The organism is Leucobacter holotrichiae (assembly GCF_055791005.1).
The window spans coordinates 224,640-680,535 of sequence record NZ_JBVUAC010000001.1; the positions used below are offsets into that span (position 1 = coordinate 224,640).

Here is a 455,896-nt window from a genome sequence, read left to right on the forward strand (position 1 = left end):
CCGGAGGAGACGGTCGCGCGCCCCGGGCACGGTGAGCGCACGACGGTGGCGGCGGAGATGCCGGATCTCGACGCCTGGCTCGCACGCGGCTGGTGAGCGTCCCCTCCCTCTCCCCGCTCCGCCGCGCCGTCGCGCTCTTCGCGCTCGCGTTCGGCGGTTTCGGCATCGGCGTGACCGAGTTCGCCACGATGGGGCTGCTGCCCGACATCGCGAGCGACCTGATCCCGGGCTTCGACCAGGAGCCCGACCGGATGATCGCTCAGGCCGGCATGCTGATCACGGCCTACGCGCTCGGCGTGGTGGTCGGCGCTCCCACCTTCGCGGTGCTGGCGGCGCGCATGTCGCAGACGCGGCTCGTGTTCTGGCTGCTGGGCCTCTTCATCGTCGGCACCGTGGCGTCCGCCTGCATGCCGAGCTTCGGGTCACTCGCGCTTTTCCGGTTCATCGCGGCCCTGCCGCACGGCGCCTACTTCGGCGTGGTATCGCTGCTCGCCGCCCGCATCATGGGGCCGGGCAATCAGGGCCGCGGGATCGCGCTCGCCCTCTCGGGCCTCACCATCGCCAATGTGGTGGGCGTGCCGCTCGCGACCTGGATGGGTCAGCTGTTCGGATGGCGCTCCGCCTACGCGCTCGTCGCGCTGATCTTCGCGACGACCCTGGTGCTCTCGTTCGCCGCTCTGCCGCGCTACCCGGGAAATCCGGAGCGCAGCCCGATGCGCGAGCTCTCTGCGCTGCGCAATCCCCGAATCTGGGTGATGATCGCGGTCGGTTCGGTGGGCTTCGGCGGGTTCTTCGCGGTCTACTCCTACATCGCCGAGGTCACCACACGCGAGACCGGCTTCGCTCCGAGCACTGTGCCATGGGTGCTCGCCTGCCTCGGGATCGGCATGACGATCGGCAACGTGCTGGGCGGGTGGGCCACCGACCGCAGCCCCCGCCGCACGGTCACCTGGGGCTTCGGCGCTTTCATCGTCGCGCTCGTGCTCTACACCCAGTTCGCCTGGCATCCGGTCGGGCTCTTCGTCTGCGTGTTCATGCTCGGTGTCACCTCGTCGCTGCTGATCCCCTCGATCCAGTCCCGCCTGGTCCGCATCTCGGACGAGGCCGCGCTGCTCGGCGCCGCGATCAACCACGCCGCGTTCAACGTCGGCAACAGTCTCGGTGCCTGGTTGGGCGGCGTGGTGATCGCGGCCGGCCTCGGCTACCTGGCGCCCGGCTGGGTCGGCGTGGTGCTGGCCGCGGTCGGCCTGAGCCTCGTGCTGCTCAGCAACTCGGTGGAGCGTCGCGACAAGGCCAAGGGCCTCAACACGGTCGGCATCTCGGTCGTGGAGTAGCGCGGGCGGCCCCCTATTCCACGGGCGCGAGCGTGCGGAACGCGCGGTCGAGATACACCATCGGATCCGCCGACTCGCCGAACACGGCGTCGAGCACCTCGGCGACCACGACGACCGAGGCTCCGACGCCGAGCGAGTGCAGGGTGCGGCAGCGCAGTGCGACGCGCGTGCTCGGCAGATGCGGCTCGCCGGTGGGCAGCGTCGTCCAGCCCTGCTCGGGTGTGAAGCGCTCGGAGCCGGAGACCGCGAAGGCGGCGCCGATCGCCGCGTGCCGCGCATCGAGCAGGTGCACGAGATACGTGTCGGCTGCGAGGATGCCGCCGGCGCTGCCCGTCGCGCGGGTGACCGAGAATGAGAGCGCTGCGGGATCGATCCCGACCGATGCGACGCTCGATGCCGTGAGACCGACGGGGCCCTCGGGAGTCTGCGCCGTGATGAGGGCGACGCCCGCGGGGTGCTCGCGGAAGGCGCTCTTGAGCGCTGCGGCCCCGATGTGCTCGGCCTGCGGATCGGTGGTCATTCCGGTGGTCCTCCTTTGTCTCGGCGGCCGCGGGTGCGACCGCATGCTCGGACGGAGTCCTCAACACGGGGCGATCCCGAATCATTCCGTGGGACGATACCCCTCGTGCCTCGACGGCCTCGAGGCGCCGGCATGATGAGCGTAGCGGGCGTAGGCTGGATGTATGGACATCCGCGACGTACCCCTGACCACGATCGACGGCGAACCCACCTCGCTCGCGGAGTACGCGGATCGTGCCGTGCTCGTCGTGAACGTCGCGTCGCGCTGCGGGCTGACGCCCCAGTACGCCAAACTCGAGGAGCTGCAGCGGCGGTACGCGGATCGCGGCTTCACGGTCCTCGGGTTCCCGTGCAACCAGTTCCTGAATCAGGAACCCGGCACGGCCGACGAGATCAAGACCTTCTGCTCGACGAGCTACGGGGTGACCTTCCCGCTCATGGAGAAGGTGCGGGTGAACGGGCGGAACAAGCACCCGCTCTACGCGTTGCTGCACGAGGTGCCCGATGACGACGGGAAGCGCGGGCGGGTCAAGTGGAATTTCGAGAAGTTCCTGGTCGCCCCCGACGGGGCGGTGCGGCGGTTCCGGCCGCAGGTCGAGCCAGACGACCCCGGCATCATCGCGGCGATCGAGGCTGCGATGCCACGGTCGGCGTGATGCGCTGAGGTTTCCCGCCGAAAGGCTGGTTTCGCATGAGAAGCGCGGGCCATGCAGGCGAACCCCCTCTCGAGGGTCAGAGCTCTGCCGTGATGCCCGCGGGCGGCTCGTCGGGCCGCTCCTGGATATCGACTCTTCTGACGCCGCACGCGCTGCAGCGCACATACAGCACGCAGCCCATCGATGTCGCGTGTCGAGACTCTTTCCGCCAGCCGTGTTCGTGAGGCCGGGGCACTGACGCGATTCGTCGTTCAGGATGGCTTGTCGTGTTGAACATGCTCCCACTGTGATGTAATGCCCTTATGCATCTCAACCCTTACGGCGAATACGCCGTGCTCCTGGCCGCATCGCTTGCCAACGATTGGCCCGACGACCGTGAGGGCATCGTGGTCCGAGCGCGCGAGGTGGGCATGACCGTGGAGTTCCCCGAGGAGCCCGGCGACCATCGGCGCGTGCGCCGGGTCATCGACGACTGGCTGACCGTCGTCGACGCCCCTGATCCCCGCAGCCGCGCCCGCATCCTCAACGACCACATGGCCCGGGCAGCCGCCTACCCGCGTCTCACCGACCACCACGACGAGGGGTGGCACCTCCACTACCGCGACGACGACGCGACCTCGCTCCCCCAAGTGCTCTTCGCCGTCATCAGCGTGGGCACCGCCCTGCACCTGACGACCCGCGGCATGCACCGACTCGCGCGCTGCGCTGCGGGCGAGGATCCCGGGGACCCCTGCGAGGCAGTGGTCGTCGATGTGACCCGCAACGGGCGGCAGCGCTACTGCTCGGTACGCTGCGCGAATCGCGCCGCGGTGCGGCGGCACAGAGCGCGTGCCGTCGACGGTCGAGGCGCCTGAGCGCAGCATGCAGGTTCTATCGCCGCCGGTTCGCACGCCGGTCACGACCCTGATCGGCACCGTCATGCCTGGTAGGTGTGCACGCCACGAGCTATCGGACGATCAGAGGCTCCTTGGTGTGTTGCCATCCGCGCTGTTGATAGTCGCGTGGTGACATGCCATGCGATCGGGTGAAAACTGCTGCGAATGCTGACCGGTGGGCGTAACCGAGCTTCCGGGATACTTGGGCGACACCCATTCCCTCCTCGAGGTACTGGCGCGCCACAGTCATGCGAACCTCTGATCTCCACACGGTGTAGGTCTGACCCGTGGCTGCGAGGAAGTCGCGCCCGAGCGCGGGTGTGCTGGAGTCGAGTTCTTCTGCCCACAGGCTGAGGGTTCGTCTATCCGCAGGGTTGTGACGCACCGTGTTGATGATCTTCTGGACGGCTGTTGTTCCTGACAGGGCGTGGGCGGTTTCGGATCGAGCGAGCGAGGCGCGTTGGAGAAACAGGCGCGTGATTCGATTCGGGTCGTGCTCTTCGGGGCGAAGAAGCGTGTAATTCGAAATGAGGGCGTGCAGTAGGTACGGCTCGGCAGCGTCGGGGAACCGTTGGACGAGTTTGGAGGGCAACTCTATGGCCGGGGAACTGTGACGAGATCCGAGGGGAAGGATCAGCGAGCCGCGTGGAAGCGTGATGCTGTTGCGGACGCCTGCGGGAAGCCAGATGGCGTCTCCGCGTGTCAGCCGTCGTGTGTGATCGCCGACTGTTACGCGTGCCGAGCCTCGATAGACCCATACGAGGACGTGGAAGTCATTGATGCGGTTCCACGTCTGCGCTGCGGGGATCGGCGGCGGCGATGCTTCCACTTGCTCCGTCTGCGGTTGTCGTTGAGACAGTATCTGCTTCCCGAAACTCATGAGGGTGCTTTGGTCGTGATGGGCATGCGGTGCCCGTTTCATCTTGTATTGGCGGGGCGTCATACCGGTTCTGGCACGGAACGCTTTGGTGAATCCGGCGGGAGTTGAGAACCCGACCTGCCGCGCTGCCTCGCCGACTTCATGACCGCTGTCTAAGAGTGTTGCGGCAGCGGCTACGCGAACGGCTGTGCGCCATCGTGCAAATGGGAGGCCTGTCTCTTCGGTGAACTGTTGCTGCAGGGTGCGGATCCCGAGGGCGACTGAGCGTGCGTGTTCGGCTGTATCACTGGGGTCGCCAGGTCGCTGGAGCAGAGAATGTGCAATCGCGGAGGCTTCAGGCGACGAGGGCATCGGTGGCAGCGGTACGGACTGAGTCTCCGCGACCTGGGGGGCATGGTGAGAACCGGCGACAAGGTCGAGCAGGCTGGCGTCCGAGGTCGCGCCCCGGAGATAGCCTATGCTCCGTGCGAACTGGTAGACCAGCCACTCAGACCAGTCCTGATCGAGTTCGATGCGCAACGGGCGGCCGGGGTTCGGAGAGCTGCTTTCTGTAGCCGGAAAGATAGGAAAAGCGACTGAGGCAGCGTTGACTTTTACGGTGAAAGAGATGCCCGCTGGCATCCATACTCCTTGCCCCGCACGGAGTCGGTACTCCTGGGCTGTAGCTCGTACCACGGCAGATCCGGTATGCACCCAGATGAGCGATGGCTCGCGAGCGTTGCGCACCGACAGTGTTCGGGATGCTGGGATGGGCGGGACGGACGTAGGCGTGAGCAACATCTGCACGATTCTCCCTCTGGCGCTTGTGCGCTCGTCGAGTATGCGAACTCCGCGTTCTCGGATAAATCATCTGATGCTCATAAGGGTAGCCTTACTTAGCGAACCCATGCGCTGTGAAAGCGATGGGGGTGGCCGATTCCCGCTCTGTGAGGAGAGTATCTATGAGTGCTTCCGCACGTGAACTGCGCCCGATTCCGGTGGAGCTTCGTGTGCTCAGTGTGAGTTGTGTGGCGGAAGTGACCTCGGGAATGAAGCGGATCACGCTGACCGGGAGACAGCTGGACGAGTTTGCTTCGGCTGAGGGCACGTCGCGACAGCCTTTCGCCTCGCCCGGGTTCGATGACGATATTCGATTACTCTTCCCGTACCCAGGGGAAACTGAACCTGTCCTGCCCGTGATCAAAGACGGCCGGGTGACGTTCGCCGAAGGACGACGTCCGATCGCCCGGGCCTACTCGGTGCGTCGGTACGACCCAGATGCTCGTGAGTTGGACATTGACTTCGTTCTGCACGGTCACGGCCCCGCATCGGATTGGGCCAGGCAGGCTCAGCCGGGTGATCTCATGCATATCGTAGGCCCCGGCAAGACCCAGAGTCCTCCCAGCGGACAGGATTGGCTTCTCGTCGCCGGAGACGACACGGCGGTCCCGGCCATCGCACGTCTGCTCGAAGAGTTGCCCTCGCACGCACGTGGTCAGGTGCTCATCGACGTGGCCGAGGACGAACACTGCCAGCAGCTCCTCGCTCCGTCAGGGATCGAGATCACTTGGCTTCCTCGTAACTCGGAAACGCGACACTCGCTCCTCGACGCAGTGCGCGACGTGAGTTGGCATGACGGGACGCCATTCGTTTGGCTCGCCGGTGAACAGTCCGAAATCCAGCAGATTCGGCGCTATCTGATGCGGGAGAGAGATGTACCGAAGTCGGCCATCGACTTCACGGGCTACTGGAAGCGCGGCACGGCCGGCCTCGTCGAGCGTTAACGGGAGGTGCCGGGCGCACGAGACACCGAGCATCGGTGGGCGTATCCCTGTGGCATCGCAACTGACTCCCTCTCCTGCGGAGATACATAGAAAGGTACCCATGATCACCATTACGAGACGCTCCCGCGTCTTCACTGCAATCGGCTCGGTGCTCGCAGCAACCCTGCTGTTCGCCGGTTGCTCGGCAGTCTCCGACACCAACGAGGCAACGGAACAGCCAGGAGCGAGTGAGTCGAGCCTGATCCCCACCGCAGAAGGCCAGACCACCTACCCGTTGACTCTCGAGTCGCCCTATGGCGAGACCGTGCTCGAGGAACGCCCCGAGCGGATCGCGGCAATCGTGCCGAATGGCAGCGATACTGAGATGCTCCTTTCACTCGGAGTCACCCCGGTGCTCAACTCCAGCATGATCAGCGAGGGTGGCTATCTTGAGGCCCACGGTGCGGATGAACTCGAAACGTACGAGTATGTTCGGGGCGAAGACGTACCGATGGAAGCCATCGCCGCGGCTAAACCGGACCTCATCGTCACCGTCGGCTGGGTTCCTGGCTACGGTGAGCTCAACGACATCTACGACCGGCTCGCCAAGATTGCCCCGGTAGTGACAAGCCCGGCCTCGGATCAACGGATAATCCCCTGGCAGGACTCGATCCGTATTCTGGGCGAGACACTCGACCTCAGCGACACTGCCGAAGCGGTCATCACGGAACACGATGAGCTGTTCGCGGCCATCCGCGCTGAGCATCCCGAGTTCGAAGGGCAGACCGCTACCTGGGCGATCTACTACGGCCCCGCGAACGGTCTCCAGTACTTCTCACAGAGAGATTCTGCACCAGAACTGTTTCTGACAGACCTGGGCTTCGCACTCAACCCGAACGCCGCCGAGTTCGCTCAGGACACGACAGTCAGTGACGAGCTGATCTCAAAGATCGACGCCGACGTACTGCTCTTGGGCCAGAGCGAAGCCACGACCCCGGAGGAGATGGAGACGCACGTCACCGGTACGGAACTCTTCAAGAATCTCAGCGCTGTGCAGTCCGACAAGTTCATCCAGTTGCCCCCGAAGACGACTGACGGCGGCGACCTGCTTTGGGCGATCACCAGCGGCGGCCCGATCGGTAACGCGTGGGCAGCAGAACAGGTTGTCCCGATGATCGCTGAAATGTTCTAGCAACTGCTCTCTCGTGGGGCGCGGTTCGGAAGCGGCCGCGCCCCTCCCAGACTCACTTCAGGAGCAAGATGGTCTCTCTTGCCACCGCACCAAAGCCAACCGAACCGGCCGATACCGGAAGCTTCCTGCTCCGACGCCGACTGTCCGGCCTGATCGTGCTCGTCGCCGCACTCGCCATTGTCCTCGTCGTCAGCGTCACCTACGGCACGAACCCACTCCCGACAGGCGAGGTCTGGCGAACCGTTTTCATGCCCGATGGCAGCGAGGCCTCCTCGATCGTGTGGTCGCTGCGGATGCCGCGAACACTGGTCGGTATCGTGGCGGGCGCTGCGTTCGGGCTGGCCGGGGCACTCATTCAGGCGATCACGCGCAACCCGCTGGCCGACCCCGGAATCCTTGGCGTCAATGCTGGTGCCGGGTGTGCAATCACGGTCGGCGTCGGCGCGTTCGGTGTGACTGGGATCGCTGGCTACGTCTGGTTCTCCTTTGCGGGAGCCGTCGTCGCAACAGTTCTCGTGTACCTGATTGGTGCCTCGGGACGCAGAGCGGTTTCCCCAGTCTCCCTCGTGCTCGCTGGCATCGCGCTCGCCGCCGTACTCACCGCGTTCTCAACGTTCCTGCAGCTCATCGACGAGGAAACTTTCCGTTCGTTCCGGAACTGGAGCCTTGGTTCGCTCGCTCGCGTGCCTGTATCAGACACCCTGACGGTGCTCCCGCTGATAGCGCTGGGACTCGTATTTGCACTGCTCATCGCGGGCTCTCTGAACGCTGTTGCACTGGGCGACGATCAGGCAGCGTCACTCGGTGCGAACGTGATGCGTACTCGAACGATAGGGCTTGTCGCGGTCACGCTCCTGGCCGGTGGAGCTACCGCACTGACCGGAGGAATCGCGTTCGTCGGGCTGGCGGTGCCGCACTTGGTTCGCTGGTTCACCGGCCCCGACCAACGATGGATCATCGCCTACACCGCACTCGCCTCGCCCGCACTGGTGCTCGGCGCGGACGTCCTGGGACGAGTGATCGCACGGCCCGGCGAGATCGAAGCCGGCGTCATGACCGCGGTGATCGGTGCCCCCGTGCTCATCGCGCTCGTTCGGCGCAGAAAGGCATCCGGCCTATGAACACTCAGACCAAACCGGCTACCGAAGTCGACTTCGGATACCGATCGCACGGCGTCCGGCTCGGCGCATTCGCTGCACTCCGCTGGAGCGCCCGAAGCGCGGCCATCAACATCATGCTCGTTCTTGTCGCCGTGAGCGTTGCCATACTCGCGCTCGGGTTCGGCGATTTCCCGCTTAATCCCGTGGAGGTCGTGCAGGCATTGCTCGGGCAGGGCGACGAGTTCCAGAGAATGATCGTCGTCGACTGGCGACTTCCCGTTGCGATCGCCGCAATACTGTTCGGCGCGTTGCTCGGGATCGGCGGAGCAATCTTCCAATCCTTGACGCGCAACCCTCTCGGGTCTCCCGACGTCATCGGCTTCGACGCCGGAGCATACACCGCTGTCGTAGTCACGGTGCTCGTCCTCGGAACGAAGCACTACTGGGGCGTCGCCACCGCCGCACTCATCGGTGGCCTCGCCACCGCTGCGATCGTGTATCTCCTGGCGTACCGTCGAGGAGTCCAAGGCTTCCGTCTGATCATCATCGGCATCGCGGTTTCGGCGATGCTCGGATCAGTCAACATCTACCTCGTCACCCGAGCAGAAATCACCGACGCGATGAGCGTTGGCTTCTGGGCGGCAGGCTCCCTGAGTCGAGTCGGCTGGGAGGGCATGACTCCGGCGTCGATCGGCGGTGTCATCATCGTCGTGTCGGTGATGCTCCTCTCGCCAGCACTGCGGCAACTGGAACTCGGGGATGACGCGGCCCTGGCACAAGGACTTCAAGCGAACCGGAGTCGTCTAGCGCTGCTCGTCGCTGGCGTGGCGGCCACTGCATTGGTGACCGCTGCTGCCGGGCCGATCGGGTTCGTAGCACTCTCAGCTCCGCAACTCGCACGGCGTCTCACCCGTACGCCTGGGGTCACGGTGGGTTCTGCCGCCTGCATGGGGGCGGCTCTGCTCGCATGCGCGCACACGCTCTCGCTGCTCATCTCCGAAGCGTACCGCCCGATTCCGGTCGGTCTGATCACCGTCTGCCTCGGCGGTCTCTACCTGATCTGGCTCCTCATTCGAGAAACGAGACGAAGCATATGACCCAGACCGAAATGCTCAACAGCCGCGGCGAGGACACCAAGGCCCGCCTCCAAGCGGAAGAACTGACACTTGCCTACGACAAACGCACGGTCGTTACGGATCTCTCCGTAGCGATACCCGCTGGATCGTTCACGGCCATCATCGGCCCGAACGCTTGCGGAAAATCCACGATGCTTCGTGGACTATCGCGACTCCTGAAACCGGAATCGGGGCAGATCATTCTCGATGGCCGGAGCATTCACGAGTACCCGGTCAAGGAGGTTGCCAGACGTCTGGGATTGCTCCCGCAGTCCTCGATCGCTCCCGACGGTATCCGTGTAGCCGACCTCGTCTCTCGAGGCAGGTACCCCTATCAGCGTCTGATTCGGCAGTGGACAGGTGCGGATGAAGCCGCCGTCGCTGAGGCTATGGACGCCACCGGTGTGCGAGAGCTCTCCGGGAGGCTGGTCGACGAACTCTCAGGTGGACAGCGTCAGCGGGTCTGGGTAGCGATGGCGCTTGCCCAGCAGACCGACATACTGCTGCTGGACGAACCCACCACGTTTCTCGACCTCGCCCATCAAATCGAGCTGCTCGAACTGTTCACAGATCTCCACCGCGCCGGTCGCACACTCGTAGCTGTGTTGCACGATCTCAATCAGGCAGCACGGTACGCGTCGCACATCATCGCGATGCGCGACGGTGCGATCGTCGCGGAAGGAGTCCCCGCGGAGGTCATCACCGAGGAACTGATTGAGCAGGCGTTCGATCTCCCATGCCGCGTGCTTCCAGATCCCGTCGTTGGCACGCCCCAGGTCGTGCCGCTCGGTCGAGACCGTAGGGCAAGTAAGGAAGGAATCTCCTCATGAAGCCAGACTTCGCAACCTCACCTGTCGCGGACGCTCTCCGCCCTGCCCTGGCCATTCTGGTCGTCTCAACAGTCACGGCGGCGGTCGGTGGGCTTGTGACGCTCGGCGCGCTGTGGTTCACTGTGCGGGTTGTCGCCGAAGCAACTTTGGCGAACGTGGGCAGGGCGAGCGCCTGCTGGATCATCGGTGCGCTGCTCCTATCGGTCTCCTCATGGCTCGCTCATCATGGGGAGGCGAAGTTCTCCGCGCGGCTGCGACGCGACACCGCCCTTCATCTCGCGAAGATGCCGATGAGTGCTATCGACCGATATGGCGGGGACGCGCTGCGTCGTCTGGTATCCGAAGACGTCGCCGCGCTGCATCACACCGTCGCGCATCTTCCCGCCGAGATCGCCACACTCGCGGTCGTCCCGGTCGCCACGACGGTCCTGCTGCTGGCGACTGCCGGCCCGATGGCGCTGCTCGCCCTCATCCCCGGCCTGCTGGCGGCGGGGTACTACCTGCTCATCGTGCCGCGAACGACGGCGAAGCACGGTACTGAGACTGTTCGCGTGATGGGTGAGATCGCGACCGCCGTGGACGACTATGCACGCGGCATCCGGGTGTGCCGCATCTACAGCGCTGAGGCCGGAGCTGCCGCCGAGTACGCCGATGCCACACGCAGCTTCACCGAGAACATGGTCACCTGGGTACGACGAGTCGCGACCCCCGCAGCGATCGCAACCGCGCTACTGCAGGCCGTCACGACCTACGCCATCGCCTATACCCTCGGATACCAACAACGGCCGGAGACCCTCGCCGCGATGCTCCTGTTCGGACTCGCCGCGGTGACGCCAGCACTCCGCCTCGGACATGGTTTGGACTATGTGCGAGCCGGGCGTGCAGCAGGCGAACGTATCACTGCAGTCCTCAGCGAACCGACCATCGTCACTCCGTCAGGCGATGCTGACGCTGCTGAGCTCCAGCTCATCGGTGTGACGATCATGCAGGAAGAACGCACACTCATCAGCGCTTTCTCCCATACCTTTTCACAATCCGCGATCACCGCGATCACCGGGCCGAGCGGAACCGGCAAGACCACCTTGCTGCGTGCGATCGCCGGACTGGAAACGCCTGCGCAGGGCGCGATCCGTTACCCCCATAGGGAAACCATCCACGACCGCGCATCGTCCGGCCCCGTGCTGCTCATTCCGCAGGGCGGCGACGTGCTCTCCGGTACGATCCGCGAGAACATCGCACTCTCAGCTCCCGATGCCTCCGACCAAGAGATCGCCGCGGCGCTGCACCGGGCGCAGCTCGACCTCCCATTGGATACCGCGACCACCAATCTCTCGGGTGGAGAACGACAACGACTTGGGCTTGCACGCGCTTTTCTCACCGACGCGCCCGTAGTGCTGCTCGATGAACCCACCAGCGCCCTGGACAAGCACACGAGCGTTCGGATCATGAATGAGCTGCGCGCGCTCACTGCGGAGGAGTCTAAGACGCTCGTGATCGTCACGCACGACAACGACCTAGCCGAGAGCACAACCGCTCAGCTTGCGCTCACCGGCCAGTCGATAAGCATCTCAGGAGGTACCCGATGACGACACGACAGAGGCAGGCATTCCCCTCAGCAGCTCGCCGCCGACTCGCGCTCATCTCACTGGGCTGGCTACTCGTGGCTGCGGCTGAGGCAACCGCCTACACGGTGCTCGCAATCGCGATCGCACGACACCAGCCGCCGGCTTTCATGCTGGTGACCGCAACGGTCGCCCTCGTGATCACTGTACTGGTTTCGCGCGGCGGTTATCTCACCGGAGCACGATTGGCAGGTGACCTGTTCCAGGGCGTCGGAGCAGCATTCACACGCGCAAAGCTATCCTGGTTCACCGAGCATAATCGAGCTCTGGTCGGAGCCGTCGCTGGGCGCGCGATCCCAGCTCTGATGAGCGTCCCGGCCCATCAGCTCCAAACGTTCATTCTTTCACTGTTCCTCCCGCTCTTCCTGCTCGTGGGCATCGGTATCGTCGCGGGCGTCCTCACCATGCTGCTGGTAGCGGGGTTCCTGGTCGTTGCGTTCATCATTCAGTTTGCGGCGCAACGCGCTCTCAGCACGGCTGATGGAGGAAGAAGCGATGTGGAACAAGCTGCGGCCGAGGCGTCCCTGGAGTTCGTCGACCACCTTGAGCTGCTGCGCACGGCCGCTGGGCCGACCCGCGCCATCGAACGCCTGACTACCAGGTGGAACGCGCAAGAGGAAGCCCTCGCTCGCACCAACCTCGCATCGGGTCTCGCCACGTTCATCTCGAGCCTCGCGAGCATCATGCCGCTCGCGGGCCTCCTGATCATGCTCGCCGCAAGGGGTTCGGTCGATCCTGGCTCCTCACTGGCGCTCATCGTCCTCACCGCTCGCGTATCCGCGCCCCTGGACGCGCTCGCTCTCGCAGGAGTTTCCGTCAACGAACTGCGGACCACGATCGAGCGATACCGAGCGGTCGTGGCAGCCCCTGCACTGAGAGAGCCCGCCAGCCCCCACCAGGCGCGGGGCTACCGGATCAGCATCAATGAAGTGTCGTATGCCTCCGTTCTGAACGACGTCTCTGCCGAGATACCCGAGAACTCGACCGTGCTCATCACCGGCTCCACAGGTGCAGGCAAGAGCACGCTACTCTCGCTGCTCATGCGCTTCGACGACCCGGATGAGGGGCGCATCCAGGTCGGTGGAGTCGATCTCGCAAAGCTGCGCTACGACGACCTCGCCGAGAGGATCGGTTACGTTCCCCAAGATCCGGTCGTGTTCGAGGGAACGCTGGCCGATAACATCCGCCTGGGCGATCCGACAGCCGACGATGTCGAGATTGTCGACGCGGCAGAACGCGCCGCTCTCGGCAATGTCATCAAGCAATCGCCGCTGGGAATTCACCAACCGATGGGGCATCGCGGCGGTCTGCTGTCTGGGGGTGAACGTCAACGAGTCGCCATCGCCCGAGCACTGCTGAAGAAAGCACCGATTCTCATCCTGGATGAGGCCACATCCGCGATCGACACCACCGCCGAAGAGAGGATTGCACAGACGATCCGCGAACTTCCCTGCACCACGATCGTCGTCACCCACCGCAGCTCCGACGCGATATGGAAGCCGACGCAGAGAATTCAGCTCGATACGGGTGACGGATCAACCCGCCCCCGTGACTTAGCCGAGTCATGATGCATGCGTGTCATCAGCTTTTGTGCAGCGACAGCAGCGAGGCGACCTTGAACATCTCGACACCACGTCGAGAGGGGAATTCGGCAAAAGGAGATCCTCGACCACGCCGTCCGGCTGGAAGCCATCGACTGGGCCGAGACCCGCTCAGCCACCACAGCACAAAGCGATGTCGTAACCCGAGATCCATTTCTTCGGACTCGGGTTACAACATCGCTCGTTTCGTGCGCCCGGAGGGACTCGAACCCCCGACCCTCTCGGTGTAAACGAGATGCTCTAACCAACTGAGCTACAGGCGCGCGCCCGCGAGGCGGACCTCCCAAGCATAGGGGAAGCCGCCGCGCGGTCGCGAATCGACACCGTCACCGGTGCCGCGAATCCACTCGGATCAGGCGATCGCCTCGAGCGCTTCGCGGTAGGCCGCGAAGTCGCGCGCCTCACCGGGAGCGGTCTCGAAGGAGGCGAGCACGCGACGATCCTCGCCGATCAGGAGCGTGGCGCGGGTCGCGATACCGGCTTCCTCGACGAAGACGCCGTACTGCTTCGCCACCTCGCCGTGCGGCCAGAAGTCGGAGAGGATCGAGAATTCGTAGCCCTCCTGATCCGCCCACGCCTTCAGGGCGTAGACCGAGTCGATCGAGATGCCGAGCAGGCGTACCTTGTGATCGGCGAAGATCGACAGGTTGTCGCGCAGCTCGCAGAGCTCGCCGGTGCAGATGCCGGAGAACGCGAACGGGAAGAAGACGAGCGCGACCGGCCCCTCCGCGACCAGTTCCGACAGCGTCAGCTCCTCGCCGTGCTGATCCGAGAGCGTGAAATCGGGCGCCTGTGCGCCGACCTCGAGCACCATGGTGCCTCCTTACCGGCGCACTGGGCGCCATCGTTGTGCGGTCGATCCCACACTATCGACCCCCGCTCCGGTCGCGAATGCTCCCCGCCTTGTAATCGACCGCGAATCTTGTGCGACTAGGCCACCTTCGACAAGGGAAATGCGCGTTTCTTCGTGGAACTTCGATAGTCTGGGGTGACCCCGCGGACCGGCGGGAGTGACCGAGCATGCCGTGAGCGACTGCACCAACCCGCTTCGCGCCGCGGTACGCCGAGTGGTGATTGGAGCACAACCTTGGCTGTGAACACGCAGGATCCCTACGCGCCCGATCGTGACGATATGGATCCGCAGGAGACCGCCGAGTGGCGCGAGTCGCTCGACGCCGTGGTCGAGGAGCGTGGCGCCGGTCGCGGCCGCGAGATCATGACGAGTCTGCTCGACCGCTCGCGCCAGCTGCACCTCAACGTTCCCCAGGTGCCCACCACCGACTACGTCAACACGATCGCCTCGGCCGACGAGCCCGAGTTCCCGGGCGACCACGACGTCGAGCGCCAGTACCGCTCCTGGATCCGCTGGAACGCGGCCATGACCGTGCACCGCGCACAGCGCCCCGGCATCGGCGTCGGCGGCCACATCTCCACCTACGGCTCCGCCGCTTCGCTCTACGAGGTCGGCTTCAACCACTTCTTCCGCGGTCAGGATCACCCGGGCGGCGGTGACCAGATCTTCATCCAGGGGCACGCCTCCCCCGGCATGTACGCGCGCGCTTTCCTCGAGGGCCGCCTCAGCGAGGATCAGCTCGACGGCTTCCGCCAGGAGAAGTCCCACGCGCCGCACGGCCTGCCGAGTTATCCGCACCCGCGCCTCCTGCCCGACTTCTGGCAGTTCCCGACCGTGTCGATGGGCCTCGGCCCCATCAACGCGATCTACCAGGCGCAGCTCAACAAGTACCTCACCAACCGCGGCATCAAGGACTGCTCGGATCAGCAGGTGTGGGCCTTCCTCGGCGACGGCGAGATGGACGAGGTCGAGAGCCGCGGTCAGCTGCAGGTCGCGGCGAACGAGGGCCTCGACAACCTGAACTTCGTCATCAACTGCAACCTGCAGCGCCTCGACGGCCCGGTGCGCGGTAACGGCAAGATCATCCAGGAGCTCGAGAGCTTCTTCCGCGGCGCCGGCTGGAACGTGATCAAGGTGATCTGGGGCCGCGAGTGGGACGACCTGCTCGACCGCGATACCGAGGGCGCGCTGCTCAACGTCATGAACACGACGCCCGACGGCGACTACCAGACCTACAAGGCAGAGAACGGCGCGTTCATCCGCGACCACTTCTTCGGCAAGGACGAGCGCGCGCTGCGCCTGGTCGAGAACTACACCGACGACCAGATCTGGGCGCTGCGGCGTGGTGGCCACGACTACCGCAAGGTATACGCGGCGTACGCCGCCGCGGTCGCGCACAAGGGCCGCCCGACGGTGATCCTCGCGAAGACGGTCAAGGGCTACGGCCTCGGCCCGCACTTCGAGGGCCGCAACGCGACCCACCAGATGAAGAAGATGACGCTCGAAGACCTCAAGCTCTTCCGCGACACGATGCACATCCCCATCACGGATGCGCAGCTCGAGGCCGATCCCTACCGCCCGCCCTACTACCACCCGGGCGAGAACGACTCCACGATCCAGTACATGCACGAGCGCCGCCGCGCGCTCGGCGGGTACCTGCCGGCGCGTCGCAGCACACATACCGAGGTCGCTCTGCCCGAACCCAAGAGCTACGCCATCGCGGCGAAGGGATCGGGCACGCAGGAGGCGGCCACCACCATGGTGTTCGTGCGCATGCTCAAGGACCTCATGCGCGACAAGGGCTTCGGACAGCGCATCGTGCCGATCATTCCCGACGAGGCGCGCACCTTCGGCATGGACTCCTACTTCCCGACCTCGAAGATCTACAACCCGTACGGGCAGAACTACGTGTCGGTCGACCGCGAACTGCTGCTCGCCTACAAGGAGAGCCCCGAGGGCGTGCTGCTGCACGTCGGCATCAACGAAGCCGGCGCGACCGCGGCGTTCACCTCGGTGGGAACCTCGTACTCGACGCAGGGCGAGCCGATGATCCCGGTCTACATCTTCTACTCGATGTTCGGCTTCCAGCGCACCGGCGATGCCTTCTGGGCCGCCGGCGACCAGATGGCACGCGGATTCGTGATCGGCGCCACCGCGGGCCGCACCACGCTCACGGGCGAGGGCCTGCAGCACGCCGACGGGCACTCGCACCTGCTCGCGGCGACGAACCCCGCCGTGGTCGCCTACGACCCGGCCTACGGCTACGAAGTCGGCCACATCGTGCGATCCGGCATCGAGCGCATGTACGGCGGCACCCATCCCGATCCCAACGTCATGTACTACCTCACGGTCTACAACGAGCCGATCGTGCACCCGGCCGAGCCCGAGAACGTCGATGTCGAGGGCATCGTGCGGGGCATCCACCGCGTCAGCGAGGCCGGCGAGGGGGCGCACCGGGCTCAGATCCTGGCCTCGGGTGTGGCGGTGCCGTGGGCGATCGAGGCCCAGGAACTGCTCGCACGGGATTGGAACGTGGCAGCCGACGTCTGGAGCGTCACCAGCTGGAACGAGCTGCAGCGCGACGGCGCGGCGGCCGAGCAGCATAACTTCCGCTCCCTCGACGGCGACACCCGTGTGCCCTACCTGCAGCAGAAGCTCGAAGGCGCCGAGGGTCCAGTGGTGGCCGTCAGCGACTGGTCGCGACAGGTGCCCGAGCAGATCCGCCCCTACGTGCCGGGCGACTACTCGGTGCTGGGCGCCGACGGCTTCGGGTTCTCCGACACCCGGGCCGCGGCCCGCCGCTACTTCGGCATCGACCGCGAGTCCGTCGTTGTGAAGGTGCTGCAGCGCCTCGCCGCGCAGGGCCGCATCGACGCCGACGTGCCGCGTCGTGCAGCCGAGCAGTACCGGCTGAACGACGTGAACGCCGGTACCACCGGCGGCGCGGGCGGCGAGGCCTGATCGAGCGATCGCGCATGGATCGCACGAAAGAGCAGGAGCTCGCCTGGTTGCGAACGATCACCGGCGAGCTCTCCACGCGCACCATCACCCGACTCGACGAGACGCTGCCGTGGTACGGCAAGATGCCGCCCAGCCGGCGCTCGTCGGTCGGGCTGGTCGCGCAGACCGGGATCAGCTCGTTCATCCAGTGGTACGAGGATCCGAGTTCGACCCCGTGGATCGCCTCCGACGTGTTCGGTGCGGCCCCACGCGAGCTGCTGCGCTCGATCAGCCTGCAGGAGACCCTGCAGCTGATCCGCGTCGTGGTGTCGGTCGTCGAGGAGCGAGTGGCGCCGCGGAGCGAAGCGCTTCGCGAGGCGGTGTTGCACTACTCGCGCGACGTGGCGTTCGCGGCGGCCGACGTGTACGCGCGGGCGGCGGAGGCGCGCGGACTGTGGGACGCGCGGCTCGAGGCGCTGGTGGTCGACTCGATCCTCACCGGTGAGAGCGATGATGAACTGCCGAGCCGGATCGCGGCGCTCGGCTGGCACGGCGACGGCGAGGCCGCGGTGCTCGTGGGCACGGCGGAACGCGTCGTCGACGTGGATCAGCTGCGCCGCTCGGCGAGACACGCAGGTGCCGACGCTCTGATCGGCCTGCAGGGCTCGCGCCTCGTGTTGGTGCTCGGGCGCCTCGACGCTCAGCAGCACGGTGTCGCCCCGATCGATCCCCCGCTCAGCTTCCTCGAGATCGCCGGGCGGCTCGCCGACGGCTTCTCGGATGGTCCGCTGGTGCTCGGCCCGACGGTCGACAACCTCGTCGACGCCTCGCGGAGCGCCCGCGCTGCGCTCGCCGGCGTCGCCGTCGCACGGTCATGGCGCAACGCGCCTCGTCCGGTCGCGGCCGACGATCTGCTTCCGGAGCGGGCGCTCGCGGGCGACGGTCTCGCTCGCCGCACTCTCATCGAGCAGATCTACGAACCGCTCGCGGCTCACTCGGGAGAGCTGCTCGAGACGCTGTGGTGCTACCTCGACAACGGCCGCTCGCTCGAGGCGACGGCGCGAGAGCTGTTCGTGCACCCGAACACGGTGCGCTATCGGCTCAAGAAGGTATCCGAGGTGATCGGCTGGAATGCGACCGGGGCCCGGGAGGCTCTGATCCTGCAGTCCGCCCTCATCGCCGGCTCGATCGCGCAGAGCGGACGCCGCCCGAGTGCGGCGTCGTCGAAGTAGCTCGGCGAGGACCTATATCGGGGCGGAGATCGTGGATTCGCACAACCTTTTTCACGATTTATGGTGCGCCATATGCAGGATTCGGGCCATTGATCTGAGAAACTGGAGAGCGTGATTGTCATCGCCTGCCCTGGACAGGGCTCACAGACCCCCGGATTCCTGAACGAGTGGCTCGAGCTGCCGGGCAGCCGTGAGTTCCTCGGCGAAGCCTCGGAGCGCGCCGGAGTCGACCTCGTGGCGCACGGCACGGTGAGTGACGCGGACACCATTCGCGACACCGCGGTCGCGCAGCCGCTGATCGTCGCGGCGAGCCTGCTTGCCTGGCGTGAGCTGTCCGCCCGGACCTCGGTCGCCGATGCCGGCATCGCGGGACACTCGGTGGGAGAGTTCGCCGCGGCCGCGGCCGCGGGAGTGCTCTCCGAGCAGGACGCGCTGCGACTCGTCGGAGTGCGCGGCCGCGCCATGGCGGAGGCCGCGACGAAGGCGGAGACCGGTATGGCCGCCGTGGTCGGCGGAGTCGAGGCCGATGTGCTCGCGAAGATCGAGGCGCACGGTCTCACCCCGGCGAACCGCAACGGCGGCGGTCAGATCGTGGCGGCGGGCGCGCGCGAGTCGCTCGCCGCTCTGACCGAGGACGCCCCTCGCGGCGCACGGGTGATCCCGCTGCAGGTCGCCGGAGCCTTCCACACGGACTACATGGCGAGCGCGATCCCCGTGCTGCGCGAAGCGGCCGAGGGCGTGACCGCCTCCGCGCCGACCCACCGCCTGTGGACCAACGCCGACGGCTCGATCGTCGATGACGGGACTCGCTTCCTGGAACTGCTCGTCTCGCAGATCGCGAACCCGGTGCGCTGGGACGCCTGCATGGAGGGCTTCCAGACGGCCGGTATCTCGGGCCTCATCGAGCTGACGCCCGCGGGCGCGCTCACCGGCATCGCGAAGCGCGGACTCAAGGGTGTGCCGAGCGTCGCGATCAAGTCCCCCGCTGACCTCGACACCGCCGTGGCACTCATCACCGAGACTGCTCCGGCAGCCTGACAGTCTGACCGAAAGGACTCACGCACATGGCATCACTCGTGCAGCCGACCGGTCCCGCTCATACGCGGGTCCTCTCCATCGGCGCGGCCAGGGGCGATCGAGACGTTCCGAACGCCGATGTGATCGAGCCGATCGACTCGTCGGATGAGTGGATCCGCCAGCGCACCGGCATCGTGCAGCGGCGGTACGCCGGCCAGGATCGGGGCGCGGTCGATCTCGCGGTCGAGGCGGCGGAGGAGGCGATCGCGCGCTCCGGTCTCGATCGCTCCGAGATCGACGGTGTGATCATCTCCACCATCTCGAACGTCGCGGTCACTCCTTCTATGGCCTCGCTGGCGGCCTACCGCCTCGGCCTCACGCCCGCGGCGGCATTCGATATCTCCGCCGCGTGCGCCGGTTACGTCTACGGCGTCGCCCAGGCGGATGCGCTCGTGCGCTCGGGCACCTGCAAGAACGTACTGGTGATCGGAGCGGAGAAGCTCTCCGAGCTCATCGATCCGACGGATCGCAGCATCTCCTTCCTGCTCGCCGACGGCGCAGGGGCCGTCGTGGTGGGGCCCAGCGACCACCCGGGCATCGGACCGACCGTCTGGGGCTCCGACGGCGAGAAATGGGACACGATCCGCATGACCTCGACCTTCGAGGCGTACCGCAACGATCCGGGCGAGGTCCCCTGGCCGACTCTGCGCCAGGACGGTCAGACCGTGTTCCGCTGGGCCGTCTGGGAGATGAAGAAGGTCGCGCAGCGCACCCTCGAGGTCTCGGGCGTCGAGCCGGGCGACCTCGCCGCGTTCATCCCCCACCAGGCCAACATGCGCATCGTCGACGAGTTCGCGAAGCAGCTCAAGCTTCCCGAGTCGGTCGTCATCGCTCGCGACATCGAGACTCAGGGCAACACGTCCGCGGCTTCGATCCCGCTCGCCGCGCACGCGCTCCTCGAAGAGCATCCCGAGCTCTCGGGCGGCCTCGCGCTCACGATCGGCTTCGGCGCGGGCCTGGTCTACGGCGCTCAGATCATCGAGCTGCCGTAGTGCGTCGGCCTTCCCCCGACGCCCTCCACACGTACACTTCCTACTACCCCACCCATATCAAGGAGAAACACACCATGGCATTCAGCAACGAAGAGGTCCTCGCAGGTCTTGCCGAGATCATCAACGACGAGACGGGGATCGCGGCCGACGTCGTCGCCCTCGACAAGTCGTTCACCGATGACCTCGACATCGACTCGATCTCGATGATGACCATCGTCGTCAACGCCGAGGAGAAGTTCGATGTGAAGATCCCCGATGAAGAGGTCAAGAACCTGAAGACCGTCGGCGACGCCGTCGATTTCATCGCCAAGGCTCAGGCCTAAGGCTTACGGAACGGGGCCGGGTTCCGACCCGGCCCCTCCGTCCTAATCTTTCCCCACGTTCGTTCCACACCAGATCGCGGAGCACGCAAGCATGAGCAAGAAGATCGTCGTCACCGGTATCGGCGCCTCCTCCCCCATCGGCGGGACCGCGCCCGAGAGCTGGCAGGCCCTCCTCGCCGGAGAGTCGGGTATCCACACGCTCGACAACGACTGGGCCGAGCAGTACGGCCTTGCCGTGAACTTCGCGGGCACGGCGAAGGTCGACCCGGCCGAGGTGCTGGAGCGCCCGGTGGCCAAGCGTCTCGACCCCTCCAGCCGCTTCGCGCTGGTCGCCGCCTTGGAGGCCTGGGCGGACGCGGGTGAGCCCGAGGTGCCCTCGGAGCGTCTCGGCGTCGACTGGGCCACCGGCATCGGCGGCCTCTGGACTCTGCTCGACGCGTGGGACACACTCCAGGAGAAGGGACCGCGCCGCGTGATGCCGCTCACGGTCCCGATGCTCATGCCCAACGCCCCCGCTGCCGCGGTCTCCATGCGTCTGGAGGCCCGTGCCTTCGCGCGCACCGTGGCCTCCGCGTGCGCCTCGAGCACCGAGTCGATCGCAAACGCGTATGAGCATCTGCAGCTCGGCCTCGCCGACGTGGTCATCGCGGGCGGCGCCGAGGCCGCGATCCACCCGATCACGCTCGCCGCGTTCAACTCGGCGCAGGCGCTCTCGAAGCGCGTCGATTCGCCTGAGACGGCATCGCGTCCCTACAACACCGATCGCGATGGTTTCGTGATGGGCGAGGGTGCGGCGGCGCTCGTACTCGAGACGGAGGAGCACGCGCTCGCCCGCGGCGCAAAGATCTACGCCGAGGTGGCCGGCGGAGGCGTCACGGCCGATTCGTACCACATCACCGCCAACGACCCCGAGGGCAAGGGCGCCGCTCGCGCCGTCGAGCTCGCCCTCTCGCAGGCGGGTGCCGCCCCCGACGAGGTCACCCACATCAACGCACACGCGACATCGACGCCGGTCGGCGACATCGCCGAGTACACCGCCCTGCATCGTGTGTTCGGCGACCGCGTCAAGGAGATCCCGGTCTCGGCCACGAAGGCGGCGACGGGGCACCTGCTCGGCGGCACGGGCGCCCTCGAGGCGCTCTTCACGGTGCTCGCCGTGCACCACCGCATCGCTCCCCCGACGATCAACCTCGTGAACCAGGATCCCGAGATCCCGCTCTCGGCGTCGGTCGAGGCGCAGCCGCTCGGCGACGGCGCGCAGCTGGCCATCTCGAACTCCTTCGGTTTCGGGGGGCACAACGCCGTCGTCGCCATCCGCTCGTACGAGTGATCCGGTCGTAATACTTCGCTACGCGACCGCGGGAACGGCTTCATGGCGCTACGGTAGTAGTCATGAAGCCGTTCCTGCTCATCACGACCCGTGGCGAAGACGATGTCGCGGCTGACGAGCACGCGGCGTACTGCCGGCTGACGGGGTTGCTCCCCGAAGAGCTCGCGTGGCGGCGGATCGACCGCGCGCCGCTCGGGCCGGTCGAATTCGGGTGCTATTCGGGCATCATCCTCGCGGGCAGTCCGTTCACGGTGAGCGAGCCCGTCGAGCGCAAGTCCGAGACCGAACTGCGCGTCGAGCGGGAGCTCGCCGAACTGCTCGACGAGGTCGTGCGCGCTGATTTCCCCTTTCTCGGCGTCTGCTACGGCATCGGCACGATCGGAGCCCATCAGGGCGCGCGGGTGGATCGCACCTACGGCGAGAGCTCGCAGGCGGTGCGGATCAGTCTCACGCCCGCCGGTGCGCTCGACCCGCTGTTCTACCAGCTTCCGGCCGAGTTCGACGCCTTCGTGGGGCACAAGGAGGCGATCTCCGAGGTGCCCTCGAGCATCGTCGTGCTCGCGAGCTCGCAGACCTGCCCGGTGCAGGCGTTTCGGGTGGGCCGCAACGTCTACGCCACGCAGTTCCACCCCGAGCTCGATACGGCGTCGTTCGCCTCACGGGTGCGGGCATACGCCGACCACGGCTATTTCCTCCCGACCGAGATCGACTCGATCCTCGAGGGGGTCGAGCGCGCCGACGTGCGCGCTTCGCACATGGTGCTCGGCCGCTTCGTCGAGGAGTACCTCGATTCGAGGCCGGCGCCGATCTCCGACCTGGCAGGTGTCGGAGATTCCGCCTGACACAGCTCAGTCGTATTTCCGGTGATTCGCGAGAGAGCGGATGTCAGATCCCAATACCTGCCGGTCTCATGCGAATCACTGGAGTTCTGGTCGGACGAGCCAGGGCCGCGCCTCTCGAAGCGAGAGACGCGGCCCTTCGAAGCAGAGGCGCGTATCAGTCGGCGTAGTGCGAGAAGAGGAACCAGCGATCCTTGTCGAGCTGCTGCGCGAACGCGATCGCGACATCCTGACTGACGGGGTCGATCTCCTCGAGCCCCTTCACCGCAGCGTAGATCGTCTCGAGCGTCGCATCGAGCTGCGCCACGACCTCGCGCACGGTCACGTCGGATTGCTGGAAGCCGACGGTCATCTCGGGAGTGGTGGTCTGGGCCGCGACGGTGCCGATGCGGGCGTCGACCGGAAGCCCCAGGGCGACCATCCGCTCGGCCGTGGTATCGGAGGCCTCCTGCGCGTGCGCGACGACCTCGTCGAGGAACTCGTGCACCCCCATGAAGTTGCTGCCGCGCACGTGCCAGTGCGCCTGCTTGGCGTTCACCGCGAGTGCGATCAGATCATGCAGCACGGGGGTCAGGTACTGCGCGACCCCGGAGAGGCGGCTGAATTCGCCCTGCGCTGCGATCGGCTGCTGTTCAAGAGTAGTCATACTGAACCTCCATCTGGTCTGCCGGGGAGCAGGTCTCCGCTCGGTACATCCCCAACGATACGCCGATCCGCTCGATCCGCAAGCAAGAGAAGGCTTGCCTAAAAGCGCTCCCAACGGGGGTTTTGCGTCCGAGCGGCACTCGTATCCGTGACCGGGTTGGACGCGCTCGGCCTAGGAGACGACGCGGGCGAGGAGTTCGCCCGGCTCGCGACGAGGGCCGGTGAAGAACGGGGTCTCCTCGATCACGTGGCGCCGTGCACCGGTCGCGCGCAGCTCGCGCATGAGATCGACGATGCGGGTGAGCTCGTCGGCCTCGAAGGCGAGCAACCATTCGTAGTCGCCGAGCGCGAACGCGGCGACGGTGTTCGCGAGCACATCGCCGTAGTCGCGCGCGGCGGCGCCGTGCTCGCGGAGCAGCTCCCGGCGCTCGGCGTCGGGCAGGAGGTACCATTCGCGCCCGCGCACGAACGGATAGACGCAGACGTACCCGCGAGGAGCGTCGCCCGCGAGGAACGCCGGCACGTGGCCCCGGTTGAACTCGGCGGCGCGGTGCACGCCGATCGACGACCAGACGGGCGCGAGGCGGCCGCCGGCCCACTCGAGCACCGTTCGATATGCTTCCTGCAGGGCCTCAGCGGTCGGTGCGTGCCACCACACGAGGATGTCGGCGTCGGCCCGGTAGCCTGCGAGGTCGTACCAGCCGCGCGTCGTGAGCCCGTCGATGGAATCGAGCTCGGCCAGCAGGCCTCGGACGATCCCGCTCCAGGCCGCCGAGATGCCGACCGTCGGCGTGGCGCGCTCGACGCGGAAGACCGCGTACATGGTGTAGTTGATGTCGGCGTTGATCGCCTCGGCGACGGCGGAGTGATCGACGGTCGGGCGGGATGATTCGGTGCTCATGGGTCCTCGTGTTCGTGCTGTTCGTGATCGGGTGCGGCCGGGATCGTTCTCGCGACCGTCAGTCCTCGTTGCCGGCGATCACCGGGATGCCGGTGACCTCGCCGTGGCGCATGCGGCAGCTACCGGCGGGAGCGTTGTCGGGAAGCGCGGGCAGAGATCCGGTGGTGCGAGCCTCGACCCGCTCGCCGCGCTCGCGCGCGGCCCGCTCGAGCACCATGTCGACGAGGCCCGAGACGAACTCGCGACGCACGCCGACGGTGTCTGCGCGCACGGCGGCGACCCCGTGCTCAGCGGCGGTCTCGAGTGCCTCGACGTCGAGGTCGAAGGCGACCTCCATGTGATCCGAGATGAAGCCGATAGGCGCGATCACGATCTTGCCGACGCCCTGCTCGGCCAGCGACTCGATGTGGTCGTTGATGTCGGGCTCGAGCCAGGGGGTGCGCGGGTCGCCCGAGCGCGAGCAGTAGGCGAGCGACGAGGTGATCTCGGCCCCGTAGCGCTGGGCGAGCGCCGCGTCGATGGTGGCCCGGACGTCCTCGTGCTGCTCGCGGTACCCCGGGCCGGTCACCGCCGAGGCGTCCTGCATCGTGTCGGGTATCGAGTGCGTGACGTAGACGATGTGCGCTCCGTCGAGCCCTCCCTCGAGACCGGAGGCCGCCTCCTCGATCGCGTGACGGTTCGCGTCGACGAAGCCGGGGTCGTTGAAGAAGGGGCGCAGCACGTCGATCTCGGGCGCATCGCCGCCGAGCTCGGCGATGGCCGCGGCGAGGTGCTCGCGATACTGACGGCTGCCCGAGTAGGAGGCGTAGGCGCTCGTGACGATGGTCAGAATGCGGCGCGCGCCGAACGCGGAGGCGTCGCGCAGGGTGTCGACGGTGTAGGGGTGCCAGTTGCGGTTGCCCCAGACCACGGGGAGGGAGATGCCGCGACGCTGGAGCTCATCGCGGAGTGCCGCGACCAGCGCGAGGTTCTGCTCGTTGATGGGGCTGCGTCCGTCGAAGCGGTGGTAGTGCTCTCCCACCTCGGCGAGACGCTCCTCGGGGATGTTCTTGCCCCGCGTCACGTTGCGCAGGAACGGGATGACGTCTTCGGTGCCGTTCGGGCCCCCGAAGGAGCACAGTAGCAGCGCGTCGTAGGGCAGCGGGTCGGTGAGCGGGGATGCAGCGGACTGAACGTTCTCGGTCATGAATTGCACCGTATCATCAGGTTGCCTGTAGATCTGATGTATAAGGTCTGATCTGTTGAATTCTCGCCGCGCCGCGGGCTCCGCGAACGGTGTTCGCCCCGCGTGGCGCGGGAGCCCCTCGCCCCGTAAGATGGAACGGTTGCCAGGGGGCAGTAGCTCAGTCGGTTAGAGCAGCGGACTCATAATCCGTCGGTCGCGGGTTCAAGCCCCGCCTGCCCTACAGAGACGCCGCAGTGCGTCACGCCTCGAGCTGATCGGGGTCGTAGCCGGCGTCGATCAGTGAGGTGGCGCGCTCCGTCTGCCCGTTGAAGTCGAGCATGTCGGTGCGCAAGCCGAGGTCGCGATCGACGTGCAGCGCCATGGAATGAGCGGCGTCGCGCACGTCGCGCGCGGCGATAGCGTCGAGCACGGCGCCGTGGTCGCGGTGCATGGTCTCGAGCGTGGTGCCGAGGATCACGCGGCCCTCGGTACTCGCGCCCTCCAGCACCGACATCACACCGAGGTACAGGTCGAGCAGCAGTTTGCTGCCGCTCGCCTCGACGACCAGACGGTGGAAAGAATCGGGCGCTGTGCTGCGGTTGCAGGTGTCGAGTGAGTCGGGGGCGGCCCCGGCCTCGAGTCCCTCGTGCACGCGGCGGTGCGCCTCCCGCAACTGGGCGAGCTGCTCCTCGGTGCGGTGCACGGCCGCGTGCTGCGCGGCCTCGATCTCGAGCGATCGCCGGTAGACGAGCACCTCCTCGAGGTCGTGATCGGCGAGGAACTCCGAGAGGATGGAGCTGACGGGCGTGCGGGATCGCACGAAGGTGCCCACGCCGGGAACGGTCTCGAGCATGCCGAATGCAGCGAGAGATCGCACGGCCTCGCGCACGGTGGAGCGGCCCACCCCGATGAGCTCGACGAGCTCGGGCTCCTTCGGGATCAGATCGCCGACGGGCCACTCCCCGCTCGATATCCTGCCGCGCAGGAAGTCGAGCGTATCGCGCGCTTTCTGCGAACCGCGGGTGGTGCTTGGCATGTGGCGACCTCGTGATCGGGGGTGAACAGCGTCAACTATATCGGGCCTCACCGCCGGGTCCAGGGTCGGGCGCGCGGCATTCGCCGTGCTCCTCACATGACGATGGTGGTCGCAGAGGGCCGGGTGCGGCGCAGCCGGTTCGCGGTCCAGATGATGAGCGAGCCCAGCAGCACGAGGCAGATCCCTCCGATCACGGCCACGACGGCGAGGGCGAGCCCCGGCCAGGCGAGGGCGACGATCCCGCCGACGAGCACGAGCACTCCCGGCACGAGCAGGGCCGGGCTGCGGCCGGCGAACCTGGCTCCGATCGCGATCCACAGCACGCCGAAGACCACGAGGCCGACGCCCACGAACGCCACGATCGCGCTGACCGTGAAATCGGAGAAGACGATCGCGAGCACGCCCGCTCCGATCAGTACGATTCCGCCGACGAGGGCCGCGGATGAGCCGCCGGCCCGCGTGAGCAGCGCGAGTCCATTCGCGATGAGCGCGGATCCGAAGAGCACCACCAGCAACCAGCTCGCCGCGAAGAAGGGCCAGACCAGGAATCCGACGCCGACAGCGGCGACGAGCGCTCCGGCCAGGAGCAGCGGCCACCACGGGAGGCGGCGGTTGCCCGCGGCGGCGTAGACGACGGGTTGCTGACTCACGATCGACCTCCTCGGCGCCCCCTCGCGCGTGTCGGGGCGCTGCCTCCAGGGTACGGTACGACGCCTGCGAGAAGATGGAGGGATGGATCGTGAGCTCTTCCTCTCCCCCGCCCTCGAGGTCGCCCCGCGGCTGCTCGGCACCGCGCTGAGCGTGACCGGCGATGACGGTACGGGCGGGATCGGCACGGTGACGATCCGCGTGACCGAGGTCGAGGCCTACCACGGCGTCGGCACCCCCGGGCCGTACGACCCCGGTTCGCACTCGAAGGATCGCCGCACCGCGCGCAACGCATCGATGTTCGGGCCGCCCGGCCACGCCTACGTCTACTTCAGCTACGGCATGCACTTCGCGCTGAACCTCGTGTGCTCGCCCGAGGGCACCGCTTCCGGGGTGCTGATCCGGGCCGGCGAGGTCGTAGCGGGTCACGCGATCGCGCAGCGGCGACGCGCTGCGAAACGAGGCGGGGCCCCGGTGCCCGAGCGCATGCTGGCGCGAGGCCCGGGGAACGTCGCGGCGGCGCTCGGGATCGCTCGCGAGACGCACGACGGGCTCGACCTCTTCGCCGCGCCGTTCGCGCTCGAGACCCCGGCTGCTGAGCCCGATGAGATCGCGAGCGGGCCGCGCGTGGGGGTGGCCGGCGAGGCCGGCGGCGATGCCTTTCCCTGGCGCTTCTGGATCCCGGGCGAGGGGACGGTGTCCGCGTTCCGTCCGGGACGCGGGGCTCAGCCCTTCATCGCGACGCCGCGGCGCCAGTAGCCCATGAACGCGACCTGGGAGCGGGCGATCCCGAGCTCGCGCACGAGGTGGCGCCGCAGAGTCGTCACCACGCCGCTCTCCCCCGCGATCCAGTAGTAGCGCTCGTGGTGGTCGGTCCCGGCCTCGATCGCCTCGCCGGAGCCCGAGTACTGCGGGGTCTCCCAGAGCAACTGCTCCACGCCGATCTCCGCCGTGACCGGTCCGGTGTCCCCTCCGCGGTCGTCCGGCCGGATCGCGCCCCGGCCGTGCTCTTCCAGGTGCGCGAGCACCTCGGGGATCAGCGAGGCGCCGTGCAGGGCGCCTCCCCGCGGCAGCCACCGCACTTCGAAGCCCGAGGGTGCGTCGATCGCGAGCCGATCCTCGCGCAGGGGCACCTCGATGAAGGCGATGCCGCGCGCGTCGGAGGGAAGCTCCTCGAGGATCCTCGCGATCGCCGGAGCCGCGGTTTCGTCGCCCGCGAGCAGCATGTTGGCCGCGTCCCCGGGCGCGAACTCGATCCCGCCGCCGTCGAGACGGCCCCGACGGGGCGCGACGACGAGCAACTCATCGCCGACGCGCGCGGCGCTCGCCCAGAGCGAGGCCGGCCCCGTCGCGCCGGGCTCGAGGTGCAGCACGAAGTCGACCACGAGCCGCGTTTCGCCGTCATCGCCGACGCGCAGGTCCCGGATCGAGTAGGTCCGCATCGAACCGCGGGACTCCTCGGGCACGGCGAGCCACGCCGCGTACCAGTCGGCATCGTCGGTGAGGCGAGGGAGCTGCCCCGAGGCGGGCGGGAAGATCAGTTTGATGCGCTGGTCGAGCGTGCGATGCGGATTGCCCGCGCCGCGCAACTCGTCGCCCGCGAACGTCACCCGGATGAAGCTCGGCGAGATCCGCACCACCTCCTCGGCCTGTGCACGCACCACCGTGAAGGGCGTCTGCTCGGTCTGCTGCTCACACTGCGTTGTCGACATGATGCCTTCCGATCGGGATGACGAGTGGGGTGCCGCTGACGGGATCCGCGATCACCTGGCAGTCGAGCGCGAAGACGTCGCGCACGACCGGCGGCTCGAGCACCCGCGCCGGGGGCCCGGCGGCTCGCACGGCCCCGTCGCGCATCGCGACGAGCACGTCCGCGTAGCGCGCGGCGAGGTTGAGGTCGTGGAGCACCATCACGACGGTGGTGCCGCGCTCACGACCCAGTTCGCGGACCAGGTCGAGCACCTCGAGCTGATGGGTGACGTCGAGATAGGTGGTCGGCTCGTCGAGCAGCAGCACCTCGGTCTCCTGCGCCAGCGCCATCGCGATCCACACTCGCTGCCGCTGCCCGCCCGAGAGCTCGTCGACCGCGCGATCGGCGAGCTCGCTCGTGCCGGTGGCCTCGAGCGACTCTGCGACCACCTCGTAGTCGCGGGCGCTCCACCGGGCCATCGCGTGCTGATGCGGGTGCCGGCCCCGGCCGACGAGGTCGGCCACCGTGATCCCCTCCGGAGCGATGGGGTTCTGCGGCAGGAGCCCCAGCACGCGCGCGAGTTCCCTCGTCGACCGCGTATGGATGGCGCTGCCGTCGAGCAGTACCGCGCCCTCGAGCGGCTTGAGGAGGCGCGCGCAGCTGCGCAGCAGCGTCGACTTGCCGCAGCCGTTCGGCCCGACGATCGCGGTGATGCTGCCGGGCTCGAACTCCAGGTCGAGGCCGTCGAGGACTCGGCGGTCGCCGTAAGCGACGCTCAGGCGCTCGGCCGTGAGCTGGTGGGGTGAAGCGATCATGATGCGTGTCCTGTGCGGTTCATGCGGATGAGGAGAAGGATCAGGTAGGGCGCGCCCAGCACGCCCGTGACGACCCCGACGGGGTAGCGCTCGCCGAGCAGGTTCTGGCCGACCAGGTCGGCGAGCAGCACGAGCAGTGCGCCGGTGAGGCCGGCCGGCAGGAGGATCGAGGATCCCGGCCCGGCGAGCCGCGCGGCGATCGGCCCGGCCATGAACGCGACGAACATCACGGGGCCGCTTGCCGCCGTCGCGAAGGCGAGCAGGGCTACTGCGGCCACGATGAGCACCAGCCGGGTGCGTCCCACTGAGACGCCCAGCGCCGTCGCCGCGTCCGATCCGAATCTCAGCAGCTCGAGCGAACGGCTGCCGATGAGCAGCACCGGCACCAGCACGCCGCTCGCGATCGCGAGCGGCAGCAGCTGCTCCCAACCCGCGCCCGTCAGACTGCCGGTCAGCCACTGCATGGCGCGCTGGATATCCCACTCGGCCGCCCGGGCGAGCATGTACGAGGTGATGCTCTGCAGCATCGAGGCGAGGCCGATCCCGATCAGGATGAACCGCGTTCCCGCGAAGCCGCCGCGATTCGAGAGCAGGAAGATCGCGGCGGCGGTCGCCATCGCGCCGGCGAGCGCGAAGATCGAGGTCGCCGACTCGTTCAGGCCGAGCACGACGATCCCGAACACCGCGGCCGCGCCGGCCCCGGAACTGATGCCGAGGATGTCGGGCGACGCGAGCGGGTTGCCGAGCATCGTCTGGAAGGTGGCCCCCGCGATCCCGAACGCGAATCCCGTGAGCACGGCGAGCGTCGCGCGCGGCAGACGCAGCTCGCCCACCGCGAAGGCGGCTCCGGGCACGGGGTCGCCGAGCACCGCAGGAATCACCTCGTCGAGGCCGTAGAAGGTGCGGCCCACCATGAGCATCACGGCGAACGCGATCAGCACCGAGCCGGCCAGCGCCGCCACGGCCGTCCAGCGGCGGCGGGACCGGCGGTGCCGACCCGCAGCGATCAGTGCGGTGCTCACAGCTCCCTCACCCGCTGGCGACGGACGATCCAGATGAGGAAGGGGGCGCCGAGGAACGCGGTGACCACACCGACCTCGAGCTCCTCGGGGCGCGCGAGCACCCGGCCGACGACATCGGCCGCGAGCAGCAGCGCCGCGCCCGCGAGGGCCGAGCACGGGATCAGCCAGCGGTGATCCGGCCCCATGACGCTGCGGCACAGGTGCGGCACGAGGAGGCCGACGAAGCCGATCGGGCCGGCCACGGCGGTCGCGGCCCCGCAGAGCACCACCGCGCCGCATGCCGCGAGCGCGCGGGTGCGCAGCACGTGCTCCCCCAGGCCGGTCGCGAGGGAGTCGCCGAGCGCGAGGGAGTTCATGCCTCGCGCCGTCCACGCGCAGATGAGCGCTCCGATCGCGAAGAAGGGCAGTGCCACCGCGATACTCTCCCAGCTCGCGCCGCCGACGCTGCCGACGCGCCAGAACTGGAAGGTGCGCAGCAGATCGACGCGGGGCAGCATGATCGCGTTCGTGAGGGAGATGAATGCCGCGGCGCTCGCGGCGCCGGCGAGCGCGAGCTTGTACGGGGTGGCGCCGCCGCTGCCGAGGGAACCGACAGTGTACACGAAGAGCGCGGCGAGCGTCGCGCCCCCGATGGCCACGCCCATGAGGGCGAACGGTCGGTGCATGCCGAGAAAGCTGATGCTCGCCACCACGGCGAGCGCGGCCCCGCTCGACACGCCCATGATGCCGGGCTCGGCGAGCGGGTTGCGGGTCACGGCCTGCATCGCGGTGCCCGCGACGGCGAGGGCCGCCCCCACGAGCGCCGCGAGCACGGTGCGCGGCAGCCGCTTCAGCACTGCGCTCTCACCGACCGTGTCCGACGAGCCCTGCAGCGCTCCCAGGATGTCGCCTGCACTGACGTCGCGGGCGCCGATCGCGACCGAGGCCGCCCCGAGCAGCACCACGAGCGCGACGAGCAGGAGCATCCACGCGCTGCGCCGGGCCGTGCCCCGGCGCAGGATCCCGACGAGCGCCGGTGCGGTCGGGGCCGCGGTGCGAGTGGCCGTCGTCGGGCTCACTCCGCGCGCTGCCCCGCTGCCGCGTCGGCGAGCAGCGAGAAGTAGTCGTCGATGCCCCAGCCGATCGAGAGCGGCGAGGGGTTGGCCGACGCCGCGAGCGGTGTGGCGTCCTCGAGAATCGCGATCCGGCCCTCCTCGATCGCCGGGATCTTCGAGAGCAGCGGATCCGCCTGCAGCTGCTTCACGAACTCGCCCTCGGCATCGCCGTAGGTGACGAACACGTCCACGTCGGCGAAACGGTCCGCAACGTCCGAGCTGAGCTCGACGTAGAACTCGTCGGTCTTCGCGCTCTCGTCCTCGACGATCTCCGGCTGCGGGAGCCCGAGGTCGGCGAGGAAGCCCGGGCGGGTGTCGTGCACCGTGTAGAAGCCGATCTTGGAGAGGTCGGAGGGGTTGAGGTAGGCGAAGAGCACCTTCTTGCCGTCGAGCCCGGGGTGGGCGGCGAGCGAGGCCTCGACCTGCGAGTGGAGATCGTCGATGAGGGCCTCGCCCTCCTGCTGCAGGCCCATGGCGGTCGCGTCGAGCTCGATCATATCGTCGAGCGAGGTGCCCCACGGCGTGTCCGGGTAGGCGACCACGGGAGCGATCTTCGAGAGCGTGTCGTACTCCTCCTCCGTAAGGCCGGAGTAGGCGGCGAGGATCACATCGGGCTCGGTGTCGGCAACGGCCTCGAAGTCGATGCCGTCCGTTTCGTCGAAGAGCACGGGCGCCTCGGCGTCCAGTTCTTCGAGCTTGTCCTCCACCCAGGGCAGGACGCCGTCGCCGTCGTCATCGCCCCAGGTGGCCTTGCTCATGCCCACGGGCACCACTCCGAGTGCGAGCGGCACCTCGTGATTCGCCCAGGCGACCGTGGCGACGCGCTCGGGCTTCTCCGTGATGGTAGTGGTGCCGTAGACGTGCTCGATCTCGATCGGGAACCCCTCGCTCGAGGACGGGCCCCCGCCTTGCTCGGCCCCTCCCGAGGAACAGGCGGCGAGTGCGGCGGTGAGCGAGATCGCGGCTGCGCCGCTGAGGAGTCGTGAGACGCGCAAGAGCGTTTCCTTCCGGATGACGATCGGGCGAGCGCCCGAGGCGCGGTCTGCCCGCGCCACATCACATGATGGTTAGGCGAACCTAATTTTGTCAAGTATTAGGAATCACCCAAGTGTCCCCGAGGTATCGACTGGGGGCTTTCACCGTGCGGAACTCGGTGTGAGCGCGGGTTTGCTAGCGGGTGCCGGTGTTCTCGGCGTCGGTGTCTTCGGCGCGCTCCGGAGCCCCGTCGAGCGCGGAATGCCCCGATTGCGGGTGGAACTTGGCGAGGCCGATCACACCCACCACCGCCATCGCTCCCGAGCCAACGAAGACGAGCGACGCCCAGACGGGGGCATTCGCGGCCTCGTGCAGCACGATGATGCCGATGAGCACGGCCACGATCGGATCGATCACGGTGAGTCCCGCGACGACGAGATCGGGAGGGCCTGAGGAGTAGGCGTTCTGCACGAACACCATGCCGAGGAGCGCGCCGACGACGAGCGCAGCGACGCACAGCCAGGTGAGAGTCTCGAACTCCCCCTGCTGCAGTCGCCCGATCACGGCCTTCGCGAAGGTCGCGACGAAGCCGTAGAGCACGCCGGCGCCCACGATGTAGAGCAGCGCCACCCGATGGTGTCGCAGCAGCACGAAGGAGGACAGCGCAAGCGCGAGCACCACGGCGAAGGTGATGAGGATCGTGGTGAGCTTCGCGTCGGTCACCGGGCGGTCGGTCGCCGTGAACGCGGCGATGCTCACGAAGACGACGATCCCGAGCACGGCGAGGGCGACCGAGAGTCGTACCCGCTTGCCGAGCCGCACACCGCTCATGCGCGAGTTGAGGATCGAGGTGATCACGAGGCCGACTACGCCGATCGGCTGCACGATGATGATCGGAGAGAGCGCGAGCGAGCCGATCTGGAAGGCGACGGCGAGTCCGAGCAGCAGGGTGCCCGTGACCCAGGAGGGGCGCCTGACCAGCCCGAGCACGTGGCGCAGCGACAGTCCCGAGCCGGCGCTCGCACCGACGATGCGCTCGACCTTGTTGAGGCCGCGCGACTGGTACTGCGCACCGAAGGCGAGCAGCGCCGCGCCGATCAGCGCGAGCGGGATGCCGAAGAACTGCTTGGGATCGAGTGAGGCGACCTCGTCGATCGCTTCGAGCAGCTGCACTACGCCTCGCCGCGCATGAGTTCGACAAGCCTCGCGGCGGCTCGCGGCACCTCATCGTTCACGATGATCTCATCGAATTCCTCGGCAGCGGCCAGCTCCACCTTCGCGGTCTCGAGACGGCGGGCGCGCTCCTCCTCGTTCTCCGTACCCCTTCCTACGAGGCGGTCCACGAGTTCCTCCCAGCTCGGCGGTGCGAGGAAGACCAGTCGCGCCTCGGGCATGCTGGCGCGCACCTGGCGAGCCCCCTGCAGGTCGATCTCGAGCAGCATGAGCTCGCCGCGCTCGGACGCCTCGAGCACCGGCCCGCGCGGGGTGCCGTAGCGATGCTTGTTGTGTACGGTCGCCCACTCGAGCAGCTCGTCGGAAGCGAGCATCCGGTCGAAGCCCTCGTCGTCGACGAAGAAGTAGTGCCTACCGTGCTCCTCGCCGGGGCGCGGGGCGCGGGTCGTGGCGGAGACCGAGAGCCGCACCTCGGGGTAGTGCTCGCGAATGTAGGTGGCGACCGTACCCTTGCCGACCGCGGTCGGACCGGCGAGCACCGTGAGCGGCGGACGCTCTGAGGAGACGCCCGTGCGTTCGCGTACGAAACGCTCGAGGCGCTCGCGCTGCAGCGCTCCGAGGCCGCCGAGGCGCTTGCGCTCCGAGATCCCGAGATCCTCGCGTGCACGATCGGCCTTTACCGCGCCTATCGCGGGGAACGAGAGCAGGAAGTCGGTGATCCGCAGTGAGGCCTCCGTGCTGCCGGGAGCTCGGGAGTGCTCGAGCACGCGCAGCGGGGAGACCTCCCCGCTGCGGAGTCTGCGCTTGAGCTCGGCGCGCGCTCTTCGAGCCGCGATGGCTGCGCGGTTGGCGGCCACCCGGTCGACCTCGGGCATGGTGCGCCCCTGCGAGTTCCCGTTCGTGCTCATGATCCTGCTTCCTCTCCCCCGGACAAGCCTAACCGTGCGAACCCGCGAGCGCAGAGGCGATCGCTTCTGCGCGCTGACGCACGCGTTCGGAGAGGCCGTCGACTCCGCCCGCGAGGATGCTGCGCGACTCGTTCGCGAGGAGGGCGTGACCGATGCCGCCGAAGATCTCGGCGGCCTGCTCGATGCGCGCCCCCTGGTGGCCGAAGCCGGGTGCGAGCACGGGCAGCGCGGGTCCGGCCGCGGGCCGCGCGGTATCGATGCCGAAATCGGCGAGGTCGAGCGTCGCGCCCAGCACGACGCCCACGGATCCCACCCCATCCGGCGAGAACTCGGTATTGAACGCCTGCGCGTCGTCGATCATCGCGCTGGCCACAGTGCGGCCGTCGGCGCGCGCCGCGCGCTGCACCTCGCGCGCTTCGGGGTTGGAGGTGGCCGCGAGCACGAAAAGCCCCTTGCCGTTCTCGCGCACGTGGGTGAGCGCCCCCGAGAGGCTGTCGAAGCCCTGATACGCTGCAGCGGTCATCGCATCGGCCTCGAGCGGGGATCCGGGCGAGAGCCAGGCATCGGCGTACGCGCCGAAGCTCGACCCGATGTCGCCCCGCTTCACATCTGCCACCACGAGCAGCTCGGCCTCGCGCGCGTCGGCGAGCACGCGCTCGAGCGCCGCATACCCCGCGGCACCGAACCGCTCGAAGAACGCGATCTGCGGTTTCACGCAGGCCGCGACGCCCGCGGCCGCCGCGACGACCTCCCGGCCCATCCGCTCGGCGCCCGCCGCGTCGTCACCGAGCCCCCAGTCCGCGAGCAGCGGCGCGTGGGGGTCGATGCCGGCGCACAGGTGCCGGCCCGCGGCGAACTCCGCCGCGAGCCTGGCACCGAAGGAGATGCCGCTCATCGCGCCGCTGCCGCCTCGGCGAGGGCGGCGTTGCGGTCCGCCTGGTACTCCTGCAGCGACTTCACGTCGAAGCCGACCTTCTGGGCGGAGATCGCACCGACCGCGGCCGAGAGCTCAGACACGGTGGTGAAGATCGGCTTGTCGGCGGCGACGGCCGCGGCGCGGATCTCGTAGCCGTCGGCGCGCGCCGAGCTGCCGGACGGCGTGTTGATGATCATGTCGATCTCGCCGCGGTTGATGAGGTCGACGATGGTGTCGCCCTCGGCGTGGGCGCTGTGCTTGCGCGCTACCTCGGAGGAGATGCCGTTGCGGGCGAGCACGACCTGCGTGCCCTGGGTCGCGAGGATCCGGTAGCCCAGCTCCTGCAGCCGCAGCGCGGGCAGCACCACGGAGCGCTTGTCGCGATCCGCCACCGACAGGAACACCGTGCCCGAGGTCGGCAGCTCGCTGCCCGCCGCAGACTGGCTCTTCGCGAACGCGGTCGGGAAATCGCGGTCCATGCCCATGACCTCGCCCGTCGAGCGCATCTCGGGGCCGAGCAGCGAATCGACGACGAGGCCGTCGTTCGTGCGGAAGCGCTTGAACGGCAGCACCGCCTCCTTGACCGCGATCGGCGCGTCGATGGGGGCGCGCGAGCCGTCGCGCTCGGGCAGGAAGCCGGAGTCGATCAGCTGCTGGATCGTCTCGCCGGCCATGATGCGCGATGCGGCCTTCGCGAGCGGGATGCCGAGCGCCTTCGACACGAACGGCACCGTGCGCGAGGCGCGCGGATTCGCCTCGAGTACGTACAGCACACCCTGCCCGATCGCGAACTGCACGTTGAGCAGGCCCCGGACACCGATGCCCTCGGCGATGCCGAGCGTCGCCTCGCGCACCCGGGCGATCTGGTCGTGGCCGAGCGTGACGGGCGGCAGCGTGCAGCTGGAGTCGCCCGAGTGCACGCCCGCCTCCTCGATGTGCTCCATCACGCCGCCCACGTACAGCTGCTCGCCGTCGTAGAGGGCATCGACGTCGATCTCGATCGCGTCGTCGAGGAAGCGGTCGACGAGCAGCGGGTGGCCGGGGCCGACGAGGGCGTGACCCTCGATGCGCTCGAAGTAGCCGCGCAGCGAGGCGGTGTCGTAGACGATCTCCATGCCCCGCCCGCCGAGCACGAAGGAGGGGCGCACGAGCACCGGGTAGCCGATCTCCTCGGCGACGCGGATCGCGCCCTCCTCGTCGATCGCGGTGCCGTTGCGCGGGGCGAGCAGGCCGGCCCGCTCGAGGATGCCCGAGAACGCGCCGCGCTCCTCGGCGAGGTCGATGGCCTCGGGAGTGGTGCCGAGGATCGGGATCCCGGCGTCCTTGAGCGGCTGCGCGAGACCGAGCGCGGTCTGGCCGCCGAGCTGCACCACGACGCCCAGGAGCTCGCCCGATGCCTGCTCGGCGTGGATGACCTCGAGCACGTCCTCGAGGGTGAGCGGCTCGAAGTAGAGACGGTCGCTCGTGTCGTAGTCGGTAGAGACCGTCTCGGGGTTGCAGTTGATCATGATCGTCTCGTAACCGGCCTCGCTCAGCGCGAAGGAGGCGTGCACGCACGAGTAGTCGAACTCGACGCCCTGACCGATGCGGTTGGGGCCGGAGCCGAGGATCACGACCTTCTTGCGCTCGGAGGCCGCGACCTCGGTCTCGAGGTCGTACGACGAGTAGTGGTAGGGCGTGAGCGCCGGGAACTCGCCCGCGCAGGTGTCGACGGTCTTGTAGACCGGACGCAGGCCGAGGCCGTGGCGGAGCCCGCGGATCTCGCTCTCGCTCACCCCGCGGATGGCGGCGATCTGCGCGTCGCTGAAGCCGTGGTCCTTCGCCTCGCGCAGCACGTCGAGCGTGAGCTGCGGCGCCTCCTTCACGACCTCCGCGACCTCGTTGATCAGCGCGATCTGGTCGAGGAACCAGGGGTCGATCGAGGTGGCCTCGAAGACCTGCTCGATCGTCGCGCCGAGGCGCAGCGCCTGCTGCACGTCGACGATGCGGCCGTCGGTGGGGCGCTTGATGGTCTCGAGGATCTCCGAGACGGGACGCGTCTCCTCGCCCCAGTGGAAGGAGGTGCCGCGCTTCTCGAGCGAGCGCAGCGACTTCTGCAGCGCCGTCGTGAAGTTGCGGCCGATCGCCATCGCCTCGCCGACCGACTTCATGGTCGTGGTGAGGGTGTCGTCGGCGGCAGGGAACTTCTCGAACGCGAAGCGGGGCGCCTTCACCACGACGTAGTCGATCGTGGGCTCGAAGCTCGCGGGCGTCTTCTGCGTGATGTCGTTCGGGATCTCGTCGAGGCGGTAGCCCAGGGCGAGCTTGGCGGCGATCTTCGCGATCGGGAAGCCGGTCGCCTTCGAGGCGAGCGCCGAGGAGCGCGACACGCGGGGGTTCATCTCGATGACGATGACGCGCCCGGTCTCGGGGTCGACCGCGTACTGGATGTTGCAGCCGCCGGTGTCGACGCCGACGCGCCGGATGATGTCGATGCCGATGTCGCGCAGCTTCTGGAACTCGCGGTCGGTGAGGGTGAGCGCGGGGGCCACGGTGATGGAGTCACCGGTGTGCACGCCCACCGCGTCGACGTTCTCGATCGAGCAGACCACGACCGTGTTGTCGGCGGTGTCGCGCATGAGCTCGAGCTCGTACTCCTTCCACCCGAGGATCGACTCCTCGAGCAGCACCTCGCTGGTGGGGCTGTAGTGCAGACCGTCGCCCGCGATCCGCACCAGGTCCTCCTCGGTGTAGGCGAAGCCGGAGCCGAGACCGCCCATCGTGAAGGAGGGGCGCACCACGAGGGGGTAGCCGAGATCCTTCGCGAACTCCTTGGCCTCTTCGAGCGTGTGGGCGATGTGCGAGCGCGCCACGTCGGCGCCCGACTCGATCACCAGCTCCTTGAAGATCTGGCGGTCCTCGCCGCGCTGGATCGCATCGACCTTCGCGCCGATGAGCTCGACGCCGTGCTTCTCGAGGATGCCGAGCTCGTGCAGTGAGATCGCGGCGTTGAGCGCGGTCTGGCCGCCGAGCGTCGGCAGGATCGCGTCGGGCTTCTCCTTGACGATGATCGACTCGATCACCTCGGGGGTGATCGGCTCGACGTAGGTCGCATCTGCGAAGTCGGGGTCGGTCATGATCGTCGCCGGGTTCGAGTTGACGAGGATCACCCGCACGCCCTCCTCGCGCAGCACGCGGCAGGCCTGGGTGCCGGAGTAGTCGAACTCGCAGGCCTGGCCGATCACGATCGGGCCGGAGCCGATGACGAGGACGGAGTTGATGTCTGAACGCTTGGGCATTAGTGGGTCTCCTCCGCGCCGCTGACTGAGCTGGTCGAAGTCGAGGCGCGGTCCTTGACGAGCTGACGGAATCGATCGAAGAGGTAGAACGCGTCGTGCGGGCCTGCCGCGGCCTCGGGGTGGTACTGCACCGAGAACGCGGGGATGTCGAGGCACTCGAGCCCCTCGACGACCTGGTCGTTGAGGCTGTAGTGGCTCACCTGCACGCGGCCGAAGCCCTCGGGAGCGTCGAGCACGCCCTCGATGGGCGCGTCGACGGCGAAGCCGTGGTTCTGGGCGGTGATCTCGACGCGGCCGGTGCGCTTGTCGAGCACGGGCTGGTTGATGCCGCGGTGGCCGAAGGGCAGCTTGTAGGTGCCGAAGCCGAGCGCCCGGCCGAGCAGCTGGTTGCCGAAGCAGATGCCGAAGTACGGCATGCCGTCGCGCAGCAGCTCGCGCAGCAGTACGACCTGCTCGCCGGAGGCGGCGGGGTCGCCCGGACCGTTCGAGTAGAACAGCGCGTCAGGGGCGATGGCGCGCACCTCATCGAGCGAGGTCGAGGCAGGCAGCACGATCACGTCGAAGCCGTGCTCCGAGAGGTACTGCACGGTGGCGCGCTTGATGCCGAGATCGAGCACCGCGATCGAGCCCACGCGCTCCACGCCGTCCGCTGCGGGCACGTCGTAGCGGACGGCGGTCGACACCTCGTCCGACAGGTTGCGCCCGGCCATCTCGGCCTGCTCGCGCACAAGCGCGAGCTGCTCGGCGTCGGAGAGGCCCAGGTCGGAGCCGGAGAAGATACCGGCGCGCATGGCCCCCGCGGAGCGGATGTGCCTCGTGACGGCGCGGGTATCGATGCCCGAGACACCCACGACGCCGTCATTCACCAGGTCCTCGTCGAGCGAGCGCTCGGCGCGGAAGTTCGAGACGCGGCGCGCGGGGTCGCGCACCACGAAGCCAGACACCCAGATCTTGCGGGACTCCATGTCGGTGTCGTTCGCGCCGGTGTTGCCGATGTGCGGGGCGGTCATGAGCACGATCTGACCCGCGTATGAGGGATCGGTGAGCGTCTCCTGGTAACCCGTCATGCCGGTCGAGAAGACGACCTCGCCGAGTGTGCGGCCGGTGGCGCCGTAGGCGCGTCCGGAATAGCGCGTGCCATCCTCCAGCACGAGCACCGCGCCGCCCTCGGGGCGTGCGGAGGCCGGTGGAACGGTCACTCCGGTTTCGATCGAATTCGTGGTCACGAGTCCTCCTGGGTCGTGTGCGGTCTGTTCATTGTCTCGGGCACCTCTGACACTCACGCCTGGTGCTGGATCTTGTTCTCGCGGAGCGCGGAGATCGCCTCTGCGAAGCGCCGCTGCTCGGTAGGGTCCGCAAAGCGGAAGCTGGATTCGAGGACGCGGCCGCTCCCGGCGCTATCACCGGGGGTCTCGCCGTCGTGCACCCGCTCGGCCCGCCAGACGAGCAGCGAGAGCCCGCCCTGCTCGACGGCCTTGCCGATCCGCATCCCGGTCGTGTCGACGCCGAGCACGCGATCCGCTGCGATGTGCACGGGCCGCTCGCCCGTGACCTCGATGGTGACGCCGTCGCGGCGCACGGTGAGATCGGAGTAGCCCTTGTATCGCAGACCGGGCAGGGCGATCCGCTCGAGGGGAGCCTCCTCCGCCGTCGTCGAGACGTATGCCGCGCGCGGGAAGCGGTCGATCACCTCGCCGCCCGGCTCCCGCGACGAAGCGGTCACCGTGGCATCACGCTCGCCGCGGGCACGCCAGGCGAACCACATCGCGATGAGCACGAGCACGCCGACGGCGCCGAAGAGCATCGCGAGCGAGTAGGCGCTCATCGGGCGCCCTCCCGAGCCTGATCCGCGGCAGCGGCGACGCTCGGCGCGTCGACCAGCTCGCCGTCGTCGAGCGTCAGGTAGCCGCGGCGCACCGTGTAGGCGACGCGGCCGGGCAGCGCCATGCCCAGGTAGGGCGAGTTCACGCTGAGGCCCTGCAGGCTCGACAGCTCGAACTCGCTCGCGCCACTCGGGTCGACGAGCACGAGGTCGGCGTTCTCGCCCTCGGCGAGCGCGGCCGGGTGCCCCTCGAGGCGCCCGATCTCGGCGGGTTTGCGCGAGAGCAGCGTCTCGATCTCGGCCCAGCTGGCGTGGCCCTCGTTCACGAGGGTCAGCAGCGCGATCGGCAGCGCCGACTCCAGGCCCACCATGCCGAAGGCGGCGACGTCCCACTCGCACTCCTTGGCCTCGATCGGGTGCGGCGCGTGGTCGGTGGCGATGATGTCGATGACGCCCTCCGCGACGGCCGCGCGCAGCGCGCGCACATCCTCCTCGCGGCGCAGCGGCGGGTTGACCTTGTAGCGCGGGTCGTAGCTGCGCACGAGCTCCTCGGTGAGGATGAGGTGGTGCGGGCAGACCTCGGCCGTGACCTGGACGCCGCGGGCCTTCGCCCAGCGCACGACCTCGACCGAGCCCGCGGTCGACAGGTGGCAGATGTGCAGGCGAGCACCGATGTGCTCGGCCAGCAGCACGTCGCGGGCGATGATCGACTCCTCGGCGACCGCGGGCCAGCCCTTGAGGCCGAGCTCGCTCGACAGGGCACCCTCGTTCATCTGCGCGCCCTCGGTGAGACGCGGATCCTGCGCGTGCTGCGCGATCACGCCGTCGAAGGTCTTCACGTACTCCAGGGCGCGCCGCATGAGCAGCGGATCATGCACGCACTTCCCGTCGTCGGAGAACACACGCACCGCGGCGCGCGACTGCGCCATGGCTCCGATCTCGCTGAGGCGCTCCCCCGCGAGATCCTCGGTGACCGCTCCGATGGGACGCACCGTCGCGTACCCCGCGGCGTCACCGAGCGACTGCACCTGCTCGACCACGCCCGCGGTGTCCTGCACCGGCATGGTGTTGGCCATCGCGAAGACGCTCGTGAAACCGCCCGCCGCGGCCGCCCGCGTTCCGGTCAGCACCGTCTCCGACTGCTCGAACCCCGGCTCGCGCAGGTGGGTGTGCAGGTCGACGAAGCCGGTCAGTGCGACGAGGCCGTCGGCGTCGATGATCCGCTCGCCGTCGCGCGGCGCGAGGCCGCCCTGTGTCGCGCGCTCGCTGATGCGGCCGCCGGAGATCCGCAGATCCACGGGCTCCGCAGCGAGGAGGTCGCCGCCGCGCTCCGTGAGATCGGCCGCGAGGCGAGCGCCGCGGATCAGGATGTCGGGGTTACTCATGGGTGCTCCGTTCGGATCCGCTCAACAACAGGTACAGGGCCGCCATGCGCACCGATACGCCGTTCGCGACCTGCTCGAGCACGGTCGAGCGATCGGAGTCGGCAGCGCGCGACGAGATCTCGAGGCCGCGGTTCATGGGGCCGGGGTGCATCACGATCGCACGCTCGGTGAGCCCGGCGAGGCGGGCGTCGTCGAGTCCCCAGTTGCGCGCGTACTCGCGCTCGTTCGGGAAGAAAGCGGCGTGCATGCGCTCGGTCTGGATGCGCAGCAGCATGACCACGTCGGGCTGCTCCTCGCGCAGCGCCGTGTCGAGCGAGTGGTGCAGCTTCACCGGCCACTCCCGCGCGCCGTAGGGCAGCAGGGTCTCGGGGGCGACGAAGCTCACCTGCGCGCCGAGCGCGTTCAGCAGCCACAGGTTCGAGCGGGCGACGCGCGAGTGGGCAATGTCGCCGACGATGACCACGGAGACACCGTCGAGGTCTCGGCCGCGACTCGCGTCGCCGAAGAGGCGCCGACGCATGGTGAACGCGTCGAGCAGGGCCTGCGTGGGGTGCTCGTGCGTACCGTCGCCCGCGTTGAGCACACCGGCGTCGATCCACCCGCTGCGGGCCAGGCGGTCCGGGGCGCCCGATGCGGGGTGCCGGATCACCACGCCGTCGGCGCCGATCGCCTGCAGGGTCTGCGCGGTGTCCTTCAGCGACTCGCCCTTGCTCACCGACGAACCCTTGGCGCTGAAGTTGATCACGTCGGCGCTGAGGCGCTTCGCGGCCGCCTCGAACGAGATGCGGGTGCGGGTCGAATCCTCGTAGAAGAGGTTGACCACGGTCTTGCCCCGCAGCGCGGGCAGCTTCTTCACCTCGCGCTGCTGGGCCGCGTCCATCTCCTCGGCGGTGTCGAGGATGAGGATCGCGTCGTCACGGCTCAGCGTGCGCGTATCGAGCAGATGCCTCACGAGCGGACCCCCTCATCGATGCCGCCGATCGCGACCTCGTCGATGCCGTCGAGCTCCTCGAGCCGCAACGAGATGCGCTCGTGCTTGGAACTGGGCAGATTCTTGCCGATGTAGTCGGCGCGGATCGGCAGTTCGCGGTGCCCGCGGTCGATGAGCGCGGCGAGCCGTACCGCGCGCGGGCGTCCGTGGTCGTTCAACGCATCGAGGGCGGCGCGCACCGTGCGGCCCGAATAGAGCACGTCGTCGACGAGCACGACCGTGACGCCGTCGATGCCGGCCACCGGCATCTCGGTCGGCTGCGGCGCGCGGGCCGGCTGACGCGAGAGATCATCTCGGTACATGGTGACATCGAGGCTGCCGACCGGCACGTCGACGCCCTCGATGCGCGAGATGATCGCGGCGATGCGATGCGCCAGCAGGCTGCCGCGGCGGGGAATGCCGACGAGCATCAGGTCGCCGGTTCCCTTGTTCGCCTCGACGATCTCGTGCGAGATACGAGTCAGCGCTCGCGAGATGTCATCGGCGTAGAGGAGGGTACGCACAGTTCCGGTACTCCTTTCCCGCCTCACAGGACGGACTTAAAGGATCACATTTCTCTCAATACTAGCAGGCCGGGTGGCACCCGATGGCCCTCTCGGAGCGCTCGGGAGCCGAAACGATCACGCCTGCGCGTAGTCGGCGATGCGGCCGAGCACGCCGTTGACGAAACGGCTGGAGTCGTCGGTGGAGTACTCCTTCGCGAGCTCCACCGCCTCATCGATCGCGACGGCCGCGGGGACCTCCTCGTTGAAGAGGATCTCCCAGGTGGCGAGGCGGAGCAGAGCGCGGTCGACGTTGGGCATGCGCTCCAGCGTCCATCCCTGCGCGTAGCTCATGATGAGCTCGTCGATCTGGTCGCGGTGGTCGGTGACGCCGTCCACGATCTCACGGGCGTACAGCCAGGAGGCCGCACGATCCGGTTCGCCCGAGGCACGCTGCGCCTCGGCGTTCACGATCGTGATGATCGACTCGCCGCGCACATCGGCCTGGAAGAGCATGTCGAGGGCGCGCTTGCGCGCCTTGGTACGGGCTGACAACGCGACTAGTCGTTGACGCGGCCGAGGTAGTCGCCCGTGCGGGTGTCGACCTTGACCTTCGTGCCGGTCTCGAGGAACAGCGGCACCTGGATCTCGGCGCCGGTCTCGACGGTGGCGGACTTGGTGCCGCCGGTCGAGCGGTCGCCCTGCAGGCCCGGCTCGGTGTAGGTGATCTCGAGCACGACCGAGGCGGGGAGCTCGAGGTAGAGCGGGTCGCCCTCGTGCAGCGCGATCTGCACGTCCTGGTTCTCGAGCATGAACTTCGCCGCATCGCCAACGACGGTGCCCGACACGGTGAGCTGGTCGTAATCGCTCTTGTCCATGAAGACGAAGTCCGCGCCGTCCTGGTAGAGGTACTGGTAGTCGCGGCGGTCGACGTTGGCGGTCTCGATCTTGGCGCCCGCGTTGTAGGTCTTGTCGATGATCTTGCCCGAGACGACGTTCTTCTGCTTGGTGCGCACGAAGGCGCCGCCCTTGCCCGGCTTCACGTGCTGGAACTCGACCACGCTCCAGAGCTGACCGTTCTCCTTGATCACGGTGCCGTTCTTGATGTCGTTCGAGGTTGCCATACGGGTGTTCTCCGGGTTCTATCGGGTTCGAGCGCCAGAGCAGCGCCGATACAGTTTACACCGCTTCCGGGTGCGAAGACTTGCAGGTCCCCCACAAACGGGGTGCGGACGGGACGGGGCAACCCTATCCTGCCGAGATGCACATGCTCTTCCGCACCCTCTGGCATCTCTGGTTCGTGGCTCCCCGGGGGCGCCGCCTCGGCTTCGGAGACGTCTCGCGGTCCCGCTTCCGGGTCTGGCCCACCGACCTCGACGTGCTGCGGCACATGAACAACGGCAAGTACCTGTCGGTCATGGATGTCGCCCGCTTCGACCTGATCCAGCGCAACGGGGTCGTCGATCTGTTCAAGCGCGAGGGCTGGTATCCCGTCGTCGTCGGGCAGACCATCTCGTACCGCAAGTCGCTGAATCCGTGGATGCGATTCTGGATCGAGTCGCGCATCCTCGGTTTCGATGACCAGGCGGTGTTCATCGAGCAGCGCTTCGTGCGCCCCGATGCGCAGGGGCGCCCCGAGGTCTACGCGCGCGCCGTGGTTCGCGGGCGGATCCTGCGCCGCAGCGGCGGGACGGTGCCGGTGTCCGAGGTCATCGAGAAGAGCGGGGCGGATCCGGATCAGCTGCGCGTTCCCGAGGACGTCCTCGCGTGGGGCCGGGCGAGTCGCCTGCCGTCGACGCGCGCGGCTGCACCCAGTGTGTGGAGTTAGGGGCGGGAGGGCGCTCCCGCCGCTCACTCCTCCGGCTTGAAATCCAGCGACAGCGAGTTCATGCAGTAGCGCTGGCCGGTGGGCGTGCCGAATCCGTCGGGGAAGACGTGTCCGAGGTGGCCGCCGCAGCGGGCGCAGCGCACCTCCGTGCGCTCCATGCCGAGCGAGTTGTCCTCGAGCAGCTCGACGGCGTCGGGGTTCACCGCGTCGTAGAAGCTCGGCCAGCCGCAGTGCGAGTCGAACTTGGTGCCGCTCACGAACAGCTCATTGCCGCAGGCGGCGCAGGTGTAGAGCCCCGCCCGCTCCTCGTCGAGCAGTTCGCCCGTCCACGCGCGCTCGGTACCGGCCTGGCGCAGCACCGCGTACTGCTCCTCGGTGAGCTGCTCGCGCCATTCATCTTCCGATTTCGAGACTTCATATGCCATGTCCGCGATTCTACGCCGTCGTCGGCGGCGCACCAGGGCCGGGACCGTTACTGTGACGCTCCGTGACCTCGAAGCCCGGCGCGAGGCCGCGCCGCTCGTACACTGGCGGGATGACTGATTCTCGCGCGCAATCGACGTACCAGGTCCGACTCGGCTGGGGCGCCGAGGCGCTCGCGCGCCTCGCGGAGGCCGACATCGTGGTGGTCGTCGACGCGATCGGCTCCTCCGACGCTCTGGCCGCGCAGGCCGTCGGACTCACCGCGCGCCCGGCGGTGTTCTCGGGCTCGCTGCGCAATGCGACCGCCACAGCGAACGCGGTGTTCCGCGAGCAGCTCGATCGCGGCGGGCGCACCGCGATCAACCTGGTGCTCGCGGGCGACGACGGAGCGTTCGCGGTCGAGGATTATCTCGCGGCGGGCGCCATCGGCGACGCGCTCTCCGCGCTCGGCATCGATCACTCGGCACCCGACGTCGCGGTGGCTGCCGAGGGCTTCCGCGCGCTCACCCGCGCGCTCAAGCACCTGCTCTCGGCGAGCGAGACGGGCCTGCGGCTCTCGTCCGACGGCGGCCGCGACGAGGTCAGGGCCGCGGCAGAGCTCGACGCGGAGACCGAGGCGACCCGCCTGGCGTAACACGGGCCGCCTCGGCGCCACTACCGCGAGATGACCTGCCGCTTCGAGGAGATGACGCCGGTGTCGAAGCCGGCGAGGTGCAGGCCGCCGTGGAAGCGGGCGTGCTCGATCTTGACGCAGCGGTCCATGACCACGTCGAGCCCGGCGGCCTCGGCGATGCGCGCAGCCTCCTCGTTCCACGATCCGAGCTGCAGCCAGAGCGCCTTCGCGCCGATCTCGACCGCCTCCCGTGCGACGTCGGGCAGATCGTCGTGCTTGCGGAACACATCGACGATGTCGGGCACCACCGGCAGATCGGCGAGCGACGCGTAGACCTGCTGCCCGAGGATCCGATCGGCTCGCGGGTTCACGAAGTACACGTCGTAGGGCGAACTCGTCAGCAGGTAGGTGGCGACGAAGTAGCTCGCCCGCGCGGGATTGTTCGATGCGCCGACGATCGCGATCGACTTCGCCCGGCGCAGGATGCCGAGGCGCTCCGCCGCGTTCGGCGCGCGCCAGGTGCGCTCTGCACGTGACGCCTGGGAAACGGGAGCCGGCAGGGCGCAAGCCGCGCCCGCGGCGGTATCCGCAGCGGTCTCGGGGGTGGTGTCGTTCATCGGTGCGCTCCTGTCGCCTGTACGAGGGCCTGATCCAGGTCCCACACGATATCCTCCGGGTCTTCGAGACCGACCGAGATCCTGATGAGGTCGGCTGGCACTCCCCCGGCCTCGAGCTGCTCGGGCGTGAGCTGCTGGTGCGTGGTGGAGGCCGGGTGGATCACCAGCGTGCGGGCGTCGCCGATGTTCGCGAGGTGGCTCGCCAGCTGCAGCGAGTCGATGAAGGTCGAACCCGTCTCGCGCGCCGCCTGCAGGCGCTCGCTCTCGGAATCGAAGCTGCCGGTCGGCCGCACCCCAAACGCGAACACCGATCCCGGACCGAGCGGCAGGTACTTCTGCGCGCGTTCCTGATGGGGGTGCCCGTCGAGTCCCGCCCAGGTGACGAACGACACGCGAGGGTCGCTCGCGAGCCACTCGGCCACGATGCGGGCGTTCGCGACGTGCGCGTCGATGCGTTGCGGCAGCGTCTCGACGCCCTGCAGCAGATTGAAGGCGGCCTGCGGGCTCAGCGCCGGGCCGATGTCGCGCAGCTGCTCGCTACGGAGCTTGGTGAGGAATCCGTACTCGCCGAAGTTGTCCCACCAGCGGATGCCGCCGTACGACTCGACGGGCTCGGTCATCGACGGGAACTTGCCGTTGCCCCAGTCGAAGGTGCCGGCCTCGACGACGACGCCGCCGAGCGTGGTGCCGTGCCCGCCGAGGAACTTCGTGGCCGAGTGGATCACGATGTCGGCGCCGTGCTCGATCGGCCGAACGAGGTAGGGCGTTGCGAGGGTGGCGTCGACGACGAGCGGGATGCCCGCCTCGTGCGCGACGGACGCGAGACCCTCGAGGTCGGCGATCTCTCCTCCGGGGTTGCCGATCACCTCGACGTACAGCACCTTGGTGTTCGCGCGGATCGCGCGGCGGAACTCCTCGGGGTCGGAGCTCGCGACGAACGTCGTGTCGACGCCGAAGCGGCGCAGCGTCACGTCGAGCTGGGTGACGGTGCCGCCGTAGAGCTGCGCCGAGGCGACGATGTGGTCGCCCTGCCCGACCAGCGCCGCGAAGGTGATGAACTCGGCCGACATGCCACTCGCGGTCGCGACCGCGCCGATGCCGCCCTCGAGCGAGGCGATGCGCTCCTCGAGCGCCGCGACCGTGGGGTTGCCGATGCGCGAGTAGATGTTGCCGTACTTCTGCAGGGCGAAGAGGCTCGCCGCGTCCTGCGCGTCGTCGAACACGAACGACGTGGTCTGGTAGATCGGCACGGCTCGCGCGCCAGTGGCGGCGTCGGGTGTGCCGCCCGCGTGGAGGGCCCGGGTGCGGAACCCGAAACGGTGCTCGCTCATCTGTTCTCCTTCTCTGGAAGATGCTGGTGCTGGGCCAGACGCACGGCTTCGCGCACGCCCTCGACGGCCCAGGGGTTCTGCAGGCTGGTGGTGTCACCGAGGGGGTCGCCCTGCCACAACTGCGCGAGCAGTCGGCGCAGGATCTTGCCCGAGCGGGTCTTGGGAAGCTCGGGCACGCGGACCACGATCTTCGGTTTCGCGATCGGCCCGATATCTCGGGCGACTCGCGCGCGCAGCTCGCCGTGATCGGCCTCCCCGGCCGCGCCGTCCACCACGAACGCGGCGACCGCCTGCCCCGTGACGGCGTCGCTCACGCCGGTCACGCCGGCTTCGCCGACGGCGGGGTGCGCGACGAGCGACGACTCGATCTCGATGGTCGAGAGGCGGTGCCCCGAGACGTTCACGACATCGTCGAGGCGGCCGAGGATCCAGATGCACCCGTCGATGTCGACCGTGGCTCCGTCTCCCGCCACGTAGTAGCCCCCGTGCTCCCCCTTGCCGGCGTACGCGGCCCAGTACGAGTCGCGGTAGCGCTCGGGATCGCCCCAGACGGTACGCGCCATGCCCGGCCAGGGGCGGCGCGCGACGAGGGTTCCCGCGCGGCCGGGGGCGACGGGTTCCCCGTGCTCGTCGACGACGGCCATGTCGATTCCGGGCAGGGCAACCGTCGCCGATCCCGGCTTGAGCGTCGTGACGCCCGGCAGCGGCGCGATCATTGCGGCGCCGGTCTCCGACTGCCACCAGGTGTCGATCACCGGCACCTCGTCGCGCCCGAAGTTGCGCCTGAACCACACCCACGCCTCGGGGTTGATGGCCTCGCCGACGGTGCCGAGCAGCCGGATCGACGAGAGATCGTGTCCGCTCGGCTCGTGGGCGGCGGGGAGTTCGTCGCCGAACCAGGTCATGAGGGTGCGGATGAGCGTGGGGGCCGTGTAGTACACGGTCACGCCGTAGCGCTCGATGATCTCGAGGTGCCGTCCGCGGTGCGGGGTGTCTGGGGTGCCCTCGTAGATCACCTGCGTGAGCCCGTTCGAGAGCGGGCCGTAGATCTCGTAGGTGTGCGCCGTCACCCACGCGAGGTCGGCGGTGCACCAGTGCACGTCGTCGGGTTTCGCGTCGAAGTGCGCCCAGTGGGCCCAGCTCGCGTGCGCGAGATAGCCGCCCGAGGTGTGCACGAGGCCCTTCGGCTTACCCGTGGTGCCCGAGGTGTAGATGATGAAGAGCGGGTGCTCGGCGTCGAAGGGCTCGGGATCGTGGTGCTCCGGCTGCGCCCCGGTCACCTCGTGCCACCACACGTCCCGGCCCTCGGTCCACGGCACGTCGAGACCCGTGCGGCGCACGACCAGCACGTGCTCGAGGTGCGGCAGATCCCGCGCCGCCTCGTCGGCCGCCGACTTGACCTCGACCGCCCTGCCGCGGCGGTACTGCCCGTCGCTCGTGACCAGCAGCCTGGCGCCCGTGTCCTCGAGGCGGAACCGCACGGCCTCGGCCGAGAAGCCGCCGAACACGAGCGAGTGGACCGCACCGATCCTCGCGCAGGCGAGGGCGATCACCACGGTCTCGACGAGCACGGGGAGGTACACGACCACCCGGTCGCCCGGCTCGATGCCGAGCGCGAGCAGCCCGTTCGCCGCCTGCGAGACCCGGCGCTGCAGGTCCGCGTAGGTCACGGCCTCGCGATCGCCGGGCTCGCCCTCGAAGTACAGTGCGACCTTGTCGCCCCGGCCGGCCTCCACGTGGCGGTCGACGCAGTTGAACGCCACGTTGAGCGAGCCGCCCGCGAACCACTCGGCCCGGGGCACCGTGAGGCCGTCGGGTCCTTCCGTCGGGGGTTCCCAGGTGTGCGCGGTGCGCCACCGCTCCGCCCAGTGCAACCGCTCGGCCGCGCGCTCCCAGAAGGCGATCGGATCGGCGTCCGCGGACGCGTAGATCGACGCGTCCACGTTCGCCTCGGCCGCCAGTGCGGCCGGTGCGGGGAAGGTTCGCGTCTCCGCGAGACGCGCTTCGGCGTTCACATCCACCTCCTGAGCACGGCCTTCTCGAACAGCACGAGGATCGCGTTGGTGATCGTGCCGAGCAGGGCGAGCAGCACGATGGCGAGCAGGATCCGATCCACCCGCCCCGTCTGCTGCGAGTCGTTGAGCATCCAGCCGAGGCCCATCGTCGCCGCGATCAGCTCGGCGGCGACGAGGAACAGCCAGGCCTGCGCCAGCGCGAGCCGCAGACCCGAGACGACCGCGGGAACGACGGCGGGCAGCTGCACCGTGCGGAACAGCGACCAGCCCCGCAGACCGAAGGTGCGCCCGGCCTCGACCAGTTGGGGGTCGACGTGCCGCAGGGCGTCGGCCACCGTCGTGTACACCGGGAAGAAGGCGCCGATCGCGATGAGGATGATCTTCGACTCCTCACCGACCTGGAACCACAGGATCAGCAGCGGCACCCACGCGAGCGAGGGCACCGCGCGCAGCGCGACGAGGATCGGGGCGAGCAGCACGCGGCCCGCGTGCGACAGGCCGACGACCGCGGCGAACGCGAGGGCGATCGCAGAGCCGCACAGGAAGCCGATGAAGACGCGCTGCACCGAGATCGCGATGTGCAGCCAGAGCTCGCCTCGCTGCACCAGTTCGATGCCTGCCTCGACGACCGACCAGGGGCCGGGCAGCCGGTACGGCGGCACCATTCCCGCGGCCGTGACGAACTGCCAGACTGCGACCACGAGGATCGGGACGACGAAGCCGCCCGCGATCCTCACCCAGGCACGCGACCACAGGGGCGTGCGCGGGCCTGTGCGCCCCTGCGCCGCCTCCGCGATCACGCTCGTGCCAGCGGTCATTCGGTCGCCTTCAGCGCGAACTCGTCCTCGACGATCGTCGCGATCGCCTCGTCGATGGCCTCCTGCCCGCCTGCCACGTCGCCGGACTCGGCGATGATCGGAGCGATCTTCTCGAGCACCGCCACCTGCGCCTCGCCCGGCACGCCGGACACGTCGAGGTTCGATCGCTCCGAGATCACGGTCTGCGCGACCCCGAGGTCGATCGAGGCGGCGTCGGCCAGCAGCTGCGCAGTCTCCTCGGGGTGCTCGACCGCCCAGGCGCGGGCTTCCTCGTAGGCGTCGACCACGACCTGCGCGACATCGGGGTGATCGGTGATGAACTCCTCGGTCGCGTTGAGGAAGCCGTAGGTGTTGAAGTCGACGTTGCGGTAGACGAGCTTGTCGCCGGACTCGGCCTCGGCCGCCGCCATGATCGGATCGAGGCCGCTCCACGCGTCCACCGAGCCGCCGTCGAGCAGCGCCCGCCCGTCGGCGTGCTGCACGTTCTGCACCTCGACGTCGTCGAGGTTCAGACCGGCCTCTTCGAGCGCCTGCAGCAGGAAGAAGTACGGATCGGTGCCCTTCGTCGCGGCGACCGACTTGCCCTTGAGCTGGGCCACCTCGGTGATATCGCTGTCGGGGCCGACGACGAGCGCGGACCACTCCGGCTGCGAGTAGATGTCGATCACCTTGATGGGAGAACCGTTGGCGCGGGCGAACAGCGCGGCTGAGCCCGCCGTCGAGCCGATGTCGACGGACCCGGAGCGCAGCAGCTCGTTCGCCTTGTTGCTGCCGGCGGACTGCTCCCAGTTGACCTCGACCGAGTCGCCGAGCGCCTCCTCGATCAGCCCCTGATCCTTCACCACGAGGCTGAGCGGGTTGTAGGTGGCCCAGTCGAGAGACAGTGTGCTCGTCGACCACTCGCCGCCCTCGGCGTTCGCGGCGGCGCTGTCGGCGCCCTCCCCCTGTACGCAGCCGGCCAGGAGCAGCGCCGTCGCCCCGGCGAGAGCGGTGGCGGGAATGATTCGGCGGGTGATGGTGCTCATGCGTTCTCCTTGGTAGTGAGCTTGTGGACCCCCAGCCCGTCGAGCAGGCTGGTGCGCAGATCGGTGAAGGCGCGGGCGCCGCGGTCGCGAGGGCGGGTGCCGGGCACCGGCACGAGGCGGGCGATCGAGCCGTCCGTGCGCCGCGAGTCGGGCGCCGTCTCGGGAGCGGCGCCCGGGGTGCGGACGGATCCCAGCGCGTCGATGCCCGACGACGAACCCAGGGCGACGATGCGTGCCCGGGGCCGTGCGGGTCCGGCCTGCGCGGCGTGGAGATTGCGGAGCATCAGCACGCGGTCGGCGAGGTAGAGCGCCTCCTCGACGTCATGGGTGACGAGCACGACCGTGGTCGGCTGGGCCCGGTGGATGTCGAGCAGCAGGTCGTGCATCTTCAGGCGGGTGAGCGCGTCGAGCGCCCCGAACGGCTCGTCGAGCAGCAGCACCCGAGGGCTGCGGGCGAGGGCACGCGCCAGCGACGCGCGCTGCGCCATGCCGCCGGAGACCTCGCGCGGGCGCTGATCCGCCGCGTGGGCGAGCCCCACGAGTTCGAGGAGCTCGGCGACGCGCTCCCTCGCCTGACGCCCGCGGGTGCCGCGGGGCAGGCCCAGCGCGATGTTCTGCGCGATCGTGCGCCAGGGCATCAGGCGCGGTTCCTGGAACGCGATCGCCGTCGAATCGTCGTGCGCGCTGATCCCCTCGTCGTCGAGCGTGATGGATCCGGCCGTCGGCAGATCGAGCCCGCCGATCAGGCGCAGCAGCGTCGACTTGCCGCAGCCGGAGGGGCCGACGACCGCGATGATCTCCCCCGGCTGCACCTCGAGCGACAGGTCGCGCAGCACCGTGCGAGCTCCCTCCCTGGTCGGGAAGGTGCGTTCGACCTCTGCGATGCGCACGCGCCCCGCTGGGGCAGCGCTGGGTGATGCGACGGGTTCGGGCATAGGCACCAGAATGCACGAACGCGAACCCGCCCGGAAACCGGATTGTAACCTGACGACGCATTTCTGCCGGGCGGCCGGGATCCGCGACCGTGCGCGGCCGGAGCGGTCGCCGACCCGACCGGGCGGAGGCGGCGCTTCAGCCGGTGAATCGGTATGCGGCGCCGCGGTGATCCTCGGCGAGGTGCGGGCCGCGGCCGCCCAGCCGCTCGCGCAGCGTGACGGGCGTCTCCGGGGGATCCTGCAGCAGGCCGCGGCGGCGCAGCTCCGGGGAGATCAGCCGCGCGACCCGCTCGAGATCGGCCGGGCGCACCGCGGCCGAGATGTTGAAGCCGTCGACGTCGGTCTCTTGCATCCAGCGCTCGAGCTCGTCGGCGACGGTCTGCGGGGATCCGACGATGACCGGGCCGCGGCCGCCGATGGCGACGAACTCGGCGAGATCCCGCACCGTCCACGTCTTGCCGTCGGCGAGCGTGGTGAACGACGCGAGCGCCGACTGGTTCGCGTCGGTGACGATGTGCTCGAGCTCCTGCTCGGGTCGCGCGCCCGCGAAGTCGACGCCGGTCCATCCGCTGAAGAGCGCGAGCGCCGACTCGGTGTCGACGTACGAGCGGTACTCCTCGAGGCGCGTCTGCGCGGCCTCGTCGGTGTCGGCGACCACGATGGTGGCGAGCGTGAAGATCTTGATCGCGTCGCGGGGCCGCCCCTCGGCCTCGAGGCCGTCGCGCACACCGTCCACCCACTTGCGCACGAGCTTGGTGCTGCCGCCCGAGAAGAAGATCGCCTCGGCGTGGTCGACCGCGAACCGCTGCCCGCGCTTCGAGGCTCCCGCCTGGAACAGGAACGGGGTGCGCTGCGGTCCCGGCTCGGCGAGCGCCGATCCCGGCACTTGGAAGTGCTCGCCCTCGTGCTCGATCTCGCGCATCTTCTCGGGATCGACGAACACGCCCCGCTCCCGGTCGGCGACGACGGCGCCCGGGGCGAAGGAGCCCTCGAACAGCCGGTACATCACCTCCAGGTACTCGTCGGCTCGGTCGTAGCGCTCGTCGTGCGGGATCTGCGCGTCGCGGCCGACGATGTTGCGCGCCGCGGAGTCCTGATAGCTCGTCACGATGTTCCAGGCGACGCGCCCGTCGGTGAAGTGGTCGAGCGTGCTCAGGGTGCGGGCCAGCAGGTACGGGCGCTCGTACGACACGGAGGCGGTCACCCCGAAACCGAGGTGCTCGGTGACCGCGGCCATCGCGGGCACCGCCACGAGCGGGTCGAGCAGCGGGAACTGCACCCCGCCGCGGGCCGCCTGGTCGCCGTTGCCGCCGTAGACGTCGTACACCCCGACGATATCCGCGAGGAACAGCGACGCGAAGCCGCCCTCCTCGAGCGTCGCCGCGAGCGAGGTCCAGTAGTCGAGCTTGCAGTAGCGCTCGACGCCGGACTCGGGGTGGCGCCACAGGCCCGGCGATTGGTGCACCGGGGCCAGCATGTCGAACGCGTTCAGCAGGATGGGGCGGGTCATGAATTCCTTCGGTCGGGTCTCGGGTCGGTGCGCGGCTCGCGGATCAGTGCCGCAGGTCTCTGGTCAGTTCTGCAGCGCGCGGACGGCGCGCACCTCGGCGCCTCGCGGATCCTTCGCCACCAGCGTCGCGACGAGGGAGATGCCGGCGATGAAGGTGACGTAGCCGCAGATCAGCCACGGCGTGCCGCCGCCGAGCTGGAGCAGCACCGCCGCCACCATCGGCATGATGCCGCCGCCGATGACCGAGCCGAGCTGGTAACCCATGCTGACGCCGGAGTAGCGCACCTCGACCGGGAACTGCTCGGCGAACCAGGCGGCCTGCGGGCCGTAGACGGCGTCGTGGGCGATGTTCATGCCGAGGATCATGAGCAGCGGCAGCAGCGCGAGCGACTCGCCCGAGAGGTAGCCGAAGAAGAGCCAGACGAAGACGCCGATCATGACGAAGCCGAAGGCGGTCACGGGCCTTCGCCCGACGCGATCCGACAGCCACGCCCAGAAGGGGGTCGTGATGAGGCCGAGGGCCGACGCGATCATCACGGCTTGCACGCCGGCCTCGCGGTCGCCGTGCGTGTCGACGAGGTACCCGAGCACGTACACGGTGATCAGGAAGTAGATGCTGTTCTGGGCGATGCGCTGAGCGATCGTGACGAGCAGCGGCCGCCAGTGCTGCGTGAGGATCACGCGCACCGGGGTGCGCTCGGTGCGGCCGGATTCCTTGAGCTCGAGGAACTCGGGTGCGTCGCGCACGCCGAGGCGGATCCAGAGACCGATCGCCACGAGCACCGCCGAGAGCAGGAAGGGGATGCGCCAGCCGAAGGACTCGAACTGCTCGTCGGTGGTCAGCGCCTGCACGACCACGAAGGCGCCTGTCGCGAGCAGCATGCCCGCCGCGGAGCCGATCTGGGTGAAGGATCCGAACAGGCCCCGGCGATTCGACGGCGCGTGCTCGACCGAGAGCAGGGCGGATCCGCCCCACTCCGCGCCGGCGGCGAGCCCCTGCACCAGGCGGAGGAACACGAGCGCCGCCGCCGCCCACCAGCCGATCGCGGCGTAGTTCGGCACGAGCCCGATGAGGAAGGAGGCGATGCCCATCAGGAGCAGGGATGCGACGAGCAGCGATTTGCGGCCGATGCGGTCGCCGAGGTGGCCCGCGATGATCCCTCCGAGGGGGCGGGCGAGGAAGCCGACACCGAGCGAGGCGTACGAGGCGACCGTGGACGCGAAGGCGCTGTCCGACGGGAAGAACTGCACGTTGAAGATGAGCGCGGCGGCGGTGCCGTAGAGGTAGAAGTCGTACCACTCGATCGTCGTGCCCGAGAACGCGGCGAGCAGCACGCGGCGCTTCTCGTGGGGCTTCGCCGGGGTGACGACCGGAGGCCGTTCGAGGAGGGCCGTGGTCATGATGATGCTCCGTTCTCGGCGGGCTTCGCGGGGATGCTCGCGGGGGCGTCGCCGATGGCGTTCAGGCCCTCCGGCAGCACGCCGTTGATCCAGTAGTCGCCGAGCGCACGCGCGCGGAAGGCGATCGGGTTGTGGGTGGCGACCGTCTGGGCGTTCCGCCAGTGCCGGTCGAGCGCCTTCGAGGTCGAGGTCGCGGAGGCCCCGACGGTGAGGAACAGCTCCTGCGCGGCGCCGAGCGCGAGCTCGGGCACGGTGACCTGGGCGTGCTCGACGGCGACCTCGGAGTACTGCACCTCATCGGGTGCGGGCGCGTTGCCGGCGGTCGCCGCGACGCCCTCGTCGAGCACCCGAGCGGTCTGCACCACGATCGCCTCGGCGCTGTACGCCTTGGCGGCGATGCGTCCGACGGCCTCCTGGATGAGCGGGTCGTCGCGGAACGGCAAGCCCGAGCCCGTGTTGAAGGTGCGGGCACGGCCTGCCACGAGCGCGGCGGCGTCGCGGCGCGCGGCGTGCGCGATACCCGAGAGCACCGAGAGCAGGATGAGCTGGAAGAACGCGGCCTCGTGCACGGCGTCGCTCGAACCCGGGATCCGGTCGAGGAGCGCGGCAGGCTCCACCTCGACGTCCTCGAAGATCGCGGTACCGGTGCCGGTCAGGCGCTGACCGAAGCCGTCCCAGTCGTCGATCACCGTCACGCCCGGCGCGTCGGTGGGGACCACGGCGAAGCGGCGGCCGTCGCGTCCCTCGACGGCCGCGGAGACCCGCGTGTAGTCGGCGAAGATCGTGCCCGTCGTGTAGAACTTGCGGCCGTTCAGCACCGCGCCCCGCGGTGTCTCGGTGATCACCGTGTTGAGACGGCCCAAGCTGTTGCCGCCCTTCTCCGTGGACGCGTTGCCGACCGTCGCGCCGGCGAGCACGCGCGGATACCAGACGCGCTGGATCTCGTCCGGCTGGAAGCGCAGCGAGTCGAGGAAGCCGAAGTGCGAGCGGTACTGGTGCGCCACGTTCGAGTCCGCCTGCGCGAGGTCGATCAGCAGGCGGGTGAGGGTCTCGATCGTCGCGCCGGGACCGCCGTGCTCGACCGGCACGCGCAGGGTGCCGAATCCCGCGGCGTTCAGCTCGCGGATCTCGTCGAACGGCAGGGTGCGGTGGAGTTCGCGGTCGAGGGCGCCGGCGGCGATCTCGTCGAAGATCGGCTGGAAGCGCGCGCTCAGAGAGGCGTAGTCCGCGGGCAGTGCGGCGAGCTGCTCCTCCGCGACGGCGCGGGCGGTGGTCGGGTGGGTCATCGATGGCCTTTCCGTTCGGAGCCGGTCGGCGCGGAGGGTCGCGCGCTGACCGGGGCCTCATTCTGACACCGCGGTTTCGCGCGTCGCACCTCGGCGTGTCATGTTCCGTCACACGACGGTTCGCTCGGGCGGCCGCCGCCCGGCGCCGGTGGCGGCTCCGCCCGGATCCCGCCGCTCAGCCGATCGGCGGCCGGGCGCCGAGGTGCGGGCCCTGGTTGCCGACCTCCCGGCAGTTGATGCGCACCGCACGCTCGGCCGCGTCGTACACGTGACGAGCCGCCAGGCGCCCGCCCGCGAGCGGGTGCGCGAGCCAGGTGAAGCTGCGGGCGTCGACGAGCGGCTCCCCCGACACCGCGCGCATCAGCTGCAGCATGAGCATCTCGGGCAGTGTCGGGTGGGGCCCGTGCTCGAAGCTCAGGCCGAGCACTGCGGGGGCGAGCCCCGCGGGAAGGAGGCGCAGCGTCCACCCGGTCCCGGCATTCTGCGAGCGCACCACCGGAAACCCGTCAGGGGCCCGATCGAGCAGCGAGAACTCGCGCTCCGCCTCGCCTCCGAGCACGAGCGGGGATCCGCCGACGGAGCGGGCGAGCGGCCCCTCCTCGCTCGCGGCGCGCTCGAACAGCCGACGCCACCCCTCCGCTCCGAGCCCGAACGGGGCCGGTACCGGGGTGAGCGTGGGATCGGCGGCCAGCGCGGCTCCCAGACCGTCGAGGTCGACCCCCGCCTCGGAGAAGGCCTCGGGCTCGGGCGGCGCGAGACCGATCCAGCCCCCGACGGTCCGAGCGGTCTCGAACGTCCGCTCGAAGCGCTCCCGCTGCGCCTGGTCGAGTCCGTCCCCGAAAGCGACCGATGCGAGCGCCCCGGAGCGCAGGTTCTCGGCCTCGCGGTCGAGCCACGCGTCGAATCTCTCGGAGGCGCTCCCGCCGGCCGCCGCGAGCGCGGCGTCGAGCTCGCGCGCCAGATCGGGGAAGAGCGCCCGCACGAGCCGGATCCGGTCCCCCGATTCTGTCGCGGTCATGCGCCCTCCCCAGCCGATGAAGTCCTCTCTCACGGTAGCTCATCCTCCACCAGCTCGAGGATCGCCTCGGCGATCGCGCCCGGCTCGTCGATGCGCCGGCTGCTCGGAGCATAGCGTCGCACGATCTCGTCTGAGCCGATCCCGATGCCGTGCACCGCCGCCCCGGCAGCTCGCAGCCGCCGCAGCTCCCCCGCCGCCGCGGTCGGATCGTTCGATCCGCCGTCGCTCACGAGCAGCACGATGCGCCTGCGCTCGACGCCGTCCCGCGCCGAGGTCGGGGATCCCTCCCTCCCCGGCACCACCCCGAGCTGCACGGCCGCGGCCCGCAGCGCGGCGCCGTCGTTCGTCGAACCCCGAGGCGCGCGGATCGTGCCGTGCATGACGCGGCGCACCTCGTCGTCGAGCCCGTGGCTCAGGGGCTTCACCACGAGCGGCTCCGCGTCGAACACCACGAGGGCCGTGCGGATATCGAGGTCCAGGTCGATCCCGACCCGCTGCTCGGCGTGGGCGATGTCGCGCTCCACGCCGGCGAGGGCCTCCAGCATGATCAGCGCCGCGTCGGCCGCGGCCTCCGCGATGCGCCCCTGCATCGAGGCCGAGCGATCGACGAGCAGCACGTAGTCGGTGCTGCCCGCCCGCCGGCGCCGTCGGGGTCGGATCTCCCGCTGCAGGAAGGCGGCGGGCCGCGCGACCCCGGCACGTGCCTCCGCCACCGCGCGCGCGAGGGCATCCGTGCTCAGTGTCTCGCCCTCCGCTGCGGGGCGGCGGCCCGTCGACCGCACGCGCGCCACCCGTTCCGCGATGACGCGCGCCCAGACCTGTCGCATCCGCTCGATCGCCCCGGCCAGTTCGGCGACCCGCGCCCGGTAGTCCGACGCGGTGCGGCCCCCGGCTCCGGCCCCGCCGCCCGCTTCCCTCGGCTCATCGCCTCGCCGCGGAGCCGCCTCGATCTCGGGCAGCGCCGAAGCCTCGAGCAGGGCGCCCTCCGCCGGCATCGGAGTCGCCAGCACGGTGCTCACGAAGCCCGCCTGCTCCGCGGCGAACAGGTCGGCACCCTCGGCGCCCTGCTTCCCCTCGCCGGCGCGGGCTCGCTCGTCCTCGCTCGAAGCCGCGGCGTCGCCTCGCCGATCCCCCTCCTCCGGGGCCTCCTGCTCGGCGTCGCCGCCTGCACCGGCGGCGCCCAGGTCGTCGGGGGCGGCCCCGCCCTCGTGGTCCTGCGCCGCCGCGCGCCGCGCGGCATCCCCGAGACCGCGCTCGGCCGCGTCGAGCGCGAGCAGGCGCTCGTAGGGAGGGAGCAGCAGTGCGAGCGCCCGCTCGAACCGCTCGAGGGGGCCGCGTCGGGGATCCGGCCCGAGCACCCGCCGCAGCAGCTCGACCTGCGCACCGTCCCCGGCTGCGGCGCGCCCAGCGTCCCGCCCGTGCCGATCCAGAGACCGCCACTCGGCCGCGACGTCCGGGGAGAGATCGGGTTCGGGGTCGGCCGCGCCCCCGAACCCGGCCTCCAGCAGCAGCGACACCCACTGCAGGTGCCTCGGCTGCTCCCCCGGCTGCGCCGACAGGCCGCGGCGCACCGCCGCCGCGAGACGATCCTGCAGCCCCGGCAGGGCCGCCAGCAGCTCCGCCCCGGCCTGCAGCCGAGCCACCGCGGCCACGATGGGCTCCAGCTCTGGGCGCGAGGCGACGACGGAGCGCCGGCGGCGGGCACGGTCAGGAGCCGTTCGCTCATCGCGCACCCTCTCCCACAACTGCAGCAGCGCCAGCGCGACCGCCTCGTCGTGGCCGTGTCCGCGCCGGGAGTACCACCCGAGCCCGACCCGCAGGCCGTGCGCGTCGAGCTCCCAGGCGTCTCCCTCGGAGACCGAGACCGGCACGCCGATGAGCGCGCCGGCCGCGCGCAGCCGCTCCCGCTCCTCGGCGTCCTGATCGACCATGCCCACACCCTATCCGGCTGCCGCCGCAGCCCGTGCCGGCCCGGCTGTCGCCCGGATCGCGCCGCTCCAGTGATAGCGTGACGAGCATGCTGGCTTTCGACGCCGACCCCGTACTGCACGAGGCGAGGTCCATCACCGACGAGCGCCGCAGGGTGCGCCGAGCGCTCACCGCTGCGGCGTCGCACGCCGAGGCCGCAGACCACCGGGCCCATCTGGAGCGGCTCGAGGCCCGGCTCGCGACGATCCTTGAGGATCCCGAGAACCGCTCGGCCATCGACCGTGCCCTCACGGAGCGGGCCGCGGTGCTCCGCGTCGCCGTGGCCGCGCGGCGGGAACGAGCTGCCCTCGCCCGGCTGCTGGCCGAGGCGGATGCTGTCATCGGACGCGCGGTCGCGGCGGGCAGGCCCCCGACCGCGTCCGAGGCGATTCGCGCGCGGGAGCTCCGCGCCGCGGCGGGTGCCTCCCCCGAGCCCGGCTGGCGATCCGCCATCGTCTCCGAAGAGCGCCGCGACGGGGTGCTCGAGGCTCTCGGCACGCTGCGGCTCCGTGAGGCGGCGCGGCAGCTGCGCGGCGGGCTGCTCGGGACCGCGCAGATGCGCGGCATCATCTCGGAGGCGCTGCCCGCGGTGCTGCGCGGGGATCCCGTGCTGCTCGTGGGTGAGACGGGCGGCGCGAAGACCGCGCTCGCCGAGCATCTCTCGCGGCTCGCGGTAGGCGGGGATCCCGAGTTCGTGTCGGGCTACGGCGACATCACGGGCGCCCAGCTGATCGGCACTCACGAGCTGCGCGCCGACGGCGGTGCGACGCTGAGCGTCTTCGTGCCGGGGCCGCTGCTGCGGGCGATGACGCAGGGGCGTCCGGTGATCCTCGACGAAGTGAACGCGATGCCGGCCGAGTTCCTGAAGCGTCTCAACCGCGTGCTGCAGCTGCGACCGGGCGACTCGTTCGGGGTGCAGGAGGACGCGGGGCGGGAGGTGCGGATCGCACCGGGCTTCGCGATCCTCGCCACCGCCAACGAGCAGACGCCGCACCGCTACCGCGGGCTCGACCGCCTCAGCGCCGAACTCGTGAACCGCTTCGGGGCGAACGCCTACCGTGTGCACTACCCCGACACGGGGCTCGGCTACGAGGAGTTCCCGGCCGAGAACGCACTGCTCGCGGCGGCCGCGGTGGTCGACCCCCGCGGTGATCTGCCGCCGGGGATCGGCGTCGACGAACTGTTCCGAGTGGCGCGGGCCGCATTCATCAGCCAGCAGGTGTTCGCGGGCGAGCACGGGGAGGGGTTCGGCGAGTACGTGAGCACCGAGCGCGAGATCGACGGGCGCCCCGGCCTCGAGGAGGCCGTGCTCGCGCCCCGCACCCTCGTCGCGGTCCTGCAGAAGGTCTCGGGCAGCGGGGGCGCCGTCTCCCTCGAGCGGGCGCTCTCGCGCTTCGTGGAGGGCGTGATGCACCGGGAGGATCGCCGGGTGCTCGCGCTGATCCTGCAGGGCCAGGGATTCCGGATCTGAACGGCTGTGCTGTTTGACCGGCTGAGCGGCCGGCACCGCCGACCGACCGGAGACGTCCGGCCTCAGATGCCGATCAGCCGACGACCCTGAAGAGCCGCGCTCGGGGGCGCGACTACAGGATCTGCCGCAGGTTCGTGCGAGCCAGGTCGAGCACCTCGTCGCCGCGGCCGGAGAGCACCGAGCGCAGCGCGTAGAGCGTGAACCCCTTCATCTGCTCGACGCTGATCGAGGGCGGCATCGAGAGCTCCTGCCGGTCGGTCATCACCTCCACGAGGGCAGGCCCGTCATGCGCGAAGGCGTCGCGCAGGGCGTCCTCGAGCCGATCAGCATCGCTCACGCGCACCGAGTGCAGGCCGATCGCGCCCGCGACCGCCGCGAGATCCGGATTCTTGAGCTCGGTGCCGTAGTTCACGAACCCGGCGGCCTTCATCTCGAGCTCGACGAAGTTCAGCGACGAGTTGTTGAAGACCACGATCTTGAGGGGCAGCGGCGCGTTCTGCTCGAGCGTCAGCAGTTCGCCCAGCAGCATCGCCAGGCCCCCGTCGCCGGCCAGCGCCACGACCTGCCGCTCGCGGTGCGAGGCCTGCACCCCGATCCCCTGCGAGACCGCGTTCGCCATCGAGCCGTGGCTGAACGATCCGATGAGGCGCCGCCGGCCGTTCATGGTGAGATAGCGCGCGGCCCACACCACCGGGGAACCCACGTCGGGAATGAACACCGCGTCATTGGCCGCGAGCTCGTCGACCAGCCGCGCGACGTACTGGGGGTGGATCGCCCTGCCCGCGGGTGTCGGCGTCGCGAGCTCGTCGAGCTTCCTCCGCGTCTTGCGGTAGTGCTCGAGGGAGTCGTCGAGGTGGCCGCGGCGCTTCTTGCGCTCGAGCAGCGGCAGGAGCGCCTCGGCGGTCTCGCGCACTCCGCCGACCAGCCCGAGATCGAGCGGTGTGCGGCGGCCGAGCTGCTCGCCGCGCACGTCGACCTGGATCTTCGCGGCGCGTGCCGGGTAGAACTGCTGGTACGGGAAGTCGGTGCCGAGCATGAGGATCGCGTCGGCCGCCTCCATGGCCCGGTATCCCGAGGCGAAACCGAGCAGGCCGGTCATGCCGACGTCGAAGGGGTTGTCGTACTCGATGTGCTCCTTGCCGCGCAGGGCGTGCACGACGGGGGCCGCGAGGGCGTCGGCCAGCGCGATCACCTCGTCGTGCGCACCGGCGACGCCCGCGCCGGCGAGGATCGTGACCTTCTTCGCACGGTTCAGCAGCTCGGCAGCCCGCTCCAGCTGCTCGGCCTCCGGCAGCACCCGCGGACGCGCGGTGGTGATCCTCGCGACCTCCTCGGTCGGCACGTCCGAGAGCGCGACGTCACCGGGGATCACGAGCACGGCGACCCCCTGACGCTCGACCGCGGTCTGCATCGCGATCCGCAGCAGCCTCGGCATCTGCGCGGGGCTCGAGACGTGCTCGGCGTAGACAGAGCACTCCCGGAAGAGCTCCTGCGGGTGCGTCTCCTGGAAGTAGTTCGATCCGATCTCGGCGCTGGGGATGTGCGCCGCGATGGCGAGCACCGGCACCCGCGACCGCTGAGCCTCGTAGAGACCGTTGATGAGGTGGAGGTTGCCCGGCCCGCAGCTGCCCGCGCACACCGCGAGCCGCCCGGTGGTCCCGGCCTCGCCCGCCGCGGCGAAGGCCGCGCCCTCCTCGTGCCGGGCGTGCACCCACTCGATGTCGGAGGTGCGCAGCGCGTCGGTGAACCCGTTGAGCGAGTCACCGGGAATACCGTAGACGCGCTCCACCCCGTTCGCCTCGAGAGTGTCGACGATGTTCTGCGCAACCGTGGTCATGGGATCCCCCCTTCGCCGTGGCGGCGGAGTCTCCGCCGCCACACCCATCCTCACGGCGAGCCGCGACGGGGCGCAAGGGGGTTGCGGAGCGACGCGAGCGGGACCGCTCAGCCGGCGGGCGCCTCGTAGGTGAGCACTCGGGCGACGTCGTGCTCGGGCTTCTTCTCGCCGGCGAGCACCTCGAAGTCGAGGTGGTTCTGTCGCGGCGGCAGCGGGCAGGTCACGAAGTTCGTGACGGCGCACGGCAGCGCGACGGCGTAGTTGAAGTCGATCCAGTCGATTCGCCCCTCGCCGTCCTCGGAGAACTGGAGCTCGATGACGCGGCCGGCGCCGTAGCTGATCGGTCCGCTCGTGAGATCGCGGATGTGGGCGACGGGCTGCACGCGATCCCCCGCGTCCTTGCCGATGAGCGCGAGTTCGTACTCCCGTCCCCCGTGCTCGAAGCGCAGCGCACCGATGCGACTGGTGGTCTCGCGCACGCCGCGCTCGACCGTCTCCTGCTCGACATCGTCGCGCTCGGTCGGCGTGAAGACGGCGGGGATGCGCCACTCGGGATCGTAGTCGAACGCGGTGAGGCCGATCTGGTCGGCGCGAACGGAGACGCGTGGATCGCGCACGCGCACCCCGAAGATGCGATCGCCGGCGTCATTGGTGCGCGGCACCGTCTCGACCTCGCACTCGCCGAAGTAGACCGGCACGCTCGCGCCGTGGCCGTAGGTCTGGTTGCGGCCGGTGACGATCTCCACGGGCCCGGTGGGGTACTCTCCGTCGACCGAGAGGGTCGGCCCCTCGGCGGGAGGGGTGAAGATGACGCGACCGCCTTCCACGCTCCAGGTACCGGGAAGCAGCTCGAGCTCGACCCCGGAGGCGCCCTCGTGCAGCCAGTACTGCGCGACGAGAGCCGTCCAGCCGTAGGGGCGCGTGAGATCCGAGACGTGCTTGTGGCGCCACTCCCGCCACTGGCCTGCGAGGTGCTCGGTTACCGGCATCGGTGCTCCTTACTGTTCATGGGTTGAAGTCCGTCCTCCGGCCGCGCGGTGCACGAACTCGCAGACGCGCGCGAAGGAGTCGGCGCTGGCCTCGGCATTGCCGCGGGCCGTGCCGCCGTTCGAGTAGTGCACCCCCGAGACGGGGTGCACCCGCTCGATCTCGGTGCTCGGCAGGTGCGGGATCGTGATCCCGTGGCCCGCGTCGACGTAGTCGAGGTGCAGGCGCTCGGCCGCGTGGCCGTGGCGCTCGAGCCCGTCGAACACGATACGCGAGGCCATGCTCGAGGGCCAGGCCCGGTCGTCGAGTCCCGAGACGCACGCGACCGGTCCGGCGAACCGCTCGATCGGGATCCGCGATGCACGAGCCAGCTCACGGTCGCGCAGGCCGTCCACGTAGACGTCGGAGTGCCGGGTGGGCGCGGGGTCGTCGTTCCAGGGTTGCCAGTCGACCTCGGCGTTGTCGTGCCAGAGGTGCTCGAGCGCGGCTCCGCCGCGGGTCCAGGTCGGGCCGCTCCACCCCTCGGCGGGGTCGGCGGCGCCCTGGGCGCCGAAGACGAACGCCGCGGGCACGAATGCGACGACGCCGAGGATGCGGTCGGGGAAGGTCGCGGCGAGCAGCAGGGTGAGCTCGCCGCCGCGGGACTGCCCGCTCACGAGCGGCGCGCCGCCGAGCGGATCGAGTTCGGCGCGCGCGTAGTCGAGCGCGCGCTCGAAGTACTCGAGCGGCGTCCGCGAGATGTAGCGAGGCAGGCCCGGCGCCTTGAAGTAGCCGAGCGCGAAGGCCTGGATGCCGTTCGCGGCGTAGAGCGCCGCCCGGGACTCGTTGATGCCGCCGCCCGAGCCGTTCATGACGATGATGGTCGGAAACGGGCCCGGCCCGGCCGGCCGGAACAGGGTGCCCACGAGTCCGTTCGTCCGCACCTCGCTGCGCTCCACGCCCTCGGCGAGCAGCCGCTGCTCGATCGTCGTCTCCGCCGATGCCGGCGCGGCGCCTCGCGAGAACACGCCCTCGGCGGGCACGTCGAGCAGACCGGTGCCGGGCTCTGCGCACGCGACGACGCGGGTCAGGATCGGCTCGCCGACATCCGCCGGCTCGATCGCGCCCCCGTTCGCGGTCTCCCGTCGCTGCGCCCAGAACAGCCCCATCGAGTCGGCGACGCGGTAGTCGCCCGAGACGGGCGCCGACCGGTCGAGATCGACGCGCCCCTCCCGGTCGACGAGGAAGGTCGCCTGCGACGCCCAGAGCTCCGCTCCGCGCTGCGTCTCGGCCCGCACTGTCACGAGCGAACCGGGCACGGCCGATTCGATCACGATGCGGCGGCGTTCGGAGAGCAGCCCCGCTCGCGGTGTCGCCTCGATCCGCAGCCCCGTGCCCGGCAGCGCGTCGTTCATGCTTCCTCCTCGTGCCGCGTCGGAGACGGCGCCGTCGCGCACAGGCTCATCAGAGTGCTGTAGCAGCCCCGCTCCACCGAGATCGCGGGCTCCGACTCCGTCGAGGAGAGCGCGTCGAAACGGCCGGGCACGTGGCCGCCGGCCGCGCGCCAGTCCGAGGCGATCTCGGCGACGGTCTCCGCGATCCGCCCGCCACCCGCCCGCATCGGGTCGAGCGCGAGAACCACGGCCCCGCGGCCCGCCGCGGCATCGCCTCTCGGCGTCCGCCCGCCCACCGCGGCCCCGGCGAGCACCTCGACCAGCAGCCCGGCCAGCGATCCGAGTCTGCCCTCCGGCAGCAGCGCCGCCGCCGCCGCGGGTTCGGTCGTGGGCGAGCCCGCCGCGTCGATCGCCGTGCCCGCGGGCAGCGCCTCCCCGGTCTCGCGCCTGAGCCGCAGCTCGGCGAGGGTGAGCCGCGAGGTCGCGAAGTCGGCCACCAGCGGCGGTGCGCCGTCTCGCGGCGCCCCGAATGCGAGCGGATTCGTGCCGATCGCCGGTTCCCGGCCTCCCCAGGGTGCGACCATCGCGGGCGCCTGGGCCGAGACGAGCGCGACATTGCCCTGCTCGGCGAGCGCACGCGCCGCGAGACCCAGCACGCCGAGCGCCCCGACGCCGCTGATGCCGACGAGGCCGATGCCGTGCGCGGCTGCGCCGGCAGCGGCGATCCTCGCCGCCGCGGCGAGAGCGAGCGGCCCCGGGACGCCCGCCGCGTCGAGGGATGTGACCGCTGCGCCGGGCTCCACGCCGGACGCGCTTCGCTCGGCGGCTTCTTCCAGGCCCGGTTCGAGCCCGCCGCCGGAATCGACCCTCGTCAGATCTCGAAGCAGCATGTCCAGGCCGAATCCGGCGAGCCCCAGCCGTTCGGCCTGCATGAGCCACCGCGCCGCACGATCCGCGTCCTCCGCCGCGATTCCGCGCGCCGCACCCGCCGCTGCGTAGGGGGCGAGCACCGCCGCGATCTGCTGCCGCAGACGATCGGCGGGCACCTCGACCATCGCGTTCATCGGCGCTCGCTCAATACTTCACCCACGGCACCACGCGGCGCTCGATGAAGCCCTCGAGCGCCGTCGCACCATAGCCGAGCACCGAGATCGTCACGATCCCCACGTACATCTTCGAGACGGCGAACGTCGACCACGAGCTCCAGATGAGATAGCCGAGACCGCTCTGAGACCCGACGAACTCCGATGCCGCGATGATCACGAACGCACCGCCCGTGGCGAGCTTCATACCCGTGAAGATCGACGGCAGAGCGTACGGGAACGATACGGTGAACCAGCGCTGCAGTCGCGTGGCGCCGTTGGCCCGCGCGACGTCCTCGAACAGCGCCGGAGTCTGCATCACACCGCTCATCGTGTTGAAGAACAGGTAGAAGAACACGCCGATGGCGACGATCACGTACTTGCTGTTCTCGCCGAGACCGAAGATGAGCAGCAGCAGCGGGAAGATCGCGACCTTCGGAATCGGCAGCAGGCTCGCGAAGATCGGCTCGAGCAGCTGTCGCAGCGGTCTGATCGTGCCGAGCAGCACGCCGAGCAGCACCCCGGGGATCGCCCCCATGAGGAAGCCGATGAGGATGCGCGAGAGGGTCATCGCGGTGTGCTCGAGCAGCACGCCGTCCATGAGCATCTTCACGAACGTCTCGACGATCGAGCTCGGGGGCGGGAAGAAGCGAGCGTCGAGCACTCCCGCCCGGCTCAGCACCTCCCACACGAGGATGAGCAGCAGCGGCGTGTAGGGGCCGATGCGCCGCACCCACGGCGAGCCCTTCTCGGCCTGCACCGCAGTGGCGAGCCGCTCCTCGATCTCCGCGCGCGATCCGCCACCCGTCTGCACGCTCTCCGTCTGCGCGGTCACGCCGCCTCCTCCCCCGCCGAGTCCTGCTCGAGCAGGTTCCAGAGCTGATAGGTGATCTCGCCGTAGCGGGGATCGCGCCGCAGCTCGATGATGTCGCGCGGCCGCTCGAACGGGATCTCGATCTCGGCGACGATCCGACCGGGCCGGTGCGACATGACCACGACGCGATCCGCGAGCGTGAGCGCCTCGTCGACGCTGTGCGTGATGAACATGACCGACTTCGACGTCTGCTCCCAGATGCGCAGCAGCTCCTGCTGCAGAGCGACGCGGGTCTGCTCGTCGAGCGCGCCGAACGGCTCGTCCATGAGCAGGGCGTCGCCGTCATCGGCGAGGGCGCGCGCCACCGAGGTGCGCTGACGCATGCCGCCCGAGATCTGCGCGGGATAGTAGCTGCCGAAATCGGAGAGCCCCACCAGGTCGAGCAGCTCGCGCACGCGCTCGCGCCGCTGGGCGCGAGGGACGCCCCGCAGCTTCAGCGGGTAGCCGACGTTCTCGGCGACCGTGAGCCAGGGGAAGATCCCGTGCTCCTGGAACACGACGGAAGGCCGGCTCTGCGTCTCGATCTCGCCGAGACTCGGCTTCTCGAGCCCCGCGGCGACCCGCAGCAGCGTGCTCTTGCCGCAGCCCGACGGGCCGAGTACGCAGACGAACTCCTTCTGACCGATCTCAAGCGAGACGTCCTCGACCGCGACGAGCACGTCCCCCTTCGACTCGGCGTCCGGGAACGCCTTCCAGAGGTTGCGGATGGAGATGCCGGGCGCCGTCACTGGGTATCTGCCTGCTCCGACGCCTGCGCGACCGCATCCTGCAGGATGTCTTCGCGGAAGACCTCCTCGATGCCCGAGGGGCCGTCGAACTCGAGGGTGCCGCGCTCGCGGAAGAACTGCTCCTGGCGGGCGACGTCCTCCCAGTCGATGGCGCCGTCGGGGTCCTGCAGCGTCAGACCGATGGAGGTGAGCGTCTCGACGGGCAGCTCGGTGTACTCGGCGATGATCTCCTGGTCGCCCGCGTCCTGCCAGCCGCCGGCCTCCAGTTCCTGCACCGCGCGGAGGTACGCCGCGGTGAACGCCGTCACGGCCTCGGGGTACTTCTCGACGTACTCGCTGTTGAACACCAGGGCGCCCAGCTCGACGCCGGCCTGGTAATCCACGCTCAGCAGCTCGTGCCCGATGTTCTCGGTTGTGATGGCCGACGAGATCGGTTCGATGGTCCAGCTCGCGTCGACGGAGCCGTTCGCCATGGCGGGCGGGATGTCGCCCGGGCTCAGGTTTACGAGCTCGACGTCGTCGAGGCTGAGGCCGACCGAGTCGAGCGCGAGGTGCACCGAGTAGATGCCGAAGCCGCCGTCGCCCGGAATGCCGATCTTCTTGCCCTTGAGCTGCTTCGCGTCGGTGACGCCCGACTCCTCCGAGGCCATGAGCGGCGCCGGGTTCTTGCCCTCGTCGGGCACCTTCGACACGCTCGCGATGACCGAGAGCGAGGCCCCTGCCTTGGTCGCGTTGAACAGGCCCGCGCCCCAGGTCGCACCGCCCGCGGTGATGCTGCCGGTGCTCACCTGCTGATAGGTCTCGCCGGAGCTGCCGCTCTTCGAGATCAGCTCGACGTCGAGCCCCGCGTCCTCGAAGTAGCCCTTCTCCTCAGCGATGAAGAAGGGGGCGTAATCGGCGTAGGGCGAGTAGAGGAAGGTGATCTTCGGCGCGTCAGCCGGATCGCCGGAGCCGGCCGCCTCGGAGTCTCCGCCCGATGCGCATCCCGCGAGCAGGGTTGCGGCGGCGAGGAGGGCGATGCCTCCCGAGAGTCGGCGTCGAAGGCTCATGGGAAACTCCTGTGTCAGGTGGGTATCGCGCAACGGTCGTTCCGCGTGGCCCGTCAAATCTATCGGTCGTGAGCGTGTCTCGCCCGCGACGCGTCATATTCGGAAACACCGCAGCGGGTTCGCTGCGGAAGATGTATCAGCGACGGCGGGGCGAATCCTCGACCGTCGCCGTCACCGCCGCCTGTCAGGAGGCGATCTCCTGATAGGCGAACTGCAGCATCGATTCGTCGACCCCGGCGAGCACGCGCGGCTTGGCGACGTCGTCGAGCACGATGAAGCGCAGCATCCCGGCTCGCGCCTTCTTGTCGCGCTGCATCGCGACGAGCAGACCGGGCCAGCGGCCGGCGGGGTACGAGAGCGGCAGCGACAGGGAGCTCAGGATCCTGCGATGCCGTTCGACCACCGCGTCGGAGAGCCCGCCCGCCATCCGCCCCAGCTCGGCGGCGTACATCATGCCGATCGAGATCGCGACGCCGTGCCGCCACTGGTAGCGCTCGGCATGCTCGATCGCGTGCCCGAGCGTGTGTCCGTAGTTGAGGATCTCGCGCAGGCCCCCCTCGCGGAAATCCTCGGAGACCACGCGCGCCTTCACCCCGATCGCGAGCTCGACCGCGCGTTGGAACTCGGGGGTCGAGGGATCCGTCGCCCGCTCCACGTCTTGCTCGAGGATGTCGAGGATCTCGGGCTCGGCGATGAAGCCGCACTTGGCGACCTCGGCGAAGCCGGCGAGGATCTCGTTCTTCGGCAGCGTAGCGAGCAGATCGAGATCGCAGACGACCGCGGCGGGCGCGTAGAAGCATCCGACCAGGTTCTTGCCCTCGGCGGTATTGATGCCGGTCTTGCCACCGACCGAGGCGTCGACCATGCCGAGCACCGTGGTCGGGATCTGCACGAGCCGCACACCGCGCAGCCAGGTCGCGGCGACGAAGCCGGCGAGGTCGGTGACGGCACCGCCGCCCAGCCCGATCACCGCGTCGGTGCGGGTGAAATCGGCCTGGCCCATGATCTGCCAGCAGAACGCAGCCACCTCGACCCGCTTCGCGGCCTCGGCATCGGGCACCTCGGCGAGCAGCACCTGCCCGTAGCGCTGCTGCAGCGAAGTGCGCAGCTCGTCGGCGAGCCTGCCGACGGTGGCCGTGTGCACGATGAGCACCTTCGCCACGCGGTCGCCGAGCGCGTCGGGCACCCGGTCGAGCACGCCTCGACCGACGGAGACGGTGTACGCGTTCTCTCCGGTGACCTCGATGAGGGTCGGGGTGTCGCTCATGCGTTGTCGCTCCTCTTCCTGAAACTCCGAGCCCACTGCGCCACGCGGCGCGCGAGCTGCTCCTTGGTGGCCCGATCGGTGCGGTAGGTCACGTCCGCGACCTCCTCGTAGAGCGGCCGGCGCTCCTCGAGAATCCGCCCCCACGCCTCGGGGTCGTCGCGCAGCAGGGGCCTGCGCGCCAGGTTCGCCGTGCGCAGCACGGCCTCCTGGGTGGTCATGAGCAGCACCACGGGATGCTTCGCGAGCAGCCGCCGGGTGCTGTCGGAGAGCACGGCTCCCCCGCCGAGCGCGACGATGCGGCCACCCTCGACCGCGAGCTCGGCAGCGATCACCTCCGCCTCGAGGCGTCTGAACTCGGGCTCGCCGTGCCGTTCGAAGAACTCCGCGATCGGTCCGTGCTGCCGTACGAACACCGCATCGGTATCGATGAACGGGACCCCGAGTTCGCGCGCCACCCGCTTGCCGAGGCTCGTCTTCCCGGCGGCCATCGGGCCGACGAACACGACCGCCCGGTCCGGCAGCTTGGCGCCGGACCGCCGACGCCGCCGCCGGCGCGACCGGCCGCGAGAACCCGCGCCCGCGGGAGCTCCCGCGGATGAGCCGGTGTCGGTACGCCCCGCTGAGCCCCGGGGAGACCCGGCGCCCGCTCCGACCCCGATGGCGTCCTTCGGGGGCGACGGCTTCGCCGGGGGCGCGGGCTTGGGCTTCGCCGCGGGCGGTCCGGCCTCGCGACCCGCTCGCCGCTTCCTGTTCACGACTCGATGACGGTCGCCAGCCGCGCGGGGATCGCCGCGAGATACGCCTCGAGGTTGCGCCGCGTCTCGGGCAGGCTGTCGCCGCCGAACTTCTCGGTCACGGCATCGGCGAGCACGAGCGCGACCATGGCCTCGGCCACGACGCCCGAGGCCGGCACCGCGGTGACGTCGCTGCGCTGGTGGTGCGCCTTCGCCTCCTCACCGGTCGCGATGTCGACGGTGGGCAGCGCGCGGGGCACGGTGGCGATCGGTTTCATGCCTGCGCGAACCCGCAGCACCTGGCCCGTCGTCATGCCGCCCTCGATGCCACCGGCGCGATCAGTCTCGCGGGCGATGCCTCCGTCGGCGAGGTGCAACTCGTCGTGCGCGGCCGATCCTCTGCGACGCGTGGTCTCGAAGCCGTCGCCGACCTCGACCGCCTTGATCGCCTGGATGCCCATGAGCGCCCCGGCGATGCGGGAATCGAGGCGGCGGTCCCAGTGCACGTACGATCCGAGCCCGGGCGGCAGGCCGTAGGCGAGCACCTCGACGATGCCGCCGAGGGTGTCGCCGGTCTTCTTGGTGTCGTCGACCTCCTCGACCATGCGGGCGCTCGTCGCCGCATCGAAGCAGCGCAGCGGATCCGCGTCGAGCGCCGTCACGTCGTCGGGGCGCGGCAGCGGCGCGCCCTCGGGCACCTCGACCTCGCCCATCGAGATCGTGTGGCTCACGAGCCGGATCCCGAGCTCCGCGAGGAACGAACGCGCGACCGCCCCGAGCGCGACGCGCGCCGCGGTCTCACGGGCGCTCGCCCGTTCGAGCACGGGCCTCGCCTCGTCGAAGCCGTACTTCTGCATGCCCGCGAGGTCGGCGTGACCGGGCCTGGGCCGCGTCAGCGGGGCGCCGCGGCCGCGCGACTTCTCGGTGAGCTCGACGGCCTCGGCGCTCATGACCTCCGTCCACTTCGGCCACTCGGTGTTGCCGATGCGGATCGCGACCGGTCCGCCGATCGAGACACCGTGCACGACGCCGCCCGACAGGTGCAGCTCGTCCTGCTCGAACTTCATGCGCGAGCCGCGGCCGTAACCGAGCTTGCGACGAGCGAGGTCTTCGCGGATCCCGTCGAGCGACACGGGCACGCCGGCGGGCAGCCCCTCGAGGACGGCGATGAGTTCAGGGCCGTGAGATTCTCCGGCAGTCAGCCAACGCAGCATACCTGCTATCTTCCCACACCCGAGGAGCCGGCCGCGTCTCGCATGACCTCGAGCAGGCGCTCCTCGTCCGGCAGCGGCACAGCGGGATCGCCGGCCACGAAGATCCTGATCTGCAGCAGGGCCTGCTCCACGAGCATCCCCTCGCCGGAGTGCGCGGCTCCCCCGGCGGCGAGCCAGCGCTCGGCCAGCGGCGAGGGCCAGGGATCGTAGGCGACGTCGAAGAGCGGCGTCCGCAGCAGCGCCTCCGGCAGTTCGACGTCGCTGATCGCACCGCCCGGGAGGGTCGAGATCACCAGCGTGGGCGCGCCCTCGGCGGGGTTGAACGGGTTCGGCGCACTCCAGCCGGCGGGCAGATGCACCGCCTGGCTCAGCGGCGTGCCCGACATATGCAGGGCGATGTCGGCCCCCGGCTCCCGGGAGTCGCCGAAGCGCGCCACCAGGTCCGCGATCCTCTCGACGTTGCGGGCGACCACCTCGACGTGCAAGGCCCCGAGGAGACGGGCCGCGAGCACCGCCGACACGGCCGTGGCGCCCGAGCCGATCACGACCGTGTGCGCGGCGTCGAGCCCGGCGCGGCGGATCGCGGCGGCCAGCCCCCCGACGTCGGTGTTGAATCCCGCCCACGCGGTGCGCCCGCCGGGCGCGGGCGCACCGAGGTGCAGCAGGGTGTTGACCACGCCGCTCTCCTCCGCGACGGGATCGCGCACGAGTGCGAGCCGGTGCGCCTCCTCCTTGAGCGGCATGGTGAGCGACAGCCCCCGCCACTCGGGTCCGAGCCCTTCGAGGTAGGCCGCAAGGCCGTCTGCCCGCAGCTCCTCGCGTCCGTAGCGCCAGTCGACCCCGAGCTCCGCGTAGGCCGCGGCGTGGATCGCCGGCGACTTCGAGTGGGCGATCGGAGAGCCGAGCACCGCCAGCGTCGCCGAGGGCAGCGCGGTGATCGGGGCGCGCACGCTCTCGCCGCCGCGCGCGTCGGGGCCCGTCACCTCAGCACCCGCTGTCCGGCGTCGCGGCGCACCAGTCCCGGTACTCCTGGATCGCGGCCTCGTGCTCGGTCTCGTTGGTCGTGAACGTCAGCGCGCCGTCGCCGCCGGGCGCGTTCACGAAGTACAGCCAATCGGAGTCGGCCGGGTGCAGTGCGGCATCGATCGCCGCACGCCCCGGGTTCGAGATCGGCCCGATCGGCAGGCCCTTGTGCACATACGTGTTCCAGGGGTTGTCGTCGCTGAGCGCCTCGTCGCTCGACCAGAAGCTGCCGTGCTCGCCCGAACCGTACTGGGCGGTCGAGTCCATGCCGAGCGCCATGTCGACCTCGAGTCGCTTGTGGATGACCTGGGAGATCTTCGAGAAGTCCTCGTCCCGGCCCTCCCGCTGCACGATGGAGGCGATGGTCAGCACGCGCTCGCGATCCGCCTCGGCCACCCCGAACTCGTCGAGCACCTGCACCTGGTGGCTGACCAGCAGCGCGATGATGTCCTCGGCGGTCATCTCCGGCGAGAACTCGTAGGTCGCCGGGAACAGCCAGCCCTCGAGCGAGGGCACGCCCTCGGGGAGCCCGTATGCGGCTGGATCTTCGGCGGCCGCGACGAACTCCTCATAGGGGATGCCCGATCCCTCCGACAGCAGCTCGAGGGTGCCCTCGATCGTGAGCCCCTCCGGGATCGTGGCGCTCAGCTGCTGCCGGTTCTCGGGATCCTGCAGGGCCTCGAGCGCGGCCTGGGAGCTCATGCGCTCCCGCACCGTGTAGATGCCCGGCAAGAACTCGACCTGCGGCTCCTGCGCGAGCAGCAGTTCGTAGAACGCGTCGGAGGTCTTCACCACCCCGGCCTTCTCGAGCGAGGCGGCGATGTCCTCGCCGATCTCGCCCTCCCGAATGGTGACCGTGGTCTCCTCGCCCTGGTCGCTGTCATCGTAGTCGTTCGTGGACCACCCCATCGCCAGCGAGATCTGCTCGCCGTACTGCGTCCACAGGTAGCCGCCCGCTGCGGCGAGGCCGCCCAGCAGCACCAGGGCGACCAGCAGCGAGATCAGGACCCGCCGGCCGGTGCGTCGGGAGTCGTCGCGGGTGCGAGCGTTCATGTTCGAGTCTCCTCCTCGGGGGGCTCTGGGGTCGTGACCGGCTGGCCCGGCGCTTCGCCGCGCGCGCGCTCGATGTCGAGCGCGTGCTGCAGAATGACCACGGCGGCGGCCTGGTCGATGATCGATCGGCTCTGCTTCGTCTTCTTGCCGGCCTGACGCAGATGGCCCTGCGCCGACACTGTCGAGAGGCGCTCGTCGACCAGGCGCACGGGCACTCCGGTCGGCACGAGGCGCGCGGCCAGGCGCTCGGCGAAGCGCGCCGCGTCGTCGGTGGAAAGGGTGCGCTCCCCCCGCATGTTGAGCGGCAGCCCGACAATCGCCTCGAGTGCCTCGAACTCGGCCGCGATCTCGACGATGCGCGCCAGGTCGGCGTCACCGCGGAGGTCGCGCGGCACCGTTTCGACGGGGGTCGCCAGCATGCCGTGGGGGTCGCTGCGCGAGACGCCGATACGGGCCTTGCCCACGTCGATACCGAGACGTACTCCGCTGCGCATCAGCCTGCCAGGTGTCGCCGGATCTCGGCGAGCGCGTCATCGATCTTCGCCGGATCGGTGCCGCCGCCCTGGGCGAGATCCGGCTTACCGCCACCGCCGCCGCCGAGCACCTTCGCGCCGAGCTTGGCGAGATCCCCCGCGCGCACCCCCCGGTCCCTCGCCGCCGCGGTCGTAGCGGCGATCACGACGGGCTTGCTCGCCCCGTCACCGGCCGGCACCGCGCCAGCCAGCGCCACGACGCCGGCGTCGGAGCCGAGACGGTCGCGCAGCTGCAGCACCAACGACCGCACGTCGTCGGCCGAGCCGACCGCGCCGAGCGAGCCGAGCACGGTGCGCACGCCGCCGACCTCAGCGGCACTCGCGAGCAGTTCGGGAACGCGCTGGCCGAGCTTCTCGGCCTCGAGTGCCGCGACCTTCTTCTCGGCCGCGCGCAGCTGAGCGCCGAGATCCTGCACCTTGGTCACCAGCTCGGCGCGCGGCACCTTCAGGCCGTTCGTGAGCTGCTGCACGATCGCGCGCTCGGCGGCGAAGTTGCGGAACGCCTCGATGCCGACGAGCGACTCGACACGCCGGTTGGTGGAACCAACCGAGCTCTCGGACACCAGGCTGATCATGCCGACCTCGGAGGAGCTGGAGACGTGGGTGCCCGCGCACAGCTCGCGCGACCAGGGGCCTCCGATGTCGACGACGCGCACACGGTCGCCGTACTTCTCGCCGAAGAGCGCCATGGCGCCCATGGCCTTCGCCTCGTCGAGCGGCATCTCGCGCGCGACCACGTCGTAGTCGCTGCGGATCGCGAGGTTCGAGATCTCCTCGATCTCGCTCTTCGTCGCAGCGGAGAGCGCCTCGCTGTGCGTGAAGTCGAGGCGCAGATACCCGGCCTTGTTGTAGGAGCCGGCCTGGTGCGCGTTCGAGCCGAGCACCTCGCGCAGTGCGGCGTGGACGATGTGGGTGCCCGAGTGCGCCTGCGTCGCCCCGCGCCTGTAGTCGGCGTCGACGCGGGTCTCGGCGCGCGCATCGAGACCGACGACGCCGACCGTCACCTTCACCGTGTGCACGATGAGGCCCGGCACGGGCTTCTGCACGTCGAGCACCTCGGCCTCGAAGCCGTCGCCGACGATGACGCCCTGATCGGAGTCCTGTCCCCCCGACTCAGCCCACAGCGAGGTCTCCGCGAGCACGATCTCGGCGATCTGCCCCTCGCGGGCCTCGGGTGCAGGGGCGCCGTCGACCACGATGCCGAGCACCCGGCTCTCGTGGTTCAGCTCGTCGTAGCCGACGAAGGCGGTCTCGCCCAGCCCGCGCAGCTCCTTGTAGACCGAGAGGTCGGCGCGCTGCCCCTTCTTCGCCTTGGCGTCGGCCTTGGCGCGCTCGCGCTGCTCCTCCATGAGCGAGGCGAAGACCTCGCGGTTCACGGCGACGCCCGCCTCCTCCGCGATCTCCAGGGTCAGCTCGATGGGGAAGCCGTGCGTATCGTGCAGCAGGAAGGCGGTGTCGCCCGGTACCTCGACGCCGGCGCTCTTCGCGTCGGCGACGGCGGTGTCGAGGATCTGGATCCCCGACGCGAGTGTGCGCAGAAACGTCTTCTCCTCGGCGTAGGCCGCACGAGAGATGAAGTCGAAGTCGCGCTCGACGGAGGGATAGGCGGCCTTCATGGCGTCGCGCGACACCGGGAACAGTTCCGCGAAGCTCGGACCGTCGAAGCCGAGCAGACGCATCGACAGGATCACCCGGCGGAGCAGGCGTCGCAGGATGTAGCCGCGGCCCTCGTTCGACGGTGTGACGCCGTCGGCGATGAGCATCAGCCCGCTGCGCACGTGATCCGCGATGACGCGCAGGCGCACGTCGTCGTCGTGATTCGCGCCGTAGGTCTTACCCGCCAGTTCGGCCGCGCGGTCGAGCACGGGTCGCACCTGGTCGATCTCGTACATGTTCTGCACGCCCTGCTTGATGAAGGCGACGCGCTCGAGCCCCATGCCCGTGTCGATGTTCTGCTTCGGCAGATCGCCGACGATGGTGAAGTCGGTCTTCGACTTCACGTCGGTGATCTGATACTGCATGAACACCAGGTTCCAGATCTCGACGTAGCGGTCGTCGTCCGTCGCGGGGCCGCCGTCGACGCCGTACTCCGGCCCCAGATCGTAGAAGATCTCGGAGCACGGGCCGGCCGGGCCCGGCTGCCCGGTCGACCAGTAGTTCGTGTCCTTGCCGAGTCGCTGGATGCGCTCGTCGGGCAGCGTGGAGTGCTGCTTCCACAGCGCGATCGCCTCGTCGTCCTCCTCGTAGACGGTGACCCACAGGTCCTTCGGGTCGAAACCGAGACCGCCGTCCTCCTCGCTCGTGGTGAGCAGCTCCCACGCGAAGCGGATCGCACCCTCTTTGAAGTAGTCGCCGAAGGAGAAGTTGCCGCACATCTGGAAGAAGGTACCGTGGCGCGGGGTCTTGCCGACCTCCTCGATATCGTTCGTGCGAATGCACTTCTGCACGCTCGTCGCGCGCGCGTACGGCGCGGGGACGAGGCCGGAGAGATAGGGCACGAACGGCACCATGCCGGCGACCGTGAACATCAGGCTGGGGTCGTCGCTCACGAGCGAGGCCGAGGGCACGACCGTGTGCCCCCTCTTCTCGAAGAAGTCGAGCCAGCGGCGGTGGATTTCGGCGGTCTGCATCCGGTCGGGGTCCTTCTGGGGTGGGGCGGTGATGGTGTGCGGGATCAGCGCTGCTCGCGCAGCTTGCGCAGTGCGTCTTCGACGTCGTCGAGCGCCTCGTCGGCCTCGGCCTCGGCCATGCGGTACCCGGCGACGAAGGCGCTCCCCAGCTCATCGAGGCCGCGATTGACGCGAGCGAAGAATCGCCGGCCCTCGGGCGTCTGGTTGACGAAGTGGGCGCCGATGAATCCCAGCACCACTCCGGTCATCAGCCACAGCAGTTTGCGCATGTTCCCATTCCTCCTAGCGGCGTTCCGCGCGGCCTGGCGACCGCGCGCGAGAAGCATCTCCCAAGCTTAGCGGTAGCCGCCGACAGCGTTCCGTGCGCCAGACGAAACGCCGAGGGGGCGCCGGATCCCGATCTCTCGGATCCCGACGCCCCCTCGGCGTGCGGTGCTCGGGGCTCAGCGACCCGAGTAGTACTCGACCACGAGCTGCACCTCGCAGGTCACGGGGACCTCGGCGCGCTTCGGGCGACGCACCAGGCGGGCCTGGAGCTTATCGAGCTCGACCTCGAGGTAACCCGGGACGGCGGGCAGCACCTCTGCGTGGCCACCGGCAGCAGCGACCTGGAAGGGCTCGAGGCCCTCCGAGCGCTCCTTGACGTGGATGAGCTGACCCGGCTTCACGCGGAAAGAGGGGCGGTCGACGATCTTGCCGTCGACGAGGATGTGGCGGTGCACGACGAGCTGGCGAGCCTGCGCGGTGGTGCGGGCGAAGCCGGCGCGCAGCACGAGCGCGTCGAGGCGCATCTCGAGCAGCTCGACCAGGTTCTCACCGGTCAGGCCGTCCTGACGACGAGCCTCCTTGAAGGCGATGGTCAGCTGCTTCTCGCGGATGCCGTACTGGGCGCGGAGACGCTGCTTCTCGCGCAGGCGGACGGCGTAGTCGCTGTCGCTCTTGCGCTTGGTGCGGCCGTGCTGGCCGGGGCCGTAGGGGCGCTTCTCGAGGTAGCGGGCCGCCTTCGGGGTGAGGGCGATGCCCAGCGCGCGCGAGCGGCGGGTCTGTGAACGGGTACGCGACGTAGTCGACACGTGGGTCCTTTCGGGTTTCTGTGCTGTGCGGCCCGGGATCGAGCCGCATGTTCTCTCGGCCACGCTGCGCCCGCATTCACGCGCTCTCGCTCGCAATGCACGCGACGCAGCAAACCGTCTTCGGTGAGGGAACGACCAGTGCAGAAACCCGGCTACAGGGCGCCTGCCACCTGACTCTCCGCGCGCAGCCGAGCGCGGTAGCGGTGTTGGCCAGCGTCTAGCTTAGCAGATATCGGCGCAATACCGCCGCAGCCGATGCGTCGGCGCCCCTCCTCCGCCGCCGTCATCCGCGCGTGATGCGTCGGATCTTCTCGAGGCGATCGGACAGCTTGCGCTCGTGGCCGTGCTGAGTGGGCGAGTAGTAGACGCGGTCCACCAGCTCGTCCGGCAGATACTGCTGGCGCGAGACCCCGCGCGGGTCGCTGTGCGGATAGACGTAGCCCTTGCCGTGCCCGAGCCGCTTCGCGCCCGGATAATGGGCGTCGCGCAGGTGCTTCGGCACCAGGCCGAACCGCCCCGCCTTCACGTCTGCGATCGCGGTGTCGATCGCTGTGATCACCGCGTTCGACTTGGGCGCCGTGGCGATGTAGATGGTCGCCTCCGCCAGCGGGATCCTCGCCTCGGGCAGCCCGATGAGCTGCGTGGCCTCGGCGGCCGCGACCGCGATCGGCAGCGCCTGCGGATCCGCCAGCCCGACATCCTCCGCCGCGTGCACCATCAACCGCCGCGCGATGAAGCGCGGATCCTCCCCCGCTTCGATCATGCGCGCGAGATAGTGGATCGCCGCGTCGGGATCGGATCCCCGCAGGGACTTGATGAACGCGCTGATCACGTCGTAGTGCTGATCGCCGTTGCGGTCGTATCGCAGCAGCGCGCGGTCGACCGCGGTGGAGACGATATCGGGGGTCAGCTCGACCGGATCCTCCGCACCGTCACCCTCATCGCCCTCGTTCCCGTCGTCCGCGGATCGCGCGGCGAGCGCTGAGGCGGCCGAGGCCTCGAGGGCCGTGAGGGCGCGGCGCGCATCGCCCGAGGCGAGCTGCACGAGGGCGTCGAGCGCCTCTTCATCGGCCGCCACCTCGCCGCCGAGCCCGCGTGGATCTGCGATGGCGCGCTCGAGAAGCCTGCGCAGATCAGCGTCGTCCAGAGGCTCGAGCGTGAGGAGCAGCGAGCGCGAGAGCAGCGGGCTGATCACCGAGAACGAGGGGTTCTCGGTGGTGGCGGCGACGAGGGTGACCCACCCGTTCTCGACGCCCGGCAGCAGCGCATCCTGCTGCGCCTTGGTGAACCGGTGGATCTCGTCGAGGAACAGCACGGTCGCGATGTCGTAGAGATCCCGGTCGTTCAGCGCCCGCTCCATCACGGTGCGCACGTCCTTGATACCGGCGGTCACCGCGGAGAGCTCCACGAAGCGCCGACCGCTCGAGTGCGCGATCGCCTGCGCCAGCGTGGTCTTGCCCGTGCCCGGAGGCCCCCAGAGGATGACGGAGACGGCTCCTCCGCCGCCACCCGATTCCGAGGCGAGCGTACGCAGCGGCGACCCCGGGCGCAGCAGATGCTGCTGCCCCACGACCTCGTCGAGGGAGCGCGGTCTCATGCGGACCGCGAGGGGTGCCGTATGAGCGGGAGCAGCGTAGGTTTCCACGTTCCCAATGCTACCGAGCACCCCTGACAAACCCGGCTGTGGCATAGTGGAGGGGTCTATCCGTTACTGGTCGGCAAGCCGGCCCCACACGACAGGTGAGCAGAACCTTGAGCGAAGCGATCAACGAAACGCCCTGGGGCCGAGTCGACGACGACCGCACCGTCTACGTGCGCGAGGGCGACGGCGAACGCGTGGTCGGTTCGTTCCCCGACGGCACACCGGAGGAGGCCCTCGCCTACTTCACTCGCAAGTACGCCGATCTCGAGGGTCAGATCGTGCTGCTCGAGGCCCGCGTCGCCCGAGGCACCGCCGATGCGTCCGCCACCGACACGGTCGCGAAGCTGCGCGAGCAGCTCATCGAGCCCGCAGCTGTCGGCGATATCGCCGCACTGCGCGCTCGCGTCGAGAAGCTCGGCGAGAAGACCGCGGAGCTCGGCGAGAAGCAGCAGGCCGAGCGCGAGGCTGCGCGCCAGGAGGCACTCGCCAAGCGCGAGGCCATCGTCGCCGAGGCGGAGCGGCTCGCAGCTCAACCCGAGAACTCGATCCGGTGGAAGGACACGAGCCAGGCCTTCGAGCAGCTCTTCTCCGATTGGCAGTCGTCGCAGCGCAGCGGGCCGCAGATCCCGAAGTCGCAGGCCGACGCGCTGTGGAAGCGCTTCCGCACCGCGCGCCAGTCGTTCGACTCGGCCCGCCGCGCGCACTTCGCGCAGATGGACGCCAACAACAAGGACGTGAAGCAGCGCAAGGAGCGGATCATCGCCGCGGCCGAGGCGCTCGCCCCGAAGGGCGTCGAGGGCATCCCCGCATACCGTGCGCTGCTCGACGAGTGGAAGGCCGCCGGTCGCGCGAGCCGCAAGCTCGATGATCAGCTGTGGGCGCGCTTCAAGGCCGCCGGCGACGTGCTCTACGAGGCCAAGGCCGCCGAGGCCGCCCAGACCAACGAGGAGTACACCGCCAACCTCGTCGCCAAGCAGGCGCTGCTCGATGAGGCCGCTCCGATCCTCGAGCAGCGCGACCACGCAGCAGCACGCAAGGCGCTCACGGAGGTGCAGCTGCGCTGGGACGAGATCGGCCGAGTGCCGCGCGAGGCTCTGCGCGACATCGAGTCGCGTTTGCGCAAGATCGAGGATCATGTGAAGGGGCTCGAGGAAGAGCACTGGCGCAAGACCGATCCCGAGACGAAGGCCCGTAGCGAGGGGCTGCGCGGTCAGCTCGAATCCTCCATCGCCGAGCTCACCGAGCAGCTCGAAGCGGCTCGGGCGACGGGGGATGCGAAGGCGCAGGCCGACGTCGAGGAGAAGCTGGCCACGCAGCGGTCGTGGCTCGCGGCGATCGGCGACTGAGCGCGACTCGCTCACAGGCGACCGATCGGCCTGTGATGCGGCGAGTTATCCACATTCGACCCCGGGGACTGGTTTTTACGGTTCTCGGGGTCGAGCATTGAGACATGGCCGCACCGCTCAAGCCCGCACTCCCCCGATTCGACCGCTGGCCGGAGGCCGTGCAGTTCGCCGAGCATCTCCGAGGTACGCTGGTGCGCTGCGGGCCGGGCTTCCGCGGGGCGGGCTGGCCCGATACGCCGAGGGTTCGCGCCGCGGCGCTCGGCGCCTGGCTGACGCCCGACCGGATCGCCGTGCGGATGACCGCCGCATGGGTCTGGGGAGCCTGCCGCGAGCCCGGACGTCCACTGGAATTCTCGACCGTCGGGCGACGCCGCCCGACGCATCGCGGCACGGCTCCGGACATCGTGCTGCACCAGTTCGCCTATGCGGAGCCCGAGCTGCAGCGTCTGGACGAGGGTCTGGTCGTCACGACCCCTGAGCAGACCGCATGCGATCTACTCAGGGTCCCCGGCCCGTTCCCGCTGTCGTACCGCGTCGCAGTGCGGCTCCTCGGCTCTATGAGCGAGGGCGGCATCGAGACGATCCGCGAGCGGATCGCCAGCGGCCGACCGCAGTACCGCGCCACGGCCCTCGCCCGTCTCGACGACGCTGCGGGACCGCGGCCGCCCCATCATCGGCTCGGCGGTCAGTTGGTGATGCGATAGACGTCGTAGACGCCGTCGATGCGCCGAACGGCGCCCAACACGTGATCGAGATGAGTGGCGTTCGCCATTTCGAAGACGAACTTGCTGATCGCGAGACGCGAAGTGGAGGTGTTGACCGAGGCCGAGAGGATGTTGACGTGGTGCTCGGAGAGCACTCGGGTGATATCGGAGAGCAGGCCCGAACGGTCGAGGGCCTCGATCTGGATCTGCACGAGGAACAGGCTCTTCGAGGTCGGCGCCCACTCGACGTCGACCACGCGGTCCTGCTGCTCACGCAGGTTCAGGAAGTTGTGGCAGTCGACGCGGTGCACCGAGACTCCCTCGGACTTGGTGACGAACCCCTTGATCTCGTCGCCCGGAACCGGGGTGCAGCACTTCGCGAGCTTCGCGAGCACCCCGGACGCGCCCGTCACGACGACCCCGCTCGAATCGGAGACCTTGCTCGCGCGCGGCGCCTCGAGGATCGGCAGCGTCGCGAGCGCCGGCTCGGTGGAGGTCTGCTCGTCGAACACGAGCGCGGTGACCTTCTCGACCACAGACTGCGCCGAGACGTGCCCGGCCCCGACCGCAGCGTAGAGCGCGGTCACATCGGCGTACCGCAGCTGCAGCGCGACCTGCTGCAGCGCATCGGAGTTCATCACCTGATGCAGCGGGAGCGCCTGCTTGCGCAGCGCCTTGGTGATCTCGACCTTGCCGTTCTCCGCGTCCTCCTCGCGGCGCTCCTTGGTGAACCACTGGCGGATCTTGTTCTGCGCCCGCTTGCTCTTCACGAACTCGAGCCACGACTTGTTCGGGCCCGCGTTCGGGTCCTTCGAGGTGAACACCTCGACCACGTCGCCGTTCTGGAGCACGGTCTCCAGGGACACCAGGCGTCCGTTCACGCGAGCACCCATCGTGCGGTGCCCGACCTCGGTGTGCACGGCATAGGCGAAGTCCACCGGGGTGCCACCCGCCGGGAGGCCGATCACGCGGCCCTTCGGAGTGAAGACGTACACCTCTTTCGCGCCGATCTCGAAGCGCAGCGCGTCGAGGAACTCGCTGGGATCCTCCGTTTCGGCCTGCCAGTCCGAAATGTGGGCGAGCCACGCCATGTCGCTCGAGCCCGGGGCCTGCTGCCCCTGCTGCCGCTGCTTGTACTTCCAGTGCGCGGCCACGCCGTACTCGGCACGCTGGTGCATCTCGACCGTGCGGATCTGGATCTCCACCGCCCGGCCGTCGGGGCCGATCACCGTCGTGTGCAGCGACTGGTACAGATTGAACTTGGGGGTCGCGATGTAGTCCTTGAAACGGCCCGGGATCGGCGTCCATCGCGCGTGCACGGCGCCGAGAACGGCGTAGCAGTCGCGGATCGAGTTCACGAGCACCCTGATGCCGACCAGATCGTAGATGTCGTCGAAATCGCGGCCGCGCACCACCATCTTCTGGTAGATCGAGTAGAGCTCCTTCGGCCTGCCCGTCACCTCGCCGCGGATCTTCGCCTCGCGGAGATCGCTCTCGATCGAGCCGATCACGTTGCCGACGAGCTCGTCGCGCTGCGGGTTGCGCTGCGTCACCAGGTTCTCGATCTCGGCGTACAGCTTGGGCTTGAGCACCGCGAACGAGAGGTCCTCGAGCTCTGCCTTCAGCGATTGGATCCCGAGCCGGTGCGCGAGCGGAGCGTAGATCTCGATGGTCTCCTGCGCCTTGCGCTTGGCGGAGTCGCTCGGCACGAAGCCCCAGGTGCGCGCGTTGTGGAGGCGATCCGCGAGCTTGATCACCAGCACGCGGATGTCCTTCGACATCGCGACCACCATCTTGCGCACGGTCTCGGCCTGCGCGGAGTCTCCGTACTTGACCTTGTCGAGCTTGGTCACCCCGTCGACGAGCATGGCGATCTCCTCGCCGAACTCCTCGGTCAGTTGCTCGAGCGTGTACTCCGTGTCCTCGACGGTGTCGTGCAGCAGCGCCGCGGCGATGGCCACGGGGGCGACACCCAGCTCCGCGAGGATCTGGGCGACCGCGATCGGATGGGTGATGTAGGGCTCGCCGCTGCGGCGCTTCTGCCCGCGGTGCGCGCGCTCGGCGACCGTGTAAGCGCGCTCGATGACCGAGAGATCGGAGCGCGGATAGTTGGCGCGCACCGTGCGTATGAGCTGATCGACGGCACCGGGAGAGCTGCCTCGGGAGAAGACCCGCGGCACCAGTCTGCGCAGCGCTGTCGCACCGCTCTGTTGCGTGACGTCATTCGCGACCAAACTCAGACCTCCTCGAATGTTTGAACGTTACACCACGAGAGGTCATTCCCACGAACCGAGTCAGGCGTCGACCGCTGCCCCGTCCCGCTGCTCCTCCGAGCTCTGCTTCGTACCGCGCGCGCGGAGCACCTTCTCATCGTGCCGCTTGATGCCGGGCTCGCCCTCGCGCAGGTGCGCGTACGAGGGCGCAGCGATGAAGATGGTCGAGTAGGCGCCCACCAGGATGCCGATGAACAGGGCCAGCGAGATATCCCGCAGCGTCCCCGCGCCGAGCACGAACGCGCCGATGAAGAGGATCGAGGCGACGGGCAGCAGAGCGACGATCGAGGTGTTGATCGAGCGCACGAGCGTCTGGTTGATGCCGAGGTTGACCGACTCGGCGAAGGTGCGCCGATCGTTCAGCTCGCCAGGCGAGGTGTTCTCGCGGATCTTGTCGAACACCACCACCGTGTCGTAGAGCGAGTAGCCCAGGATGGTGAGGAAGCCGATCATCGCCGCGGGCGTGATCTCGAACCCGGAGATGCCGTAGACGCCCGCGGTGATCACGAGGTCGTGCAGCAGCGCGATGATGGCCGCGAGCGACATCTTCCAGGTGCGGAAGTAAATGGCCATCACCAGTGCGGCGAACAGCAGGAACACCACGAGCGCGATGACCGCCTGCTTGGTGATGTCCTGGCCCCAGGCGGGGCCGATGTAGGAGTAGGTGACCTCGTCTTCGGCGATGCCGTAGGCCTTGGCGAGGGCCGCGGTCACCTCGCGGTTCTCGGCATCGTCGAGGGCCTCGGTCTGCACGCGGATGTCGGTGGGGCCGACCTGCGCCACACGAGGCGCGGCCGAGGGCAGCACCTCCGCGACCGCGGCCTCGGCGATGGCGGGATCGCGATCCCCGTCCCCCGCGATGTGCGCCTGGAACTGGCTGCCGCCCGTGAACTCGATGCCGAAGGTGAAACCGCCGCGCAGCAGCGGGCCAAGCACGCAGAGCACGATCAGCACGATCGAGATCGTGTACCAGGTCTTGCGCTTGCCGACGAAGTCGATCGACTTCTCGCCGGTGTAGAGAGCGTTGCCGAATTCGGCGAATGAGCGAGCCATGCTTAGCTCTCCTTTCCGGTGGATGCGGATTCGAGGGCCACGCCCTGCTCCGCGGCCTTGCGCTCGGCGATGGTCTGGCGGCGTTCAGCCTCCTTCTGGCTGCGCGCGTTCCTCTTACCGGCGCCCTTGCCAGAGACGACGGGATCGCGGAACTGCGCTCGCCCGCGGTACACCGCGCCGAGGCGCTTCGGATCGAGCCCTGACGCCGGGTGGCCGGAGCGGTAGAAGCGGGTGCGGGCGAGCAGCGCCATCATCGGGTGGGTGAACAGGGCGACGACGAGCACGTCGACCAGGGTCGTGAGACCGAGGGTGAACGCGAAGCCCTTGACGTTGCCGACCGCGAGGATGAAGAGGATCACGGCCGCGAGGAAGTTCACGCCGTCGGATGCCAGCACGGTGCGGAAGGCGCGCTTCCACCCGTGCTCCACCGCGCTCTCGATGCTGAATCCGTCGCGCAGCGCGTCTCGGATGCGCTCGAAGTAGACGATGAACGAGTCGGCGGTGAAGCCGACCGCGACGATGATGCCGGCGACGCCTGCGAGGGAGAGGCGGTAGCCCTGACGCCACGAGAAGAATGTGAGCAGCAGATAGGTGAGCACCGCCGCAATCGCGAGGGATGCGATCGTGAGGGATCCGAGCGCCCGGTACTGGAAGACCGAGTAGACCACCACGAGCAGCAGACCGATGAGCCCCGCGAGCAGGCCCGCCTGCAGCTGGTTCGAGCCCAGCGTCGCCGAGATGTCCTCCTGGCTCTGCACCGTGAAGTCCATGGGCAGGGCGCCGAATTTGAGCTGGTCGGCGAGGGCCTGCGCGGATTCCTGGGTGAAGTTGCCGCTGATGGCGGGGCGCCCGTCGAGGATCTGCCCGTTCATGGTGGGCGCTGAGAGCACGCTGCCGTCGAGCACGAAGGCGAAGCGATTCTGAGGCTCGGCAGCCCCGTAGAGGCGGGTGCTGATCTTGCCGAACGCGTCGGCGCCCTTGCTGTTCATGGTGACGCGGACTTCCCACTCGCCCGTGCTCGCGCCGGTGTTCGTCGTGCCGATCTGGGCGACCGCATCGGTGATCACGTCGCCGCTCAGCTCGACCGGCCCGAGGATGTACTTCTCGACGCCGGTGTCGTCGCAGGTGATCAGCGGGCGGTCGGCGGGGGCGTCGCGCGTGTCGAGGGCTTCTTCGGAGTCGCAGGTGAACGCGTCGAACTGCTGCTGCAGGCCGGGGGTGATCCAGGCGGTGTCGCCGGCCTCCGTGGGCAGCGGATCGGGATCGACGTCGGTCGGTGGCGCTTCTTGCTCGGGCTCCGCCTCGGCCTCCTGACCCTCGCCGCCCTGCTGCGTGAGGTCGACGCCCATCCCGGCCGCGAGCACGGGCCGGAAGTCGAGCTTCGCAGACGCCTCGATGCGCTTCAGAGTGGCCTCATCGGCCTTTCCGGGGATCGCCACGGAGATGTGCTGGCCGCCCTGCGTCGTGATCTCCGCCTCGGAGACACCGGCCGCGTCGACGCGCTGGCGAATGATCGATACCGCCTGCTGCAGCTGGTCACCGCTCACCGCCTGACCGTCGGTCTGCTCGGCGGCGAGCAGGATCTGCGTGCCCCCCTGCAGGTCCAGCGCCAGTTTGGGCGTCCACGTCGCGTCACTGCGGAAGACGCCGTAGGTGATGAGCCCCGCAAGGCCGACGATCAGAACCAGGAGGAATACGAGGGAGCGACGAGCCCTCCGCACCGCGGGTGTGGACGCCAAGACTGACTGCTTTCTCTATGAGTGGAGTGGGAGATGCCGCGGTCCTCTTCCGCGGCCGTGACGGATCAGGCCCGGGGGGTCTGCCCGTCGGTCCGGTCGTCGCCCTCGGGGCGATCGGATCCGTCACCGGGCTCGGCCGCAGGGCCGGTCTCGTCGGCCGCGCTGTCGGGGGCGCCCTTCGCGAGTCGCTCGCCGAACTCGGGATCATCGTCGGGGGCGAAGGTGGGGCTGGTCGACTCGGCCTCGTCGGCGCCCTCGACCGGGGTCACGATCTGGGAGATCGCGTTGCGGTGCACGACGATGGTCGTGGTGCCGCTGCGCAGGGTCGCGCGGTTGTCCTCTTCGTCGATCGACTCGATGGTGCCGTAGATGCCCGACTGCAGCATCACCTCGGCGCCAGGACGCAGGCCGTTCTGGAGTTCCTGCATCGCGCGCTGACGCTTCTTGCCGTTGCGGAACATGAAGAAGATCAGAACTGCGATGAGTCCGAACATGAGAATGCTGATCGGGTCGAGAGCCACGAGAGTCCTTTCGCTGGAGCGGTTCCCGAGCGGAGCCGCGAGGCACAGATTGTATTAGCCTACCGTGCCGATGCTGAGAACCCATGACACAGCATCATTCGAGCCCGTCATTCGTGCGCGAGCAGAATGACGAATCGATCAGAGCAGCGTCGGAGCGCCGGCCGGAGCCGCAGGTGGCTCCATCCCGACGTGCTCCCACCCCAGGCGGGTCGCGACGCGCCCGCGGGGGGTGCGCGTGAGCAGACCGGCCCGGACGAGGAACGGCTCGACCACCGCCTCGATGGTCTCCGACTCCTCGCCGACCGAGACCGCGAGCGTCGAGAGGCCGACCGGTCCCCCGCCGAAGCGCTCGACGACGGCGCGCAGCACCTCGCGGTCCAGCCGGTCCAGGCCGTGCTGGTCCACATCGTAGAGAGCGAGCGCCGCCTGCACGCTGGGGGTGTCGCCGGGCGTCTCGTGCACGAGGCTGTAGTCGCGCACGCGGCGCAGCAGACGGTTGGCGATGCGGGGCGTACCCCTGGATCGCCGAGCGATCTCCTCCACGCCCTGATCGGACAGCGCGAAGTCGAGCAGGCGCGCCGCGCGCCTGACCACGCTCGCCAGCTCGTCGTCGGAGTAGAACTCCAGGTGCGCGGTGAAGCCGAAGCGGTCGCGCAGCGGGTTGGGCAGCAGACCCGCTCGGGTCGTGGCGCCGACGAGGGTGAACGGCGCCAGTTCGAGCGGCACCGAGGTGGCGCCGGCGCCCTTGCCGACCATGATGTCGACCTTGAAGTCTTCCATGGCGAGATAGAGCATCTCCTCGGCGCTGCGCGCCATGCGGTGGATCTCGTCCACGAACAGCACCTCGCCGGGGGTGAGCGCCGAGAGCACCGCGGCGAGGTCGCCGGCGTGCTGGATCGCGGGGCCGGAGGTCTGATGCAGCGGCGTGTCGAGTTCGGCAGCCACGATCATGGAGAGCGTGGTCTTACCGAGACCGGGCGGGCCCGCGAGCAGAATGTGGTCGGGGGTGTGCTGCCGCATGGTCGCGGCCTCGAGCAGCAGGCCCAGCTGGCGTCGCACCTTGGACTGTCCGACGAACTCCGACAGGGTCGACGGACGCAGCGCTCCCTCGTACCCCCGCTCCGACGGCGAGGCCTGGGGCGACAGCTCCCCCGTCATCGGCGAGCCCCCGTCGTACCGCCGCGAGCCGCCTGGAGCAGCGCCAGCGCCGCGCGCAGCAGGCCGGCGTGATCATCGGGCGCTCCGGCCTCCCGCGCGTCCTGCACCGCCTGACGCGCATCCGCATCGGACCAGCCGAGACCCACGAGCCCCTCGCTCACCGCGTCGGCCGCGAGCTGCGCCGGATCCTCCGTCGCGGTGGCCGAGGAATCGTCGTCGAGGGCGAGCGCGGGCAGCTTGCCAGCCAGTGAGACCACGATCAGCTTCGCGGTCTTCGGGCCAATGCCCGATACCTTGCGGAACGGCTTCTCGTCCTCCGCGGCGACGGCGCGGGCGATCTCGGCGGGGCTCAGCGCCGAAAGCACGCCGAGCGCGCTGCGAGGCCCCACCCCGGAGACCGCGATGAGGTGACCGAACACCTCCAGCTCGCTCTGCGTGGCGAAGCCGAACAGCGTGAGCGAGTCCTCGCGCACCACGAGCGACGTCTGCAGCGATACTTCTTCTCCCACCGGCGCCTGGGATACACGCCCGCTCGGCACCTCCACCCGCATACCGATCCCGCCGACACCCACGACGACCCAACCGGCACCGGATGCGAGCACGGGCCCGCCTATCGAAGCAATCACGCACCCAGCCTAGAGTGCACCTCCGACAGGCGGGCCCGCGCCACACCGATCATTCGAAGATATCTACGAACAATAGAGGAATCGGCTCAAGCGCCGACCGTCGCAGCCTCCGGCTGAGCCGCCCCGACCGCGCGTGCCGCCCGGTTCACCGCCGACACGATGGCCTTGAGGGTCGCGCGGGTCGTGTCGGGATCGATGCCGACACCCCACAGGCGCTGCCCGTCGACCTCGAGATCGACGTACGCCGCGGCGACCGCGTCGCCCCCCGAGCTCATGGCGTGCTCGACGTAGTCGAACAGCGTGACGGAGTGGCCGTTGTCGTTGATGCCGTTGATGAACGCGTCGATCGGACCGTTGCCGCGCGCCGTCAGTCGGTGCTCCCCCTCGCCGTCGCGGTAGTCGGCGGTGAGCTCGGTCACGCCGTCGCCCGCGCTCGTCGACGAGGTGCGGAACAGCTCGTAACGGCCCCAACGCTCGAACGAGGAGTCCGTGGTCGGCAGGTACTCGTCCTGGAAGATGCGCCAGATCTCGTCGCTCGAGACCTCGCCCCCCTCGGTATCCGTGAGCCCCTGCACCACGGCGCTGAACTCGATCTGCAGGCGGCGCGGCAGATCCAGGTTGTGATCGGTCTTGAGCAGGTAGGCGACGCCGCCCTTGCCCGACTGCGAGTTCACGCGGATCACGGCCTCGTACGACCGGCCCAGATCCTTGGGATCGACGGGCAGGTAGGGCACGGCCCACTCGATGTCGTCGACGGACTTGCCCACGGCCTCGGCGTCCTCGGCCATGCGTTCGAAGCCCTTCTTGATCGCGTCCTGGTGCGAGCCCGAGAACGCGGTGTAGACCAGGTCGCCGGCCCACGGGCTGCGCTCGGGCACCCGCAGCTGGTTGCAGTACTCGGCCGTGCGGCGTACCTCGTCGAGACGCGAGAAGTCGATCTGCGGATCGATGCCCTGGGTGAACAGGTTGATGCCCAGCGCGACCAGGTCGACGTTGCCCGTGCGCTCGCCGTTGCCGAAGAGGCAGCCCTCGATCCTGTCGGCCCCGGCCATGTAGCCGAGCTCGGCCGCCGCGACTGCGGTGCCGCGGTCGTTGTGGGGGTGCAGCGAGAGGATCACGTTCTCTCGGTGGTTCAGGTGCCGGCTCATCCACTCGATCGAATCGGCGTAGACGTTCGGCGTCGCCATCTCGACCGTCGCAGGCAGATTGATGATGACCTTGCGCTCCGGCGTCGGCTCGAGGATCTCGAGCACGTCGTTGCAGACCTCCACCGCGTACTCCAGTTCGGTGCCGGTGTACGACTCGGGCGAGTACTCGTAGTAGATCCGAGTGCCCTCGCAGATCGACTCGCTCTCGCGGCAGAGTTTGGCGCCGTCGAGGGCGATCTGCTTGATGCCGGCCCGATCCGAGCGGAAGACGACGTCGCGCTGCAGGATGCTGGTCGAGTTGTAGAGGTGCACGATCGCCTGCTTGGCGCCGATCAACGACTCGTAGGTGCGCTTGATCAGGTGGTCGCGGGCCTGGGTGAGCACCTGGATGGTCACGTCCTCGGGGATCGCGTCGTCCTCGATGAGCTGGCGCACGAAATCGAAGTCCGTCTGGCTCGCCGAGGGGAAGCCGACCTCGATCTCCTTGTAGCCCATCTTCACGAGCAGGTCGAACATGATCCGCTTGCGCTCGGGGCTCATCGGATCGATGAGCGCCTGGTTGCCATCGCGCAGGTCGACCGCGCACCAGCGCGGAGCCTCGGTGATGCGCTTGGTGGGCCAGGTGCGGTCGGGCAGATCGACCTTGATGATCTCGTGGTACGGGCGGTAGCGGTGGGCCGGCATACCAGAGGGCTGCTGCGTGTTCTTCATGGGCTCGAAAACTTTCTCGTCTGGGTCCTGGGTTCAGCCAACACGAAACTCCGCGACGAGGGAGGCCTGAAGTTTAGGACTCGTCGCGGCAGCTAAGGAGAAGCGAGCCGAACAGCATGAGGACACTATAGCACTGCCGCGCCGGGCGAGGATCGCGCACGGCGGGCTCAGAACCCCAGCCTGCCCAGCGCCTTCGGATCCCGCTGCCACTCCTTGAGCACCTTCACCCGCAGGGAGAGGTAGACCCGGCGCCCCAGCAGGGACTCGATCTCTCGCCGGGCGCGCTCCCCCACCTCGCGCAGGCGCGCTCCGCCCTTGCCGATCACGATGCCCTTCTGACTGTCGCGCTCGACGTAGATCGAGGCGTAGATCTCGAGCAGACCGAGCTCGCCCTCGCGAGCGGGCTCGCGCTCCTCGCGGTCGTCCACGGTCGCGGCCAGCGAGTGCGGCAGCTCCTCGCGAGCGCCCTCGAGCGCTGCTTCCCGGATCAGCTCGGCGATGCGGTCATCCTCGCCCTCGTCGGTGGTCGTCTCGTGCTCGTAGAGCGGCGGCGAGACGGGCATGAGACCGAGCAGCACGTCGCTCAGCACGTCGAGCTGCTCCCGCGTGATCGACGAGATCGGCACGACGGCGTCCCACTCGCGGAGCGCGCCGAGACGGGTGAGCTGGTCGATGATCTCCCCCTGCGAGGCCTCGTCGACCTTGGTGAGGACGGCGACCTTCTTGGCGCGCGGGAAGTCGTCGAGCCGCTCGTTGATGAAGCGGTCGCCTGGCCCCAGCTTCTCGTTCGCCGGCACGCAGAAGCCGATCACGTCGACGTCGCCGAGGGTGGTCTCGACGAGCGCGTTGAGACGCTCGCCGAGCAGCGTGCGGGGACGGTGAATCCCCGGGGTGTCGACGATGATGAGCTGACCGTCCGGGCGGTGCGCGATGCCGCGGATCGCCCGGCGGGTCGTCTGCGGTTTGGGGCTCGTGATGGCGATCTTCTCGCCCACGAGCGCGTTGGTGAGCGTCGACTTGCCGACGTTCGGCCGTCCCACGAACGAGACGAAGCCGGCGCGGAACTCGGGCTGTGCTGCCTCCCCGCTGCTCTCGGACTGCACGGATCCGGGATCCGCCCCCTCGGCTCGCTGCTCGCTCATTCGTCTTCCTCTTCCTCTTCGCGGCCCACCCAGCGGGCCTCGACCGTCAGCAGTCGCTGCCGTCTGCGCTCGGTGTCCGCCGCCGTCAACTCGATGCCCTCGACCGTCACGGTGTCCCCGGTCTCCGGGAGGCGGCCGAAGTGCTTCGACACCAGCCCGCCCACCGTGTCGACCTCGTCGTCCTCGAGATCGATGCCGAACAGCTCGCCCAGGTCCTCGACGGACAGCCGGGCGTTCACCAGGAACGACCCGTCCTCGCGCTGCGCCACGTCGGGTACCTCGCGGTCGTGCTCGTCGGCGATGTCGCCCAGCAGCTCCTCGATGAGGTCCTCGAGCGTCACGAGCCCCGAGATGCCACCGTACTCGTCGACCACCAGCGCGAGGTGGTTCGACTCGCGCTGCATCTGCCGCAGCAGCTTGTCGGCCGGCTGCAGCTCGGGCACGAACATCGCGGGCTTCATGATGCGGGTGACGCGCTCGACCTCGGCCTCCTCGGGACGGCGCAGCACGAACCCGCTCGCGTCGCGCAGGTAGGCGATCCCCGATACGTCATCGGGTCCACCGGTGACGACCGGCATGCGCGAGTGGCGGGAGGCGAGCAGCGCCTCGAGTGCCTCGCGCACCGATTGGCTCGCGTCGACGGTGATCATGTCGGTGCGGGGAACCATGAGCTCGCGCACGACGGTGTCGCCGAACTCGACGATCGAGTGGATGATGTCGCGGTCGTCGTCCTCGAGCAGATCCTGCTCGGCGGCCTGATCCACGATCGAGAGCAGCTGCTCCTCGTCGCGCACGCGGCCGCGACCGAGCGCGACGAGCGCCCCGATGCGCTTCGCCGTCGCGGAGAACCGATGCGGCAGTCGAACCGGACCGCTGGGAGGATCGGCGCTCACCTGCGGCCCCGCTCGCGCATGGCGAAGGAGAGCAGCAGATCGCGCTGCAGGCCGAACATCTCGGCCTCCTCGTCGGGGGTGGCGTGGTCGAAGCCGAGCAGGTGGAGCATGCCGTGCGTGAGCAGCACCGACATCTCCTGCTCGAGGTCGTGCCCCGCCGCGTCGGCCTGCACCTCGGCGACCTGCGGGCAGATGACGACGTCGCCCAGCAGCCCCGCGGGCGTCTGCGCATCGACCCGGCCCGGGCGCAGCTCGTCCATGGGGAAGCTGAGCACGTCGGTGGGTCCGGGTTCGTCCATCCACTGCACGTGCAGCTGCTCGATCGCCGCCTCGTCGACCATCACCACGCCGAGCTCCGTGTCGGGGTGCACGTGCAGGGACTCGAGCACGAACGCCGAGAGCCGCTGCAGCCGGGCCTCGTCGACGTCGATGCCCGACTCGTTGTTGATCTCGACGCTCACTCGGCGTCTCCCTTCTGCCTGGTCTGATCGTAGGCCGAATAGGCGTCGACGATGCGGCTGACCAGGTTGTGCCGCACGATATCGTCGGAGCCAAGCTCGGCGAAGTGGATGTCTTCGACGCCGCGCAGAATGCGATTCACCATGCGCAGCCCGCTCGCGGCGATCGGCAGGTCGATCTGCGTGATGTCGCCCGTCACCACCATCTTCGAGCCGTAACCGAGACGGGTGAGGAACATCTTCATCTGCTCGGGGGTCGTGTTCTGGGCCTCGTCGAGGATCACGAACGACTCGTTGAGGGTGCGCCCCCGCATGTAGGCGAGCGGCGCGACCTCGATGGTGCCGCTGGCGAGCAGCTTGGGTACGACCTCGGGATCCATCATCGAGCCCACGGCATCGAACAGCGGCCGCAGGTAGGGGTCAATCTTGTCCTCGAGCGTGCCGGGCAGATAGCCCAGCCGCTCGCCGGCCTCGACCGCGGGGCGGGTGAGGATGATCTTCGCGACCTCGCGCCGCTGCAGCGCCTGCACGGCCTTCGCCATCGCCAGATAGGTCTTGCCGGTGCCCGCCGGCCCGATCCCGAACACGATCGTGTGCTCGTCGATCGCGTCGACGTAGGCCCGCTGCCCGCGGGTCTGGGGCCGCACGGCGTGACCGCGCACCGTCAGGATCGGTTCGCTGAGCACCTGCGCAGCCGTGGGCCCGTTGCCCTCGTGCACCATTCGGGTGACCTCTTTCACGTCGTGTCGCGAGACGGCTCCGCTGAGCTTCGCGATCTGCAGTATCTCCTGCACCACCTGTTCGGCGGCGCGCACCTCGGCGGCCGGCCCGCGCAGCGTGAGCACCTGATCGCGGGCGTGGAACGCGACTCGCGGGTGCTGCACCTCGAGATCCGCGATGAGCTGGTCCCGGTGACCGAGGAACGAGGCGAGGTCGACGCCGGCCAGGAGCACGGTGCGCTGCAGCTCGGGTTCGCCGGCCGCCTGATCGTCAGTCGAGTTCACGGGCTCCCTCTCTAGGCTCCAACGAGCGAACCCTCCCCGAGATCGCCCGCCAGCACGTGCGCGTGCACGTGGAACACGGTCTGACCCGCGCTCGGGCCGTTGTTGAAGATGATGCGGAACTCGCCGTTCGACCGCTCGTCTGCGAGGCGCTTCGCGACCGCGATCATCTCGGCGAGCAGCTCGGGATCGCCCGCCGCGAGTTCGGCGACGTTCTCGTACTCCGCGGTCTTCGGGATCACGAGGATGTGCATCGCCGCCTGAGGCGCGATATCGGGGAACGCGATGACGCGATCCGTCTCCGCGAGGATCTCGACGGGGATCTCGCCCGAGGCGATCTTGCCGAAAATCGTGTCCTGTGCCATGAGAAGCAGTCTACCGCCGCGGAGCCCGCGGCTACCAGCGCCCCAGCGCCGTGCCGAGCACGGCCAGCGCTGCCGGACCGGCCGAGGAGGTGCGCAGCACGGTGCTGCCGAGCACGAGCACGCTCGCCCCCGCGGCCTCGAGGGCGTCGAGCTCCTCATCGGCGAAGCCGCCCTCGGGGCCGACCACCAGCACGATCCGCTCGGCCAGCCGCGCCGCGTCGCCCGCGGCCCACTCCACGAGGCGGCGCCCGCCCCGCGGGTGCAGAGCGACGACCTCGGCGTCGGGGCGCGAGGCGAGCTCGCACAGATCGGAGAGGGTCGCGGGCTCGGCCACACCCGGCACGCGCGCCCTGAGCGACTGCTTCGAGGCCTCCCGCGCGATCCGCATCCACTTCGCAACGCCCTTCGCGGCCTTCTCGGCACCGCCGGCGCCGTCCCAGCGCGACACCGACCGCGCGGCCTGCCACGGCACGATGTCATCGACGCCGAACTCGGTGGCCTGCTCGACCGCGCGCTCGTCGCGGTCGCCCTTCGCGAGCGCCTGCACCAGCACCAGCCGCTGCGAAGGCGCGGGAACGCTCTCGACGCGATCGATCCGCACGGCGAAGCGATCCTTCGCCACATGCTCGGCGATCCCATCCCCGAGAGTTCCGGCGCCGTCACCGACCAGGATCCGCTCCCCCTGGCGCAGGCGGCTCACGCGCACCGCGTGGCGCGCCTCGTCGCCCGTCACCTCGACGAGGGCACCGGGGCGCAACTCACCGTCGGCGAGATCCTCGCGATAGTAGAGATTGGCCATCTGCGCCGCGCCCGCTCAGCCCTGCCGGAAGAAGCGGTCGCGCAGCTTGCCGAAGAAGCCCTGCTGGAATTCGCCCAGGTGCGGCGGATCGTCGCTGCGCAGCGACGCGAGCTGACGCACGAGATCCTGCTCGCGCTTCGACAGCTTGATCGGCGTGTTCACCTGCACCGCGATCTTGAGGTCGCCCCGGGTCGTACTGCGCAGCCCCTGGATGCCGCGCCCGCGCACCGTGATGACGTCGCCCGACTGCGTGCCGGCCACGACGTCCACATCGACCTCCCCGTCGAGGGCCTTCAGCTTCGCCGTGGTGCCGAGCACCGCATCGGTCATCGAGACCTGCATGGTGCACAGCAGGTCGTTGCCGTCCCGGCTGAACACGTCATGGTGCATCACCCGGAACTCGACGAACAGGTCGCCGTTCGGGCCGCCACCCGGGCCGACCTCGCCTCCGCCGCGCATCTGCAGGCGGGTGCCGGTGTCGATGCCCGAGGGGATGTCGATCGGGATCGTGCGGCGCTCGCGCACCCGGCCCTTGCCGCCGCACTCGACGCACGGGTGCTCGATCACGGTGCCGTAGCCCTGGCAGCTGCCGCAGGGGTGCATCGTGACGACGTTGCCGAACAGCGAGCGCACCTGGCGCTGCACCTGCCCCTGACCGCCGCAGACGTCGCACGTGACCGGGTGGGTGCCCGGCTGGCAACAGCTGCCCTGGCAGACCTCGCACAGCACCGCGGTGTTGACCGTGATGTCGCGCTGCGCCCCGAAGATCACCTCTTCGAGGGAGACATCGACGCGGATCATGGCATCGTCGCCGCGCTCGGAGCGGGAGCGCGGGCCGCGCTGCGCCCCGCCGAAGCCGCCCCCGAAGAACGTCTCGAAGATGTCGCCGAAGCCGGCGGCGCCGCCCTGGCCGCCGCCCATGTCGTAGCGCTGCCGCTGCTCGGGGTCGCTCAGCACGTCGTAGGCGTGGGTGACGTTCTTGAAGCGCTCCGCCGCATCCTCGCTCGGGTTCACGTCGGGGTGCAGCTCGCGCGCGAGCCGGCGATAGGCCTTCTTGATCTCTTCGGGCGTCGCCTCGCGCGACACACCGAGAGTCTCGTAGTGATCGGCCACGTTGTGCTCCTCAGGGGTGTTGTTCGGTGAGTTCGATGACTGGACGCGGCGGGGCGCATGACGCGCGCCCGCGGGAGTTACTGCTCCTCGCCCAGGAAGTGATTGAGATAGCGCGCCACCGCGCGCACCGCAGCGATGTTACCCGCGTAGTCCATGCGCATGGGCCCCAGCACGCCCAGCTTCGATACCGAGTCGGCCTCGCGCTCGTAGCTGGAGGCGATCACGGAGGTGGCCGCGAGGCCGTAGCGCGCGTTCTCCCGCCCGATCGAGGCCGAGACGTCGCGCCCGTCCTGCGCGAGCTCGCCGAACAGGCGCAGCAGGGCGACCTGCTCCTCGATCGCCTCGAGCACCGCGGGCAGCGACCCCGCGAACTCGCCGGGCCGGGAGAGATTGGCGGCGCCCGACACCGCGATGCGCTCGCTGCGGTTGGCCTGCAGCTGGCTCGACACGACCGAGAGCACCCGCCGCACCAGCTCGGTCTCGTCGGGCTGCGCCCACTCGGAGACGCGCTCGAGCAGGTCTGTCACCGCGGCGACCGCGGCCTCGACATCCGCGCCGACCGCTGTCTCCGAGATCCGCTGCTTCAGGCCGTGCACCCACGCCTCGGTAACCCGGGAGGCCGGCAGCCACGCCACCTGCTGCTCGACCACGCCACTGCCGAGGATGAGCACGCAGAGCACCCGATCCTCCCCGATCGCGACCAGGTCGATGTGGCGCACGACCGTGCGGCGCAGCGACGGGTACTGCGCGACCGCCACCTGGTTGGTGAGCTGCGCGAGCAGTCGGACCGTGCGCGCCATGACGTCGTCGAGGTCGCTCGACTCGCCGAGGAAGCGCTCGATGGCGGATCGCTGAGCGGCGCTCAACGGGCGGATCCTGGCGAGCGTGTCGACGTACAGACGGTAGCCCTTGTCCGTGGGCACCCGGCCCGAGGAGGTGTGTGTCTGAGCGATCAGCTCGTCCTCCTCGAGCAGCGCCATGTCGTTGCGGATCGTGGCTGCGGAGACCCCGAAGCTGTGCCGATCGACGATGGCCTTGGACCCCACGGGTTCGTTCGATGAGACGTAGTCGCTCACGATTGCGTGCAGCACCGCGAGGCTGCGCTCCGACACCATGCGACCGACCGTCCTTCCTGGCACTCGTCTCTTCAGAGTGCCAAGTCTACCGCAGCACCCTCGTAGGCGTCCGCAACGACGCACGCCGACAGCGAACCCCGGGCGGGCCCCGACGGCCCCGGGGACGCGGCTCACCCTCCGAGCAGGCGATGCACGACCGTGTCTGCGAGCAGGCGCCCGCGCAGGGTCGGGATCACGCGCGCGGGCCGCCCGGGAACCGCGATCGCGGCCCGCCCGTCGATGAGCCCGTCGGCGATGAGCTGCGGGATCGCGCGGCGCTCATCGGCCGACAGCACTTCCGCGGGCAGGCCCTCGGCGATCCGCGTCTCGAGCAGCACGCGCTCCTCGCGCCTCGCCTCCTCGCTCAGCGTCTCCCTCGCGTGCGCCGGCGAGATCCCCGCAGCGATGCGCTGCGCGTAGGCGCCCGGGTGCTTCACGTTCCACCACCGCACTCCGCCGACGTGGCTGTGAGCGCCGGGACCGGCGGCCCACCAGTCCTCGCCCGTCCAGTACGCGAGGTTGTGCCCGGAGCGGGTCTCGGGGGTGCGCGACCAGTTGCTGATCTCGTACCACGAGAACCCCGCGGCCGAGAAGCGCGCGTCGGCGAGCTCGTACATATCGGCGTGCAGGTCCTCGTCGGGCTCGGGCACCTCGCCGCGGCGGATCTGCGCTGCGAGCTTCGTGCCCTGCTCGACGATCAGCGCGTATGCGGAGATGTGGTCCGGATCCGTGGCGAGCGCGGCATCGATCGAGCACTCCCAATCGGCGAGCGACTCCCCCGGTGTGCCGTAGATGAGGTCGACGCTCACCTGCAGCCCGGCCTCCCGCGCCCATCGGGTGACGAGCGGAACGCGCTCGGGCGTGTGCGTGCGATCGAGCGTCGCGAGCACGTGGGGCACCGCCGACTGCATGCCGAAGCTCACCCGGGTGAACCCGGCCGCCGCGAGTTCAGCGAGGTACGCCTCGTCGACCGAGTCGGGGTTCGCCTCGGTCGTCACCTCCGCTCCCGGGGCCAGCCCCCACTCGTCGCGGATCCGGCCGAGCATGTCGGCCAGGTCGCGCGCGGGCAGCAGCGTGGGCGTGCCGCCCCCGAAGAAGACGGTCGACACCCGGCGATCCGGCACTCCGGCGCACCGCAGCACCTCGGCGCCGAAGCTCAGCTCGTGCTGCACCTGCCCCGCGTAGTCGTCGCGCCGAGTGCCGCCGAGCTCGCTGGCCGTGTAGGTGTTGAAGTCGCAGTAGCCGCAGCGCACCCGGCAGTAGGGTACGTGCACGTATACCCCGAAGCGGCGCCCGGAGGCGCCGTCGGCGACGCTCGGGGGCAGGGATCCGTCAGCGGGAGCCGGATCGCCCTCAGGCAGAATGCTCGGCATCTTCGCCGGTGTCGGTGGTGGCGTCGATGGTTCCGGAGTCGGCGTCGTCGGCCTGCGCCGCTTCGGGCGAGGCGATGCCCGGCGAGGCGGTCCCGGGCGGGACGGTGCCGGCGACAGCACCGGGCGCGAGCGCAGCGAGCTGCGTCTTCACCGCGTCGAGAGCGGTGCGCAGATCGGAGCGGGCCTTCAGCCCGAGCAGGCCTCCCTTGGGCGCCGAGAGGAAGCCCCGGGCCACGGCCCAGACCGTGTCGTCCTCTCGGTGCTCGATGACGAAGAGCTGCTCGCCCACGGCCCCGGCCTCGTCGCGCGTGCCCCACGCGAAGCCCGCTCGGCGCTCCTCGTCGACCGTGTAGATGATGAGCACGCTCCGGGGATCCTGCCCCTCCGCGTGCAGCGTCGCAGTGGTGCCGGCCACGAGGTAGGGCTCGCCCTCGGGGCCGAAGTGCTCCTCGACCTCGCCGGCGGCCTGCGGCTGCCCGTCCTCGCCGAAGCTCACGCCCGAGTAGTGCTCGCCCGAGCCCCGCACCACGTCCTCGACGCGCACGCCGCTGCCGCGCTGCGCCCCCCAGGTCATCAGCAGGCTCGACGCCAGCAGGAAGCGATCCTGGCCGCTGCCGAGTCGCAGCTCCTCTTCGTACGGGGTGCTGCCCTCGGGCGGGAAGCGCAGCAGGTCAGGCGACTTCGACGCACCGACCGCGGCGTAGGCGACGGGCATCTCGACGTGGCTGCTGCGCCTGGTGGGCTGGTTCTTGTCCTTGCTCATCGCGCTCACTTCTTCGCGGCTTCCTTACCCTCCACGTCGCCCGAGAGCGCGGCGATGAAGGCCTCCTGGGGCACCTCGACGCGGCCGACCATCTTCATGCGCTTCTTGCCCTCCTTCTGCTTCTCGAGCAGCTTGCGCTTGCGGCTGATGTCGCCGCCGTAGCACTTGGCGAGCACGTCCTTGCGGATCGCGCGGATGTTCTCGCGGGCGATGACGCGCGCGCCGATGGCGGCCTGGATCGGTACCTCGAACTGCTGGCGCGGGATCAGCTTGCGCAGCCGCTCGGTCATCATCGTGCCGTAGTGGTACGCGTTGTCGCGGTGCACGATCGCGCTGAACGCGTCGACCTTGTCGCCCTGCAGCAGGATGTCGACCTTCACGAGCTCGGCCTCCTGATCCCCCATCGGCTCGTAGTCGAGGCTGGCGTAGCCCTGGGTGCGGCTCTTCAGGTGGTCGAAGAAGTCGAACACGATCTCGCCGAGCGGCATGCTGTAGCGCAGCTCCACCCGCTCGCCGAGGTACTCCATGCCGAGCAGGCTGCCGCGGCGGCTCTGGCAGAGCTCCATGATGGCGCCGACGTAGTCTTTGGGGGCGAGGATCGCCGTCTTCACGACCGGCTCGCGCACGCTCGAGATCTTGCCGTCCGGGTACTCCGACGGGTTGGTGACGGTGACCGTCTTGCCGTCGTCGGTCGTGACCTCGTAGATCACGCTGGGCGCGGTCGCGATGAGGTCGAGGTCGAACTCGCGGCGCAGGCGCTCGGAGATGATCTCGAGGTGCAGCAGGCCGAGGAAGCCGCAGCGGAAACCGAAGCCGAGCGCCACCGAGGTCTCGGGTTCGTACTGGAGCGCCGCGTCGGAGAGCTTGAGCTTGTCGAGTGCGTCGCGCAGGATCGGGTAGTCGCTGCCGTCGAGCGGGTACAGACCCGAGAACACCATCGGCTTCGGGTCGGTGTAGCCGGGCAGCGGATCCTGCGCGGGCTTCAGCTTGGTGGTGACGGTGTCGCCGACCTTCGACTGGCGCACGTCCTTCACGCCGGTGATGAGGTAGCCCACCTCGCCGACGGCGAGTCCCTTCGTCGGCATGGGCCCGGGTGACGAGACGCCGATCTCGAGCGCCTCGTGCTCGGCCTTCGTCGACATCATGAGGATCTTCTCGCGCGGGGTCAGCCGCCCGTCGACCATGCGCACGTAGGTGACGACGCCGCGGTACGGATCGTAGACGGAGTCGAAGATCATGGCGCGCGCGGGGGCGTCGATCTCGCCCACGGGTGCGGGGATCCGCTCGACCACGCGATCCAGCAGCTCCTCGACGCCCGCGCCCGTCTTGCCCGACACCTTCAGGATGTCGTCGGGATCCCCGCCGATGAGATCGGCGATCTCGCCGGCCACCCGCTCGGGGTCGGCCGCGGGCAGGTCGATCTTGTTGAGCACCGGGATGATCTCGAGGTCGTTCTCCATCGCCAGGTACAGGTTGGCGAGGGTCTGCGCCTCGATCCCCTGTGCCGCGTCGACCAGCAGGATCGCGCCCTCGCACGCGGCGAGCGAGCGCGAGACCTCGTAGCTGAAGTCCACGTGGCCCGGCGTGTCGATCATGTTGAGGGCGTAGTCGACGCCGCCCTGCGCCCAGTGCATCCGCACGGCCTGCGACTTGATCGTGATGCCGCGCTCGCGCTCGATGTCCATGTTGTCGAGGTACTGCGCGCGCATGTCTCGGTCGGAGACGGTGCCGGTGATGCCCAGCATGCGATCGGCAAGGGTCGACTTGCCGTGGTCGATGTGCGCGATGATGCAGAAATTGCGGATCTTCGCGGGGTCGGTCGATGCCGGCACTGGGGGGTTCACGCTGCGAGGAGACATTGCCCGCCATTATCCCACAGCGGCGGCGCCCTCCCCTGCGAGCGCTGCTCCCGATGCACCCGGGCCGTATGGAAATCGTGAGGATCGCCCCGAGAGCCGGTGCGCAGCGCTTGTATGGAGGGGTGAAGCACACATCGACGGTCTCGTCACTCGAGAGAACTCCGAGCACCGACCGGGCCTCCGAGCAGGCTCCGGAGCCGCGGCGCGGTCGGGCCCTGGGCCGCTGGCTGCTCGCCGACACCGCGGAGTCGCCGGGGCGCCAGACCGGGCCGCACGGACGCCCGGAGGGCCGGCGCCGGGCGCACTGGCTGCGCGTGATGTGCCTCACCGGCGTCGACTACTTCTCCACGCTCGGCTACCAGCCGGCGATCGCGGCTCTCGCGGCGGGGGCCGTGGCGCCCATCGCGACCATCGTGCTGGTCGCGGTCACCCTGCTCTGCGCCCTGCCCATCTACCGCAGGGTGGCGCAGGAGAGCCCGCACGGTACCGGCTCCATCTCGATCTTGGCGAAGCTGCTCCCCCGCTGGCGCGGCAAGCTCGCCGTGCTCGTGCTGCTCGGCTTCGCGGCCACCGACTTCATCATCACGATCACGCTCTCGACCGCCGACGCGACCGCGCACCTCATCGAGAACCCCTTCGCGCCCGAGCCGCTGCACGGGCAGAACGTGATCGTCACGCTCGTGCTGCTCGCGGCGCTCGGCGGCGTCTTCCTGCGCGGGTTCCGCGAGGCGATCCGGCTCGCGACCGTGCTCGTCGCGGCGTTCCTGACCCTCAACCTCGTCGTGCTCGCGGTCGCCGTCGCGCACCTCGTCGAGAGTCCCGTCGCGCTCGGCGACTGGTGGGGCGCGCTGACCACGCAGCACGGCGACCCCCTGCTCGTCATCGCGGTCGCGCTCATCGTGTTCCCGAAGCTCGCGCTCGGCCTGTCCGGCTTCGAGACCGGCGTCGCGGTGATGCCGCAGATCCGGGGCGATGAGGGCGACACGGAGGAGCGGCCCGTCGGCCGCATCAGGGGCGCACGCAGGCTCCTCACCACCTCGGCCCTCATCATGAGCGGCTTCCTGATCACCTCGTCGATCGCCACCGTGGCGCTCATCCCCGCCGGAGAGTTCGAGGCGGGCGGATCCGCGAACGGCCGCGCCCTCGCCTATCTCGCGCACGCCTACCTCGGCGAGGGCTTCGGCACGGCCTACGACCTGATCACCATCGCCATCCTCTGGTTCGCCGGCGCCTCGGCCATGGCCGGTCTGCTGAACCTCGTGCCGCGCTACCTGCCCCACTACGGGATGGCGCCCGCGTGGACGAGGGCGACCCGCCCCCTCGTGCTGGTCTTCACCGGCATCGCCTTCCTGATCACCGTCCTGTTCCAGGCGGACGTGAACGCGCAGGGCGGCGCCTACGCGACGGGTGTGCTGGTGCTCATCACCTCCGCCGCGATCGCGGTCACCCTCGTCGCGCGACGCCGGCGCCAGCGCCGGGCCGCCATCGGGTTCGGGATCGCGACCGCGGTGTTCCTGTACACGACGATCGCGAACATCATCGAGCGTCCCGACGGCATCAAGATCGCGGCCTGCTTCATCGTCGGCATCGTCGTCGTGAGCTTCGTATCCCGCGTGGCACGCTCCACCGAGCTGCGCGCCACCTCGGTGCGACTCGACGCGGCCGCGGCCGCCATGGTCGAAGCGCGATCGGATCGTGTGCTCCGGCTCATCGCGCACACTCCGAACGACGTGAGCGCCGAGCGCTACCGCGCCAAGCTGAAGCACGCGCGGGTCGCGCACGATCTCCCCGACGACGACGTGCTGTTCATCGAGATCGAGGTGTACGACAGCTCGGACTTCGAAGACGAGCTGGTCGTGCACGGGGTCGAGCGGCACGGGTTCCGCATCCTCACCGCGCGGGGCAGCACCGTGGCGAACGGGATCGCCGCCATCGCGCTGCACCTGCGCCGCGAGGTCGACTGCACCCCTCACGTCTACTTCCGCTGGACCGAGGGCCACCCGCTGCACCACCTCATCAGATTCCTGTTCCTCGGCGACGGCGAGATCGCCCCGATGACACGCGAGGTGATCAGGGAGGCCGAGCCGGATCAGAGGCGAAGGCCATGGGTGCACGCCGCCTGATCCTGCGCGCCGCGCCGCGACGGCATACGCTTGTTGCGACCGATGAGAGCGAGGACGAGATGAGCGAGCAGCGCGGTCTGAGCCTGGCCCGCCAGCTCTCGGGGTTCGCCCTCGCGCTCGCGGGCGGGCTGCTGCTGCTCGTCCCCCTCCGCTCGCTGCACGGGGCTGAGACCACGGCGCTCGAGGTGCTCAGCTACCAGCTGCTCGTCGTCGCCGTCGCCCTGCTCGGGGGTATCTGGCCGGCGCTCTTCGCGGCCCTCTTCTCCGGTGTCGTAATCGATCTCACGTTCATCGTGCCCTACCGCGAGATCACGATCGCCGACCCGATCCACGTGCTCGTGCTGCTGCTGCACATCGCGATCGCGGTGCTCGTCAGTATCGTGGTCGGCCGCAACGCGCGCACGCGCCGCCGCCTCGCGGTGACCGTCGACGAGTTCGAGACGGTCACCGACTCGGATCGCCTGCGCGGCGCGCTGCTGTCCGCGCTGAGCCATGACCTGCGCAGACCGCTCGCCGCCGCCTCCGCCTCGGTGGGCGGGCTGCGCGCCGCGGGCTCGGAGCTCTCGGAAGAGGATCGTCGGGCGCTGCTCGAGACGGCCGATGAGAGCCTCGCCGCGCTCGGCGCACTCGTCACCGATCTGCTCGACGCGAGTCGGCTCCAGGCGGGCGTGATCTCCGTCGCCGAGATCGCCACGGATCCCGCGGAGGCGATCCTGCCCGCGCTCGATGAGCTGCAACTCGGCTCGAGCGATGTCGAGCTGGCACTCGATCACGGCGATGCCGAGCTGATCTGCGACCCGGCGCTGCTGCAGCGCACGCTCGTGAACCTGCTCACCAACGCGGTTCGCCACTCGCCGGCCGGGGCTGCGGTGCGCGTCGAGACCGCGGTCACCGGCGACCGGCTCGAGATCCGCGTCGTGGATCACGGCCCCGGCATCCCCGAGCACCGCCGCGACGAGGTGTTCATGCCGTTCCAGCGTCTCGGCGACACCGACAACACCACGGGCCTGGGGCTCGGCCTCGCGCTCGCCCGCGGTTTCGTCGAGGCGATGCGCGGCGAGCTCCGCCCCGAGCAGACACCCGGCACCGGTCTCACGATGGTGGTATCGCTGCCGGCCGCGACCCCGCCGTCCCACGAGAGGGTGACACCGTGAAGATCCTCATCGCCGACGACGACCCGCGGCTGCTCCGTGCGCTGCGCATCACCCTCACCGCGAAGGGGTACGAGGTGCTCACCGCCGCCGACGGCTCGGAGACCGTGTCGATGGTCGCGGATCGGCGACCCGACCTCCTGCTGCTCGATCTCGGCATGCCCCGGCTCGAAGGGGTCGACGTGATCCGTGCGATCCGCGGGTGGTCGGAGATGCCCGTGCTGGTCGTGTCGGGGCGCGCCGGATCCTCGGACAAGGTCGAGGCGCTCGACGCGGGCGCCGACGACTACGTCGTCAAACCCTTCTCGATCGAGGAGCTGCTCGCCAGGATCCGTGCCCTCACACGCCGACAGCCCGGGCACGAAGCGGTGCAGGAGGCCCCCGCGGCGCGACTGGGCACCGTCACCGTCGATCTCGCGGCGCACACGGTCGTCGACACCGCGGGCGACGAGGAGCGCCGGATCCGACTCACACCGACGGAGTGGCTGATCATCGAGCTGCTGATCCGCAACGCGGGCAGGCTCGTGACGCGGCAGATGCTGCTCACCCGCATCTGGGGCGCCGAACCCGCCAGGGACACGGGGTACCTGCGCCTATACCTCGCGCAGCTGCGGAAGAAGCTGGAGCCCGATCCCTCGCATCCCCGGTACCTGCTGACCGAGCCGGGCATGGGCTATCGGCTGCAGCTCGACGACTCGCGGTAGCGAGAGCATTTGGTTGCGCGAATCGCGCGGCCTCCTGGGAGAATCGGATCCATGCCCCGCGTCGTCGCCCTCTACCGCTACCCCGTGAAGGGGTTCACCCCGGAAGCCGTGGATGCCCTCACCGTGCAGCCCGACGGTCGCGTCGCCGGAGATCGCGTGCTGGCCTTCCGCTTCGCCGACGCCGTCTCCCCCGAGCAGCGCGACGGCCTCGACTACTGGCCCAAGGCGAAGGGGCTGGCGCTGCAGGACTTTCCTTCACTCGCCGCTCTGCGCCTACGGTACGACGAGAACGCCCTGCGCGTGCGCATCCTGCACGGCGCGGAGGTGCTGGCCGACGAGGGGCTCGATCCGGAGGGCCGCCGAGCGCTCGTCGATTCGGTCACCGCTTTCGTGCTCGATTCCGCGGAGGGGGCGCGACTGCGCCGACCCGGCAGACTCCCCCTCGAACTGGTCGGGGACGGTGTGCGATCCCGCTTCCAGGATCGCCCGCGCGGCTACGTCTCGATCCACAGCCGCGCGAGCGTCGCCGATCTGAGCACGGCGCTCGAGGCGCCCGGAGCGCCCGTCGACGACCGCAGGTTCCGATCCAACATCGTCATCGACGGCGTCGAGGCTTGGGAGGAGCTCACCTGGAGCGGGACGGTGCGCATCGGCGGCATCGTGTTCCGCACCGAGGGGCCCATCGTGCGGTGCCTCGCGACCCACGCGAACCCCGATAGCGGCGTGCGCGACGCGCGGATCCTCACAACGCTCACGCAGCGCCTCGGGCAGAGCGAGCCGACGCTCGGCAGGCTGCTCCTCCCGGCCTCGCACGAGGGGCTTCCCGGCACTGTCCGCGTGGGCGACGAGGTCATCCCGGAGTCGACCGTGTCGGTCTCGCCCGTTCGAGCCCGACTCTGCTAAACTCGACTCTTGGCTTGCGTGTGGTCAAATCCACACAGTCCGCGAGGTGCCCTCTCTCACCGAGCGGAACAACCCGTCAGTTCTTATCTAGAAGGAGACCACTCACAGTGGCAAACATCAAGTCGCAGATCAAGCGCATCAAGACCAACCGCAAGGCGACCGAGCGCAACAAGGCCTACAAGAGCGAGCTCCGCACCCTCGTGCGCGCCACTCGCGAGGCCATCGCCGCGGGCGACAAGGCCGCGGCCGAGCAGAAGCTCGCCGTCGCCAGCAAGAAGCTCGACAAGGCCGTCTCGAAGGGTGTCATCCACAAGAACCAGGCCGCGAACCGCAAGTCGAAGCTTGCGACGAAGGTCGCCGCGCTCTAAGCGACTCGCACCCCGCAGTTTCACGAAAGGCCCCGCTCCGGCGGGGCCTTTCGTGTTGCATCCCGCTGGTCACCGCCCGCGCTTCGCCACGAACAGCAGGTACTTCTCGAGCGCGTACTCGGGATCGCGGCTGCCTCCCTTGAGCAGCCACTCGGTCTCGGCGGCGAGGTCGATGCACCTCGCGAGGTCCTCCTCGCGCCAGCCCCGCACCTCGCGCAGCGCCCGATCCACCTGCCAGGGCGCCATGCCGAGGTCCTTGGCGAGCTGCCCGCTCGAACCGACCGCACCGTAGACGCGGGCCATCGCGCGCACCTTCATATTGAGCGCGGCGAGCATGGGGATCGGATCGGTGCCGGTCGAGAGCGCCTGGCGCAGCAGCACAAGCGCCTCGGCGCCCCGACCGGCGGTCGCCGCATCCGCGACCTTGAACGCGTTGGTCTCGACCCGCCCCTCGGTGGCGCGGGTCACCTCCTCTTCGGTGAGGCGCGCACCCGCGTCGGATACGAGCTGCGCGCAGGCGCCCGCGAGCTCGCCGATGCCCCCGGAATAAGCCGCGACCATCATGCGCAGGGCGCCGGGGGTGATCTGCGCGCCCAGTCGACGGAACTCGGCCTGGGCGAAGGCCAGGCGATCCTGATCCTTCTTCACCTCGGCGCAGACGACCTCGACGCCGCCCGCGCCGCCGCGCACCAGGTCGAGTAGCGCCTTGCCCCGCTGCCCGCCCGCGTGCCGCAGTACGAGCGTGGTGTCGTCGGCGGGCTCGGCGACGTAGCGCTTCGCGTCCTCGAGAAAGGCGTCGGAGCACTTCTCGACGCCCTCGACCCGGATGAGCCTCGGCTCGGCGAACAGCGAGGGACTCGCGATGGTGAAGAGCTCGCCCGCGGTGTACGAGGCGGCGTCGACGTCGTGCACCTCGAGATCGCTGTGCGCTTCGAGCAGCGCGGCGCGGATCGCCTGACCGGCGCGGTCGGCGAGAAAGGTCTCGGGCCCGCTGATCAGCACGACCGGCTCGGGGCGAGCGTCGGTCCAGTCGATCTGCGGGATCTTGCTCTTCGAGCCTCTTGCTGCTGCCACCCTTCAACCCTAGTCGTCACGGCCGACGGGGACGGCGCGCTCGGCCCAGACCCGGAGCGCACCCGGCGTACCGCTGACGGCGAGTGAGCCGTGGCGATCAGTGCGCAGGGTGCGGGTTCCCGCTCGCTCGAACGCCGCCACCGTGTCCATCGCGGGGTGACCGTAGCTGTTGTCTGCGCCGACCGAGATGAGCGCGAGTTCCGCCCCGGCAGCGCCCGCGAGGGCGTGATCCTGGTCGCGGCTGCCGTGATGCGCCACCTTCACCACCCCCGCCGAGAGGTCGACGCCGCCCGCCCGGAGCACCCGCTGCTCGTCCTCTCCCGTGTCGGCCAGCAGCAGCGCCGTGACGCCCCCGGCCCGCACCCGGAGCACGAGGCTCGCGGCGTTCGTGTCGGCGGGCACGCTGCCGGCCCGGGGAGCGAGCACCTCGTACGCGAGCCCGTCGTTCCCGCCGCGCTGCCCCGCAGCCCCGACCCGATACGGAACGCCGGCATCGCGAAGCTGTGCGAGCACGGGTCTGTCGGAACCGTCCGCTCGGTTCTCGGGGGCCACGAGCGCGGCGTCGGCGAGATCGAGCACCTCGCCCAGCGCGCCCACGTGGTCGCGGTCGTCGTGCGTGAGCACGAGCAGGGCGAGGCGTCGCACGCCGAAGCGATCGAGGCACGTGCGCAGCGACTCCGGGTCGTCGCCGGTGTCGACCAGCATGACCCCCTCAGGGCTGGAGGGATCTCGCAGCAGCACGGCGTCCCCCTGGCCGACATCGCAGGCGACGATGCTCCAATCGTCCGGCGTTCCAATCCTGTCGACCGCGGGCGCGATGAGCACCGGCCCGGTGAAGGCGCCGGCCGACGCGCAGAGCAGGCCGGCGACGAGTGCGCGGCCCCGCACCGAGAGCCTGCGCGTCCCCGCCCAGGGAACCCGGCCCGCCTCGCGGTCCTCGGGCAGGCGGACTCTGCGGCTCGCGAGCGCCCCAGCGACGAGCACGGCCGACTCGACTGCCGCGAGCAGCAGTGCGCCCGGCCACCCTTCGGGCCAGGGCCAGGTCGATAACGGGAGCCGCGCCGCGACCTCGGCGGTGGCCGAGATCCAGCGCGCCGGGAGGCCGGCGAGCATCACCGCGCACTCCCCCGCGGCGGCCGAGAACGGCAGGATCACGAGCGCGAGCAGACCGAGGCCCGTGCCGATCGGTGCGGCCGGGCCGGCGACCACGTTGGCGAGTACGCCGACCGCGGGAATTCCCGGCTGCAGGAACAGCAGCAGCGGGCCGCAGGCGAGCTGCGCCGACAGCGCGACGGCGACCGGGAGCACGGCCCAGCGCGGCACCGGGAGCACACGACGGAACAGGCGTTCGATCTCGGGCACGAGCAGCAGGATCCCCGCGGTCGCAGCCACCGAGAGCGCGAAACCGGGCTGCAGAGCCTGCCAGGGGTCCGCGAGCAGCATCACGAGCATCGCCGCGCCGAGGGCCGGAAGCGAGACGGCCCGTTTGCCGCCGAACGCGGAGGCCAGTACGACGACGGCCATCAGGGCGGCTCGCTGCACGCTGGCATCGGGCCCGACCACCAGCACGAACCCGGTCAGCATGGCTGCGGCGAGGAGGATCCTCGCTCGCCGCCCGGCCCCGAGACGGCCCGCGCACCAGATCGCCGCGCCGGTCACGAGCGCGCAGTTCGCCCCGGAGACCGCCACGAGGTGCGTGAGCGAGCTCTGCTGCATGCGCAGCTGCACCTGTTCGCCGACGAGCGAGGTGTCCCCCACCGCGAGGCCGGGCACGAGTGCCGCGTGCGGCGTCGCCGCCGCCGCGTCGCGCAGGTGCGCGCGCAAGCGGGCGGCGATGCCGCCGGTGACGTCGACGGCGCGCTCGATCAGGCTCTCGGGCGCCTGGCGCCCCACCTGCGTCACCCCGATTCCGTACGCGGCCGCGGACCCGGGCTCCAGCAGCACCGGCTCGCCGCGTACCGTCAACCGCGCACCGGGCGCCCAATCCGCGGCGCGCGGTTGCTCGTCGAGCCAGAGCACCACGGGCACCGCTCCAGCTTCACCCCGCGCCTCGGACTGCACCCAGCTGCGCGCCCCTCCGAAGGCCGACACCTGAGCCTTCGGAAACCCGCGCAGCACCACCTCCAGGTCCAGCGCGCGACGCTCGTCTGCGGCCTGCGCGAGCGCCGGGTCGGCGCGCACCCGCTCCCCCGAGTCGATGACGGTGCCGAGCAGCACGAGCGTCGCGAGCACCACCGCGCCGTGCCGAAGGACCGAGCAAGCCGCGGTTCCCACGGCTACCGCGCCGGCGGTTCCGCTGTCCCTCCTGCGGGCCGCGACGAGCGCGATGGCGATCGCGCACACTCCCGCGCCGCCAGCGGCCAACGCGAGGATCCGACCGCTGCCCGGATGGGACACGCCGAAGGCGGCGCAGGCCCACACCGCCAGGGCGGGCCCGAACAGGCGCCAGGTGCCGGGCGGCGAACGCGCGCGCCAGGCTGCGCCGGCCCCAGCCGCGCGTACCGCCTGCTCCCGCTCACGACCGCTCATACGCGCACCAGATCGCGGAAGCCCTCGAGAGTCTTCGAACCGATCCCAGGCACCTCGAGCAGCTGCTCCACCGAATCGAATCGGCCGTTGGCGGTGCGCCACTCGATGATGCGCTGCGCGAGCGCCGGACCGACCCGCGGCAGCGTCTCCAGCGCCGCTGTGTCGGCCGTGTTGAGGTCCAGTGGGCCAGTCGCCGCCGCGCCCGCGGCGGTACCGGATCCGGCACCGGCACCCGTCCCCAGCCCTGGGCCGGCCGGCACCCCTGCATGCGCCTGCTCGGCGTCGGGCACGAGGATCTGCTCGCCGTCGACGACGACCCGGGCGAGATTGACCGCGGAGAGCATCGCCGCATCAGTGGCGCCCCCGGCCGCCTCGATGGCCTCGGCCACTCGGGTGCCGCCGTCGACCTCGACCACGCCGGGGCGCACGACCTCGCCCACCACGTGCACGTAGACGGACGAATCACTCGCATCGGCTCCCGGCGACGACACGGCCGCCGACATGCCCGGCTCCTCGACGACCGGTTCTCGGGTGCCCTCCCCCGCGAGCAGTTCCGCGCCTCCCGCGTCGGGTCGCAGCACCACCGCGAGGATCGCGATCAGCACCGCGAGCACGAACACGGCGGTACCCGCGAGCAGCGGTACCGCGACCGCGCGACTCAGCCGCCGCCGCACGTCGGCGCGTTCCTCCTGCTCGAGCACTGGAGGAGACGCCGACCCTTTGCCCGCGGGCGGTTGCTCACGCCACCGCCCGCGCTCCAGCACGGCCTCCGGGCTCCACCGTCTGGCGCTTCGCGCCGGGCGCCCGGTCTCGCTCTGCTCTACGTGGCTCATGGAGCAACGCTAAGCCGCGTGGAGCACCCCCGAAGCCCAGATAACGGAATCTGTGGAGAAGTCGGCCGCTAAGCCTGAAACCCCGTGATCTGAGCGAAGTTCGAGCCGCCTGATTGAGCCGGAAGGCTACTTCGTGGCGATGCTCACGATCTTCGGCACGCGCACCACCACGTTGACGACCTCACGGTCGCCGATCGCGCGCTGCACGCCCGCCGAGGCTCGCGCGGCGGCCTCGGCCTCGGCCTCGGTGACCGACGCAGGGAGCGTCAGCCGATCCCGCACCTTGCCGTCGACCTGCACCACCATCGTCACCTCGGCTTCGACGAGCAGCGACGGATCGGCTGCCGGCCACTCTGCGAGGGCGACCGTGGGCTCGTGCCCGAGCTTCGCCCACATGTCCTCGGCGGTGTAGGGCGCGAACAGCGAGAGGATCACCGCGATCGCCTCGGCTGACTCGCGCACAGCCGGGTCGGCGACGCCGCAGCCGGAGTCGATGGCCTTGCGCGTGACGTTGACCTGGTCCATGAGCCGGGCGACGACGACGTTGAACTTGTAGGCCTCGACCAGCCCGGGAGCGTCTGCGAGCAGGTGATGCGTGTGCTTGCGCAGCGCCGCGTCGCCGCCGTCGAACGACGCGCCGACGGGTGCCCCGCCGCTCTGCACGTCTTGAGCGACGCGCCAGGCGCGCGCCAGGAACTTCGCCGAGCCCTGCACCGACACGTCGGCCCAGTCGATGTCGTCCTCGGGCGGCCCCGCGAAGGCGAGCGTCACGCGCAGCGCATCGGCGCCGTGCTCGCGCAGCTCGCTCGCGAACTCCACGAGGTTGCCCTTCGACTTCGACATCTTCGCGCCGTCGAGCAGCACCATGCCCTGGTTCAGCAGCGCCGTGAAGGGCTCCTCGAAGTCGAGGTAGCCGAGATCGTGCAGCACCTTGGTGATGAAGCGCGAGTAGAGCAGGTGCAGGATCGCGTGCTCCACGCCGCCGGCGTACTGGTCGATCGGGCCCCAGCGCTTCGCCTCGGCGGGGTCGAAGGGCTGCGTGTCGTCGTTCGCCGAGAGGAACCGCAGGTAGTACCAGGAGCTGTCGACGAAGGTGTCCATGGTGTCGGGATCCCGCGTCCAGCTCTCACCGGTCTCGGGATCGACGACGGAGGCCCACTCCGTCGCGGCGCCGAGCGGCGACGAGCCCTTCGGCTTGAGATCGAGCCCCTCCGAGGAGGGCAGCTCGACGGGAAGCGAATCCAGCGGCACGGGCTTCATCTCGCCGTCGTGCTCGCCGGTGCCGTGCAGGATCGGGATCGGCGTACCCCAGTAGCGCTGGCGCGAGATCAGCCAGTCGCGCAGACGGTACGTGGTGGCGGCGCGCCCGGTGCCGCGCTGCTCGAGGATCTCGATCGCCTTCGCGATCGCCTCGGTCTTCGCGAGGCCGTTGAGGTCCGCCGAGTTGATCAGCGTGCCGTCGCCCGCGAGCGCGACCCCGCTCTCGGCGGGATCGGGCAGCTGCGCGCCGTCCTCCCCGCGCACGTCGAGCACGACGCGCACGGGCAGCTCGAACTTGAGCGCGAAGTCGAGGTCGCGCTGGTCGTGCGCGGGCACGGCCATGATCGCGCCGTGACCGTAGTCCGCGAGCACGTAGTCGGAGGCCCAGACGGGGATACGCTCGCCGTTCACCGGGTTCACCGCGAAGTGGTCGAGGAAGACGCCCGTCTTCTCGCGATCGGCGCTCTGGCGCTCGATCTCGGTCTGCTTCTGAGTCTGCTCGAGGTAGGCCTGGAACTGCATGCGCGCCTCGGGCGAGGCGCCCGCCGCCAGCTCCGCCGCGAGATCCGAGTCGGGGGCGACCACCATGAAGGTCGCGCCGTGCAGCGTGTCTGGGCGCGTCGTGAACACGGGCACCTTCGCGGCGCGGCCCTCAATCTCGAACTCGACCTCCGCGCCGCGCGAGCGGCCGATCCAGTTGCGCTGCATGTTCAGCACCTTGGTGGGCCACTTGCCCTCGAGCTGGTCGAGGTCGTCGAGCAGACGATCCGCGTAGTCGGTGATGCGGAAGTACCACTGCGTCAGCTTCTTCTTCACTACCACGGCGCCGGAGCGCTCGGAGGTGCCGTCGGCCAGCACCTGCTCGTTGGCGAGCACGGTCTGATCCACCGGATCCCAGTTGACCCAGCTGGCCTTGCGGTACGCGAGGCCCTTCTCGTACATCTTGAGGAACAGCCACTGGTTCCACCTGTAGTACTCGGGGTCGCTCGTGTGCAGCACGCGGCTCCAGTCGAACGACGGCGCGTAGGTGCGGAACGACGCCTTCTGCTGGTCGATGTTCGCGTAGGTCCACTCGCGGGGGTCGACGCCGCGCTTGATGGCCGCGTTCTCAGCCGGGAGCCCGAAGGAGTCCCAGCCGATCGGGTGCAGCACGTCGTAGCCGCGGCCGCGCCAGTAGCGCGCGAGCACGTCGCCGAAGCAGAACGCCTCGGCGTGGCCCATGTGCAGGTCGCCCGAAGGGTAGGGGAACATGTCGAGCACGTACTTCGCCGGGCGGCCGCTGTCGCCGCTCACCTCGAAGGGCTTCAGTTCGTCCCAGACGGGGAGCCATCGATCCTGGATCGCCTGGAAGTCGTAGCCCTCGGCCTCACGCGCCCGCTGCTCGGCCTCGTTCTTCTCGCCGCCGGCTTGCCGCTCGCTCACACACACCTCGATATCGTTGGGGAGTTCGGGATCGCCCGCTGTCGCGGGCGCACACATTCCTCAAGAATACCGCGGATGCGGGGGCGAGCTGAGCGCGCCGACCGCGGTGAGCAGCGGCGCGGCCTTGAGGTGCTTCTCGGCCGTCTCGCGTGCGGGATCGGAGTCGGCCGTGATCCCGCCCCCCGCCCCGATCAGTGCGACACCCGGCGCTCCGTCGCCCGCTCGCAGCTCGACGCTGCGGATCGTCATCGCGAGCTCGGCGTCGCCCCCGTCGTCGACCCACCCGAAGCAGCCGGAGTAGAGCCCCCGCGGCGCGCCCTCCAGCTCGCGGAGGATCTCGACCGCGCGTCGTTTCGGCGCCCCGGTCATCGATCCGCCGGGGAAGCAGACCTCGACCGCGTCGAAGACGTCGGCCCCCGCACGCAGCGTTCCCGCGACCGTGCTGACCAGCTGGTGCACGTGCGGGTGGCTCTCGACGCGCAGGAACCCTTCGACGCACACCGATCCCGGCTCGCACACCCGGCCCAGATCGTTGCGCATGAGGTCGACGATCATGAGGTTCTCGGCGCGCTCCTTGGGATCGGCCGCGAGCTGCTCGGCGTGGGCGCGATCGGATTCGGGGTCCGCTCCCCGTGGCCTGGTTCCCTTGATCGGGTGGGTGAGGATCCGGCGGCCCCGCACACTCAGGAAGCGCTCCGGGCTCGCGCTCACCAGCGCGCGATCCCCCGTCGCGATCACACCCCCGCGTACAGCCCCGCCCCGGGCACGGAGCCGCAGGAACAGCTCGAGCGGGTCGAAGCGCCCGCGCACCTCGGCCGTATCTGTGAGGCACAGCACGTAGGCCTCGCCGTCGCGGATCGCCGATCTGCACGCCTCCACCTCGCGCGCGTAATCCGCGTCCGTGCGCCGCCACGCCGGCGCGGCCCGGACACCCGCCACAACTTCGGAGCCGGCCGCTCTTTCGGACCGATTCCCGAGTCCTGATCCGAAATACGGGTGAGCCCCGGAGGAAGGAACGCGCGAAGGCTCGGGATCAGCGCCCAGTAGCGCCTCCAGCGCGGCCGTGTCACCTCGCAGCTCCGCGGCCCCGCGGTCGTGATCGATCGCCAGCACTCCGGCGAGGCGTAGCGCGAAGGCGGGCGCGGGGTGCCCGGATCCGGCGTCCCGCACCGGATCCAGCCCCAGCAGCGCGACGCCGAACTCGTAGCCCAATGCAACGGCCCATCCGCCGCGCAAGCCCGGCATCGCCGGCGCGTCGGGCCCCTCGGGTGCGGCTCGCAGACCGGCCAGGAACTCGCGCTCGGAGCCGGCCTCGGCGATCCTGACCTCGCTCGCTACACCGAGGTAGCTCACCCGCGGCTCTCCGGGCGCTGCGGTCTCACCGTCGAACCAGCACCACGGTCTGCCGCTCGCAGCCAGCAGGCGCGCCACGACCGCGGCATCGCATGGCCCGACCAGTTTCCCTGTCACCCGATAACCCTACCGAGCGCCCGCACATAGCCGATCGGATCACCATCTGCCCGCACCACGCGAGTAGTCTGGGACGCGTGACTGCTGCATCGGACGGCACCCAGGAGCACGCACGGTCCGGCACCGAGCGGAGCGCGCTACTCGTCGCCGACTCGTTCCGCGTGCGAGCGAACCCGCGCACGGGCACCGCCGAGGTGCGCGGACTCGACAAGCATCTCGGTCGTTTTCGCCGCTCGGTGCTCGAGCAGATGCCCTCCGCCGAGAAGAGCGACGCCGAAGCCGAGATTCTCGAACGCATCGACCTGTTCCTTGACGAAGCCCTGCCCCGCATCGCCGAGTACGGCGAGGGCTTTCCCCGCCTCGAGCTCTGGGGCTCCGAGCGCACCGGAGGCGATTCCGGATTCGCCCTTTCGCTGCGGCCACTGCCCGCGCTGGGCGACACGATCGAGCTGCGCTCCGCCCGCGGGTTGCGCCTCGAACACCCGGAGGTCAAGGGCCCGAACATCCCGCGCCTCGCCGAGCTGAACCGCGAGCTCGGCGCCGAGGCACTGCTGCTCGACGCGCGCGGTCGCGCGGTCGAGGGCGCCACCACGAGCCTGATCTGGTGGACCGACGACACGGACCAGTCCGGTCACTACGTCGCCGAGGATTCGGCGAGGGATCGCAGGAACCGTGTCGAGTCCGTGACCGAGTCACTGCTGCGAGAGGCCGCGCAGCAGCGACTCGTGGGGTGCAAGCCCGAGCGGCGCCGCACGGGTTCCCTCACACCGGCGCGACTGAAGCCCGCGGAGCTCGCGCGCGCCGAGATCTGGGCGGTGAACGCGCTGCACGGGATCCGCGTCGTCGCGAGCGTCGACGGCATGCCCGCGCACGCCCCGGTCGAGCACCGCCTGCGGTGGTTCCGCGAGGCGCTCGACCGGACCTGGCAGCCCGTCGCACCCTGATTCGGCGCTTCACCGCACCGGCGCCGCACCGCACCGGCGCCGCACCGAGACCGCGAGCCATGTCCGCGCCCCCAAAAAGTGATATCGTTTTTATAGCACTTATCGGTCGGAAGCAGAGGAGCACCGTTATGACCGCAAGCCCCGAACCCGTCGCCACCGAACCCGTCGGCCACGACGGCATCCGCGTCGACATCTCCGAGCGCCCCGCCTGGCATCGGGGCAGCGCCGCCGGCATTGCCGCGTTCCTGCTCGGCATTCTCGCGATCCCGGGCGGCGGGGTGCTCATCATCAGAGGCGGCCTCATGCTCGACGAGGGCGAGGCCTCGGGCGGGCTGATGCTGGGCCTCGGCATCGTGGTCGTCATCGCGGCGGTGCTGGTCTTCACCATGTTCACGATCGTCGCGCCCGGCCAGACCTCGGTGCGGCAGTTCTTCGGCCGCTACGTCGGTACGGTGCGCAACAACGGCATCAGCTTCGTCGCCCCCTTCACCACGGGGCGCAAGGTATCGGTGCGCGTGCACAACTTCGAGACCAACGAACTGAAGGTCAACGACTCCGACGGCAACCCGATCCACATCGCAGCCATCGTCGTGTGGCAGGTCGCCGACACCGCCAAGGCGGTCTTCGCGGTCGAGGCCTACGACGAGTTCATCGAGACGCAGGCCGAGGCCGCGTTGCGCCACGTCGCCACCACGCACCCCTATGACGAGCCCGGTCCGGGCGAGCAGTCGCTGCGCGGCAGCACCGACCTCGTCTCGGCCGAACTCGCCGAGGAGGTCGCGGCGCGCGTGGCGATCGCGGGTCTCGAGGTGCTCGAGGTGCGCATCTCGTCACTGGCCTACGCCCCCGAGATCGCCCAGGCGATGCTGCAGCGCCAGCAGGCGAGCGCGATCATCGCGGCGCGCGAGAAGATCGTCGAGGGCGCGGTGACCATGGTCGATCAGGCGCTCACCCGTCTCGAGCACGAGGACATCGTCTCGCTCGACGACGAGCGGCGCGCGCAGATGGTCTCGAACCTGCTGCTCGTGCTGACGAGCGACCAGCGTGCCACGCCGGTGATCAACGCGGGATCCCTCTACAGCTGAGATGCCGCACGAGAACGAGCCGGGATCGAGCCGCAGCAGGAAGCAACTGCTGCTGCGGCTCGACCCCGCGGTGCACGCGGCCGTCGCGAAGTGGGCCGCGGACGATCTGCGCTCGGTGAACGCGCAGATCGAGGTGCTGCTGCGGCGGGCGCTCTCGGAGGCCGGCCGAGATCCGGGGGCGAAGCCGATGCCGCGCCGGGGCCGGCCCAGGAAGACGCCGCCTCCTGAGTGACCGCGCCTCCGCGCGAGCTCACCTCCGCGGCAGCGCGAGCCGGCGGGCGTCGATTCCGGCGGGCAGCTCGGTGTGGGTGATCAGGATCACCGCGCGGTCCGAGGGCACCGCTCCGACGAGGTCGGTGAGCAGCCGATCGGCGAGTTCGCGGTCGACCCCGGCGGTGGGTTCGTCGAGCACGACGACCGGGAAGTCGGCGAGGATGGCCCGCGCCAGCGCGATGCGCTGGGCTTGACCGCCCGAGACGAGCGCGCCGTGCTCCCCCACAGCCGCGTCGAGCCCGCCGCGAGCCCGTGCCCACGCGCCGAGCCCGACCTGGTCGAGCGCCGCCATGAGGTCGTCGTCGCTCGCCGTGTCGCGCGCGAACTTGAGGTTCTGACGCAGGTCGGCGTCGAAGAGGTGCGGCGTCTGCTCGCAGAGGCCGACGACGCGCCGCACCTGCGCGATCGGCAGATTCCGGGCTTCGATCCCCCGCAGCCGGTACGAGCCCCGGTACTCGAGGAAGCGCACGAGCGCCAGCGCGAGCGTGCTCTTGCCAGCCCCGCTCTCACCGGTCACCACGAGGGTCTGCCCGGCGTCCAGGTCGAAGGCGATACCCGCGACCGCGTCGATCTCGGCACCCGGGTGTCGGACCGCGAGGTCGCGCACCGAGATGAGCGGGCCGGGTCGACGCGGATCCTCGTCGACAGATTCGGGAGCCGATACGGCGTCGATGGGGATCTCGGGCGGCAGAGCGGCCTCGGTGAGCAGCGCCACGCGATCCGCGCTCGACCGCACCGCCCGCCGCGCCGCGAGCGCCGTCGGCACCTGCGCGAACACCTCGAAGACCGCGGCGGGCACCACGACCACCGCCGCGAGGAGGGGCGCGCTGAGCACCCCGCCGCCCGCACCGCCGCCGGGCCCGATGCCGTGCCCGAGCCCGGGCATCAGCGCGAGGAGCGTCAGCAGCGAGGCGATGCCCGCGCCGAGCGACAGCAATCCCCCGGTCAGTCCCGCGGCGCGCGCACGGCGCAGCTGCACCCGCGACAGCCGGGCTTCCGCATCCGCGATCCGCTGCCGCTGCATGCCGGTGGCGCCGAAGGCCGCCAGCACCTCGGCCGAGGCGAAGCGCTCGAGCAGCGCGTCGGTCAGCCCGGCCCGCGCGGCGCTGAGCTCACGGTCCTCGGCGCCGGCGAAGCGCTCGGCGAGGAAGGCGGCCAAGGTCCCCGAGACGAGCAGCGCACCCGCGAGGATCAGAGCGGCGAGGGGTGACACGAGCGCGATGACGAGCAGGCTCAGCAGCACGACGACACCGCTCACGATGAGGGGTTGGCGCACGCGCAGCGGCTCGTCCTGCAGCTGGTCGACGTCGTCGACGAACGCCGCGAGCACCTCGCCGCGGCGATGGGACTCGATTGCCCCGGGCACCCGCGGCACGAGCGCCTCGAACGTCTGCGACCGCAGCGTGGCGAGCTGGGCGAGGGCGGCATCGTGGCTGAAGAGCCGCTCCGTGTACCGGAACGCCGCGCGGCCGATGGCGAGGGCGCGCACGCCGACCACGGCGAATGTGAGGTGCAGGATCGGCGGCTGCTCCCCCGAGCGCACGATCAGCCACATGCTGAGCCCCAGGAGGCCGACCACGCACGCGTCGGCGAGCACACCCAGCAGCGTGCCCGGGGCGCGCCGCCGCGCGGACGGCATCGCCCGGGCGATTACGGACGCGCGGCTCATGACAGCACCCCGGCCTCGACTCGCACGACCCGGTCCACGGCGCTGAGCACGGCCGGCCGGTGGCTGACCACGAGCACGGCGCGACCCGCCTCCGCCTCGACGCGCAGGGCTCGGCACACGAACGCCTCGCTCTCGGCGTCGAGCGCGGAGGTCGGCTCGTCGAGCAGCAGCGCGGCGGCATCGTGTCGCCATGTCCGGTAGAGGCAGCGGGCGATCCCGACGCGTTGGGCCTGACCGCCCGAGAGACCAGCTCCTCCGGCGCCGAGCATCGTCTCGGGGTCGATCTCGGGGAGGCCCACCGCGGCGAGAGCCCGCCGCACGAGCCGAGGATCGGCGGCGGCCTCGCCGAGCGCGATGTTCTGAGCCACGGAGCCCTGCAGCAGACCGGGTCGCTGGCCGCTCCAGGCGATCTCCGCGGGGCGCGCGATCCGGCCCTCCGAAGGTGCGATGAAGCCGAGCAGCGCGGCGAGCAGCGATGACTTGCCCGCGCCCGACGGGCCGGCGATCCCGACCATCTCCCCCGGTTCCACGGTCAGCGAGACCGGTCCGACGACGGCCCGGCCACCGCGAACGAGCACCGCCCCGTCGAGCACGACTCGGTCCGCGCGCTCCACGCGGCCGGGCGCGCCGGACGACTCGCGCTCGCGCTCGATCAGTTCGAACACCTGCCCGGATGCCGCGAGCCCCTCGGTCGAGGCGTGGAAGGCGGCGCCGACCTGTCGGATCGGGATGAATACCTCGGGCAGCAGGAGCAGCACGAACAGACCGAGGGCGAGCGGGAAGGCGCCGTCGACGAGCCGCGTGCCGACGGTCACCGCGACCAGCGCGATCGAGAACGTGCCCGCGAGGTCGAGCACGAACCCCGAGAGGAACGTGACCCGCAGTACCTTCATGGTGCGCGATCGGTACTCCTCGGTCTCGCGCGCGATGCGGGCGGACTGGCGGCGCTCGCGGCCGAAGATCTTGAGTGTCGAGAGGCCCGAGACGGCGTCGAGGAAGGAGCTGGAGAGCCGCTGCAGCTGAGCCCACTGGCGGTCCTGCACGGCCTGCGTCGCGAGCCCGATGAGGATCATGAAGACCGGGATCACCGGGAACACGATCAGCACCGTGATCCCGCTGACGGGGTCGGCGAGCAGCACCGCGAGCACGAGCAGCGGCGTGGCGACCGCGGTGAGGATGAGCTGGGGCAGATAGCCCGAGAAGTAGCCGTCGAGGGCGTCGAGGCCGCGCCCCAGCACGGTGGCCTGCTCGGCGTCGGACGCACTGCCCTCCCGGAGCGGCGACCCGGCGTCGAGGGCGTCGAGGGACGCGCCGCGCAGCTGCTCCTTCACCTGTACCGCTCCGCGCGCGGCGACGGCGTCCATGCCCCACGAAGCCGCGGAGCGCACGCACAGCGAGAGCAGCGCGCCGAGCAGCAGCGACGGCAGCTGTTCCGCGGGCAGCGCCCCCTCCGCGACGCGACCGGCCCCGCCGCCGAGGCCCCCGAGCGCAGGCAGCACCACGACCGCGAGCGCCTGCGCGAGCAGCCAGCTCCAGGCCAGGATCGCGATCGTGCGCACGATCCCCAGCACCGCCCCGACCAGGAGTACGCCGCGGGCGGCACGCGCGTGACGGAGCAGCCTCGGGTCGAGTGGTTTCATCGGATCAATCCTAGAGGGTGGGCGGATCCGTGCCCGGTGCGGCGCATCGCATCGTCACCGGGCACGGACCCGCCGCTCAGTGGGCGCCGGCGGGGATCGCCTCGCGGGTGAGGCGCTTGCGGAAGATCCAGTAGGTCCACGCCTGGTACGCGAGCACCAGCGGCAGCGTGAAGCCCGCCACCCAGGTCATGAGCTCGAGCGTCTTCTGCGAGCTCGCGGCCCCCTCGATCGACATCGAGAACGCTGGATCGATCGTCGAGTACATGAGGTACGGGAAGAGCGCCATGAAGATGGTGAGCAGCGCGAAGGTGATCGCGACGGCATTGCCAGTGAAGGCCCAGCCCTCGCGGCCGACGAGGTTCGCGACGAACCCGCCGATCAGGCCGACCGCGGCGACCGCCGCCCAGATCACGATCAGCCACAGCATCTCGTGATCGAGATGCATGACGATCGTCCAGAGCAGGAACACGGCGCCGGCGACGATCGCCGCGATCCCGACCTTCGTCGCGAGCTTCCGGGCCCGCTCGCGCATATCCCCGAGCGTCTTCAGCGAGATGAAGACGAGACCGTGCGTGAAGCAGATCAGCAGCATCACGATGCCGCCCAGCAGACCGTAGGGGTTGAGCAGCGTGAGCAGCGTGCCCTCGTAGATCCAACCGCCCTGCGGGAGCAGCGAGATCGGCAGCCCCTGCACGAGGTTCGCGAACGCGACGCCCCACAGCAGCGGGGGCAGCACCGAGCCCCAGAAGATGAACTGGTCGAACCAGCGCGTCCACTGCCGCCCCTTGCCCTGGTGCCGGTACTCGAACGAGACGCCGCGCAGGATGAGCGCGACGAGGATCAACAGCAGGGCGAGGTAGAAGCCCGAGAACATCGTCGCGTACCACTCGGGGAACGCGGCGAAGAGCGCGGCTCCCGCCACGATGAGCCACGTCTCGTTGAGATCCCAGACCGGGCCGATCGTGTTGATGATGAGCCGGCGGTCGGTATCGTCTCGTCCGAGGAAGGGCAGCGACATGCCGACGCCGTAGTCGAAGCCGTCGAGCACGAAGTAGCCGATGAGCAGCACCCCGACGATGAGGAACCAGAGTGTGGTGAGTTCCATGTTTCCGTTCCTTCTCTCAGTAGACCGTCGCCAGCTTCTGCTGGTCGGGCTCGCCCTCGTCGCCGCCGGCATCGCTGCTCATCTCGATTTCGGGCGGCCCCTCCTTCGCCGCTCGGGTGATCAGTTTGAACTCGAGCACCGCGAGCCCGCCGTACACGAGCGTGAAGACGATGAGCGACACGAGCACGGCCCATCCCGGCACACCGGGCGAGACGGCCTGCTCCGTGGTCATCACCCCGAACACGATCCAGGGCTGGCGGCCCATCTCGGTGAAGATCCAGCCGATGAGCGAGGCGAGCATCGGCACCGGCGCGGTCCAGATCGCGACCTTCCAGACCCAGTTCGGCAGTTCCACGTTCTTGCGGGTGATCCAGAGGCCCACGGCCGAGACCAGCGCGGCGAAGGCGCCGAGGCCGATCATCCAGCGGAAGGCCCAGTAGGTGACCCACACGATCGGCACGAAGCTGCCGTCGCTGGGGCAGGTGAGCGCCGAATCCGCGCCGCAGAAGGCCGTCTCATACTCGGCCTGCAGATCCCGGATCCCCTCGACGGTGCCGTCGAATGTGCCGTTCGAGAGGAAGGACAGCAGATAGGGAATGCGGATCGAGAAGATCTCGTGCGCCCCGTCCGGGGTGCCCCAGCTGAAGATGGAGAATGAGGCGTCGGCGCCGCTCGCGTTGTTGTAGAGCGCCTCGGCCGCGGCCATCTTCATCGGCTGCGTCTGCGTCATCACCATGCCGAGCTCGTGGCCGGTGAGGCCGACGCCGAGGAAGGCCAGGATGTTGGTCCACGCGCCGAAGCGCAGCGTCGTGCGCATCTCGTCGACGAACTGGCCCCGCTGCAGGTGCCAGGCCGCGACGGCGACCATCACCACGCCCGCGAACATGATCGACGCGAACAGCGTGTGCGGGAACTGGGTGAGCGCGACGGGGTTCAGCAGCACGGAGCCGATGCTGTCGAGCTCGGCGCGCCCGCGCTCCTCGTTGATCTCGAAGCCCACGGGGTTCTGCATGAAGGCGTTGGCCGCGAGGATGAAGTAGGCCGAGAGCACCGTGCCGATCCAGACAAACCAGATGGTGAGCACGTGGATCTTCTTCGGCAGCTTGTCCCAGCCGAAGATCCAGAGGCCGATGAAGGTCGCCTCGAAGAAGAAGGCGATGAGGCCCTCCATTGCGAGCGGCGCCCCGAAGATATCGCCCACGAACCGCGAGTAGTTCGACCAGTTCATCCCGAACTGGAACTCCTGCACGATGCCGGTGACCACCCCCATCGCAAAGTTGATGAGGAATATCTTGCCGAACAGGCGCGTCAGCCGAAGGTACTTGATCTTGCCGGTGCGCACCCAGACGGTCTGCAGGATCGCGACCAGCAGGCTCAAGCCGATCGTGAGCGGCACGAATATGAAGTGGTACAGCGTCGTGAGCCCGAACTGCCAGCGGGCGAGCGTCAGCGCGTCGAAGAATTCGTTCATGTATCGCTCCTGAACGAAGAGGGCGGCCTCACCAAGGCACGCACTCCCTTAGTGAGTTCCGCCACGAGATGTCATTCTCGCCGGAGCTGCCGGTCGGCGACCGGCCACTTCGAATTCTACTCTTTCTGTGAGTTTGCTGCGAGTTTGGCTTGACATCGAAAGAGTTTTTACTCGACACCGAAAGACTTTTTGTTCGACGCCGAGTGAGTTCTCGCTCGGCGTCGAGAGAGCGCGAACGCCACACCGAGGCGGAGGCGCCGACCCCTAGACTGGATCCGTGACCCCGAACGCCCAGCCCGACAATCGTCCTCGCCTCGCGGCGCGCCTCGAGGACTGGGTGCACAGCCGCCGCTCGCGTCGAGCGGTCGCCCGAGGCAAGGTGCCGTCCGTGATTCCGTACATCGGTTACGGCGGCGACAGCTGGGTGCGCGTGCTCGGGCGGGTGCTCTATCTGAAGCCCGAGAGCCGCGAGCACACTCGGCTGCGCCCGGACGTCGCGGCGGTGTCGCGGGTGCGCGGCTGGCGCACCTTCACGAGTCTCAACGTGCCCTATCAGCAGGTGCGGGTCTCGATCGACGGCGACTTCGTCACCGAGATCACCGCCGACCGGGGCGGCGTGATCGACGCCATCGTGCCCGTCTCCCTCACCCCCGGCTGGCACACGATCACCCTGCAGGCCGGTGACAGCGAACCGGCGGATGCGCCGGTCGCGGTGGTCGACCCCGCGGCGAAGCTGGGCGTCATCTCCGACGTCGACGACACGATCCTCATCACCGCCCTGCCACGCCCGTTCGTCGCCGCCTGGAACAGCTTCGTGCTCGACGAGCACGCGCGATCCGCCACTCCCGGCATGAACGTCATGCTCGACCACCTCGTCGCCGCGAATCCCGGTGCACCCGTGCTGTACCTGTCGACGGGCGCTTGGAACGCGGCTCCCGCGCTCAGCCGCTTCCTCGCGCGCAACCTCTACCCCATGGGCCCGCTGCTGCTCACCGACTGGGGGCCGACGCACGACCGCTGGTTCCGCAGCGGCAAGGAACACAAGCGCCGCGAGCTGCAGCGGCTCGTGCGGGAGTTCCCGGATACCCGCTGGGTGCTCTTCGGCGATGACGGCCAGCACGATGAGGCGCTGTACCACGAGTTCGCGACCGAGCACCCGAGCAGCGTCGCGGCGGTCGCGATCCGGCAGCTCTCAGTGGGCGAGGCCGTACTCGCCGGCGGCCGTTCGAAGGCCCGTCTGCACCGCAGCACGAGCGGCGTCCCGTGGGTCTACGGCCCGGACGGGGCGACGCTGCGCGAAGAGCTCCGCAAACTGGATCTGCTGTGACCGAGCGCTCCGCCGCGCGCTGGCGCCGAGCACCCGGGCAGCTGACAGGCCGCTTCATCGCCGAGCGGCGCACCCCGCTGGTGCAGGTCGTCAAAACGCTCGCGGCGATGGTGCTCGCCTGGTTCACCTGCCTGCTCGTCTTCCCAGAGCAGCTGCCCATCTTCGGGGCGATCGCGGCGCTGCTCGTGGTGCAGGACAACGTCGATCAGTCGCTGAGCAAGGGCATCGAGCGAGTGGTCGGCGTGCTGCTCGGCGTGACCGTCGCCCTCATCACGGGCGAGCTGCTGGGCCAGCACTCCTGGCTGTTCATCGCGGCCCTCGTCGCGGGCCTGGCGCTCGGGTGGGTGCTGCGAATGACCCCGAGCGCCGCCAATCAGATCGTCGTGAGCGCGCTGCTGATGATCGCGCTCGGCGGCCTCGATCTGCACTACGGCGTGGAGCGCCTCGTCGAGACCCTCATCGGCGCCCTGATCGGCGTCGCGATCAACGCGCTCGTCGCGGCCCCCGTGCGCACGCTGCCCGTGCACGAGGCCATCGTCTCCCTCACCGCCGACGCCGCCGCATCGCTGCGGCGCATCGCCGACGCCCTCGACGAGCCGCGCGACGACGACTGGCTCGAGCAGATGCACCACGATGCCAGATCGCTGCAGAGCGAGCGCACCCGGGTGCACGGCCTGCTGCGCCAGGCCCGCGAGAGCCTGCGTCTCAACCCTCGCAGCCGCCGATATCGCCGCGGTCTCGCGGAGGACGACGCGCTCTTCCAGCGCCTGCAGCCGATCGTCACGCAGATCGGGGGCATGTCGCGCGCGGTCTACGACCTGTACGAGCCCGATCTCGTGACCGACCCCTCGGTCGTGGGCATGGCCGAGGAGATGCGCCGCGCCGCGCACGATCTCGAACGTCTCGTCTCGCTCGCCGGAGATGATTCAGAGGCGGTCGAACCGCCGGCGCTCACGAAGCCCTACACGATCCCGCAGCCCCACCCCGACCACTGGGTGCTCATCGGCTCGCTCATGGAGGATCTGCGCCGGGTGCGGGGCAGGATCGTCGGCGAGCTCGAGTAGCACGCAGCGGACCCGCCCCTCGACGATGCCAGGGGCGGGTCCGCACTTCGCGGGCGAGACCTACTTCTCGAGCTGCGGCAGTGGCCGCAGCAGCTTTCGTGGTGAAACGCTGGCGCGTTTCACTCCTGAACGAAAGCTGCCTGGATGTCGAGGGTGACGGTCACATCGGAGCCGAGCAGCAGGCCGCCCTTCTCGAGCGGCGCGTTCCAGGTGAGGCCGAAGTCCTCGCGCTTCACCACGGTGGTCGCGGTGAAGCCGGCCTTGTAGTTGCCGTAGGCATCCTCACCGAAGCCGCCGAACTCGAAGTCGAAGGTGACGGGCTTCGTGACGCCACGCATGGTGAGATCGCCGTCGACCTTGAACTCGCCGTTCTCCTCGCGCACGCCGGTGGACACGAAGGTGAGCTGAGGGTACTCCTCGGCAGCGAAGAAGTCGCCCGTGCGCAGGTGCCCGTCGCGGTTCTTCTCGTTGGTGTTGATCGAGGCGACCTCGGCCGTGGCCTCGACGGAGGAGTCGAGCGGGTTCTCCGCCGTCACGAAGGTCGCGTCGAACTGCTCGAACTTGCCCTTCACCTTGCTGATCGCGAGGTGGCGGATCGAGAAGCCGACCTCGGAGTGCGTGGGGTCGACCTTCCAGGTACCGACGCGGTAACCGGGGATCTGATCTGCGGTGATGCTCATGTTGTTGCCTTTCTGCTGTTGGCGCCGCCGCTCGACGGCCTCACAGAACGACAACGGGCCGCATCAGAACTATATTCCCGTGCATATAAATTTTTTCAGCGCGGTCGTCGCTTCGCACTCGCCCGGGCCCGCTCGACCGTCTCGTCCACCCCGGCGATCGGCTCGAAGGAGCCGTAACGGCGGCGCGCCGCCTCACCGATGAGGAAGTCGCTGAGCGCAGGATTCTTGGGCAGCAGCGAGCCGTGCAGATAGGTGCCGATGACGTTGCCCGTGCGCGCTCCCTCGACCCCGTCGTCGGGATTGTTGCCCGCCCCCTGGGTCACCCGTCCGAGCGGCTGCGAGCCCGACCCCAGTCTCGTGTTGCCGCTGTGGTTCTCGTACCCGATGATCTCGCCGAACTCGTCGGAGTCGAGCACGATGTTGCCGATCATCCGCACGTCGCCGCCGCGCGTCTCGACGTCGAGCACGCCGATCCCCACGAGCTCCTCGCCCGTGTAGGTCACGAAGCGATGCCCGAAGAGCTGGTACAGGCCGCACACCATGAGCATCGGGGTGCCGGCGTCGGCGAGAGCCCGGATCTCGTCGGCGCGCAGCGCGAGATCCCTCGCGACGCGGCCCTGGCCCGAGTCCTGACCGCCGCCGCCCACGACGACATCGACGCGCTCGGGCAGCGGGTCCCCGGGGTTCACCTCGACGACCCGGGGCGCGTAGCCCTGAGCGCGTGCCCGCCTGGCGAGCGACAGCACATTGCCGCGGTCGCCGTAGATGTTCATGTCGCGCGGGTACAGCGACACGATGACGAGCTCGCGCTCGGCCCGGTTCTCGTTCGCGCTCACCAGATGTCCTCCACGTCGGTCAGCTCGGCCAGCGCGCGGCGCAGCTCGAGCATTGCGGTATAGGTGCAGTAGATGCGCCGCGGGCGTGAGGCGGCACCCTCGACCAGCGTGCGCTCGCGGAAGGAGGCCAGCGCTCGGCCCAGATCCTCCTCCACGGCCCCCACCGGCACGTCGTCATGCTCCAGGCGCAGCGCCATGTCCCAGGCGCGCGTGCCGCTCACCGTATCGACCCCGCCCTCCGCGAGCGACGTGAAATCGACGTCCCACAGCCACGACATGTCGCGGCCGTCGGCGTACTGATCGTTGATCGCGATCATCACGTCGACGCCCGCGGCCTCGAACGAGGCGAGCCCCAGTCTGAAGCCCGCGGGGTTCTTCACGAGTACGAGTTCGAGCGGCTGCCCGTCGAGCTGCAACTGCTCACCGCGCCCGAAGGCCGGGCGCACCTCCGCGAGCGCGGCGATGAGCGCCTCATCGGTGTCGGCGTCGCGGTGGCGGGCGGCGTGTCCGGGCAGCGGACCCGCGTCGAGCGCCAGGCGCACCGTGGCGAGGGCGGCCGCCGCGTTGAAGGTGTTGTAGAGGCCCTCGAGCTTCAGAGAGGTGCGGTGGTCCTCTCCTTCGATCCTGAACACTGCCTCGTGGTCGCCGAGTTCGACGAGGGTCACGTCGGCATCGGGCCGCTCGGGAGCCGCCTCAGCGGCCCCCTCGAACGGCGTCGCGTGGAAGTCGTCGTCGCTCGGGAAGGTGCTGAGCAGCGCGGTGGAGAGGCCGAACTCGCGCACCTCGGGGCGGAGGGACGGCTGCGGGGACGAGGATCCGGATCCGCCGCCCGATCCCTCCCGATCCCGCGTGCGCTCGCCGATCGCGGCGACCAGGCGATCTTCGCGGTTGACGACGAGGCCCTCGGTCGTCGCGTCCGCGATGCGCTGCAGCAGCTTTGCGGTGGTGTCGATCTCGCCGAAGCGATCGAGCTGATCCCGCAGCACATTGAGGAGCAGGGTGAATCGCGGCTTCACCCGGTCGATGAAGTACATGGCGTGAGCCTCGTCGAGCTCGAGCACCGCGACGTCGGCGTCGAGGCGACCGCCGAGCGAGCACTCCTGAATCGCCGCGGCGACCACACCCCGCGAGAAGTTCGAACCCGTCTTATTCGTGAACACGCGCAGGCCCCTGGCCTGCAGCATCTCCACGATCATCTTCGTGGTGGTGGTCTTGCCGTTGGTACCGCTCACGGCGATCACCCCGTAGGGCAGGCGTCCGAGCACCCGGCCCATGAACCCGGGATCGAGCTTTTCAACGACCAGGCCGGGCAGCGCGGAACCGCCCCCGCCGCGAAGCTTGGCCACCTGCCGCACCGTCTTGCCGACGACGGCGGAGAGAACATCACGCATGGCTCAAGCCTAGCGGTGCTCGCCCGTCACTCGGCCGCGTGACGACCGCGGGACTCGCCCCGCAGCTCGCGGGACAGCAGCTCGGGTCGCACGCGGCGGGTGCGCTCGATGCGCTGCTCCCGCCGCCAGGCGTCGATCGCCGCGTGGTTGCCGCTCAGCAGCACGGAGGGGACCTCGCGACCGCGCCACTCCGCGGGCTTGGTGTAGCTCGGGTACTCGAGCAGCCCGTCCTCCTCGTGCGACTCCTCGACGAGGCTCTCGGGGTTACCCACGACGCCGGGCAGCAGTCGCGCGATCGCCTCGATCATCGCGATCGCCGCGACCTCTCCCCCGTTGAGCACATAATCGCCGATGCTCACCAGGCGCACGCGCCCGCGCTCGGCGTACTCGTCGACGACGCGCTGGTCGATGCCCTCGTAGCGACCGCAGCCGAAGACGAGGTGCTGCTCCTGCGCGAGTTCGCGCGCCATGCGCTGCGTGAACACCTCGCCGGCCGGCGACGGGAAGATGATGAGCGGGCCCTGCGCGTCGGATCGCGGGGTCTCGGCGGGCTCCTCCGGAGACTCGGCGAGGATGCCGTCGAGCATCTCGCCCCAGGGCTCGGGCTTCATGACCATGCCGGCGCCGCCGCCCGTGGGCGTGTCGTCGACCGTGCGGTGCCTGTCGTGCGCGGCATCCCGCAGGTCGTGCACCCGCACATCGATCAGCCCCCTCTGCTTCGCCTTGCCGAGCAGCGAGAGCTCGAGCGCGTCGAAGTAGCCGGGGAAGATGGATACGACGTCGATCCTCATGCCGTCGCGCCGCCCGCGTCAGCCTCGCCGGCCTCCGTCTCCGGCGCCGCAGCGGGCTCTTCGAAGAGACCGGCGGGCGGCGTCACGCGCACCACTCCGGCCTCGACATCGACGAGCGGCACGATCGCCTCGACGAACGGCACGAGCACCGGGCCGCTCTCGGTGTTGACGACGAGCAGATCCTGAGCCGGGAAGTGCTGCACCTCCGCGACCGTGCCGAGCTTGACGGAGCCGCCATCGTCGTCGCGCACGACGTCGAGACCGACCAGCTGGTGGTCGTACCAGGCGTTCTCCTCTTCACCCGCAGCGACGGCCTGCTCGTCGATCCAGAGGATCGCACGCACGATGCTCTCGGCAGCGGTTCGATCGGGCACCTCTTGGAAGAAGCCGACCGGTGAGTCGTTGAACCAGCGCAGCTCGCGCATGGTGATGGTGCGGCCGAACCAGGGCGAATCCTCGGGGACCTGCAGATGGAACACCGCGCCGGGCACGAAGCGCAGTTCGGGATTGTCGGTGAACAGCTCGAGCTTGATGCCGCCCTTGAGGCCGTGGGGCTTGGTGAGGCGTCCGACACGCAAACTCCCCGCCCCGCTTGCGGGACGGGGAGCTCGCACACGCCCGTGAGCGTCAGCCATCAGGCGGCACCCTCCGACTCGACCGCGTCATCGCCGCGGTCGTCCTGGTCGGTGTCGATCACGTCGACGCGCACGCGGCCGCCCTCGGCGAGCGCCGAAACGACGGTGCGCAGCGACGACGCGGTGCGACCGCTGCGTCCGATCACCCGCCCGAGGTCGCTCGGGTGCACACGCACCTCGAGCACGTCGCCCCGAGGGGTCTCGCGCGCATCCACCCGCACCCGCTCCGGGTGATCGACGATGCCACGCACCAGGTGGTCGAGCGCCTCGGCCAGCGCCTGCTCAGCCAAGAGAATTAGCCCTCGGCGTTCTCGGCCGCGGCCTCCTCGGCCGGAGCCTCAGCGGGAGCAGCGGGCTTCTCGGCCTTGGGGCGCAGCACGGGCTTCTTGGCCGCGTCGGCCTCGAAGACGGGCTTGGGCTCGACCGGCTTGACGACCGACTCGGTGTTGCCCTCGCCGGTGAACTTACCCCAGTCGCCGGTGAGCTTGAGGATCGCAGCCACCTGCTCGGTGGGCTGAGCGCCCACGCTGAGCCAGTACTGCGCACGGTCGGAGTCGACCTCGATGAACGAGGGCTGCTCGGTGGGGTGGTACTTGCCGATCTCCTCGATCACGCGGCCGTCGCGCTTGGTGCGCGAGTCGGCGACGACGATGCGGTAGTAGGGCGCGCGGATCTTGCCGAGGCGCTTGAGACGGATCTTGACAGCCATGATGACTCCTTGAATCGAGTGGTGTGACGCCGCGCATCGCTTATTCGAGCGGGAGCGGAAGCCTGGGCGCGCAGGTTTGCGCGAACTCAACAATCCTCACACAAAAGCATCAGAAACGCAATTTTTGTTGCGATCAGGGATTTCTTGACTTTCGCGCGCCTCCGAGGCGGTGCTCGAGCGCCGAGAACAGACGCTCGGCCACCCCGTCGTGGTGCACGCCGTCATGCTCGTACTCGTTCGTGACCCAGACGTTCAGGCCTCCGACCCGCTTGGCCGTGTCGAGCGAGAGATCCGCGTCGACGTACATGTCGTCGAAGTACACCGCCGCCTCGACCGGCACCTCGTTCGACGCCAGCCGATCCTCGTCGTACAGCGCGATCGGCCACGCCCGCTCGGCCAGCAACTCGACGCCGGCCCGGAACCCGCGCAGCGCCCGGATCTCCTCGAACATCCAGGGGAACACCATCTCCCCCGTGAACTGCAGCGGCCGCGACGACTCGGCGAAGTCCGGGTGCCGCTCCCGCTCGCGCTGCGCGGCCCAGGCGGAGGGGCCCGGGCCGTAGATCGCCTCCTGCAGCGCCGCGTAGAGCGGCCTGCCGGCGAACCCGGTGTCGGCCCCCACCGCGTCGATGAACGACTCGCTCAGCCTCGTCTCGGCGGCATCGGCGAAGGCCTCGTCGAGCAGCCAGTGCACGCGATCGAAGCCGGGGGCCATGCCGAAGTCGAAGCCGAGCGTCTGCAGGCGGCGCACCGTGAGGCGGTCGCCGTCCGGCAGCCGCACGTCCTGCGATCCGAGCAGGTCGGCGATGCGTGCGACGCGCTCCTCGAGGTGCGGCAACCGTTCGCGGAAGAGCCGGTTCTTCTCCCGCGTGCGCGGAAAGGTGCGGCGATATACCTCGGCGGGGTCGGCATCGAGACCCGAGAGCCCTCCCGTCACCGCAGACCCGACGATCGCCTCGGGCGCGCTCGACAGGTAGTGCAGCGTGAGGAAGCCGCCGTAGCTCTGACCGATGGTCCACCACTGGCGCCCCTCGTAGTGCGCGGCGCGAATCGCCTCGAGATCCCGCACGATCGAGTCGGCACGGTGCAGGGAGAGACGCCGGGCCGACTCTTCGGCGGGCAGCCCCTCGAAGTCGTCGCCGATCACGGGGGTCGAGCGACCGGTGCCTCGCTGATCCGGGATCACGAGCCGGAAGCGGCGCAGCGCCGCTCCGACCCAGCCCGAGCGACCGAGCGGGCGCGTGCCCTTCCCGCCCGGGCCGCCCTGCAGGTGCACGAGCAGGGGCAGATCCTCGCCGCGCTTCTCCGCCGCGACGAGCTCTCGGGCGTAGACCCGGATCCGCTCACCGCCGGGATCGGCCCAGTCGAGCGGCACCGTCGTCCACACGTCGCGGGCCACGATGTCCGTGCCAATCCAGTACTCGGGGCTGCTGCTCATACACTCCAGCCTAGAGCCCCTCATCCCCGGCGGCGATCCGAGAGCATCAGACGGAAGTAGCCCGCGCCGACCACGACGTGCATGACCACGCCGACCGCGGTGATCCACCGCCCGACCTCGCCGAGCCACTCGAGGCCGGGCAGGATCCCGAATCCCACCGCGGCGAGGCCCGCCATCATCACGGCCGTACGCGCCTTGCCCAGCAGGCTCGCATCGGGAATGCGCTCGGGGCGCTTCACGACATAGACCACGAGCAGCACCAGGTCGACGCCGGGTATCGCGATCGCCGTCCACGCTGGGAGCAGCCCCGCGGCGATCATCGCGAGCACGATCGCGACGACGCCGATCCGATCCGCCAGGGGGTCGAACAGCTTGCCGAACCTGGAGACCTGGTTCAGCAGCCGCGCCAGCGTGCCGTCGACCCAGTCGCTCGCGCCGAAGATCACGAGCAGCACCACGGTGAGCACCGGCCGCGCGCCCTCGATCAGCAGCAGCACGATGGGAACGACGAGCAGCAGGCGCAGCAGCGTGATCGCGTTGGGCAGCGTGGCCCAGGACTTATCGCTCGTCATGCGCCCCCTCCCCTTCGGCATCTCCCCCGAGTCTACGCGGGTGGGTCGCACGGGGCCGGATCCGCCCCCGATCAGTTCCGGTCGAGCCACCAGCCGAGCAGGTGGGGGAAGGCGAGCATCCCCGCGACGACGAGCACGAAAGCGGCCGTCGTCCAGGCCGCCGAACGCAGGCGGAGCCGCCGCCCCGCGTCCGCCACCTGCGAGCGCGGCCTCGCGGCCCGCGGGTCGGTGTAGTGACGTGCCTGGTGCCCGAGCTCCCCCGCGACGAGCTCGGAGAAGAGCAGCATCGCGGTGACCTCCGAGCGATCCGAACCCGCGCGGAAACGGCGCGAGGCCACGACGAGCCGATCCTCGATCACCTCGATATCCCAGCGCCGACCGTGGTCGATGAGGCAGACCATCACGTCCGGGGTGAGCAGTTCGAGCGCATCGCGTTGATATCCGGTCGGCGCGTACACCGTGAAGTAGCGGTCGAAGTCGCCCTCCAGCGAAAGCCGTTGCGAGCCGGGCAGCAGGGCGCGCAGGCTGCCATTGCGGCGCGCGTCGATCATGAGGTGCGGCAGCGCGCGCGGCAGTTTCATCGACAGGTAGCGGAACGCCGGGAACGGCCCCCTGGGGTCGCTCTTCCCGCCGGTGTAGGTGGCGAGGGCGATCTGCAGCGGCGGATCCATCAGCTCGCCGCGGTCGGGGCCCTCCTCGGCGAGCGCGAACTGGGACTGGTAGAGCGGCGCGCGGGCCGGGTCCTCGCGGTGGGCGAGCCGCGCGACTGTGCGGGGCGGCGCTCCCGCCCGCCCCTCGCCGAAGAAGATGCCCCAGCGGCGCGGCAGAATGCCGTAGCGCCGGTACTGCAGCCCGCGCTGCCTCGCGAACCGCTGAAACGCGATGCCGCGCCGCGTGTCGGCCGGCATGGAGAGCAGCACGGCTCCCCAGATCCAGAGCCCGATCGCGAACCAGAGCAGCACCATCATGAACAGCCCGCGCCCCCAGTCGAGCCAGTCGGGCAGCGGGATCGCCACCGGTATCTCCACCGTGAGACTGGAGCAGAGCAGGGCGACGGGCACGGCGCCGATCACCAGGAGAGCGCCCCTGGCGGCGGAGCGGAACGTCGACGGATCCTCGTCGCGCACCTCACGCCAGCTCACCCGACGCGGCCACTCCGACCGGAACAGCGCGAGCCGGCCGGCAGGATCGGAGCCGCGGACCGTCAGCGCAGGCCCTTGCCGAGCATCTGCTGCAGCTTCGCGAGATCCTCCTCGCTCGGCTGCGCCTTTCCGCCGCCCAGACCGAAGCCGGAGCCGGTCGCGGGCCCGCTCGCCTGCTTCGCGGCGAAGCCGGCGGCCTGCTGGGCGCGCTTGGCGGGATTGCCCGACTGCTTCTTGGCCTTGCCCTTCGCCTGCTGCTTCTTCTTACCGCCGTGGCTCATGCCGGGCATCGGTCCCATGCCGGGGATCTGCGGCACTCCGCCGCGGGCCACGGTTTTCATCATCTTGGCGGCCTGCTCGAAGCGCTGCACGAGCTGGTTCACCTCGGTGACGGTCACACCCGAGCCCTTGGCGATGCGCAGGCGGCGGGATCCGTTGAGGATCTTGGGGTTCTGACGCTCGGCGCGCGTCATGGACTGGATGATGGCCTCGGTGCGCACGATCTCGCGCTCGTCGAAGTTGTCGAGCTGATCCTTCATCTTGCCCATGCCGGGCAGCATCCCCATCATCTTCTTCAGGGAGCCGGCCTTGCGCAGCTGCTGCATCTGGGCCAGGAAGTCGTCGAGGGTGAAGGAATCGCTCGCGATCTTCTCGGCGACCTTGCGCGCTTCCTCCTCGTCGAAGGCCTGCTGGGCCTGTTCGATGAGGGTGAGCACGTCGCCGAGGTCGAGGATGCGGCTCGCCATGCGATCGGGGTGGAACGGCTCGAAGTCGCCCAAGCCCTCGCCGGTCGAGGCGAAGAGGATCGGCTTGCCCGTGGTGCCGCGGATCGAGAGCGCGGCGCCGCCGCGCTGATCGCCGTCGAGCTTGGTGAGCACGACGCCCGTGAAGTCGACGCCCTCCTGGAAGGCGCGGGCCGTCGCGACCGCATCCTGACCGATCATCGCGTCGATGACGAACAGCACCTCGTCTGGATCGGTCGCCTTGCGAATATCGGAGGCCTGCTTCATGAGCTCGGCGTCGACCCCGAGGCGGCCCGCGGTGTCGATGATCACGAAGTCGTGCTGCGTGCGCCTGGCCTCGGCGACGCCGTTCTTCGCGACCTTCACGGGGTCGCCGACGCCGTTGCCCGGCTCGGGCGCGTAGATGTCGACGCCGGCCTGCTCGGCGACCACGCCCAGCTGGGTGACGGCGTTGGGGCGCTGCAGGTCGCAGGCCACCAGCATCGGGGTGTGGCCCTGATCGCGCAGCCACTTCGCGAGCTTGCCCGCGAGGGTGGTCTTACCGGCGCCCTGCAGACCGGCGAGCATGATCACCGTGGGCGGGTTCTTCGCGAACTGCAGCCGGCGCTGCTCGCCACCGAGGATGCCGACGAGCTCCTCGTTGACGATCTGCACGACCTGCTGCGCGGGGTTCAGCGCCTGGTTGACCTCGTCGCCGAGGGCTCGCTCGCGCACCTTCGCGGTGAACTCCTTGACCACATCGAGCGCGACGTCGGCCTCGAGCAGCGCGCGGCGGATCTCGCGCACCGTGCTGTCGACGTCCGAGGCCGACAGCTTGCCCTTCGCGCGGAGGTTCTTGAAGGTCTCGGTGAGCCGAGCAGACAGGTTTCCGAAAGTAGCCATAGCGCGTTCATTCTACCCGGCCCACCGCGGTTCCCCCGACCTACTCGTAGTCGTAGAACCCGCGGCCCGATCCCTTGCCCAGGTATCCCTTGTCGATGTACTCGCGCTTGATGTACTCGGCGAACTCGCGCTGCACAGGGTCGGGGCTGTCCTTGCCGAGGTTGTAGGGGGTGGTCATCCCGACGACGTCGTAGATCTCGAACGGTCCCGTGGGGGCACCGGTGGCGATCTTCCAGGTGCGGTCTATGTCCTCCGGGCTGGCGATGCCCTTCACGAGGAGAGCCGCGGCCGCGTTGAGGAACGGCACGAGCAGCGAGTTGAGCACGTAGCCCGGCTGCTCCTTGTGGATGCGGATCGGCACCATGCCGATCTCCTCGGCGAAGCGGGCGACCTGCTCGAACACCTCGGGGTCGGTGCCGGGGTGGCCCATCACCTCGCCGGTGTTCTTCGCCCACACCTCGTTGGCGAAGTGCAGCGCGAGGAACTTCTCGGGGCGACCGGTGAACGGGGCGATATCGCTCGGCAGCAGGGTCGAGGAGTTCGTGCAGAAGATCGTCCTCTCGGGGGCGACCGCGGCGACCTTCTCCCAGGTCTGCTGCTTGATGTCGAGGCGCTCGGGCACGGCCTCGATGATGATGTCGGCGTCCTTCACCGCATCGGCGAGATCCGAGCTGGTACGGATGCGACCCACCGCCGCGTCCAGATTCTCCGGAGTCGCGTCGGGCAGGTCCCGCAGGTAGAGCGGCTTCAGGTACTCCCAGCGATCCGCGAGCTTCGCGAGGATCTCGTCGTTCAGATCGTAGGCGACGACGTTCTTGCCGGAGTAGGCGGCCTGGAAGATGATCTGGGATCCGAGCACTCCGGTTCCGAGCACGGTGAGGTTCTGCAAGGGTGTTGCCTTTCTCGAATGGTGACCCCTTCTGGGGGCTGATCCGGTCCGGCGGTCGCAGCGTTCGGCTCGGCCGTCAGGCCTCACCTACCGGTCTACTCCCCCTGCGCACCCCGCGGGCGGGATTTCGCTGACAGCGAGAATGCCGGCCCCCGTGCTCGGGTCAGGATGGCGAAAGGCGGGGCAGGATCACCCGACGAGCTGCTGGGCGAAGACGTGAGGGGTGAAACCGGTGAGGTCGCCGATGCCCTCGCCCTGGCCCACGAGCTTGATGGGCAGGCCGGTCTTCTGCTGCACCGACAGCACGAAGCCGCCCTTGGCCGAGCCGTCGAGCTTCGTGAGCACGAGCCCCGTCACACCGGCGTGCTCGATGAATGCCTCGGCCTGCGCGAGGCCGTTCTGCCCAGTGGTCGCGTCGAGCACCAGCAGCACCTCGGCGACCGGCACCTGCTTCTCGATGACGCGCTTCACCTTGCCGAGCTCGTCCATGAGACCGCCCTTGGTCTGCAGCCGCCCCGCAGTATCGATGATCGCGATGTCGTAGCCCTCGTTCTTCGCACGCTCGACGGTCTGGAACGCGACCGACGCCGGATCCTGGCCCTGCTGCTGCGGCTTCACGATGTCGACGCCCGCGCGATCCGCCCACGTTCCCAGCTGCTCGACCGCGGCCGCGCGGAACGTGTCGGCCGCTCCCACGATGATCCGCTTATCGAAGGCGGTGAGGTACTTCGCGAACTTGCCGATGGTGGTGGTCTTGCCGACGCCGTTGACGCCCACCACCAGAATGACCGCGGGGCGCTCGGAGAGACGCAGCGTGGGATCGTAGGCCGCGAGACGCTCCTCGATCGCGTCGCGCAGCATGCTGCGCATCTGCTTCACCTCGGTGACGCGGTGCCGCTCGACGTCGGCGCGCAGCTGATCGAGGATGGAGTCGGTCACGTCCGGGCCGAAGTCGGCCGTGATCAGCGCGCTCTCGAGTTCGTCCCACGTCTCCTCCGTGATGAGCTCGGGGCCGGTGAAGAGGTTGCGGAACGCTTTCGAGAAGGACCAGGATCGCTCAGCCATGCCATGATCCTATCGGGCCTGCGCCACTGCCCCGGGCTGCCCTGCACTACTGCTCGTCGCGGCCGATCCGCTGCCCCACGACCGCGCTGATACCGTCCTGCCGCATCGATACGCCGTAGAGCGCGTCGGCGATCTCCATCGTGCGTTTCTGGTGGGTGATCACGATCAGCTGCGAGTTCTCGCGCAGCCGCTCGAACACCTGCAGCAGTCGCCCGAGGTTCGCGTCGTCGAGCGCAGCCTCGACCTCGTCGACGATGTAGAACGGACTGGGCCGCGCCTGGAAGATCGCCATGAGCCACGCGACGGCGGCGAGGGAGCGCTCCCCTCCCGAGAGCAGCGAGAGGCGCTCCACCTTCTTGCCCGCCGGCTTCACCGCCATGTCGATGCCCGTGCCGAGCAGGTCGTCGGGGTCGCTCAGCGAGATCTCCCCCGAGCCGCCCGGGAAGAGGATCGGGAAGACCTCGGCGAACGCTGCCTTGGTGTCCTCGAACGCCGCGGCGAAGATGCCCTGCATCTTGCTGTCGAGCTCCTCGATGATCGCCAGCAGGTCGGAACGGGTCTTGGCGAGATCCTTGAGCTGGTCGGCGAGGAATCGGTGGCGCTGCTCGAGCGCGGCGAACTCCTCGAGCGCGAGCGGGTTGATGCGGCCGAGCTGCGCGAGGCGCTTCTCGGCCTTCGCGAGCCGCCGCTCCTGCTCCTCGCGCACGTAGGGAACGGTGGATTCGACGGGCTCATGGGGCGACTGCTCGGGTGTTTTCCGGTCCTGGTCCAGTCCGAGCTCCGCGGCCAGTTCGGCCTCGAGCGCGTTCGCGTACCCGGGTTCGGGATCCGGATCGCCCGCGGGATCCGCGGATCCCGCGCCGGCTTCTCCTGCGTCCCCGGCTTCCTCGGCGTGCACCGGCACGGCCACGTCGGGTCCGTACTCCGCGATCAGCACGTCCTCCACGAGCCCGAGCTCGTTGCCCGAGCGCTCGAGCAGCGCCGAGAGCTGCAGCTTTCTCTCGTAGCTCTTCAGCTCGGCGCCGTGCACCCGCTCGGTGAGGCTCTGCAGCTTCCGCCGCAGCTCCGACTCCTCCGATCGCAGCAGCGTGAGCTCCTGGCTGTGCTTCGCACGCTGCTGCTCGGCGGTCTGCTGGGCGAGGCGGGCCTCGGTGAGGGATCGATCGCAGGCGTCGAGGATCGCCGGCAGCATATCGGCCACGCGTTCGGCCTGCGCCGCCTGCCGCGAGCGCAGCACGGCGCGGCGAGCCGCTTCCTCGGCGGCGTGGCGCTCGGCCTCGAACTGCTCTTCGAGGCCGCCGCGGCGGGCCTCAGCGGCGCGGGCGCGCTCGCGGGCGGTCTCGAGCGCGAGCCGCAGCTCGACCTCGGCCGCTCGGGCTCGCTCGACTTCGGCGAGCAGTTCGTCGCGCTGGCTCGCGTCGAGAATCGGCCGCGGCTCGGCCTCGGCCTCTGAGAACGCCTGCGCCGCGCGCTCCGCCTCCTGCGCGGCTGCCTCGATCGACTGCTCGACGGCGACGAGCGACTGCCGCGCACGCTCCGCCTCGGCCTGAGCCGCCTCGGCCCGGGTCGAGAGCCGGTTGCGCTCCTTCGCGGCCTCCGCGAGGCGGGCGTCCGCGGCCCGCAGCTCGGCGAAGGCCCGCTGGGCGTCGGTCTTCGCCCGGGCGGCGGCCTCGCGCAGCTCGACCAGCTCGATCTCGGTCTCCGCGATCCGCTCGGCCACCTCGGCGCGCGCCTGCTCGGCCTGCTCCAGTTCTGCGGTGAGCTCGATGCGCGAGGGAGCGAGCGCCGATCCCCCGCTCACGGTGTGCTCGGTGAGCACGTCTCCCCCGCCGGTGACGACCGTGTACGAGCCCCCCGGCCACCGCTCGCGCAACACGGCCGAGGCGCTGATCGCGGCCTCCAGATCGTCCGCGATGTAACTGCGTGCGAGAAGCCCTCGCACCCCGGCCGGCGCCTCGAGGATCACGTCGACGGCGCGGATCGCCCCCTCGATCTCGGGGGCGGCGTTCGCGCCCCGATCCGCCCCGTCTCCTGCGCCGCTCCCGGCACTCGCCAGCACGGCCCGCAACCGCCCGAGATCCCGGTCGTGCGCTGCCGCCACCGCGAGCCCGGCGGCGGCCTCCGACTCGGCCAGCAGCGCGTCCGCGAAGACGCCGAGCGCCGCGCCGATGGCGGCCTCGGCCCCCTCCCGCACCCGCACGTGGTCGGAGACGCGGCCCGCGATGCCGCTGGGGGCATCGGCGAGCAGCGCACCGGAGGCGTCGCGCTGGTCGAGGGATCGCGTCAGCGCGCTCACTCGCGCTTCGAGTCCGGCGCGCTCCTGCTCGAGGGCGTGCAGCCGATCCCGCGCCTCGTCGCGCCGCTGCTCGGCGTCGCCCTGCCGATCCTGCGCCTCCCGATACGCCGCGTCCCAGTCGGCGATCCGCTCCCCCGCGTCGGCGTCCTTCGCGCCCGGATCCTCGGCTTCCGCCCGCTCTTCGAAGTCCGCGAGCTCCCGTCGTGCGGTCTCGGCCCGTTCCTCGGCCTGCGCGACCGCCTGCTCGCGCCGCGCCAGTTCCTGCGCGACCGCCGCCCGCTTCTGCTCGGCGGCCTCGGCCCGGCCCCGCAACTGCGACAGCTGCAGGTCGTGCTTCGAGACGAGGGCGCTCTGCGCGGCGATGTGCTCGTCGATCGCATCGAGCGCCTGCTGCGCGCGGCGCGTCGCCGACCCGCCCCGCTCCCAGGCGGCCTCGGCCTCGGGGATCACCGCCTCGAGCCGACGCACCTCCTCCGCAGCCTCGTCGACGGCTGCCCGCGTCAGCCGGTTCACCTGCTCGGGCGCCTCAGCCTGCGTGGCCAGGAAGGTGAGCCGCTGCTGGGTCTGCGAATAGAGCCCGCGCAGCTTCGACTGCACCGATTCGAGGCCGATGGTCACCCGCCGGGCAGCATCGAGCTCGTCGCTCTGCTGATCCTGCTCGAGGCGCTGGATGCGCAGCTGCTTCTGCTCCACCTGCTCCTGCAGCACGATGCGCTCCGAGTGCCGCTCGGCCTCGTCCTTGGCGAGTTCATCGAGCTCGCCCCTCAGGCGCGCCACGTCGTCGGCGAGCAGGCGCGCCTTCGCATCGCGCACCTCGGCGGCGATCGACTGTGCCTGCTTCGCCACCTCGGCCTGCCGCCCCAGGGGTTTGAGCTGTCGCCGGATCTCCCCCGCCAGGTCGTTCAAGCGCGTGAGGTTCGTCTCCATCGCGGCGAGCTTGCGCAGGGTGCGCTCCTTGCGGCGGCGATGCTTGAGGATCCCCGCCGCCTCCTCGATGAAGCCGCGTCGATCCTCGGGGGTCGCCCGCAGCACCGCGTCGAGCTGCCCCTGCCCCACGATCACGTGCATCTCGCGCCCGAGCCCCGAGTCGCTCAGCAGCTCCTGCACATCGAGCAGGCGGCAGCTCTCGCCGTTGATCGCGTACTCGCTTGACCCGTTGCGGAACAGCGTGCGGCTGATCGTCACCTCCGAGTACTCGATCGGCAGCGCGCCGTCGGAGTTGTCGATGGTGAGGCGCACCTCGGCCCGGCCGAGCGGCCCGCGGGTGGAGGTGCCCGCGAAGATCACGTCCTCCATCTTGCCGCCGCGCAGCGTCTTCGCGCCCTGCTCGCCCATCACCCAGGCGAGCGCATCGACGACGTTCGACTTGCCCGAGCCGTTCGGGCCCACGATCGCGGTGACGCCCGGCTCGAACTGGAAGGTCGTCGGCTGCGCGAAGGACTTGAAGCCCTTGAGCGTGAGGCTCTTGAGGTGCACGCCGCCGCCTTTCCTTCCCGCGTCCGACCTGCGCCGGCACTCGTGTTCCTCTGCGCTCCGGGGTCGGGCGCACACGATCGGCGGTGATCCGCCGATCTCTACGAGCGTACCCGCCGTTCGGCCGCTTCCCCGCCATTGCGGGGGCGCGTGATCAGGAGCCGAGATACGAATTTCGCGCGCGGGATCGCGACCGGGTATGCGAGATCCGTATCTCGGCGGGCTGGAGAGCGGCGGACGGGGTCTCAGGCCTCGGCCGTCTCGACGAGCATCCGCCAGGGTCCGTCGAGGTCGGCTTCCGGAGGGAAGCGACCGGCCAGCTCCAGCGAGACGAGACCGTGCGCTGCAGCCCAGATGAAGCGCGCCCGATCATGATCCTCGGCGGTCTCGCCGAGCGCGTCGAGCACCGCAGTCATCGCTGCCGCCTCGACCCCCTCTTCGAGCAGCGAGCGGTCGAGGGGGCGTTCCGTCGCCAGGCGGTAGAGCTGGGGTGCGGCGAGGGCGTTCGCTCGGTACACTTCGGCGAAGCGCGCTATGAGGGCGGCGGGAGCGGGCTCCGAATCGAGAGCGGTCTCCGGATCCGCGTCGCTCTCCGCCTCCTCCCCGAATGCGAGCGCGAGCCGCCGGAACCATCGCGAGATCAGCGCGTGCTCGAGGTCATCGGCCCCGGAGAAGTGCTTGTAGAGGCTCGGCGGCCTGATCGCGGCCTCGCGGGCGACCGCGTTCACGCCGAAGCGCCCGAGTCCATCGCGCTCCAGCACACGCTCGGCGAGATCCAGCAGCTGCGCACGGCGCTCGCTCACCCGAACGGCCCGCCGACCGGGATGATGCCGCCGTCGGCGTCGCGGAACCCGTATCCGAACGCCCGATCCGCAGCGATGTGCACGAACCAGACGGCGCCCGCGAGCGCGAGCGGCCAGAAGCCGTCATTGAGCCCGCCGGTGATGAAGAATGCGACGGCGCCGAGCGCGAGCATGGCCAGCGGCACGGGCATCGAGTGCAGCGTGTTGTAGAGGCGCACACGCTCGGCCTTGAGGCGGCCCCGCTCGGCGAAACCGTCGATGAGGGGAACGTCGGGCAGGATCGCGAACAGCATCGCGATCCCCACGGCCGGCCAGCCGAGCGCCACGCACCAGAGCACCACGAAACCGAACCAGACGAGGGCGCTCATGCCCCAGCTCACACGCATCATGTTCATCTGGCTAATACTATTAGCTGCCGGGATGCCTCGCAAACTCGGTGGGCGCCGGACGGGCTCGGGCTTGGGCTGGGGCGGTCATGGCCGACCGCGCGGGCCGCGCACGGGGCAGCGCGCGTCGGTAGCGCGCGAGGGCAGCGCACGCCGGCAGCGCCTGCGGGCAGCGCGCGCCCGCCTCGACGCCCATGCGCTTCTTCCCCTTGTAGGCAGCTCAATAACAATCCTCCCGAAACTCTGGAATATCCCCTCCGCCCGAGCCCCCATGAGTGTCAGTGGTCCCTGATGGAATGGCTCCATGCAAGCTCTCCCCCATCTCATAACCGACGCTCAGTGCGACGCGCTGAACGCGGGTATCGGTGCGGTCGAGCAGATCGAGGTCGCACTGCAGCAGCTCGAGTACCTCAAGGCGATGCACCTGGCGAGTCTGGCCCGACTCGCCTCGCAGATCGCGCGAGACGAGGGGCACGCGGATCACGGCGAGCTCGTCCACCGTGCCGTCGAGGCCGAGGTCGCTGCCGCGACCCGCACCGGTCAGACCGCGGCCGCGCACCGGATGAGCCACGCCGACCGCCTGTTCGAGCGCTACGCCCAGACCGCCGCCGCGTTCTCCGAGGGCCGTCTCTCGCTGCGCCACACCCAGGTCATCGAGGAGGCGGGGCGGATCATCGCCGACGTGCAGGCCTGTGCCGCATACGAGCGAGAGGTGCTGCCGCTCGCCCTCGAACTCACCGCGCAGCAGCTACGGGCGCACGCCCTGCGCATCGCAGAGCGCTTCGCTGAACGCGACATCGACCAGCGGCACCGCGACGCCAGGCAGCGACGCGGGGTGCGCGTCGTGCCCCTCGAAGACGGCATGGCCGAGCTGTGCGCCACGATCGGAGCGGTCGAGGCCTACGCCATCAAGGACCGCCTGGCGCGTATCGCCAGACGGACCCTCAGCGCCGATCATGGCTCTGTCGCTGCCGCTGCCGCTGGCACTGGCGCCGGTGTCGGTGTCGGACATGCGGCGATCCCGGAGCACACGGCCGGGCCGGCGGCTCCCACCCTGCAACAGGCGCAGGCCGATGTGCTGACCGAGCTGCTACTCGCAGGCAGCGCCGACGGCGCGGGCGAGCCGGCGTCAGGTATCGGCGACCCTCTGGGCACGATCTCGGGTCGAGTTCAGGTCTCGGTGCCAGTACTCACCCTCATCGGAGACGACTCCGGCGACGATGCAGCGTTCAGCGATCCCGCGGAGCTCGCCGGCTACGGTCCCATCGACAGCGAGACCGCCCGCAGGCTCGCCGGCGGCACCCTCGCATGGGAGCGGGTGCTCACCCACCCCGTCAGCGGCCTGGTGCTCACCGTGGATCGCTACCGCCCATCCGAAGATCTCAGGCGTCTGCTGAGGGCACGTGATCAGCGCTGCAGGTTCCCCGGGTGCACTCGCCGACTCGACCACTGCGACATCGACCACACGGTGGCTGCCGCACAGGGCGGGCCCACCGAGCTCGGCAATCTGGCGCACCTCTGCCGCAAGCATCACACCCTCAAGCACTTCGAGATGCTCGGAGGTCGAGGCTGGAAACCGAAACAACGCCCGGGCGGGGTCATGGAGTGGCGAAGTCCCACCGGGCGCCGCTACGTCGACGCCCCGATAGCGTGCAGCGCCCAAAGGGTGACGTAGAGGGCGAGCACCGCGGCGAGCAACGGCCAGAACACCCGTGCGCCCTTTCGAGTCACCGACCAGATCGCGAGGCCGTACCCGATCGCGCCGGTCAAGAAGAAGGGCAGACCCGCGATCATGAGCACGAGCAGCAGGCCCCCGCCCCAGGGACTCGGATCCGCGAGCTGCGCCACGACTTCGAAGGGAACGGCCAGCACAAACGCCGCGCCGACCCCGATACCCCCAAACAGCAGCGCTTGGCTGAAGGGATAGTAGCGCCGCAGCCAGGGCCCGAGCACCGCGGCCACCAGCACAAAGACGAGCAGCTGAGGTGCACCGAACCCGGCCAGGCTCAGCACCATGCCCGGCTTCGGATCGCCGGTGCCGAGATCGAAGACCGCCATCACCATCACGATGCACAATCCGACCGTTATCAGCCCCAGGGTCGCACGCCAGGCCATCCTCCACCGCGAAAGCGCGAGCCAGGGGTGCTCGACCGGCAAACCGGGCTCGGTCTGATGCAGATCGACCACAGCGCTCACCCCAGCCCAGAGGTGAGGTTGACGACGTTCGCGATGATCCCCACGCCGAACAGGTAGCCGAGCAGGGTCTGCGCGATCACCACGCGGCGTACGTCGGAGCGACTCACATCGGTGTCGGCCACCTGGTAGGTCATTCCGAGGCCGACAGAGAAGTAGGCGAAGTCGGTGTACTGCGGCGGTTCGGCCTGGTTGAAGTCGATGCCGCCGAGCGCCTCGCCGTCCTTCCCGCTGCGGTAGTAGAGGTCGGCGTAGCGCAGCATGTAGTTCGTGTGGATCAGCGCCCACGAACTCGCCACACTGAGCAGCGCGATCCCCGCCAGCAGGTAGGCGGTGATCCCGTCCGCCCGCTGTGCCTGGGCCGCCACCACCGCTACCGCGACCAGGCTCGCAACGCTGCTCACCACCGCGATGACACGGGCAGCACTGCGCCCCGGATCCTCGGCGGTCGCGTGCGCCCTCGTCTCGGCGGGTCCCATCGACCAGACGGTCAGCAATACCCAGACCACGTTCACGAGCGCGACGACGCCCCAACCGGCGAGCAACCCGGCCGCGATCCCGAGCGATGGCGCCACAGCGGCACCGGCCGCGATCCCGAGCACGATCGAGACAGCGGATCGCACTCGCAGGCGCACGCGGGCGGAGGCACTCACACTCATGTGCGCAGTATATTTCCCATCGATCCTGGGCAGCTCGAACACCGTGCTACTCCCGCGAGCAGTGGCTAGATTGAGAACATGGGATCCACCAATTACATCGACACGTTCATCCGGGTCGCAGATGACTGCCCCGTCACGCAAGCCGAAGCGCCCTCCGTCGGCACGAAAGGCCCCACCGTCGCATCCCTCCAATACCGGCTCATCTCCGAGCGCCCGTACGAGCTCACGAGCGACGACGTGCTGTTCGAGGTGCACCGCATCCGCCAGGAGATCCCCGACGAAGAGCTTTCCGAAGCCCGCAAGGCGTTCTTCGCGAAGAGCCAGGCCTGCCTGCGGGCGTCTCCGCTGGGGAAACGGTACGGCTGGGGTATCCACCACGATTCGCAGGGCCGGGTCGGGCTCGTGCCACTCGATTCCGATCGCTATCAGGCGCTCGCAACCGACCCCGCTCTGCGACAGACGCGGGCGATGCGGTCGAAGCGAGCCTGAGCGTTCTGATCCGACGCAACCCGCGGCTCGGCTCGCGACTCGGCTAGACCCAGCCGACCGGGATCCCCAGAAACCCCGCGAGGAGCCCCGCGCACGCTCCGCCGATGACGACGAGCCACGCCGGGAGCTTCCACACGAGCAGCATCGCGAGACAGGCCAGCGCGATGACGAGCGGCACGAACCCGGTGATGCCGGAGGTGATGACCGGCGTGCAGAGCGCGGCGGCGAGGATCCCGACCACGGCCGCGCCGGCTCCCGCCAGGGCGGAGCGCGTTCCGGTGCTCGCACGCAGCCGACTCCAGAACGGGAGGGCGGCGACCAGCAGCAGCACGCCGGGGAGGAACACCGAGATCAGCGCCAAGAGAGCCCCCACTACGCCCGCTACGAGACCGGATTCCATCTCGAACCCCAGGTAGGCTGCGAAGGTGAACAGCGGCCCCGGCACCGCCTGGGCCGCGCCGTAACCCGCGAGGAACTGCTCGTGCGTCACCCCGCCCGAGACGGCCGGCTCCGCCTGCAGCAGCGGGAGGACGACGTGCCCGCCGCCGAAGACGAGCGCACCGGCGCGGGAGAAGGCGTCGGCGATACCGATCCAACTGTTCTGGGTGACGCGCACGAGGATCGGCAATGTCACGAGCATCAGCACGCATAGCAGCAGCGCAGAGATCCCGACCCTGCGGGAGACGCGTATCGCGAGCGGCTCGGAGGACGGGCCGACGACCCCTCCGCACCACAGAGCCCCCGCGATCAGACCCGCGATGATCGCTGCGATCTGCCCGAGGTTCCCCGGTAGCACTAGGCAGAGCACAGCCGCGAAGAGACCGATGAGCAGGCGACGCAGATCCGGCGTGAGTGTGCGGGCCATGCCCCACACCGCGTGCGCGACGACCGCGACGGCGACGGCTTTGAGTCCGAGGAGCAGCCCGTAGCCCAGCGGCCCGTCGAGGCCGACCGCGCCGATCGCGAACAGCACCAGCAGCAGCGCCGACGGCATCGTGAACGCGGTCCACGCCGCGAGTGCCCCGAGCCACCCGGCCCGGAGGAGCCCGAGGGCGAACCCCACCTGGCTGGAGGCCGGCCCGGGCAGGAACTGGCAGAGTGCCACGAGTTCGGCGTACTGGGATTCGCTCGCCCACTTCCGGCGCTCGATGAGCTCCTCGCGGAAGTAGCCGAGATGAGCGACCGGACCGCCGAACGAAGTCACCCCGAGCTTCAAGAACGCCCGGAATACCTCACCGATTCTTTCCTCGCGATGCATCGGCACGCATTCATGATGTCGTGAGCGCGGCCACATACGCAAGGAGCGCATCGGGGTAAGGGCTACGGCTACACTCGGGGCTATGGGCTTCAAAGGACCGACAGCCTTGCTCGTGGCCTGGGCGATCCACGACATCGAGGAGGCGCTCGCGTTCCCGGCGACCTGCGATGCACTCGCCGATGAGACCGGAATCGAACGGCTCCGCCTCGATCAGCGCCAGTCATGGCTCGCCGTCGGGTTCATGGGGACGATCGTCTCATTCGCGTGTCACCGCGGCGCGCGAACGAAGGGTCGTTCGAAACTCTATCGAGCGGTGTCAGCGGGACTCGAGGCTCACGTCGCGACGCACCTCCTGGCGTCGTTCGTGCAGCGCAGGTACACCGCGGGCGTCGCGACGGCGCTCCCGGTCATGTGGCCGGGCGCAGCCTTCGCGCGTCGCGACATCGAACGCACCGGCCCACCGCTCGGCTACGGCGATTACATCGCGGGAGCTGCGATCCTGATCCCGGCTGCTCTGGCGTGCCAGGTTCTCGCGCGCCTGATTCCGAGGCGAGGCGGCTCTCCGCTGCCCAGCTAGCCGCGCGGTGAAGTTGCGTCTCAGTGGGAAAGGCTCGAATCGTCTCGAGGAGGATCGGGACGCTGAAGATGAGGCCACGCCCTACGGCAACACCGAAAACCCTGAAGAGGTGCGGCCGGTGAGGAGCACCAGCAGGTCAGATCCCCTTCCCGTGCGCAACGCGAGATCGATACTCAGCTCAAGAGCTCGGTTGAGGCAGAGGTTCGGGGGTTCGGCGTCCGAACCGATAGCACGGGCAATGTCGAGGCCGTGCACAACTAGCTCGAAGCTACGGGTCGGGAGGTAGTTGCTCAGCAGTATGCCTCCGGCGATCGTGCTGATGAGCCGATCCTGCTCGCCTTCGATGCTCTCGAGCAGACCGGTCACTCGATCCGTGATCGCGGAGAACTCGGCTGAGGGAGTATCGCCGAGAAGTTCACCAGCCTCGATCCCTCGCTGCAGCACCGCGACCTCGCCGGCGCCGGACAACTCGGCCACGCGCTCGTAGTACTCCCCGGCACTCGTCACTGCCTCTTCCGGCGCCCTGCTCGCAAGATACTGCTCGACGGTCAGCATTGCTCTGCTCGTATGCCCGACGAGCGCCCGTAGGTTCCAGTCTCCGAGTCCCGGCCCGTCCCAGGCGGATGGGGGCACGGAACGAACAACCCGCGTCGTCCACGCGGCCGAAGCCGTGAACAGCGCAATCTCAGTGTGCAGCTCGGGCATGGGCCCACATTAACTGCCGAGCAGCAAGTTTCGCATGCTGGATCCGCAGATCCCACGTACAAGGCCGCCACACGATAGCGGGAGACACGGCGGAGCAGTTGCAGCCAGCCCCCAGAGCGGGCGCGAGTCGGGTCACCGGCGCCGCTGGCACCTCGGGCAGAAATGGCTCGAGCGCCCGCCCACCGCGATGCGCTGCATCGGCTCGCCGCAGCGGGGGCACGGCTCTCCCGTGCGTCCGTAGGCGTTCAACGAGTGCGCAAAATAACCGGCCTGGCCGTTCACGTTGACGTACTGGGCGTCGAAGCTCGTGCCGCCCTCGGCCAGCGCCTTCGCGAACACGTCGCGCAGCGCCGCGAGCAGATCTCGCGCCTTGCGCGGTCCGACCGATGTGCCCGCGGTCTCGGGGTGCAGCCGCGCCCGCCACAGCGCCTCATCGGCGTAGATATTGCCGACGCCGCTCACGAGGGTTTGATCGAGCAGCAGCTTCTTCACCCCGGAGCTGCGCGAACGCAGCACCACCACGAACGCGGCGTCGTCGAAGGCCGGATCGAGCGGGTCGCGCGCGATATGGCGGGCCTGTTTCGGGATCGCGCCTCCGCCCGCCGCCGCGGCGAGCCCGTCGAGGGCGAGCGAGCCGAACAGGCGCTGATCAGCGAAGTCGAGCCTCAGCTCACCGTGCTCCGGATGCTGGATCCACAGCCGGATCCGCACGTGCCGATCGTCGGGGGCATCGAGTGAGCGCAGCAGCAACTGTCCGCTCATCCCGAGATGGGCGAGCAGCGCCTGGGTGGGCGGCCCGTTCCCCTCGACGGGCTCAGGGAACGCGACAGGTGAAAGGAGCCCCTCCCCCGCGATCGGAATCCACAGGAACTTGCCCCGGCGCTGCGGCGCGGCGAACCGCAGGCCCGCCACCCGACGCTCGAAATCGGCGGAGCGGGCGAATCCGGCCTCCGGGGTCAGCGTGACGCCGTGCCCGCCCAGCCCATCGTCGCCTGGTACCCCATTGGCGCCGAGCGGCAGGTGCCGCTTGAGGGCGCGGGGGTCGCGCACCTCGGCAGCGATCACCGTCGCGCCGGTCACGGCGGGCGCGAGTCCGGCGCGCACGACCTCGACCTCGGGAAGCTCAGGCACGCGCGAGCTACTTCTTGCGCGACTTGCGGCGCACGCGCAGCTGCTCGACGGCGTCGCGCGCCGCGGCGAGCTCGGCCGTCTTCTTGCTGGTGCCCTCGCCCACACCCACGATGCCCTCGAGGGTGACGCGGGAGGTGTAGCGCCGATCGTGATCCGGGCCGGAGCCCGAGGTCTCGTAGGGCGGGTGCGGCAGACCGCGACGCGCGGCCTCCTTCTGCAGCGATGTCTTGGGATCGACGGCCACGGTGAAGCGGTCGGGATCCGCGAACAGCGGCGCCACGAGATCGAGCACGAAGCGGTTGGCCGTCTCGGCATCAGTCGAGAGGAAGACCGCACCGATGATCGCCTCGACGGTATCGGCGAGGATCGAATCCTTGTCCCTGCCGCCCGTCTGCTTCTCGCCCTTCCCCAGCCGCAGCGAAGCGCCGAGCCCGAGGCCTCGGGCGACCTCCGCGAGCGCCACGGTCGACACGAGTGCCGAGCGACGCTTCGCGAGCTCGCCCTCGCTCAGCTCCGGGTAGTCGCGGTACAGCTTGACCGTGACCGCCTGACCGAGGATCGAGTCGCCGAGGAACTCGAGTCGCTCGTTGTGGGGCGCCCCGCCTTGCTCGTAGGCCCACGAGCGGTGCGTCAGGGCGAGGTCGAGCAGTGCGGGATCGACGGTCACGCCGAAGGGCACGAGAAAGCCGCCGGGGTCGCCCTGCGGCGTTCCCGACGGCTCTCGAGAGTTCGAAGCCAACTTAGGCGTCGGCGACCTTGCGGCCCTTGTACTCGAGGAAGAGGGCGTTGCCCTGCGAGTCCTCGACCACGCGAGCGCGGTGCGGGAGGCTGTAGACGGTGCGGCCGTTCTCGACGGTCTTCACCAGCTTGGGGGCCTCGGCCTTCCACGCCGAACGGCGGTGACGGGTGTTCGAACGCGACATCTTGCGCTTGGGAACAGCCATGATGCTCTCTTTCCTAGTTGCCTTCAGGATCGGAAGACCGATCCACGTCTTTTTCTTCGGCCAGAAACCCGGCCAGCGCAGCCCACCGCGGATCGACCGCAACGGGCTCGGCTGCAGCCTCGGCCTCGCGCAACTCACCGGACTCGGGGTCGAGCCCCGGGCAGTCCGGGCGGCACACTGGCTGGAACGGCAGTGCAAGCACTACCGCGTCTCGGAGCGGGGGTTCAAGATCCACGTGATCACCGTGAACCCCGTACTCGTCGGCCTCCGTAGGAGTATACGCGAAAAGCTCCTGAAACTCGACTTGAAACGGCGTGGCGAACTCTTTGAGGCACCGCCCGCACTCCGCGTGCACCGTCGTGCCGACCTCGGCCGACACGAGGATCCCCTCGTGCACGGATTCGAGACGAAGGTCGAGGTTGATGTCCTCCCCCTCGGCGACCCATGCGAGGCCCTCACCGAGCTTCTCGGGGGCGGCCACGGTGCGCGACCGCTCGCGCATCTCGCCGGGACGGTTGTAGATGTCGCGGATGTTTTCGTGGAACACTCGTGCGCCGCTCATCAGGCGGGCCTCGTCTTGGCGAGGAAGCGGGCGACGGCCGGCGGCACGTAGGGCGAGACGTCACCGCCCAACGAGGACACCTGGCGCACCAGCGTGCTCGACACGTGAGCGTGCCCGGGGTCGGGAAGCAGAAACACCGTCTCGACACCGGCGAGGCTGCGATTCATGATCACCATGGGTGTCTCGTAGGCGACGTCGATCTGCGACCGGATGCCCTTGACAAGCACCGAAGCGCCCACCTCCGTGCAGTAGTCGACCAGCAGGCCGACCGACCAGGAGGCGACGAGGATGTTGCGGGGCATCTGCGGGTCCTCGTCGAGCGCCTTCTGGATCAGCCCGACACGCTCGGAGATGGGCAGCATCGCGTCCTTGCCCGGGTTGTGCACGACGAGCACGTGCACCTCATCGAAGATGTCGGCGGCGCGACGAATCACGTCGAGGTGTCCGAGAGTGACCGGATCGAAAGATCCGGGTACGACAGCGATCTTGGTCATGCTTCCCACCCTATCTGTCGCAGCTTGGAAGAATCAGAGGCCGTGCTGCTTCGCGAAGATCACCGCGTGTACGCGGTCGCGCAACTGCAGCTTGGCGAGCACGCGCCCGACGTGGGTCTTGACCGTCGACTCCGAGAGGAACAGCTCGGCGCTGATCTCCGAGTTGTTGAGCCCGTCGGCGATGAGCCGAAGCACGTCGAGCTCGCGCGCCGTGAGCACCTCGAAGACCTCGCCGGGCTCGGCGGCGACCGCGGGGTGCTCGTCGCGCGGTCGCCCCGCGGGCTCCGTCTGGCGGATCTGCTCGATGAGCCGGCGCGTGACGCTCGGCGCCATGGCAGCGTCGCCCGCAGCGACGCGCTGGATCGCATCGACGAGGTCATCGGGGCGCGCGTCCTTGAGCAGGAACCCGCTCGCACCCGCCTGAATGGCCCCCGTGGCGTACTCGTCGAGATCGAAGGTGGTGAGCACCAGCACCCGCGTGTGCGGGTGCTCGGCCACGATGCGCCCGGTCGCCTCGATGCCGTTCATACCCGGCATCCGCACGTCCATGAGCACGACATCGCACCCCCGCCCCTCGGCCTCGAGCCTCGCCAGCTCGGCGAGCGCAGCTTCACCGTCGGCGGCCTCCGCGACCACGTCGATGCCCGGCTCAGCCAGCAGCACCAGCCTGAACCCCGTGCGGATCAGTTCCTGGTCATCGACCAGCATCACCCTGATCTGAGCCTCGCTCATCGCTTCTCCTCTTCGTTCCAGGTGCCCGCGACCCGTTCTCGAGCCGCCGCACTGACCGGCAGCACCGCTCGCAACAGCCATCCTCCGCCCACCATATGAGTGGGGCCCGCAGAGATCTCTCCGCCGAACACTCGCGCCCGCTCGCGCAGGCCGGCGATCCCGCGCCCCGAACCGACCCCCGATACGGGAGTCGACGACCCGGGCACCGCGCCGAAATCTCGCACCTCGACCACCGTGCGATCGGGCAGCCGCTCGACGCGAACCTCCGCCCGTGCGCCCGTTCCGGCGTAGCGCAGCACGTTCGTGAGCCCCTCCTGCACCACGCGGTAGACCGCGAGATCCTGCCCCCGATCCCCCGAAGCCTCACCCGATATCTCGAGGCGCGCGTCGACGCCCGCATCCCGGAAGCCCCTCACGAGCTCGGGCAGATCCTGCACGCCCGGCTGCGGCACGAGATCCACCTGCTCGCCCTGGTCCGTGAGTGCTCCCAGCAGGCGACGCATCTCGGCGAGGGCCGTGCGCCCCGTCTCCGCACTGCGCGACATCGCATCGGCTGCGGCATCCGGAGCGGCCTGCGCCGCGCGCACCGCACCCTCCGAAAGCGCGATCATCACCGACAGGGAGTGCGCGACGATGTCGTGCATTTCCCGGGCGATGCGGGATCGCTCCTCCGCCACGGCGAGCTGCGCCAGCTGATCGCGCTCCCTCGCGAGCTGGTGGGCGCGATCGATGATCGCCTCGACGTAGCGGCGGCGGTTGCCGAGGTTGATGCCCAGCATCAGTATCGCGAGATACCAGATCGCGGTCATCACCGTGAGTGCGATGAATTCGGAGGTTCTGAAACCGCTGCCGTCGGCCAGGAAGACCCCGCCCGGGACCGCCGTCTCCGCCGAGACCTCCCCCGCCCCTCCCGTGAGGAAATAGCTCAGGATGGATCCCGCGACCGCGACGCCGTAGCCGACCCACCCGGCGGCCACACTGCGATACACCGGCACCGCGTAGATCATGAAGAGCAGCGCGACGCCGTTGGGCAGGGCCTGCGCGCTGTACTCCCAGAGCAGCAGCAGGGTCACCACGATCAGCCCGGCCAACGGGAAACGGCGGCGATACAGCAGCGCGAGGGCGATGACCAGAGCCTTGACCACCGCCAGCAGCCACCACGCGCCCTGCAGGTAATAGGGCGCGCCGTAGACGGTGCTCGCGCTCAGCATGCCCACCATGTCGATGCCGAGCGCGAGTGCGCACCCGATGAAGTACCAGACGACGATGAACACGTCGACCGCGAGCGGGTGCGCGGCCAGCGCCCGCCGGATCACTCCCGGCGGGCGCGGCAGCCGGACCTCGGCCGCGGTCGACTGTTCTATGCTCACCCCTTCACCCTAGTGATTCTTCCCGTCGCTCAGCGCGCGTCGCGGCGCTTGAAGAGAAGCGCGGCGGGCACGAGCACGGCCGCCGCCCAGATCGCCATCGCGATCAGCGCGCCCCAGTAGTCCGGGCCGACCGCAGCACCGGCGCCGGGAGTGCCCGGAGCGGGCAGCCCCATCGAGAGGGTGCCGCCCAGATCGCCCGGGAGGTACGCGGAGACGGTCGGCAGCCACTCCCACCCGGTGAGCATGAGCATCTGCATCGCGATCGGCAGCACGAACGTGATGCCCGCGATCACGGCGATACCGCCCGCCGTCGAGCGCAGCATCGCGGCGATGCCGAACGCCAGCAGGGTGATGAGCACGAGATAGGCCAGCGTTCCGAGGCCGCCCGAGATGACCGTCGCGGAACCGAGCTGCTCGGCGGCCTGCGGCAGGAACGCGATCGCGAGCGCCAGCCCGCCGAGCACGAGTACCAGGGCGGTGATCGCCGCCACCACCGCGGTGACGATCGCCTTCGCCACGATCACCGGCGTGCGGCGAGGAACCGCGGTGAGCGTGGAGAGGACCATGCCGCTCGAGTACTCGCTCGTCACAGCGAACACCCCGAGCACCCCGAACACCAGCGCCAGGAACGGTGCGGTGAACGTCGAGACGATCAGCAGGTAGCTCTGCAGCCCGGCGGCGTCCAGGGTCATCATGGAATCGGGGCTGCCCGCTTCGCTACTCCACAGCAGCGCGATCATCGCGCTCAATCCGAGCCCGACGAGCACGGTGATGAGCAGCGTGAGACGAATGCTGCGCAGCGAGAGCAGCTTGATGCGTTCGGAGCGCAGCACGCCGCCGAAGGTGAGGCGGGGCGCGCCCATGATCGGGCGGGCGGGCTGCCGTGCGGAGCGAGTGGAGGATCCGCCGGCGTTCTCACCGGGGACCTTGCTCGCGTCGATGGTGATGGTGGAGGTCATGATGTCTTCCTTACTGGGATGATCTGAGGCGGCTCAGGCGGTCTCGTACTCGAGCTCGCCACGGGTGAGCGCGAGGTAGGCGTCCTCGAGCGACGAGGAGACCGGGCTGAGCTCGTGCAGCTCGATGCCGTGGGCAGCGGCGGCGCGGCCGATCTCGGCCGCCGTGATCCCCCGGGCGGTGAAGCCCTGATCGCCCTCGGGATCGAGTTGCACGCCTTCGGCGCCCATGAGCAGCGACGCGAGCTTCGCGGCTTCGGGGCTCTGCACCCGCACCCGCTCGCGCTGCGCGCCGCCGCCCGCGACGAAGTCGGCGATCGGCGCGTCGGCGACGACGCGCCCCCGACCGAGCACGATGACGTGGTCGGCGGTCTGCGCCATCTCGCTCATCAGGTGGCTCGAGAGCAGCACCGTCCGCCCCTCACCGGCGAGGTGGCGCAGCAGCTGCCGCACCCAGAGCACGCCGTCCGGGTCGAGGCCGTTCACGGGCTCGTCGAGAATCAGCGTCTGCGGGTCGCCGAGCAGCGCGGCCGCGATCCCGAGCCGCTGCCCCATGCCGAGTGAGAAGCCGCCGACCCGCTTGTTCGCGACCGCGGAGAGGCCCGTCTGCTCGAGCACCTCGTGCACTCGGCGATCCGGGATGCCGTGCGTCGCCGCGAGTGCGCGCAGGTGTCCGCGGGCGGTGCGTCCGGGGTGCACCCCCTTGGCGTCGAGCAGCGCGCCGACCTCTGCGAGCGGCGCGTGCGAGTCGGCGTAGCGCTTGCCGTTCACGGTGACCGTGCCGGCCGAGGGGCGATCCAGCCCCACCATGAGCCGCATGCTCGTCGATTTGCCGGCGCCGTTCGGGCCCAGGAAGCCGGTCACCTGACCCGACTTGATCGAGAAGCTGATGTCGTCGACGGCCGTCTTCTTGCCGTACTGCTTGCTCAGGCCTCGTGCCTCGATCATGTTGGTCTCCTTCGCGTGGTGCGTGCGGTGCTGCAGCGTGCTGCATCGTTGCTTCCACCGTAGGGTCGCCGGTCGGGGCCCGGATCGACCCCGAGTGCCCACCGTGTGGTACCTGGGTACCGTTCTCTAGGATTTCGCGAGGTTTTCGAGCAGGCCCGCCTCGTGCTCGCGGGCGATCAGCTCGGCGAGGCCGGGGGCGGTCTCGAGTTCGGGATCGCGCTCGAGGAGCGCCGCCGCGACCTCGCGGGCGTGCGCGATCAGCTCGCCGTGCTCGGCCACGCGCAGCAGCTTCAGCGTGGAGCGCCCGCCCGACTGCGCGGTGCCGAGGATATCGCCCTCGCGCCGCAGCTCGAGGTCGATCTCGGCCAGGGCGAAGCCGTCGGAGGTCGCGGCGACCGCCTCGATGCGCTCGCGCGCGACCGTTCCCTGTGCGGCCGTCGTCATCAGCAGGCACAGACCCGGGTGCTCGCCGCGGCCCACTCGACCGCGCAACTGGTGCAGTTGCGAGATGCCGAAGCGGTCGGCGTCTCGCACGATCATGATCGAGGCGTTGGGGACGTTGACACCGACCTCGATGACGGTGGTGGCGACGAGGATCCCAATCCGCCCCTCCGCGAAGCCGCGCATCACGCGGTCCTTCTCGTCCGAGGCCATCCCGCCGTCGAGCCCCTCGATCCGCACGCCCGCGTATTCGGGTCGCCGCCGCAGTTCGGCGACCGTGTCCTCGACGTTCGCGAGCGGCCTCGGCCGCTCGGCTTCAGCGTCGACATCCTCGTTCTCGAACTCGTTCTCGAGTTCGGGATCGACCTCGCCCGCCGAGATCGCGGGGCAGACCACGTAGACCTGACGGCCCGCAGCCAGGTCCTCGGCGGTGCGCGCCCACACACGGGCGGCACGGTTCGGCATCTCGAGCTCGGGCACGGTGAAGGTCTCGATGCCCTGCCGCCCCGGGGGCAGCTCGCGGATCGTAGTGACCTCGAGGTCGCCGAAGGCGGTGAGCGCGACCGTGCGCGGGATCGGGGTCGCCGTCATGGCGAGCACGTGCGGCGACGCGCCCTTGCGGCGCAGGGCCTCGCGCTGTTCGACGCCGAAGCGGTGCTGCTCGTCGACCACGATGAGGCCGAGGTCGTAGAAGGTCACGTTCTCGCCGATGAGCGCGTGCGTGCCGACCGCGATCCGACAGGTACCGGAGGCGAGCGAGAGCAGCGCCCGCTTGCGCTCCGCCGCCGGCATGCGCCCGGTCAGCAGCACCGGGTTGAGCTCGGCCGCGAGGTCGGGGCCGAGAGCGTCGACGATCGAGCGGAAGTGCTGCGCCGCGAGTACCTCGGTGGGGGCGAGCAGCGCGCTCTGGCCGCCGCTCGCGGCCACCTGCAGCATGGCGCGCAGCGCGACGAGCGTCTTGCCCGACCCGACCTCGCCCTGCAGCAGCCGATGCATCGGGTGGGGCTGGGCCAACTCGTGCGAGATGGTCTCGCCGGCGCGCCGCTGGTCGCCCGTGAGGTCGAATGGCAGCGCTGCGTCGAAGCGGTCGAGCGGTGTGGATCCTGAACTTGATCCCAGCCCCGATCCCCCGGCCTCCGCGCCTGACAGCGGCCTCGGTGTGCTCGCCTCGAGGCTTGTCCGGCGTCTACGGTCGAGCAGCGCGAGCTGCAGCTCGAAGGCCTCGCGGAACCGCAGACTCTGCTGGGCGCCGCGCCAGTCGGCGTCGTGCTGGGGACGGTGGATCAGCTCGAGCGCCGGTCCGTACGCCATGACCCCCTCGGCCTCGCGGATCTCGGCGGGCAGCGGGTCGGCCACCGGGCCGAGCGCGTCGAGGACGAGCTCGACCGCGCGCTGCACCGTCCAGCTCGGCATCTGCGCGGTGGCCGGATAGATCGGCACCGGCGTCTCGGCCCAGGCGCGCGCCGCAGCCTCGTCGAGCTGCGCGCCCCCCGGCGCCTCGTCGCGGTTCTCGAACATCTCGTATTCGGGGTGCTGCAACTGCAACTGCCCGCGGTACTCGCTGACCTTGCCGGCGAAGATGCCCCGCCGCCCCGGCACCAGATCGCGGATGCGGTAGGGCTGGTTGAAGAACGTGAGCGTGAGCGTGCCGGTGCCGTCGGTGATGCGGGCCTCGAGTATCTTGCCGCGGCGACGCTGCATCTGACGCTCGCGCACGTCGAGCACCTGCGCCACGACGGTGATCTGCTCGCCCAGCGGCAACCCCATGAGCGGCGTCAGTTCACCCCGCCGCGAGTACCGGCGCGGGATATGGTGCAGCAGCTCTCCCACGGTGCGCACCCCGAAGGCGCGCTCGAGCGGCTTCGCGGTGCGCGCGCCGACGACCCCGTCGAGCGGCGTATCGAGTGTCGCGAGAACCATGCCTCTAGCGTATCGGCGGCCACTGACACTGCGAGGCGGTACCCTCGTGGGGTGACCAGAATCATCGCCGGAGCCGCGGGATCCCTGCGCCTCGACGTGCCGAAATCGGGCACCCGCCCCACGAGCGACCGTGTGCGCGAGGCCGTCTTCTCGACACTCGAATCGTGGGGACTCGTCGACGGCGCCCGTGTGCTCGACCTCTACGCCGGATCGGGCGCGCTGGGCCTCGAGGCCGCGAGCCGGGGCGCGGCCTCGGTGACGCTGGTCGAGAAGCATCCGCAGGCGGCGCAGGTCGCGAGCCGCAATACGCGCACCGTGCTGGGCGCGTTCAGAGACGCCGGATCGGCGCCGGCCGTCGACGTAGTGCGGCAGTCGGTGCAGACCTTCCTCGACGGCGCCGGCGCGGGGTCGGGCGCCGGCGCCGGTGCGCCGGCTCCGCACGGACCAGCCCCGCGCTGGGACGTGGCGCTGCTCGATCCGCCCTACGACCTCGGCGAGGCCGAACTCACCGCGAATCTCAGCGCGCTGGTGCCGCTGCTCGCCGACGACGCGGCGGTGCTCGTCGAGCGCAGCACTCGCTCCCCCGAACCGACCTGGCCGGCCGGCCTCGCCCCCGTGCGCGAGAAGCGCTACGGCGAGACCGCGCTGTGGTGGGCGGAGGTCGTCGTCGACGACCGGGGCTCGGAGCAGCAGGGCTCGGCGTAGGCCGGAGGAGGCTCAGCCGCCCTCGCCGGGCACAACGCAAAACTTCGGCGATCCGCCGGATACCGGGAGAAACAGCTCGAAGCTGCCGGTACCGAGCGGATCGCCGGAGTTTCAGGGATCGCGGCCTAGGAGCGCGGGATCAGCGTGTACTTCGTCGACAAGAACTCGTGGATGCCGTCGAAGCCGCCCTCGCGGCCGATGCCCGACTGCTTCACGCCGCCGAACGGAGCCGCCGCGTTCGACACGAGGCCGGTGTTCAGGCCCATCATGCCGGTCTCAAGCTGCTCGATCATGCGGTGACCGCGAGCGATGTTCTCGGTGAACACGTAGCTCACGAGGCCGTACTCGGTGTTGTTGGCGATCTCGACCGCCTCCTCCTCGGTGGAGAAGCGGATGATCCCGAGCACCGGCCCGAAGATCTCCTCGCGCATGATCGCGGCCTGCGAGCTGAGCTTGTCGATCACGGTCGGCTGGAAGAAGTTGCCCGGCCCATCGATGGTCTCACCGCCGGTCACGATCGTGCCGCCGGTCTCGACCGCGTCGGCGACGAGACGCGCCGTGTTCGCCACGGCCTTCTCCTCGACCAGAGCACCGATGTCGTTGCCCTCGTCTGCGCCTCGCCCGATCTTCATCGCGGCGACCTTCTCGCCCACGCGACGCGCGAACTCGTCGGCCACCGACTCGTGAACGATGATGCGGTTCGCCGCGGTGCAGGCCTGGCCGATGTTGCGGAACTTCGCCAGCAGAGCACCCTCGACGGCCTTATCGAGATCCGCGTCCTCGAACACGATGAACGGCGCGTTGCCGCCGAGCTCCATCGAGGTGCGCAGCACGTTCTGCGCCGCGGCCTCGAGCAGCTTCACGCCCACCGGGGTCGACCCGGTGAATGACAGCTTGCGCAGGCGCGGATCGCTGAGCAGCGCCGACGACTGAGCGCTCGACTTCGAGGTCGGCACCACGTTCACGACACCGGCGGGCAGGCCCGCCTCCTCGAGCAGCTGCACGAAGTAGATCGTCGTCAGCGGGGTCAGCGCGGCCGGCTTGATCACCGAGGTGCAGCCCGCGGCCAGCGCCGGAGCGATCTTGCGGGTCGCCATCGCCAGCGGGAAGTTCCACGGCGTGATGAAGTAGCACGGCCCGACGGGGATGTGCGAGACCACCATGTTGCCGGTGCCCTCGGGGTTCTGTCGGTAGTCGCCCTGCACGCGCACGGCCTCCTCTGAGAACCAGCGCAGGAACTCGCCGCCGTACACGACCTCGCCGCGGGCCTCGGCGATGGGCTTGCCCATCTCCATGGCCATCAGCAGCGCGAACTCCTCCTTGCGCTCCATCAGCAGATCGAACGCGCGGCGCAGGATGTTCGAGCGCACACGGGTCGGGGTGTTGCCCCACTCCTGCTGCGCCTCGACGGCTGCGTCGAGCGCGCGCACCGCGTCCTCGACGGTCGCGTCGGCGATCGTCTTGATGACCTCGCCGGTCGCGGGATCATGCACGTCGAACGACGCACCCGACGTCGAGGCCTCCCACTTGCCGCCGATCCCGAGGCCGCTCTCAACACGGTCGAGCAGCTCCTGCTCGTTGGGCTTCAAAGCCATTGTTCTGTGTCCTTCCGTTGTCAGTTAGCGGCGAGCGCGTCGGCGACGATCTGCAGGCCCTCGCGCAGCAGCTCGTCCGAGATGGCGAGCGGCGGGAGGAAGCGGATCACGTTGCCGTAGGTGCCGCAGGTGAGCAGGATCACGCCCTGCTCGCCGGCCTGCTTGGCGATCGCACCGGTCAGCGCGGCGGCGGGCTTCTTCGATCCCGACTCCACGAGCTCGATGGCCTGCATGGCACCGCGGCCGCGGATGTCGCCGATGCGGTCGTCGTTCTTCTGCAGCTCGGTGAAGAACTCCTCGATGATCGCGCCGATCTCGCGGGCGCGCTCCGAGAGGTTCTCCTGCTCGTAGGTCTCGATGGTCGCGAGGGCCGCGGCGCACGAGATCGGGCTGCCGGTGTAGGTGCCGCCGAGGCCGCCGGAGTGCGCCGAATCCATGATCTCGGCGCGGCCGGTCACGGCCGAGAGGGGCAGGCCGCCCGCGATGCCCTTGGCGGTGGTGACGAGGTCGGGGACGACACCCTCGTGGTTCGCGGCGAAGAGGTCGCCGGTGCGGGCGAAGCCGGTCTGCACCTCGTCGAGGATGAAGACGACGCCGTTGGCGGTCGCCCACTCCTGCAGTGCGGGGAGGAAGCCCTCGGCAGGAGCGATGAAGCCGCCCTCGCCCTGGATGGGCTCGATGATGATCGCGGCGAGGTTGGCGGCGCCGACCTGCTTCTCGATCTGGGTGAGCGCGACCTCGGCCGCCTCGGCGCCGGTCAGGCCATCGCGGAAGGGGTACGAGGTGGGCACGCGGTAGACCTCGGGGGCGAACGGGCCGAAGCCGTCCTTGTAGGGCATGTTCTTGGCGGTCATGCCCATGGTGAGGTTGGTGCGGCCGTGGTAGGCGTGATCGAACACGACGACGCCGTTCTTCTTGGTGTAGTGACGCGCGATCTTGATGGCGTTCTCGACGGCCTCGGCGCCCGAGTTGAAGAGAGCGGAGCGCTTCTCGTGATCGCCGGGGGTCAGCTCGTTGAGCTTCTCAGCGACCTGGATGTAGCCCTCGTAGGGGGTGACGGTGAAACAGGTGTGCGTGAACTGCTGCACCTGAGCGGTGACCGCCTCGACGACGCGGGGGGCCGAGTTGCCGACGCCGGTCACGGCGATGCCCGAGCCGAGGTCGATGAGCGAGTTGCCGTCGGCGTCGACCATGACGCCGCCGCCTGCGGCGACGATCGAGACGGGCAGCGCAGCACCGACGCCCGCAGCGACCGCGGCGCTCTTGCGAGCGATGATCTCCTGCGACTTCGGGCCGGGAATGCTGGTGACGAGCTTGCGCTCCTGCGGAAGCGAGGGGCCGCCGATGAGGGCGTCTGCCATGAGATTCTCCTTGAGGCTCATCCGCGGCGCGGGGCGCAACGCGGATTCGAATGGATTCGGGATCAGCCTAGACCCGCACTCGTCGGGCCTATTGTGCCAAGATGGATGAAACAATGTCGAACTTTCGACATTTCGGCACACGACTTCGAGCGAGCGACATGGCAGAGCATCAGGATCGGGCGGAACGCTCGTCGGGTACCGCGACACCCGTCACGCACTCGCCCAGCATCGAGCTCGGCGAACTGCTGCGCCAGTATCAACTCGGGCTCGTGCTGATCGCCGGCGCCTCCGAGGATGCGGCCGAACGCCCCGTGCAGTGGGTGCACGTGAGCGAGCTCGAGGATCCCGCCCCCTTCCTCACGCCCCGCACCGTGCTCCTCACCACCGGCGCCCGCTTCACCGCGGTGCACGACCAGCGCGACGCCGACGCCTACGCGCAGCGCCTCATCGGGGCCGGGGTGACCGCGCTCGGCGTCGCGGTCGGCCTGCACTGGGATCGGGTGCCCGCGCGGATCGTCTCGGCCTGCGACAGGCTCGGGCTGCCGCTCTTCCGCGTGCCCTACGACACGGCATTCATCGAGATCGTGCAGACGGCGGCGCGCCTGCTCGAAGCGGGCGCTCGCGAGCGCGACATCTGGGCCCTCGAGTCGCAACGCGCGGTCGCGTCGGCCTCTTTGCAACGCGACGGACTGGGATCGGTCGTGCGCGAAGCCGCGTCCAGGCTCGACCGCTGGGTGTGCATCGCCGACCGCTCAGGCCGGATCATCGAGTTCGCGCCCCGCTCCGCCCGGCGCGAGGTGCAGACCGAGTGGATCCAGCGCGAGACCCGGCGTCTCGTCGAGCGCGGCCTGAGCGCCGGACGCATCGGCGGCACGGGTGGCGGAGTGCGGATGCAGGCGCTCGGCAGGCAGGGCAGGGTACTGGGCGTGCTGGCGGTCGAGGATCACGGCGCCCCCGACACCGCCGAGCGCACGCTGGTGGGGCTCGTCGCAGCACTGGCCACGGTGCAGCTCGAGCACCGCAGCGGGATCGACGCCGCCCAGGCCTCGCTGCGCGACGCGATCGTGAGGCTGCTGATCGCCGGGGACTTCGCCCTCGCCGAGAAGCTGGCAAAGGGCGCCCTCGCCCGTGTGCCCCGAGGCACGGTCGTCGCGGTGCGCTACCGCTCCGAGGGGCTGGCCCCGGAGACCCTCGAGGGCCTGCAGTCGTTCGACGCCGGCAGCGAGGGTGTCATCAGCGCCGCGCTCGACGGCGCGCCCGTGATGGTGGCGGAGGCGCGGCACCTCCCGGCGATCCGCCGCCTGCTGCTCCCCCGCCGCATCCCGTCCGGCATATCCGAGCGCGGCGAACCGGCTCAGTTGGGCGAGCTGATCGACCAGGCGGATCGTGCCCTCGAGTACGCGATCGCGAGCGGAGCGGAGGGGCCGGTCGACTACCTCCCCGCCCTCCACGACGGCGTCCTGCACCTCCTGAGCACGGTGCCGGACGCACGGCGCCGCGCCGACAGCCTGCTCGCGCCCCTGCGGAAGCACGACCGCAAGCACGACGACACGATCGAACTCAGCCTGCGCGCCTGGCTCGCGCACCACGGGCAGACGAGCCCCGCCGCGACCGAGCTCGGCATCCACCGCCACACGCTCAAGGCCCGGGTGCAGACCGCCGGGCAACTGCTGCAGGCCGACCTCGACTCCCCCGACACCCGGGCCGAGCTGTGGGCTGCGCTGCGGCTCACGGCCGACGCCTCTGAGACGCCGCACGGGGAGTAGTCGCCCCAGGAATTTCCGGCCTCTCAGGCCCCCGGCAGGCGCACGGTGTACGGGTCCCAGCCGCGCGGCTCGAGCGGAGCGCCGTCGAGAGTCACGGTAGGCCGCTCCGCGCGGGGCCCCTGGGCCGCGGTTCCCAGCGCCCGCACCTCGCCGATCCGCACGAACCCGTCTGGCAGCGCCCCGACAGCGGGGAACGTGGCGAGCAGACCGTGATCCTCGCCGCCCGTGAGCATCGCTTCCACCGGCACCCGGCACCCCGAGGCCCCCAGCTGGGCGCCGAAACCGGCGTCCAGCAGCGCAGCGTCGAGGTCGAGCACCGCGCCGCTCGCGCGCGCCATGCGGTCGGCGTCGATCGAGAGCGAGTCCGAGACGTCCATCATGGCGGTCGCTCCCGCCTCGGCGGCCCGCACCCCGAGCCCGATCGGCGGGGTCGGAGCGAGCTGCGCGGCGATCTCGACGGGGTGCGCCCGACGCAACCCCGGCAGCGAGCGGGCATGCGCGGTGCCGTCGGGATCGGCGGCTTCGGCGAACAGCAGCGAGAGCCCGAGCCCGGCGAGGCCCAGCGGCCCGGCGTAGGCGATCACGTCGCCGGGGCGCGCGCCCGAGCGGGTGACCGGTCGCCGCCCCTCGAGATCTCCGAGCGCGGTCACCGAGGCTGTCACCACGGGGGCTCGCCCGAGATCGCCTCCGACCACGCCGCAGCCCGGGGCGAGTTCGCGGCAGGCCGCGTCGAGCCCTCGCGCGATGCGCTCGAGCAGTTCGACCGGGGTCTCGTGCGGCACCGCGAGCGCGACCGTGAGCGCGGTCGGACGCGCGCCCATCGCCGCCACGTCGGAGAGGTTGGTGGCCGCGAGCTTCCAGCCCAGGTCGACGCCGTCGTGCCACGCGAGACGGAAGTCGGGGCCCTCGATCATCGTGTCGGTCGTCACGACCGCGTCGCCGGCGAAGCCGAGCACCGCGCAGTCGTCGCCCGGCCCGAGCCGCGCGCTCTCGGCTGATCCGAGACCTGCGAGCACCCGCGCCAGCACCTCGCGCTCCCCCAGCTCGCCCACGGTTGCCTTCACACTCTCAAACTAGCGCACAGGGGGATGTCGGTAGGCTGGCTGCGTGACTTCGCTCCGGATCCGCACGCTCACCCTGACCACGGCGGCACTCGCCTCGGCGACACTCCTCACGGGCTGCGCGGGAGACGTTCCGATGGAAGCGGCGGAGAACGCGAACGACCCCGCCTGCGCCGACGTGATCGTGCGGCTGCCCGAGACCGTCGCCGGCCTCGAACGGCGCACCACCAACGCGCAGGCGACGGGCGCCTGGGGCACGCCCTCGGGCGTCGAACTGCAGTGCGGCGTCGTGCCGAGCGGGCCGACCACCGACAGCTGCGTGAACGTCGACGGGGTCGACTGGATCATCGACGACTCGCAGGCCCCGATCTACCGCTTCGAGGCCTACGGCCGCTCGCCCGGGCTCGCCGTCTTCGTGAACTCCGAGCACGCCAGCGGCACCGCCGCGGTGCTCGACCTCGGAACCGTCGTCAAGCAGCTGCCGCAGACCCGCGAGTGCGTGGGCCTCGTCGATACGCTCGAACCCTAACCGCCCGGAGCACTCGGCTCCGGGCGCCCGGCGCAGGCTCTCAGTACGCCGGCTTCTTCTCGATCGCGAGCTCCACCAGCTCGGTGATGAGGTCGGTGTAGCCGAGCCCCGACTCCTGCCAGAGGCGCGGGTACATCGAGATCGGCGTGAAGCCCGGCAGCGTGTTGATCTCGTTGATGACGGGCCCGTCATCGGTGAGGAAGAAGTCGATGCGCGCGAGCCCCGCGCACTGCGTCACCTCGAAGGCCCGCACGGCGGCATCGCGGATCGCCTCGAACTCGGCGTCGGTCACCTGCGCGGGCAGTGCGAGTTCGACACCCGCCGCCCCCAGGTACTTCGCCTCGAAGTCGTAGAACTCACGCCCGGTGAAAACGATCTCGCCGATCACCGAACTGGTGCGCGGGCGGTCGTCACCGCGCCCCTCGAGCACGGCGATCTCGACCTCGCGACCGGTCACGCCCGACTCGATGAGAACGGTGCGATCCTCGGCGAACGCGACGTCGAGCGCGGCGGCGATCTCGGATCGCTCGGTCACGCGGCTCACGCCGACCGACGAGCCGGCCCGCGCGGGCTTGACGAAGAGAGGGTAGTGGAGGCCCTCGTCGAGGCGCTCGACGAGGTGCGGATCGCGCGCCACCTGCTCACGCGTCACGGTGCGCCAGGGTGCGACCGGGATCCCGGCGTCGGCGAGCACGGTCTTCACAGCGTGCTTGTCCATGCAGAGGGCGGAGCCCAGCACGCCGCTGCCCACGTAGGGCAGGTCGACGAGGTCGAGCATGCCCTGCACCGTGCCGTCCTCGCCGTAGGGCCCGTGCAGCATCGGCAGCACCGCATCGGCGTGGCCGAGCGTGCGCAGCGCGCCGCTCTGATCGATCACGGTGAGCGAGCGGGTCTCGGTCGACGCGGGCCACAGCACGCGCGTGCCGTTATCGCGAACCTCGGGCAGCGCCCCCGCCTCGAGCCGGTAGTCGTCGAGATCGCTCTCCTGCAGCAGCACGTTCGCACCGTGCTTGGTGATGCCCACGAGGATCACGTCGAACCGCTCGCGATCGATCGACCGGAGCACGCCGGCCGCGGTGACGCAGCTGATACCGTGCTCGCTCGATCGGCCGCCGAACAGCAGTACGACGGTGCGCTTGCCGGCGGACGAGTTCTCGGCGTTCGCCGGTGCGGTGGGGGCTGCAGTCACGTCGAGGGTCCCTTCAAACGGTTGAGCAATCGGCGCCAGGCGCCTTCCTGGGAGCCGGTGAGCGTCTGCTCCGGCTGGGGTACGTCGTCTTCGGTGGCCAGGTGCGGGCCGAGATCCTTCGGAGCCATGCGGCCGCTCAGCACCATCTGCACCTGCTCCACGATGGGCATGCCGATCCCGAGCTCGCGGGCCAGCTCGAGCACCGGGGGCACCGAGGTGATCCCCTCGGCGACCTGCTGCATCTGCTCCTTGGTCTCCTCCTGCGTGTACCCCTGGCCGATGAGCCGACCCGCGGTGTTGTTGCGGGAGAGCGGGGACTGGCAGGTGGCGATCAGGTCGCCGAGACCGGCGAGCCCGGAGAGCGTGGCGGGATCAGCGCCCTGCGCGACCGAGAACTGCGTCATCTCCGCGATGCCGCGCGTGATGATCGCGGCCTTCGTGTTCTCGCCGTAGCCGACGCCGTCAACGATGCCGATCGCGAGGGCGATCAGGTTCTTGAGCACGCCGCCGAGTTCAGTGCCGATGACGTCGGTATTGACGTAGGTGCGGAAGTAGGGCGCCGATGCGGCGGTGGCGATCTCCTGCGCCACGGCGAGATCGACGCACGACGCGACGCCGCCCGTCGGCTGCTCCTTGGCGATCTCGAGGGCGATGTTCGGGCCTGAGATGACGCCGATGCGGGCCGCATCGAGATCGAGGGTGTCGTAGATCACCTGCGACATACGCATGGTGGTGGTCTTCTCGACGCCCTTCACCAGGCTCACGAGCACGCTGCGCCGGTCGAGGTACGGCTCGAGGTCGATGAGGTTCTGCCGCAGGGTCTGGCTCGGCACCGCGAGGAACACGAGGGAAGCTCCGCGCAGCGCGACGCTCAGGTCGTCCGTCGCTTTCAGGCTCTTCGGGAGGTTGATGCCCGAGAGGTACTGCGAGTTGCGCTTCGCGACCTGGATCTCATGGGCGACTTCGCGTCGACGCGCCCAGACGGTCACGTCGCACCCCGCGTCGCTGAGCACCTTCGCGAAGGTCGTCCCCCAGCTGCCCGCGCCGATCACCGCGACCTTGCGGCCACGGTTGCGCTGATTCATGCCGGTGACGATCGGGATCGGCCGCGTGGTCAAAAACGCCCCGTTTCATTCTGCTGGTGCTTGCTCGGATCCCAGCGCTCGACCGGGGGCTGTTCGTCTCGAAGATCGGCGAGCAGCGCCGTGATCGCGTCCATGAGCAGATTGGTGGCCTCGGTCACCACTCGCTGATCGACCGCGCGGCCCTCGAAGCGGCTGAGGTCGAGCGCCTCGCCGACCGAGACCCGGATGGTCTTCCGGGGGAACGGGTGGATGCGCTTGGCGTAGCGCGGCATGAGATCCTGCGTGCCCCAGTGAGCCACCGGGATCAGCGGGATGCCCGATTCGAGAGCGAGCCGCACCGCGCCCGACTTACCCCGCATGGGCCAGAGGTCCGGGTCGCGCGTGAGCGATCCCTCCGGATAGACGATCACTCCCGACTCGCGCTCGATGAGCTGCCCCGCCGCGCCCATGGGGTTCGCCCCGTCCCGCGCCGGGCGCGCCGATCCCTGCCGCTCCACCGGGATCTGGCCGGATGCCCGCAGCAACCAGCCGAGCACGGGAACGCGGAAGAGGCTCGCCTTCGCCATGAACCTCGGCAGGCGGCCCAGGTGCCAGACGGCGGCGCCCATCGCGATCGGATCGATCTCGCTGTAGTGGTTGGGTGCCAGAATGAACGGGCCCGTCTTCGGCAGTTTCGACTCGGGGGTGAAGCGGTACCGCACCATGAGCGACCAGGCCGGCAGGATCGCGCAGGCGAGCACCCAGAACACGGAGGGTCGACGCTTCTCCGCGGAGGGGCGGCTGCGGAGCTTTACCGTGTCAGTCATGCTCACATTATCTCGCGACGGCCTCCCCGGCGCGGAATGCCGTGCCGGGGAGGAACGAGGGATCAGCTCTCGTAGACGAAATCCGCGCCGAGCTTGCGCAGCTTCTCGATGAAGTTCTCGTAGCCGCGCGAGATGATGCCGAGGTTCGTGACCTTCGTCTGCCCCTCGGCGGTCAGGCCGGCGATGAGGTAGCTGAAGCCGCCCCGTAGGTCGGGCACCTCGATCTCGGCCCCGGTGAGCGGGGTCGGGCCGGTGATCACCGCGGCCTGCTCGAACTCGCGGCGCAGCACGCGGCGGGTGTCGTCATGCAGCCCGTCCTTGTAGACGCGGATGTCGGCGCCCATCTTGTTGAGCGCGTCGGTGAACCCGAAGCGGTTCTCGTAGACGGTCTCGTGGATGGTCGAGACGCCCTCCGCCTGCGTGAGCGCGACCACGAGCGGCTGCTGCCAGTCGGTCATGAAACCGGGGTGCACGTCGGTCTCGATGGTCACCGGCTTCAGCGCCCCGCCGGGGTGCCAGAAGCGGATGCCGTCGGAGTGCACGTCGAAGTCGCCGCCGACCTTGCGGAAGACGTTGAGGAAGGTCATCATCTCCTCCTGCTTCGCCCCCTCGACGAACACGTCTCCCCTGGTCGCGAGCGCCGCGGCCGCCCAGCTGGCTGCCTCGTTGCGGTCGAAGATCGCCGCGTGGTCGTAGCCGCGCAGCTCCTTCACACCCTCGATGAAGATGACCCGGTTCGGCTCGACCGTGATGATCGCACCCATCTTCTGCAGGATGCAGATGAGGTCGATGATCTCGGGCTCGATGGCCGCATTGCGCAGCTCGGTCTGCCCCTCGGCGAGCACGCTCGTGAGCAGTACCTGCTCGGTCGCGCCGACCGAGGGGTAGGGAAGCTCGATGTTCGCACCCTTGAGACCGTTGGGCGCGGTCAGGCTGATCCCGCTCGGCAGCTTCTCGACCACCGCGCCGAACTTGCGCAGAGCGTCGAGGTGGAAGTCGATCGGCCGATCGCCGATCCGGCAGCCACCGAGATCAGGGATGAACGCCTCGCCGAGCCGGTGCAGCAGCGGGCCGCAGAAGAGGATCGGGATGCGCGAGGACCCCGCATGAGCGTCGATGTCGGCGTGGTGCGCCTGCTCGACGTTCGACGGGTCGAGACGCCATTCGCCCGGATCCTCGCCCTTGGTGATGAGCACGCCGTGCAGGGCGAGCAGACCGGCCACCACGCGGATGTCCGAGACGTTGGGCACGTTGCGCAGAACGCTCGGGGTCTTGCCCAGCAGAGCCGCCACCATGGCCTTCGGCGCGAGGTTCTTCGCGCCGCGCACCTCGATGCGCCCCTTGAGGGGCCTGCCGCCGTTGATGATGATCTCATCGGAGGTCAGGCCGACACGAGCGCCGGCCTTCTTCGCGTCCTGCCTCAGGCCCGCGGCGGTCGCCTCATCGTTCATAACGGCGACGTTCGCGTCGTCGTTCGGTGCGTCCTGCTCGCTCACGCGGCCTCCAGCGGGGTTGTGGTCGGCATCCACGACGGGCGCCGAGCCTCGAATTCAGAGATTGCGGACTCGTTGCGGAGGGTCAACGAGATGTCGTCGAGCCCTTCCATGAGCCGCCAGCGAGTGTAGTCGTCGATCTGGAACGGCACACTCAGGTTGCCCACCGACACCGTGCGATCCTCGAGGCTCACCGTCAGCCGCACGCCGGGTTCCGCGTCGATCGCGGCCCAGAGCTTCTCGACGTCGGCCTCCTCGACCTGTGCGGCGAGCAGCCCCTGCTTGCCCGAGTTGCCGCGGAAGATGTCCGCGAAGCGCGGCGAGATGACCACCTTGAAGCCGAAGTCTCGCAGCGCCCATACGGCATGCTCACGCGAGGATCCGGTTCCGAAGTCGGGACCTGCGACGAGGATCTCGGCACCCGCGAACGCGGGCTGATTGAGCACGAAGTCGTCGCTCTGACGCCAGTGGTAGAACAGGGCGTCGTCGAAGCCGGTCTTCGTGACGCGCTTCAGGAAGACCGCGGGGATGATCTGGTCGGTGTCGACGTTCGAGCGCTTCAGCGGTGCCGCGACGCCCGTCATCGTGATGAACTTGTCCATGATTACGCAGCCTCCGCGTTCTCGGCGGCGATACCGGCACCGTCCGCATCGTGGGTGATGCCCTTCGCGGCATCCTCGGTCAGATCCCAGGGGCTCGAGAGCGTGCCTCGGATCGCGGTCGCCGCAGCGACGAGCGGCGAGACGAGGTGCGTGCGCCCGCCCTTGCCCTGGCGCCCCTCGAAGTTGCGGTTCGAGGTGGAGGCGCAGCGCTCCCCCGGCGCCAACTGGTCGGGGTTCATGCCGAGGCACATCGAGCAGCCGGCGAAGCGCCACTCGCCGCCGAACTCCTCGACGATCTTGTCGATACCCTCGGCTTCGGCTTCGAGCCGCACCCGCGCAGATCCGGGTACCACCATGAGGCGTACGCCGTCGGCCTTCTTCTTGCCCTTGATGATGCCCGCGAACGTGCGCAGGTCATCGAGGCGGCTGTTGGTGCAGGATCCCATGAACACCGCATCTACCGCGATCTCCTTCATGGGGGTGCCCGCCTCGAGATCCATGTACTCCAGCGCCCGCTCGGCCGCGACGCGCTCGTTCGGATCCTCGATCTCGACCGGGTTCGGCACACGATCGCTCAGCAGCACGCCCTGCCCGGGGTTCGTACCCCAGGTCACGAACGGCTCGAGCTCGCTCGCATCGATGAACACCTCGCGGTCGAAGACGGCGCCCTCGTCGGTCGGCAGCGTCTTCCAGTACTCGACCGCACGATCCCAGTCGTCACCCTGGGGAGCGTGGGGACGGCCCTTCACGTACTCGAAGGTGGTCTCGTCGGGCGCGACCATGCCCGCACGCGCACCGGCCTCGATCGACATATTGCAGATCGTCATGCGCCCGTCCATGCTGAGCGAGCGGATCGCCGAACCACGGTACTCGAGCACGTAGCCCTGCCCGCCGCCGGTGCCGATCTTCGCGATGACCGCGAGGATGATGTCCTTCGCCGTGACGCCCGGGCGCAGTTCGCCCTCGACGTTGATCGCCATGGTCTTGAACGGCTTGAGCGGAAGCGTCTGCGTGGCCATCACATGCTCGACCTCGCTCGTGCCGATGCCGAATGCCAGCGCGCCGAACGCGCCGTGCGTCGAGGTGTGGCTGTCGCCGCACACCACGGTGATGCCGGGCATGGTGAGGCCGAGCTGGGGGCCGACCACGTGGACGATGCCCTGCTCCTTGTCGCCGAGCGGGTGGGCGCGAACGCCGAACTCCTCGACGTTGCGACGGAGCGTCTCGATCTGCAGGCGGCTCGTCGGATCCTCGATCTGCCGGGTGATGTTCACCGTCGGCGTGTTGTGATCCTCGGTCGCGATCATGAGATCCACACGGCGCAGGGGACGATCGGCCATGCGGAGGCCGTCGAAGGCCTGCGGGCTCGTCACCTCGTGGATCAGGTGGAGATCGATGTAGATGAGATCGGGTTCGCCGTTCTCGCCCTTGACGACGACGTGGTCGTCCCACAGCTTCTCGGCCAGAGTTCGGGGCTTGGTTGCTTCAGTCATACGTGCGCTTCTCTATTCCGTAACTTGCACGCGCGAACACGCGCGATCGCTTTCGGCCGTGCCTGACTCCGCGACGGGAGGGCCGAAATGCTACACCCCGTCGCGGCAAGGAAGAAGAAGCTGCCGACGACGCATGATGAAGAGTCTACCACCGGGCGATCAATCCTCTGGAGTGTCCGCGGCTCCGAGGTGCAGCCGCTGACCGCTGCGCTTGGCGTCGCGATTCATCTTCACGACGCTCGCGATGGTAGCCACCGCCATCGCGGCGACGATGAAGCCGAGCGAGAACCAGATGCTGATGTCGGGCACCCATTCGACGTGGTGCCCGCCGTTGATGAACGGCAGCTCGTTCTCGTGCAGGGCGTGGAAGACGAGCTTCACGCCGATGAACGCCAGGATCGCGGCGATGCCGTACTTGAGGTACTCGAGCTTGTCGAGCAGGCCGCCGAGCAGGAAGTAGAGCTGACGCAGACCCATGAGCGCGAACACGTTGGCGGTGAAGACGATGAAGGGGCTGCGGGTGATGCCGAAGATGGCGGGGATCGAGTCGAGGGCGAACAGCAGATCGGTCGTGCCGAGCGACACGAGCACGAGCAGGAACGGCGTCCACATCCGCTTACCGTCGACCGTCGTGCGCAGCTTGCCGCCGTCGTAGTGGTCGGAGATCGGCATGACCTTCTTCACCTGACGGATGATCCAGCTATCGCCGCCGTGCTCCTCCTCACCCGGCTTCACCTGCTGCCAGGCGGTCCAGATGAGCCACGCGCCGAAGAGGAAGAAGATCCAGATGAACCGCTCGATGAGCGCCGCACCGGCGAGGATGAACAGACCGCGGAAGATCAGAGCCAGCACGATGCCGATCATGAGCGCGCGCTGCTGGTAGGCATGCGGCACCTTGAAGCTCGCGAGGATCAGCACGAACACGAAGAGGTTGTCGATCGAGAGACTGTACTCGGTGAGCCAGCCGGCGAGGAACTCGGTTCCGTGCTGCACATCGCCCAGCAGGAAGATCGCCCCGGCGAAGAGCAGCGCGAGCAGCACGTAGAAGCCGACCCAGAGGCTGGCCTCGCGCATGCTGGGCACGTGGGGGCGCTTGATGATGAGGAGCAGGTCGACGACGAGGATCCCGACGAGCAGAATCATCGAACCGATCTCGAACCAGGGTGGAAGAACAGGTGCCACGAACATCTCTTTCGGTGCGGCGCGGGTACGCGGATGAACCGAAAGTCTCTCCCCGGTGACTCCCCCGGCGATCCGGCGAGATGACACCGCGCTCGCACCGGCCGGGCCACGGAGCCCGGCGTACTGACGGCGCGAACGAAACGGAATACTCCCTTTCGAAGGCACCAGCATACCCGAACCCGGGCGATCCGCGGATCAGCCGCTCGCGAGCCGCCGCGTCTGCTCCCAGCGGCTAAGCGATCCGCCTCGCTACGATGTGATTCTCAACCGCAGACGAAAGGACGCCCGTGATCGACCGTTCGACCCCGCCGATCGACCGCAGCACCGCTCGCGGCCCCGGCCCCGCCTCCCGCACGCTCGCGGCCTTCATCTTCGCGAGCCGCTGGCTGCAGGCTCCCCTCTACCTCGGGCTCATCATCGCGCAGGCCATCTACGTGGTGCTGTTCTTCATCGAACTGTGGCACCTCGTCGAGAACGTGATCGTCACCGGGCATATCACGGAGACCGACGTGATGCTGAGCGTGCTCGCGCTCATCGACATCGTGATGATCGCGAACCTGCTCATCATGGTGATCATCGGCGGCTACGAGACCTTCGTCTCGAAGATCCGCGTCGAGGGGCATCACGACGAGCCCGAGTGGCTCTCGCACGTCAACACGAACCTGCTCAAGGTGAAGCTCGCGGTGTCGATCATCTCGATCTCCTCGATCCACCTGCTCAAGACCTTCATCGAGGTCGGCCGCATGGACGAGGGCGTCGTGCGCAACGCCGACGGGTCGGTGCTCTACTCGTGGGACGGCGTGCTATGGGAGGTCGCGATCCACCTCGCCTTCATCGTCTCGGCTCTCGCACTCGCGTGGATCGACCGGATGAGCCACCACCACCCTGCGGTCAAGCAGGATCAGGTCACCGCGGGCCGCATCGAGGCCAGGCTGCGCGAGTCCGCACCGGCCTCCGACGACTACGTCACCGTGCGGGTCCCGGCGGGAACGCAGTTGCCCGAGGGCGCCCGCGTCGTCGAGTAGATCCGGCCGCACCCCCGAAGACCGAAAGGGGGCCCGGCTTCGGCCGGTCCCCCTTTCGCGTCAGCTGCGACTCAGCTGAACTGGTTCATGGTGTTGTCCTTGCCGCCGGCCTTGAGCGCGGCGTCGCCGGCGAAGTACTCCTTGTGATTATCGCCGATGTCGCTTCCGGCCATGTTCTGGTGCTTGACGGTCGCGATCCCCTGACGGATCTCCTGGCGCTGCACGTCGCGCACGTAGGTCAGCATGCCCTCGTCACCGAAGTAGCCCTTGGCCAGGTTGTCGGTCGACAGCGCCGCCGTATGGTAGGTCGGCAGGGTGATGAGGTGGTGGAAGATGCCGGCCCTGGCGGAGCCGTCGCGCTGGAAGGAGCGGATCTTCTCGTCGGCCAGCCTGGCGAGCTCGGTGCCGTCGTACTCGACGCTCATGAGGTTGTCGCGATCGTAGGCCGAGACGTCCTCCCCCTGCTCGACGAGCAGATCGTAGGCCTGCTGACGGAAGTTGAGAGTCCAGTTGAACGACGGGCTGTTGTTGTACACGAGCTTCGCATTCGGGACCGCCTCGCGAATGCGGTCGACCATACCGGCGATCTGTTCGACGTGCGGCTTCTCGGTCTCGATCCACAGCAGATCCGCGCCGTTCTTCAGCGAGGTGATGCAGTCGAGCACGACGCGGTCCTCGCCGGTGCCCTTGCGGAACTGGTAGAGGTTCGAGGGAAGGCGCTTCGGGCGCAGCAGCTTGCCGTCGCGCTTGATGACCACATCGCCGTTGCCGAGATCGCTCTCGGAGATCTCCTCGACGTCGAGGAACGAGTTGTACTGGTCTCCCAGATCGCCAGGCGTATTCGTGACGGCGAGCTTCTGGGTGAGGCCGGCCCCGAGCGAGTCGGTGCGGGCGACGATCACGCCGTTGTCGATGCCGAGCTCGAGGAACGCGTAGCGCACAGCGTTGATCTTGGCGATGAAGTCCTCGTGCGGAACGGTGACCTTGCCGTCCTGGTGCCCGCACTGCTTCTCGTCCGAGACCTGGTTCTCGATCTGGATCGCGCAGGCGCCGGCCTCGATCATCTTCTTCGCGAGCAGATAGGTCGCCTCAGGATTGCCGAAGCCGGCGTCGATGTCGGCGATGATCGGCACGACGTGGGTCTCGTAGTTGTCGATCTGCGACTGGATGAACTCAACCGCGGTCTCGTCGCCCGCGCGGCGGGCCTCGTCGAGCTGGGTGAACAGCAGGTCGAGTTCGCGGGCGTCAGCCTGGCGCAGGAAGGTGTAGAGCTCTTCGATAAGGGCCGGCACGGCGGTCTTCTCGTGCATCGACTGGTCGGGCAGCGGGCCGAACTCGGAGCGCAGGGCGGCGACCATCCAGCCGGAGAGGTAGAGGTAGCGCTTCTTCGTGGTCTCGAGGTGCTTCTTGATCGAGATCATCTTCTGCTGACCGATGAACCCGTGCCAGACGCCGAGCGACTGGGTGTAGAGCGACGAATCGGCATCGTACTCTGCCATGTCGCGGCGCATGATGTCGGCCGTGTACTGCGCGATCTCGAGCCCCGTGCGGAACCGGTTCTGGGCCCGCATCCGGGCGACGTGCTCGGGGTTGATCGCATCCCAGCCTGAGCCGTTCTGCTCCTTGAGCGCCTCGACGGCCTCGATATCGTTCTGGAACGCAGTCATGCTGACTCCTTCGTGTGATGGCGGCTAGCTCGGATATGAACTACTTCTACTTTGGGGCAGCCCGGACACCCTCCGTGCGCCAGATCAGGTGTGAAGATTCACGATATTTCTGCGCTGCGGAAAATCTGACCCTGAGCGAGGATTTAGGCCGCCCCCTCCGCCACACGCCGCGCCCCCGGGAGCAGATAGGCTGTATGGCGGACCTCGCAGCGGGTCTTCGCGCGAGTGGCGGAATTGGCAGACGCGCTGGATTTAGGTTCCAGTGTCCTCGGACGTGGGGGTTCAAGTCCCCCCTCGCGCACGCGAACGAAATGACCCCTGACCTGGGATTAAGTTCTCCGGGTTGGGGGTTTTCGCATCGGAAGTGCTAGAAAAGGTGCTAAGCCTTGCTCAGATGGGCGGCGAAGCGGGTCACAGCCGACCGCTCCATGGTCGGTCGGGGTGACGTGGGAGTAGATGTTCATTCAGAAGAACAGGGATGAGTTAGAGGAGCCTGCGCGGGGCGGAGGAGGGAAAGCGAAGCGTTGCTGCGTTGGGCGAGTATTCAGCGCTTATCGACGAGGCAAGGCTTGGCTGCCATCGACGGGAGAGTGACTGCGCCGCGATCGACAGCAGGGTTCTACGTTTTCCGTTTACTGACCATGCTGATCTGTCGCAACACAGGCGATGAGGTGAGCGAGTCGCGCGATGGTGAGCAGGCCAACTCCGACCGCTACTGCTAGGACCGCGATGACGGGGATCGGTGCTGCAGCGAACAGGATGGGCCAGGTAGCGGCGCGCCCCAAGATAGCGGAGCCCCATACGGGAACTGTGAACAGCACCGCTGCCACGACAGCGCCGATCCCGACCGTGATGGCGGCGCGGATCTTCCCGAGACGCCTTGCCCAACGCGCGCTCCGCACAATCCCTCGCGTGCAAAGGCTGAGAAGCGCAATGGTGACGAGGGTGATCACGATGTCGCGGCCCGGCCCCGGTGCTGATGGCGGGCCCTGGAGTTCCCCGGTCGACGACGCTTCATACAGCGAGGCGGCTATCTCGTAGGGATCCGGTGCCGAACTCGCCTGCAGGACTGCTATGCCGGTCTCGCCCGGGAACAGCCCCTGGTAGGCACCGGTCCCGGCGCCGACACCGGAGTGTGAGACCCGCTCGACGCCGCCATCAGCTGGTGGGCCGCTGTACCAGCCCAGCGCATACAGGCCCCCTTCCGGTGCTTGGCGGCGGTGCATCTCGTCGCGCATTGCCGTGGACAGCACCTCCCCACCACCGGGCAGCACACCGTGCTGGAAGCGGAGCCAGATGCCCAGGTCGTGAGCCGTGGATGTCACGCCACCAGCCCCAGCGACCCAACTGTCGGGACCGGTGACTCGAACCGGTGCCCCAAACGCCTGCGCATGCCCCGGAGCACTCTGAACCTGACCGCTGGTGGACGCACTCGTAGTCTCATCCATTCCTAGCGGGTTAAGGATGTTCTGTTGCAGATAGGTATCCAGATCTTGGCCGGAGACTTTTTCGATGAGCTGGGCGCAGATCCAGTAGTTGGGATTCGAGTAGGCCCAATCCGTTCCGGGGTCGAAGGCAAGTCGACTGCGCGACAGCAGTTCGCCTGCTTCTCGCGGAGTCTGCGGTCCGGCAGCGTATTGGTCGAACCCGAGCGTCGCGTCGCTGATTCCGCTCGATTGATTCAGGAGTTGTCGCACAGTGATGCTCTCGGCACGCTCGTCATCGAGTCGCAGATCCGGTAGATACTGCGTTACCGGCACATCGAGGTCAACCCGTTTCTCCTCGACGAGTTGCATGACCGCGGTCGCGGTAAACGATTTCGAGAGCGACTCGATGCGGAATGGTGTGTGCTCATCGACCGGGCGACCGTCGACCTGCCCTGCGCCAGCTTCCACCGCGATCTCGTTCCCGTGTGTGACGACGACGGCGATCGCCGGAACTCCGCTCGCGACCACCTCATCCAGCCATCCCTGGACGTCCTCCTGCGGTGCAGCCGAGGCGGCCTGGATAGGCATGATCTGCGGCATGAGCGCGAGGGCCACGCCAATGGCGGCGGCCACACGAGTGCGCGTGAATCGGGAGTGCGTCGTCGTTGCTATTGTTACCGTTCTGCTCATGCATCTCACGGTAGAAACTGGTGAACGCGCGGCGGCAGGGCCGTCCGGCCCCTCCTCGCATAGCAAAGTACCCCCGAACGGCGGGGTGTATGCAGAAAGGAAAGGCCGGGAGAATATGAAGCATGTCCGATGTCTTGGTTTGGGTCGCGATCTCGCTGCCAGTGTCCGTCGCGGCTGTGCTTACGGGGCGTCTGCTGCTGTTGCGCCGTCAGGAGGCAGAACTTGGTTGGGAACTCGCAGCGCAGAAAGAATCGCGCGCCGTCGAGACCGAGCAGCGTATCCGTTCGGAGCATGCCGCCGAGCTTTCGCGGACGATCCACGATGACCTCGGTCATCGCCTCACGCTCGCTTCGATCGAGGCCGCCGCTCTACGCACGCGCGCAGGCACGGATCTCGCACCCGATCTCGAACGGTTGCGGGCTTCCATCGCAGAGTGCGTCGAGGCGCTGAATCGGTCAGTCAGCGGTCTCAGCCTGGAGGCAGAAGGCTCAGGATTGGAGGAAAGCATCGAACACATCGCCGATACTGTCCGTCAAACTGAGACCCCGGTGCAGGTCGATATTCAGGTCGCGAGGAACCTGGCTGGATCGACGCCGTCGTCGACCACGACCAGCACCGCGATTTCGGTGGTGCGAGAGGGATGCACGAACGCGCTGCGCCACGCACCCGGAGCACCGATCCGCATCCGTATCCGAAGCGACCGTGGCGAGGTCGTCATCGGTGTGGAGAACGATGCAGCCGATACCGCGGTCGGGCCGACCATCGCACCCACAGGCGGACGCGGACTGCGAGGGCTTCGCACCCAGGTCGAAGAGTTGGGCGGTTCACTGAAAACCGGACCCAGTGGTGACGGTTGGCATATCCGAGCGAGTCTGCCGCTACAGGCCACCACCGGAGTGAACGAAGCTCGACATGCGCTCGCGCATCGGCGCCGCCGAACGCGGCGGATGCTTATCGCTCTTCCCGTGGCGACTGCCGCGCTCATGATCGCGATTCCCGTGGGCATGGTGCTCGGTCAGGCTGCGCTCTCCCGCCTTTCCGCCACAGATTTCGCCGCCATCACCGTCGGGGAATCTGAGAGCAGCGCCCGCTCCCGGCTTCCGATTGTGGAGATGGAAGCACCGCCGCAGCAAGTGGGATCAGGGGACTGCCGCCACTACGAGTCGACTTTCAGTCCCTTCGAGCGAACCGAGGTCTACGAAGTCTGTTTTACGAACGGGCAAGTGAACTCGACGACGATTATCCCAGCACCATGACCCCGGCACCGAATGTCAACGACGGTTCCCAGGCGATCCGTGTCGCACTGATCGACGACGAACCGCTCATCCGAGCGGGCCTGCGCACGATCCTCGAAAACGATCCACGCATCCGTGTCGTCCTCGAACACGGAGACGGTCTCGGCATCGTTCCCGCGGTACGAAAGGCTCAGTGTGACGTTGTGTTGATGGACGTGAGGATGCCGGGCCGATCGGGGCTCGATGCGATCGCAGACCTGCGCGCGGCAGGGGTACCTGCGCGACTGGTCGTGTTGACGACGTTCGCCGACACTGAGTATCTGCGACGAGCTGTAGAAGTGTCGGTAGACGGATATGTGACGAAAGCCAGCGCCCCGGAAGACCTGGTCAACGCGGTGCACACCGTCCAAGCTGGCGGTGCGGCATTATCGCCCGTCGTGGCCCGCTGGTTACTGGAGAACGCTGCCGGTCCGATGGCGAGGCAAGCCGACGCCCACGAGCTTGTCTCACGACTCACCCCGCGTCAACACGAAGTCCTCCTCGGGATCGCACGAGGAGAGGACAACGCCCGAATCGCCAGCAGCTTGTATCTCTCCGAAGCAACAGTTAAAGGCTATGTCAGCGAAGTGCTTCAACGCCTCGGCGTAGAGCGTCGAGTACAGGCCGCCGTACTCGCCCATCAAGCCGGTCTGCTCTAGTCAACCAGACAAATGATGAGTGCTCCGATACGAACTAGCGAGTTGAAGCCTCGTAGCAGGTCGGCCAAGGGTGTAGCCCGAACCGAGGTTCCACGGTTCTCCAAGCCGCAAGAAGTGCTAACGAAAGTGCTAAACAACCTGTAGGTCGGGGTATCGAGATGGAGTTATCCACAGGTCAGATGTCGTAGATCGTCGGTTTCATGCGGCAGAACGCTCTACGAGATTCGCGGCGCGAGGGGGCCGAGGTCAGTTCAAGTCCCCCCTCGCGCACAGAATGAGGGATGTTATGACCCGTTTCTTGGACAGCCATCTCCCGATCGTCGCCGCCCCGATGGCGGGTGGCCCCACGACGGTCGCGCTGGCGCGAGCCGTCGCTTCGGCCGGAGGCTTCCCGTTCCTGGCCGGCGGCTACAAGTCACGCGAAGCATTGGCGCAGGAGATCGCCGCCGCGCGTGCGGCGGATATCGTCTTCGGCGTCAACCTCTTCGTGCCGTCCGGTGAACCGGCGGAGGAGGCCGCCTTCGCCGCGTACGCGGAGGAACTGCGAGCCGAAGCCGACGCGTACGGGCTCGAACTGGACCCGTCTCCCGTACAGGACGACGACGGGTGGGGCGAGAAGCTCACGCTGCTGACCGAGGCTCCCGTGCCCGTGGTGTCATTGACCTTCGGACTCCCCGACCGTGCCGACATCGCCGCCCTCCGAAGGGCTGGCACTCGGGTCATAGCCACGGTGACCTCACCCGAGGAGGCCCGGCTCGCGCGGGAGGCCGGCGTTGACGGCCTCGTCGTCCAGGGCTCGCAGGCGGGCGGTCACAGCGCCGTGTTCGACGGCGCCCGGGACCCCGAACCGATCACGACCGCCGCGCTCGTGCGGCGCGTGCTGCAAGCCGTGGATCTGCCGCTGATCGCCGCGGGCGGGGTCGACGGGCCGGGGGCCGTGCGCGAGCTGCTCGAGGCCGGCGCCCAGGCCGTCGCGGTCGGAACGCTGCTGCTCCGCACGGACGAAGCCGGCACCTCGCCGACGCACCGAGCCGCCCTGGACTCCCCCTCGTTCACGGAGACCGTGCTCACCCGGGCCTTCACGGGCCGGCCCGCGCGCGCACTGCGCAACGGATTCATCGATCGGCATCAGGCGGCGTCGATCGACGGCTACCCCGCCGTGCACCACCTGACCCGATCGCTTCGCGCGGCAGCGGGCCGGGCCGGCGACGCGGATCGATTGCACCTCTGGGCCGGTACCGGCTGGCGCAGCGCCCCGACCGGTTCCGCCGCCGACGCCGTCGGGTGGTTGGCCTCAGAACTCGACTGAGCCCCCGATCGCATCCGGCCGCTTCGACGTTTGGCAATGCCCCACTGGTGCACTATTCTGCACTTATGGATCAGGGGGCGGAGTCGCTCGCGCGCGCGATCGGCGCTCGAGTGAAGCAGGAGCGGAACGCTCGCGGATGGACGCTGGATCAGCTGTCGGAGCAGGCCGGGGTGAGCCGCCGGATGGTCGTGAACGTGGAGCAGGGCGGGGTCAACCCGAGTGTGGGCACGCTGCTGCGGCTCTCCGACGCTCTGGGTGTGGGACTCCCCTCCCTCGTCGAGGCTCCTGCACCGCGGACGGCGAAGCTCACTCCGGCCGGCGGCGGCGCGGTGCTGTGGGCCGGGGAAGGTGGCGGGCGCGGCGTGCTCGTCGCCGGTACGGAACCCCCGGACGTGGTCGAGCTCTGGGACTGGACACTGGAGCCCGGTGAACAGCATCGGAGCGAGGAGCACGCCGCCGGTACCCGTGAGCTGCTCCAGGTGCTGAAGGGCTCGATGATCGTCGAAGCCGGAGACGAGGCGCACGAGCTGGCCGTCGGGGACGCCCTGTCCTTCTTCGGCGACGTCCCCCACTCCTACACCAACCCCAATGAGGCACCCGCGCGTTTCTCGCTCTGCGTCTACGAACCGGGCGTCGGCCGCCAGCACAGAAACGGAGCCGTGGATGTCTGAGATCCTCGACGGCCCGCCGCCTGGTCGGGGCACGATGAGCGCGCCCATGAGAGTTCCTGCGTGGTCGTTGGCCGTCATCGCGATGCTCTCCGTGCAGCTCTCGAACGCCCTCTCGGTACCGGTCATCGATCAGGTCGGTCCCGCAGGTACCGCCTGGTTGCGCATGTGCTTCGGCGCAGCGCTCCTCTGGATCATCGCCCGCCCCGCGATCCGGTCGATACGGCGCAGGGATCTGCCCGCGCTGCTCGCCCTCGGGGTGGTGACGGGGTTCATGACGACTTTCTTCCTCGCGGCGGTGGATCGCATTCCACTGGGCACCGCGGTTTCGATCGAGTTCCTCGGCCCGCTCACCGTGGCCGGGGTGATGAGCAGGCAGCGCAGGGCGCTGATGTGGCCGGTGCTCGCGCTGATCGGCGTGGTGCTGCTGACCGAACCCTGGCACGGCACCATCGACCTCGCCGGGGTCGGCTTCGCGGCTGCCGCCGGCGCCTGCTGGGGACTCTACAACCTGCTCACGCAGCACATCGGCGACCGGTTCTCGGGTATCAGCGGGCTCTCGCTCACGATCCCCGTCGCCGCCATCGCCACGATGCCGGTGGGCCTGCCGCAGGTGGTTGCAGGAGACTTCACCTGGTGGGTACTGCCCGCCGCTGCAGGGATCGCGCTGATCACACCGGTGATCGCGTTCGGGCTCGAGATGCTCGCACTGCGCCGCATGACGCACACCGCGTTCGGCACACTGCTGTCGGTCGAGCCGGCATTCGGGATCCTCATCGGCCTGCTCGTGCTCGCCCAGTCCCCGACGCCGATGCAGCTCGGAGGCATCGCCCTGGTCGTCGTCGCCGGCGCCGCCGCCCAACGAGGCGGTGCCCGCGCGCCCGATCCTGCCCCGGCCGCAGTAACCCGCCCCGCCGCGAAGGAGACTCCATGACCGCCCTCTTCACCGGCCTCTCGGCATTCCCGCTCACCCCGCTCCACGACGACCGGGTCGACGAGCGCGCGTTCGCCGGGCTCGTCGAGCGCCTCGCCACGGCGGGAGTGGACTCGATCACCGCGCTCGGGTCGACGGGGTCCTACGCGTACCTCAGCGTCGCCGAGCGCGCCCGCGTCGCCCGGCTCGCCGTGCAGCATGCGGGCGGGACCCCCGTATTCGTGGGCGTCGGAGGTCTGCGCACCTCGCACGTGCTCACCCACGTCGACGACGCGGAACGAGCGGGCGCGTCAGGCCTGCTGCTGGCGCCCATGACCTATCAGCCGCTCACACCCGACGACGTATTCGAGCTGTTCCGCACGGTCACCGAGCACACGGCTCTACCGGTGATCGTCTACGACAACCCCGGCACCACGCACTTCGCGTTCACCACCGAGCTGTACGCACGCATCGCCGAACTGCCCGGCATCGCCTCGATCAAGATCCCCGGCGTCCCCTCAGAGCCCGATGCGGCACGGGCGCGCGTCGCGGAGATCCGACGGGTCGTGCCGGCTCACGTCACGCTCGGCGTCTCGGGCGACGCCTTCGCCGCGACTGGCCTGAATGCGGGCTGCGACGCCTGGTACTCGGTGATCGGCGGCACTGTGCCCGATCCAGCACTCGCCATCACCCGCGCCGCGCAGCAGGGTCGTGCACCCGAGGCGTCCGCGGAATCCGAGCGCCTCGCTCCGCTGTGGGCTCTGTCCTCGGAGCTCGGAGGCAGCCTCCGAGTGACCGCCGCGATCGCCGAGCACCTCGGCCTCGCGCCCGACCGCTGCCTGCCGCTACCGATACGGGGCCTCACCGGACCGCAACGCGCCCGAGTCGCGCATGTCGTGGATGAACTCGGCCTCGCCTGAGTAGCGCGCCCGAACGCTGTAACGCCCGCTCCCCTGGGAATGCGCGGCCTCTCGACGCCCGCTCCTCCGAGAGATCAATATCTGCTCCGATTCCCCGGATCCCGAGCCGTTTTCGACCTCTCGCGCCTCCGGCCCTGCGGTTCCGCACCGCCGGCGCTCGGAATCTAGCCGGGCCGCTGCGACCCGCGGGCGCGCAGGATCTCCCCCGCCTTCACCGCAACCACCCCGGCGATGATCAGCGCCGCTCCCAACCACTGCACGCGCGTGGGAACGACCGCGAGCAGCACGATGGTCCAGACGATCCCGAACATCGCCTCCGAGTACCCGGTGAAACTCGCGACCGTGGCACCGAGACGGCGCGACGCGGCGACCCCGAGCACGTACGACAGCACCGTAGAGATGAGCACCATGCCCGAGACGGCGACCGCGGGAGGCAGTTCGGTCCCAGCGATCACCGCGGGATTGCCGGTCGCTTCGAAGGGCAGCAGGCCCGTCGCGCTCACGACGCCCAGCACAACCGCGCCGACCGCGAGGCCGAGCCCCACGAACGGGATCGGCGGGATGCCGTGGTCGCTGCTCGCCCCGGTCGCGTAGTACGCCGCATTGCCGATCGCGGCGACGAGCGCGAAAGCGATGCCAAGTGGATGCAGTGCCCCGCCCGACCCCGATCCGGAGATCGCGACGAGCCCGAGCACCGCGACCGCCGCACCGACCAGCGTCAGCCCCGCGGGCGGCACCCGGGTGCGGGCCCAGATCCAGAGCATCAGCACCACGGGCCCCATGAACTCGATGAGCAGCGCAAGACTCGGCGGGATGAACTGCACCGCCAGGAAGAAGGCGAGCTGGCACCCGGCGACCGCGAGCAGGCCGAAGAGCAGGATCGGCCGCCACGCCGCCCGCACCAGGCTCCACCGGCCGCGAAGCGCGAGCACCGTGGGCGCGGCGAGCACGAGGGCGGCGAGGGTGATCCTCGTCGTCGTCGCCGCCCCCGCGGACCACCCGGCCGCGAGGAGCGCGCTCGCGAAGATGCCCGACAGGGCGAACGAGGCGGCGGATCCGACCGCGAGCAGGAACCCGGCGATGGGGAACACACGCGATACGAGCGGCATCGGCACCTCCTGCCTAGTGAGTTGGAGCTGCCGCGGCGCGGCACCACCCGCCAGGATATCGGCGAACGCTGGGCACGGCGCTCACGCGGCGCCGGCCCCGATCCGCAGCGCCGCGATGAACTCCCGGTAGAGCTCGTCGCGCTCGAGCAGTTCGGCGTGGGATCCCGAGTCCCGCACGCGCCCCCGGTCGAACACGACGATGCGGTCGGCGTCGAGCACGGTCGAGAGCCGGTGCGCGATGGTGACGACGGCGCCGCTGCGGGCGGCGTCGGCGATGACCCGCTGGATCGCGGCCTCCGTGGAGCCGTCGAGCTGCGCGGTCGCTTCGTCGAGCAGCAGCACCTCCGGCCGCCTGACGAGCGCCCGCGCGACGGCGAGGCGCTGGCGCTCGCCCCCGGACAGCACCGCCTCGGAGACCTCCGCGTCGAGCCCCTCGGGCAGCGAGCGGATCTTCTCATCCAGGTGCACCGCCGCCAGCGCCTCCCACGCTTCGTCGTCGGCGGCCCGGGATCTTGGCGCGAGGTCCACTCGGAAGAGCACGTTGTCGCGCACGGTTCCCGGGATCACCGGGGTCTCCTGCTCGACGTAGGAGATGCGGGATCGCACCGTGTCGAGGCTCAGCTCGCGGAACGGCACGCCGTCGAGTTCGAGGGTACCGGCGCTCGGCTCGATGAACCGCAGCAGCAGTGAGAGCACCGTGGTCTTGCCCGCGCCCGACGGGCCGACGAGCGCCACGTGCCCGGTGCGCGGGATCTCGAGGTCAATACCGGTGAGCGCCGGCCGATCCGCCCCCGCGTACACCGCGGTCACGTCGCGCAGCGCGAGGATCGGAGCACCAGGAGCCGGGCCCCGGGTGCCTGGAACGCGCGGTGCCTGCGATGCAGGCCGACGCGAGGTCTCCTCGGCTTCGAGGTGCTCCGTCTCGCGGATCCGCGCGGCGGCCGCGAGCCCCGACTGGATCGAGGCGAACGCACCCGCCAGCGAGGCGATCGGGTCGATGATGTTGAAGGCGTACAGCAGGAATGCGACGAGCGTCGACACAGCGAGGTCGCCGAGGGAGACGCGGGCCGCGCCGATCCCGAGGATCACGATGATCGCGAGCTGCATGCCGCCGCCCGCGACCGTCCAGACGAGCGCCGAGAACCAGACGGAACGGATCGCGTGGCGTGCCGACTCCTCGGCCTTCGCGGTGACGCGGCCGATCTCGCGGGTCTCAGCACGGCTCGACTTCACGGTGCGGAGCGCCCGCATCCCGCCCTCCAGGCCGGCGCCGAGCTCGCCGATCGCGTCTTGCGCACGCTTGTCGGCCTTGCCGATCTGCGGCACGAGCAGGCCGAAGGCACCCCCGATCACGAGCAGCGCGACAAGGGTGGTCGCGAGCAGCGGCCAGTCGAGCACGGCCATGAGCACGACGGTGCCGACGAGCGAGACCGTGCCGTTGATGAGATGCACGATGCTCGTGGTCGCGGCCTCGCGCAGCAGCACCGTGTCGCTCGTGACGCGCGTGACCAGTTCACCGGTCCTGAAGCGCTGCACCTGCTCCAGCTTGGCGCGGAAGAAGCGCTGGATCAGCGAGCGGCGGGCGTCGAGCACGATGTGTTCGGCGAGCCGCCCGAGCAGCACCGTCTGGGCCAGGCCGGCGATGGTGCCGGCGACCAGCAGGACGAGAAGGATCGCGACCGGAGCCGCGAGGTCGAGGCGCTCCCCGAGCGAGTCGAGCACCCACTTGGCCGCGAGCGGCGTCGCCAGGGTGACGGCCGTCGCGAGCAGCCCCAGCAGCGCGCCCAGGCCGAGCTTTCCGAGGTGCGGGCGGGCGTACGACCACAGCAGCGACAGGCCCGGAGCCGGGCCTGCCCCAGGGGCCGCGCCGGCGGGCTCCGACGTGGGATCCCGCGGCTGCTCGCCGCTCATCGGAACGCGCGGCTGATCCCGCCGCCGAGCTGCATCAGCTGCGTCCAGAGCACGAAGCGGTAGACCGGACGCAACAACGGCCGCAAGAGCCGGCCGAGTCGCAGGCGCGGCTTGGCGCGCTCCGGGTCCCGATCCCACGCCAGCGAGGTGCGCAGCTGGGCGCCTCCGGCGGCCGGTTCGAGCTCGATACGCACGCGCCTCGCGTTGCTCTTCGGGGCGTCGGGCCAGGTGAAACGCCACTCGATGCAGTGCGGCTCCTCGAGCGCGACGAGCTCGGCCGCTCCCCTGCGGTACTCGGGCTTGACGCGCAGCGGCTTGCCGTCGCGCCGTTCGAGCAGCGCGCGGGTGGTCCAGCTCGCACCGGCGACGGGCCGCGGCGGCAGATCCTCGACGCCGCCGATGCTCGGCTCCCACTCGGGCATGCGCGCGGGATCGGCGAGCAGCTCCCACACCTCTTCGATCGGGGCCGGAGCGAAGCTCTCGGAGGCCCCGGAGAGCGTCGCCTCCTCGAAAGTGTGCTGCGGCGCACCGGGGAAGCGCTCGGCCTCGTCCAGCCGGGCGCGCACCTCCTCGGGCGAAGTGCCGAGGCGGCCCAGCACGGTCTCGATGAACCCGCTCGGCTCCGCGACGAGTGCGCGCAGCACGGCCACCGCGTCACCGCGCTGCTCGCGCTCGGCCGAGCGCTTGATGATGTCGAGCGCCCGCTCGCTCCACTGGTAGTCACCGGTCTCGTGGAAGGTGATGCGACCGGGCGCAGGCGCCTCGGCGCGGATCCCGAGCGACGCCAGCTGCTCGGCGTGCTGCGCAGCGACGGCTTCGCGCGCTGCGTCGAGGGTGATCCCGAGACTGCGCAGCACTTGGCCGGCGAGCTGCTCGTTCACGACGAGCGCGAGGAACATGTGGTCGATGCCGGCGGTGCGCTCACCCGTACGGGACGCCTCCTCCATCGCGGTGACCGAGAGGACGTGGCTGGTCGCCGCCGTGGCCGTGATCTTGCTCAAGCGCTCCTCCTCGGGACCGGGATCGACGGATCGATCTTCTTCGCGTACTTCTTGTGGACGGCCTGGCGCGAAACGCCGAGCGCGTCCGCGATCCCCTGCCAGCTCATGCCCGCGCGCAGCCCGGCTTCGACCTGCGCGAGTTCGAGGCGGTCCGCGAGGGTTCGCAGCGACGCGACGGCCCGCAGGCCCGCACGCGGGTCGCTCGTGTCGGCTGCGACAGCGGTTACCTGCAGTGATTCCATGCCGTCAACCTACATTGCTAAGGGCGGAACTGTCAACCAAGGTTGCTTGTTGGCATCCGACCGGCGAGAGAAGTCCGCCCGCTACCCCAGTTCGAAGTCGGTGCGCGGATGGGGCACCCCGTTGATCTGCAGCGACACGCCGTAGCGCCCCGGGTAGTACCGGCGGGTGGTGATCGGCCTGAACGAGTGCGAGGCCCGCACCTCGAACCGTTCACCGGGGCCGAGGGTGCGGCTCATGATCTTGAAGACCTTCGAGCGCTCGTCTCCCCGAGCACCCGGGAAGCTCAGCACGTAGTCGATCACGAGGGGCGCCGGATCCGCGCCGACGTTCTCCACCGCCGCGCCGAAGGCGACAGTGCCGCCCGACTCGACCCGCGCCGGTGATATCTCAACGGGCGAAACAGACAGCTGCGCCGGCGGGAACCCGAGCAGTTCGAGTGCGGCCGTATCCCCGCGCTTCACGAGCGTGCGCAGCGCGTGGCGCGAGACCCGGTCGACGTGCGCGCCGCCCGCGGCCCGCCAACCGCGCACGACCTCGACCGCGAACGCGGGGTGCGCTCGGCTGTGGTCGTTGAGGTGGTTGGCGACGGAACGGCGCACGTTCTCGTCGGGGTCGTCGTGCAGGGCGTCGAGGATCGGCCGGGTCGGCGCGGGATCCGCCACGAGGGCCGGGATCCGCTCGGCCCACGGCAGCAGGGGGCGGCTCCCCTCGCTGGCGAGGCGGCGCACCGCCCAGTCGGGATCCCTCGTCCACACGCTCATCCGATCGAGCGCGCGGTCGAGGTCATGTCGCAGCAGGGGGCGGATCGCGAACTCCGAGGTGAAGCGCTTCGTCATCTCCCCCAGCAGAGCCAGCGACGAGTCGAAGCTCTCGTCCGTCCCCTCGCTCAGCGCGATCCTCGACGACGCGAGACCGACCGGCCAGAGGGCGAAACCCTCGAACCCCGGGTTCCCGAGAGCCGAGCGCACGATATGCGCCAGCTGCGCGTGCCCTCCCGAGACATCGCGCGCGATCCCGCCCGCGAGCGCCCGCGCCCTCCCGCTCAGCGTCAGTTCCGCGAGGCCGGCCGCGGTCTCCCGGGTGGCTTCGAACCGACGCCCGCCGCTCGCTGCCTCGAGCGTCTCCAGCAGCGCGCCGACGCGCTCGTCTCCGAGCAGGTCATCGGTCATCGACATCGCGGCCCTCCGTTCCCCCGACACAGTCTACGAGGCGAGCAGCTTCGTGAGTTCGCTCCTCTCCGTCGGACGCGCAGTACGATGGTGACACCCCGCCGATCTCCGGCCTGGGCTGCGACCGGGAGGATCCCATGGCAGCGAACGAACCCGCGATGTCCCCGTCGGATCTGCCGGCCTCCGAGGTGCTCGACCGCGTGACCGGCCCGAGGCGGGCGGAGGCCGACGAGCTGCTGGCGCTGCAACGCGAGCTCAGCGGCGCCGAACCCGTCGTGTGGGCGGGCAGGATCATCGGCTTCGGCGAGGTCGAGTACCGCTACGAGAGCGGGCACGGCGGGCGCATGCCCGAGCTCGCCTTCGCCACCGGGTCCGCGAAGCACACGCTCTACCTGGTGCCCGGGTTCGCGGAGCGCTGGCCGGATCTCCTGGAGCGGCTCGGCCCGCACCGCGCGAGCAAGGGCTGCCTCTACCTCACCCGCCTCTCGAAAGTCGACCGCGCAGTGCTGCGCGAGATCCTGGAGCGAACTCTCGCCGAGACCCGGTCGCAGGGCGGGTGAGGCAGGCGGGTGCTCCTGATCTGGGAGGATAGAGCAGTGCTTCCCTCCCACACCCTCCGAGCCTCCGGCGCGCATCCAAACGGGAGGTGCCAGTGACCGCGGCGGGCTGGGGCGGGCTGCTGCTCGCGTGGTTCGCGGCGCTCGCGCTGCCCGGGCCGGACCTGTTCCTGCTGCTGCGCCTCGCGGTGCGGGAGCGCCGAGCGGCGGTGCTCGCGGCACTCGGCATCATGAGCGGCAACCTGCTCTGGATCGTGGTGTCGGTGCTGGGTCTGGCGGCGCTCTTCGAGGCGCTGCCGGCGCTGCTGCCGGTCATGCAGACGGTGGGCGCGGGCGTGCTCGGTTATCTGGGCGTGCAGAGCATGCGAAGCGGGATCGCGGGACTGCGCGAGGAGGGGGCGGATCGCGGTGACGGATCGGGGGCCCACCCATGGCTGCTGGGGCTCACCACCAACCTCGCGAACCCGAAGGCGCTCATCTTCTTCACCGCGCTGCTGGCCCAGTTCCTGCCTGCGGGCGCAGGGTGGGGTCTGCGTCTCGCGATCATCGCCGTGATGTTCGCGAGCGGACTGGCCTGGTTCGTCGGGATCGCACTCGCCTCATCAGCGCCGGCGTTCCGCCGCTGGTTGGGGCGGGCCGCGCCCTGGTTCGACATCGTCGCGGGCGCGCTGTTCGTGGTGATCGCGGTCGTGATCCTGGTCGAGGTACTGCTCGGGCTCGTCTCCGATCCCGCAGTCCAAGCAGGAGATCTACTCCCAGGCGGGCGATCCAGCTGAATATTCCCGTTTAGGAGCAGATCTCCTACGTAAAGAACGTGCCGCCGCTTGTCGGGCGGCGCCGATACTGCTATGGTCGCTGCGGATCACTCGGAGCATTTCACGCCCGAACCGCGATCCCGAATCTCCATGACACGAAGCGAGGTGAGTCGCATGCCCAGTGACAGTTGCAGTCACCAGCCGGGTACCGTGCTCGCCGCTTCGATCGGCTCCCGCTAGTCGACCTGCTCGACGGCGCGCATGGCCCGGCACACCATCAGCGCGCCTCGGGCCACCGCTCGAGCGCGCTCACGATCGTGCGCGCCCCGGTGCGCACCCGGAAGGAGCCGCTATGACCACACAGCCGATCCCCGTCGTCGACGGGCTCATCGACACGATCGAGCAGCAACTCGCAGCCCGAGACCTGCACGCGCTCACCGAGACGCTGGCCCCGCTCACGACCGCCGACCTGGTACCCCTGTTCGACCGATTGAGCCTGCGCCGACGAGCGGTCGTCTTCCGCCTGCTGACCAAGCAGCGAGCCCTCGAGGTCTTCGAATCGCTCGATCCCGAACTGCAGGGCGACCTGCTCGACGGACTGCACGATGCAGAGGTCGCGCGGCTGTTCGAGGAACTCGACCCCGACGCCCGGGCCTGGCTGCTGGAGGAGGTGCCGGCGTCGCTCGCCACGCGCCTGCTGCGCGGTCTTCCCGAGACCGATCGGCTGCTCACCACGGCCGTACTCGGCTATCCGCAAGGCAGTGTGGGCCGGCGCATGACACCCGAATACGTGTGGACGAGGGACGAGCTGACCGTCGAGCAGTCGCTCGCGCGCGTGCGGGCGCGTCTCGACGACGCCGAGACCGTGTACACCGTGCCCGTGCTCGACGGGAGCCGGCGCGTGGTCGGCGTGGTCAGCCTGCGCGAACTGATGCGGTCAGAGCCCGGGCGAGTCGTCTCCGACCTCATGCAGCCGGCGCACACCGCGGAGGCCGTGGAGCGGGCCGAGACGACCGCCCGCCGCTGCGCCGATCTCGCTCTGCTCGCCATGCCCATCGTCGACAGCGAGCACCGTCTCGTGGGCATGTTCACCATCGACGACGCCGTACGCATCCTCGAGCGCGAGGAGAACGAGGACGCGGCGCGGCAGGGCGGCTCCGAACCGCTGCGGCGCCCGTACCTCTCGACGCCCGTGCTCTCGATCGTGCGATCCCGGGTGGTATGGCTGCTCGTGCTGGCGATCGGTGCCACCATCACCGTGCAGGTGCTGTCGGTGTTCGAGGCGACGCTGGAGCAAGTGACGGTGCTGGCGCTCTTCGTGCCGCTGCTCATCGGCACCGGCGGCAACACCGGCAATCAGGCGGCCACGACGGTGACCCGGGCGCTCGCGCTCGGCGATGTGCGACCCAGGGACCTGCTGCGCGTGCTCGCGCGCGAGCTCCGCACGGGCGCCGTGCTCGGCCTGCTGCTCGGCGGACTCGGCTTCGCCATCGCGGGCCTCGTCTACTCCGTGCCGATCGGGCTCGTCATCGGCCTCACTCTGCTCACGGTCTGCACGCTGGCGGCCGCCGTGGGTGGCGGCATGCCCCTGCTGGCGCGAGCGGTCGGCGTCGACCCCGCGGTCTTCTCGAACCCGTTCATCTCGACCTTCGTGGACGCCACAGGCCTGATCGTCTACTTCATGATCGCCCGCGCGATCCTGCAGCTGTGAGAACGGGCGCCGAGGGCATCGCGGCAGGGGTGCGCTGCTGCCGCGATGCGCCGCACCGACCGGGTGCCGTCACCAGCCGGTGCTGAGCACCCGGTCGAGCTGCTCGAGCACGAAGTCGGCGCTCTCGGTGGTGAGGCAGAGCGGCGGTTTCACCTTGAGCACATTCGAGCGCTCCGAGGTGGTGAGCACGACCACGCCGAGCTCTCGCAGTCGCTCGCAGATCGCCGCGGCCTCCTCCTTCGCGGGCTCCATCGTCTCGTGATCGCGCACGAGCTCGACACCGAGGTAGAGCCCCTCGCCGTGCACCGGGCCGATGAGCGGGTGACGCTCGGCGAGCGCCCGGAAACCCTCGGCGAGCCGCTCGCCCACCATGTGCGCATTCTGCTGCAGCCGCTCGTCGCGCATCGCGTCGAGCACCGCGAGGCCCACGCGGCAGCTGAGCGGATTGCCGCCGGCCGACGAGAAGAACTGTCCCTGCGTGGCGAGCGCGTCGGCGATGCGCTTCGAGGTGATGACGCCGCCGATGGGGAATCCGTTGCCCATCGGCTTTGCGATGGTGATGAGGTCCGGGATCACACCCGACTGCTCGAAGCCCCAGAAGCTCGAGCCCATGCGCCCGAAGCCCACCTGCACCTCGTCTGCGATGCACAGGCCGCCCGCTGCGCGAACGCGCGCGTAGGCGTCGGAGAGGTAGCCCTCGGGCAGCAGCACACCCCCGGCGTTGCCCAGCACGGACTCGCAGATGAACGCGGCGACGTCGCGCCCCTCTCCGGCGAGAGCGAGCAGGTCGGACCCGAGGTCGGCAGCGTAGCGCGCGCCCACGCTCCGGTCGTCCGCGTCGCCGCGGTAGGTGCCGCGGAAACGGTTGGGCACGTCTGCGACGTGCACCCATTCGGGCCGGTTCTCGAGCGCGTAGGGGTTGTCGTAGGCGCTCGTGGTCACGGCGTCGGAGGCCATGGTCCAGCCGTGATAGGCCTCGCGCAGCGCCACGACGGTCTTGCGCCCCGTCGCGGCCTGCGCGAGGCGCAGAGCGAGATCGACAGCCTCGGAGCCCGAGTTGACGAGCAGCACGGTATCGAGCGCGTCACGTCGGCTACCATCGGCCGCGGGCGTGCGCGCCGCCTCGGGGAGCAGCGCGAGCAGACGCTCGCTGTACTCGGCGAGTTCCCGGTACAGGAACCGGGAGTTGGTGTTGAGAATGCGGATCTGCCGGTTCACCGCGTCGGCCACCCCCGGATGCCCGTGCCCCAGGCCGGTCACGTTGTTGACCATGTCGACGTACGCGCGACCCGTGGTGTCGATGAGGTGGTGGCGCCACCCGCGCTCGATCTGCATGGGCCGCTGGTAGTAGCGCTCCTGCGCGCTCGCGAAGATCTGCTCGCGCCGGGCCTGCTCGTCGCCGGATTCGTCGCGCTGCGCGCGCGGCGGCAGACCGAGGATTGCAGCCGGATCGCGGGTGAGCCGCGCCCAGGCCGGCACACGCTCCGGAGTGACGCGGTTCACCGCGGAGCCGCGGAAGTCGCCGGCCGCGCGCTCGGCCTCGAGCCTCTGCAGCTGCGCCACCGCGAGCTGGGTGTCAGCCGCGATGGCGTCGACACGCACCAGCCGCACGTGCACCGGCCGCGGCGCGGTACCGCCCTCGAGCACGCCGATCTGTGCCCCGTCCTCGACCAGCTCGTCCCGCGCCACCGTCGCTTGCACACCCGAGACGATCAGCAGCCACTCCTCGGAGACGAGCAGCGAGATCAGGCCCCCGAAGGCGCCGACGACGACTCCCCCGACGGGGGCAGCGACCGACATCTGAGACCCGGCGGCTACCCAGATCTCGGTCGCGGTGGGCCAGGTGGCCGCGGCCTCCGCCGCATCGATGCGGGTCTGCGTGAGGCGGTACACGCCGTAGGGGTAGACGGCCGCCCCGGCACCCTCCGCGAGGGAATCCGCGAGCAACCGCGGTTCGGCATGCTGTTCGAGCCATGCCCCGCCGTCGAGCGACTCGGACTCCACGCCCGGGTCGATCACGGACACCTCCCCTTCCAGATCGGGCAGGAGGGACCGGAGCGGGCGGGATCCTGCGACTCGCTCCGCTCCCGCAGGCTGGCGGGAAGACTCCGTCTGCGCGAAAGGATCGGCCGCGAGCCTGAGTCCCGCCCCATGAGGCAGCCCGCTGAAGCCGAGCCTGGCCAGCACGTGCTCCGTCATCTCGACGAGCGGGTATCGCGTCGCGGCGTCGAAGATCGCCTGCTCCCCCGCGATGCGCTCACGGGCATAGTCGTTGGCGCCGTCGATCTCGAGCTGGCGCCAGCCGCTCGCGACGAGCACGGCGGCGCGCAGCACGATGAGCGGCCACACCGCCCGGGCCTCCGCCGCGGAGAGCGGGGCGGCGCGGTGGAAGGCCGCGACCGTATCGAGCACGCGGAGCGGGCGTGCGGGCTCGTGGTGCAGCAACGAGCTCGCCGTGACCGCGAGCTCGGCAACGCGCCAGCCGTATGCCAGGTCGCCGAGGTCGAGCACGATGTGCGGGTGCAGGCGGCGGTCGTCGCCCCGCACGCCGGTCACGTTGTCGTCGGTGAGGTCGCCGTGGATCGCCTGCAGGGGCAGATCGTCGGCTACCGCGTCGAGTGCGCGCTGCGCGGCCCCGGAGGCGCCCAGCACCCGCTCGCGCAGATCCTCGTCGGTGATCGACGGCGCGAGTCTGACCGTCTGCTCGTGCGCGACGGCCATGATCCACATGTGATCGCGATCGAGACCCGGATGGCGCAGCTGCGCGAGCGCGTTCACCGAGGCGGCGGCGAGACGCCCGAACTCCTCGAGCACGACCGGCGCGAAATAGCCGCCGTCGACCATCGGCTCGCCCTCCGCGAACTCGCTGCGCCGTACGGCGAAGCCACGCCAGCGCTGCGTGAGCGAGCCATCGATCCCGGGGAGCACAGACGCGACCGGCACGCCCGCCTCCCGGTACGCGTCGAGAGCGGCGTGCTGAGCGTCGCGTTCCTCATCCCTGAACACCGGGTTGTCGACGCGCAGCACGCTGCGGGCCCCGCCCGGTTCTTCGAGCACGAAGTTGCGATCCTGATTGCTGCCGAGTTCCCGTGCGCTCGCATCGATGCCGTAGCACTCGCGCGCGATCAGCACCGCATCGGCCTCTGTCACCTCGGGGCGCACCAGCCCGCCGGTCGCCTCGGATGCGTACGGATCAGTCATGCCGCCATCTCCACTCTTCAGGTCGGTCTCAGCCCAGTCGCGCCAGGATCTCCGGGGCGAGAGCCGAGAAGGCCCTGGTGCGATGGGACAGTCGGTCCTTCTCGAGGCCCGTGAGCTCTGCAGCCGAGCGCTGCTCGCCCTCGGGCTGGAAGATCGGATCGTAGCCGAAGCCGTGCTCGCCCTCCGGCTGCCTCAGCACACGGCCGGGCCAGACACCGAGCTCGCAGACCTCGCCCGCACCCACCCCGCCCGTGAGCCCGGTGCCCTCGCCGGGAGGCACCACCAGCGCGGCGGCGCAGACGAAGCTCGCGGCGCGGTGCTCGTCGGCGACATCGGTGAGCTGCCACAGCAGCAGGTCGACGTTGCCGGTGTCGCTGCGCGCCGGGCCGCCCCAGCGCGCCGAGAAAATGCCCGGGCAACCGCCGAGCACATCGACCGCGATACCGGAGTCGTCTGCGATCGCCGGCAGGCCGGTGTGCGCCGCGGCGGCTCGCGCCTTGATGAGCGCGTTCTGCTCGAAGGTCAGCCCGTTCTCGACGGGCTCGGGGCCGTCGTAGCCGATCAGATCGATGCCGGGGATCAGCGGGCCGAGAATGCGCCGCAGCTCCTCGAGCTTGTGGGCGTTGTGCGAAGCGAGTACCAGCTGCGTCATGATCACCCCGCCTTCGCCACGAGGGTCTCGGCCAGCACCGCGCGCTGGATCTCGGAGAGCTCGGAGCCGCTCGCGAGCGCGAGATCGAGCAGACTGTTCAGCTCAGCGCGATCGAACGGTGCTCCCTCGGCGGTGCCCTGCACCTCGACGAAGTCGCCCGACCCGGTCATCACGACGTTCATGTCGGTCTCGGCGCGCGAGTCCTCGACGTAGGCCAGGTCTGACATGGGCGTGCCGCCCACGATGCCGACCGAGACCGCTGCCACGCTGTCGCGCAGCGGCTGGACCTTGCGAGCGATGTGCCCCGCCGCACGCGCCCACTCGATCGCGTCGGCCAGCGCGACGTACGCGCCGGTGATCGACGCGGTGCGGGTGCCGCCGTCGGCCTGCAGCACGTCGCAGTCGATCACGATCGTGTTCTCGCCCAGCGCCTTCGTGTCGATGACCGCCCGCAGGCTGCGACCGATGAGCCGTGAGATCTCGTGGGTGCGGCCGCCGATCTTGCCGCGCACCGCCTCGCGCTGCATGCGCTCGTTCGTGGAACGGGGCAGCATCGAGTATTCTGCAGTGACCCACCCGGTCCCCTTGCCCGTCAGCCACCGCGGCACACCGGGCGTGAACGAGGCGGTGCAGAGCACACGCGTGGCGCCGAACGAGATCAGCGCGCTGCCCTCGGCCTGCGAGCTCCACCCGCGTTCGATGGTCACGGGTCGCATCTGCTGCGGAGTGCGCCCGTCTGCGCGTGTCTGGTCACTCATGTTCTCTCCTTCGGTCGGTCGTTCAGGTCGAGGGATCGCCGCGATGCCGTCTGCCCGTACGCTACAGGGAGCCTCCGACATTCGAGCGCGGGCCCACGGCGGTCAGCGGGGAAGCGTGATCGAGCCCGTCTCGAGACGATCGACCGCGTCGATGCCGATCCCGAGCATTCTGCGCGCGAGATCGACGAAACCGCGCGTATCATCGCCCGTCGCCTCGTAGCGCAGCACCGGCTCGCCGGCGCCGGGCGAGCGCAGCAGGCCCTCCTCGGTCAGCACCCGGAACACCTCGTTCGCCGTCTCGATGTCGCTCGACACGAGCGCCACGTCCGGGCCGACGATCCGCGCGAGCGCGCCGCGCAGGAACGGATAGTGCGTGCAGCCCAGCACGAGCGTGTCGATCCGCTCGGCCACCAGCGGTGCGAGGTACTCTTCAGCCACAGCGTGCACCTCGGGGCCGCTCGTGAGGCCGGCCTCCACCAGCTCGACGAAGCGGGGGCAGGCGGCTGCGCTCAACGAGATCTCGGGGCGCATCGCGAACAGGTCATGATAGGCGCGCGACTGGATCGTGCCCTGCGTGCCGATGAGGCCCACCCTGCCGCTGCGGGTGATGGCGGCGGCGCTGCGCACCGTGGGACCGATCACCTCGACCACGGGGACGCCGTAGCGCTCGCGGGCGTCGCGCAGCACGGCGGCCGAGGCTGTGTTGCAGGCGATCACCAGCATCTTCACACCCTGCGCCACGAGTCCGTCGAGGATCTCGAGCGCGAAGCGGCGCACCTCCGCGATCGGCCGCGGCCCGTAGGGGGTGCGCAGCGTGTCACCCACGTAGATCATCGATTCGTGGGGCAGCTGATCCCGGATCGCCCTCGCCACCGTCAGGCCGCCGACGCCCGAGTCGAACACCCCGATGGGCGCGTCGGGCGAGATATCGCGATTGCTCACCCGAACAGCCTACCGCTCCGGCCGAGGGGTGACGGAGCAGAAGCGGGCCTACGCCGGCTGCTTGATCCAGGTACGCCGATGCAGTTCGGTGAGCCCCAGGGCCGTGATGCCCTCGTAGTGGGCTCGGGATCCGTAGCCCTTGTTCGACGTCCATCCGTATTCGGGGTGCGCCTCATGCGCCTCCCGCATGAGCGCGTCGCGCTCCACCTTCGCGCGCACGGAGGCCGCCGCCACCGAGGCGCAACTGCGATCCGCTCCGATCCTGGTACGTACTCGCAACGGCGACCTGAGCGCCGGGCTGAGCCAGTCGTGCGAACCGTCGAGCAGGATCAGCGCGCGATCGACGGGCACGCCCGCGGCGTACAGCTCGAGCAGCGCGCGCCGGGCCGCCTCCCCCAGCATGGCACCGATCCCGTGCTCGTCGATCTCCTCGGCGCTCGCGTATCCGACCGATCCCGGCCCCCACTCGCGCACGAGCGGGGCCATCGCCTCGCGCCGCTTCTCGCTCAGCAGCTTCGAGTCGCGGAGCCCCTCGGGGAATCCGGTCGTTCCCCGCATCACCGCGTGCACGCCGACTGCGACCGGGCCTGCGACCGCGCCGCGGCCGACCTCGTCGATCCCGATCACCAGTTCGAAGCCCTCGGCGAAGCACGCCTGTTCGACATCGAGCGTCGGGTCCTTCGAGGGGTCCGGCGTCAGCGCGCGTTTCGGCATCGCCGGGCTCGTCACTGCGCCGCCGCCTTCTCGCGGGCCTGCTCTCCCGCCTGCTCGACACCCGTGAACGTGCCCTCGGGAGCACCCAGCCAGGTGAAACGGTTCAGGGGCCAGTTGAGCACGAACGCGCGGCCCACGATCTCGCTCTCGGGCACGAAACCGCGCCCCGGCTGATCCTGGTTGTAGCGGGAGTCCTTGCTCTGATAGCGGTTGTCGCCCATCACCCACACCGAATCCTCGGGCACCGTGACGTCGAAGTCGATCTTCGACGCCCGACCGCCCTCCCCCGGAGGGATCACGATGTAAGGCTCGTCGAGCGGCACGCCGTTCACGGTGACCCGGCCCTCGGCGTCGCAGCACTGCACCCGATCACCGCCGATCCCGATCACGCGCTTCACCACGTACTCGTTGCTCGTATCGGCCGCGAGACCGACGGCCTGCAGCACCTTCTCGAAGCCCTGCGGCGGCTCGGTGCCCCGCGGCAGCAGCCACCCGCCCGGATCCTTGAACACCACGATGTCCCCGCGCTGCACCGACATCACATCGGGTACGAGCTGGTTCACCAGAATACGGTCGTCGACCTGCAGCGTCTGCTCCATCGACTCGGACGGGATGTAGAAGCTGCGCACGAGGAACGTCTTGAGCAGGAACGAGACGAGGAATGCGACCACCAGGATCACGACCAGATCCCTGAGGAATCCGAGTATCCCGCCGCCGCGCCGCCGAGGTTCGCTCGCCGATTCGTTCATCTCGCTTGCCCTCTCCGGTGCAGCCGAGCCATGAGCCGCACCAGTCCATCCTGCCATTCGCACCCTGGGAAAGAAGAAACCCCCGCCGAAGCGGGGGTTCCTCCTGAAGAGCGCGGATCAGAAGTCGCGCTTCTCCTTGACCTTGGCCTTCTTGCCGGTGAGACCGCGCAGGTAGTACAGCTTGGCGCGACGCACGTCACCGCGGGTCACGACCTCGATCTTGTCGATCGCGGGCGAGTGCACGGGGAACTTGCGCTCCACACCCACCTGGAAGCTGATCTTGCGGACGGTGAACGTCTCGCGGATACCCTCGCCGTGACGGGCGATGACGATGCCCTGGAACACCTGGATGCGCGAGCGGTTGCCCTCGACGATGTTCACGTGCACCTTGACGGTGTCGCCGGCGCGGAACTCGGGGATGTCGCTCTTGAGCGACGCGGCATCGACGTGGTCGAGCTTCTGCATGATTGTCTCTCTCTGCGCCCGCCGCAAGTCGGAACGCGGAATGTTAAGGAAAGTATTGAGGTGTTGGGCTCACGGTGTGTGCGGACCCTCGCGGCAGTGCCGCACCGTGGCACAAGGAACTATTATGCCACACCCAAGACAGTGGATCACGCCGATCCTCTCCCCGCTCCCGATCCCCGTCGAGATACGGATCTCGCACCCGCGATCGCGATCCGGCATGCGAAACCCGTATCTCGAAGGGAATACCGTCCTCGACTGAGGCGCCACTTGATCACGGGGAGGGGCGATCCTCGAGCAGCGGGCCTGCCACGCGGTGCCGGGCGGTGACGAAGGCGCCGTTGCGGCCTGTCTCGATGAGCTCGAGATCGAGCCGCCGCGGCAGCAGGGGGCGCCCCGCACCGAGCACGATCGGCGCGATCGAGGTGTGGATCTCGTCGAGCAGCCCCGCATCGGCGAACTGCCCCGCGAGGTCGCCGCCGCCCACGACCCAGAGGTCGCGCTCCCCCGCGGCCTCGCGTATCTGCGCGTGGACCTCGGGGATCGCGGCGCTTGAGAAGCGGATATCGGGGGCCGCACCGGGGGCGGATCCGGACTCCGCGCCGGCGACCGCAGTGGGCTGCGGCAGATCACGGTGCGTCATCACCCAGGCCGGGGTCTCGTAGGGCCAGACTCCCGACTCGTGCCGCAGCACCCACTCGTAGGTCGTCGACCCCATCACGATCGCGCCGACGCCCGCGAAGAACTCGCCGTAGTCGTTCGGGCCGCGCTCCTCCTGCGGCTGGCGCAGCAGCCAGTCGAGGGAGTCATCGGGGTCGGCGAGGAAGCCGTCGAGGGTGGTCGCGGTGTAGTAGATGACGCTCACGGGCGCGCTCCTTCGGTGTCGGGGGTGGTGGGATCGGGATCAGCGGGGGCGGGATCGCTCGGCTCGGGATCGCTCGGCTCGGGATCCGGATCCGCCGATCCGGGATCGCTCGGTTCCGGATCCGCCTCGCCCCGCAGCCGCCGCAGCCACATGATCGGGTCGCCGTCGCCGATGCTGCGCCCGCAGGAGCGCAGCATGAGCCGCACCAGCTGGCGCCGGTGCGCGGAGTAGGTGAGCACGTGCGCCACGACGGAGCTGAGGATGAAGCTCTCGGGCGGATCGCAGAGGGCGTCGACCAGGCGGTCGTTCCAGGCGCCGCGGCGGTCGATGTCGCGCACGGCCGCGAGCCAGCGGGCGGCGGCGCGGTCGTGGCGGTCACGCAGCTCCGCGAGGGAGGGCCGGTCGCCACGCTGCGGCAGATCCGACCCCTCGACGGCCGCGAGCCAGACCTCCTTCGAGAACACGATCGAGGTGAGCGTCGCCGAGATCGAGGGCTCCTCGCCGTCCCAGCTCAGCACGACGTTGCCGGGCAGGATCGGGCGGGTCAGCTCCTCGTCGCCGAGGCGCGCGGCGGCGTACAGCAGGTGGGCGGTGTCGTCCAGGTCGTGTCGTACGAGCTGCTCGGTCAGCGGGTTCATGGCGCTCTCCTCGGCGCGCACCCAGAGCGAGGTCGGCGGGTGGAAGTGGATCCCGTTCGGGCTGGGCAGCCAGTGGCTCGCCGAGGCCGCGCTCGGCGGATGCCCGAAGGCCCGCGCAAAGGCCCGGCTGAACCCCTCGGCGGAGTCGTAGCCCGCGGCCCAGGCGGCGTCGGCGACGCTCGCGCCCCGGCTCAGCTGCCAGGCCGCGCGCTCGAGCATCACCCGCCGGCGCATCGCGACGGGGCCCTCCCCCGCGGCGCGCGAGACCGAGCGGGCGAAGTGGAAGCGAGTGGTGTGCGCTCCCCCGGCCATGTCGTCGAGGCTGCGGTGCTCCTCGTCGAGCACCGCGTCGAGCAGCTCGCGGAGTCGATCCCTTCCGTTCGTGGTCATGTCTCCAGTCTGGCGGTGCCCGGGTCCCAGCGCATGACCGTTCTTGCTGGGCCGGATCCGGGCTCTGCCGGTCCGAATTCGGGGGTCTGCTGTTCCGGATCCGGGGACTGCTCGCTCGGGATCGCGGCCCGCCGACGAGAATGTCAGTGGCCTCTGCCATCATCGGGGGCATGGATTCCCAGGAGCAGCCCACCCGTCGAGGTGCCACCCCGGACGGCGCCGTGCGCGGCGAGGCCGCCGAGCTGCTGCGCCGGCTCACCGGCCGGCCCGACGCCGACTTCCACGACGGCCAGTTCGAGGCGATCGACGCTCTCGTCTCGGAGCGCCGGCGCGCGCTCGTGGTGCAGCGCACGGGCTGGGGCAAGTCGGCCGTCTACTTCGTGGCGACCGCGCTGCTGCGCCGCCGCGGCGCGGGCCCCACGCTGCTCGTCTCGCCGCTGCTGGCGCTGATGCGCGACCAGGTCGCCGCGGCCGAGCGGGCCGGCGTGCGCGCGGCGGCGATCAACTCGGCCACGGCCGACGAGTGGCAGCAGATCGAGGCGCGGCTCGCCGCCGACGAGATCGACGTGCTGCTCGTGTCCCCCGAGCGGCTGAACAATCCCCGCTTCCGCGAGCAGCAGCTGCCCGGTCTGCTCGCGCGCATGGGCCTGCTGGTGATCGACGAGGCGCACTGCATCTCCGACTGGGGCCACGACTTCCGTCCCGACTACCGGCGGATTGCGGCCCTGCTCGCGGGCCTCGATCACGACGTGCCGGTGCTCGCGACGACCGCCACTGCGAACGCACGGGTGGTCGACGACGTGGTCGAGCAGCTCGGTCGCGACGTGCTGACCCTGCGCGGGTCCCTGGCCCGCGAGTCGCTGCGGCTCGGCTGCCTGTCGCTGCCGACGCCCCGCGAGCGACTGGCCTGGCTGGTCGCCCACCTCGGAGACCTGCCGGGCAGCGGCATCGTTTACGCGCTGACAGTGTCGGCGGCCGAGGACACCGCGCTGCTGCTACGCGATGCCGGCTACCCGGTCGCCGCCTACACCGGACGCACCGACCCCGAGGAGCGCGAGCGGCTCGAGGGCACCCTGAAGGCGAACGAGGTGAAGGCGCTCATCGCCACGAGCGCGCTCGGCATGGGGTTCGATAAGCCCGACCTGGGCTTCGTCGTGCACCTGGGCGCACCGTCCTCCCCGGTCGCGTACTATCAGCAGGTCGGCCGCGCGGGCCGCGGCGCCGCGAACGCCGACGTGCTGCTGCTGCCGGGTTCCGAGGACGCGGCGATCTGGCGGTACTTCGCCACCGCTTCAATGCCCGATCCCGAGCGCGCGGCCGCGGTGCTCGCCGCACTCGGCGACCCCGACGGCCCCCCGCTCTCCACGCCGGCGCTCGAGGCGCGGGTCGACATCCGGCGCACCCCGCTCGAGCTGCTGCTCAAGGTCCTCGATGTCGATGGCGCGGTGCGGCGGGTGTCGGGCGGATGGGTCGCGACGGGCACCCCGTGGCGGTACGACGCCGAGCGTTACGCGCGGATCGCGGCGGCCCGCGAGGCCGAGCAGCGGTCGATGCTCGACTACGAGCGGGGCGGGCGCTGTCGCATGGAGACGCTGCAGCGCGATCTCGACGATCCGACCGCCGCCCCTTGCGGGCGCTGCGACGTCTGCGCCGGCCCGTGGTACCCGGCCGAGGTGCCGCCCGCCGCCGCGGAGCGCGCCGCCGGCCGGTTGCAGCGCGTCGGCGTGCCGATCGAGCCGCGCGGCATGTGGCCCACCGGGGCAGACCGCCGGGGCCTCCCGGTGAAGGGCAGGATCCCCGAAGGCGAGCGGCCAACCGCGGGGCGGGCGATTGCTCGCCTCACCGACCTCGGCTGGGGCGGTCCGCTGCGCGAGCTCTTCGCGGCGGGGGCGCCGGATCGCACCGTCGACGAGCGACTGCTGGAGGGGGTCATCGCCACCCTGCGCGACTGGCCCTGGCAGAAGCGGCCGGTGGGCGTCGTCGCGATGCCGTCGCTGTCGCGGCCGCAGCTCATCGCGAGCACGGCGGCCGCGATCGCGGAGCGCGGCCGCCTGCCGTTCCTGGGCTCACTCGATGTCGACCCCTCGATACCGGCGATGGGGCCCGGCGGCAACAGCGCGTTCCGGCTGGCGTCGGTATGGGGCCGCTTCGGGGTGAGCCCCGCCCTCGCCGAGACCGTCTCTCAGGCGCCGGGCCCGATCCTGCTCGTCGACGACCTCGTGGACAGCCGGTGGACGATCACGGTCGCGGCGAGGGCACTGCTCGCGGCGGGCGCACCCGCGGTGCTCCCATTCACACTGGCCAGCGTCGGGTGATGAGACGCGAGGCTCGTTCAGCAGCGCGGTCGGCTCAGAGCTGGCACCCGGGACACCAGTAGAGCTTGCGCGCTCCGAACTCCTCGAGCTGGATATTGGTGCCGCAGCGCTTGCAGGGTGTGCCCTCCATCTTGTACACCCAGTGCCGTTCATCGCGTTCCGACAGCGCCCGCGCGTAGGCCTCGCCCTCGAGCCCGTCGATCGTGATCATCTGGCCGACGGTAATGCCGATGTCGAGCAGGTGGGCCCAGTCGTCCCAGAGGGCCTCGAGCACGGTGCGGCCGAGGGTGTTCGCGGGCGTGTGAGGGTCGAGTTCGGCCCGGAACAGCATCTCCGCCCGGTAGACGTTACCGATCCCCGCGATCACGGACTGGTCCATGAGCACGAGCCCGATCGGGGTCTTCTTCTTATGGGCGCGAGAGACGAACCGCTCCCGCTCCGCCGGCGTGTTCGCGTTGGCCGGATCGGGGCCGAGGCGCTGCACGACCGCGTCGACCTCGGCCGGTGTCAGCACCTCGCAGGCCGTAGGCCCGCGCAGATCCGCGCAGACCGTCTCGTTCAGCAGGCGCACCCGCACCTGTCCGACCGGATCCGGCGGGAACGAACCGACCTCCTCGGTCTCGCGGTCGTGCTCGGCCATACGCACGCGAGCACGCCGCGGAGCTCCGATCGAGGTCACCGAATCCTCGCCGTCGCGGTCGACGGGCCTCGCACGGTCGGGCCTCGAGTACTCCCCCGTCTGCCCGAGCTTGGAGTGCCCGGGAGTGTGGCCGTGGATCTGGATCGAGGGATCCACCCGCACCTCCCCCGCGAAGTCCCAGGCCCCGTAGATGCCGAGGTGCACGCGCAACCAGTGATCGCCCTCGAACTCGAGGAACATCTGCTTGCCGACGGCGCGGGCGTCGGTCATCTCGTGACCGTCGAGGATCGCGGCGCCCTGCGCGAAACGGCCCTGCGGGCTCGTCACACTGGGCGCGGTGCCCACGAAGTTCGCGTGGAACTGCCGCGCGATGCGGTGTACGGAGTGGCCCTCGGGCATGCGTGCGGCGCCCTACAGCTCGTCGACCTGCTTGCCGGCGATGGTGCCGGTGCGCTCGTACTCGCCGAGCTGACCGATGCGGCGCACGTGGCGCTCATCGCCCGAGAACGGCGTATCGATGAACAGGTCGATGAAGCGGATCGCGTCGGCGACCTCGTGCTGGCGCGCGCCGATCGAGATCACATTGGCGTCGTTGTGCTCGCGGGCGAGCTGCGCAGTCGACTCGTTCCACACCAGGGCGGCGCGGATCCCCTCGACCTTGTTCGCAGACATCTGCTCGCCGTTGCCCGAGCCGCCGAACACCACACCCAGTGCCTCGACGCCGGCGCGCTGATCGCGGGCTACCGCGAGCGCCGCGTTGATGCAGAACGAGGGGTAGTCGTCGAGAGCGTCGTACTCCTGGGGCCCGTGGTCGATGACCTCGAACCCCCGGTCGCGCAGGTGCTGCTGCAGCTGCTGGCTGAATTCGAGTCCGGCGTGATCAGTGGCGACGTGAATGCGCATGCGCACGATTCTATCGGGGCTGCGAGGGAGGATCAGAACTGCGGGCCCACGGTGCGCCCGCGCTTGAGCTCGTAGAACCCGGGCACGCTCGCGGCCGCGACGATCCCGTCCCACAGCCTCAGCGCCGTCTCGCCCGTCGGCGCCGGCGTGACTACCGGCCCGAAGAAGGCGACGCCGTTCACGGAGATGATCGGCACACCCACGTCGGGCCCGGCGATCTCCATCGCATGATCGGTGTTGGCGCGCACCTGCGCATCGCTCCGCTCGTCATCGGCCGCCGCAGCGAGGTCGGCGGGCAGGCCGAGCGCTTCGAGCGACTCCGCGATCACGGCGTCGTAATCATCCCGGCCGCCGGGATGCAGCCGGTTGCCGAGCTCCGTGTAGAGGGCGCCCACGACGCCCTCGCTGTGCGCGACTCGCGCGGCCTCGACCACACGCCCCATCCGCTTGCCCTGCCGATGCCCCTCGGCATGGCTGCCCGCCTCGTTGCCCTCGTTGAGAACGGCGAGGCTGATCGGGTGCCACGCGATCTCGAAGCCGCGCACCTCGGCGACTTCCGCGGCCCAGCGGCTGGTCATCCAGCACCAGGGGCAGATCGGATCGAACCAGAACTCGACTTCGACGGTGTTGCTCATGAGGCCAGTCTACGGCCGGAATGCTCCTCGAGAACAGGCACGACGTCTTGAGCCGACACATAGCCTCCGGGCATAGGCTTGTCGCGATACTTCACCACCGTGCGGGCCGATCCCTCGTGAGATCCCGGCCCCGACACCGACCGCAACGCCCGAAGGAGCACCGTGTCCGGAGAGAATCTGACCCGCGTCGAAGCGCGCGAACGCGCCAGCATCGTCACCACCGAGAGCTACGAGGTCGAACTCGACCTCACCACCGGCGCAGAGACCTTCAACGCCGTCACCACGGTGCGCTTCGGAGGTCGAGCCGGATCCTCGACCTTCATCGATCTCATCGCCGACTCGGTCGAAAGCGTCGAATTGAACGGACGCTCGCTCGATCCCGCGCAGGTGTTCTCGGACTCCCGCGTGCAGCTGCCCGAGCTCGCCGAGCAGAACGTGCTGCGGATCGCCTCGACGCAGCGGTACATGAATACCGGTGAGGGCCTCCACCGCTTCGTCGACCCGGCCGATGGGGAGGTCTACCTCTACTCCCAGTTCGAGGTGCCCGATTCGCGGCGCATGTTCGCGGTCTTCGAGCAGCCGGATCTCAAGGCGACCTTCCAGTTCACCATCATCGCGCCCGCCCGCTGGCAGGTGGTGAGCAACCAGCCGACGCCCGAGCCCGTCGCCGCGGGTCAGAAGGCCGGCGCCCAGGGCGACGACTGGGCGGAGCAGGCGATCTCCACCTGGCGGTTCGAACCGACGCCCGTCATGTCGAGCTACATCACCGCGCTCATCGCCGGCCCGTACCGGGTGGTGCGCAGCGAGCTGACGAGCCGCGACGGGCGCACGATCCCGCTCGGCGTGTTCTGCCGGGAGTCGCTCGGCGAGCACCTCGACGCCGACTACATCTTCGAGAAGACGCGCGAGGGCTTCGCCTTCTTCGAGGAGCAGTTCGACTACCCCTACCCCTTCGACAAGTACGACCAGCTCTTCGTGCCCGAGTACAACATGGGCGCCATGGAGAACGTGGGTGCGGTCACCTTCACCGAGGCCTACGTGTTCCGCAGTCAGGTCACCGACGCGATGCGCGAGCGCCGTGTCGTCACCATCCTGCACGAGCTCGCGCACATGTGGTTCGGCGACCTCGTGACGATGCGCTGGTGGAACGATCTGTGGCTCAACGAGTCGTTCGCCGAGTACATGTCGACCCTCGGCGTGGCCGAGGCGACCGAGTGGAGCGACTGCTGGACCACGTTCGCGGCCTCCGAGAAGTCGTGGGCGTACCGCCAGGATCAGCTGCCGTCGACGCATCCGATCGTCGCCGAGATCCGCGACCTCGAAGACGTGCTCGTCAACTTCGACGGCATCACCTACGCGAAGGGCGCGTCGGTGCTCAAGCAGCTGGTCGCGTGGGTGGGCCGCGAGCCGTTCATGCGTGGCGTGCACGACTACTTCGTGAAGCACCACCACTCCAACACCGAGCTCGTCGACCTGCTCACCGAGCTCGAGGTCCAGAGCGGCCGCGATCTGGCCGAGTGGTCGAAGCTGTGGCTGGAGACCGCCGGCGTGAACACGCTGCGCCCGGTCTTCGAACTCGACGAAGACGGACGCTACACGTCGTTCGCGATCGAGCAGACCGCCGATGCGAAGTACCCCACCATCCGCCCGCACCGCATCGCGGTCGGCCTGTACGCCTTCGCCGACGGCGCGCTGCGCCGCGTGCACCGCTTCGAGCTCGACGTCGACGGCGCCCGCACCGAGATCCCGCAGCTCCGGGGGGCCGAGCAGCCCGAGCTCCTGCTGCTGAACGACGACGACCTCACCTACGCGAAGATCCGGCTCGACGAGCGGTCGCTCGAGACCGCGGCCGCGCGCCTCGGAGACATCGACGACTCCCTGGCGAGGGCCCTCGTCTGGGGAACCCTCTGGGACGCGACGCGCGACGCCGAGTTCCCGGCCTCGCGCTTCGTCGACATCGTGCTGGCCCACATCGGGCGGGAGACCGCTTCCACCACCCTGCGCACCGTGCTCGGCCAGCTGGTGCTCGCCGCCTCGAGCTACGTGGATCCCGCGCGTCGCGACGCCGTGCTCGGCCGTGTCGCCGACGGCCTGCAGGAGCTCGCCGAGAACGCTGCACCCGGCTCGGACGCTCAGTTCCAGTTCGTGAAGTCCTTCGCCCAGCTGGCCACGAGCGAGGGCCACCTCGACCGTGTGCAGAGCCTGCTCGACGGAACCCTGGCGCTCGACGGGCTCGAGATCGACACCGATCTCAGCTGGGAGCTGCTCACCTCGCTCGCCGCGGGTGGGCGCATCGACGAGGCGAGGATCGCGCAGCAGCTCGAGACGGATCGCACGGCGACCGGCAACCAGTCGGCGGCGCACGCGCGGGCAGCACTGCCGACCGCCGAGGACAAGGATCGCGCCTGGGCTTCCGTGTTCGACCAGAGCGACAAGCCCAATGCGATCGTGCGCGCCACGGGCGCCGGCTTCACCCGCGCCCACGACCTCGCGCTGCTCGAGCCCTTCGTCGGCCGCTTCTTCGACGCGCTGCTGCCGGTGTGGGAGTCACGCAGCTACGCGATCGCCGAGGAGCTGATCGACGGCTTCTACCCCGCGCCGCTCGCGAACGCCGAGCTCGCGCAGGCCACGCGATCCTGGCTCGAAGACCACACCGACGCCCCGGCCGCACTGCGCCGCATGATCATCGAGCACCTGGCGGGCGTCGAGCGCGCGCTGCTCGCGCAGCAGGCTGATCGGGAGGTCCGATGACGGGATTCCGCATGCAAGGAGTCGAGGACGTCCCCGAGGTCGTCGGCAACGCCTTCGTCGACTTCATCACGACCTATCAGGTGCCGCTGCGCATCCTGCTGATCATCGCGGTGGCGGTGACCCTCAACTGGGTGCTGCGGCGCGTGCTCATGCGCACCGTCACCCGTATCGTGCAGGGAGTCAAGCGAGCGCAAGATGTCGACACGACCTCGGAGATCCAGGCCGCGCCCTACGTGAACGCGCGGGCCGTGCAGCGCACGCGCACGCTCGGCAGCGTTGGGCGCGCGGCGATCACCTGGATCATCGTGGCCATCGCACTGATCCTCGTGCTCTCCGAGCTCAGCGTCAACGTCGGCGCCCTCGTCGCCTCGGCCGGCATCATCGGCGCCGGCCTCGCCTTCGGCGCGCAGAACATCGTCAAGGATCTCCTCAACGGCATCTTCATGGTGTTCGAGGATCAGCTCGGCGTCGGCGACTGGATCACGGTCGGCGAGGTCAGCGGCACCGTGGAGGACGTGGGCATTCGCGTCACTCAGGTGCGGGCCGTCGACGGCACACTCTGGTTCGTGCGCAACGGCGAGATCCTCACCCTCGGCAACTCGTCGCAGGGGTGGGGTCGCGCACTCGTTGACGTGACCGTGCAAGCCGACAGCGACCTGGCCGAGGTGGAGCGGGTCACGATGGAGACGGCGAAGAGCCTCATGCGGGATCCCGCGACCGCGCGCAAGATCACCGGAGAGCCCGAGATCTGGGGCGTGGAGAGCGCATACGGCGATCGCGCCACGCTGCGCCTGGCCATGCGCACGCGCCCCGAGGCCCAGTGGGCGGTGCAGCGCGCGCTGCGCGCCGAGCTGATCCGGCGCTTCAACGAGGAGGGCATCCAGCTCGCCACCGAGCTGCCGCAGTACCCGGGAGGCACCGGATGAACGAGCAGCAGCCACCTGCACCCCGGCTCACGCTCCGCGCAGGATCGGAGGGGCCCGCGGTGACCGAGACGCTCTGGTCGCAGGTGGGCGGCACCGAGACGTTCGATCGCCTCGTCAGAGTCTTCTACGACGGAGTGCGCGAGGATCCCGTGCTCGCCCCCATGTACCCCGACGCCGACTGGGAGGGCGCGATCTGGCGCCTGCGCACCTTCCTCGAGCAGTACTGGGGCGGGCCGACGACGTACTCGGAGCAGCGCGGTCACCCACGGCTGCGCATGCGTCACGCCCCGTTCGCCGTCACCCCCGACGCGAAGGAGCGATGGCTGAAGCACATGCACGCCGCTCTCGACGCCGTCGAGCTGCCGCCGATGCACGATGCGGCCTTCCGCGACTACGTGGACCGCGCCGCGCTCGCGATGGTCAACCGGTTCGAGTGAGCGAAGCGGCAGCGGCCAGGTAGGAGATCGCGTTTCAGGCGGGCACTGCCGGAGAATATCTCCTACTTGAAGCGCGATCTCCTGCCTGAGACGCGGCCTCAGCTGCGGCGGGCCCGGGGCAGCAGCAACCAGGCCCCGACGACTGCTGACCCCACAGTGAGCACGACACCCGAGGCAAGCACCGCCGCCTGGATGCCGAGCAGCGAGCCGAGGAAGCCCGCCGTCACCCCGCCGAAGGTCATCATGCCCGGGCCGAACATCGTGTAGGCGCCGATGACGCGGCCTCGTTCCGCGTCGGGTGCCTGCAGTTGCACGATGCTCATCTCGGTCGACTCCGACGCGATCTTCGCGACGCCGCCGATGGCGAGCGCGATCACCGCGAGCACGAGGCTGCCGCTGCTCGCGAAGACCACGGTGCTGATCCCGAGCAGGATCGCGGAGCCGACCGCGGTGGGCGCCGTGGGCGGCACCTTGCGCGTGGCCTCGAGCAGGAACCCGCCGAGCACTCCCCCGGCCCCGTTCGCGAAGAGCAGCAGCCCGTAGGCGAGGCCGGGCCCGCCGCTGCTGCCGAGGATCTCCGCGAACTCGGGCATCGCGTTCTGCAGCAGGTGCCCGATGGTGATCCCGCTCAGGGCGGTGAGCAGGATCATGCCGAAAATCTCGCGGTGCCGGCGCACCGTGCCGAGCACGGAGAACGCCGCCAGGAAGGACATGCGCTGCGGGGCGGGCGGCGCCGGCGGGGCCGCGTCTGGGGCCGAGGCCTCCGCGGATCTCGCGCCGCTGTGCCCGGTGAAGCGGGTGCGGAAGAGGAAGATCGTGAGCGGCAGATAGAACAGCACGTTCACGAACATCCCGTACGCGGGGCCGATCCCGATCAGCAGGGCGGAGCCCACGACCGGTCCCGCGATGAACGCAAGGCTGCGGAAGGTCGAGTTGATCCGCACCGCGCTCGGCAGCTGCCGCGGGCCGACGAAGTCGTAGAGCATGAGTTGCTCGGCGGGCATCCAGAGGCAGCCGGCCAGGCCGTGCAGTACGAGCAGCACGCAGGCATGCCAGAGCTCGAGGGTACCGGTGAGGAAGAGCACACCCCAGCAGATCGACACGAACATGAACAGCGCCTGGGCGATCTGGATGATGCGGCGGCAGTCGAAGCGCTGTGCGAGCGCGCCCGCGTACACGGAGAACAGCAGGAACGGCAGCCAGTGGCTGACGATCTGGAACCCGACGAGCCACGGCGAGTGGAAGGTCTGCCACAGCACCCAGTAGCCGAGCACGTGCTCGATGTTGTCGGCCATCATCGACAGCGCTCCGCCGACGATGTAGGTCCCCGAGTTGCGGTTCCTGAGCGCGGCGAAGCGGCGGGGATCCTCGTCCCGCTGCCCCGACCCGCTCACCGCCCGGCTCCGCGCGGCCGGACGCCGCGAGCGCGCACACTGTTCATAGTCTCAGCATCCCGGATCCCCGCCCGCGCGACGCGACGCCGCGCCGTGCCCGGTCGCGATGAGCACCCCGTCGGCGTTCTGCTGGGGGGCTTCCCGCGGAGCAGCCCCGGCCCTACCGCCCCGCGAGCAGCATCTCGGCGAAACCGGCAGCCCGCAGCTGGAGGTCTTCAATCCGTCGCACGCGCGCGGCCGCGACGTCGTACCCCTCGTAGGCGGGCGGCGGGTCGTTGCGCACATTGCGCGAGCACTCGAAGTCGCGGCAGATGAGCGTGCCGACGGTGCTGCCGCGGCGGCCGGCCTCGCCGACGCGCTTCGCGCTCCAGAAGACGACGTCGTTCGGCAGACGCACGTCGCAGCACCAGTTGCACAGGGGGCGCGAGCGCGGAGAGGCGTCGGCCGGCTTCAGCGCGACGCCGACCGGTTCAGCGTCGAGCCTCGGCAGCACGACGTATGCCCGCTTCGCGAACTTCGGATCCCGCCAGCCGAAGTAGTCGAGCCGTTGCCAATCGGCCTCGCCCATGCTCTCGAAGGCAGCCGGCAGCACCATCTCTTTCACCTCCCTGCGGGACGCGTTGATGAAAGAGCCACGTATGAAAGCTTCGGTCAGGGGTCGCATGAGTATTCCTTCCGGGACGCGTGAACGCGCGATCCCGATGAGAGTTGCAGGGTCGTCGAAATCAGCCGAGCGGGCGCGTACTGCGCGGGCAGGGCATGAACGACTCGGCTAATCGCTGTCGGCGAGGGCGTCGCCGACAACCTCCTGACGCTGCGAGTACAGCTCTCGATAGCTCACGGCGCCCAGCTTACCGCCCTTTCCACCCCGGCTGTCCAGGACCGGTCCGACAGTGTGAGCGATCGCCTTGAGTGAGATACTGGATCGCATGGCACTCCACCTCACCGACGATGTCGAAGCCGACGCACTGCTCACGAACAATCCGCTCGCCCTGCTGATCGGGATGCTGCTCGACCAGCAGGTCGCGATGGAGGTCGCGTTCGCGGGCCCGCTCAAGATCGAGCAGAGGATCGGTTCGGTCGACGCCGAGACGATCGCGAACTGCGACGCCGACGACTTCGAGGCCGCCTTCAAGCAGTCGCCCGCCGTGCACCGCTTCCCCGGTTCGATGGCCGCGCGCGTGCAGACGCTGTGCCGCACGGTCGTCGACGAGTGGGGCGGCGATGCCTCCGCGATCTGGACCGAGGGCGATCCCGACGGCAAGACCGTGTTGAAGCGTCTCAAGGCGCTGCCGGGTTTCGGTGACCAGAAGGCGAGGATCTTCCTCGCGCTGCTGGGCAAGCAGTGCGGATTCGCGGGCGAGGGATGGCGAGAGGCCGCCGGCGCCTACGGCGAAGAGGGATCGTTCCGCAGCGTCGCAGACATCACCTCCCCCGAGACCCTGCTCAAGGTGCGGGAGACGAAGCGCGCAGCGAAGGCCGCCGCCAAGAAGAAGAGCTGAGCTGCGATCCCGAGCTCATCCCATCGTGTTGATGATGAGCCCGATGTGCGTGAAGAAGTTGAGCGCGCCGAATAGGAAGAACCCGAGGCCCGGGAGTCCGATGCAGATGCCGACGATCCACTGCCACGTCGTCCGCTGCGAGCCCGTGGAGAATCCGCGCAGCGCGACCGGGAAGAGCACGGCACCGATGCCGGCGACGCCGAACATGCCCGACATGAACGTCGCTTCCACCCACGGCCACTGCGCGAACGCTCCGCTAATGGGCTCCTCGGGCGGCGCGGCGAAAAGTTGGAAGATGAGGCCGGCGAACGCGATCGCACCAAGCGCCAGTCCGAAGCCGACGATGATGATCCCGAGAGGTCTCACCACTGACGCGATCTCGGCGCCCCGGTCCTCTGTCTCGGGGAGATCCTTGCGCCGCCACAGGAGGATCGCGCTGCCGAGCAGCAGCACGCCGAAACCCAGGCTGGGCTCACCGAAGATGATGTTGTCAAATGGGAAATACTTCGCTAGAGGCCAGGTGAGCGTCATGTGCGCGCCGGTGATGGTGAGGATCGTCCCGAGCACGAGAAAGGTGACCGCATAGCCTTCCAATCGCACCGGCGTCCCGCGCTGCAGACCGCGTCCGAGCCAGACCACGCTCAGCAGTCCCGCCCCGGCAGCGACAGACATGATGGTGTTGTAGGTGGGCATCTGAGTCCAGTCGATGACCAGTGCCGCCTGCGTGATGCTGTTCATCTCGTCTCCCCCTATCGGCGGTGCGTACCACCTCATCCGTCAGGATCCCACCGTCGGATGATGTGACGCAAGGACACGGCTCCGGATTCGTGGAATGACGCCCGGCTAGGCTGGAGCCATAGTTCTTGTTCAACAGCCGCCGCAGAGAGGAGGCCTAGGTCGCATCTTCTCGCTCGAAGTGTCTGACGCACCGCAACATAGAAAGAGGAGCGACTGCGATGCATGAGAAGCCATGGAAGCTCGTCCTGGCGTTCTCGTTCTTCGGCGCGATCTCCGTGGGGTTTCTCATCCCGATCGTTCTGGGGCTCATCCCACTGGTCTCGATGGGCGGCGTCATGATGATGCTCGCGGGCGGATTCACCGTGGCGGGCCTCGCGCTGCTGCCGCCGCTGGCGAGACGACGAGGTGCAGGCAATGGCCCGAACGGGGCGCAGTGGTGCTTCCTCACCCTCGGTCTCGCACTGTGGTGCGCTGCACCGGTGCTCCAACTCGTCGGAACCGAGGGAGATCTGAGTTCTCTGACGGGAAGCGGCGCGAAAGCGGTGCCGCTCTGGTTCCTGATCGTTCTCACCTGGGGAACCGCCGTCCTCTTACTCGTGGCCGGCGTCAGACAGTATCGTCGCGCGAAGACCGCACGAGGCCGGGGCGGCTCCGCGGGGTAACTTCTACAACATCCTCGGAGCGCGAGGCGCAGCGCCACAGACCTGTCTCCTGAGAGCGCACCTCCATCAGCGCAGATCAGCCTCCGAACACGCCGATTCCCATGTTTCGGTGTACTCGACGGCGGATCTGTGCGACTGAAGCGGATCCCGACCAATCAGCTGCTCATCGAGAGCGAGCGATGTCGCCCCTCTGTAGGCTGCAGTCATGAGGATCGCAATCGCGGGTGGGACCGGGCAGGCGGGCGCGCAAGCGGCTCGTGCAGCGCGCGAGCGCGGGCACGAGGTGACCCTGTTGGCACGCTCAGAGGGCGTCGATCTCGTATCGGGCGCGGGCGCGCGAGATGCCCTCGAGGGAGCTGACGCTGTCATCGACGCTTCCGGTGTGAGACCGGGCGACGATCCGACGGCGTTCCACGAAGCCGTCATCCGCACGCTCACGACTGCTCGCCCACCCCTCATCGTCGTGCTGTCGATCGTGAACTGCGATCGCGCGAGCGAGTATCCCCTGTACGGCGGCAAACTGGCCCAGGAACGGGCTGTCGAAAGGAGTGGCGTTCCATTCACGGTCGCCCGCACCACGCAGTTCCACGAGTTCGCCGCTCAGGTGTACCGGATGGGCACCCGTGGGCCGTTGCACTTCAGCCCTCGGATGCGCACGCAGCCGGTCGCCGTACGAGAGGTCGGCGCCCACCTCGTGCATCTCGCCGAGGCCGCACCCGCCGGGCGCGCAGCGGACCTGGGAGGCCCTCGGGAAGAATCCCTCGTGGACATGGTTCGAGGCTACGCCCGAGCGAGCGGCGCGGGTCGCTTGGTGTTCCCGGTCAATCTGGGAGGCGCGTTCGGTCGCGCTCAGCGCGACGGTTCCCTGCTTCCCGGCTCTGATGCCCTGCGCGGCACCGAAACCTTCAGCGAGTGGCTGGCGCGCGTCTTCCCCGCCCGATAGAACGATTCGGACTCGGTGGCGGGCGCCAACCGGCTCATCTCACCGGACGCGCGGCCGATCGAGCGACTACTTGCGATCCGAGTCGATCTCGCGAACGTGGACTCGGACGAGATCCTCGATCAGTTCGTCAGGGAGCCGGTTCGCGAGCGTGAACTGGACCGCGTGCTCCGTGGTCTTGTAATCAGAGAGCCGATCCTTCAGCTCGTCGATCGCCCACGAGGAGGGATAGAAGCTCATGTGCTTCTTGGACGCGGTGAAGTAGACCAACGCGCGGTCCTTGTACTTCAACGTCGGCATGCGGTAGCTCATGGTTTCCTCGACGCCCGGCACGAGCCGCGTCACCAGTGCGCGTATTCGCTCGAGTTCCGGACGAAACGCGGGATCGACCCCATCCAGATACTCGTCGATCGTGATCGCCTGTTCGCTCATCGATCTCTTCCTCTCCCCCGCGATCCGGATACCACCCGACGAGCTGCCCCCTACCCGGGCAGCTGCGCCACTACAAATAGGATGCCCACCACGAATAGCGCCAGCAACCCGAGAACGGTGCCGATGGTCGCCCGGACCGCCTGCGCGGGCCGTCCGGTCTCATGGCGACGAATACCGAGCAGCCCGAACCCCAGGGCAAGCACAGCACAGGGAACGGCGATGAAATCACCGACGATCGGGATCATCGCACAGACCACGGCGATGATCCCGAACGTGAGAGCATGAATCCCGGCCCGCTCGCCCCCGTGCCCGGTGGGCGACCCTCCTGCCATGCTTTGATGCTACTGGCACCTCCGGCATCACTGGTACCCGAAGCCAAAGGTGTGACCGAGCGACCACGTGTCGCGAGACTAGATCTGCGAGGAAGTCAGGCCGCAGAACAGGCGCCCCGCGGCGGCGAGGACGGCGTTCATACTGGCGGCAAGCACCGAATCGGCGCGTCCGGCGCTCCATCCGGTCCCGTCGGGGCATCGGTACTCGATGAGCGTGAGAGCCTGACTGCCGCTCCCCGTCCCAATGCTTGTCTGATGCAGCTCGAGCACCTCAAGGTCGATCTCGCGCTCGGCGAGGGCGGCCGTCAGCGCCTCAATAGGACCGATGCCCACGTGCTCGCTCGAGAAGTCCCCACCGTTCACCCGCAGGTCGATCCGAGTGCGGGTCGCTCCCCCGTTCTCACTCGTCTCGTACCCGACCAGACCCACTCCGCTGTCGCTCCGCGCCGCGAGATAGGAGGCCTCGAAGATGCTCCTCAGCTCGGCCGCGGTGACCTCGCCGCCAGTGGTGTCCGTATGGGCTTGGACGTGGCGTGCGAGGTCGATCTGCATACGGCGAGGCAGTTCGATACCGTACTCGGCTTCGAGCAGATAGGCGATGCCACCCTTGCCTGACTGGGAGTTGACGCGAATCACGGCGTCGTAACTGCGACCGATGTCGGCGGGATCGATGGGCAGGTATGGCACCCGCCACTCGATCTCGCTCGCCGCCCGACCCTCGGCTTCGGCCCGGGCGCGGTGCTCGGCGAAGCCCTTCTTGATCGCGTCCTGGTGCGTGCCGCTGAACGCGGTATGCACGAGGTCGCCGACGTAGGGGTGCCGGGCGTGCACCTCGATCCGGTTGCAGTATTCGACGGTGCGGCGGATCTCGTCGATGTCGGAGAAGTCGATCATCGGGTCGACGCCCTGCGCATGCAGGTTCAGGGCAAGGGTGGCGATGTCGACGTTGCCGGTGCGTTCGCCGTTACCGAAGATGCAGCCCTCGACCCGCTGCGCTCCAGCGAGCACGGCCAGTTCCGCGCAGGCGATGCCGGTGCCGCGGTCGTTGTGCGGATGCACGGACAGAATCACGCTGTCGCGACGAGCGAGATGCTTGTGCATGTACTCGATCTGGTCGGCGTACACGTTCGGCGTCGCGATCTCGACGGTCGCAGGAAGATTCAGGATCACCGGTCGCTCCGGCGTCGCCTGCCACAGCTCGGTCATCGCGTCGCAGATATCGATCGCGTAGTCGGGCTCGGTCAGGTTGAACACCTCCGGGCTGAACTCGAACCGCACGTTCGGCATCTCGCCGGCGAACTCGAGCACGTCGCGGCCGCCCGCCAGGATCAGTTCCTTGAGTTCATCGCGGTCCTGCCGCAGCACCAGGTCGCGCCAGGTCGGGGCGGTCGCGGTGTACATGTGGATCACCACCGGGTTCGCGATCCCCTGGATGGAGGCGACCGTGCGCTCGATGAGATCACGTCTGGCCGGGGTGAACACGACGATCGTCACGTCATCGGGGGCGATGTCCGTATCGGCGATGAGCCGCACGAAGTGGTAGTCGGTCTGCGAGGCCGACGGGTAGCCGACTTCGATCTCCTTGTACCCCATAGCGACCATGAGCTCGAAGAAGCAGCGCTTGCGGGCCGGGTCCATGGGTTCGGCGAGGGCCTGGTTGCCGTCGCGCAGATCGACCGGCACCCACAGCGGGGCGTCGGTCAGCTGTTTGGTCGGCCACTCGCGCTCCGTCGCCGTGAGCGGTACGGCGACGCCGGAGTACACGTCGATGTATCGGTGCGAGGGCATCTGCGAGTGCCGCTGCCGGTTCCACCCGGGAGCTTCAGCGGGCACCGGACCTGCGGGCGTGGAGAGGGTTGGGAAAGTCGTGGTCATGACGAGGGATTCCTTCTTGGCTGGTCAAATGACCGGCGCAGCGAGCAGCTCCACGGCGGGGAGCCGGTCAGACTAGACCCCGCCGTGGCGGCGAAGAAGTAGGAACCCGATGGAGAACATGGGTAGACTGTACCACAACTCCTCAGACAAGCAGAGCAGACAGGGTGACGAGCATGGCGCAGGTACAACGGACTCCCCTCGCGGATCAGGCCGCCGAGCTGCTGCTCGAACGGATCAGATCAGGCGAGTGGGAGCTTGGCGAGAAGCTTCCCGGCGAGACCACGCTCGCCCCGCAGCTCGGCGTAGGCCGATCCACTGTGCGAGAGGCGATCCGACAGCTCGCCGGCCGCGGTGTGCTCTCGTCACGACAGGGTGCGGGCGTGTTCGTGACGGCCCTGGACGTGCGCGAGGACTGGGACCAGGTGCTGGCCCGAGCTGACATCATCGCGGTGATCGAGGCGCGGATCGCCATCGAGACCGAGGCGGCAGGGCTTGCGGCCAATCGCCGCACCCCGCGGGATCTGCACGCGATCCGCCGAGCACTCGACCTCCGGTGGCAGCGAAGGGTCGGCATCGAGGAGCATGTCGACGCCGACACCGCGTTCCATCGCGCGATCGTCGCCGCGGCCCACAACCCGATCCTGTTGGAGCTGTTCGACGGGTTCACGCCGCGCCTCCGCCAGGCGATGATCGACATGCTCCGCATCCGCGACGCCCACGGCAGCGAGGCCGACCAGCACGTGCACGCGGACCTCGCAGACGCGATCGCCCAGCGAGACGCGAGCGCCGCGTCCGCGCGAAGCCGCACCCATCTCTCCTCGCTCGCCGATGCTCTGCGCTGAGCCGAGGCCATCACCTTCAACAGGCGCCCTGAAGGCCTCGCAGTACTACTCAACAACTCCGCGTGACTGCAGCAGGTACTGGGCGGTGTGCGCGACACGGGGGTCGGAATCGTCCGTCAACGCGGCCACCAGCGCATTCGCCTCGGGACCGGGGATATCGGCGAGCGCCGCAGTCAGGCGCTGTCGCGCCCCCGCGTCAGCGCCGTCCGCTCGTGCGAGTTCAGCGCGAATGAGACGCACGATCTCCTCAGCCTCTCCGTCTCGCCGGGCGGCGAGGTCGGCGAGGACGTCCGCGGCCGCCACGTCGTCACGCCCGCTGGCCACGAGAGCGATGAGAGTCGGGATCGCCCCGCGGTCGCCGCGTCGTCCACGCGCGAGCGCGGCCCGAGAGCGCACCCGCGGATCGGGATGCTCGAACGCGTCCGCCAGAGCGCCGGTCGCCCGAGGCGACCCGATCTTGACGAGCGCGTCGACTGCGCGGCGCCGTCGGCGCTCATCGGATGAGGACAGTGCCCGGGCGAGAAGAGGGACGGCCTCGTCTCCGCCTCGCGCGAGCACCCAGTCCAGCGCCCCTGCAGCGTTGATATCGGTCTCCGCCAGCGCCGCTTCGACCAGTGCGCCGATGCCCCTCGCGCCGGCCTCCTCCTCCACTGTGAGCGCAAAGCGCTGACGTTCCGAGGGGTCGTCGACGTTGAGGCCGCGGATCAGGCTGATCGTGTGCAGCACGTCCGCCCACTCCGCGAGTTCGCCGGCCTGCACCTGGCGCAGCTCGTGCAGCAGCCGCGTCTGCTGCGCCAGGTGCTCCTCCGTGCGCGCGATGAGCTGCTCGACCATCTCAGCCGGGCTGAACGGGAGATCGCCGAGCGCATCGGCGATCTCCCTCAGGCCGAGTCCGAGCGATCGGAGGCCTTCGACCTGGAAGAGGCGCCGGATGTCGTCGTCCGTGTACTCACGGTATCCGCCGGGGGTGCGCGAGGTCGGCGACACGAGGCCGATCCGGTCGTAGTGGCGCAGCATGCGCGCACTCACCCCCGACCGCTCGGCGACCTCACCGATCAGCATCGTTCCCGTCCCGGATCGTCGGGCCCGCGGACAGCGCGACCGTCTTGCGCGCCTCGTAAACGGCGGCGTCGAAGCCGAGCTCGGGATCCTCCATGATCATCTCGGTCGCGATCGCGTGCGTCCGGACCGCCTCGTCCTCGTGCGCCTTCGCGCGCTGCACGATGGGCGCGGCCGCAGTGCCGAGGTCGGCGAACGCTCGGCTGAGGCTCAACTGCACGTCGCGGTCGCCTCGGGCGAACTGTGTGGAGAGCGTCTCGGCGAGTCGCTCCTCCCACCCCTCGGGCACGAGCCCCGCTGCCGCGCGCCACGCCGTGCGGGCCACCGCGTCATCCTCGTCTTGCAGCAGCTCCGTCGTGATAGCGGGCCACGTCGCGGGGTCTGCGATCTTCGTGAGCGTGTGCAGTGCCTGACTCCGCGCCTGCGGAATAGTGGATCGCAGTTCAGGCAGGATCAGCTCGATCACCGTCGAGTGATCGTGTCGTGTCAGCGCCCAGGTGAGCATGTCGCGCACGTAGAAGTCGGGCTCGCCTGCGCAGTGCTCCACCAGCACCTCGATGAATGCCGGATCAGGATTCGTGCCGGCGGTGAGCACCGCCTGCAGGCGGGCTGAAGGGTTCTTCGCCTCCAGTGCGCGCCGCAGCGCGGAGCCGTTATCGGTTGTTGTGTGTACGCGGGTCACGATGACCACCTCCTCACTCCAGTAGAAACCTTGTCACGGTGTCAAGGTCAAGCGCCCACCGGCAGGAAATGTCCTGCGTCGTCGATGACCACCAGTCTCAGCCTGAGATACTGCACGACCGCGCCGAACAGTACGGTGGGGGTGTGAACCTCGACGATCTCACCGTGCCGCATCGATACTCCGGCGATCCCGTGTATCGGCTCTCCAGCTGCACGCAGTTCTTCTTCGCCTCACCGGGAGGCGGGAACGGTGTGTCGTTCGAGCAGGTGCGCGACCTCACCGCCGAATGCCTGCAGCTGCTGGACGAGGCGAGCCACTGGATCGACCCGCTCGACACCCGCAAGCGGGGACTCGACAGCATCGACACCGTATTGGAGGCTCTGACGCGCGACCGCGACGCAGCGCTCACGAAGTTCGCCGCAACGACGCTGCGGGTCTTCGCTCAACCGGATCCGCCCCGCCAGCAGCTCGCCCTGAGCCTGCCGGAGCCGGATGCAAGCGCAGGTTTCGCGCAGCTGGTGATCGGCGAGCGCCCCTCGCCCATCATGCACGACCCCGAGACAGTCGTCGCGCGGACGCTCCGGTACGCGAGCGCGCTCCGCCCCCACGTCGGGCTCGTCGGCCTCGGACTCATGGCCGAGACCTGGATGGAGCCGCACCAGGTCGACAGCGCCTGGCCGTATCTCGAACGGTATCCGGGCCCGCAACTCCCCTACCGACTCGAGTGGGGCGCAGACGGGGCCGGGATCCCGCACATCGACTGGCTCACCGTGCTCGGCGAGCGACCGCTCGATCTGCTCGGCGGCGTCGCAGAGCTGTCTCGCCGCCTCGATGATGCCGCCGACGCACTCGGCGCGCCCGCGCCGCAGCTGCTCGAGCACAAGGGCGGCATGCTCGTGCGAGCGAGCAGCACACCCCTGATGGACGACGGCGGATCCCCGGGCGCACCGACCGGATACCGGATCGTGGACGCCGCGTTGCGGCCGCTGCGCTGGGACGGCCGCTCCTCCAAACCGAACTGCCGACTGAAGGTCAACGAGAAGTCCAGCGGTCTCACCCGCGCCGAGGCGACCCTGCGCTGGGCGACCAGATTCGAGTAACACAGCCCAGGGCACGGCGGCTTCGGATGTACCGGCGGTGCTCATCTTCTTCAGTGCAATCGGGGCCACCCGTCGTTGACCGAATACTACCGCCGACCGATCCGCCGGCAGCACGAAACCCGTGACCGGGAGCGAACCGCATGCGAGACTATGGGCGACGAGGGAGTGTCGAGAGCATCATCGTGAGGTCCGATGCATCCTGAGGACCGAGGGGGTGGTCAAGATGTCAGGCGACGCGCGTCCTGTCAACAGGTGGAAGCATCTCTCCCTCCTGGGCCTGACCACCACTGACGAGCAGACCCGCGAGTGGATGGCCGCGGCCCGGACGCCTGAGACGCAAGCGCGCATCCGGCGTTGGTCGAAGGTCGAGACCGTCGCCGCAGTGATCATGCTCGTGGGCCTCGTCATGCTCCTGATCGCGCCGTTCGCCTCGATCGCAGTCGCGGTCTGGGACGCGATCACGGACACGGAACGCACCCATCTGCACTGGTGGATCTGGGTCACCACGATCGGCGCGCTCGCCATCGGCACCGTCGGGCTTCTCCTCGCCACCGCGCGACGAGAGCGGGCCTGCTTCGCCGACGGCCAGACCGCCACCGGCATCGTGGACCGGGCGATCGAGCATCCCGGCAGCGGCGACGATCAGACCTGGTTCGACCTGCGCATCAGCGCCGTGCTGCCGGACGGCACGACGCTGCGCCGTCGTCTGCACCTCGAGGGCGAGCACCTGGATCGCCGGGTCGGTCGCCTGGTGCGTTTCCGACACAACACACTCGATCCCGATGCGCTGGACGACGTCCAGCTCGACGGCTGGCCGAGTGCGGACGGGAGCCGTTCATGAGCGGGCGACGGCCCCTCTCCCTAAGGGGGCGCGGGAGATGGAATCAACCTTCGAAGGACCAGTACGCCGAGCGCTGGGCGAGCGTGGCGAAGACTCCCGAGACCCGCGCTCGGATCCGCCGCCTGTCCAGGCTCGATAACTTCTGTTCGGCGGTCATGCTGACCGGCGTGGGCCTGTTCGTGCTCATGATCCCGGTGGCGATCGTGCTCGGGATCTGGTTCTGGATCGCCGGCATCCACCGCCCCGAGGTCTTCATGTGGGGATTCGGGATCGGGATCGGCGTGGGCCTGCTCGGGGCGATCCCATTGACCGTCGTCAGCGACCGGCTGCACCGGGCCCAGTTCGCCGACGCGGACACCGCGATCGGCGTCGTCGAGCGCGTCACGAGCCGGGAGGAGCGGGACGGCGAGGGCAGCCTCACGACCGTCTACCGGGTCTCCCTGATCGCCCGACTCTCCGACGGACTCACGCTGCACCGACACCTCGACGGCGGCAAGAGCGACCACGGAGGCCCGGACGAGTCATGGGCCGGGCGCAGGATCCGCATCCGCCACAACACGCTGGATCCCGACGATCTCACCGATGCTCGCTTCGACGGCTGGCCCGACCGCGAGACGAAGGGGTGGTAATGACGAGCCGAGCAGATGAGGGCGGTGTGCAGGCGTGGCCGGGGCACGGGAGGCGGCGATGAACGCACTGCCTGTTCCCGACAACGGCTGGCCGCACCTGCTCCGCCGGGCAGTTGCAGTCGCCGGCCTGTGGGCGGTCGCAGCGTTCGGCCTCGTCGCGGCGGCGCTGCCCCAGATAGACCCTCAGTGCTACTCGGACTCGCCGTCAGGAGGAGAGGTCTGCCCGCTCACGCGCGATCCCGCACTCAACCACTTGTTCGACACCAGGTGGCCTCCGATCCCCGAGGCCTGGGCCGTATCGGTGATCCTCCTGTCGATGTTCCTCGGAATCGGGCTCTCCCTGTTCCTCGATACGTCCGAGCTCTGGTCGAAGAGCGGCGGCGCACCGACGGCCGTCGGACTCGTCTCGGGTCTGCTCGGCACGGGCCTCGGCCTCCTCGTCGCAGGCCCCGGCTTCGTGCATCCGCTGCTCGCGCTCGGGTTCATCGGGCTCGGCGCGGTGCTGATCATGCTCGGCCCACTGGCCGTTCGCGGCTTCCGCCGAGCCCTGCAACGCTCGCACGCCCGCCACCTGCGCCGAGAGCATCTTCGTATCCGGGGCGCCCGTACCGCTGGGACGATCACCGCCCTTCGTTGGGAACAGACTCACCACGACGATGATGCGATCTTCACCGTGACAGCGACGTTCGCAGCCGGGGCGGGAACCCGCTCCGTGACCGAGGATCTGTGCGTGCCGCGCCAGGACGCTCCCCTCATCGGAGGGACGGTAATCGTGATCCACGACGACCAGGAACACCACCGAACCGGGATCGACGTGCTGCTCGAAGCGGATCCCGACAGCCTGCGCGATCCCGACGCGCTGGAGAAATACCCCGAGGCACCGGAACCATCGCCGAGCTGAGGCACGCGGGCGGAGGCCCATGAATCATCGCTCGATCGGCCTGCGGCAAAGGGCTGAACGAACTCGCGGAGGCCGACTGCCAGCGATGTCGGATGGCATAGGGTCGGGCCATGCCCTTCTCCGCATCACACTGCTGGGAAATGATCCACGCTCGTCTGGTTGCGAGGGGCATCAGGGCCTCAAGAACAGCGCGGCGCGGGCATTGCCGGTCAGTATGCAATGGGTATTCTGGAATCGGCGGTTCAGACCGCCGATTGCACTCCCACGTGAGATCCAAGTGAATCATCGCGGAGAGGCCTGAGCAGTTCAGGACATGTCTGGATGGGGTGCGGCGCCTTCACGCGCCGAACTTCAGAGTGTCGACACCCGGTGTCGGCTGACCGAAAGGACAAGACATGCCATCGAAGGACGAAAGAACCTCGCCCGGGTCCTCGAGAAGATCGCGAAGCTCGATGAGCCACGACGGTCGATCATGCAGCGTGTGCACGAGATCATTCTCACTGCGGGGCCGAACCTGAAACCCCGGATCTGGTACGGGATGCCCCGCCTATGCGCTATCCGCGAGCACACCGGCACTGGTGACCCTCCGCAGCGATGAGCGCTTGAACCTCGCGCTCACCGAGAAGGCGGACTTGCGACCCGCGGGCGGCGCGGATGGTTCCCTGATGCCGGCTGCTTGGTTCTTCGACGATATCGATGACGCTGCCGAGCAGCGGATCTCCGAGATCGTGCGGTCGGTAACCGCCTGACCGGAGCCCCGCGGGCCCACGGCACGAGTGGCCTCCCGCTTCCAGGTCCACCAGTGCAGTCGTGCGGGTCTGCGCTGGTGGACCTGGGGAGACGGCTCTTGCGATCTACGACGAGCCGTGTAGCGTGCAAGTACGAGCAGGGGGAGCTTTCCGGCGTTCGACGCTGGCAGGTGGGAGCATGCGCAGTCGTCACTTTCCTCGTCTCCCTGGTCTTCGCTGCGAGGCACGGCTGCAAACACGCGACCGCACCGGCTCCGAATCGTCGCTATAGAATCCGACCATTCGAGGCAAAGGAGGGCTCATGACGTTCTCGCTGAGGCAGGCTTCGACGCCTCACCATCCCCGGCCCGTCGCCTCTGCCGTACGGCAATCGATGCGCCGATCCCTGCCCCGTCGCTTCATCGTGGCGGCGCTCACCGCGTTCCTCGGCGGCGCGTTCGCGTTCTGGGTGACGTTTCATATCGGTATCGCCGGGGATATCCCCGGCATCACCGGTAAGGCCGATACCGTCATCCGAGCCGCGTCGGCCGTCGCGGGTATCTGCGTCGCGCTCTTCGTCATGGTATTCGAGAACCGCGCCGTCACCGAGTGCCTCGTGTACTCGACAGGGTACGCGGTCACCGGGGCCCAGACCGTTTCGGGGCATCATCCCTTGCCCCCGGGCGGGTTGAAGCGCGCGGCACTCTGCGTCAGGCTCCTCGCGTTCGCGGTCGGCGGTACCCTCGGAACCTCCGTCGCGGTGCTCTGGGCGGCTCCCCCGCTTCCCGAGGCCCTGCTCATCGTCGCCGCGGCCGTCGCGGTCGACGTGCTCGTCGCACGGTTCACCCTGCCCAGGTTGCGCGCCGCTCGCGAGCAGTGGCGCACCGATCAGCAGCGCCTTGCCCGCATCGATGCGATCCGCTCTCACGGCGTCCATACCACCGCGACGGTGCAGGAAGCGCGCTTTCTGCGCTCGTGGCTCGACGACCAGCCGGTCTTCGCGCTCACCCTGCGCACCTCCGGGCCTGAAGTCAGAACCTTCAGCATCCGTTATGCCGACTACCCTCGATGGGCGCCGCAGCAGGGCGACGAGTTCGACGTGTGGACGGACGGCGCAGTGTCCGACGCCGATGCCAATGAGATCGTGCTCGAACGGCGCCCTGCACCCTCCCGCCCCGCCGCGGACGTGAAGCACCTGCGGCGCCCCTCAGGCGGCAGCGACGGCCCTGATACCGGCCCGTATGAACCGGCGTGGGCCACCGCGATCGAGCGAAACACCTCCCGGGCCCGCATCCTGCATTTCGTGTCGTGCGTCCTGGCGGGGCTCGCAACGCTCGCGACCCTTGCACTGTCGCTGATCGCGTGGGTGCTGTTCGGGCCGTCGCGATGGTGGCTCGTCCTGCTCCTCGCAGTGGGGTGTTTCTCCGCTCTGGTCATGACCTGGCGTTTGATCCGGATCCGGATCCGGCCACGTCGGGCCGTCTCGGCCGGGGCACCCCTCGGCATGCCGGGGCTGGTCGCCGCATTCGCCGCATTCGCAGGGCTCTTCGGCATCGTGTTCTCCTGGGTTTTCGTGTTCGCCGACGAGCTGGCCCTCGGCCCGGAGGGCGCGCTCGTCGGGATCGCCGCTATGCTCTGCCTGTTCTCCGCGGCAGTCGGGTTCATCATCGAACTTGGGACCGCAGGATTCGTCACGCCCGTCGCCCTCACGGCCATGCGCCGGGCTGCGCGCGCTCCCGCAGCGCCCGTCGACCTGGTGCACCGCGCGCTGCACTCGGGCGAACCCGCCGCTGCCCGTCTCGAGCACAACTACGGGATCGTGGTGGGCGCCGCGATGCTCCGGTGACAGTGGCATGCCGCCGGGCACGGTGCCCGCAGCAGGCTTCGCACAGGGGCGTGCTCACTACCAGGGCAACCAGCCCCGATCGCCGAGCACAGCTTCGGCGATCCCGCTACTGCTCATGCTGAGGAGCTGCATTTTGGACTCCGGCCCTTCGATCAGCACAACCACGCGGCCGCTCTCCGTTTCGGCGACGACGTCACGAGGTGACGGGGCCGCGTCATCACGACGCCAGAGCACTTTGCCGTCTTCGGCGCGGGCCTCGAGAGCCGTGGGGCTGCAGCAGATCCCATGCAAGGTGAAGCCCCGATCCTCGCCCGCCGGTCTCCCCGTGGCAGGGTTGATGAGCAGGCTCTCGTCCTCGTACCGGAAGACGCGCTCGAGATCGGCATCATCGGTGAACTCGTAGTCGTAACCTTCGTCGGGCACCAGCTGATCACGCTCGATATAGCGCTCCACAGCGTCGCCGGGAATGCCGGGCGCCGCATTCTCCGGTTCGTCGACGACGTGCAGGTCGCTCTCTTCGGCCATGAACTCGGTCCTTCCGGTTCGCGGGTCGAGCACGAACCAGGTGGAAGCATCTGAGGGATGGTCCATGCGCACGAACGCCCCTCGTTCGTCGAGCTGAACTACGTCGACGCTGACCGGGATCTCGCGATCGTCCTGCAGTTTCCGATCCCACACGAGCTCTCCGGTTGCGAGGTCGTATGCCGCGACCCGCTCGTGTCTGAACAGGCCGGAGAACACGAGCTCGTCGTATCCGACTACAGCGATCTCTCGTCCATCGACCGCGCCGGTCGCGACCATGGGCTGCACATCCGATGCCGTTTCCACGCCAATATGCCAGAAGACACGACCGGCGGCGACGAGCACGAAGCTCGCGATCAGCGCGAAAGCAACCACACCCGCGACGGCCTTCACCCGTGTTGAACCGGGCCACTTCGGTGCAGCGGCTCCCGCGGAACGCCCTAGCCCCGCCTCCGGGTCTTCACTGGCCGGCGCCACCGCCCGCGGCGCCCCGAACAACGCGACGGCGATCCGACGCACCCCGACGATGAGCGGCTGCACCGCGAGCAGCATCGCGCCGAGAACCATCAGCTGCCAGGCGAAATCGGATGCGTGGGGTTCGACGAGCTCGTACGTACGCTCGCCGCTGCCCGCTGTGACTAGCCAGACCCGTGTGACGGAGCCGATCCCGATCCCGAGCATCGGCACCGCGATGGCGCGCAGCACGAGCCACGCCCACGGGACGGATCGTTGCGCGGCAGTCCGGAAGTCGAGGACGACGAGCAGCAACCCCATCGGCAGTGTGAACACCGAGGTTTCGAGGGAGCCCTGAAAGTCGTCGAGCCCGTACACGTCGAATATGGTGAAGTGCCAGCCGCTCACACCCGCTACGGCCGCGAGCAGGCCGACGATCGACCACCGCGCGACGCTCCATGCGCGTAGGCGCCCTGTCGCCGTGTTCTCTCCCATGGATCGACTTTAGCGACCAGTCGATTCGGCCCACACGAGCCCGCGCCACCGGCGGAGCGGGTGCGGGCCGGACCTGCTCCCGAACATCAGCGCCCGCCGGCCGATCCGCCACCACCGCCGCCGCCGACGGAGCCGCCGCCGCTCGATCCTCCGGAGCTGCTCGAGGAGTAACTCACGGAGGAGCTGATGGAGCTGACCATCTGGGAGATGGTGTCGCCGATGGAGCCGATATTGTACGCCTGGGAGCCGGTGTACCACCCGATGCTGTTGTACGGGTTCGCCGAATACCAGCTCTCCAGCACCTTGCCCCACTGCTTCTCGAGCCCGAACAGCATCGCGTAGGGCAGCAGCTTCTCATAGAGGTGGATCACATTCACCGAGCCGTCCTGCAGTCGCTCGGCGCCCTGATACGACTGCAGCATCTGCAGCCGATCCGCCTCGGCGACCTCGATGAACAGCTTCACTCCCTCGAGGTACTCGCGCGTCTCCGCTCCCGCGCGGGTATACACGCGGTGCTTCTTCATGCTGAATATCGCCAGCAGGATCAGCGGCACACCGAGAACCATCCCGAAGACCGCGCCGAAAGGCTCGCTGCGCAGCATGAAGCCGAATACGACCAGAACGGCGAGCACCGCGACGAGCCCGAGAGTCACCCAGCCGAACACCCTTCCGGTAGAGCTGCGCTCGCGCTGGAAGTATCCGCGTTTCTCGGCCTGCTCCGTCGCCGCGGATTCGAGGGCCTGCATCCTCTTCGCGAACGACTCGTCCTTCTTCGGCAGTACGAACACCGTTCCGGGCGCGGGGGTTCCCGGGAAGACGGCGTCCAGCGTGGAACGATCGAACTGATCCTGTGCTTTGAGCGGATCGATCACGCGGAGCGCGGTCTGCGGTTTGCCCGAACCGAAGAAGCCGGTGTCGGGAGGGCCGTCCTCGAACCGGATCATCCCGTTCACCGCGAGGTGCACGAGCTGAGCCGCCACCACGCTCCTCCCGACACCCGCGATCGGCGCAGCGATGAGCGGCGGCAGGGACGGCGGCACGTCGTACTGCGCCACGACGGTCCCCCGACCAGAGTTCTTGTGCTTGCGGCGCATCGCCGAGGCGGCGATGACTCCCCCGACTCCTGGAACAAGCCCGGCGCCCGCGACGAGGAACGGTACGAAGTCGAGCAGCGGGTTCGGAAGCCGCTGCGGCGGCTGCACCACGGTCTCGGGCTCCAGCCCCACCGCGATCGTGGCCCCCTCGCGCGCGTCCAGCGGCATCGGGCCGGCTCGCAGCTCGCCTTCGAACCCGCTGATCATGCATTCTTCGCGCGATCCCGCACTGCCCCTGTAGCAGCGCTGCTCCCCGGTGAGATGCTCCGCAAGCGCCTGATCGAAGCGGATCTCGGCGGTGAACGAGGAGATCGGCTGCTGCCTGGCGGAGGGCACCACGTCCCAGTAGAACTCGTCGGCGGCGCCATCGTCGCGTGCCAGGATCACGTCGCTCAGCGTGTACTCGATCACATACGTCTGCCTGCCGTGCACGTACTCGTCGTCGCCCGTGAGCACGGCGACGTAGGCGGCGTCGTGCTCGTCGTCGGTGCCGGACTCGGTTTCGAACGGCACCGGATCGCCGTTCTCGTCGGTCACCTTGAAGTCGCGCGGATCTGTCGACGCTCCCTGATAATCCCGCGGCAGCGAGCGCACGATGCCCCGGTTCTGATCCGTCTCGGGGAACCGGGCGACCAGGGTCTCGGTGACGTGCGCGATCGCTCTGCCGTCGTCACCGACGCCGATGTCGTACTGCACGTCCCAGCTGTCGTAGCTGAAGTCTTCGACGTCGGCGTGCGCCGGGGCCGGAGCGACGAGGAGCGATGCGGCGAGCGCGGTGAACGCGGTGAGGATCGCGATCGCGAGGAGCACCAGCGGCCGCAGCGCCCCGTGCGAGCCGACGGGGCGTAGACCGGATTTCATTGAATGAGCCATCAAGACCAGGCTAACCGGCTCGGTTCTGCGCTTCGAGTCATCCTCGCGTTCTCAGCGGCATTGCGGCGACTCCCATGTTCGCTTCCTAACCTGGGGGCACGCGAGGGGGCGGATAGTGCGTTCCCGGCGCGGGATCCGAGAGGAGGCGTCTCATGACGAACCGAGCACTGGACGAGCACCGAGGCGACAGCCCCGAGCGCACCGGAGGCATCTCTCTGCTGAGAGCGGGGACGGGAGGGGCCGCATCCGTAGCCGCCCTGCTCCTCCTCGCGGGATGCGCGGGGCCCGCAGCTGTCGAGGACGCTCCGGCGACGTCGGATCCCGGAGCGTCCAGTGAGCGCAGTGAGGAGAACGGGTCTGGCGGGTCGGCAGGGTCGACCACCGAAGAGAGCTTGGCCGACGCGAGCGTGGACGTGTCGTGGGAGGACGCGGTCGCAGCTGCGCAGGAAGCCTTCGACGGACGGCTCATCTCGGTCGAGCTGGATCGGGATCGCGGAGAGCTGGTCTACTCGGTCGAACTCGTGTCGGACACGGAGGAATACGAGGCGATCGTCAGCGCCTCGAGCGGCGAGATCGTGCATGAGCAGCATGAACCGCTCGAAGCGGACGACGCCGCGGAAGCGGCAGAAGAGGTCCTCGATACGAGCGGGCTCATCTCCCCTGAGGAGGCCATGACAGCCGCGACAGGCGAGATCGACGGGCCGGTCAAGTCGTGGAAGCTGGACCGTGATTGGCAGGGCACCTTCTTCGAGGTCGAGATCGCCGCGAGCGGGAACGACCGCGACGTGCTCGTCGACGCGGTCTCGGGTGAGGTCGTCGAGGTCGACGGCTGATCCCCGCGGCCCGCATACCGCGGGGGCCGAGGAGAGACGATGGAGCACACGATTCGCATGGCGGGCGTCGACGACGCCGATACGATCGGCCGGCTGCTGTTCGACTTCAATACCGAGTTCGAGACGCCGACGCCCGCAGCCGCGGAGTTCGCTGAGCGGCTACACTCGCTCCTCGCCGGTGACCGCATCGTCGCCTTCCTCGCCGAGGATCATGGGAAGGTCGATAGCAGGGCGCCCCGCGCGCTCGGCTTTGCGCTGCTCAGCCTACGCCCGACGCCGTACTTCGACGGCCCCCTCGTGCAACTGGAGGAACTCTACGTCTCGCCCGATCTCCGCGACCGCGGAGTCGGATCAGGCCTGCTCGATGCGACGGTCGAGTATTCGCTCTCCAGGGGTTCGCGCGAGATCCACATCGGCGTAGATGAGATCGACACGGATACCCGCAGATTCTACGAACGGCATGGATTCGCCAATGTGCAGCCCGGACAGGATTACCGGATGCTCCTGTACCTGCGCGAGCTCTGACCGCGGAGTGCGGCTCGTCAGCCAGCCGGATCGAACTGGAGGATCCGGTCGTCGTCGGGCGCCGGATGACCGCGACCGTCGGTGTTGTTCGTGAGCAACCACAGCTCGTCGTCAGGTGCAGAGACGACGAGGCGCAGCCGCCCGTACTCGCGCGTGAGGTGCTCGGTCGATGCCGTCAGGTCATCCAGCGGCACTTCGCGGAGCCGCTCGCCGCGAAGGTTCGCGATCCAGATCGAACCCTCGGCGACCGCGATCCCGCTCGGGCTGGCGTCGGCGGGAGCCCACTGCTGCACCGGGTCGATGAATCGGTCGTCGCCGGCTGCGCCCTCGACCTCGGGCCACCCGTAGTTGCCTCCGGGCTCGATGACGTTGAGCTCGTCCCAGGCGTCCTCTCCGAACTCGGCCGAGTACAACGTGCCCTCGTCGTCCCAGGCGAGGCCCTGCGGATTGCGGTGTCCGTAGCTGTACACGTAGGAGCCGTCGAACGGATTATCGTCGGGCACTTCCCCTTCGGGCGTCATGCGCAGGATTTTGCCCGAGAGCCGGTCGAGATCCTGGGCGCTGCCGCGCTCGTGCACGTCGCCGACCGTGGCGTAGAGCATCCCGTCCGGGCCGAACGCGATCCTGCCCCCGCTGTGCCAATTCGCGTGCGGCAAGCCCACCAGCACGGTCTCGGGGTCACCGAGCCCCAGCGAGCCGGGCTCGCCGGTCAGCGGATACCGCTGGATACGGTTCTCGCCCTCTCCCGTCGAGTAGACGTACAGATCGTCCCCCTCGATCGCGAGCCCCAGGAGGCCCGACTCCCCCGCGGCGCTCACGCCCTCGATGACGCCGACCTCGCGGGTGCCGTCGGCGGTGAGTTCGAGTATGCGTGCGGAGTCGCGTTCACTGATGAGAGCTGTATCCCCGTGGAATGCGACCGACCAGGGCACGTCGAGATGATCGGCGACCACCAGCGGTTCGGAGGAACCGGGCTGCGAGGGCTGCTCCGCGCCGTGGTCCGGTGCGCAGGCGGCGAGCGCGAGAACCGCGACCAGCGGCAGCACGAGCAGCGCCCGCTTTCGAAGGTTCGTCATGCGCCGTGCTACGGGCATTGGGCCCGGCGCGGGACGGTTCGGTGTCGCGGTGCTCGACATCGTCATCCTCCGTCCCTCGGAACATCCTGATGCTTTGAGCCTACGGAATGAGCTGCGCTGCGTGGGAGTCCCTTTGGGATCGGCGGAGAGGGTAACGCGGTGCAACGAGGAGTGTCTCGCTGCGATACGCTGGAACCCTTGCCTCCGTAGCTCAGTGGATAGAGCAACGGCCTTCTAATCCGTTGGTCGCAGGTTCGAATCCTGCCGGGGGCACCCAATCTGTGACGTTCGAAACTGCGACACGCGAGTGAGTGTCGCAGTTTCGGGCTCACCCTCCGCGTCTGGATCGTGCTCGCTCCGTGACAGGGCCTCGTGCTGCACTTCGGGGTCGGGGATCACGCTTCCTGCGGAGGATGGCGCGCAGGATCGGCTCATAGATAGACGCAAGAACCGCGACCAGCGCTGCCGCAGCGAGCGTCAGACCGACCCGCTGCAGGTCGACCGCGAGCACGTTCTGCCCGGTCGAGCTCATCAGCACGATCGCTGTCGTCAGGGCGAAGGCGTAACAGGCGTAGTTCGCTCCGGTCGCGTAGAGACTGAGCGCGACGAGCATGGCGACTCCGCCCAGAGCGACCCGGACGCCGTGGACAGGCGCGAGGAGCGCGATCCCCGCGGCGAGCAGACCGCCCAGCATGGTACCCACCGAACGGGCGAGGAGCCGTTGCCGGGTGTCGGCGAGACCCGGCTTCACGATCACGAGGATCGACAGCAGCGCCCAGCCCGCGAGCGAGCCGGGCAGCCAGGCCGCGGCGACAAAGGCGGTTACGCCCAGCAGCACGGCGAGCGCCGCGCCGTAGAGCCGCAGGCCAGGCTCCGGCCTGCACCGCCGCTGGGTGCCATCCTCTCCGCGCGCATGCCCCGATCACCAGGCCGGTCGCCGCCATCAAGGCCGCAGCCGCCGCGGGCCACGGCGCAGCAATCCCCGCCAGTGCGAAGAGCACTCCGGCGCCGATGGCCGAGCCCAGGCCGACGGGTCGGCCGTAGAGTGAGCCGACGACACCGACGGCGGTGCCTGCGAGCACGTGGGGCAGCCCCGGCGCGAGCGGAGTCAGCGCCGTGACCACCGCCGGAATGCCGACCGCCAGGACGAGCAGCAGCGCCGACGCGACAGTCCGCGCCCGCGACCGGCCGTCCTTCATAAAGCCCCCTGCCGACCCCTCGTGGTCGTACATCGATTCTCGCACTGCAGCCTCATGGGGCTCGACCTCGGGCACTCCAGTCCTTAACTCCCAAGCACTTCGCCAGGCCCACATCTTTTTATCGCGCAGGTCGAGCTTGCCCTCTCCCGCCCAATGCTCGGTGATGTCCGTGATCCATCTCTCGTCGAAGTCGCCAGCGGTGAAATCACCGCTTCCTCAACCTCGCGCGCTCGACGAAACGGGCAAGCCGCCTCGTAAATTGATAACGATTGTCATTAGCACTATCCTGGAATCCGTCTCCATTCCCGAGATCCCCGCGATCCTCCGTCACCGAGGTGCTCATGACGTTCTCCCCCGCTGCGCGCGCCGCGGCAACGCACCATTCCGCGTCAGACGATCCCGTGCCGAGCACCCCGACGCCCCGCGACCCGCAGCAGCACGAGCCCTCCCCGCGGCGCGGCCGTCGTCGCATCGTCGCGCTCGCCGCGTTCGCGGCGCTCACCGCCCTCGTGGTCCTCGCATCGCTCGCGCTCGGGCCGGTCGCAATATCGCCCGGCGACACGCTCGCGATCCTCTTCGACGCTGTGCGGGGCGCGCCCTCCGACCTGCCCGGCACGCTCGTCGTCACCGAGCTGCGCCTGCCGAGGGCGCTGCTCGCGCTGCTCGCGGGCTGCGGCCTGGCCGTCGCCGGCGCATCCATGCAGGCCTACTTCCGCAACCCGCTCGCCGAGCCCGGCGTGACGGGCGTCGCGAGCGGCGCCGCTGTCGGAGCGGTCGCGGTGCTCGTGCTCGGCTTCGACGCGCTCGGCTCGTGGACGCTGCCGCTCGCGGCGTTCGGAGGGGCACTGCTCGTGCTCCTCATCATCCAGGCGGTCGCCCTCGCCTCGCGCGACCGGGGGGTCGCGACCGTGCTGCTCGTCGGAGTCGCCCTCAATGCCTTCTGCGGCGCGCTCACGGGCGCCATCATCGCGAACGCGGATGACGCGCAGACAGTGCGCGGCGCCATGTTCTGGCTGCAGGGAGACCTGACCTCGGCGAGCTGGCAGGACCTCACCCTTTCGGCGGCGCCCGTGCTGCTCGGTGTCGCCGCGGTGCTCGCCATGACGCGCGAGATCAATGCCTTGCTGCTCGGCGACGAGATCGCGCAGTCTATCGGCGTCGGGGTGACGCGTGTGCGCGTGCAGCTGCTCGTTGTGACCTCGCTCGTCATCGGCAGCATCGTCGCGGTGACCGGCGTCATCGGGTTCGTCGGACTCGTGGCCCCGCACATCGTGCGCCTCCTCCTCGGCTCGGACCACCGCTTCCTGCTGCCGGCCTCGGCGCTGCTCGGGGGCGCATTCCTCGTGGCCGCCGACACCGTGGCGCGCCTCGCCCCGGCGGGCACATCGTGGCAGACCGGCATCGTCACGGCGCTCGTCGGCTCCCCGCTCTTCCTCGTGCTGGTGCTGCGCGCACGGCGGACGACGTGGAGGAGCTCGTGAGCCTCGCGGCGGAGGGCCTCGGCGTGACCGCCGAGGGGCGCAGCCTGCTGAGGGAGATCACGCTGCGGATCGTGCCCGGCGAAGTGCTCGGCGTCATCGGCCCGAACGGCGCCGGCAAGAGCACGCTCGTGCGGGCCCTAGCGGGGCTCGTGCGCCCCGCGGAGGGGAGCGTCAGCCTCGACGGCCGCCCCCTGCGCACCATGACGGCCCGCGAGCGCGCCTCGGCCGTCGCCTTCGTCGCGCAGGAGACCGCGGTCTCGGCCGACCTCACCGCCCTCGATCTCGTACGCATGGGGCGCTACGCGCACCGTCGGCGCCTCACACGCGCCACGCACGAAGACGACGCCGTGGCGCGCGGCGCCCTCGCGCGGGTGGGCATGACCGCGCTCGCCGACCGGCCCGTACCGACACTGTCGGGCGGCGAGCGCCAGCTGGTGCAGCTCGCGCGGGCCCTCGCCCAGGGCACGAGGGCGCTGCTGCTCGACGAGCCGACCTCGGCCCTCGACATCCGCCACCAGCTGCGCGTCTTCTCGCTGCTGCGGGCGGAGGCGCGCGCCGGAGCCGCGGTCGCCGCGGTGCTGCACGCCCTCGACGACGCGGCTCGGTACTGCGACCGCCTCGCCGTCGTGCACCGCGGCGCCCTCGTCGCGCTCGGCCCGCCCGAGGAGGTGCTCACCCCCGAGATGCTCGCCGAGGTCTACCGCGTCGACGCGCTCGTGCTGGCGGATGCGCACGGCCCCCGCGTACGGGCGCTCGCGCCGCGCGAACCCCGCGACCACCCCGACCCCGCACCACCCCACGAAAGGCACCGATGAAGCACTCCCGTCTCCCCCTCGCCCTTCTCGCCCTCACCGCGATCGGCCTCTCGGCCTGCTCGAGTACGCCGGCAGTCCCCGACGATCCGAGCGGATCCGTCACGGGGACCGAGCCGCCCGCCGCTGAGTCGAGCTTCCCGGTGACGCTCGACGTGCCGGGCTCGCCCGAACCCCTTGTGATCGACGAGGAGCCCGACCGCATCGTCGCGCTCTCACCGGACGCCGCCATCGCCCTGCACGAACTCGGCCTCACCGACCGCGTCGTCGCGGTGCCGGAGGTGGCGCTCAACAAGACGCTGAACGCATACGCTGAAGACATGAGCGCGGTCCCCCACACCATCGCCGGGGAGACGAGCCCCGAGCCCGAGCAGGTGCTCTCGTGGGATCCCGATCTCGTACTCGTCACGACCCGTCACACGGGCGAGCAGGACGCGTCGTCGCGCCTCACCGCGATCGGCGTGCCCGTGCTGTCGCTCACGAACGGCTGGTCGTCGTCTGAGGCCATCGCCGAGAACCTCGAGCTCATCGGCGAGGCGACGGGCGCGACCGCACGGGCGGGCGAACTGGCCGACAAGATTCGCTCGGGGATCGCCGACGTGCGGGAGCGCGCGGCAGGGGCCGAGTCGACGCCGACCGTCGCGATCCTCAGCAACCAGGCCCGATCCCCCTTCATCAACGCCGGCGCCTCGCTCGTCGACGAGATCGTCGAGAACGGGGGCGGATCGAACGCGGCGGAGCGGGTCGGCATCGAAAAGACCATGCCCGTCCAGCCCGAGCAGCTGGTCGCCGCACGGCCCGACTACATCATGCTCGTCGACGTCACAGGCAAAGGCGAGGAGTCGTTCGCGGGGCTGCTCGGCAACCCCGCCGTCGCCGAGCTGCCGGCCGTCGCCGAGGGCCGCGTACGCGTCTTCCCGGGCCGCGAGGTCTACGGACTCGCCGGCCCCGAGGTCGTCGCGGGCAGCGAGTCGGTACTCGACTGGCTCCACCCCGAGCTGGCCGGATAACCGGCGATGTCGGGATCGCGAGGCGCCGGCGCGTCGGCGGTACGGAGTTCGGTCCCGCCCCGCGGGCTCGCGCTCTCCGTCGCGCTCGCGTGGGTGCGGGCCGCGGCGCTCGCTGGCCTCTTCGTCGCCGTCGGGCACGCGGTCGACCGGATCGCCGCGAGCGCCTCGCCCGCGCCGGCCGTCGCGTGGCTGGCGGGCCTCGCGGCGCTCGCCGCCGGCGCGACGGCCGCCGACGCCCTGCTCACCGCTACGGCGCAGGCGCGCGCCGAGGGCCGCCTGCGCCGCCTCGTCGTCGACGCCGTGTTCGCCCGGGGCGTCGTGGCGGCGGGGGCACGCTCGGGAGCGCTACTCTCGCTCGCGACGAACGCGACCGAGCGCGCCGCCCAGTACCGGGCTGCCTTCCTCGCCCCCACGGCCGGTGCGCTCACCACCCCCTTCGTGGTGCTCGCGGTCTACGCGCTCGCAGTCGATCCGCTCGTCGCGCTGGCCATGGCCGGGGCCACAGCGGTCGTCCCCCTCGTGATCGCCGTCGCTCAGCGCGCCGTGCGCCCGGCCGGCTCCGCCCACCGTCGCGAGCAGGCCCGGCTCACGAGCGCGTTCCTCGAGGCGGTGCAGGGTCTCGGCACGCTCGCGGCGGCCCGCGCCGAGCGCCGCGCCGGCGCCGAGCTCGCCGCCCAGGGCGAGCGCCACCGCCGCTCGCTCATGCGCGTGCTCGCGGTCAACCAGATCCTGATCCTCGTGATCGACGCCGTCGTGTCGATCGCGGTCGTGCTGCTCGCCGTGCTCTTCGCGGTCTCGCGCGTCGAGGCGGGCGCGCTCACGACCGGGCAGGGGCTCGCGACGATCCTCGTCTCGCTGCTCGTCATCGCGCCGGTCGACCTCGTGGGGCAGTTCTTCTACATCGGCATCGGCGGCCGCGCCTCCGAGCGGGCGATCGCCGGGCTGCTCTCGCGCTCGAGCGCCCGCCGCGAAGAGGCGGAGTCGGGCGGCGCGACCGCCGAAGGATCGGGCGCCCTCGCCGCGAGGCCCGGCGACCCGGCGATCGAGCTCGTCGACGTGACCGCGGGCTGGCAGCCCGACCGCCCCGTGCTGCGCGACCTCTCGCTGCGCGTGGCGCGCGGGGAGCACGTCGCGCTCGTGGGGCCGAGCGGCGTCGGCAAGTCGACCGTCTCGGCGCTCGTGCAGGCCCACCTGCGGCCGAGCGCCGGGTCGGTGCGCGTGTCGGGCCTGCGCACCGACGCCGCACCTGAGCGCGAGATCCGGCGTCTGCTGTCGGTCGTCGAGCAGCGCACCTTCCTCTTCCGCGGGAGCGTGGCCGACAACCTGCGCATCGCGCGCCCCTCGGCCGGCGACGACGAGCTGTGGGGCGCCCTCGCCCTGGCCGGACTCGCCGACGAGATCCGCGCCTCGCACGCCGGGCTCGACACGCCCGTCGGCGAGCACGGTCGGCGCCTGTCGGGAGGCCAGAGCCAGCGGCTCGCCGTCGCGCGCGCGATCCTGCGCGACACCCCCGTGCTGCTGCTCGATGAGCCGACCTCGCAGGTCGACCTCGCCGGCGAGGCGGCCTTCCTCGAGACGCTCTCGTGCCTCGCCGAGGGCCGCACCGTGCTGATGATCGCCCACCGGCCCGGCGCGATCCTCGCCGCCGACCGCGTGGTCTCCCTCGCACCCGGAGGAGCCGAGTGACCCCCACCCCCGAGGTGAGCCGTCGTACGCTCACGGCATGGCTGCTACGCCACACCCGCGGCCTGCTGCCCGCCCTCGCGGCGGCGACCCTCGCCCGCATCGTCGGACGCCTGCTGAACATGGCCATCCTCGTTATCGCAATCCGCGCGGTGCTCGACGCGCCAACGGGGTCGGGCGCTCGGCTCCTCCCGCTCGCACTGCTCGTCGTCGGGCTCAGCCTCGCCAAGGCCGGCCTGCGCTACCTCGAGCACTACGCAGGCCACTGGGTCGCCTTCACCGCACTGCAGCGCCTGCGCGAGCTCTTCTTCACCCGGCTCGCCCCGCAGGCGCCCGCGGCCACGACCGGGCCCGCCTCGGCCGAGGTGACCGAGCGGGCGACCCGCGACATCGACCGCATCGAGGTGTTCTTCGCCCACACCTTCCCGCCCGTCATCGCGTCGGTCATCGTGCCGGCGGTGGCGCTCTCGTGGTTGGCCGCCGCGGTCGACGCCCGCCTCGCCGGCATCATCGCCCTCTTCCTGGGCGCAGCACTGCTGCTGCCGTTCGTCAGCGCTCGCGCGACGTGGACGGCGTCGCGCAAGATCGCCGCCCACCGAGGTCGCGTCGCCGCGCACGTCGCCGATGACGTGCAGGGCCTGCGCGAGGTGCTCGCGTTCGAGGCGCAGGGTCTGCGCGCCGCGTCGCTCGACGAGCTCGAGAGCGGGCTCATCTGGGCGAGGCAGCGCCTCGGCCGCGTGGTGGCGCTGCGGCTCGTCGGCGAGCGGGCGCTGTGGATCGGGTGCATCGTCGCCCTGCTGCTCGCGGGTGCCCCGGCCGGTGCGACGGCGACCGCGCTCGCGCTCATGCTCGCGCTCTGGTTCGGGTCGGCCGGCACCGACGACTTCGCCACGGGTCTCGACGCCGCCTTCGCGGCCTGTGCCCGCGTGCACCGCGTGATCGAGGCCCGGCCGGCCGTACTCGACACGGGCACCGGCTCGCCGGCCGGCACGGGCGGGCTCGCCGTGCAGCTGCACCGCGTGAGGTTCGCCTACCCCGGCGCGGACACCCCCGCCCTCGTCGACGTCGACGCCCGCTTCGACGCGGGTGGCTGGCACTACGTCGCGGGGGTCTCAGGCAGCGGCAAGTCAACCATCGCCTCGCTCGTCATACGGGCGTGGGATGCCGACTCGGGCGCGATCCTCGTGCATGGCACGCCGCTGCCGGACCTCTCGCTCGAGGCGCTGCGCACGGCCGTCGCCGTCGTCGACCAGCGGCCGACGCTCTTCGCGGGCACGCTGGCCCGCAACCTGCGTCTCGCCCGCCCCGACGCGACCGACGACCAGCTGTTCGAGGCGCTGAGCCTCGCGCGCCTCGACGCGAACGCGCTGCCGAAGGGGCTCGACACCCCGGTCGGCGAGCGGGGCACGACCCTCTCGGGAGGGCAGCTGCAGCGCATCGCCCTCGCGCGGGCACTCGTCGCCGACCCCCGTGTGCTCGTGCTCGACGAGGGGCTCAGCCAGCTCGACGCGCCGACCGCCGCGGAGGTGCGCGCCGGCCTCGCAGGCAGGCTGGATCGATGCACCGTCATCGAGGTCACGCACCGCGTCGACGTGATCCCCGACGACGGCCACGTGGTCGTGATCGACCGGGGCCGCGTCGTCGAGGACGGCACGGCGGGCGCGCTGCGCGCCGACGGCGGCGCGTTCGCCACGCTCGCACTTCGCGGCTCGGCCTGAACGCGGTGTTGCGCACGTGCTCGACGGCCTCTACTGGGGTCATCGGCGGTTCGCCGCCCCAGTCGTTCTGGTTCTGGTCTGCGGTGGCGGGGCAAGACTCTCAAAGTGTCTACGCGGGGACATTCCATCCGCCACCGGGGCGCCCGCCCGGCCCGGCACCTACGCCGAGCGGCGCCGGTACGCGAGCATCGCGAACCCGGCCGCGACCGCCAGGATGCCGAGGCACCAGGCGAGCGCGATCCAGATATCCCCGCTCACCGGCTGCTGCGCGAGCAGGCCGCGGATCGCGTCCACGATCGATGTCACCGGCTGATTCTCCGCGAAGAACCGCACCGGGCCGGGCATCGTGTCGGTCGGCACGAACGCCGAGCTCACGAAGGGCAGGAAGATCAGCGGGTACGAGAACGCGACGGCGCCGTCGAGGCTCTTCGCCAGGAGCCCCGGGATCACAGCGATCCAGGTCAGGGCGAGGGTGAAGAGCACCAGCACTCCGAGCACCGCCAGCCATGCGCCGATCCCGGCTCCGCTCCTGAACCCGAGCAGCAGAGCGACCAGCACGACGGCCGCGAGCGAGATCAGGTTCGCGACGAGCGAGGTGAGCACGTGCGCCCAGAGCGCCGACGAGCGGGCGATGGGCATCGACTGGAAGCGCTCGAAGATCGCCGTGTGCAGATCCTGGAACAGCCGCATCGCGGTGTAGGACACCCCCGAGGCGATCGTGATGAGCAGGATCCCGGGCAGCATGTAGTCGATGTACGACGCATCGCCGGTGTCGATGGCGCCTCCGAGCACGAAGACGAACATCAGCATGATCGCGATCGGCATGATCGCGGTGGTGATGAGCGTGTCGGGGCTCCGCGGCACGTGCCGCATGAGCCGCGCGTGCAGCACACCCGTGTCCTGCAGAAGATGACCGTTCATTTCGATGCTCCCGTCATGCCGCCGGCCCCGGTGACCGCGAGGAAGACCTCTTCGAGCGACGGCTGCTTCTCGATGTACTCGACCCGCGCCGGCGGCAGGAGGCCCTTCAGCTGCTGCAGCGTGCCGTTCGCGATGATCCGGCCCTCGTGCAGGATCGCGATCCGATCCGCGAGCTGCTCGGCCTCCTCGAGGTACTGCGTCGTGAGCAGCACCGTCGTCCCCGCCCGAGCGAGCTCGCCCACCGCCTGCCAGACCTCGATCCGCGCTTCGGGGTCGAGGCCGACCGTCGGCTCGTCGAGGAAGATCACCTCGGGATCGCCGATGAGGCTCATCGCGATGTCGAGTCGGCGGCGCATGCCGCCGGAGTACTCCGCGACCCGCCGATCCGCCGCCTCCTCGAGCGAGAATCGGCGAAGGAGCTCCCGCGAGACCGATGCGGGATCCTCGACGTGCCGGAGCCTCCCCATCAGCGAGAGATTCTCGGCGCCGGTCAGGATCTCGTCGACCGCGGCGAACTGCCCGGTGAGGCTGATGCGACGACGCACCTCGGCGGGGTCGCTCGCGAGGTCGAACCCCGCCACCGAGGCGGCCCCGGAGTCCGCGCTCAGCAGCGTGGAGAGGATCCTCACCAGCGTCGTCTTCCCGGCCCCGTTGGATCCGAGGAGGGCGCAGATCGTGCCGCGCTCGACCTCGAGGTCGACGCCGCGCAGCACCCGCTGGTTCCCGAACGCCCTGGTGAGGCCTTCAATGCGGATCGCCGGGGGTGTCATGATCGTCCCTCGCCGGCGTCGGGGCCGTCTGCTTCGGAGTCGTCGAGTTCATCGATCGCGGCGACGAGCCGACGGCGCTCCTTGACGATCCACTGCCCCTCCGCGTAGTTCGCGAGGAACAGCTCGGCGAACTCGACGGGGTCATCGCCGACGATCTGCCGGATCGACGTGCCGTCCGCCACGGCGTTCTCGAAGAGCTCGGCGAGATCCTCCGTCATCCGCACGAGCACGTCCCCCTTCGAGATGGCGCCGAAGCGCATGAGGTAGCGCTCGACGGCCTGCGCCGCTCCGCGGTAGTCGCTCGGGAGGGCCTTGATGCGACGCTGGGAATCCCGCCAGCGCCGCTTCTCGCCGAGGTCGCCGATGATGGTGTCGAGGAATGTGCTCATTGGTTTGCTCCTTCTCGAAGTGCTGCGATGCGGTGGGCGAGGAAGTCCCATGACCGCCAGAACTCCTCGAGGTAGGCACTGCCCGCTGCGTTGACGGAGTAGACCTTGCGGGGCGGCCCCTTCTCGGACGGCGTCTTGACGACGTCGACGAGGCCGCGCTGCTCGATGCGCACGAGGAGGGCGTAGACGGTGCCCTCCGCGGTATCGGCGAAGCCGAGTTGCTGCAGCCTGGCCCTGATCTCGTAACCGTGACCCGGTTGCTCGGAGATGATGGCGAGCACGATGCCCTCCAGAACCCCCTTGAGCATCTCGGTCATCTGCTTGGCCATGCGTCGCCCTTCACTACCTAGCAATGCTGTGTACCACTACACTGTAACGCTGAGTAGCGGCCTGCGCAAGCGATGCGCCGAGATCGCGAGCCACCCCGCCGGTAGGATCGTCGAGTGCGCGCAACCATCCGACCCCGACTCCCCTTCGAGGTCTGGGCACTGGTGGCGGGCGGCTTCACGGTCGCGCTCGGCTACGGCGTGGTCGCTCCCGCGATCCCCCAGTTCGCGCTCGAATTCGGGGTCTCCGCCTTCGCCGCCTCGGCCATCGTCAGCGCCTTCGCGCTCATGCGCCTGCTCTGCGCCCCACTGGCCGGGTGGATCGTGGGGCGCCTCGGCGAGCGGCGCACTTACACGATCGGCATCCTCATCGTCGCGCTCTCGACCGGTGCCGCCGCGCTGGCCGCTGACTACACGCAGTTCGTGGTGCTGCGCGGCCTCGGCGGCATCGGATCGACGATGTTCACGGTCGCCGCGACCGCGCTGCTCGTGAAGGTCAGCCCGCCGAACGCTCGGGGTCGGGTCGCGAGCCTCAACGCAGCCGGTTTCCTGCTCGGCGGCCTGCTCGGCCCCGTCTTCGGAGGCATCGTCGCGGGCTTCGGCCTGCGCGCCCCCTTCGTGTTCTACTTCGTGACGCTGCTCGCGGCGGCAACGGTCGTGGCCGTCGCACTGCGCCGCTCTCAGGCAGCAGGATCCCCGGTACCTTTGAGCGGGACGGAAGCGGAGGGCGGATCGACGCTGCAGTTCCGGCAGGCCCTCGCAGTGCCGCAGTACCGCGCCCTGCTGCTGTCGGTATTCGCGTTCGGCTGGGCCTCGTACGGCGTGCGCGTCTCGGTCGTGCCGATCCTCGTCGCTGTCGCCTTCGACGGCGACGCGACCGTCGCCGCCTGGGTGCTCGCGGCCTACGCGGCCGGCAACGCGGTGCTCATCTTCCCGTCGGGCCGCTGGAACGACAGCCTCGGCCGCAAACCCGTGCTCGTCGCAGGCATGGCGGTGCTCGCGGTCGCCTACGCCGCGGTACCCGCCTCCCCCGGCGTGTGGGTCGCCGCCGCCGCGATGTTCGTCGCGGGGGCGGGATCCGCGCTCGTCAACCCCGGGCAGCAGGCGGTGCTCGCCGACGTGCTCGGGCAGCGGCGCGGCGGCCAGGTCGTCGCAGGCTACTCGATGATGAGCGACCTCGGCGGAGTGCTCGGCCCCGCCATCGCGGGCGCCGTCGTCGACCTCGGGGGCTTCGGTTGGGCGTTCGGGATCACGGCGGCGCTGCTCGCCGCGGCGACTCTCGGGTGGATCGCGGTTCCCGACTCGCGACGGCTCGAACAGCGCTGAGTGCACCCGGCGGGCCTCGAACGGCCCTGCGAGAAGACGCCGCGGGCGCTCAGCCCTCGAGGTCGTCGACGCCCGGCAGCCAGCTCAGGCCGGGGCGTCCCCATCCGTTCTTGCGCTGGGCCTTCTGCGCTCCGCGGTTCTCGGGGTGCACCAGCCGATCGACGTAGAGCAGACCGTTCAGGTGGTCGAACTCGTGCTGCAGCACTCGGGCGAACCATCCGCTCGCCGTGATCTCGAAGGGCTTCCCGTCGACGTCCTGGGCGCGCAGCAGCGCTCGCGGCGAACGGCGCAGCGCGAAACGCTCGCCCGGGAACGACAGGCAGCCCTCGACCTCGTCGTCACCGGGCAGGCCCGGCTCGAGCGGGGCGATCCAGAGCTCGGGGTTGATAGCCGCCCCCTGGGCCGGCGCCTCATCCTGATCCTCGTACATCCACACGAAGACCCGCTTGCCGATCCCCACCTGGGGCGCGGCGAGCCCGACGCCTGGAGCGGCCACCGTCGTCTCGAACATATCGTCGACGAGCGTGCGCAACTCGGCATCGAACTCGGTCACGGGTGCCGCGGGGCGGTGGAGCACCGGCTCGCCGGAGATCACGATGGGAAGAATTGCCATGCCCTCCAGTCTAGAGGCGAGGCGCCGCGCGCCGTGCCGACGATAGACTGACCCGGTGCGGGATCCGCGATCCCGAGCGGCCCCGAGCAGGAACGAGGAACCACAGTGTCGAACACCCCAGCGGATCAGATCGTCTGGATCGACTGCGAGATGACCGGCCTCGATGTGGACCGAGACGGCCTCTGCGAGATCGCGGTCATCGTGACCGACTTCGAGCTCGCTCCTCTTGATCCCGGATTCGAGATCGTCATCAACCCCGGCCCCGAGGCGCTCGCCCACATGAACGACTTCGTGCGCGCCATGCACACCGAGTCTGGCCTCCTCCCGCGCATCGAGAACGGCGTGTCTCTCGAAGAGGCCGAGCAGCGCGTGCTCGACTATCTGAGCCGACTCGTCACCCCCGGCAGGCGCCCCCTCGTCGCGGGCAACACGATCGGCATGGATCGCCGCTTCGTCTCGAAGTACCTGCCGAAACTCGACGAACGACTGCACTACCGCAGCATCGACGTCTCCACGATCAAGGAGCTGAGCCGCCGCTGGTACCCCGCCGCCTACTTCGGTGCCCCGGCGAAGCGCGGAGGGCACCGCGCGCTCGCGGACATCGCCGAATCGATCCAGGAGCTCGCCTATTTCCGCAGCACCGCGATGATCCCCGCGCCCGGCCCCGACAAGGCCGCCTCCGAAGCCGTGGCGCGCACGGTGAGCGAGCGCTACTCGTCGCTCATCGACGGGCCGCAGCCGCTCGACACCGCCCTCGAGCGCTAACCGCGGAGCAGGTCACCGGTGTTCAGGGTCTTGGATACGACGCGAAAAGGCAATCTCTTCTCCACTCCCTTCGCCGTATTCGCGCTGTGCGTGATCGGGTACGGCGCCTACCGCCTCACCGATGCGACGCCCGAGTCGTGGACCCTCGTGCTCGCGGTCATCCTCGGCGTACTCATCTGCAGCCCGCTCCAGATCCGCGTCGGCCGCGCCCCCGGATTCCCTCTCGTCGGGGTGGCGATCGTCATGCTCGCGATCCCGCCCGTGCGGGAGCTCCCCATCCTCAGCGTCTCGATCTGGGCGATCGGCATACTACTGTCCCAGCTCGTCATCCGCCGCAGCCTGATGCACGCGCTCTACGTGACCGGTCTGGGCTCGGCTGCAGCTTCCGCGTTCGTGCTGATCCACGTCGGCCTGACCGACCGCGGCGTCTGGTCGTCGGTGGGCTTCATCGTCGCGACCCTCGTCTACTACGCGATCTTCCTGGTCGGCGAATTCGCGCGGCACCGGGTTGGCACGCCACCGGGCCGGATCCTCGGCTTCACCCGCATCTCCCCGATCCGACTCGGCTCTGTGATCCTCGTCGTCGCGATGACCGCGACGATCATGCGGTTCGCAGATTCCGCCGTCATTCCCTGGCTCGAGCAGGATCCGCACACCCGGCTCACCCCCTTCATCGTGCTCCTCGTCGCCTCGATCGCCTACATGCTCGCGCAGCGAAGCCGCTTCGCCGGCATCGAACGGCGCCTGAGCCGTCTCGTGGACGCAGCGGTCGAGCTTCCCATCGCGGCAGCGAGAGACGAGCTCTCCGACGCATTGCTGACGCGCGCCCGAAGGGTCGTGCAGGCCGGCTCGATCGAACTTCGCGCCGCGCCTCCCGAGCGCAACGAGATCGGTGCGCGGATCGAGCTGGGCCCCGGGGTCGAACAACATCTGGTGGCGTCGCGGAAGATCGGCGGAGGCCTCTTCGTCAGAGAGGACGAGGGCGCTCTCGCGACCCTGGCCCACCTCGCGACCGAGACCGCCCGCACCAGGCACGAGATCGAGAGCCTCGAGACCCGCGCCGACAGCGACGCGCTGACGGGGCTGCCGAACTACGGCGCTTTCCAGAAGGCGCTCGCCGACGCCAACGAGAATCGCTCGTACCACGAAGGCATCGCGCTGCTCTTCATCGACCTCGACAACTTCAAGAAGCTCAACGACGGCTTCGGTCACCGCATCGGCGACGAACTGCTCAAGGTCATCGCCGGCCGCCTGCGCAGCGCCGCGGGAGGCGGCGACTTCGTCTCGCGCGTCGGCGGAGACGAGTTCGTCGTGATCTTCTCGGATCTCGACTCGCTCGAACAGGCCCGCGCCTCGTCGGAGCGGATCGTCGCGGCGGCGAGCCAGCCCCTCACCGTCGAGGGACGCTGCATGCGCCCCACCCTGAGCGCGGGCCTCGCGTTCTCCAGTCACAGAGAACTCGACGCTCAGTCCCTCGTGGAAGATGCGGATCGCGCCATGCTGAACGTGAAGCGCTCGCGCCGCAGCGGCGATCAAGCCCCGGAGAGCAGCCTCGGCGTATCGTCCCATCGGGCGGCACGGACCAATGACATCGTCGCGAGAGCGATCCGCGAGGACCGGCTGGTGCTCGCGTTCCAGCCGATCGTCGATATCCGGCAGGGCGAGATCTGGGCGTTCGAGGCGCTCGTGCGATACGTCGACCCCGAACTCGGGCCGGTGTCCCCGCCCTCCCTCGTAGCACGCGCAAAGAGTCTCGGTCTCATGAATGAACTCACACGACAGGTCATCACCAAGGCACTCGACGCGGCAGAGGAGTTCCGCAGGCTCGAGCCAGGCATCCGCTGCATCACCGTCAATCTCGAGCTCGGCCAGATCACCGAGGCCGAGCTCGGTCCGTTCGTACGGGAGGCGGCGCGCCTGCACCCCGACATCGCGCTGTGCATCGAGCTCAACGAGCGCTCGCTGCACGCCGTGACCGACGAACTGCGACGCGACGCCGAGATCATGCAGAGCGCCGGGGTGCTCATCGCACTCGACGACTACGGTTCGGAGGCGTCGTCGGTCGGCGCTCTGGTCCACTTCCCGATGAACATCCTCAAGATCGATAAGAGCCTGATCGACAATCTCGACGACGTGCGGCAGCGAGAGGTCATCAAAGCACTGCAGGGCTTCGGCGACAACCTCGACTACACCGTGATCGTCGAGGGCATCGAGAACCGGGAGATGGCGGAGATCCTCGGCGGCCTGGGCGTGCGCAGCGTGCAGGGCTACTACTTCGGTCGGCCGATCTCGCACATGCTCACCGTCGAGCGCCTCCAGCGATGGGGCAGACGAGCGGTGATCGGCTGAGCAGCCGTCAGTGCGAAGCCTCTGCCGAAGAGCCGGAGCGCTAGTATCCCGGGGTCTATCCCGCCTGCGGCGTCACGTCGATGCCACCGCTGAGGCGCGCGATCGCGTCCTCCGGCACGAAGGCCGGGTCGAGTTCGAAGAAGGCGTCGAGCACCCCCATGAAGGCGATGGACGCCACCGACCAGCTCTCCGTCGCATCCGCCGACGGCAGATCGAAGTGGGCGTCGACGAGCGCCGGGACCGTCTCGCGCACGATGCCCAGGCCCTCGATGACCGAGGCGGCCGCGATCACGAACGGCTGGTAGTCATTATGGAACCCGGCTCGCAGGCGGTACCCCATGGTCGGCATCAGGTTGCGGTAGAAGCTCTCCATGGTGTCGACGAAGGAGAGCTCGCTCGCCCGCAGCGCATCGAGCATGCGGGTACGGGCCTCGGGATCCGGCCACGAGATGATCGTCGTCGACAGCGCAGCGTAGGTGCGCCACTTGTTCGAGGCCGTCACGACCTCGAAGTTGTACTTGGTCACGATGCGCACCAGGTCGATGAGCACGCCGCGGCGCCCCTCGGCCGTGCGCAGGTCGTCCACGCGCGTGCCCAGGTACTGCCAGGTGGAGAGCAGCGTTTGAGTGTCGGCACGGTCGATGCGCGCCTGGTTCGCCAGCTCGCAGAACAGGTCCGCCAGAAAGGAGTCGGCCGACGGCCAGATCTTCGTGAACTGCCGAACAGGCACCCCGGCATCACCCGCCAACCGCTCGACGAGCTCGCTGTTCATACCGAGCGACAAGCCCGTCTCCTCCACGTGCCGGATCGCCCGATCCAGCACTCTGGCACGAGCGTCGTCGAGACCAGACTGAGGCCGCTGGTTGCCGCCCCGCTTCCAATTCTCTTCCGACACCGTATCCCCTCACGCTCCGTCACAGGTGGGTAAATGCTACCAACCGGGCGCCTTTCTTCGCAGCAGGCGCGCAGCGACGTTCCGCTCACCCCAGAACGGCCGTTCCTGTTAGTCTTGTCCCCTGCAATCGCGCGACAGCGATCGCAAAACAGAACAGAGGATCTCCGCGAGATGAGCTTGGATACTGTGATGCTCGGGAACGAACCCCGGAGCGACGCGGAGGCCCCGCTTCCCTCCTCCTACCGCATCACACGGGTGCAGACGGAGGAGGAGCTGCGGACCTGGCGCCTGGTGCGCCAGAACGTCTACCTCGAAGAGGGCCTCTTCACCGAGGAGGACGTCGACGAGCCCGTCTACACCGACCGCTACGACGACTACTCCGAGCACTTTCTCGCATGGGATCACGCCGGTGCGCCCGTGGCGACCGCGCGCCTCATCTTCGGATCGGAGCAGCACGCGCGTCCGCTCCAGGTCGAGTCGGCCTTCGACGTGGCCCCCGAGCCCGACAGCGCCGAGATCTCGGGCTTCGCCGTGGTGCGCGAGCACCGGGCCGGCCTGGCGCAGGTCGGGCTGATGCGCGCACTCTTCGAGAGGCTCCACGAGCTCGGGATCGAGCACTGCTACGCCGAGGTCGAGCCCTGGTTCTTCAAGGCCCTCACCAGGTTCGGATACCCGGTCACCCGCATCAGCGAGTCGCAGTTCGTGTTCAACGCCGAGAACTTCGTGATCTACATGCGGCTCGAGGACTTCTGGGAGGGCGCGAGAGCGGATATCGCCGAGAAGAAGCGGAGCATTCGCGGCACCTACTACTCGCACCCCTGGGACGGCACCATCGGGCGGAAGCACCTGGTCTACCGTGATCGATGACGCACGAGTACCGGAGAACCTCCACCGGAGCCGCGGCATCTTCACCGCCGCCGAACTCGCCGCACTGGCCTCCTCGACCGTCTCGATCGCGGGTGTCGGCGGCGTCGGGGGCCGCGTAGCGGAGGTGCTCGCCCGATCGGGCGTGGGCCGGCTGCGCCTCGCCGATCCCGACACCTTCTCCGTCTCGAACCTGAATCGCCAGGCCGCGTCGACGCTCGCAACGGTCGGCCGCAACAAGAGCGATGTCGTCGCCGAGCTGTGCCGCGCGGTCTCGCCAGCGGTCCAGGTGCGCACCTGGCGAGCCGGAATCACTGCCGAGAACCTCGACGGCTTCATCGAGGGCGCTGACGCGGTGGTGGACGGCACCGACTACACCGTGCCGTCGCTCGGACTCCGACTCGCACGCACCGCGACCGCGGCCGGGCTCCCCGTCGCGCTCGGGGTCGAGGTGGCCTTCGGTGCCTGGCACACCGTACTGACCCGGCCGACGCACTTCGAGGACCTCATGGGGCTACCCCGCGGGGTCGGCTTCGACGCTCTCGACAGCGGCGAGGTCTCGATACCGCTCTGGCGATGGGTGCAGCGCGTTCCGCCCTACCTGAGCGCGCGGACCCTGCGAGCGGTCGAGCAGGGCGAGATCGAGGCTCCCGCGATCGCGCCGGCCGTCGAGATCTCGGCCGCGATGCTCGCGACCGACGTCATGCAGCTCCTGCTGGGCCGCAAGCCCGCGGTCGAGGCGCCCCGTGTGCACGGCGTGGACGTGCGATCCGGCCGCTCGTGGCGAGGCCGTTCCAGCAAGGCTCGCTTCATGATGACCGCGCTACGAGCCTCCCTGCGACGCTAAGGCTCGGGCGCGACCGAGCCCACCGCAGAAACGCGTTCGGCCCCGATCCGAGGATCGGGGCCGAACGCACTGGGGTGGCTAACGGGACTTGAACCCGCGACCACCGGCACCACAAGCCGGTGCTCTACCGACTGAGCTATAGCCACCATGCTGTCCGCATTCGCCGAGGCGAACGAGGCAACCCCACGATCATAGCCCATGGATGCCCTCCCGCACCAAATCGGACACGCGGGGTGCGCATCCTGGATCCCGATCCCCCGCCGCGCAGGCGGTTCCGAATCTCCTGAGCACTCGCCACGGCTTTCTGTGTAGGGTGAAAACATGCTCGAGATGTCGCACGAGGAGTTCGAATCGATGGTCGCAGACGGCCTCGATTCGCTGCACGACGACATGCTCGCGCAGCTCGACAACGTGATCTTCCTGGTCGAGGATCGGCCGGCCGACGGCAGCGATATCCTCGGTGTCTACGAGGGCTTCTCCCTCGCCGAGCGCGATGTCTACGGCTACGGCGAGGAGCCGGATCGCATCATCCTCTTCCGGGAGAACCTGCTCTCGCACTGCGCCGACCTCGACGAACTCGTTGCGGAGATCCGCATCACCCTCGTGCACGAGATCGCGCATTTCTACGGCATCGGCGAGCAGCGCATCCACGAACTCGGGTGGGGTTGAGGCGGTGACCGTGATGAGCGCGACGAGAACCGGCGCGGATCGGCGCGAGGCCCGGCAGGCGGCCATCGAGCCGGTGTGGCAGACGGTGGTGTGGGACGACCCGGTGAACCTGATGTCCTACGTCGCCTACGTCTTCCAGGTCCACTTCGGCTTCGATCGGGATCGAGCGGAGGAGCTGATGCTGCAGGTGCACCATCGGGGCAACGCCGTGGTGGCGGAGGGCGGACGCGAGGCGATGGAGATGCACGTGGAGGCGATGCACGGCTACGGCCTGTGGGCGACGGTGCGTCAGGCGGGTGGCGAATGAGGCTGCTGCCGCTGCAGGACGGCGGATTGCGATTGCTGCTCGAGCACGACGAGGCCTCGATGCTGGATCAGCTCGTGACCCAGCTCATCCATCTGCTGCAGAGTCACAGCAGCACGGCGCTCGACCCCGACCCGCTCTTCGCGAGTCTCGAGGTCGGCGGTTCCGACGAGGCGCCCGAGGACCCGGCGCTCGCGAGGCTCTTCCCCAATGCCTACGAGGCGGCGGACGATGCCGGCGCCTTCCGGCGGGTCACCGAACAGGGGCTGCTCAACCGCAAGCTGCAGGACGCGATGCAGCTCACCTCCGCGCTGGGCCTCGGCGGCGGCATCGACGGTGAAGAGCGCGCGATCGAGGTCGATATCCCCGTGGCCGAACTGCCCGCCTGGGCGCGCACGCTGACCGCGCTGCGACTCGCGATCGCCGCCCGCATCGGCCTCGACGCGGCGGGTGACCACGCCTCGCTGCTCGACGATGAAGAGACGCGCGGCACCGTGATGGTCTTCGACTGGCTCGCCGCGATCCTCGAGTCAGTGCTGGCCGTGATGGGCGCGGATCGCGGGGACGATGCGGTCGGGTCCTAGTCGGGCGGCTGCAGGGAGCGCGGATCGACCACTTCATCGCGCTCCTCCAGCAGGCTCGCGGGCCTCACCCCGGCCGCCCCGAAGCGATCCGTCACCTGGTCGACGGCCTGGTCGACGGCCTTCCAGTGCTCGTCATCGCTCCAGAGCGCCGCGGCGTCGGCGCCGGCGACGATCAGCTGCTCGGCTCGCACCCCGATGAGACGCACGGGACGTCCGGCCGCACGAAGGCCGTCGAAGAGCTCGACCGCGGTGCGGTAGATCCGCTGCGAGGAGTTGGTCGCCTCCGCCAGCGTGCGCGAGCGGGTGACGGTGTCGAAGTTCTCCCACCGCACCTTGATCGACACGGTGCGCGCCTCCGCTCCCGCGGCGCGCAGCCGCTCTCCCGTGCGCGTCGCGAGCCGCAGCAGCTCGCGCTGCAGCTTCTCGCCGTCGCGCACATCGACCGCGAAGGTCTCCTCGTGCCCGATGCTCTTCTCCACCCGCGAGGTCTCGACGCGCCGTGCATCGCGACCGTTCGCGAGCTCGTGCAGCCGATGGGCATTCGCGGCTCCGACGATCCGCTCGAGCGACGGCAGCGGCTCCCTCGCGAGGTCCGCGACCGTGCGGATCGCGCGGGCCTGCAGCGCTCGCGAGGTCGCTCGCCCCACTCCCCACATCGCTTCGATGGGCAACGGGTGCAGGAACTCCAGTGTGCGCTCGGGCGGCACCTCGAGCACGCCATCGGGCTTGGCGCGCTGCGAGGCGAGCTTCGCCACGAACTTCGTGCCGGCCAGCCCGACCGATGCGGGAAGGCCGGTGCGCTCGCGCACCCTCTCGCGCAGCTGACGGGCGATCTCCGCGGGCGGGCCGAACAGCCGCACCGATCCCGCGACATCGAGGAACGCCTCGTCGATACTCAGCGGCTCGACCAGCGGCGTGAACTCCTCGAAGATCGCCATGACCTGCTTTGAGGCGCGGCGGTACTTCTCGAAGACAGGCGCCACGAGGATCAGCTGCGGGCAGAGCTGCTTGGCTCGCGCGACGGGCATCGCGGACCGCACGCCGAAGCGCCTCGCCTCGTAGCTCGCGCTCGATACGACCGAACGAGCGGTGTCGTGCGCTGCGGCCACCGGCAGCCCGCGCAGTTCGGGCCGGTCGAGGAGTTCGACCGAGACGAAGAACGAGTCCATGTCCACGTGCAGAATGGAGGCGGAGCTCCGATTCCCGTCCGGCGCCGGCGAGACGGTCTCGCGTCGGCCCTCGCTCATGGCCGCCATCCTCTCACGCCGCGGCGCTCTCGGCCATGAGCACCTGTCGGGCGAGACTCTCGTCCACGACGAGGTCGGTGATGATGCCCGCCGCCAGAGCACCGCGCAGGCTGTCCCGCTTGGCCGCGCCCGACACGACGCAGAGGCGCTGCGGGATGCGGCGCACCACGTCGAAGGGCGGCCCGCTGGAGCGCTCGTTCAGCGGGATGCCCTCGGTGCGGCCGTCGGATCGGTAGAACACCGTGGCGCAGTCCCCGACCACGCTCTGCTCCACGAGAGCACGCAGATCGTCGGCGCCGAGGTATCCGCCCGAGTAGATATGGGACCTGGGGTCGCCGATGCGGGACCCCAGTCCGAAGACGAACAGGTTGACGGCGGCCTGCAGATCGATCACCCGGCTCACTGCGCGCTCGCGCCACAGCGCAGTGCGCGTGGCAGGGTCGTCGAAGATCGCGGGCACGGGGAACTCGAAGACCTCCGCGGAGAACGCGTTCGCGAAACCGCCGAGCAGTCCAGTCGCGTACGAGACGCCGGTCGTGCGCCCGTTCGCGGCTCCGTTCATCTGCACCACTCGCGTCTCGGCGGTGGGCTTGCGCCCGAGACTGCGCGCCACCGCGCTGGTGGTGGATCCCCAGGCCACGCCGATGGTGGTGCGGGGAACGACCGCCGTCGCGATGAGCTGAGCCGCGGCCTGGGCCGTGCGCTCCAGGCGCTCGTTCTCGGACTGGCGCTCCGAGCCGGGCACGACGTGGGCGGCGATCCCGTACCTCTCGGAGAAGCGCTGCTCGATCCGGGAGCGCGCCTCCTGGGGCGAATGGATGCGGATCTCCACGAGGCCCGTCGCGCGGGCGTGCGCCAGGAGCCGGGAGACGGAGGATCGGGAGACCCGCAGGTCCTCGGCGATCGCCTCCATGGTGAGGTTCTGCTGATAGTAGAGCTGCGCCGCACGCAGTGCATCGCGCGTTTTCGCAGGACTCTGCCGTCCGACCATGTGTCGAGCCTCCGTTCCGACATCATTCTGCACATATGTGCAACTACTTTGCAATTCGGTTCACGAGTGGAGCATTCTGGCGGAAACAGACTCGAAAGGTTCTGGAAATGAACGAGCGCACAGCAATCTCTCGCCCGTCAGTCGAGCAGCTTCGCGCGCGACCGCACGCGGACGTGCTCATCATCGGCGGCGGCATCAACGGCATCGCGACCTTCCGCGAACTGGCACTGCAGGGCATCGACGTCGCCCTCGTGGAGCGAGGCGATTTCGTCTCCGGGGCATCGTCGGCGTCCAGCCACATGGTGCATGGCGGCATCCGCTATCTCGAGAACGGCGAGTTCCGCCTCGTCAAGGAGTCGGTGACCGAACGCAACCGTCTCGTACGCAACGCACCGCACTACGTGCAGCCCCTGCGCACCACGATTCCGATCTTCTCGACCTTCTCGGGCATCCTCTCCGCGCCGTTCCGTCTGCTCGTCACCCACGGCCGGGGGAAGCCGAACGAGCGCGGTGCCGCGCTCATCAAGATCGGCCTGATGATCTACGACACATTCTCGCGCGGCGGCGGGCAGGTACCGCGTCACCGCTTCCTCGGACGCCGCGAGTCGCTCAAGGAGCTGCCGCAGCTCAATTCGAACCTCAAGTACACCGCGACCTACTACGACGCCTCGATGCACGATCCCGAGCGCCTCGCGCTCGACGTGCTGAACGACGGTCTGCTCGCCGGCGGAGACCGCGCCCGGGCCGCGAACTACCTGCCGGCGGTCGGCAGCGCCGAGAACGGCGTGCGGCTGCGCGACGAGACCACGGGCGAGGAGTTCGACTTCACCGCGCGCCTGGTGCTCAACACCAGCGGCCCCTGGACCGACATCACGAACGAGGCGCTCGGCGACACCACGCGCTACATGGGCGGCACCAAGGGCTCCCACATCGTACTCGACCACCCCGAACTGCTCGCTGCGACCGGCGGTCGAGAGATCTTCTTCGAGCACTCCGACGGCCGCATCGTGCTGATCTACCCCCTCAAGAACCGGGTGCTCGTCGGCACGACCGACATCGATGCCGATCCGTCGAAGCCCGTCGTCTGCACGGAGGAGGAGGTCGACTACTTCTTCGACCTCGTGCACCACGTCTTCCCGAAGATCTCGGTCGACCGCTCGCACATCGTCTACTCCTTCTCGGGCATCCGCCCGCTTCCCCGGCACGACGACACCGCCCCCGGCTTCGTCTCGCGCGACTACCGCATCGTGCCCACCGAGAACCGCTCAGTGCCGGTGCTCAGCCTGGTGGGAGGCAAGTGGACCACATTCCGCGCCCTCGCCGAGCACCTCTCCAACGAGGCGATGGCGCACCTCGGCAAGCAGCGGCGCCTCAACACCGAGAAGCTCGCCATCGGCGGCGGCGACGGCTATCCGGTCGACGCGGCGGCTCGCCTGCGCTGGCTCGCTGCGCACTCGGACGGCCGTGACCGCGGGCGCGTCGCCGTGCTCCTCGACCGATACGGCACCCGCGCCACCGAGGTGCTCGCGGCCACGCCCGAGCAGGATCCCGAACTGCCCGAGCTTCCCGGCTACACCGCAGCCGAACTCGCCCACCTCGCCGCGACCGAGCAGGTCGTGCACCTCGACGATCTGCTGCTGCGGCGCACCTCGATCGCCTTCGTCGGCGGACTCACCGAGGAGCGCGTGCGCGCCGCCGCGAACGCGATCGCTCCCGCTCTCGGGTGGAATGAGGGTACGATCGCGGCAGAGGTGGAACGCACGATCGAACTGCTGCGAGAAGCGCATCGTATCGATCCGTCGAAGGGAGGGTCATTCATCAGCGGGTGAGCGACTCGCTCCCCTTCGTCGGGCCGGATCCCCGGCTCGGATTCACTTCTCTACTCCCTACTCTCTCCTCCGAAGCGCCACGGCGGCGCGGGTGAGGTGCACCCGAAAGGTCAATGGAGACAACAATGGAAATCAATCTCGGACTGTACTTCCTCTCCGAACTGGTCGGAACCGCGATGCTGGTACTGCTCGGCTGCGGCGTGGTCGCGAACGTCGCACTCGCCAAGACCAAGGGCAATGCCGGAGGGTTCCTCATGGTGAACTGGGGCTGGGGCCTCGCGGTCTTCGCGGGCGTGCTCGCCTCCGCCTACTCCGGCGCGATCATCAACCCGGCCGTCGGACTCGGTCTCTGGATCGCCGGCACCATCGACGCCCCGATGTTCTTCGTGGCGTTCGCCGCGGAGATGATCGGCGCGATCATCGGCGCGATCCTCTGCTGGGCCGCGTACAAGCAGCACTTCGACGATGAACCCGATGCCGCGGCGAAGCTCGGCGTCTTCTCGACGGGTCCGGCAATCCGCTCGTACGGAGCCAACTTCGTCACCGAGGTCATCGCGACGTTCGTACTCGTGTTCGTGATCCTCGCGTTCGCCGACTACGGCGACGTCAACGTGGGCGTGCCCGGCGGCCTCGGACCGCTGACCGCGCTGCCCGTCGCTCTGCTCGTCGTCGGCATCGGCGCATCCCTCGGTGGCCCCACCGGCTACGCCATCAACCCCGCCCGTGACCTCGGCCCCCGCATCGCTCACGCGATCCTGCCGATCAAGGGCAAGGGCGGCAGCGACTGGGGCTACTCGTGGGTGCCGGTCTTCGGCCCGCTCGTGGGCGGCGCGATCGCGGCCTTCGCGGCTCCCGCGCTGCTCTCGCTGGCGTAACCGCTCGTCGAGGCCGGGGCTGAGGCCCCGGCCCCAGCAGCACCGATCTCAGCGGAGAGACGGCCCCGGAGGTCCATGGCCGTCTCTCCTCCCACCACGGCGACGCACCGCCGCCTCGCCGCTTCGAAAGGAACTCCATGTCCAAGTACGTCATCGCCATCGATCAGGGCACGACCTCGAGCCGTGCCATCATCTTCGACCGCGCGGGATCCATCATCTCCGTCGGCCAGAAGGAGCACGAGCAGATCATGCCGCAGGCCGGCTGGGTCGAGCACGATGCATCCGAGATCTGACAGAACGTGCAGGAGGTGATCGGCATCGCGCTCGGCCGCGCCGACCTCACCCGCCACGACATCGCGGCGGTCGGTATCACCAACCAGCGCGAGACCGCGGTCGTCTGGAACAAGAAGACCGGCAAGCCGGTGTACAACGCGATCGTGTGGCAGGACACGCGCACGCAGGACATCGTCGACCGCCTCGCAGCAGACGGCGGCACCGACCGGTTCAAGGACATCGTCGGCCTGCCCCTCGCGACCTACTTCTCGGGCACCAAGATCGCCTGGATCCTCGAGAACGTCGAGGGCGCTCGCGAGGCCGCGGACGCCGGCGACCTGCTCTTCGGCACCACGGACTGCTGGGTGCTGTGGAACCTCACCGGCGGCGTCGACGGCGGCGTGCACGCCACCGACGTCACCAACGCATCGCGCACCCTGTTCATGGACCTCGAGACGCTCGAGTGGCGCGACGACATCCTCGAGGTCTTCGGCGTGCCGCGCTCGATGATGCCCGAGATCAAGTCGTCCTCCGAGGTCTACGGCCACGCCGAGGACTCGTCGCTGCTCCGCGAGACTCCCATCGCCGGCATTCTGGGCGACCAGCAGGCGGCCACCTTCGGACAGGCGGCCTTCCAGGCCGGCGAGTCGAAGAACACCTACGGCACGGGCTGCTTCCTCATCTTCAACACGGGCGAGGAGATCGTCCACTCGAAGAACGGACTGCTCACCACGGTCGGCTACAAGCTCGGCGATGCACCCACGCATTACGCGCTCGAGGGTTCGATCGCGGTGACGGGCTCGCTCATCCAGTGGCTGCGCGATCAGCTTGGGATCATCGAATCCGCTCCCCAGGTCGAGGAGCTCGCGGCGAGCGTGCCCGACAACGGCGGCGTCTACATCGTGCCGGCCTTCTCCGGTCTGTTCGCTCCCTACTGGCGCCCCGACGCCCGCGGCGCCATCGTGGGCCTCACCCGCTACGCGAACAAGGGCCACATCGCTCGCGCCGCGCTCGAGGCGGTCGCCTTCCAGACGCGCGACGTGCTCGACGCGGTCAACGCCGACGCCGGGGTCGACCTCACCGAGCTCAAGGTCGACGGCGGCATGGTCGCGAACAATGCGCTCATGCAGTTCCAGGCCGACGTGCTCGGTGTGCCGGTGGTGCGCCCCGTGGTCGCCGAGACGACCGCGCTCGGCGCAGCCTACGCCGCGGGCCTCGCGGTCGGCTTTTGGAACGGCCTCGACGACCTCTCGGCCAACTGGCAGGAGGATCGGCGCTGGGAGCCCGAGATGGACGGCGCAGAGCGCGACCGTCAGCTGCGCAACTGGCGCAAGGCGGTCACCAAGTCGATGGACTGGGTGGACGAGGACGTCAACTAGTCGCGCCTGAGAAGGGCTCGGGGACCGGCGGTCCCCGAGCCCTTCGGTGCGTCTACCCGGCGTCGAGCGGATACAGCGGGTTGTGTCCGGCGGCGATCCGCTCGCTCTCCAGCACCTCGTCGGGAGGCGTGCCGTCGCCGAACGGCTCTCCCCCGAGGCGCTCGCGCCCGTGAGGATCGAGCCAGTTGCCGAGCTCCGGCCCCGCCGGCACGATCCGTGTCGGATTCACGTCCTCGTGCGTGATGTAGTAGTGCTGCTTGATCTGCACGAAGTCGATCGTGTCGCCGAAGCCGGGGGTCTGGAAGAGATCGCGCGCGTAGCCCCAGAGGTTATCCATCTCGGCGAGCTTGTTCCGATTCGTCTTGAAATGCCCGTGATAGACCGGATCGAACCGGGCCAGCGTGGTGAACAGTCTCACGTCGGCCTCCGTGATCGTGCCGCCCATGAGGTAGCGACGCGTGGCGAGCCGCTCCTCGAGCCAGTCGAGGGCCTCCCACAGCCGTGCGTAGGCGGCGTCGTAGGCTTCCTGGCTGCCGGCGAAGCCGCATCGGTAGACCCCGTTGTTGACCTCCGTGAACACCCGCTCGATCACGGGGCGCATCTCATCGAAGCGTCCCTGCAGCAGGTCGGGGGCGCCCTCGCGGTGGAACTCGCGCCACTCGGTCGAGAAGTCGAGCGTGATCTGCGGGTAGTCGTTCGTCACCACTCCACCGCTCGGGATGTCGACGATCGCGGGCACCGTGATCCCGCGCGGATATGCGGGAAAGCGGGCGAAATAGTTCTGCTGCAGACGCTCCGTGCCGAGCACGGGGTCGCGCCCGTCGGGGTCGAGATCGAAGGTCCAGGATCGCGCGTCGTGGGTCGGGCCCGGGCGGCCCAGCGAGAGCGCATCCTCGAGTCCCAGCAGACGCCGTACGATCACGGTGCGATTGGCCCACGGGCACGCGTTCGCCGCGATCAGCCGATAGCGACCCGGTTCCACGGGCCAGGCCTCGGCGCCCTCGCGGAGTCCGTAGCCCAGCGTTCCGATCTTCGACGGCGGCGGCGCGGGAAGCGCCCGCACCGCAGCCGGGTCGGCGACGATCCGATCCTCGATGTAGTTGGTGTCGCGCGTGAACTCGGCCCCGCTCGTCACGTATGAGCCCCGGGTCGAGTGCTCCCCCTCGTTCGCTGCGGTACTGTCGGCTTCAGCGGTGTCTGACATGGCATGCCTCCTCGGTGACGGTGCGCCGCGCGGGCAACGCCCGCGGCGCGGATCCGGTCCTCCGAGTCTACGGGAGCCGGATCCGGATCCGGCGAGGTCCGGCGCCGCCGACCCGCGCTGCGGGCGGGAACGGCTCGACCCGCGGGGCCGACGCGGTCACCTGATCTTGAGCTCGCCCATCTCGTCCCACCCGCTGCCTTCGACCTTGCGAGATACGATCCTCGGGGTGCTGACGAGCAACGGGCGCATCGCCTCGAGCCCCTTCGGGAAGTGCTCGGAGTTCACGTGCGCACTCGCTGCGTCGTCGTCGAGGAACGCTTCGACGAGCACGAACTCGTTCGGATCCTCGACGCTGCGCGACCACTCGAACCAGAGGTTGCCCGGCTCGGCGCGGGTGGCCTCGGTGAACTCGGCGGTGCGCTCGATGAACACCTCTGCGAACTCGGGCTTGACCTGGTATTTCACCACGATGAAGTACATATGTGTTGCCTCTCTGCCCGTACCGGGCGTCGTCACGCGGACGAGCTACTCCGCAGCCCGCTCCAGCACGAGCTCGCGCACGCGAGCCGCGTCGGCCTGGCCGCGCATCGCCTTCATCACGGCGCCGATGATGGCACCGGCCGCCTGCACCTTGCCGTCGCGGATCTTCGCGAGCACGTCGGGCTGCTCGGCGAGCGCCGCATCGACGGCCTCGATGAGTGCGCCGTCGTCGGAGACGATCGCGAGCCCGCGCGCCTCGACGATCTCGGAGGCGGTGCCCTCGCCGTCGATGATGCCGGCGATCACCTGACGAGCGAGCTTGTCGTTGAGGGTACCGGCATCGACGAGTTCCACGACCGAGGCGATCTGCTGCGGGGTGATGAGGTCGGTCGGGGCAGCCGCGCGCTCGTTCGCGATGCGCGCGATCTCCCCGGTCCACCACTTGCGAGCGGTCTGCGGCGGCACGCCCGCCTCGACCGTGGACTCGATCGCGGTGAGCAGCCCGGCGTTGATGACGTCCTGGAACTCGAGTGCCGAGAAGCCCCAGGAATCGCGTAGGCGACGACGCCGCAGCGTCGGGTGCTCGGGCAGCGCGGCCCGCAGCTCCTCGACCAGCTCTCGCGACGGCGTCAGCGGCGCCAGATCCGGCTCCGGGAAGTAGCGGTAGTCATCGGCGTCGCTCTTCGGGCGGCCGGGAGAGGTCTCCCCCGTGTCCTCGTGCCAGTGACGGGTCTCCTGGGTGATGGAACCGCCGTCCGCGAGGATCTGCGCCTGGCGCTGGATCTCGAAGCGTACCGCGCGCTCGATCGAGCGCAGCGAGTTCACGTTCTTGGTCTCGGTGCGCGTGCCGAGCACCGACATACCGGCGCCCTCGTTGCCGCGGGGACGCAGCGAGACGTTGGCGTCGCAGCGCAGGTTGCCGCGCTCCATGCGCGCGTCGGAGATGCCGAGGGCGATCACGATCTCGCGGATGGTCGCCACGTAGGCCGCCGCGATCTCGGGAGTATCGGCCTCACCGCCGAAGACGGGGCGGGTGACGATCTCGACCAGCGGCACACCCGCCCTGTTGTAGTCGACGAGCGAGTACTCGGCGCCCTGGATGCGTCCGGTCGACCCGCCCACGTGGGTGAGCTTGCCGGCGTCCTCCTCCATGTGCGCCCGCTCGATCGGCACGTGCACGACGCGGCCGGAGGCGATCTCGATCTCGACGGAGCCGTCGTGCGCGATCGGGTCGTCGTACTGCGAGATCTGGTAGTTCTTCGCCATGTCGGGGTAGAAGTAGTTCTTGCGGGCGAAGCCCGAGACCTCGGCGATCTCGCAGCCGAGCGCCAGCCCGAGGCTGATCGAGTGACGCACCGCCTGCTCGTTGACCACGGGCAGCGCGCCGGGCAGGCCGAGGCACACCGGGGTCAGGTTGGTGTTGGGGTCGGAGCCGAACGCGTTGGGCGCCGACGAGAACATCTTCGTCTTGGTGTTGAGCTCGACGTGCACCTCGAGGCCGATCACCGGCTCGAAGAGCTCGAGCGCCTTGTCGAAGTCCATCAGCTTGGTCTTGGCCATCAGTTCGCCGCCTCTCCGGTCGGTGCGCCTGCAAGGGAAGGGGCCTGAGCCCAGAACGGCGAGCCGTCTCGCTGAGCGATGAGGCCCTCGATCGCCGACCCCGCGCGGTACAGGCGCGCGTCCTCGAACGCCGGCGCCATGAGCTGCAGGCCGACGGGCAGGCCGTCCTCGCTCGCGGTGCCGATGGGCAGGCTGAGACCGGGGAGCCCGGCGAGGTTCGCGGGGATGGTCGTGGCGTCGTTCAAGTAATCCCGCATCGGGTCGCCCGCGTGCTCGCCGAGCCTCCAGGCGGTGGTGGGCGCCGTCGGAGACGCGATCACATCGACCTGTTCGAAAGCGGAGGCGAAGTCGCGCTGGATGAGCGTGCGTACCTTCTGTGCACTGCCGTAGTACGCATCGTAGTAACCGGCCGAGAGGGCGTAGGTGCCGAGGATGATGCGTCGCTTCACCTCGGTGCCGAAGCCGGCGGCACGGGTCTCGCTCATCACGCTCTCGACCGTGCCGCCTCCCTCGGGCGTGACGCGCAGGCCGAAGCGCACGGAGTCGTACTTCGCGAGGTTGCTGGAGGCCTCCGCGGGGAGGATCAGGTAGTAGGCGGCGACCGCGTACTCGAAGTGGGGGGCGTCGATCTCGACGACCTCCGCGCCCTGCTCGGCGAGGAGCGCGAGCGCCTCGTCGAAGCGGGCCTTGACGCCCGCCTGCAGGCCGTCGACCATGAGCTGCTTCACCACACCGACGCGCAGCCCCTTGAGCGTGGAGGGATCGGCGCCACCGCGTGCCGCGGAGGCCATCGAGGGCCAGGCGAAGTCGAGCGAGGTCGAGTCGTGCCGATCGTGACCCGCGATCACGTCGTGCAGCAGTGCGGTGTCGAGCACGGTGCGCGCGCACGGTCCGATCTGATCGAGCGAGGAGGCGAGTGCGATCGCGCCGTAGCGGCTGACGCCGCCGTACGTCGGTTTGACGCCCACGGTGCCCGTGAGCGCGGCGGGCTGCCGGATCGAGCCGCCGGTATCCGAGCCGAGCGCGAGCGGGGCCTCGAAGGCGCCGACCGCCACGGCCGAGCCGCCGCCCGAGCCGCCGGGTACACGCTCGGCGTCCCACTGATTGCGGGTGGGGCCGTACGCGGAGTTCTCGGTCGACGAGCCCATCGCGAACTCGTCCATGTTGGTCTTGCCGATGTTGATGAGGCCGGCTGCCCGCGCCCTGGCGACCGCGGTCGCGTCGTAGGGCGAGCGGTAGCCCTCGAGAATCCTCGAACCCGAGGTGGAGGGCATGTCGGTGGTCACCAGCACGTCCTTCACGGCGAGCGGCACGCCGGCGAGCTCGCCGAGCGACTCCCCTCCGGCACGGCGCGCATCGATGTCGCGAGCGGCGGCGAGGGACGCCTCGGCATCGGTGGCGAGGAAGGCGTTCAGCTCTCCGTCAACCGCGGAGATGCGGTCGAGGTGGGCGCGCGTCGCCTCCTCGGAGGAAACCTCCCCGGAGGACAGCTTCGCGGCCAGCTCGGCCGCGGTCAGTGCAATCAGTTCACTCATCGCGGCCCCCTACTGCTCTTCACCGAGGATCGACGAAACCCGGAACATGCCCTCGCTCGCCTCGGGCGCGTTCGCCAGAGCCTGCTCACGGGTGAGCACATCGGCGACCTCGTCGGGGCGCGTCACGTTGCTCAGCGGGATCGGGTGGCTCGTGGCGGGCACGTCCTCGCGTGCGACCTCGCTGACCTTGGCGATATTGGTGAGGATCGAGTCGAGCTCGGTGGTGAGCGATTCGATCTCGGCATCGGTGAGGGCGATCCGGGCGAGGCCGGCGAGATGCTGCACGGTCTCCGCCGTGATCTCGCCGCTCGCCCCGGCAGATACTGCCGCGGGGGTGTCAGGCATGCTGCTCCATCGTGTGGTGAAGAGGTGAACCACACCATCCTACCGAGGCGGGCTCGGTGCGAGCCTCAGTGCCCCCGGAGATCGAGCTGCCGGTGCAGCTCGTTCGGGGCCTCCCCCGATGCGATGACCAAGAAGAGGCCCGGCTGCTGAAGATCGTGCTCGTCTTCGAACAGCAGCGTCCGGCGGTGCAGGAGCTCATCGTCTGCCGCGCTGACGTACTGGTCGCCCGGCTGCGCCGAGTAGTACACCTGGAGACCGGCAACACTGTGATCGCTGCGGATCAGCAAGGCCCCGTAGTACTCCATTCCGTTCCCGGCGCCGGCCAGGCGCTGCGCTGCCCAGACGGAGTCGACGAGCTCTGCGCCGGGCGGCAGCGGCAGATCGAGCAGCCGCTGTTCGATATGCCGCGCGACACGGTTGTTCGCGTGATGCACCCAGGCGTAGGTTCCGATCATGGTGAGCAGCGGGAGCAGCACAAGCGCGGCGAGGATCCAACGCACCGGATGCTCTCGGAAGGTGTCAGGAGTCATATCCCGCACCATACCTGCCCGCGCCGCCAGCTCCGCCCTCCTTCTGCGCGGCGCCGAACTCGGGGGCCGCCCTGCGCGCGCCGTCCGGGTGCCAGAGCCCAGAACAGCCGCGGCGGTGGCTACTCAGCAGGTGCGCGTCGACGACGCCGATGGCGCACATGAGCGCGTAGACGGTGGTCGGGCCCACGAACTTGAACCCGCGGCGCTTGAGTTCTTTCGCGAGAGCGGCGGACTCGGCCGAGGTGCGGGGCACGGCGGCGTCGGTCTCGGGGGTCGGCGTGCGCTCCGGCATGTACGACCAGACCAGCTGCGCGAGGCCCTCCCCCGTCTCCTCGCGCAGGCGGAGGGCCGCGCGGGCGTTCTCGATGGTGGCCGTGATCTTGCGTCGGTTGCGGATGATGCCGCTGTCGGCGAGCAGCCGCTCGACGGCGGCGTCGTCGAAGACGGCGACCCGCTCGGGATCGAAACCCGCGAACGCGGCCCGGAACGCCTCCCGTTTGCGCAGTACCGTGATCCAGGCGAGCCCGGCCTGAAACGCTTCGAGGCTCAGACGCTCGAAGACCCCCGCGTCGTCGGTCACCGGCATCCCCCACTCGGCGTCGTAGTAATCGGTGAGCAGGGGGTCCTGCCCGGCCCATTCGGCGCGAACGGGCGGCGGGGTCTTCTGAAGCATCGTCGTTCCCTTCCGAGGTGTTCGATTCGGGCGTTGCATCGAGCCCGCTGAGACCTCACTTTAGTGAACGACGAGGATCGGCCCGGAACGAAAAACGACTAATGTGGATAACTCGCATGAGTTTTCACCCGCGGGGTGAAGCTGAGCAGAGCCCCGTCAGAGGTCGAGAGCGTCGGGACCCTCCGTGACGAGAACGCCGAACTGCTCGGCGTTCAGCACCGGGATGCCGAGCTCCTCGGCCTTCGCCAGCTTCGACCCGGCTCCCGGCCCGGCGGCCACGTAGTCCGTCTTCTTCGAGACACTCGAGGCCGCCTTCCCGCCCGCCTGGATGATCGCCTCTTTCGCCCCGTCTCGGGTGAACCCCTCGAGCGACCCGGTGGCGACCACCGTCAGCCCGGCCAGCACCCCTCCCTCGGCGGCGGCCGCTCCGGGACCGGGATGGCCGGGCGTGGCCCACTGCACTCCGGCGGCCGCCCACCGATCCACGATCTCGCGATGCCAGTCGACCTCGAACCACTCCTTGAGCGACTCCGCGATGATGCCGCCCACTCCGTCGACCTCCGAGAGCTCCTCCACCGAGGCCGCGCGGATGGCGTCGAGCGATCCGAACCAGTCTCCGAGGGCCCTCGCAGCGACCGGGCCGACGTGGCGGATGTTCAGGGCGACGAGCAGTCGCCACAGCGGCTTCGTCTTCGCCTTCTCGAGCTCGGCCAGGAAGGTCTCGGCGTCCTTCGAGGGCAGGATCACCCGGTGGTTCTTGCGGTACCCCGCTTTCCGACGCGCGGTCGCATCGAGCCCCTCGGCCTCGGGCGGATAGGCGAGCACGACCCGCTGGAACGGAGAGCGCCTGCGCGCCTCGCCCGTCTCCTCGTCGATCACGGGTTCACCGGTCTCGCTGTCGCGCACGATGACCGTGATGGGAACGAGCTCGTCGAGGGTCAGGTCGAACAGCCCGGCCTCGGTCTCGAGCGGGGGCTGGGACGGGGTCTCGGGCTGCGTGAGCGCTGCGGCCGTGATCTCGCCGAGCACCTCGATGTCGAGCGCCCCGCGCGATCCGATGTGCTCGACACGACCGCGCACCTGGGCAGGGCACGCTCGCGCGTTCGGGCAGCGCAGGTCGATGTCGCCCTCCTTCATGGGCCGCAGGGGCGTTCCGCACTCTGGGCAGCGTTCGGGCATGCGCCACTCGACCTCACTGCCGTCGCGCAGCTCGAGCACGGCGCCGAGCACCTCGGGGATCACGTCGCCCGCCTTACGCAGCACGACGGTGTCGCCGATGAGCACCCCCTTCGCCTTGACCACCTGCTGGTTGTGCAGCGTGGCCTGTCGCACCGTCGAACCCGCGACCTTCACCGGCTCCATCACCGCGTACGGCGTCGCCCGCCCCGTGCGGCCGACGCCCACCCGGATGTCGATGAGACGCGTGTGCACCTCCTCGGGCGGGTACTTGTATGCGATCGCCCAGCGCGGAGCGCGGCTCGTCTCCCCCAGTTCGGCGTGGAGCTCGAGCTCATCGACCTTCACGACGATGCCGTCGATATCGTGCTCCACATCATGCCGATGCTCGCCGCGATCGGCGATGAACGCGGCCACCTCATCGATCGTGTCGAACACGCGCGAGTGGGGCGACACCGGCAACCCCCACTCGCCGAGCAGACGGTAGGCGTCCGACTGGTTCTCGAAGTCGGGGTGCTGCCAGGCCCCGATGCCGTGCACGTAGAGCGAGAGCCGCCCCAGCCGATCCCGCATCAGCGCGCGCTCAGCCGCGCTCTTCTTCTCGGCTCGCTGGCGCAGGCTGCCCGCGGCGGTATTGCGCGCATTCGCGAACTCCGGGTAGCGGATCGTGATGCGCTCATCGGGCACTCCCTTCGCCCGCTGCTCAGCCGCGAACTCGCGCTGCAACTCGTGCTGACGCTCGTTGAGCGCCTCGAAGTCTTCTCGGCTGAGGAATACCTCGCCGCGCGCCTCGAAGAACTCGGGGATGCCGTCGCCGCGCAGTTCGCGCGGGATCACGGGGATCAGTTCGACGTTCTCCGTGATGTCCTCCCCGACCCGGCCGTCGCCGCGCGTCGTCGCCGTCTCGAGCACGCCGTTCCGGTAGGCGAGGCTGATCGCCAGGCCGTCGATCTTCAGCTCGGAGAGCCATCGCACATCCCGCCCCGCCGCGGCCCGCGTCTTCTCGGCCCACTCTCGGAACTCGTCGATCGAGAAGACGTTGTCGAGACTGAGCATGCGCTCGGCGTGCTCGTGCTCGGGGAACCCGGCCGAGACGACAGCGGCGCCCACCTCGCGCGTCGGGCTGTCCTGCCCCGCGAGCTCGGGGTACGCGCGCTCGAGCGCTTCGAGGCGATGGAACATCTCGTCGTACTCGGCGTCGGAGACGAGGCTCGTCGCCTCAGAGTAATATGCGCGCCGCAGGCGCTCGATCTCACCGCTGAGGCGCTCGGCCTCGGCGCGAGCATCATCGAAGTCGGTCGGGATCTGCGTGTTCTCGTTCACGCCTCAAGTCTAGAAGCGACCCCCGACATTTGCGCGGGTCACGACGACATCTCGCGCGCCGTCGCCGGCAGCGCGCGATCGATCGTGAACTGACCGAGCACCCGGGTGCCGACATAGATGACCGCCGTCTGCCCCGGGGCGACTCCAAGCAGCGGCTCGGCCCGCTCCAGATCGATATCCACGACCACCTCGTGAGTGGCGTCGGCACGATGCTGCTCGGTGCGCTCGGACTCGACGATCGGCTCCAGCCTCGCCCGCGCGGGCACCGGGTCGGCGTGCGCCCGGATCTGCACCTCGCAGTCGAAGGAATCGCTCACGTCGAAACCGGGGTCGCCCGCCCAGCTGAACCGGCCGCCGGCGATGCGCCCGATGGCGAGGCTCTGCTTCGGGCCGACGACGACCTGATTGGAGACGGGGCGGATCGACAGCACGTATCGGGGTTGCCCGTCGGGCGCCGGGCGGCCGAGCTGCAGCCCGCGACGCTGCCCCACGGTGTACCCGTGCGCGCCGTCGTGCCTGCCGACCACCTCCCCTGACTCGTCGAGGATCTCGCCCGGCTCACGTTCGAGGTGCTCCGAGAGCCAGCCCCGTGTGTCGCCGTCGGGGATGAAGCAGATGTCATGGCTGTCGGGCTTCTGCGCGACCTGCAGCCCGCGATCCTCGGCCTCCGCCCGGATCAACTCTTTCGAGGGTGTGTCTCCCAGCGGGAAATAGCAGTGCGCGAGCTGCCGCTCGGTCAGCACGCCGAGCACGTACGACTGATCCTTCGCCCAGGCACTCGCACGGTGCAGCTCGCGGCCGTTCGGCCCCTCCTCGAGCGTGGCGTAGTGACCCGTCGCGACGGCGTCGAAGCCGAGCGCGATCGCCTTGTCGAGCAGGGCTGCGAACTTGATCTTCTCATTGCAGCGCATGCAGGGGTTGGGGGTGCGACCGGCGGCGTACTCGGCGATGAAGTCGTCGACCACGTCCTCCTTGAACCGCTCGCTGAGATCCCACACGTAGAAGGGGATGCCGAGCAGGTTCGCGGCACGGCGGGCGTCCATCGCGTCCTCGATCGTGCAGCAGCCGCGGGAGCCGGTGCGCAGCGTGCCGGGCATGCGACTGAGTGCGAGGTGAACCCCCACCACATCGTGCCCCGCTTCGACGGCCCGCGCCGCCGCCACCGCGGAGTCCACGCCCCCGCTCATCGCCGCCAGAATCTTCATCCGGACCATTTTACGCGCTCTCCGTCTCCGCCGCCTACGAGCCGAGGATCTCTCTCGCACACGACCCATCGAGATACGGGTTTCGCATGCAGGACGGCGGATCCGCCTGCAAAATTCGTATCTCGACGGCACCTGAGGGGCGGGCGAGGGCGCCGATCCGCCCGAGGAGTACCGGTCGGCACGGGGGCTGCGATGCTCGTCTGGGCGGGGCGGGAGCCGCCCTACGAGAGGCCCGCCGCGCGCGCCCGCTCGAGCGCTCTCGGGAGGGTGTCGAGCAACGCATCGACCTCGTCGTCGCGCGTATCCGGGCCGAGCGTGAAGCGCAGCGCTCCAGCCGCCTCCGACTCCGGGACCCCCATCGCGAGCAGCACGTGCGAGATCTCGGCCACGCCCGCCCTGCACGCCGAACCGACCGAGACCGACACACCCGCGGCGTCGAGCAGGAACACGAGCGAGTCGCCCTGGCAGCCTGGAAAGGTGAAATGGGCATTACCGGGAAGCCGGTTCGGTCCTTCGCCCGGCACCGGCCCTGAGCTTGGGGCGGCACTCGGATCGGGCTCCGGCCCGCGCAGCACCGCTGCGGGGTCGATCGCGCGCACGCCCGAGATGAGCCGGTCGCGCAGCGCCGCGAGTCGTGCCGTGCGGGCCTGATCCGGGCGCCCGTCGGCATCGACCGCGAGGTCGATGGCGGCGGCGAATGCGACGGCTCCCGCGACATCCTGAGTGCCGGATCGCGCCCGCTGCTGCGTGCCGCCGTGCAGCAGCGGCTCGGTCGCCGCGCGCCGCCCGAGCACGAGCGCTCCGACGCCGACCGGTCCCCCGATCTTGTGCGCCGAGACCGACACGGCGGAGGCCCCGGAAGCCGCGAAATCGATCGGCAGCTGACCCAGCGCTGACACGGCGTCGACGTGCGTCGGCACCCCGGCCTCGGCCGCGATCCGGCACAGCTCCGCGACCGGCTGCACGGTGCCCACCTCGTTGTTCGCCCACAGGAACGAGACGAGCGCGATGTTCTCCGCGCCCTCCTCCGCGATGGCCGAGGCGAGCGTCTCGGGGTGCAGCGCACCCTCACCGTCGACGGGCAGCCACCGCAGGCGAGCGCCCTGCGCGTCGCGCAGCCACTCCGCCGCCTCGATCGTGGCGTGGTGCTCCCCCTCCGCGATCAGCAGCACCGGCTCGCCGCCCAGCTTCGCTCGCCTTGCCCAGAACATGCCCTTGATCGCGAGGTTGATCGACTCGGTGCCGCCTCCGGTGAGGATCAGCTCGGCGGGATCGCAGCCGAGCGCCCTCGAGAGCCGCTCGCGCGCCCGCTCGAGCACCTCGCTCGCCCGCTGGCCGTGACCGTGGGTCGACGCGGGGTTGCCGATCAGTCGCAGCGCCTCGGTGTAAGCGGCGAGCACCTCCTCCGGCATCGCCGAGGTCGCCGCGTGGTCCAGGTAGGCGCGTACGCGGCCTCCGCCCGGCTCCGCTCTCGTCATCCCGTCTTCCGCTCCCCGCTCCGCAGCCGGCAGGGGCGCTCAGTAGAGCAGATTCGCGAGACGCCCTCGCGCAGCGGCGACGCGCGGATCCGCGACCCCGACCACCTCGAAGAGCTCCAGCAACCGCTCGCGGATCACTGCGCGGTCATCGGCGTCCGTGCTCTCGGCGAAGAGATCGAGCAGGCGCAGGAAGGCGTCTTCGACATGGCCGCCCGAGACGTCGAGATCGGCGACGGCCAGCTGTGCCTCGACGTCGCCGCCATCGGCCGCCGCCGCCGAGCGGATCTCATCGGCGGTGCGCCCCTGCAGACGCTGCAGCAGCTTCATCTGCACGAGCGCCGCGCGGGCCTCCGCGTCGGCCGGAGCCTTCGCCAGCACCGCCTCCCACTCGGTCACCGCCGCCGCGTAGTCGCCGCGCTCGGCGGCCTCCACCGCGGCGCGATGCGCTTCGGGGATCTCCGGCTCAGCGGGCTCGGACGGGCCGACCTGGGCCTCGTCGCCCTGGTCCGGAGCACTCACGCGACCCGAGACGCCGTTCTGCTCGGCGAGCTGCACGAGCTGGCCGAAGAACTCCCGCACCTGCGCCTCGGGCACCGCACCCTGGAACAGCGGCACCGGCCGACCGCCCACGAGCGCGACGACCGTCGGAATCGACTGCGCCTGGAAGGCCTGAGCCAGACCGGGGTTCGCATCGACGTCGACCTTGGCGAGCAGCACGCGGCCGTCGAACTCTCGGGTGACCTTCTCGATCACCGGGCTCAGGGTCTTGCACGGCTGGCACCACTCGGCCCACAGGTCGAAGACCACCGGCACCACGGCCGAGAGCTGCGCGATCTGCTCGAACGTCGCATCGGTGACGTCGAGCACGAGCGACGGCACGTCGACCGTCTGCCCCGCTCCGGGCGCGGCACCCGAGGATGCGGTCTGAGATGCGGCGGCCTGAGGCGCGGCAGCGCCTCCCTGGGCGGCCTGCCCTCGGGCGGCCAGGTGACTCAGGTCGATCCCGCCGCCGGGAATACGCTCGGGCATCTGCTGGCTCATGCTCAATTCCTCACTCCCACCAGCTCGCTCGTCACACCGAGCAGCTGGATCTTGCTTCCGTCCGTCTTGCTGGGCACGTAGAAGAGCAGCTGGTGCGCGACCTCCTGCACGAGCCGCTCCTGCTCCCCCTCGAGCCCGGAGAGGGCCGTCACGGCCCCGTTCGCCTGCGGCTTGTACCGCCCGCCTGCCGCGTCGACGATCTGCTCCTCAATCACGGTCGTGGCGACCAGCGCGCCGCCGACGCCCGTCGAGAGCGCGATCGGATCCTCGTCGCCCTGACGCGCGGCGACCGAGAAGGCCATGGACTGCCCCTTGTCGTCCGACTGCTTCTGGGCCTGCTCCGCGAGCGCCTTGCCGTAGTTCTTCAGCAGGGTGTCGTCCTCGATATCGAAGGCCTCGGCTTCGGGAACCTCGGCTCCGCCCTGCAGCACGGCCGCGAACTGCGCGCCGACCTCGCCCGGCGGCGCCACGAGCGATTCGATGTCGTTCGCGAGCAGTGCAGTCCCCTCCTCGGCCGGCGCGGCCTGCGGCATCGAGATCCCGCCGCGCAGCGCGAGCACCCGCGAGACCTGATAGTTCTGCTGCGGGGTCTCCTGCGTGAGGACGAGGGCGAGCGAGGGCGAGGTCGCGGGGGCCTCGGTCTCCTCGGGATCCGTGGCATCCTCGGCCGTGGGGTCCTCGACGACAGCGTCCGCGGGATCGTCGGATCCGCTCGTGGACTCCACCGTCACGAAGATGGTGCGCGGCCACGACTCGGTGCTCTGCACGAGCTCGTAGTCGAGTTCCCTATCGGTGATCCGAGGCGGCACGACGCTGTATTCCGGCATGGCCGAGCGGATCGTGTAGTTCGCGGTGCGCTGCGCCAGCGCGTCGCCCGTGAACCGCTCCCCGAGCAGGTCGACGTTGAGACCGTCGTCGGCCTCGTTCGACAGCTCCGAAACGCGCTGCACGATCCGGCTCAGCTGTCCATCGGTCACGGGAACCGGCGCCGCGGACGAGGGCGTCGGCGCAGGGGTCTCCTCCTTCACCGGCTCAGGGCCGAGCTGCGGCCAGTAGCTGGGCGAGCAACCGGTCAGACCGACCACGGCGGCGAGGCCGAGGGCGGGAACGGCTGCCGCGCGGCGCACGCGGGCGCCTCGCGCGGAACGCATCGAAGCGGATCCCGATCCGGATCCCGCGCCGTTCTCGACCGGGGCCTGCGCCGTGTCCCGGCGACGGCCCGAACGGCCGAACGCATTGCGGATGCCCTGCAGAGGCCCGCGACGACCGCGGCGCGGGCCGAGGCCGCGGCGGTTGTGGTCGATCGCGAGCAGATAGAGCACGCCGCCGACGACCGCGAAGAGGCCGCCGCCCACGAGCAGCGGACCCGCCCACGGCGTATCGGGATCCTGCGCCCACACGAGCGAGACATCGGAGGGCACGGGGTCCTCGCCGTTCGACGCGATCAGCACCGACTGCTCCTCTCCGAGCGCCACCGGAACCCGAAGGGTGCTGGCGTCTGCGCCCTCGCTCTCGTCGTCGACGGAGCGCTCCTCGAGCCACAGGTCGCTGCCACGAGGATCGAGGGCCGCGGGAACTTCGGCCTCCGCTCCGGGTGCGGGCGCATCGACCACGTCCGGGGCGACGAGCGCACTCAGCAGGCGCTGCTGCTTCGTATCCACCGTCAGCTCGGCGTGCAGGTACGGCTCGACCCAGCCCTCGACGTCGCGCGTCTGCCCCGTCGCGACGAAGGCCTGACCGCCCCGCACCACGACATTCGCCTGACCGGGCATCTTCGCGAGCTCCCCGCCGTCGATGAGGGCGTAACCGGCTTCGGAGTTCGTCTCGACCGGGAAACTGATCTCGGACGGGCCGGCGAGGAACGTACGCTGGCCGATGCCCAGCAGCAGCAGGACACCGGAGATCACCAGCGCCGCGATCGCAAGCACATATCGCACGGGGGCTCCTTATCAAGAGTGGACGACGCCCGCCGCCGGGGCGGCGATTCGACCGAGGGGTCGGCTGGGGCGTCACTGTTCTTCAGACAACGGTACCGGAGCTTTCTCGATACGAGATGGATACCCGCACAACAGAAACCTGAGGGAGAGCCCGCGCGAGCTGGGATTTGTGCGGATCCCGGCTCATGCACACCCGGGTGCGTTAATCTGGACCTCATTCTCTGTGCTCCCTCTCCCAGCCAGGCGAGTACGACGTCGTTCGATTCCCGGAGGCCACGTGTCCGAATCAGCCCAGCAGTTCTCCCCTGCCTTCCGCGGCTACAACCGCGAGGAAGTGGACGAGCGCATCGGATCCCTGACCGGGCACATCGCCACGCTGCAGTCGCACCTCGAATCGCTGCAGCTCGCGCATCAGCAGGCCACTCGGGTCGGGCAGGAGCAGCGAGAACTCATCGCGGACCTGCAGGAGCAGGTCGCCGAGCTCGGGGCGAGCGGATACTCGGGTCTCGGCCTGCGTGTCGAGAAGAGCCTCAAGGTCGCCGAGGATCATGCCCAACGTCTGATGGCCCAGGCCGATCTCGATGCCGAGAAGCTGCGCCGCTCGTCAGAGGAAGAGGCGAAGCGGGTGCTCACCCAGGCGCAGAACCGCGCCGACGAACTGCTCTCGTCGGCCTCGGAGCAGGCGGAGATCATCATCACCGGCGCCCGCACCGATCTCGCAGAGCAGACGGCGGCCGCCAATGCGGAGCGCGAACGGCTCGTCGAGGAGGCCCGCCGCGAGGCCGAGCTCACCCGCAGCGCCGCCGTTCGAGAGGCCACCGCTGAGCGCGAGACCGCCCACCGCGACGCTCAGGCGGAGCTCGCATCGACGCGCGCGGAGATCGAGCGGATCACCGCCGAGGCCCGGGCCGAGGCGAACGAACTGCGGAGCGAGACGGAGCGGCACGCGGAGACCTTCGCGAGGCAGAAGGCCGAGAGCGAACGCGAGGCAGAGCTCGAGCGCGCACGCCTCGTGCAGGAGTCCGAGCGCGCCCGCGCCGAGTTCGAGGCCAAGCGGCAACGCGAGGAGGCCGAGCTCGAGGAGCGCTACACCGAGCGCCAGCGCGAGCTCGAGGGACGGATCGAGGCGGAGCGCCTGGCCCTCACGACCGAGATGGAGACGCTCCGCGGACGCATCGCTCAGGAGCGTCGGGAGCACGACGAGGCGATCTCGTCGGAGCGCGAGCAGCACGAACGGCGGCTCGCCTCGGAGCAGCAGGTGCACGCCGATCGCATCGCGCAAGAGCGCGAGGAGCACGAGGCGGCCATCGCCCGCGCCCTCGAGGCGCAGCGCGCCGAACTCGCCACGCTCGCCGAGCAGGGAGCCCGCGAGCGCGCCCGCGCCGACGAGCTCGCGGCTCGCGACCGGTCCGAGGCTCGCGAGCGTCAGGAGGCCGAGCTGACCGCTGTCAGGGAGCAGCAGGAGCAGCAGCTGCGGCAGGAGCTGGAGGCGCACGAGGCGAGCATCGCCGCCGAGCGCGAGGCCCACGAGCAGGCCATCGCCGAGGAGCGCGAGGCCCACGACGACGCCCTGCGCGCCGAGATCGTCTCGCACGAGGCCAAGCTGAGGAACGAGCGCGAGGCGCAGGAGGAGCAGCTCTCGGCCGAGCTCACCGCCCACGTGTCCCGTCTGGCACGGGAGCGCGAGGCGCACGAGCAGAGCATCGCCGAGGAGCGGGAGGCGCACGATCGCAGACTCGCCGACGAGCGGGAAGAGCACGAGGCTCGGATCGCGCGGGAGCGGGAGGAGCACGAGACCGCGATCGCGCGCGAGCGCGAGCAGCACGACGCGTCCATCGCCCAGGAGCGCGAGCAGCACGACAGCAGGATCGCACGTGAGAGCGAAGCCCATTCGGCTCGCCTCGCCGAGGAGCGCGAGCTGCAGGAGCGGGAGCTCGCCGCACAGCGCACCGCGCAGGAGAACCTGCTCTCGACGGAGCTCGAGGCCCACGAGGAGCGCATGAAGCGCGAGCGCGCGGCGCACGAGAACCGCATCGGCAGCGAGCTGTCCAGCCATCAGGATCGGCTCATCGCGGAGTGGGAGGAGCACCGCGCTCGCGTCGACGCCGAACGCGCGGCGCACGAGCAGAGCCTCGCCGAGGCCCGCGAGGAGCAGGAACGGCAGCTCGACCGCCAGCGCGAGGAGGTCGAAGCGCAGCTCTCGGACGAGGCGACCGTGCACGCCGAGCGCCTCGCCGCACAACTGCGCGAGCACGAGCAGCGCCTCGCCGATGAGCGGGAGGCGGCCGAGGAGCGCCTGCGTATCCAGCGCGACGAGACCGCCGAGAGTCTCGGCCTGCAGCGCGAGGACCTCGAGATGGAGATCGACCGGGAGCGCACCAAGCTCGCCGCCGACATCGCCAGGGAACGCGAGGAGCACGACCGCGCCATGGCCGCGGCCCGTGCGCAGCACGAGGAGGACCTGCGTCGCGAGCGCGAAGCGCAGACCGCGGCCATCGAGCGGGAGGTCGAGGCGAAGCGGACCGCGGTGACGGAGGAGACGGATCTGCTGCGCGCGGACACCGTCGCCGAGGTCGCCGAGCACCGCGCCGCCGAGGAGTCCCGTCTCGCGCAGCTGCGCGCCGAGACGGAGGACGCGGTGCGCGCCATGCGCGAGCGGATCGAGGCGGAGACCCTCGAGTTCAACACTTCCTCCGCGCAGCAGCGCGAAGCGCTCGAGCAGGAGCTCGCGACTCGCCAGCAGGAGGCCGCTGAGGCGTCGCGCCGGGAGATCGAGGCCACTCGCACCGAACTCGCGGAACTCCGAGCACAGCTGGATGCCGCTCGGGCCGAGTACGAGCGCATCACCTCCGAAGCCGCTCAGGATGCCCGGAACACGCGCGCCGAGGCCGAGCGCCGGGCAGCCGAGATCATCCTCGAGGCCGAGCAGCGCGCCCAGACCACCTTCGCCGCGGCCGAGGATCGCGCCACGAAGGTGCTGGCCGCTGCTGAGGATCGCATGACGCAGCTGAAGGTCGAGCGCGGAGCGGTCGCCCGCTACTTCGAGAGCCTCGGAGAGGTGCTCTCGAACGCGCAGAAGATGAGCAGCGTGGCCGGCAACGTCGTCGAGCGGCCCGTGCTCGAGCAGCCGGAGGACGATCAGGCCGGAAGCGCTCAGGCTGAGGACGATCCTCCGGCGGCGGAGCAGCCCGCTGCGGCTTCCGCCGAGGACCCGTCGGATCCCCAGGAGGAGCAGGCGTGACGCTGACCGCTGCCGCCGACGGCTCGGCCCTCGGCAACCCCGGCCCCGCGGGCTGGGCATGGGTGATCGACGGCGAGCAATGGCGGGCCGGGGGCTGGCCGCGCGCCACCAACAATCAGGGCGAGCTCATGGCCGTGCTCGATCTCCTGCACGCCACAGCCGACCGCGCGGAAGAACCCCTGCGGGTACTGTGCGACAGCCAGTACGTGATCAACTCCGTGACCCAGTGGATGCCCGGTTGGAAGCGCCGCGGCTGGCGCAAGGCCGACGGCAAACCCGTGCTCAATCGTGAGCTGCTCGAGCAGCTCGACAAGGCCCTCGCGGGCCGCGATGTGCGCTTCGAGTGGGTGAAAGGGCACGCGGGTCATCCGCTCAACGAGGCGGCGGATCAGCGAGCGCGTGCGGCGGCTACGGCGTTCCAGCTCGGCCGAGAGCCGGACCGAGGGCCCGGTATCGCGGGATCCTCGAGCCCGACGCCCGAGGTCGCGGTCTCGACTCCCCCGGCTCCCCCGACGCTCTTCTAGCGACTCGCGGGGTCGAACCTAGCCGGCCTGCCAGCAATAGAGGTGATAGTGCCGGCGGTCGCGCACCGCCGCGTCATCGCCGAAGAAGTGCTCGGCGCTCCACGCCACGACGTGCGCCTGACCCGGCGGCACTTCGTTCGCGCAGACGGGGCAGCGGTAGCTCTTCTCAGCGCGGTGAGCGGGCACCTCGCGGACGAACCACTCCGTTCCGCGACGCATCTCCTTGCGCGCTCCGCCGTAGGCGAGACGGGTGACGTCTCGAGGCGGGTTCTCCGCGGCGCGCTGGTACTTGTTGACGCGACGACTACGCGCCACCGCGGTCTCCCCCGTCGCTCACCGGCGACTCACCACCAGTGGTTGGAAGTCCAGAAGTCATAGGCCGCAGCCCAGCTGCCGTAGCGGCTGACCGCGTACCCGTTCGCCCAGCGCAGGTTGTCGACGGGGTCGTAGCCGTTGCCTGGCACCTTGCTGCAGGGCAGGGCCTGGATCAGGCCGCACGCACCCGAACTCGCGTTCGTCGCGTTGGGGTTCCAGCCGCTCTCCTTCGACGCGATGTAGTCGACGTAGCCCCAGTCGGATTCCGCGATGCCCGCGGCGGCCATCCACTCGGCGGGCGAGCCCCCGCCGGAGTACTTCGGAGGGGCGCCTCCACCGGAATCGCTCCCCGACGAAGACGAGGAGGAGCCGGACGAAGACTTCTTCTTCGCCTCTTCCTCCGCCTTCTTGGCAGCGGCCTTGGCCTCTTCTTCGGCCTTGATGCGCTGCTGCTCAGCCTGCGAGAGCTCCGCCGGCACCTCGGTGAAGACGAGGTCGGCCTCTTCCGTGACGTTCGGAGTGAACTCCTGGTGGATCCGCTCTTGGAAGGCCATTGCTTCGGCATCGGCGGGCGCGCTCGGCATTGCGAACGGGGCGACGACCGCTCCACCGAAGATTCCGGCGACAGCGAGTACGGCGACGGGGACCTTCACACGGGTCCAGCGCGACAGGGGGGTGGGATTCACGACAGGCACAATATAACGATTATATCTCAGACGATGGAGTCATTCAATGACGGCGAGAAAGAGCCCGAGGCCCTCAGCGGGTCGCGAGGATCAACTCGACGACGGAATCGAGCAGGGCGTCGACCTGATCCTCGTCGTAGCCCCGCCACTGCGAATGGAACACCACGTCGCGCACCTCCGCCGTCGACAGCCCGAGCTCGCGGCGCTCGAACATGTCGAAGATCCGATCGAGGAAGGCATCGACCTGCGATCGGCGGTAACCGGTCGCGAAGATCCCGCGCCGACGGAATCGCCTGCCCCGCGGCCGCTGCATGCGCCCGCGCACCTCGGAGAGGAGCTGGCGCGTCTCATCCCACCAGGCTTCTTCACCCTCTGATCGAACACGAGCGCGACGCTCGCGCTCGAAGAAGACGTCCTCGAGCCGATCCATCGCGGCGTCGACGTAGCGCGCCGCATATCCTCCGCGCTTCACCGCGAACGCCGTACGGCGGACCTCCTCAGCGGTCATGGATGCCTCGCCGGACCCCTCGTAGGCCGCCCGAGCACGATCGAGGAAGGCATCCACCTGTTCCGGCTGATAGCCGATCTGCGAGCCTGTGGCGAGGGGGAAAGAGGAGTGCACCGCACCATTCTGGCGGCTCGCCCGCGGTTCCTGCTGAGAAGCGGCTGTCATCACACCACCCCCAGCACGAGCGCGACGCCGTAGACTCCGACGGCCGACGGCAGCAGCGAGTCGAGCCGATCGAGGAACCCGCCATGACCGGGGATCCAGGAACTCATGTCTTTCACTCCCAGGTTGCGTTTGATGAGCGACTCGGTGAGATCCCCCATGGTCGCCGTGATCAGCACCACGACGCCGAGCACGATCCCGACCCACCAGGGCTGCTGCAGGGCCAGCACCGACACTCCGACACCGACCGCGGTCGCCACGACGGCCGCGCCCGCGAAGCCCTCCCAGGTCTTGTTCGGGCTGATCCTCGGCGTCATCTTGTGCTTGCCCAGCGTGACTCCCGCGGCGTACGCCCCGACATCGACCGAGACCACGATGAGCACGAGCGAGAACACCCACCACTCGCCGCCGTCGACATCGACGAGCAGCACCGCGAAAGACGCCAGGAACGCGACGTAGACCAGCGTGAACAGGCCCGAGAACACGTCGCGCACCAGCGTGCGGGGCGGCGTCTCCCACGCCGGGACCAGGCCCTCGACCAGCCGCCAGACCGTGAGCAGCGCCGAACCGGCGAACAGCCCGAGCAGCATGCCCTCGGCGCCCCAGAAGTAGGCACCGCCGACCACCACCAGGCCTCCGAGCACCACGCCGACGCGTGGTACTCGCCGGCCCGCCACCCGGAATGCGGCCGCGAGCTCGACGAGCGCCACCGCCACGAGCAGCACCACGAGCAGCACGAACACCTGCTTCACGAGCAGCAGGCTCGCGAGGAAGACCACCGCGAACACGAGGCCCGACAGTATCGCGAAGAACAGGTTGCGCCCGGCCCGGGCCTCGATCCTGGCGTTGGTCGCCTCGAGCTGCGCGCGTCTGCTCTCGATCGCGCTGCGCAACTCGTCGCGCCTGTCAGAACCGGCCATGGAGGTTAGACCTCCAGCAGTTCGGCTTCTTTGCGCTTGAGCGCGTCATCGACCTGGTCGATGAACTGCTTGGTCACCGACTCGAGCTCCTTCTCGGCGCGAGCCACCTCGTCCTCGCCGACCTCGCTCTTGAGCGCATCGAGGTCGTCCTTGCCGCTGCGGCGCACGTTGCGGATCGCGACACGCGCGTCCTCGGCGCGCCCCTTCACGATCTTGACGAACTCCTTGCGGCGCTCCTCGGTGAGCTCGGGCAGAGTGACGCGGATCACATTGCCGTCGTTCGAGGGGTTCGCCCCCAGGTTCGGCATGTCGCGGATCGCCTGCTCGATGCCCTTCATCGCGCCCTTGTCGTAGGGCGTGACGATCAGGCTGCGGGCATCCTGATTCTGCACGGACGCCAGCTGCGACAGCGGCGTCGGAGTGCCGTAGTAGTCGACCTGCAGGTTCTGCAGCAGGGCCGGGTTGGCGCGGCCGGTGCGCACCGTAGCGAAGCCCTCCTTCGCGGCCTCGACCGCCCTGTTCATGCGGTCCTTGACATCGACGAAGATCTCTTCGATCACGGTGCTCTCCTTTTGAAACCTTCTGAAACGCTCTGATATCCAGCTTAGCGGTGCACGAGGGTGCCGAGCTGCTTGCCGCGGATCGCCTCGGTCACGTTACCCGCAGGCTCCATGCCGAACACGCGCATCGGCATGCCGTTGTCCATGCACAGGCTGAACGAGGTCGAGTCGACGACCTTCAGCCCCTGCACCAGGGCATCCCCGTAGGTGATCTCCTCGATGAGGGTTGCGTCGGGATCCTTGTTCGGATCCGCGGTGTAGACGCCGTCGACGCCGTTCTTCGCGACGAGCACCTCGTCGGCGTGAATCTCGAGCGCGCGCTGCGCGGCGACGGTATCGGTCGAGAAGTACGGCAGACCGGCGCCCGCGCCGAAGATCACCACGCGCCCCTTCTCGAGGTGCCGGATCGCGCGCAGCGGGATGTAGGTCTCCGCGACCTGCGTCATGGTGATCGCCGACTGCACGCGGCTCGAGACGCCCGCCTGCTCGAGGAAGTCCTGCAGCGCCAGCGCGTTCATCACCGTGCCGAGCATGCCCATGTAGTCCGCGCGCGCTCGATCCATGCCGCGCTGCGAGAGCTCGGCGCCGCGGAAGAAGTTCCCCCCGCCGACCACGACCGCGACCTCGGCGTCGTCCATCGCCGCCGCGATCTCGCGGGCGATCTGGCTGACCACGTCGGGGTTCACCCCCAGCGTCCCTCCCCCGAAGGCCTCCCCCGAAAGCTTCAGCAGCACTCGACGCTTACGTGGGGTCTCGGTCATGGGGTACTCCTTCGCTCGGATGATCTATCAAGTAGCTTATGGGGTGCCGCTGCGTGCGCCGTGCGTTCACCGCCGCACGCAGCATAAGGGCCCGGATCGCAGATGCGATCCGGGCCCTGGAAGACGCTTAGGCGCCCACCTTGCCGCGCGCGAAAGCGGTGACGGTGATCCCCGCGGCGTCGGCGACCTTCTTCACGTCGCGCTTGTCGGGATCGAGGGCGTGCACCTGCTCGCCCAGCACGACCTGCTTGAAGAACGCGTTCAGGCGCCCCTCGACGATCTTCGGCAGAGCCGCCTCGGGCTTGCCCTCGTTCTTCGAGATCTCGGTGACGATCTCGCGCTCCTTCTCGACGTCGGCCTCCGGCACCTCCTCACGGGTGACGTAGAGCGGGTCGGCGAAGGAGATGTGCTGGGCGATGCTCAGCGCAGCCTTCTCGTCGGCGCCCTCGTAGCCCACGATCACGCCGATCTGCGGGGGCAGATCCTTCGAGGTGCGGTGGAGGTAGACGGCGGTGGCCGGAGCGTCGATGCGCGTGACCTTGCGCAGCTCGATGCGCTCGCCGATGATGGCGGCCTCGTCGGTGATGAGCTCGGCGACGGTCTTGCCCTCCGCGGGAGCCGCGAGGGCCTCCTCGGTGGTCTTCGCGCCGGCCGCCACGACGGCGTCGAGCACGCGCTCGGAGAGGGCGAGGAACTTCTCGTTCTTCGCGACGAAGTCGGTCTCGCAGACGAGCTCGATGAGCGTCGCAGCGCCCTCCGACTGCTTGACGGCGACGAGCCCCTCGCTCGCCTCGCGGTCGCCGCGCTTCGCGACGCCCTTCAGGCCCTTGAGACGCAGGATCTCGATGGCCTTCTCGATGTCGCCGTCGGCCTCGACGAGTGCGTTCTTGCTATCGACCATGCCGGCGCCGAGGCGCTCGCGCAGTTCCTTCACAGCGGCCATGCTCACTGCAGCCATGTGTGACTCCTCTGTTTCATGTCATCCTGCGCGCAGTCGCAGGATGTAGTTCTGGTGGTGGTTACTCGGCGGAGGGGGCCTCGGCGGCCGCCTCGGCGGGGGCCTCGGTCGCGGCCTCGGCGCTCTCGGCGCTCTCGGCGGGAGCCTCGGTCTTCTCGGCGTTCAGCAGTTCGACCTCCCACTCGGCGAGGGGCTCGGCAGCGGCCTCAGCACCCTCGGCGGGCTTCTGGTGACGCTCCATGAGGCCCTCGGCGACGGCGTCGGCGATCACGCGGGTGAGCAGCGCGACCGAGCGGATCGCGTCGTCGTTGCCCGGGATCGGGTAGGTGACCTCGTCGGGATCGCAGTTGGTGTCGAGGATCGCGATGACCGGGATGCCGAGCTTCTGAGCCTCGTCGATCGCGAGGTGCTCCTTCTTGGTGTCGACCACCCAGAGAGCCGACGGGGTCTTGCTCATGTTGCGGATGCCGCCGAGCGACTTCTGCAGCTTCTCGAGCTCGCGCTTCTTGAGCAGCAGCTCCTTCTTGGTGAAGCCGCTCGTGGTGCCCTCGAAGTCGAGCTGCTCGAGCTCCTTCATGCGCTCGAGGCGCCCGGTGACGGTCTGGAAGTTGGTGAGGAGGCCGCCGAGCCAGCGCTGGTTGACGTAGGGCTGGTTGACGCGGGTCGCCTGCTCGGCGATCGCTTCCTGGGCCTGCTTCTTGGTGCCGACGAAGAGGATGTTGCCGCCGCGGGCGACGGTGCTCTTCACGAACTCGTAGGCGGCATCGATGTAGCCGAGCGACTGCTGCAGGTCGATGATGTAGATGCCCGAGCGCTCGGTGAAGATGAAGCGCTTCATCTTCGGGTTCCAGCGGCGGGTCTGGTGTCCGAAGTGAACACCGCTGTCGAGCAGCTGACGCATGGTGACGACGGCCATTGCCGTTCTCCTGTTCTGCGCGCCCCTGCGGGCGCGCGCTTGCGGTTGTCATCGGTCGCGAGTGCGACCAGATCCTGGTGCCCCGGGCTCGGCCGCCCTGCAGCGCGTGGAATACGCGAACAGGGACCGTCGGCTTTGCTCCGCTGTGCGGGCACGCGAAGTCATCTCTTTCGAGATGCATCGACCATCTTAGCACCAAGCGCCGCCGCGCGACGGCGCCGATCACGGTAGGACTCCGCTCACAACTGGGCGTTTTCACCCAGAACCCGACTTTCCATCCACATTCGCCGGTTTTCGCGCGGGCCGCCTCCCGGCATCCCTCACGCTGAGCTGCAGGAGGTGCCACATGACCCGCACACCAACCCATAACCAGACCCTCGGCGCGCAGGGAGAGATGCTTGCCGCGGCCTTTCTCGAGAAGCAGGGGTTCATCGTGCTCGAACGGAACTGGCGCAACCGCTACGGCGAGCTCGACCTCGTCGTTCGCGATCGTTCCGCGCTCGTCGCCGTCGAGGTGAAGACCCGCACGGGCGGCGGATACGGGAGCCCGCTCTCGGCGATCACCGCTCGTAAAGCCGCGCGCATCAAGAGGCTGCTCCTCGACTGGGCGCGGGATCGCGGGGCCCACGCCCCGCAGCTGCGCGTCGACGCGGTGGGCATCACGCTGGCCTCGAACGACGCACCCCGCATCGAGCACCTGCGAGGCCTCCTGTGAGTCGCGCGGTCTGCCGCGCCGCGGCGATCACGCTCACCGGACTCGACGGCACCGCCGTGATGGTCGAGGCCGCAGTGTCGCAGCAGCTCCCCGGCATGGCGATCATCGGCCTCCCCGACACCAGTCTGGCCGAGGCGCGGCTGCGCGTGCGATCCGCCACCGCGCAGCTCGGCATGCCCGTCTCAGAGCGCTTCGTCACGGTGAATCTGAGCCCGGCCTCTCTGCCGAAGCAGGGCTCCGGTTTCGACCTCGCGATCGCACTCTCCGCCTTGGCCGCGCTGGGCCATGTGCCGGCGCACGAGCTCTCGCAGACCGCGCACCTCGGCGAGCTCGGGCTCGACGGAGGACTGCGCAGGCCCGCCGGTCTGCTGCCCGCGGCCGTGGCCGCGCACAGTCTCGGCTTCCGCCGCGTCATGGTGCCCGAGGTCTGCAGCGCCGAAGCAGCGCTCGTTCCGAACCTCGAGGTGATCGCGGTAGCAGATCTCGCCGCCGCCGTGGGTTGGTATCGAGGCGAGCGCGATCGTGCGCGAGTTCTGCCCGGCACCGGCGGCGAGCGCGTCGCGACGAACGCACCCGCGACCGCACCCCGTGACGCGGATGATTCGATGCTCGACATGGCCGATGTGATCGGGCAGCCCGAATCCGTCGAGGCGCTCGTGGTCGCCGCTGCGGGTCGGCACCATCTGTCGCTGCTCGGACCGCCCGGGGCGGGCAAGACTCTGCTCGTGTCCCGGCTGCCCTCGATACTCCCCGACCTCACGGACGAGGAGTCGCTGACAGTGAGCAGCATCGCGGCCCTGGGCGGTGTGTCGCTCACCTCGCTCGTGAACCGTCCGCCCATGGAGTCGCCGCACCACACGGCTTCCAAGGTGGCGATCATCGGCGGGGGCGACAGCGGCGGGATACGTCCGGGGGCGATCACACGGGCCTGCCACGGGGTGCTATTCCTCGACGAGGCTCCCGAGTTTCCCGGGACCGTGCTCGATGCGCTGCGGCAACCGCTCGAATCCGGCCGCATCGAGATTCATCGCGCCAGGGTCCACGCCGTGCTTCCAGCGCGCACTCAGCTGGTCCTGGCTTCGAATCCGTGCCCGTGCGGCAACGCCGGGTCGCGGGATCCCGGCACCGAGTGCAGCTGCTCGCCGAGCAAGCGGGTGAAGTATCTGCAGCGCATCTCGGGTCCGCTCAACGATCGCATCGATCTACGGCTCACCGTGGAACGCGTGCCGGGCGTGCTGCTCGCCGATACGGAAGCGGCCCGCCCCTCGAGTGCTGTGCTGCGGCACCGTGTGACCATGGCTCGCGGGGCGGCCGCCGAGCGGCTGCGGGGAACTCCGTGGAGCACGAACGCGGAGGTGCCCGGCAGCTGGCTCCGGGGCTCGGCCGCGAGACTGCCGCGAGCCGATACCGTCGTGCTCGACCGCGCGTATGCCAGAGGGGCGCTGACGCTGAGGGGCTACGACCGGGTGCTGCGCGTCGCATGGAGCATCGCGGACCTCGCGGGCAGGCCCAGGCCGAAACGGGACGAGATCGCGCAGGCGCTCGCCCTTCGGGGCGGTGATCCCCGGTGAACGAGCACGGCGAGGGGCAGGCACGGGCGCTGCTCGACATCGACGCCGATGTGCGCGGGCGAGTGATCCGGCTCGCGCCCGAAGCGGAGGCCGGACAGTCGGAGAGCCTGTTCGCGCGTGCGGTGTGGTCGAGACTCGTGGAACCGGGTGACGCGGTCGCGGGCGCCCTCGTATCGGTCCTGGGACCCGTTCGGGCTCTCGAGCTGCTGCTGGCGTCGACCGCTCCCCGTCGGGTCTGCGAGATCGCTCGCGCAGAGGGGGCCTTCGAGTCGCCTCCGGGCACGGTCGCCAAGGCGTTCGCTCGCTGGCGGCTGCGTCTCGACCGAGCGGCGAGCATCGGCGACCTCGACCGCGCTCTCGATGCGGGGATGAGCATCCTGGCTCCGGGATCCCCGCACTGGCCGAGCGCGCTCGATGATCTCGGGCGGCACGCGCCCCTGCTGCTCTGGACGCGGGGCGATGCGTCTCAGCTCGCGGCGTTCTCGGTCGCGGTGGTGGGGGCGCGGGCGTGCACGGGGTACGGCGCCGGTGTGACGGCCGAATTCACGGAGGTCCTGTGCTCCGCGGGCGCGGTCATCGTCTCCGGCGCGGCGTACGGGATCGATGCCGTCGCGCATCGCACGGCGCTCGCCGTCGGCTCGCCCACCGTCGCGGTGCTGGCCGGCGGCGCGGACCGCGCCTATCCGAGCTCGCACGGCCCTCTGCTGACACGCATCGCCGAGGCGGGCGCGGTCTGCTCCGAGATGGTGCCGGGTGCGGCACCCACCCGGTGGCGATTCTTGCAGCGGAACCGAACGATCGCGGCTCTTTCCAGGGCCACGCTCGTCACCGAGGCCGGGATGCGATCGGGGTCGCTCAACACGGCCGGGCACGCGGCGGAGCTGGGGCGGCCGCTCGGGGCCGTGCCCGGAGCGGTGACCAGCTCTGCCTCGGCCGGATGCCATCGCCTGATTCGCGACTACGGCGCCGCGCTCGTCACGAACGAGGCGGAGGTCAGGGAGTTCGCGGGACTCGGCGATGATCTCGAGCTCTTCGGCAACGCCGCGGCCGCGGGATCCGCCGGTGGCGGCAGTGCGGGTAGCGGCGGCAGCGGGGGCGGATCCGAAGGGGCGCGCCAGCCCGCGCTGCACCGGCGCGTGCTCGACGCGCTTCCGCTCCGAGGCGCCCGCGATCTCCCGGCAATCGCCCGGCTCGCCGGCGTCGACGAACAGGAGGCGAGGGGCGCACTCGCCGAACTCGAACTGCTCGGCGCCGTGGCGCGTCGCGAAACACCGGATTCCCCCGGCACCGCGTGGGTACTGGAACGGCGAACATAGGCCACCCCATTCCCGACCCTCCGAGATACGGATCTTGCAGCCCCTTCCGCGAAGCGGCATGCAAGATCCGTATCTCGGAGGGAGCGCTCAAATGCCCGAGCGCGCCGAAGGGGCGCTGAAGCGGCGAACCGCCGCTCACGGGTCATGACGGGCTGGACACGAGCTGGGCTGGACACGAGCTACGGTTCTTCGAAGCGCCCCTGGGCCAGGGGGCTGAGAACTCGGAGGAGCACACCTCGTCCCCGCAGCTTCCCGCCGCGATCCGATAGAGAGACGGAGAAACTGGCGGAGGCGATGCCGCAGCGGCGAGAATGAGTGCATGGATCTGACGGCGGCGATCGAGGCGTTCATCGCCGCCGTGCGCCTCGAATACGGGTACTCCGAGCACACGGTACGCGCCTACGCGCGAGATCTGCACGATTTCGCGGAGTTCGCCGAGCAGGCCGACGCCCGCACCCTGTCCGAGTGCGACCTCGAGCTCATGCGCGGGTGGCTCTGGCAGCGGCAGCAGCGCGGCCTCGCGGCGAGCACTCTCTCCCGCAACGTCGCCACGCTCAAGTCGTTCGGCTCCTGGCTCGAGCAGCGCCGCCTCGTGCCGGGCAACCCTGCTTCGAGGCTGCGCGCCCCGAAAGCCCAGCGAGACCTCCCCCGGGTGCTCGCCGACGAGCAGATGAAGCGCCTCCTCGAACGCGCAGCCGGGCGCGCCGAGAGCGGAGACCCGGATCAGCTGCGAGATCACGCCGTCCTCGAGCTCCTGTACGCCTCGGCGCTGCGCGTCTCCGAGCTGTGCTCCCTCGACCTCGACAGCATCGACCGGCGCGAGCGCACCGTGCGAGTGCTCGGCAAGGGAAACAAGGAACGCGTCGTGCCGCTGGGCGGCCCTGCCGCAGCAGCCGTCACCGCCTATCTCGAATCGGGGAGACCGGCTCTTTCGGCCAGATCCGCCGGGTCCGTCGAGGCGGCGCTCTTCCTCGGCAGCCGCGGCGCGAGGCTCGGCAGCAACGCCGTGTACCGGCTCGTCGCACGCGAACTCGAGCGGGAACCGGGCGGAGGCCCGCGCGGCCCGCACACGCTGCGGCACACCGCCGCGACCCACCTGCTGAACGGCGGAGCGGATCTGCGCGTCGTGCAGGAGCTGCTCGGGCACTCCAGTCTCGCCAGCACACAGGTCTACACCCACGTCTCCACGGAGAGGCTCGCCGAGAGCTACCGACAGGCGCACCCCCGCGCATGACCCGCCTTCACCAGGGCAGCAGCACCGGCCGGTGCATGAGGTATCGCAGCGGATTCACGTATTCGCCGTCCACCCGCACCCCCAGGTGCACGCACTCACTCGAACAGTGGCCCCCGACAGCCGCCTCGCCGAGCAGCGCACCGCTCGCCACGCGGTCTCCCGGAACGAGGTCGCTCGCCACCGGCTCCAGCGAGTAGACGGTCCGCTCGTCCACCCTCACCGAGATCACGGCCCGATCCACTACAGTCCCCGTGAAAGACACGGTGCCCGCCGCGGGCGCGGCGACCGTCGCTCCCGGTGCCGCTGCCAGGTCGATTCCGCGGTGCCCCGAACCGTAGCGGTGCGGGGGCGCGCGATAGGGCCCTGTCACCTCGAGGGCTCCCGTCGGCGACACCCAGAGGGTAGCCGCAGTGCTGCCCGCGGCGGGCGCGGGTCTCGTCTCGATGCCCGTGTCCGAGACGCTCGACGACAGGCCGGTGATGAGCGCGGCAGCCGCGAGAAGCACGAGGGCCGGTGTGCGAAGTATGGTCATGCCCCGACTGTGCCATCGCACCGACAGCGCAGGGGCCGGATCCTCACGATCTGTGGAGAAGTGATCCCCTGTGCCGGCGGAGGTTCATCTGTGAGCGAAGCAGTCGGACAGACCGTCCCCGGCCGCTACTCGTCGAGCGACAGCTCCTGGGGCAGCTTGAACTCGCGGGCCGAGAGCTCCTCGACGTTCACATCCTTGAATGTAAGCACCCTCACCGACTTCACGAAGCGGTCGGAGCGATAGACGTCCCACACCCAGACGTCACTCATCGAAAGCTCGAAGTAGAAGTCGCTTCCGGCGTCCTGCCGCTTGAGATCCACCTCGTTGGCCAGGTAGAAGCGGCGCTCAGTCTCGACGACGTAGCGGAACTGACTGGCGATGTCGCGGTACTCGCGAAACAGCGACAGCTCGGCCTCGCGCTCGTAATCGTCTAGCTCGTCCTCGTTCATCCACCCCATCCTACGCCGTCCTCGCGAGCACTCCGCTCCCCGACGAGGGCGAGACACGCCGAGATTGACTTACTCGAACATATGTTCGAATATTGCTGCATGAATTCCCCCGCGACCGTTCGCTCGCTCCAGCAGCGCATCACCGAGATGCAGCCGCTGCGGCTCGACGATCGCGCGCTCCCCACAGCGGCAGGGCTGCGTCGGCTGTTCCCGGGCGGCGCCCTGCGGAAGGGCGCCAGCTACGCCGTTCACGGATCATTCCAGCTCGCCCTCGCGATGCTGGCCGAGGCCTCGTCCACCGGCGCGTGGTGCGGCGTGATCGGCTGCCCCGCATTCGGGGCCGAAGCCGCCGCCGCGCTCGGGGTCGCACTCGACCGCTGCGTACTCATCCCCGATCCGGGTGCGGACGCGGTGGGATTGGCTGGCGCGTTGAGCGAGATCCTCACCCTCGTCGTCGTGTGCGGGGTGCAGCACCCCCGTCCGACCGCTGTCGAACGGGTCTCGGCGCGGCTCCGCGAGCACGGATCGGCGCTGGTCGCGGTGGGCGACTGGCCCCGTCCCGAGAGCACGCTGCGGGTCACGGCATCTCACTGGAGGGGGCTCGGTCAGGGGCACGGGCTGCTCGAGGATCGGGAACTCATCGTGCAGACTCAGGATCGCCGGGGCGTCGGTCGCCACGCCGTGCGCTTCACGGGCGGCGCGATCGCCGACCCCGATGCCGGCGAAGTGCGCAGGCTGGTGCTCCGATGAGTGGCGGACTCGGGAGCAGCGCCGCGGCGAGCACGGCTTCGAGCGCGGCTTCGAGCGCGGCTTCGAGCCCGGCTGAGCGGATCATCGTCTTCTGGGTCCCCGACTGGCCGGTGATCGCCCACTTGCGGGAGGCCGAGGCCGCAGGGGCTGAGACTCAGGAATCGCCGCACATCGCGCTGGTCGCGGATCGCCGGGTGGTGGCTTGCTCGGGCGCGGCGCGCGCCGAAGGGGTGCGCGCGGGGCTGCGGGAGGCCGAGGCGCAGTCCCGCCTCCCGAGCCTCGCGGTGCACCCGCATGACCCGGAGACCGACGAGCGCCGATTCGCTCCGGTGATCGCGGAGCTCGAACGCCTCATCCCCGGAGTCGAACCGCTCCGTCCGGGTCTCTGCGCCATGCGCGCTCGCGGCCCCGCCCGCTATTACGGGGGTGAGGAGAGCGCCGCAGCGGCGATCCTGGCGCTCGCCGCGAAGTTGGGCCTGGCCGAGGCGCGAGTCGGGATCGCCGATGGTCGCTTCGCCGCGGAGCAGGCCGCCCGCGCCGGCTCGGGCGACCCCGCGGTGACGGCGCCCCGGGAGGGCGTGCGCATCGTGCCCCCCGGTGCCGCGGCGGCCTTCCTGAGCGATCTCCCCGTGTCGCGCGCGGCAGAACCCGCCCTCGCCGAGGTGCTGAGCGGTCTCGGCATTCGCACGCTCGGCGCACTGGCCGCGCTTCCCGAGGATGCGGTGCGACAGCGGTTCGGGGCCGCCGGGGTGACTGCGCATCGGCGCGCATCCGCTTCGGGCCCGCGGCACGGCTCCGAAGTCCGGCCTCGGCGACCGATGCGCGACCTCGCGGTGGAACTCGCCCTCGAACCTCCCGTGGAGAACTCGGAGCAGCTCGCGTTCGCATGCATGGCGCTCGCCGAGCGCTTCATCTCGGGGCTCGCAGAGGACCGCCTCGTCTGCACCGGGCTGCGCGTCGAGCTCACCGACGATCTCGGCGTGCGGCACGAGCGGGTGTGGGCGCACCCGCATCGTTTCACGGCCGCCGACGCGGTCAATCGCATCCGCTGGCAGGTCGCCGCACTGCCGTCGAAGCATACGCCGGAGGAAGGCGGGAGAGAGGGCTCGGGTATCGTCCTGGTCCGCCTGTCCCCCGCGCACACCGATCGCGCCTCCGCTCATGAGCCCGGACTGTGGAGCGCCGAACCCGACGCGCGGGTGCACCACCACCTCAGCAGGGCCCAAAGCCGACTCGGACACACCGGTGTCGGCACGGCGGAACTCGCCGGCGGGCGAATGCTCGCCGCGCGGCAGCGCTTCGTGCCGTGGAACACGGCCCATTCGGCGCAGCACGCAGCGCGCGACTCCGCCGCCGGCCCCTGGCCCGGAGCTCTGCCGGGGCTGAAGCCCAGCCTCGTCTTCCCCGAGCCTCTCCCCGCCGAGCTTCGAGACGAGCACGCCCGCGCAGTGGACATCGACGAGGAGGATCTGCTCACCGCTCGGCCTGCACGCCTCCGCGTGGGTCCCACCGCATTCGACGCCCCCGTGAGCGGCTGGTCGCTCCCCTGGCCCGTGCGAGAGCAGTGGTGGCGAGGCGCTCCCGAACGGTTCAGGCTGCAGGTGCAGCTCGGCGACGGCGATGCCTGGTTGCTGCTGCACGAGCGGGGGCGCTGGTACGCCGAGGGGAGGTACGACTGATGGGCTGGCAGAACTCGCCGCTGTCGTGGCGGGAATTCGAGCGACGGCTCTCGGGGCGCGCCCCGGATACCGTCGAGCCCGATCCCGCCCCCGATCCCGGTGCGGTTCTCACTCCCGCCACTCCTCCCGATCCCGGGTCTTCGGCCCCTGCCGTCCCCTACGCCGAGCTGCACGCGCATTCCCACTTCAGCTTCCTCGACGGTTCGTCCTCGCCCGAGCAACTCGTCGCGGAGGCCGCGCGCCTCGAGCTCACTGGGATCGCGCTCACCGACCACGACGGCTTCTACGGAGCCTCCCTGTTCGCGGAGGCCGCCGAGGCTCAGGCCAGAGAGGCGAAGCGAAAGGAGCAGGAGAGGGAGGATCGTGACGGGGAGGAGAGCGGGGACGGTCAAGACGGCATGCAGGGGCACCAGCCGCTGCTCACCGTCTACGGTGCCGAGCTCTCGCTCGGGCTCGATGCCCCTCAGCTGGGCGCCGCCGACCCGACCGGCACGCACCTGCTGGTACTCGCGCGCCAGGCGGAGGGGTATCACCGCCTCGCCGGAGCGATCACGGAGGCGCAGCTCGCCGGCGGCGAGAAGGGCAGGCCCGTCTACGATCTGGAAGCATTGGCAGCGGCTGGGAAGGACCACTGGGTGATCCTCACCGGCTGCCGCAAGGGCGCCGTGCGCCGAGCCCTCGCGAGAACGCACGGGTCGGCCTCGACCCGAGAGATCGGCGACACCCTGGCGCTGGCGGAACTCGATCGCCTCACCGCGCTCTTCGGCGAGGAGAGCGTGTACGTCGAGCTCACGAATCACGGTCACCCCGGCGATGACTCCGTCAATGCGCGTCTCGCATCCCTCGCCGCTGAGCGAGGCCTCCCCACGGTCGCCACGGGCAATGTCCATTACGCCACCCGGGAGCAGTCCCCGCTCGCCGAGGCCATGGCCGCGGTCCGCGCGAGGCGCAGCCTCGACGAGCTCGACCCGCACCTGCCGGCGACCGGATCCGCCCACCTGCGCAGCGGAGCCGCGATGCTCCGCAGGTTCGCCCGTCACCCCGACGCGGTCGCGCGCACCGTTCCGCTCGCCAGGGAACTCGCCTTCCCGTTGAAAGCCGCGCGCCCGAAGCTCCCGAAGCAGGATCTGCCCGAGGGGCACACGCAGATGAGCTGGCTGCGCAAGCTCGTGTGGGAGGGCGCAGAGGCACGCTACGGAACGCCCCTCCCCGAGCGCAACCGGGCCCGGCTCGAGCAGGAGCTCAAGGTCATCGAGCTGAAAGACTTCCCCGGCTACTTCCTCATCGTGCACGATCTCGTGAGCAAGGCTCGCGAAATGGGGATCCTGTGCCAGGGACGAGGATCGGCCGCGAACTCCGCCGTCTGCTACGTGCTGGGCATCACGGCGGTCGACGCGATCTTCTACGACCTCCCCTTCGAGCGCTTCCTGTCGAGCCTGCGCGACGAGGAGCCCGACATCGACGTCGACTTCGACTCCGAGCGGCGCGAGCAGATCATCCAGTACGTCTACAACAAGTACGGCCGCCGCAACGCGGCGCAGGTCGCGAACGTCATCAGCTACCGACCCAAGGCGGCGATTCGCGACGCCGCCAAGGCGCTCGGCTACAGCCCCGGGCAGCAGCGAGCATGGACCAAGGGCCTGGAGCGCTGGAGCGGCATCGAGGACGATCCCGAAAGCCCGATTCCGGCTCCCGTGCAGCAGTTGGCCCGGCAGTTCCTGAAGGCTCCGCGCCACCTCGGCATCCACTCCGGCGGAATGGTGCTCACGGAGCGGCCCGTGGGCGAGGTCTGCCCCATCGAGCACGCCCGCATGGACGACCGCACCGTGCTGCAGTGGGACAAGGACAGCTGCGAGACGATGGGCCTCGTCAAGTTCGACATGCTCGGGCTCGGCATGCTGAGCGCCCTGCAGAAGACGATGGACATCGTCGCGGCGAGCACGGGCGAGCGGTGGACGCTCGACACGGTTCCCAAGGAGGAGCCCGGCGTCTACGACATGCTCTGCCGAGCAGACGCGGTCGGCGTGTTCCAGGTGGAGAGCCGGGCGCAGCTGAACACCCTGCCGCGATTGCTCCCGCGGGAGTTCTACGACCTCGTCATCGAGATCGCGCTGATCCGGCCCGGCCCGATCCAGGGCGGAGCCGTGCACCCCTTCCTGCGGCGCAAGAACGGCCAGGAGACCGTGACCTATCCCCATCCGCTCCTCGAACCCGTGCTCAAACGCACCCTGGGCGTGCCCATCTTCCAGGAGCAGCTCATGCAGATGGCCACGACCATCGGCGACTGCGACGGGGAGGACGCAGATCTGCTGCGCCGCTCGATGGGCTCGAAGCGCGGCGAGGAGCGGATCGAGAGCTTGGAGGCGAAGCTCTTCGCCGGGATGAAGCGCCACGGCATCCCCGACGACGCAGCCGCCCGCCTCTACGAGCAGATCAAATCTTTCGCCGACTTCGGCTTCGCCGAGAGCCACTCGCTCAGCTTCGCACTGCTCGTCTACGTCAGCTCATGGTTCAAACTGCACTACCCGGCGGCCTTCCTGGCGGGGCTGCTGCGCTCCCAGCCGATGGGCTTCTACTCCTCCAGGGAGCTCGTGCAGGACGCGCGGCGGCACGGGGTCGAGGTGCTGCCGCCCGATGTGCAGCGGTCGGCGGCCGAGGCCGATCTCGAAGCGCTCGCGGGCGCGGATCCCGGGCGCGGACCCTGCCTCACGGGGCTCGACTCCTGTCTCGATCCTCATCAGCCCGCCGCCGGCCCCTTCGATCCGGGCGCACGCGACACCAGTGCCGCCCACCGCCGCGACGGCGCCTTCGCAGTGCGGCTCGGCCTCACCGCGATCCGCGGCGTCGAGGCCGCGGCGGCGAAGCGCATCGCCGAGGCCCGAGCGCAAGCACCCTTCGCAGATCTCGCGGATCTCGCCCGACGGGCCGACCTGGATCGCAGCAGGATCGAGGCACTTGCGGCGGCCGGCGCCTGCGAGAGCCTCGGGATCTGCCGCCGGGAGGCGCTCTGGTCGGCAGCCCCGGCGGCAGACAACCGCGAGCGCTTCCTCCCGGGTATCGCCGTGCACGTGCAGCCACCACTGCTCCCCGTGCTGAACCCCGCCGAGCAGACCGCGCTCGACATGTGGACCACCGGAGTGCCGCTCACCGCGCACCCGCTCGAACTGCTGCGCGACTCGCTCGATGCGAGAGGAGTGGTGCGCTCTGACGGGGTACGCCTGATACCGCCCGGAACTGTGGTTGAGGTCGCAGGCCTCGTCACGCACCGCCAGCGACCCGGCACCGCCGGCGGCATCGTCTTCGTGACGCTGGAGGACGAGGCGGGCAGCGTCAACGTGGTGACCTGGCGCGATGTCTGGCTGCGCAACCGACTCGTGGCGCGGTCCTCCCCCGCGCTCGTGGTCCGCGGCATGGTCGAGCGCTCGCCCGAGGGGGTGATCAACATCATCGCCGACGCTTTCGAACCGCTGGCCGCACCGGCCGGCGTCACCTCGCGCGACTTCCGCTGAACTGCGCCGACCCGGCACCGGATATGCTGGCGGCGTGCACACGTCAACGGCTCTCCTCACGGACCACTACGAGCTCACCATGGTCGACGCCGCCCTGCAGGCGGGCACGGCCCACCGCGGCAGCGTCTTCGAACTCTTCGCGAGACGCCTCTCCGGCGCGCGGCGCTACGGTGTGGTCGCCGGCACGGGCCGTCTGCTCGACGCGATCGAGCGCTTCCGCTTCACCGAAGCCGAACTCGAGTATCTGCGCGAGCGACAGGTCGTGAGCTCCGCGACCCTCGACTGGCTGGCCGACTTCCGTTTCTCAGGCGACATCTGGGGCTACCCCGAGGGCGAGGTCTTCTTCCCCGGCTCCCCCCTCATCACCGTCGAATCGAGCTTCGCCGAGGGCGTGCTGCTCGAGACTCTCGCGCTCAGCATCCTCAACGCCGACTCGGCCGTCGCCACCGCGGCCTCGCGCATGAGCCACGCCTCGGGCGGCAAGCCCCTCGCCGAGATGGGCTCGCGACGCACCGGCGAGTACAGCGCCATCGCCGCCGCACGCGCCGCATACCTGGCCGGCTTCAGCGCCACCTCGAACCTCGAGGCGGGCCGGCTCTACGGGATCCCGACCATGGGCACCGCCGCCCACAGCTTCACACTGCTGCACGACAGCGAGCGACAGGCCTTCGAGGCGCAGGTCGCCGCCCTCGGCACCGACACCACCCTGCTCGTCGACACGTACGACATCGAACAGGGGGTACGCACCGCCATCGAGGTCGCAGGCCCCGAGCTCGGCGCCGTTCGCATCGACTCGGGCGACCTTCCCGTGGTCGTCGCGCAGGTGCGCCGGCTCCTCGACGAACTGGGCGCCACCCGCACGCGCATCACCGTGACGAACGATCTCGACGAGCACACCGTCGCGGCGCTCGCCTCGGCCCCCGTCGACAGCTTCGGCGTCGGCACGTCGGTCGTGGTCGGCTCGGGCACCCCCACGATGGGTATGGTGTACAAGCTCGTCGCCCATCAGAACGATGCCGGCGAGTGGATCTCGGTCGCGAAGAAGTCGGCCGAGAAGGCATCCGTGGGCGGTCGCAAGAGCGTGCGCCGCAGCTACAACCCCAGGGGCACCGCGACGGCCGAGTTCATCCTGCTCGGAGACGGCCCCGGCGGTGAACCGGAGGGTGGGGAGCTGCCCGGCAAGACCCGTGAGGTGCTCGTCCCGCTCGTGCGGGCCGGCGAGATCCTGCCCGAGCACATCGGCACCGAAGGGCTGGCAGCGGCCCGTGAGAGGCACCGTATGCGCCTCGCCGAGCTGCCTCCGGTAGCCCTCAGCCTCACCCGCGGCGATCCCGCGATCCCCACCGAGTACGTCTAGGCAGGGACCCTGCGACTGCGCACAGGATGACCGACTGCGTCGGTCACTTCTTCATGCGCTCGTACACCCGCTTGCAGTCGGGGCAGACCGGGAACTTCTCGGGATCGCGCGACGGCGTCCACTTCTTGCCGCAGAGCGCGCGCACCGGCTTGCCGGTCACGGCCGATTCGAGGATCTTGTCCTTGGGAACGTAGTGCGAGAAGCGCTCGTGGTCGCCGTCCTCGATCTGCGAATCCTCGAGCAGCTTCTCGAGCTCGCGGTCGAGCACATCGGTGCCCCCGCCAGCGGTATCCGGATCACGCGAGAAAATACCCATGGCGCAATTGTACCTCGCGGCTGCGCGGAACGTCAGTCGAAGACCTGGGTGACCGCGATGAGCTCGGGCCCGCTGCGATCGAAGAGCCATCCGCCGATCAACACGCCGAGCAGCAGCACGACCAGGCCGTATCCGACGCCGAACGCGAGCGCCCACATGTTGCTCACGAACTCGACGTCGAGGATCGCGCTGACCGCGAACCACACCGGGGGCACGGCGAGCAGCAGGGCGAAGATCATCGACAGCGTCTGCGCGAGCCCCGATCCCGATCCCGACCACTGCGGCTGGGAGAAGGGGCTGTCGCCGGGGCGCGTCGCCGGGTAGGGCATGAGCACCGAGAACACGCTCGACACCGCGCACGCCGCGAAGAGCACCGCCACGTTCATGCCGATCACCGCCGGCAGCACTCGCCACTCGCCGAGGATCGTCACCGTGATGCTCGACCCGATGAGCGCGAGCGGCAGGCCGATGAGCAGCACCGGGGCGAGGCGACCCGCGCGATCCGCACGACCGCGGATGCCGCTCGCCACGTGCTCCCAGATCGCGGTCGAGTCCATCGACACGTCGTTGTGCTGCGACCAGCCGAGCAGCAGCAGGATGACCGGCAGCGGCACGAGCGACAGCGCACGCAGATCGGCGCCCGCCACGGCGAACGCGATCAGCATCACGAGCGGTGCGATCGGGATCGCGAAGAGCGCGACGCGGTATCGCGGATCCCTCGCCCAGTAGGTGAGCTCGCGCGCCGCGATCACCTGGCCGGGCTGCGCCGCGAAGCGCTCGAACCAGCCGAGGCCCGAGCGAGCGGCGTCGGGGGCGACAGGGCGGTCGACCCGCTGATTAACGAGGTTCACGAGGGGGAACCAGACGAGCAGCAGGATCAGGATCGCGCCGACCGTCACGGCGAGGCGCAGCAGAGCTCCGTCAAGATCGCCCGCGGCCGCCAGAGCCAGTGCTGCGAAGGGCGCGCCGAACGGGGTCCAGCCCGCGACCTCGGCACCCGCGGAGGCTGCGGCCGACCCCTCGGCACCGAACGCCGTGGCGGCCGCGAACACGGCGACCGGCAGGAAGGCGACGAGCAGCACCGCGCCCACCGTGCGAATCGTTCCGGCGTTGCGCGCTCCGGCGATCAGCTTGGAGAGCGTCGAGGTCACACGCACACTGCAGAGGGCGAGGGTCGCAGCGAGCAGCAGCGCGACGGGAGCGATCCAGCCGGGCTCGGCCCACTCGGGCCGCAGCACGCCGAGAGCGATCAGCCAGACCAGCAGCAGCAGGAAAGGCCAGGTCACGATCGAGGTCAGCAGCAACGAGAACCCGATGGCGCCGGAGCTCACGGGGAACTGCACGAACTGCCGCGGCTCGAGGTTGCGCCGATTCTCGAAGAACGGCACCACGAAGACCGCCGCGAGCACGACCGTGCCGATGATCACGTCGACGATCGCGCGATCGGAGCCCTCGGGCAGCAGCCGAGCGGGCAGTACTGCGAGGAGAACCGCAGCTGCGGCGAGCAGAACGTAGAGCAGCGAGGTGCGCAGGCCCTTGACGAACGACCCCCTGAACGCGCCGCCCAGCAGCGCTACTCGGAGTCGGAAGAGCCGTGCAACCACTCCAGCCCCTTCCTTGCATCGCTCATGCCGGTCAGACGGGTGAACCGCTCCTCCAGGCTGAGGCCGTCGCGCACCGCGTCGACGGTGCCCTGCGCGATGACGCTGCCGTCGACGATGATCGAGACGTGGTCGCAGACACGCTGGATCAGGTCGAGGCTGTGGCTCGACATGACCACGCTGCCGCCGCCGCCCACGAACTTCTCGAGGATCTCAGTGACGTTCGAGGCCGAGACCGGGTCGATCGCCTCGAAGGGCTCGTCGAGCACCAGCACCTCGGGGGCGTGGATCATGGAGCAGGCCAGGGCGATCTTCTTCTGCATGCCGGCCGAGTAGTCGGAGACGAGGCGGCCGAGCGCCGACTCGAGGCCGAACGCCTCGGCGAGCTCCGCCGAGCGCTGCGCTACCGTCCCCTCTTCGACGCCGTGCAGCACACCGCAGTAGTAGAGCAGCTGCGCACCGGTGAGGCGGTCGAACAGGCGCAGGCGGTCAGGCAGGGTGCCGATGAGACGCTTCGCCGCGGGTCCGTCGCTCCAGACGTCGACGTCGCGCACGCTCACGCGCCCCGAGGTGGGACGCAGCAGGCCGCTGATCATCGAGAGCGTGGTGGTCTTGCCCGCACCGTTGGGGCCGACCACACCGGTGAAGGAACCCTCGTGCACCTCGATCGAGACCTCGTTCGCGGCGACGAGGGAGCCGTAAGTCTTGGTCAGCATCTCGGTGCGCAGCACGATCGGCTTCTGCTCGGCCAGCCGGCCGCGCTCCCTCGCTCGCACCACCGAGGGCACGGGCACTTGAATGCGACCGGTGCGCGGCGGAGCCGCGGAGGCGGGCTCGGCCGCGCTCCGGCTCTCAGGAGATTCACTTGCGGCACCGCTCCCGGCGTCGCTCGAAGTACGGCTCGGGCGCACGCGCGGCGAACCGGCTGGGGCTGCCGGAGCACCGCCGGATCCGGCGCCCCGCGGGGGCGTCGCCTCTCGGTCGTCGAAAACCGGTTCGCTCGGCCTCGAGCTCTCTTCCGGCTCGGAAACAGGATCGGTCGAAGGCGATACGGGCGGCACGTGTCTAATTTATCAAATCATCGGGCTCGGAGAGTGTGCGCTCGCCGGGAGCCGGAAACCGGCAGAATGGCAGTGTGACTTCTTACCCCCGATCCCGCTCTTCGCGGGCGACGACGTGGCATTCGCTGTGGATGCTGAGTCGTCGCGACCTGAAGGTGCGGTACTCGACCTCGACGCTCGGCTACCTGTGGTCGATCCTCGATCCCCTGCTGATGAGCCTGATGTACTGGTTCATCTTCACCCAGGTGTTCCACCGCACGGTGGGCGAGGCACCCTATATCGTCTTCCTGCTCACCGCTCTCATGCCATGGGTGTGGGTGCAGGGCGCGGTGAGCGACTCGAGCAACGCGTTCCTGCGCGACCTCAAGCTCGTGCGATCGGTGGCGCTGCCCCGATGGATCTGGGTCGGGCGCATCATCTGCACCAAGGGGGTCGAGTTCCTGCTGAGCATCCCGGTGCTCGTGCTCTTCGCGATCTTCAGCGGCGCCCACGTGGGGTGGGGCGTGGTGCTGTTCCCGCTCGCGGTCGTGCTGCTCGCGGCCTTCACGCTCGGGATCGGCCTGATCCTCGCACCCCTCGTCGTGTTCTTCCGCGACCTCGAGCGCGCGATCAAGCTGCTGCTCCGAATGGGCTTCTACGCCTCGCCGGTCATCTACGGCGCCGCCGACCTGCCCGAGTTCGCCCAGCCGCTCGCCTGGCTCAATCCGCTCTCGGGCATCTTCGCGCTCTTCCGCGCGGGATTCTTCCCCGATCAGCTCGACTGGCCGCTCGTCGCCACCTCTGCGGGCCTCACCGCGGCCATCCTTGCCGCGGGCATCATCCTCTTCAACCGTTCCATCGGCGGCGTCCTGAAGGAGCTATGACGTGAGCGATGCAATCATCTCCGTACAGGGACTCGGCATCCGGTTCCGCCGCAACCGCGGATCCCGCCGCAGCTTCAAGGACCTCTTCGCCGGTCGCCGACGCCGCGGCCGCCCGGGCGAGTTCTGGGCGCTGCGCGAGGTCTCCTTCGACGTTCGACCGGGTGAGGCGATCGGCGTCGTCGGCCGCAACGGGCAGGGCAAGTCGACGCTGCTCAAGCTCGTCGCGGGGGTGCTGCTGCCCGATGAGGGCTCGGTGACCGTGCACGGCGGGGTCGCCCCCCTGATCGAGATCACGGGCGGCTTCGTCGGCGACCTCACCGTGCGCGACAACGTCAACCTCGCGGCGGGCCTGCACGGTCTCAGCCGTCGCGAGATCGCCGACCGATTCGACGACATCATCGAGTTCGCGGGTGCCGAGGAGGTGATCGACACTCCCTTCAAGCACCTCTCCAGCGGCATGAAGGTGCGCGTCGCCTTCTCGGTCGTCTCGCAGCTCGACGAGCCCGTGCTGCTCGTCGACGAGGTGCTCGCCGTGGGCGACAAGGCGTTTCGGGCCAAGTGCTACCGGCGCATCGAAGAGCTGCTGGCCCAGGGCAAGACCCTGTTCCTCGTCTCCCACCGCGAGGGCGACCTGCGCAGGTTCTGCACCCGGGGTCTGTATCTCAACAAAGGCCGTCTCGCGCTCGACGGACCGATCGAGGACGTGCTGGATCGCTACAACACGGACCATCCCGTGTGATCCGCGCCCTCCCCCGCCGCGGGGAGCGCGGCGGAGCGGCCGCCGGCCGCGGCATCGCGCCGCCGCGGCCGGAGCGCGGCGCGCCTAGCGCGACCGCCACTCCGCGGCCTTCGCGAGCAGCCCCTCGATGGCTTCGTGGAAGCGGCGGGTGGGCGCCCCCGGCGAGGTGTCCCCGAAGTAGTGCTGGGACCAGGTACCGAGCCGTTCACGCGCGGCCTCGTCGCCGATCACGCGATCCAGCACCGACACGATATCGCCGGCCTGATCCGCGTCGAGCCATTCGCAGACGCTGAGGTACCCGCCCTCGTCCACCTCCGCCTCGGGAGCCACCGGGCGGGTCACCATGAGCGGCTTGCCCGTGGCGAGACGGTCGTAGACCATCGCCGAGATGTCGCAAATAGCGACATCGGGCAGGCTCAGCTGCCAGCCGAGCGCCGGCGAAGTGTCGTAGACGTGCTGCGCCGCCGGATCCCGCCGGTTGGCCTCCTCCAGCATCTCGATGACCCGGGCGTTCGCGGCGCCGAACTCCGAGTCGACCACCCCGCTGCGGGGGTGCGGGCGGTACACGACCCGGTGCCGGCCTGTGGCGATCAGCTCGCGCACCAGCCTTTCGCCGTGGGTCGCCACGGATCCGTAGCACGCGGCGGGACGATCGCCCTCCCACGTAGGGGCGTAGAGCACCACCGTGCGGTCGTCCGGCACGAACGGCGGGGTGCCGGTGAGATGGTCGGCCTGCGGGCGGCCGATCGGGATCGTGCGCCGGTCCACGTCGTAGTCCCAGAGCGCCTTCGACAGGCGCGACCGTGCGGCGTCGCCCGCGACCAGCGCGCAGTCGTACGTCTTGTACTGGTTGCTGGTCATGTACATCTTGTCGCTCTCGCCGTGATTGACGAACACGTGCCAGCGCTGCCCGTAGCGCATCATCTGGAAGTTGCGGGTGTTCTGATTCACGTACAGGATCACTTCGAGGGGCTGCTCCTCGATGACGCGCTCGATATCCGTGACCTTCTGCACGAAGGCCACGTCGAGACCGCTCTCCTGCATGAGCTGCCGCGCGCCGGCCGCGTTGCGCGCGAGCACCAGCACCGGCCACCGCTTCGACAGCTCCTGCAGCGGCGCGTACCACTGGCGCATCTGATAGATGTTGACGTCGCTGTCGGCGAAGTAGACGCCCACGCGGAAGCGCTGCTCGGGCAGCGGGCCGCGCTCCTGGAGCCGGGCCCTGAGATCGAAGTAGGCGCGCCGGCCCTTCAGCACACGTTTCGCAAGCCGCACCGCGCGCTTCGCGTCTTTCGCCAGTTGCATCCCCTCAGAATATCGCGCCTCCTCTGAGTCCCACCCGGATCCCGACACCCCCGACTCCGTGATCGAGATGACGCCTGTGGCCCCCGACAGCGCCGGTGAGGGGCGCCCCGCGTCATCTCGATCACGTGAAAAGAGGTATCAGCCGCCCTCGACGCTCCTGTGGGAAGATCGACGGGTGACTCTCCCGCCCCTCCCAGAGCTGCCCGCCGTGAGCTACATCATGCCGGTGCTCAATGAGGAGGCGTATCTGGAGACCGCCGTGCTCACGATCCTCGCCCAGGACTACGCGGGCGAGAAGGAGATCGTGCTCGCCCTCGGCCCCTCGCGGGACCGCACCGATGAGATCGCCGCTTCGCTCGCGGAGCGCGATCCTCGGGTTCGCCTCGTCGAGAACCCCGCGACCCACATCCCGACGGCTCTCAACCTGGCCATCGAGGCGAGCCGCTTCCCCGTGGTGGTGCGCGTGGACGCGCACTCAGAGCTCACGCCCGACTACACCCGGCGCGGCATCGAGGCGCTGCGCCGCGAGAACGCGGTCAACGTCGGCGGCGTGATGCGCGCCGCCGGTCGGGGGCCGGTGCAGTCGGCGATCGCACGGGGATACAACAGTCCGTTCGGCCTCGGGGGCGGCGCCTATCACGGCGACGGGGAACCCGGGCCCGCCGAATCGGCCTACCTCGGCATCTTCCGCCGAGAGGCGCTCGAGGCCGTGGGAGGCTACGACCCTACGATCCTGCGCGGCGAGGACTGGGAGCTCAACCTGCGCATCCGCCGCGCGGGCTACCTCGTCTGGTTCGAGCCCGTCCTCGGCGTCACCTACTGGCCCCGCGCCTCCCTGGGCGATCTGGCGCGCCAGTTCTTCGCGACCGGCGCCTGGCGCGCCGTGCTCGTGCGGCGCTACGGGCGCGCGAACCCCTGGCGGTTCTTCGCCCCCGGACTCCTGGTGCTCGGGATCGCGGCGAGCCTGGCGGGGCTCGTGCTGCTCGTCTGCGGGGTTCTCCCCTGGGGTTCCGGGTGGTCGCTGCTGCCGGTGCCCGCGCTGCTGTACCTGCTCGGGATCGCCTACGCCACCGCACAGATCCCCGATCAGCGAGGACTGCGGGATCGCCTCCTCACCGCGGCGACGCTCGTGACCATGCACCTGAGCTGGGGATCCGGCTTCCTCCGCGGCATCGTGCTCGGGGGCGGCCGCGTGGTCGACCGCTCGCGCGTGTGAGGGACCGCGCACCGGTCCCGGTTCCCGCGAGCGCCCCGCGCTGATCCCCGCCTCCGCGAGGCCCTGACCTCCGCTACTCTCCGAGCGCGCCCCGCTCGACCAGGGCGTCGACCACCCGCTCCGAGGCCCGTCCGTCGTCGTGAGGGTTGAAGCGCCGCCGCCAGGCACCGGCGGCGGGAGCAGCGTCCCGCACCCACGCCGCGTCGGCTCCGTGCGAGGCGAGCTCGCGAGCGCACTCGACCACCTCTTCGCGCCGCGAGAGCAGCGGTCCCGGCGCTTCCCGCTCGAAATCGAACGTGAACCCTCGTTCGCGATCACGGTAGGCCGCGAGGTCGGGGACGAAGAAGACCGTGGGCAGGTGCGTGATGGAGGCGTCGAACATGATCGAGGAGTAGTCGGTGACGAGCAGGTCGGCCGCGAGAATCACGTCGTTCACGTCCGGGTGCTGCGACGCGTCGATCACTCGGGCGGCTGCCTCCTCCAAGGCTCCGAACCCGCCGTAGCTGCCGAACGCATGAGTGCGGGTGTGGCCGCGAGCGACGATCGTCCACTCCGGGCCGAGTTCCGCGGCGAGCGCCCGGACGTCGAGGTCGTCGACGAGCGTGAGCGCGCCGTCGCGCCAGGTCGGGGCGTAGACGAGCACCGACGTTCCGGGGTCGATCCCGAGCACCGCTCGCGCCGTGCCGACCACGACCGGGTTGCGCTCCGTCCCCACCATCGCGCGGGCGAGCCTGTCGTCGCGCGGGTAGCCCGTTTCGAGGATCTCGCCACGGAAAGCGTAGCTCGACCGGAACTGCTCGGTGGAGTGGGGGTTCTGCGAGAGCATGAGACTCCATCGCCGGCTCTCGCGATGGACGGCGATGCGGGTGCGCAGCCCGACGTGCGGGCGACCGAGCGCGAGGTGCTTGAGCATGGTGCCGTGCCAGGTCTGCAGCACGGTCTGTCCGCGACCACGACGGAAACCGCCTCGCCCCCGGACTCCCCCGTGCAACCAGTCGTTGACGACCAGCAGGCGCGCGGTGCGGCGCGCCGCGAACCACTCGCGTCCGCCGACGAGCAGCGGCACGGCGCCATCGGGCACCCGCTGCCGCTCGCTGGTGATGCTCCAGTATCGAGTCACGGCCGGGAACCGTCTCACGATCTCGCGGTCGATCGCCAGCGGATTGCAGCTCACCTGCCTGCCGTAGAAGCTCTCGAAGAACACCGATCCGGCCGTGACCAGCTGACTCGGCGGAAGGCTCAGGCGATGGATCTCCGCGAGCACCCGCTGAGCCGCTCCCCCCTCGGGGTGGGCGTGGAATCGGGCGGCGAGCGCCCTCGCATCGGCCTGGGCCGCGCGCAATGCGTGGACGCTGCCGTGCAACTCCATCAGGCGGCGGGTGACGTCGTCCCAGTCGTGCTCCACGCGCCCCGCGCTCGTCACGGAGAGCGGTTCGTAGAGTCCGCGGGTGGCGGTGTAGCGCTCGAGGTCGGGTGCGAACCACACGATCGGACGCCCGAGCAACGAGAAATCGACGGCGAGCGAGGAGTAATCGGTGATGACGGTGTCGACGCCGCCGAGCAGCGGAGTGATGTCGCGCACGCGATCCGCGCCGAGCAGGTGCACCCGCTCCCCGAGCAGCGATTCGTAGGCCCCGACGCCGAGCGGATGCGATCGGATCAGCAGATGCGCTGAAGTCTCGCTCAGAGTGCGTCGGATCAACTCGATCTCGGTCGCGGTCGGAACTCCGGGATCGGCGTCCCCGTCGCGCCAGGTCGGGGCGTAGAGCACGATCGCCTCGGACTCGGAGACCGACGCTCCGGAGTCGCCGAGCGCCTCGATCAGCCTGTCCCGCGCGCGGGCCGCCGCTTCGGGGTCGCGCGCCTGCTGCGCGAGCTCGTCGTCTCTCGGATCGCCGAGCACGCGCACCCTGCCCGGATCGACGCGAAACGCCGAGCGCAGGCGCTCCGCCGCGGTGATCGAGCCCGCCACGAATAGGTCGACCTCGCGCGAACCGGCGAGGTACATGCGTCGCAGCAGCGCGCGCACGGGCGCGGGGCCTCGCACGGCGGTGGTGACGGGAGAGTCCAGGTGCAGCCGCTTGAGCGGAGCACCGTGCCAGAGCTGCACGACGGTGCCGCCGTAGATTCCGAACCGATTGGCGTCGCCCAGTCCATGGGTGACCACGATCCGACCCGCTCGCAGCGTCGCCCAGTACCCCGAACGGCCCCGCCTGAGCACGGGCTCGAACCCCTCCGCCCGCGCGATCGCGGCTTCGGAGTCGTCGGCCACCAACCAGGTGATGCCGGCCTCGGGGTCGGCCGCGCGCAGGGCGCGGGCGAGAGCCAGCGCGCCTTCGCCGACGCCGATACCGCTCCCGAACACCCAGCGCTGCTCATCCCGCGGAATGAACCACGAGACGAGCAGCGACAGCAGATACTTGGGGAGCGCGAGCAGCTTGGCGAGATTGCCGCTCGCGAAGCTGAATCCGGCGTTACTCATCGGAGTCAGCTTACCGCCGAGAGCGGGGTGCGCGGAGAGGGACGGCTATCGCGATGCGGTCCGCACGCCCCCTCCGCGCGCCCTCACCACTCGAGGGTGCCGAGCGTGGCCTCGGTCTCGTGCGGCTGACCACCGCGGGTGTACTCGATGGAGACGGTGCTCCCGCCCGCGTGCATGCGCACGAGCGCCGAGACCGAGGTGCCGTCGACCGCGGGCACGCCGTCGACGGCGGTGATGACGTCCCCTGCGCGCAGGCCGGCCTTGGCGGCCGCTCCGCCCCGGGAGACATCGACGAGCAGGCCACCGGCGTGGTTCGCGTCCTCATCGGTGTCCTGGCTGGAATCGGCGACCGAAGCGCCCAGCAGGCCGTGCGAGGGCTTCTCGCCGTCGATGATCTCGTCTGCGACGCGGGTGGCCAGGTTCACCGGGATGGCGAATCCGAGGCCATCGCTGCCGGCGACGCCCTGCGAGCTCGTGGGCGACGCGATCGCGACATTGATGCCTATCAGCTCTCCGTTGCCGTTGAGCAGCGCACCGCCCGAGTTACCGGGGTTGATCGAGGCATCCGTCTGGATGACCGGGAGCGTGACGGTGCCGCTGTTCGATTGCTGCTGCTCCTGCTGCTGGTCTTCGCCGGGGAGCCCGAAGCGGAAGTCCCACGGAGCCGAACCGCTTCCCCCCTCGTCCTGCTGCGGCGTGGGATCCTGGGGAACCAGTGCGCTGCCGACCGAGATTCCTCGATTCACCGCGCTGACCACACCGCTCGTCACGGTGTTCGCGAGGTTGAGCGGCGCTCCGATCGCGACCGCGAGGTCGCCGACGTTGAGCTGACTCGAATCTGCCGTTTTGATCGCGGGCAGGTCGTCGGCGTCGACCTTGACCACGGCGAGGTCGGCGTAGGGAGCGGTGCCGACCACTTCCCCGTCGAGGATACGGCCATCGCTCAGCTTGACGCGCACCTGCGGATCGAAGGTCGCCCCGTCGAGCGTGACGACGTGGGCATTGGTGATGATGTAGCCGTCCTCGCGGTAGATCACGCCCGAACCCGAGCCCGACGCGCCCTCGCCCGCGACCTCGAGCGTGACGACGCTCGGTGTCGCGACCGCGGCGACACCCGAGATCTGCGTCGCGTTGTCGGCGTTGTTGAGGGTCAGCGTGCCCGAATTGCCGCTCTGAGCCACCGTCTGAGGGGCCACGTTCGAGGCGACGATCGCGGCGACCCCTCCGCCCACCACGCCGCCGAGCAGCGCGCCGATCGCGAGACCGGCGAGCAGCGCACCGCTGCGGCTCTTGGGGTGCGCGGCAGCGGTCGCGGTCCCGGCGGGGGCGCCTGGCCCCGTGGGCGCGCCCGGGCCGGCGGGGGCGCCCTGGCCGGCGGGGGCGTCCTGCGGCCACGCGGCCGTCTGCTGGTGCTCGGCGACGTTCTCGGGCAGCTGTGTCGTCGGCGCGGTGTGAGACATCGGCGCCGGCTGAGGCGCCGACCGCTCGGCTCCCGCCTGGCCGGTGTGCTGCGGCGCAGCGCCCTCACCGGCGCTCGCCGGGGCGGAGGGGTCGTACTGAGCGCCCGGTCGGTCGTTCTCGGGGGTGGTCGTCATTGGGGGCTCCCTTCTCTTGCTCCTACCCTGGCCTGCGAACTTATGAATTGCATTTACGAGCACTGCATGTCGCCTGCGGATCATCGGGATGCCGGAGAGTGCGGTCTTGGCAGGGACCTCCGCTCAAGTCCACCCCTGATTTGCATTCGAGTCGGCCGCCACGTATAGTTATTTCTTGTGCCGCGGGGTGGAGCAGTTCGGTAGCTCGCCGGGCTCATAACCCGGAGGTCGTAGGTTCAAATCCTGCCCCCGCAACGAAGAAACAGCCTCTGACCAGACAAAACCCGGTCAGAGGCTGTTTGGTTTCCAGACGCGGTGATCCGGCGCTCGAGTATCGGTTTCTATCGGCGACGGGTTCTACGCTCCCCACTGCGATGCCCCGGCGCCCGCAGTGCCCGGAGGGCGCCGAGGATCGCGATGAGATCGACGGCCTCCTGCAGCCAGGCACCCACGAGGGCCGGCAGAAAACCGAGTGCCGCGACGACCATCAGTCCGACGCTGATCACGATGCCGAGCCAGATGCTCTGCAGCGCGATGCGCACGGTGTCCCGGCCGATCCTCACCGCTTCAGCCGCGCCGGAGATCCGGTCGAAACGATTCACGGCATCGGCCGACTCGCTCGCCGCCGTCGCACCCTTCGCCCCCATCGCGAAACCCACGTCGGCCGCGGCCAGCACGGGAGCGTCGTTGAGGCCGTCACCCACCATCATCAGCGGGCGGGGTCCCATGCCGGCGATGATCCGCACTTTGTCCGCCGGGCGGCACTCGGCGTGCACTTCCTCGATGCCGATCTCGGCCGCGAAGGGAGCCGCGGTCGCGGCCACATCACCGGTGACCATCGCCATGCGCTCGACCCCGAGCGCGCGCATCTCCGCCACCGTGCTCGCCGCATCGCCTCGGAGTCGATCCCGCATCACGATCGTGCCGACGAAACGGTCGTCCAGCGAGACGTAGATCGCGAGCTCCCCGGCCTCCAACCGCGCACGGACCATTCCCCTCGCGTGCTCGGCGATCCAGGCCGGCTTTCCGACACGCACGACGCCCGAGGAGATATGGGCCGCGACCCCGTTCGTCGCGTGCTCCTCGGCCGCCTCGACCGGCAGCAGCTCGACATCGCGCAGCTTCGCCGCCTGAATGACGGCACCCGAGAGCACGTGCGAGGAGTACACCTCCGCGGAGGCGGCGAGCCGCAGCACCTCGTCTTCATCGAAACCCGCGGCAGGCTCGACACGGCGCGGTTCGGGTCGACCCGTGGTGAGCGTACCCGTCTTGTCGAAGGCCACCGACCGCACACGGGCGAGCTGCTCGAGCACGCTTCCCCCCTTCACGATGAGTCCCGCCTTCGCCGCCCGGCTCATGCCGCCCAGGAACGCGACCGGGGCCGCGATCAGCAGCGGGCACGGCGTCGCCACCACCAGCACCTCGGCGAAGCGGACGGCCTCGCCGCTCACCACCCAGGCCGCGGCCGCGATCGCGAGGGAGAGCAGCGTGAACGGCACGGCGTAGCGGTCCGCGAGGCGCACGGTCGTCGCCCTGCTCTCCTGCGCTTCGCGCACGAGGGTCACGATCTGCTGATACTGACTGTCGTCGGCGACCGCGGCTGCCCGCATCCGCACCGCTGCCCGCCCGTTCACCGCGCCGGAGGCCACCATCTCACCGGCCACGCGCTCCACCGGCAGACTCTCGCCTGTGAGCGACGACTCGTCGAACGCGGCCGCCTCGTCGAGCAGCACCGCGTCGACCGGCACCAACTCCCCCGGCCTGACCAGCAGCACATCGCCGACCGCGACATCATCGACGTCGATCGTCTCGAAGCCGGGTGCACCGTCGATCTCGATCTCGCGACGCGCCTGCTGCGGCGCCCGGCTCAGCAGCGCGGTCAGCTCGCGCTGCGAACGGTGCTGCGCGTAGTCCTCCAGAGCCTCTCCTCCGGTGAGCATCAGCACCACCACGAGTGCGGCCCAGTACTCGCCCACCGCCACTGTCGCCACGATCGCGGTGACTGCCAGGATGTCGAGCCCGGCATGGCCCCGCAGCAGGGAACGGATCATACCGATCGCCTGCCACACCGCGATGCCGATCGCGTACGCGCTCACAAGCCACGGCACGAGACGGTGAGCCGGAGTGACCAGAAGGAGCAGCCCCGCTATCGCGACGAGCAGGGTCGCGAAGACGAACGGATAAGCACGGATCGCCGTGCGCAGGCGCTTCACGGGATCCTCAGTCGGCGTTCTGCATCAGCTGTTTCACAGATCCAGGCTATCGCGAACGGAGCCGCGTCCGCACTCACCGCCCGCGCCCGCGCACACCCTCTTCCTCGGCCTCCGCACCACCGTCCGCGCGTCGATTTGGATGTCGGCTCACCTCTGAGTAGATTGGAGGTGTGCCGCGGGGTGGAGCAGTTCGGTAGCTCGCCGGGCTCATAACCCGGAGGTCGTAGGTTCAAATCCTGCCCCCGCAACGAAGAAACAGCCTCTGACCAGGCAAAACTCGGTCAGAGGCTGTTTGCTTTCCAGGCTCCCCCGTTGAGGCGGCCGGCACCCGACGCTGTTTACCGCCGAGATGACGCGCACCCGGGCCTGTCAGGACTCCGGCGATTCCCACACCGTCTCAAACACCGAGGCGGTCCGGCCGGGAGAATGCTCCCGGCCGGACCGCCCTGATGAGTTCCGACCGCCCTATTCCGCAGCCAGCGCGTCCTCGAGCGCCGCGCGCAGCCGCTCGTCGGCGTCGCCGAAGGCGGTCCAATCGCCGTCCTGCATCGCCTTGTCGCGGTCGCGAATCGCCTGCTGCATCTCGCGCAGAGCTTCGTCGAGCGACGCGTTCGCCCCTCCGGATCCCGCGGCCCCGCCGCTGTCGGCCGAACCTGAATCACCGGAATCGGTGTCACCGGCGTCGCCCGGATCGTCGGTCGTCGGGTCCTCGGTCGTCGTCGTGGTGCCTCCGTCTCCGGCGCTGGCACCCGAGTCTCCCCCGAAGAGCGCGTCGAGCGCCTCATCGAGCGTGTCCTCGAAGGCGATCTGGTCGCCGAACGCGACGAGCACCTTCTGCAGGATCGGGAAGCTCGTACCCGAAGACGCCTTCACGTACACCGGCTGCACGTACAGCAGGCCCCCGCCGACCGGCAGGGTCAGCAGGTTGCCGCTGATCACCTGGCTCTCACCCTGGCGCAGGATGTTGAGCAGACGCGACACCTCGGAATCCGTGGTGAAGCTGTTCTGCACCTGTCCGGGGCCGGGAATCGGATCGCCCTTCGGCAGCGTCAGCAATTTGAGCGTGCCGTACTCGTCGGATACCTCGCCGTCCTTCGAGCCCGCGTTGGAGTTCGCCGCGAGGTACCCGGTGAGGATGTCTCGCGATCCCTCGCCCTGCTGGTCGGGGATGTAGGTCGAGTAGATCGAGTAGTTCGGCTCGGCATCGGCGCCCGCGGCGAGCGTCAGGTAGTAGGGCGGCTGCGCCAGCGTCTGCGCGTTGCCCCCGCTCGAACTCGACACGGGGTCGTTGGGTGTGCGCCAGCGGTCCTCGGCCGAGTAGAACGCGTCGGCGTCGGTGACGTGGTATTCGCCGAGCATCGCGCGCTGCACCTTGAAGAGATCGCTGGGGTAGCGCACGTGAGCGAGCAGGTCGCCGCTCATCTCGGAAACGCTCTCGAGCGTGTCGGGGAAGATGTTGCCCCAGGCCTTGAGCAGCGGATCGTCATCGTCCCAGGCGTACAGCTTTACCGAGCCGTCATAGGCATCGACTGTGGCCTTGACCGAGTTGCGGATGTAGTTGACGGGCTTCGGCAGAGGGTCGGTGCGCTCGTTGTCGGCGTCGACCGTCAGCTCGTTCATGTCCGTCACCTCGGAGTACGGGTAATCGGAAGACGTGGTGTATCCGTCGACGATCCAGACGATCCGGTTGTCGACCACCGAGGCGTAGGGGGCGCCGTCGATAGTGAGGTAGGGCGCCACCTTCTGCACTCGGTCCACGGGGTCTCGGTCGTAGAGGATCTGCGATCCGTCGACCACGGCGCCCGACAGCAGCACCTCCATGTCCTGGAACTTCAGCGCGTAGATCAGCTTGGTGAAGAGGTTGCTCAGCTCGGGCCCGCCGTCGCCCGAGAAGGTCGTCATGTTCTGACGCCCCTCCTCGTTCTCGGCGGGAGCCTCCGTGCTCTCCGGTTCGACGGTTTCCTGCTCGCCCGAGGTCTCGGCGGGTGTCGCACCCTCCTCGTTCTCAGCGGAGGCCTCGGCCGAGCTCTCGGCGTCGGCCGGGAAGTCGAGCTCGATGGCGCGATCCCGCTCGCCGCCCACGATCGAGTACTCGGGAGAGTTGGTGCCGAAGTAGACGCGGGGTTCGAACTCGCCCAGCTTGCCGCTGGTCGGGATCCCGTTCTCCAGGAACACCGGCTCGCCGCCGGGCGACCGCTGGTTGCCGAAGGCCGCCACGAGCCCGTAGCCGTGGGTGTAGACGAGCGTGCGGTTGTACCAGCCGTCCTGATCGCTGATGTCGATATCGCGGATCGCCGACACCGTGTCCTCGACCTCCCCGTCGATCTCGTAGCGGTCGACGTTCAGGGAGGAGGGGAACTTGTAGTACTGACGGATCTGCTCGAGCTGCGAGAAGGTGGGAGAGACGATCTCGGGGTCGATGATGCGGATGTTCGCGGTCGTCACAGCGTCGTTGCGCAGCGCGCCGGGTTCCGCATCCGTCACCGCGTCGTAGCGCTCGACCTCGACGTCGTCGATGCCGTAGGCGGCGCGGGTGGCCTCGATATTGCGCTCGACGTACTCGGCTTCGAGGCTCTTCTCGTCGGGCCCGACCTGGAACTGCTGCACGGCCCACGGGTAGCCCACTCCGAGCACGATGCTCGACACGAGGAAGAGAGCGGTGCCGATGACCGGCAGCCGCCACTTGCCCGTGAAGGCCGTCACGAGGAACAGCACCGCGACGATCACCGCGATGCCCGCGAGGATCTGCTTGCCGGGGATCACGGCGTGCACGTCCTGGAACAGGGCGCCCGTCCAGCGCCCCCCGGTCTCCGTGAGCGAGGCGTACTGGTCGAGCCACAGGCTCACGGCCTGCAATGCCAGGTAGAGGGTCGCGATCACCGCGGCCTGGATGCGGGTGGCCTTCGAAACGCGTACGTCGCGCCCCGAGAACGAGATGCCGCCGTAGAGATAGCTCGTGGCGACTCCCGCGATGAGCGCGATGAGCGTGACCGCCGACGCGAACCCCACGATCCCCTGCAGAATCGGCAGGTCGAAGAGGTAGAAGGAGACGTCGAATCCGAACTGCGGATCCTTCTCACCGGTGGGTTCGCTGTTCAGCCAGAGCAATGCGCGCTGCCACTGCGTCGCGGTGCTGATGCCCGCGAACAGACCGAACGCGGCAGGGAGTGCCCACTTCACCAGTCGCCGCAGCGGCTCGAAGAGCTCCTGGTACCGATCGAGCTGCGCGGTGAGGCGCGCATAGACCGGCCGTTTCCGGTAGGCGATATCGATCGCGAAGAACAGCGGCACCGCCATGCCGACGAAGCCGATGAGGAACATCACCGCCGCTGCGATCCACTGCGTGGTGAGCACCGGCAGATACCCGACCTGTCGGTACCAGAGCACCTCGGTGAACACCGAGGCGACGGCGAGAAAGCCGAGGATCAGCAGCACCACCAGCACGACGGTGATGGCGAGTGGAGAGATTCTTCGCGGACTGGCAGCCGGAGCGCCTGCGTTCTGGTCGGTCACGTCTTCGAGTTACTTTCCTGTCCTGAGTGCGCGCCTGAGGCGCGCCGGGCGGGTTCTGCGGACCACCCTATCGGTCGCCGCTGACAAAGAGCCCGAGCTCGAGCGTCGGAGAACCGCTACCCGTCGATGTCGCAGCGCTCGACTCCGGCGGGCTCCTCCCCGGCCGCCGCGGCCTCCACTGCGGCGACGGCCTCGCCGAGGTTCGCGACGGGTGCGATCCGGAGTCCGTCTGGCCGCTGCTGAGGCAGGTCGCCGCAGTTGCCCAGCGGCATGAGGAACAGGTCGCTCTCGGCGCGATCCGCCGCCCACATCTTCTGCGTCAGACCGCCGATCGCACCGACCTCGCCCTCGTCGGTGATCGTGCCGGTCGTGCTGACGGTGAGGTCTCCGAGCATGCTGCCGGGCGTGAGCTTCTCGACGAGCCCCATCGCGAAGGCCAGGCCCGCGCTCGGTCCGCCGATCTCGGTGAGACTGATGTCGACCTCGTGCGGAAGGTCGTACTGCGACGCGATCGTCGCGCCGATCAAGGGCTCTCCCCCGCCCTGGGGTACGCGGGGTTCGAGCGTCGCCTCCCGCCGGTCGCCGTCGCGTTCGAACCCGACGGCGATCCGCCCGCCCTCGCCCGCCGCGCCGACGCGCGACCGCAGCTCGCCGAAGTCGGCGATCGGCTCGCCATCGACCGTCAGCAGCACGTCGCCCTCCTCGAGCACGCCGGCGGAGGGGCCGTCAGGGATCACACCCGCCACGCTCAGCTCGACCTCCACGGGCTCTCCCAGCCACCGGAACGCGGCAGCCGCTGCCTGCAGCTGGGAGGAGTCCATGTACGCGGCGTTCTGATCCTGCCGCTGCTCGAGAGTGACGCCCTCGGGATAAAACTCTGTCACGGGGGCCACCCGCTGCGCCGGGTCGAAGAGCGCCGGAAGCAGCGAGAGCCAGCTCTGCGGGTGCTCAGGGTCACCCAGAATCGAGACGGTGAGCAGGTTGAGCTCGCCCTCGGTCTCGAACAGCTCCGTGTCCTCGACTGCGATGACAGGCCCCGTGCTCCCGTCTTCGAGTTGCACCTCGCCGAGCGTGTCGACGACGGGCCCGGGTCGCTCGATCGCGAACGGCGAGGGGATCAGCGCCGCCAGCAGCACCGCGCAGGCGAGCAGGGCGAGAACGAGCAGGACGCGCAGGCGACGGCGTTCCATCAGTTCGTCGTCCACTCGTCTCCTCGCCGGGTCTCACGGTTGTTCGCAGTCGGCGCAATGGGATTCGCCGAGCGTCGGCCAATCTAGCAGGCGGATCTGACGGAGGTGCCGTAGCGTGGTTGACGACGCAGGAGCGTAAGGAGCGGGTAATGAGCGAGAGCGACCACGACAACTCGGGCGATCGGGGTCCGGAGGACTTCGAGGAGCTGCAGCGCATCCTGCGGGAGATGCTGCAGGGCGGCGGCTCCGAGATGAACGGCATGGATGCCGAGCAGTTCGCGAAGGCGGCGGGCATTCCGGTGGATCCCCGGACGCTGCAGGGACTGTTCAGCACGCTGCAGGGCGCGATGCAGCACCCCAGCGACGAGATCGACTGGTCGACCGCGCGTCGCACCGCCATCGAAGCCGCGAGCGGCACTCCGGCGGGCGATCCCGCGCCCGCGATGCGCGCCTTCCCCGTCGCCGCACTGTGGCTCGACGAGGCGACCGAGCTGGGGCCGACTCCTGACGCGCCGCGCACGCTCACCCGCATCGAGTGGGTGCAGCAGTCGGTCGACACCTGGATCAGCCTGGCCGAGCCCGTGGCCGAATCGATCACGCGCGCGCTCATGAACGCATTGCAGAGCCAGATGCCCGAGGAATTGAGCGAGGCACTGCAGGGGGCGACCCCCATGCTGCGAAGCGTGGGCGGCGCACTGTTCGCCGTGCAGCTCGGCAGTATCGTCGGGCGGCTCTCGGGTGAGGTCGTCTCGGCCGGGGATATCGGGATCCCGCTGCTCTCGGGCCCCGGTCGCGAGGGCGGCGCACTGCTCCCGAGCGGGGTCGCGGCCTTCGCGGAGGGACTGGATCAGGATCCGGAGGCGGTGACGCTGTACCTCGCGGTGCGGGAGCTCGCCCACGCGCGGCTGTTCAGGCATACGAAGTGGCTGCGGCTGCACCTGCTGACGGCGATCACGGACTATGCTCGCGGGATCCGGATCGATACCGACCGCATCGAGGAGATGGCACGCGATATCGACCCTCAGAACCCCGCGCAGATTCAGGAGCTGATCTCGAACGGCGCGCTGATCCCGCCGAAGACCGAGGCCCAAGAGGCGGCGCATGGGAGGCTCGAGACCATGCTGGCGCTCGTGGAGGGCTGGGTGGACGTCGTCACCGCGGAGGCCGCGAAGCGGATCCCGGGAGCCGACGCGATCGCCGAGATGGTGCGGAGACGCCGCGCGACCGGCGGACCGGCGGAGCACGCGTTCTCCGCCCTCGCCGGTCTGGAGCTGCGGCCCCGGCGCCTGCGCGACGCGGCCGCGGTCTGGCGTCTCGTGGCGGAGCGCAGCGACGCCGCGACGCGCGACGGACTCTGGGCGCATCCTGATCTGCTCCCGACCGCCGAGGAGCTCGACCATCCGGCGCGACTGCTCGAGCGGCTCGGCCTTGCCGGCGCCGCCCCCGATGCCGAGGCCGACGAGTTCGACGCAGCACTGGCGCAGTTGCTCGACGGCGAGCTGCCGCCTCACCAGGGCGGCGAGGACGGGCGAGACGAGGGCAGTCGCGGCGAGGACGGGAGCGGCGAGCCGGGGCACCCGGTATAAGACTCTCCCGGGCTGCCCCGGGTTCCCCCGAGGCAGCCCGGCCGCGGCCTCAGTACTTCGCTCACAGACAGCAGGATCGACCGAATTCTCGACGATCCGGCCCGCTGCCTGTGGATAGCGGATCGCCCGTCGGCTCGGCGCTCCAGAATCGTGTCATGGAAGACACGATCACCCGTATACACCCCGATTTCCCTCTGTGCTGGGAGGATCCCGAGACGCTGCGCATCGGCTTCGAACACGCGCAGGCCCGCGTGCGACGGCCGAGCCCCGGCGCTCAGCGCCTCCTCGGCGCCCTCGTATCGGGGATCGCCCCGCGCCGACTCGCCCTCGAGGCTCGGCGCCTGGGGGCGACCCCGTATGAGACGCGCGAGCTGCTCGCGACGCTCTCCCCCGCCCTGGAGTCGGCGCCCCTCGCGCCGACGGGCGACTCACCGCCCGAGCATCCGCACCCATCGCTGCGCGCGCTGCTCTGCGACGACGGGCGCGAGGTTCCCGGCCTCAGAGAGGCGCTCGGCGCCACCGGCCTGTGCGCGCTCGATTCGCAGCCGGGTCCCGATGAGGAATACGAACTCGTCGTGCACATCGAGCGCTACCTCGAACCGCTCGAGCGGGCGCAGCGCTGGCTCAGCCGCGCGGTGCCGCACCTGCTCATCAGATTCACCGATCGGGCAGTCGTCGTCGGCCCCCTCGTATCGTCGCGGGGCGCTCCCTGCCACACCTGCTGCGCGCTCACGATGCTCGCCGAGGATCCGGCCTACCCCGTGCTCGCTGCGCAGCTCTACGGTTCGAGCCCTCGCAGCGAAACCGCCGCGGGAGCTCACATGGCGGCGGCATTCGCCGCACTGCTCATCGGCAGGTGGCGAGCGGGAGACCCGGCGGCCCACACAACGCGCGCGACCATACCGATGCGACGAGGCCAGGTGAGCGGTGCGCCCGGTCTCGCCCGTGTGGCCCCTCACCCGGAGTGCGCGTGCGCCCCCGCGTAGCGGACGGTGCCGGGGTGTCGAGGCGGAGGTCGGGAGCCGGCCGGGGAGGGAACCTCGCGCTCAGGCCCGTGTCGGCCTCGTTCCTACGCCAGCAGCCCGACCTCCGCGAGGAAGCGAGACGGCTGCCTCGGAGCGCGCGCACCCCCGCCGACACCGGAGAGCCGCAGCACGTCTCGCGCACGGGTGAACGCGACGTAGGCGAGACGCCGTTCCTCCTCGATGGCGGCCTCGTCGACGGCGTGGGCGATCGGCAGCACCCCCTCGCTCATACCGACCACGTGCACCATCGACCACTCGAGCCCCTTCGCGGCGTGGATGGCGCTGAGCGTCACGGCCTCCATCGTGGGTTCGTGCTGGGTGCGTTGACGTGCGAGCAGCTCGTCGCTGAACTCCCGGATGCCGGCACCCGGCGGCATCTCGTCCACGAGCGCGAGCAGCGCGCTGAGCGCTTCCCAGCGTTCCCGCGCCGCAGCGCCCTCGGGCGCCTTCTCGGTCCAGCCTCCCGAGCGCAGCACATCGCTCACGATCTGGAACAGCGGCCTCGGGTCCGCGACCTTCGCCTCGCCCCGGATCAGCATGACGGCCTGCCGCACGTCGGCGCGCTCGAAGAACCGCTGCGCGCCATGCACACGGACGCTGATCCCACGTTGCTGCAGCGCCTCCTCGAAACGCGCGGACTGCGCATTCGTCCGGTAGAGGATGGCGATCTCCGAGGACGGGGTGCCCGTACGGATCGCGTCAGCGATCGAGTCGGCCACGGCGGCTGCCTCATCGTGCTCGCTGCCGAACCACTCGAACGTCGGTGCAGCACCGGCGGTGTCCTCGCGCGTCGCCTGCAGCGTGAGCGCGCCGGGCCGGTCTCGCATGAGGCGATTGGCGAGGCGCACCACGGGCTCCTTCGACCGATAGTTGCGCTCGAGCCTGATCTCGCGCGCGTGCGGGTACTCGACCCCGAATCGCAGCAGGTAGGAGCTCGTGGCGCCGGCGAAGGAGTAGATGGTCTGGCTGGCATCGCCCACCACGCAGAGATCGTCGCGGTCCCCGAGCCACACGCGCAGCAGAGCGTGCTGCAGCGGCGAGACGTCCTGGAACTCGTCGACCGTGAAGAAGCGATATCGCTCGCGCACCTGCAGCGCCGCCAGCGGCTCGGTCTCGAGCATTCCGGTGAGCAGCACGAGCACGTCTTCGAAATCGATCTGGCGGCGTTCTTCCAGCAGCGTCGCGTATGCGCGATGCACGTCGACCAGCTGCTCGGGCGTGAGCCCCTGCGGCAGCGGACGATCCTGCACCCGCTCCGCGTAGTCGTCGATGCTCAGCATCGAGGTCTTACGCCACTCGATCTCCGAGGCCGCGTCCCGCAGCGCCTCGCCTCCGAGGCGGAGTCCCATGCTCTCGACGGCCTGCGAGAGGGCCGCGACCTTGCCCGGCAGCACCTGCGGCGCCGCCCCGCCGACCAGCTGCGGCCAGAAATGCCCCAGCTGCGCGAGCGCGGCGCCGTGGAACGTCTGAGCACGCACGCCTTCGGCTCCCAGCCCTCGCAGACGCCCCTGCAGCTCCCCGGCCGCCTTCCGGGTGAACGTCACGGCGAGCACACGATCGGGCGCGTACACTCCGCTGCGCACCCCGTGCGCGATGCGATGGGTGATCGCCCGGGTCTTGCCGGTCCCTGCTCCCGCCAATACGGCGACGGGCCCGCGCAGGCACTCCGCGATCTCGCGCTGCTCCGGGTCGAGGTCGGCGAGGATCGCATCGGTGTCAGTCGCCATGCGCGCCCTCCGCCACCCAGCGGTCGATCATCCATCGGGCGATCGAGAGGGGCATCGGCAGCGTGATGCCCGGCCCCGGACTGCGCAGCTCGTCACGGCTGAACCACCGCAGCTCCGAGATCTCCTCGGGGTCGGGGTTCAGGTCGAGCGGGTCCGCGTCAGCCGCGAGGCGCGCCCGGAATCCGAGCATGAGCGACCGGGGGAACGGCCAGGGCTGCGAGGTCACATACCGGATGTCGCTCAGGCGCACCCCCGACTCCTCGAACACCTCTCGGGAGACCGCCTGCTCCAGCGACTCACCCGTCTCCACGAACCCGGCGAGCAGCGAGAACCTTCCGCTCTCCCACAGCGCGTTCGATCCGAGGAGCACCCGGTCCTCGTGCTCGATCAGCACGATCACTGCGGGGTCGGTGCGGGGGAAGTGCTCGCCCCCGTGCCCGTCCCGTCGCATCCAGCCGCCGAGCCCGGGCTCGGTGAGGCTCCCGTCTCGCGGGGAGAACCTTGATGACTCGTGCCAGCGGATGAGCCCGAATGCGACGGAGATCATCTCCCGCTCGTACTCGGGGAGCCTGTCGGCGATCTCGAACGGGTGCCGCCATTCCTCCCCCGGAACCTCGACACTTCTTTCGGAGTCGTGCTCGGCGATCAGCGTCGCGAAGACCGGGTCGCCCTCGGCTCTCCCGAGATAGAGGTGAGTCGCGCGCAGATCGTGATCGGCTTCCTCGAACTCGCCGTCCGTGGCGATCAGCGCGAGGCGCGGTTCTCCCTCGCCGGTCGCGGGGCCGTCGATGATCGGGATCTCGACTCCCCGCACGCGCAACAGCTTCGCGGAGGGTTCGCGCCACGCCGACCTCAGACGCTCGATGTCGGCACGGGTCTCAGCGTCGCGGTCGAGAGCGCTTCCAGCGAGCGGAGGGTAATCGACGATCATCGCGTTTCCTCTCTTGAAGGAGCGCAGGGCCTGTGCTGCGCGGTCCCTCGAAGTTGCCTGCGGTGTGCCGTTCGGTGCGCGTGGCGCGGCGTGAGAGACCGCCCTCGTGCATACCCTGAATACATGGCCACCATTCCCTTCACTCTAGCCGCGCTCGCGACTTCGGCCGTACCGGGCCTGGCTGTATTCGGCGTGCGCGCGCACGAGGGCGACGAGAGCTTCGCCTCAGCCGTGGTAGCGAGCGCCGATGCCGAACTGCTCGTCCGGGTGCCTCGCACGCAGGCCGCCGAGGTCCAGCAGTCGGCCGAGTTGCTGGGGATCGCCGCGCTCACCGAGGGGCCGCGCAGCAGACTGCCGTTCGACGTACCCGAGACGCTCGGAATGACCCGGGCAGGCGACACGCGCGCTGTGGTGTCGACGATGCTCAGCGGAGAGAGCTTCGAGGCGGAGGATCTCTCCGATGACGCCCTGCTGTTGCAACCCGTCGCGGAGGCGATCGGCGCGATTCACGATCTGCCGACGAGCGTGGCGCAGAACGGCGGGCTCCCGGTGCGCAGCGCCCAGGACCTGCGGCTGCTGACCACCCGCCTCATCGACCGCGCCGAGATGACCCGGATGCTGCCGGAGACGGTTCTGCGTCGCTGGCAGCAGACCGTCGAGGCAGCCTCGGTCTGGGACTTCACGCCCACCGTCGTGCACGGATCGCTGGACGCGGAGCAGATACTGGTCGAGGAGGACCGGGTCACCGGGGTACTGGGCTGGTCCGAGCTCTCGGTGGGTGATCCGGCCTCGGATCTCGCGTGGTTGCTCGCCGCCGGTCCCGAGGTGCTCGATGCCGTGCTCGCCCGCTATGCGCGGAACCGCAACACGGGTTCGCTCTCGCACCTGCGCGTGCGCGCAGCGCTGTACCACGAGCTGGAGGTCGCCCGCTGGCTGCTGCACGGCGTGGACTCCCACGATCAGGCCGTGATCGACGACGCCGTGGGCATGCTCGACCGTATGGTGGGATCTTCGGGTGCGCTCGGGGCGGCAGTGTTCGCCGCGAGGAGCCGGTCCCCGTTGGGCGAGTCGGAGGTGTCGGCTCTGCTCGACGAGACTCCCGAGGTCGTCGATCATCTCTCCGACACCGCGGCCTACGAGGCACTCGACGAGGATCGCATGTTCGGTGTCGACACGGACTTCATCGAGCCGCTCGGCGATGACGACGGAACGCAGACGGGCTCCGGCGGTGCGGACGTGTCAGACGGTTCGGACGACTCGGGCGGTTCGGAGCTCCTGACAGAGCCCCTCGCCGATCAGCAGACCGAGCCCATCGACCCGAACGAACTGCCGGATGCACCGGACGCGTCACGCGCTCCGGATGATCCGGATGCGCCTGGACGGCCTGAAGCTCCCGGCGCCCCGGAGAAGCCCGTCGGCTGAGCTCCCTCACGGAGCGCTCCGCACGCGAGCCGCTGCCTCCCTCCAGATCCGCTCGAGTTCGTCGAGACTGCGCGGGTCGTTGCCGCTCAGCTCGATGCCCTCGGCCACGTAGAACAGCGAGACGTCGATGCGCTCCGGAGCGATGCCCGCCCACTGCGCGTAGGCGTGACGATAGAGGTCGAGCTGGAAGAAACGGCTCTCTCGCTCGGCCTCGGTGCGGGGCGACCTGCCCGCCTTCCAGTCGACGATCTCGAAGCGCTCGATCGCATCGGAATCGGCGTCGATGCGGTAGACCGCGTCGAGCTTGCAGACGAGGGTGCGGCCGGCGAACGGCAGCGTGACCTCCTGCTCCACGGCGATCGGCCGCAGCTGCGCCCAGCGCGATCGCTCGAACTGCTCGATGAGGGGCCGCAGCTCGGCTTCGCCGTCGAATTCGGCCAGGTCGGGCTCCCACCCCTCGAGATCGAGCCCCGTGAGCGGCAGCGCGGTGCCCTGCGCGGTGGTCGAGCGCCGTTCGACCCACTCGTGGAACCGGTTGCCGATGCGGGTGCGCCGATAGGGGCGCTGCGGCACGGGTCGGAGTCGCCGGCGCTCGGCTCGCTCCGGGTCCTCGATGAACTCGTGGAAGGTCGATGCGGTGATCCGCTCGGGCAGATCCTGATCAGCGGGGCGCCCCGCGGCGTCGTCTGCAGCGGATCCCGTGCCTCCGGCTGGACGCGCACCCGAAACGGCGCCCGAGCCTGCACCGTGATTCATCGCGGAGCGACGCTCCGCGAGCAGCAGTCGAACGGTCTCGTCGAGCTCGGGATCGTCGAGCGGATCCGCGTCTCCGTCGGCGGTGTCGATCGCGCCGCGCACGGCTTCTGCGGCTCGCATCACCGCGGCCTCGCGGTCGCCGAGCGGGTCCAGCGGCCACTGCAGCGTGAGCTCGTCGAGCTCGCTGGGATCGTTCTCGTATGCGCTCTTCTCAGGCAGCCCGGAGATGAGGCCCGCCTGCTCGAGCTCCACGAGATAGGGGGACGGATCGCGCGGCCGGGTCTGTCCGCCCCAGAAGGAGCCGCTGAGCAGCAGCCGGTTTGCTGACCGGGTGACGGCCACGTACGCGAGCCGTCGCTCCTCTTCCTGGTGCCGCTGTTTCAGCTCGTCTCGGTAGTCCGCGATGCGGTCGCGCAGCTCCTGCTGCGTATCCGCGATACGCCAGTTCAATTCGGGGCGACCCGATGCGTCTCCGCGCAACTCGTCCGGGAGCTCGCCGGTGCGCAACCATCCCGCCCCGCTTCTCGGAGTCCCGGGGAACTCCCCCGCGACCAATCGCGGCACGGCCACCAGATCCCACTCCAACCCCTTCGCACCGTGCGCGGTGATGAGCTGCACCGTGCCGGGCGCCGGCGCTGCGACGTGCTCAGCCGTCTCATCGGATTCGATCGCGCGTTCGATCCATTCGAGCAGCGAGGCCAGGGTGCCGCGGCTATCGACCGCGAGGTAACCCTCGACGAGTTCGGTGAAGATGTCGAGGTTGGCGTGAGCGGCCGAACCGCCGGCGCTCTCACGAGTTTCGTTGGCGTCGAGCTCGATGTCGAGCCGGAGCGCCTGCACCGTCGAGCCGATCAGTTCTGAAATGCTGCCGCCGACCCCCTGCCTCAGTCCGGCGAGCATACGGCCCGCCTCGCGAAGCCGCTCGCGTCCGACCTCGCTGATGCCTCGCAGCGCCGCGTGATCGAGTTTGCGCATGGTGGCGATCTGGTCGAGGGCGTCGATGAGCGTGAAGCGACGATCGGGATCGGGCAGCACGCTGTCGTCCTCACGGTCCTCCTCGCTGAGGGGTTGGTGAGCGACGTCGCGCTCCCCGAACCACCTCGCCGCGTCGCGCAGTCCCGCGACATCCGCGACGCCCACACGGAATCGAGGGCCGGTTAGCAGCCTGATGAGGTCGCTGCCGGCGTCGGCGTACCAGATGCAGCGCAGCGTGCTCACCACATCGGTGACCTCGGGGGTGGTGAGGAGCCCGCCGAGCCCGATGATGCGGTTCGCGACCCCGGCCTCCGTGAGCGCAGCGGAGAAGGCCGCCATCGGGCTCCGCTTGCGGAAGATGACCGCCGCGGTCGGCAGCTCGCCGCGCTCCACGAGATGGGCTTCCCGTGCGTTCCGCATCCATTCCGCGACGGCTACGCGCTCCTCGTGGGCGGTCTCGGGGTAGCACCAGTCGATACTCCCCTGCTCTGCACCCGGACGCGGCGAGAGTGCTGGCACCTCGATAGCGGCGTCGGCGGCGAGTGGCGCGGCGATGACGTTCGCGGCGTCGAGCACCAGGTCGGGGTTGCGCCAGCTGGTGGACAGCGTGAGCGTCGTGGGCGGGGCGGCGGGGGGCTCGGATTCGCGGCCCCGAGCCCGGAAGTCGGAGTGGAAGGATTGCAGACCTTCGGCCGACGCGCCCCGCCAGCCGTAGATCGACTGATGAGGATCGCCGACCGCCATCACCGAGGCCCCCGCGAAGATGCGGGAGAGGAATCGCGTCTGCCCGACGGAGGTGTCCTGCACCTCGTCGAGCAGCACGACGCGGTGCCTGCGGCGGAGTATCGGCACGGCATCGGCGGAGCGTTCGAGCGCGAGAGTCGCGAGCGCGAGCTGGTCGGAGAACTCGATGACCCCTCGACGCTGCTTCTCGGCGGCGTACTCGCGGGCCAGCCGTGTGATGAGCGGTGTCTCGGCGAGGCCGGCCACGGCATCGCGAACCGGTGCGTACACCTTCCCGCTCGGCTCGCCTCCTCGCTCCTTCTCGTTGTAGGGAAGGTGGATCGCACGAGAGAACTCCTCGACGACCCGGTCGACCCGGTCGAGCGACGTGAGATTGTCGGCGACGGCGTGGTCGATGTTCAGCAGATGGCGTATGAGCTGCGGCAGGCTCAGTTCACTCGTCGCGAGCTGCGGGTCGCGGCTCGCGATCACGGTCTCCCGCGCGATGCGCCAGGCGGTCGCCTCGTCGATCACGGCGACGCCGGGTGCGATCCCCGCAGCCGCTCCGAACTCCTGCAGCACCCCTGCCGCGAAGGAGTTGTAGGTGCTCACGTCGGGGATGTCGAGACCGTCTGCGAGCTGCTCGCAGAGGGTGAGGGATCGTTCGTGCTCTCTCGGGGAGAGCATCCGTCGCTCGGCCGCGTCTCGCAATCGCTCGGCGAATGCCGCGAGCCGACCGGAGATCCGTTCGCGCAACTCACCCGCGGCTTTGCGGGTGAAGGTGAGACCGAGTACCTGATCGGGCTCGACGAGCCCGTTGGCGATGAGCCACACCACCCGGTTGGCCATGGTCTCGGTCTTGCCGCTCCCTGCCCCCGCTACGACGAGCGTGCTGCCGCCGAGCGGATGCTCGATCACCGCGCGCTGCTCTGCCGTGGGCACGAGGGCGGGCTTCGGCGGGACCGCCAGGAGCTCGGCGATGCGGGAGGCTGAGAACACGGGCGGCTCCGGATTCATGGGTGCGTTCGCGATGGAGGTCATGCCCGGCTCACCGCCGGGATGATGTGGAGTCGGCAGTCGCCCGGCTGGTGCGGATCCGAGCAGTGGTGCTCGACGCGGGCGGTGAATTCGCCGGCCGCCATGACCCCCGCGATATCGACGACGCGCTGCCGCAGCAGACTCATGGTCTCTTCCGAGATCGGCTGCTGCACCCGCTCGACGTAGTCCGCGCGTTTGGTCGCGTCGGGGTGGACGTAGAGCAGACGGGCTCCGCCGCTCCGAGTGCCCGGGGGAAGCGTCCCCTCGGCGAGTTCGAAGGCGTCGAGCGCCACCCCGAGCTGGTATGCCTGCAGCTGGACGTGCTCCTCGGCCCCGGCTTTGCTCGGCGGGGTGCGCCCGGTCTTCAGGTCGAGCACCGTCACCTCGTACGTGCCGTCCGGCAGAGCCGTCATCTCGAGCCGGTCTGCCATACCTCGCAGGACCGCTCCCTCGAGCGGGACCGCGAAGGGCGTCTCCCGTCCGATCAGCGATCGATCCGATCCCTCGAATGCGCTCAGGTAGGCGGCGAGACTCTCGGTCATCGCGCGGGCGACTCGCTCGGCGCGCACCGACTCCCACTCCGCCTCGAACGGCAGCTTGCTCCACTCCGCCTTCACGGCGTCGAGCATCGCCTCGGCATCGGCTTGCTGCGCCGTCTCGAGAGCGTGGTGAACCAGCGTTCCGAGGCTCGCCTGCACGCTGCCGCGGCCGCCCCCGAGGCTCGCGATCGCCCAGTCGAGAGGGCAGGTCTCGGCCCGCTCGAGGTGCGACGGGCTGACGGGCACCCTGCGTTCGGGGTCTACACGCGCATCTGCACCCGCGTGCCCACCCGCAGCCGTGTCTGCATCGGGGTCGATGCCCGCCCCCGATCCCGCGCCCGGGGCCTCCCCCGCCTGCGTTTCGAAGAGCGGAGCCGTGGTGCTGGGAGGCAGCACTCCGTACCATTCATCCGGCGCGGCCCCCGCGACGCCGTCGCGGGCGAGCGCTGCCAGCGAGGCGCGCGCCTGCCCGTCAGCGGGGTCGAGCGCGAGTCGTCGGCGCATCTCCGCGACGGCACCGCGCAGAGTGAGTCTGGTGCTGGGCAATCCCTCGCGCAGATGCTCTCTGCCGAAGCCGAAGAACGGACTCGGATGCTGCTCTTCATCGGAGACGGCCACCACGAGCAGTTCGACTTTCGCGCGGGCGCAGCTGTGGGCGAACAGCCTGAGCTCGTCATGCATCGTGTCCCTGCGCGAGGGCGGCAGCGCCTCGCCTCCCCGAAGCCAGCGCTCAAGGGCGGCGGTGCCGAGCAGCGAGCCGCGGGCACGCAGGTTCGGCCAGGCGCCGTCTTGCACGCCGATCACCGACACCACGGCGAACTCGCGACCGATCGCGCCCTGCGGCGTCGTGACCGTGACCGCGGACCGCTCGCTGCGATGAGCGAGCGAATCCTCGGGTACCGCGCTCAGCAGCAGATCCTCGAGTAACTCTTCGACGGGCTGCGCGCTGTCCTGCTCTTCATGACGCTGCAGCGCGAAGAAGAGGCCCATCACCGCGTCGAGCGACCGATGTGCCTCGTCGGCTCGGGCACCTCGCGCGTCGAGCGCCTCGTTCTGCCATTGCTCGGCGAGCCGAGTGCCCTCCCACAATGCCCACAGCGTCTCGCGCGCCGTGCCGCCCGCCTCGGAGCTGCGCACGGCAGCCTGGATGATGAGACCGATGCGGCGCAGTGCCCGGCCTCCCGAGCTATCGATGACGGGCCGCTCACCGGGGAAGGCGACCGCCTCGAGCACGAGCTCGTCGATGCCGCGGACCTCGCGCTGCTCGGCGCGCGCCTCTCGACGCTCCTCCAGCAGCAGAGCCCACCGCAGACGCCTGATCGCGACGGGATCGAGGCCGCCGATCACGCCCCCCGCCAGGCGCAGCACGTCGTCGCCGGTGAGCGCTGAGAACCCGAGCGCGTGCTGCAGCAGCCTGATCAGCTCACGGACGATCTGGTGCTCCCGCAGCACGATGCCGCCCGCTGCCACCCCCGTGGGCACCTGGTGCACCGCGAGCGCGCGCGAGACCCGCGACGCCTCCGAGCGGCTTCGGCAGATGACGGCCATCTCGCCCCAGTCCGTGCGAGGCTCACCGTTCAGACCGAGATGCCGTGCGCGCAGACGGTGCGCGATGACTCCCAACTGCTCGGCGGGCGACCCCGCCACCGCGAACTCCACCGACCCCGATTCAACGTGAACACTGCGGGCCGAGCGCTGCTCCCCCGCCCCGGCCGCGCCGATCCGCGCGGTGAGACCGCCCACGAACTCACGCAACGCCGCACCGTGCCGATGCACCGTGTCGAGCACGACGCACTGCTCGGCCTCCCCGACTCCGGCTCCGTCCGCCCTGCCGCCCGGTGCCCCGCCTCGGCGCTGCAGCTCATCGCCGAGTCTCGCCAGCACGGCGGTACGCTCGCCGTGGAACGCCCCCGTCGCCTCATCGGGATCGCCGAACACCCAGACCCGGCTGCCGACGCTCGCACAGGCCGCCAGCAGCGCAAGCTCGCCCTCCCCCAGCTCTTGCGCATCGTCGACGAGCAGCAAGCGAGGCACCGCGAACGTGCCCGGAATCGCGACTCCGTCAGCGGTGCGCGCCGATCCCGCGCTTCTCACCGCGGCGGCTGCGGCGCGCAGCAACGCGCTCGAACTCAGCTCCCCCGGCCGCTCGGCCGCGATCTGCCCGGCCACGGCCGAGATGAGGTCGAGGCTCGCGCACCATCGGTCGATCAGCTCGGGCTGCGGCAGTCGCGTGTGCGCCTCGGCCGCCGCCCCCGACCGAATCTCACGCAGGTCGACGGCGAGGCGCGCCGGCTCGAGGTCGAAATCGTCGACCACGCGCCACAGCTCGCGCAGCTCGGCTCGGAACGCCGGACTCTGCAAGACCTCAGGGGGAAGCCCGGGTATGCCCGCCTGCCCTGCCAGACCGCGCTCCACCGTCTCGGCTATCGCCTCGTCTTGCGCAGTGCCCGTCAGCAGTCTCGGGGCCTCGCTCCCCTCGACCGCTGCCGCCCTCGAGAGCACCGCGAAGGCGAGCGAGGTCGAGGTGCGAACCGGAGTGCCTCCGATCGCGCGTGCCGCGCTGCGCTCGACGCGCCCGCGCAGCTCGCCCGCGACCAGCCGATTCGGCGCGATGACCAGAGCGTGATCCTCACCCCACCCTTCTCCGCCGATCACCCGGGTGAACGCCTCGATCAGCACCCGCGTCTTGCCGGTGCCCGGCGCCCCCAGCACTCGAGCATGACGGGAAGGGTCGAGGGCCAGGGCGGCCTGCTGGGACGGGTCGAATGGGAGCATGCGATCACACTATCGAGCGCCTCCGACATTCTTGGGGGCGCCGATGCGCTGACGGCGAACGGCGGCCTTCAGGGCGGCCCCGCCCGATGCCGGAGCCCTAGACTCGGAGAACGGAATCATTCGTGGTCTCGCACCACAGCACCCGAGGAGGCACCCGTGGAAGTTCGTATCGGCATCAAGCACTCGCCCCGTGAGCTCGCGTTCGAGACCGAGGCGAGCGCCGACGAGGTGCGCAGCCTCATCGACGCCGCCATCGAGAAGGACTCCGCTCTCGTGGCGCTCGCCGACACGAAGGGTCGTCAGTACCTGGTCGACACCGATTCGATCAGCTACGTCGAGCTCGGCGGAGAGGGCGGCCGCAAGGTCGGCTTCATCAGCTGAGTCTGCGGCCGACGGGCCGGCATCCCGTTCCCTTCGACGAACTCGGGGAACGGGATACGACGAGTTCTGAGAGCGGATCGGGCCGGAGAACGGCTCCGCTACCGCAGCTCGTCGCGCACCGCGTCGAGCAGGCGATCGGCCACCTCGCGCTTACTGCCGTGCGCCTCGCGAGCGAGTCCGCCGTCGGCGTCGAGCACCAGCAAGCTGTTGTCGTCGCTCTCGAAGCCCGCGTTCCAGCCCACCGCGTTCACAGCCAGCAGGTCGACGCCCTTGCGGGCGAGCTTGCGCCGGCCGCGCTCGAGCAGCTCGGTTCGGCCCGATCCGGTCTCCTCGGCCTCGGATCCTGACGAACCGCCCGCGACGGTCTCAGCTGCGAAACCGACGATCACCTGCCCGGGCCGACGCTCGCGAACCAGCCCGACCAGCACGTCGGGGTTCTCGACGAGTTCGAGCACGGGAGCCTCACCCGGCGAGTCCTCTTTGCGCAGCTTCTGATCCGCGACGTTCGCCACGCGATAATCGGCGACCGCCGCCGCCATGATCACGACCTCCGCTCCGCTCGCCGCCGCGTGGGCCGCCGCCTCGAGCTCGGCCGTCGTGCCGATCGGAACGACGCGCACGGCCGCCCGATCCCGCACCTGCGCGAGCACCGACTCGTCGATGTTGGCGGCCAGCAGCACGACCTTGGCACCCCGATCCGCCGCAGCAGCCGCGATCGCCACTCCCTGCCTGCCGCTCGAGCGGTTGCCGAGGTAGCGCACCGGATCGATCGGCTCCCGAGTGCCGCCGGCGGTGACGAGCACGCGGACACCGTCGAGATCCCTGGCTCCCTCTGTCCCTTCGGCGGGCTCCGCGAGCAGTCGGGCGTCGAACTCCGGCTGCGGGTGGGGGTCGGGATCGGCGGCGGAGTCGTCCGTGGGTTCGGGGTCGGCGCCGCGCGCCGCATCGTCGGGGGTCTCGTGATCGGTCTCGCCGCCCAGCAGGCTCTCGATCACCCGCGCGATCTGCTCGGGCTCGCTCATGCGGCCCGGGCCGCTGTCGTCGCCCGTCAGCCGTCCGCTCTCGGGGCCGACGAAATGCACCCCGCGCGAGCGCAGGATTGCCACGTTGTCCTGCGTCGCGGGGTGCTGCCACATCTCGGTGTGCATCGCGGGCGCGACGAGCACCGGAGCGCGTGTGGCGAGCAGCGTGGTGCCCAGCAGGTCGTCGGCAAGACCCGCGGTCATGCGCGCGAGCGTGTTGGCGGTAGCGGGAGCCACGACCACGAGATCCGCGCGCTGACCCAGCGCGACGTGGCGCACCTCGGGAACGTCCTCGTGCACCGAGGTGGTGACGGGGTGTCGGCTGATCGCCTCCCAGGTCGGTCGGCCGACGAAGCGGAGCGCGTCATCGGTCGGCACCACGTGCACCTCGTGGCCGGCCTCGACGAGCAGCCTCGCCAGCGCGACGGCCTTATAGGCGGCGATGCCGCCGGTCACCCCGAGCACAATGTTCATAGGAACATCCTGCCACGGGCCTCCGACCTTCATCCCCCTCCCGGGGCACAGGATCAGGATCCCGTCCTGATGTCGGATCAGAGTGGACTTCCGATGCCCGACCGTGGTCGGAGCAGGGATCGTGCGGGATCCGGATCACACCCCGCACCGCTCGAGCAGCACCGCGACCTCCATGTGCCGCGTGTGCGGGAACATGTCGAAGACCCGCGCCTCGCGCACGGTGAACGACGGCATCGCCGCGAGGTCGCGAGCGAGGCTCTCGGGATTGCAGCTCGAGTAGACGACGTGCCGGATCCCGGCGCTGCCCTCCAACCACACCGCCAGCTCGACGCCGATCCCGCGCCTCGGCGGGTTCACGATCACGGCCTCCGGCATATCCTCGCGACGCGCGGCTAATGCGAACGCCGTCGCGTCGGCCGCCTCGAAGCGAGCCACGATCCCGGCATCCCGGGCGCTGCGCCTGGCCGAGCGCACCGCGTCCTCGCTGATCTCGACGCCCAGCACGCGACGCACGGGCAGCGCCGCCGTGTCCTCCGCACGGCCCGCGCAGTGCAGCGCGAAACCGCCGACCCCGCAGTAGAGATCCCAGAGGGAGGCGGGATCCGCCCGATCCACCCACGCCGCGGCCTGCGCATACAGTGCGCGAGCGACGGACGTGTTGGTCTGGAAGAAGCTGCGGGGCCGCAGGTGCAGCGCAAGCGAAGATCCCGTTCCCATCGAGAGCGACGACCCGAGCAGCAGTTCCTCGCGCTCGCCCTCGAGCACGGCCTTGTGCTCGGGCAGCAGGTTGACCGACACGACGACCGCGCTCGACACAGCCCGCCGCAGCTGCCCCAGCCGACCGCGGAGCACCTCGAGGGATCGCTCGCTGCGCACCACGAAGCGCAGCATGAGATCCCCGTCGGGCGACGCCGTGACATGCACGAATTTGAGCTCGCCCCGCCGCTTCGGCACGTCGTAGGGAGGGAGGCCGGTCTGCTCGAGGAAGCGCGCGAGATGCGGGATCGCCGCGCGGATCAGGGGCTCCTGGATCAGGCAGTCGCGGAGGTCGACGCCCGAGCCATCGGGCCCGAGGATGCCGAGCGTCACTCTCCCGGGCCGACCGCCGACGACCAGCTTCGCCTTGTTGCGGAAGTCGCGCACGCCGCCCGGCACCGACGGCAGCCAGGCCCGCTCGGGCACATCGGGCAGCAGTTCGCGGCAGCGCTCCTCCTTCTCGCGCAGCTGCTGCGCATAGGGGGTCTCGATGAGCGTGCAGGATCGGCATCGGCCGGCCTCGAAGTAGCCGCAGATCGAGTTGCCGCCGGTCGCGAGCGGAAGAGACGCACGGTCTCCCCTGTCGTCGGCGCCGCTCGGAGCTCCGACGCCGATGGACGGCAGGGGCACGGCCCCGCTCATGCCGTCAGACCGAGACCGTCCATGCGGCGGATGTGATCGGCGATGAGTTCGGTGAACACCGGCTCGACCTCGCTCGCCACGAACGGTCGTCCCTCACTGAGGGCCAGCACGGCACGCGAGACGAGCAGCGTATCGCCCACCAGTCGGCGGCCCCAGAGCGCCAGCCAGCTCGACAGGCCTTCCTCGGCCTCGAGAGCCGCCTGCAGCAGCTCCTTGAGTTCGGCGCGGCCGGTGTCGTCGCGCAGGATCGCGATGGCCTCGTTGCGGTAGCCGTCGCGCAGCCCGCCCGCGAGGCTCGCGAAGAAGTCATCGAAGAGACCGCCGACGAGGTACAGCGAGAGCACGTGCTGGTGCCAGTCCTCAGCGTCGATGCGCTCGACGTACTGCTCGATCACCTGAGCGAAGGGAGCCATCACGACGTGCGGTTCCTCCCCGCGTCGGCGGATCTCCGCGGTGAGCCGCTGATGCTTCGACAGCGTCTGCCCCGCCACGCGCGCGAGCACGTCCTTGGCCTCGAGCGTGGGAGCGCCCGAGACGGCGCGAGTGGCTCCCTCGTAGAGCTCGAGCTGCAGGTAGGACGTCAGACCGAGAAACGGCAGCGCACCCGGAGCGAACTCCGGCAGCTCGACGCGCTCGGTGTCGACGGCATCGCCGCGAGAGCGCATCTTGCGCGCTGGGGCGCTCTTCTTGCGCAGCCCACGGATCCACTCGAACACCCTGTCAGCTTACCGCCGACCGGCGGAGATGCTGGAATAGACTGTGCTCGAACGTATTCATCGCCGGTGACGCAGGAGCACCGGCCGCTGCGCCTTCGTGATTGTGCGCGCAGCTTCGCACTATCGAACAGGACGCAACGTGACGACATTCCTCGAACTCGGCGTCGACCAGGACATGGTCGACGCTCTCACCGAAAAGGGCATCACCGAGGCCTTCCCGATCCAGGAGCAGACGATCCCGCTCGCCCTCACCGGGCAGGACATCATCGGCCAGGCGAAGACGGGCACCGGTAAGACATTCGGCTTCGGGCTGCCGCTGCTGCAGCGCATCGGTGCCGATCCCGAGCCCGGCGTACAGGCGCTCGTCGTCGTTCCCACCCGCGAGCTCTGCGTGCAGGTGTACGAGGATCTCGAACTGGCTGCGAAGAATCGCGGCGCGACCGTCGTGCCGATCTACGGCGGCAAGGCCTATGAGGGGCAGATCGACCAGCTGAAGGCCGGAGCCCAGATCGTCGTCGGCACCCCGGGTCGTCTGCTCGACCTCGCGAGCCAGCGCCTGCTCGACCTCGGCAACGTGCGCGAGATGGTGCTCGACGAGGCCGACAAGATGCTCGATCTCGGCTTCCTCGCCGACATCGAGAAGCTCTTCTCGAAGACCCCGCCCACCCGTCACACCATGCTGTTCTCGGCGACCATGCCCGGCACGATCGTCACACTCGCGCGCCGCTTCATGTCGAAGCCGATCCATATCCGCGCCAGTGACCCGGACGAGGGCGCTGCGCAGGCCAACATCGAGCACATCATCTACCGCGCCCACTCCCTCGACAAGGACGAGGTGATCGGCCGCATCCTGCAGGCCGAGGGCCGCGGCAAGACCGTGATCTTCATGCGCACGAAGCGCGCGGCGGCGAAGCTGCAGGAGGAGCTGAACGATCGCGGCTTCAACGCGGCCTCGGTGCACGGCGACCTCAACCAGGATCAGCGCGAACGCGCGATGGCCTCGTTCAAGGCGGGCAAGAAGGACATCCTCATCGCCACCGACGTCGCGGCCCGCGGCATCGACGTCGACGACGTCACGCACGTCATCAACCACACCGTCCCCGATGATGAGAAGACTTATCTGCACCGCGTCGGGCGCACCGGCCGCGCGGGCCGCACCGGTATCGCGGTGACCTTCGTCGACTGGGACGACCTGCACAAGTGGGCCCTCATCGACAAGGCCCTCGGCTTCGGCGTCCCGGAGCCGGTCGAGACCTACTCGTCGTCGCCGCACCTCTTCTCCGACCTGAACATCCCCGAGGGCTCGAAGGGCCGGCTCAAAGCCACGCCCGTGAAGGAGCCCGCCGCCGCGCGCGGGTCGCGCCGCGAGTCGTCGGGCCGCCCATCCGAGGGCGGTTCCGCCGAAGAACGAGGCGAGGGACGCTCGCGCAACCGCCGCCGCACCCGCAGCGCGAATCCGCGCGGGGGCGGGCGCCACGAGGCGCACGGCCATGAGGGGCACGGTCACGACCTCGAGGGACGCAGCGAGCCCGGCACATCGAACGACGCGCCGACGGGCGAGGGCCAGGCCCCCGCGCGGCGCCGTCGTCGTCGCCGCCGCGGTGGTTCGCAAGTCGCGGCCGACGGCGGTGCAGCGGGTGCGACCCCCGACACCGCTACCGAGTAACAGGTCCGCTCGGCTCGGCACCGGAGCCGCCATCTGCTCCGACATCTGCTCAGGCTCCGGCATCCGCTCGAAAAACGGGAGTCCCATTCTGCTGCTTCCCTCCCCAGGGAAGCAGCAGAATGGGACTCCCGTTTTCGCAAGAGCGCCAAGAGCGCCGAGAGATCAGTGCGGCGTCGCGAGGCCGGCGCGCAGCCGTTCCACGAGCGCGGGATCGGTCGTGCGCTCGCCCAACCGGTTCGGCTTGCCCGCTCCGTGATAGTCGCTCGCCCCGGTCACCGCGAGCTCCAGCTCGGCGGCGGTCTCGGCGAGGGCAGGCACCCAGTCGGCACGGTTCTCGGGGTGTTCGAGCTCGACCGCCCACAGCCCCGCAGCCGCGATCTCTAGCAGCTCGCGAGCAGAGGTCGGCGTCCGCTGCCTGAACGCGGCCGGGTGCGCGAGCACCGCCGCTCCGCCGGCCGCGTTCACGAGACGAATCGCCTCGACCGTCTCGATGGCGTACGTTCCGAGGTAGTAGGGCGAACGCGGATGCAGGATCTCGGCGAAGGCCGTGCTGCGATCTGCGAAGTACCCCGCGGCGACGAGCGCGTCCGCGATGTGGGGCCGGCCGACGGTGCGAGCGTCCTCTTCACCCACGACCGCGTCCCAGGTGATCGCGTAGTTCGCCGAGAGTCGTCGTACCATCTCCCGCGCCCGTCCCAGGCGGGAGCTGCGCACCTCGGCGAGGGCCTCGAACAGTTCACCGGCTGCCGGGTCGATGCCGTATCCCAGCAGATGCCTGGATCTGCCGTGGTGCTTCGTGGTGATCTCGATGCCGGGTAGGAAGCCGACGCCGACGGCGCGGGCGGCCTCGCGGGCCTCCTCCCAACCGTCGACCGTGTCGTGGTCGGTCAGGGCGAACCCGGCGAGGCCGAGTTCTGCGGCCTCCCGGGCGATCTCGCCCGGCCGCATCGTGCCGTCCGAGAATACGGAGTGGGTGTGCAGGTCGTACCCGTCGCTCCCGGTCGCTTCCGCCATTCCTTCATTCTACGAGGTCGCGCCCCGCGCTTCGGGCGGGCACCCCGTCGGGGCACCCGCCCGGAGCAGCGCTCCCGTCGCCGCCCTACTGAGCCGTGTAGCCGCCGTCGACGAGGTGGTAGCTGCCGGTGATGAACGACGCGGCGTCGCTCGCGAGGAAGCCGACCAGGTTGGCGACCTCCTCTGCCTTGCCGAGTCGGCCGACGGGGTGCAGTGCGACGAGCGCCGCCTTCTGATCCGCATCCATCTGAGCGAGCAGCGGAGTGTCGATGTACCCCGGGCCCACCGAATTGATGCGCACCCCCTGCTCGGCGTACGCCAGGGCGGCCGCCTTCGTGAAGCCGACGACGCCGTGCTTCGTCGCGACGTAGGCCGGCGAGTACGGGGTGCCGACGCTGCCGAGGATCGAGGCGAGATTCACGATCGAACCGCCGCCGTTCTCGAGCATCGGCTTCACCTGCGCGCGCGTGTTGCGGAAGACCGCGGAGAGGTTGATGTCGAGCACCCGGTCCCAGCCGTCGTCGGGATAGTCGCCCGTGGGGGCGGCAGGGCCGCCGATACCCGCGTTGTTCACACCGATCTTCAGGGGTGCGAGCGCCTCGGCCGCCGCGACGGTGGCCTCGATCACGTCCGTCGCCCCGGCATCGCCCGCAACCGCGACCGCGGTGCCGCCGGCCGCCTCGATCTCCGAGACGACAGCGTTCGCGGCGTCCTCGTTCAGGTCCTGCACGACGACCTTCGCGCCGTTCGCGGCCAGCAGCAGGGCAACGGCCTTGCCGATGCCCGATCCCGCGCCCGTCACGATCGCCGAGCGGTCCGCAACGTCGTATGTAGCCATCCTGGTCCCTCTTCCTGTCGTACCCGTCGGAGTCGCCGCCCCGGTCGGGCCGGACGACGCCCTCAGGCTACGCCTCGAGATTGGCATCGCACCCAGCCCCGAGTGGGAGAATGGAGAGATGACCGAGAGCGCGCAGACCACCCACGAGGTGGAGATCGACAACAGCAACCGCAGCACCACACCGCGGAGCGACACGTTCCTCGACTACATCTCATCGCACTGGGCCGATCGCCCCGAGGTCATCCCCTCCCCCTGGCCCGTCGCCCCCTTCGCCGCGCAGCGCCGGGAGGCCCTGGCCCGGCAGTTCGCGGGCGAGCGCCTGGTGATCCACGCCGGGGCGATGAAGCAGCGCTCGAACGACACGTTCTACCAGTTCCGCGCCCACAGCGCCTTCGCGCACCTCACGGGCTGGGGCGCCGAGAGCGAGCCGGGTTCGATCCTCGTGCTCGACCCGGCGGCCGACGGCCACGAGGCCACGCTCTACTTCCGTGAGCGAGCCGGGCGCGACAGCGACGAGTTCTTCGCCAATCCCGAGATCGGCGAGTTCTGGATCGGCGCGCGCCCCTCGTTGGCTCAGGTGGCCGGCGCGCTGGGGATCCGCACCGCCCCGATCGCCGATTTCGTCTCGGGCGAGGGCGACCGCGTCATCGGCCGCGGTGCGCTCGGCGGCGAAGACGCGGGATCCGCGTCCGCCGAGGACGCCGAGCTCGCCCGCGCCGCCTCCGAGCTGCGCCTCATCAAGGATGAGTTCGAGCTGGCGGAGATGCGGGCGGCGGTGGATTCGACCGCGAAGGGCTTCGCGGAGGTGCTCGCCGCGCTGCCGCAGGCGAGCGCGCACCCCCGCGGAGAGCGGATCGTAGAGGGCGTCTTCAACCAGCGCGCCCGTCTCGACGGCAACACGGTCGGCTACGAGACCATCGCGGCCTCGGGCCCTCACGCGTGCACCCTGCACTGGATCCGCAATGACGGCCCCGTGCGTCCGGGTGATCTGCTGCTGCTCGATGCCGGCGTCGAGCTCGACAGCCTCTACACGGCCGACATCACCCGCACCGTCCCGGTGTCGGGCGTGTTCTCCGAGGTGCAGCGGCGCGTCTACGACGCCGTGCTCGAGGCCGCCGACGCCGCGCGCGCCATCGTGCGCCCCGGCATCCGCTTCGGCGATGTGCACGACGCCGCGATGGCGGTGATCGAGCGCCGCACCCGCGAGTGGGGCCTGCTGCCCGAGGACGACGGCACTGCCTACCACCGCCGCTACATGGTGCACGGCACGAGCCACCATCTCGGACTCGACGTGCACGACTGCGCGCAGGCCCGTCGCGAGATGTACCTCGACGGCGTGCTCGCTCCGGGCATGGTGTTCACGATCGAGCCCGGTCTGTACTTCCAGCCCGACGACCTGACGGTGCCCGAGGAGTTCCGGGGCATCGGCGTGCGCATCGAGGACGACATCGTGGTGACGGCCGACGGCTGCGTGAACCTGTCGGCGGGGATCCCGCGCACCGCCGACGAGGTCGAGGCCTGGATCCGCGCGGCCCAGGCGTAGGCGAGGGATCCGCTTCCCCTCGCGAGCGCCCAGCTCCTCGGGGTACCATCGGGTTTCGATGTCACACGTTTCCGCCCGGCAAGGGGTCTCCCGCTGGTCCCGCTTTCTCGGGACCGGCGCCGCGGCGACCGTCGTGGTGCTGCTCGGTTCGGCGGCACTGGCGCCCTACTCGATCTCGATGGCGTTCGCCGCCGACGGCAGCGGCGCGTTCGGGCAGCGGCAGCAGCGGCTCGAGGCGGCCGACGCCGCAGTCGCCCTGCTCGACACGAGCGTCGAAGCGGCGGACACCTCGGCCGCGGGGTCGGGCAAGTCGGCGGGCGCCGGGGGCGCGCGTTCCGCGGCCCTCTACACCCTCGAGCAGTTCATGTTCACCGGGGCGGTCAACTGGGGCGGCTACAAGTTCACGTTCTACAGCGAGCAGGTGCTGCCGGGCCCGGGGCTCGCCATCCCCGGCCGCCACGTGAACGCCGACGGCTACGTGAGCGATGCCGACGGCTACATCGTGCTCGCCGGCTCCCACCCGAAGGGCACGGTCTTCGACACCCCGTTCGGCTATCAGGGCAAGATCTACGACCGCGGAACGTTCGGCAACCACCTCGACGTGTACATCCGCTGATTCGGGCTCGCCGAGCCGTCCTCCGGCCGCCGAGTCCGCTTCCGATCCGCACGGCGGGAAGCAGAATCGACGGCGAGGGGTCGAGTCGGCGGTGAGAGGCAGGATCGACGGCGACGAGCGCGTGCTACGCCTCGATACCGTCGATATAGATCCAACGCCCAGCCGCGTCACGGGCGAACCTGCTGCGCTCGCGCAGCTCGAAGCGCCCATCCGGCCCTCGCCCCACCGCGGTGAAGGCGACCTGGCCGGTCTGGTCGTCGAGGCCGCCCGCAAACGTGTCCCGGATCAGCAGCCGCCGCCACTCGAGCTCGGCGTCGAGCTCGAGCTCAGCCGGCCGGGTCTCGGGGTCCCAGGTCTCCATCAGGTACTCCGCGTTCCCGAGAGCGAACGCGCTGTAGCGGGAGCGCATGAGCCGCTCAGCCGTCGGCGCGGCGGCGCCCGCATGGAACGGCCCGCAGCACTCCTCGTAGGGCACGCCGCGTCCGCAGGGGCAGGGGTCCTCGTCCGTCATGCCCTTCAGCCTACCGATGGGCTCTCAGATGGGCTCTCACGATCCCGAACCGCTCAGCGCAGCACGCCGAGCTCGCGCGCCGCGGCGACGGCGGCGGTGCGGGTCGACACGCCGAGCTTGTCGTAGACGTGCACGAGGTGGGATTTCACGGTCGCGTCGCTGATGTGCAGCGCGGCGGCGATCCCGCTATTCGTCTCGCCGGCCGCGACCAGCCCGAGCACCTCGATCTCGCGTGCACTGAGACTGACCGCCGGGGCGCGCAGTCTCGCGAGCAGCCGCCCCGCGATCGCGGGTGCGAGCGCGCTCTCGCCGGCAGCCGCCGCGCGCACCGCGGCTACGAGCTCGTCGGGCGGCGCGTCCTTCAGCAGGTAGCCGCTCGCGCCCGCCTCGACGGCGCTCAGGATGTCGCCGTCCGTGTCGTAGTTGGTGAGCACGAGCACCGCGGGCGGATCGGCCTGCGCCCGGATACGGCGCGTGGCCTCGGCTCCCGTGCCCGCCGCCGCCCCGAACTGCAGATCCATGAGCACCACGTCGGGACTGAGGCTCGTGGCAAGCACCACGGCGGATTCGGGATCCGCGGCCTCCCCCGCGATCTCCAGATCGGCCTCGCCCTCGAGCAGCGCGCGCACGCCGGCGCGCACGACGGGGTGGTCGTCGGCCAGCAGGATCCTGATCATCGCGCTCCCTCCCCGTCGCGGCCGCCGGTCGGAGCACCGGGAACCGCCACGGCCACCCGCAGTGTCGTGCCCATCCCGGGCGCCGAGTCGATCTCGAGAGCGCCCCCGAGCTGTTCCGCGCGCTCGGCGATCGCGCGCAGCCCGAAGGAGTCGCGGCCGGTGCCGTGAGCAGCGACGCGCTCGGGATCGAAGCCGACGCCGTCGTCGCGCACCGTCAGCACCACCTCTCCGCCGGCATCCGCGAGCGAGAGGTCGACCCGATCGGCGCCGGAGTGCCTCACGGCGTTCGACACGGCGCCCTGCGCGATCCGCAGCAGCGCGCTCTGCACATCCATCGGCAGCGCCACGTCGGTCTCCTTCGCGGTCACCTCGATCCGCAGGCCGCTGCGCCGCTCCTGCTCCCTCGCGAGCCGACGCAGAGCCGCGGCGAGTCCGTCGTCGAGGCCGGCAGGGGTCAGCTCCCTGATGAACCTTCGCGTCTCGGCGAGGCTCTCGGCGGCGGTCTCCCTCGCGAGGCGCACGTGCCGAAGTGCGGCGCCGTGCGGAGCATCGCGCTCGGCGGCGTGCAGCAGCATCTGGATGCTCGACAGGCCCTGCGCGACGGTGTCGTGGATCTCCCGCGCCAACCGCGCCCGCTCGGCGAGCGCCCCCTGCTCGCGCTCGGTCTCGGCCAGGCGCTCCCGGGTGGCCAGCAGTTCCTCGACCAGCTGCTCCCGCTCCCGTGCCTCGGCCGCGAGCGCGCGGTAGCCGAGGCCGATGAGGATCGCGACTCCCGCTCCGATCAGCGGCCCGAGCACCCCGCCGACGCTGAACCCGTGGTGGATCCCCAGCGCGCCGACGGCGATCGAGGTGCCGGCGACGACCGCGGTGACGCCCGCGGCCCCGGGCAGCACGTGCAGGTACAGGAAGAACATCGGGAACACGAGGTAGGCGCCGTCGGGCGCGATCCAGACCAGCGCCGCCCAGAGCAGCGTGAGCGCCAGGATCCAGATCGGCGCGGCCCATCGCGCCGCGACACGACCGCGAGCGCCGAGCGGGCCCGGCCTCCCCGGGCCACCGCTGCGCGACGCCGTCGCGGCACCGACCAGGTAGAGCCCGACGAAGAGCACCGCGAGCGCGAGCACCCACGGCCATCGGGGCTCGTGGAGCACGACTGCGCGCACCACTGCGAACGCCGCGAGCGCGATGAGCAGGGCGTGCAACCCGAAACGCAGCCCGGCGAACACGGGGGTGAGCGTGGTGCGGTGGGACATCGCCTCTCAGGCTAGGCCACCGGGGCGCCGGCTCGCATCAACCGAAAGTTCGATCGGCGGGGTCCGGAGGGTGCAGCGGGGAACCGCCCCGGCGGGCGATGCTGTCGGACCGCCTCGAGCGGAGGCTGGATACCGGGCCGCGATCCTCGTTCGGGCGGCCCGGAGAGGAAGATCGTGTTCGTCGCCTGGAGAGACCTGCGGTTCGCCCGCGGCAGATTCATGCTCATCGGGGCCGTCGTGGCCCTCATCACCCTGCTCGTCGGCTTCCTGTCCGGCCTCACGGGAGGGCTGGCCGCGCAGAACGTGTCGGGTGTGCTCGCGTTGCCGGGCGACCGTCTCGTGCTGCAGGACGCATCGGGCGAGGGCGCGAGCTTCGCGACCTCGGCGCTCCCCGAAGACACCGTCGACGCGTGGCGGAGCGCACGGGGAGTGGAGGCGGCGCTCCCGGTCGGCATCGTGCAGTCGCGGGCGGAGACCTCGGGTTCCTCTTCCCCGACCGGCGTGGCGCTGTTCGGCGTGCCGCGGTCGGCGGGCGGGAATGAGGGATCGGGGGCCGATCAGAACGCGCTCGTCGCGCTGGCCCCCTCCCACGATCACGAGGTCGGGCTCTCCGCCGGCGCGGCGCGGGACCTCGACGCCGCGGTCGGCGACTCGGTCACCATCACGGGCGAGGAATACCGCGTCTCGACCGTCGGCGGCGATGCGTGGTACAGCCACACGCCGGTGGTGGTGATGGCGCCCGACGCGTGGGCCGAAGCAGACGAGCGCGTCGGCGGCAGCGGCGAGCCGACCGTACTGGCCGTCTCGGGCGATCCCGACTGGGATGCCGTCGCGGAGCGCACCGGTACAAGCGCCGAGAGCCCCCTCTCGAGTCTCGCCGCGCTCGAGACCTTCCGCTCCGAGATCGGTTCGCTCGGCCTCATGATCGCGATGCTGTTCGGCATCTCGGCGCTCGTGGTCGGCGCCTTCTTCACGGTCTGGACCATGCAGCGCTCGGCCGACGTCGCGGTGCTGCGGGCCCTCGGCGCGACGACCGGGTCGCTCGTGCGCGACGCGCTCGGCCAGGCGCTCACGGTGCTCGCCGCCGGGATCGGCGTCGGGCTCGCCGCGGTGGTCGGGCTCGGCGCGCTCGCCGGATCCGCCCTCCCCTTCCTCCTGAGCCCGCTCACCACCCTCGCCCCGGCCGCCGTGATGGCCGTGCTCGGGCTCGCCGGAGCCGCGTTCGCGCTCCGCTCCGTCACCTCGTCCGACCCCCTCACCGCCCTCGGGAGCCACCGATGATCCAGTTGCACGACGTCACCCTCACCTTCCCCGACGGCGACGGACGCGTCACCGCGCTCGACCGCGTCTCGCTGACAGCGCCCGCCGGCCGCGTCACCGGCATCACAGGCCCCTCCGGCTCGGGCAAATCGAGCCTGCTCGCCGTCGCCGCCGCGTTGATCCGCCCCGACTCGGGGCGAGTGATGATCGGCGACGTCGACGCGGCACGGCTGACCGCGGGCGAGGCTGCCGCACTGCGCCGCGAGCGCATCGGCATCGTCTTCCAGCAGTCGAACCTGGTCCCCTCGCTCACCGCGCGCGAGCAGTTGCTCGTGATGGCGGAGCTCGGCGGGCGGGGCGGGTTCGGCGCGGCGGGATCGCGGCGCCGCTCCGCGGTCCGCGACCGAGCCGACGGACTGCTCGCGGCAGTCGGCCTCGAGGCGCAGCGGGATCGGCGACCGCATCAGCTCTCCGGCGGACAGCGGCAGCGCGTCGCGATCGCCCGGGCCCTCGTGCACGCTCCCGAGACCCTGCTCGTGGACGAGCCGACGAGCGCGCTCGACCGGGAACGCGGATCCGAGATCATGGAGCTCATCGGTCGGCTCACGCGGGAGCGCGGCACGGCGACGCTGCTCGTCACGCACGATCTGGTGCACGAGCGATGCCTCGACGAGCTGGTGACGGTCGTCGACGGGCAGGTCGACGAGCGGATCCACGCTCCGTCAGCAGCCTGAACGCGCGGCGCATCCGATCGCTCCCCGACGCGCCGCACGCGACGGCGCCGACGTCGGGATAGGATGGAGGCATCGCGTGCGCCGTGGGCGCCGCCCCAGCATCACGACATTCGCGAGGAGACACCGTGAAGATCCGCACCCGCATCGCCGCCGCCGTGACCGCAGCTCTTGCCTCGGTCTTCGTCGCGGCCCCCGCTTTCGCCCACGACGGCCACGAGCACGAGTCGATGTTCTCGAGCGCGGGCCAGCCCGTCGACGTCGTCGCAGTGTCGATCGTCGGCGTGGTGCTGCTCGCCGTGGTGCTCATCGGTTCGACCCTCGTGGGAAACCTGTTCGAGAAGAAGAAGTAAGCGTCTTCGCACGGCAGAAGGCGGTGGGATCCCTCGGGACCCCACCGCCTTCTGCCGTTTCCGGGCGGCTACTCCGCGACCACCCGGATGAGCGAGACCTCCGGATCGACCGACCCGCGCACGTACCCCGTCGGCGAGGCCGCGACCGCGCGCAGGAAATCCACCGTCTCGACCGTGATCTCCTCCCCCGGGAGCATGTTCGGGATACCGGGCGGGTACGCCGCGAGCGTGTCGGCTGAGATACGACCGATCGCCTGCTCGGCGGGCACCACCTCGCTCGCTCCGAAGTACGCGTCGCGCGGCAGGAGGCGCAGCACGCCCGGCTCGGGCAGCTCGGGGAACTCGTGCATCGGTTCGGAGCCCAGCCGCTCGGCCTCCCGCGCGACCTCGTCGAGGGCCGCCATGAAGCGGTCGACGTCGACCTCGCGAGTCGCACCGATCACCGCGACGATGCTCGTCGCGGTCGACATCTCGAGATAGACGCCGTGGCGCTCCTTGAGCGCGGAGCGCACCCAGTGACCGCTGCGACCCAGCCGCGACACGTCGATGGGCACCCGCAGCGGGTCGGTCGAGGTGATATCCGGGAAGGCCTCGAAACCGTCGCCGATATCGGAGAACCGCGGATCCCGCTCCAGCCGATCCCGGATCTCACGCGCCGCGCGCACCGCCCGCCCGATGCGCTCCTCCCCTGTCGCCATCGCGTGACGGGCGGTATCGAGCGACCCCATGAGCACGGCGCTCATGGAGGTCGAGGAAGTCATGCTGTAGGCGCGTGCCACGAGCGGTTCGAGGCGCTCCGCGAACGGGCCGTGCCCCAGGTGCAGCATCGCCGACTGGGTCAGGGAGCCGGCGAGCTTGTGGGTGCTCGAGACGACCAGGTCGGCGCCGAGCCTCGCCGGCGACTCCGGCAGCTCGGGGTGGAAGCCGAAGTGCGCGCCCCACGCGTTGTCGACGATGATCGCGGCGTCGTGGCGGTGCGCCACCTCGACGAGGCCCGCCACGTCGGCCACCGAGCCGAAGTAGCTGGGCGAGACGACGTAGACGCTCGACACCCCGCGACCCGCCCGCTCCTCGCGGGCCAGCGCCGCCTCGAGCGCCTCGGGCGTGAGCCCGTGCGCGATACCGTGCCGGGTGTCGATCGAGGGCGCGACGAAGGCGGGTGCGAGACCCGCGAGCAGCACCCCGTCGGTGAGGCTCGAGTGCATGGCGCGCTGGATCAGGATCCGTTCGCCGAGTCCCCGCACCGCGATCGCGGCCGTGCGGTTCGCCTGCGAGGCGCCGTTCGTGAGGAACCAGGTGCGGCGCGCGCCCCACGCATCCGCGGCCAGGCGCTGGGACTGCACCAGGGGACTGTTCTCTCCGGCGTCGATGCCCTCGAGCAGGAGCGGCACGTCGCGCTGCGCGACGCGGGCGCCGAACAGCTCGGCGATGTGCTCTCCCCCCGCCCCGGGAGCATTACCGTGACCGGGCACCATGAGCGACAGCGGATCGGAGTCGCCGAACCGGGCGATCGCGTCGGCGTACGGGGTGCCGGTCTGATCCTCGGCGTAGCGCGGCGCAGCCGCCGGCCTCGACCTCTGCTGCGGGGCGAGATCCCCGGCCGATCCGGCCTCGCCGATCGACGGTGCGATGGTCGCGGGTCCGACCGCCCCGTCGTATGCGGAGGCGCCGTGCGTCGTGGTGTCCTGATGCAGCATACGGTAAGCATCCCGCGCGCGAGGCGCCGCGCGGAACCCCGCAAACCCCTCCCGGGAACCATATACTGTTTTGAGCGAACGGGGGTGATCCGCCCGATTCGCTCCAGAGGAAACAGGGGTACTCATGATCGATCTGCGTCAGCTCCAGGCCCTCAGCGCAGTCTCAGCCGAGGGTTCCGTGGCCCGCGCGGCCATCAGACTCGGCTGGAGCCAGCCCACGGTCGACTACCACCTCAGAAACCTCGACCGTCTCGTGGGCACCGATCTCACGGAGCGCAGCACCCGCGGCAGCAAGCTCACCACCGCCGGCGCGCTCATGCTCGAGCGAGGCGACGAGATCCTCGGCCTCGCCGACCGCGCTCTCGCGGACGTGCGCGATCTGGCCCAGCTGGGCCGGACGCGGCTGCGCTTCGGAACCTTTCCCACGGCAGCGGCGCGGCTGCTGCCCGGCATCGTCAGCCGCGTCTCGGAAATCGGGATCGAGCTCGACGCGACCCTCGAGGAGGTCTCCCCGCTCGTCGCGCGGGTGAACCAGCACACCCTCGATGCCGCACTCGTCTACGCGGCCAGCGACTACCGGCTCCCGTTCCGCTCCGAGGTGCACACCACCCACCTGTTCACCGACCCGATGCTCATCGCGCTCCCCGAGACTCATTCCGCGGCGGCGACTCAGAGATTCGATCGGACCGCACTGCTCGCGCTGGCGTCGGAGAGCTGGGTCGTCGGGTCGACGCCCGGAGACACGCTGGACGAGCTCGTGCGCGAGGTGTTCGAGGCCGAGGGGCACAAGCTCGACGTGGCGATCCGCACCGACGACTACTCCGTGGTGCTGGGACTGATCGCCGCGGGTATGGCCGTCGGTCTGGTGCCGAGCCTCGTCGCGGCGAACCCGCCGGACGGGGTGGTGCTGCGCCCCATCGAAGACCCCCGATTCGCGCGCGAGCTGCTGCTGGCCGCGCCCGCGGGGCCGGGTGGACCGTCGGCCGCGGTGCGGCAGCTCGCCGAGGCGGTGCGCCGCTCGATCGCCGCGCTCGAGTGAGGGGTCAGCGCGGGTCTCCGGGCTCGTCTCGCCCCCTGAGCTCGGCGAAGAGGCGCAACCGGCTCAGGGGGCGAAACGCTCAGTGCCCGGCGGGCGCGCCCTCCTGGTCTGCCGGCTTCTTCACGAAGTAGGCCAGCACGAGCGGCACGAGCGAGATGCAGGCGGCGACGAAGAAGGCCGCGTGGGTACCCGGCTCCCCCGCCTCGGAGGTCGTCAGGCCGCGCCCCTCGCCCGAGTGCAGGAACGTCGAGTAGATCGAGATCAGCACCGCCGTGCCGGCCGCGCCGCCGACCTGCTGCAGCGTGTTCAGCACGGCCGAGCCGTGCGAGTACAGCGAACGATCGAGGGACCCCAGCGACGCCGAGAACAGCGGCGTGAACGAGCTCGCGAGGCCGAGCGACATCGCGATCTGCACCGCGACGAGCAACCAGACCGGCGTGTGCGCGCCCACCGTCGAATACATGAACATCGCGGCGGAGATGAGGGTCGTGCCCGGCACGAGCAGCGTCTTGGGCCCGCGCGCGTCGTAGATCCGACCCATCACCGGCCCGAGCAGGCCCATGAGGATCGAACCGGGCAGCAGCACGAGGCCGGCTGCCGTGGGCTCGAGACCCGCGACGTTCTGCAGGTAGAGCGGCAGCAGCGAGAACGTGCCGAACATCGACAGCGCGATCACGGCCATGATGACGACGGAGATCAGGTAGTTGCGCGATGCGAAGACACGCAGGTCGAGCAGCGCATCGTCCTTCTTCTGCAGCGCCAGCTGGCGCCACACGAAGACGGCGAGGAACAGGACGCCCACCAGGATGATCACCCACGGGGGCACTCCCCCGCCGCCCGTGCCGCCGTGCCCGCCGAGCTGACTGAGCCCGAAGACGATCCCGCCGAAGGCGACGACCGACAGCAGGATCGACGGCACGTCGATCGGAGCGTGCGTCGTCTCGCCGAGGTTGGTCATCCACTTCGCGCCCAGCAGCAGCGCGACGACCGCGATGGGCAGGATGATGCCGAAGAGCCAGCGCCATCCGAGATGATCGAGCACCACGCCGGACAGCGTCGGTCCGAGCGCCGGAGCCAGGCTGATCACCAGACCGACCCGGCCCATCATGCGGCCCCGCGAGTGAGGCGGCACCACGTTCATCATGGTCGTCATGAGCAGCGGCATCATGATGCCCGTACCCGCGGCCTGCACGATGCGGCCGACGAGCAGCATCGTGAACCCGGGCGCCACGAGGCAGATCGCGGTGCCAGCGACGAACGAGATGATCGCGGCGAGGAAGATCTGCCTGGTGGTGAAGCGCTGCAGCAGGAAGCCGGTCGTCGGGATCACGACCGCCATGGTCAGCATGAAGGCGCTCGTGAGCCACTGTCCGAGCTCGGGAGGAATCCCGAGCGACGCGTTCAGCGCGGGGATGGCGATCGCCATGGTCGTCTCGTTGAGGATCGCGACGAAGGCCGCGACGAGCAGCAGCCAGATCACCCGCATGCCTGCGGGATCGATGCCGTCGTCGTTCGCGGGAGGCACTCGCACGGAAGCGGTGTCTGAGGTCACGGAAGAAACTCCTTGCAGCAGAAAGCGGGCCCCGACCGAGGTCGCGCAGAGAACCCTTCGGAGGCAGACCTAGGAGCTTACTCCCGCTTCAGGGTTCGCGCAAGCGCGTCCCCGTCATCCTGCGTTCAATCGCCGAAGGGGTCCCGCACGCGGGCCAGGAATTCCCGCGTCTCCTCCCGCTCGGGGCGGTCGAAGATCTGCTCGGGCGGCCCCGACTCGATGATCACGCCGTCCTTCAGATACACCACGCGATCCGCTACCCGCCTCGCGAACGACATCTCGTGCGTCGCCATCACGATCGTCGACCCCGCGGTCTTCAGGTCGCCGACGAGATCGAGCACCTCGCCCACCAGCTGCGGGTCGAGCGCACTCGTGATCTCGTCGAGCAGCAGCAGCTCGGGATCGGTCGCGATGGCGCGGACGATGGCGACGCGCTGCTGCTGTCCGCCCGAGAGCCGGTCGGGGTACTCCTTCGCCTTGTCGGCGAGGCCGATCCGGGTGAGCAGACCGAGGCCGATGCGCTCGGCCTCCGCGCGCGATGTGCCGAAGACCTTGCGCGCCGCGAGCGTGACGTTGTCGATGACGTTCATGTGCGGAAAGAGGTTGTAGTGCTGGAAGACGACGCCGATCCGCGCCCGCACCCGATCGGCGTCCGCTCGGGGATCGGTGATGTCCTCCGTGGCACCGTCGGCGCCGGTGAGCAGAATGCGCCCGTCGTCGACCTGCTCGAGCAGGTTGATCGTCTTCAGCAGCGTCGATTTACCCGATCCGGAGGCGCCGATGAGCACGACCACCTCGTGCCGCGCGACGGCGAGATCGATGCCCCGCAGCACGGGATGATCGCCGAACCGCTTGTGCACCCCGCGCACCTCGAGCACCGGGATCGCCGGAGCGGCTGCGGCATTCCCCGCGCGCGTCGCCGACTCGTTCATACGGTGCCTCCCACCTGCTCGCGCTTCTGAGCCCGCGCCGTGACCCAGTCGGTGAGCCGGATGAACGGCCACGACAGCAGCACGAAGAGCACGCCCGCGAGCACGTAGGGCGTGAAGTTGTAGGCGGACGCAGACTCGATCTGCGCGGCGCGCACGGCGTCGACAGCGCCGAGCACCGAGATCAACCCGACATCCTTCTGCATCGAGACGAAGTCGTTCATGAGCGCGGGTGTGACCTTGCGCACGGCCTGCGGCATGACGACGAGCCGCAGCGTGCGTGCGTGGCTGAGACCGAGCGAGCGTGCCGCGAGCCGCTGCGAGGGGTGCACGGCGTCGATGCCGGCCCGCAGCACCTCAGCGACGTAGGCGGAGTAGCTGAGGATCAGCGCGATCGTGCCCCAGACCTGCGCCGGCACGCGCCCCGTGAGCTCGAGACCCGGGATCCCGAAACCCACGAGGTAGAGCACCAGCAGCACGGGGATGCCGCGAAAGATGTCGGTATAGCCGGCGGCGATGAGCCTGAGCGGCGTGAACACCGGACCCTTGAGCGTGCGCACGATAGCGAGCAGCGTGCCGAAGATCGCCACGCCGACCGCCGAGACGAAGAGCACCTGGATGTTGAGCCAGAGCCCCTCGATCACCCGCGGAAACGACTGCACCGCGACCCCGAGGTCGAAGAACGTCTCGCTCACCCGGCTCCAGCCGGGGCTGTTCACGAGCACGAGCGCGATCGCCGCCGCGAACACGAGCGTGCTCACGATGCTGATGAGGATCGACCGCTGCCTGCGGGCGCGTCGGTAGGCGCGCCGTTCGAGCTCGATGGACGAGGGCTCGAACGGCTCGGCGGCCGGGTTCGTGGTGGTCACGGGTTCGCGTATCGCGTTACTTCAGAACGGGAGCGCCCTGATCGGCGATCCACTCGGCGACGAGAGCGTCGAGCGTGCCGTCTTCGCGCAGCGCATCGACCGCCGCCGAGACGTCGGCGGTGAGCGCCGAGCCCTTGGGCAGCACGAACGCGAACTCGTCGCCGCCCTCGCCCGACTCGAGCTGGCCCACGATCACGCCGTCGTCGAGCTGCGCGTCGCGCACGTAGAAAGCGCCGGGCAGGTCGGTGACCATCGCGTCGATGTTGCCGTTCTGCAGCTGGGCGACCGTGTCATCCACGCTGTTGAAGACCTGGATCTGCTGGTTCGGCGCGATGACCTCCTCGGCGACCGTGAGCGAGGTCGTGCCGGAGGCGACGCCGATGACGACGTCCTTGAGATCCGCGATGCTCTTCGCATCGGCTGCGGGGGTACCGCCCGCGGCCACGACGGCCTGGGTCGTCTCGTAGTAGGGCGACGAGAAGTCGACCGCCTTCTCCCGCTCCTCGTTCACCGAGAACTGCTGGATATTGAGGTCCCAGTCCTTCGGGCCGGGAGCGATCGCTGAGTCGAAGGTCGAGCGCACCCACTCCACATCGCCCTCGGCGTACCCCATCTCCTCGGCGACTGCGTAGGCCACTGCGGCTTCGAAGCCCTCGCCGCTCTCGGGGTCGTCGTTCATCACCCACGGAGCGTACGCCGGCTCCCCGGTGGCGATGGTGAGCTTGCCCTCGGTCACCGGGCCCACGCCTTCCGCGTTCTCATCCGAGGGTCCACTCGCCGTGCAGGCGGTGAGTGCGAGCAGTGCCGCGGCGCCGGCTGCGGCGGCCGCGACGAGACGAGAGGTGCGGGACATGGGGGGGCTCCTTCGGGATGGTGGGGAGGCGCGGCGGCGTCGAGGCCTGACTGATCGCGCGGACCGCAGTACAGTCTATGAGATTCTGCGCACCTCGCCCGCACTGCCCGTCACTGGGGGTCACACGAGCAGCGCGCCGAGAGGCGAATATCGCAGGCCTGAGCGCAAGTCGGCATGCGAGATCCGTATCTCGACGGGGCGAGCCGTCACGCCCGGAAGCGCTCCTCGCCCTCGATGATCGTGCGGCGGGCCCGGCCGGCGCCCTCCTCGACGAGCTCCGCGAGGGCCGCGTCGGGGTGGCGCGACGCAGTCTCGAAGAACGCCAGGTCGGCCATAGCGCCGACGCCGAGCTGCCCGATGCGGCGCTTGCCCACGTGCAGCCCGAGAGCCGCGGCGCCGCCCAGCGTCGCGGCGGTGAAGAGCCGCTGGTGCAGGTCGTCCTCGCGGTACCCCTGCGATCGCGCGACCCGGTGCAGCGCGGCGACGTCGGCGAGCAGGTCGAGCGACGGCGACGACGAGAGCGAGTCCGTGCCGACCGCGATGAGGTTCCCCTCGCGCAGGTACGCGGCCACGGGCGGCATATCGAGGCCGATGACCTCGTTCGAGCGCGGGCACAAGGCCACGCTCGTGCCCCGGGCGCGCAGCAGCGCGCGATCCTCGGCGCTCACATACACACCGTGGGCGATGTGGCAGTCGGGCCCAAGCACGCCGAGGTGATCCACGAACTGCGTCGAAGAGACCCCGATGCCGTGCGAGCGCAGCGCGCGGAAGCTGTCCGCCGCCAGCTCGGGCCACTCGCCGTGGCCGCCCGGCCCCGCCCCGACGTAGCCGTCGATCCCGTCGAACTCGCGCTCCATGTGCGCCTCGGCGAGGTGGATGTGCAGCCGCAGCCCCTCCTCGCGCACGATGTCGGGCAGCTCGAGCAGGGGCTGCACCTCGAGGGAGTACGGAGCGTGCGGCGACACGCCGGCGCCGGGCGGGGTCGGGATGGCACGGATCTGCTGGCGCACCTCCTCGCGCGCGGCGGCGTCCCAGTCGGCATTGCTCTTGCCGTACACCTCCCAGTAGGCGATGCCGTGCATGCCGGCGTCGTGGAGCGCGCTGAGCGCCTCGCGGTCGGTGACCACGTCGGCGGCGGCGGTGACGCCGGCGGCGAGGCTGCGCCTGGCCCCGTCGGCCGCGGCCGCGGCCCAGTCGTGCCCGACCCGCTCGTAGACCGCGTCGAAGGCGTCGCCCCAGTGATCGAAGCCGGTGTAGTTGCGCTCGGCGACCTCTGACATGCCGGTGTACTGCAGGTGAGTGTGGGCGTTGACGAGGCCGGGGGCGATGACCCCGTCCCAGCGCTCCTCCCGGTGCGCCGCGCCGCGGGCGGCGAGCGTGTCGAGCACCCAGCGGCGGTCGCCGACGTGCAGGATCCGTCCGCTCTGCACCGCCACCGCGCCGTCCTCGATGCGCGGACTGACGACGGGGAAGACGAGGGGCGCGCTGTAGACGACGATTTCGGGTGCTGTGGTCACCCGAAGATTCTAGGGGGTGCGGCGGGCGGGGGTTACGCGGGCGGGGCCGCGCGGTAGCGGTGCACCGCCCAGGGCTGCGCGGCACCGCCCGGTCGGGTGCGGAGCGGGGCGGGATCGGCGGATCCGCCCCGGGCATCCAGTGCGGCGCGCGCCACGCGATCCTCATCCTCGGCGGAGAGCGCATGCACCCCGGGCGCGAGATCGCCCGCCATGAGGCGCATGAGCGCCGCAAGCTGGGTCGCGAACGAGAGATCCATCACCTCGATCGGGTTGCCCTCGGCCGCGGTGTAATTGACGCCGCCGCCCTCGGCGAGCACGACCGGGCCCCGATCGCCGCCCGGTGGTACCCACTCGGCCAGACCGTCGCCGACCTCTCGCGGGCGCCACCCGTCGGCGAGCAGATCATCGAGGGCGAGTTCGTCGTCGATCCCGCCCGCCACCGCGACCGCCGTGCCGGGGCGCAGCAGCGCGAAACCGTCCGCGTCGAGCGTGTGCCACACACCCGTCGCGCTCACCACGACGTCGGCTTCGGGCAGCGCCTCCTCGGCGCGGCGGGCCTCGAAGCCGTCGTGCAGCGCGGAGAGCGCGCGCACCGGATCCCGCTCCACGACCGTGACCCTGGCGCCGAGCGCGGCGGCGAAACGGGCGGTGCCGACGCCGACAGGGCCGTAGCCGATCACCGCCCAGCGGGTGCCGGTGATCCCTCGGTAGCCGTCCTGCCGCCGATCGCCGCCGGCACTGTCAGCGCCGTCGAGCAGATCGGCGATCGCCAGCACGCACGCCTGGCCGGTGCCGACGAGATTGTCGAAGTCGGTCTTGGTGCGCGCGTCGTTCACCGCGATCACCGGCACGCGCAGGGATCCCTCGGCTGCCATCTCGCGCAGCGGCCGCACGCCGCTCGTGGTCTCCTCGGCCGCCGCCCGCAGGTGCTCGAGCGCCGACGGGCGCTCGGTGTGGGCGAGGCGGATCAGGTGCGAGCCGTCGTCGATGAGGTACTCCGGTGCCCAGTCGAGGATCGCCGCCGCATGCTCGACGTCGAGGCGCGCGGCGCCGTCGCGGCTGACCGCACCGGTCGGGGCGAACACCGAGACCCGCCCGTCTGCGGCGAGCTCCGCAGCGACCTCGGGGTCGGTCTCCGAAACCGCGCTGAACAGCGCGACCTCGCATCCGGCGTCGGCGAGTGCAAGGGCGAGCGCTGCAGTCTTGGGTTCGAGCACGAGGCTCACGGCGATCCGCGGCGGGCGGCGCGCCGGCCCCGCCTCCGTTCCCGGCTTCGCGAGCTGCTCGGCGAGGCGCGCCGTCGCGCGCATGCCGCGTCTCGCCCACGCGATCCGCGCAGCCGCGTCCGGGCTGCGGTCCGACGCGACTCCCCCGTCGAGACCCACTAGCACCGGGGCGAGCGCGCCGGCGTCGGCGCGCCCGGGGTCCGGCGAGTCCTCGACACGCCCCGCCGATCCTGCGCTCACAGGGCCGTCGACGAACACGAACTCCGCGGGCACCCCGGCATCCGGCTCGAGCCGCACCCCCATGCGTCCGAGCGCGGTCAGCAGCGCCTCTCTCGCCGCGTTTTCCGAGACCTCCACCCGCGCGACGCCGCCCGAGAGCAGCCGATTGCCCGAGCGGGCCGCGGTGCGGATCGCGCGCTCCACGCGAAGCCCCACGGATGATTCGCGCCCGTCGTCGAGATCGGTCATTCTGCTCCCTGCGTCTTCCCGGTCCGCTGATTCTGCTGACTCCCTCGAGGATAGTGCGCCGGCCCTGGCCCGCCCCGGCTCGCCCCGATGTCAACCCCTCGCAGCGGCCACGAGCCGCAACTATGCTGGCCGCATGGCGAGGTACGGGGATGAGCAGCAGGCGGCGGCCGACGGGATCCGCATCGAGCACGAGCCCGAGCGGCACCGCTACACGGTCTACCGGAGCGCGCAGGATCCGCGGGATGCGGAGGGCGCGCCTGATCGCCTCGTGGGCGAGGCCCACTACTCCCTGCTCGGCGAGGACGTCATCGACTTCGACCATACGGTCGTGCTGCCCGAGCTGCGCGGCACCGGGCTCGCGTCGCTGCTCGCGCACCGAGCGCTCACGGGAGAGGCCGTCGGCGAGCGCCGCGTGCACGCCTCGTGCTGGTTCATCGCGCGCTACCTCACCCGGCACCCGGAACTGCGCGGGCCCTGAGCGCGCGGGCGGCACTCCCGTACTCTAGCGATCACTCCCCCTCGGTCTTGCGCTTCTTGCGCAGGCGACCGGGTTTGCTCTGGCTCTGCTGCTGCACGAGCGCCGTGAGGTCCTTCTCGATGAGTTGCTGTATGCGGCTCTCGCGCGCGGCCTGATACTCCTCGCTGGCACCCCCGCTGTAGTAAGGATGCGTGGCTCGCTCCTTGAGCGAGTCGCCGATCTCGTGCCACGCCATCGAGCGCGCCCGCTCGGCGGTGTCGCTCAGGTAGTCGACGTCGTTCGCCCGGGTCTGCAATTCCTCGGCGACCTTCTCGTAGACCTCCTGGCGGTGCCGCAGGGTACGGTTGTCGTCGTTGCCGTAGTCGGATTCGCTCCAGGAGCTGCGGCCCGTGTCTCGGATCTCGCTGCGCATACGGGCGATGTGCAGCGCGTCGCGCTCGCGCTCCTTCGCGAGATCCTCGGTGGCCTGACGCACCATCTCGCGGATCTGTGCCTCGTCGTAGTCGGCGTGCCGCTTCAACGCGTTCATGATGATCTCGTTCTTGACGGTCATCCGCACCGCGACATCGGCGACGAGCAGCCCCTGCTCGACGATCTCTTCGACGGGGGCGAGCACGCGTCGAGGCAGCCTGCGAGCAGGGTGCGCACTGCCGCGCTTGCGTTTCTTCGACCAGCCGAACACCGCGCTCCTTCCGAGAGCCCACTCGGGCCTCTCCCATTATCGCTCAAAACTGGCACTCGGCCGGGTTCCGTCGCAAACTTGCCGTCGCTCCCCGGCGGGAAGTGGCGGGATCGGGTGTGCAAAAATGGATGAGGCCCTGCAACCAGGGCGCGGACGAGGGAGCTGTACCCGCACACTGACGACGGCCGGAAAGATATTGGTCATGTCTGCCATCACACTCGCATGGGTGCTGCTCATCCTGAGCGGCATGCTGGAGGCCGTTTGGGCGACTGCTCTCGACGCCTCCAATGGTTTCAAACGATTCTGGCCGAGCGTCATCTTCGTGGTCTCGCTGGGCGCGAGCATGGTGGGCCTGTCGATCGCGATGCACGAGATCCCGGTGGGCACCGCCTACGCGGTGTGGGTCGGGATCGGGGCCGTGCTCACCGCCGCGTGGGCCATGCTCACGCGCAAGGACCGCGCGACGGTGCTGCGTGTCGCACTGCTCATCGGCCTCATCGGCTGCGTGGTCGGCCTGAAGGCGGTGAGCTGAGATGGCGGTCTCGCGAAGCTCGAACGGACCCGCGAAGGTAGCTACGGGCGCGCACTGGCTGGCGCTGCTCGCCAGTGCGGGCCTCGAAGCGGTGTGGGCCATCGCGCTCGCTGAGTCGCGCGGCTTCTCCGTGCTGCTGCCCACGATCGTCTTCTTCATCGCCAGCCCGCTGAGCATGGTCGGCCTCGGTTACGCGATGCGCGGGATCCCGATCAGCGTCGCATACGCGATCTGGACCGGGCTCGGTGCCGCGCTCACCGTCGGCGTCTCGTTCGTGATGGGCACCGAGGAACCGTCCCCCCTCAAGGTGCTCTTCCTCGCCGGCATCGTCGGCTGCGTGATCGGGCTGAAGTTCGCGAAGGATCCGGATCCGCGCCCCGAGCCCTCGAACGATCCCTCGATGGATGCTATGCGGCGGTGACCGACACCCACATCGACGAGGCCGCGGCGGGGCCCAGGCTGATGGGCGTGTCCGCACCGCCGACGCGCACGGTGACGGTCTCGGAGTAGGGCTCCCCCGGCAGCACCTCGAGTTCGGCGTCGACGACGAGACTGCGGCTCGCGAAGTACTGCAGCATCTCGTTGTCGGCGTCGGAGATGCGCTCGATACGCGCGCGGCAGGGGGCGGGCGCTGCCGAGAGGATCACAGCATCGGGGCGGTGCACGCGCCCGTCCGCGCTCGGGATCGGATCGCCGTGCGGGTCCCTGGTCGGGTATCCGAGCACCCGGTCAACGCGGTCGATCAGCCCGTCGGAGACCGCGTGCTCGAGGCGGTCGGCCTCCTCGTGCACCTCGTCCCACTCGTAGCCGAGCATCTGCACGAGGAAGGTCTCGAGCAGGCGGTGACGGCGGATCATCGAGATCGCGTGCTGCCGCCCGAGGTCCGTGAGGGTGACGCTGCCGTAGCGGGCATGACCGATGAGCTCCTGGTCGGCGAGCTTGCGCAGCGCGTCCGACACGGTCGAGAGGCGCACACCCGCGGCCTCCGCGATGGCGGAGTTCGAGACCGGCGCGTCCGACCACTCCTGCAGGCCCCAGATCACCTTGAGGTAGTTCTGCATACCGGGAGAGATATCGTCGACGCTCACCCCGCCAGGGTACCGGTCTCCGGGCATCCCTGGCACTTCACGACGCGCGGGCGCACACTGGAGGCATGGATATCAGGATCAAACGCGTGTACGAACCCGCCGAACCCGCAGACGGCTACCGGGTGCTGGTGGATCGGCTGTGGCCCCGCGGAGTATCGAAGGACGAGGCGCGGCTCGACCTCTGGGAGAAGAGCGCGGCGCCCAGCGCGGAACTGCGACGCGACTGGCACGCGGATCCGCGAGGCCACGATCCCGAGCACTTCGCCGCGTTCGCCGCTCACTACCGGGCCGAACTCGCAGAACCGCCGGCCTCCGACGCGGTCGATCGGCTGGCGCGGCTCACGCGGGAGCACGACCCGCTCACCCTGCTCTACGGCGCCAAGGACGAGCACACGAACCACGCGGTCGTGCTGCGCAACGCACTGCTGGAGCGGCTCGACGCGTCGGGGTCGCCCCGCACCTGACCCACCAGTGACGCGATCACCGGAGGATTCACACCGCGAGCAGGATCCTCCGCAGCCGCTCGATCGCCGCTGCGAACTCGTCGTCGTCCGGGCCGCCCATGCCCAGCACGACGCCGTACGCGCGATCCGGGCTCCGGTGCTGCCAGTAGGCCCCCAGCTCCGCGACGCCGAGGCCGACCGGGAAGGCCGCCGTCTCACGAGCCGCCGCCTCGACCACCCGGGCCTCGCGCCGACGCGCGCTCTCCCCCGCGAACTCGAGCACCGCGTGCAGGCCTCCGCTCATGGGACGCACCCGCACATCGCGCGACCCCGCGAAACGCTCCGAGATCAGGTCGCGGCGAGCGGCGTGACGGCGACGCACGCGGGCGATGTTGCGGCGCAGCTCGCCCGTGGCGAGGTAGTCGGCGAGCGCGATCTGCACGACCGCCGAGACCGGGGACCCCAGGTCGTGCCGCACCGGTTCGAGCAGTGAGCGCAGGTTCCGAGGCGCGAGCAGGAATCCCGCTGCGAGCGCCGGCGTCACCGTGCTCGAGAAGGTGCCGAGCGTGACGACGAATCCCGCCCGGGGATCGTCGAGCGCCGCGAGAGCGGGCAGCGGGCCGCCCGCGTGCCGCAGCTCCGAGTCGTAGTCGTCCTCCACCACGACCACGCCCGTGCGCGAGGCCCAGTCGAGCAGTTCGCGCCGGCGCGGCAGCGGCAGAGAGCCGCCGACCGGGTACTGGTGGCTCGGCGTCACGATGACGAGGTCGAGCAGACCCTCCGGCAGACCATCGGTGCGCAGACCCTCCGCGTCGACGGGCAGCGACACGATGCGGGCCCCGTGCCGGGCCGCGACCCCGCGCAGCGAGGGATACCCGGGATCCTCGACCCCCACCACGAGCCCGTGCCCGCGCGTGGTGCCGAGCGCGGTGAGGAGCAGCCCGAGCCCCTCGCGCGCGCCGGCGGTCACGATCACATCGTCCGCCGGGCGCGCCGTGCCGCGCACGAGTCTCAGATGCTCGGCGATCTCGCGTCGGAGTGCCGGGTCCCCGAGAGCAGGCGGTCGGCGATCGGCTCGGGCGACGGCGGCGCGCCAGGCCGCGCGCCAGGCCGCGCGCTCAGTGGCATCGGTGAGCGGAGTGCCGGGAGCGAGCGGCGGCCTCGGAGCGGGATCATCGCCGTCGAGCACGGGTGCGAGGGGGCCGGTCGTACCGGTGATCCCGAATCGGCCCGCGGCACCCGCGGATCCTGCCGCGCCCGTGGCGTCCAGAACGTCGACAGCGCCCGATCCAGCCCGGTCGGCGCGACCGGGAGCCGGGATCGCCGCCATTCCCAGATCGGGGTTCACGAGGGTGCCGCGGCCATGCTCGGCGCGCAGGTACCCCTCGGCGATGAGCTGCTCGTAGGCGGCGACGATCACGCCCCGGGCGACGCCGAGGCGCGACGCGAGCGCCCGGCTCGCCGGAACGCCCTCGCCCGGCCGCAGACGCCCGGCGTCGATCGACTCGCGCAGCGCGGCGGCGAGCTGCGCGGGGAGCGGAAGCGCGGCGGCTCGGTCGAGCTCCACCACGAGCTCGGCCGGGCCCCGGCGGCGTGCGGGATCGGTCACGTCTCCAGTCTGCCAGCGATCCGGTCGGCGGGCGCGAGTGTGCGGATCTTCCGAAAGCCGCGTTCCGGATCACCCGGAACCCGTTCACCATGCCCGAGATACGGTTTTCGCACCTCTACCCGCGGGTGGGCATGCGAAATTCTTCTCTCGAGGGGGTGGGGACCCTCCCTCGACGGGTTCAGGGCGCGAAGACCGGCGCCGCGGAGGCGAGCCGGGCTCGCATCACCTCGACCGCCTCGGGATTGTCGTCGATCAGCATGAAGCGGCGCCCCAGCTCGGCAGCCGCCTCGCCCGTCGTGCCGCTGCCCGCGAAGGGATCGAGCACCCAGTCGCCCGGGCGGGAGGAGGCCTGGATGATGCGCCGCAGCACGCCGAGCGGCTTCTGCGTCGGATACCCGGTGCGCTCCCTGCCCGTGGGCGACACGATCGTGTGCCACCAGACATCCGTGGGCAGCTTGCCGCGGGCGGCCTTCTCCGCGGTCACGAGCCCCGGCGCCATGTAGGGCTCGCGGTCGACCGCGTCGGCGTCGAAGTAGTACCAGTCGGGGTGCTTCGCGTAGACGAGGATGTTGTCGTGCTTGGCCGGCCAGCGCCGCTTCGTGCGCGCGCCGTAGTCGTAGGCCCAGATGATCTCGTTGATGAAGCACTCGGGCCCGAAGAGCGCGTCGAGCAGCACCTTCGCGTAGTGCACCTCGCGGTAGTCGAGGTGCAGGTAGAGCAGGCCGTCGGGCGAGAGCACCCGCCAGGCCTCTTCGAGCCGCGGCTCGAGGAAGTCCCAGTAATCGCCGAAGCGGTCGTCGTAGGCGAGGGTGCGCTCGCGCGTCACCCGGTAGCCGTCGCCGCGGAAGCCGAGGCGCTCCTGCTGCGCGGGGCCCGCGGCGGGAACAGCTTCGAGGCCGGCCCCAGGGCCAGCCCCGGCGTCAGTACTCGCGGCGTCGCGGATCCGCGCGCCCCGCACGCGCTCCGCCTGTCGAGTGCGGCCCGTGTTGAAGGGCGGATCGAGGTACACCACCGCGAAGGCGCTGCCCGGCAGCGCGCGGAGGATCGGCAGGTTATCGCCCGCGGCCACGAGGTCGGGGCCGTCGGGAGTCCAGTGCATCGGCCCAGGATATCGCGGGAGGGACGAGGAGCCGTGCTCCGGCGCGAGAGACGTCAGCGAGCGACGGGCTCTCAGGGGGCGAGGATCGCCTCGAGCTCGGCGGGGTCGAGGTCCTCGATGCGAGACGGCGACCACCTCGGGGTGCGATCCTTGTCGATCACCTGCGCGCGCACGCCCTCGGCGAAGTCCGGGCGCACCGCGATCCTGCCGAGCACGCGCAGATCGTCGGCCAGCACCTCTGCGAGACTCAGGCCGAGACGGCGCGTGCGATCGATCTGCGCGAGGGTCACGGCCACTGACACGGGGCACATGCCCCGCACCGTCTCCGCCGCCCACTCGGCCGCGATCCGCCCGTCGTCTCCCGCCGCCTCGAGCGCGCGGATCAACCGCGCCGCCGTTCCCGCCGCGTCCTCGAAGGCCGGCGGATGCTGCGCACCGAAGACCTCCTCCGCGATCGGTCCCCACCACTCACCCGCGGCCAGCACGGGCGAGTCGGGCGCCGGCTCGGCGAGTCGTGCGCACGCCGTCGCCGGATCCTCGCCGCCCACCAGCGCCTCACCCAGGGCGGCCAGCCGCTCCGACGGCACGAAGTAGTCTGCGATCCCGAGCGCGATCGCGTCGCCCGGGCCCATCTCACCGGCGGTCACCGCGAGCATCTCGCCCAGGCGACCGGGCGCGTGCGCCAGCAGCAGGTGACCGCCGACATCGGGAACGATCCCGATGCGCACCTCGGGCATCGCGAGCCTGCTGCGCTCGGTGACCACACGGTGCTTCGCGTGCCCGGCGAGGCCGATTCCACCGCCCATCGTGATGCCGTCCATGACGCCGACCACGGGCACTCGAGACTCCGCCAGCGCCAGATCGAGTCGGTACTCGGTCGAGAGGATCAGCAGCGAGTCGCCGCTCGAGATCTCCTTGATGTCGCCGCCGCCGCAAAAGCCCCGCTCGCCCGCTCCGTCGAGCAGGATCGCGGACGAGCCGTCGCTCTGGGCGACCTCGAGCGCCCGACCGATCAACTCGAACATCTCGAGGGTGAGCGCGTTGATCGCACGCGGCCGGTTGAGCGTGATGCGGGTGATCGATCCCTCCCGGCCTGCGATCACGAGCGGTTCGGCGTGGGCGGGCGTCGATGCGTCGGTGCTCATGCCAGCACGCTAGCAGGCTCGGGCGCAGAACGGCGCGGCGACGCAGCGCCGCCACGACACGCCGGCGCCACGGGCCAGGGCTACTCCGCTACGGGGTCGGGCGGCGTGCGTCGTAGTTCTGGAAGCCGCGCGCCGTGCGCAGCAGCACGAGCATGGTGCCGCAGATGAGCAGTCCCCCGACGACCGGCGAGGCCCACAGCGCGAACAGGGTCGCCAGGCCGCCGGCCACGAGGTCGCCGACGCGAGGTCCTCCCGCCACCACCACGTAGAAGAGGCCCTGCATGCGTCCCCGCACGTCGTCCGGGGCCGCCGCCTGCAGGATCGTGGTGCGGAACACCGCACTCACGTTGTCGGCCGCTCCGGCCCCCGCGAGCGCGATTCCCGCGAGGGCGATCGCGACGATGTTCGCGGGAATGAACGCGTCGTCGTCTTCCGCGACCGCCGCCACGAGGCGGTCGTCGACACCGAGCGACGCCGCGAGCAGCACCGCCCCGAACAGGGCCGTGCAGATCCCGTACCCCGCCACCGCGAGCGTCACCGCTCGCCCCTGCCTGCGCACGCCTCCCAGCGGGCCCGAGACGAGACCGCTCAGCAGCGCGCCCACGGCGAACGACGCGGTGAGGATGCCGACGGTGACCGGGCCTCCCCCGAGCACGATCGCGCCGGCGGCGGGGAACACCACGCGCGGCTGCCCCAGGATCATCGCGATCAGGTCCCACACGAAGGTCGCGCGCACGTTCGGGGCGCGCCGCAGGAACCGCATGCTGTCCACCACCGAGCCGAAGCCGATCCTCCGTTTGGCCCCGTCCGGGGCGATGGGCGGCAGGCTCATGATCCCGAGGAACGCACCGGTGAACAGCACGACGTCGACCAGATAGGTCCAGGCGAAACCGACGGTCGCCACCAGCACGCCGGCGATCGCGGGGCCGACCGTCACCGCGAGCCCCATCGTGATGCCGCTGAGCGCCGCGGCTGCGGGCAGCAGCTGGGTGGGGAGCAGACGGGGCAGGATCGCGCCCTGCGCCGCACCCTTGATCGTCGCCGAGGCGGCGTTGACTGCGGCGAGCGCGTAGTACGGCCAGGTGGTCTCGACGCCGAGGAATGCGATGAGCGCGAGTGTGCCGGTGCTGCACCAGGCCACGATCGCGGTGACGAGGGCGACCGTGCGCCGGTCGAAGGCGTCCGCGAGCGCGCCGCCCACGAAACCGGCCAGGATCATCGGCCCGAGCGCCCACAGCGCGACGAACGACACCGCGAGGGTCGAGTGCGTGATCTCGTAGATGTGGAGGCTCACGGCGACGACCGTGACCTGCGCGCCGATCTGCGCGACCGAGGTGCCCGTCCAGAGCTTCGCGAAGGCGGGGCTCGCGGTGAGCGGGGTGGTGTCGACGAGCAGACCGCGCAGGCCGCGACGCCCGCCCCGCTGTTCGTCGGGGTCGGCGGGCGCTTCGTTCACCGCATCAGCCTATCTCCCCCGCCCGCGCTTCAGCTCCTGCATCCTCCTCCCTCGCGCGGAGTCCCGAACTGCTGGTTCGTGCAGCATTGAAGCCGCAGTTCGGCACTCCGCGTTCGGAAAGCGAGCGGGCGGTGCTCAGCGGGTAGGCTCGGATTCCGTGTTCGACCCGCGCTACGACGACGATCCCCTCGCCCGTATGAAGCCCCGCCGCGGCCCCGTGCAGCGGCGGGAGGTTCCGCTCGCGCGCGGGCTCGTGGTGGAGCACAGCGAGACGGAGTGGTGCGGCGCCGTGGTGGGCGCCCGCGAGGGGCTCGTGCAGCTCGAGGATTTCGGCGGCAAGGTGCGCGCCTTCCCGCTGAGCGACGGCTTCCTCATCGACGGCGAGCCGGTGCGCCTCGTACCGCCCAAGCGCAAGCCCGCCGGGCGTCAGCGCACGGCCTCCGGATCGTTCGCCGCGCCGCAGCAGCGGGCGCGCGTCGCGATGCCGAGCCGCATCTTCGTCGAGGGCAAGCACGACGCCGAGCTCGTCGAGCAGGTGTGGGGCGACGACCTGCGGGTCGAGGGTGTCGTGGTCGAGCTGCTGCAGGGCGCCGATAATCTCGAGCAGGTGCTGACGGAGTTCGGGCCGGGCCGGGAGCGGCGAGCCGGCGTGCTGCTCGATCACCTGGTTCGGGGCAGCAAGGAGACGCGGATCGCGGAGTCGATCGCGAAGGGGCCGCACGGCGCGCACGTGCTCATCGTCGGCCATCCGTTCGTCGACATCTGGCAGGCGGTGAAGCCGGCGAGGGTGGGGCTCGAGGCTTGGCCGGAGATCCCTCGGTCCATCGAGTGGAAGCGCGGCATCTGCCGGGCGCTCGGCTGGCCCTCGGACGAGCCCGCCGACATCGCCGACGCGTGGTCCCGCATCCGCGGGCGCGTGCGCGACTTCCGGGATCTCGAGCCCGAGCTGGTCGGCCGGGTCGAGCACCTCATCGACTTCGTCACCGTGGGCTGAGCGGATCTATCGGAGTATCCTGAGGAGGTCGCTAGTCGCTTCGAGGAGACGCCATGCCGAAGCCCGTGTTCCTGATGATGCCGGAGTGGCAGGGTTCTGCCTCGTCGCGGGCCATGCAGATCGCCGAGGGCGCCGAGGTGCTGCGCGAGGATCTGCCCGCGAGCGCTACCCGGGAGGTGCCGGTGCCGCTCGAGGCCGGTGATGCCATGGGCACTCCCGTGGCCCGGCTGAGCAGCCTGTTGCAGGCGCGCGATGCCGCGCATCGGGTGATCTCCGAGGCGGGAGACGCACCGGCCGTGATTCTGGGCGGCGACTGCGCGTCTTCGCTGCCGGGGCTCGAGGCCGCGGTGCGCGCGCACGGCGCGGATCACCTGGCTGTGCTGTGGTTCGATGCGCACCCGGATCTGCAGCACCCGAGCACCTCGCCGTCCGGCGCCGCATCGGGCATGACCCTGCGTCATGCCCTCGGCGAGGGGTCTCCCGACCTCGCCTCCGCTATGCCCATCGACGCGGGCCTGCTGACCCTCATCGGCGCGCGGGCGATCGACCCCGAGGAGGATGTGGAGATCGAGCGCCGAGGCGTGCACGTGCTCGACCCCGTGTCGATCGCCGGAGTGACGGACCCCGAGCAGCACCCGGATCCCGACGCACTCGCCACCGCCGTGTCGGATCGCCTCGCCGCTTCGGACGCGGCGGCCGTGTACGTGCACGTCGATCTCGATGTGCTCGACCCCGCCGAGTTCTCGGCCGTGCACGACGCCGTGCCGTTCGGGATCACCGTGGCGCAGCTGACCGCCGCGATCCGCGCGGCCGTGACGACGCTGCCCCTCGCGGGCGCCGCCGTCTGCGAGTTCGCACCGTCGAGCGCGACGGCCGCCGCGGAGGATCTGCCCACCGTGCTGCGCGTGCTCGCGGCCCTCACCTCGGGGGCGCGCCGGTGAGCCGGGATCCACGGGGCGCTCGGCTGCCTCGCGCCGCCGCGCCGGAGACTCCGGACGCCCCGCGCCCCTGGCCGCTCGCGCGCCTCGGTTACCTCTACGCGACAGCGGTGGGGTTCGTGTGGGGATGGATCTGGAGCACGGGGCGGATCGAGCGGCGCCAGGGGCTCTGGGTCTTCCGCGGTATGCCGAAGTGGACGTTCGGTCGGGGCGGCAGCTGCGTCGGTTCCTGCTATCTCACTGATCGCAACGCCGGGCGCGCGGTGCTGCGTCATGAGCGGGTGCACCGGGAGCAGTGGCGGCGGTACGGTCTGGCGATGCCGCTGCTCTACCTGCTCGCAGGCCGCGACCCGCTGCGCAACCGCTTCGAGATCGAGGCCGGGCTCGAAGACGGCGGCTACGTCAAGAAGCCCTCGTCGCCTCGCTGACCGGCGTTCCCCTCGAGCCGAATGGGTGCCGTGTACTTTGCTCACACTCGAGCGATTGCGAGCAATCCGGGCGAGATATCCACATCTTGCGGATCTGAGCAGTGCTCCTCCGCTCAGGCTGGCATCATCAGTGTCACATCGAGCAGAATGAAGGTGTGGTCGAGATGACAGAACCCCAGGTGTGGACGCTCATCGGAGTGTTCGCCGCCGCCCTCATCGGCATGGTCACATTCACGACTCAGGTGATGTGGCGGGCGATCACCTCGCAGTTCGTCTCGTTCGGAGCGGAGATGCGGGCCGAGTTCGCCACCTCGCGGGCAGAGACCTCGGCCCAGATCTCGGAGTTACGAGCCGAGACTTCCGCGCAGATATCAGAGCTGCGCACCGAGACTTCCGCGCAGATATCAGAACTGCGCCTGCAGATCAGCGACCTCGACGGCGATGTCCAGGCCATCGCACGCCGGGTCTTCCCGGAGTGAGCGGGGGCTGAGATCTCGTAAACTGGCGGGATGAGCAGCGCAGCCGCATCCCCAGCCGACGACGAGTTCCGGTTCCTCAGCGGAGACGCCGCTCGCGTCGGCCGCACCGGCCCGTTGCCGCGGGTGGAACGCGTGGCGGCGGAGGTCGGCGAGAGCCGGCGCATCAGTGGTCTGCGCTTCGACGCCCCCGCCGACCCCGCACTCGTGATGCTGCACGGTGCCGGCCTCAACGCGCACAGCTTCGACCCCGCGCTGCTCTCCCTCGGCCTGCCCGCGCTCGCGCTCGACCTGCCGGGGCACGGGCGCAGCGATTGGCGACCCGACGCCGACTACCGCCCCGACCGTCTCGCGAGCGACGTCTCAGCGGCCGTCGAGCGGTTCGCACCGACGCCCGTGACCCTCCTGGGGCACTCGCTCGGCGGCCTCACCGCCGCCCTCATGGCCGCGGCGCGACCCGAACTGGTTCGGCACCTCGTCGTGGTCGATATCACACCCGGCGTCGCACCGGGCGGCAATGCGGGATCGGTCGCCGAGTTCATTACGGGTCAGCGCGACTACGGCTCGGTCGAAGAGATCGTCGATCGAGCCATCCGATTCGGCATCGGCTCCGACCGCACCGCCCTCAGCCGCGGCGTCGCCCTCAACACTCGCCGGCGGCCCGACGGCCGACTCGAGTGGACGCACCACCTGGCCCACCTCGACGCGCTGCCCGGATCGGGATCCGACGATCCGCACCCCTACGCACCCATCTGGGATGCGCTGCGGTCGCTCGACCTGCCGATCACCCTCGTGCGCGCGGAGCGCGGGATCCTGAACGAAGACCTCGTCGACGAGTGGCGGGATCGCCTGCCTGCGACCGAGATCATCACGCTGCCCGGCCCGCACAACCTGCACGAGGCCGAACCCGTTCTACTCGCCTCCGCGGTGCGCGGGATCGTGGACACGGCATCTAGGATGGCATCGTGATCTCCGCGTTGCTGCCCATCGAAGGAACCTACAATTTCCGCGACCTCGGCGGCTTCCGCGCCGATGGCGGCCGCACCAGGCCCGGGGTGCTCTTCAGATCCGACGCCCTCGCGGCTCTCAGCGAGCGCGGCCGGCAGCAGATCTCGGAACTCTCCGTGGCGCGCGTGATCGACCTGCGCGACGATGCCGAGCGGGGACCGCTGCCCGACCTGGTGCCGGAGAGCGCGACCGTGGTGCCGCATCCGATCTTCCCCGATGTAAGCCAGCACATCTCGGCGCAGCTCGACATCTTCGCGCTCACCGAGATGCTCTACCTCGAGCACGGCGATACGCTCGCTTCCGCCGTGACGATGCTCACCGAACCGGGTGCCACCGTCTTCCACTGCACGGCGGGCAAGGACCGCACGGGCGCCGTCGCGGCTCTCACGCTGCTCGCCCTCGGCGTGGATCGTGACGACGTCATGCACGACTACGCGGCCTCCGAGCAGAATCTCACAGGTGAGTGGCGTGCGAAGAACCTCGAGTTGATCCGGCACCTGGGGATCGAGGTCACCCCGTCGCTCGAGCAGCTGCTCGTCGCGACCCCGATCGAGGCGATCGATCGTGCGCTCACCGCAGTCGAGAGCCGCTTCGGGTCGGTGCGCGACTATCTGCGCGCGAACGGCGTCGACGACGCCACCGTGGAACGACTCCACGCGCGGATCGTGGAGTAGAACTCAGCCGCCGACGCGCAGGCCGCGCAGGATCGCGTCACGGAGGTCGGCCGGTGCGCAGTTCTCGCGCTCTTCCTCGCAGGCGCGGCGCACCACCTCGGTGAGACGGATGCAGACGCTCTGCTCGTCCTGGCAGTCGGGGCAGTCCTCGAGGTGCTCTCGGATCGGCGCCGACTCCTCGGCGCAGAGTTCGCCGCGCAGCAGCTCGTAGAGGTTGGCCTTCGCCTTCTCACAGCCGCAATCGCTCATCACGTCGCTCCCTCTTCCGTTTTCTTCGACTTCGTGCGGTCCGCGCGCTTCGTCGCCGCGCTTCCCGCATTCAGTCCAACGCCCTGCTCGCGCGCGTATTCCCCGAGGGTCTTGCGCAGGCGCGAACGCCCCCGGTGCAGCCGGCTCATGACGGTACCGATCGGCACCTCCGCGATGTCGGCGATCTCCTGATAGCTGAAGCCCTCCACGTCGGCGAGGTACACGGCCATACGGAAATCCTCGGGCAGTGCGTTCAACGCCTCGCTCACCACGGCATCAGGGGTGCGGTCGATCGCCTCGGCCTCGGCCGAACGCGCAGACATCGCGGTGGTCGACTCGGCGCCCCCCAGCTGCCAGTCCTCGAGCTCGTCGACGGCGCCCAGATACGGTTCGCGCTGCCTCTTGCGGTAGGTGTTGATGTAGCTGTTCGTCATGATGCGGTACAGCCACGCCTTGAGATTGGTGCCCTCTTGGAACGAGGCGAACGCCGAGAAGGCCTTCAGGTAGGTCTCCTGCACCAGATCCTGAGCGTCCTGAGGATTGCGCGTCATCTTCATCGCCGCGCCGTACAGCTGGTCGAGCAGCGGCAGCGCGTCGCGCGTGAAGCGCTGCTCCAGTACCGCCTGGTCGTCATGCGCAGTGGTGTCACTCACGACTACGATCCTACGCCCCCGGCACGCGCGACCCCCGGTAGACTCGGAGACGATGCTTGAAGCGAAGATGAACCGGGGCAAAGACGGCGACGAGGTGCGCGCGGGCGAAGCGCACGGGGAGTCGGCCGGGCTCTGGCCTGCTCCGCTCGCGGAGGGTCCGGTCGAGGCGCGGGTCGCGCTCCCCGGTTCGAAGTCGCTGACGGGTCGCGAACTGATCCTCGCCGCCCTCGCGGAGGGGCCGGGCACGCTGCGCGCGCCCCTGCACTCTCGGGACTCGGCGCTCATGATCGATGCCCTACGGGCGCTCGGCACGCGGATCGAGGAGATCCCCACGAGCAGTCCGTTCGGTCCCGATCTGCGGATCACCCCCGCCGAGGAGCTGACCGGGTCCACCAGCATCGCCTGCGGCCTCGCCGGCACCGTGATGCGTTTCGTCCCGCCGGTGGCGGCACTCGCGCTCGGCCCGGTCGCCTTCGACGGCGACCCCTACGCCCGCAAGCGCCCCATGCGCCCGGTGATCGACGCGCTGCGCGCGCTCGGCGCCGATATCGCCGATGAGGGGCGCGGCGCGCTCCCCTTCACCGTGCACGGCACCGGCTCGCTGCGAGGCGGCCGCGTCGAGATCGACGCCTCGCTCTCGAGCCAGTTCGTATCGGCGCTGCTGCTCTCGGGCGCTCGCTTCGACCGGGGCGTGCACGTGGTGCACACGGGCGAGCGGCTGCCGAGTCTGCCGCACATCGAGATGACCATCGATACGCTGCGCTCACGCGGCGTCGAGGTCTCCTCCCCCGCCCCCGGCGAGTGGATCGTCGAGCCCGGTCCGATCCGAGCCCTCGACGCCCCCATCGAGCCGGACCTCTCGAACGCGGCGCCCTTCCTCGCGGCCGCCGTCGCGGTCGGCGGCCGCGTGACCGTGCCCGGCTGGCCCACGGTCACGACGCAGGTCGGCGACCAGTTGCGCGCACTGCTGCCCGAGTTCGGGGCCCGGGCCGAGCTCACCGAGGACGGCGCCCTCACCGTTTCCGGCGAGGGCCGCCTGAGGGGCGCACGGTTGCACGTGCCCGAGGCGGGCGAGCTCGCCCCCACGCTCGTCGGCCTCGCCGCCCTCGCCGCCCACGGTACGGACGGCTCCGACGGCGAGGCGAGCGAGGTCACCGGCATCGGCCACATCCGACACCACGAGACCGACCGCATCGCGGCACTGGTGCACGAGATCAACGCTCTCGGCGGCCGCGCCCGCGAACTCGAGGACGGCATCGCGATCGACCCGGCTCCCCTGCACGGCGGCGTCTGGCACAGCTACGCCGATCACCGCATGGCGACGACCGGCGCGCTCATCGGGCTCGTCGTCGCGGGCGTCGAGGTCGAGGACATCGCGTCGACCTCGAAGACTCTGCCCCAGTTCTCCGAGCTGTGGCATCGCATGCTCGGCCTCGCGGGCACCGGTGAACACCCGACGGACGCCGCGGGTGCAGAGCTGCCGTCGAACGGCCCGCTCGGGCTCGGCGGGCTCTTCCCGGATCTCACTCGCGGGGCCGACGGCGCATGAGCTGGCTCCCGCCCGACGAGGACGACGCGCTCGACGGCCCGTACGCCGAGTACGCCGACCACGCGGTGCGCCAGCGTCCCAACCCCAAGGCGAACCGGCCCCGCACCAAGCGCCGCCCCGAGCACTCCGACGCGGTCGTCGGCATGGTGACCGCGGTGGATCGGGGCCGCTACACGACACTGGTCGAACGCGGCGCCGATCCTGCCGACTCCCAGGAGCGAACCGTGGTGGCGGCCCGAGCCCGCGAGCTGCGACGCACCCCGATCGTCATCGGCGACCGCGTGCAGCTCGTCGGCGACACCAGCGGCGCGGAGGGCTCGCTCGCCCGCATCGTCGGCATCGAGGCCCGCCGCACGCTGTTGCGCCGAAGCGCCGACGACAGCGACACCGTTGAGCGCGTCATGGTGGCGAACGCCGACCAGATGCTGATCGTGGTCGCCGCTGCCAACCCCGAGCCGCGGGTGCGGCTCGTCGATCGCTATCTGGTGGCGGCGTACGATGCCGGGATCCGCCCGCTCCTGTGCATCACGAAGACGGATCTCGCCGATCCCGAGCCCTTCCTCGCCTATTTCTCGGCGCTCGAGGTGCCGGTATTCCGATCGGCGCCCGGCGCGTGGCCACTCGCCGAGATCCGCGACGCCCTCGCGGGGCGCACCACGGTGTTCGTGGGGCACTCGGGCGTCGGCAAGTCCACCCTCATCAACGAGATCGTGCCCGAGGCCGGCCGTGCGACCGGGCACGTCAACGAGGTGACCGGGCGCGGACGGCACACGTCGTCGTCCTCGGTCGCCTATCGCGCGGAGACGCCCGGCTGCGCGGGCGGCGACACCGGCTGGGTGATCGACACGCCGGGGGTCCGCTCGTTCGGCCTCGGCCACGTGACGCCCGAGGGGATCCTGCGCGGTTTCACCGACCTCGCGGAGATCATCGACGGCTGCCCGCGCGGGTGCACGCACCTGGAGGACGCGCCGGATTGCGAACTCGACGCGGCTGTGGCCGACGGGCGGCTCGACGCTTCGGGTGCGGCGCGCGTCGAGTCGCTGCGCCGTCTGCTGAAGTAGCAGCCGAGCGCGGGTCGGTGTCGGTGCGACCCGCTAGGCTGAAGACATGACGGAACGCGTGATCCTCGAGCCCGAACAGCCCGCCCCCGATTTCTCGCTCCCCGATCAAGACGGCGTGACCCGCTCGCTCTCCGACTTCCGCGGCGAGAAGGTCGTGCTGTTCTTCATCCCCGAGGCGATGACACCGGCCTGCACGAAGGAATCCTGCGAGTTCCAGGAGTCCTCGGCTTCGCTCGCTGCGGCCGGCTATCGCGTACTGGGGATGTCCCGTGACTCCGTGGAGCGCCTGCGCCGGTTCGCCGATCGCGATGGCCTCGAGTACCCGTTCCTCAGCGATCCGGAGGCGGAGGTGCACCGCGCATACGGAGCGTACGGCACGAAGAACAGCTACGGCCGCATCATCGAGGGTGTGATCCGCTCGACGTTCGTGATCGATGAGGAGGGGCGGATCGCCCACGCCCTCTACAACGTGAAGGCCACCGGGCACGTCGCCCGAGTGCGCAAGCTGCTCGGCCTCGAGGGCTGAGCCGGGGCGTTTCGACGCCGCCACCCGTGCAGCGCGGGCCTTGCCGCGACGGCGATCGGTCAGAGCCGGCACTATTGCTCGGCAGCGGGCGCGACCGCAGGGCGGGCGAGGATCGCGGCGGCGAACCCTGCGAGTGCGAGCGCGACGAGAGCGAAGCCGAGCCACCACGGTCCGATTCCGATCTGCAGGCACCCCGTCCCCGCCGCGAAGAGCAGCACGTGGATCGTGAGCGATGATCCGCGAACCCAGCTCGCCCGCGTTCTCACCGCACCCGCGAAGGTGACCACGACCCACACCAGCGACAGCGCCGCCATCACGATGAGGCTGAGGTTCTGCAGCGGGTGGCCGTCGCCCGTCACGGTTCCGACGACGGTCACTCCCAGCACCCACAGCAGCAGCGCCCCCTCCACTGAGAGCAGCGCGCCGAGGGCCTTCCAGGCGGCTCGGGAGCGTGGGTGATCAGCGGGTGACGAGGGCATTTCGGATCTCTTTCCATTCAATTGCAAACGAACTATTGATTTGCTTCTACATCCGTGAAACTATATATTCCGTCGAGTTTCGCGCACACCGACGTGAGCATTCTCAGCCACGTTTCAGGTAGTTACGGCGCGGGATCTCTGGCACTTGTCTCCAGTGTATTTTGCGCGCGTGCGTTTACAGATGGAGGACACACATGGATTGGCGCGAGAAGGCTGCTTGCCTCACCGTAGACCCCGAGCTCTTCTTCCCGGTCGGTAACACCGGCCCGGCGGTCGAGCAGATCGAGCGAGCGAAGTCGGTCTGCGCGCGCTGCACCGTGACCGAGATGTGCCTGCAGTACGCGATGGACACCGGTCAGGATTCGGGCGTGTGGGGCGGCCTCAGCGAGGACGAGCGCCGCGCGCTCAAGCGTCGCGCCGCGCGCGCCCGCCGCGCCAGCTGACCGCGCTTTCGCCGCGCTGACGGAAAGGCCCCGGATCCTCTCGGATCCGGGGCCTTTCCGCTGCCCGTCAGTCGGTGCCGGCGTCGAAGGCGGCCGAGAGGCCGAGCGCGTCGCCCTCCTCGTCGATGCCGCCGACCGCGTTCGCGATCTGCGCGGCGCCGCCCTGCTCGAGCTCTCCGACCACATCCGCGGTCGAGCTGCCCACGAGACCGAGCGCGGCGTACTGCTCGAGCCGCTGGCGCGAGTCGGCGATGTCGAGGTTGCGCATGGTGAGCTGACCGATGCGGTCCTCCGGCCCGAAGGCAGCACCGACCGTGCGCTCCATCGAGAGCTTCTCGGGGTGGTAGCTCAGGCTCGGACCTGTGGTGTTGAGGATCGTGTAGTCGTCGCCGCGGCGCAGGCGCAGGGTGACCTCGCCCGTGATCGCGGATCCGACCCAGCGCTGCAGCGATTCGCTGAGCATGAGCGCCTGCGGATCGAACCAGCGGCCCTCGTACATGAGGCGACCGAGCCTGCGGCCCTCGTTGTGGTAGCTGGCGACCGTGTCCTCGTTGTGGATCGCGTTGACGAGGCGCTCGTAGGTGATGTGCAGCAGCGCCATGCCCGGCGCTTCGTAGATGCCGCGCGACTTCGCCTCGATGATGCGGTTCTCGATCTGATCCGAGACGCCGAGGCCGTGGCGGCCGCCGATCGCGTTCGCCTCGTAGACCAGGGCTACCGGATCGTCGAACTCGACGCCGTTGATCGCGACGGGGCGGCCGGCCTCGAAGCGTACCGAGACCTCCTCGGTGGCGACCTCGACGTCTTCGCGCCACGCGGCGACGCCCATGATGGGCTCGACGATATCGAGACCAGTGTCGAGAAACTCGAGCTTCTTGGCCTCATGCGTGGCGCCCCAGATGTTGGCGTCGGTCGAGTAGGCCTTCTCGGCGGAATCGCGGTAGGGGTAGCCGTGGGCGACGAGCCACTCGCTCATCTCCTGGCGGCCGCCCAGCTCCTCCACGAACTGGCTGTCGAGCCACGGCTTGTAGATGCGCAGCGCGGGGTTGGCCATGAGGCCGTAGCGGTAGAATCGCTCGATGTCATTGCCCTTGTAGGTGGAGCCGTCGCCCCAGATATCGACGCCGTCCTCCTTCATGGCGCGCACGAGCAGCGTGCCGGTGACAGCGCGGCCGAGCGGCGTCGTGTTGAAGTAGGTCTTGCCGCCCGAGCGCACATTGAACGCGCCGGTCTGCAGGGCCAGGAACCCCTGTTCGACGAGCGGGAGCTTCGCGTCGACGAAGCGGGCGATCTCGGCGCCGTATTCCTTCGCACGCGCGGTGACACCTTCGAGGTCGGGCTCGTCGTACTGGCCGATGTCGGCGGTGTAGGTGCAGGGCACAGCGCCCTTGTCGCGCATCCACGCCACCGCGCAAGAGGTATCGAGGCCACCGGAGAATGCAATGCCGACGCGTTCGCCGACAGGCAGGGAAGAAAGCACCTTAGACATGGCTTCTATCCTATGGCCTGCCGGAGCCGCCGGCGTGCGCCCCAGTGCATCCCCCGGCGACGCGAGGCGTCCCGGGGCGTCCCGCTGTTCTGACGGATCGGCGCGGCGTCGATGCAGGGTCAGCGCGGCGTCGACGCTGGGTCAGTCGATCAGCCCGAGCTGCCGTACCGCCTCGCGCTCCGAGACCAGCTCGGCCACCGACTCGGCGATCCGCTGCCGCGAGAACTCATCGATCTCGAGTCCCTCGACGATCTGCCAGGCTCCGCCGGAGGAACGCACGGGGAACGACGAGATGAGCCCCTCGGGCACCCCGTACTCTCCGCAAGAGACCACGGCCGCGCTCGTGCGGCGCTCCCCCGTGCCGAGAACCCAGTCGCGCACGTGCTCGATGGCCGCGTTCGCGGCGGAAGCGACGGACGAGCCGCCTCTCACCTCGATGATCTCGGCACCGCGCTTCGCCACTCGATCGATATAGGGGCCTCGCGCCCACCCCGGGTCGACGACCTCCAGCGCCGCACGACCGCCGACGGTCGCGTGGCTGAGGTCGGGGTACTGCGTGGCGGAGTGGTTGCCCCAGATCGTCACCCCGTCGACGTCGGCGACCGGCGCCCCGGCTTCGGCCGCGAGCAGGCCGACCGCGCGATTGTGGTCGAGCCGGGTGAGCGCGGTGAACCGCTCGGCCGGCACATCGGGGGCGTGCTGCTGAGCGATCAGGGCGTTCGTGTTGGCCGGGTTGCCGACTACGATCACGCGCACGTCGTCGGCCGCCGTGGCGCCGATCGCGCGCCCCTGCGGGCCGAAGATGGCGCCGTTCGCCTCGAGCAGGTCACCGCGCTCCATGCCCGCCGTGCGAGGGCGCGACCCGATGAGCATCGCCACGTTCGCGCCGTCGAAGGCGACATCCGGGTCGTCGCTGATCTCGACCCCGGCGAGCAGCGGGAAGGCGCAGTCGGAGAGCTCGAGCGCGGCACCCTCGGCTGCTCTCATCCCCTGCGGAATCTCGAGCAGGCGGAGCGCGACGGGCTGATCGGGGCCGAGCATGTCGCCGGCCGCGATCCGGAACAGCGCCGCGTAGCCGATCTGCCCGCCGGCGCCCGTGAGAGTGACAGTGATCGGAGACTTCGTCATGCTGCGTCCTTTCCGTCGCGCGAACCGGTCCTTACCGGTTGTCGAAGGTGTACGGGTCGGGTCCGAAATTACGCTGCTCGTCGAGAGCGTCGATGGCGGCCATCTCGGCCTCGGTGAGTTCGAAATCGAAGATGTCGGCGTTCTCGATCATGCGCTCCCGACGCATCGTCTTCGGGAACACGATCGTGCCGTGCTGCATGTGCCAGCGGAGCACCACCTGCGCACCGGACTTGCCATGCGCCGAGGCCGCGTCGAGGATCGCGGATCGCTCGAAGAGGTCGCTCTTGCCCTGCGCGAGCGGCCCCCAGGCCTCGATCGCGATGCCGTGCTCGGCGCAGAACGCCCGCAGCTGACGGCGCTGGTGCAGAGGGTGCAGCTCGATCTGGTTCGCGGACGGCACGACCCCGGTCTCGTCGATGATCTGCTGCAGGTGCTCGATCTCGAAGTTCGAGACGCCGATGGCGGAGGCCCGCCCCGACTCGGCGACCTCGGCGACTCCGCGCCACGCGGTGAGCGCGGTGCCGTGCATGGGCACCGGCCAGTGCACGAGGTACAGATCGACCCGGTCGAGGCCGAGCGCATCGAGGCTGCGCTGGAAGGCGCCCGCCACGTCCTCATGATCGGAGTTCCAGAGCTTCGTCGTGACGAACAGCTCGTCTCGCGGAATGCCGCTCGAAGCGATCGCGCGGCCGACCTCGGCCTCGTTGAAGTACGCCGCGGCGGTGTCGATGTGCCGGTAGCCCGCCTCGAGCGCTTCGGAGACGATGCGCTCGGTCTCGCCCGGCTCGACGAGGAAGACGCCGAGGCCGAGCTGCGGGATCTCGACAGGATCACCCCCGCTGCGGACTCCGTTCTTCAGGGTGATGTTCGGGATCTGGAGGGCGCTCATACGGGCTCGCTTTCGCCGAGGGTCGGGTGCGCGCCCAGTCTATTCCCGACCGCCGACATTCGCTCCCGGGCGACGCCGCACGGGATAATGGGAGCACCATGCCTCAGCCCCCAGTGCGCGTCTCCTTTCCCGAAGAGCTTCCCGTCTCGCAGATGCGCGACGAGATCGAGGCGGCGATCCGCGACCACCAGGTGATCATCGTCGCCGGCGAGACCGGGTCGGGCAAGACGACGCAGCTGCCGAAGATCGCCCTGGCCCTCGGCCGCGAGCGCATCGCCCATACGCAGCCCCGCCGCATCGCCGCGCGCACGATCGCCGAGCGCATCGCCGAGGAGCTCGGCTCGGAGCTCGGCGGGCTCGTCGGCTACCAGGTGCGGTTCACCGACAAGGTCTCGGAGGACACGCGGATCCGCCTGATGACCGACGGCATCCTGCTCAATGCGATCCACCGCGATCGCGACCTTCGCGCCTACGACACCATCATCATCGACGAGGCGCACGAGCGCTCGCTCAACATCGACTTCCTGCTCGGCTACCTCAAGACGCTGCTCCCCCGGCGGCCAGACCTCAAGGTGATCATCACGTCGGCGACGATCGATCCCGAGTCGTTCGCCGAGCACTTCGCCGACGCGAGCACGAAGCGGCCGGCCCCCATCATCGAGGTCTCGGGCCGCACCTACCCGGTCGAGATCCGGTACCGACCCCTCGTGGAGAGGATCGAGCAGCCCGATCCCCAGGGCGGCGCGCCGCGGGTGCGCACCGTCGAGCGCGATCTCTTCGACGCCATCGGCGACGCGGTCGACGAGCTGTCTCGGGAGGAGCGCGGCGACGTGCTCGTGTTCCTCAGCGGCGAGGCCGAGATCCGCGACGCGGCCGACGCCCTGCGCGGGCGTCTCGGCTCGAATCGAGCGAGACCCGTCGAGATCCTGCCCCTCTACGGCCGCCTCAGCGCGGCGGAGCAGCACCGGGTCTTCGAACCCCCCAGCGGCGCGAACGCGGGCGCCCGTCGCATCGTTCTCGCCACCAACGTGGCCGAGACCTCGCTCACGGTGCCCGGCATCCGCTACGTGGTCGATGCCGGCACCGCTCGAATCTCGCGATACTCGGCGCGCAGCAAGGTGCAGCGGCTCCCCATCGAGGCCGTCTCGCAGGCGAGCGCGAACCAGCGATCGGGCCGTTCGGGGCGCACCAGCCCCGGCATCGCGATCCGGCTCTACTCCGAGGAGGACTTCGAGAGCCGGCCCGAGTTCACCGAGCCCGAGATCCGGCGCACCGGTCTCGCCTCGGTGATCCTGCAGATGCTGTCGCTCGGCCTCGGCGATATCGCGCGCTTCCCGTTCCTCACGCCTCCCGATCAGCGGGGCATCGCCGACGGTCTCGGGCTGCTCGCCGAGCTGGGAGCGGTGCAGCTCGAGGGCAGGGGAACCCGCGCCCGCCCGCGGATCACGAAGATCGGCCGCGAGCTCGCCCGCCTGCCCATCGAGCCGCGCTTCGCCCGCATGGTGGTGGAGGCCCGCAAGCACGACGTCGTCCCCGCAGTGCTGGCGATCGTCGCGGGCCTCACGATCCAGGACGTGCGCGAGCGGCCGCAGGAGAAGCGCGCCCAGGCCGACCAGCTGCACGCGCGCTTCGCCGACCCGCAGGGCGACCTCATGACGCTGCTGGGCCTCTGGGAGTATCTGCAGGAGCAGCAGCGCGAACTGTCGTCGAGCGCCTTCCGCCGCCTCTGCAAGGCCGAATACCTCAACTTCCTGCGCGTGCGCGAGTGGATGGATCTCTACCGCCAGCTCGCCCGGATCGCGGGAGCCCGTCGCGCGGATTCTGCGGCCGGTTCGGGATCGGGCGAAGCGATCCACCGCTCCATGCTCGCCGGCCTGCTCTCCCAGCTCGGCGTGCGCGACGATCGCCAGGACCGCGCTGCGCCCGCCCGCGGACGGAGCGCTCCCGGCACGGTCAAGCGGAAGCCCGCCCAGGAGTACGTCGGATCCCGGGGCACGCGATTCGTGCTCTATCCCGGTTCCGTCCTCGCGAAGAAGCCGCCCGAGGTCGTGATGAGCGTCGAGCTCGTCGAGACCTCGCGGCTGTTCGCCCGGTCCAACGCCGTCGTCGACCCGGCCTGGGCCGAGGAGCTCGCAGGGCCCCTCGCGAAGCGACAGATCAGCGAGCCGCACTGGGAGAAGAAGCAGGGCGCGGCCGTCGCTTACGAGCGGGTCACGCTCTACGGCGTGCCGATCGTCGACCGCCGCCGGGTGCAGCTCGCCCGCTTCGACCGCGAGCAGGCGCGAGAGCTGTTCATCCGCCACGCCCTGGTGGACGGCGAGTGGGAGATTCCGTCAGGAGGATCCGCCTTCGCCTTCGACCGGGCGAACCGGCAGCTGCGCCGAGAGCTCCAGCAGCTCGAGGAGCGCACCCGGCGTCGCGACCTGGTGAGCGACGACGAGGCCGTCTTCGACTTCTACGACGCCCGCATTCCCGCCGAGATCGCGTCGACGCGCGACTTCGAGGGGTGGTGGAAGGAGGCGCAGCGCAAGCAGCCGAGACTGCTCACCATGCGCCGGGAGGATCTCGTCGAGGGCGAGACGGCCGAGGTCGATGAGAGCGAGTTCCCGCGCCAGTGGCGGCACGGCGATCAGACGCTGCGGCTCAAGTACCGCTTCGACCCCTCGGCCGACGACGACGGTGTCACCGTCAACGTGCCGCTGCCGCTGCTGCCGCGACTCGAGGGCTCCGATTTCGAGAAGCTCGTGCCGGGCCTGCGTCAGGAACTCGTGACGGCGCTCATCAAGACGCTGCCGAAGGCCATCCGCAAGCACGTCGTGCCCGCCGCGGACTGGGCGCGCACGCTGCTCGAGACCGTCGAGCCGAAGCTGGACGGCGCCGACTCCGACTCATCGCTGCTCCAGCTGCTGGCCGACGAGATCCGCCGTCGCACGGGCGTGACCGTCTCCCCCGGCGACTTCGACGCATCGCGTCTGCCGGCGCATCTCACGCCGACGTTCCGCGTGGTCGACGGGCGCGGGCGCACTATCGGGTCGGGCAAGGATCTCGCCGCGCTGCAGGTGGCGCACAAGGATCGCGCGACGCAGGGCGTCGCCAAGGTCGCAGCGGCGGCGCTGCCGAAGAGCGATCTCGAGCGCAAGGGCTCGACCGCGTGGGACTTCGGCGAGCTGCCGAGGCACGTCGACACGGCCTACGCGAAGGGCCGCGGATCCGGAGCGGGCGTGGTGCGGGCCTATCCCGCGATCGTGGATCGCCGCACGGGCGTCGATCTGACGCTCGTAGCCGACGAGGCCGAGCAGGTCCGGCTATCGCGACGCGGGATCCGCCGCCTCGTCGCTCTGAGCTCGCCGTCGCCGGCGAGCTACATCCGCGACCATCTCTCGAACCAGGAGAAGCTGCTGCTCGGCGCCGGGCCGTACCGCTCGCTCGACGCCGCGATCGCGGATGTCTCGCTCGCAGTCGCCGACGGCGTGATCCGCCGTCATGCACCCGACGGGCTCGTGTGGTCGGAGGCCGCGTTCGAGCGGATCGCGAACGACTACGCGCGATCCCTCATCGATGACATCTACGGCGCGATCGCCCTCACCGCCCGCGTGCTCGACGCGGCGAGGCTCGCGCGCAAGGCGATCGACGGCGCGAAGTCGATCCAGGTTCTGGGACAGGTGGCCGGGGCCGCGGCCCAGGTCGACCGACTCGTCTACGACGGCTTCGTCTCGCGCACCGGACTCGCCCAGCTGGCGCGGCTGCCCGTCTATCTGGAGGCGGTGCAGCTGCGCATGCGGGGGCTCGTCGAGAACCCGGGGCGGGATCGGGCCTGGCAGAACGAGGTGGACCGCGCGCTCGCGCTCTTCGAGCAGGCGGGCGGCGCGATCCCGCTGCCCGAGCAGGCCCCCGATCACCTCGTGCGCGTGCGCTGGCTGATCGAGGAGCTGCGCGTGAGCCTGTTCGCGCAGCAGCTGCGCACCGCCGAGCCGGTCTCGCTGCAGCGGATCCAGAAGCTGCTGCGCGACGGCTGACCCGCCGCGCCGCGCTCCCCGCCCCGCCGCGCCGCGCTCCCCGCCGAGCCGGCCCATTTGTATCGAGTCCGCCTAGATTTCTCGCGAGTTCCATACCGGGTCGATACGAAGGGGACGGCTCGATGAACGGTGCGCGGCCGGAGGCGGTGGTAAACGGTAGGCGCGCGCGGCCGCGTAGAAGCTGTCGAGCGTGCGCAGATCCTCGTGCATCAGCCGGATGACCCGCTTCGGCGTGCTCCCTCGGGCCTTGTCCTCGCGCCTCTTCTCGGCGAGGACCACCTCAGCCGCGGTCTTTCCCCCGCGCAAGCCCTCGTCGAGGTACTTCGATCGTCCGTCGATCTCGCACAGGATGTCGAGATCATCGAGCCCGAGGTCGAAGTAGCTCACGCTGCCATCGGGGTGAACCACCGGCACCTGCGTGCTCACCCGGTACCCCGCCTGCACGAACCGGAGCCGTCCGAGGGTTTCCAGCACCGATTCCGACCCGGCATCGGCGAGTTCGACGATCCGCAGTGCTCTCCTCACGCCGCGTCGGCGGGGTCCCGAGAGCAGGTCCCGGCGCAGCCTCTCCAACCACTCCACGACACCGGGTGAGTTCGGTACGCCGCGGTGCTGGCCGAACTGCAGCTGCAACGCGTGGTCCAGCGCCCCGAGCGCCAGCTCCAGCGGGGCCAGCCGGGCGAGGTCCATCACCGTTCTCGAGAGGCTCGTGACGGGGACGCCGTGGAGCAGTCCGACCTCTCCGTCTCGGACCCGGTCGGTGCTGCGCGCGATGAAGGTGCTGCGGCGGGCGGAGGAAGCGCCGGGGAGCAGCAGCTGGGCGCGATCATAAGGTGGGCGGTAGAGACGCAGCCCATGCAGGACGGCCGCGGACTCCCTCCAGAAGCAGCCCGCGAGGTCGGGATTCCCGGAGACCGCGAGCACTCGCGCGAGCAGCTTCTGGTCCGGCCAGAGCTCGCGCCACATCCCGCCGTCGAGATACCGACCGGCGGCGAGCCGTTCCAGCCTTCCCTCTGCGACGGCGTCGGCGATGCCCCGAGCGGACCAGTTCCGCTGCAACAGGTCGTCTCGCGAGCGCACCGCCGCTGAGATCGACGCGAAGCCGTACTGAGGTGTCATGCTCGCAGCCTGACAGATTCGCTCCGATCGCGGGGGCTCGGAACACGATCGGTGGATGAAGCAGCACGCCCCGGCCGGATTCGCTGCTTGTGAGCGACGTACTGCGGGCGGTTTCTCCTCGCCGAAGCGGCCTATTTATATCGAAAGAGCCTGCAATTCACGCACATCATGGGCCGCCTCGATAGAAACAGGCCGACTCGGCGAAGGAGGCCGCGCCACTGCCCTGGGCCTACCGCTGCACCGACTCCGTGAGGATGCGACGCGCCTCGTGCAGCAGCTCGGGTTCGACGATCAGGTCGTACCGGGTGGCGACCATCTGCATCACGGAGGAGAAGTCGCGGCGGTTGCGGTTCATCGCGTAGGAGAGCACGCCGAAGAGCATGCCGAATCCGGCGCCGATCACCACGGCCGCGACGAACACGCCGAGGATGCCGGCGTTGTCGGGCTGGAAGATGAACAGCAGGAGCCCGAGGAACAGGCCCAGGTAGGCGCCCGAGAGCGCTCCCATGAGGGCGACCCGCCCGTAGGTGAGCCGTCCGGTGACGCGCTCGACGCTGCGCACGTCGTTGCCGACGATGCTGATGCGCTGCACCGGGAAGCTGGCGCGCGCGAGCACGTCGACCGCGTGCTTGGCGTCTTCGTAGCGGTCGTAGGTGGAGACGATCTCGCCCTGCGGGATCTCGGGCATCAGGGGTGCGCGCGAGGAGGAGATGGGGCCGGGAGTACTCATGCCTCCATTCTCTCACTGCCGGGCTCGGCACCACTACGCTAGAGGTGTGAGTGTGATGCGGGTCTTCGTCGGGCGCCTCGCCGGGCGCGGAGTGTTCGATCCGGTCGGCGACCGGATCGGCAAGGTGCGCGATGTGCTGGTCGTCTTCCGGGCGGCGAGCGCGCCGCGCGTGGTCGGCCTGATCGTCGAGATCCCCGGCAAACGTCGAGTGTTCGTGCCGATCGGCCGGGTCACCTCGATCGGTTCGGGCCAGGTGATCACCACGGGTCTGATCAACGTGCGCCGTTTCGAGCAGCGCGGCGGCGAGACCCGCATGATCGCCGAGATCATCGGCCGCGAGGTGCAGCTCGCTCCTGAGCACTCGGGCGGGCAGCCGCAGGCGGCCCGCATCGAGGACGCCGCGATCGAGCGCACCCGCACGGGCGAGTGGGTGGTCTCCGAGGTCTTCGTACGGCTTCCGAAGCCCGCGGCGCCGTTCAGCCGCGGCGACTCGCGGATCGTGCGCTGGTCAGATCTGGTGCTGCCCAGCTCGACCGGTTCGGCGCAGTCGGCCGAGCTGCTGATACAGACGATGGTCGATCTCAAGCCCGCCGACCTTGCCGAGGCGCTGCTCGAGCTGCCGCAGCACCGCATGCTCGAGGTGATCGGCGAGCTAGCCGACGAGCGTGTCGCGGACGCGCTCGAGGAGATGAGCGAGCAGGATCAGCTGGCGCTGCTGGCCCAGCTGCCGGCCGACCGCACCGCGGATGTGCTCGACCGCATGGAGCCGGACGACGCGGCCGATCTCATCTCCGCGCTGCCCACGGCGAAGGGCGAGGAGCTGCTCGACCTCATGGAGCCGGAGGAGGCCGAGGACGTGCGCCGCCTGCTCGAGTACGACGCGGACACCGCGGGCGGCCTCATGAGCCCCGCGCCGATCGTGCTGTCGGGCGAGTCGAGCGTGGCCGAGGGGCTCGCGATGATCCGCCGCGCCGAGATCCCGCCGGCCATGGCCTCGGCCGTCTACGTGACCCACCCCCCGTATGAGACGCCCACGGGCGAGTACATCGGCATGGCGCACTTCCAGCGCATGCTGCGCTTCCCGCCCCACGAGCGCATGGTGTCGCTCATCGACACCGAGATCGAACCGGTCACGGTCGACGCGAGCGCCGCCGAGGTCTCGCGCCGCCTCGCGAGCTACGACCTCGTCGCGATGCCGGTCGTCGACGAGCAGCATCGCCTCGTGGGCGTGGTCACCGTCGACGACGTGCTCGATCACCTGCTCCCCGACGATTGGCGCCACGCCGACGATGAGCAGCCCCGCTCCTCCGCACCGCAGAGGAGCCGCTGATGAGCCTGTTCAAGCGGCAGGATCCCGGACTCGACGCGCCCTTGGCCACCGGAGCGCGGGCGGGCCGCGTCTCACTCGGCGGCGGCAAGAGCCAGGAGCGTTTCGGACGCTGGACCGAGAGCATCGCGCGCGGCATGGGCACCCCGTGGTTCCTGCTGATCCTCACGCTCATCTGCGTGGCCTGGTTGGCCTGGAACACCTGGGGCCCCGAGTCGTGGCGCTTCGACTCGGCGGCGCTCGGCTTCACCGCGCTCACGCTGATCCTCTCACTGCAGGCGTCGTATGCGGCGCCGATGATCCTGCTCGCGCAGAACCGGCAGGACGACCGGGACCGCGTGCAGATGGAGCAGGATCGGCAGCGCGCCGAACGCAACCTCGCCGACACGGAGTTCCTGGCTCGCGAGGTCGTGGCGCTGCGGCTCGCGCTGAAGGATCTGCCCGACCGCGACTTCATCCGAGCCGAACTGCGCTCGCTGCTGGCCGAGCTAGAGGAGGCGGAGAAGGCGGAGGAGGGCCCTGAGACGGCCCCGTCCCCTTCGACAGACCCAGGGAACGAATCGCCATCAGAGGAGTCCCGTGCAGACGGACGCTGAGGCCGCAGTGCTGGCCGCGCTCGAGCGGGTGCGGGATCCCGAGATCCTGCGCCCGATCACAGAGCTCGGCATGGTGCGCGACGTGCGCGTGGACGCCGAGGGGCACGCGACGGTCGCGATCCTGCTCACGATCGCGGGATGCCCCGCCGCCCGCCGCATCGAGGCCGATACGCTCGCCGCGACTGAGTCCGCGGCCGGGGTCGTCTCGGCCGAGGTCGAGGTCGGTGTGATGTCGCCTACGGAGCGGAAGGCCTTCATCGAGCGGGTGCGCGGGGATCGCGGATCACGGCCGCAGCAGTTCGGCCCGGACTCGCTCACGCGGGTCATCACGGTGACGAGCGGCAAGGGCGGTGTCGGCAAGTCCTCGCTCACCGCCGGGCTCGCGGTCGCCCTGGCGCAGCAGGGCCTCGCGGTCGGCCTCGTCGACGCCGACGTGTTCGGGTTCTCGATCCCCGGCATTCTCGGGCTCAGCCGCGACGGCCGCACCGAGCAGCCGACCCGCGTCGACGACATGATCCTGCCGCCCGTCGCTCACGGGGTGAAGACCGTCTCGATCGGTATGTTCCTGGGCGAGGCCGACCCGCGCACCACCGCGGTATCGTGGCGCGGGCCCATGCTGCACCGCACGATCGAGCAGTTCCTGCGCGACGTCTGGTTCGGCGATCTCGATGTGCTGCTGCTCGACCTGCCTCCGGGCACGGGCGACATCGCGATCAGCGTCGGTCAGCTGCTCCCCCAGGCAGAGGTGCTCGTGGTCACCACTCCGCAGGAGGCGGCGGCCGACGTGGCCGTGCGCAGCGCGCTCGTGGCGCGCCAGACCGGTCAGCGGGTGATCGGGGTGGTCGAGAACATGGCGGGCCTGGTGCAGGCCGACGGCAGCGTGCTCGACGTGTTCGGCAGCGGCGGCGGGCAGCTGGTCGCCGATCGACTCAGCACCGACGCCGCGGGCGGCGAATCCGAGGCGGTGCCGCTGCTCGGCAGTGTGCCGCTCAGCCCCGCGTTCCGGGAGGCGGGCGACCGCGGCGAGCCGGCCGTGCTCGTCGCACCGGAGGATCCGGCCGCCGCGGAGGTGATCCGCATCGCACGCATGATCGCCGCGCGGGGCCGCAGCCTGGCCGGCAGGTCGCTCGGGATCGCGCCCCGCTGAGCCGGTGACGCCCGGTCGGCGCGATCTCTCAGCCGATCGCCTCGATGGTCTCGTCGACCGGACGCGGACGCGCGAACAGGTACCCTTGGAAGGCATCGACACCGAGCTCGAGCAGTTTCTCGAACTGCTGCCGGGTCTCGACGCCCTCGGCTACCACCTGCAGAGCGAAGGTTCGCCCCAGCTGCACGATGGTGTGCACGATCGAGGCGCTGGCCTCGTCCTCGACCACGGAGAACGTGAATGAGCGGTCGATCTTGAGCTGCTGGACGGGCAGCTGCCGCAGATAACTCAGCGAGGAGTATCCCGTTCCGAAGTCGTCGAGCGAGGCGAGCACACCGTCGGCCCGCAGGAGGGACAGCAGCTTGACGGTGCGGTCGAGATCGGTGTGCAGCACGCTCTCGGTGAGCTCGAGTTTCAATCGCCCCGGCGAGACGCCGTGCTTCGCGATGGTCGCGCGCACGCGCTCCGCGAAACTGTCGACCCGCAGCTGGCGCTCGCTGAGGTTGACCGAGAAGGTGAGGTGGTCGCGCTCGGGCTCCTTCTCCCAGGCTGCGAGCACCCGGCAGGCCTCCTCGAGCACCCACTCGCCGATCTCCACGATGAGACCGGTCTGCTCCGCCAATGGGATGAAGGCTCCGGGCTCGACGAGCCCGCGCTCAGGGCTGACCCACCGGATCAGCCCCTCCTCCCCGATCACGCGCTGCTCGCGGTCCACGATCGGCTGCGAGAAGAGACGCAGTTCGCCGTTCTCGATGCCGCGCCTCAGCTCCGAGACGAGCCGGACCCGCCGCTGCGCGTCGTCGAGCATGCTCTGGCGGAAGTGGCGGATGCGACGCTGGCCGCCGGCCCGGCGCGCGTGCTTGCGGGCGATATCGGCGCACTTGATGATCTCGTGGGCGTCGGTCGTCTTGATGTAACTATCGCAGGCGCCCGGGCCGCAGTCGTCTCCGCGGCTCTCAGGAGCCGTCCACAGCACGTAACCGACGCTCGCCGTGGCATCGATCACCACCCCCGATTCGAGGTCGACCGTCCCCGTCAGCGTGTCGAGCACCTCCTCGACGCACTCGGCCGCACGCCGATCAGACTCCCCGCGGTCCATGCCGAGGCGGGGCAGGAGGATCCCGAAGGTGTTGGAGCCGATCCGGCTCACGACCGAGTCGTGCAGGTCGAGGCCGCGAAGCCTGCGCGCCGAGTCGACGAGCAGACGATCACCCGCCTGATACCCGAACGCATCGTTGACGACGGAGAGATCGTCAACGCTCACCGAGATGAACCCGCTGAGCTCGCCCTCCGACTTCCGATCGCCGTCGGCATCGATCGCCTGCAGCATCGACGCGCGGTTGGGAAGCCCGGTCACGCGGTCACGGAAGGCGAGTTCGCGCACCCGTTCCTCGGCGAGGTGCCGCTGCGTCTCCTCCGTGCGGATCGCGACGTACCGCTCGGGCCGGCCCCCATCGTCGAGCAGAGGGATGATGGTGGTGTCGACCCAGTACTCCGTGCCGTCCTTGGCGCGGTTGCAGATCTCGTTCTTCCAGACCCCGCCGCGTCCGATGACCCGCCACATCTCCTGGAAGAACTCCTTCGGATGGCGACAGGAGTTGATGATCCGGTGGGTCTGACCCACCAGCTCGTCGCGGGAGTACCGGGATATCTCGCAGAAGCGGTCGTTCACGTGCAGAATCACACCGCGACGGTCGGTGATCGCGACGATGGAGAAGCTGTTGAGGGCCGAGAAGATCTCGGTGAACTCGCGCTCGGATGACCCGAACTGCTCGCGCAGCCTCATCTCAGCTGATCGGATGGGTAACCCCGATTCGCTCACGTGGCTTCCTCGTCGAAGTACAGCGGGCCCTCGGCCCGGCCGTCTCCCGACGCTGCGCGACGCTGCTCCGCGGCTTCGGCGATCCGGGCCCGTCGAGCCTCGGCGCGCGCCTCTCGCTCGTCCTCCACGAGCGCATCGCGGATGATGCGGCGCGGATCGTACTGCCGCGGATCGAGCTGCTTCCAGTCGACCTGATCGAACTCGGGGCCCATCTCGTCGCGCAGGCGATCCTTCGCCCCGTCCGCCATCCGCTTGGCCCCTCGCACGAATTCGCCGAGCTTCTTCGCGTAGAGAGGCAGACGCTCGGGGCCCAGCACGAACATGGCGATCACCATGATCACCAGAATCTTATCTATCGTGAGGCCCATCTACACCATCATAGAGCTCTTCGAGGCGGTCTTCGGTAGCGCTACGCTAGGAGTTGTCGGCGTGACAACGCCGCAGGACACCGGAGGAGAACGTGAGCAAGCTCGAACGCAACTGGCAATACGCCGAGCAGTACCCGGGCGAGACAGATGCGATCGCGCGCGCGCGCCGCCTGTCTCTCGAGCTCGGCGTCGAGCCCGTCAGCCGCTCCACCGCGGCGCAGCTCTCAGCGCTGACGGTGCTGACCCGCGCTCAGGCCATCTGCGAGGTGGGCACCGGCGTCGGCGTGAGCGGACTCGCACTGCTGCGCTACGCCCCCGAGGCCACGCTGACCTCGATCGAGATCGAGCCCGAGCACCTCCGCGAAGCCCGGGCTGTATTCGCCGACGCCGGCGTAGCGTCGTCGCGGCTGCGGCTCATCGAGGGCGAAGCGCGCCACGTGCTGCCGCGCCTGAATCTCGGCGCCTACGACCTGGTGCTGCTCGACGCGGACCCGGCCCTGCTGCTGGAGCACTTCGAGTACGCGCTCGGCATCGTGCGCCCCGGAGGGTGCATCGTCGTGCCGGGCGTCTTCGCCCACGGCCGGGTGCCGGATCCCGCAGCCCGCGACGAATCGACCGTGGCGTGCCGAGACCTGCTCGCGCTCGTCGCGGAGTCGCCGGCGCTCGCCCCCATGCTCTCCCCCACCGGTGACGGAGTACTGACCCTCGTGCGCCTCGACGGCTGAACCCGCCGAAGGGCCGGGTCCGTCGACGCCCGACGGACCGCGAGCGGCAGGAAGCCCCGGGAATCGGCGATTCCCGGGGCTTCCTCCGTTGCTGCGTTACTGCTCTGTGCGAGTCTAGCCGTCGAGCACCGCAGACAGCACGTCGCGCAGTTCAGTGGCCTCCTGGTCGTTGACCGACACCACGAGGCGCCCGCCACCCTCGAGCGGCACTCGCACGACGATCAGCCGACTCTCACGAACCGCCTCCATGGGTCCGTCCCCAGTCCTCGGTTTCATTGCAGCCATGACGCCTCCTCGAAAGTTATGGTTGCTATCTAGTTTATCGGGCTGCCGCACGGGAGGGCGAACCGGGCGTCGTCCGGTTACGCCTCATCCGTCTGCAGCCAGGCTCGGAGCGCTCGCTCCGTGAACTCGATCTGCGTCACGGGCACGCGCTCATCGTCGGCGTGGGCGAGCAGGGCGTCCCCCGGACCGAAGTTCACGGCGGGGATCCCGAGCGCTGAGAAGCGGGCAACGTCGGTCCACCCGAACTTCGCCGTGGGTTCGGCCCCGACGGCCGCCACGAAGCGCTGCGCGAGCGGCGCGTCAAGACCGGGCCTCGCGCCGGGGGCGCGATCCACGATCTCCACCTCGTCCGCGTCCGCGAAGAAGTCGCGCACCAGCTGCTCGGCCTCCTCGACGGAGCGGCTGGGGGCGAAGCGGTAGTTGACCTCGAAACTGCAGCGATCCGGGATCACATTGCCCGCGACCCCGCCCTCGATGCGCACCGCGTTCAGCCCCTCACGATATTCGAGGCCGTCGACCACGATGCGCTGCGCTTCATAGCGGGCGAGCCGGTCGAGCAGCGCACCGGCTCGCTGGATCGCGTTCACGCCCATCCAGCTGCGCGCGGAGTGCGCGCGCCTGCCGTGCACCGTGACTCGCGCCCGCATCGTCCCGTTGCAGCCGCCCTCGATCGTGCCGTTCGACGGCTCGCCGAGGATCGCGAAGTCCGCGGCGAACAGCTGCGGATGATTGCGCATGGCCCGGCCGAGGCCGCTGAGTTCCGACGCGACCTCCTCGTGGTCGTACCAGATCCAGGTGAGATCGACGGCGGGGTCCGTGAGCTCGATCGCAAGCGCGAGCTGCACCGCGACCCCGGCCTTCATATCGACCGTGCCGCGCCCCCGGATCACGGTCTCGCCCGTCGCCTCGTCGATCTCGTCGCGAACCGGGAGGTTGTCGTTGACGGGAACCGTGTCGAGGTGCCCGGCGATCGCGACCCGCCGGTCACGACCGAGCTCGGTGCGGGCGATGAGCGTGTCGCCGTCGCGCGTCACCTGCAGGTGCGGAGCGTGCTCCCGGAGCGCTGCTTCGACCGCATCGGCGATAGCGCGCTCATCACCCGACACCGAGGGGATGTCGCACAGCTGGCGGGTGAGCTCCACCGCACCGAGAGTCGGGTCGAGAGTTCGCCCGCGGGCGGGTTCGAGGGGGGAAGCGGAATCGGGTGCAGGATCGGCATTCATCCGTCCCAGCCTAACGGTAGCCTAGAAACCATGACTGACTCCCGCTTCGCATGGTCCGCAGGTATCGCCACCACAGCCGCCGACGGCACGGTTCTCGACGCATGGTTCCCCTCGCCCGCGCTGGGCAAGCGCCCGGCGACGCGCGACCCGTGGATCGCGCCGGCCGAGCTCGAACAGCTCGCGGGCGCCGACGAACTGCGCGGCGTCGAGATGCGCCCGGTCGACATCGAGATCGACCTCGATGCGGCCCCGGCCTCCACCGAAGACGCCTACCTGCGCCTGCACCTGCTCTCGCACTGCCTCGTGCGCCCCAACACCATCAACCTCGACGGCATCTTCGGCAAGCTGCCGAACATCGCTTGGACGACCGCCGGCCCCATGCTGCCCGACGTCTACGCGTCGCGCCTGCCGCAGCTGAAGCGTGCGGGCATCACCGCGGTCGGCCTCGACAAGTTCCCTCGACTCACCGACTACGTCGTGCCCACGGGCGTGCGCATCGCCGATACCTCGCGCGTGCGCCTCGGCGCGCACCTCGCGCCGGGCACCACCGTGATGCACGAGGGCTTCGTCAACTTCAACGCGGGCACGCTGGGAGCCTCGATGGTCGAGGGCCGCATCTCGCAGGGCGTCGTCGTGGGCGACGGATCGGACATCGGAGGCGGCGCCTCGATCATGGGCACGCTATCGGGCGGAGGCACGCAGCGCATCACGATCGGCGAGCGCGCGCTGCTGGGCGCCAACTCCGGCATCGGGATCTCGCTGGGCGACGACAGCGTCGTCGAGGCGGGGCTCTACGTGACGGCGGGCACCAAGGTGGTGCTGCCGAAGGGCACCGTGGACTCGAAGGGCGCACCCGTCGAGGTGAAGGCCGTCGAGCTGTCGGGCCTGCCGCAACTGCTGTTCCGTCGCAACTCGCGCACGGGCGGCGTCGAGGCGCTGCCTCGCGAGGGTGCCGGCATCGAGCTGAACTCGGAGCTGCACGCCTGAACGGGCGCGCACGAGCGCAGCATTGAGCCCTCGTCCCTTGTCGAAGAGGGGCGAGGGCTCAGCGCTGAGGGATCAGCGGTTCAGGTGGCGCTCGGCGGAACCCGTGTAGAGCTGCTGCGGACGGCCGATCTTGGTCTGCGCATCGTCACGGGCCTCGCGCCACTGGGCGATCCAGCCGGGCAGACGACCGATCGCGAACAGCACGGTGAACATGCGCGTCGGGAAGCCCATCGCCTTGTAGATGACGCCGGTGTAGAAGTCGACGTTCGGGTAGAGCTTGCGCTCCTTGAAATAGTCGTCTTCGAGCGCGATCTGCTCGAGTTCCTGTGCCAGGCCGAGCAGCGGGTCGTTGACGCCGAGCTCCTCGAGTACGCGGCTGGCGCTCTCCTTGACGATGCGGGCGCGCGGGTCGTAGTTCTTGTAGACGCGGTGCCCGAAGCCCATGAGCTTGACCCCGTCCTCCTTGCGCTTGACCTTCTCCACGAAGGTCTCGACGCTCTGACCGGAGTCGCGGATCTGCGCGAGCATCTCGAGCACGGCCTCGTTCGCGCCGCCGTGCAGCGGGCCCGAGAGCGCGTTGATGCCGGCGGAGATCGAGGAGAACATGTTGGCGCCGGTCGAGCCGACGAGGCGCACGGTCGAGGTCGAGGCGTTCTGCTCGTGATCCGCGTGCAGGATGAGCAGCTTGTCGAGCGCGTCGACGAGCACGGGGTTCATCTCGTAATCCTCGGCCTTGTTGCCGAAGTTGAGGCGGAGGAAGTTCTCGACGAAGCCGAGCGAGTTCTTCGGGTACAGGAAGGCCTGGCCGATCGACTTCTTGTGCGCGTAGGCGGCGAGCACGGGCAGTTTGGCCAGCAGACGGATCGTGTTGACCTCGACGAACTCGGGCACCGTGGTGTCGAGCGAGCTCTCGTAGTAGGTCGACATGGTCTGCAGGCCGCCCGAGAGCACCGCCATCGGGTGCGCGGTGTGGGGCACGCCCTCGAAGTAGTAGCGCATGTCCTCGTGCAGCAGGGTGTGGCGGCGGATCTCGTCGTCGAAGGCCGCCAGCTCGTCCGCGCTGGGCAGGTCTCCGTAGATGAGGAGGTAGGCGACCTCGAGGAAGGTCGAGTTGCGCGCGAGCTCCTCGATGGGGTACCCGCGGTAGCGCAGCACACCCTCGTCGCCGTCGATGTAGGTGATGGCCGACTTGGTGGAGGCCGTGTTCACGAAGCCGTAGTCGAGAGCCGTGTAGCCGGTCTGCTTGGTCAGCGTGCTGACATCGATGGCGGAGTGCCCGTCGACTGACTCGAGGATCGGGAACTCTGCTTCCCCTCCGGGAAAGGTGAGTTTTGCGGTGGCCGGGTCCTGCTGCTGAGTCGAATCGGTCACGTCGTCTCCTCGTGAGGTCTTATGCGGAGAAGGCATCGGGTGGACGCCCTCGTTCTTATCACCCTATCGGCTCCGATCGGAGCGAATGCACGCACCGTCGAATCGCAGTGCCGCCACCCAGAGTATCTCGACGTCGAGCAAAAGGCGATTCGGGCGCCGCGGTCCGTCATGCAGACGGCGCCGACTCTCGGATTCGCTGCGCAGCCGCCGAGATCGCCTCATCGCCGGCGGTGAGCGCGAGGCGCACGTGCTGCGGCGAGTGGTCTCCGTAGAAATGCCCCGGGCCCACGACGATCCCCAGATCCGCGAACTCTGCAACGCTCTCCCACGCATCAGCGCCTCGGGTGACCCACAGGTAGAGCCCGGCCTCGCTGCCGTCGACCCGATACCCCGCGGCCTCCAGAGCCGGGAGCAGCACCTCGCGTCGCGCACGGTAACGATCGCGCTGCTCGGCGACGTGCGCCTCATCCTCGAGCGCGGCGATCATCGCGGCCTGCACCGGCGCGGGAGACATGAGGCCCGCGTGCTTGCGAACCATGAGCAGCCGGTCGATGAGCTCGGCGTCGCCGGCCACGAACGCGGCTCGGTAGCCCGCGAGGTTCGACTGCTTGCTGAGCGAGTAGGCCGCGAGCACCCCGGCGTGGTCGTCGCCGACGACACGGGGATCGAGGATCGAGGGGATCCGCTCGGCGTCCCACGGCGCGGCCCAGCCGAACTCGGCGTAGCACTCGTCGCCGACGATCACGGCCCCCAGTTCCCTGGCGCGCTCGACGGCAGCTCTCAGCGAAGCAGTGTCGAGCACCCGGCCGTCGGGATTGGACGGGGAGTTGATCCACACCAGCTTCGTGTGCTCTGGCCACTCGGCCGGGTCGTCCGAGGGGACCGCCTCTGCGCCGACGAGCGCTGCTCCCATGGCGTAGCTCGGATAGGCCACGCGCGGGAAGACGACGGCCTCACCCGCACCGAGGCCGAGCAGGAAGGGCAGTAGCGCGACGAGCTCTTTGGATCCCACCGTCGGCAGCACCGCGGAGGGCGCGACCGGGACCCCCCGACGGCGGGAGTACCACTCGGCGATCGCCTCGCGGAGCAGCGGAGTGCCGGCCGTCGCCGGGTATCCGTGCGCGTCGGTCGCGGCGCAGAGCGCGTCGCGGACGCTCTGCGGGGCGGGATCCACCGGGGACCCGACCGAGAGGTTCAGCGCACCGCCCGGGTGCTGCGCAGCCCGCTCGGCATAGGGCGCCATGGCGTCCCAGGGGTAGTCGGGAAGCGGGCCGCGCACGCGACTACTCGCCCTGGGGCGGCAGCGCCGCGACGATGGGGTGATCGAAGTCGTAGACGCCGACCTTCGCCGCACCGCCCGGGGACCCGATCTCGTCGAAGAACTCGACGTTGGCCTTGTAGTAGTCGGCCCACTCCTCGGGGAGGTCGTCCTCGTAGTAGATGGCCTCCACCGGGCACACCGGCTCGCACGCGCCGCAGTCGACGCACTCGTCGGGGTGGATGTAGAGGGAGCGCTCGCCCTCGTAGATGCAGTCGACCGGGCATTCGTCGACGCACGCGCGATCCTTCACGTCGACGCACGGAAGAGCGATCACATAGGTCACGATGCCCCCACCTTTCACTCGTCTCGGAACCCCTCCATCCTACTCCCCGGTCTCCCGCCGTCCTGCCCACGGCAGGGTGGTTTCACAGAGCGTGAGTGTCGCGCGTGGGAATCTCCGTCGTCACCGTGGGAACCTCGGGCGAGAAGACCGGCCCGGCGTCCCCCTCGCGCGGCAGCATGCCGGCCGACAGCCCTCGGAACGGACCGCGGTCCGGTCCCTGATCCGAGAGAAGCACCTCCCGTCGCTCCCCCGCCGGGATCTCCAGGGCTTCGCCCCGCACGGTCACCGAGACGGGCGTGTCGCCCTCGACCATCTCGAAGCAGATGCGATCCCGCAGCAGCTCGACCGCGATCCGACGCCCCCGCCAGACCAGCTTGAACCGAAGTGAATCCCAATGGCCGGGGAGCCGCGGGTCGAAGCTCAGGTGCCGGCCCGCCGAATCGCGCAGCCCCGCGAAGCCCTGCACGAGCGTCATCCAGACGCCGCCCGCCGAGGCGATATGCACGCCATCGGCAGAGTTGCGGTGGAGATTGCCGAGGTCGACGTGCAGGGCATGCTCGAAGTACCGGTAGGCGAGCTCGGGGTAGCCCACCTCGGCGGCCATGATCGACTGCACGACGGCCGACAGCGTCGAGTCTCCCGTGGTGAGCGCGTCGTAGTACTCGAAGTCCCGGCGCTTCTCGTCCCTGCTGAACTCGTCGCTCGCGAGCAGCAGCGCGAGCACGACGTCGGCCTGCTTGAGCACCTGGAAGCGGTAGATCACGAGCGGGTGGAAGTGCAGCAGCAGCGGCTTCTGCTCAGGCGGCGTCGCGGCGAGATCCCACACCTCCCGGTCGAGGAAGTGGGCGTCCTGCGGGTGGATCCCCATCTCTTGCGAGTAGGGCACGCTCATCGCGTCGGCGGCCTCCTCCCACGCCACGACCTCGTCGGGATCGAGACGAAGACGCTCGAGCAGTCCGGCGTAGACCTCGGGCGCCTCCGCTTCGAGCCGCCGCACCATCTGGGCAGCGATGCGCAGATTGAATCGCGCCATCACGTTGGTGAACAGGTTGTCGTTGACCACCGTCGTGTACTCGTCGGGGCCCGTCACCCCGTGGATGTGGAACTTGCGCTCTCCGTCGCGCTCGGTGCGCCAGAACCCGAGGCTGCGCCACAGTCTCGCCGTCTCCACCGGGATGTCGCACGCCCCCGAGAGCAGATACTCGAAATCGCCCGTCGCGAAAACGTAGCGCGCCAGCGCGTAGGTGATGTCGGCATTGATGTGGTACGCCGCGGTGCCGGCCGCGTAGTACGCGCTCGCCTCCTCGCCGTTGATCGTGCGCCACGGGAACAGCGCGCCGTCCTCGTTCAGCATGACGGCGCGGCTGCGCGCCTGATCCAGCATCCGCTCCCGCGCTCGCAGCGCATTGCGCGCCCACAGCGGCGTCGTGTAGCTGAGGAACGGCAGCACGTAGATCTCCGAGTCCCAGAAGTAGTGCCCGCTGTACCCGGAGCCCGTGAGCCCCTTCGCCGGGATCCCGCGGCCGTCCGCGCGGGCCGCGGCCTGGGCGAGCTGAAAGAGATTCCAGCGGATCGCCTGCTGCACCCCCGGCTCGGCCTCGACCTGCACGTCGCTGCGATCCCAGAACGCGTCGAGGAACTCTCGCTGACGCTCCCAGCGCAGCTCGGAGGGCTCGGCCGCCGTCTTCGCGAGCGTGTGCACGCAGCGGTCGAGCAGTTCCTCTGGTCCCGCGGTCGCGGAGGAGTGGTAGGCGGCGGTCTTCACGAGCCGCACCGTGCGCCCCTGGCGCGCGGTGCCCTGGAAGAGGTGCCGCACCCGGTCGTCCGAGGCCTCGACCCGGGTCTGCCACTCCCCCTCGTGCCCGCCGTCGAAGTCGTGGTCGACGCCGACGCCGAGGGTCATGCCCGAATCGTGCACCCGGTAGCTCAGCACACTGCGATGCCCGACGTGGCGCGCCGGGCCCGGATCCAGGATCCGCTGCGTCAGCTGCTCGCTCTTGCGCGGATCCGCCAGCCCCGCGGTCGCGCCCTGCTCCGAGTGCACGCGATTCAGATCCTGCCGATTGATGATGAGGCTGGAGACGGAGAGATCGGCGTCAGCGTCGAGCACCGTGACCCGCATCTCGAGCGTCGCGAGGTGACGCGAGACGAACGACACCATCCGGCGCGTCTCCACCCGCACGCGCTTGCCCGTCGGAGTGAGCCACAGCAGCGTGCGGGTGAGCGTTCCCGCACGCAGATCGAGGATGCGCTGCGCATCGATGATCTCCGAGGACTCGAGGTTGAGACGCTCGTCGTCGATGTAGATGCGGATCGTCTTCACATCGGGAGCGTTGACGATGGTCTGGCCGTGCTCGGCGAAGCCGTAGGCGTTCTCGGCGTGACGGATCCGCCACGTCTCGTGCAGACCATTGACGAAGGTGCCGTGGCTGCCGAGCGGCAGCCCCTCCTCGTGGTTGCCGCGAAGCCCCAGGTAGCCGTTCGCGAGCGAGAACAGGGTCTCGTCCTCCCCGCACAGGGCGCGGTCGATGCCCCGAACCACGAGCCGCCACGGATCCGCCCCGAAGTCGCGCCGGAAACCCTCCACCGGGGTGTCGAACAGTTCGGGATTCATCGTGCGAGCTCCTCCAGATCCATCACTACCGTGTCTGCGCCGGCAGCCTCGAGAGCGGCCTTCCCCGCGCCCCGGTCCACGCCGACGACCAGGCCGAAGCGGCCGGCTTTCGCGGCCGCGATCCCCGATGCCGCGTCCTCGAACACCACCGAGCGGGAAGGGTCGGCTCCCAGCAGCTCGGCGCCCCGCAGGAAGGTGTCGGGCGCCGGCTTGCCGGGCAGTCCCTCGTACTCGGCGACCACGCCGTCGACCACCGCCGCGAAGCGGTTCCTCAGGCCGGCAGCGTGCAGCACCGCCTCGGCGTTGCGCGAGCTCGAGACCACCGCGAGCGGGCGCCCGAGCGCCGCGAGGCGATCGAGCAGCAGCAGCGAGCCGGGGTACGGATCGATGCCGTCGCGCTGCAGCACCTCGGTGAACACCCGGTTCTTGCGGTTGCCGATGCCGATGACGCTCTCGAAGCCGTCATCGCCCGGCTCCCCCATCGGCAAGGAGATGCCGCGCGCTCGCAGCAGGGCGGCCACGCCCTCGAAGCGTGGTCGCCCGTCGAGCGACTCGTAGTAGTCGCTCTCACGATACGGCTCCTCGCCGCGGAGCGCGAACAGGCGGTCGAAAGTCTCCGCCCAAGCGCGCATGTGGAGATCGACGGTGGGGGTGATCACCCCGTCGAGATCGAACAGATAGGCGTCGTAGCGGTCGATCAAACGGTGCGCCCTTCCCGAAGCTACTTCTGCGACCCCGCCAGCAGTGCCTGTACGAAGTATCGCTGGAACGCGAAAAACACTACCAGCGGAACCAGCATCGAGAGGAAGGCCCCGGCTGAGAGAACGTCGATGTTCGCGCCGAACTGACGCAGTTGCGACTGGATCGCCACCGTGAGCGGCTGCGAGTCGGTATTCGTGAAGATCAGCGCGACGAGCATGTCGTTCCAGGTCCACAGGAACTGGAAGATCGCGAGCGAGGCGATCGCCGGCAGTGCGAGCGGCAGCATGATCTGGAAGAAGATCCGCCAGTCCCTCGCGCCGTCGATCCGGGCCGCCTCGAGCATCTCCTCCGGGATCTGGATGAAGAAGTTGCGCAGCAGGAAGATCGCGAACGGCAGACCGAAGGCCGTGTGGAACAGGATCACACCGAGCACGCTGCCGAAGATCCCGAGCGCCCCGAACAATCTGGCGAGCGGGATCAGGGCGACCTGCAGCGGCACCGCGAGCAGCACGATCACGGCGATGAACAGCCAGTCGCGACCGGGGAAGTGCAGCCAGGCGAACGCGTAGGCGGCGAGCGCGCCGATGACGACCACGAGCAGCGTAGTCGGCAGCGCGATCACGATCGTGTTCCAGAACGACCCCGTGATGACGGGGTTCGAGAGCAGGTTCGCGTAGTTCTCGATCGTGAGCTCGGCCGGCTTCGTGAGCACGGTCCACCAGCCGCTCGAGGCGTTGTCCCCCGCGCTGCGGAACGAGGTGAGCAGCAGGCCGAGAGTCGGCACGAGCCAGAAGACGGCCACGATCAATAGGATCGCGTTGACGACACCGCGGCTCGCGATCCTCGCGATGCTGCGACCTGCCCGAGGCTTCCGGGGAAGGGATGCGGCGCTCATCGACTCCTCTCCTCTCTGAACCGGCGGACGTTGATGATCATCGACGGCAGCACGAGTACGAGCAGCAGGATCGCGAGGGCCGATCCGAGTCCCTGATTGCTGCCGCCGCCGAACGACACCGTCCACATCTCGACCGCGATGACGTTCGCGGCGGGTTTCGATGCGCCCGGCGGGATCACGTAGACGAGATCGAATATCTTCAGCACGTTGATGATGAGCGTGACGAACACGACGACCAGCACGGGCGCCAGCAGGGGCGCCGTGATGCGGGTGAACACCTGCCATTCATTCGCGCCATCGGTGCGTGCCGCCTCCTGCAGCGAGCGATCCATCGCCGACAGCCCCGACGCGATCATGACCATGGCGAAGCCGGCCCAGATCCAGACGTAGGCGAGGATCACCACGACGTTGATGAACGACGCGCTCAGCCACGAGACGCCCTGCGCCCCCGCGTCGAAGTTCGCCGCGGGCAGCGCGATCCGATAGCTCTCTCCGGCATCGAGGCCCTGGATCGTGTAGACGCCACCCGCACCGGTCGTCGCGTAGCCCCGGATGGAGCCGTCCGCGTCCACCGCGTCGACGCGCACACCCTCGAGCCCCTTCTTCCCCTTCTCGATCTCTCCGTCGGCGCCCCCGCCGCCCCTGATGACGTCGAGGAAAACGGTGCCCGATATCTCGGTGCTCCCCGGCTCGGCGGCCTCCTCGGCGTCGACGAGCGTCTCGGGCAGCTCGCTCTGCTTGACCCCTGTGAGGGGGAAGTTCTGCGTCGCGCCCGCCTCCACCGGCGCGCTCGTCGCGATGATCCCCTTCTCGGACTCGATGCCGAAGCCGTCGCGCGGCTTCGCCCCCGGATAGCTCGACTGATCGCCGAACACGCTCTGCACGCCCACAATCGCGGCGTTCACCACGCCGAGCTGCGGGCTCTCCTGGAACATGCCGCGGAAGATGACCCCGGCCGCGAGCATCGAGATCGCCATCGGCATGAAGACGATGAGTCTGAACGCCGTCTTCCAGCCGAGCTTGTCGACCAGCACCGCGAAGACGAGTCCGATGATCGTCACCGTCACCGGGGCCACGATCACCCACATCAGGTTGTTGCGGATCGCGGTGAACGTCGTGTCGTTCGTGAACATCGTGACGTAGTTCTGCCAGCCCACGAACGAGGCCCCGCTCTTGTCGAAGAACGAGCGCACGACCGTGTACACGATCGGATACACGACGAGGGCTCCGAGCACGAGGAGGCCGGGCCCGAGGAACGAGGCGACGAGCAGCCAGCGCCGGGTGCGGCCGTGGCCGCGGGCTCCTCGCCCGCGGCCACGGAGCTGCACCGGCACCGTCGCGGTGCGGCTCATGGCGATCGCCGCCTTACTGGTAGGCCTTGGCGGCCGCGTCCTCGAGGCGCTGCGCCGTGCCGTCGATGTCGCTCGGATCCTGGTAGAACGAGATCATCTCCTGCCAGAACCCCTGTCCCGGGGTGCCGCCGAACGCGCTCGGCGTGAGATCGGACATGTCGAACCGCAGCTCCTCGGCTCCCGTCAGCGCCTCCGCGATCTGACGCGAGACGTCGTCCGGGTAGAGCGAGGTGTCGACCGCGCCGTTCGGCGAGGTCAGGCCGCCGTTCGGCACCCAGATCTCGGCCGCCTCGGGCGAGGCGAGGAACTCCATGAGCGCCGTCGTCGCTTCACCGTCGTCGAACTGCACGGCGACGTCACCGCCGCCCACCACCGAGGGCGCCGACCCGTTCACCGACGGGAAGTCGTAGAACAGCGCGTTCTCACCAACGGTCGAGTTGCCGTCGGCCGCGATGTTGCCGGCAACGAAGTCGCCCTCGAAGACCGTGCCCGCCTGCGGATCGGAACCGAAGACCTCGGTCACGCTCGTCGGGAAGTCGCGCTGGTCGCCGCCGGGTTGCACCAGGTCGCTCCCCCACAGCTCGCCCAGCACGCCGAGCGCCTCCTTCACCGACTCATCGGTCCAGGGGATCTCGTGCTTGGTCAGCTGGTCGTACTTCTCGGGCCCGGCCGTCCGCAGGTACACGTTCTCGAACCAGTCGGTCAGCGGCCACCCCACGTCGGCTCCGACCGAGATGCCCGCGTAACCCGCGTCGCTCACCAGTCCGAGCTGGGTCATGAAGTCGTCCCAATCCTCCGGCTCCGTCGCACCCGCCTCATCGTAGATATCGGCGTTGTACCAGACGGTCGACTTGTTCGCGCCCTTGAACCACACACCGTACAGGTCGCCGTCCACGCTGCCGAGGTCGATCCAATCCTGCGCGTAGTTCTCCTCGACCGCCGACCGCACTCCGTCGGCCACCGGCACGATGTCGCCGTTCTGCGCCAGCGACTGCATGAGCGCAGGTTGCCCGAGCACCGCCACGTTCGGGGGCGTTCCACCCTCGAGCTGCCCCTGGATATAGGTGGGGCCGTTGTCGCCGAAGCTCGTGTAGGTCACCTTCGCGCCCGTGCGCTTGCTGAACTCGTCGAGCACGGCCTCGAAGTTCTCCTGCTCGGCGCCCGACCACGCGGCGACGACGTTGAGGGACTCACCCTCGAAATCGCCCGTTGCGGCATCATCCCCGCCGCCTCCGCCACTGCCGCCGGAGCCGCACCCCGCCAGGGCGAGAGCCGCGATCGCCGCACCGGCGATCCAGATACGTCGAATAGTCATGACACACTCCATCTCCGCAGTTCTGTCATCGCTTACTCTACGCATCGACAGGGACGCCGGAAAGGGCTTGTGGGCGGGTGCAGCGGGTGATAAGCGACAACCGGTTCCGGTCCGGCCCGCCATACCGGATGCTTCCGCGGGTCCTTCCGGCGAGCGCTACAGCACCCACTCGGAGGGGAAGGCGATGGCCAGCCACGCCGCGACGAGCAGCGACGGCCCATACGCCAGCTGCCGTTCGCGGTTGCGCAGGGCGAACACCAGCCCGGGAAGCGTCGCCACCGCCACCGCGAACGGGAAGATCAGTACCGCACCGAGGTCGATCCAGGCGGCCGCGAACCCGCAGATCGGCGCGAGCTTCGCATCACCTCCACCGAAGAACGCCGACCCCGAGCACAGCCAGAGCCCCGCGAAGAGCACGAGGAACAGCAGGGCCGCGAGTGCCGCCCACCCGACCCTCGCGGGTTCGCCGACGCTCAGGGCCGCGGGCACCAGCCAGGCCGCCAGCCAGGCCCCCGCGGCGAGCACCAGGCGGTTCGGCAGGCGCAGCGTGCGCGCATCGACGATCGCGAGCACGACCGACAGCGCGCCGAATCCCGCGTAGCCGACCGCCCCGAGCACCCATGACCACTGCCACGACCACGAGGCCGCCCCCGTCGTCCGCCACGCGAACAGGGCGAGCGCCGCCGCCGCGCCGGCGGCGATCCACCACGCATCGGGCGGGCGCAGCGCCCGCCGCCCGGCCACTGCGCCGCTGTTCACCCCCGCGCCCTCAGGGGGTGACTTCGGTGCCGATCCCCCGCTCCGTGAATATCTCGAGCAGCACCGAATGCGGCTCGCGACCGTCGATGATCGCGGCCTTCGGCACCCCGCCCCGCACCGCGTCGAGACAGGCGCGCATCTTCGGGATCATGCCCGACTCGAGGCTCGGCAGCAACTCCTCGAGCTCGGACGCCGAGAGGCTCGACACGAGGGAGTCGCGGTCGGGCCAGTTCGCGTAGAGACCCGCGACATCGGTGAGGATCACCAGTTTCTCGGCGCCCAGCGCAGCGGCGAGGGCGGAAGCCGCTGCGTCGGCGTTGACGTTGAGCGAGTCCCCCGGGCGGTCCATGTCGGGTGCGATCGAGGAGACGACCGGGATCAGCCCGGCTTCGAGCAGCGCCAGCACCGGCCCGGGTCGCACGTCGGCTACGTCGCCGACGAGGCCCAGGTCGACCAGTTCCCCGTCGACCTCGACGGGCGGCCGGCGACGGCCGATGAACAGACCCGCGTCCTCTCCCGTCGTACCGGCCGCGAGCGGACCGTGCGCGTTGATCTCGTCGACCAGCTCAGGGTTCACCTTGCCCGTGAGCACCATGCGCACCACATCCATCGTCTCCGGGGTGGTCACCCGGTAGCCGCCCTTGAACTCGCTCTCGATCCCGAGCCGCGCAAGCATCGCGTTGATCTGAGGGCCCCCGCCGTGCACGACCACGGGCAGGATGCCCGTGTGCCGCAGGTACACGACGTCCTCGGCGAATGCCGCGAGCAGCGAATCGTCGACCATCGCGTTGCCGCCGAACTTGATCACCATGATCTTGCCGCGGAACTTCTTGAGCCACTGCAGCGACTCGATGAGCACCTGCGCCTTCGCTGACGCCTGCTCGTGGTCGACGGTTCTCGTGGTCGTGGTCATGGGGTTCCGTTCTTCAGCTGGAGTACGCGCTGTTCTCGTGGACGTAGTCGTGCGTGAGGTCGTTGGTGCGGATCGTGGCGGTGTGCTCGCCCGCGAACAGGTCGATCTCGACGCGCGTGCGGCGCGGCGTCAGGTCGCACTCCTCGACCGGGCGGTCGGGGGCGCCGGCGTGGCAGAGGCGCACGCCGTTGAAGCTGACATCGACGACGTAGGGGTCGAATGCGGCCTCCGTGGTGCCGATCGCGGCAAGCACGCGGCCCCAGTTCGGGTCGTTACCGAAGATCGCGGCCTTGAAGAGGTTGTTGCGCGCGACGGATCGGCCGACCTCGATCGCGTCGTCGACGCTCGCCGCGCCGCGCACCTCGATGTCGATGTCGTGGCTCGCCCCCTCGGCGTCCGCCTGCAGCTGCGCGGCGAGGCTGTCGCAGACGGCGGCGAGCGCGTCGCCGAACGCGTCCTCGTCGGGAGTGACACCCGAGGCGCCGCTCGCGAGCAGGGTCACCTGATCGTTCGTCGACATGCAGCCGTCGCTGTCGAGACGGTCGAAACTCGCGCCCGTGGCCCGCCGCAGCGCTCGATCCAGCGCCTCGTCGTCGAGCAGCGCGTCCGTGGTGATCACGACGAGCATCGTCGCGAGGCCGGGTGCCAGCATGCCCGCGCCCTTCGCCATCGCACCGATCGTCCAGCCGTCCCCCGTGTGCACCGCGGTCTTCTCGACGGAGTCGGTGGTGAGGATCGCGGCGGGCGCGGTCGTGTCGTCGGCGGCGAGCGCGGCGGCGAGCGCCGGCACGTTGTTCACGATCTTGTCGCGGAAGGTCTGGTCGCCGGTGCCGATGAGGCCGGTCGAGCAGACGAGGATCCGCTCCGCGTCGGGCTCCCCGAGCGCCTCGGCGACGGCTCCCGCGGTGAGGCGGACGGTCTCGTAGCCGAAGTCGCCGGTGAAGCAGTTCGCGCCGCCCGAGTTGAGGATGACGGCGCGGGCGGGGCCGTTCAGGGCGACCTTGCGGCTCCACAGGATGGGGTTCGCCTGCGCGCGGTTGCTGGTGAAGACGACCGCGCTCGCCGGTGCGGGGCCGTCGTTGACGACGAGGGCGAGGTCGGGCTTGCCCGTGCTCTTGAGGCCGACGGCGATGCCCGCCGATCTGAATCCTGCTGGGGTGGTGACGGTCACGGTGCGACTCCATTCACTGACAGTCCGGTGGTCTCGGGGATGCCGAGGGCGATGTTGGCCGACTGAATCGCGGCCCCCGCCGTGCCCTTGGCCAGATTGTCGAGCGCCGCGACGACGACGACGCGGCCCGCCGCCTCGTCCACGGTGACGCCCATCAGGCACGTGTTCGCGCCGAGGGTGTCGGCGGTGCGCGGGAAGACGCCGTCGGGCAGCAGCTGCACGAACGGCTCGGCGGTATACGCGTCGGCCCAGGCGTCGCGCACCTGCTGCGCGGAGACGCCGGGAGCGATCCGCGCTGTCGAGGTCGCGAGGATCCCCCGACTCATCGGGACCAGCACGGGGGTGAAGCTGATCGTCGGCTCCTCCGCGGCTCCGGCGCCGCGCAGCGCCTGGCGGATCTCGGGAATGTGCCGATGCGTGCCGCCGACGGCGTAGGGGTTCGCGGTGCCCATGAGCTCGGCTCCGAGCAGGTGGGTCTTCGCAGCTTTGCCCGCGCCGCTCGGGCCCACGGCGAGCACGCTCACGATGTCCCGCGGCTCGATCACGCCCGCGGCGATGCCCGGGGCGAGCGACAGCGCCACGGTCGACGCGTTGCAGCCCGGAGCCGCGATCCGCGTCGCGCCGGCCAGATGCTCCCGCTGCCTCGTCCAGATCGGGGTGCCGTCCGCCGCGAGCTCGGCCACGATCAGCTCGGGGACGCCGTAGGTCCAGGCGCCGTGGTGCTCGCCGCCGTAGAACTCGGCCCAGTCCGAGGCATCGGTGAGCCGATGGTCCGCGCCGCAGTCGACGGCGAGCCGGACGTCCTGCAACTGCGCGGTGAGCTCACCGGAGGCGCCGTGCGGCAGCGCGAAGAACACGATGTCGTGACCGTCGAGCACCCAGGACTCGGTCGGCTGCAGCACGAGGTCGGCGAGCGAGCGCAGATGGGGTTGCGATTCGATGAGCGGCCGACCCGCGCTGGAGTGTCCGGTCACGGTGCGGATCTCGAACTCCGGGTGCGCCGCGAGCAGACGCAGCAGCTCGCCTCCCGCGTATCCGCTGGCACCGGCTACCGCTACTGAATAGGTCATCGCACGCCCTCCGTCGTCACCCGTCTATTCTGGCACCTGCCGCGGGCTCGCGCGTTCCCCTCAGGGTCGCACCGAGCACGGTGCTTTCAGCGAGAACGATTGTTTCAGAGGCGCGAGAAGCGTCGGTCTCGCCGAAACAGTCGTTCTCGGCGGCGGCGCGCCGGGGGCCGGGCGCGCGCCTCACCGGTGCTTGAACTCGGGCGAGCGCTTCTCGGCGAAGGCGCGCATGCCCTCCTTCTGGTCTTCTGTGGCGAACGCTGCGGCGAAGGCCTGCCGCTCGAACCGCAGTCCCTCCGCGAGCGGCGTCTCCTGCGCGGCCTGCAGCGCCTCCTTGGCGGCGTACACCGCGGGCAGCGATTTCGAGGCGATCACCTCGGCCGTCTTCCCCGCCTCGTCGAGCAGGTCCGCAGCCGGGACCACCCGCGAGACGAGGCCGCTCCGCTCAGCCTCCTCGGCGCCCATCATGCGCCCCGTGAGCACCATCTCGGCGGCCTTGTACTTGCCGATCGCGCGGGGCAGGCGCTGCGAGCCGCCGAAGCCGGGCAGGATCCCGAGGTTGATCTCGGGCTGCCCGAACTTCGCGGTGTCGGCCGCGATGATGATGTCGCACATCATCGCGAGCTCGCAGCCGCCGCCGAGCGCGAAGCCGGCCACCGCGGCGATGACGGGCGTGCGCATGCGCTCGAACCCGCCCCACCCCGGGAACGGGCCGCCGAGGTGCATCTCGGCGTACCCGTGATCGACCATCTCCTTGATGTCCGCGCCGGCGGCGAAGGCCTTCTCCGACCCCGTGATGACGATGGCACCGATGCCGGGGTCGGCGTCGAAGCCGAGCGCAGCGTCGATGAGCTCGCGCACCAGCGTCGAGTTCAGGGCGTTCAGCGCCTCGGGCCGGTTCAGGGTGACGGTCGCCACGCGGCCCCGCGTCTCGGTCAGGATGGTGGTGTACTCGGTCATTGCTGCTCCTCGATCGGCGGGTGCGGATCCGGATCCCGCATCGGATCCGCACCCCACGTTACCGCGGGCGCTCAGCCCGCCTCGGCCTCCCTCTCCGCCGCCGCGATCTCTTCCGCGGTGGGGACGTAGCCCTCGATATGGCGTTCCTCCGCACCGTTGTAGGCGGAGAGCGGGCGGATCAGCGCGTTCGAGGCGGCCTGCTCCATGATGTGCGCGGTCCAGCCCGTCACGCGCGACGCGATGAACAGCGGCGTGAAGGTGAGGGTGTCGAAGCCGATGAGGTTGTACGCCGGCCCCGACGGGTAGTCGAGGTTCGGGTAGATGCCCTTGCGCGAGACGAACTCGTTCTCGAGCGTCGCGTACAGCTCGGCCACGTCGGGCCGGTCGTAGTGCTCGACGAGCGTGTCGAGCGCCGCCTTCATCGTCGGCACGCGCGAGTCGCCCTTCTTGTACACGCGGTGGCCGAACCCCATGATCTTGCGCTTCTCCGCGAGCGCCTTGTCGAGCCAGGGGACGACGTTCGCCGCGGAGCCGATCTCGGCGAAGATGTGCATCACGGCCTCGTTGGCGCCGCCGTGCAGCGGCCCCTTGAGCGCGCCGATCGCCGCGACGACCGCCGAGTAGAGGTCGGAGAGCGTCGAGGTCACCACGCGGGCCGTGAATGTCGAAGCGTTGAAGGAGTGCTCCGCGTAGAGCGTCATCGAGCGGTTGAAGGCGTCGACGACGACGGGATCCGGATCCTCCCCGAACGTCATCCACAGGAAGTTGGCCGCGTAGTCGAGGTCGTCGCGAGGCTCGACGAGCTCCTCACCGCGGCGGCGGCGCTGCCCGTAAGCCACGATCGCCGGCAGCGCGGCGTAGAGGCGGATCGAGCGGTCGAGGTTCTGCTCCGGGCTACCGGAGGCGTCGAGCACCGAGCCGCCGCCCGCGGTATCCGAGGCGCCGATCACGCTCACGGCCGTGCGCACCTCGTCCATCGGGTGCGCCTCGAGCGGCAGTAGATCGATCGCGGCCCTCACGTTGTCTGCGAGCGCCCGGTGCTCGCGCTCACGCGCGCGCAGCTCGGCCAGTTGCTGCTCGGTGGGCAGCTCGCCGTGCCAGAGCAGGTAGGCCACGGCCTCGAACGGCTGCGTCGCGGCGAGCTCCTGCACGGGGTACCCGCGGTAGAGCAGGCTGTTGGTCTCGGGGTTGACCTTCGAGACCGCGGTGTAGTCCACGACGACTCCGGCGAGCCCCTTCTTGATCTCGGTTTCCGTCATATTCGCTCCCTTGCTGGCGACGATTGCTGCGATGATACGGCCCCCGGCTCCGATTGGGCGAGACGGAACCGAGGGCCGGGTCCGGTGGCCCGTCGTCGGGCGCTAGCGCTCGACGGTGAAATTGAAGACGCTCGTGTCGAAGTGGTTGTACTCCTCGTAATCGACCAGCTCGTAGAGATCGGCGCGATGCTGCATCTCGTCGAGCTTCGAGGTGAGGTGCCCCTCCTCGTTCAGCGTATCGAGCGCGCGGCCCGTCGCCCCCATCGCGATGCGCAGCATCGAGACCGGCCAGATCACGATGTTCACCCCGATGTCCGCGAGCTGCTGCGACGAGAAGAGATCGCTCTTGCCGAACTCCGTCATGTTCGCGAGGATCGGCACGTCGAGCGCCTTCCGCATCGCCTCGAACTCCTCGAGAGTGCGCATGGCCTCCGGGAAGATCGCATCGGCGCCGGCGTCGACGAGGGCCTTCGCCCGGTCGACCGCGGCGTCGAGCCCCTCGGCGGCGCGGATATCGGTGCGCGCCATGACGAGGAAGTTCGGATCGCGGCGGGCGTCCACCGCGGCACGGATGCGCTTGGCGGCGGTGGCCTCGTCGACGACCGACTTGTTGTCGAGGTGGCCGCAGCGCTTCGGGTTGACCTGGTCCTCGATGTGGGTGCCCGCGAGGCCCGCGTCCTCGAGCGTCTGGATGGTGCGCGCCACGTTCATGGGCTCGCCGAACCCGGTGTCGGCGTCGATGATCGCGGGCAGGTCGGTCATGCGGGCGATCTGCTCACCGCGCCCGGCGACCTCGGTGAGGGTCGTGAGGCCGATGTCGGGCAGCCCCAGGTCGGCCGAGAGCACGGCACCCGAGATGTAGACGCCGTCGAAGCCCTTGCGCTCGATGAGCCGCGCCGAGAGCGGGTTGAACGCGCCGGGGAAGCGCAGCAGTTCGCCGCTCGCGAGGCGATCGCGGAAGAGCCGGCGCTTCTCGGCCGGAGTGGTCTTGGAGTACAGCATCAGAACAGTCCCTTCGGAGCGGCCGCCAGGTCGATGACGCCCGGCGCGGCGACGATGTTCAGCTCGCGCACCTCGTCGGCGGTGAGCTCGGGCAGGCGCTGCACGAGTTCGAGGAAGCGCTCGATCTCGGCCTCCTCGAGCACGGGCTCGGCGAGGATGCGGAACTTGCGGATGTAGTTCTCGCGGGCGAAGGGCCGAGCGCCGAGCGGGTGGGCGTCGGCGACGGCGATCTCGTCGACGATCTTCTCGCCGTTCGCGAGCTCGATCTCGACCCGGCCGCCGAAGGCCTTCTCGTCGGGATCCTCCGAGTGGTAGCGACGCGTCCACTCGGCGTCCTCGGCCGTCGTGATCTTGTTCCACAGCTCGACGGTGTCGGCGCGGCCGGCGCGCTCGGGCGCGTAGGAGTCGACGTGGTGCCAGCCGCCGTCCTGCAACGCGACCGCGAAGATGTACGGGATCGAGTGGTCGAGCGTCTCGCGCGACGCCTTCGGGTCGTACTTCTGCGGGTCGTTGGCGCCCGAGCCGATCACGTAGTGGGTGTGGTGGCTCGTGTGCAGCACGATCGCCTTGACGTTCGCGGGATCGGCCAGTTCGGGGCGCTCCCCGTGCAGCTTGCGGGCCAGATCGATCCACGCCTGGGCCTGGTACTCGGCCGAGTGCTCCTTGGTGTAGCTGTCGAGGATCGCGCGCTTGGGCTCTCCCGGAGCGGGCAGCGGCACGTCGTACGACGCGTCGGGGCCGTCGAGCATCCAGGCGATCACGCCGTCCTCGCCCTCGTAGATGGGGCTCGGCGAGGTCTGGCCGCGCATCGCGCGGTCCACGGCCTCGACGGCCATCTTGCCGGCGAACGCGGGGGCGTGCGCCTTCCAGGTCGAGATCTCGCCCTTGCGGCTCTGGCGGGTCGCCGTGGTGGTGTGGAGCCCCTGCCCGACGGCCTGGTAGATCGTCTCGGCGTCGAGGCCGAGCAGGGTGCCGATGCCGGCGGCCGCCGACGGGCCGATGTGGGCGACGTGGTCGATCTTGTGCTTGTGCAGGCAGATGGAGCGGACGAGATCCATCTGGATCTCGTAGCCCGTCGCGATGCCGCGCACGAGCGCCGCCCCGTCCTTGCCTGCGTGCTGGGCGACGGCGAGGATCGGCGGGATATTGTCGCCGGGGTGCGAGTACTCGGCCGCGAGGAAGGTGTCGTGGTAGTCGAGCTCGCGCACGGCGACGCCGTTGGCCCAGGCCGCCCACTCGGGGCTGGATTTCTCAGCCCGGTCCCCCGTGCTCGGGAGGCCGAAGATCGCGGATCCCTGACCGCCCTTGGAGACCGAGTGCGAGAGGGCCTGAGCGCGAGCGGCGACGATCGGGCCGCGGTTCAGGGACGCCGCGGCGACCGACGCGTTGTCGATGATCCGGTTGATGATCATGTCGACGACCTCGGGCTCGACCTCGACGGGGTCGACGGCGACCTCCGCGATCTTCCAGGCGAGCTGCTGCTCGCGCGGGAGATCTTCTTCGCTCTTGTACACGCGGACGTGATGGGTGACGGTCATTGCGGTCCTTCCTGGGAGGGCTTGCCGATCGAGCTCAGGATCGAGCTGAGGGCGTTGTGGAGGTGCACGTGAGTGGCGTGCGCGGCCAGTTCGGCATCGCCCCGGGCGATCGCATCGGCGATCAGAGCGTGCTCGGAGACCGAGGCGGCGAGACGGTCGCGGTTGTCTCGGGCGATGCGGCGCGCACGGGCGAGGTGGGTGCGCACCGTGCGCAGGGCGCTGATGAGGTAGGCGTTATCGACCGCCGTGTCGATCTCCGTGTCGAAGCGGGCGATGAGCCCGTAGTAGTCGTCGGCCGCGACCTCCCCCGATTCAGGATGGGCGGCGGCGAAGTCCGCGGCGAGCGCCGCGAAGACCGCGGGATCGCCGCGTCGCGCCGCCAGCCGTGCCGCCGTCTCCTCGAGCGCGCGCCGTGCCTCGAAGAGCTCGCGGATATCGTCGGCGTCGAAACCGGTGACCACGAGCACCCGGGGGGACTGCTGTCGGACGAGACCGTCTGCCGACAAGCGACCGATCGCCTCGCGCATCGGGGTGCGGCTGACCCCGAGCCGCTCGGCCTGCTCGACCTCTCCGATCACGGAGCCGGGAGGCAGCGCGCCGCTCTGAATATCCTCCAGCAGGGCCGCGTAGGCCCGGTCACTGGCGCGGATCGGCTGCACACTCACATGGCTAGCGTATACACAAAATGGATAGTTATGCAAACATCTCGGCATTCACCGGCATTTATGTATACATAAGCCAAGGCGCGGTCAGAATGACGGATCCTCCGGACCCCCTACCCGATGAGGCTGGGCTGCAGGTCCCGCAGCGTGCGCGAGCGCATCATCCGCGCCACACCGAGCGCCGCGAGCAGCACCGCCGCCACCAGGAAGAGCGCGAGCTTCACCGCGTCGACCCCCGCGTGACCGAGGTCGCCGCCGTACATCAGCTGCCGCAACCCGTCCACCGCGAACGACATCGGCAGGTAGTGGTGCAGCGCCGCGAGCGGCGCTGGCAGCGTCTGCCACGGGAAGGTGCCTCCGGCGGTCACGAGCTGCACGACCATGAGCACGAGCCCGAGGAACTGGCCCACGCTGCCGAGCCACACGTTGAGCGCCAGGATGATCGCGGCGAAGGTCGCGGAGGCGAGCGCCATGAGCCCGTAGGCCGGCAGAGGGTGCGTGACCTGGAACCCGAGCGACCCTGCCACGATCCCGAACAGGGCCAGCATCTGCACCGCTCCGAGCAGAGCGGGCGTCGCCCAACCCGCGACCGCGACTCGCACGGGCGCGTGCAGCGCCGTCACCGCGCGCCTCGACACGGGCTTCAGAATCAGGAAGAGCGCGTAGATGCCGATCCAGGCGGCGAGGCTGACGAAGAAGGGGGCGAGCCCCGCGCCGTAGGTCCCTGCGGAGGTCACCTTCTCGGTGCGCAGATCGACGGGATCCGAGATGTTCGCCGCCTGACGGCCGCGCAGCTCGTCGCTGCTGTCGGGGATCCGTTCGACGCCCTCAGCGAGCCCGTCGCGCAACTGCTCGGTGCCGGCCACCAGAGGTGCCAGCCCGTCGTCGAGGGCGTGAGCCCCCGTGGCGAGATCACCGAGACCGGCATCGAGCTGCGTCGCGCCGTCGGCGGCGGTTGCGATACCGGCGGCCAGCTGCGGACTCGCGGCGGCGAGCGCCCGCGACCCGTCCGCGACCTGACGCGCGCCGGAGGCGAGTGTGTCGAGCTGCGCGCTCGTGCTCTGCACGCGACTGTTCGCGTCGTCGAGCGCACCGCCGACGCCGTCCAGCCGATCCGCTACCGCGGACACCACCTCGGGGGCCACTCCGGCCGCGGTGAGGTCGTTCAGAATCGCGTCCCTGTCGGAGCTGAGCCGGTCGCGCGCCTGCTGGCTCGCCCCCGCCACTTCGCGTCCGAGCTGCGCGACCTGTTCGTTGCCCGCGGCCACCTGGGCGGCGCCGCCGGCGAGCTGCTCGGTTTGGGAGGGCAGCTGGGCCGTCGCGTCTCGCAGCGTCGCGAGACCTCCCGAGAGCTCGGTCGAGCCCGCGTGAGCCTGGTTGGCCCCGAGCGCCAGCTGATGCGCTCCGTCCTGCGCCTGCCCGGCTCCGTCGACCAGCTTCGAGGCGCCGTCGCGGGCCTGCACCGTGGAGGTCCGGATCTCCGCGATACCGTCGAGCATCGCGCGCGCCGCCTCCTTGTTCACCGAGCGTACGACCTGCTCGCGGATCTGCTTCACCGCCTGCTCGCCGATGGTCGAGGCGAGATAACTGTTGGCGTCGTTGGTGGTGAGGAGCACCTCTGCGCGGTGCGGATCGTCGCCGCGGGAGGATTCGAGCGCCTCGGTGAAGTTCTTCGGAAGCGTGACCGAGAAGTCGTAGGCGCCGTCTTCGACGCCGCGCTCGGCGTCTCGGGCCGAGACCCGGTTCCAGTCGAAGCTGCCGTCTTCGATGAGGTTCTTCGCGACCTCGTCACCGATGGAACGGCGGGCGTCGCCGTGCTGCACGCCCTCGTCGGCCACGACGAGGGCGACCGGCACCTGATCGAGCTTGGCGTAGGGATCCTGATTCGCCCACAGATAGAGGCCGCCGTAGAGCAGAGGCACGCACATCAGGGCGACGAAGGCGAGGCGGGCCATGGGCGTCGCCCACAGCCGGGAGAACTCGGACCGGATCATCTGCAGGATCTTCACGAGAGCTCCTCCCCCTGTGCGTGCGCGGGGTGCTCGGCGTCGAGCCTCGCCACCTCCCCGGTGCCCCACCCGCCGGGAGCGGCTGCGATGGCGGCTCTGGCCGCGAGGCCCGCGATCACCAGGATCGCAGCGCCCCGGTCGGCGAGCTCGCACGCGATCTCCCACCACTCAGCGGGATCGCCGCCGTGCCTGTCGGGTGAGACGAGCACGAGCCCCTCCGTCCCGGGACGCTCGAGCGCGAGCTCGCACAGCGCACGCACGCGCGCTCCGGGTTCGAGATCCGCCATCGGTGTGCGAGCCCGCTCGGCGATGTCCAACCGCTCCAGCTCGCGCCGCACCGAGACCGGACCGCGGGAGCGCCCCGCGAACATCAGCTCCTCCGCGACGACATCTGCGAGGCGCACGTCGCCGTGCGGCTCGCTCACATCGGGTGCGTCGACGAGCGCGAGCCGCCGCCGCAGCGCACGCGCGTCGGGTACGCCGTCGATCGTCACCTCTCCCGTGTCGGGCCGCATGCGGCCCGTGACGATGAGACCGAGCACTGTCGGCCGCTGCGCCGTCTCGACACCGGCGAACACCGCGGTGCCCGACGAGAGGTGCACGCTGGTCGCCGGGAGCGCTCGCCCTCCGGGACCCTTACTCACCGAACTGGCACGCACCCGCACTCGACTCCCCCTTCGCCTTCATCACGGCCGCGACCCGCAGCGGCCGCGCTCTTCAGCACCCCGCTCGTCCCCGCCCAGTGGGGTGGGCACGTATGCCGCCCCCACGCGTTCCCTGACCGATCAGAAGTCGTCGATGACGATCTTCTTCATCTTCATCATGTTCGCGTAGGCATTCGGCCGCGCCATCAGTTCGCCCATATTCGCCGGGACGATCTGCCAGCTGACGCCGAAGCGATCCGCCAACCACCCGCACTGCTCGGCCTCCGGAACCGCTGAGAGGGCAACCCACAGCTTATCGATCTCGGCCTGATCGGCGCACTGCACCTCGAGCGAGATACCGCAGGTGAAGGAGAAGGACTGCTCCACGCCGGAATCCATGACCGCGAACCACTGCTCGCCGATCCTGAATTCGCCGAACATCAGCGCGTCCGGCGTCGCCGGCCCGGTCTGCACCCCGTATGGGAAACGCGCCCCGGGCTCGGCGTCTTCGAACACCGAAGTGTAAAAATCGATGGCCTCTCCGGCACGATTCTGCGCCGCCCCGCCGAACATCAGGGACGGCACGATGAACGGTCTCGGGTCGCCCTTGGGGTCGGTGAGCATGAGCTGCCAGCTCACGCCGAAGCGATCCTGCACCCAACCGTAGCGCCTGCTGAAGGGGTACTCGCCGAGCGCCATGAGCTCGGTGCCGCCGTCGGAGAGGCCGCGCCACAGCAGGTCGAGACGCGCCCGCGCCGCTTCCTCACCGCCCTCGAACATGAGGGGATCGAAGTTGATCATGAACGAGATCGAGGGGTTCGGAGAGAACTCGTCGCCCGCGTTGATGAGCGTGAACCTCGTCGAGTCGACTCCCCTCGGGTCGGGGATCTGCACCGTCACGGTGAGCGGCTCGCCGGCGAGTTCTCTCTGGAAGTCGAGCAGACCCTCGCTCGGATACCGCGCCTCGACGATGGAACTCGCGCCGGGAAAGACCTCGGCGTAGTAGGCTCCCGCCTGCTCCGCGTTGCCTCGGCACCAGACGTTGGGGATGATCTTCTGCACTGACATGGCCGCCTCCTCAGGGGTGATGGTCTCAGTATCCTCGCGACCACCGACACGCACAACGGCGCCGGCCCTCCTCGCGGTCTTCCTTCCCAGAGGAACCCGAGGGCTGCGTCCCCACCTGCCGCCGGTGTAGACCTCCCGTACCGATGTAGATCTCTGACACAGTGCGAGAGATCTACATCGGTGCGAGAGGTCTACAGTGGCGAACGGCCCGTCTGCCCCGGGTGGGAGGTCCTCTCGTAGCATGACCCTGAGCCTCGATGCAGGAGCGCGGAGAGCCCTGAGAGGATCAGTCCATGACCTCCACGGTTCGCTCCATCCAGGCCGCGCTCTCGGTAATCGGCGCGATCGGAGCAGCGACGCTGCTTTCCGGCTGCACGAACACGGAGCAGTACTGCACCGCCGTGGGACATCCCCAGACACTCCTCATCGCCGTCGAGGGCGATGAGGCCGCGAGCAACCCGGTGACGCAATTGCTGGTCTGCGGTCGGGCCGGCTGCGACGTTCAGTCAGTCGAAGCCGCCCATGTCGAGGGTGACGACACACGCTGGACGGCTCCGCTCTCATACCTCGAAGAGCCCCTGCGCGTTCGAGCCCTCGACGCGGACGGCGAGATCAAGGCCGAGATCAGGGTCACACCGGTGTGGCAGCGCACCGGAGGCACCGAGGAGTGCGGTGGCCCCTCGACAGCCGAGGTCGCCGTTCGGCTGTAGCCAGGGCCCTGCCGGGCCGCTCCGCGACCGGCCCCCTCTACTCCCGCAGCTTCGCGCCGAACGCGAGCTCTGCCGCCGCCACACCGGCGAGTTTCGCCTCGCTCGCCTCCTCGGCCTTGAGCGTACGATCCGGTGCGCGGAAGCGGAGCGCGAACGTGACCGCCTTCTGTCCCTCTTCGATGCCCGTTCCGCGGTAGTCGTCGACCACTCGCGCGTCCTCGAGCAGATCGCCGGCGCCGGCGACCACGACCGCGAGCAGGTCGCCGGCCGGCACCTCCTCGCCGATCACGAGGGTGAGATCCTGCGTGGCCGCGGGGTAGGTCGAGAGCGGAGAGGTCTCCGGCTCGCGCGGGGCCAGATCGATGATGCGCCCGAGATCGAGCTCGAAGGCCGCCACTCGACCGGGCAGGTGGTACTCGGCGACGAGCTCAGGCAGCAGCTCGCCTGCCACGCCGACGACCTCGAGGCCGCCCTCGTTGCCGTCGGTGTCATCCGCGACGCGGATCGCGAGCTCGGCCGTGCGGCCGGGGTGGAAGGCCCGGTGCGAACCCTGCGAGACGACCAGCTCGGCCGAGACCGCTGCGGCGACCGTGCGTGCCGCGTCGAGGGCATCCGCCCAGTCGTAGGCCCGCGCCGTCTCGCCCGGCTGCTTCGCGACGGCATCGCCGAGCAGCAGTCCCGCCGAGCGGCGCGGCTGCTGCGGGATGGAGGCGTCCAGCTCCGCGAGCACCTCGTCGGAGGGACGCTCGGCGAGAGGCGGCACCGCATCGGTGCCGAGAGCGGCGCCGGCGGCGGTCGCCTGCTCCGAGCTCGTCGGAGGCTCGAAGACCGAGCCGAACTCGACCAGTGCCAGGTCGGTCATGCCGCGCGACACGTTGCGCTGCGCCGCCGTCACGAGGCCGGGCAGCAGCGAGCGGCGCAGGAACGGCGCCTCGCCGTCGAGCGGGTTCGCGAGGCGCACCGCATCGATCTTCGGCGAGCGCTTCGCCCCGGCGGCGACAGCGTCGGGCTCGGCAGCGGCGGCCTCCGCTCCGGCGCCGAACGCGTCGAGCTGGGCGCGGGAGACGAACGGATAGCTCTGCACCTCGTCGAGGCCCGCGGCGGTTGCCACGTTGGCGGCGCGGCGGCGCAGGCGCTGCTCGCGGGTGAGACCGCGACCGGCCGGGGCGACGGGCAGCTGCGAGGGGATGCGGTCGTATCCGACGATGCGCGCGACCTCCTCGATCAGGTCGGCCGGGCGGGTGAGATCGGAGCGCCAGCTGGGCGGCGTGACGAAGAGCAGATCCGGATCGCCGGCGGTTCCGAGCGAGATCGTGCAGCCGATCATCTCGATGGCGCCGCGGATCTCCTCGTCGCTGTAATCGGTGCCGAGCAGCGCGTTCACCCGCGACGTGTGCAGGCGCACCACGGGAGCCTGCCAGTCGGGCACGATATCGCTGCCGAGTTCGTCGGCCGTGCCGCCCGCGAGCTCGACCAGCAGGTCGACCATGCGCTGCGCTGCGGCGCGAGCGACGAGCGGATCCACACCGCGCTCGAAGCGCTTCGAGGCCTCGCTCGGCAGCTTGTGACGGCGTGCCGTGCGGGCGACCGACACCGGGTCGAACGTCGCCGCCTCGATGAGCACGTCGGTCGTGCTCTCGTCGGCCTTGGTCGACTCGCCGCCCATCACGCCGGCGAGCCCGATGGGGCCCGAATCGTCGGTGATCAGCAGGTCCTCGGGGTGCAGCTTGCGCTCCTGGCCGTCGAGGGTGACGAGCGTCTCCCCCTCGACCGCGCGGCGCACGGTGATGCCGCCCTGCAGCTTAGCGAGGTCGTAGGCGTGCAGCGGGTTGCCGAGCTCGAGCATGACGTAGTTCGAGATGTCGACCTCGAGCGACAGCGAGCGGATGCCCGCGAGCTGCAGACGGGCCACCATCCACGCGGGCGTGGGGCGGGACTGGTCGATCCCGCGCACGACGCGGGTCACGAAACCGGTCGCGCCGACCCGACCGCGGATCGGGGCCTCATCGGAGATCGTGACCGGGAAGCCCGACGCCGCAGCGGGTTCGCGGGAGAAGGCCGGATCCGAGAACTCGGCCCCGGTCGAGTGGGCGTACTCGCGAGCGACCCCGCGGATCGAGAAGGCGTACCCGCGATCCGGGGTCACGTTGATCTCGACGGCGGTCTGGTCCAGCCCCAGCAGCGCCTTTGCGTCGCTGCCGACCTCGAGCTCGGGCGAGTCGGGATCGAACCCGAGCCTCGAGAGCACGATGATGCCGTCATGGTCCTCGCCGAGCGAGAGCTCTCGCGCCGAAGCGATCATGCCGTCGGAGACGTGGCCGTACGTCTTGCGCGCGGCGATCTCGAAGCCGCCGGGCAGGACGGCACCGGGAAGGGTCACCACGACCTTGTCGCCGGCGTCGAAGTTGTGGGCGCCGCAGACGATCCCGCGCACGTCCTCGCCGCCGTCGGCGGCGCGCTCGCCCGGCAGCGCGACCCGCACCTGGCACCAGTTGACGGTCTTGCCGTTCGAATGCTCCTCGGGCTCGCGCGAGAGCACCTCGCCGACGACCACGGGGCCGGTCACATCGAAGCGGCGGATCGACTCCTCCTCGAAGCCGACGCGCACCAGGTCGGCGTGCACCTGCTCGGGGGTCGCATCGGACGGCAGCGAGACGAACTCGCCGAGCCAGCTGAGTGGAACGCGCATTAGACCAGTCCTCCGAACTGACGGTTGAATCTCACATCGCCCTCGACCATGTCGCGCATGTCATTGAGGTCGTTGCGGAACTGCAGGGTGCGCTCGATCCCCATGCCGAACGCGAAGCCCTGGTACTCATCGGGGTCGATCCCGGCCGCGAGCAGCACGTTGGGGTCGACCATGCCGCAACCGCCCCACTCGACCCAGCGAGCGCCGCCCTTGGCATTGGGCTGCCACACGTCCATCTCGGCCGAGGGCTCGGTGAACGGGAAGAAGTTGGGGCGCAGACGGATCTTCGCCTCGGCGCCGAACATCTGCCGGGCGAAGTGCTCGAGGGTGCCGCGCAGGTGCGCCATCGTGAGCCCGCGGTCGATTGCGAGGCCCTCGATCTGCTGGAAGACCGGGGTGTGCGTGGCGTCGAGCTCGTCGGTGCGGTAGACCCGACCGGGAGCGACGACGTAGACGGGCAGCTCGCGCTCGAGGAGGGCGCGGATCTGCACGGGCGAGGTGTGGGTGCGCAGCAGCAGGTGCCGGTCGGCCGGCTCGACGAAGAAGGTGTCCTGCATGGCGCGGGCGGGGTGGTCGGGATCGAAGCCGAGCGCGTCGAAGTTGAACCACTCGTGCTCGATCTCGGGCCCCTCCGCGATCTCCCAGCCCATGCCGATGAAGATGTCTGAGGCCTCGTCCTGCAGCTGGGCGAGCGGGTGACGCGTGCCCGTACTGCGCCGCACGGGGGCCGCGGTGACGTCGACGGTCTCGGCTGCGAGCCTCTCGGCGGCCTCCTGCTCGGCGAGCTCGGCCTCGCGCCCCTTGTAGGCACCCTCGATGCGACCTCGGGCCTGACCCATCAGTTTGCCGGTCGCGGCCTTCTCGTCCTTGGGCACCTGGCGCATGAGCGCGTTGAGCCTGGCGATCGCCGAGGCCTCGCCGGAGTGCTCGGTGCGGGCCGCCTTGAGCTCGGCGAGGGAGCCGACCGCGGCGAAAGCGGCGAGCGCCGCGTCGACGGCGGCGTCGGCCGCCTGCTGGGTGATCGGGTTGGCGGACTCGGGCTGCTGGGCCCCGCCCGCCGCTGCGGGGTTCGTTTCACTCGCTGACACGAGGCACCATTCTACCGGTTCGCCGAGCCGCCGCTCCCACTCGGACGGCGTCGCGCCCGGCCCCCTGCCGAGTCCGCCTCCAGCGTCGGGAGGTAGACTGGCCGTCATGCAGGGAACGCGGCCGATCGAGCGCGCCCATCGAGACGTCTCGATGGCTCGCGCCCGAACAGGCCGCACGGGATCGGCGGAATCGCGCCGCTCCCCCATGAGTCGGAGCACGCGCACCGCGCGCGGAGCAGCAGGGTCTCTCGCGGCGACGCTCCTCGCCGCCGCGTCCCACGGGATCGCGGGCGGCGCGATCACCTGGCCCGCCGTGGCCGTGACGGCGATCCTCGCCCTTCCCCTCTGCACCGCCCTCGCCGGTCGCGTCGCCTCCCTCTGGCGACTCGCGACGGCGGTCGGGATCGCCCAGTTCCTCTATCACTGGATCTTCGCGGGCGTCGACCTCGTCAGCGCCGACCCGCAGGGCCCGCCCGCTCCGGCGCACGCGGCCCACCTCGCGGCGCTGCAGGGCTTCGCGCCGGACCTCGCCTCGGCGGCGTCGGCCGACACTGCGATGTGGATCGGCCACGCGGTCGCCGCTGTGCTCACCGTCGCGCTGCTGCACCGCGGCGAGCGCGCCTACCTCGCCCTCGCCCACCTCGTGCGCCGCGCGCTGCCGTGGGCGCGTCCTCGGCCCGTCCCGGTGTCGTCACGGCGCCCCGCGATCCGCCCCCTCGTCTTCCGCGCCCCGCTGCGCGCGCGTTTCCTCGCCCGCTCGGCGATCAGTCACCGCGGGCCTCCCGCGGCGTCTTTCTCCGCATAGGGATCGCGCCTCACGGCGCCTCCCCTCCCTCACCGCAGTTCGCCCGGATCACCCGCCGCGCACCGAATGCGCGCGCTCGAACGTGCACCGGGCCGCACGAGAAAGACCACTGATGCACCTCACTACGAATCCCACCCATCGACGCTTCGCCCCGAAGCGCAGCCGTATCGCCGCCCTCGCCCTCGCCGCCCTTGCGACGCTCGGGCTGTCCCTCGGCGTCGCCTCCCCCGCCCTCGCCCACGACGAGCTCGTCGATCGCAGCGTCGTCGCCGACGCGCAGACCGGCTCGGCAGACGCGATCCGCCTCTCCTTCAACAACAGCATCATCGAGGTCGGCACCGAGATCGTCGTCACCTCGACCGACGGCGCCGACGTCACCGACGGCGCCCCGGAGGTCTCGGGCCCCGACGTCACTCAGCCGCTGACCTCGGATCTGCCCGAGGGCGACTACGACATCGCCTGGCGTGTGGTGTCGAGCGATGGCCACCCGATCGAGGGCGGCTTCGTACTGCAGCTCGGCGCGCCCGGACCGACCCAGGCCGAAGACGCCGCGATCGTCGAGACCGACGGTTCTGCCGATCCGGTCGCCGGTGCCGACTCCGACGTCGACTCCGACGCAGACGACGGCAGAGCCGATGAAACGGCCACTGAGGAAACCTCTTCCGCCGCCGGGGGCGCCTGGACCGCGATCCTCATCGGCGCCGGTGGCGTCGCCGTGGTCCTCGCGGCGCTGGCCCTCATGGCCCGCAAGCGCCGCGCACTCGGAACCGACTCGGAGGGGGACGCACGATGAACCGCAAGCGATCCGCCCTCGCCCTCGCGCCGCTCGCCGCCCTCGCCCTGACCGCCCCGCTGCTCGCGGGGTGCTCGACGGGTGCCGCCGAGGATGCCTCCAGCGGCTCTCCCGCGCCCGGCGCGGTCCAAACCGACGGCGCGTCGAGTATCGCGCTCGCCGACGGCTGGGCCAAGGCCGGCGACACCGGGGGCATGACCGGCGTCTTCGGCAGCCTCGAGAACCACGGTGACGAGGATCGCGTGATCGTGTCGGTCGAGAGCGAGGCCGCCGGCAGCGCCGAACTGCACGAGGTGACCTCCTCCGGCGTGATGCAGGAGATCCCGGGCGAGGTCGTCGTGCCCGCCGGCGGTTCCATCGAGTTCTCGCCCGGCGCCGACCACATCATGCTCATGGACCTCGTGCACGAACTGCTCGCGGGCGACGAGGTGCCGATCACGGTCGCGTTCGATGACGGCAGCGAGGCGTCCTTCTCGGTGCTCGTGAAGGACTACGCCGGCGCCAACGAGAACTACGGCGATCAGGATCCCGGCGAGCACGGTGCCGGCGAGCACGCCGATCATGGCGGGCACTGAGCGGGAGCCGCGCACCGCACCCGCCGAATCCGACGCCGCGCCGAAGCTCGGCCGCCGCGCGCTGCTCACGGGCGGCGCGCTGGGGGCCGGGCTCGGCGCGGTGCTGGGCGCGGGCGGTGCGCTCGGGATCGGGGCCGCCCGGCGTGCAGCCGATCCGCCTCCCCCGGGCACCGCGGCCGCTGCCGAGACGGAGCCGTCGCTCGGCACCGGCGGCGAGCTGCCCGGCTTCGGGGGCGAATCCCTCCCCTGCCACGGTCCGCACCAGGCCGGGATCGTCACCGCTCCGGCCGCGCATACGCTGTATGCGGCGTACCGCCTGCTCGCCGACACCGACGCGGATGCGCTGCGGCGCATGTTCCGAGTGCTCACGGGAGACATCGAGGGGCTCACCTCGGGCGGGGCTCCGCTCGCCGATCCCGAGCCCGAGCTCGCGGCCCGACCCGCCAGGCTCACCGTGACCGTCGGAGTCGGCCCCGACCTCGTCGGGCGCGCGGGCGCCTCGCGCCCCGCCTGGCTCGCCCCGCTGCCCGCGTTCACCCGCGATCGGCTGAGCGGAGACTTCGACGGCGGCGACCTGCTGATCATCGTCGAGTCCGACGACCTGATCCCGATCTCGCACGCCGCGCGCATGCTCGACCGAGATCTGGCCGGTTTCGTCGAGCCGCTGTGGCGGCAGCGCGGCTTCCGACGGGCGCGCGGTTCGGAGGGCGACGGCACGACCATGCGCAATCTCATGGGTCAGGTCGACGGCACGGTGAACCCGTCGCCCGCCGAGCCCGACTTCGATGCGCTGGTGTGGCTCGGGTCGGAGGCCGGCTGGCTGGCGGGAGGCAGCGCACTCGTGCTGCGACGCATCCGCATGGAGCTCGATACCTGGGACGAGGTGGATCGGCCCGGCCGCGAGCAGGCGGTCGGTCGCAGGCTCACCGACGGGGCACCGCTGTCGGCACCACCGCCCTCGGGTGACGGCGGTGAGCACACCCCGGCCGATTTCGAGGCGAGGGACGCGCGCGGGCTCAGCGTGATACCCATGGCGGCGCACATCCGGCGCGCGCACTCGACCGACCCTGCCGAGCGGATCTTCCGCCGCGCGGCCAACTACGACGACGGGAGCGAGGCCGGCCTGCTGTTCGCGTGCTACCAGCGCGACCCGCTCGCGCAGTTCGTGCCGATCCAGCGGCGTCTCGACGAGGCCGATCTGCTCAATGAGTGGGTCACCCACGTGGGATCGGCGGTGTTCGCAATCCTGCCGGGTTTCCAGCCCGGCGAGAGGATCGGCGCGAGCCTGCTCCCCTAGCCTCGACGCTACTGCGCGGGGAGCGCGGTGATCGGCTGCGTCGCATACGCGAGATAACCGCAGGCGGTCACCGCGATCCCGGCTGCGAGCAGGCAGGCCGCGATCAGCGCGGTCGGGAGGAGTACGGCGGGCCGGTGCAGGAGCTGAACGAGCTTCATGCTCCCATCGTCGCGAAAGGGCGTTCGACGCGCATCGGCCCCGGGTACCCTCCACGTGGTACCACGGCATCATCCCCGGGCTCGCGTCTCCCGGCCAGCGAGCCGTGTGCGGCACCGCAGCTCGCGGCGAAACGCTTCGCGTTTCGCTCTATGCTCGCCTGCCGCCGTGTGCGGCACCGCAGCTCGCGGCGAAACGCTTCGCGTTTCGCTCTATGCTCGCTGCGCAAACGCCGTGGCGTAGAGGAGCACGCTTGCCGCGGTGGCGAGGTTCAGCGATTCGGCCGCGCCGTAGATCGGGAGCTTGAGCGAGCGGTCGGTCAGAGCACGATCCGCCTCGCTCAAACCGCGCGCCTCATTGCCGAACACCCAGGCGACCCGGCCAGCAAGCGTCCCCTCGGCCTGCGCGACCGGCAGTTCGTCGCCGCGCACGTCGGCCGCCAGCGTCGTGAGGCCTGCGGTACTCGCCGCGCCGACCGCCGCCGCCAGGGTCGGTACCACGACCACTGGCAAGTGGAAGAGCGATCCCGTGGTCGACCGCACGACCTTCGGATGGAACGGGTCGATGCTCTCACCCGCGAAGATCACGGCATCGGCCCCGGCCGCATCCGCCGCACGCAGCACCGTCCCCGCATTGCCGGGATCCCGAACCTCGTGCAGAATCGCCACGAGCCGCGCAGCCTGCAGCGCCTCGGCGAGATCCGCCTCCTGGACGCGCGCGACGGCGACCACACCCTGCGGGTTCACCGTCTCGCCGAGCGCCGCGATGACCTCTTCAGTGGCCCGCTCGATTCGCACTCCGGCGTCGGAGGCGAGTCGGTCGACCTCGTGCTGCCAGGGCTCGTTGCCCATCGAGGCGTATACGACCTCGGCGAGCTCGGGCCGGTGCGCAAGCAGCTCGCGCACCGACTGCGGACCCTCGACCAGGAAACGGCCCTGCTCCTGCCGCTCCTTCTTCCGGGCGAGAGCAGCGGCGCGCCTGACACGGGGAGCCTTGGGGTTGCTGAGGATCGCATCGTTCACCCGTCCACACTACCCGCCCGCCGCCTGCCGGGCTTCGGCAGGGCGTCGGCACGGCCTCGGTACGTCCTCCGCAGAAACAGCAGCACCCCGTCACCGTTACCGGTGACGGGGTGCTGCTCGAAAGAGCAAAGTGCTTACGCTGCCTTCGGAGCCGAGGTGTCCTCGGGGAGGGCGTTCTTCGCAACCTCGACCAGCGCGGTGAACGCGGCGGGCTCGTTCACGGCGAGCTCGGCGAGCATGCGGCGGTCGACCTCGACACCGGCCAGAGCAAGACCCTGGATGAAGCGGTTGTAGGTGAGGCCGTTGGCGCGCGATGCAGCGTTGATGCGCTGGATCCAGAGGCGACGGAAATCGCCCTTCTTCTTGCGACGGTCGTTGTACGCGTAGACGAGGGAGTGGGTGACCTGCTCCTTGGCCTTGCGGTACAGGCGCGAACGCTGCCCGCGGTAGCCCTCGGCGCGCTCGAGGATGACGCGACGCTTCTTGTGGGCGTTGACGGCCCGCTTGACTCTAGCCATTTCTATTCTTCCTTACGAAAAGTCTGGGGTGTTGACGGGCCGGATCAGTGGCCGAGGAGCTTCATCGCCTGCTTGGCGTCGCCCTTGGCGAGCACCTGCTCGGCGTTCAGACGGCGCTTGCGCTTCGAGGCCTTGACCTCGAGGTTGTGGCGCATGCCGGCCTGCTGCTTCATCAGCTTGCCGGAGCCGGTGAGCTTGAAGCGCTTCTTGGCCCCCGAGTGGGTCTTCTGCTTGGGCATCGATTTCTCCTTGTTGTGTGCGCGCCGTGAACGGCTGCATATTGCACGGGGCAGCTGCGCGAGGCAGTGCGCCGTAGATTACTCGCCGGCGGGGGCGGAGCCTGCCGCCTTGTCCGCCTTGCGGCTGGCCTTCTCCTCGGCGCGACGAGCGTTCAGCTCGGCCTTCGCCTCGGACTTGTTCTTGATCGGCGAGATCACCATCACCATGTTGCGACCGTCGATCCGGGGACGCGACTCCACGGTGCCGAACTCCGCGATGTCCTCGGCGAACTGCTGCAGCAGACGCACACCCATCTCGGGACGCGACTGCTCGCGGCCGCGGAACAGGATCATCGCCTTCACCTTGTCGCCCTGCGACAGGAAGCCGATCGCACGCTTCGTCTTGGTCTCGTAGTCGTGCTTGTCGATCTTCAGGCGGAACCGAACCTCCTTGAGGATCGTGTTCGCCTGATTACGACGGGCTTCCTTCTGCTTCTGAGCCGCCTCGTACTTGAACTTGCCGAAGTCCATGATCTTCGCCACGGGAGGCTTCGAGTTCGGGGCGACCTCAACGAGATCGAGATCGGCGTCGGCCGCCAGGCGCAGCGCAGTCTCGATCGGGACGACCCCGACCTGCTCGCCACTGGGTCCTACCAGTCGCACCTCGGGGACGCGGATTCTGTCATTCGTACGGGGATCGCTGATCGCCGGCTCCTCTGATCTCAAGTGATGGGCGCTTCTGATCGAAGCGACGGAGAGAGATCAGGGCCGCGCACGCGCCGCCCGCACCCTTATGAGCTGCCGCGAACGGCGGGGTGCCAACTACCCGGTAACCTTGAATGCGGTGCCGGGTGGGAGAATCTCCTCTTCCGCATCTCGGCATGTTGCCGAGAACCACAGGCAAGTTTAGCACAGATATCCCCCAGACAGTCAGGACAGCATGAGCGAGAACCCGCAGCACGACGCATCGATCCACGAGTCGGAGGCGCTGGCCGCGACTCAGGCGGCTCGAGACATCGCCGAGGTGCCGGCCGTCGAGGTCATCACCGCGGCGGCGGTGAACCTGCTCAGCGCAGCCGCGATCAAGTGCGGCCTCGCCGACGATCCCGAGAACGAGACCGACCTCGACGAGGCCCGCAAGCTCATCAACGCCCTCGCCGGGCTCATCACCGCCGGCGCGCCCGAGATCAGCGACTCCCACGCCCGCCCCCTGCGCGACGGACTGCGCTCGGTGCAGCTGGCGTTCCGCGAGGCCTCGGCGATCCCCGACGCCCCGGGTGCCGGCCCCGGGGAGAAGTACACGGGTTCGGTGATCTGACCCCGGTGACGACGGCGGAGGCGCGGAAGGGGCTCGTAGACTCGCTCGGCGTCGGGCTGGGGATCTTCCCGCTCGGCGTGGCTCTCGGGCTGCTCGTGGTGCAGGCGGGGCTCCCCTGGTGGCTCGCACCTGCGCTCTCGATCGGCATCTTCGCGGGCTCCGTCGAACTGCTCATGGTGAGCATGCTCGCTACGGCGACCCCGCTGATCACCATCGCGGCCACGGTCTTCGCCCTGAACTTCAGGCACGTCTTCTACGCCTTCTCCTTCCCGCTGGCTCGGGTGCGGAGCGGGCTGCCGCGCGCCTACTCGGTGTACGCGCTCATCGATGAGGCCTACGCGACCTACGCGCTCATGCCGCAATCGAGCCTCACCTCGACGCGTATCGTCACCGGCCAGCTGGCCATGCAGGGCTACTGGGTCGCGGGCGGACTCGTCGGCGTCGCGATCGCAAACGCTCTGCCCGAGCCCGTGGAGGGCTTCGAGTTCGCCCTCTACGCCCTCTTCATCGTGATGACCCTCGACGCGGCCCGGAGCCGCAGGGAGATCCCGTCGATCGTGCTGGCCGGCCTCTCCGTGACCGCGGCGATCCTCATCGCCCCGAGCTCCGCACTGCTCGTCGCGCTCATCATCTTCACCGCGCTGCTCGTCGCGCGGCACCTGCTCGTCCGACGCACCGCAGCAGCGACGGGAGACGACGATGACTGACATAACCGTCTGGTACCTGATCTCCGCGATCGCGATCGGCGGTATCATCACCCTCGGCCTGCGCGCGATCCCGTTCGCGGTACTCAAACCGCTGCGCAAGTCGAAACTCGTACAGCGGCTCGGCAGCTGGATGCCCGCCGGCCTGCTGCTGATCCTGGTCGTCGTCGTGCTGCGAGAGGAGATCATCGCCCGCCCTGGCGAGCTGTGGGCGATCGCGGCAGCTTCCGCGGTGACCGTGGTCGTGCACTTGCTCGGCAAGCGGCGCGCGCTGCTCAGCATCGCGGCGGGTACCGCCTGCTACGTGCTGCTGCTCAACATGTTCTGAGCGGCACCAGCCGTCGTTTCCTTCGACAGGCTCATGAGACGAGCAGGCTCACGTGTCCCGGATCGGAGGCAGGTCGTAGACCTCCTCGGAGGCGGGATCGTCTCCGCCCGCCGGATAGTGCACGATCTCGGGACGGCGACCCAGGAAGATCGCGCTGACGACGAGACCTCCCCAGACCACCACGGCGGAGAGCACCAGGAATACGATCGCGATGGGGGTCATCGCGCACCTCCCTCGATATCGGCGGGTCGACCGGACCGGACCGTCTCGGACGCCGCCGGCTTCCCGGAGGAATCGAGCGGCGGCCACGGCGTGAATCGATCCGGTGCGAACTTCCACGGCAGCGCCGTGAGCACGACGGATCCGACGATCATGACGAGCACCGATCCCCAGCCCACGATCAGCAGGTAGGTCGTGTCATAGCCCCCGTAGGGGTTGTTGATCAGGTCGATGACCGTGGCGACGAGCATGTAGCCGAGCACCACCGGGCCGAGCACCGAGACGAGGAACAACCAGGTGCGCCCGACCTTGAAGGTCGACAGGGCACTGAGGTGCCCGCTCAGCTCGCGCCCGGCTCGTCTAATCCAGAGCACCGTGATGGTCATCACCACGGCCGAGGCGACGATGCCGATGTTGTTCGCCCAGTTGTCGATCGTGTCGAGCGCCACGAGTCCCGACGTCGTGCCGAAGAGCAGGATCGAGATCACCGCGAGTACGCCGCCGAGGCCGTAGGCCGCCGTCTTGCGGCCGATCCCGAACTTGTCGATCACACCGGCGAAGACGACCTCGAGGATCGAAATGAGCGAGGTGAGCGCCGCGAGCGTGAGCGACCCGAAGAACAGCGCCCCGAAGAACGGCCCGCCCGGCATCTCGGCGACGATCGCCGGGAAGGTCATAAACGCAAGCCCGACTCCGGTCAGACCCTCGAGCTCGTCGATGCCGATGCCCTGCTGGAAAGCGAAGAACCCGAGCGTTGCGAACACCCCGATGCCCGCGAGGATCTCGAACGACGAGTTCGCGAAGGCGACGACGAGGCCGGGCGTCGTCATGTTCGAGCGGCGCTTGCGGTAGGAGGCGTAGGTCATCATGATGCCGAAGGCCACCGACAGCGAGAAGAATATCTGGCTGTACGCGGCGACCCAGACCCCGGGATCGGCGAGCGCCCCGAAATCGGGCGTGAAGAGCGCATTGAGCCCTTCAGCGGCTCCCGGCAGGAACAGGGCGCGGATCACCAGGGCGAGGAAGCCCACGATGAGCAGCGGGATCGCGATCATGTTGATGCGCTGCACGCCGTTCACCACACCCGCGCCCAGCACGACGAGGGTGATCACCCACATCAGCACCAGCGGGATGAGCACGCCCGGCACGAAGTCCATCGTGAATGGCGCATCCGAGAGCTGCAGGTACTCGCCGACGAAGAACCCCGTCGCGTCATCTCGCCACGGCACGTTGAACGAGAACACGAAGTAGCTCGCGGCCCACGCCAGCACCGCGGTGTAGTAGATCGCGATGAACACGCAGATCATCACCTGGAACCACCCGATTCCCTCGCCCATCTTGCCCGCGAGTCTCCGCAATGCGAGCGGTGCGGAGCCCCGGAAGCGGTGCCCGATGGCGTAATCGAGGAAGAGGATCGGAATGCCCGCGGTCAGCAGTGCGACGATGTACGGGATCAGGAAGGCGCCGCCGCCGTTCTCGTAGGCGACGCCCGGGAAGCGCCAGATATTGCCGAGACCCACCGCCGAACCGATGGCGGAGATGATGAAGCCGATCTGGCCCGTCCATTCCGCGCGGGGCTGGGGCGCCGCCATTGTTGACGTGCTCGAAGTCATAAGGGCTTGCTCCTTCGCATTGAGCCGGATGTGTACGAGAGCGTAACAGGTGCCTCGGACATGCACGACCGCATCCGCGGGCGCGTCGCCACCCGCAGAGCAGCGCGGAAGTCGCCGCGGCACCCCTCAGGCGGCGACGGCCCGGATGCGCAGCGAGTCGACCCGCTCGGCGATGAGGTCACTCGCGGCCCACCGCTGCTGCAGCCCGGTGACGACCTCCTGCAGTTCGTCTCTGGCGAGCCCCGACGCGATGCGCAGCACCACGTCGGTCTCGGGGGCGAGCAGCCGAGCTTCGGGATCGCCCGGCACCAGCAGCACCTCGACCACGCGCGGGTCGCGGGCGGTCGATGCTCGGAACGCCTCGATCACCGCAGGATCCGCCCACGCCGGCAGACAGCGCTCCCCCAGCGCCACGGCACGCAGTTGCGTGCGCCGCACACCGAACTCGCGCTCGGGACTGCCGGGGTCCACGATGATCAGGTCGGTCTCCTCTTGAGCCGCGGCGAGCGCGGCCTGCGGCCCGGGCACCGGGATCGGACGGGCATCGGCGTGCCAGGCGCGCATCGCGGTGACGGAGCTGAACACGGGCATCACTCGCCGCCCGTCAGGTGCGGCGATCGTCACGATCGACAGCTCCTGCGATTTCTCGACCGTGCGGCCGTCGGGGGTGATCCCCGTGTCCCCCGCCTCGGCGAGGAGCGGGATCAGCACGCGCACGCGCGAGAGGGCGAGGATCGCGTCGGCGTTCGCCTCCGCGAGCGCGTCGGGATCCGCATCGCCCCGGACCACCGCACCCGCGACCTCGCGCACTGCTGACACGGCCGTGCGCAGCTCATCCGGCGTCTCACCGTCGTCGTCGGCGAAGTCGGTGCCGTGATGCTCGAACGTGCGGCCCTCCCAGGGGAAGCCGGCCGAGTCCGCGGGACCGCCCGCGACGAGGCTCTCCGGAACGCCCGTGGAGCGCGGCGCGTCGCCCGTCGAGGGGAGCTTCTTGATGGCCATGAGCTCGGCCTCCGCCCGGCGGGCTCTAGCGCCCGGCCACGTCGAGAGCCGCGGGAAGCGTGAAGGCGCCGTCGTAGAGCGCCTTGCCGACGATCGCGCCCTCCACGCCGAGGGGCACGATCTCGCGCAGCGCCGCGAGATCGTCGAGGCTCGACACGCCGCCGGACGCGACCACGGGGCGCGAGGCCCGCGCGCAGACCTGCTTCAGCAGCTCGATATTGGGGCCGCGCAGCGTGCCGTCTTTGGTGACGTCGGTCACGACGTAGCGCGCGCAGTCGGCTTCCTCGAGACGCTCGAGCACCGTCCAGAGGTTGCCCCCGTCCTCGGTCCAGCCGCGGGCGGCGAGGGTCTCGCCGCGCACGTCGAGGCCGACGGCGATCTGCTCGCCGTAGCGGGCGATCACCGCCCGGGTCCACTCGGGGTTCTCGAGCGCGGCCGTGCCGAGATTGACCCGGCGCGCGCCCATCTCGAGCGCGGCCTCGAGGCTCTCGTCGTCGCGGATGCCGCCGGAGAACTCGATGTTCACGTCGCCCGCGCGCTTGATGATCTTGCGCGCCACCGCGACGTTGCTGCCGCGGCCGAAGGCTGCATCGAGGTCGACCAGGTGGATCCACTCGGCGCCCTGGTCGATCCAGTCGAGCGCGGCGTCGACCGGGCTGCCGTAGTTCGTCTCGGTTCCGGCTTCGCCCTGCGTGAGGCGGACCGCCTTGCCATCGACCATGTCGATCGCGGGCAGCAGCTGCAGCTTGGGCCCCTGCGCCAGTTCACTCATGCGTACGGTTCTCCTTGATATTCGAATCAGAGGGTCGAGATCCAGTTGCGCAGCAGCTGGATGCCCGCCTCTCCGGACTTCTCGGGGTGGAACTGGGTGGCGCTCAGCGGGCCGTTCTCGACGGCTGCGATGAAACGCTCGCCGTGCTCGGCCCAGGTGACGAGCGGCCGGGTGGCCTCCGTGCGCCCCTCGATGGTCCACTCGGTCGCGGCGTAGCTGTGCACGAAGTAGAAGCGCTCCTCGGCGATGCCGCGGAACAGCACCGAGTTCTCCGGGGCTTCGACCGTGTTCCAGCCCATGTGGGGCAGCACATCGGCTTCGAGCTTGCGCACGGTACCCGGCCATTGCCCGAGCCCCTCGGTCTCGATGCCGCGCTCGACACCGCGCTCGAACATCACTTGCTCGCCGACGCAGATGCCCAGCACCGGCCGCCCCCCTGCGAGTCGACGGTCGATGAGCTCGTCGCCGCGCACCTCGCGCAGCTGCCGCATCACGGCGTCGAACGCCCCCACCCCCGGTACGAGCAGCCCGTCGGCCTCGGCGACCGCGCGCGCGTCGCGGGTCAGCTCGACCTCGGCGCCTGCCTTCGCGAGCGCCTTCACCGCCGAGTGGACGTTGCCGGAGCCGTAGTCGAGCACGACGACGCGTTTCCTGCCGTTCCCCGAGCGTGCCGAGGGACCGGGAGCCGCGACGCCCTGGGTCACAGGGCGCCCTTGGTCGAGGGGATACCGGCGACGAGCGGATCCAATGCCTTCGCCTGACGCAGCGCGCGCGCGAAGGCCTTGAACTCGGCCTCGGCGATGTGGTGCGGATCCCGCCCCTCGACGAGTTTCAGATGCACGGTGAGCCGCGCGTTCAGCACGAGCGCCTCGAAGAAGTGGCGCACCATCGACCCGGTGAAGTGGCCGCCGATGAGGTGGAACTCGTAGCCGGCCGGCTCGCCCGAGTGCACCAGGTACGGACGGCCCGAGATGTCGACCACGGCCTGTGCCAAGGCTTCGTCGAGCGGCACGAGCGCATCGCCGTAGCGGGAGATGCCGCGCTTGTCGCCGAGCGCCTCGAGAAGCGCCTGGCCGAGCAGGATACCCGTGTCCTCGACCGTGTGGTGGACGTCGATGTGCACGTCGCCCTTCGCCCTCACCGTGAGGTCGGTGAGCGAGTGCCGCGCGAGCGCCGTGAGCATGTGGTCGAAGAAGGGCACGCCGGTATCGATGTCGGAGGCGCCGGTGCCGTCGAGGTCGAGGCTCAGGCTGATCTGCGACTCGCTCGTGGAGCGTTCGAGCGAGGCGGTGCGTGCTGCTGCGGTCATGAGCTCGATTCTATCGGGCATCCGAGCGGGCGTTTTCGGGGGTGAGGGCCGCGATCGCCTCGATGACGGTCGTGGTCTCGGCCTCGGTGCCCGCTGTGATGCGCAGATGCCCGTCGATGCCGAGGTTGCGGATCAGGATGCCCTGCGCGCGCAGGGTCTCGAACACGCCGTCCGGATCGGAGAACCCGCCGACGAGCAGGAAGTTCGCGCCCGAGGGGTGCACCCTGTATCCGAGTCCTTCGAGTGCCGCGGCGAGCCGATCGCGCTGCTCACGGATATCGGCGACCGTCGCGAGCATCTCGGCGGAATGGCGGATCGCCGCGGTCGCGGCGGCCTGCGTGAGCGCGGACAGGTGATAGGGCAGCCGCACGAGCCTGAGAGCGTCGATCACGGCGGGATCCGCCGCGAGGTACCCGAGGCGCACGCCCGCGAAGGCGAACGCCTTGCTCATGGTGCGCGATACGAGCAGGCGCGGGCGCCCCGGTAGTAGGGAGACCGCGCTCTCCCGTTCGGCGTCGAACTCGTGATACGCCTCGTCGACGATGAGGATACCGTCGAACGCGTCATAAGCGGCGAGGATCACCTCGCGATCGAGCGGGGTGCCCGTGGGGTTGTTGGGGCCGCACAGGATGGCGATATCCGGGCGATGCTCGCGCAGCGCCTCCTGGACCAGGTCGGGGGTGAGAGCGTAATCGGCCGGGCGCGGGACCGCGACCCACTCGGTGTCAGTGCCGGAGGCGAGCAGCGGGTACATGGAGTAGGTGGGAGTGAAGCTCAGCAGCGAACGACCCGGTCCGCCGAAGGCCTGCAGAATCTGCTGCAACACCTCGTTCGAGCCGTTCGCAGCCCACAACTGGTCGGGGGTGAGCCCGTGCCCGAGGTATCCGGCGAGCGCCTCGCGCAGTTCGGCGAACTCCCGATCGGGATAACGATTCACCCCGCGCACCGCATTCGCGAGGGACTCCACGATGTCGGCGACCACGTTCTCGGGAATCGGATGCGTGTTCTCGTTGACGTTCAGGCTCACCGGAACGGGATCCTGGGGCGCCCCGTAGGGCACCTTGCCGACGAGATTAGCGCGGAGAGGAAGGTCGCTCAGACTGGTCACCGAACCATTCTAGAGCCGCAGGACCGGGGGCCGTGGACGCCCCTCCCGCACCTCAGGCCGCGAGTTCCTCGGACTGGAACACCGCCGGGCTGTCGGAATAGCGCAGCGGCACCGCGATCGCGTCGCCAGCCTCGATGCCGGAGCCATCGAGCTGATTGAGCTGCACGATCTCCGCGACCAGGTCTCGAGGATCGGCTTCGGGATCGAGCTCGGTCGCGAGCGACCACAGCGAAGCCCCGGGCTGCACCACGACATAGTGGAACTGCTGGTCGGAGCCCTGGCCCGCAGCGCCGACAGATGCAAGCGCCTGCGGAGCCGCGAAGGTCGCGATCAACGCCAGCAGCCCCGCGAGGAGCACTGTGGCGAGGAAACCGAAGACCACACGCCCGCGACGGGTCAGACGAAGCTTCGCGCCCGTCGTACGTGCCGGGTGACTCTCCTGCTGCAGAACCGCCTGTGCGCTCATGGTGGCTTCTCCGTTCTCTCCGATATTCGCGAGTATCACGTCGGCGCGAACATCTATTTCGAATATATCTTCGATAGATCAAGACCGCAAGCAGAGATTCGAATATATGTTTCGATCTTTTCCACGACACTCGAACACTTGTTTGGCAGTGTTCGAGCCCAGCGGCTAGGGTTTCGATCAACGGGATCACTGAACCAGCAACCACTGACATTCATGGATCCACCCACACCGACACCGCCCTCGGGCCTCGGAAAGGACTGCGATGAGCGACGCGCCCCCCGCCCGGAAGCCCCTGAGCGAGAAGCAGCAGGCGATCCTCGAGTGCATCGCCCGCTCCGTCGACACGCGGGGCTATCCGCCCAGCATGCGCGAGATCGGCGACGCCGTCGGCCTCTCGTCGCTCTCGAGCGTCACCCACCAACTCAGCCGCCTCGAGTTGGGCGGGTACATCCGGCGCGACCCGAACCGCCCCCGCGCGCTCGAGATCCTCGTCGAGCTCGCGAGCACGAGCGCCGCGATCGCGGAGGCTCCCGTTCAGCAGGTGGAGGAGGCGGCCTACGTTCCACTCGTCGGGCAGATCGCGGCCGGCGTCCCGATCACGGCGGATCAGCAGGTCGAGGAGATCGTGCCGCTCCCCCGCCAGCTCGTGGGCGACGGGCAGCTCTTCATGCTCCGGGTCATCGGAGACTCGATGATCGACGCGGCCATCTGCGACGGCGACTTCGTGGTGGTGCGACAGCAGCGCGAGGCGGAGAACGGCGACATCGTGGCGGCCATGCTCGATGGCGAGGCCACCGTGAAGGTCTTCAGGCGTCGCGACGGGCACACCTGGCTGCTCCCGCGCAACAGCGCGTTCGAACCCATCCTCGGCGACCACGCCGAGGTGCTCGGCCGCGTTGTCGCAGTCTTCCGCTCCGTATAAGGGGGGCGGGTCGACGACGGGCCGGGGCGCGACACCCCGGCCTTTTTCATCGCCTTTGATTTGTTGAACCGGGTACAACTAGTCTGGTCCCCATGGATTCCCTCCCGCTCTCCACCCTCGAGACCGACCCTCCGCCTGCCGTCTCCGCTGCCCCGCCCGCCGCCGTCATCGCGGGGTTCGCTCCGAAGACCGTGCCCTACGAGCGCGGCCTCGAACTGCAGCGCGCCGCCGCGGAAGCGGTCAGGCGGGGCGAGAATCGCGGTACGGTGCTGCTGCTCGAGCACACCGCGGTCTACACGGCCGGCCGGCGATCCGACCCCGACGAGTACCCGCACGACGGCACCCCCGTCGTGCCCGTCGACCGCGGCGGCAAGGTCACCTGGCACGGCCCGGGTCAGCTCGTCGTCTACCCCGTGGTGCGGTTGCGCGAACGCCTGGGCGTCGTCGATTTCGTGCGCGAGCTTGAACAGGTCATCATCGACGTCTCGGCGGGCTTCGGCGTCGCGGGAATCCGCGTACCGGGCCGCTCCGGGGTCTGGGCCGAGCGGAGCCCGGGCACGGTCGAGAAGTACGCGCAGATCGGGATCCACACGAGCGACGGGATCGTCACGCACGGCCTGGCCCTGAACTGCTGCAACGACCTCGCGCCGTTCGCGAACTTCGTCCCCTGCGGCATCACCGACGCCGGCGTCACCACGCTGAGCGTCCTCGCGGGCGGGCGCATCACCCCGGAGGAGGTGGCGCCGCGCCTCGCGGCCCGCCTCTCCACCAGCCTCGCGGAGGTCGCCGAATGAGCGCCGCCAACATCGGCAGGCCCCTCGCCGAGATCCTCGCGGAGCAGGAGGCGGCGGCCGAGCGGATCGCCGCCGGGCGCATCACCGCCGAGCACCCCTCCGCCGAGCAGAGCACCACCGCCGTGCCTCGCCCGGCCGATCCCGCGGGACGCAGGCTGCTGCGCATCGAGGCGCGCAACGCCGAGACGCCGATCGAGCAGAAACCCGAGTGGATCAAGACCCGCGCCCGCACCGGCCCCGAGTACACCGACGTGCGCTCGCTCGTGCAGCGCGAGGGCCTGCACACCGTGTGCCAGGAGGCCGGCTGCCCCAACATCTACGAGTGCTGGGAGGATCGCGAGGCGACCTTCCTCATCGGCGGCTCGATCTGCACCCGCCGCTGCGATTTCTGCATGATCACCTCGGGCAAGCCGCTGCCCCTCGACACCGACGAGCCGCGTCGCGTCGCCGAGTCGGTGCGCACGATGGGTCTGCGTTATGCCACGATCACCGGCGTCACCCGCGATGACCTGCCCGACACGGGCGCCTGGCTCTACGCCGAGACGATCCGCCAGATCCACGCGCTCAACCCCGGTGCCGGCGTCGAGTGCCTCGCCGACGACCTCGGCGGACGCCCCGAGGATCTTACGCAGGTGTTCGAGGCCGCGCCCGAGGTGTTCGCCCACAATCTCGAGACCGTGCCGCGCATCTTCAAGCGCATTCGCCCCGGGTTCCGATACGAGCGCTCGCTCGACGTGATCGCCCAGGCACGCGACGCCGGCATGATCACGAAGTCGAACCTGATTCTCGGTATGGGCGAGGATCGCCGCGAGATCACCGACACGATGCGCGAGCTGCGCGACGCCGGCTGCGACATCCTCACGCTCACGCAGTACCTGCGGCCCTCGAAGCTGCACCACCCGATCGATCGCTGGGTGCGGCCCGAGGAGTTCGTCGAGCTGAAGGCCGAGGCCGAGCAGATCGGCTTCGCGGGCGTGCTGGCGGGCCCGCTCGTGCGCTCCTCCTACCGGGCGGGGCGGCTCTGGGCTCAGACGATGGCGGCGAAGGGGCGCCCCGTTCCCGCCCACCTGCAGCACCTCGCGGAGCGCGCCGCCGCCGATGACGCCTTCCTCCAGGCGGTGTAGCGGACCCCGCCGGGTGCGAGCCGGAGCTCCTCGGCTCGGACTCCCCCGCTGATGTAGACCTCCTGCACCATTGTGGACCTCTCGCGCGGTACGAGAGGTCCACAATGGTGCAGGAGGCCTACAACGGTGCGCGCGTCGCGCCCGGCGCGACGCGGCGGCGCAAACGGCGCAGCGGCGCGAACGACGCGGGCGGCGGCAGAAACAGCGCAGCCGAGGACGGATCCCGCAGCAGGCGCGCCTGCCGTCAGGCGACCGGGTCGGGCGTGAGCAGCTCGAGCTGCCGCAGCACGGCGAGCACCTGCTCGTGCCGGTTGAAGGTGTAGAGATGCACCGAGGGCGCCCCGCCGGCGAGCAGCTCGCGGGCGAGCTCGACCGTGTGCTCGACCCCCAGTTCGGGCGCGTAGCCGCCGGCCTCCTCGAGCGCCCGCTCGAGACTCGCCGGCGCCGGCCGACCCGCCAGCGAGGCCACCTTGCGCAGCTGCGCGCTCGTCGAGACCGGCATCAGGCCGGGGAGGATCGGGATCCGCAGGCCCGCGCTGCGGGCGTTGCTCACGAACCCGAGGTACTCATCGGGCCGGAAGAACAGCTGCGTGATCGCGAACTGCGCCCCCGCCTCCTGCTTCGCGATGAGCCACTCGATGTCCTCCGCGCGAGACCGCGAGAGGGGGTGCCCGTTCGGATAGGCGGCTACTGCGGTGCGCCCGACACTCGTGAGGGGCGGGCGTTCGGCTCTCGCCTCGGCGATCAGGTCGACGAGTTCGAGCGATGACAGCGATCCACGTACGGCGGCGTCACCCTCGTCGAGGCCGCGCGGCGGATCCCCGCGCAGCGCCAGGAAGTCGTGCACGCCGGCGTCCATCACGCGATGAACGGTGTCGCGCACGGCATCGCGGGTCTCACCCACCGTGGTGAGGTGCGCGAGCGGCAGCGCGTCGGTGTGGTCGCGCAGGTAGCGCAGCAGGTCGAGCGACGCATCGCGGTTGGATCCGTTGGCGCCGTAGGTGACCGAGATGAAGTCGGGGCCGGCCGCGGAGAGGTGCTGCACGGCGTGCCCGAGAGCGAGCGCCGCGGCGCCGCTCCGCGCGGGGAAGACCTCGAACGAGAACCTCGCGCGCGTGGCGGCGCTGCCGACGAGCGGGAGCGGGCTCACGACGCGACCCCCGCGCTCGCGGCGATTCGAGCGGCTTCCACGCCGGCGACAGCACCGACACCCGCGGCACCCGCCGCATCCGTCACACCCGCGGCAGTTCCGGCGAGCGCTTCGGCCGCGAGCGCCGTGCCCCGCACCCGAGCGGCGATCTTCGCGAAGGCCACGTCGCGTGCGAAGTCTGGCGAGCCGTGACGCGGCTTCTCGTCGATCAGGTAGGGCGAGAAACCGCAGTCATCGGTGGATCCGAGCAGTTCGGGCGGCACGAAGCGTGCGGCGCGCACCAGCTGATCGCGGATCTGCTCGGCCGTCTCGAGCTTGGGGTTCGTCGGGTTCGTGACGCCGATGAGCATGCGCGGCGCGTCACCGGCGGAGGCTCTCCCCCGCAGTTGCGCGCCCACGAGGCGGGCCACCCGGTCCGGATCCTTCTCCCCCGCCGCCTGCACGAGGAAGTATCCGGCCTCGATCTGGAACAGCTCGGGAATCAGCTCGGCGTAGTCGACGTCCGCGCTGTGAGCCGAGTCGTTGTCGTTGCCGGGGCAGGTGTGCACACCGACGGCGGCGCGCTGCTCGGGCAGGAGGCGATCCAGCACCCGATTCATGAGGTCGATGAAACCGCCGAGCGCATCGGGCCCGGCCCAGGGGGCCCGCAGGTCACGGCGCAGCGCGAGCCGCCCCTCGGTGAAATCGATGGTGACCCGTGCGGCGCCCGCCGCGAAGCAGCGCTCGATGTCCTCGGCGCAGCCGTCGACCACGTCGTCCAGGAAATCCTCGCGCGAATACTCGCCGAGCCCACCCGTCGGCACCATGAGCGACAGCATCGACGGCGAGACGACCGCCTGCTTGAGCGGCAGATCGGTGAGCGCCCGCGCCGCGGCCACGTCGTCGGCGGCCCAGGCGCGGAAGCCGAACGGCGCCCTCGCGAGACTCGGGATCACCCGATGGTGCCCGTCGGCGAAGACCGCGAACACCGGCCCCTCGTCCACCCCGTCCGCGTCGGTGCCGAGGGGGTAACTCGCGAAGCTCTGCCGCCGCTGCTCGCCGTCCGTGATGATGGGCGAACCGGTCTCCGCGAGGCGTTCGAGCGTGTCGCGCACCGCGAGATCCTGCGCCGCCAGCAGCTCGGCCTGCGAGATCAGCCCTGCCTCGGCGTCGAGCACCGCCCGCTGCAGGCGCGCAGGCCGCGGCAGCGAGCCGACGGGCTCCGTGGGGAGCCCGTCGGTCGGCCACGGCTCGTGCCCGGTCGGCTGCAGGGTCACGCCGCGCCTTCGCGCACGGCCTTCGCGGCGAGCACGAGATTGGTGAGGCTCGCCACCGTCTCCTCGTAGCCGCGGGTCTTGAGACCGCAGTCGGGGTTGACCCAGAGCTGCTCGCCGGGGATGCGCCCCGCCGCGATGCGGATGAGCTCCGTCTGCTCCTCGACGCTCGGTACGCGCGGCGAGTGGATGTCGTAGACGCCCGGGCCGATGCCCCGCGAGTACCCGTGCTCGCCCAGCGGCTCGACCACGTCCATGCGGCTGCGGGCGGCCTCGATCGAGGTGACATCGGCGTCGAGGCCGTCGACGGCGTCGATGATCTCGCCGAACTCGGAGTAGCAGAGGTGGGTGTGGATCTGCACCTCGGGTGCGGCCCCGCTCGTCGCGAGACGGAATGCGCCTACGGACCAGTCGAGGTATGGCGCCTGGCGGTCGGCGTCGAGCGGCAGCAGCTCGCGCAGCGCCGGCTCGTCGACCTGCACGATCCTGATACCGGCCTCGACGAGGTCGTCGATCTCGTCGCGCAGGGCGAGAGCGACCTGGCCCGCCGTGTCGGCGAGCGGCTGATCGTCGCGCACGAACGACCACGCGAGGATCGTCACCGGGCCGGTCAGCATACCCTTGACCGGGCGATCGGTCAGCGACTGCGCGTACGCCGACCATGCGACCGTCATCGGAGCCGGGCGCGACACGTCGCCCCACAGGATCGAGGGCCGCGTGGCGCGCGTGCCGTAGGACTGCACCCATCCGTTCTCGGTGACGGCGAATCCGTCGAGCAGCTCGGCGAAGTACTGCACCATGTCGTTGCGCTCGGCCTCGCCGTGCACGAGCACGTCGAGGCCGATCCGCTCCTGCAGCCGGATGACCCGCTCGATCTCCTCCCTGAGGAACCCGTCGTAGGCCGCCTGGTCGATCTGCCCCCTGGTGAATGCGGAGCGCGCCTGGCGGATCTCGGTGGTCTGGGGGAAGGAACCGATCGTGGTCGTCGCGAGATTCGGGATCCCGAGCGCGTCCTGCGCCTCCCGGCGATCGGCCTCGGAGGCGCGACGGCGATCGGCTTCAGCGACCGCCGCGACACGATCCCGGATGCCGTCGACGCGCACGCCGGGAGCGGCCGCGCGATCCGCGAGCACACGCTCGGTCTCGGCCAGCTCGGCCTCGATCGCGGCGGTCCCCTCGGTGAGGCCACGGGCCAGGGTCGCGACCTGCTCGGTCTTCTGGTCGGCGAAGGCCAGCCACGATTTGAGGCGCGCATCGAGCTTCGACTCGTCCTCCACATCGTGCGGTACGTGCTGCAGGCTGTTCGAGGTGCCGATCACGGTGGCGATGCCGGCCCGCTGCAGGTTCTCGGCGAGCGCGAGCGCCGCGCGCAGATCGGTGCGCCAGATATTGCGGCCGTCGACGACGCCCGCGACGAGCTGCGTGTCCGCGAACGCTCGCGCGAGCTCGCCCGACCCCAGCGAGTCCTGCGGCAGCGAGCCTCGCACCAGGTCGGTCTGCACGGCCTCGACGGGAAGCGCCCCCAGGCGCACGAGCGCCCTCGACGCATCGCCGTAGGGAGCGGCGAGCAGGATCTGCGGGCGGTCGTCGGCCGCACCGAGCACGCCGTACGCGCGCTCGATCAGCGTCAGGATCTCCTCGCGCGGCACCGGGAGCGAATCCGAGACGAGCGCCGGCTCGTCGAGCTGCACCCATGGGGCGCCGGCGGCGGCGAGCGCCCCCAGCAGCGCGGTATAGGCCGCGAGCGCGTCGTCGAGACGGTCGATCGGCCTGAACCCCGCGCCGGCATCGTCGGAGGCCTTTGCGAGCAGCAGGTAGGTGACGGGGCCGACGAGCACGGGCCGCGACTCGACGCCCTGCTCCCGCGCCTCCTGGACCTGGGCGACGAGCGATGCGGCGTTCGCGGCGAACGGCGTGCGCTCATCGACCTCGGGCACGCTGTAGTGGTAGTTCGTATCGAACCACTTGGTCATCTCGAGCGGCTGGTGATCCTCGTCGCCCCGAGCCAGCGCGAAGTACACGTCGAGGTCGCTCGCACCGTCGCGCTGAGCGACGTCGGCGAATCGGGCCGGGATCGCGCCCAGTGCGAGTGTCGCGTCGAGCACCTGATCGTAGAAGCTGAAGCTCTCGGGCACGGCGCCGCCCTCGGCGGGCAGACCGAGCTCGACGAGCCGGGCTCGGGTCGCCGCACGGATCGCGCGGGCCGCCTCGAGGAGTTCGGCTTCGCTCGTGCCGCCCTTCCAGTAGGTTTCGATCGCGCGCTTGAGCTCACGGCGGCGGCCGAGGCGCGGGTACCCGAGGATCGTGGCGTCGGGCAGGTGCGTCGTTGCGGGCATGAGGTCCTCACGGGTGGGAATCGGGTGGGAATCGAGCCGGATCGGGTGGGACCCGGCAGGTGATCCACACGCTATCCCGCATCAGCGACATCGACCGCGGATGTTGCGCGATGTGAACTACGAAGTGTTACGGCGGGCGATCCGGATCCCGCCGCGGCGGGATCCGCACCGCGCCGTCTTGTTCGAAGCGCACGGGAGAGGTAATTTGAGCGAGGCGGCGTCGCCCGGCGTCCGCCCCTGCTGAAGAGGAGGACCCCTATGACCGACACCGCCCGATCCAACGCCCCGGGAACCCGGCGCGTCGTCCCCGCCGCTTCGAAGCCGGTCGATCAGGATCGCGTGCAGCGGCTGCTCGTAGCCGAGTGGGAGCGCTTCACCTCCTGGTCTCAGGCCTCGGGTGACCACAACAAGCGCGCTTCGAGTTCGCTGCCGCTGGGTGTGACGAGCTCCTTCCAGCACTGGGATCCGTACCCCATCACCGTCGAGACCGCCCGCGGCGCGTGGCTCACCGACGTGGGCGGCAACAAGCTGCTCGATCTCTCGATGGGCTTCGGCGCCGGCCTCGTCGGCCACCTCAACCCGCTCGTGGTCGAGGAGGTCACGAACGCCCTCAACAACATCGGCACGCTGTTCGTGACGCCGTCGCCGCAGGCCACCGACATGGCCGAGCGCTTCAAGAAGCGCTTCGACCTCGACATGCTGCGCTTCACCAACTCGGGTACCGAGTCGCTCATGTACGCGATCCGCACTGCGCGCGCCTACACCGGCCGCATGGGCATCGCGAAGATCGAGGGCGGCTACCACGGCGGCTACGACGCGCTGCAGGTCTCGGTGAAGCCGGCGCTCGAGGACATCGGCCCCGCCGACAACCCGATCCCCGAGGTGCCGGGCGACGCGGTCCCCGGCGATGTCTACGTCGTCGCCTACAACGACCTCGGCCAGCTCGAGCGCGCGTTCCGCGAGCACGGCGACGACATCGCCGCGTTCGTCGTCGAGCCCGTCATCGAGAACCTCGCGATCGTGCTGCCCGACGAGGGCTACCTCGAGGGCGTGCGCGCGCTGTGCGACGAGTACGGCGTCGTGCTTATCTTCGACGAGGTGAAGACCGGTCTCACCGCGGGTCACGGCGGCGCCGCGCAGCGCCTCGGCGTGAAGCCCGACCTCATCACGCTCGCGAAGTCGATCGGCGGCGGGCTGCCGCTCGCCGCGTTCGGCGGCAAGCAGGAGGTCATGGACGCCGTCGTCGACGGCCGCATGGCCCACTTCGGTACCTACAACGGCAACGCCCTCGTGATGGCAGCGGCGAACGCGGTGGATCAGCTCATCACCCCCGAGGCCAGCCAGGGCCTCGAGGATCTCAACAACCGCACCCTCGACGAGATGGATCGGATCATCGGCGAGTACGAGCTGCCGGCTCACACGGTCGGCCTCGGCGCAAAGGGCTGCGTCACCTGGGCGACCTCCCCCGTGCGCAACTACCGCGATTACAAGGCGACCGACTTCGGCGTCGCCGAGCTGTCGTGGCTCTGGGGCGTCAACCGCGGCGTACTCACCCCTCCCGGACTCGACGAGCAGTGGCTGGTGTCGCTCGCCCACACCGAGGACGACATGGGGATCCTCATCGAGGATTTCCGCTCCCTCGCGGAGTCGCTGCGCAAGTAGCGGATGCCGCAGGAGGCCGAGTGCCCCCCCCCCCCCCCCCGAGCTTGTCGAAGGGGGCGGGGCACTCGGCTGTCCTGGACGAAACCCCCTACGCCAGATACGGCTCGAGCTTCGACAGCATCTCGGCTGTCACGTACGCCCGCAGGCGCGTGCCCTGTTCGACGTACTCCGTCGACAGCACCCGGTTGCGCTCGTGCATCTCGGCGACCAGCTCACCCCGCTCGTAGGGTACGACGACCGTCACCTCACGATCCGGGATCGGCAGCGCGGCCGCGATCCTGGCGCGCAGCTCCTCGACCCCCTCACCGGTTCGGGCCGATACGAACACCGCGTCGGGGGCCAGGCCGTGCAGCACCAGCCGCTGGGACTCGTCGAGCAGGTCGGCCTTGTTGAACGCCACGATCTCGGAGATGCCCTGCGCTTCGACCTCGGCGATCACGTCGCGCACCGTGCGCAGCTGAGCCGCGGGATCGGGGTGCGAACCGTCGACCACGTGCAGGATCACATCGGCCTCGCCCACCTCCTCGAAGGTGGACCGGAAGGCCTCGACCAGCTGGTGCGGCAGATTGCGCACGAACCCCACGGTGTCGGCGTAGGTGAAGCTGCGTCCGTCCGCGGTCTCCGCGTGGCGCACCGCCGTGTCGAGCGTGGCGAAGAGCTGGTTCTGCACGAGCTCCTGCGTGCCGGTGAGCCGATTGAGCAGGCTCGACTTCCCCGCGTTCGTGTAGCCCGCGATCGCGACCGACGGCACCTCGCCGCGCTTGCGATTCGCGCGTTTCGCGTCGCGCGCAGGGGCGAAGCCCGCGATCTGCTTGCGCAGCTTCGACATGCGGGTGTGGATCTTACGGCGATCCAGCTCCATCTTCGTCTCGCCGGGGCCGCGGGATCCCATGCCGGCTCCCCCGGATCCCACCTGGCCGCCCGCCTGACGCGACATCGATTCGCCCCAGCCGCGCAGACGCGGCAGCAGGTACTCGAGCTGCGCGAGCTCGACCTGGGTCTTGCCCTCGCGGCTCTTCGCGTGCTGGCTGAAGATGTCGAGGATCACAGCGGTACGGTCGATCACTTTGACCTTCACCACGTCCTCGAGCGCACGGCGCTGCGAGGGGGCCAGCTCGGTGTCGGCCACGACGGTATCGGCGCCGACGGCGGCGACGAGCTCGGCGAGCTCCTGCGCCTTGCCCTTGCCGAGATAGGTCGCGGGGTCGGGGTTCGCGCGGCGCTGCAACAGCCCGTCGAGCACGCGCGCACCGGCGGTCTCGGCGAGCGCGGCGAGCTCGCGCAGGGAGTTCTCGGCCTCCTCGAGGCCGGTCTGACCCGAGCCGGAGTAGACCCCGATCAGCACGACGTTCTCGAGGCGCAGCTGGCGGTACTCGACCTCGGTGACATCCTCGAGCTCGGTCGAGAGGCCCACGACGCGCTTGAGCGACGCACGCTCCTCTCGTTCGAGACGGATCAGGTCGAAGTCGTCGGAGAGGCGATCATGCTCCTCGTCGCCGAGGGCCTGAGCACCGCTCAGGTCGCGGAACACGGCGGCTGATCCCGACCCGGAGGCGCGCGAGAGCACCCGGTCGAGCGGGTCGGCCGGGGTCGGATGAGCATCGGGACGGTCGGACGTTTCGGGGGCGTCGCCACGCGCGTCATCGCGCTGCTCGCCGCCATCGGTGCGGTGCTCGTCGGTTTCGTTCGTGAGTGCTGAGTCTTCAGTGAGGCGTTTCGTCATCTGGCCTCCAGTGTACGCGGATCGCGGCCGGGCGTGTCGGCCGTTCGCCCTGGGCGCATCGCGCGACGTGCCAGCGAGCGCGGCAGCAGCGCGGCCCGAACCCTCCCGCGCCGTCCCGCCCGAGACCGCAGCGCCCGCGTCGCCCGCGCCAGGTGCGCGCGCAACGCCGGCCCGCTCGCATCGCCCGGACTGGTCGAGTCGCCCGCATGATTCGACCCGATGGGCCCGGCCGGTTCCTCGGCAACGCCGGCGTAGCGCTCCGCGACCACCGCCTCCGCGAGTTTCCGGGCCGCCCGCTCCGCGTCTGCACCGGGATCCTCGCCGAAGGCCCCCGCCTCCGCGAGGTACTCGATGACGGCCTCCGGTGTGCGCGCCCGGGCCGACGATGTTCCCGGCGTATACAGCCCCAGATCCACGGCGGTGTCCATGAGCTCGGCCCAGGCCCTCGCGGCGGGCTCGTCTCCGCGCGCGATCCCCCGTAACCGCCCCCGTCTCCGCAGGGCGCGCACGAGCGGAGTCAGGCAGAGCAAGCCGACGAAGGTCGCGAACACCGCGAGCGGGATCCCGAGCCGAGAGACGGATCCGACTTGCGCGTCTCCCCGGTCGCGCGGGGTCGTGCGTAGGTCGGTCCCGGGGTCCTCGGGCGCGGGATCGGGCTCCTGCGTCGCGGGCGTCGTCTGCTCCGTCGCGGACGTGTCATCGTTGCCGGAGTCCGGGTCGGGATCCTCGCGGTACAGTTCACCGGTCTCGGCGCGATGGCCGGCGCCGCCCGGAGTGGGTTCGAACGCCGTCCATCCCTGACCCTCGAGGTAGACCTCGGGCCAGGCGTGCAGCTCGCGCGCCCGCACGGGAGTCCACCCGGTGTTCTGGGAGCGCGCGACGTATCCGACCGCGACCCGGGCCGGCAACCCGAGTGTTCGCGCCATCACGGCGTAGGTGGAGGCGAAGTGCACGCAGAAGCCCGCGCGCTGCGCGAGGAACGACTCCATCATCGAGTACGGATCGTCGGGATCGGCGCCGGGTTCGTAGGGCGCCTGCTCATCGTAGACGAACTCGCCCGAACGGAACCACCCCTCGAGCGCGCTGGCGGTCGCCCAGGCGGGCAGCGTCGCTTCACTCACAAGCATCCCGTTCGCGTTCGGGAGGATGACCTCGATCCCCTCGCCCGATTCCGAGAGGTACCTCATCGTGATCTCAGCCCCGGGAATGCCGCTGACGGTTCCGTCGGAGCCGACGACGTCGATCCCGCCCATCACCTCGGAGAGCTGGGCCAGAGAGGTCTCCGCCTGCCCGGCCACCTCCCCCGCCGCGGCGGAGAGGGCTGCGGGCAACTCCTCCGGCAGCGCGAGGTAGCGGTCGGGGTCGGCGAGTCCGGCCGGATCGACGCCCGGCGGGAAATACTGCCCGGTCTCGTCGACCGTCCCGTCGGCGAGCAGCACGCGGTACTCCTGATCCTGCCGGGTCAGTGCGGTCTCGGAGCGCGCGGTCGCGGTGCCCTCGCCCCAGATCCACTGCTCGGGATCGAAGGCTCCCCGCACCACCTCGACCCGGTCCGCCGTCGGCGGCAGCGGCAGCCAGGCGCTGCGGAGGCCCACGACGCGCACGTCCACCCCCGGCTCCCGGCCGAACGGCCATGCTCCCCGCTCCTCCTCCGCCCGCAGCGGGCTGCGGGAGACGCCGACCGACCGGCCCTCGGCATCCGGCTCATCCTCGGGCAGCCAGGTCCCTCGGCGGAAATCGGAGAGCACGGCGAGGGTGAAGCGCGACGGGTTGCCATAGCTGCCGGTGTACTCGAACGCGATCGCGTTGCTGCGCCGGCGGAGATCCTCAGCCAGCGCGATCGTCACGTCGGGCACCCCGGCTGCGACCGGCGAGGCCGAGATCGCGTCGGTGTTCCACACCCGATCCCGGCTCGGGGGAAGCACTGCGAGGAGACCCGCCGCGAGCGCGAGCGCGAGACCCGCCGCGGCGATCCCGCGCCACCGACCGACCCGCGTCGGAACCTCGGCCCACAGCATCAGGAGCAGCAGCAGGCCTGTGACGAGCAGCAGCGACGCGGGAACCCGTACCGACGTGATGAGCGCGGGCCCGAGCATCAGGAGGACCGGCACCAGGCCCGCTGCGAAGCCGCGCCCGAACCGCACGAGCAGCAGCGACGAGAGCAGCAGACCCAGCAGCCAGGCCACGAGCACCGCGTCGAGCAGCGGACCCTCGAGCGTCACCGGCGGCACTCCGCGAGCCATCGCCAGGGAGGTCTGCTGGGTGAGCGCACACGATTGCTCGAGCCAGGCGATCAGCCGCCCGTCGAGCGAGATCCACAGCGCGAGCAGGACGACCCCGACGATGGCGCCCGAAAGCCACGCGAGGGCGCGCCGCCCCGGAATCGCGCGCGCAAGCAGACCGGATGCCAGCAGCGCCCCGGCCGCGGTGATCAGCGCCCGCAGCGTCCAGGGCGTACCGACGAAGAGCTCGCGCAGCTCGATCAGCGCAACCGTCCACAGGACGAACAGCAGCGCGGAGGCGAGCAGCGGTCGACTGGCCGTAGAAGGGGCGGCAGCCGCAGAAGTGGATGGGATCGGGCCCCGGGCGCCGACGGGTTCGCGGGGGCTCATCGTGCGTACTCCGGCGCGGGTATCTGCACGCGGACGACCGTCCATCCGCTCGGGATCGCGGTGCGGGATTCGGGATCGATGGTCCCCGGCGGCTCCGCTGTTCCCGGAGAATCCGTCGCGACCGATGAAGCCGCCGCGGTCGAGGCCACCGAGATGACCGTTCCAGCCGCCGAGCGGGCGGCGAGGGCGGCCACGTTCGGCGTGATCCGGCCCGTGATGATCACCGACGCGGGAACCGCGAGCGGTCGCGTCCGGTGCGCGGGAGCCGACGCCGTCTCGCCGTTCGCCCGCTCCGCGAGAGCCAGCACGCGCAGCGCGGCCCCCCGCGCAGCGGCGGCGCGCTCGACGACCGGCGCGCCCCCACGCGTGCCCGCGCCCGCGGCCGCGCCCGGCCGTACCGTGTACAGAGCGGTCGACGACCTCGCCGCGCCGTGATCACCGCCGCGCAGCACGAGCGTCGCTGCGAGCGACACCGCGTGCTCGAACTCGGCGTCTCCCCGGTACGCCGCAGAGTCGAGCACCAGAACGATCGCGAGCGCCTCACCGCCGCCCTGCTCGGGCACGCTCACCAGCAGCCGGTCCTGGCGTGCGCTCTGCTTCCAGTGCACGCGACGCGGCGAATCCCCCGGCAGGTACTCACGCAATCGCCCGTCGGCGTCCCCCACGTCGTGGGGGCGATCGCCGATCGCCGCGGAGGCGCCGGCGAGGGCCGCACGCGCACTTTTCCCGCCGATCCCCGACGGCACCGACTCGGGCGGCAGCAGAGCCGGCAGTACGAGCAGCTCGGTTCGCGCCCGCAGCGGTACACGCAGTCGTGCCAGGCCCAGCGGATCCATCAGCGCCAGTTCAGCGGCCTCGATCACGAAGAGGCCACGTCGCGTCGCTCGCCATTCCGACACCACCCGCGACTCGCCCCGAGCGGGCAGTTCGACCGGCGTCACCCGTGAAGCCTCAGGGCCTCGCCACACCAGCTCGGCGCTCTGCCTGAACGGCAGCCGCTGCTGCAGCGCGGCAGTCACGGTCACCGCGTCGCCGACCATCGGCGCGACCGCGTCCACCTCGACCGTCGCCCGCATCCGACCGCGCCATCGGACGAGCAGCAGACTCAGCACGGAGACCAGCACCGCTGCGACGGCGAGCGCGGCGAGCGCCAGCAGATCCCGCAGCCTCACCGCCGCCCAGATACCGCAGACCGCGACGGCGAGCGCGAGCAGTCCGCCGCCGCGCGACGTGAGCAACAGCGGGACTGGAGGGCGCCGCACCGCCGCGCGACCGCGAGACGCGCGCTTCGACCGGGCCGCGACGTTCATCGCAGCCCGGGAACCTCGGTCCGCGCGACGATCGACTCGACCGCCCGATCCATCGAGGCCAGCGCCTCGGACGCCGAGCCGTGCAGATCTCCGGTGACGAGGCGGTGCGACAGCACGATCCTGGCCAGCGACGCGACGTCGTCGGGTGAGACGAACGCCCGCCCGCCCATCGCCGCCCGCGCACGCGCCATCGACGCCAGATGCAGGGACGCGCGCGGGCTCGCCCCGTGCGCGATGCCCGGATGCTCGCGGGTGGCGGCGACGATCGAGACGAGGTAGCGGGCGACCTCGGGCGCGAGATGCACCCGCGCCACGGCGGCGCGAGCGGACACCATCTGTTCGAGGGGCACCACCGCCTCGATCGCCGCGATCGGTCCGGCGCCCGGCCTCGACCCCGTAGCCGCCCCACCCGACTCGGCCGCTTCGCGCCGCTCCGGAGGTTCGCCCGACCCGCTGCCGCGCGGGCCTGCGCTCAGCAGGGACGCCTCGGCCTCGAGCGAGGGGTAGCCGAGCGAGATGCGCGTCATGAAGCGATCGCGCTGCGCCTCGGGCAGCGGGAAGGTGCCCTCCATGTCCTGCGGATTCTGCGTCGCGACCACCATGAACGGGTCGGGCAGCGGGTGCGAGGTGCCGTCGATCGTCACCCGCCCCTCGCCCATCGCCTCGAGCAGGGCCGACTGCGTTTTGGGGGTCGACCGGTTCACCTCGTCGGCCACCACCATGTTCGCGAAGATCGGGCCGGGGTGGAAACGGAACTCCTTCGCAGCCTGGTCGAAGACCGAGATACCCGTGACATCGGCCGGCAGCAGATCCGAGGTGAACTGGATGCGCGCCGACTGCGCGCCGAAGCTGCGGGCGAGCGCCGTCGCCAGGGTGGTCTTACCGACCCCCGGAACGTCCTCAATCAGCAGGTGCCCGCCGGCGAGCAGCGTCGCGACCGCCGCCTCGATCTCGACGGTTTTGCCCACGACCGCGCGCCCCACCTCGCCGACGATCCTCTGCGCGATCGCCGCGATCGCCGTCGCCTCTCGTGCTGTCGTCTGCGTCATCTCATCCGCCGTCCGCGTCGTCGCCGAACGGGGCGCGGGATCCCGCCCGCGGTGCGTGCGAGGGTGCGGCCCCTGCGAACCATGCTGCCATGAGTCGGGACGTGCTCACGAGCGCGCCTGGGATACTGGTCGGGTGACGCAGCACTATTTCTCAGAGATGCCCGCGGGCGAGTACCGCCCCCGCGAGATCGAGGCCGTACTCGGCGGATCCCCGCGCAGCGTCCTCACCGCCGGGGGCGTCTTCAGCCCGGAGCACCTCGACCGCGGCACCGAGGCGCTGCTGCGCAACCTGCCGAGTCTCGCAGAGGCACCGATCGGCCCGGTGCTCGACATCGGCTGCGGCTGGGGCCCGATCACGCTCGACGCCGCCCTCAGTGCGCCTGATCGAGAGGTCTGGGCGATCGACGTCAACGAGCGCTCTCGCGAGCTGACACGCTTGAACGCCTCACGGCTCGGGCTCGAGAACGTTCGGGTCGCCGCGCCCGACGAGGTGCCCGAGGAGGTGCGCTTCGCCGAGATCAGGTCGAATCCCCCGATCCGCGTGGGTAAGGAGACGCTGCACGGGATCCTGCGGCAGTGGCTGTCGCGCTTGGTGCCCGGCGGGGCCGCTTTCCTCGTGGTCGCGAAGCACCTGGGCGCCGACTCGCTGCAGCGCTGGATCGCGGCCGAGTTCGCCGAACTCGAGGTGTCGCGCGCAGGTCGGCACAAGGGATTCCACGTGATCGAGGCGCGGGCCTGATCCTCGTTCTCTTCGACGGGTTCGGGGAGCGCGGAACGGGATCAGGAAGCGAGGGCGGGCCGGAAGAGCGCCCGCCCGAGGAGCAGTGCCCGGCGCCGCAGCTCATCGGCGTCGGCGGGCACGAGGCCCGTGCCCATGTCGTACTCGTACCCGTCGAAGAACGCGAGATAGATGGCGATCGTGTCCTGCACCTCGCCAACCGGTTGCAGCTCACCACTGTCGATCCCGGCCTCGATCGCACCGCGCACGTACGCCTCCCACGACCGGTAGACGCGCTCGAGGTGCGGCCTGAGCTCTGGATGCCCGGAGACCGCCGCACCGAAGGCGATCCACATGAAGCTGTGCCCCTGCAGGTCATCGACCGAGCAGAGCCGGTCGACGAGCCCCTCGATCCGCTGCCACGCACCGAGATCCTCGGTGGTGTGCCGGGCGAACTCGGCGAGCAGCCGCTCGCTCAGGTGCCGGATCGCCTGCGCGAGAAGCTCGTCGCGGGTGTCGAAGTAGTGCTGGATCAGACCCACCGAAACGCCGGAGCGCTTACTGACCTCGCGCAGGCGCACCCCGTCGTAGCCGTGCACGGCGATGCACTCGGAGGCGGCGGTGAGGATCGTGCGGCGGCGCTCCTCGGCCACCGCGTCGAGCGGAGTCCGCTCGCCCGCCTCGGGGGCGTCTGCGAATACCGTCGCTGCCATGGGACACTCCTCACCGGACTTCATTGCGGCGCGCCGGCCGACAAGATCCACACTACTCGTGCAGGCCGGCGAGACGGGAACCGAGGCGTGCGAAGAGCGAGGTCTTCGCGGCCCGACTGCGTTCCTCCGACCAGTCGGCGAAGGAGAACATGCGGTACATGGCGTGCACACCCGCCCAGCGGATCGGCTCGGGCTCCCAGTCGCGGGCCTGCCTGCCCGCCCACGGGAGGGCGCTGTCGCCGCTCCGCTCTCCGAGCACGGCCTCCGCGAGCGTCTTCGCCGCGAGGTACGCCGAGGTGACGCCGTGGCCTGCGTATCCCTGCGCGTGGCCGAGTCCGCTCGACTCGTCGAAGCGCACCGAGGCGCACCAATCCCTGGTGACGCCGAGCACTCCGGACCAGGTGTGCGCGATCCCGTGCGGCCTCGTCTCCGGAAGCATCGTGTGGAGCCGTCGTACGAGCGACTCGACGGTCGCGCGGTCGACCGATCCCGCTCCCCCCGTGCCCGACCGGAAGCGGTACGGGTTGCCCCGGCCGCCGATCAGGATGCGCCCGTCCTCGGTGCGCTGCGCGTAGCTGAACACGTGGGCGGCGTCGCTGAAGAGCTCTCGCCCGCTCCACCCGATCTCGTCCCAGGTGCTCTGCGGAAGCGGATCGGTGACGATGATCGAGCTGTTGATCGGGATGATCCGGCGCGGATCGCGGGCGATGCCCACGGAGTAGCCCTCGGTGCAGCGCAGCACGGCCCGCGCGCGCACAAGACCGCGGGCCGTGCGCGCCAGACCCGGTTCGATCGCGGTGACGTCGCTCTGCTCCCGGATCTCCACCCCGAGGCGCTCGACGACCTCAGCGAGTCCGCGCACGAGACCGCCGGGGTCGATCCGCCCGACTGCGGGGTAGAACAGTCCGCCGACGGCGCCGTTCACCCGGATGCGCTCTACGACCTCGCCTGCCGACAGTTCGATTCCCTCGTCGGCCCGGTATCCCCACCGGCGATCGCCCGCGAGGCGTGCTCGGAGCCGCTGCATCGCCGCCCGGTTGCGGGCGACGACGATGTTGCCGCTGCGGATCGCGTCGGCGTCGATCGACTCGGCGCGGATGATGTCGAGCACCTCGTCGACGGCCTCGATCATGCGCCGTTGCAGGTGCACGCCGGCCTCGTCCGAGCCGGCTGACCTCGAGAACACTCTCCGGTTGCCCGGCACGAGCGGGGACAGCCAGCCGGCGTTGCGGCCCGAGGCCCCGTAACCGGCCGTCTCCCGCTCGAGCACCACGATCCTGAGGGCCGGGTCGAGCCGCTTCAGGTGGAAGGCGGACCAGAGGCCGGTGAAGCCGGCGCCGACGATGCAGACATCGGCGTCGAGGTCCTCCGCCAGCTGCGGACGCGACGGATCGACGTGGCCGGGGGCGATTCCCCGCGAACGCATCCAGTGGGATATCTCACCGTTTCTCATGATCGATCACCGTCCGGGGGCGAGCAGCTGGCTCGTGGCGAGATCCCCGTCTCCGCCACGCGCCGCGCTCTCCTCGTCGGGAACCACCACGGCGCTCTCCGGCCGCCAGCCGACGCGCACGCGGTCCCCGCGACCGACCGCGAGAGCGGCCTCCGAGCGGGGAGCCCGCACCTCGATCTCCAGCCCGTCGTCGGTCCGCACCAGCGAGATCAGCGCCGAGCCCACGTAGATCACGTCGGTCACGGTGCCCGCGATGCTGTTCGCGGCAGAGGCTCCACCGCCGTGGCCGAAGCCCGCTTCCTCCTGGGTGATCGTGAGATCCTCGGGTCGGAGCACGAGCACGCCGCGGCCGTCCCTGAGCTCGGCGCGGCTCGGGAGCGCACCTTGCCAGCCGAGCCCGTGGCAGCTGCCGTCGGGCTCGGCGACGCACGGCAGGAGCACTGACTCCCCGATGAAGTCCGCGACGAAGCGCGTCCTCGGCGTCTCGTAGAGCTCGCGGCTCGAGCCGATCTGCTCGATCCCGCCGTTGTTGTAGACCGCGATGAGGTCGCTCATGACGAGCGCCTCCTCCTGGTCGTGGGTGACGTAGACCACGGTCGAGCCGAGGTTGCGGCTGATCCGCATGATCTCGATCTGCATCTGCGTGCGCAACCGCTTGTCGAGGGCGCCGAGCGGCTCATCCATGAGCAGCAGCGGGGGCTCGAACACGACCGCGCGGGCGAGGGCGACGCGCTGCTGCTGGCCGCCGGAGAGCTCGCGCGGTTTGTGCGTCGCCCGGTTGCCCAGCTCGACCATTTCGAGTGCTTCGCGCGCCTTCACGAGCGCCTCTTGTCGCCGCATCCCCTCCATCTCGAGGGGGAACGCGACGTTCTGCTCGACGGTGAGGTGCGGGAACAGAGCGTAGTTCTGGAACACGACGCCGATGCCGCGCCGGTGGGGCGGAATCGACGAGATGTCGCGACCGGCGACCGTGATCGTCCCGCGATCCTGCGCCGCGAACCCGGCGATCATGTTGAGCGTCGTCGTCTTGCCCGAGCCCGAGGGGCCGAGCATCGTGAGGAACGTGCCCGGCTCGAGCGCGAATGACACGTCGTCGACCGCGGCCTGCGAGCCGTAGTATTTCGAGACGCCACGCACCTCGAGCGCGTATTCAGCGCCGGCCGGATCGTGCGCGCCCCGCGGGGCGCTCGTACTTGCGGTCATCGGTCGTTTCCCTTCTGGAGTCGACGCATCGAGACGAGCGCGACGATGGAGAGGACGGTGAGGAACACGCCGACCGCTGCGAGGGTGGGCGTGAGCTGGGTGCGGACCTGGGTCCACATGAAGACGGGCAGGGTGCGGGTCTGCGCGTCGGTCAGGAAGATCGAGACGACGACCTCGTCCCAGCTCATGACGAACGCGAACAGGGCGCCGGCGAACATGCCCGGAGCGATGAGCGGCAGCGTGACCCTGCGGAAGCGCGTCCACGGGCCGGCCCCCAGGCTCGCGGCCGCTCGCTCGTAGACGGGGTCGAGCTGCGACAGCGTCGCGGTGACGGTCACCACGACGAACGGCAGGGTGAGCACGCTGTGCGCCAGGATCAGGCCGAGCACCGATCCGTCGAGGTACCACCTCAGGAACAGCACGTAGGTTCCGATGCCGATGATGACGGGCGGAATGATCATCGGGCTCACGATGAGCGCCGTGATCGGGAGACGCCACTTCGCGGCGACCTTCTGCAGCCCGAGCGCGGCGGCGGTGCCGACCGAGGTGGCGAGCACCACCGTTCCGACGGCGACCTGCAGGCTCGTGAGAGCGGTCCTGCCCCAGTCGCGCTCCGAGAAGATCTGCGCGAACCAGTCGAGCGTCCAGCCGTCGCCGAAGACGCCGAGCACCGAGGAGGCGTTGAACGACATTGGGACCACGATGAGGGTCGGCACCATGAGGTAGACGCCGACGATCGCCGCGAAGGCGCCGAGCAGCACCCAGCGCACCTGCACACGTTTCATTTCGCGCTCCTTCGTGACGTTCCGATCCGCTGCACGGCGAGCAGCAGCGCGAGCGAGACGAGCGTGCCGACGAGGAGGACGAGGCCGAGCGCGCTCGCCGTCACCGGCCCGTATCTGGTGACCTCCTGCACGATGGTCTCGCCGATCATCGCGTCTCGCGCGTCTCCGAGCAGCGCGGGCGTGATGTAGAACCCGAGCGAGAGCACCAGCACGAGCACGCAGCCCGACAGCACGCCGGGCAGGCTGAGCGGCAGGAACACCCGGAGGAAGCGGCGGAACGGGCCGGCGCCGAGGCTGCCCGCCGCGCGCAGCACCGAGGGATCGATCTGCCCCATCGTCGTCACGAGCGGCAGCACCATGTAGGGCAGCAGCACGTGCACCATGCCGATGAGCACACCCGCCGGGGTGCGGATCAGCTGCAGCGGGTCGTCGACCAGCCCGAGGGCCGTGAGCGCGCCGTTCAGTATCCCGGAGTCCTGCAGCAGCCCGACCCACGCGAAGCTCCGCACGAGCAGGCTCGTCCAGAACGGCAGGAGCACGAGGCCGAGCATGAGGAGCCGCGTGCGCGGCCCCACCCGGGTCAGCACGTAGGCGTACGGGTAGGCGAGCAGCAGGCAGAACAGCGTCGTGAGCACGGCCGTCCGCAGCGTGTTCCAGAGCACGAGGGCGTAGATCGGCGAGGTGAAGATCTCGCGATACGTCTCGATGCCGTCGCGGAAGCTCGTCTGGATCATCAGGACGAGCGGGACGACGAAGAAGAGCGCGAGCAGCAGCGCGGCGGGGAGGAGCAGCAGCCACCCCGCCCACCGCGCTCCGGCGGGCCGTGCCGTCGTCAGCTGAGCAGCCATTCCTGGAATTCCCGGTCGATGTCCTCCTGGTGCTCGCCCCACCACTCGTCGTCGATCCCGACCCGGGTGTCGAGGTGGTTGGTCGGACGGTTCTCGTTCTGCATCACCTCGGGGTTCTCGGCGGCCGCCGCGTTCACCGGGCCGTAGTCGCTGAGCGAGGCGAACTCGATCTGCGGGTCCTCCTGCAGCAGGAAGCCGAGCGCCTCCTGCGCGTTCTCCGCGTTCGGTGCGCCCTTCGGGATCACCCAGTAGGCGTCGACCTGCAGCCACGAGTCCCAGCTGATGCCGACCGGCGCCTCCTTGCCCGCGTCGACCGCGCGGCCGACCCAGGCGAGCCCGATCGACGCCTCGCCGGAGGCGAGCAGCTGCTGCGACTGCGCGGAGGTCTCCCACCACACGATGTCGTCCTTGATCGTGTCGAGCTTCTCCAGCGCGCGGTCCACGTCGAGCGGGAAGAGATCCTCGGGTGCGACGCCGTCGGCGAGCAGGGCCGCCTCGAGCGCACCGCCCGCGACGTGCTTGTTGAACATGCGCTTGCCCGGGAACCGCTCGGTGTCGAAGAGGTCCTCCCAGGAGGAGGGCGCGGCGTCGTACTCGTCGCTCCGGTAGGCGAGCACCGTGGCCTCGATGTCCGCCGCGACGCGGTACTCCTGAGCCGCCCCCTCGATGAGCTGATCCTGCTCGACCACGTCGTAGTCGATCGGCTCGAGGTAGTCGGCGTCCGCGGTCGTGCCGAAGTCGTTGGCGACCAGCACGAGATCCCAGGTCGGGCGCTCGCTTTCGACCATGCTGCGGAGCTGGGCGTAGTCGGTCGGGCTGTCCTCGACGACTTCGATCCCGGTCTCCTCGGCGAACGGCTGGAAGAAGGCCGTCGACTGCGCTTCCTGGTAGGGGCCGCCGTACGAGACGACAGTCATCGTCGTGCTGCCGCCGCCCTCGCCGTCGCCGCCTCCGCCGCCGGAGCACGCGGTGAGGGCGAGCGCACCCGCCGCCACGAGGGCGGTCGCCGAAAGCGCCTTACTGATGATCTTCATGGTGTTCTCCTTGTTCACTTCGCTGTGCTGGGTTGTGATGCTGGTGCTGGTGGTCGCGTCAGGTACCGGAACCGCGCGGGTGCCGCGCCCGGTTCGGCGCGAGTCCGGCGACGCGGACGCCGGCGGCGGCGGCGTCGTCGAGCGAGTAACGGGCGTCGCCCTGCGCCGAGCCGACGATCGCGATCCGTTCGCTTGCGGGTCGCCCGGCCCCGTCCGAGCCGACGAGCTCGTGGGATCCCGCGTCGCCGTACGCCGCGTGGAGCGCGAGCTCTTCCGCCGGCCGGCGCGGGCCGACGAGACAGACGAGATCCGCCCGGATCGTGCGGGACGGCGCGGCGAGCCGCACGCCCGTCGCACGCGACCAGCCCGTGACTCGCTCGACGCGCTCCGCGGGAACGGTCGCCACGATCTCGACACCGTGACGGCGGAGCTCCTCGGCGACCTGCGAAGCCCGCGGATCGCCGTCGATGACGACCGCTCGGCGGCCCGGTCGGACCCGCTCCAGGGCCGCAAGGCGCAGAGCGCCGTCGGCGAGCATCGCACCGGGGAGGTCGTGACCGGGCACGGGGATCGGCGTCTCGTAGCTGCCGGTCGCGAGCACGATCGCCGTGGCGCGCACGTCGTGGCGCGCTCCCCCGCCCGCTTCCACGACCGGGACGAGCCCGTCGATGAGGCCGATCGCCGAACCGCGCAGCATCTCGATCCCGGGGTGATCCGCCGCGCGACGGAGCAGGTCCCCCACGATCTCCGATGGGCGCTTCTCGGCGTCCCCGACCCGGATCGGCTCCGTGCGCACGCGGCTCCTACCTCCCAGGAGTTCGTGATCGACGAGCGTCACGCTCGCGCCCGCGTCGGCGGCCGCGAGCGCGGCCGCCAGCCCGCTCGCGCCGCCGCCGATCACGAGCACGTCGATCTCTCGCTCCGAGGCGCGGATGCCGGTGGCACGCGCGACCGCCTCAGCGCTCGGCGCGCGACCGCCCCCGGCGAGCGCGCCGAGCACGGCGCCCGCGAGCTTCGACAGCCGGGGCTGGCGCGCGAACAGCTTGAACTGGAACCCCGCTTTCAGGAACGGGCGCATGAGATCCGCCGCGCGCAGGAGGTCGAAGCCTGCGTTCGGGACGCCGCCCTCCCGCCGCACGACCTCGCCGCCCCGCACCGGTGTCGTGCACGACACCGTCGCAGGCATGCCGTCGATCCTGAGCGGGCAGTCGCCGCACGCCCCGAAGCCGCAGGTGTAACCACGCGGACGGTGGTACTTGACGCCCCGCGACAGCGTGCGCCTGCCCGTCGCCTGCAGGGCACCGGCGATCGACTGGCCTTCGCGGGCGGTCACGTCGCGCCCCTCGAAGGTGAAGCTCAGCTCGCGGTCGGTCGTCATCGTTCCTGCTCCAGATCCATGTCCACCACGAGGGATCCCTCGCGGATCCAGTCGCCTGTGCGCGTGCGCTCGATGCCGAACGGGGCCATCCGCCGGTCCGTCCCGCCAGAGACGATGTGCTCGGCGAGCAGCTCCGCCGCTCCCGGAGCTCCCATGAAGCCGTAGACCCAGCCGACGCTGAGCAGCAGGCCGGGGACCTCGGGCACCGGCCCCAGCACGGGGGCGAGGTCGGGGGTCTGGCTCACCGTCCCGGCCCAGTGCCGCAGCAGTCGCACACCGGCCAGCATCGGGAAGAGCCGCACGAACTTCGTCGCGATGTCCTGCAGCACGGTCCAGGTGCCGTTGAGGCTGGTGCTCTCATCGACGCGCGGCAGCTCCGTGCCGCCGACGAACTCCCCGCGACCCGTCTGATGGCAATACCCGAGCAGTTCGAGCGCCGCCACTCCGGGCTTGAGGAACGGCTTCACCGACTGCGTGACGATCATCTCGAGCCGCGCGGCGACGAGCGGCATCTCGAGCCCGGCCATGGCGTTGATCTCGAGCGCCTGACCGCCCGCGGCGTTGACGACGACGCGGGCGCGCACCTCACCGGAGCCGGCGGTGCGGATGCCGACGACGGCGT

The 455,896-nt window shown here is 69.8% G+C and carries 416 protein-coding genes, 7 tRNA genes and 1 pseudogene (2 of these 424 only partly in view); 144 read left to right on the forward strand and 280 right to left on the reverse strand.

Translation table 11 applies throughout. The annotated features are described in order from the left end of the window. Together AC0KXF_RS01070 and AC0KXF_RS01075 are read left to right on the forward strand one after the other, a co-directional pair. Positions 1–96, forward strand: the 3' portion of a protein-coding gene (locus tag AC0KXF_RS01070; RefSeq protein WP_473107439.1) for an MBL fold metallo-hydrolase. Its footprint begins 552 nt before the window's first position; 96 of the gene's 648 nt are visible here — the last part of the coding sequence; the start codon falls outside the window, past its left edge; the stop codon is at positions 94–96. Beyond that, the gene (locus AC0KXF_RS01075) at positions 93–1,334 is read left to right on the forward strand and encodes an MFS transporter (protein WP_473107440.1); all 1,242 of its coding nucleotides are present in this window, start codon (positions 93–95) and stop codon (positions 1,332–1,334) included. The genes AC0KXF_RS01070 and AC0KXF_RS01075 overlap by 4 nt, the downstream gene beginning before the upstream one ends. A gap of 13 nt (positions 1,335–1,347) precedes the next feature. On the opposite strand, the gene AC0KXF_RS01080 is transcribed toward AC0KXF_RS01075, so the two are convergent. Next, the gene (locus AC0KXF_RS01080; protein WP_473107441.1) at positions 1,348–1,854 is read right to left on the reverse strand and encodes a flavin reductase family protein; all 507 of its coding nucleotides are present in this window, start codon (positions 1,852–1,854) and stop codon (positions 1,348–1,350) included. A gap of 163 nt (positions 1,855–2,017) precedes the next feature. Between AC0KXF_RS01080 and AC0KXF_RS01085 the strand changes: the two genes are divergently transcribed. Then, positions 2,018–2,509 carry a glutathione peroxidase gene (locus AC0KXF_RS01085; RefSeq protein WP_473107442.1) on the forward strand — a complete coding sequence of 164 codons (492 nt, stop codon included), beginning with the start codon at positions 2,018–2,020 and terminating at the stop codon, positions 2,507–2,509. Between the two features lie 302 nt (positions 2,510–2,811). Beyond that, positions 2,812–3,363, forward strand: a complete 552-nt coding sequence (locus AC0KXF_RS01090) for a CGNR zinc finger domain-containing protein (RefSeq protein WP_473107443.1) — start codon at positions 2,812–2,814, stop codon at positions 3,361–3,363. Between the two features lie 91 nt (positions 3,364–3,454). Here the strand turns inward: AC0KXF_RS01090 and AC0KXF_RS01095 are convergent, their stop codons facing one another. Then, a complete protein-coding gene (locus AC0KXF_RS01095) occupies positions 3,455–4,885 on the reverse strand; it encodes a helix-turn-helix domain-containing protein (protein ID WP_473107444.1) in 1,431 nt (476 codons plus the stop codon). Positions 4,886–5,205: 320 nt separating this feature from the next. Between AC0KXF_RS01095 and AC0KXF_RS01100 the strand changes: the two genes are divergently transcribed. From AC0KXF_RS01100 to AC0KXF_RS01130, 7 genes are all read left to right on the forward strand, one after another. Then, a complete protein-coding gene (locus tag AC0KXF_RS01100) occupies positions 5,206–6,027 on the forward strand; it encodes a siderophore-interacting protein (RefSeq protein ID WP_473107445.1) in 822 nt (273 codons plus the stop codon). Between the two features lie 100 nt (positions 6,028–6,127). Then, positions 6,128–7,198 carry an ABC transporter substrate-binding protein gene (locus tag AC0KXF_RS01105; protein WP_473107446.1) on the forward strand — a complete coding sequence of 357 codons (1,071 nt, stop codon included), beginning with the start codon at positions 6,128–6,130 and terminating at the stop codon, positions 7,196–7,198. A gap of 68 nt (positions 7,199–7,266) precedes the next feature. Further along, positions 7,267–8,319, forward strand: coding sequence for a FecCD family ABC transporter permease (locus AC0KXF_RS01110; protein ID WP_473107447.1), 1,053 nt, complete (start codon positions 7,267–7,269; stop codon positions 8,317–8,319). Further along, the gene (locus AC0KXF_RS01115; protein ID WP_473110043.1) at positions 8,316–9,395 is read left to right on the forward strand and encodes a FecCD family ABC transporter permease; all 1,080 of its coding nucleotides are present in this window, start codon (positions 8,316–8,318) and stop codon (positions 9,393–9,395) included. The genes AC0KXF_RS01110 and AC0KXF_RS01115 overlap by 4 nt, the downstream gene beginning before the upstream one ends. Then, entirely contained in the window at positions 9,392–10,243 is an 852-nt protein-coding gene (locus AC0KXF_RS01120; RefSeq protein WP_473107448.1) for an ABC transporter ATP-binding protein, read from the forward strand. Before AC0KXF_RS01115 ends, AC0KXF_RS01120 begins: the two co-directional genes overlap by 4 nt. Next, the gene (locus AC0KXF_RS01125) at positions 10,240–11,829 is read left to right on the forward strand and encodes an ATP-binding cassette domain-containing protein (RefSeq protein WP_473107449.1); all 1,590 of its coding nucleotides are present in this window, start codon (positions 10,240–10,242) and stop codon (positions 11,827–11,829) included. Before AC0KXF_RS01120 ends, AC0KXF_RS01125 begins: the two co-directional genes overlap by 4 nt. After that, positions 11,826–13,433, forward strand: a complete 1,608-nt coding sequence (locus AC0KXF_RS01130; protein ID WP_473107450.1) for an ABC transporter ATP-binding protein — start codon at positions 11,826–11,828, stop codon at positions 13,431–13,433. The genes AC0KXF_RS01125 and AC0KXF_RS01130 overlap by 4 nt, the downstream gene beginning before the upstream one ends. Before the next feature lie 222 nt (positions 13,434–13,655). On the opposite strand, the gene AC0KXF_RS01135 is transcribed toward AC0KXF_RS01130, so the two are convergent. After that, positions 13,656–13,729: transfer RNA gene (locus tag AC0KXF_RS01135), tRNA-Val, on the reverse strand. An 89-nt stretch (positions 13,730–13,818) separates the two neighbouring features. Next, on the reverse strand, positions 13,819–14,280 hold the full coding sequence (locus AC0KXF_RS01140; RefSeq protein ID WP_473107451.1) for a peroxiredoxin: 462 nt from the start codon (positions 14,278–14,280) through the stop codon (positions 13,819–13,821). Positions 14,281–14,553: 273 nt separating this feature from the next. Between AC0KXF_RS01140 and aceE the strand changes: the two genes are divergently transcribed. From aceE to AC0KXF_RS01175, 7 genes are all read left to right on the forward strand, one after another. Further along, a complete protein-coding gene (gene aceE, locus AC0KXF_RS01145; protein WP_473107452.1) occupies positions 14,554–17,280 on the forward strand; it encodes a pyruvate dehydrogenase (acetyl-transferring), homodimeric type in 2,727 nt (908 codons plus the stop codon). A gap of 14 nt (positions 17,281–17,294) precedes the next feature. Then, positions 17,295–18,491 (forward strand): PucR family transcriptional regulator, encoded by a 1,197-nt coding sequence (locus tag AC0KXF_RS01150; protein ID WP_473107453.1) that lies wholly within the window; start codon positions 17,295–17,297, stop codon positions 18,489–18,491. A gap of 111 nt (positions 18,492–18,602) precedes the next feature. Further along, a complete protein-coding gene (locus AC0KXF_RS01155) occupies positions 18,603–19,529 on the forward strand; it encodes an ACP S-malonyltransferase (protein WP_473107454.1) in 927 nt (308 codons plus the stop codon). Positions 19,530–19,555: 26 nt separating this feature from the next. Next, a complete protein-coding gene (locus AC0KXF_RS01160) occupies positions 19,556–20,560 on the forward strand; it encodes a beta-ketoacyl-ACP synthase III (RefSeq protein WP_473107455.1) in 1,005 nt (334 codons plus the stop codon). 74 nt (positions 20,561–20,634) lie between these two features. Continuing rightward, positions 20,635–20,883, forward strand: a complete 249-nt coding sequence (locus AC0KXF_RS01165; RefSeq protein ID WP_024356007.1) for an acyl carrier protein — start codon at positions 20,635–20,637, stop codon at positions 20,881–20,883. A 91-nt stretch (positions 20,884–20,974) separates the two neighbouring features. Next, complete coding sequence (locus AC0KXF_RS01170) at positions 20,975–22,213, forward strand: beta-ketoacyl-[acyl-carrier-protein] synthase family protein (protein WP_473107456.1); 1,239 nt, start codon at positions 20,975–20,977, stop codon at positions 22,211–22,213. Positions 22,214–22,275: 62 nt separating this feature from the next. Beyond that, positions 22,276–23,055 (forward strand): glutamine amidotransferase, encoded by a 780-nt coding sequence (locus AC0KXF_RS01175; RefSeq protein ID WP_473107457.1) that lies wholly within the window; start codon positions 22,276–22,278, stop codon positions 23,053–23,055. Positions 23,056–23,209: 154 nt separating this feature from the next. On the opposite strand, the gene AC0KXF_RS01180 is transcribed toward AC0KXF_RS01175, so the two are convergent. From AC0KXF_RS01180 to AC0KXF_RS01190, 3 genes are all read right to left on the reverse strand, one after another. Then, positions 23,210–23,698 carry a Dps family protein gene (locus tag AC0KXF_RS01180; protein ID WP_473107458.1) on the reverse strand — a complete coding sequence of 163 codons (489 nt, stop codon included), beginning with the start codon at positions 23,696–23,698 and terminating at the stop codon, positions 23,210–23,212. Positions 23,699–23,869: 171 nt separating this feature from the next. Then, positions 23,870–24,598 (reverse strand): hydrogen peroxide-dependent heme synthase, encoded by a 729-nt coding sequence (gene hemQ, locus AC0KXF_RS01185; protein WP_473107459.1) that lies wholly within the window; start codon positions 24,596–24,598, stop codon positions 23,870–23,872. 58 nt (positions 24,599–24,656) lie between these two features. After that, positions 24,657–25,784 (reverse strand): ferrochelatase, encoded by a 1,128-nt coding sequence (locus tag AC0KXF_RS01190; RefSeq protein WP_473107460.1) that lies wholly within the window; start codon positions 25,782–25,784, stop codon positions 24,657–24,659. Positions 25,785–25,930: 146 nt separating this feature from the next. Here AC0KXF_RS01190 and AC0KXF_RS01195 point away from each other — a divergent pair. Beyond that, a tRNA-Ile gene (locus AC0KXF_RS01195) sits at positions 25,931–26,004 on the forward strand. Positions 26,005–26,022: 18 nt separating this feature from the next. Here AC0KXF_RS01195 and AC0KXF_RS01200 read toward each other — a convergent pair. Both AC0KXF_RS01200 and AC0KXF_RS01205 read right to left on the reverse strand, forming a co-directional pair. Beyond that, positions 26,023–26,799: a FadR/GntR family transcriptional regulator gene (locus tag AC0KXF_RS01200; RefSeq protein ID WP_473107461.1), complete on the reverse strand. Its 777-nt coding sequence runs from the start codon at positions 26,797–26,799 to the stop codon at positions 26,023–26,025. A 92-nt stretch (positions 26,800–26,891) separates the two neighbouring features. Next, a complete protein-coding gene (locus tag AC0KXF_RS01205; RefSeq protein ID WP_473107462.1) occupies positions 26,892–27,449 on the reverse strand; it encodes a DUF308 domain-containing protein in 558 nt (185 codons plus the stop codon). An 82-nt stretch (positions 27,450–27,531) separates the two neighbouring features. On the opposite strand from AC0KXF_RS01205, the gene AC0KXF_RS01210 reads away from it, so the two are divergent. After that, a complete protein-coding gene (locus AC0KXF_RS01210; protein WP_473107463.1) occupies positions 27,532–28,206 on the forward strand; it encodes a DNA-3-methyladenine glycosylase in 675 nt (224 codons plus the stop codon). Here the strand turns inward: AC0KXF_RS01210 and AC0KXF_RS01215 are convergent. From AC0KXF_RS01215 to efp, 16 genes are all read right to left on the reverse strand, one after another. Beyond that, a complete protein-coding gene (locus tag AC0KXF_RS01215) occupies positions 28,173–29,159 on the reverse strand; it encodes a siderophore-interacting protein (RefSeq protein WP_473107464.1) in 987 nt (328 codons plus the stop codon). The genes AC0KXF_RS01210 and AC0KXF_RS01215 overlap by 34 nt on opposite strands. Beyond that, positions 29,140–29,949: an ABC transporter ATP-binding protein gene (locus tag AC0KXF_RS01220; RefSeq protein WP_473107881.1), complete on the reverse strand. Its 810-nt coding sequence runs from the start codon at positions 29,947–29,949 to the stop codon at positions 29,140–29,142. Before AC0KXF_RS01220 ends, AC0KXF_RS01215 begins: the two co-directional genes overlap by 20 nt. After that, entirely contained in the window at positions 29,949–30,974 is a 1,026-nt protein-coding gene (locus AC0KXF_RS01225; RefSeq protein ID WP_473107465.1) for a FecCD family ABC transporter permease, read from the reverse strand. Before AC0KXF_RS01225 ends, AC0KXF_RS01220 begins: the two co-directional genes overlap by 1 nt. Then, a complete protein-coding gene (locus tag AC0KXF_RS01230) occupies positions 30,971–32,032 on the reverse strand; it encodes a FecCD family ABC transporter permease (protein ID WP_473107466.1) in 1,062 nt (353 codons plus the stop codon). The genes AC0KXF_RS01225 and AC0KXF_RS01230 overlap by 4 nt, the downstream gene beginning before the upstream one ends. Beyond that, positions 32,029–33,063 carry an iron-siderophore ABC transporter substrate-binding protein gene (locus tag AC0KXF_RS01235; protein ID WP_473107467.1) on the reverse strand — a complete coding sequence of 345 codons (1,035 nt, stop codon included), beginning with the start codon at positions 33,061–33,063 and terminating at the stop codon, positions 32,029–32,031. The genes AC0KXF_RS01230 and AC0KXF_RS01235 overlap by 4 nt, the downstream gene beginning before the upstream one ends. A 175-nt stretch (positions 33,064–33,238) precedes the next feature. Then, on the reverse strand, positions 33,239–34,216 hold the full coding sequence (locus tag AC0KXF_RS01240) for a DMT family transporter (RefSeq protein ID WP_473107468.1): 978 nt from the start codon (positions 34,214–34,216) through the stop codon (positions 33,239–33,241). Next, positions 34,216–35,124 (reverse strand): guanylate kinase, encoded by a 909-nt coding sequence (gmk, locus tag AC0KXF_RS01245; protein ID WP_473107469.1) that lies wholly within the window; start codon positions 35,122–35,124, stop codon positions 34,216–34,218. Before gmk ends, AC0KXF_RS01240 begins: the two co-directional genes overlap by 1 nt. 28 nt (positions 35,125–35,152) lie before the next feature. Continuing rightward, entirely contained in the window at positions 35,153–36,019 is an 867-nt protein-coding gene (pyrF, locus tag AC0KXF_RS01250) for an orotidine-5'-phosphate decarboxylase (protein WP_473107470.1), read from the reverse strand. Further along, complete coding sequence (gene carB / locus AC0KXF_RS01255) at positions 36,016–39,318, reverse strand: carbamoyl-phosphate synthase large subunit (RefSeq protein WP_473107471.1); 3,303 nt, start codon at positions 39,316–39,318, stop codon at positions 36,016–36,018. The genes pyrF and carB overlap by 4 nt, the downstream gene beginning before the upstream one ends. Then, positions 39,318–40,529, reverse strand: a complete 1,212-nt coding sequence (gene carA / locus AC0KXF_RS01260; protein WP_473107882.1) for a glutamine-hydrolyzing carbamoyl-phosphate synthase small subunit — start codon at positions 40,527–40,529, stop codon at positions 39,318–39,320. Before carA ends, carB begins: the two co-directional genes overlap by 1 nt. A 68-nt stretch (positions 40,530–40,597) precedes the next feature. Beyond that, positions 40,598–41,143, reverse strand: coding sequence for a PH-like domain-containing protein (locus AC0KXF_RS01265; RefSeq protein WP_473107472.1), 546 nt, complete (start codon positions 41,141–41,143; stop codon positions 40,598–40,600). Next, positions 41,140–42,525, reverse strand: coding sequence for a dihydroorotase (locus AC0KXF_RS01270; RefSeq protein WP_473107473.1), 1,386 nt, complete (start codon positions 42,523–42,525; stop codon positions 41,140–41,142). The genes AC0KXF_RS01265 and AC0KXF_RS01270 overlap by 4 nt, the downstream gene beginning before the upstream one ends. Continuing rightward, complete coding sequence (locus AC0KXF_RS01275) at positions 42,518–43,477, reverse strand: aspartate carbamoyltransferase catalytic subunit (protein WP_473107474.1); 960 nt, start codon at positions 43,475–43,477, stop codon at positions 42,518–42,520. The genes AC0KXF_RS01270 and AC0KXF_RS01275 overlap by 8 nt, the downstream gene beginning before the upstream one ends. Then, the gene (gene pyrR, locus AC0KXF_RS01280) at positions 43,474–44,046 is read right to left on the reverse strand and encodes a bifunctional pyr operon transcriptional regulator/uracil phosphoribosyltransferase PyrR (RefSeq protein WP_473107475.1); all 573 of its coding nucleotides are present in this window, start codon (positions 44,044–44,046) and stop codon (positions 43,474–43,476) included. Before pyrR ends, AC0KXF_RS01275 begins: the two co-directional genes overlap by 4 nt. Before the next feature lie 90 nt (positions 44,047–44,136). Continuing rightward, a complete protein-coding gene (gene nusB, locus AC0KXF_RS01285; protein WP_223044002.1) occupies positions 44,137–44,553 on the reverse strand; it encodes a transcription antitermination factor NusB in 417 nt (138 codons plus the stop codon). Between the two features lie 5 nt (positions 44,554–44,558). Next, a complete protein-coding gene (gene efp / locus AC0KXF_RS01290) occupies positions 44,559–45,122 on the reverse strand; it encodes an elongation factor P (protein WP_473107476.1) in 564 nt (187 codons plus the stop codon). 137 nt (positions 45,123–45,259) lie between these two features. Here efp and AC0KXF_RS01295 point away from each other — a divergent pair, with 137 nt between their 5' ends. Further along, on the forward strand, positions 45,260–45,826 hold the full coding sequence (locus AC0KXF_RS01295) for a thioesterase family protein (protein ID WP_473107477.1): 567 nt from the start codon (positions 45,260–45,262) through the stop codon (positions 45,824–45,826). A gap of 23 nt (positions 45,827–45,849) precedes the next feature. Here AC0KXF_RS01295 and msrB read toward each other — a convergent pair whose 3' ends face one another. Next, positions 45,850–46,251 (reverse strand): peptide-methionine (R)-S-oxide reductase MsrB, encoded by a 402-nt coding sequence (gene msrB, locus AC0KXF_RS01300; protein ID WP_223044005.1) that lies wholly within the window; start codon positions 46,249–46,251, stop codon positions 45,850–45,852. Positions 46,252–46,361: 110 nt separating this feature from the next. On the opposite strand from msrB, the gene AC0KXF_RS01305 reads away from it, so the two are divergent. Further along, the gene (locus AC0KXF_RS01305; RefSeq protein WP_473107478.1) at positions 46,362–46,883 is read left to right on the forward strand and encodes a 2-phosphosulfolactate phosphatase; all 522 of its coding nucleotides are present in this window, start codon (positions 46,362–46,364) and stop codon (positions 46,881–46,883) included. A gap of 20 nt (positions 46,884–46,903) precedes the next feature. On the opposite strand, the gene AC0KXF_RS01310 is transcribed toward AC0KXF_RS01305, so the two are convergent. The 11 genes from AC0KXF_RS01310 to AC0KXF_RS01360 form a co-directional block, all read right to left on the reverse strand. After that, positions 46,904–47,479 carry a CoA-binding protein gene (locus AC0KXF_RS01310; RefSeq protein WP_473107479.1) on the reverse strand — a complete coding sequence of 192 codons (576 nt, stop codon included), beginning with the start codon at positions 47,477–47,479 and terminating at the stop codon, positions 46,904–46,906. Further along, positions 47,476–48,810 (reverse strand): O-acetylhomoserine aminocarboxypropyltransferase/cysteine synthase family protein, encoded by a 1,335-nt coding sequence (locus AC0KXF_RS01315; protein ID WP_473107480.1) that lies wholly within the window; start codon positions 48,808–48,810, stop codon positions 47,476–47,478. The genes AC0KXF_RS01310 and AC0KXF_RS01315 overlap by 4 nt, the downstream gene beginning before the upstream one ends. Continuing rightward, on the reverse strand, positions 48,807–50,831 hold the full coding sequence (gene acs / locus AC0KXF_RS01320; RefSeq protein ID WP_473107481.1) for an acetate--CoA ligase: 2,025 nt from the start codon (positions 50,829–50,831) through the stop codon (positions 48,807–48,809). Before acs ends, AC0KXF_RS01315 begins: the two co-directional genes overlap by 4 nt. Continuing rightward, complete coding sequence (locus tag AC0KXF_RS01325) at positions 50,822–51,643, reverse strand: ABC transporter permease (protein ID WP_473107482.1); 822 nt, start codon at positions 51,641–51,643, stop codon at positions 50,822–50,824. The genes acs and AC0KXF_RS01325 overlap by 10 nt, the downstream gene beginning before the upstream one ends. Then, complete coding sequence (locus AC0KXF_RS01330; protein ID WP_473107483.1) at positions 51,640–52,668, reverse strand: aliphatic sulfonate ABC transporter substrate-binding protein; 1,029 nt, start codon at positions 52,666–52,668, stop codon at positions 51,640–51,642. The genes AC0KXF_RS01325 and AC0KXF_RS01330 overlap by 4 nt, the downstream gene beginning before the upstream one ends. After that, complete coding sequence (locus AC0KXF_RS01335) at positions 52,665–53,603, reverse strand: ABC transporter ATP-binding protein (protein ID WP_473107484.1); 939 nt, start codon at positions 53,601–53,603, stop codon at positions 52,665–52,667. The genes AC0KXF_RS01330 and AC0KXF_RS01335 overlap by 4 nt, the downstream gene beginning before the upstream one ends. 136 nt (positions 53,604–53,739) lie before the next feature. Continuing rightward, positions 53,740–55,113: an LLM class flavin-dependent oxidoreductase gene (locus AC0KXF_RS01340; RefSeq protein ID WP_473107485.1), complete on the reverse strand. Its 1,374-nt coding sequence runs from the start codon at positions 55,111–55,113 to the stop codon at positions 53,740–53,742. Positions 55,114–55,176: 63 nt separating this feature from the next. Continuing rightward, a complete protein-coding gene (locus tag AC0KXF_RS01345; RefSeq protein ID WP_473107486.1) occupies positions 55,177–56,514 on the reverse strand; it encodes an MFS transporter in 1,338 nt (445 codons plus the stop codon). Continuing rightward, the gene (locus AC0KXF_RS01350; protein ID WP_473107487.1) at positions 56,511–57,800 is read right to left on the reverse strand and encodes an acyl-CoA dehydrogenase family protein; all 1,290 of its coding nucleotides are present in this window, start codon (positions 57,798–57,800) and stop codon (positions 56,511–56,513) included. Before AC0KXF_RS01350 ends, AC0KXF_RS01345 begins: the two co-directional genes overlap by 4 nt. A 175-nt stretch (positions 57,801–57,975) precedes the next feature. Further along, positions 57,976–58,818: a hypothetical protein gene (locus tag AC0KXF_RS01355; protein ID WP_473107488.1), complete on the reverse strand. Its 843-nt coding sequence runs from the start codon at positions 58,816–58,818 to the stop codon at positions 57,976–57,978. Between the two features lie 29 nt (positions 58,819–58,847). After that, positions 58,848–60,749 carry a VWA domain-containing protein gene (locus AC0KXF_RS01360; protein ID WP_473107489.1) on the reverse strand — a complete coding sequence of 634 codons (1,902 nt, stop codon included), beginning with the start codon at positions 60,747–60,749 and terminating at the stop codon, positions 58,848–58,850. Positions 60,750–60,835: 86 nt separating this feature from the next. Between AC0KXF_RS01360 and AC0KXF_RS01365 the strand changes: the two genes are divergently transcribed. Then, positions 60,836–62,257 (forward strand): AAA family ATPase, encoded by a 1,422-nt coding sequence (locus AC0KXF_RS01365; RefSeq protein WP_473107883.1) that lies wholly within the window; start codon positions 60,836–60,838, stop codon positions 62,255–62,257. Positions 62,258–62,369: 112 nt separating this feature from the next. On the opposite strand, the gene poxB is transcribed toward AC0KXF_RS01365, so the two are convergent. The 17 genes from poxB to AC0KXF_RS01450 form a co-directional block, all read right to left on the reverse strand. Further along, complete coding sequence (poxB, locus tag AC0KXF_RS01370; RefSeq protein WP_473107490.1) at positions 62,370–64,094, reverse strand: ubiquinone-dependent pyruvate dehydrogenase; 1,725 nt, start codon at positions 64,092–64,094, stop codon at positions 62,370–62,372. A gap of 107 nt (positions 64,095–64,201) precedes the next feature. Further along, positions 64,202–65,083 (reverse strand): DUF1684 domain-containing protein, encoded by an 882-nt coding sequence (locus AC0KXF_RS01375; protein WP_473107491.1) that lies wholly within the window; start codon positions 65,081–65,083, stop codon positions 64,202–64,204. A 9-nt stretch (positions 65,084–65,092) separates the two neighbouring features. Then, positions 65,093–66,475, reverse strand: coding sequence for an acyl-CoA thioester hydrolase/BAAT C-terminal domain-containing protein (locus tag AC0KXF_RS01380; RefSeq protein ID WP_473107492.1), 1,383 nt, complete (start codon positions 66,473–66,475; stop codon positions 65,093–65,095). Beyond that, positions 66,472–67,518, reverse strand: a complete 1,047-nt coding sequence (locus AC0KXF_RS01385; RefSeq protein ID WP_473107493.1) for an Ldh family oxidoreductase — start codon at positions 67,516–67,518, stop codon at positions 66,472–66,474. Before AC0KXF_RS01385 ends, AC0KXF_RS01380 begins: the two co-directional genes overlap by 4 nt. Positions 67,519–67,528: 10 nt before the next feature. Continuing rightward, the gene (locus AC0KXF_RS01390) at positions 67,529–68,371 is read right to left on the reverse strand and encodes an ABC transporter permease (RefSeq protein ID WP_473107494.1); all 843 of its coding nucleotides are present in this window, start codon (positions 68,369–68,371) and stop codon (positions 67,529–67,531) included. Continuing rightward, on the reverse strand, positions 68,368–69,138 hold the full coding sequence (locus AC0KXF_RS01395) for an ABC transporter ATP-binding protein (protein ID WP_223044026.1): 771 nt from the start codon (positions 69,136–69,138) through the stop codon (positions 68,368–68,370). The genes AC0KXF_RS01390 and AC0KXF_RS01395 overlap by 4 nt, the downstream gene beginning before the upstream one ends. Then, positions 69,135–70,187 (reverse strand): ABC transporter substrate-binding protein, encoded by a 1,053-nt coding sequence (locus AC0KXF_RS01400; RefSeq protein ID WP_473107495.1) that lies wholly within the window; start codon positions 70,185–70,187, stop codon positions 69,135–69,137. The genes AC0KXF_RS01395 and AC0KXF_RS01400 overlap by 4 nt, the downstream gene beginning before the upstream one ends. A 184-nt stretch (positions 70,188–70,371) precedes the next feature. Beyond that, positions 70,372–71,454, reverse strand: a complete 1,083-nt coding sequence (gene aroB / locus AC0KXF_RS01405; RefSeq protein ID WP_473107496.1) for a 3-dehydroquinate synthase — start codon at positions 71,452–71,454, stop codon at positions 70,372–70,374. Then, entirely contained in the window at positions 71,451–71,942 is a 492-nt protein-coding gene (locus tag AC0KXF_RS01410) for a shikimate kinase (RefSeq protein WP_473107497.1), read from the reverse strand. Before AC0KXF_RS01410 ends, aroB begins: the two co-directional genes overlap by 4 nt. Before the next feature lie 263 nt (positions 71,943–72,205). After that, positions 72,206–73,402, reverse strand: coding sequence for a chorismate synthase (gene aroC / locus AC0KXF_RS01415; RefSeq protein ID WP_473107498.1), 1,197 nt, complete (start codon positions 73,400–73,402; stop codon positions 72,206–72,208). Positions 73,403–73,407: 5 nt separating this feature from the next. Further along, positions 73,408–74,385 carry a shikimate dehydrogenase family protein gene (locus tag AC0KXF_RS01420; RefSeq protein ID WP_473107499.1) on the reverse strand — a complete coding sequence of 326 codons (978 nt, stop codon included), beginning with the start codon at positions 74,383–74,385 and terminating at the stop codon, positions 73,408–73,410. 1 nt (position 74,386) lies between these two features. Continuing rightward, positions 74,387–75,478, reverse strand: coding sequence for an endolytic transglycosylase MltG (mltG, locus tag AC0KXF_RS01425; RefSeq protein WP_473107500.1), 1,092 nt, complete (start codon positions 75,476–75,478; stop codon positions 74,387–74,389). Next, positions 75,475–75,972 (reverse strand): Holliday junction resolvase RuvX, encoded by a 498-nt coding sequence (gene ruvX / locus AC0KXF_RS01430; RefSeq protein WP_473107501.1) that lies wholly within the window; start codon positions 75,970–75,972, stop codon positions 75,475–75,477. The genes mltG and ruvX overlap by 4 nt, the downstream gene beginning before the upstream one ends. Continuing rightward, positions 75,972–78,641, reverse strand: coding sequence for an alanine--tRNA ligase (gene alaS / locus AC0KXF_RS01435; RefSeq protein WP_473107502.1), 2,670 nt, complete (start codon positions 78,639–78,641; stop codon positions 75,972–75,974). The genes ruvX and alaS overlap by 1 nt, the downstream gene beginning before the upstream one ends. A 44-nt stretch (positions 78,642–78,685) precedes the next feature. After that, positions 78,686–78,910, reverse strand: coding sequence for a hypothetical protein (locus tag AC0KXF_RS01440; protein ID WP_473107503.1), 225 nt, complete (start codon positions 78,908–78,910; stop codon positions 78,686–78,688). Positions 78,911–79,084: 174 nt separating this feature from the next. Further along, entirely contained in the window at positions 79,085–79,714 is a 630-nt protein-coding gene (gene rpsD / locus AC0KXF_RS01445; RefSeq protein ID WP_223044036.1) for a 30S ribosomal protein S4, read from the reverse strand. 283 nt (positions 79,715–79,997) lie between these two features. Next, positions 79,998–81,311: a replication-associated recombination protein A gene (locus tag AC0KXF_RS01450; RefSeq protein WP_473107884.1), complete on the reverse strand. Its 1,314-nt coding sequence runs from the start codon at positions 81,309–81,311 to the stop codon at positions 79,998–80,000. A gap of 155 nt (positions 81,312–81,466) precedes the next feature. Here AC0KXF_RS01450 and AC0KXF_RS01455 point away from each other — a divergent pair, with 155 nt between their 5' ends. Continuing rightward, positions 81,467–82,702 (forward strand): DUF349 domain-containing protein, encoded by a 1,236-nt coding sequence (locus AC0KXF_RS01455; RefSeq protein WP_473107504.1) that lies wholly within the window; start codon positions 81,467–81,469, stop codon positions 82,700–82,702. 104 nt (positions 82,703–82,806) lie between these two features. Next, the gene (locus tag AC0KXF_RS01460; protein WP_473107505.1) at positions 82,807–83,406 is read left to right on the forward strand and encodes a hypothetical protein; all 600 of its coding nucleotides are present in this window, start codon (positions 82,807–82,809) and stop codon (positions 83,404–83,406) included. On the opposite strand, the gene AC0KXF_RS01465 is transcribed toward AC0KXF_RS01460, so the two are convergent. From AC0KXF_RS01465 to lepA, 18 genes are all read right to left on the reverse strand, one after another. Next, positions 83,388–85,640 (reverse strand): RelA/SpoT family protein, encoded by a 2,253-nt coding sequence (locus AC0KXF_RS01465; RefSeq protein WP_473107506.1) that lies wholly within the window; start codon positions 85,638–85,640, stop codon positions 83,388–83,390. The two genes, AC0KXF_RS01460 and AC0KXF_RS01465, sit on opposite strands and share 19 nt — an antisense overlap. 60 nt (positions 85,641–85,700) lie before the next feature. Further along, entirely contained in the window at positions 85,701–86,732 is a 1,032-nt protein-coding gene (gene secF / locus AC0KXF_RS01470) for a protein translocase subunit SecF (protein WP_473107507.1), read from the reverse strand. Between the two features lie 2 nt (positions 86,733–86,734). Further along, positions 86,735–88,471, reverse strand: a complete 1,737-nt coding sequence (gene secD / locus AC0KXF_RS01475; protein ID WP_473107508.1) for a protein translocase subunit SecD — start codon at positions 88,469–88,471, stop codon at positions 86,735–86,737. 65 nt (positions 88,472–88,536) lie between these two features. After that, positions 88,537–88,992 carry a preprotein translocase subunit YajC gene (yajC, locus tag AC0KXF_RS01480; RefSeq protein ID WP_473107509.1) on the reverse strand — a complete coding sequence of 152 codons (456 nt, stop codon included), beginning with the start codon at positions 88,990–88,992 and terminating at the stop codon, positions 88,537–88,539. Positions 88,993–89,130: 138 nt separating this feature from the next. After that, the gene (ruvB, locus tag AC0KXF_RS01485) at positions 89,131–90,150 is read right to left on the reverse strand and encodes a Holliday junction branch migration DNA helicase RuvB (RefSeq protein WP_223044043.1); all 1,020 of its coding nucleotides are present in this window, start codon (positions 90,148–90,150) and stop codon (positions 89,131–89,133) included. Next, positions 90,147–90,776, reverse strand: coding sequence for a Holliday junction branch migration protein RuvA (gene ruvA / locus AC0KXF_RS01490; protein WP_473107510.1), 630 nt, complete (start codon positions 90,774–90,776; stop codon positions 90,147–90,149). The genes ruvB and ruvA overlap by 4 nt, the downstream gene beginning before the upstream one ends. Before the next feature lie 86 nt (positions 90,777–90,862). Then, a complete protein-coding gene (gene leuA / locus AC0KXF_RS01495; protein ID WP_473107511.1) occupies positions 90,863–92,635 on the reverse strand; it encodes a 2-isopropylmalate synthase in 1,773 nt (590 codons plus the stop codon). Positions 92,636–92,802: 167 nt separating this feature from the next. After that, positions 92,803–93,777, reverse strand: coding sequence for a GTPase Era (gene era / locus AC0KXF_RS01500; protein WP_473107512.1), 975 nt, complete (start codon positions 93,775–93,777; stop codon positions 92,803–92,805). Continuing rightward, a complete protein-coding gene (locus AC0KXF_RS01505) occupies positions 93,774–94,670 on the reverse strand; it encodes a hemolysin family protein (RefSeq protein ID WP_473107513.1) in 897 nt (298 codons plus the stop codon). The genes era and AC0KXF_RS01505 overlap by 4 nt, the downstream gene beginning before the upstream one ends. Continuing rightward, entirely contained in the window at positions 94,667–95,131 is a 465-nt protein-coding gene (ybeY, locus tag AC0KXF_RS01510; RefSeq protein ID WP_473107514.1) for an rRNA maturation RNase YbeY, read from the reverse strand. The genes AC0KXF_RS01505 and ybeY overlap by 4 nt, the downstream gene beginning before the upstream one ends. Continuing rightward, on the reverse strand, positions 95,128–96,132 hold the full coding sequence (locus AC0KXF_RS01515) for a PhoH family protein (RefSeq protein ID WP_473107515.1): 1,005 nt from the start codon (positions 96,130–96,132) through the stop codon (positions 95,128–95,130). The genes ybeY and AC0KXF_RS01515 overlap by 4 nt, the downstream gene beginning before the upstream one ends. An 11-nt stretch (positions 96,133–96,143) precedes the next feature. Continuing rightward, positions 96,144–96,494 carry an HIT domain-containing protein gene (locus tag AC0KXF_RS01520; protein WP_473107516.1) on the reverse strand — a complete coding sequence of 117 codons (351 nt, stop codon included), beginning with the start codon at positions 96,492–96,494 and terminating at the stop codon, positions 96,144–96,146. A 31-nt stretch (positions 96,495–96,525) separates the two neighbouring features. Continuing rightward, positions 96,526–97,293: a 16S rRNA (uracil(1498)-N(3))-methyltransferase gene (locus AC0KXF_RS01525; RefSeq protein WP_473107517.1), complete on the reverse strand. Its 768-nt coding sequence runs from the start codon at positions 97,291–97,293 to the stop codon at positions 96,526–96,528. Positions 97,294–97,308: 15 nt separating this feature from the next. Continuing rightward, positions 97,309–98,406, reverse strand: coding sequence for a molecular chaperone DnaJ (gene dnaJ / locus AC0KXF_RS01530; RefSeq protein ID WP_473107518.1), 1,098 nt, complete (start codon positions 98,404–98,406; stop codon positions 97,309–97,311). A gap of 77 nt (positions 98,407–98,483) precedes the next feature. Then, on the reverse strand, positions 98,484–99,521 hold the full coding sequence (gene hrcA / locus AC0KXF_RS01535) for a heat-inducible transcriptional repressor HrcA (protein ID WP_473107519.1): 1,038 nt from the start codon (positions 99,519–99,521) through the stop codon (positions 98,484–98,486). A 131-nt stretch (positions 99,522–99,652) separates the two neighbouring features. Then, a complete protein-coding gene (hemW, locus tag AC0KXF_RS01540) occupies positions 99,653–100,894 on the reverse strand; it encodes a radical SAM family heme chaperone HemW (protein ID WP_473107520.1) in 1,242 nt (413 codons plus the stop codon). Continuing rightward, positions 100,875–101,657, reverse strand: a complete 783-nt coding sequence (locus AC0KXF_RS01545; RefSeq protein WP_473107521.1) for a DUF1990 family protein — start codon at positions 101,655–101,657, stop codon at positions 100,875–100,877. The genes hemW and AC0KXF_RS01545 overlap by 20 nt, the downstream gene beginning before the upstream one ends. A 5-nt stretch (positions 101,658–101,662) precedes the next feature. Next, positions 101,663–103,516: a translation elongation factor 4 gene (lepA, locus tag AC0KXF_RS01550; RefSeq protein ID WP_473107522.1), complete on the reverse strand. Its 1,854-nt coding sequence runs from the start codon at positions 103,514–103,516 to the stop codon at positions 101,663–101,665. Positions 103,517–103,833: 317 nt separating this feature from the next. On the opposite strand from lepA, the gene AC0KXF_RS01555 reads away from it, so the two are divergent. The 5 genes from AC0KXF_RS01555 (at position 103,834) to rpsT (ending at position 108,765) form a co-directional block, all read left to right on the forward strand. After that, positions 103,834–105,639 carry an APC family permease gene (locus tag AC0KXF_RS01555; RefSeq protein ID WP_473107885.1) on the forward strand — a complete coding sequence of 602 codons (1,806 nt, stop codon included), beginning with the start codon at positions 103,834–103,836 and terminating at the stop codon, positions 105,637–105,639. Further along, entirely contained in the window at positions 105,621–106,793 is a 1,173-nt protein-coding gene (locus AC0KXF_RS01560) for a sensor histidine kinase (protein ID WP_473107523.1), read from the forward strand. Before AC0KXF_RS01555 ends, AC0KXF_RS01560 begins: the two co-directional genes overlap by 19 nt. After that, complete coding sequence (locus AC0KXF_RS01565; RefSeq protein ID WP_473107524.1) at positions 106,790–107,494, forward strand: response regulator; 705 nt, start codon at positions 106,790–106,792, stop codon at positions 107,492–107,494. Before AC0KXF_RS01560 ends, AC0KXF_RS01565 begins: the two co-directional genes overlap by 4 nt. A 51-nt stretch (positions 107,495–107,545) precedes the next feature. After that, entirely contained in the window at positions 107,546–108,397 is an 852-nt protein-coding gene (locus AC0KXF_RS01570; RefSeq protein WP_473107525.1) for an MOSC domain-containing protein, read from the forward strand. A 107-nt stretch (positions 108,398–108,504) separates the two neighbouring features. Next, entirely contained in the window at positions 108,505–108,765 is a 261-nt protein-coding gene (gene rpsT / locus AC0KXF_RS01575) for a 30S ribosomal protein S20 (RefSeq protein WP_223044060.1), read from the forward strand. A 69-nt stretch (positions 108,766–108,834) separates the two neighbouring features. On the opposite strand, the gene holA is transcribed toward rpsT, so the two are convergent. From holA to AC0KXF_RS01600, 5 genes are all read right to left on the reverse strand, one after another. Continuing rightward, the gene (gene holA, locus AC0KXF_RS01580) at positions 108,835–109,839 is read right to left on the reverse strand and encodes a DNA polymerase III subunit delta (RefSeq protein WP_473107526.1); all 1,005 of its coding nucleotides are present in this window, start codon (positions 109,837–109,839) and stop codon (positions 108,835–108,837) included. 9 nt (positions 109,840–109,848) lie between these two features. Then, positions 109,849–112,368: a ComEC/Rec2 family competence protein gene (locus AC0KXF_RS01585; protein ID WP_473107527.1), complete on the reverse strand. Its 2,520-nt coding sequence runs from the start codon at positions 112,366–112,368 to the stop codon at positions 109,849–109,851. Beyond that, a complete protein-coding gene (locus AC0KXF_RS01590; protein WP_473107528.1) occupies positions 112,365–113,201 on the reverse strand; it encodes a ComEA family DNA-binding protein in 837 nt (278 codons plus the stop codon). Before AC0KXF_RS01590 ends, AC0KXF_RS01585 begins: the two co-directional genes overlap by 4 nt. Positions 113,202–113,327: 126 nt before the next feature. After that, a complete protein-coding gene (leuS, locus tag AC0KXF_RS01595) occupies positions 113,328–115,940 on the reverse strand; it encodes a leucine--tRNA ligase (protein ID WP_473107529.1) in 2,613 nt (870 codons plus the stop codon). 3 nt (positions 115,941–115,943) lie between these two features. After that, the gene (locus tag AC0KXF_RS01600; RefSeq protein WP_473107530.1) at positions 115,944–117,353 is read right to left on the reverse strand and encodes an anthranilate synthase component I family protein; all 1,410 of its coding nucleotides are present in this window, start codon (positions 117,351–117,353) and stop codon (positions 115,944–115,946) included. A 77-nt stretch (positions 117,354–117,430) separates the two neighbouring features. Between AC0KXF_RS01600 and AC0KXF_RS01605 the strand changes: the two genes are divergently transcribed. The 3 genes from AC0KXF_RS01605 (at position 117,431) to AC0KXF_RS01615 (ending at position 119,614) form a co-directional block, all read left to right on the forward strand. Then, positions 117,431–118,297, forward strand: coding sequence for an aminotransferase class IV (locus AC0KXF_RS01605; RefSeq protein ID WP_473107531.1), 867 nt, complete (start codon positions 117,431–117,433; stop codon positions 118,295–118,297). 128 nt (positions 118,298–118,425) lie between these two features. Then, positions 118,426–119,382 (forward strand): SPFH domain-containing protein, encoded by a 957-nt coding sequence (locus tag AC0KXF_RS01610; protein ID WP_473107532.1) that lies wholly within the window; start codon positions 118,426–118,428, stop codon positions 119,380–119,382. Between the two features lies 1 nt (position 119,383). After that, complete coding sequence (locus tag AC0KXF_RS01615) at positions 119,384–119,614, forward strand: type II toxin-antitoxin system antitoxin (protein WP_473107533.1); 231 nt, start codon at positions 119,384–119,386, stop codon at positions 119,612–119,614. Between the two features lie 18 nt (positions 119,615–119,632). Here the strand turns inward: AC0KXF_RS01615 and cydC are convergent, their stop codons facing one another. The 4 genes from cydC to AC0KXF_RS01635 all read right to left on the reverse strand — a co-directional run bounded on the left by cydC (position 119,633) and on the right by AC0KXF_RS01635 (position 125,540). Beyond that, positions 119,633–121,324, reverse strand: coding sequence for a thiol reductant ABC exporter subunit CydC (cydC, locus tag AC0KXF_RS01620; protein WP_473107534.1), 1,692 nt, complete (start codon positions 121,322–121,324; stop codon positions 119,633–119,635). Beyond that, on the reverse strand, positions 121,321–122,964 hold the full coding sequence (gene cydD, locus AC0KXF_RS01625) for a thiol reductant ABC exporter subunit CydD (protein WP_473107535.1): 1,644 nt from the start codon (positions 122,962–122,964) through the stop codon (positions 121,321–121,323). Before cydD ends, cydC begins: the two co-directional genes overlap by 4 nt. Before the next feature lie 76 nt (positions 122,965–123,040). Then, on the reverse strand, positions 123,041–124,069 hold the full coding sequence (gene cydB, locus AC0KXF_RS01630) for a cytochrome d ubiquinol oxidase subunit II (protein ID WP_473107536.1): 1,029 nt from the start codon (positions 124,067–124,069) through the stop codon (positions 123,041–123,043). Between the two features lie 16 nt (positions 124,070–124,085). Continuing rightward, on the reverse strand, positions 124,086–125,540 hold the full coding sequence (locus AC0KXF_RS01635) for a cytochrome ubiquinol oxidase subunit I (protein ID WP_473107537.1): 1,455 nt from the start codon (positions 125,538–125,540) through the stop codon (positions 124,086–124,088). 277 nt (positions 125,541–125,817) lie between these two features. Between AC0KXF_RS01635 and AC0KXF_RS01640 the strand changes: the two genes are divergently transcribed. Both AC0KXF_RS01640 and AC0KXF_RS01645 read left to right on the forward strand, forming a co-directional pair. After that, positions 125,818–126,867, forward strand: coding sequence for an App1 family protein (locus AC0KXF_RS01640; RefSeq protein WP_473107538.1), 1,050 nt, complete (start codon positions 125,818–125,820; stop codon positions 126,865–126,867). After that, a complete protein-coding gene (locus AC0KXF_RS01645) occupies positions 126,864–127,931 on the forward strand; it encodes an FUSC family protein (protein WP_473107539.1) in 1,068 nt (355 codons plus the stop codon). Before AC0KXF_RS01640 ends, AC0KXF_RS01645 begins: the two co-directional genes overlap by 4 nt. Positions 127,932–128,050: 119 nt before the next feature. On the opposite strand, the gene AC0KXF_RS01650 is transcribed toward AC0KXF_RS01645, so the two are convergent. The 16 genes from AC0KXF_RS01650 to AC0KXF_RS01725 all read right to left on the reverse strand — a co-directional run bounded on the left by AC0KXF_RS01650 (position 128,051) and on the right by AC0KXF_RS01725 (position 144,671). Continuing rightward, positions 128,051–128,611, reverse strand: a complete 561-nt coding sequence (locus AC0KXF_RS01650) for a YceI family protein (RefSeq protein ID WP_473107540.1) — start codon at positions 128,609–128,611, stop codon at positions 128,051–128,053. A gap of 95 nt (positions 128,612–128,706) precedes the next feature. Further along, the gene (locus tag AC0KXF_RS01655; RefSeq protein WP_473107541.1) at positions 128,707–129,447 is read right to left on the reverse strand and encodes a type 1 glutamine amidotransferase; all 741 of its coding nucleotides are present in this window, start codon (positions 129,445–129,447) and stop codon (positions 128,707–128,709) included. Then, the gene (locus AC0KXF_RS01660; protein ID WP_473107542.1) at positions 129,444–130,838 is read right to left on the reverse strand and encodes a DUF1727 domain-containing protein; all 1,395 of its coding nucleotides are present in this window, start codon (positions 130,836–130,838) and stop codon (positions 129,444–129,446) included. Before AC0KXF_RS01660 ends, AC0KXF_RS01655 begins: the two co-directional genes overlap by 4 nt. A gap of 26 nt (positions 130,839–130,864) precedes the next feature. Next, positions 130,865–131,629: a tRNA (guanosine(37)-N1)-methyltransferase TrmD gene (gene trmD / locus AC0KXF_RS01665; RefSeq protein WP_473107543.1), complete on the reverse strand. Its 765-nt coding sequence runs from the start codon at positions 131,627–131,629 to the stop codon at positions 130,865–130,867. Continuing rightward, positions 131,626–132,264 carry a ribosome maturation factor RimM gene (gene rimM / locus AC0KXF_RS01670; protein WP_473107544.1) on the reverse strand — a complete coding sequence of 213 codons (639 nt, stop codon included), beginning with the start codon at positions 132,262–132,264 and terminating at the stop codon, positions 131,626–131,628. Before rimM ends, trmD begins: the two co-directional genes overlap by 4 nt. Beyond that, a complete protein-coding gene (locus tag AC0KXF_RS01675) occupies positions 132,264–132,554 on the reverse strand; it encodes an RNA-binding protein (protein WP_473107545.1) in 291 nt (96 codons plus the stop codon). Before AC0KXF_RS01675 ends, rimM begins: the two co-directional genes overlap by 1 nt. Before the next feature lie 5 nt (positions 132,555–132,559). Further along, complete coding sequence (rpsP, locus tag AC0KXF_RS01680; RefSeq protein WP_223044116.1) at positions 132,560–132,973, reverse strand: 30S ribosomal protein S16; 414 nt, start codon at positions 132,971–132,973, stop codon at positions 132,560–132,562. 133 nt (positions 132,974–133,106) lie between these two features. After that, entirely contained in the window at positions 133,107–134,411 is a 1,305-nt protein-coding gene (locus tag AC0KXF_RS01685; protein ID WP_473107546.1) for an alpha/beta fold hydrolase, read from the reverse strand. A 20-nt stretch (positions 134,412–134,431) separates the two neighbouring features. Further along, on the reverse strand, positions 134,432–135,004 hold the full coding sequence (locus AC0KXF_RS01690) for a CDP-alcohol phosphatidyltransferase family protein (RefSeq protein ID WP_473107547.1): 573 nt from the start codon (positions 135,002–135,004) through the stop codon (positions 134,432–134,434). Between the two features lie 50 nt (positions 135,005–135,054). Next, positions 135,055–136,125, reverse strand: a complete 1,071-nt coding sequence (locus tag AC0KXF_RS01695) for a hypothetical protein (protein ID WP_473107548.1) — start codon at positions 136,123–136,125, stop codon at positions 135,055–135,057. A 62-nt stretch (positions 136,126–136,187) separates the two neighbouring features. Next, positions 136,188–137,750, reverse strand: a complete 1,563-nt coding sequence (gene ffh / locus AC0KXF_RS01700; RefSeq protein WP_473107549.1) for a signal recognition particle protein — start codon at positions 137,748–137,750, stop codon at positions 136,188–136,190. 40 nt (positions 137,751–137,790) lie between these two features. Next, positions 137,791–138,639, reverse strand: coding sequence for a 3-hydroxyacyl-CoA dehydrogenase (locus AC0KXF_RS01705; RefSeq protein ID WP_473107550.1), 849 nt, complete (start codon positions 138,637–138,639; stop codon positions 137,791–137,793). A 189-nt stretch (positions 138,640–138,828) separates the two neighbouring features. Next, complete coding sequence (gene ftsY / locus AC0KXF_RS01710) at positions 138,829–139,704, reverse strand: signal recognition particle-docking protein FtsY (protein ID WP_473107551.1); 876 nt, start codon at positions 139,702–139,704, stop codon at positions 138,829–138,831. A 46-nt stretch (positions 139,705–139,750) separates the two neighbouring features. After that, on the reverse strand, positions 139,751–143,476 hold the full coding sequence (smc, locus tag AC0KXF_RS01715) for a chromosome segregation protein SMC (protein WP_473107552.1): 3,726 nt from the start codon (positions 143,474–143,476) through the stop codon (positions 139,751–139,753). Positions 143,477–143,718: 242 nt separating this feature from the next. Continuing rightward, complete coding sequence (locus AC0KXF_RS01720) at positions 143,719–144,276, reverse strand: WHG domain-containing protein (protein WP_473107553.1); 558 nt, start codon at positions 144,274–144,276, stop codon at positions 143,719–143,721. Continuing rightward, positions 144,273–144,671, reverse strand: a complete 399-nt coding sequence (locus AC0KXF_RS01725; protein ID WP_473107554.1) for a DUF4260 family protein — start codon at positions 144,669–144,671, stop codon at positions 144,273–144,275. The genes AC0KXF_RS01720 and AC0KXF_RS01725 overlap by 4 nt, the downstream gene beginning before the upstream one ends. A gap of 295 nt (positions 144,672–144,966) precedes the next feature. Here AC0KXF_RS01725 and AC0KXF_RS01730 point away from each other — a divergent pair, with 295 nt between their 5' ends. Next, positions 144,967–146,337, forward strand: coding sequence for an HNH endonuclease signature motif containing protein (locus tag AC0KXF_RS01730; RefSeq protein ID WP_473107555.1), 1,371 nt, complete (start codon positions 144,967–144,969; stop codon positions 146,335–146,337). Here AC0KXF_RS01730 and AC0KXF_RS01735 read toward each other — a convergent pair. After that, positions 146,292–146,849, reverse strand: a complete 558-nt coding sequence (locus AC0KXF_RS01735) for a hypothetical protein (protein ID WP_473107556.1) — start codon at positions 146,847–146,849, stop codon at positions 146,292–146,294. The two genes, AC0KXF_RS01730 and AC0KXF_RS01735, sit on opposite strands and share 46 nt — an antisense overlap. 5 nt (positions 146,850–146,854) lie before the next feature. Beyond that, positions 146,855–147,514, reverse strand: coding sequence for a DUF1345 domain-containing protein (locus AC0KXF_RS01740; protein ID WP_473107557.1), 660 nt, complete (start codon positions 147,512–147,514; stop codon positions 146,855–146,857). A gap of 78 nt (positions 147,515–147,592) precedes the next feature. Between AC0KXF_RS01740 and AC0KXF_RS01745 the strand changes: the two genes are divergently transcribed. Then, positions 147,593–148,003: a DUF6157 family protein gene (locus AC0KXF_RS01745; protein ID WP_473107558.1), complete on the forward strand. Its 411-nt coding sequence runs from the start codon at positions 147,593–147,595 to the stop codon at positions 148,001–148,003. Positions 148,004–148,046: 43 nt separating this feature from the next. Here the strand turns inward: AC0KXF_RS01745 and chrA are convergent, their stop codons facing one another. Continuing rightward, the gene (gene chrA / locus AC0KXF_RS01750; protein ID WP_473107559.1) at positions 148,047–149,312 is read right to left on the reverse strand and encodes a chromate efflux transporter; all 1,266 of its coding nucleotides are present in this window, start codon (positions 149,310–149,312) and stop codon (positions 148,047–148,049) included. A gap of 31 nt (positions 149,313–149,343) precedes the next feature. Between chrA and AC0KXF_RS01755 the strand changes: the two genes are divergently transcribed. After that, on the forward strand, positions 149,344–149,838 hold the full coding sequence (locus AC0KXF_RS01755) for an HXXEE domain-containing protein (protein WP_473107560.1): 495 nt from the start codon (positions 149,344–149,346) through the stop codon (positions 149,836–149,838). 81 nt (positions 149,839–149,919) lie between these two features. Here AC0KXF_RS01755 and AC0KXF_RS01760 read toward each other — a convergent pair whose 3' ends face one another. The 11 genes from AC0KXF_RS01760 to AC0KXF_RS01810 form a co-directional block, all read right to left on the reverse strand. Then, positions 149,920–150,543: a maleylpyruvate isomerase N-terminal domain-containing protein gene (locus AC0KXF_RS01760; RefSeq protein ID WP_473107561.1), complete on the reverse strand. Its 624-nt coding sequence runs from the start codon at positions 150,541–150,543 to the stop codon at positions 149,920–149,922. A gap of 132 nt (positions 150,544–150,675) precedes the next feature. Beyond that, entirely contained in the window at positions 150,676–151,674 is a 999-nt protein-coding gene (gene mutM / locus AC0KXF_RS01765; RefSeq protein WP_473107562.1) for a bifunctional DNA-formamidopyrimidine glycosylase/DNA-(apurinic or apyrimidinic site) lyase, read from the reverse strand. Between the two features lie 7 nt (positions 151,675–151,681). Then, positions 151,682–152,353 (reverse strand): ribonuclease III, encoded by a 672-nt coding sequence (gene rnc, locus AC0KXF_RS01770; RefSeq protein WP_473107886.1) that lies wholly within the window; start codon positions 152,351–152,353, stop codon positions 151,682–151,684. A gap of 61 nt (positions 152,354–152,414) precedes the next feature. Beyond that, on the reverse strand, positions 152,415–152,618 hold the full coding sequence (gene rpmF, locus AC0KXF_RS01775) for a 50S ribosomal protein L32 (protein ID WP_017885009.1): 204 nt from the start codon (positions 152,616–152,618) through the stop codon (positions 152,415–152,417). Positions 152,619–152,631: 13 nt separating this feature from the next. Beyond that, a complete protein-coding gene (locus tag AC0KXF_RS01780; RefSeq protein WP_473107563.1) occupies positions 152,632–153,180 on the reverse strand; it encodes a YceD family protein in 549 nt (182 codons plus the stop codon). Continuing rightward, positions 153,180–153,674 carry a pantetheine-phosphate adenylyltransferase gene (coaD, locus tag AC0KXF_RS01785; protein WP_473107564.1) on the reverse strand — a complete coding sequence of 165 codons (495 nt, stop codon included), beginning with the start codon at positions 153,672–153,674 and terminating at the stop codon, positions 153,180–153,182. Before coaD ends, AC0KXF_RS01780 begins: the two co-directional genes overlap by 1 nt. 33 nt (positions 153,675–153,707) lie before the next feature. Further along, entirely contained in the window at positions 153,708–154,406 is a 699-nt protein-coding gene (locus AC0KXF_RS01790; protein WP_473107565.1) for a response regulator, read from the reverse strand. Then, on the reverse strand, positions 154,403–155,776 hold the full coding sequence (locus tag AC0KXF_RS01795; protein WP_473107566.1) for a sensor histidine kinase: 1,374 nt from the start codon (positions 155,774–155,776) through the stop codon (positions 154,403–154,405). Before AC0KXF_RS01795 ends, AC0KXF_RS01790 begins: the two co-directional genes overlap by 4 nt. A 29-nt stretch (positions 155,777–155,805) precedes the next feature. Then, a complete protein-coding gene (locus tag AC0KXF_RS01800) occupies positions 155,806–156,735 on the reverse strand; it encodes an ABC transporter permease (protein ID WP_473107567.1) in 930 nt (309 codons plus the stop codon). Between the two features lie 33 nt (positions 156,736–156,768). Further along, complete coding sequence (locus AC0KXF_RS01805; protein ID WP_473107568.1) at positions 156,769–157,680, reverse strand: ABC transporter ATP-binding protein; 912 nt, start codon at positions 157,678–157,680, stop codon at positions 156,769–156,771. A 126-nt stretch (positions 157,681–157,806) separates the two neighbouring features. Further along, a complete protein-coding gene (locus tag AC0KXF_RS01810; protein WP_473107569.1) occupies positions 157,807–160,041 on the reverse strand; it encodes an ATP-dependent DNA helicase RecG in 2,235 nt (744 codons plus the stop codon). Positions 160,042–160,092: 51 nt separating this feature from the next. Here AC0KXF_RS01810 and AC0KXF_RS01815 point away from each other — a divergent pair, with 51 nt between their 5' ends. Beyond that, positions 160,093–160,746 (forward strand): RsmD family RNA methyltransferase, encoded by a 654-nt coding sequence (locus AC0KXF_RS01815; protein ID WP_473107570.1) that lies wholly within the window; start codon positions 160,093–160,095, stop codon positions 160,744–160,746. A gap of 125 nt (positions 160,747–160,871) precedes the next feature. Here AC0KXF_RS01815 and AC0KXF_RS01820 read toward each other — a convergent pair whose 3' ends face one another. Together AC0KXF_RS01820 and gabT are read right to left on the reverse strand one after the other, a co-directional pair. Continuing rightward, positions 160,872–162,341, reverse strand: a complete 1,470-nt coding sequence (locus AC0KXF_RS01820; protein WP_473107571.1) for an NAD-dependent succinate-semialdehyde dehydrogenase — start codon at positions 162,339–162,341, stop codon at positions 160,872–160,874. Positions 162,342–162,361: 20 nt separating this feature from the next. After that, positions 162,362–163,702 (reverse strand): 4-aminobutyrate--2-oxoglutarate transaminase, encoded by a 1,341-nt coding sequence (gene gabT / locus AC0KXF_RS01825; RefSeq protein ID WP_473107572.1) that lies wholly within the window; start codon positions 163,700–163,702, stop codon positions 162,362–162,364. A gap of 158 nt (positions 163,703–163,860) precedes the next feature. On the opposite strand from gabT, the gene AC0KXF_RS01830 reads away from it, so the two are divergent. Continuing rightward, the gene (locus AC0KXF_RS01830; RefSeq protein ID WP_473107573.1) at positions 163,861–165,468 is read left to right on the forward strand and encodes a PucR family transcriptional regulator; all 1,608 of its coding nucleotides are present in this window, start codon (positions 163,861–163,863) and stop codon (positions 165,466–165,468) included. 23 nt (positions 165,469–165,491) lie between these two features. Here AC0KXF_RS01830 and thiL read toward each other — a convergent pair whose 3' ends face one another. Next, positions 165,492–166,532 (reverse strand): thiamine-phosphate kinase, encoded by a 1,041-nt coding sequence (gene thiL, locus AC0KXF_RS01835; protein WP_473107574.1) that lies wholly within the window; start codon positions 166,530–166,532, stop codon positions 165,492–165,494. Between the two features lie 43 nt (positions 166,533–166,575). Here thiL and AC0KXF_RS01840 point away from each other — a divergent pair, with 43 nt between their 5' ends. Continuing rightward, positions 166,576–167,058 carry a DUF3515 family protein gene (locus AC0KXF_RS01840; RefSeq protein ID WP_473107575.1) on the forward strand — a complete coding sequence of 161 codons (483 nt, stop codon included), beginning with the start codon at positions 166,576–166,578 and terminating at the stop codon, positions 167,056–167,058. Positions 167,059–167,098: 40 nt separating this feature from the next. Here the strand turns inward: AC0KXF_RS01840 and AC0KXF_RS01845 are convergent, their stop codons facing one another. The 7 genes from AC0KXF_RS01845 to AC0KXF_RS01875 all read right to left on the reverse strand — a co-directional run bounded on the left by AC0KXF_RS01845 (position 167,099) and on the right by AC0KXF_RS01875 (position 174,914). Further along, positions 167,099–168,247 carry a D-alanine--D-alanine ligase family protein gene (locus AC0KXF_RS01845; RefSeq protein WP_473107576.1) on the reverse strand — a complete coding sequence of 383 codons (1,149 nt, stop codon included), beginning with the start codon at positions 168,245–168,247 and terminating at the stop codon, positions 167,099–167,101. Beyond that, positions 168,244–169,332 (reverse strand): NAD(P)H-dependent glycerol-3-phosphate dehydrogenase, encoded by a 1,089-nt coding sequence (locus tag AC0KXF_RS01850; protein WP_473107887.1) that lies wholly within the window; start codon positions 169,330–169,332, stop codon positions 168,244–168,246. The genes AC0KXF_RS01845 and AC0KXF_RS01850 overlap by 4 nt, the downstream gene beginning before the upstream one ends. A gap of 29 nt (positions 169,333–169,361) precedes the next feature. Further along, positions 169,362–170,138 carry a lysophospholipid acyltransferase family protein gene (locus AC0KXF_RS01855; protein ID WP_473107577.1) on the reverse strand — a complete coding sequence of 259 codons (777 nt, stop codon included), beginning with the start codon at positions 170,136–170,138 and terminating at the stop codon, positions 169,362–169,364. Positions 170,139–170,200: 62 nt separating this feature from the next. Next, positions 170,201–171,589: a UDP-N-acetylglucosamine 1-carboxyvinyltransferase gene (gene murA / locus AC0KXF_RS01860; protein WP_223045145.1), complete on the reverse strand. Its 1,389-nt coding sequence runs from the start codon at positions 171,587–171,589 to the stop codon at positions 170,201–170,203. 41 nt (positions 171,590–171,630) lie between these two features. Further along, positions 171,631–172,233 (reverse strand): 3-isopropylmalate dehydratase small subunit, encoded by a 603-nt coding sequence (gene leuD / locus AC0KXF_RS01865; protein ID WP_473107578.1) that lies wholly within the window; start codon positions 172,231–172,233, stop codon positions 171,631–171,633. A 2-nt stretch (positions 172,234–172,235) separates the two neighbouring features. Then, positions 172,236–173,726 (reverse strand): 3-isopropylmalate dehydratase large subunit, encoded by a 1,491-nt coding sequence (gene leuC / locus AC0KXF_RS01870; protein ID WP_473107579.1) that lies wholly within the window; start codon positions 173,724–173,726, stop codon positions 172,236–172,238. A gap of 159 nt (positions 173,727–173,885) precedes the next feature. Further along, positions 173,886–174,914: a TerC family protein gene (locus AC0KXF_RS01875; RefSeq protein WP_473107580.1), complete on the reverse strand. Its 1,029-nt coding sequence runs from the start codon at positions 174,912–174,914 to the stop codon at positions 173,886–173,888. Positions 174,915–175,195: 281 nt separating this feature from the next. Between AC0KXF_RS01875 and AC0KXF_RS01880 the strand changes: the two genes are divergently transcribed. Next, a complete protein-coding gene (locus AC0KXF_RS01880) occupies positions 175,196–175,933 on the forward strand; it encodes a TIGR00645 family protein (protein WP_473107581.1) in 738 nt (245 codons plus the stop codon). Between the two features lie 71 nt (positions 175,934–176,004). On the opposite strand, the gene AC0KXF_RS01885 is transcribed toward AC0KXF_RS01880, so the two are convergent. Next, the gene (locus AC0KXF_RS01885) at positions 176,005–177,600 is read right to left on the reverse strand and encodes an isocitrate lyase (protein WP_473107582.1); all 1,596 of its coding nucleotides are present in this window, start codon (positions 177,598–177,600) and stop codon (positions 176,005–176,007) included. Positions 177,601–177,819: 219 nt separating this feature from the next. Here AC0KXF_RS01885 and AC0KXF_RS01890 point away from each other — a divergent pair. Continuing rightward, positions 177,820–177,901 (forward strand) — tRNA-Leu (locus AC0KXF_RS01890). 331 nt (positions 177,902–178,232) lie between these two features. Here the strand turns inward: AC0KXF_RS01890 and AC0KXF_RS01895 are convergent. Then, complete coding sequence (locus AC0KXF_RS01895) at positions 178,233–179,717, reverse strand: serine hydrolase domain-containing protein (protein WP_473107583.1); 1,485 nt, start codon at positions 179,715–179,717, stop codon at positions 178,233–178,235. Positions 179,718–179,839: 122 nt separating this feature from the next. On the opposite strand from AC0KXF_RS01895, the gene AC0KXF_RS01900 reads away from it, so the two are divergent. The 6 genes from AC0KXF_RS01900 (at position 179,840) to AC0KXF_RS01925 (ending at position 185,460) form a co-directional block, all read left to right on the forward strand. Continuing rightward, positions 179,840–180,973: a sensor histidine kinase gene (locus tag AC0KXF_RS01900; RefSeq protein WP_473107584.1), complete on the forward strand. Its 1,134-nt coding sequence runs from the start codon at positions 179,840–179,842 to the stop codon at positions 180,971–180,973. Further along, positions 180,970–181,650, forward strand: a complete 681-nt coding sequence (locus AC0KXF_RS01905) for a response regulator (RefSeq protein WP_473107585.1) — start codon at positions 180,970–180,972, stop codon at positions 181,648–181,650. The genes AC0KXF_RS01900 and AC0KXF_RS01905 overlap by 4 nt, the downstream gene beginning before the upstream one ends. 286 nt (positions 181,651–181,936) lie before the next feature. After that, positions 181,937–182,959, forward strand: a complete 1,023-nt coding sequence (locus tag AC0KXF_RS01910) for an NAD(P)H-dependent flavin oxidoreductase (RefSeq protein ID WP_473107586.1) — start codon at positions 181,937–181,939, stop codon at positions 182,957–182,959. Positions 182,960–183,024: 65 nt separating this feature from the next. Beyond that, entirely contained in the window at positions 183,025–183,630 is a 606-nt protein-coding gene (locus AC0KXF_RS01915) for a helix-turn-helix domain-containing protein (protein ID WP_473107587.1), read from the forward strand. Between the two features lie 46 nt (positions 183,631–183,676). After that, the gene (locus AC0KXF_RS01920; protein WP_473107588.1) at positions 183,677–184,561 is read left to right on the forward strand and encodes an EamA family transporter; all 885 of its coding nucleotides are present in this window, start codon (positions 183,677–183,679) and stop codon (positions 184,559–184,561) included. Then, on the forward strand, positions 184,558–185,460 hold the full coding sequence (locus AC0KXF_RS01925) for a dihydrodipicolinate synthase family protein (protein WP_473107589.1): 903 nt from the start codon (positions 184,558–184,560) through the stop codon (positions 185,458–185,460). The genes AC0KXF_RS01920 and AC0KXF_RS01925 overlap by 4 nt, the downstream gene beginning before the upstream one ends. A 164-nt stretch (positions 185,461–185,624) precedes the next feature. Here AC0KXF_RS01925 and AC0KXF_RS01930 read toward each other — a convergent pair whose 3' ends face one another. The 5 genes from AC0KXF_RS01930 to AC0KXF_RS01950 form a co-directional block, all read right to left on the reverse strand. Next, a complete protein-coding gene (locus AC0KXF_RS01930) occupies positions 185,625–186,569 on the reverse strand; it encodes an EamA family transporter (protein WP_473107590.1) in 945 nt (314 codons plus the stop codon). Positions 186,570–186,650: 81 nt separating this feature from the next. Beyond that, positions 186,651–188,480 (reverse strand): ABC transporter ATP-binding protein, encoded by a 1,830-nt coding sequence (locus AC0KXF_RS01935; RefSeq protein ID WP_473107591.1) that lies wholly within the window; start codon positions 188,478–188,480, stop codon positions 186,651–186,653. Continuing rightward, on the reverse strand, positions 188,477–189,481 hold the full coding sequence (locus tag AC0KXF_RS01940; RefSeq protein WP_473107592.1) for an SRPBCC family protein: 1,005 nt from the start codon (positions 189,479–189,481) through the stop codon (positions 188,477–188,479). The genes AC0KXF_RS01935 and AC0KXF_RS01940 overlap by 4 nt, the downstream gene beginning before the upstream one ends. Next, positions 189,478–189,723: a hypothetical protein gene (locus tag AC0KXF_RS01945; protein WP_473107593.1), complete on the reverse strand. Its 246-nt coding sequence runs from the start codon at positions 189,721–189,723 to the stop codon at positions 189,478–189,480. The genes AC0KXF_RS01940 and AC0KXF_RS01945 overlap by 4 nt, the downstream gene beginning before the upstream one ends. An 81-nt stretch (positions 189,724–189,804) precedes the next feature. After that, positions 189,805–190,899, reverse strand: a complete 1,095-nt coding sequence (locus AC0KXF_RS01950) for a DNA alkylation repair protein (RefSeq protein WP_473107594.1) — start codon at positions 190,897–190,899, stop codon at positions 189,805–189,807. 131 nt (positions 190,900–191,030) lie between these two features. Between AC0KXF_RS01950 and AC0KXF_RS01955 the strand changes: the two genes are divergently transcribed. The 3 genes from AC0KXF_RS01955 to mgtE all read left to right on the forward strand — a co-directional run bounded on the left by AC0KXF_RS01955 (position 191,031) and on the right by mgtE (position 193,916). Beyond that, a complete protein-coding gene (locus tag AC0KXF_RS01955) occupies positions 191,031–191,453 on the forward strand; it encodes a DUF1801 domain-containing protein (RefSeq protein ID WP_473107595.1) in 423 nt (140 codons plus the stop codon). A gap of 86 nt (positions 191,454–191,539) precedes the next feature. Then, positions 191,540–192,226 carry a LysE family translocator gene (locus AC0KXF_RS01960; protein ID WP_473107596.1) on the forward strand — a complete coding sequence of 229 codons (687 nt, stop codon included), beginning with the start codon at positions 191,540–191,542 and terminating at the stop codon, positions 192,224–192,226. 331 nt (positions 192,227–192,557) lie between these two features. After that, complete coding sequence (gene mgtE / locus AC0KXF_RS01965) at positions 192,558–193,916, forward strand: magnesium transporter (RefSeq protein WP_473107597.1); 1,359 nt, start codon at positions 192,558–192,560, stop codon at positions 193,914–193,916. A 69-nt stretch (positions 193,917–193,985) separates the two neighbouring features. On the opposite strand, the gene AC0KXF_RS01970 is transcribed toward mgtE, so the two are convergent. The 9 genes from AC0KXF_RS01970 to AC0KXF_RS02010 all read right to left on the reverse strand — a co-directional run bounded on the left by AC0KXF_RS01970 (position 193,986) and on the right by AC0KXF_RS02010 (position 203,287). Next, entirely contained in the window at positions 193,986–197,117 is a 3,132-nt protein-coding gene (locus AC0KXF_RS01970; RefSeq protein ID WP_473107598.1) for an aminotransferase, read from the reverse strand. Between the two features lie 28 nt (positions 197,118–197,145). After that, on the reverse strand, positions 197,146–197,769 hold the full coding sequence (locus AC0KXF_RS01975) for a non-canonical purine NTP pyrophosphatase (protein WP_473107599.1): 624 nt from the start codon (positions 197,767–197,769) through the stop codon (positions 197,146–197,148). Between the two features lie 2 nt (positions 197,770–197,771). Then, on the reverse strand, positions 197,772–198,527 hold the full coding sequence (gene rph / locus AC0KXF_RS01980; RefSeq protein WP_473107600.1) for a ribonuclease PH: 756 nt from the start codon (positions 198,525–198,527) through the stop codon (positions 197,772–197,774). A gap of 102 nt (positions 198,528–198,629) precedes the next feature. Continuing rightward, on the reverse strand, positions 198,630–199,469 hold the full coding sequence (gene murI, locus AC0KXF_RS01985; RefSeq protein WP_473107601.1) for a glutamate racemase: 840 nt from the start codon (positions 199,467–199,469) through the stop codon (positions 198,630–198,632). Between the two features lie 48 nt (positions 199,470–199,517). After that, positions 199,518–200,183 carry a ribonuclease HII gene (locus tag AC0KXF_RS01990; RefSeq protein ID WP_473107602.1) on the reverse strand — a complete coding sequence of 222 codons (666 nt, stop codon included), beginning with the start codon at positions 200,181–200,183 and terminating at the stop codon, positions 199,518–199,520. A gap of 11 nt (positions 200,184–200,194) precedes the next feature. After that, positions 200,195–200,932: a signal peptidase I gene (gene lepB / locus AC0KXF_RS01995; protein WP_473107603.1), complete on the reverse strand. Its 738-nt coding sequence runs from the start codon at positions 200,930–200,932 to the stop codon at positions 200,195–200,197. Between the two features lie 117 nt (positions 200,933–201,049). Beyond that, entirely contained in the window at positions 201,050–201,397 is a 348-nt protein-coding gene (rplS, locus tag AC0KXF_RS02000; RefSeq protein WP_473107604.1) for a 50S ribosomal protein L19, read from the reverse strand. A gap of 271 nt (positions 201,398–201,668) precedes the next feature. Beyond that, positions 201,669–202,259, reverse strand: coding sequence for a dihydrofolate reductase family protein (locus tag AC0KXF_RS02005; protein WP_473107605.1), 591 nt, complete (start codon positions 202,257–202,259; stop codon positions 201,669–201,671). Beyond that, positions 202,256–203,287 carry a helix-turn-helix domain-containing protein gene (locus tag AC0KXF_RS02010; protein ID WP_473107606.1) on the reverse strand — a complete coding sequence of 344 codons (1,032 nt, stop codon included), beginning with the start codon at positions 203,285–203,287 and terminating at the stop codon, positions 202,256–202,258. Before AC0KXF_RS02010 ends, AC0KXF_RS02005 begins: the two co-directional genes overlap by 4 nt. 170 nt (positions 203,288–203,457) lie before the next feature. On the opposite strand from AC0KXF_RS02010, the gene AC0KXF_RS02015 reads away from it, so the two are divergent. After that, positions 203,458–205,602 (forward strand): RecQ family ATP-dependent DNA helicase, encoded by a 2,145-nt coding sequence (locus AC0KXF_RS02015; protein ID WP_473107888.1) that lies wholly within the window; start codon positions 203,458–203,460, stop codon positions 205,600–205,602. Between the two features lie 34 nt (positions 205,603–205,636). Here AC0KXF_RS02015 and AC0KXF_RS02020 read toward each other — a convergent pair whose 3' ends face one another. Genes AC0KXF_RS02020 through AC0KXF_RS02030 form a run of 3 tightly spaced genes read right to left on the reverse strand, consistent with a single transcriptional unit; the run spans position 205,637 to position 207,780 of the window. After that, positions 205,637–206,641 carry an Fpg/Nei family DNA glycosylase gene (locus tag AC0KXF_RS02020; protein ID WP_473107607.1) on the reverse strand — a complete coding sequence of 335 codons (1,005 nt, stop codon included), beginning with the start codon at positions 206,639–206,641 and terminating at the stop codon, positions 205,637–205,639. Positions 206,642–206,653: 12 nt separating this feature from the next. Continuing rightward, positions 206,654–207,145, reverse strand: coding sequence for a ribose-5-phosphate isomerase (locus AC0KXF_RS02025; protein ID WP_473107608.1), 492 nt, complete (start codon positions 207,143–207,145; stop codon positions 206,654–206,656). Between the two features lie 32 nt (positions 207,146–207,177). Then, positions 207,178–207,780, reverse strand: coding sequence for a mycothiol-dependent nitroreductase Rv2466c family protein (locus AC0KXF_RS02030; protein WP_473107609.1), 603 nt, complete (start codon positions 207,778–207,780; stop codon positions 207,178–207,180). 162 nt (positions 207,781–207,942) lie between these two features. Here AC0KXF_RS02030 and pepN point away from each other — a divergent pair, with 162 nt between their 5' ends. From pepN to AC0KXF_RS02045, 3 genes are read left to right on the forward strand one after another with little or no spacing between them, the layout of a single operon-like run. After that, positions 207,943–210,531: an aminopeptidase N gene (gene pepN, locus AC0KXF_RS02035; RefSeq protein ID WP_473107610.1), complete on the forward strand. Its 2,589-nt coding sequence runs from the start codon at positions 207,943–207,945 to the stop codon at positions 210,529–210,531. Continuing rightward, positions 210,528–211,457, forward strand: coding sequence for a mechanosensitive ion channel family protein (locus AC0KXF_RS02040; protein ID WP_473107611.1), 930 nt, complete (start codon positions 210,528–210,530; stop codon positions 211,455–211,457). Before pepN ends, AC0KXF_RS02040 begins: the two co-directional genes overlap by 4 nt. Then, on the forward strand, positions 211,454–211,894 hold the full coding sequence (locus tag AC0KXF_RS02045; protein ID WP_255572719.1) for a globin: 441 nt from the start codon (positions 211,454–211,456) through the stop codon (positions 211,892–211,894). Before AC0KXF_RS02040 ends, AC0KXF_RS02045 begins: the two co-directional genes overlap by 4 nt. Positions 211,895–211,992: 98 nt before the next feature. Here AC0KXF_RS02045 and AC0KXF_RS02050 read toward each other — a convergent pair whose 3' ends face one another. Together AC0KXF_RS02050 and AC0KXF_RS02055 are read right to left on the reverse strand one after the other, a co-directional pair. Further along, positions 211,993–213,288, reverse strand: coding sequence for an MFS transporter (locus AC0KXF_RS02050; protein ID WP_473107613.1), 1,296 nt, complete (start codon positions 213,286–213,288; stop codon positions 211,993–211,995). A 160-nt stretch (positions 213,289–213,448) separates the two neighbouring features. Continuing rightward, positions 213,449–213,952, reverse strand: coding sequence for an FBP domain-containing protein (locus tag AC0KXF_RS02055; RefSeq protein WP_473107614.1), 504 nt, complete (start codon positions 213,950–213,952; stop codon positions 213,449–213,451). A gap of 265 nt (positions 213,953–214,217) precedes the next feature. On the opposite strand from AC0KXF_RS02055, the gene AC0KXF_RS02060 reads away from it, so the two are divergent. Further along, a complete protein-coding gene (locus tag AC0KXF_RS02060) occupies positions 214,218–214,790 on the forward strand; it encodes an HhH-GPD-type base excision DNA repair protein (protein ID WP_473107615.1) in 573 nt (190 codons plus the stop codon). Positions 214,791–214,805: 15 nt separating this feature from the next. Here the strand turns inward: AC0KXF_RS02060 and AC0KXF_RS02065 are convergent, their stop codons facing one another. After that, positions 214,806–215,528: a DUF981 domain-containing protein gene (locus tag AC0KXF_RS02065; RefSeq protein ID WP_473107616.1), complete on the reverse strand. Its 723-nt coding sequence runs from the start codon at positions 215,526–215,528 to the stop codon at positions 214,806–214,808. A 218-nt stretch (positions 215,529–215,746) separates the two neighbouring features. Between AC0KXF_RS02065 and AC0KXF_RS02070 the strand changes: the two genes are divergently transcribed. Together AC0KXF_RS02070 and AC0KXF_RS02075 are read left to right on the forward strand one after the other, a co-directional pair. Beyond that, positions 215,747–216,190, forward strand: coding sequence for a hypothetical protein (locus AC0KXF_RS02070; RefSeq protein ID WP_473107617.1), 444 nt, complete (start codon positions 215,747–215,749; stop codon positions 216,188–216,190). Positions 216,191–216,395: 205 nt separating this feature from the next. Then, a complete protein-coding gene (locus AC0KXF_RS02075) occupies positions 216,396–217,133 on the forward strand; it encodes an SDR family oxidoreductase (RefSeq protein WP_473107618.1) in 738 nt (245 codons plus the stop codon). Positions 217,134–217,199: 66 nt separating this feature from the next. On the opposite strand, the gene AC0KXF_RS02080 is transcribed toward AC0KXF_RS02075, so the two are convergent. The 3 genes from AC0KXF_RS02080 to AC0KXF_RS02090 form a co-directional block, all read right to left on the reverse strand. Continuing rightward, positions 217,200–217,562, reverse strand: a complete 363-nt coding sequence (locus AC0KXF_RS02080; protein ID WP_473107619.1) for an iron chaperone — start codon at positions 217,560–217,562, stop codon at positions 217,200–217,202. Between the two features lie 50 nt (positions 217,563–217,612). After that, entirely contained in the window at positions 217,613–217,894 is a 282-nt protein-coding gene (locus AC0KXF_RS02085; RefSeq protein ID WP_473107620.1) for a hypothetical protein, read from the reverse strand. A gap of 78 nt (positions 217,895–217,972) precedes the next feature. After that, positions 217,973–219,769, reverse strand: coding sequence for a 2-isopropylmalate synthase (locus AC0KXF_RS02090; protein ID WP_473107621.1), 1,797 nt, complete (start codon positions 219,767–219,769; stop codon positions 217,973–217,975). 173 nt (positions 219,770–219,942) lie between these two features. On the opposite strand from AC0KXF_RS02090, the gene AC0KXF_RS02095 reads away from it, so the two are divergent. Further along, positions 219,943–220,611: a FadR/GntR family transcriptional regulator gene (locus AC0KXF_RS02095; protein ID WP_473107622.1), complete on the forward strand. Its 669-nt coding sequence runs from the start codon at positions 219,943–219,945 to the stop codon at positions 220,609–220,611. Between the two features lie 45 nt (positions 220,612–220,656). Here AC0KXF_RS02095 and AC0KXF_RS02100 read toward each other — a convergent pair whose 3' ends face one another. Together AC0KXF_RS02100 and AC0KXF_RS02105 are read right to left on the reverse strand one after the other, a co-directional pair. Next, positions 220,657–221,673 carry a MerR family DNA-binding transcriptional regulator gene (locus AC0KXF_RS02100; protein WP_473107623.1) on the reverse strand — a complete coding sequence of 339 codons (1,017 nt, stop codon included), beginning with the start codon at positions 221,671–221,673 and terminating at the stop codon, positions 220,657–220,659. Then, positions 221,660–222,352 carry a HEAT repeat domain-containing protein gene (locus tag AC0KXF_RS02105; RefSeq protein ID WP_473107624.1) on the reverse strand — a complete coding sequence of 231 codons (693 nt, stop codon included), beginning with the start codon at positions 222,350–222,352 and terminating at the stop codon, positions 221,660–221,662. Before AC0KXF_RS02105 ends, AC0KXF_RS02100 begins: the two co-directional genes overlap by 14 nt. Before the next feature lie 143 nt (positions 222,353–222,495). Here AC0KXF_RS02105 and AC0KXF_RS02110 point away from each other — a divergent pair, with 143 nt between their 5' ends. The 4 genes from AC0KXF_RS02110 to AC0KXF_RS02125 all read left to right on the forward strand — a co-directional run bounded on the left by AC0KXF_RS02110 (position 222,496) and on the right by AC0KXF_RS02125 (position 225,823). Further along, complete coding sequence (locus tag AC0KXF_RS02110) at positions 222,496–223,452, forward strand: type VI immunity family protein (protein ID WP_473107625.1); 957 nt, start codon at positions 222,496–222,498, stop codon at positions 223,450–223,452. A gap of 223 nt (positions 223,453–223,675) precedes the next feature. Beyond that, complete coding sequence (locus AC0KXF_RS02115) at positions 223,676–224,293, forward strand: hypothetical protein (RefSeq protein WP_473107889.1); 618 nt, start codon at positions 223,676–223,678, stop codon at positions 224,291–224,293. An 83-nt stretch (positions 224,294–224,376) separates the two neighbouring features. After that, positions 224,377–224,922 carry a hypothetical protein gene (locus tag AC0KXF_RS02120; RefSeq protein ID WP_473107626.1) on the forward strand — a complete coding sequence of 182 codons (546 nt, stop codon included), beginning with the start codon at positions 224,377–224,379 and terminating at the stop codon, positions 224,920–224,922. 58 nt (positions 224,923–224,980) lie between these two features. Then, complete coding sequence (locus AC0KXF_RS02125; RefSeq protein ID WP_473107627.1) at positions 224,981–225,823, forward strand: hypothetical protein; 843 nt, start codon at positions 224,981–224,983, stop codon at positions 225,821–225,823. Positions 225,824–226,160: 337 nt separating this feature from the next. Here AC0KXF_RS02125 and AC0KXF_RS02130 read toward each other — a convergent pair whose 3' ends face one another. Continuing rightward, on the reverse strand, positions 226,161–226,310 hold the full coding sequence (locus AC0KXF_RS02130; protein WP_473107628.1) for a hypothetical protein: 150 nt from the start codon (positions 226,308–226,310) through the stop codon (positions 226,161–226,163). 115 nt (positions 226,311–226,425) lie between these two features. Here AC0KXF_RS02130 and AC0KXF_RS02135 point away from each other — a divergent pair, with 115 nt between their 5' ends. Continuing rightward, positions 226,426–226,572 (forward strand): hypothetical protein, encoded by a 147-nt coding sequence (locus AC0KXF_RS02135; protein WP_473107629.1) that lies wholly within the window; start codon positions 226,426–226,428, stop codon positions 226,570–226,572. A gap of 301 nt (positions 226,573–226,873) precedes the next feature. Further along, a complete protein-coding gene (locus AC0KXF_RS02140; protein WP_473107630.1) occupies positions 226,874–228,397 on the forward strand; it encodes a hypothetical protein in 1,524 nt (507 codons plus the stop codon). A gap of 57 nt (positions 228,398–228,454) precedes the next feature. Here the strand turns inward: AC0KXF_RS02140 and AC0KXF_RS02145 are convergent, their stop codons facing one another. Both AC0KXF_RS02145 and AC0KXF_RS02150 read right to left on the reverse strand, forming a co-directional pair. After that, a complete protein-coding gene (locus AC0KXF_RS02145; protein ID WP_473107631.1) occupies positions 228,455–229,867 on the reverse strand; it encodes a hypothetical protein in 1,413 nt (470 codons plus the stop codon). A gap of 86 nt (positions 229,868–229,953) precedes the next feature. Continuing rightward, a complete protein-coding gene (locus tag AC0KXF_RS02150) occupies positions 229,954–231,834 on the reverse strand; it encodes a DUF2207 domain-containing protein (protein WP_473107632.1) in 1,881 nt (626 codons plus the stop codon). A 152-nt stretch (positions 231,835–231,986) separates the two neighbouring features. On the opposite strand from AC0KXF_RS02150, the gene AC0KXF_RS02155 reads away from it, so the two are divergent. Further along, positions 231,987–232,667, forward strand: coding sequence for a PepSY domain-containing protein (locus AC0KXF_RS02155; RefSeq protein WP_473107633.1), 681 nt, complete (start codon positions 231,987–231,989; stop codon positions 232,665–232,667). Between the two features lie 39 nt (positions 232,668–232,706). After that, on the forward strand, positions 232,707–233,192 hold the full coding sequence (locus tag AC0KXF_RS02160; RefSeq protein ID WP_473107634.1) for a GNAT family N-acetyltransferase: 486 nt from the start codon (positions 232,707–232,709) through the stop codon (positions 233,190–233,192). Positions 233,193–233,209: 17 nt separating this feature from the next. Here AC0KXF_RS02160 and AC0KXF_RS02165 read toward each other — a convergent pair whose 3' ends face one another. After that, positions 233,210–234,268, reverse strand: coding sequence for a PQQ-dependent sugar dehydrogenase (locus AC0KXF_RS02165; protein ID WP_473107635.1), 1,059 nt, complete (start codon positions 234,266–234,268; stop codon positions 233,210–233,212). A 200-nt stretch (positions 234,269–234,468) separates the two neighbouring features. On the opposite strand from AC0KXF_RS02165, the gene AC0KXF_RS02170 reads away from it, so the two are divergent. Beyond that, positions 234,469–234,541, forward strand: a tRNA-Arg gene (locus tag AC0KXF_RS02170). Between the two features lie 55 nt (positions 234,542–234,596). On the opposite strand, the gene AC0KXF_RS02175 is transcribed toward AC0KXF_RS02170, so the two are convergent. Then, positions 234,597–235,106, reverse strand: a complete 510-nt coding sequence (locus tag AC0KXF_RS02175) for an FUSC family protein (RefSeq protein WP_473107636.1) — start codon at positions 235,104–235,106, stop codon at positions 234,597–234,599. Positions 235,107–235,808: 702 nt separating this feature from the next. Here AC0KXF_RS02175 and AC0KXF_RS02180 point away from each other — a divergent pair. Genes AC0KXF_RS02180 through AC0KXF_RS02200 form a run of 5 tightly spaced genes read left to right on the forward strand, consistent with a single transcriptional unit; the run spans position 235,809 to position 242,171 of the window. Next, positions 235,809–236,948: a FecCD family ABC transporter permease gene (locus AC0KXF_RS02180; protein ID WP_473107637.1), complete on the forward strand. Its 1,140-nt coding sequence runs from the start codon at positions 235,809–235,811 to the stop codon at positions 236,946–236,948. Further along, positions 236,933–237,763, forward strand: a complete 831-nt coding sequence (locus tag AC0KXF_RS02185) for an ABC transporter ATP-binding protein (protein WP_473107638.1) — start codon at positions 236,933–236,935, stop codon at positions 237,761–237,763. The genes AC0KXF_RS02180 and AC0KXF_RS02185 overlap by 16 nt, the downstream gene beginning before the upstream one ends. Further along, positions 237,760–238,770, forward strand: coding sequence for an ABC transporter substrate-binding protein (locus tag AC0KXF_RS02190; protein ID WP_473107639.1), 1,011 nt, complete (start codon positions 237,760–237,762; stop codon positions 238,768–238,770). The genes AC0KXF_RS02185 and AC0KXF_RS02190 overlap by 4 nt, the downstream gene beginning before the upstream one ends. 6 nt (positions 238,771–238,776) lie before the next feature. After that, positions 238,777–240,456, forward strand: a complete 1,680-nt coding sequence (locus AC0KXF_RS02195; protein ID WP_473107640.1) for an ATP-binding cassette domain-containing protein — start codon at positions 238,777–238,779, stop codon at positions 240,454–240,456. Then, on the forward strand, positions 240,453–242,171 hold the full coding sequence (locus AC0KXF_RS02200; protein WP_473107641.1) for an ABC transporter ATP-binding protein: 1,719 nt from the start codon (positions 240,453–240,455) through the stop codon (positions 242,169–242,171). The genes AC0KXF_RS02195 and AC0KXF_RS02200 overlap by 4 nt, the downstream gene beginning before the upstream one ends. 159 nt (positions 242,172–242,330) lie before the next feature. Here the strand turns inward: AC0KXF_RS02200 and AC0KXF_RS02205 are convergent, their stop codons facing one another. From AC0KXF_RS02205 to AC0KXF_RS02220, 4 genes are read right to left on the reverse strand one after another with little or no spacing between them, the layout of a single operon-like run. Beyond that, positions 242,331–243,092 carry an ABC transporter permease gene (locus tag AC0KXF_RS02205; protein ID WP_473107642.1) on the reverse strand — a complete coding sequence of 254 codons (762 nt, stop codon included), beginning with the start codon at positions 243,090–243,092 and terminating at the stop codon, positions 242,331–242,333. Beyond that, the gene (locus tag AC0KXF_RS02210) at positions 243,089–243,862 is read right to left on the reverse strand and encodes an ABC transporter ATP-binding protein (protein WP_473107643.1); all 774 of its coding nucleotides are present in this window, start codon (positions 243,860–243,862) and stop codon (positions 243,089–243,091) included. Before AC0KXF_RS02210 ends, AC0KXF_RS02205 begins: the two co-directional genes overlap by 4 nt. Further along, positions 243,859–244,251 carry a DUF1048 domain-containing protein gene (locus AC0KXF_RS02215; protein ID WP_473107644.1) on the reverse strand — a complete coding sequence of 131 codons (393 nt, stop codon included), beginning with the start codon at positions 244,249–244,251 and terminating at the stop codon, positions 243,859–243,861. The genes AC0KXF_RS02210 and AC0KXF_RS02215 overlap by 4 nt, the downstream gene beginning before the upstream one ends. Further along, a complete protein-coding gene (locus AC0KXF_RS02220; RefSeq protein ID WP_473107645.1) occupies positions 244,248–244,580 on the reverse strand; it encodes a PadR family transcriptional regulator in 333 nt (110 codons plus the stop codon). Before AC0KXF_RS02220 ends, AC0KXF_RS02215 begins: the two co-directional genes overlap by 4 nt. A 114-nt stretch (positions 244,581–244,694) precedes the next feature. Here AC0KXF_RS02220 and AC0KXF_RS02225 point away from each other — a divergent pair, with 114 nt between their 5' ends. After that, entirely contained in the window at positions 244,695–245,903 is a 1,209-nt protein-coding gene (locus AC0KXF_RS02225; RefSeq protein WP_473107646.1) for an MFS transporter, read from the forward strand. 49 nt (positions 245,904–245,952) lie between these two features. On the opposite strand, the gene def is transcribed toward AC0KXF_RS02225, so the two are convergent. Beyond that, on the reverse strand, positions 245,953–246,516 hold the full coding sequence (gene def, locus AC0KXF_RS02230) for a peptide deformylase (protein WP_473107647.1): 564 nt from the start codon (positions 246,514–246,516) through the stop codon (positions 245,953–245,955). Between the two features lie 105 nt (positions 246,517–246,621). Between def and orn the strand changes: the two genes are divergently transcribed. Continuing rightward, complete coding sequence (orn, locus tag AC0KXF_RS02235) at positions 246,622–247,281, forward strand: oligoribonuclease (RefSeq protein ID WP_473107648.1); 660 nt, start codon at positions 246,622–246,624, stop codon at positions 247,279–247,281. A gap of 30 nt (positions 247,282–247,311) precedes the next feature. Beyond that, the gene (locus AC0KXF_RS02240; RefSeq protein WP_473107649.1) at positions 247,312–249,630 is read left to right on the forward strand and encodes a putative bifunctional diguanylate cyclase/phosphodiesterase; all 2,319 of its coding nucleotides are present in this window, start codon (positions 247,312–247,314) and stop codon (positions 249,628–249,630) included. A 55-nt stretch (positions 249,631–249,685) separates the two neighbouring features. Here AC0KXF_RS02240 and AC0KXF_RS02245 read toward each other — a convergent pair whose 3' ends face one another. Then, the gene (locus AC0KXF_RS02245) at positions 249,686–250,525 is read right to left on the reverse strand and encodes a hypothetical protein (RefSeq protein WP_473107650.1); all 840 of its coding nucleotides are present in this window, start codon (positions 250,523–250,525) and stop codon (positions 249,686–249,688) included. Positions 250,526–250,696: 171 nt separating this feature from the next. On the opposite strand from AC0KXF_RS02245, the gene AC0KXF_RS02250 reads away from it, so the two are divergent. Continuing rightward, a complete protein-coding gene (locus AC0KXF_RS02250) occupies positions 250,697–251,392 on the forward strand; it encodes a GNAT family N-acetyltransferase (RefSeq protein ID WP_473107651.1) in 696 nt (231 codons plus the stop codon). After that, positions 251,382–252,236 (forward strand): ThiF family adenylyltransferase, encoded by an 855-nt coding sequence (locus AC0KXF_RS02255; protein ID WP_473107652.1) that lies wholly within the window; start codon positions 251,382–251,384, stop codon positions 252,234–252,236. Before AC0KXF_RS02250 ends, AC0KXF_RS02255 begins: the two co-directional genes overlap by 11 nt. Positions 252,237–252,306: 70 nt before the next feature. Here AC0KXF_RS02255 and AC0KXF_RS02260 read toward each other — a convergent pair. Further along, positions 252,307–252,382 (reverse strand) — tRNA-His (locus AC0KXF_RS02260). A gap of 175 nt (positions 252,383–252,557) precedes the next feature. Between AC0KXF_RS02260 and AC0KXF_RS02265 the strand changes: the two genes are divergently transcribed. Genes AC0KXF_RS02265 through AC0KXF_RS02275 form a run of 3 tightly spaced genes read left to right on the forward strand, consistent with a single transcriptional unit; the run spans position 252,558 to position 253,793 of the window. Further along, positions 252,558–252,905: a metallopeptidase family protein gene (locus tag AC0KXF_RS02265; protein ID WP_473107653.1), complete on the forward strand. Its 348-nt coding sequence runs from the start codon at positions 252,558–252,560 to the stop codon at positions 252,903–252,905. A 13-nt stretch (positions 252,906–252,918) separates the two neighbouring features. Then, the gene (gene clpS, locus AC0KXF_RS02270; protein WP_223044239.1) at positions 252,919–253,212 is read left to right on the forward strand and encodes an ATP-dependent Clp protease adapter ClpS; all 294 of its coding nucleotides are present in this window, start codon (positions 252,919–252,921) and stop codon (positions 253,210–253,212) included. Further along, a complete protein-coding gene (locus AC0KXF_RS02275; protein ID WP_473107654.1) occupies positions 253,209–253,793 on the forward strand; it encodes a DUF2017 family protein in 585 nt (194 codons plus the stop codon). Before clpS ends, AC0KXF_RS02275 begins: the two co-directional genes overlap by 4 nt. On the opposite strand, the gene dinB is transcribed toward AC0KXF_RS02275, so the two are convergent. Next, positions 253,790–255,049: a DNA polymerase IV gene (dinB, locus tag AC0KXF_RS02280; RefSeq protein ID WP_473107655.1), complete on the reverse strand. Its 1,260-nt coding sequence runs from the start codon at positions 255,047–255,049 to the stop codon at positions 253,790–253,792. The genes AC0KXF_RS02275 and dinB overlap by 4 nt on opposite strands. Before the next feature lie 4 nt (positions 255,050–255,053). Next, positions 255,054–256,031, reverse strand: coding sequence for a sugar-binding transcriptional regulator (locus AC0KXF_RS02285; RefSeq protein ID WP_473107656.1), 978 nt, complete (start codon positions 256,029–256,031; stop codon positions 255,054–255,056). 107 nt (positions 256,032–256,138) lie between these two features. Here AC0KXF_RS02285 and AC0KXF_RS02290 point away from each other — a divergent pair, with 107 nt between their 5' ends. From AC0KXF_RS02290 to glpK, 3 genes and pseudogenes are all read left to right on the forward strand, one after another. After that, positions 256,139–257,860 carry a glycerol-3-phosphate dehydrogenase/oxidase gene (locus tag AC0KXF_RS02290; protein ID WP_473107657.1) on the forward strand — a complete coding sequence of 574 codons (1,722 nt, stop codon included), beginning with the start codon at positions 256,139–256,141 and terminating at the stop codon, positions 257,858–257,860. 125 nt (positions 257,861–257,985) lie between these two features. Then, positions 257,986–258,735: an MIP/aquaporin family protein gene (locus AC0KXF_RS02295; protein ID WP_473107658.1), complete on the forward strand. Its 750-nt coding sequence runs from the start codon at positions 257,986–257,988 to the stop codon at positions 258,733–258,735. Positions 258,736–258,872: 137 nt separating this feature from the next. Next, positions 258,873–260,387 (forward strand): annotated as a pseudogene (glpK, locus tag AC0KXF_RS02300) (glycerol kinase GlpK). 52 nt (positions 260,388–260,439) lie between these two features. On the opposite strand, the gene AC0KXF_RS02305 reads toward glpK, so the two are convergent. From AC0KXF_RS02305 to AC0KXF_RS02360, 12 genes are all read right to left on the reverse strand, one after another. Beyond that, positions 260,440–261,591, reverse strand: coding sequence for a glutathione S-transferase C-terminal domain-containing protein (locus AC0KXF_RS02305; protein ID WP_473107660.1), 1,152 nt, complete (start codon positions 261,589–261,591; stop codon positions 260,440–260,442). A 156-nt stretch (positions 261,592–261,747) separates the two neighbouring features. Then, complete coding sequence (locus tag AC0KXF_RS02310; protein ID WP_473107661.1) at positions 261,748–262,071, reverse strand: putative quinol monooxygenase; 324 nt, start codon at positions 262,069–262,071, stop codon at positions 261,748–261,750. 45 nt (positions 262,072–262,116) lie between these two features. After that, on the reverse strand, positions 262,117–263,631 hold the full coding sequence (gatB, locus tag AC0KXF_RS02315) for an Asp-tRNA(Asn)/Glu-tRNA(Gln) amidotransferase subunit GatB (protein ID WP_473107662.1): 1,515 nt from the start codon (positions 263,629–263,631) through the stop codon (positions 262,117–262,119). Next, complete coding sequence (gene gatA, locus AC0KXF_RS02320) at positions 263,631–265,166, reverse strand: Asp-tRNA(Asn)/Glu-tRNA(Gln) amidotransferase subunit GatA (RefSeq protein ID WP_473107663.1); 1,536 nt, start codon at positions 265,164–265,166, stop codon at positions 263,631–263,633. Before gatA ends, gatB begins: the two co-directional genes overlap by 1 nt. Positions 265,167–265,175: 9 nt before the next feature. Continuing rightward, complete coding sequence (gene gatC / locus AC0KXF_RS02325; RefSeq protein WP_473107664.1) at positions 265,176–265,511, reverse strand: Asp-tRNA(Asn)/Glu-tRNA(Gln) amidotransferase subunit GatC; 336 nt, start codon at positions 265,509–265,511, stop codon at positions 265,176–265,178. A gap of 65 nt (positions 265,512–265,576) precedes the next feature. Beyond that, the gene (locus AC0KXF_RS02330) at positions 265,577–266,041 is read right to left on the reverse strand and encodes a hypothetical protein (protein WP_473107665.1); all 465 of its coding nucleotides are present in this window, start codon (positions 266,039–266,041) and stop codon (positions 265,577–265,579) included. After that, on the reverse strand, positions 266,031–266,714 hold the full coding sequence (locus AC0KXF_RS02335; protein ID WP_473107666.1) for a DNA-3-methyladenine glycosylase I: 684 nt from the start codon (positions 266,712–266,714) through the stop codon (positions 266,031–266,033). The genes AC0KXF_RS02330 and AC0KXF_RS02335 overlap by 11 nt, the downstream gene beginning before the upstream one ends. A 156-nt stretch (positions 266,715–266,870) precedes the next feature. After that, positions 266,871–269,213 carry an NAD-dependent DNA ligase LigA gene (ligA, locus tag AC0KXF_RS02340; RefSeq protein WP_473107667.1) on the reverse strand — a complete coding sequence of 781 codons (2,343 nt, stop codon included), beginning with the start codon at positions 269,211–269,213 and terminating at the stop codon, positions 266,871–266,873. A 38-nt stretch (positions 269,214–269,251) separates the two neighbouring features. Continuing rightward, a complete protein-coding gene (mnmA, locus tag AC0KXF_RS02345) occupies positions 269,252–270,418 on the reverse strand; it encodes a tRNA 2-thiouridine(34) synthase MnmA (protein ID WP_473107668.1) in 1,167 nt (388 codons plus the stop codon). Positions 270,419–270,639: 221 nt separating this feature from the next. Continuing rightward, complete coding sequence (locus AC0KXF_RS02350) at positions 270,640–271,896, reverse strand: cysteine desulfurase family protein (RefSeq protein ID WP_473107669.1); 1,257 nt, start codon at positions 271,894–271,896, stop codon at positions 270,640–270,642. A gap of 39 nt (positions 271,897–271,935) precedes the next feature. Then, positions 271,936–272,937 carry a tetratricopeptide repeat protein gene (locus tag AC0KXF_RS02355; RefSeq protein WP_473107670.1) on the reverse strand — a complete coding sequence of 334 codons (1,002 nt, stop codon included), beginning with the start codon at positions 272,935–272,937 and terminating at the stop codon, positions 271,936–271,938. Positions 272,938–272,939: 2 nt separating this feature from the next. Continuing rightward, positions 272,940–274,874 carry a DUF8094 domain-containing protein gene (locus tag AC0KXF_RS02360; RefSeq protein WP_473107671.1) on the reverse strand — a complete coding sequence of 645 codons (1,935 nt, stop codon included), beginning with the start codon at positions 274,872–274,874 and terminating at the stop codon, positions 272,940–272,942. 277 nt (positions 274,875–275,151) lie between these two features. On the opposite strand from AC0KXF_RS02360, the gene AC0KXF_RS02365 reads away from it, so the two are divergent. Beyond that, positions 275,152–278,115 (forward strand): hypothetical protein, encoded by a 2,964-nt coding sequence (locus AC0KXF_RS02365; RefSeq protein WP_473107672.1) that lies wholly within the window; start codon positions 275,152–275,154, stop codon positions 278,113–278,115. Then, positions 278,112–278,639 (forward strand): ribonuclease H family protein, encoded by a 528-nt coding sequence (locus AC0KXF_RS02370; RefSeq protein WP_473107673.1) that lies wholly within the window; start codon positions 278,112–278,114, stop codon positions 278,637–278,639. Before AC0KXF_RS02365 ends, AC0KXF_RS02370 begins: the two co-directional genes overlap by 4 nt. A gap of 18 nt (positions 278,640–278,657) precedes the next feature. Here the strand turns inward: AC0KXF_RS02370 and AC0KXF_RS02375 are convergent, their stop codons facing one another. The 8 genes from AC0KXF_RS02375 to rpsB form a co-directional block, all read right to left on the reverse strand. Then, on the reverse strand, positions 278,658–278,954 hold the full coding sequence (locus AC0KXF_RS02375) for an ATP/GTP-binding protein (RefSeq protein ID WP_223044259.1): 297 nt from the start codon (positions 278,952–278,954) through the stop codon (positions 278,658–278,660). Between the two features lie 29 nt (positions 278,955–278,983). Continuing rightward, on the reverse strand, positions 278,984–279,649 hold the full coding sequence (locus tag AC0KXF_RS02380) for an aggregation-promoting factor C-terminal-like domain-containing protein (protein WP_473107674.1): 666 nt from the start codon (positions 279,647–279,649) through the stop codon (positions 278,984–278,986). Positions 279,650–279,713: 64 nt separating this feature from the next. Then, positions 279,714–280,262, reverse strand: coding sequence for a DivIVA domain-containing protein (locus AC0KXF_RS02385; RefSeq protein ID WP_473107675.1), 549 nt, complete (start codon positions 280,260–280,262; stop codon positions 279,714–279,716). Between the two features lie 50 nt (positions 280,263–280,312). Then, positions 280,313–281,230 (reverse strand): phosphatidate cytidylyltransferase, encoded by a 918-nt coding sequence (locus tag AC0KXF_RS02390; RefSeq protein WP_473107676.1) that lies wholly within the window; start codon positions 281,228–281,230, stop codon positions 280,313–280,315. A gap of 5 nt (positions 281,231–281,235) precedes the next feature. Next, positions 281,236–281,754: a ribosome recycling factor gene (gene frr / locus AC0KXF_RS02395; RefSeq protein ID WP_473107890.1), complete on the reverse strand. Its 519-nt coding sequence runs from the start codon at positions 281,752–281,754 to the stop codon at positions 281,236–281,238. 80 nt (positions 281,755–281,834) lie between these two features. Continuing rightward, the gene (pyrH, locus tag AC0KXF_RS02400) at positions 281,835–282,551 is read right to left on the reverse strand and encodes a UMP kinase (RefSeq protein ID WP_473107677.1); all 717 of its coding nucleotides are present in this window, start codon (positions 282,549–282,551) and stop codon (positions 281,835–281,837) included. A gap of 127 nt (positions 282,552–282,678) precedes the next feature. Next, positions 282,679–283,509 (reverse strand): translation elongation factor Ts, encoded by an 831-nt coding sequence (gene tsf, locus AC0KXF_RS02405; protein WP_473107678.1) that lies wholly within the window; start codon positions 283,507–283,509, stop codon positions 282,679–282,681. 61 nt (positions 283,510–283,570) lie between these two features. Further along, the gene (gene rpsB, locus AC0KXF_RS02410; protein ID WP_473107679.1) at positions 283,571–284,425 is read right to left on the reverse strand and encodes a 30S ribosomal protein S2; all 855 of its coding nucleotides are present in this window, start codon (positions 284,423–284,425) and stop codon (positions 283,571–283,573) included. Positions 284,426–284,771: 346 nt separating this feature from the next. Between rpsB and AC0KXF_RS02415 the strand changes: the two genes are divergently transcribed. From AC0KXF_RS02415 to AC0KXF_RS02430, 4 genes are all read left to right on the forward strand, one after another. Further along, a complete protein-coding gene (locus tag AC0KXF_RS02415) occupies positions 284,772–285,140 on the forward strand; it encodes a YraN family protein (RefSeq protein ID WP_473107680.1) in 369 nt (122 codons plus the stop codon). Beyond that, complete coding sequence (locus tag AC0KXF_RS02420; protein WP_473107681.1) at positions 285,137–286,711, forward strand: YifB family Mg chelatase-like AAA ATPase; 1,575 nt, start codon at positions 285,137–285,139, stop codon at positions 286,709–286,711. Before AC0KXF_RS02415 ends, AC0KXF_RS02420 begins: the two co-directional genes overlap by 4 nt. Further along, the gene (dprA, locus tag AC0KXF_RS02425; protein ID WP_473107682.1) at positions 286,708–288,027 is read left to right on the forward strand and encodes a DNA-processing protein DprA; all 1,320 of its coding nucleotides are present in this window, start codon (positions 286,708–286,710) and stop codon (positions 288,025–288,027) included. Before AC0KXF_RS02420 ends, dprA begins: the two co-directional genes overlap by 4 nt. A gap of 319 nt (positions 288,028–288,346) precedes the next feature. Further along, positions 288,347–289,261, forward strand: coding sequence for a tyrosine recombinase XerC (locus AC0KXF_RS02430; RefSeq protein ID WP_473107683.1), 915 nt, complete (start codon positions 288,347–288,349; stop codon positions 289,259–289,261). 7 nt (positions 289,262–289,268) lie between these two features. Here AC0KXF_RS02430 and AC0KXF_RS02435 read toward each other — a convergent pair whose 3' ends face one another. Together AC0KXF_RS02435 and AC0KXF_RS02440 are read right to left on the reverse strand one after the other, a co-directional pair. Continuing rightward, positions 289,269–289,793 (reverse strand): peptidoglycan DD-metalloendopeptidase family protein, encoded by a 525-nt coding sequence (locus AC0KXF_RS02435; RefSeq protein ID WP_473107684.1) that lies wholly within the window; start codon positions 289,791–289,793, stop codon positions 289,269–289,271. Between the two features lie 125 nt (positions 289,794–289,918). Beyond that, positions 289,919–290,242 carry a DUF2469 domain-containing protein gene (locus AC0KXF_RS02440; RefSeq protein WP_017884881.1) on the reverse strand — a complete coding sequence of 108 codons (324 nt, stop codon included), beginning with the start codon at positions 290,240–290,242 and terminating at the stop codon, positions 289,919–289,921. Between the two features lie 99 nt (positions 290,243–290,341). Here AC0KXF_RS02440 and AC0KXF_RS02445 point away from each other — a divergent pair, with 99 nt between their 5' ends. Genes AC0KXF_RS02445 through AC0KXF_RS02460 form a run of 4 tightly spaced genes read left to right on the forward strand, consistent with a single transcriptional unit; the run spans position 290,342 to position 297,537 of the window. Then, positions 290,342–290,992 carry a hypothetical protein gene (locus tag AC0KXF_RS02445; protein ID WP_473107685.1) on the forward strand — a complete coding sequence of 217 codons (651 nt, stop codon included), beginning with the start codon at positions 290,342–290,344 and terminating at the stop codon, positions 290,990–290,992. Beyond that, positions 290,989–292,671, forward strand: coding sequence for a DNA polymerase Y family protein (locus AC0KXF_RS02450; RefSeq protein ID WP_473107686.1), 1,683 nt, complete (start codon positions 290,989–290,991; stop codon positions 292,669–292,671). The genes AC0KXF_RS02445 and AC0KXF_RS02450 overlap by 4 nt, the downstream gene beginning before the upstream one ends. Continuing rightward, positions 292,671–296,180, forward strand: a complete 3,510-nt coding sequence (locus AC0KXF_RS02455; protein ID WP_473107687.1) for an error-prone DNA polymerase — start codon at positions 292,671–292,673, stop codon at positions 296,178–296,180. The genes AC0KXF_RS02450 and AC0KXF_RS02455 overlap by 1 nt, the downstream gene beginning before the upstream one ends. A gap of 34 nt (positions 296,181–296,214) precedes the next feature. Next, on the forward strand, positions 296,215–297,537 hold the full coding sequence (locus AC0KXF_RS02460; protein WP_473107688.1) for a nicotinate phosphoribosyltransferase: 1,323 nt from the start codon (positions 296,215–296,217) through the stop codon (positions 297,535–297,537). A gap of 43 nt (positions 297,538–297,580) precedes the next feature. On the opposite strand, the gene AC0KXF_RS02465 is transcribed toward AC0KXF_RS02460, so the two are convergent. The 3 genes from AC0KXF_RS02465 to AC0KXF_RS02475 are packed head-to-tail and all read right to left on the reverse strand — an operon-like array spanning position 297,581 to position 300,242. Beyond that, positions 297,581–297,853, reverse strand: coding sequence for a DUF3039 domain-containing protein (locus AC0KXF_RS02465; protein WP_223044277.1), 273 nt, complete (start codon positions 297,851–297,853; stop codon positions 297,581–297,583). A 32-nt stretch (positions 297,854–297,885) separates the two neighbouring features. After that, positions 297,886–299,457, reverse strand: a complete 1,572-nt coding sequence (locus AC0KXF_RS02470) for a hypothetical protein (RefSeq protein WP_473107689.1) — start codon at positions 299,455–299,457, stop codon at positions 297,886–297,888. Next, positions 299,427–300,242: an ABC transporter ATP-binding protein gene (locus tag AC0KXF_RS02475; protein ID WP_473107891.1), complete on the reverse strand. Its 816-nt coding sequence runs from the start codon at positions 300,240–300,242 to the stop codon at positions 299,427–299,429. Before AC0KXF_RS02475 ends, AC0KXF_RS02470 begins: the two co-directional genes overlap by 31 nt. A gap of 347 nt (positions 300,243–300,589) precedes the next feature. Between AC0KXF_RS02475 and AC0KXF_RS02480 the strand changes: the two genes are divergently transcribed. Both AC0KXF_RS02480 and AC0KXF_RS02485 read left to right on the forward strand, forming a co-directional pair. Further along, the gene (locus AC0KXF_RS02480; protein ID WP_473107690.1) at positions 300,590–301,378 is read left to right on the forward strand and encodes an ABC transporter permease; all 789 of its coding nucleotides are present in this window, start codon (positions 300,590–300,592) and stop codon (positions 301,376–301,378) included. Position 301,379: 1 nt separating this feature from the next. After that, a complete protein-coding gene (locus AC0KXF_RS02485) occupies positions 301,380–302,117 on the forward strand; it encodes an ABC transporter ATP-binding protein (RefSeq protein ID WP_473107691.1) in 738 nt (245 codons plus the stop codon). 84 nt (positions 302,118–302,201) lie between these two features. Here the strand turns inward: AC0KXF_RS02485 and AC0KXF_RS02490 are convergent, their stop codons facing one another. Then, positions 302,202–303,422, reverse strand: coding sequence for a CDP-glycerol glycerophosphotransferase family protein (locus AC0KXF_RS02490; RefSeq protein WP_473107692.1), 1,221 nt, complete (start codon positions 303,420–303,422; stop codon positions 302,202–302,204). A gap of 175 nt (positions 303,423–303,597) precedes the next feature. On the opposite strand from AC0KXF_RS02490, the gene AC0KXF_RS02495 reads away from it, so the two are divergent. Continuing rightward, on the forward strand, positions 303,598–304,638 hold the full coding sequence (locus AC0KXF_RS02495) for a glycosyltransferase family 2 protein (RefSeq protein WP_473107693.1): 1,041 nt from the start codon (positions 303,598–303,600) through the stop codon (positions 304,636–304,638). A 73-nt stretch (positions 304,639–304,711) separates the two neighbouring features. Here the strand turns inward: AC0KXF_RS02495 and AC0KXF_RS02500 are convergent, their stop codons facing one another. Together AC0KXF_RS02500 and AC0KXF_RS02505 are read right to left on the reverse strand one after the other, a co-directional pair. Further along, the gene (locus AC0KXF_RS02500; protein ID WP_473107694.1) at positions 304,712–307,120 is read right to left on the reverse strand and encodes a CDP-glycerol glycerophosphotransferase family protein; all 2,409 of its coding nucleotides are present in this window, start codon (positions 307,118–307,120) and stop codon (positions 304,712–304,714) included. Between the two features lie 83 nt (positions 307,121–307,203). Next, on the reverse strand, positions 307,204–308,715 hold the full coding sequence (locus AC0KXF_RS02505; protein ID WP_473107695.1) for a S1C family serine protease: 1,512 nt from the start codon (positions 308,713–308,715) through the stop codon (positions 307,204–307,206). A gap of 181 nt (positions 308,716–308,896) precedes the next feature. Here AC0KXF_RS02505 and AC0KXF_RS02510 point away from each other — a divergent pair. Continuing rightward, positions 308,897–308,970: transfer RNA gene (locus AC0KXF_RS02510), tRNA-Met, on the forward strand. Positions 308,971–309,056: 86 nt separating this feature from the next. On the opposite strand, the gene AC0KXF_RS02515 is transcribed toward AC0KXF_RS02510, so the two are convergent. Then, the gene (locus AC0KXF_RS02515; protein ID WP_473107696.1) at positions 309,057–310,928 is read right to left on the reverse strand and encodes a heavy metal translocating P-type ATPase; all 1,872 of its coding nucleotides are present in this window, start codon (positions 310,926–310,928) and stop codon (positions 309,057–309,059) included. 174 nt (positions 310,929–311,102) lie between these two features. Here AC0KXF_RS02515 and AC0KXF_RS02520 point away from each other — a divergent pair. Then, a tRNA-Met gene (locus tag AC0KXF_RS02520) sits at positions 311,103–311,176 on the forward strand. A 217-nt stretch (positions 311,177–311,393) separates the two neighbouring features. Here the strand turns inward: AC0KXF_RS02520 and AC0KXF_RS02525 are convergent. Both AC0KXF_RS02525 and AC0KXF_RS02530 read right to left on the reverse strand, forming a co-directional pair. Next, positions 311,394–314,441 (reverse strand): UPF0182 family membrane protein, encoded by a 3,048-nt coding sequence (locus tag AC0KXF_RS02525; protein ID WP_473107697.1) that lies wholly within the window; start codon positions 314,439–314,441, stop codon positions 311,394–311,396. Between the two features lie 116 nt (positions 314,442–314,557). After that, the gene (locus AC0KXF_RS02530) at positions 314,558–315,646 is read right to left on the reverse strand and encodes a YlbL family protein (protein WP_473107698.1); all 1,089 of its coding nucleotides are present in this window, start codon (positions 315,644–315,646) and stop codon (positions 314,558–314,560) included. A gap of 134 nt (positions 315,647–315,780) precedes the next feature. On the opposite strand from AC0KXF_RS02530, the gene AC0KXF_RS02535 reads away from it, so the two are divergent. After that, positions 315,781–317,217 carry a zinc-dependent metalloprotease gene (locus AC0KXF_RS02535; RefSeq protein WP_473107699.1) on the forward strand — a complete coding sequence of 479 codons (1,437 nt, stop codon included), beginning with the start codon at positions 315,781–315,783 and terminating at the stop codon, positions 317,215–317,217. A 155-nt stretch (positions 317,218–317,372) separates the two neighbouring features. Further along, complete coding sequence (locus AC0KXF_RS02540) at positions 317,373–318,203, forward strand: hypothetical protein (RefSeq protein ID WP_473107700.1); 831 nt, start codon at positions 317,373–317,375, stop codon at positions 318,201–318,203. An 83-nt stretch (positions 318,204–318,286) separates the two neighbouring features. Here AC0KXF_RS02540 and AC0KXF_RS02545 read toward each other — a convergent pair whose 3' ends face one another. Together AC0KXF_RS02545 and nudC are read right to left on the reverse strand one after the other, a co-directional pair. Beyond that, positions 318,287–319,969, reverse strand: a complete 1,683-nt coding sequence (locus tag AC0KXF_RS02545) for an ATP-dependent helicase (protein ID WP_473107701.1) — start codon at positions 319,967–319,969, stop codon at positions 318,287–318,289. Beyond that, on the reverse strand, positions 319,959–320,900 hold the full coding sequence (nudC, locus tag AC0KXF_RS02550; protein WP_473107702.1) for an NAD(+) diphosphatase: 942 nt from the start codon (positions 320,898–320,900) through the stop codon (positions 319,959–319,961). The genes AC0KXF_RS02545 and nudC overlap by 11 nt, the downstream gene beginning before the upstream one ends. 123 nt (positions 320,901–321,023) lie before the next feature. On the opposite strand from nudC, the gene AC0KXF_RS02555 reads away from it, so the two are divergent. Next, complete coding sequence (locus tag AC0KXF_RS02555; protein ID WP_473107703.1) at positions 321,024–322,322, forward strand: phosphotransferase; 1,299 nt, start codon at positions 321,024–321,026, stop codon at positions 322,320–322,322. A 6-nt stretch (positions 322,323–322,328) separates the two neighbouring features. On the opposite strand, the gene AC0KXF_RS02560 is transcribed toward AC0KXF_RS02555, so the two are convergent. Together AC0KXF_RS02560 and AC0KXF_RS02565 are read right to left on the reverse strand one after the other, a co-directional pair. Beyond that, positions 322,329–325,817 (reverse strand): ATP-dependent DNA helicase, encoded by a 3,489-nt coding sequence (locus AC0KXF_RS02560; RefSeq protein ID WP_473107704.1) that lies wholly within the window; start codon positions 325,815–325,817, stop codon positions 322,329–322,331. Further along, a complete protein-coding gene (locus AC0KXF_RS02565) occupies positions 325,814–329,128 on the reverse strand; it encodes a PD-(D/E)XK nuclease family protein (RefSeq protein WP_473107705.1) in 3,315 nt (1,104 codons plus the stop codon). Before AC0KXF_RS02565 ends, AC0KXF_RS02560 begins: the two co-directional genes overlap by 4 nt. Positions 329,129–329,284: 156 nt before the next feature. Between AC0KXF_RS02565 and AC0KXF_RS02570 the strand changes: the two genes are divergently transcribed. Beyond that, positions 329,285–329,509 carry a DUF3107 domain-containing protein gene (locus AC0KXF_RS02570; protein WP_223044295.1) on the forward strand — a complete coding sequence of 75 codons (225 nt, stop codon included), beginning with the start codon at positions 329,285–329,287 and terminating at the stop codon, positions 329,507–329,509. A gap of 98 nt (positions 329,510–329,607) precedes the next feature. Here the strand turns inward: AC0KXF_RS02570 and AC0KXF_RS02575 are convergent, their stop codons facing one another. The 3 genes from AC0KXF_RS02575 to AC0KXF_RS02585 all read right to left on the reverse strand — a co-directional run bounded on the left by AC0KXF_RS02575 (position 329,608) and on the right by AC0KXF_RS02585 (position 333,119). Further along, the gene (locus AC0KXF_RS02575) at positions 329,608–331,005 is read right to left on the reverse strand and encodes a bifunctional phosphopantothenoylcysteine decarboxylase/phosphopantothenate synthase (protein ID WP_473107706.1); all 1,398 of its coding nucleotides are present in this window, start codon (positions 331,003–331,005) and stop codon (positions 329,608–329,610) included. 135 nt (positions 331,006–331,140) lie between these two features. Beyond that, a complete protein-coding gene (locus AC0KXF_RS02580) occupies positions 331,141–332,403 on the reverse strand; it encodes a class I SAM-dependent methyltransferase (RefSeq protein WP_473107707.1) in 1,263 nt (420 codons plus the stop codon). Then, a complete protein-coding gene (locus tag AC0KXF_RS02585) occupies positions 332,400–333,119 on the reverse strand; it encodes a ferritin-like fold-containing protein (protein WP_473107708.1) in 720 nt (239 codons plus the stop codon). The genes AC0KXF_RS02580 and AC0KXF_RS02585 overlap by 4 nt, the downstream gene beginning before the upstream one ends. Positions 333,120–333,294: 175 nt before the next feature. Here AC0KXF_RS02585 and AC0KXF_RS02590 point away from each other — a divergent pair, with 175 nt between their 5' ends. Next, positions 333,295–334,785: a DEAD/DEAH box helicase gene (locus AC0KXF_RS02590; protein WP_473107892.1), complete on the forward strand. Its 1,491-nt coding sequence runs from the start codon at positions 333,295–333,297 to the stop codon at positions 334,783–334,785. Between the two features lie 162 nt (positions 334,786–334,947). On the opposite strand, the gene AC0KXF_RS02595 is transcribed toward AC0KXF_RS02590, so the two are convergent. Both AC0KXF_RS02595 and AC0KXF_RS02600 read right to left on the reverse strand, forming a co-directional pair. Further along, on the reverse strand, positions 334,948–335,799 hold the full coding sequence (locus tag AC0KXF_RS02595) for a PHP domain-containing protein (protein ID WP_473107709.1): 852 nt from the start codon (positions 335,797–335,799) through the stop codon (positions 334,948–334,950). Between the two features lie 85 nt (positions 335,800–335,884). Beyond that, positions 335,885–336,637 carry an SDR family NAD(P)-dependent oxidoreductase gene (locus tag AC0KXF_RS02600; RefSeq protein ID WP_473107710.1) on the reverse strand — a complete coding sequence of 251 codons (753 nt, stop codon included), beginning with the start codon at positions 336,635–336,637 and terminating at the stop codon, positions 335,885–335,887. A gap of 118 nt (positions 336,638–336,755) precedes the next feature. Between AC0KXF_RS02600 and AC0KXF_RS02605 the strand changes: the two genes are divergently transcribed. Further along, entirely contained in the window at positions 336,756–338,180 is a 1,425-nt protein-coding gene (locus AC0KXF_RS02605; RefSeq protein ID WP_473107711.1) for an aminopeptidase P family protein, read from the forward strand. Between the two features lie 58 nt (positions 338,181–338,238). Then, positions 338,239–338,796: a hypothetical protein gene (locus AC0KXF_RS02610; protein ID WP_473107712.1), complete on the forward strand. Its 558-nt coding sequence runs from the start codon at positions 338,239–338,241 to the stop codon at positions 338,794–338,796. A gap of 124 nt (positions 338,797–338,920) precedes the next feature. Here AC0KXF_RS02610 and AC0KXF_RS02615 read toward each other — a convergent pair whose 3' ends face one another. From AC0KXF_RS02615 to AC0KXF_RS02625, 3 genes are read right to left on the reverse strand one after another with little or no spacing between them, the layout of a single operon-like run. Beyond that, positions 338,921–339,307 carry a YchJ family protein gene (locus AC0KXF_RS02615; protein WP_473107713.1) on the reverse strand — a complete coding sequence of 129 codons (387 nt, stop codon included), beginning with the start codon at positions 339,305–339,307 and terminating at the stop codon, positions 338,921–338,923. Between the two features lie 53 nt (positions 339,308–339,360). Then, positions 339,361–339,984: a response regulator gene (locus tag AC0KXF_RS02620; RefSeq protein WP_473107714.1), complete on the reverse strand. Its 624-nt coding sequence runs from the start codon at positions 339,982–339,984 to the stop codon at positions 339,361–339,363. Continuing rightward, positions 339,981–341,237, reverse strand: coding sequence for a sensor histidine kinase (locus AC0KXF_RS02625; RefSeq protein ID WP_473107715.1), 1,257 nt, complete (start codon positions 341,235–341,237; stop codon positions 339,981–339,983). The genes AC0KXF_RS02620 and AC0KXF_RS02625 overlap by 4 nt, the downstream gene beginning before the upstream one ends. Positions 341,238–341,411: 174 nt before the next feature. Between AC0KXF_RS02625 and AC0KXF_RS02630 the strand changes: the two genes are divergently transcribed. The 3 genes from AC0KXF_RS02630 (at position 341,412) to AC0KXF_RS02640 (ending at position 343,581) form a co-directional block, all read left to right on the forward strand. Next, positions 341,412–342,518 carry an ABC transporter permease gene (locus tag AC0KXF_RS02630; protein ID WP_473107716.1) on the forward strand — a complete coding sequence of 369 codons (1,107 nt, stop codon included), beginning with the start codon at positions 341,412–341,414 and terminating at the stop codon, positions 342,516–342,518. Then, positions 342,515–343,231: an ABC transporter ATP-binding protein gene (locus AC0KXF_RS02635; protein ID WP_473107717.1), complete on the forward strand. Its 717-nt coding sequence runs from the start codon at positions 342,515–342,517 to the stop codon at positions 343,229–343,231. Before AC0KXF_RS02630 ends, AC0KXF_RS02635 begins: the two co-directional genes overlap by 4 nt. 125 nt (positions 343,232–343,356) lie before the next feature. Beyond that, positions 343,357–343,581 (forward strand): hypothetical protein, encoded by a 225-nt coding sequence (locus tag AC0KXF_RS02640; protein ID WP_223044310.1) that lies wholly within the window; start codon positions 343,357–343,359, stop codon positions 343,579–343,581. 68 nt (positions 343,582–343,649) lie between these two features. Here the strand turns inward: AC0KXF_RS02640 and AC0KXF_RS02645 are convergent, their stop codons facing one another. After that, positions 343,650–345,278, reverse strand: coding sequence for an aminotransferase class I/II-fold pyridoxal phosphate-dependent enzyme (locus AC0KXF_RS02645; RefSeq protein WP_473107718.1), 1,629 nt, complete (start codon positions 345,276–345,278; stop codon positions 343,650–343,652). Positions 345,279–345,402: 124 nt separating this feature from the next. Between AC0KXF_RS02645 and AC0KXF_RS02650 the strand changes: the two genes are divergently transcribed. After that, complete coding sequence (locus AC0KXF_RS02650) at positions 345,403–346,317, forward strand: LysR family transcriptional regulator (protein ID WP_473107719.1); 915 nt, start codon at positions 345,403–345,405, stop codon at positions 346,315–346,317. A gap of 79 nt (positions 346,318–346,396) precedes the next feature. Here AC0KXF_RS02650 and AC0KXF_RS02655 read toward each other — a convergent pair whose 3' ends face one another. The 6 genes from AC0KXF_RS02655 to AC0KXF_RS02680 all read right to left on the reverse strand — a co-directional run bounded on the left by AC0KXF_RS02655 (position 346,397) and on the right by AC0KXF_RS02680 (position 353,731). Continuing rightward, positions 346,397–347,869 carry a DHA2 family efflux MFS transporter permease subunit gene (locus AC0KXF_RS02655; RefSeq protein ID WP_473107720.1) on the reverse strand — a complete coding sequence of 491 codons (1,473 nt, stop codon included), beginning with the start codon at positions 347,867–347,869 and terminating at the stop codon, positions 346,397–346,399. 125 nt (positions 347,870–347,994) lie between these two features. After that, positions 347,995–348,801 carry an amino acid ABC transporter ATP-binding protein gene (locus tag AC0KXF_RS02660; RefSeq protein ID WP_473107721.1) on the reverse strand — a complete coding sequence of 269 codons (807 nt, stop codon included), beginning with the start codon at positions 348,799–348,801 and terminating at the stop codon, positions 347,995–347,997. After that, the gene (locus AC0KXF_RS02665) at positions 348,798–349,667 is read right to left on the reverse strand and encodes an amino acid ABC transporter permease (RefSeq protein WP_473107722.1); all 870 of its coding nucleotides are present in this window, start codon (positions 349,665–349,667) and stop codon (positions 348,798–348,800) included. The genes AC0KXF_RS02660 and AC0KXF_RS02665 overlap by 4 nt, the downstream gene beginning before the upstream one ends. 16 nt (positions 349,668–349,683) lie before the next feature. Continuing rightward, positions 349,684–350,520: an ABC transporter substrate-binding protein gene (locus AC0KXF_RS02670; protein WP_473107723.1), complete on the reverse strand. Its 837-nt coding sequence runs from the start codon at positions 350,518–350,520 to the stop codon at positions 349,684–349,686. Positions 350,521–350,726: 206 nt separating this feature from the next. Beyond that, positions 350,727–352,037, reverse strand: a complete 1,311-nt coding sequence (locus AC0KXF_RS02675) for an amidohydrolase family protein (protein WP_473107724.1) — start codon at positions 352,035–352,037, stop codon at positions 350,727–350,729. Positions 352,038–352,069: 32 nt separating this feature from the next. After that, positions 352,070–353,731 (reverse strand): adenosylhomocysteinase, encoded by a 1,662-nt coding sequence (locus tag AC0KXF_RS02680; RefSeq protein WP_473107725.1) that lies wholly within the window; start codon positions 353,729–353,731, stop codon positions 352,070–352,072. Positions 353,732–353,864: 133 nt separating this feature from the next. On the opposite strand from AC0KXF_RS02680, the gene AC0KXF_RS02685 reads away from it, so the two are divergent. Next, positions 353,865–354,209 carry a GNAT family N-acetyltransferase gene (locus AC0KXF_RS02685; RefSeq protein ID WP_473107726.1) on the forward strand — a complete coding sequence of 115 codons (345 nt, stop codon included), beginning with the start codon at positions 353,865–353,867 and terminating at the stop codon, positions 354,207–354,209. A gap of 31 nt (positions 354,210–354,240) precedes the next feature. On the opposite strand, the gene AC0KXF_RS02690 is transcribed toward AC0KXF_RS02685, so the two are convergent. Then, positions 354,241–354,891: an asparagine synthase gene (locus tag AC0KXF_RS02690; RefSeq protein ID WP_473107727.1), complete on the reverse strand. Its 651-nt coding sequence runs from the start codon at positions 354,889–354,891 to the stop codon at positions 354,241–354,243. 202 nt (positions 354,892–355,093) lie between these two features. On the opposite strand from AC0KXF_RS02690, the gene AC0KXF_RS02695 reads away from it, so the two are divergent. Then, positions 355,094–355,423, forward strand: a complete 330-nt coding sequence (locus AC0KXF_RS02695) for a DMT family transporter (RefSeq protein ID WP_473107728.1) — start codon at positions 355,094–355,096, stop codon at positions 355,421–355,423. 1 nt (position 355,424) lies between these two features. Then, a complete protein-coding gene (locus AC0KXF_RS02700; RefSeq protein WP_473107729.1) occupies positions 355,425–355,844 on the forward strand; it encodes a DMT family transporter in 420 nt (139 codons plus the stop codon). On the opposite strand, the gene AC0KXF_RS02705 is transcribed toward AC0KXF_RS02700, so the two are convergent. Further along, a complete protein-coding gene (locus AC0KXF_RS02705) occupies positions 355,831–356,511 on the reverse strand; it encodes a metal-dependent transcriptional regulator (RefSeq protein WP_305069214.1) in 681 nt (226 codons plus the stop codon). The genes AC0KXF_RS02700 and AC0KXF_RS02705 overlap by 14 nt on opposite strands. A gap of 65 nt (positions 356,512–356,576) precedes the next feature. Between AC0KXF_RS02705 and AC0KXF_RS02710 the strand changes: the two genes are divergently transcribed. Further along, positions 356,577–356,975 (forward strand): DUF488 domain-containing protein, encoded by a 399-nt coding sequence (locus AC0KXF_RS02710; protein WP_473107730.1) that lies wholly within the window; start codon positions 356,577–356,579, stop codon positions 356,973–356,975. A gap of 28 nt (positions 356,976–357,003) precedes the next feature. Here the strand turns inward: AC0KXF_RS02710 and pdxR are convergent, their stop codons facing one another. The 4 genes from pdxR to AC0KXF_RS02730 form a co-directional block, all read right to left on the reverse strand. Continuing rightward, positions 357,004–358,563, reverse strand: coding sequence for a MocR-like pyridoxine biosynthesis transcription factor PdxR (gene pdxR, locus AC0KXF_RS02715; RefSeq protein WP_473107731.1), 1,560 nt, complete (start codon positions 358,561–358,563; stop codon positions 357,004–357,006). Between the two features lie 178 nt (positions 358,564–358,741). Further along, the gene (locus tag AC0KXF_RS02720) at positions 358,742–359,662 is read right to left on the reverse strand and encodes a DNA-methyltransferase (RefSeq protein ID WP_473107732.1); all 921 of its coding nucleotides are present in this window, start codon (positions 359,660–359,662) and stop codon (positions 358,742–358,744) included. Between the two features lie 71 nt (positions 359,663–359,733). Further along, positions 359,734–360,807, reverse strand: coding sequence for an enoyl-CoA hydratase/isomerase family protein (locus tag AC0KXF_RS02725; RefSeq protein ID WP_473107733.1), 1,074 nt, complete (start codon positions 360,805–360,807; stop codon positions 359,734–359,736). Between the two features lie 88 nt (positions 360,808–360,895). Beyond that, a complete protein-coding gene (locus tag AC0KXF_RS02730; protein ID WP_473107734.1) occupies positions 360,896–362,263 on the reverse strand; it encodes an MFS transporter in 1,368 nt (455 codons plus the stop codon). 157 nt (positions 362,264–362,420) lie between these two features. On the opposite strand from AC0KXF_RS02730, the gene AC0KXF_RS02735 reads away from it, so the two are divergent. From AC0KXF_RS02735 to AC0KXF_RS02760, 6 genes are all read left to right on the forward strand, one after another. Further along, positions 362,421–363,257 carry a DUF3097 family protein gene (locus tag AC0KXF_RS02735; RefSeq protein WP_473107735.1) on the forward strand — a complete coding sequence of 279 codons (837 nt, stop codon included), beginning with the start codon at positions 362,421–362,423 and terminating at the stop codon, positions 363,255–363,257. A 53-nt stretch (positions 363,258–363,310) separates the two neighbouring features. Then, on the forward strand, positions 363,311–364,198 hold the full coding sequence (locus AC0KXF_RS02740) for an arginase family protein (RefSeq protein WP_473107736.1): 888 nt from the start codon (positions 363,311–363,313) through the stop codon (positions 364,196–364,198). A gap of 23 nt (positions 364,199–364,221) precedes the next feature. Then, on the forward strand, positions 364,222–364,623 hold the full coding sequence (locus AC0KXF_RS02745; RefSeq protein WP_473107893.1) for a Fe-S oxidoreductase: 402 nt from the start codon (positions 364,222–364,224) through the stop codon (positions 364,621–364,623). A 164-nt stretch (positions 364,624–364,787) separates the two neighbouring features. Beyond that, entirely contained in the window at positions 364,788–365,102 is a 315-nt protein-coding gene (locus tag AC0KXF_RS02750; RefSeq protein ID WP_473107737.1) for a hypothetical protein, read from the forward strand. Between the two features lie 30 nt (positions 365,103–365,132). Next, a complete protein-coding gene (locus AC0KXF_RS02755; protein ID WP_473107738.1) occupies positions 365,133–366,068 on the forward strand; it encodes an alpha/beta fold hydrolase in 936 nt (311 codons plus the stop codon). Then, the gene (locus AC0KXF_RS02760; RefSeq protein WP_473107739.1) at positions 366,065–366,781 is read left to right on the forward strand and encodes a tyrosine-protein phosphatase; all 717 of its coding nucleotides are present in this window, start codon (positions 366,065–366,067) and stop codon (positions 366,779–366,781) included. The genes AC0KXF_RS02755 and AC0KXF_RS02760 overlap by 4 nt, the downstream gene beginning before the upstream one ends. Before the next feature lie 3 nt (positions 366,782–366,784). On the opposite strand, the gene AC0KXF_RS02765 is transcribed toward AC0KXF_RS02760, so the two are convergent. Together AC0KXF_RS02765 and AC0KXF_RS02770 are read right to left on the reverse strand one after the other, a co-directional pair. Continuing rightward, the gene (locus tag AC0KXF_RS02765; RefSeq protein WP_473107740.1) at positions 366,785–367,030 is read right to left on the reverse strand and encodes an anti-sigma factor family protein; all 246 of its coding nucleotides are present in this window, start codon (positions 367,028–367,030) and stop codon (positions 366,785–366,787) included. Beyond that, positions 367,030–367,683: a sigma-70 family RNA polymerase sigma factor gene (locus AC0KXF_RS02770; RefSeq protein ID WP_473107741.1), complete on the reverse strand. Its 654-nt coding sequence runs from the start codon at positions 367,681–367,683 to the stop codon at positions 367,030–367,032. Before AC0KXF_RS02770 ends, AC0KXF_RS02765 begins: the two co-directional genes overlap by 1 nt. A gap of 52 nt (positions 367,684–367,735) precedes the next feature. Between AC0KXF_RS02770 and aroA the strand changes: the two genes are divergently transcribed. Genes aroA through AC0KXF_RS02785 form a run of 3 tightly spaced genes read left to right on the forward strand, consistent with a single transcriptional unit; the run spans position 367,736 to position 370,819 of the window. Further along, positions 367,736–369,232, forward strand: coding sequence for a 3-phosphoshikimate 1-carboxyvinyltransferase (gene aroA, locus AC0KXF_RS02775; protein ID WP_473107742.1), 1,497 nt, complete (start codon positions 367,736–367,738; stop codon positions 369,230–369,232). Further along, a complete protein-coding gene (rsgA, locus tag AC0KXF_RS02780) occupies positions 369,229–370,293 on the forward strand; it encodes a ribosome small subunit-dependent GTPase A (RefSeq protein ID WP_473107743.1) in 1,065 nt (354 codons plus the stop codon). Before aroA ends, rsgA begins: the two co-directional genes overlap by 4 nt. A 46-nt stretch (positions 370,294–370,339) precedes the next feature. Further along, the gene (locus AC0KXF_RS02785; protein WP_223044337.1) at positions 370,340–370,819 is read left to right on the forward strand and encodes a peroxiredoxin; all 480 of its coding nucleotides are present in this window, start codon (positions 370,340–370,342) and stop codon (positions 370,817–370,819) included. Between the two features lie 71 nt (positions 370,820–370,890). Here AC0KXF_RS02785 and AC0KXF_RS02790 read toward each other — a convergent pair whose 3' ends face one another. Next, on the reverse strand, positions 370,891–371,298 hold the full coding sequence (locus AC0KXF_RS02790) for a hypothetical protein (RefSeq protein WP_473107744.1): 408 nt from the start codon (positions 371,296–371,298) through the stop codon (positions 370,891–370,893). Between the two features lie 194 nt (positions 371,299–371,492). On the opposite strand from AC0KXF_RS02790, the gene AC0KXF_RS02795 reads away from it, so the two are divergent. Then, entirely contained in the window at positions 371,493–371,741 is a 249-nt protein-coding gene (locus AC0KXF_RS02795) for a WhiB family transcriptional regulator (protein WP_017884807.1), read from the forward strand. Positions 371,742–371,808: 67 nt separating this feature from the next. Here AC0KXF_RS02795 and argG read toward each other — a convergent pair whose 3' ends face one another. From argG to AC0KXF_RS02810, 3 genes are all read right to left on the reverse strand, one after another. Further along, entirely contained in the window at positions 371,809–373,230 is a 1,422-nt protein-coding gene (gene argG / locus AC0KXF_RS02800) for an argininosuccinate synthase (RefSeq protein WP_223044339.1), read from the reverse strand. Between the two features lie 141 nt (positions 373,231–373,371). Further along, positions 373,372–374,358, reverse strand: coding sequence for a malate dehydrogenase (locus tag AC0KXF_RS02805; protein ID WP_473107745.1), 987 nt, complete (start codon positions 374,356–374,358; stop codon positions 373,372–373,374). A gap of 31 nt (positions 374,359–374,389) precedes the next feature. Beyond that, a complete protein-coding gene (locus AC0KXF_RS02810) occupies positions 374,390–375,247 on the reverse strand; it encodes an aldo/keto reductase (RefSeq protein ID WP_473107746.1) in 858 nt (285 codons plus the stop codon). 98 nt (positions 375,248–375,345) lie between these two features. Here AC0KXF_RS02810 and hrpA point away from each other — a divergent pair, with 98 nt between their 5' ends. Next, positions 375,346–379,263: an ATP-dependent RNA helicase HrpA gene (gene hrpA / locus AC0KXF_RS02815; protein ID WP_473107747.1), complete on the forward strand. Its 3,918-nt coding sequence runs from the start codon at positions 375,346–375,348 to the stop codon at positions 379,261–379,263. Between the two features lie 72 nt (positions 379,264–379,335). Here the strand turns inward: hrpA and AC0KXF_RS02820 are convergent, their stop codons facing one another. Beyond that, positions 379,336–380,382 (reverse strand): hypothetical protein, encoded by a 1,047-nt coding sequence (locus AC0KXF_RS02820; RefSeq protein ID WP_473107748.1) that lies wholly within the window; start codon positions 380,380–380,382, stop codon positions 379,336–379,338. Between the two features lie 229 nt (positions 380,383–380,611). Beyond that, the gene (locus tag AC0KXF_RS02825; RefSeq protein WP_473107749.1) at positions 380,612–381,112 is read right to left on the reverse strand and encodes a YflT domain-containing protein; all 501 of its coding nucleotides are present in this window, start codon (positions 381,110–381,112) and stop codon (positions 380,612–380,614) included. A gap of 46 nt (positions 381,113–381,158) precedes the next feature. Here AC0KXF_RS02825 and AC0KXF_RS02830 point away from each other — a divergent pair, with 46 nt between their 5' ends. From AC0KXF_RS02830 to AC0KXF_RS02840, 3 genes are read left to right on the forward strand one after another with little or no spacing between them, the layout of a single operon-like run. Next, a complete protein-coding gene (locus AC0KXF_RS02830) occupies positions 381,159–382,442 on the forward strand; it encodes a magnesium transporter MgtE N-terminal domain-containing protein (protein WP_473107750.1) in 1,284 nt (427 codons plus the stop codon). Continuing rightward, on the forward strand, positions 382,442–383,035 hold the full coding sequence (locus tag AC0KXF_RS02835) for a DUF1003 domain-containing protein (protein ID WP_473107751.1): 594 nt from the start codon (positions 382,442–382,444) through the stop codon (positions 383,033–383,035). Before AC0KXF_RS02830 ends, AC0KXF_RS02835 begins: the two co-directional genes overlap by 1 nt. Next, positions 383,019–384,182, forward strand: a complete 1,164-nt coding sequence (locus AC0KXF_RS02840; protein ID WP_473107752.1) for an Mrp/NBP35 family ATP-binding protein — start codon at positions 383,019–383,021, stop codon at positions 384,180–384,182. Before AC0KXF_RS02835 ends, AC0KXF_RS02840 begins: the two co-directional genes overlap by 17 nt. Before the next feature lie 28 nt (positions 384,183–384,210). On the opposite strand, the gene AC0KXF_RS02845 is transcribed toward AC0KXF_RS02840, so the two are convergent. Then, positions 384,211–385,968 carry a putative bifunctional diguanylate cyclase/phosphodiesterase gene (locus AC0KXF_RS02845; RefSeq protein WP_473107753.1) on the reverse strand — a complete coding sequence of 586 codons (1,758 nt, stop codon included), beginning with the start codon at positions 385,966–385,968 and terminating at the stop codon, positions 384,211–384,213. 32 nt (positions 385,969–386,000) lie between these two features. After that, entirely contained in the window at positions 386,001–386,372 is a 372-nt protein-coding gene (locus AC0KXF_RS02850) for a twin-arginine translocase TatA/TatE family subunit (RefSeq protein WP_223044347.1), read from the reverse strand. Positions 386,373–386,464: 92 nt separating this feature from the next. Here AC0KXF_RS02850 and AC0KXF_RS02855 point away from each other — a divergent pair, with 92 nt between their 5' ends. Continuing rightward, positions 386,465–387,097, forward strand: a complete 633-nt coding sequence (locus AC0KXF_RS02855; protein WP_473107754.1) for an O-methyltransferase — start codon at positions 386,465–386,467, stop codon at positions 387,095–387,097. A gap of 114 nt (positions 387,098–387,211) precedes the next feature. On the opposite strand, the gene AC0KXF_RS02860 is transcribed toward AC0KXF_RS02855, so the two are convergent. Then, positions 387,212–387,382 (reverse strand): DUF3117 domain-containing protein, encoded by a 171-nt coding sequence (locus AC0KXF_RS02860; protein ID WP_223044349.1) that lies wholly within the window; start codon positions 387,380–387,382, stop codon positions 387,212–387,214. 77 nt (positions 387,383–387,459) lie between these two features. Continuing rightward, positions 387,460–388,605, reverse strand: coding sequence for a succinyl-diaminopimelate desuccinylase (gene dapE, locus AC0KXF_RS02865; RefSeq protein WP_473107755.1), 1,146 nt, complete (start codon positions 388,603–388,605; stop codon positions 387,460–387,462). Between the two features lie 30 nt (positions 388,606–388,635). Between dapE and dapD the strand changes: the two genes are divergently transcribed. After that, entirely contained in the window at positions 388,636–389,592 is a 957-nt protein-coding gene (dapD, locus tag AC0KXF_RS02870; RefSeq protein ID WP_473107756.1) for a 2,3,4,5-tetrahydropyridine-2,6-dicarboxylate N-succinyltransferase, read from the forward strand. A gap of 72 nt (positions 389,593–389,664) precedes the next feature. On the opposite strand, the gene AC0KXF_RS02875 is transcribed toward dapD, so the two are convergent. The 20 genes from AC0KXF_RS02875 to AC0KXF_RS02970 form a co-directional block, all read right to left on the reverse strand. After that, on the reverse strand, positions 389,665–390,963 hold the full coding sequence (locus AC0KXF_RS02875; protein ID WP_473107757.1) for a citrate synthase: 1,299 nt from the start codon (positions 390,961–390,963) through the stop codon (positions 389,665–389,667). 166 nt (positions 390,964–391,129) lie between these two features. Beyond that, positions 391,130–392,242, reverse strand: coding sequence for a succinyldiaminopimelate transaminase (dapC, locus tag AC0KXF_RS02880; RefSeq protein ID WP_473107758.1), 1,113 nt, complete (start codon positions 392,240–392,242; stop codon positions 391,130–391,132). Positions 392,243–392,246: 4 nt separating this feature from the next. Further along, a complete protein-coding gene (gene fdxA, locus AC0KXF_RS02885) occupies positions 392,247–392,567 on the reverse strand; it encodes a ferredoxin (protein ID WP_105805281.1) in 321 nt (106 codons plus the stop codon). An 82-nt stretch (positions 392,568–392,649) separates the two neighbouring features. Further along, positions 392,650–395,181, reverse strand: a complete 2,532-nt coding sequence (locus AC0KXF_RS02890) for a glycoside hydrolase family 65 protein (RefSeq protein WP_473107759.1) — start codon at positions 395,179–395,181, stop codon at positions 392,650–392,652. Then, complete coding sequence (locus AC0KXF_RS02895; RefSeq protein ID WP_473107760.1) at positions 395,178–395,882, reverse strand: HAD-IA family hydrolase; 705 nt, start codon at positions 395,880–395,882, stop codon at positions 395,178–395,180. Before AC0KXF_RS02895 ends, AC0KXF_RS02890 begins: the two co-directional genes overlap by 4 nt. Positions 395,883–395,902: 20 nt before the next feature. Beyond that, complete coding sequence (locus AC0KXF_RS02900; RefSeq protein ID WP_473107761.1) at positions 395,903–396,778, reverse strand: carbohydrate ABC transporter permease; 876 nt, start codon at positions 396,776–396,778, stop codon at positions 395,903–395,905. Beyond that, positions 396,775–398,130: a carbohydrate ABC transporter permease gene (locus tag AC0KXF_RS02905; RefSeq protein ID WP_473107762.1), complete on the reverse strand. Its 1,356-nt coding sequence runs from the start codon at positions 398,128–398,130 to the stop codon at positions 396,775–396,777. The genes AC0KXF_RS02900 and AC0KXF_RS02905 overlap by 4 nt, the downstream gene beginning before the upstream one ends. A 13-nt stretch (positions 398,131–398,143) precedes the next feature. Continuing rightward, positions 398,144–399,445: an ABC transporter substrate-binding protein gene (locus AC0KXF_RS02910; protein WP_473107763.1), complete on the reverse strand. Its 1,302-nt coding sequence runs from the start codon at positions 399,443–399,445 to the stop codon at positions 398,144–398,146. A 156-nt stretch (positions 399,446–399,601) separates the two neighbouring features. Further along, positions 399,602–400,204 carry a prepilin peptidase gene (locus tag AC0KXF_RS02915; protein ID WP_473107764.1) on the reverse strand — a complete coding sequence of 201 codons (603 nt, stop codon included), beginning with the start codon at positions 400,202–400,204 and terminating at the stop codon, positions 399,602–399,604. 10 nt (positions 400,205–400,214) lie between these two features. Beyond that, on the reverse strand, positions 400,215–401,117 hold the full coding sequence (gene argB, locus AC0KXF_RS02920; protein ID WP_473107765.1) for an acetylglutamate kinase: 903 nt from the start codon (positions 401,115–401,117) through the stop codon (positions 400,215–400,217). A gap of 13 nt (positions 401,118–401,130) precedes the next feature. After that, on the reverse strand, positions 401,131–402,288 hold the full coding sequence (argJ, locus tag AC0KXF_RS02925; RefSeq protein ID WP_473107766.1) for a bifunctional glutamate N-acetyltransferase/amino-acid acetyltransferase ArgJ: 1,158 nt from the start codon (positions 402,286–402,288) through the stop codon (positions 401,131–401,133). Further along, complete coding sequence (gene argC / locus AC0KXF_RS02930) at positions 402,285–403,358, reverse strand: N-acetyl-gamma-glutamyl-phosphate reductase (protein WP_473107767.1); 1,074 nt, start codon at positions 403,356–403,358, stop codon at positions 402,285–402,287. The genes argJ and argC overlap by 4 nt, the downstream gene beginning before the upstream one ends. Positions 403,359–403,538: 180 nt before the next feature. After that, positions 403,539–404,315, reverse strand: a complete 777-nt coding sequence (locus AC0KXF_RS02935) for an enoyl-CoA hydratase (RefSeq protein ID WP_473107768.1) — start codon at positions 404,313–404,315, stop codon at positions 403,539–403,541. Between the two features lie 71 nt (positions 404,316–404,386). Beyond that, positions 404,387–405,574: a bifunctional 2-methylcitrate synthase/citrate synthase gene (locus tag AC0KXF_RS02940; protein ID WP_473107769.1), complete on the reverse strand. Its 1,188-nt coding sequence runs from the start codon at positions 405,572–405,574 to the stop codon at positions 404,387–404,389. Between the two features lie 102 nt (positions 405,575–405,676). Further along, positions 405,677–406,576: a methylisocitrate lyase gene (prpB, locus tag AC0KXF_RS02945; RefSeq protein WP_473107770.1), complete on the reverse strand. Its 900-nt coding sequence runs from the start codon at positions 406,574–406,576 to the stop codon at positions 405,677–405,679. After that, on the reverse strand, positions 406,576–408,114 hold the full coding sequence (locus AC0KXF_RS02950; protein WP_473107771.1) for an MmgE/PrpD family protein: 1,539 nt from the start codon (positions 408,112–408,114) through the stop codon (positions 406,576–406,578). The genes prpB and AC0KXF_RS02950 overlap by 1 nt, the downstream gene beginning before the upstream one ends. Continuing rightward, positions 408,111–408,764 carry a GntR family transcriptional regulator gene (locus tag AC0KXF_RS02955; RefSeq protein WP_473107894.1) on the reverse strand — a complete coding sequence of 218 codons (654 nt, stop codon included), beginning with the start codon at positions 408,762–408,764 and terminating at the stop codon, positions 408,111–408,113. The genes AC0KXF_RS02950 and AC0KXF_RS02955 overlap by 4 nt, the downstream gene beginning before the upstream one ends. A 125-nt stretch (positions 408,765–408,889) precedes the next feature. Beyond that, entirely contained in the window at positions 408,890–410,785 is a 1,896-nt protein-coding gene (locus tag AC0KXF_RS02960) for a YhgE/Pip family protein (protein WP_473107772.1), read from the reverse strand. Then, on the reverse strand, positions 410,782–411,429 hold the full coding sequence (locus tag AC0KXF_RS02965; protein WP_473107773.1) for a hypothetical protein: 648 nt from the start codon (positions 411,427–411,429) through the stop codon (positions 410,782–410,784). Before AC0KXF_RS02965 ends, AC0KXF_RS02960 begins: the two co-directional genes overlap by 4 nt. Positions 411,430–411,570: 141 nt before the next feature. Further along, positions 411,571–412,497, reverse strand: a complete 927-nt coding sequence (locus AC0KXF_RS02970; protein WP_473107774.1) for a VOC family protein — start codon at positions 412,495–412,497, stop codon at positions 411,571–411,573. A 293-nt stretch (positions 412,498–412,790) separates the two neighbouring features. On the opposite strand from AC0KXF_RS02970, the gene AC0KXF_RS02975 reads away from it, so the two are divergent. Continuing rightward, positions 412,791–413,207 (forward strand): hypothetical protein, encoded by a 417-nt coding sequence (locus AC0KXF_RS02975; RefSeq protein WP_473107775.1) that lies wholly within the window; start codon positions 412,791–412,793, stop codon positions 413,205–413,207. 37 nt (positions 413,208–413,244) lie between these two features. Here the strand turns inward: AC0KXF_RS02975 and pheT are convergent, their stop codons facing one another. Next, on the reverse strand, positions 413,245–415,896 hold the full coding sequence (gene pheT, locus AC0KXF_RS02980; RefSeq protein WP_473107776.1) for a phenylalanine--tRNA ligase subunit beta: 2,652 nt from the start codon (positions 415,894–415,896) through the stop codon (positions 413,245–413,247). Further along, positions 415,896–416,984 (reverse strand): phenylalanine--tRNA ligase subunit alpha, encoded by a 1,089-nt coding sequence (gene pheS, locus AC0KXF_RS02985; protein ID WP_473107777.1) that lies wholly within the window; start codon positions 416,982–416,984, stop codon positions 415,896–415,898. Before pheS ends, pheT begins: the two co-directional genes overlap by 1 nt. Positions 416,985–417,090: 106 nt before the next feature. On the opposite strand from pheS, the gene AC0KXF_RS02990 reads away from it, so the two are divergent. The 4 genes from AC0KXF_RS02990 (at position 417,091) to AC0KXF_RS03005 (ending at position 420,454) form a co-directional block, all read left to right on the forward strand. Continuing rightward, positions 417,091–417,789 (forward strand): hypothetical protein, encoded by a 699-nt coding sequence (locus AC0KXF_RS02990; RefSeq protein WP_473107778.1) that lies wholly within the window; start codon positions 417,091–417,093, stop codon positions 417,787–417,789. Between the two features lie 112 nt (positions 417,790–417,901). Continuing rightward, complete coding sequence (locus AC0KXF_RS02995) at positions 417,902–418,582, forward strand: copper resistance CopC family protein (RefSeq protein WP_473107779.1); 681 nt, start codon at positions 417,902–417,904, stop codon at positions 418,580–418,582. Further along, the gene (locus AC0KXF_RS03000) at positions 418,579–419,157 is read left to right on the forward strand and encodes a copper chaperone PCu(A)C (protein WP_473107780.1); all 579 of its coding nucleotides are present in this window, start codon (positions 418,579–418,581) and stop codon (positions 419,155–419,157) included. The genes AC0KXF_RS02995 and AC0KXF_RS03000 overlap by 4 nt, the downstream gene beginning before the upstream one ends. Next, complete coding sequence (locus AC0KXF_RS03005; protein WP_473107781.1) at positions 419,144–420,454, forward strand: Dyp-type peroxidase; 1,311 nt, start codon at positions 419,144–419,146, stop codon at positions 420,452–420,454. Before AC0KXF_RS03000 ends, AC0KXF_RS03005 begins: the two co-directional genes overlap by 14 nt. A gap of 8 nt (positions 420,455–420,462) precedes the next feature. Here AC0KXF_RS03005 and AC0KXF_RS03010 read toward each other — a convergent pair whose 3' ends face one another. From AC0KXF_RS03010 to infC, 5 genes are all read right to left on the reverse strand, one after another. Next, entirely contained in the window at positions 420,463–420,612 is a 150-nt protein-coding gene (locus AC0KXF_RS03010) for a hypothetical protein (RefSeq protein WP_473107782.1), read from the reverse strand. A 210-nt stretch (positions 420,613–420,822) separates the two neighbouring features. After that, positions 420,823–421,632: a TrmH family RNA methyltransferase gene (locus AC0KXF_RS03015; RefSeq protein WP_473107783.1), complete on the reverse strand. Its 810-nt coding sequence runs from the start codon at positions 421,630–421,632 to the stop codon at positions 420,823–420,825. 134 nt (positions 421,633–421,766) lie between these two features. Beyond that, positions 421,767–422,150, reverse strand: coding sequence for a 50S ribosomal protein L20 (gene rplT, locus AC0KXF_RS03020; RefSeq protein ID WP_223044377.1), 384 nt, complete (start codon positions 422,148–422,150; stop codon positions 421,767–421,769). Positions 422,151–422,194: 44 nt separating this feature from the next. Next, complete coding sequence (rpmI, locus tag AC0KXF_RS03025; protein WP_010156662.1) at positions 422,195–422,389, reverse strand: 50S ribosomal protein L35; 195 nt, start codon at positions 422,387–422,389, stop codon at positions 422,195–422,197. A gap of 78 nt (positions 422,390–422,467) precedes the next feature. Then, positions 422,468–423,031, reverse strand: a complete 564-nt coding sequence (gene infC, locus AC0KXF_RS03030; protein ID WP_394358269.1) for a translation initiation factor IF-3 — start codon at positions 423,029–423,031, stop codon at positions 422,468–422,470. A gap of 277 nt (positions 423,032–423,308) precedes the next feature. Between infC and AC0KXF_RS03035 the strand changes: the two genes are divergently transcribed. From AC0KXF_RS03035 to AC0KXF_RS03045, 3 genes are read left to right on the forward strand one after another with little or no spacing between them, the layout of a single operon-like run. Further along, positions 423,309–423,686: a DUF1844 domain-containing protein gene (locus AC0KXF_RS03035; protein ID WP_473107784.1), complete on the forward strand. Its 378-nt coding sequence runs from the start codon at positions 423,309–423,311 to the stop codon at positions 423,684–423,686. A 5-nt stretch (positions 423,687–423,691) separates the two neighbouring features. Next, positions 423,692–424,393 (forward strand): AzlC family ABC transporter permease, encoded by a 702-nt coding sequence (locus tag AC0KXF_RS03040; RefSeq protein ID WP_473107785.1) that lies wholly within the window; start codon positions 423,692–423,694, stop codon positions 424,391–424,393. Beyond that, positions 424,386–424,718 (forward strand): AzlD domain-containing protein, encoded by a 333-nt coding sequence (locus AC0KXF_RS03045; protein ID WP_473107786.1) that lies wholly within the window; start codon positions 424,386–424,388, stop codon positions 424,716–424,718. The genes AC0KXF_RS03040 and AC0KXF_RS03045 overlap by 8 nt, the downstream gene beginning before the upstream one ends. 48 nt (positions 424,719–424,766) lie before the next feature. Here the strand turns inward: AC0KXF_RS03045 and AC0KXF_RS03050 are convergent, their stop codons facing one another. The 8 genes from AC0KXF_RS03050 to AC0KXF_RS03085 form a co-directional block, all read right to left on the reverse strand. Continuing rightward, on the reverse strand, positions 424,767–424,940 hold the full coding sequence (locus tag AC0KXF_RS03050) for a methionine/alanine import family NSS transporter small subunit (RefSeq protein WP_473107787.1): 174 nt from the start codon (positions 424,938–424,940) through the stop codon (positions 424,767–424,769). Next, positions 424,937–426,550 (reverse strand): sodium-dependent transporter, encoded by a 1,614-nt coding sequence (locus tag AC0KXF_RS03055; protein ID WP_473107788.1) that lies wholly within the window; start codon positions 426,548–426,550, stop codon positions 424,937–424,939. The genes AC0KXF_RS03050 and AC0KXF_RS03055 overlap by 4 nt, the downstream gene beginning before the upstream one ends. 126 nt (positions 426,551–426,676) lie before the next feature. Continuing rightward, positions 426,677–427,552, reverse strand: a complete 876-nt coding sequence (locus tag AC0KXF_RS03060) for an SseB family protein (RefSeq protein WP_473107789.1) — start codon at positions 427,550–427,552, stop codon at positions 426,677–426,679. Between the two features lie 25 nt (positions 427,553–427,577). Then, a complete protein-coding gene (gene priA, locus AC0KXF_RS03065) occupies positions 427,578–428,324 on the reverse strand; it encodes a bifunctional 1-(5-phosphoribosyl)-5-((5-phosphoribosylamino)methylideneamino)imidazole-4-carboxamide isomerase/phosphoribosylanthranilate isomerase PriA (protein ID WP_473107790.1) in 747 nt (248 codons plus the stop codon). A 26-nt stretch (positions 428,325–428,350) separates the two neighbouring features. Next, positions 428,351–429,028 carry an imidazole glycerol phosphate synthase subunit HisH gene (hisH, locus tag AC0KXF_RS03070; RefSeq protein ID WP_473107791.1) on the reverse strand — a complete coding sequence of 226 codons (678 nt, stop codon included), beginning with the start codon at positions 429,026–429,028 and terminating at the stop codon, positions 428,351–428,353. Next, complete coding sequence (gene hisB / locus AC0KXF_RS03075) at positions 429,025–429,633, reverse strand: imidazoleglycerol-phosphate dehydratase HisB (protein ID WP_473107792.1); 609 nt, start codon at positions 429,631–429,633, stop codon at positions 429,025–429,027. Before hisB ends, hisH begins: the two co-directional genes overlap by 4 nt. Positions 429,634–429,643: 10 nt before the next feature. Beyond that, entirely contained in the window at positions 429,644–430,741 is a 1,098-nt protein-coding gene (locus AC0KXF_RS03080; protein WP_473107793.1) for a histidinol-phosphate transaminase, read from the reverse strand. Positions 430,742–430,793: 52 nt separating this feature from the next. Continuing rightward, positions 430,794–431,207 (reverse strand): hypothetical protein, encoded by a 414-nt coding sequence (locus AC0KXF_RS03085; protein WP_473107794.1) that lies wholly within the window; start codon positions 431,205–431,207, stop codon positions 430,794–430,796. Positions 431,208–431,469: 262 nt separating this feature from the next. Here AC0KXF_RS03085 and lexA point away from each other — a divergent pair, with 262 nt between their 5' ends. The 3 genes from lexA to lipA all read left to right on the forward strand — a co-directional run bounded on the left by lexA (position 431,470) and on the right by lipA (position 434,047). Then, on the forward strand, positions 431,470–432,129 hold the full coding sequence (gene lexA / locus AC0KXF_RS03090) for a transcriptional repressor LexA (RefSeq protein ID WP_473107795.1): 660 nt from the start codon (positions 431,470–431,472) through the stop codon (positions 432,127–432,129). A gap of 92 nt (positions 432,130–432,221) precedes the next feature. Continuing rightward, complete coding sequence (gene lipB / locus AC0KXF_RS03095) at positions 432,222–432,923, forward strand: lipoyl(octanoyl) transferase LipB (RefSeq protein ID WP_473107796.1); 702 nt, start codon at positions 432,222–432,224, stop codon at positions 432,921–432,923. A 155-nt stretch (positions 432,924–433,078) separates the two neighbouring features. Continuing rightward, positions 433,079–434,047, forward strand: a complete 969-nt coding sequence (gene lipA / locus AC0KXF_RS03100; protein WP_473107895.1) for a lipoyl synthase — start codon at positions 433,079–433,081, stop codon at positions 434,045–434,047. Between the two features lie 244 nt (positions 434,048–434,291). Here lipA and AC0KXF_RS03105 read toward each other — a convergent pair whose 3' ends face one another. From AC0KXF_RS03105 to metE, 3 genes are read right to left on the reverse strand one after another with little or no spacing between them, the layout of a single operon-like run. Further along, the gene (locus tag AC0KXF_RS03105) at positions 434,292–435,197 is read right to left on the reverse strand and encodes a methylenetetrahydrofolate reductase (RefSeq protein ID WP_473107797.1); all 906 of its coding nucleotides are present in this window, start codon (positions 435,195–435,197) and stop codon (positions 434,292–434,294) included. Beyond that, entirely contained in the window at positions 435,194–436,453 is a 1,260-nt protein-coding gene (locus tag AC0KXF_RS03110) for a uroporphyrinogen decarboxylase/cobalamine-independent methonine synthase family protein (RefSeq protein WP_473107798.1), read from the reverse strand. The genes AC0KXF_RS03105 and AC0KXF_RS03110 overlap by 4 nt, the downstream gene beginning before the upstream one ends. Beyond that, the gene (gene metE, locus AC0KXF_RS03115) at positions 436,450–438,786 is read right to left on the reverse strand and encodes a 5-methyltetrahydropteroyltriglutamate--homocysteine S-methyltransferase (RefSeq protein ID WP_473107799.1); all 2,337 of its coding nucleotides are present in this window, start codon (positions 438,784–438,786) and stop codon (positions 436,450–436,452) included. The genes AC0KXF_RS03110 and metE overlap by 4 nt, the downstream gene beginning before the upstream one ends. 258 nt (positions 438,787–439,044) lie before the next feature. Between metE and AC0KXF_RS03120 the strand changes: the two genes are divergently transcribed. Further along, positions 439,045–440,448 (forward strand): aspartate aminotransferase family protein, encoded by a 1,404-nt coding sequence (locus tag AC0KXF_RS03120; RefSeq protein WP_473107800.1) that lies wholly within the window; start codon positions 439,045–439,047, stop codon positions 440,446–440,448. An 88-nt stretch (positions 440,449–440,536) separates the two neighbouring features. Here the strand turns inward: AC0KXF_RS03120 and hflX are convergent, their stop codons facing one another. The 4 genes from hflX to AC0KXF_RS03140 all read right to left on the reverse strand — a co-directional run bounded on the left by hflX (position 440,537) and on the right by AC0KXF_RS03140 (position 447,142). Beyond that, positions 440,537–442,171: a GTPase HflX gene (hflX, locus tag AC0KXF_RS03125; RefSeq protein WP_473107801.1), complete on the reverse strand. Its 1,635-nt coding sequence runs from the start codon at positions 442,169–442,171 to the stop codon at positions 440,537–440,539. Beyond that, positions 442,168–444,783, reverse strand: a complete 2,616-nt coding sequence (locus tag AC0KXF_RS03130; RefSeq protein ID WP_473107802.1) for a transglutaminaseTgpA domain-containing protein — start codon at positions 444,781–444,783, stop codon at positions 442,168–442,170. Before AC0KXF_RS03130 ends, hflX begins: the two co-directional genes overlap by 4 nt. Further along, positions 444,780–446,021 (reverse strand): DUF58 domain-containing protein, encoded by a 1,242-nt coding sequence (locus tag AC0KXF_RS03135; protein WP_473107803.1) that lies wholly within the window; start codon positions 446,019–446,021, stop codon positions 444,780–444,782. The genes AC0KXF_RS03130 and AC0KXF_RS03135 overlap by 4 nt, the downstream gene beginning before the upstream one ends. A gap of 68 nt (positions 446,022–446,089) precedes the next feature. Then, complete coding sequence (locus tag AC0KXF_RS03140; RefSeq protein WP_473107804.1) at positions 446,090–447,142, reverse strand: AAA family ATPase; 1,053 nt, start codon at positions 447,140–447,142, stop codon at positions 446,090–446,092. Positions 447,143–447,275: 133 nt separating this feature from the next. On the opposite strand from AC0KXF_RS03140, the gene AC0KXF_RS03145 reads away from it, so the two are divergent. Continuing rightward, on the forward strand, positions 447,276–447,881 hold the full coding sequence (locus AC0KXF_RS03145) for a class I SAM-dependent methyltransferase (RefSeq protein ID WP_473107805.1): 606 nt from the start codon (positions 447,276–447,278) through the stop codon (positions 447,879–447,881). Positions 447,882–447,922: 41 nt separating this feature from the next. Here AC0KXF_RS03145 and AC0KXF_RS03150 read toward each other — a convergent pair whose 3' ends face one another. The 8 genes in view from AC0KXF_RS03150 to AC0KXF_RS03185 are tightly spaced (at most 58 nt apart) and all read right to left on the reverse strand, a layout consistent with a single transcriptional unit that may run on beyond the window. Next, positions 447,923–448,573 (reverse strand): TetR/AcrR family transcriptional regulator, encoded by a 651-nt coding sequence (locus AC0KXF_RS03150; RefSeq protein ID WP_473107806.1) that lies wholly within the window; start codon positions 448,571–448,573, stop codon positions 447,923–447,925. Positions 448,574–448,625: 52 nt separating this feature from the next. Next, a complete protein-coding gene (locus AC0KXF_RS03155; RefSeq protein WP_473107807.1) occupies positions 448,626–450,026 on the reverse strand; it encodes an NAD(P)/FAD-dependent oxidoreductase in 1,401 nt (466 codons plus the stop codon). A 6-nt stretch (positions 450,027–450,032) separates the two neighbouring features. Next, on the reverse strand, positions 450,033–451,229 hold the full coding sequence (locus AC0KXF_RS03160; protein WP_473107808.1) for an ABC transporter ATP-binding protein: 1,197 nt from the start codon (positions 451,227–451,229) through the stop codon (positions 450,033–450,035). Beyond that, positions 451,226–452,014 carry an ABC transporter permease gene (locus AC0KXF_RS03165; protein WP_473107809.1) on the reverse strand — a complete coding sequence of 263 codons (789 nt, stop codon included), beginning with the start codon at positions 452,012–452,014 and terminating at the stop codon, positions 451,226–451,228. Before AC0KXF_RS03165 ends, AC0KXF_RS03160 begins: the two co-directional genes overlap by 4 nt. Continuing rightward, positions 452,011–452,862 carry an ABC transporter permease gene (locus AC0KXF_RS03170; RefSeq protein WP_473107810.1) on the reverse strand — a complete coding sequence of 284 codons (852 nt, stop codon included), beginning with the start codon at positions 452,860–452,862 and terminating at the stop codon, positions 452,011–452,013. Before AC0KXF_RS03170 ends, AC0KXF_RS03165 begins: the two co-directional genes overlap by 4 nt. Then, entirely contained in the window at positions 452,847–453,896 is a 1,050-nt protein-coding gene (locus AC0KXF_RS03175; protein ID WP_473107811.1) for an ABC transporter substrate-binding protein, read from the reverse strand. Before AC0KXF_RS03175 ends, AC0KXF_RS03170 begins: the two co-directional genes overlap by 16 nt. 58 nt (positions 453,897–453,954) lie before the next feature. Next, positions 453,955–455,274 (reverse strand): FAD-dependent oxidoreductase, encoded by a 1,320-nt coding sequence (locus tag AC0KXF_RS03180; RefSeq protein ID WP_473107812.1) that lies wholly within the window; start codon positions 455,272–455,274, stop codon positions 453,955–453,957. Next, on the reverse strand, positions 455,271–455,896 hold the 3' portion of the coding sequence (locus tag AC0KXF_RS03185) for an NAD(P)/FAD-dependent oxidoreductase (protein WP_473107813.1). 574 nt of this gene lie beyond the right edge of the window; only the last 626 of its 1,200 coding nucleotides appear in the window; its start codon lies beyond the right edge, outside the window; its stop codon occupies positions 455,271–455,273. The genes AC0KXF_RS03180 and AC0KXF_RS03185 overlap by 4 nt, the downstream gene beginning before the upstream one ends.

Coding starts and splice junctions, on each gene's coding strand:
- AC0KXF_RS02355 (WP_473107670.1), bottom strand. CDS start 272,937: ATGAGCCAGCAGATGCCCGAGCGTATTCCCGGCGGCGGGATCGACCTG.
- nudC (WP_473107702.1), bottom strand. CDS start 320,900: ATGATCGTCGATTACCCTCCGCTCGCTGGAAGCGCTCTCGACCGCGAC.
- AC0KXF_RS02850 (WP_223044347.1), bottom strand. CDS start 386,372: ATGGGCCTCACGATAGATAAGATTCTGGTGATCATGGTGATCGCCATG.
- rplT (WP_223044377.1), bottom strand. CDS start 422,150: ATGGCTAGAGTCAAGCGGGCCGTCAACGCCCACAAGAAGCGTCGCGTC.
- AC0KXF_RS02660 (WP_473107721.1), bottom strand. CDS start 348,801: ATGAACGAGTCGGCGACGCGCGCGGGGAATGCCGCAGCCGCTCCGGCG.
- AC0KXF_RS01110 (WP_473107447.1), top strand. CDS start 7,267: ATGGTCTCTCTTGCCACCGCACCAAAGCCAACCGAACCGGCCGATACC.
- AC0KXF_RS02165 (WP_473107635.1), bottom strand. CDS start 234,268: ATGACGAACCTTCGAAAGCGGGCGCTGCTCGTGCTGCCGCTGGTCGCG.
- AC0KXF_RS01885 (WP_473107582.1), bottom strand. CDS start 177,600: ATGACTGCGTTCCAGAACGATATCGAGGCCGTCGAGGCGCTCAAGGAG.
- AC0KXF_RS02540 (WP_473107700.1), top strand. CDS start 317,373: ATGGAAGACACGATCACCCGTATACACCCCGATTTCCCTCTGTGCTGG.
- ftsY (WP_473107551.1), bottom strand. CDS start 139,704: ATGGCTGAGCGATCCTGGTCCTTCTCGAAAGCGTTCCGCAACCTCTTC.
- lipB (WP_473107796.1), top strand. CDS start 432,222: ATGGATTCCCTCCCGCTCTCCACCCTCGAGACCGACCCTCCGCCTGCC.
- aroA (WP_473107742.1), top strand. CDS start 367,736: ATGCTTGAAGCGAAGATGAACCGGGGCAAAGACGGCGACGAGGTGCGC.
- AC0KXF_RS01990 (WP_473107602.1), bottom strand. CDS start 200,183: ATGCCGAAACGCGCGCTGACGCCGGACCCCTCGAAGGACCCGACGCTC.
- AC0KXF_RS01690 (WP_473107547.1), bottom strand. CDS start 135,004: ATGCCGAAGGGGAGGGGGCGCATGACGAGCGATAAGTCCTGGGCCACG.
- AC0KXF_RS02220 (WP_473107645.1), bottom strand. CDS start 244,580: ATGGCCAAGCAGATGACCGAGATGCTCAAGGGGGTTCTGGAGGGCATC.
- hflX (WP_473107801.1), bottom strand. CDS start 442,171: ATGACGAAACGCCTCACTGAAGACTCAGCACTCACGAACGAAACCGAC.
- AC0KXF_RS02030 (WP_473107609.1), bottom strand. CDS start 207,780: ATGAGCAACACCGTCGAAGTCGAGTTCTGGTTCGATCCGATCTGCCCC.
- AC0KXF_RS03170 (WP_473107810.1), bottom strand. CDS start 452,862: ATGGCTGCTCAGCTGACGACGGCACGGCCCGCCGGAGCGCGGTGGGCG.
- frr (WP_473107890.1), bottom strand. CDS start 281,754: ATGAACAGGGCGGTCGAGGCCGCGAAGGAGGGCTTCGCTACGGTGCGC.
- leuD (WP_473107578.1), bottom strand. CDS start 172,233: ATGGACAAGTTCATCACGATGACGGGCGTCGCGGCACCGCTGAAGCGC.
- AC0KXF_RS01365 (WP_473107883.1), top strand. CDS start 60,836: ATGCTGGCTTTCGACGCCGACCCCGTACTGCACGAGGCGAGGTCCATC.
- AC0KXF_RS02805 (WP_473107745.1), bottom strand. CDS start 374,358: ATGACGAAGTCTCCGATCACTGTCACTCTCACGGGCGCCGGCGGGCAG.
- AC0KXF_RS02560 (WP_473107704.1), bottom strand. CDS start 325,817: ATGACCTCCATCGCGAACGCACCCATGAATCCGGAGCCGCCCGTGTTC.
- AC0KXF_RS02905 (WP_473107762.1), bottom strand. CDS start 398,130: ATGAGCCGCACCGCGACGGTGCCGGTGCAGCTCCGTGGCCGCGGGCGA.
- AC0KXF_RS03035 (WP_473107784.1), top strand. CDS start 423,309: ATGAGCGAGAACCCGCAGCACGACGCATCGATCCACGAGTCGGAGGCG.
- prpB (WP_473107770.1), bottom strand. CDS start 406,576: ATGCTGTACTCCAAGACCACTCCGGCCGAGAAGCGCCGGCTCTTCCGC.
- rpmI (WP_010156662.1), bottom strand. CDS start 422,389: ATGCCCAAGCAGAAGACCCACTCGGGGGCCAAGAAGCGCTTCAAGCTC.
- AC0KXF_RS01310 (WP_473107479.1), bottom strand. CDS start 47,479: ATGAACGACACCACCCCCGAGACCGCTGCGGATACCGCCGCGGGCGCG.
- def (WP_473107647.1), bottom strand. CDS start 246,516: ATGGCAATTCTTCCCATCGTGATCTCCGGCGAGCCGGTGCTCCACCGC.
- argC (WP_473107767.1), bottom strand. CDS start 403,358: ATGACCTATTCAGTAGCGGTAGCCGGTGCCAGCGGATACGCGGGAGGC.
- pyrF (WP_473107470.1), bottom strand. CDS start 36,019: ATGAGCGGCATCTCCTTCGGTGCCAGGCTCGCGGCGGAGTTCGCCGCG.
- AC0KXF_RS02545 (WP_473107701.1), bottom strand. CDS start 319,969: ATGGCGACTGACACCGATGCGATCCTCGCCGACCTCGACCCGGAGCAG.
- AC0KXF_RS01385 (WP_473107493.1), bottom strand. CDS start 67,518: ATGAACGCGATGGTCGAGGTGCCCGCCGATCGTCTGCGGCAGCAGATC.
- AC0KXF_RS02330 (WP_473107665.1), bottom strand. CDS start 266,041: ATGACTCCTGACACCTTCCGAGAGCATCCGGTGCGTTGGATCCTCGCC.
- cydD (WP_473107535.1), bottom strand. CDS start 122,964: ATGAAACCACTCGACCCGAGGCTGCTCCGTCACGCGCGTGCCGCCCGC.
- AC0KXF_RS01685 (WP_473107546.1), bottom strand. CDS start 134,411: ATGAGCAGCAGCCCCGAGTACTGGATTGGCACGGACATCGTGGCCCGC.
- AC0KXF_RS02990 (WP_473107778.1), top strand. CDS start 417,091: ATGCAGGGAACGCGGCCGATCGAGCGCGCCCATCGAGACGTCTCGATG.
- AC0KXF_RS01080 (WP_473107441.1), bottom strand. CDS start 1,854: ATGACCACCGATCCGCAGGCCGAGCACATCGGGGCCGCAGCGCTCAAG.
- AC0KXF_RS01450 (WP_473107884.1), bottom strand. CDS start 81,311: ATGAGACCGCGCTCCCTCGACGAGGTCGTGGGGCAGCAGCATCTGCTG.
- AC0KXF_RS01740 (WP_473107557.1), bottom strand. CDS start 147,514: ATGAGTGTGAGTGCCTCCGCCCGCGTGCGCCTGCGAGTGCGATCCGCT.
- AC0KXF_RS01725 (WP_473107554.1), bottom strand. CDS start 144,671: ATGAACATGATGCGTGTGAGCTGGGGCATGAGCGCCCTCGTCTGGTTC.
- AC0KXF_RS01810 (WP_473107569.1), bottom strand. CDS start 160,041: ATGGTTCTCGCGACACTCGATACGCCGCTCGACGGGGTCGTCGGCGCG.
- AC0KXF_RS01100 (WP_473107445.1), top strand. CDS start 5,206: ATGAGTGCTTCCGCACGTGAACTGCGCCCGATTCCGGTGGAGCTTCGT.
- AC0KXF_RS01130 (WP_473107450.1), top strand. CDS start 11,826: ATGACGACACGACAGAGGCAGGCATTCCCCTCAGCAGCTCGCCGCCGA.
- AC0KXF_RS01125 (WP_473107449.1), top strand. CDS start 10,240: ATGAAGCCAGACTTCGCAACCTCACCTGTCGCGGACGCTCTCCGCCCT.
- AC0KXF_RS01460 (WP_473107505.1), top strand. CDS start 82,807: ATGGCCGCACCGCTCAAGCCCGCACTCCCCCGATTCGACCGCTGGCCG.
- AC0KXF_RS01525 (WP_473107517.1), bottom strand. CDS start 97,293: ATGGCCAATCTCTACTATCGCGAGGATCTCGCCGACGGTGAGTTGCGC.
- pheT (WP_473107776.1), bottom strand. CDS start 415,896: ATGCGCGTTCCACTCAGCTGGCTCGGCGAGTTCGTCTCGCTGCCGTCC.
- AC0KXF_RS03085 (WP_473107794.1), bottom strand. CDS start 431,207: ATGAGCGCACAGGCGGTTCTGCAGCAGGAGAGTCACCCGGCACGTACG.
- trmD (WP_473107543.1), bottom strand. CDS start 131,629: ATGAGGATCGACGTCGTATCCATCTTCCCCGGCTACTTCGACGCGCTC.
- AC0KXF_RS02015 (WP_473107888.1), top strand. CDS start 203,458: ATGGATTCCCAGGAGCAGCCCACCCGTCGAGGTGCCACCCCGGACGGC.
- AC0KXF_RS01755 (WP_473107560.1), top strand. CDS start 149,344: ATGGGCTTCAAAGGACCGACAGCCTTGCTCGTGGCCTGGGCGATCCAC.
- AC0KXF_RS02810 (WP_473107746.1), bottom strand. CDS start 375,247: ATGAGCGCCCTCCAGATCCCGAACATCACCCTGAAGAACGGAGTCCGC.
- AC0KXF_RS01115 (WP_473110043.1), top strand. CDS start 8,316: ATGAACACTCAGACCAAACCGGCTACCGAAGTCGACTTCGGATACCGA.
- lepA (WP_473107522.1), bottom strand. CDS start 103,516: ATGTCTCCTCGCAGCGTGAACCCCCCAGTGCCGGCATCGACCGACCCC.
- AC0KXF_RS03050 (WP_473107787.1), bottom strand. CDS start 424,940: ATGACCCCCATCGCGATCGTATTCCTGGTGCTCTCCGCCGTGGTGGTC.
- AC0KXF_RS02620 (WP_473107714.1), bottom strand. CDS start 339,984: ATGATCAGGATCCTGCTGGCCGACGACCACCCCGTCGTGCGCGCCGGC.
- AC0KXF_RS02155 (WP_473107633.1), top strand. CDS start 231,987: ATGACGAACCGAGCACTGGACGAGCACCGAGGCGACAGCCCCGAGCGC.
- AC0KXF_RS02995 (WP_473107779.1), top strand. CDS start 417,902: ATGCACCTCACTACGAATCCCACCCATCGACGCTTCGCCCCGAAGCGC.
- AC0KXF_RS01105 (WP_473107446.1), top strand. CDS start 6,128: ATGATCACCATTACGAGACGCTCCCGCGTCTTCACTGCAATCGGCTCG.
- AC0KXF_RS01945 (WP_473107593.1), bottom strand. CDS start 189,723: ATGGAATCACTGCAGGTAACCGCTGTCGCAGCCGACACGAGCGACCCG.
- AC0KXF_RS01400 (WP_473107495.1), bottom strand. CDS start 70,187: ATGAGCCTTCGACGCCGACTCTCGGGAGGCATCGCCCTCCTCGCCGCC.
- aroC (WP_473107498.1), bottom strand. CDS start 73,402: ATGCTGCGTTGGCTGACTGCCGGAGAATCTCACGGCCCTGAACTCATC.
- AC0KXF_RS02160 (WP_473107634.1), top strand. CDS start 232,707: ATGGAGCACACGATTCGCATGGCGGGCGTCGACGACGCCGATACGATC.
- AC0KXF_RS01615 (WP_473107533.1), top strand. CDS start 119,384: ATGCCGCACGAGAACGAGCCGGGATCGAGCCGCAGCAGGAAGCAACTG.
- leuA (WP_473107511.1), bottom strand. CDS start 92,635: ATGAAGAACACGCAGCAGCCCTCTGGTATGCCGGCCCACCGCTACCGC.
- carB (WP_473107471.1), bottom strand. CDS start 39,318: ATGCCCAAGCGTTCAGACATCAACTCCGTCCTCGTCATCGGCTCCGGC.
- AC0KXF_RS02740 (WP_473107736.1), top strand. CDS start 363,311: ATGCCGAAGCCCGTGTTCCTGATGATGCCGGAGTGGCAGGGTTCTGCC.
- AC0KXF_RS03000 (WP_473107780.1), top strand. CDS start 418,579: ATGAACCGCAAGCGATCCGCCCTCGCCCTCGCGCCGCTCGCCGCCCTC.
- AC0KXF_RS02310 (WP_473107661.1), bottom strand. CDS start 262,071: ATGTACTTCATCGTGGTGAAATACCAGGTCAAGCCCGAGTTCGCAGAG.
- AC0KXF_RS02075 (WP_473107618.1), top strand. CDS start 216,396: ATGAGGATCGCAATCGCGGGTGGGACCGGGCAGGCGGGCGCGCAAGCG.
- AC0KXF_RS02305 (WP_473107660.1), bottom strand. CDS start 261,591: ATGTCAGACACCGCTGAAGCCGACAGTACCGCAGCGAACGAGGGGGAG.
- AC0KXF_RS02795 (WP_017884807.1), top strand. CDS start 371,493: ATGGATTGGCGCGAGAAGGCTGCTTGCCTCACCGTAGACCCCGAGCTC.
- AC0KXF_RS01090 (WP_473107443.1), top strand. CDS start 2,812: ATGCATCTCAACCCTTACGGCGAATACGCCGTGCTCCTGGCCGCATCG.
- AC0KXF_RS01440 (WP_473107503.1), bottom strand. CDS start 78,910: ATGCGCAAACTGCTGTGGCTGATGACCGGAGTGGTGCTGGGATTCATC.
- gatA (WP_473107663.1), bottom strand. CDS start 265,166: ATGAGTGAACTGATTGCACTGACCGCGGCCGAGCTGGCCGCGAAGCTG.
- AC0KXF_RS01200 (WP_473107461.1), bottom strand. CDS start 26,799: ATGCCAAGCACCACCCGCGGTTCGCAGAAAGCGCGCGATACGCTCGAC.
- AC0KXF_RS02125 (WP_473107627.1), top strand. CDS start 224,981: ATGAACGCACTGCCTGTTCCCGACAACGGCTGGCCGCACCTGCTCCGC.
- AC0KXF_RS02645 (WP_473107718.1), bottom strand. CDS start 345,278: ATGCTGCATCAGGACACCACGACGCACGGCGCCTCCGCATACGACGGG.
- AC0KXF_RS02820 (WP_473107748.1), bottom strand. CDS start 380,382: ATGACACCTCAGTACGGCTTCGCGTCGATCTCAGCGGCGGTGCGCTCG.
- AC0KXF_RS01560 (WP_473107523.1), top strand. CDS start 105,621: ATGGGTGCACGCCGCCTGATCCTGCGCGCCGCGCCGCGACGGCATACG.
- AC0KXF_RS02465 (WP_223044277.1), bottom strand. CDS start 297,853: ATGGGTATTTTCTCGCGTGATCCGGATACCGCTGGCGGGGGCACCGAT.
- AC0KXF_RS01210 (WP_473107463.1), top strand. CDS start 27,532: ATGGATCGTGAGCTCTTCCTCTCCCCCGCCCTCGAGGTCGCCCCGCGG.
- AC0KXF_RS01375 (WP_473107491.1), bottom strand. CDS start 65,083: ATGCCGGTAACCGAGCACCTCGCAGGCCAGTGGCGGGAGTGGCGCCAC.
- AC0KXF_RS01830 (WP_473107573.1), top strand. CDS start 163,861: ATGGCAGAGCATCAGGATCGGGCGGAACGCTCGTCGGGTACCGCGACA.
- AC0KXF_RS01180 (WP_473107458.1), bottom strand. CDS start 23,698: ATGACTACTCTTGAACAGCAGCCGATCGCAGCGCAGGGCGAATTCAGC.
- AC0KXF_RS02940 (WP_473107769.1), bottom strand. CDS start 405,574: ATGACGGAAACCGAGATCAAGAAGGGGCTCGCCGGAGTCGTCGTGGAC.
- AC0KXF_RS03155 (WP_473107807.1), bottom strand. CDS start 450,026: ATGAGAAACGGTGAGATATCCCACTGGATGCGTTCGCGGGGAATCGCC.
- AC0KXF_RS02890 (WP_473107759.1), bottom strand. CDS start 395,181: ATGAATCCCGAACTGTTCGACACCCCGGTGGAGGGTTTCCGGCGCGAC.
- AC0KXF_RS02625 (WP_473107715.1), bottom strand. CDS start 341,237: ATGTCCCACCGCACCACGCTCACCCCCGTGTTCGCCGGGCTGCGTTTC.
- AC0KXF_RS01085 (WP_473107442.1), top strand. CDS start 2,018: ATGGACATCCGCGACGTACCCCTGACCACGATCGACGGCGAACCCACC.
- AC0KXF_RS01315 (WP_473107480.1), bottom strand. CDS start 48,810: ATGAGCGAGCACCGTTTCGGGTTCCGCACCCGGGCCCTCCACGCGGGC.
- AC0KXF_RS02835 (WP_473107751.1), top strand. CDS start 382,442: ATGAGCCTGTTCAAGCGGCAGGATCCCGGACTCGACGCGCCCTTGGCC.
- AC0KXF_RS02580 (WP_473107707.1), bottom strand. CDS start 332,403: ATGAGCGGGGCCGTGCCCCTGCCGTCCATCGGCGTCGGAGCTCCGAGC.
- AC0KXF_RS02590 (WP_473107892.1), top strand. CDS start 333,295: ATGGTCGACGCTCTCACCGAAAAGGGCATCACCGAGGCCTTCCCGATC.
- mgtE (WP_473107597.1), top strand. CDS start 192,558: ATGACCACACAGCCGATCCCCGTCGTCGACGGGCTCATCGACACGATC.
- AC0KXF_RS01955 (WP_473107595.1), top strand. CDS start 191,031: ATGGCAGCGAACGAACCCGCGATGTCCCCGTCGGATCTGCCGGCCTCC.
- AC0KXF_RS02140 (WP_473107630.1), top strand. CDS start 226,874: ATGACGTTCTCGCTGAGGCAGGCTTCGACGCCTCACCATCCCCGGCCC.
- AC0KXF_RS02975 (WP_473107775.1), top strand. CDS start 412,791: ATGACCTCCACGGTTCGCTCCATCCAGGCCGCGCTCTCGGTAATCGGC.
- AC0KXF_RS02725 (WP_473107733.1), bottom strand. CDS start 360,807: ATGAGCACCGACGCATCGACGCCCGCCCACGCCGAACCGCTCGTGATC.
- AC0KXF_RS01855 (WP_473107577.1), bottom strand. CDS start 170,138: ATGACTGACACGGTAAAGCTCCGCAGCCGCCCCTCCGCGGAGAAGCGT.
- AC0KXF_RS02710 (WP_473107730.1), top strand. CDS start 356,577: ATGGATATCAGGATCAAACGCGTGTACGAACCCGCCGAACCCGCAGAC.
- AC0KXF_RS03060 (WP_473107789.1), bottom strand. CDS start 427,552: ATGGCCATCAAGAAGCTCCCCTCGACGGGCGACGCGCCGCGCTCCACG.
- AC0KXF_RS02635 (WP_473107717.1), top strand. CDS start 342,515: ATGATCCAGTTGCACGACGTCACCCTCACCTTCCCCGACGGCGACGGA.
- AC0KXF_RS02700 (WP_473107729.1), top strand. CDS start 355,425: ATGGCGGTCTCGCGAAGCTCGAACGGACCCGCGAAGGTAGCTACGGGC.
- AC0KXF_RS02455 (WP_473107687.1), top strand. CDS start 292,671: ATGGGCTGGCAGAACTCGCCGCTGTCGTGGCGGGAATTCGAGCGACGG.
- AC0KXF_RS02440 (WP_017884881.1), bottom strand. CDS start 290,242: ATGAACGAGGACGAGCTAGACGATTACGAGCGCGAGGCCGAGCTGTCG.
- ruvX (WP_473107501.1), bottom strand. CDS start 75,972: ATGCGCAGCGGAGTACGTCTCGGTATCGACGTGGGCAAGGCCCGTATC.
- rsgA (WP_473107743.1), top strand. CDS start 369,229: ATGAGCTGGCTCCCGCCCGACGAGGACGACGCGCTCGACGGCCCGTAC.
- AC0KXF_RS02845 (WP_473107753.1), bottom strand. CDS start 385,968: ATGAGGCTGCGCGAGCAGTTCGGGTCATCCGAGCGCGAGTTCACCGAG.
- AC0KXF_RS01350 (WP_473107487.1), bottom strand. CDS start 57,800: ATGACCCACCCGACCACCGCCCGCGCCGTCGCGGAGGAGCAGCTCGCC.
- AC0KXF_RS02060 (WP_473107615.1), top strand. CDS start 214,218: ATGGCACTCCACCTCACCGACGATGTCGAAGCCGACGCACTGCTCACG.
- AC0KXF_RS01950 (WP_473107594.1), bottom strand. CDS start 190,899: ATGTCGATGACCGATGACCTGCTCGGAGACGAGCGCGTCGGCGCGCTG.
- AC0KXF_RS02450 (WP_473107686.1), top strand. CDS start 290,989: ATGAGTGGCGGACTCGGGAGCAGCGCCGCGGCGAGCACGGCTTCGAGC.
- metE (WP_473107799.1), bottom strand. CDS start 438,786: ATGCCCGCAACGACGCACCTGCCCGACGCCACGATCCTCGGGTACCCG.
- AC0KXF_RS02535 (WP_473107699.1), top strand. CDS start 315,781: ATGAGCGAGAGCGACCACGACAACTCGGGCGATCGGGGTCCGGAGGAC.
- murA (WP_223045145.1), bottom strand. CDS start 171,589: ATGAACGATGAGGCGACCGCCGCGGGCCTGAGGCAGGACGCGAAGAAG.
- AC0KXF_RS01520 (WP_473107516.1), bottom strand. CDS start 96,494: ATGGCACAGGACACGATTTTCGGCAAGATCGCCTCGGGCGAGATCCCC.
- efp (WP_473107476.1), bottom strand. CDS start 45,122: ATGGCAACCTCGAACGACATCAAGAACGGCACCGTGATCAAGGAGAAC.
- AC0KXF_RS02595 (WP_473107709.1), bottom strand. CDS start 335,799: ATGGCGGAAGCGACCGGGAGCGACGGGTACGACCTGCACACCCACTCC.
- leuC (WP_473107579.1), bottom strand. CDS start 173,726: ATGACTGAAGCAACCAAGCCCCGAACTCTGGCCGAGAAGCTGTGGGAC.
- AC0KXF_RS01095 (WP_473107444.1), bottom strand. CDS start 4,885: ATGCCAGCGGGCATCTCTTTCACCGTAAAAGTCAACGCTGCCTCAGTC.
- AC0KXF_RS01410 (WP_473107497.1), bottom strand. CDS start 71,942: ATGGCCGCCGGGAAGACGAGCCTCGGCAAGCGGGTGGCGCGCGAACTC.
- hrcA (WP_473107519.1), bottom strand. CDS start 99,521: ATGGTGTCGGAGCGCAGCCTCGCGGTGCTGCACGCAATCGTGAGCGAC.
- AC0KXF_RS02070 (WP_473107617.1), top strand. CDS start 215,747: ATGCATGAGAAGCCATGGAAGCTCGTCCTGGCGTTCTCGTTCTTCGGC.
- AC0KXF_RS03150 (WP_473107806.1), bottom strand. CDS start 448,573: ATGGCAGCGACGGTATTCGCAGACGCCCCCGAGGCGGGCGAGCGGACT.
- AC0KXF_RS02490 (WP_473107692.1), bottom strand. CDS start 303,422: ATGCAACTGGCGAAAGACGCGAAGCGCGCGGTGCGGCTTGCGAAACGT.
- AC0KXF_RS01295 (WP_473107477.1), top strand. CDS start 45,260: ATGCACATGCTCTTCCGCACCCTCTGGCATCTCTGGTTCGTGGCTCCC.
- AC0KXF_RS03120 (WP_473107800.1), top strand. CDS start 439,045: ATGACCGACACCGCCCGATCCAACGCCCCGGGAACCCGGCGCGTCGTC.
- AC0KXF_RS01170 (WP_473107456.1), top strand. CDS start 20,975: ATGAGCAAGAAGATCGTCGTCACCGGTATCGGCGCCTCCTCCCCCATC.
- AC0KXF_RS02150 (WP_473107632.1), bottom strand. CDS start 231,834: ATGGCTCATTCAATGAAATCCGGTCTACGCCCCGTCGGCTCGCACGGG.
- AC0KXF_RS03055 (WP_473107788.1), bottom strand. CDS start 426,550: ATGACTTCGAGCACGTCAACAATGGCGGCGCCCCAGCCCCGCGCGGAA.
- AC0KXF_RS03005 (WP_473107781.1), top strand. CDS start 419,144: ATGGCGGGCACTGAGCGGGAGCCGCGCACCGCACCCGCCGAATCCGAC.
- dapE (WP_473107755.1), bottom strand. CDS start 388,605: ATGAATGCCGATCCTGCACCCGATTCCGCTTCCCCCCTCGAACCCGCC.
- AC0KXF_RS02720 (WP_473107732.1), bottom strand. CDS start 359,662: ATGCACTGGACTCCCGACGGCCCCGACCTCGTGGCCGCGGGCGATAAC.
- coaD (WP_473107564.1), bottom strand. CDS start 153,674: ATGACCAAGATCGCTGTCGTACCCGGATCTTTCGATCCGGTCACTCTC.
- AC0KXF_RS02045 (WP_255572719.1), top strand. CDS start 211,454: ATGAACGAGCAGCAGCCACCTGCACCCCGGCTCACGCTCCGCGCAGGA.
- ruvB (WP_223044043.1), bottom strand. CDS start 90,150: ATGACGGGGGAGCTGTCGCCCCAGGCCTCGCCGTCGGAGCGGGGGTAC.
- AC0KXF_RS02080 (WP_473107619.1), bottom strand. CDS start 217,562: ATGAGCGAACAGGCGATCACGATCGACGAGTATCTGGATGGGGTCGAT.
- AC0KXF_RS03045 (WP_473107786.1), top strand. CDS start 424,386: ATGACTGACATAACCGTCTGGTACCTGATCTCCGCGATCGCGATCGGC.
- AC0KXF_RS02195 (WP_473107640.1), top strand. CDS start 238,777: ATGTCGGGATCGCGAGGCGCCGGCGCGTCGGCGGTACGGAGTTCGGTC.
- AC0KXF_RS02610 (WP_473107712.1), top strand. CDS start 338,239: ATGTCACACGTTTCCGCCCGGCAAGGGGTCTCCCGCTGGTCCCGCTTT.
- AC0KXF_RS01970 (WP_473107598.1), bottom strand. CDS start 197,117: ATGACTGATCCGTACGCATCCGAGGCGACCGGCGGGCTGGTGCGCCCC.
- AC0KXF_RS01585 (WP_473107527.1), bottom strand. CDS start 112,368: ATGAGCGGTCGTGAGCGGGAGCAGGCGGTACGCGCGGCTGGGGCCGGC.
- gmk (WP_473107469.1), bottom strand. CDS start 35,124: ATGAGCACGAACGGGAACTCGCAGGGGCGCACCATGCCCGAGGTCGAC.
- AC0KXF_RS01930 (WP_473107590.1), bottom strand. CDS start 186,569: ATGCCGCTCGTATCGCGTGTGTTCCCCATCGCCGGGTTCCTGCTCGCG.
- rpmF (WP_017885009.1), bottom strand. CDS start 152,618: ATGGCTGTTCCCAAGCGCAAGATGTCGCGTTCGAACACCCGTCACCGC.
- AC0KXF_RS02265 (WP_473107653.1), top strand. CDS start 252,558: ATGCTCGAGATGTCGCACGAGGAGTTCGAATCGATGGTCGCAGACGGC.
- AC0KXF_RS02095 (WP_473107622.1), top strand. CDS start 219,943: ATGGCGCAGGTACAACGGACTCCCCTCGCGGATCAGGCCGCCGAGCTG.
- gabT (WP_473107572.1), bottom strand. CDS start 163,702: ATGGCAGACGCCCTCATCGGCGGCCCCTCGCTTCCGCAGGAGCGCAAG.
- AC0KXF_RS01215 (WP_473107464.1), bottom strand. CDS start 29,159: ATGTCGACAACGCAGTGTGAGCAGCAGACCGAGCAGACGCCCTTCACG.
- AC0KXF_RS02285 (WP_473107656.1), bottom strand. CDS start 256,031: ATGGTCGGACGGCAGAGTCCTGCGAAAACGCGCGATGCACTGCGTGCG.
- poxB (WP_473107490.1), bottom strand. CDS start 64,094: ATGACCACGGTTGCGCAGAACATCGTCGACACTCTCGAGGCGAACGGG.
- AC0KXF_RS02900 (WP_473107761.1), bottom strand. CDS start 396,778: ATGAGCGCCGCATCCCTTCCCCGGAAGCCTCGGGCAGGTCGCAGCATC.
- mnmA (WP_473107668.1), bottom strand. CDS start 270,418: ATGAAGATTCTGGCGGCGATGAGCGGGGGCGTGGACTCCGCGGTGGCG.
- AC0KXF_RS03130 (WP_473107802.1), bottom strand. CDS start 444,783: ATGAGCCCCCGCGAACCCGTCGGCGCCCGGGGCCCGATCCCATCCACT.
- AC0KXF_RS01360 (WP_473107489.1), bottom strand. CDS start 60,749: ATGGTCGATCAGGACGCCGAGGAGCGGGAGCGGCTGCGCGCGGCCGGC.
- AC0KXF_RS01935 (WP_473107591.1), bottom strand. CDS start 188,480: ATGAGCGGCGAGCAGCCGCGGGATCCCACGTCGGAGCCCGCCGGCGCG.
- AC0KXF_RS01355 (WP_473107488.1), bottom strand. CDS start 58,818: ATGACCGCGACAGAATCGGGGGACCGGATCCGGCTCGTGCGGGCGCTC.
- AC0KXF_RS01305 (WP_473107478.1), top strand. CDS start 46,362: ATGACTGATTCTCGCGCGCAATCGACGTACCAGGTCCGACTCGGCTGG.
- AC0KXF_RS02215 (WP_473107644.1), bottom strand. CDS start 244,251: ATGAGCACATTCCTCGACACCATCATCGGCGACCTCGGCGAGAAGCGG.
- AC0KXF_RS01650 (WP_473107540.1), bottom strand. CDS start 128,611: ATGAGCATCACCGCAGATCAGATCCCCGGTTACCGCGTCGGTACCTGG.
- AC0KXF_RS02205 (WP_473107642.1), bottom strand. CDS start 243,092: ATGAACGGTCATCTTCTGCAGGACACGGGTGTGCTGCACGCGCGGCTC.
- era (WP_473107512.1), bottom strand. CDS start 93,777: ATGAGCGAGCAGCGAGCCGAGGGGGCGGATCCCGGATCCGTGCAGTCC.
- AC0KXF_RS01900 (WP_473107584.1), top strand. CDS start 179,840: ATGTCCGATGTCTTGGTTTGGGTCGCGATCTCGCTGCCAGTGTCCGTC.
- AC0KXF_RS01760 (WP_473107561.1), bottom strand. CDS start 150,543: ATGCCCGAGCTGCACACTGAGATTGCGCTGTTCACGGCTTCGGCCGCG.
- dinB (WP_473107655.1), bottom strand. CDS start 255,049: ATGGCGGCCATGAGCGAGGGCCGACGCGAGACCGTCTCGCCGGCGCCG.
- dapD (WP_473107756.1), top strand. CDS start 388,636: ATGACTGACTCCCGCTTCGCATGGTCCGCAGGTATCGCCACCACAGCC.
- gatB (WP_473107662.1), bottom strand. CDS start 263,631: ATGGCCAAGACCAAGCTGATGGACTTCGACAAGGCGCTCGAGCTCTTC.
- AC0KXF_RS02670 (WP_473107723.1), bottom strand. CDS start 350,520: ATGTCCCGCACCTCTCGTCTCGTCGCGGCCGCCGCAGCCGGCGCCGCG.
- AC0KXF_RS01790 (WP_473107565.1), bottom strand. CDS start 154,406: ATGAGCGAGGCTCAGATCAGGGTGATGCTGGTCGATGACCAGGAACTG.
- rpsB (WP_473107679.1), bottom strand. CDS start 284,425: ATGGCCGTCGTCACCATGCGTCAGCTGCTCGACAGCGGTGTTCACTTC.
- ffh (WP_473107549.1), bottom strand. CDS start 137,750: ATGGCTACTTTCGGAAACCTGTCTGCTCGGCTCACCGAGACCTTCAAG.
- AC0KXF_RS02755 (WP_473107738.1), top strand. CDS start 365,133: ATGAGCAGCGCAGCCGCATCCCCAGCCGACGACGAGTTCCGGTTCCTC.
- AC0KXF_RS01730 (WP_473107555.1), top strand. CDS start 144,967: ATGCAAGCTCTCCCCCATCTCATAACCGACGCTCAGTGCGACGCGCTG.
- AC0KXF_RS02685 (WP_473107726.1), top strand. CDS start 353,865: ATGGCGAGGTACGGGGATGAGCAGCAGGCGGCGGCCGACGGGATCCGC.
- AC0KXF_RS02615 (WP_473107713.1), bottom strand. CDS start 339,307: ATGACGGACGAGGACCCCTGCCCCTGCGGACGCGGCGTGCCCTACGAG.
- AC0KXF_RS01175 (WP_473107457.1), top strand. CDS start 22,276: ATGAAGCCGTTCCTGCTCATCACGACCCGTGGCGAAGACGATGTCGCG.
- AC0KXF_RS01920 (WP_473107588.1), top strand. CDS start 183,677: ATGAGAGTTCCTGCGTGGTCGTTGGCCGTCATCGCGATGCTCTCCGTG.
- AC0KXF_RS02115 (WP_473107889.1), top strand. CDS start 223,676: ATGTCAGGCGACGCGCGTCCTGTCAACAGGTGGAAGCATCTCTCCCTC.
- AC0KXF_RS02765 (WP_473107740.1), bottom strand. CDS start 367,030: ATGAGCGATTGCGGCTGTGAGAAGGCGAAGGCCAACCTCTACGAGCTG.
- rph (WP_473107600.1), bottom strand. CDS start 198,527: ATGAGTGACCAGACACGCGCAGACGGGCGCACTCCGCAGCAGATGCGA.
- AC0KXF_RS01800 (WP_473107567.1), bottom strand. CDS start 156,735: ATGACCTCCACCATCACCATCGACGCGAGCAAGGTCCCCGGTGAGAAC.
- AC0KXF_RS02785 (WP_223044337.1), top strand. CDS start 370,340: ATGACGGAACGCGTGATCCTCGAGCCCGAACAGCCCGCCCCCGATTTC.
- rplS (WP_473107604.1), bottom strand. CDS start 201,397: ATGCAGAAGCTCGACCACGTCGATGCCGCGTCGCTCAAGAGCGACATC.
- AC0KXF_RS02040 (WP_473107611.1), top strand. CDS start 210,528: ATGACGGGATTCCGCATGCAAGGAGTCGAGGACGTCCCCGAGGTCGTC.
- rpsP (WP_223044116.1), bottom strand. CDS start 132,973: ATGGCTGTCAAGATCCGTCTCAAGCGCCTCGGCAAGATCCGCGCGCCC.
- AC0KXF_RS02085 (WP_473107620.1), bottom strand. CDS start 217,894: ATGGCAGGAGGGTCGCCCACCGGGCACGGGGGCGAGCGGGCCGGGATT.
- AC0KXF_RS02180 (WP_473107637.1), top strand. CDS start 235,809: ATGACGTTCTCCCCCGCTGCGCGCGCCGCGGCAACGCACCATTCCGCG.
- AC0KXF_RS03160 (WP_473107808.1), bottom strand. CDS start 451,229: ATGACCGCAAGTACGAGCGCCCCGCGGGGCGCGCACGATCCGGCCGGC.
- AC0KXF_RS02695 (WP_473107728.1), top strand. CDS start 355,094: ATGTCTGCCATCACACTCGCATGGGTGCTGCTCATCCTGAGCGGCATG.
- alaS (WP_473107502.1), bottom strand. CDS start 78,641: ATGCAGACCGCCGAAATCCACCGCCGCTGGCTCGACTTCTTCGAGAAG.
- AC0KXF_RS02415 (WP_473107680.1), top strand. CDS start 284,772: ATGACCCGCACACCAACCCATAACCAGACCCTCGGCGCGCAGGGAGAG.
- hisB (WP_473107792.1), bottom strand. CDS start 429,633: ATGACCGCAGCAGCACGCACCGCCTCGCTCGAACGCTCCACGAGCGAG.
- AC0KXF_RS01555 (WP_473107885.1), top strand. CDS start 103,834: ATGTGCCTCACCGGCGTCGACTACTTCTCCACGCTCGGCTACCAGCCG.
- AC0KXF_RS01850 (WP_473107887.1), bottom strand. CDS start 169,332: ATGAATCAGCGCAACCGTGGCCGCAAGGTCGCGGTGATCGGCGCGGGC.
- AC0KXF_RS02100 (WP_473107623.1), bottom strand. CDS start 221,673: ATGCTGATCGGTGAGGTCGCCGAGCGGTCGGGGGTGAGTGCGCGCATG.
- AC0KXF_RS02970 (WP_473107774.1), bottom strand. CDS start 412,497: ATGTCAGTGCAGAAGATCATCCCCAACGTCTGGTGCCGAGGCAACGCG.
- AC0KXF_RS02090 (WP_473107621.1), bottom strand. CDS start 219,769: ATGACCACGACTTTCCCAACCCTCTCCACGCCCGCAGGTCCGGTGCCC.
- AC0KXF_RS01590 (WP_473107528.1), bottom strand. CDS start 113,201: ATGAGCCACGTAGAGCAGAGCGAGACCGGGCGCCCGGCGCGAAGCGCC.
- AC0KXF_RS01120 (WP_473107448.1), top strand. CDS start 9,392: ATGACCCAGACCGAAATGCTCAACAGCCGCGGCGAGGACACCAAGGCC.
- AC0KXF_RS02335 (WP_473107666.1), bottom strand. CDS start 266,714: ATGCTTCAGAAGACCCCGCCGCCCGTTCGCGCCGAATGGGCCGGGCAG.
- AC0KXF_RS01160 (WP_473107455.1), top strand. CDS start 19,556: ATGGCATCACTCGTGCAGCCGACCGGTCCCGCTCATACGCGGGTCCTC.
- AC0KXF_RS02825 (WP_473107749.1), bottom strand. CDS start 381,112: ATGAGTACTCCCGGCCCCATCTCCTCCTCGCGCGCACCCCTGATGCCC.
- cydC (WP_473107534.1), bottom strand. CDS start 121,324: ATGAGCCGCGCGTCCGTAATCGCCCGGGCGATGCCGTCCGCGCGGCGG.
- AC0KXF_RS01915 (WP_473107587.1), top strand. CDS start 183,025: ATGGATCAGGGGGCGGAGTCGCTCGCGCGCGCGATCGGCGCTCGAGTG.
- AC0KXF_RS02430 (WP_473107683.1), top strand. CDS start 288,347: ATGGATCTGACGGCGGCGATCGAGGCGTTCATCGCCGCCGTGCGCCTC.
- AC0KXF_RS02505 (WP_473107695.1), bottom strand. CDS start 308,715: ATGACGACCACCCCCGAGAACGACCGACCGGGCGCTCAGTACGACCCC.
- AC0KXF_RS02910 (WP_473107763.1), bottom strand. CDS start 399,445: ATGACTATTCGACGTATCTGGATCGCCGGTGCGGCGATCGCGGCTCTC.
- AC0KXF_RS01345 (WP_473107486.1), bottom strand. CDS start 56,514: ATGACCACGGCCCTCCTCGAACGGCCTCCGGTCGTCACCCCGGCGAAG.
- AC0KXF_RS02190 (WP_473107639.1), top strand. CDS start 237,760: ATGAAGCACTCCCGTCTCCCCCTCGCCCTTCTCGCCCTCACCGCGATC.
- lepB (WP_473107603.1), bottom strand. CDS start 200,932: ATGAACGAATCGGCGAGCGAACCTCGGCGGCGCGGCGGCGGGATACTC.
- AC0KXF_RS02565 (WP_473107705.1), bottom strand. CDS start 329,128: ATGCTCCCATTCGACCCGTCCCAGCAGGCCGCCCTGGCCCTCGACCCT.
- AC0KXF_RS01330 (WP_473107483.1), bottom strand. CDS start 52,668: ATGAGCACCATCACCCGCCGAATCATTCCCGCCACCGCTCTCGCCGGG.
- msrB (WP_223044005.1), bottom strand. CDS start 46,251: ATGGCATATGAAGTCTCGAAATCGGAAGATGAATGGCGCGAGCAGCTC.
- AC0KXF_RS02020 (WP_473107607.1), bottom strand. CDS start 206,641: ATGCCCGAGGGCCACTCCGTACACCGCATCGCGCGGCAGTTCCACGCG.
- AC0KXF_RS02435 (WP_473107684.1), bottom strand. CDS start 289,793: ATGACCATACTTCGCACACCGGCCCTCGTGCTTCTCGCGGCTGCCGCG.
- AC0KXF_RS01165 (WP_024356007.1), top strand. CDS start 20,635: ATGGCATTCAGCAACGAAGAGGTCCTCGCAGGTCTTGCCGAGATCATC.
- AC0KXF_RS02390 (WP_473107676.1), bottom strand. CDS start 281,230: ATGGCCGGTTCTGACAGGCGCGACGAGTTGCGCAGCGCGATCGAGAGC.
- AC0KXF_RS01910 (WP_473107586.1), top strand. CDS start 181,937: ATGACCCGTTTCTTGGACAGCCATCTCCCGATCGTCGCCGCCCCGATG.
- AC0KXF_RS02250 (WP_473107651.1), top strand. CDS start 250,697: ATGAGCTTGGATACTGTGATGCTCGGGAACGAACCCCGGAGCGACGCG.
- AC0KXF_RS01895 (WP_473107583.1), bottom strand. CDS start 179,717: ATGAGCAGAACGGTAACAATAGCAACGACGACGCACTCCCGATTCACG.
- AC0KXF_RS01380 (WP_473107492.1), bottom strand. CDS start 66,475: ATGAACGACGCGCTGCCGGGCACGGGGCTGCGGATCGAGGCGACACCG.
- AC0KXF_RS02010 (WP_473107606.1), bottom strand. CDS start 203,287: ATGACCACGAACGGAAGGGATCGACTCCGCGAGCTGCTCGACGCGGTG.
- AC0KXF_RS02500 (WP_473107694.1), bottom strand. CDS start 307,120: ATGAGTAACGCCGGATTCAGCTTCGCGAGCGGCAATCTCGCCAAGCTG.
- AC0KXF_RS01190 (WP_473107460.1), bottom strand. CDS start 25,784: ATGACCGAGAACGTTCAGTCCGCTGCATCCCCGCTCACCGACCCGCTG.
- AC0KXF_RS02600 (WP_473107710.1), bottom strand. CDS start 336,637: ATGGCTACATACGACGTTGCGGACCGCTCGGCGATCGTGACGGGCGCG.
- AC0KXF_RS01875 (WP_473107580.1), bottom strand. CDS start 174,914: ATGTTCGTGGCACCTGTTCTTCCACCCTGGTTCGAGATCGGTTCGATG.
- AC0KXF_RS01925 (WP_473107589.1), top strand. CDS start 184,558: ATGACCGCCCTCTTCACCGGCCTCTCGGCATTCCCGCTCACCCCGCTC.
- clpS (WP_223044239.1), top strand. CDS start 252,919: ATGAGCGCGACGAGAACCGGCGCGGATCGGCGCGAGGCCCGGCAGGCG.
- AC0KXF_RS01265 (WP_473107472.1), bottom strand. CDS start 41,143: ATGAGCGCCTACTCGCTCGCGATGCTCTTCGGCGCCGTCGGCGTGCTC.
- AC0KXF_RS02860 (WP_223044349.1), bottom strand. CDS start 387,382: ATGGCTGCAATGAAACCGAGGACTGGGGACGGACCCATGGAGGCGGTT.
- AC0KXF_RS03010 (WP_473107782.1), bottom strand. CDS start 420,612: ATGAAGCTCGTTCAGCTCCTGCACCGGCCCGCCGTACTCCTCCCGACC.
- AC0KXF_RS03165 (WP_473107809.1), bottom strand. CDS start 452,014: ATGAAACGTGTGCAGGTGCGCTGGGTGCTGCTCGGCGCCTTCGCGGCG.
- AC0KXF_RS02950 (WP_473107771.1), bottom strand. CDS start 408,114: ATGACCGTCACCCATCACGTCCGCGTGTACAAGAGCGAAGAAGATCTC.
- AC0KXF_RS01335 (WP_473107484.1), bottom strand. CDS start 53,603: ATGCCCGAACCCGTCGCATCACCCAGCGCTGCCCCAGCGGGGCGCGTG.
- AC0KXF_RS01820 (WP_473107571.1), bottom strand. CDS start 162,341: ATGGCTTTGAAGCCCAACGAGCAGGAGCTGCTCGACCGTGTTGAGAGC.
- gatC (WP_473107664.1), bottom strand. CDS start 265,511: ATGCCTGACACCCCCGCGGCAGTATCTGCCGGGGCGAGCGGCGAGATC.
- AC0KXF_RS01325 (WP_473107482.1), bottom strand. CDS start 51,643: ATGACCGCTGGCACGAGCGTGATCGCGGAGGCGGCGCAGGGGCGCACA.
- AC0KXF_RS02750 (WP_473107737.1), top strand. CDS start 364,788: ATGACAGAACCCCAGGTGTGGACGCTCATCGGAGTGTTCGCCGCCGCC.
- priA (WP_473107790.1), bottom strand. CDS start 428,324: ATGAGTGAACTGGCGCAGGGGCCCAAGCTGCAGCTGCTGCCCGCGATC.
- chrA (WP_473107559.1), bottom strand. CDS start 149,312: ATGCGCTCCTTGCGTATGTGGCCGCGCTCACGACATCATGAATGCGTG.
- AC0KXF_RS02055 (WP_473107614.1), bottom strand. CDS start 213,952: ATGCGACCCCTGACCGAAGCTTTCATACGTGGCTCTTTCATCAACGCG.
- AC0KXF_RS02210 (WP_473107643.1), bottom strand. CDS start 243,862: ATGACACCCCCGGCGATCCGCATTGAAGGCCTCACCAGGGCGTTCGGG.
- AC0KXF_RS01975 (WP_473107599.1), bottom strand. CDS start 197,769: ATGACGCAGCTGGTACTCGCTTCGCACAACGCCCACAAGCTCGAGGAG.
- leuS (WP_473107529.1), bottom strand. CDS start 115,940: ATGTGTGCGCCCGCGACAGCGGGCGATCCCGAACTCCCCAACGATATC.
- aroB (WP_473107496.1), bottom strand. CDS start 71,454: ATGAGCGACACCCCGACCCTCATCGAGGTCACCGGAGAGAACGCGTAC.
- AC0KXF_RS02575 (WP_473107706.1), bottom strand. CDS start 331,005: ATGAACATTGTGCTCGGGGTGACCGGCGGCATCGCCGCCTATAAGGCC.
- AC0KXF_RS01270 (WP_473107473.1), bottom strand. CDS start 42,525: ATGAGTAACCCCGACATCCTGATCCGCGGCGCTCGCCTCGCGGCCGAT.
- AC0KXF_RS02445 (WP_473107685.1), top strand. CDS start 290,342: ATGAATTCCCCCGCGACCGTTCGCTCGCTCCAGCAGCGCATCACCGAG.
- AC0KXF_RS01780 (WP_473107563.1), bottom strand. CDS start 153,180: ATGAGCGGCGCACGAGTGTTCCACGAAAACATCCGCGACATCTACAAC.
- AC0KXF_RS01340 (WP_473107485.1), bottom strand. CDS start 55,113: ATGACCCGCCCCATCCTGCTGAACGCGTTCGACATGCTGGCCCCGGTG.
- secF (WP_473107507.1), bottom strand. CDS start 86,732: ATGGCTCGCTCATTCGCCGAATTCGGCAACGCTCTCTACACCGGCGAG.
- AC0KXF_RS02295 (WP_473107658.1), top strand. CDS start 257,986: ATGGAAATCAATCTCGGACTGTACTTCCTCTCCGAACTGGTCGGAACC.
- AC0KXF_RS01545 (WP_473107521.1), bottom strand. CDS start 101,657: ATGAGCAAGGACAAGAACCAGCCCACCAGGCGCAGCAGCCACGTCGAG.
- AC0KXF_RS02065 (WP_473107616.1), bottom strand. CDS start 215,528: ATGAACAGCATCACGCAGGCGGCACTGGTCATCGACTGGACTCAGATG.
- AC0KXF_RS01660 (WP_473107542.1), bottom strand. CDS start 130,838: ATGCGTGATGTTCTCTCCGCCGTCGTCGGCAAGACGGTGCGGCAGGTG.
- AC0KXF_RS01610 (WP_473107532.1), top strand. CDS start 118,426: ATGACCGCAAGCCCCGAACCCGTCGCCACCGAACCCGTCGGCCACGAC.
- AC0KXF_RS02650 (WP_473107719.1), top strand. CDS start 345,403: ATGATCGATCTGCGTCAGCTCCAGGCCCTCAGCGCAGTCTCAGCCGAG.
- pyrH (WP_473107677.1), bottom strand. CDS start 282,551: ATGACCGAGACCCCACGTAAGCGTCGAGTGCTGCTGAAGCTTTCGGGG.
- AC0KXF_RS03180 (WP_473107812.1), bottom strand. CDS start 455,274: ATGACGACCGACCGCGAGCTGAGCTTCACCTTCGAGGGGCGCGACGTG.
- AC0KXF_RS01140 (WP_473107451.1), bottom strand. CDS start 14,280: ATGGTGCTCGAGGTCGGCGCACAGGCGCCCGATTTCACGCTCTCGGAT.
- hemQ (WP_473107459.1), bottom strand. CDS start 24,598: ATGAGCACCGAATCATCCCGCCCGACCGTCGATCACTCCGCCGTCGCC.
- AC0KXF_RS01905 (WP_473107585.1), top strand. CDS start 180,970: ATGACCCCGGCACCGAATGTCAACGACGGTTCCCAGGCGATCCGTGTC.
- AC0KXF_RS02605 (WP_473107711.1), top strand. CDS start 336,756: ATGACCGAGAGCGCGCAGACCACCCACGAGGTGGAGATCGACAACAGC.
- AC0KXF_RS01570 (WP_473107525.1), top strand. CDS start 107,546: ATGCCCCGCGTCGTCGCCCTCTACCGCTACCCCGTGAAGGGGTTCACC.
- rimM (WP_473107544.1), bottom strand. CDS start 132,264: ATGGCTGACGCTCACGGGCGTGTGCGAGCTCCCCGTCCCGCAAGCGGG.
- AC0KXF_RS03140 (WP_473107804.1), bottom strand. CDS start 447,142: ATGACGCAGACGACAGCACGAGAGGCGACGGCGATCGCGGCGATCGCG.
- AC0KXF_RS03175 (WP_473107811.1), bottom strand. CDS start 453,896: ATGAAGATCATCAGTAAGGCGCTTTCGGCGACCGCCCTCGTGGCGGCG.
- hrpA (WP_473107747.1), top strand. CDS start 375,346: ATGCCTCAGCCCCCAGTGCGCGTCTCCTTTCCCGAAGAGCTTCCCGTC.
- AC0KXF_RS01150 (WP_473107453.1), top strand. CDS start 17,295: ATGGATCGCACGAAAGAGCAGGAGCTCGCCTGGTTGCGAACGATCACC.
- AC0KXF_RS02145 (WP_473107631.1), bottom strand. CDS start 229,867: ATGGGAGAGAACACGGCGACAGGGCGCCTACGCGCATGGAGCGTCGCG.
- AC0KXF_RS02275 (WP_473107654.1), top strand. CDS start 253,209: ATGAGGCTGCTGCCGCTGCAGGACGGCGGATTGCGATTGCTGCTCGAG.
- AC0KXF_RS02555 (WP_473107703.1), top strand. CDS start 321,024: ATGGCCACCATTCCCTTCACTCTAGCCGCGCTCGCGACTTCGGCCGTA.
- AC0KXF_RS02025 (WP_473107608.1), bottom strand. CDS start 207,145: ATGCGCATTCACGTCGCCACTGATCACGCCGGACTCGAATTCAGCCAG.
- lexA (WP_473107795.1), top strand. CDS start 431,470: ATGAGCGACGCGCCCCCCGCCCGGAAGCCCCTGAGCGAGAAGCAGCAG.
- mltG (WP_473107500.1), bottom strand. CDS start 75,478: ATGAACGCTCGCACCCGCGACGACTCCCGACGCACCGGCCGGCGGGTC.
- AC0KXF_RS01805 (WP_473107568.1), bottom strand. CDS start 157,680: ATGATCGAGGCACGAGGCCTGAGCAAGCAGTACGGCAAGAAGACGGCC.
- tsf (WP_473107678.1), bottom strand. CDS start 283,509: ATGGCTGCAGTGAGCATGGCCGCTGTGAAGGAACTGCGCGAGCGCCTC.
- AC0KXF_RS01635 (WP_473107537.1), bottom strand. CDS start 125,540: ATGAACGAATTCTTCGACGCGCTGACGCTCGCCCGCTGGCAGTTCGGG.
- argG (WP_223044339.1), bottom strand. CDS start 373,230: ATGTCTAAGGTGCTTTCTTCCCTGCCTGTCGGCGAACGCGTCGGCATT.
- argB (WP_473107765.1), bottom strand. CDS start 401,117: ATGACCACGACCACGAGAACCGTCGACCACGAGCAGGCGTCAGCGAAG.
- AC0KXF_RS02680 (WP_473107725.1), bottom strand. CDS start 353,731: ATGACCGATCTCGACGACGGGCGCGAATCATCCGTGGGGCTTCGCGTG.
- AC0KXF_RS02790 (WP_473107744.1), bottom strand. CDS start 371,298: ATGCCCTCGTCACCCGCTGATCACCCACGCTCCCGAGCCGCCTGGAAG.
- AC0KXF_RS02290 (WP_473107657.1), top strand. CDS start 256,139: ATGAACGAGCGCACAGCAATCTCTCGCCCGTCAGTCGAGCAGCTTCGC.
- cydB (WP_473107536.1), bottom strand. CDS start 124,069: ATGGAACTCACCACACTCTGGTTCCTCATCGTCGGGGTGCTGCTCATC.
- hemW (WP_473107520.1), bottom strand. CDS start 100,894: ATGCCGAGCATTCTGCCTGAGGGCGATCCGGCTCCCGCTGACGGATCC.
- AC0KXF_RS02935 (WP_473107768.1), bottom strand. CDS start 404,315: ATGACCGAGTACACCACCATCCTGACCGAGACGCGGGGCCGCGTGGCG.
- AC0KXF_RS01745 (WP_473107558.1), top strand. CDS start 147,593: ATGGGATCCACCAATTACATCGACACGTTCATCCGGGTCGCAGATGAC.
- AC0KXF_RS02350 (WP_473107669.1), bottom strand. CDS start 271,896: ATGACGAGAGCGGAGCCGGGCGGAGGCCGCGTACGCGCCTACCTGGAC.